This window comes from Corynebacterium riegelii, assembly GCF_016728505.1.
GTDB lineage: Bacteria > Actinomycetota > Actinomycetes > Mycobacteriales > Mycobacteriaceae > Corynebacterium > Corynebacterium riegelii.
The window spans coordinates 1,488,004-1,938,497 of sequence record NZ_CP068159.1; the positions used below are offsets into that span (position 1 = coordinate 1,488,004).

A 450,494-nucleotide genomic window follows, 5' to 3' on the forward strand; every position below is an offset into this window, starting at 1 on the left:
CCATGACAGGAGCTGCGTCGCCGCGCGTGTCGTTGCGCAGGATCTGCACAACGCCTTCGGCGTCCAGCTGATCCAAGCCCTTGCGGAACTGCTTGTACTTGCCAAGGGACTTCGCGCGCAGCGTGCGGAAGTACTCCGGCGCGAACTGCGGCATCGGCGGGAACTGCACCTTCTTGCCGGCAAAGATCGTGTCGCCAGGCGCAAGGGAACCCGCGTTGACCAGGCCGATGATGTCGCCGGGAAAGGCGGTTTCCACCGTGTCGCGGTTGCGGCCGAACACCGTCAGCGCGTACTTCGTGGAAAACGTCCTGCCGGACTGGGCGTGCGTGACCTGCATGCCGCGATCAAACTCACCAGTAACCACGCGCATAAACGCCAACGTGTCACGGTGGTTGCGGTCCATACCAGCCTGCACCTTGAACACCACGCCGGAGAACTCATCGTCCAAATCCCGGTCCTCTTTACCTGCAGGGGCAGGCGCAATCGCGCACAGCGTGTCCAAGATCTGGTGCACGCCAAAGTTCAGCATCGCAGAGGCGAAAATGATCGGGGACGTGATGCACTGTTCGAAGAGTTGCTGGTCGTGCACGGCGCCGTCGGCAAGCAAAAGCTCCGCCTCTTCAAGTGCGGTCTCCCAAGCGTCGCCTTCCCTGGCGGCGGCCTCGTCGGGGGAGTAGTGCTCCTCGGGTGCGATGGTGGAGCCGCCGGCGGTGCGGATGAAGTGCACATACCCGTCAACCTCACCATCAGCGGAAACGTGCGCAAGCCCGCGGAAGTCGCCAGCCTCACCAACCGGCCAGTACAGCGGGGTCGGCTGGAGGTCGATCTCGGTGACAATCTCATCCACCAGCTCAAGCGGCTCACGTCCCACGCGGTCCCACTTGTTAATCACCGTGACAATGGGCAGACCGCGGGCTTTGCACACGCGGAAGAGCTTTAGGGTTTGGGGTTCGAGGCCCTTTGCAGCGTCGATAAGCATGACAGCGGCGTCAACCGCGGAAAGCACACGGTAGGTGTCCTCGGAAAAGTCCGCGTGACCTGGGGTATCCACCAGGTTGATCACGTAGGGTTCGCCCTCGTGACCGTCTGGCGCGTACTCAAACTGCAGGGCAGAAGACGCAACGGAAATGCCGCGCTCTTTTTCCATGTCCATCCAGTCAGAGACCGTGGCCTTACGGTTGCCCTTGCCGTGCACCGCGCCAGCCTCTGAAATGACGTGCGCGTGCAACGCCAGCGCCTCCGTCAACGTGGACTTACCGGCATCGGGGTGGGCGATGACGGCGAACGTGCGGCGGCGTTTGGCTTCGGCGACAGTGCTCATAAATTCAATACAGTAGTTGGTATGAGTGAAAAGAAAACTATTGGCGTTTTTCTCGGTTCCGTCCGCGAAGGTCGCTTCGGTGAAGTAGTAGCTAACTGGGTGATGGAAAAGGCACACAACCGCGAAGGTTTTGAGTACACATTGCTGGACCTGCGCGAGTTCGACGTGCCGCACCTCGTGGCCACCGTGCCGCCGGGCGCTGCGAACAAGCAGTACGAGGATCCGGCGGTAACGCGCTGGTCGCAGGCCGTTGATGCTTGTGATGGCTACATCTTTGTCACCCCGGAGTACAACCACTCGGTGCCCGGCACGATGAAAAACGCCGTCGACTCACTCGGCGCTGAATGGCGAGGCAAGCCGGTGGCGTTCGTGGGCTACGGCGCGGACAGTGCGATCCGTGCGGTGGAGCACTGGCGCGTGATCGTGGCCAACTTCTCCATGTTTGACATCCGCAACCAGGTCGCACTGTCCATCTTCGACGACGTCAAGGACGGCGCATTCGCGCCGCGCGACGTGAAAGTCGAGTCTTTGGAAACGGTGCTGGGCGATATTGAGCAGCAGCTGAGCTAGCCAGGGCCAGTCAGGCCTAGTCGGCCAGCGGCACCTCAAACACAACGTCTGAGCAGGCGATACGCCTATTTGCGTTGCCGTCCCACGCAGGGGAAAAGCCGACCTCTTTGAGCTCTTCAACAACCAGGGCGGCAACTTCGGCATCTGTTTCAAGGCTCGGATTTTCGTAATCCCCAAAGCCGAAGAGGAGATCCCCTGTGTGGATGACACGGTCCACGTCCTGCTGGGTGCAGTAGGTATAGCCGCGGTGGCCGGCTTTTTCAGCTCGCTCACCGCCATCTTCAACGGCTTCGCCCTTGTCGTAGCCCTCATCAAACGAGAACGAGATGTTGCGCTTCGCCAGCGCCTCGCGCAGGGCTTCGATGCGTTTGGCGTCCTCGGAGGCCTCGGGCACAAGGCGTGCGTATTCTGCGCTGACTTTCTCAATCAGTGGCGCTGGGTCGGACTCCATCTCGTCCTCCAGCCACGAGCTGATTGTATCGGGGCTCCAGCCGTGGCAAAGGAGGAGGGAGATCTGGCTGGTGGTTTCATCTTCGGCTTCGTAGATGCCGTCGGCGGGTGGGAATGTGCTGTTGGTCATGGCGTGGTAGCTCATGCCCCACAGTCTACTTAGTTGCGTGGATCACATTCTGGGCTTTTTCTAGGCCTTCGCTGATAATCAACTGGACGGCTTTGGCGGCAAGTTCGATTTGGTCGCTCACGTCAGCGCTAATAGGTGAAAGCACCCAGTCCGGCACCGAAACCCCAGCTGGCGGGCGTGCAATGCCGACGCGAACCCGCAGGTAGTCGCGCGTGCCAAGGTGCTCGGTGAGCGATTTTAGACCGTTGTGGCCGTTCTCGTTGCCGCCGTGTTTCACGCGCACGGTGCCCACGGGCAGGTCCAGCTCATCATGAATCACAACGATCCGCTCAGCCGGCACCCCCAGCTTCTTTGCAAGGGGAGCAACGGCCTCACCGGAGAGGTTCATGAATGTCTGGGGTTTGATTACCGCGGCGCCGTCAATGTCCGGCAGCGCATCGGCCACCATGAAGCCCACGTTATGCCTTGTCGTCGCGTACTTCTCCCCGGGGTTGCCAAGACCAACCACCAGCCACTCGGCTTGCTGGGGCTTCGTGGCTTTCGGGGACTTCGGGGTGCGTTTCCGTCTGAAAAATCCAAACACACCCCTATAATGTACGCATGGACTTTCCCCGAGTGATCGCAGCACCCATGGCAGGCGGGCCGTCCACACCCGCGCTGGTCAACGCAGTGAGCTTCGGCTTCATCCCGCTTGGCACGTGTACGGTCGCACAGGCCCGCGAGTGGCTCGCCGCATGCACACCGCCTTTTGGTGCGAACCTCTTTGTGCCGCAGCCGGAGCCTTTGCTTGCCGACGTCCACGCCACCGCCACCCACCTCAACCAGCCCATACCCGAAGTCACCTCTGACTACGCCACTGAATACGCAGAGAAGTTCGCCCTAGTGCTTGAGGCGGCGCCCGCAGTGGTCTCGTCTACGTTCGGCTGCTTCAGTGAGGAGGAGATTGCTCAGCTGCACGCCGTTGGCTCTGAGGCGTGGGCAACCGTGACCAGCCCGGAAGAGATCTCAGAAGCAAAGCGCAGGGGAGTGGACGGCATGATCGTCCAAGGCCCGCTTGCTGGCGGGCACCGCGGCACGTGGAACCAGCACGACGACCCGGATCAACGCACGCTGGAGGAGCTGCTTGTGCTTGCCGCAGGTCCCGTGATCGCCGCCGGCGGCATCAGGTCGGCCGAAGACGTTGCCAGGGTGCAAGACACGTTCGATGTGCCAGTTGCCTGCGGCACTGCGTTTCTGCTTGCAGATGAAGCCGGGACGAGTGCCCGCAACCGCGAACTGCTGCAAAGTGATGCGCCTGCGGTTACCTCACGCGCCTTCTCCGGGCGCTGGGCCAGCGGGGTGGAAACCGAATTCACTCGCGCCAACCCGAACCTGCCGCCGACGTACCCTTACCTGCGCCCGATGACCAGCACTAATGATTACTGTCTCGTCGGCGCGGACCGCGGCGAGCTCCTGGCTGCACCTGCACGCAAGATCGAGCGGATGCTTACGCCGAATTAGTACACGATTAGTACACGCGCGTCGTGTTTTCGATAGCGCCCAGGCCCTCGATTTCCACGCGCACCGTCTCGCCGTTTTGGATGTAGCGCTTCGGGTTGCGCGCATGCCCCACGCCGTCCGGGGTGCCGGTGGCAATCACGTCACCTGGGGCAAGCGGGTAGATATGCGAAATGAACTCGATCAGCTTTGCCGGGGAAAACACCAGGTCATCGGTGGGGGAATGCTGCATCTGCTCACCATCGAGCGTGGTGGTGATCGCAGGCCCCGGGCGCCACTCAGTATCCAACCACGGTCCGAAACCGGCGGTCTTCTCTAGGGACTTGCCCTGGTGCCACTGCTGGGTGCGCTTTTGGTAGGTGCGCTGCGTGTAATCATTAATCACGGAGTAGCCCGCAATGTAGGCCTCGCCATTTTGTACGTGGCGCGCATGTTTGCCCACGATCACGGCGAGTTCGCCCTCAAAATCCAACGACTCCGCGTTAAACTCCGGCACCTCAACATCGTCATACGGGCCAATCAGCGCCTCCGGGAACTTGATAAACAAGGTGGGCACGTCCGGGCGCTCATGCCCCATCTCCTCGATGTGCTTGGCGTAGTTCAGGCCAATACAAATAATCTTGCCCGGACGTGGGATGACGGGGGCTAGGTCGGTGGGGGTAAAGGGCGTCGGCGCAGCGTCGATAAGCGAAAGCTCCTGCCAGTTTTCCTGGGCAAGCAGCGCGCCAACGTCCCCAAACGGCAAAAGCACCGCCTCCGAATCGGAGACAATGCGGGCTGCCGAGGTGCCATTTTCAGTGCGAAGTGTAGCCAATCTCATGGGGCTACCCTAGCTGGCGAAGCACCTCATCGGCGGCGTTTGCGGCAGCAATTGTGATTTCGATCTGCTCCTTGGCGGCAAAGGGTTTAAGCACATAATCTGCAGGCGCCATACGTCCTGGGGGACGGCCAATGCCAACCGCCAGCTTGTGATACGTGTTGCCTACGGCCTTAGTCACGGACTTCAATCCATTATGGCCGTGGTCGCCACCGCCAACGCGCAACTTGACCTCACCAAGATCAAGATCAAGCTCGTCATACACCACGTAAAGATCCTTCGGCTGCACGCGGAAGTAATCCATCAACGCCTTGACGGGCCCGCCCGAAAGGTTCATGAACGAACGGGTGCGGGCCAACACCACCTGGTCATTCGCCGCCAGGCGGCCGGCGGCCAACTCCGCGATCTCCGTGTTGGTTTTCTTATGTGCAGAAAGCTGCGCAGGCATAGGTAAAACCCTGGTCAGCAGCTCATCAATCACCATCACGCCAGCGTTGTGGCGTGTGGATGCATACTGCGGACCAGGGTTTCCCAGGCCAACAATCAAGATGGTCACGCGACCATCTTAGAGGGCTTACTCAGACTCGGTCTCCTCAGCAGCCTCAGCACCAGCATCAGCGCCGCCTTCCTCAGCAGCCTCAGCCTCAGCCTCCAGCTCCTCATCAACCTGCTCGAAGGTGACGTTGACAACCAGGGTCTCCGGGTCGGAGATGAGCTCTGCGCCCTCCGGCAGCTTCACGTCGGAAGCGTGCAGGGTGTCGCCGATCTCCTTGCCCTCGATGGACACGGTGAGCTCGTCCGGGATGGACAGTGCGTCGATCTCGATCTCGATCACGTCTGCCTCCTGGAGCACAACTGCGCCCGGGGTAGCCTCGCCCTCAAGAACAACCGGAACCTCGACGGTAACCTTCTCGCCGCGCTTAATGCCGAACAGGTCGATGTGGTCGATCTCCAGGGTCAGGACGTTCTGGTCCACGTGCTTCACCATGGCCAGCAGCTTCTCGCCGTCGATCTCCAGCTCAACAATGGCGTTGACGCCCTCGTTACGCACAACTGCGGTCATCTCGATGCGGTCAACCGCGAAGTGGACGTTTTCGATGCCCTTTTCGTAGAGGACGCCCGGGATCTTGCCGTCGCGACGCAGGCGGCGGGCGGAACCCTTGCCAAACTCTTCGCGCTTCTCAGCCTTCACAACCGTAGGGGTAATAGCCATCGGTATGCTCCTTTAAACCTTGGTATTCGGGCCGCGAGGACATAAAAAATCTGCGACCACTATGGACGGGTGTGCTCGTCGAGTGATCGCAGGAACGTCTGCTCTACTATCGCGTCGATAACGGCCATGACAGCCCTCGCCGAGACCGTCACATCCTAACAAGTCACCCCCGCCCAGACAAATGGAGCCTTGCCCCAGGAGTTCCCATAGGGTGGAACGAATTTCCCAAAACCGCCCTTGTAGAATTTTTCATGTTTGAAACATGTTTGAAATAGTTTTTCTCTAAGGAGCGTGTGTTTTCCATGGCTCGCCTTGAGCGCCAGCTGCCGGATCCAAAAGAACTGTTCAGTCTGCTGAACTTCCCCCTGCCCAGCTTGAACCGCAGGGATGCGCGCTTGTCCAAGGCGGCCGACATCCCTGATCTGCGAAAGATTGCAAAGCGCAGGACCCCCACGCCGGCATTTGACTATGTCGATGGTGCCGCCGCGAGCGAATTTACCTATCGACGCTCACGCGAAGCCTTCGACTCCGTCGAACTAACCCCACGCGTGCTAGCCCCAACACCAGACATCGACCTGTCCACCACCATTGCCGGTAAGAAGACGAGCCTGCCTTTCGGCATCGCCCCAACCGGGTTCACCCGCTTCATGCACTCGGAGGGTGAAAACGGGGGAGCGGCAGCGGCTCGTCGCGCCGGGATCCCGTTCTCCCTGTCCACCATGGGCACCCGCTCTCTTGAAGAGGTGGCCGAGGTATCGCAGGAAGGTCGCCGCTGGTTCCAGCTTTACCTGTGGAAAGACAAGGAAGCGTCCCTGGACTTGGTCAAGCGTGCGTGGGACAACGGCTTCGATACCCTGCTGGTCACGGTGGACACCCCGGTGACCGGTCAGCGTCTTCGTGATGCGCGAAACGGCATGACCATCCCACCAAAGCTCACGCTGAAAACGGTGCTGGACGCCTCCTACCGCCCGGAATGGTGGTTTAACTTCCTCACCACGGACTCGCTGAAGTTCGCGTCGCTGAGCGATTCGGCGACAGACCTGCCGTCTTTGATCAACAACATGTTTGATCCTGACCTGTCCATGGAAGACCTGGAGTGGATCCGCTCCGTCTGGCCGGGCAAGCTCTTTGTCAAGGGTGTGCTCACGCCCGAGGACGCGCTGCGCATGATCGACGCCGGCGCAGACGGCCTGGTGGTATCCAACCACGGTGGCCGCCAGCTGGATAAAGCACCGCTATCTATCCAAGCCCTGCCGGGCATCCGCGAGGCGGTTGGCCCAGACGTAGAGATCATCCTGGACTCCGGCATTCTCTACGGCAGCGACATCATCGCAGCCCTTGCCCTCGGTGCAGACTTCGTACTCATTGGTCGCGCCTACCTCTACGGGCTGATGGCCGGTGGTGAGGAAGGCGTGACCCGCGTCATTGAGATCCTTGAGCAGGAGATGCGCACCTCAATGGCGCTGATGGGCATCAGCACTATTGAGCAGCTGAAGGGTTCTGGCCAGGTGAAGCCACAGTGGAAGTCACAGTGGCGTCCCACGCACGAAGAAACGCATCCGTCTCCTCTGCGTTAGTCACGGTGACGCGGATACCGTCATCAAACGGGCGCACCAGCACGCCGGCTTCGGCGAGGCGTGTGGCAACGTCGCGGGGGTCGCTGCCAAGCTGAGCCGCCGGGATCCAGACAAAGTTGCTCTGTGATTCCGGCGTGCCAAACGGCGCAAGTGCAGCAACGACGCGCTCGCGCTGGGCGACGGTTTCTTCCACGCGGCGTGCCAGCTCATCTTCGGCAGCGAGTGAGGCAAGCGCACCAGTTTGGGCGACCATGCCCACCGAAAACGGCACTGCCACCTTGTTCAGCGCCTCAATGATCTCGGCGGGGCCAAACGCGTACCCAATGCGCGCGCCCGCTAGACCGTAGGCCTTGGAGAACGTACGCAGCCCAACCAGGTTCGGGTACTTGAGGATCTCCTCGGTAGCCACCGGGGTGTCAGCAGCCTGGTTGTACTCAAAGTAGGCCTCATCCAACGCCACGAGAACGTCCTTCGGCACCTTCGCCATAAAGTCGGTGAACTCTTGGGTGGTAATGGTGGTTGAGGTGGGGTTGTTCGGGTTGCAGACGAAGATCAGCTTCGTGCGCTCAGTTACTGCGGCGGCCAGCGCATCAAGGTCCAGCCTGTAATCCTCGGTCAGGGGAGCCGTCACTGGAGTTGCGCCGGCGACCTTGACAAAGATGGGGTAGGCCTCGAAGCTGCGCCAGGGAAAGACCACTTCATCCCCAGGCTGGGCCGTGATGTAGACCAACTGCTGGCACAAGGCAGACGAACCGGTACCAACCGCAATCTGTTCAGCTGGAAGAGCCAAGTGCGCGCCAATAGCCGCACGGATGTCCACTGCGCCCATATCCGGGTAGCGGTTGATCTGTGACAATGACGCCACCATTGCCTCATGAGCGCTGGGTAGCGGGCCCTCTGCAATCTCATTGGAGGACAGTTTTACTGCCTTGTCATTGCGGGCGCCGGGTACATATGCGGCTACTTGTTCAAGATCTTTGCGGATCACTTGACCCACCTCTTTCTCACATTGCCAATGATGGTTAGTGTCAAAATCCACGCCACAAGCGTGAACAGGCCCATACGGTACTCCGGCAGGTACGCCATCATTGCCAGTACCGCAATAAAGAATACGATGCAGATCCAGTTGGAAACCGGGTACAGCGGCGCCTTGAAGTGCGACTCCTTGCCGGCGGCGTCCATGCGTTTACGAAAGTTCAGGTGCGACACGCAGATACCGGCCCAGGTGATCAGCTCCGTGCCCACGATGATGGCCAACAGCACTGCAAAGATTTTGCCTTCGAAGAAGTAGTTCAAGATGACCACCACGCCCATCAACGCGCCGTTGAACAGCAAAGCGTTGATGGGCAGCCCCTTTTCACTGGTTTTTGCAAGCGCAGCCGGGGCTTGGCCGCTTCGCGCCAGATCGCGCAGGGTGCGTGCGCCGGAATAGCTCATGGTGTTGAGCACGGAGGCGACGGCGATGACAATGACCACGTTGAGCAACGTCGCCGCGCCTTCGTATCCAACGCCAGTCAGCACACGGATGAACGGGCTTTCATTGGACTCCTGCTCATTCCACGGGGCAAGCAGCAAAATAGTGCCAATACCGCCGATGTAGAACACCAGGATGCGCCAAATCACGGAGCGCACAGCGCGGGGAATAGCGTGGTCCGGGTCGTCCGCCTCACCCGCGGCGGTACCGATGGACATGATGCCGCCAAACGTGAACGTTACCGCCACCAGAGCAAACATCACGCCGCTTATCCCATTTGGCATAAAGCCGCCGTGCGCGGTGAGGTGCTGCGTGCCAATTGCCGGCTCCGGACCGAGGCCAAACACAAGCAGCAGCCCCAAGATAATCATCAGGACAAGAGCCGTGACCTTAGCCAAAGACAGCCAGTACTCGGTCTCAGCGAACACGCTCACACGAAGCAGATTCAGACCCAAGACAACAATCAGGGAGACCAGCGCGGTAATCCAGTGGGGAAAGCCCGGGAACCAAAAATCCAAGAAGGTACCCAGGGCGGTCATTTCCAACATGCCCACCACGATGGTGGTAAACCACCAGTTCCAGCCGGTGATAAACCCTGCCCAGCGGCCGATGTACTCACGCGAATACGCTGCGAAAGAACCAGAGGTCGGGTGCTCTACCGCCATCTCTCCCAGCATGCGCATGAGAAAGAACACGATGACGCCAACGATGGCAAAAGACACAAGCACCGCCGGACCCGCATATTGAATGGAGTCGGCGGAGCCAAGGAAAAGGCCCGTGCCAATTGCTGAGCCGAAGGCGATCATTTGCAACTGGCGGGATTTCACCCGCCGTTGCAACCCTGTTTCTTCGAGAGTGGTCATGGGCTCACTGTAGCGAGCACCCTTGACCACCCTTCGAGCGCCCTAGGGCTTAGGCTTGGCCCTCAAACAAAGTGGTAACAGAACCATTCTCAAAGATTTCATGAATGGTCTTTGCCAGAAGCGGAGCGATTGACAGCACCGTGAGGTTCTTCCAGCCCTCGGTGTTCTGCGGCAGAGTATCGGTGGTGATGACCTCTTCAGCGCCGCAATCGCTCAGACGCTCACGCGCCGGGTCGGAGAACACGCCGTGGGTACATGCAATCACCACGGACTTGGCGCCTGCTTCCTTCAGCACGCCTACAGCGCCGGCGATGGTGCCGCCGGTGTCAATCATGTCATCCATAAGGATGCAGTCCTTGCCCTCAACCTCACCGACGACGCGGTTGGAGACAACCTTGTTTGCGGCGTCAATGTCGCGGGTCTTGTGTACGAAGGCCATCGGCGCATCGCCCAGCATGTTGGCCCACTTCTCAGCGGACTTCACGCGGCCTGCGTCCGGGGAGACCACGACAAGGTTGTCCAGCGAGTACTTGGACTTGATGTAGTCCACCAGGATCGGCTGGGCGTGCATGTGGTCGACCGGGCCGTCGAAGAAGCCCTGGATCTGATCGGTGTGCAGGTCCACAGACACGATGCGGTCAGCGCCAGCTGCGGACAACAGGTCTGCCACCAGGCGGGCGGAAATCGGCTCACGGCCGCGGTGCTTTTTGTCCTGGCGGGCGTACGGGTAGAACGGCAGGATCGCGGTGATGCGCTTCGCGGAGCCACGCTTGAGGGCATCAATCATGATCAGCTGCTCCATCAGCCACTTGTTCAGCGGCTGTGCGTGGGACTGCATAACAAAGCAGTCAGAGCCGCGGACAGACTCCTCGAAGCGGATGAAGATTTCACCGTTTGCAAAGTCACGGGCGGTGGTGGGGACAAGATCAATCCCCAGCTCCTTGGCCACAGCTTCAGCAAGTTCCGGGTGGGCCCGGCCGGTGAACAGCTTGAGGTCCTTGTGGCTTTCCGTCGAGTATCCAGTCATGTAAGTTATCGCCCTTCCGTAGACGCTTCGCGTGCTCGCTTTGCAGCCTCAGCTGCATCGGTGCCCGGGCGGCGCTTTTCCACCCAGCCTTCGATGTTGCGCTGGCGGCCTTCCTTGATGGCCAGCGCACCTGCTGGCACATCTTCAGTGACCACTGTACCCGCGCCGGTATACGCTCCATCACCAATGGTCAATGGTGCGACAAACATGGTGTCCGAGCCGGTGCGGCAGTAATCTCCGATGGTGGTGTGGTGCTTGTTTACCCCGTCGTAGTTCGCAAACACGGAGCTTGCGCCGATGTTGGTGTGCTTGCCCACGGTAGCGTCCCCAATGTAGGTCAGGTGCGGGACCTTGGAGCCCTCGCCGATCTTGGCGTTCTTGGATTCCACGAAGCCGCCGAGCTTGCCGCGTGCGCCAAGCTCTGTGCCGGGGCGGATGTAGGTAAATGGGCCGACGGTGGCTTCCTCACCAATCACGCCGAGCTCACCCTGGGTACGGACAACCTTTGCGCCTGCGCCGATCTCCATGTCGGTCAGCGTGGTGTCGGGGCCGATTTCGGCGCGGTCCCCAACCACGGTGGAGCCCCACAGCTGGGTATTCGGGTGAATGATGACGTCGCGGCCGATCTCTACCTCCACACCAATCCAGGTGGTGTCCGGGTCGATCACGGTGGCGCCGGCACGCATCGCGCGCTCTACTAAGCGACGGTTGAGTTCTTTACCAGCGGCGGCAAGCTGAACGCGGTCGTTGACACCGGCAAGCTCGCGTGCGTCGGGGGCGATGAAGGCGGAGACCTTCCGCCCGTCGTTACGCGCAATGCTCAGCACATCCGTGATGTAGAGCTCACCCTGCGCGTTGTCCGTGTTCAGGTGGGTCAAAGCTTCGCGCAGCACAGCACCGTCGAAGGCGAACACACCAGAGTTAACCTCGTGCACGCGGCGCTGCTCATCGGTGGCATCCTTTTCCTCAACGATGCGCTGGACCTCGCCCGCTTCATCACGGATGATGCGCCCGTAACCGGTGGGGTTGTCAAACTCCAGGCTGAGCACCGTCACAGCAGCGTGCTCGTGCTCATGCTTTTCAACGAGGCGCTCAATCGTCTCCGCCGTCAACAACGGAACGTCACCGTTGGTAACCACCACGGTGCCGTCGAAATCCGGAATGGCGCTCAAACCAATTTGGACTGCGTGCCCGGTGCCGTGCTGTTCCTCCTGGACAGCCTGGCGGACCTCAATGCCCATCTGCTGCGCAATGGTGTCCACGGCAGGGGAGACCTGGTCACGCTGGTGGCCAACCACGGCAACGAGGTAGTTCGGGTGCACGCCAGCGGCAGCATGCAGGGAGTGGGACAACAGGCTGCGCCCGCCGATTTCGTGCAGCGTCTTTTGCCGGTCCGACTTCATGCGGGTTCCGGCGCCAGCTGCGAGGACAACTACGGCACGTTGCTTCTTAGAATCCATGCCGCACAGTTTAACGCTTAGAAACATCCTTCAACCGGGATGCGCCAACAACGCCGGCAACACCAACTACTGCCAGGAAGATCAGTGCCGCCTGTGGGCCCAGAAGCGAGATCGCGGAAGACAGTGCACCGACGGCCAAGAGCACGATGCCCATCACCGTGTTGGAAGCACCGGTGATCAGCGTGCGGGTATCCCCCTCCGCCATGTCCACCAGGTATGTCTTGCGGCTGACGCGCACCGAGGTGTGTGCCAGGTTGACCAGGAAGAACCCAAGCGGCATTACCCACACGTTCACGCTGTCAGGCAGCACCGACGCACTCAACACCAGCAGCACCAGCACAACAGACGCGACGCCTGCACCCCACGCCATAGTCAGCTTGGAGGAGCGGTCCGACCACAGACCCGAGATGCGACCACCAAGCAGGCTTGCGCCGCCTGAGGCGATGACAAATGCGCCAAGTCCCCTAAGGTCTGCACCCGCCTGGCTGGCCAACACGACAATAAAAGGCGTTGAGAGCGCAGTGACCAGCATCAGGGAACGCACCACCAGGAAGCGCTGGAGGTCTTTGTTTTCCTTGACCAGCCCTAAAATATCGCGAAAACTCGCCGTGTCTTTCTTGGAGTCCTCCGGCTCTGGCTCATCGATGCTTTGAAACACCAAAGACGCCAACGCCCACGTCACCGCGCCTGCAAACAGCAACACGTGCAACGACACGTCAACGAACATGAGCCCCACGCCAACCGCCAGCGTAAACGCGCCGGCAAGGGCGGTTGCACGCCCCGTGATCTCACCACGCTTGCCCTTGGAAATCGTTCTTCCTTGGACGTCTTTGCCAGCAATCGAGCACAACGAGCGGAACGTCGCGTGGACGGCAAGCAGGATGATGGTGAAAAGGCCGAGCAACGTGGCGTCGAAAAGCAAGGCACTGATCGCAATGCCCATGGCTGCCGCAAACTGACCCCAGGAGCCGAGCAGCCATACTCGTTTGCGCGAGCGTTGAGAGGTTACCCACGGGCTTAAAAACGCCTGCGGCAACATCGACAGGGACTCGCGCACCGGTACGAGCAGCGAGGTGAACACGTGCGGAACACCTGCCGCGGAAAACAACCAGGGAAGGACCGTTTTCGGAGCAACAATCTGATCCCCAATGTTTTGCAGGCCGTTGGACCAAATGAAACGACGGGCGTTGCGCTCTTCCGTGTGCTCTTCAGTACGGGGCTGGTTGCTCATACTGCGGATAGTAGTCCCTGCACAAAATGAAAAAGCTTCCCCACCAGGACTCGAACCTAGAATGACGGTACCAAAAACCGTAGTGTTGCCAATTACACCATGGGGAATAGCACCGCTGATTGTAGACTACGCGCGGCCGCTGCCAAACACGGGGTGGTGGGGGTAACCCTCTAAGCTAGGAAACATGGCTCGAACGCGAATGACTGCACCCCAGCGCAGGGAGCAATTGATCGGTGTTGGGCGCCAGGCATTCGCCGAGCGCGGCTTCGACGGCATCTCCATGGAAGAGATCGCCGCACGAGCGGGTGTGTCCAAGCCAGTGGTCTATGAACACTTTGGCAGCAAAGTGGGCCTCTACCAGGAGGTTGTGCGTTTGGAGATGGCCCGCCTGGAGGAGGCAATTACGTCTTCCATCCAGTCCGGAAGGTGGCGCGAGCGCATTGAGCGCGGCGTGTTGGCGCTGCTGACCTACGTGGAGGATGAGACGGATGGTTTTGTCATCCTGGCGCACGGCCAGTTGCCGGGGGAAGGGCGGACCTATTCCACCATCCTCAACCGTGTGACAGCACAGGTGAGTTACCTGCTGGGGGAGGCGTTTAAGCACCGCGGGCTCGACTCGGCGATGGCGGGCCTGTACGGTCAGGCCCTTGTTGGCACCGTTTCCAACTCCGCGCTGTGGTGGTTGGATGAGCGCAAGCCGGACAAGCACACGGTTGCGGCGCACATTTCCAATTTGTGTTGGAACGGGTTGCGGGGGATGGAAGCACAGCCGCGTGTGTATGGAGAAGAGGAAGCGTAGAACATGACATCGAGCACACCCGCCGCACTTGGTGGGCTTCTCACGGCAGCGTTGACTGACCCGAAACTCAAAGGGGTTGTCGCGCGCGTGGGGGATGAGTCCTTGCACATCACTGCGATTGATCAGGCACGTGCGTGGGTTGCGGGTGCCCTGGCTAGGCAGGTGCCGGTGCTGGTAGTTACCGCCACGGGGCACGAGGCCGAGGACCTTGCCGCGGAGCTGAAGGCGCTGGTTGGTGAGCACAAGGTTGCTCACTACCCGGCGCTGGAGACCCTGCCGCATGAGCGTTTGTCGCCTGCCGCGGATGTGGTGGGCAGGCGCGCGAAGGTGTTGTGGGAGAAACCGCGGGTGGTGGTTGCTGCCGCACGTGCGGTGTGCCAGCCGGTGCTGCCTGCCGTTGCACCGATTGAGGTCGCGGTGGATGCGGAGTGCGAGTTCGATGATCTTGTGCGTCGCGTCGAGTACTTCGGCTACTCGCACGTGGACATGGTTGCCACCCGCGGCGAGTTCGCGGTGCGCGGCGGCATCCTGGATGTGTTTCCCACCACGGCGTTAAACCCGGTGCGTATTGAGTTTTGGGGAGACGAGGTTACGGACATCCGCAGCTTCGCGGTTGCGGACCAGCGCACCATTGAAGAACTACCGCAGGTCCGTTTGTTCCCCGCGCGCCAGTTGCTTATCGACGCTGACGTGAAAGCCTCAGCCGACACCCTCGCCCGCCGCTTCCCATCGAATCCGACCTTGTCGTCCCTGCTTGGCCGAGTTGCCGAAGGCGTGCATGCCGCGGGTGAGGAAGCGCTGATGCCCGCGTTGACTTCGCAGCCGTGGCAGGTGCTGCCGGAGCTGTTTGAGGGCGGCATCGTGTTGGTGACCAGCCCGGAGAAGGTCCGCACCCGCATCGCGGACCTGGAGGCAACGGACCGCGAGTTCCTGGAGGCAGGGTGGGAGGCCGTCGCCATGGGGGCAGAGGGCCCGGTTGCTGTGGAAGGCGTTGACTTAGAGGCATCGTCGTACCGCTCCTTCGAGTCGCTGGAGATCTCCGCGCGCAAGGCTGGCAACGCCTGGTGGACGTTCGCCCCGCCAGGCATGTTCAATGCGGACGATAGGGCCACGCTGCCGCTGGAGTTCGACGCCGCACCCGCACCGAAGGGAGACCCGAAGGCAATCGAGCAGCTGTACGCAACGCTGAAGCTGCACGTGGTGGAAAACCACGGCAAGGTGGCGTTCGTGGCGCCTGCGAAGGGCACCGTGGAGCGCATGGCGGAGCGTCTGCGTGAGCACGGCATCTCCGCGCGCATTGCAACACCTGGCCTGGAGCCGGTTGAAGGTGCTGCCACGCTGTACCAGGCGCTTTCCCACGGCGGCCTCGTCTTTGGCTGGCCGAACCTGGTTGTGGTGACGGAAACCGATGTCACCGGCAACCGCGTGGGTGATATTGCGGGGGCGAAGCGTCGTGCGCCGAAGCGCCGTAACCGTGTGGACCCGCTGGCACTCAAACCCGGCGACTACGTGGTGCACGAAACCCACGGCATTGGCCGATTCCTCAAGATGGCGGAGCGCACCGTGGCAGATTCGCGCCGCGAGTACATCGTGCTGGAGTACCAGGCCGCCAAGCGTGGCCAGCCCGCGGACCAGCTCTGGGTGCCCATGGAATCGCTGGACCTGCTGAGTAAGTACACGGGCGGGGAGAAGCCGAGCTTAAGCAAAATGGGTGGCTCCGACTGGAAGTCCACCAAGCGCAAGGCGCGCGCCGCGGTGCGCGAGATCGCCGGCGAGCTTATTGAGCTCTACGCCAAGCGCCAAGCCGCGCCGGGCCACGCGTTTGCGCCGGATACGCCGTGGCAAAACGAGATGGAAGACGCCTTCCCGTTTGTGGAGACGGAAGACCAGCTCGCTGCGATTGAGGCCGTGAAGCACGACATGGAGCAGCCGGTGCCGATGGACCGTGTGATTGTGGGTGATGTGGGTTTTGGCAAGACAGAGGTTGCCGTGCGCGCCGCGTTCAAAGCGGTCCAGGACGGCAAACAGGTAGCGGTGCTCGTGCCTACAACCCTGCTTGCCCAGCAGCATTACTCTACGTTCAGCCAGCGTATGGACGGTTTCGGTGTGACCGTGCGCGAATTGTCCCGTTTCACCTCCGCAGGAGACGCGAAAAAGATCCAAGCCGGTCTTGCAGACGGTTCGGTGGACGTTGTCATTGGCACCCACCGCCTGTTGTCCACTGGTATGCAGTGGAAAAACCTAGGCCTGATCGTGGTGGATGAGGAGCAGCGTTTCGGTGTGGAGCACAAGGAGCACATCAAGGCGCTGAAATCTCACGTGGATGTGCTGACCATGACGGCAACGCCGATCCCGCGCACCTTGGAGATGTCGCTGACCGGTATCCGCGAGATGACGTCTATCACCACCCCACCGGAAGACCGCCACCCGGTGCTAACGTACGTTGGCCCGCAGGAGGACAAGCAGGTTGCGGCCGCGATCCGGCGCGAGTTGCTGCGGGACGGCCAGGTGTTCTTCATCCACAACAAAGTTGCCGACATTGAAAAAGCTGCCCGACGTATCCGCGACCTGGTTCCGGAGGCGCGAGTGGTAGTCGCCCACGGCCAGATGTCTGAGCAGCTGCTGGAACAAACCGTGCAGGGTTTTTGGAACCGCGAGTACGACGTGTTGGTATGTACCACCATCGTGGAAACCGGCCTGGACATTGCGAACGCGAACACGCTGATTGTGGAAAACGCGCAGAACATGGGCCTGTCCCAGCTGCACCAGCTGCGTGGCCGCGTTGGCCGTTCGCGTGAGCGGGCGTACGCCTATTTCCTGTACCCGAAGGACATCACGCTGACGGAAACCTCCTATGACCGCCTGGCCACGATCGCGCAGAATAACGACCTTGGCGCAGGCATTGCCGTTGCGCAGAAGGACTTGGAGATGCGCGGCGCCGGAAACGTGTTGGGCTCTGAGCAGTCCGGCCACATCGCGGGCGTTGGCTTTGACATGTACGTCCGCCTGGTGGGTGAGGCCGTGGAGACCTTCAAGGCGCTGATGAAGGGCGAGGTTGTCGATGCCACCGATCAGGCGCCGAAGGAGATCCGGGTGGACCTGCCAGTGGACGCCCACATTCCGGAGACCTACATCAACTCCGAACGCCTGCGCCTGGAGGCCTACCGCAAACTTGCGGAGGCCCGCGGTGAAGAAGCGCTGCGCCAGGTTGCCGATGAAATGGTGGACCGCTTCGGGCCCCTGCCTACGGAGGTGGAGTTTCTCATGGAGGTCGCGCGCCTGCGTGACCAGGCCCGCAGCGTTGGGGTCTCGGACATTTTGAGCCAGGGTAACCGCTTGAAGTTCCACCCGGTTGAGCTGCCGGACTCCAAGCAGGTGCGCCTGAAGCGCCTGTACCCGGGTGCGACGTACCGTGCTGCGGCGAAAACGGTCCAGGTGCCGATGCCGCGTGAGTCGAAGGCTATTAACAGTCCCTCGCTACGCGACACCGAGCTGCTGCAGTGGGTCTCACACTTCCTCAGCGACATGTTTGACGCCCCCGATGCCTCCGGCGTGTTCTCCTTTAAGGGATAAGCGTTAAGGGCTAGCCCGACCTCACACACGAAAAAGCGAAAAACGTACCCCTTGTGTGTGGGGTTGGGGGAGGGGTCGTATTATCGTCGAGAAGCAAAAGCCCCTATAGCCCAATTGGCAGAGGCAGCGGACTTAAAATCCGCCAAGTGTCGGTTCGAGCCCGACTGGGGGCACCAAAGCCGCGCTAGCGCAGGCGCGACAGCACATTTTCCGCCGAGATCAGGCACATCGGCACGCCCACACCAGGCACCGTGGTGGCGCCGGCGTAGAAAAGATTGTCCAACTTCTTCGACTTGTTCGAGCCCCGCAGAAACGCGGATTGACGCAGCGTATGCGCAGGGCCGATAGAGCCGCCGGACCAGGCGTGGTAGCGCTCCGCAAAGTCAGACGGGCCCAAGGTGCGCTTGACCACAATGCGCGACTGCAGGTCCGGGATTTCGCACCACTGGGCAATCTGGTCGATGGCAGCTTGGGAGATGAGCTCGACTGCGGGGGAGGCGGTCTCGCGGTACATATCTCCGTGGCCAAGCGTCTCGCTGGCAGCCACCGGCACGAGTACGAAGAGGTTTTCGTGACCCGCCGGTGCGGTGGAAGGGTCGGTCGCGGAAGGTTTGGACACGTAAATTGAGCGCGATGCGCCAAGCGGGCGGGTCGGTGCGGGTGCGTCAAAGACAGCGTCGAAATCCTGCGACCAGTCTTGGCTAAACAGCAGGTTGTGGTGCTCGAGCTGGGGAAGCTCACCCTCGACACCAAGCATGACAAGCACCGTTCCCAGACCTGGATCGCGCGGGGCGAAGTAAGACTCGCGGTAGGTCTGCTTTGCTTTGGGCAGCAGGCGGGTTTCGGTGTGGTGGAGATCCGCGCAGGACACGGTGATATCTGCACGCAGAGGCTCCCCGCCAACCAGCTGGATACCGGTGGCACGCCGGCCCTCGGACGTGATTGCCGCGACCTCTTCACCCAAACGGAACTGCACACCGTTTTCCACCGCGAGCTGGTACAACGCGTCAACCACCGCGGCAAATCCGCCTTGCGGATACTGCACGCCCTGCACCAAATCGGTGTGGCTCATCAAGTGATACAGCGACGGCGTGCGCGCCGGATGCGAGGACAAAAACACCGCAGGATAGGTCAGCATTTGCCGCAGGCGCGTGTCCTGGAAACGGTGCGCCACAAACCGCTCCAGCGGCACAGTCAGAAACTTCGCCAGGTCCCCGGCCCGAGTGAGCAGTTGCTTATCGACGAAGCCGCGCACCGAATCAAAATTCGTATACAAAAAGCGTTCAACGGCTAGGTCGTAGGCGATGCCCGCAGACTCCAAGTAGTCGCGCAAGGCGTCGCCTGCGCCGGGTTCGATGGACTCAAACAGCTCGAAGACTTTCGGGCCAGACTCCACGTCAATGGGGGATTGGTGTTCGGGAAAGAGCCGGTAAGCAGGCGAGAGCGGCACAAGGTCAAGCAGGTCTTCCGTGCGCTTGCCAAACAGGGAGAAGAAATGGTCAAAAGCATCCGGCATGAGGTACCAGCTGGGGCCAGTATCAAAACGGAAACCCTCTACTGTCTCCTCGCCAACGCGCCCGCCGACGGTGTCCAGCTTTTCAACAACCGTGACACGGTAGCCCTCGCAGCCAAGGAGTGCCGCAGTGGCAAGCCCTGCGATGCCAGCGCCGATCACGATCGCAGACTGGGATTTCACTGCCATGGTTACCGTGTACCTCCTCGCGCAAGCGCCTTGGCGGTAATGCGCAGCTTATGGGTGGTGGGGACGCTGATGCGGGTGGCGGCCAGTTCCTCGACCGGGGTTGCATCAGCGATATCGGTGAGCTCTTCAAATAGGCCGGAAGCGGCAGCAACCGCGGTGCGTGGGGATCGCGGCAACAGCGGGATCGCACGGTTAGCGTGAGCGAGCTCTTCGCGGATCTCGGCCACGATCTGGTCTTTCTTCTCTGCCGTCAGCTCGTAGTACACGCGGCCCAACCTGTCACGATCCTCACCAAAATCCCTCAGAAAGTTCACCTTCTGAAAGGCAGCGCCAAGCGCACGTGCCCCGGATTCGAGGGTGGAGCGGGTGGAGGGGGTGACGTTGGCGTCGATAAGAAAAGCCTCCAAGCACAGCAAACCAATCACCTCAGCGGAACCGTAGACGTAGGCATCTACATCGCTTGCGGTGTAGACAGTTCGAGTGAGGTCACTGCGCATGGAAGCGAAGAAGGACTCGACGTACTCCCGGGTGAAGTTGCAGCGCCGCGCCGTGTTTGCGTAAGCGTGAACAATCGGATCCGTATGGAAACGGATGTGTGGTGCGGCAAGGATCTGCGCCTCATATGCGTCGAGGGCTGCAGCCGGGTCGGCGGCTGCAGCGAGTGCGGTGCCATCCACAATCTCATCCGCAATGCGCACCATGGCGTACAAATTGCGAATATCCCGACGTATCGGCGCCGCTAGCAGGCGTGTGGAAAGCGAAAAGCTCGTAGAGTACCTGGCGATCACCTGTGCGGCTGCGTGGTCACACATGTGGTCATAACGCTGCAGGTAAGACGTGCTCATTTACGCAACCTCATTTACGTAACCTCATTTACACAACCTTGGCCAGCTCCTGCGCAACAAACCCGGAGCCGGCACGCGAAGGGTGGTACGGCATGTTGTAGTGGGTGGTGGTGGTATCTACCAGGCCGGAAACCCAACGCTCACTATCCCTTGCGCAGGTGTTGTGGCTTGCGGAAGCCGTCTTAATGTCTACAAACGTCGCACCGATTTCACGGGCCGCGCGCTCCTGGAAATTGCGAGTGTTGTTTTCCACCTGCTGCAGCAGCGGCACCGTGATACCCAGCGGCGCGTTGGGAACCACGTTTATCAGGCAGAAGCGCTGCGCACCGTTTGGCTCAGACATGGCGAGCATGCCCGCAATGATGATTTTGGTGTGTGGTGCGACCTCACGAATTTTCGCCGCCGCTGCGTGCATGTCCGCAACGTAGCGGTCCCCAATACGCCCGAAATCAAAACCGGTGCCAGAGGCACGCGTGTTGCTGGGCCAGTGGTTGTTAAAACCAACAGCGAGCACCACGCTGCGGGTATGCGGGTTGATGTCTCCGCGCGCAATGGCTTTTTGCACCATGCCGATACTGGACCAGGACGTCAGGCCAGCGCACGACCAGTCCGCCACATTCAGGCCCGTGCGGGCAGCCAGCTGACGAGGGTAGTTGTCAGGGCTTTGCAGGCACGCGCCGTTTGAGGGGTAGTCAGCCAGAAACGAGGAGCCATCTGCGCCGGGGATCTTCGCCGCCCAGTGGCGCTGATTGTCTGGGTTGGCTGCATACGAGTCGCCGATGACGACAACGTTGCCGGCCGGCTGGGCCATCGCTACCGGCGCGGCACCTAAACTGACCGCACCAAGAGACAGGAAAGCAGCAAAACCCTGGAGCAAACCTCGAAGACGCATAAACGTTAGGTTACATTGAGCTGCCCACTTGCTAGAAGTCGCCCACAACGTGCAGCGTTACCGGCGCCGCGCTAAACCGGTAGGTTCCCGGCAGCGGGTCTACCGTAGCGATGATTTCATTCGCCAAATCCACAGACCCATCCAGCTGAATATGGGTCTCATCCGCTTCAAAAATGGCACCTGGGGCCAGCAGCACCCAGACGTTGTTACGCACCAGCGCAAACCTGCGGCCAAACCTGAGCCGGTAGCGCGCCGCACGGATCAACGCCTTGGAGGCGTTGACATCAAGATCAATGCGGCCGGTGGCATCCACATCTAAAATCTTTGCCTCCACCGCACCAAGGGAGGAACCCTCGCGCAAGGTTGCAGCCTCTACGAGCTTGCGTATCGACGCCATGCCCAACACACTTCCCCTTTCCCCATCACCAACCCCAAGAGGCAGTTGTTCCGTGAGTACTTGGGCAAACGCAGCGACATCCCAACACAGCGCTGCCTCCAACTCATCCGGAGTCACCCACAGCGCCTGAGTAAAACGAACGATGCCAGTCGGCGGGTCAATATGGCCCAACACCGGATCCGTAATAAAGAGAAACCCGCCCGGCAAGTTCCTCGCGGTGAAGTGGTGACCCGGCGCGATGTCATTGCCGCTACGCCACACGGAAGCCACCATTGTTGCTAGCTGCTCCGCGGGCCAGGCAAAGGGAACAGGACCCGAGTGCGGCACGCGCATAGTTAATTCCGTCTGTGTGCCCGCAACGGGAACGGAAGAACGCACCCGTGAAAGCCCGAACGTGACGTACAAGTAGTGGGGGACAGGACCCTCCACCAGGTACGCCCGAACTTCTAGCTCATCAAACGCAAACATGAACGGCTCAGGCGCTTGGCTGAGATCTGAGCTGAGATCTGAGCTGAAATCTTGAGTGCGTGCTGCAATGTGCGCACTGATTGCGTCTCCACCAAGGCGCGGGGCGTGGAACATCCGCTCCGCAAACTCACGAAACCACGACACAAATAACAATCTACGGGAACTAAAACATTGAAACTGACGTTATTGACAGTGACACTAAAAGTGACACGAGAAGTGACACGTGAAAGCGATATGTAAAAGAAAGGACAGGGTTACGTGAAAAGCTCGAACCCCGTGCTGAAAAACCTGCCGGGCGCCCAGGGGGCGCAGGGCTACCAGGACTATCAGGGTTACCAGGACTACCAGGGGATCCAGACCCTGCCACAGTCTGAGCGCCCGATGACCGTGGACGATGTGATTACCAAGACCGGCATCACGCTTGCCGTGATCGTGCTTGGCGCTCTGATTTCCTTCGGTCTGTTTGCCAGTGGCAATGACGCCGCCGGCACGATCGCAACTGCTGTCGGCGGTGTTGGCGCCTTCATCGTGGTGATGGTGCACTCCTTTGGCCGCAAGTACGGCTCGAAGACGCTGACCTTGATCTACGCCATTCTTGAAGGCCTGTTCCTTGGTGGCTTCTCCCTGCTGATCACTGGCGCCTTCAGCGTTGGCGGATCTGATGCGGGCTCGCTCATTGGTCAGGCAGTGATTGGCACCATCGGCGTGTTCATCGGCATGCTGTTTGTCTACCGTACCGGCGCCATCCGTGTGACCCCACGCTTCACTCGGCTACTGACCGGTGCCATTTTCGGTGTGTTTTTCCTGGCGCTGGGCAACCTGTTGCTGTTCCTGTTCACCGGCATGTCCCCGCTGCGCGGCGGCGGCACCCTGTCAATCGTGTTCGGTCTGGTGTGCGTGGTGCTCGCAGCACTCGCATTCCTGCAGGACTTTGACCAGGTGGACAAGCTGGTCCGCATCGGCGCACCGGAGCAGGCAGCATGGGGCGCAGCCCTGGGCCTGGCTGTGACGCTGGTGTGGCTCTACACTGAGATCCTTCGCCTGCTGGCCATCTTTAATGACCGCTAGCTAAAACGGGGATACGACAAAAGCCCCGCACCTTCAGATTGTGAACTGAAGTGGTGCGGGGCTTTCGCTTTGCGTTTAGTAGTTCGACTCCGGGTTTACCGACTGGCCGTCAACGCTGATGGTGCTGAAGACAACCTCACCATCGACGTCCTGCGGAGCGCCCAGCACTACGCTGACGCCCTCAACAACGCGATCCGGATCAACAGTGACGCGGGTAGCGGTGCCGGACGCGCCGTTAGCGGTCCACTCGTCCCAGACGATGTCCTCGAGGCGCTCCTTGCCACCCTCGCAGTCCAGGTTCAGTGCAGCCGGGCGCTGCAGGCCGGTCACGCCGCAGTTGTTCAGCAGCGGCGTAGCGTCAGCGCCAGCGGTCACGGTGGTGGTGGAGGCTGCGGTAGCGGTTGCCTGCGCTGCAGAAGCGTCAGCCACGTTGGTTGCGTCAGCAGTCTTGGCTGCGCCGGTGCTGCCGGAGGAAGCCAAGGAGTCAGCGCTCTGGCTCATTGCCGTGTCTACCTTCTGATCAGAAGGGTTCTCATTCGGCGGGGAGCAAGCAGTGATAGCAAGAGCAGCAATTGCGGCAATGCCAGCTGCGGCGATACGGGAAGGTGAGGAAGTCACGGGTTACATCCTTAAGTGTTGAAAGCAGTCGAGTGAGATGCTTTGTACTTCTTACTTACTTCTTACGCGGGGTAGAAGCCTTAACCGAATCATAAGGCTCCGCGGAGATAATCGTCACCGAAATCTCGCGACCATTTGGTGCGGTGTAGGTGCGCGTCTCTCCCTCAGATGCGCCGACAACGGCAGCGCCCAGCGGAGAGTTCTCCGAATAGGTCTCAAGATCCTTGTTGCCAGTGGAGGCAGCGCGGGTACCAATGAGGAAGGTTTCCTTATCGTCCTCATCACCGTTGTAGTAGACGTGGACAACGGAACCGACGTGGGCAACGCCCTCAACAATGCCGGTGCGCTCAGTGGTGGAGTTAGCTAGGAGCTCAGAGATCTGCTTAATGCGAGCCTCTTCTTGATCCTGCTGTTCACGCGCAGCGTCGTAGCCCGCGTTCTCCTTCAAGTCGCCCTCTTCGCGGCGCTCGTTGATCTCGGCCGCGATGACCGGACGGTTATCAATCAGCTGCTGAAGCTCGGTCTCCAGCTTCGCCTTCATCTCAGGAGTGATGTACTGCTGTTGGGTCTCAGCCATAAGTCCACTACCTTCCCTTTTACTTCGGGCCCTTTTACCTCGGGTTTACCTCATAGTTGCAGGGCGCAAGCTTAACACGGCAGGCGCCACTATCTGGCACCAAGGTGCGCAGACTGTGGGTCCAGATATGACGGCAGGTCATAAGAACAGCCGTAGACCCTTCCATCTGCTAGCCGCCCGCGAGTGGGCAGCTCCACCTCGAAGCGCAGCACATCCTCCCCGCCAGCAGGAATTACAAACTCGCGGCGTCCAACCTCTGCATGGTCATAATCCACCGCTTGGATGATGCAGTACGCATCCTCATCGGTCTTCTTGCGGGTCACGTCCACCCACACACGTGCGGTGTCATCGCTCACACGCTCTTCACCAACAACCTCGGCGCTGATGGGACGAGACTGGCTGCGATAGATTGCCTGGCCAGCAACGACCAGGGTGAACGCCACCAGTACAACAGCCACGATGACAATGATCTTGCCGCTGACAGTGGTGCCTTGCTGCCGCTGTTTTTCAGTAGCAGCGCCATAACGGGGGCGCTGCTTCGGAGAGTTTGCAGATGCGTTCGGCGCTTGCGGCACGGCGTTCAACCTCACTTCACTTCGATGACCCCCACAGGGAGATGTACTCGATCGTACTAATATGGTCGGTTGTTATTGCATGACCCCCTTCCAGGAAAGTTGGATCAAAACAGTGACAGGTTTGCGCCTTATGGCCATCCACGCCCACCCGGACGATGAATCGTCCAAGGGTGCAGCAACTATGGCTAAGTACGCTGCGGAGGGACACCGTGTCAAGGTAGTAACGTGTACTGACGGTCGCCGCGGCGATATTCTCAATCCCGCGATGGACCGCCCTGGCGTGTTGGAAAACATTGTCGCGGTTCGTGAGCAGGAGATGGCTCAGGCAGTGGATGCGCTTGGCGTTGAGCACGAGTGGATGGGGTATGAGGATTCCGGCTTGCCTCAGGGCGACCCGCTGCCGCCGCTGCCGGAAGGGTGCTTTGCGGTGCAGCCGGTTGAGGAGGTTGCGGGAAAGCTCGTGGCGTCGATACGCAGCTTCAAGCCCCATGTGCTGATTACTTACGACGAAAATGGCGGCTACCCCCACCCTGACCACCTGATGGTGCACGCGATTTCCATGGTTGCTTGGGAACGAGCGGGAGATCCCGCCTTCGCCCCGGAAGCAGGGGAGCCATGGACGCCGATGAAGATGTACTACAGCCACGGTTTCATCCTGAAGCGCATGGAGCTTCTGCACGACCTGCTGGTGGAGCGGGGCGAGGTCAGCCCATATGGGCTGATGATTAAGCGTTGGAAGGAAAACGAGGCCGACATCATGGAGCGGGTAACCACCCGCGTTGCATGCGCCGACTACTTCGAACAGCGCGCCCAGGCGCTGACTGCGCATGCGACGCAGATCGATCCGGCCGGCGCGTTTTTGGCAAGCCCTGTTGCAGATCAGCAGCGTGTGTGGCCGACCGAAGAGTTTGAGCTGGCCCAAACCCGCGTTGAAGTCACGTTGCCAGAGCACGACCTGTTTGAGGGCATTATAGAGGGAACCAAGTAACAATGACTGATTTTTCTTTTGCTGAGCCTTCGTTTGCTGAGCTTTCGTACGTAGTCGCCCAGGCACCGCCGGAAACGCCGCGGGGCCCTGACTTTGGCAAGGCCCAGCCGACAGGCCTGCTGCTAATCGTGGTCCTTGGTGTTGCCGTCATCGCCTTGGGTTGGGCGTTTCACCGCAGGTTCTCGCGCTTCAACCGTCGTCGCGCGTTTGCGGAGATGCACGGTATTGATCCATTTGATGAGAAGGCCCTGGATGCGGCGATGGAGGAAGCCGGCGTGCTGGATCGCCGCCGCAAGCGGTTCATCTAAGTGTGCAGTTGTTGGGCGCGGGTAGAGTGAGTTTTGTGACTGTGCTGGAAACGCTGCTTTACCCGTTGTATGAGGCGCGCCTGCGCCGAGAACTGCGTGGTAAGCCCCGCCCGAAGCACATTGGGGTGATGGCGGACGGGAACCGTCGTTGGGCTCGTGAGGCGGGCTATGACGATATTTCGCACGGCCATAGGGTGGGCGCCGCCAAAATTGGTGAGTTGGTTCGTTGGTCTGCAGAGATGCAGATTGATGTGCTGACGATCTATTTGCTGTCCACCGAAAACTTGCAGCGCACCAGCGAAGAGGTTGAGCTGCTGTTCACCATCATCTCTGAGGTGATTGATGATCTGGCGGCGGAGCAGTACTCCTGCCGCGTACGCCTCGTCGGCCACTTGGAGCTGTTGCCGCCTGAGGTTGCGGAGCGCATGCAGCGCTCTGCTGACACGACCACGCAGAAGCACGGCCTAACCGTCAACATTGCGGTGGGTTACGGTGGCCGCCAGGAGATTGTGGATGCAGTGCGCACGCTTATCGACGATGCGGTGTCCACCAACACGCCCCCCGAAGCACTCTCCAGCCTGGTCACGGTGGAGTCAATCGCAGACAACCTGTACACCTCGGGCCAACCGGATCCTGATTTGGTGATCCGCACCTCCGGCGAACAGCGCCTTTCAGGGTTTTTGCTGTGGCAGGCGGCGTACTCAGAAATCTGGTTCACCGATACCTACTGGCCAGCGTTTAGGAAGATTGACTTCCTGCGTGCGTTGCGTGATTACTCGCAGCGGTCCCGCCGGTTTGGCAAGTAGTTTTTCTTACCTCTTGCGCTAGATCTTGCGCATCCTCACCCGCTGCACGGTGTGGTCATATCCCTTGCGCAAGACGAGCGATGCCCGCACACGGGTTGGCAGAATGTTTTCCACCAGGTTGGGCAGGTTGATGGTCTGCCACAGCTCGCGGGCCTTATAGGCGGCCTGTGAGTCATCCAGATTGGCGTAGGACGCGAAGTGCGCACCGGGCTCACGGAAGGCAGTATTGCGCAGCTTCAAGAAACGCTCGATGTACCAACGCTCAATATCTTGAGTTTTTGCGTCAACGTAGATGGAGAAATCAAACAGGTCGGACACCATGAGTGTGGGGCCGGTTTGGAGCACGTTGAGGCCCTCCAAGATCACAATGTCCGGCTTGCGTACCTCGACGTACTCACCGGGCAGGATGTCGTAGGCCTTGTGCGAGTAAATCGGGGCCTTCACTAACGGCTGGCCGGATTTCACCTCAGTGACAAAGCGCATGAGTTGGCGCCGGTCATAGGACTCGGGGAAGCCTTTGCGCTTCAGCAGGTTGCGTTTTTTGAGTTCGGCGGTGGGGTAGAGGAAGCCGTCGGTAGTAATCAAGTCCACCCTGGGGTGAGAATCCCAGCGCTGCAGCAGCACCTGCAGCACGCGGGCGGTGGTTGATTTGCCAACTGCCACAGACCCTGCGATGCCGATGACAAAAGGCACATGCCCAGGATCACCCCCGATGAAGGCCTCCGTGGAGTTGATCAGCTTCTGGCGCGCGCGAACGTGTAGGTGGATCAGGCGGGAAATCGGAAGGTAGATGTCTTCGACCTCTTGCAGGTCCAAGTTTTCACCGATGCCGCTGAGCGTTTCCACCTCCTCAGCTGTGAGAACTTGCTTCATGGTGGCGCGGCGTTGTTTCCAATCGTCGCGAGAGAAATCGAGGTAGGGGCTCGAATCGGCACCATTGGCTACGCGGGACATGAGCACTATTGTTGGCATCTGTGCGAATTTAAGCAAAATTGTGTAAGCCTGGCGGCCTATACTTTCATTCGACCGTGCCCAAACTCTATTGAAAGGACCAGGTTTGTCTGCGTCTGTTGACCCCCAAGACCTGCGTTACCAAGATCTAGCAACGTATGACCCTGAGGTGTACGCCGCCATTGAAGGCGAGCTTGCCCGCCAGCGCACCACGCTGGAAATGATTGCTTCTGAGAACTTTGTGCCGCGCAGCGTGCTGCAGGCACAGGGTTCTGTGTTTACTAACAAGTACGCCGAGGGGTACCCGGGGCGTCGCTACTACGGCGGCTGCGAGCACGCTGACGTGGTGGAGGATCTGGCACGTGACCGTGCGAAGGAAGTGTTTGGCGCGAAGTACGCCAACGTGCAGCCGCACTCCGGTGCACAGGCCAACGCCGCCGTGCTGATGGCGCTGGCGGAGCCGGGTGACACGATCCTGGGCCTGTCGCTGGCTCACGGTGGCCACCTGACTCACGGCATGAAGATCAACTTCTCCGGCCGTCTCTACAACGTTGCGGCCTACGAGGTGGAGGAAGACACCCACCTGATTGATATGGCCAAGCTGCGCGAGCAGGCGCGCGAGGTGAAGCCGAAGGTGATCATCGCCGGCTGGTCCGCCTACCCGCGTCATGAGGATTTTGCGGAGTTCCGCTCCATCGCCGATGAGGTTGGCGCGTACCTGTGGGTTGATATGGCCCACTTTGCTGGCCTGGTTGCTGCTGGCCTGCACCCGTCGCCGGTGCCGCACGCGCACGTAGTTTCCTCCACGGTGCACAAGACCCTTGGCGGTCCGCGTTCCGGTTTCATCTTGACCAATGACCTTGAGCTGCACAAGAAGCTCAACTCTGCTGTGTTCCCAGGCCAGCAGGGTGGCCCCCTGATGCACGTGGTGGCCGCGAAGGCGACTGCGTTCAAGATCGCGGGCACGCCTGAGTTCAAGGACCGTCAGCAGCGCACCCTGGATGGTGCGAAGATTCTGGCGGAGCGTCTGACCCAGCCAGATGCGGTTGAGGCCGGCGTTGGCGTGGTTTCCGGTGGCACCGATGTGCACCTGGTGCTGGTGGACCTGCGTAACTCTGAGATGGACGGCCAGCAGGCAGAGGATCTGCTGCATGAGGCGGGTATTACGGTCAACCGCAATGCGGTGCCGTTTGACCCGCGTCCGCCAGCCGTGACCTCTGGTCTGCGTATTGGTACCTCCGCGCTGGCAACGCGCGGTTTCGGCGAGGAGGATTTCCGCGAGGTAGCGGAGATCATCGCTGAGGCCCTGATCAAGGGCAAGGATGCCGATACTGCGGCACTGGCCAAGCGCTCCGCTGCGCTGGGCGAGAAGTACCCGCTTTACCCGGGTATTGAAGACTGGAAGATGCTCTAGCCTTTAGTCTTCGCTTGCGGCGTTGTTTGTGGTGCTGCTGGCGTGCTGCGTGCGTGCTGCGCGCAGCCACTCCGGCTGATCTGCAAGCAGCGCCTTGATTTCTTCGGTGGTCAGCGGCTTGTCCATGTCGTTGTTCTTCAACGCCGTGATGGAAATGCCAAGCTTGCGGGCCACCTCTGGGCGTGGGTGGGGGCCGTTGCGGCGCAGATCCACCAGCCACTGGGGCGGGTTGTCCTGCAGTTCGCGCAGTTGGGCGTGGGTGACGGCGCCGTCTTGGAATTCCTGCGGGGTGGCGGGAAGGTAAAGGCCAAGTTTCTTTGCGGCGGTTGCCGGCTTCATGGCGGTGCCGGATGGTGCATTCGTGCTCATGGCAGTCCACGCTAGCATTGAGCGCATGCTGACCATCTCCTTTGTTACTGGCACTGAACCGGGCAAGTGGTTTAAGCGGTATGAGGAGCTTTCGGGCACTTGCTTATCAGCGTTGCCGTCAACCAACCCCCTGGCCGAGCCCGCAGACCTTGCGCTGATGCGCCTGCCGGATACGCGAGTAGACGAGTCTTTTCACGTTGTCCGCCTCTATGAGGAGGCGCTTGGTGTCGCGGTGCCGAAGGACTCGGTGTACGCCGAGATGTTTGCCGCTACTGGGGAAGCGGTGGATATAGAAGATCTGCGCGATGAGATTGTGAACTTTGACTTTTTTGATTGCGTAGAGGCTGCAGGGGAGACCGAGGGGGACGCGATTGAGCAGTTGCGGACGGCGCTGCAGGTTGTCGCGGCGAACGTGGGTGTTGCATATGGGCCACTGCCACTTTTGCGGGCCGTGAGCAAGAAACAAGTTGTGGCGGCGCCGCTTGAGGCGCTGGAGGTAGCGCCGACGGAAATCGCGCTGGTATGGAAGAAAGAGCGCGACAGTGAGGAGGTCCAGGACTTCGTTGGGGTGGCGAAGGGAAGGACGGTGCGTTCGTCGCGGCAAACGGTGAAAGCGAAGAAGGGTGAGAAGCCTAAGAAGGGGGTAAAACCGCAGGCCAAGAAGCGTTCTGCGCAGGGAGTTCGGGGTAAGGTGCAACAGTGCTCAACTCGCAACCGGAAACGGCGGTGATGCCCCCATTAGGGTGTGATGGGAAGTGGTAGTCGGGGCTCCATATGCATAATAGGGAGTTGTTCTACGGAGAATCAGAAAGGTAATATGATTATGAACCGCAAGATTGTTGCTTCCATTGCTGCTGTTGCACTGGCTGGCGGCCTGGTTGCTTGCTCCAACGATGCAGACACCACTGCAGATACCACCGCGGAGACCACCGCTGACGCTACTGCCACCGACGTAGCTACCGAGACGGTTGCCGCTGAGACCGAGACCGCTTCCTCCACCGAGACCGCTACCGAGACCGTGGCGGCAGAAAGCGAGGGTGCTGCGGCTGCTGAGGGCGCAACCGAGGAGCTGGCGCTTGCTGGTGGCAAGACCGCAATGGTTCCGCAGGGCGTTAAGGCTGCTATCGACGAGTTTGCTGAGGCTTCCTGGGGCGAGCCGACCGCCGTTGAAGAGGTAGACGGCGGCTGGATCGTAACCTTCGACGGTGAGCACTACATCACCTGGAAGGAGTCCACGGGCGGCTCCCCGATCTGGGGTAAGATCGCGCAGTCCTGGCTCAACGACGTTCACGGTGCACGCGAGATCGGCTTCCCGCTGGCTCCGGAGACCCCGAACACCGACGAGTCTGGCTGGAACCAGGAGTTCGAGAACGGCACCCTCGAGTGGACCCGTGACGGCGGCGACGATGCTGCCTTCACCGCAAAGGTTGAGAAGTAAAAAACCCCGCTAAAGCCGTTTTGGTTTGCATCATGGCCGCACCTTCTTCACAATGGGTCTGGTGCAAAACCAAGGGTTTGATATTCGACCGATCCGTGAAGAGGACTATCCGCAGGTCCGTGAAATCTACGAGATGGGCTTGCGTTCCGGTAACGCCTCCTATGAAACTCGTGGGCTGACTTGGGACGAGTTTTCCCGGAGGAAGATTATTGAGACGGTGTTCGTGGCCGTCGATAAGCAAGACGATGCTCGGGTGCTGGGGTGGGTGGCTGCCGCGCCGGCATCGTCACGCAGTGTGTTCCATGGGGTGGTGGAAGACTCTATCTATACTCACCCCGATGCGCGCGGCAAGGGGGTCTCCGGCGCGCTGCTGGACAAGCTGATCGCCACCTGCATTGACCTGCACAAGTGGTCCATCCATGCGTGGATTTTCCCGGAAAATGAGGGCTCTGCTGGCCTGCACCTCTCGCGAGGTTTTGAAAAGGCCGGCACCTTCCACAACATGGGCAAGATGAGCTACGGCGAGCACAAAGGCCAGTGGCGCGACTGCGACATCTACGAGCTGCTGCTGCCGATGAGCAAGGATGATTCCAACTAGCTCAACTAGCTCAACTAGCTCAGGTCTTCCTTGAGCGGCTCCTCCTTGACCGGGAAGAGCAAGATGAGCGCAACGATGGTGAGCGGCACCATGAGCATGAACACCGGGGTCAGGCCGTCGTTATAGCTGCTCAATACCACCTCGCGCAGGGGGCCTGGAAGCTGCGCAACAAGGTGCGGGGTGAGGCTGTTTGCGCCGTTTTGGAACTTCTCTGCCCACTGGGCGCCCTCAGGACCGAGCTGTGCGAAGGCCTCCGGGAGACGTGTTTCCAGGTGGTCGCGCATTCCGTGGATGAACAGGGAGCCTGCGAGCGACGCGCCAATGGCCGAGCCGATCTGGCGGAAAAAATTGTTGGTAGAGGTAGCGGTGCCAACCATGCGCAGGGGAAACGAGTTCTGCACAATCAGAACCAGCACCTGCATAACAAGGCCCAAGCCGAAGCCGAAGACAAACATGTACACGCCGAGGCGGGTCAATGATGTTTGTGGAGTGAGCTGGGAGAACAAGTAAAGGCCAAGGGAAGTTACTGCCATGCCCGCAATCGGGTACATCTTGTAGCGGCCAGTCTTAGCAATGATGAATCCCACCGCCATGCCGGTGCCCAGCATGCCAAGCACCATCGGCAGCATCATCAGGCCTGCTTCGGTTGGGGTGAGCTCGTGGACCATCTGCAGATACGTCGGCAGATAAGCCAGCGTACTAGTCATGGCAAAACCTAACACGGTGCCAGCCAGCGTTGTTAACACCATGTTGCGGTTGCGGAACAGTCCCATCGGGATCAGGGGGTCCTTCACGCGAAGCTCTGTAAACACGAACAGCACAGCGCTGACGGCGGCAACGGCGGCAAGGGTCACAATGATGGGGGAGTTCCACTCATACTGCGTGCCGCCCCACGTGGTGGTGAGGATCAAGCTGGTGGTGGCGATGACCATCAGCGTGGTACCCACGTAGTCGAAATGCATGCCCTTTGCGGAGCCACGACGCAGCTTCAGCACGGTGGCCGAGGCGGTCATGGCCAGCAGCCCCAGTGGGATGTTCATCCACAGCGCCCAGCGCCAACCCGGGCCGTCCGTAAACCAACCACCAAGCACAGGGCCCAGCACGGAAGAGACGCCGAAAACCGCACCCATGACGCCCATGTATTTGCCGCGCTCACGAGCCGGGACAACCTCAGCGATGATGGACTGGGAGTTGACCATCATGCCGCCCGCACCAAAACCTTGGATGGCGCGGCCGATGATGAGCAGCTCCATAGTTTGTGCGAATCCACCGATCGCGGAACCGATGACAAACAACACGATGCCGCCGATGTAGAGCCATTTGCGGCCAAGGATGTCCCCAAGCTTGCCGTTTAGTGGCATTGCAATAGTCATGGTGACCAAAAACGCGGAGATCACCCAGCTCATGTGCTCCACGCCGCCCAGTTCGCCGACAATCGTTGGCATGGCGGTAGCGAAAATCATTTGCCCCAGCGAGCTCATCAGCATGGTGAGCAGAAGGGCAGAAAACACCAGCTTCACGTTGGGTGCCGCCGGCTGAGCTGCGCTCGATGTTGTGGGGTTGTCTACCATGTCATCTCCTTTACGTAACCGGTCAGCTCTTTGGCGTAGGCGAGTAGTTGGGCGGTGGGGTCGGCGTCTTCCGGCGGCTGCCACAGGTAGCGGCTCACCACACCATGGAACAAGACGACGATGAATTGGGTCTCTTCCTCCGAGGATCCGGAGCCTCTTCGGTCCTCCGGAAACTGCTCAAAATGGTCGCGTACCGCGCGTCCAACCTTGGAAAGAAAGCCGCGCTTGCGGGCAGCCTCCGCGTGCATCAGACCGGGATTGTTCTCCAGCAATTCACGACGGCACGTCGCCGCCGGCCCGTCGAACGGCCCTGGCTTGACCTCCATGGAACGAATGACCAGCTCCAAGAGGTTATCGCTGGGGGTATCCCGGATTGCGTCCAGGGCGGACTGGCTAAATGCGAAAGGGAAGGAGCCGAGGATGGCTTCATCTTTGGAATCGGCGTAGTTGAAAAAAGTGCGCCGGGAAATGCCTGCGGCGCCACAGATATCTTCAACTGTGACGTTGTCATAGCCGTGTTGGCTGATAAGCCTGGCGGCTTCGTTGCGAATGTTTCGCAGCGTCTCGCGGCGTTTCTGCTCCCTGATTCCCTCTTTTTGCACGGGGTGCAATATTACACCCCGTGCAAACTAAGGCAAGCCCGCTGAAAGCTCGCCTTCTACCAGGGCAGTGTTGCTCTCCGAGTAGGTCAGTTTGATTACGCCTGGCGCGATCTGATCAACGTCCCAGCGGCCCTGGCCGTTGTTGCAGCCCTTGGTCAGCGGGGTCGACTGGCCATCCTCGTCGATCAGTGCCGTGCAGCCCGTCAGGGGATAGGTCACCGACGCGGTGCCGCCACCAAACGTGGCCACCGCAGGCCACGCCTGCACCTTCGCGTTTTCCTCAAGGCTATTCAGGGTGCCCGTGAACGTGCCGGTCGGAGCTTCCGGGTCTTGCGCAAGTTGCGGCTGCGCGGTCACCGTCACCGTCTCCGGGACAGCGGAGGTGGGCTCGGGGCGAGGGTTCGCCGACCACCACGCACCCGCAAGCGCAACCAGGATCAAGGCGACAGCAAGCGCCGAGACGCCGGCGGCAATCCAAGGTTTGTTGGAGCCGCCGGCGTCGCGGAGTTCAGAAAATGAATCTGCCACTAGCTAGCTGACACTAGTTGCGGTCAGTGTTTGCCATGGACAGCACGTTGAGGCGCTTGTCCAGCTCTTCCTCGGTGAGCTTCTCGCCGTCCACAAAGCCAAGATCGATCGTGGCCTGGCGGATGGTGATGCCCTCCTTGACCGCGTGCTTAGCAATCTTCGCAGCGTTTTCGTAACCAATCGCGGAGTTCAGCGGGGTCACGATAGACGGGGAGGACTCCGCGAGTTCGCGCATGTGCTCGACGTTCGGCTCAATGCCGTCCACAAGCCTGGTAGCAAACTGGCGTGCCGTGTTTGCCAGCAGGCGGGAGGACTCCAGCACGTTGCGAGCCATCATCGGGATGAACACGTTGAGCTCAAACTGACCCTGGGTGCCGCCGAAGGCAACAGCAGCGTCGTTGCCAATGACCTGTGCGGAGACCTGCGTTGCGGTCTCGCACAGCACCGGGTTGACCTTGCCCGGCATGATGGAGGAGCCTGGCTGCAGATCCGGCAGGTGGATCTCAGCGAAACCAGCCAGCGGGCCGGAGCCCATCAGGCGGATGTCGTTGGCGATCTTGTAGAAGGAGACCGCCACGGAACGCATCGCGCCGGAGAACTCCACCAGCGCGTCACGGTTGGCCTGCGCCTCGAAGTGGTTCTTCGCCTCAGAGAGCTGCTCGACCCCGGTGAGCTTCACAAGCTCCTCAGTAACCTTGCCGCCGAACTCAGCCGGAGTGTTGATGCCGGTGCCCACAGCGGTGCCGCCGATAGCCAGCTCACCCAGGCGGTGCAGGGTCGCCTCAACACGCTCGATGCCCAGCTCGATCTGGCGTGCATAGCCAGAGAACTCCTGACCCAAGGTGACCGGGGTGGCATCCATCAAGTGGGTGCGGCCCGACTTCACAACCTCGTGCCACTCCTTGGCCTTCTTATCCAGGGACTCGTGCAGCATCTTCAGGCCCGGGATGAGGTCATTGACCGCCGTTTCGGTAGCAGCCACGTGGGTTGCCGTTGGGAAGGTGTCGTTCGAAGACTGGCCCATGTTCACGTGGTCATTCGGGTGTACCTCAACGCCATTGGCCTTCGCAATGGACGCGATGACCTCGTTGGTGTTCATATTCGAGGAGGTACCGGAACCGGTCTGGAACACATCGATCGGGAACTGGTCGTTGTGCTTGCCGTCCGCAATTTCCTTCGCGGCAGCGATAATTGCGTCAGCTTTCTCAGCGTCCAGCTTGCCCAGATCCTTGTTCACCTGAGCACACGCGGCCTTCAACAGGCCAAGAGCGCGAATCTGCTGAGCCTCCAAGCCGCGGCCGGAGATAGGGAAGTTTTCCACAGCACGCTGGGTCTGTGCACGCCAGAGAGCGTCGACGGGCACCTTGACCTCGCCCATCGTGTCATGTTCGATGCGGTATTCCTGATCAGCCATGATTGTCCTTTACTTTTTTCCCATGCACGTCGTGCACGTGCACTAGCGTTATTGTGCACTCGTGCCTGTCCACTGATCGATTATGCCCCAGATAACAAAAATGAGGTGCTGTAATGACTGAAAGCCGTGCGCAAAAGACCCCCGCATTGAGGGATGCACTGGTGGCGGCGGCGGCCCTGGCGTCCATGTACGCACTTTTTATCGGTCAAGGGCTGCTTCTGGTGCGTTTGGGCTTGCCGCGATCGACGGCAGCAGCGCTGATACCGGTCATGCTTCTGGTGGCCATGGCTGCGCCTATGTACCTGCTTTTCCGCTACATGCGGGGCCGCGGGCCTGGGCTCGGGTTTACGCGTTTGGGGCACCGGGGTTGGCACCTTCTGTGGCAGACGCCGGCGGTGGTGGTTGCTGCGGCGACTTCCAGCGCAATCATCGGCACGCTTATAGGGCTTGCCCCCGATAAAGAATCGGCCACAAACGTGCTGGCTTCGGATGCGAAACAGGCCGCCCCCGTCCTGCTGCTCTTAATTGCCTACCTGCTGGTAGGGCCGGTGCTTGAAGAGGTGGTGTTCCGTCGCGTACTCATGGGCTATTTTGACAGCCTGATGCCGGCGGCGGCAAGCGTGCTGCTCACCTCCGCCCTCTTCAGCGCCGCGCACATCGCGCCGCCAGCAATCCTCTACACTTTTTTCCTGGGCATTGGACTAGCGCTGGTGGCGCGGTTCCACGGCAACATCACCGCCAGCTTCATTGTGCACGCGGCTAACAACCTGCTGGCCAGCGCGGCAACGTTCGCAGCGTTTATAGCGCTGCTGTAAGTGGGGCTTACTGCTTCGGCCTACTGCTTCGGCTCGGAGTAGTCCACCACGGAGTACTCCTGCAGCTTGGCCAGCTGGTGCAGGGATTCCACGTAGCGTACGGTGCCGGACTTGGATCGCATGACCAGGGAGCGGGTGGTCGCACCGTTCTTGCGGTAGGACACGCCACGCAGCATGTCGCCGTTGGTCACGCCGGTGGCGGCGAAGTAGCAGTTGTCCGAGGTAACCAGGTCGTTGATGCCCAGCACGCGATCCAGGTCGTGGCCCGCGGCGAGCACGCGCTCACGCTCCTCGTCGGACTGCGGTGCGAGCATGCCCTGGATTTCACCACCCAGGCACTTCAGCGCACATGCGGTGATAACACCCTCGGGGGTGCCGCCGATGCCCATCGCCATATCGATGGAGTTGGTGTCTTGGGCGGCAGCAATGGCGCCAGCCACGTCACCATCCATGATGTAGCGAACCTTCGCACCGGCCGCGCGGATGTCACGCACCAGCTGATCGTGGCGCGGGCGATCCAGCACAACCACAGTTACCTCGTGCGGGCGGATGCCCTTGGCCTTGGCAACCACCTCAATGTTGTGGCTGACCGGGGCGGTGATGTCGATCTTGCCGGCAGCGTCCGGGCCGACGGCGATCTTGCTCATGTAGAACGCGTCCTGCGGGTTGAACATGGAGCCACGATCCGCGGCAGCGATCACGGAGATGGCGTTCGGGCGGCCCTCCGCCATCAGGCGGGTGCCGTCAACCGGGTCCACTGCCAGGTCAACCATGGCGCCCTGGCCGTTGCCTACCTGCTCGCCGTTGTACAGCATCGGGGCTTCGTCCTTCTCACCCTCGCCGATAACAATGACGCCATCCATGTTCACGGAGTTGATCATCTTGCGCATCGCGTCCACCGCGGCGCCGTCGCCTTCGTTCTTCTTGCCGCGTCCCACCCAGCGGCCGGAAGCCAAAGCGGCCGCCTCCGTCACGCGGACCAGCTCCATTGCAAGGTTGCGGTCCGGGAAGTATTCGTTGGGTGATTCAGTCATCGAGGCCAGCCTCCTCAAGGCGATAAAGCAAAGACAAATTAATGGACTCTTCCATTCTGGCACTAAATGCTTCACGGAACCTGAGCTTTCACACCCTAAAAAGGGGATTCGAGGCCAAAGCGGGAACGTGCCATACTGTTGCGCGTGGCCAACAAAGGAAAACCCCGCGTCTTTCAAGACGGCCGGGACATGCTCATCAACGTGGTTGTCATTGTCGTTCTCATGCTCGTCGGCGTAGGTGCGACGGGGCTGTGCACCTACAACCCGGGCACGCCGAAGAACGGACCTGTGCAGGAAGTTGATGCGGAAACGTTCCTTGGCATGGAGGCCCGCGCTACGAACTTCCCGGTGCGTTTCCCGCAGGCTCCGGAAGGCTGGGTGACTAACTCTGCGCGCCGCACCATGATCGACGGTCAACCGGCACCCGTGGTGGGTTGGGTGACCAAGGACGGCGGTTTCCTGCAACTCACGCAGACCGGCGCCGACCTTGACACTGCCGTTGCATCGGTAGATGGCAAGCTGCGCCCCAATGAGCGCACCGAGCAAGTTGATGGGCGCGAGGTGAGCATCTTGCTTAGCGACGATGCCGATACCCGCCCCATCTGGGCCCTCGACGCCGGCGACGCACGCTTTATTGTCACCGGTGCTGGCACGGACGCCGAGTTCACCGAGCTTGTGCGCGCCGCTTTGCAGGCGCAGCCGCTGCAGTAATTCTGATAAAGGGGACTATTCGTTTTCTTCGCGGCTGCCGATGGCGGCCTCGACGCGCTCGGAGGCGTTGTGGAGCAAGACCTCGCAACGCTTCGCTAGCGCCTCGCCCCGCTCCCAGTATTTGAGCGACTCATCCAGGCTCATCTGGCCTAGCTCGAGGATCTTCACCGTTTCCACGAGCTCAGCACGCGCCTGTTCGTAGCTTAAGGTCTGCGGGTCCGGAAATGCGTTGTCGCCAGCCTGGCCTGCGCCGAAAGTGTTCTCTGCCATTGTGTTGCTTCCTTTACTGGTTGGTTTTTGTTTTGGGTCTTCTGTGAGTCTGTCTAGTCGGCTTGGGTGACACCCATAGCTGCTGCGGTAATGGATCCGTCGCCGACGCGGATGCGCAGCTGGGAGCCGGGAGGGGACTGCTCGATGGAGGTCACAACTTCGGGCCCGGAGCCGTCGCGCGGCAGCATTTGGACCACCGAGTAGCCACGCGCCAGGGTTGCCGAAGGCCCAAGCGCCGAGACTTGGGCCCGCAACGCAGAAACCACAGAGGTTTGCTGCTGCACAAAGTAGGTGATCTCCCGGCGCATCCGCTGCACATCGCGGGCAACTTCCTCTTGGCGCTGGGTGATTGCGTTCATCGGGTTTGCCAGCGCAGGGCGGGAGCGGACGTTGGCCAGGCCTTGGCGCTCACGCTCCACCCAGGCGCGCAGGGCGGCGGCACTGCGAGCGCGGGCCTCTGCCACCAAAGCGAGTTCTTCTTCCATACTGGGCACGACGCGTTTTGCGGCGTCCGTAGGCGTGGCGGCGCGTAGGTCAGCGACGTTATCCAGCACCGGATTGTCCGGCTCGTGGCCGATTGCGGACACCACCGGGGTGCGTGCGGCTGCGACGGCGCGCTGCAACGCCTCCTCAGAAAACGGCAGCAAGTCTTCTACGGAGCCGCCGCCGCGGGCGATGATGATCACGTCCACCTCAGGATCCGCATCCAGGCGCTCGAGAGCCGCAATGACCTCAGGCACGGTGCGCGGGCCTTGGACTGCGGTGTTGACCACCTCGAAGCGCACCGCTGGCCAACGATCCTGCGCCACAGAAAGCACGTCGCGCTCCGCGGCGGACCCGCGGCCGGTGATCAGCCCGACCTTGTTCGGCAGGTAGGGAAGCCGCCGCTTACGCTGCGGGTCAAAGAGGCCCTCGGCCGCCAGGCGGTGGCGCAGCTGCTCGATGCGCGCCAACAACTCACCCACGCCCACGTGCCTAATCTCCGTGACCTTCATGGAGAAGGAGCCCCGCTGCGTGAAGAAGTTTGGTTTGCCGTGGATGATGACATGGTCGCCGTCGTTAAGCGGGGTGCTCATTCTGGTCAACAACCTGGTGTCAGCGATGAGCTCCACCGATGCCTCAGCCTGCGTATCGCGCAATGTGAGGTACGAATAGCTCCAGTTGGGCTTGGTATTTACCTGGGTGAGCTGCCCTTCGACCCAAAGGTAGCCCAGGCGCTCAATCCAGCCCTTGACGCTGGTGTTGAGTTTGGAGACGCTCCACGGCGTCTCCGCAGTACTTTTTGGCGCTTGCGCCCCATGTGGCTCTGCCACGAGAAAACCTCCAATTCCGCCCCGCAGGGGCCAATCCGCTCCTTAGGCACCACAAGCGTACGCGGTAGCCCTCTATGTAATTAGACGTAGCTTGGGTAGGGTCGGTTCCATGTCGGATGAGGGAAAAAATATTCTTCTCGCTTCCCCGCGCGGATACTGCGCTGGCGTAGACCGGGCGGTGGAAACCGTTGAGAAGGCACTTGAAAAGTACGGCGATCCTGTTTATGTGCGTAAAGAGATCGTGCACAACAAGTATGTGGTGAAGACGCTCGAGGAGCGCGGCGCCGTGTTCGTGGACGAAACCGACGAAGTGCCCGAGGGTGCCCACGTGGTGTTCTCAGCACACGGTGTGTCGCCGGAGGTGCGTGAATCCGCCCTGCAGCGCAACCTGCTGGCCATCGACGCGTCCTGCCCGCTGGTGACCAAGGTGCACAACGAGGCGAAGCGTTTCGCTCGCGACGGCTACCAGATCCTGCTGGTGGGACACGAAGGCCACGAGGAAGTGGAAGGCACCGCCGGAGAGGCTCCGGAAGTTACCCACCTCGTGGACGGGATCGAGGGCGTTGACGCGCTGCCAGACTTCCCGGAGGACCAGCCGCTGGTGTGGCTGTCTCAAACCACGCTGAGTGTGGACGAGACGCTGGAGATCGTAGAAAAGCTCAAAGCGCGCTTCCCACACCTGGAGGACCCGCCGAGCGATGACATTTGCTACGCCACCCAGAACCGCCAGGCTGCGGTGAAGAACATCGCGCCGCGCTGTGAACTGGTAATTGTGGTGGGTTCGCAAAACTCCTCCAACTCCAAGCGCCTGGTGGAGGTTGCGCTGGAGGCAGGTGTGAAGGCGTCCTACCTGGTGGATTACGCCCACCAGATCGATGATGCGTGGCTGGAAGGCGTGACCACAGTCGGCCTGACCTCGGGCGCATCCGTGCCGGAGATCCTGGTCCAAGAAGTGGTTTCCCACCTGGATGAGCGCGGCTTTACAAACGCCGAAGAAGTCACCACCACGGTGGAGACCATCACGTTTGCGCTGCCGCGGGACCTGCGGGTGCGCAGCTAGTTCGAGTACAGGTCATCTCCCAGTCGGCTTGAAAGCCGCCTGCTGGTAGAACTGCCGGTAGCGCCACTGGTAGAGCGGCTTGCGCTACGTTCCCGCTTGAGCAACTCATCCACTGACACCGTGCGCTGCCTGCCGGTGGCGCGCTCGCGTGCACGTCGGCTTTGGGTGGTGGTCTTGCGGTTGCTTGCCGCCGCCTGGATGCGTTGGCGTGTCTCGGTGCGCGCAAGCGCCCGGTTTTGGCGCCTGATCAGCTGCACGCGACCCCACCCAAGTACGGCGGCAATCACGGTTAATGTGGCAAGCCAGGGAAAGAGCTGCACCAGCGGGTAAACCACAAGCAGTTGCGCCGCGCGTGACGACGCCCCGCCGGCCGACAACTGATCACCAGCGCCGAGCACACCAATCGCGGTAGCCGCGGCAGCAAACAGCAGTGGGGCAGTGGCAACGGTCAAGAAAATCCCGCGCGGGTTCACCAGCAACGTGGTGGCAATGAGCGAGAGCGCGAAGAAGAATCCGCACGGCCACAGCGCGCCGCCTGAGAATGCGGACACAGCCACCGCCGTCAGCAGCGCGGCAAAGTTGATGCCGATAGCGGAGCCGGTGGGCAGGCCAACGAATTCTTTCGACGCGTAAGACACGGTTGTCCAGTCTAGCGGTTACGTTTCACGCCAAGGCGACGAAGCTTCGCACTTTGCTCACGAAGCTTTTTCAGGCTCGGGTTCAACCCCTTGCTAACTCCAGTGTTAACTCCAGGTGTTTTTGCGGCGCGCTCGGCAGGTTGGGGCACTTCATCTATGATCGGCGCGGCTGACCAATCCCTTTCCTGATGCCACTCTTGGCGCTCGTGAGCAGATTCTTCCTCAGCGATCTTTGCAATAACCGCCCCCTCCGAGGTGTAAAAATCCAACTCATCTGCGGTGCGCTCGCCGGAGTGGATTCGAAGCATATCCAATACGTAGCGGTATGCGACAGCAATCATCGCCGCCACCGGCACAGCAAGGAAGGCGCCGACCAGGCCGAAGAGGCCGCCGCCCACGGTGACTGAAATCAACACGATCACCGGGTGCAGGTCCATAGCGCGCGACTGCAGCATGGGGGAGAGGATGTTGCCCTCCAACTGCTGCACCACGATCACAATCGCCAGCACGATCAGTGCCTTAGTAAAACCAAGTGAGACCAGCGCCACCAACACAGCAAGGGTGCCTGCCACCACCGCGCCAACGATCGGGATGAAGCCCGCGACAAACGTGATCACGGACAAGGTGAACGCCATTGGCACTTGCAGAAGGGCGATGCCGAGGCCGATAAACGTGGCGTCGATAAGAGAAACGATCGCTTGGGCACGAATGAAACCTGAAAGGGTGATCCAAGCTCGGGTGAGGAGCTCCGTGGCGTGCAGGCCGCTGCGGCCGCCGGTGGCGGAGCGGAGCCAGGGCAGGAAACGGTGGCCGTCTTTAAGGAAGAAGAAGGTCAACACGATGATCACCATGAGCGTGACCGCCAGGCCGGCCGCCGAGCTGATACCGGAGAACACGCCGCCGGCGATCGCGCCCGCCTGGTTTTGTACCCAGTGGGCGATGTCGTTGGCGGCTTCGTTGATCTTCTCCGGGTCAATGTTGAGCGGCGGGCCCTGCAGCCACAGCTGGAGGCGCTGCACGCCCTCAAACGCTTGGAGATACAGCACCCGAGAGTGGTTGACTATATCTGGTGCGATGAGGCTAAAAATGGCGCCAAGCAGGCCAATGAAACCCAGCATGGTCAGGATGGCTGCCAGGCCAGCGGGCACCTTATGGCGCCGCAGCCACGTAGCAATCGGTGCCAGCACGGTGCAGATGATCAGCGCCAAAATCACTGGCAGTATGCCGGCCCAGAACGTGCCGATCATCTTGCCCAGGGCAAACAGGAACACCGCGATGACAATCAGCCGAATGGTGAGCATGGCGGTGTTTTTTAGCCATTGGTTCATCACCACGCCGCGGTCAACACGGTTGTTAGTGTTGGTTTCCGCGGTCTCGCCGGTGGTGTTCGTGGTGTCGGTGCTCGTGCTCACGAGGCCTATTGTGCCCGATGGGGCTTCTGGGTGTTGCGGGTGGGAGTGGGCTAGGATAGCGCAGCGTGAGCCTTACTCTTGGAATTGTCGGTTTGCCCAACGTTGGCAAGTCCACACTGTTTAATGCACTGACTCGTAATGACGTCTTGGCGGCGAACTACCCCTTCGCCACGATCGAGCCGAACGTGGGCTTGGTTGAGCTGCCGGACCCGCGTCTGAAGCGCTTGGCCGAGATCTTCAAGTCTGAGCGCATTTTGCCTGCGACGGTGTCGTTTGTAGACATCGCCGGCATTGTTAAGGGCGCGTCTGAGGGCGAAGGCATGGGCAACGCGTTTTTGGCCAACATCCGTGAGGCCGACGCGATCTGCCAGGTGGTGCGCGCGTTTAGCGACGAGAACGTTATCCACGTTGACGGCAACGTCGACCCCGCAAGTGACATCTCCGTGATCAACACCGAGCTGATCCTGGCGGACCTGCAGACCATTGAGAAAGCCCTGCCGCGCCTGGAAAAGGAAGCGCGTAAGGACAAAGACGTTGCAGCGCAGGTGGAGGAAGCCAAGAAGGCGCAGGCCATTCTTGAGGACGATCGCACGCTCTTCGCCGCTGCCAAGAGCGGGGAAGTAGACCTTGGTCTTCTACACCACCTGCACCTGATGACGGCCAAACCCTTCCTCTACGTGTTCAACTCCGATGAGGCGGTGCTCACGGATGAGGACCGCAAGCAGGAGCTGCGCGACCTGGTCGCACCCGCCGAGGCTGTGTTCCTGGACGCGCAGACGGAGACAGAGCTTCTCGAGCTTGACGACGAAGATGCCGCCGAACTGCTTGCCGCCGTCGGCCAAGACGAGCCAGGTTTGCAGACGCTGGCCAAGGCCGGCTTTGACACCCTTGGCCTGCAGACCTACCTGACGGCGGGGCCGAAGGAGGCACGCGCCTGGACCATCCGCAAGGGTGACACCGCGCCGAAGGCCGCAGGCGTAATCCACACCGACTTTGAGAAGGGCTTCATCAAGGCCGAGATCGTCGGCTTTGAAGACCTGGATGAGTTGGGCTCTATGGCCGAGGCCCGCGCCGCCGGCAAGGTCCGCCAGGAGGGCAAGGACTACGTCATGGTCGACGGCGACGTGGTGGAGTTTCGTTTCAATGTAACCTAAATGCGCTATGAATAGCGTATGACTACACGTGCTGCTATTTACCTCCGTATCTCGTTAGATGCTGCCATGGACGGCCTCGCCATCGACCGGCAGCGTCAGGACTGCGAAGCCCTCGCCGAGCAACGCGGCTGGGACGTCGTGCATACCTACGTCGATCAATCGATCTCCGCGTCGAAGAAGGACGTGGACCGTCCCGACTACGACGCGATGGTGGCGTCCTTTGAGCGCGGCGAGATCGACGGATTCTGGGACGCTAAGGCGCGTTCTTATTTCACCGTGAATCGGTGCCATACTTCGACTGTGACCGTCAACGACAGAACGCAACGAAGCATCAACACCCGCGGCGGCCAGAAGTCGATCGCCGAGCTTTGGGCAACGAATTTGCCGGGCACTAAGGACAGCTACTACTACGACTTCTGCTAGAACTCATGCGCATTCGACCCCTAGTACTTGGGCTTTTGAGCCTACTTCTTGCTGCAGTCATCGCGACTACTGGGTGGCTGCTGACAGCCCTGGTTGACTCCACCAAGCCCTTGTCCTTAGGGGTCGAATCAACCTTTAGTCTTGACTACGTCGAGCCTAAGACTTCACTCGCGGAGGAACTTGAGTCAGACTACGCACCGACGGTAATCCGTAACTCACTGGTTTCATTGGCCGAGCAGAACGGCTACTTCATCTACCGGCTGACTGGCACCGATGACGCAAGCGGGACTTCCCACGAGGTTTTCATCCCGCTGGAGCAAAATTATCCAACACCGGAACGCATTCCCCGGCTCAACCGGCCGGATGCCTTGAGCCAAGCGGCCAGTGAGCTTGGGTCGCTGGATTACCACGGTGACTACGTCTTGGTTCCCAAAGCAACGGGTGGCAATGCGAACCACTTCTACGAATCGGCCAGGAATGACGGGCTCAGGCTAAGCGAAAAGACGCAGTTCCTTCACCTCATCCAATCGGTCGTATTCCGCCTGCCCGCGTTGGTGGCGATCCTGTTTCTATTTGTCGTTTCCCTTTTTGCCCTGGTATTTGTTCTTCGGGTTTCCGGTCTTAGATTGGCAGCGCTGCGCACAATAAATGGCGGGCACCGCAGTCAAAAAGGCAATTGGCGGCAATGGACCTTTGTCATCCTCCCGCACCTAGTTCTCATTGGCCTTGCGAGTACATTCCTCGCCCGCCAAGGGAGCTATTCTTTTGCCCTCCTGTTCCTCAGGTTCTACGCCGCCGGGATAGGCTTGGCCCTGGCTACCACCGGTTTGGCCGTAGCCGTCACCGCCCCATTGTTGCGCCGCGCAGTAGCGCTGCTGGGGCAGCGTGCCCCCGCAGAGAAGGCGGCGGGAAAAGCGCTGAAAGTAATTTCGGTCTTTACCTGCGTGACCTTTGTAGCAGCGGGTCTTAGCTCAGCGGCTGCGCTCCGCTCCTACCAGCAGGAATCCGAGGCCCAACAGACCTGGAAATCTCTCGCGGAGTTTGGAGCCTTGCATTTTTCAGCCAACTTCGACGGCCCTGCTGGCCGCGTGGAAGAAGGCGAGCTCTTGCCGCCCAGTGTGCAGCAGAACTTCCGCGACTTCGCGCTCAGCTGGGAACGGGAGCACGGGGCTGTCCTCAGCCATACTTTGCCGAAAGAAGCTACCGGTGTGCCGGACTCCTGCCCCGTGGCACTTGCCAACCGCCAATGGCACGATCTGCAGGATTATCAGTTCCGTCCCGGAGACGACAACCACTCGGTCGACTATTCCGCAGCCCAAGAGCATTTCGCAGCTTCCGTGGATCTGTGGGCTCAGGAATCCGGCGACCTGCTCCTTAAATCTGCGCAAATTGGTCCGGTCAGTGCCGATCATGCGGTCGGATTCATTAGTGGAACAATGTCGGGGGAACTGGTTCCCGGCGATTGTTTTTACGTGCTTGAAACGGACGATCTATCCGGCTTCGACGCAGACTTCCTAAGCTCCACAGCTTCGAGTAAAAATTTGCTCTTCGCGGATTTCTCGGAACTGGGTCCAGAACTTACCGCTGCCGGCCTCGAAGGCTACGTCTACCCGGTACGCGCCGCCGATCGCGGTCTGGCCGAACTAGTAGCCAGCACGGCGCTGTTCTGGCTGAGTATCCTGAGCGCCCTCGGAGCTTTGCTCACCACGCTTGCGGCCTTGATAGTCCAGGCGCGCATCCAGCTCCGAGTTCACCGTCGCCTCCTGGTACTCCTCCACAGCGCTGGGCAATCACCGGACAAAACGATGTGGCGACTATTCAAAAGCCAACTGGTCAGCCTGACAGTTGTCGTCATATTGTCCGTCCTGGCTCCGCTACTGCTTCCCAACCCGTTCCTCTACACCTTCACCGCGCTAAGCTGCCTTGTCTTAATCGTCTACCTCGGTTTTGTCCGTCTCAGTATTTCTCAGCACATGTCCGCCTCCCCTAGGAGTCACAATGTCATTGGCTAGCCCCAATCAGTCCCCCACTCTGCCGCCGGAGATTTCCACCTCCCATCTCTGTCTCGCCGCGGAGTCGACTTTTTCTGTGGGGCGCAGCACGCGGATGGTGAAGAAGTCCCTCGTGGAAAATGCAACGTTTTCCCTACCCGGGCCAGGCTTTGTCGCCATCTGTGGAGCCAGCGGTTCCGGAAAGACTTTGCTGCTCAACACCTTGGCCGGGCTCCTGCCGCCGGCGGACGGCCTCCTCCGGATAGACGGTGAGAATGCCTCCGCGTGGAGGATGAAGCGGAGGCGGAGGTTCTGGCGAGAACGCGCAGCGATAATCCACCAAGACCACGGAATCATTCCCGAACTAAGCTGCGAAGATAACCTCACCCTCGGGCTATCCAGGAAGCAATACTCCAAAGAAGAATTGCTGCACTCCCTCGGCGAAGTCGGTCTTGATGTCCCCTTCGACGGGCCGGCAGCTATTCTCAGCGGAGGCGAGCAGCAGCGGCTGGCGATCGCCCGAGCCCTGCTCCGCGGCGCGGCTTATGTGTTCGCTGACGAGCCGACCGCCTCCCTCGACCCCACTAACCGCGACCAAGTTATCGCGCTCCTGCGGCGAGCTGCGGACGGGGGCGCACTCGTTCTGGCCGCCACGCACGATGCCGCAGTTATTGCTGCTGCTGACAGCACCTTGCGCATCAATGATCGCCAGGTCACAGTCTCCGGCTCTGCGCGGGATTAAATCGCGATGCCCGCGGCCTTGGCCACCTTCCGGTACCCGGCCGCATGGTCCGCGACGCTGGCGTGGGCGTTGAGTCCGCTGGGGTTGTCGAGCACGGGCCTGACCCCCGGAAAGTAGACACGTCGGGGGTTAGCTATGCTGCTTGGGTCAGCGTAGCTGATGTGAGTGCTTCGAAGTCATTGGGGGCTAGAAAGTTGCACCAGGAGTGCCGTCTGCGGGTGTTGTAGCGCATGCACCACCGGAAGACTTCTTGGCGACTGATGTCGAAGTGGTCGAGTTCAAGTTCAACGTGTAGTGCTTAACCTCTGCGATGAACTCTTTGATCCCGGGACGTGATGAGGACTGGGGCTATTGTGCTCCCCCGAACGCTACGGCCTGGGGACACGAGGCTGTGTCGCAGGTGCAAGCGAGAGGACCAGGAGCGAAACACAGACCGCTGAGTCGACGCAGTCACGGTAAAGACGGAGCCGTCTAGGCGGTGCTCGAGGTTGCGCGAGATACGGTGACGCTGGGCGTCGGTAAGCGATGCGCATTCGGCGACATCGATGGAAAGCTGGACTTTGCCGTCCGTCGTGTTGACGCCCTGGCCGCCTGGAGTCGACGATTTCGCGAAACGCTCCGCGAGATCGGCGGCGATGACTGCACCGTCGGGGATCCCCGGGCCGGGCGCTATGGTCAGGTCGTTCATGCCGCCCAGCCTAGGTGCCCACAACCCTTTCTCGTCTCGGCGGAAGCGGAGACCGCGTCGCGACGGCCGGGATCCAGCCTCAGTATTATCCTCGTCACCGGTTGATTCGAACGCTTTTTGCTCCTCCTTCTCCCGTCGGGCTTCGATTTCAGCGGCCTCCGTAGGTGGCAGTGATCGCTGGATCCCTCGAATTACCGGTTCCGATCAGCGGTCGAAGGATTTTCGCAGCAGCCGGACCTGCGGCGCCGGTGCCGCCGCCGTAGCCTGACGAGCATCCCCGCCATGACGGCCATCACGACGGCGGTCCCGGGACCGATGATCCAGGGATTACCGAGGAGCCCACCGACGCCTGCGAGTGCTCCGCCCGCCGCGATGAACGGCAGGCCGCAGCAGAGCAGCGACGGAAGCGCACAGCATGCCAGCAAGAGCAGCCCGGTCCCTGCAGCGACGACGGGACCGGCGCGCCGTTCGTCGCGGTCCTGATCGGCGCTCATCGTCTGCTTCAGGATGAGATCTCTCCGATTGCCTGCGTTGCCGTTCATGCGCAGCACGACAGCAGCGACGGGTCGGTGGTGAAGGCCTTCGCGGCGATCCGGATGCCCTCGGCCATGGTCAGGTAGGGGGCCCAGGCGTTGGCGACCTCGGCGACGGTCCTGCCGAGCACGTGGACGCCTGCGGCGGCGAGCTCCCCGGCGTCCTTGGCGACGGCGGTCAGGCCGAGGATCTCGTTCGTCTCGGCGTTCACGACGATCTTGATGAACCCGCGGGTGTCGCGGTTCACCAAGGCGCGGGGCACGTGGTGCAGGGGCAGGACGCGGCAGTCGCAGCGGATCCCCGCGGCGAGGACGTCCTTCTCGGTCATCCCGACCGCGCCGATCGCGGGCCCGGTGAACGTCACCCGCGGCAGGCGGGCGTAGTCGACGGACCGGTCGGCGTCGGCGAACGCGTTCTCGGCGACGAGGGTGCCGTGGTGGGCGGCGACGTAGACGAACTCGGGGTGCCCGGTCACGTCGCCCGCGGCCCAGACCCGCGGGTTCGAGGACTGCAGCCGGTCGGAGACGACCACCTCACCGGAGTCTCCGGTATTCACCCCGACCGCATCGAGGTTCAGGCCATCGGTGACGGGACGGCGTCCGAGGGCGACCAGGACCTGGTCGGCGCGGAACTCCTGCGAGCCGCCGGACAAGGCGGCGGTCACGACGGCCTCGCCTCCCGTGCCGCGGGAGACCCGGGTGGGCACTGCGCGGCTGACGACGCGGATGCCCTCGTCGGCGAACACCTCCTGGAGCGCCTTCGACACCTCCGGCTCCTCCTTCGACGCGAGCCGGGACCGCACGAGCAGCGTGACCTGCGAGCCGAGGCGGGCGAACAGCTGCGCCTGCTCCAGGGCGACGTAGCCGCCGCCGAGCACCAGCAGCGACTCGGGGACCTCCGTCAGCTCCATCGCCGTGGTCGAGGTCAGGTATCCGGTCTCCTCCAGGCCGTCGATCGGCGGTGCCCACGGGCGAGAACCAGTCGCGACCAGGTAGTGGCGGGCCTCGATGGTCTCGACGCTTCCGTCGGATCCGGCAACATCGAGAACCGGCTCATCAGGGGTGCCCACGAACGAGGCGTCGCCGCGGAGGACCTGCCAGCCGTAGGAGTCGGCGACGTCGGCGTACTTCTCGCCGCGCAGCGACTCCACCAACGCTTGCTTCCCAGCGATCAGCGCGGGCATGTCGACGGGATCCGCCGTCGTCGCGATCCCGGGGAACCGGGTTGCGGCGTCGACCGCGACGTGCCGCGCGCCGGCCGCGGCAATGAGCGCCTTCGACGGGACGCAGCCCGTGTTCACGCAGGTGCCGCCGAGCGTCCCGCGCTCGATCATCACCACCGACTTCCCGAGCGTGCTGGCGCGGATCGCAGCGGCGAACGCGCCGCCTCCCGATCCGATGATGGCGAGATCGTACTTCGTAGGCATCGCTACTCCTGTCAACTCTTGGCTTTCTGCTCTGTCTCAGCCATACTGGACCTTCCAGTGCAGGGGAAGGTCAAGCGCGGCCACGGAGGGAGACAGTAATGTGGATCGGAGAACTCGCCGAGAGGGCGGGCACTACCGCGAAGACCCTTCGCTTCTACGAGGAACAGGGCCTTCTACCCCCGACCGAGCGCACGCCGTCCGGATACCGCGACTACGCGCCCGAGACGGTCGCTCGGATCGACTTCATCCACCGCGGCCAGGCCGCGGGCCTCACCCTCGCCCAGATCCGCCAGATCCTCGACATCCGCGACGGCGGCCATGCGCCCTGCGAGCACGTGCGCGACCTGCTTGACGTGCGCCTCGCTGAGATCGAGCAGCAGATCGCGCAGCTCTCCGTGCTGCGCGACACTATCGCGGACCTTAGCCAGGACGCCGCGCACCCGGATCCTGAAACGTGCAGCACCGATCAAGTGTGTAGGTACTTGTAGACGGCGGGAGTCAATGACTCAAACGCTACAACCCCGATATGCGCTAGCGCATGTCGATGCCGCCGGTGCCCACCTCGATGATTTTGGTGGTGGCAGCGATAGCGCACAGCAGCGGCATCGGGGCGGAGGCCTGCAGCGCGAAGTGGTGGACTCGGAAGGACGCGTTGTTCACGCCGATTTCGTCCGCAGCCTGGGTGATCTCCAGACGAGTCTTGGCGATCTTTTCCGCAGATGGCCCGCACTAGCTGCCGAAGGCGTAATGCCCGAAGCTTAAGAAGCCGAACGCTTTCATTGGATAACACTCCTTTTGATGGTGTTAACAAGAGGGAGTAACTTTGCAACGACATACCGTCGAGTTCAAGTTCAACGTTTAACGCGATGCGTTATTGACGCTTCGCGTTATGGGGGGGATTAGGGTGAAGCATGATTCAGTCGTTCGGGAATCGACAAACATGACTGGTGTTTCTGCGTGAGCCGGTTCCAAAATTGGATTCTCGGATCCACAAGTCGGCGAACAAGAAACTCCACCAGCTCAATGCGGCAGTCTCCCTTGACTCCCTCCGCGTGCCACCCAGTAACCGCCTAGAGGCACTCAAGAGCGACAGGAAAGGGGCTTTCAGCATTCGAGTCAATGACCAGTGGAGAATCACTTTTCTCTGGACGAGCGCGGGGCCCGAACAAGTGACCATCGAGGACTACCACTAAGGAACGCCATGTCGGAGAAGCTTTACCCTCCGGTTCATCCTGGAGAGATTCTTCTCGAGGATTTCATTGAAGGATTTGAAATCACTCAGCACAAGCTTGCCGTATCGATCGGGGTGCCCCCTCGTCGTATCAACGAGATCGTGCACGGGAAACGCGGAATTACAGCTGACACCGCGCTCAGGCTCGGAAAATACTTTGGCGTCGAGCCGATCTTCTGGATGAATCTGCAGAACCAATATGAGATTGAGGTGGCGGAGGATAAGGCGCTCGCTGAGATCGAGCGGATTCAGCCGATCCAAGCTGCCTCGGCATAGGCCCGAATTAGGGAATCTGGGGCCGTCGCCTCGTCGACTTCAGCTCCGAGCGCCGCTTCTTTGCTTCGAGTCGGCGCCGCACCGAGCTCCGCGTCGGCTTGGTCCTGCGCCGCGGGGGAGGGGGCGGAGCTAGGGCCTCGCGCAACAGGGCGGCCATGCGTTCGCGTGCCTCAGCTCGGTTGCGCACCTGCGACCGCTGGGTCGACGCAGACACGGTGAGGATGGAGCCGTCCAAGCGGTGCTCGAGGTTGCGCAAGATGCGGCGGCGTTGGGCGTCGGTAAGCGATGCGCTTTCAGCGATATCGATGGAAAGCTGGACCTTGCTGTCGGTCGTGTTGACGCCCTGGCCGCCCGGACCCGACGACTTCGCGAACCGCTCCGTTAGATCGGCAGCGGCGATGACTGCACCGTCGGGGATCCCCGGGCCGGGCGCGATGGTCAGGTCTTTCATGCAGCCCAGTCTAGGTGCCCTACGAGTCGTTCTTGTCTCGGCGAAAACGAAGACCGCGTCGCGACGGACGGGAATCTGTCTCAGAATTATTCTCGTCGTCGGTTGAGTCGAGTGCTTTCCGCTCTTCCTTCTCCCGTCGGGCTTCGATTTCAGCGGCCTTCGCAAGTAGCCGGTCGTCGTTCATGTCGCGAATTTTCTCGATGGCTTTCTGCGCCTGATCCACCGCAGCCTGACGGGCGCGGTTCGCAGCATCGACCGTGTCTCCCGCTAGCGACATCACAGATTGACGCCAGCCTTGGACCTAGAGACGCTCCGCGTAGTGTTGCTAGTCCCCGGGGTTACCCACGCAGAACTCGTTGCCTTCCGGGTCCTGCATGACAGTCCACACCAATCCCGGCGCCTCGTGGGTGGTGAGTTCGGTAGCGCCTAGGTCTTTGAGGCGTTCTATTAAAGTTTCGCGCTCCGCCTCGCCAACGTCGATGTGCATGCGGTTTTTCCCAGGTGTCGGATCCTTGACGCGCTGAAATCCCAGCGCCGGGGTGGAATCAACCATCACAAAATCGCCGTAATCCGCGGCGATTTCGCAACCGGTTGCGGCGGACCAAAACTTGGCGAGCTTTGAGGGATCGTGGCAGTCGAAGGTGATCTGCCGGATCGTGAGATTGGCATCATTCATGGTCTCTATTATGAGGATGGGATCTGACGCTTGCTACGTGCATTTCTAAATAGCATTCTTTAGCGCTTCGCGGATTGCCTGAGAGCGTGACCATCCGTTTGCAGCCGCATACTTGTCGAGGTCCGATATCTCGCTGGGGGAAAGCCGAATGGAGATAACCTTCGCAGCGTCTTCGTTTCGTGGTTTCCTTCCACGTCGACGAAGTGTCTCTACGTCGTAGCCTTTCTCGGCTTCGGTTACCCACGCATCGATTTGCTCTTCGCTGACTAGCTTCCCGTTGATAGTTTTCATGCACGTAATCGTAATACGGAAAAGGGCTTGGTGGCTAGGGGCAGGTTATAGTCTTTCGACAATCCGTGGAGGTCAAGTTCAACGTGTAACGCGGGTGTTAGGGTGGAGATTGTTGACTACTACTGACAAGCTCTCCCTGTTGGTAAATTCTCGGAGACGCAAGTGGTCGGGCATGTGCCCGATGAGGTGAGAGGCGCCATGGAGCATCACACGGCCGTCGTCGTTGGTGGTGGCCAGTCCGGTCTAGCCACGTCTTACTACCTGCGGCGCTTCAAAGTGGACTTCATGATCTTGGACAACCAAGAGGAACCCGGTGGAGCGTGGTTGCACACGTGGCCTTCACTGACGCTTTTCTCCGCCGCGGAGTTCTCCAATCTGCCCGGCTGGCCTATGCCGCGGTACCCGGGGTACCCGCCGGCACGTCATGTCATCGACTATCTGGAAAGCTACGAACGACGCTACGACCTCCCGGTTCGGCGCCCGGTGCACGTTCACAGCGTGTCCCATGACGAAGGGATGTTCTTCCTAGATACGAGCGCCGGTCAATTCACAGCGGACCACGTTGTCGCGGCCACCGGCACGTGGTCCGCGCCCTTCGTGCCCCACTATCCGGGCACCTTCCGTGGACGTCAGTGGCACTCGTCGACCTACCCTGGCCCCGAACCATTCCGCGGCGCGAAGGTCGCGGTGGTCGGCGGGGCGAACTCGGGTGCCCAGATCGCCGCGGACCTCATCGGGTCGTCGGAGGTCACATGGTTCACACGTGAGCAACCGCGCTGGATGCCTGACGACGTCGATGGCCGCGATCTCTTTCTCCGCAGCCGCCGCCGGATTCTCGGTGGCGATTCCGGCCCGAACCTCGGGGACCTCGGGGACCTCGGGGACCTCGGCGACATTGTCGCGCTTCCTCATCTACGTGAGCTCCGCGATTCCGGCCAGCTCACCTCTACCCCCATCTTCGATAGTTTGAGTGAGCTCGACCACGACCATCTGATCTGGTGCACTGGTTTCCGTCCGGCCCTCGGCCCATTCCGCCACCTCATGCGCGACCGCGAACCTGAAGTGGAGAATCTGCATCTCGTCGGTTACGGCAACTGGACCGGCGACGGCTCGGCAACCCTGATGGGTGTCGGGCCGTTCGCCAAACACACTGCCCAGGTAGTCGCGGGCCGTGTCGATGAAGCACGGCAGCACGAGTTTTGAAATGGCGCCAAAGTAACTCGCGTAACTCGACTCAGCGCTTCGCTTGCGCAGCTCGCAGGCCGTTCAAAATCACGATGACTTCGGCGACCTCGTGAACCAACACGACGGCAGCCAGGCCCAGCACGCCGCTGATCGCCAGCGGCATCAACACGATGATGATGGCCAGAGACAGCACGATGTTTTGGTTGATGATCCTGCTGCCTCGGCGGGCGTGCTGCAGCGCCTGCGGGATCAGCCGGAGGTCGTGGCCGGTGAAGGCGACGTCAGCGGACTCGATCGCGGCGTCAGAGCCGGTTGCTCCCATCGCTATGCCCACCGTCGCGCCCGCCAGCGCAGGAGCGTCGTTGATGCCGTCGCCAATCATCGCCGTCGGCGTCCTGGAGGAGAGCTCGGCGACGATGCTTGCCTTGTCCTCTGGACGCAGCTCGGCGCGCACGTCGTCGATTCCGGCGATTTCAGCCAGCGCACGTGCGGTGCGAGCGTTGTCGCCGGTGAGCATGCTCATTTCCACGCCGTTGGCGTGCAGGGTCTGCACGGCTTCGGGCACCTCGGGACGCAGCTCGTCGCGGACCCCGATAGCCCCGGCGAGGGCGTCATCGACGGTAACAAGGACGCAGGTCTGACCCTCGGACTCCATGCGCTCAACGTCTACCTTTAGTGGCCCGGCGTCGATCCACCGGGGGCTGCCAACCAGCACCCGTCGACCTTCGACGGTGCCGCCGATGCCATGACCGGCCTCCTCGCTGATGTCCGAGGCGGTGGGGGCTTTGGGGACCGCTGCCGCGATCGCTGCGGCGAGGGGGTGCGTCGATTGCTGCTCAACTGCCGCCGCGAAGGCAAGTACCTGCGCCCGATCGAATCCGTCCGCCGGGACAACGCCGGTAACCTCGGGCTGGTTGCGTGTAAGGGTTCCGGTCTTGTCCACCGCCAGGTGACGGATGCCGCCGAGCCGCTCGAACGCCGCGCCAGACTTGATAACCACTCCGAACTGGCTGGCTGCGCCGATCGCGGCCACGACCGTCAACGGCACGGAGATTGCCAGCGCGCACGGCGATGCTGCGACCAGAACCACCAACGCACGGGTGATCCACGTCTCGGGGTCGCCGAGCAGCGAGCCGATCACACCGACCAGCACCGCCAGGATCATCACCCCGGGCACTAAGGGTCGGGCAATCCGGTCGGCGATCCGGGCGCGGTCGCCCTTTTCCGCCTGCGCCTGCTCGACCAGGTCCACGAGTGTGGTCAGCGAGTTGTCCGTTCCAGCTGCGGTCGTCTCGACTTCCAGCACGCCGGCGGAGTTGATCGCTCCCGCGGGCACCTCGTCGCCGGGCGCAACCTCCTCCGGAATGGATTCTCCGGTGATCGCTGAGGTGTCAAGGCTGGAGTGCCCGGACCGAATGATGCCGTCTGTGGCGATCCGCTCTCCGGGGCGCACGAGCATCAGCTCGCCAACCACGAGGTCCTTCGCGGTGACCTCGACCGCCGTGCCGTCGCGCAGTACCGTCGCGGTCTGCGGCACCAACTTCAACAGTGCCCGCAGTCCGCCCTGGGCCCGGTCCATCGCCTTGTCTTCCAGCGCCTCAGCGATCGAGTACAGGAACGCTAGCGCCGCGGCCTCTCCGACGTAACCGAGGATTACCGCGCCGATCGCGCTGATCGTCATCAGCAAGCCAATGCCGAGCTTGCGCTTTGTGACGAGGTTCCGTATCGCGCCGGGCGCGAACGTATACGCCCCTAGCAGCAGGCCGACCCAGAACAGTACTGTCGCGGGTGTCTCTAGCCCGGACCAGTCCAGCGCCAGGCCTATACCGAGGGCTACGCCAGAGAAGATTGGTAGTAGCAACTCGGGGTCCTTCCACCATGGCCGATCGAGATCTTCGATCTCCGTGGCTGGCTCGTGTTCGCATCCACATGCTGAACTCATGCGTCCACTCCTTTCCCGTCGCAGCCGGGCACCGAGCACTCAGGGTCGATGCACGGGGCGTTTTCGTCGACAGCCAACGTCGCGTTCACTAGTGCGTTGAGTGCTGTCGCGAGGTGCGGATCGGCGATTTCGTAGCGTGTCTTGCGACCCTCCGGCTCGGCGACGACGATGCCGCAGTCACGCAAGCAGGTCAGGTGGTTCGAAACGTTCGAGCGGGTCAGGTTCAGGTCGCGCGAAAGCACGGCCGGGTAGCTCGGGCCGTTAAGTAGGGTCAGCAGGATTCTGGAGCGCGTCGGATCCGCCATGGCCCGGCCGAGCCGGTTCATGACGTCGAGGCGTGAAGCAATGGTCAGCATGTGCTGAACAATACATCGTGTGCTGAACTATTCAAAATGCGCTGAACTGACAGTTACGCGAAGGTCCTGCGACCTGCAAGAATTAGTCGATGGGATAGCAGATGACTGATCCTTTGTGGTTCGGTTGCCACCCAACGCGGGAGCGACGTGGGCGGCGAGGTTCTCGAGAAAGTAACTTTGCAACTACATACCGTGGAGTTCAAGTTCAATGTGTAGCTAGGCTTCGGGGTTGCCCACGCAGAACTCGTTGCCTTCCGGATCCTGCATGACGGTCCATACCAATCCCGTCGCCTCGTGGGTACCGAGTTCGGTTGCGCCTAGCCCCTTCAGCCGTTCCGCCAGGGCTTCGCGGTCAGCCCCGTAGCCGTCGATATGCATGCGGTTCTTGACAGGTGTGGGATCCTGTACGCGCTGAAATCCCAGCGCCGGAGTGGAATCAACCATGACGAAGTCCCCGTAATCTGCGGCGATTTCGCAGCCTGTGGCAGCGGACCAGAACTCGGCGAGCCTAGACGGATCGTGGCAGTCGAAGGTGATCTGCCGGATAGTGAGATTGACAATACTCATGGCCCCATTGTGAGGATGGGATCCGACAAGGCAATGCCCTGGCGAGCGCACGATTGCTGTATCCGCGAAGATCATCGGGTTTCTTTGAAGCTATTCGTGACTAGTCGAGCAGGCTTCGATATTGTTTGCGCGCCTTCATCGAGTGGATGATCGTTTCGGTGCCGTCGTCCCAGAGGAGAACGACGAGCTCGAGCAGTCTCATTGAGCCGTCGAACCCCAGGCGTATTTCCCCCTGAGGGTGCTCTTCGTCGAGTGGGGCCTTAAAAACACAACCTGATGTCGCGGCAGTAACTGAGTCCTCAGGCTTGATGCCGTGTTTCGTGGCGCTACGGCGTACGTCCATGTCTAGATGGCGTTCTTTAACGCTTCGCGGATTGCCTGAGACCGTGACCATCCGTTGGCAGCTGCATACTTATCGAGGCTCGAGATCTCGCTAGGGGAGAGTCGAATAGAGATAACCTTCGCAGCATCTTCATCACGAGGTTTCCTGCCTCGACGACGAAGCGTCTCCACGTCGTAGCCGTTCTCAGCTTCGGCTACCCATGCGTCGATTTGCTCTTCGCTGACTGGTTGCCCATTGATAGCTTTCATGACAGCAATCGTAATACGGAAATGGTTCTATCGGCTAGGGTGAGGTTACTTCCGTTCCGTTCGACGCTCAGTGGATTTCAAATTTAACGCGGTACGTTATTGACGCTTCGCGTTATGGGGGGATAGGGTGAAGCATGATCCAGTCGTTCGCCAACAAGGACACTGAGCGTTTGTGGAATCGAGAGCGTGTGCCCTCGATCGATTCCCGCATCCACTCAGTGGCGCTGCGTAAATTGCGTCAGCTTGGCTACGCGCAGAGCCTTCAAGAGTTGCGGATTCCGCCGGGAAACCGTCTCGAGGCGTTGAAAGGGGATAGGCGGGGTCAGCACAGTATTCGCATCAATAGCCAGTGGCGGATCTGCTTTCGGTGGACGGCAGCTGGTCCAGAGGAGGTCGAGATTGTTGACTATCACTGACAAGCTTCCACCAGTACACCCTGGTGAAATTCTAATGGAGGACTTCCTCGAGGAGATGGGGATAACGCAGCACAAGCTTGCTGTTTCTATCGGCGTCCCCCCTCGCCGGATCAACGAGATCGTCCACGGGAAGCGCGCTGTTACTGCCGATACTGCACTCCGTTTAGGGAAGTATTTCGGAATGAGCCCCCAGTTCTGGCTCGGGTTACAGACCCAGTACGACTTGGACGTGGCAGAGGATAAAATCCTTGCCGAGATTGAGCGGATTCAGCCGCTGCAGGCTGCCTCGGCATAGCTTTGCTTTTTCAATCCAAAAGATGATGAGTTCCGTCTTTGGAGCCTGTGTTTCTAGCGAACTTCGGTGTTTCTTGAGAGTGCTTATTCGGTAGCCTCTACGACTTTGAGTGGAATGCTTTTGAGACGCTCTGCTAGGGCTTCGCGTTCCCCTCCACCAGTCGGGCTGCCCCACCGACCGCTACCAGCGCTCGGTGGGGCAGCCTTTAATCTTGCCTCATTTCTTGCTCTGCTGCCTGTAGCGCTTGTTTGAGAATGGCTATGTCGCTTTCGGGTACTTTCCAAGTTTTCGTCATTTTTGGATGGTTTAAGCAGCGATTCAAGGAATCGATAATTAGTCCGAGTCGTCGATTATGGTCGCCATCAAGGAAAGACTGATAGTCGATTTTCAGTCGAAACTCTAAATCCTTTTGTTTATTGTTGCGGCGCACAACCTCGGGCAGCTTCATTTTCTGCATAACCGGTCCTTCTAGGATCGCAATGTAGGCCCAGCACCAGTCTTCATATGCATCAGAAAACTGTGTGTCCTCAATATATGAATTAACTATTTTCTCAATCTCATTCGCAATCGCACTGTATGCGTGCCCTACAGTGTGCTCTGCTTCAGCGGAATTCCACAGTCTCATTTTGTGTTTTCCTTGGTGTCTTTTGTGCCTTACCGATCCGAAATTCGTTAATGTTGGCCGGCTATCAGGATATCCGTTCTATTAGGCAGTGGGGTTGCCCGCAAATCGTGGACACGTAGTGGAGCTGCCTGATGGTTAGGCAGCTGTTTCTTTTTTGTTGGTGGCTTGGGTGATGTGGTACTCGAAGTCGACGGGGCTGATCATCCCGAGTGCGGAGTGCCGGCGTCGACGGTTGTAGACCACCTCAATCCAGCGCGCGACAGCCCTACGTGCAGCGTCACGGGTAGGCCAGCGCTGCCGGTCATAGAACTCGGTTTTAAGTGTTGACCAAAACGACTCAGCCATCGCATTATCGAAGCACACTCCGGTACGCCCAACGGACTGGGCGATACCCAGGTCACGGCACACGTCCCAGATCTGATCGCTTGTAAACTGTGATCCACGATCAGCGTGAAACACCAGACCATCAGCAACCTCACCACGCAGCGTATAGGCCATGCGCAAGGCCCGTTCAACCAGAGAAGTATCTTGAACGCTATCCATCGCCCAGCCCAGCACACGGCGGGAATGGCCGTCGCGGATAACACACAAGTACAACCAGCCCTCACCGGTGCGCAGGTAGGTAATATCCGACATCCACACCCGATTAAGCTCACCGGCATCAAACATACGCTTGACCAGGTCCGGAAGCGTGGACTTACGCTTAGATTGAATCGTTGTCACCGGGACGAAGGCCCGCGGTGAAATCCCTTCAATGCCCATCAGACGCATCCGCTTGGCCACAGTCTTGCGGTTTAGTGCAATGCCGTAGCGCTCGGCAAGTTCCGCAGTGATCCGTGGGGCACCGTAGACGTGATCAGAATCTGACCAGATCTGATGGATCTTGCGGTCAACATCGTCGTAGAATGCTGCCCGATCATCGTTTCCAGATAGCCGTTGTTCCTGCTTATTGGCCCATTTGTAGTAGCCGGACCGGGACACTTTCAACAGACGTGCCATGCGTTTGATGCTGTAGTTCGCCTTCTCCTGCCGCATTAGTTCGAACTTTTCTGTTCGCGTTGCTTCGCGGCGAAGAAGGCTGTCGCTTTTGACAAGAACTCATTGTCTAGCCTGGCCTCTGCCAGCTCACGACGCAGACGAGCAATCTCAGCGCGAAGATCTGTCTCGCTCATCCCATCGCTGGCGCCTCGGCGCTGTTTTTCATCTTTGACCCACCTGCCCAAAAGCCCCGGAGCGACACCGATCTCCCGGGCCACATGAGCGATCGGGCGCTGCGATTCAATCACGAGATTCGCAGCTTCACGCCGGTACTCCGGCGTGTACTTCTTGCGTTGTTGACTCACAATGAACATCCTCTCCTACGGACACAACATCCGTACAAGTCGGGTGTCCACTAAACGAGGGTAACCTCAGCAGTACGTAGCCGAGTGCGTCGTTCAGACTCTGGCTGATCGGCTGAATGGCCGCCCTTTTCGTGTGCGTGGAGCCGTTTGGCATGAGTGACATGGTGGTGCGCATGGCTCGGTTGGAATGAGGAATTGGGCGGCTCAGGTTTAGGCTCAGGTTTATCTGTCGGCATGACCTTCCTTGCCGATGGCAATCGAATCCGCGCCACCGAGGAAGCTCTGTCCGGCACCGCCCTTGTTATGCTGGCGGGCGACGATGCCGTCGAAGTGGTTTTCGTCGATCAGTCTCCAGTCACGGATGAGTAGGGAAAAATCATGAAGTTGATTGATCCGAACGAGCTTTTTAGTTCTCTTGAGCAGCTTGATCCCGCCATAAAAGACAAAGGCAAGATCCCTGACATCGATGCAACGTACACCGAGTTCATTCATCGTTATGCCGGGGTAAGTCTCACGCCGGACATTGTTCTGTATGGCTATCAGAGGGTGCTCGAGTGGAATCGTCGAGCACGTGGCGATGGTTTGCCCGAAGATCTGTTGCTTATCGGGCAGTCGGGGCAGGGCGATGAGTGGTTCTTGAGTGCACGGCGCAAGACAGTGTTCTTTTTCGATCACGACCAGGGGGAGTACGGAGGGCCAGAGAGCTTCCTCGATCTGAAGATCGACTTCACTGGTTTTCTCAGGATGGCGTTCCTGTTGGCGGAGCTGGAGGAGAAGCTTGACGAGGGGCAGGAGATTGATGAATACGAGCAGGAAGTTTCGGACCTTCTGAACAGCATCCATCCGCAACTGCGTGTGAGGTTTCCCTTCAACTATTTTGAATGATTGCACCTTGGTCTCAGCTGACGGTCGTTAGCGGAGGTGCGATGTCGACGCCTGTGGCAAATGTGCGGGTGTGGGCGTCCTTGACAGCATCGACCAAAACGGAATGATCGGGGTTCTCGGGAGCTGTGGCGCCGAAAGGGCGTTTCCAATCACCCCAGGGACGTGACTGTTCCGAAGGACTTGGCCAGCACTCGGGCTTTCTTCAGTGCTGCAGACGAGCCCTTCTTCGCTGCCAACGCACCGATGCCGTCCCACGCGTCAGCCGGTATGTATCCCCGGCGGGTGGCTTCGAGCAGGATCTCGGCGTGCAGTGTCACAACGTCGAGGACACGGTTCACCCACGTGGGTACCGTCTCCTGGTTTCCGGCGAACCACAGGGGTTCGCTCAACGTTGGCCACAGGAACGGCAGCATTTCAGGCTGTTTTTCCAGGGTGTACACCACCCGCGCCGGGCTCCACACCTCGTGGTACGGCAGCAACCCGATCGTGGCGGCCTTCACAGCAGCGGAGCCGTACGCCTCTTTTTCGGCCAATTCTTGTAGTCGTTCCGCTGCCCATTCCCGCTTCTGGTGGACGTTGTCGGCGCGAACCCCTGTGTAAGCGATCAATACCGCAATAAGCGCGTCGGAAAGCTCAGGTGTAGCCTCGCTCCAGTTTCTGGAATCGTCTGCAACCAGGGCGTTGCCGTCCCAATAGAGCCAGCTTTCCTTGCCTTCCGGCTCGTCCTGGTTCACGCGCTTGGAACTGGCCTGCCTTTCTTCCCGGATTTCAAGGAACAATCTGGTCAGGCTTTCAATCTCGAATACGGACGCCGGGTAGCTGGGAACAACCATGTCGAATTGCAGGTGGGGCTGCTTTGTGTTCGAACCTGCCTCGCGCAGCGAATACGTCGCCCCATCCGGGATGTTCGGCTTGGTCCCGGCCGCTGTCGGCCAGATCCGTTCGAACAGCGCTACGTCGAGCGCAGGCATAGCAGGCTGCGGAGGTTCCACCTGCCGATCGGGCAGTTGCTTGACGACACCCCTGGCCGCGTCAACCGCCTTTGAAGAACCTTTCCGAGCCGCGAGCGCGCGTACCCCCGGCACCTCCAACGCTGACGCCGGTGCAACACCTGAGCTGACCGCAGCCAGCACCTCGCCGACGTAGTCCTGCATCGCCTGAGCTGCCTCGGCGGTGCCTGCCAACATCCGCGGGGTTTTGGCAGAGGCGACGAGTACGTCATCCAAAAGTGGCCAGACAACTGACAACATGCCCCGATCCGCAGCCTCGCGCAATGACTCGACAAACGATGCGATATTGCTCAACTGATCATTCCAGTCGAGGTAGTCGATATCGGCCACGCCGGGCACTAACAGCCCACGCTCCCAGGCTTCTTGCAGCGCCAACGCTGACTCCGTGGCATGCTCCGGGCGGCCGTGACGCTGGACCGCAAGCAGATTCACCGCCGCGCCGGGTTCAAGTGGCTTGGCGCTACGAGCCAGCTGCCGGGCCATGATTGACGCCACATGCGGATCGCGTCGATGAAGCTCGACGTTCAGGGCGTCACCCCAGTTGGGGAACACCCCGAAATAGGTCCCGATCCGGTTTTCCAGGTTCATCTTGCGGTTCAACCCGACCAATGATCTGGGCCAGACCAAGCTGTCATCGTGATCTGACAAGGTAGAAGGTGCCTCTGGAATGACGAATGGCCTCTTCAAGTAGGACGTGATTACTCGGGCTGCGCTGCGAACCAGCTGCTTGCCGTCTAGCAACTTCACCGGGACCTCGGGCAGGTTCGCGTTGGCATCCGCTTTCGTCACGTCCAGGCGAGCTAGCGCCAAAACCAGATCAGCTTGCAGCACTGGGACGCCCGCGGCCGCATACTTTTCCAAGGACGCAACGAGATCGTCGAACTCGACACTCAGATCAACCCGCGATGGCTGCGACAGCAGGCAAGGAATCTGTCCGAGGTGGTCCAATGTGCCTTCAAGATGCATGTCCCACAGGGAGCCTCCTGTTCGCCAACGAGGGCGTGCCGGTTCGTCCGCCAACCAGTTGCGGACGGCGTCTGCCCAGTACACCGCCGAGATCCCACGCAGCGCCCTGCGGGTGTCATCTAGGCTGTGGTTCGCCAGCGCGACCGCCAGTGCCAGGAACCGGTCTGCGTCAAGGCCGAACAGAACAACGTCACCGCGAGATTTCAACACGCGAAGCGCTTCCGTCAACGCCTCCGGGGTGACTTCACCCACCTCAAATCTTGGGACGTCCCACAGCTGCGGAGTTGGCTGCCACAGTCCGGTGATCACGGGCTCGTCGCTTGGGGCTGCGGGGCTCATGTTCCAATGTGTCAGCACCGCTTCAGCCAACTTGACCGTGGCCTTGTCGTGGGACTGGGCAAGTTCACTCAGCCTCTCGTATAGCAGTTCAGCACTCGGCTGCCCGGGAAAGTCTCGTTGCTTCAAGGCAGTCAACACGTGTCGCACTGCCTTCTTTGTCTTCGCATAAAGGCATGCCAGAGCCACTTCGCCCACCAGATCGTCGGCCACATTCGCAATCAGCCGAGGACCGAAGCCCTCGACAACTGGCCCTTCACCGTGGCTTAGGACGGGGATCAGCGCGTCGACGCGGGAGACCAGTTCATCGTCGGTCACCGCGATGTCGTTCACGATCAACGACGTGAGCTCTTTGCGGTCACCAGGACGCACCGCCGCATCCAAAGACGCAAAGAGCTGCTCGGTCCCCGCGTCGCGCTCGATCATCCCCTCCTTGACCGCAGCGGAAAGAAGCTTGCCCAAAGGCCCCGTCATGGGTACACCCGAATGCAGTGCTGCCCGCCAGTGCTCGTCAAATGAAGGGCGCAGTTCTTCGAGGGCCAGGAGCGCATGTTTTTCAGGCCATAAGATTTCGGCGACGTCACCGGTAAGCGCCGCAAGCGCCACTACTGCCCAATCTTTGAGGTAGTCGGTTTTTTCCGGAACGGGTAGCCCCAATTCGCACACCAACCGGACGGCTGCCTCCCCATGGACGGACAGGGAGTGCTCAGACGCCCTCAGGCGAGGGTTACACACTTCATCGATGAACTTGGAGGCGTAAGTCTTGCCTCGTGGGGCAACACAGCGGGCCAAAACACTATCGTCGGTGTATTGCAGCAACGACGCTGCCCTGCGCGGGATTACGCCGAGGCGCAACGCAAACAGGGCGAGCATCGTTTCATTGACGTCCACCACGCTGATCCAGCGGTAAGAGTTGGATTTGATTCTCCGGTACTCGCTCCAGTCGCCGGTTCTCAGCCCGGCTAGGGCCGCTTTTTGTTGTTCTTTCGTGCCTAGCGGCAGCGTTGGCGCATCGGCGATATCAGCCTTGTCCCAACCTAATTCGCGGAAGATTTCAACGGCCTCATGCAGCCTCGGATTCACTGTCATTAGAGTCCTTGTCGTTCGGTGGGGCTGGTCTTGTAAGTGAGCATGACGGCGAGAACGTGCTTGCACGGACCACGGTCGCCAGCATGTGAGAGATACCAGGTGCAACTGCAGGTGGCGCCCTTCTCGGGGACGTCAGTATCGGGGCCGAGCCGCACGCCGTATTCAGCGTCACCCGATGTGACGGTCCAGGCATCCGAACCGGCGCTTCGCACGGCGCCAGCGGACACGAGCTTTTGTGCTGCAGTCAACCGTGGATTGTCCTTTTCCACCCGTTCGGGCGTGTCTGGCAGTTCGCGATGGAAATAGGCTTGGTCGTTGACATCCCACCCCACGCGGCCAGAGGCCGCGAGCACTGCCAGAGCGGCTTTCACTCGAGACTCGGGAAGCGCGGTGTCCTTGGTAAGGCGGTGTATATCAATGATCGGCTCAAAGGCCAACATGGCGCTCACCAGCTCGGCGTCTTCCATGACGTTCGGTTCGGCCAGCGAGGCCAGTAGTGAGCCTTCGCCGGAGTACCCGCGCCATTCTTTATCAGTCAGCCCGAGGGTGAGCCGAGCGTCCGGAAGCAGCAGCGTGATCATTGCTCCAACGGTGTGCTCGTCGGCGGGGCCGTGGACGACGAGCCCTTGCGTGTGCGGCAACAGCCGTTTTAGGGCGCTTAGCCGCTGCAGACCACTGACCAGCACCGCTCCCGGCGTCGCCACCGCACTGACCTTTACCGCACCACGGGATGAGGACAGCCAGGCTGAATGCCCGGACGAGCTCGCAGGGGGCAATCCTGCAAGGAATCGGCGTGCACCCGAGGCCGGCACCCGGAACGCCTCGACGAAACCTTGTTGTGACTGCGCCGCGTTGCCTAGTGCGGGCACCCAGCGTGACGGCATTGTCACAGGACGCTCAACCGTGGACGTCGTCAGCGTCGCCGCCCGCAGACCCTCTGCGCCGACGTCGAGATGCAGAAGTTCGTGGCGCGGCAGATTGGACAGCATCACCCTGGACGTGGGGCCGATATCGACGTTGGTCGTGCCACGACCGATGTCACCGCCGTCAAGGCCTGAGCCCATCACCTCGAAGCACGCGTAGACGGCGTTGCACCCCGAGAAACACTCGGCCCGCAGACGATCGCCGTGTGCGGAAAGGATCGGGTCGCGCTCCGCCATCGGGGTGAAGTTGTAATAGCGGGTGGCGGTGATGTCTGCGAGTGTTACGAGCCCGCGTGCGAGCACCTGCGGGTGGGTTGCAAATCCATGGAAGAAACTGGGGGACGCGTTAAGTCCATCAGGCTCCAGCCCGGGCGCGAGTGCGAGCGTGAGCCGGTCATCTACGAGAGTGGTTTCTCTGGAGAAGGTCCTTACCATCTAGTCCTCCCAGCCAGTGCCCAGTGTCAGTGGTAAGCCGTATTTGCCGCTCAGCTTACGTGACCTCGTGTGAGGTTGCCGGACGGTTGTGACGATGCTGTTCTGCGGTGCTCGCATAGCGGGGGCTGGGTTTCGCATAGACTGGCCGCATGGCATTCCCCGTTGAAGAATCACGAATCCGCGCTGCTGAGGAAGCATTGGGCCGCACCTTCCCAGACGACTTGCGGCAGCGCCTGATGTTGGAGAACGGCGGCGAAATCGACGACGCCGACGAGGGCTACTGGTTCCTCTATCCGGTGTACGACGATTCAGACCGTCGCCGTCTCGCACGCTCGGCGAATCACGTGGTCAAGGAAACCGAAACGTGGCGTTCCCAGGCCGACGGATTCCCGCAGGACGCCATCGTCGTCGCCGAGGATCAGGAAGGCAACGCGATCGTTCTCCTGCCCGGCGATGACAGCTTCTACGTCTGGGACCACGAGTCGCGGGAAACGGAGCCGATCGAGCTGCTTTTCGACGAATAGCGCTCGTCCGAATCGGAACCGAACCGGAGCGGCGTGGATACGTGCATGCTCGAAAACGGATACTGAACATGGGTGAGATTCAGGGTGATGAGGATGCGGTAAGAACCCACCCGGTAGCGCCATTCTCCCGCACGGTTCGCGGTCAATCCCTTACCAAAGGCGCGTGGATCGGCACATCCATCGAGGTTGTTTTTGATCCATGTTGCCAGGATCTTGGCGTCGAAGCGGTCCATCTTCTTGAGTTGCTTGGGTGCTCGCGCGGTCAACTCAACGCGGTAGGTGCTGGACTGAGGTGACATTAGTCGAGCTCAGCGAGCACTTCGTCGATGCTGAAGCGTTCGCCTGAGTCGTGTGCAATCGCTTCGCGAAGTTCTTGGAGATCGTAGGAATCTTCGATCTTTTCCAAGATGGCGGTGCGGGCGAACTCGGAGACAGTGACGCCCTCGAACTGTGCGAACTTGCGCACGAGTACAGCATCTTGTTCACTCATCCGCACTGTCATTGTGCTCATTGTTTCTCCTTTCCACTGCTCTGAATACAGTGTATTTAGGTTCTCTGGCTGCCAGCAAGGTGTGCATGGAGTGCAAGTGGTCCGGCTTCGATTCCTCGATAGACATTCGACAGCGCTACTCGTCGTGCTGATTGCGCGCGACATGCAGTCTGGCGTGGGCGATGGCATCGGGAGTGTTGTCGAAGACGTGATTCTCGTGCGCAAGCTGGTCGAATACGCCGAGTTCGCGCAACACCGGAACATGTTCTGGCTTCGTGGATGCGAGTAGGACCGTGGTGCCGCGGCGTTCGAGGTGTCCGATTGTGTCGGCGAGCATCTGGGCGCCGGTGGCGTCGATCGTCGTGAGGTAGCGCATGCGGAGCACGACAACCTCGACCGATGAGGCATCAGCGAGATCGAGAAGGAAATCGTGCGCTGCGCCAAAGAAGAGGGGGCCTTCTAGGCGGAAGGCGGCGATGTGCTCGTCGAGGAGCTCGCGTTCCTCGTCGCGGTGATCTCCTGTATCCAGCGGGGCGGTCTCTAGCACCGCTGTGCGGGCGGTTTCGCGCAGTGCGAAGAAGCCTGCAATAACAAGGCCGATGAGCACGGCGACGACAAGGTCGAACACGACGGTGGCGACAGCCGTGATGAGCAGGGTCACCCCATCGCCCTTGGTTGCGCGCATCACTGAGCGGATGTTGCGCGGGTGGATCATCTGGATCGCAGTGGCGATGAGCACGCCGGCGAGCGCGGCGAGGGGGATCTCGCCCACCCAGCGGGCCGCGACGAGCACGGCAACGAGCAGAAGCAGCGAATGGAACACTGCAGCTAAGCGCGTGCCTGCGCCAGCGCGCACGTTGACGGCAGTTCGGGCAATCGCGGCGGTTGCGGGGATTCCGCCGAACAGGGGAGCGACGACGTTGGCCACGCCCTGCCCGAAGAGCTCGCGGTCGGGGTCGTGCCGGTCGCCGACGGTCATTGCGTCAGCAACCGTCGCAGACAGCAATGATTCCAGCGCACCGAGGGCTGCGACGGCGACCGCGGCCAACAGCAAGGAATCTAGGTGCTCCCAAGGGATCTGCGGCAAGCGCGGAGCAGGCAACGTCGACGGGATGTAGCCGATGGTCTTCAGGCTGCCGTCTGCCAGCATGTTGATGGCCGTCGCGGCTGCTACCAACACCAGCGCCGCGGGAAAGCCGCTACGAATACGCGCGGCAAGCAAGATCCCGGCTGCCACCGCGAGGGTCATCACAGGCGCCTGCCATGCCGGAGCATCTAACCAAGTTTTGATCGCACCCCACGCCAACCCGAGGACTTTCTCGCCGTCCACGTCAACACCGAGCGCTGCCGGCAGCTGCTGGAGGCCGATGATCAACGCAATACCAGCGGTGAAACCTTCGACGACAGGCAAAGGCATGTACTTCATCGCGCGGCCGGCGCCGGTGAACGCCAGCAAGAGCAGTATGATACCCGCCAGTACGCCGACAACGAGCACCCCATCAGCACCGTGGTCAGCAACGATGGGGATTAACACGACGGTCATCGCGCCGGTCGGGCCGCTTACCTGGACGTTACTGCCGCCGAAGATCGCGGCTAGGATGCCCGCGACGATGGCTGTTGTGATTCCGGCTGCCGCACCGACACCGGACGCAACGCCGAAGCCAAGCGCGAGAGGGAGTGCGACAAGCGCCACCATGAGACCTGCCGAGAGGTCTCGACCGATCGTCGCGCGAGACCAATCCGAGCGGCGCGGCGCGAAACGGAGGGCACGGGAACGGATGCTCTCCTTAGAGGCGGCGGGGTGGGGCATGCTTCTTTCTTGCTCCTTTATGGCCTCAATGACACCCAAAGGATACACAAGGAGCCACCTGGCGACGGCCGCGTTCCCGGTTCTCGTTCCCGGTTTTCGGCGGTGCTTTAGGTTGAGGGATTACAACTTCCTGACCTGCTGGAAGCCAGCTGGAAGTTAGGAGACGGCGAACCCAGAGACTGGTGATGCCGTGTCCACAGGTGCGCCAGCGTCGTCGACGTACCAGGAGAGCTCAAGCTCTAGTTCGCGTTCGATGCCGCGGCGCTTTCGGGAGTCGGTGACCTCCATCGTGGTGCGGATCGTCCCAGGAAGCTTCATGCCTAGGGCAGCATCCCCGGTGCCGATGGTCATTTCGCCTTCACGGATGCGGGTGGCCAGGTTTTCCAAGAGGTCCGCCAGCTGTTCGCGGCTAAAGTCCGCCTTGCTTTTCAGGAGTTTTTGGTTTTTTCGAGCGGGGTTTGCGTTCTGCATTGGTGCGATCCTTTCTTGGAATAGGAAGTGTATGCCTGAATATGTACCCTCACTCTATCAGAAAATAGACCTGACCTGCGGAAATATTAGCGTGAAGGGTCACCAGTAGGCGAGCGTTATGTGGTAGCCGCCAAGCCCTTCGTGTGTTTCGCGTCGCCAGGGAAAACTCCACTTTGAACCTCTCGCCGGTGGCGTTGGTGAAGGGGGAATCGTCGTAAAGTAGAGCCTTGTTTTCACCTTAGCCGCGGGATGACGCTTGGGTACTTGCGTGCGTACCCGATCGCGATGATGATCAGCGCCGCGATCGCGCCGATAACCGTCTCGGCGGTTCGAGCCAAGAGCATGGGGCCGACGGGGGCGGCGTCGACCGCCTGCACCATCAGAAGCGCGGTTGGGGTGATGAAGCTTGCGGCGATGGTGTAGTTGCGGGTGACATACATTTCGGTGAGGTACTGCAGGACCACGATCCAAATGACAAGCTGCCAGCCCTCCAAGGAGTGGGAGAGCAGAAACCCGGCGACCGCGATGCCGGTGAGGGTGCCAAGGACTCGCTCGATCGCACGGTAGTACTGCATACGAAAGCGCGAGTTCACCAGGGGAGCGACGGCGGCAACCATGGCCCAATAGGAGTGGGAGAGCGGATCAATCAGCGTCACCGAGATAAGACCCAGGGTGCCGGCGATCAGTGGTGCGAAGAAGAAGCGCGCGGCCTCAACTCTGAGTCGGACCCATGGCAAGCGTTTGGCGTTGGGGCCGCGGGTGGGAAGCTCGTTCGCCTTTGCGTCGCCACCCGGGCCTTCGCCGAAGAGGTGGGAAAACTGGCCTAGGACCAGGCTTATCAGCGCCGCACTGCCCGCGATAGCGAACGCCATCAGCGGATGTACCGGGTTGCTTAAAGAGCCGACGGCTGCCACCGAAAAGACGACGAACACGGAGCCGGTGGGCTTCATATCCTTGGCAAGTGCGACCGTGGCCCACAGCGAGGACACCAGGCAGGTCACAACCATCAGAACCCACGGACTGATGTCTAGCCACGCAATTGTCGCACCGAGCGTGACCGCCAAAGTTAGTGCACAGCCAGCCAAAAGGTGATGTTGCAACCGCACTGCGCGGGTGGTGTGTCGGCCATAGACGCCGGTGAAGGCGCCGAAGTTGGCGTAGATGGCGAGATCGAGGCGTCCTAACGCAAGCAGCGCGAACATCGGGATTGCAACGCCGAGGGCGACGCGGAAGGCGGGGATGTGGTCGCGCCGGGCAGGCCCCATCTGGAAGAGAGGACTGAAGTGGCGCACCTGTAACCTCCTGGCTGCAATCGTTATTGGTACCCGAGACACTTTAACGAAGAGACAGTACGCTCGGATCGCGTGTTGGAAGTGCTGCGCATCTTTACCCGCCTCGGCTTGACATCTTTTGGCGGCCCGACGGCGCACCTGGGCTATTTTCGCGACGAGTCTGTTGACAAGCGAAAATGGCTCACAGATGAGGAGTACGCGGACCTAGTTGCGCTGTGCCAGTTCATGCCCGGGCCGGCATCGAGCCAGGTGGGTATGGCAATCGGGCTCAAGCGCGCAGGCTACGGAGGTATGTTTGCCGCGTTTGTGGGATTCACGCTGCCCAGCGTCATCCTCTTGGTGGCGTTTGCTCTTGGGGTGGCACGGCTGGGCGACATCTCGGGCGCGGGTTGGCTCGCGGGGATGAAGGCTGCGGCGGTTGCCGTGGTGGCGCAGGCGGTGCTGGGCATGAGCAAAAGCATTGTCACTGACCGGCTGCGCGCCGCCGTGGCGTTGGGAGCGTTCCTGGTGGTTCTGCTGGTGCCGCACCCGTTGGCCCAGGTGGGAGCCATTGCGGTTGGCATGCTGGTTACGCTCGTGCTTTTGCGTATCGACGCCCCACAGCACCCCATCCCCGCCACACCCCAGCGCAGCGCTGTTGGTTGTTGGCGTGATGCCGTTCTGGGATCGCCTGCGCGCTAACCCGAAGGCTGCCAGTGCCTTGGCTGGCGCTAACGCAGCAGTTGTGGGCATCTTGGCCGCCGCGCTGTACAACCCTGTGTTCACCGTCGGCATCCACGGGCCTGCGACGATGGCGGTTGCCGCGGCGGCGTTCGCGGCGCTACACAACTTCAAGGCTCCAGCCTGGGCTGTGGTTCCGCTGGCGGCCCTGGTTGGCTGGGTTGCGTTGTAAGTGGTGCTGTAGCGTGGGCGCCATGCACGCGCACGACCTTTTAAACGTCATTTACACCGCTGGCGTGGTGTTTGACGGGCTGTCCACCAGTCGTTTCGCAACCGACAAGTTTTTGCGCACTGGGGACACCGACGGTGTGCGGGGGAGAGGGGACTTGGCGCTGCTGCAAGACTTGCAGGCGGCGGCGGAGTTTGTTATCAAAACTGCTGGTAGCCACATTAATGCGGACTACTTGAGCAGGATTAATGGCCAACTGACGCGTAGTGCAGCCCTCAATCCGGGGGCGCTGCGGCGCGCCGAGCAAGGTATCGGAGTCAACACTGCGCATGGCAGACATGAGCCGGAGGCGTTGACGGCTGGGGAGGTAGACGTGATCGTCACAAAGCAGCTGGCCCATACGGACCCGCTTGAGGCTGCCGCGTACCTGTTTGTCGAGCTCGCGCGGGCCCAGCCGTTTGAGGACGGCAACAAACGCACCGCGATTTTCGCGGCGAACAGTTACCTGCTGGGCCAAGGGACTGGGGCGTTGCTTGCAGTGCCGCATGATGACGAAGACCCCACCGTGAGTGCCACGTTCAGCGACCTGCTAGCACGCGCCTATGTGTTTGGGGAAGTGGAGCCGGTCGTGGAGATGCTGCTTAAAAACCTAAGGTAGCTACCACGGAGCCGTCGTCGTGCTGGGTGATGGTGAAGGTGGCGCGGTGGGCGTCTGCAATAGCCTGCACCAAGGTGAGACCCAAGCCGTGGCCGGTGGTGGAGCGCGCGTCGCCGTCGGCGTTGGTGACGCTGACCGTGGCGGGGTGAGAAAGCGCAAGCGTGGCCGTGTTGGGGGCACCGTGGGTAACGGCGTTGCGCACAAGATTGTCCACCGCCTGGCGCAGCAGCTCCGGGTCGCCGTCAACCACGACGCCTTCGGTGATCTCGGCCAGCACGCCCCGTTCGGCGGCGATTTCCTTGCACAGTTTGGAAAGGTCGACGGGTTGGGGGTTGAGGGGGTGACCGGAGTGGGCGTTTGCAAGCAGCAAAAGCCCCTCGACGGTGCGCAGGTTTCGAGCGTTGACCTCCCGGATGCGGGTGAGCGCTTCAGTGGCGCCGGCGGGGTTGGAAAGCGCGACGTCAGCGATGGTTTGGATGGTGGCGATCGGTGTTTTCAGCTCATGCGAGGCGTTGGAAGCAAAGCGCTTCTGCGCAGCTAAGGCGGCGGCGAGGGAATCCAACATGGTGTTTAAGGCGCCGGCAACCTCGGCGATCTCATCGTTTGCGGTGGGAGGGGTGATGCGCACCGACGTGTCGCCGGCGGTGATTTGCTGGGCGGTAGCCGCAATGTCTCGCAATGGGCGGATGACCAAGCCTGCGAGGAACCACCCCACAGCTCCCGCGGCTGCCGTCATCAGCGCCAACACCACCAGTGAGATGGTCAGCACGGTGCGCAGGATTTCGTTGGTGATAGGGATGGCGGCGTCAATCACCGCGCCTTCGCCCGCGAACTCCGCTTGGAAAGGAACTGGGGTAAAGCGCAGGTAGGCGTACACCAGTCCGATGAGCAGCAGTCCCGCACCCAGAGTGGTTGCCACGAACATGACGGTGATGCGCGCTCGCAGAGTCATGCCGGCTCCTCCGCCGCGTAGTAGCCCACACCGGGGGCGGTGTGGATGATCCAGGGGTCGCCCAGCTTGCGGCGCAGATGCGAAATAGTCACGCGCGGGGAGTTGGTGAACGGGTCGGCGTTTTCGTCCCATGCCTCTTCGAGGAGGGATTCTGCGGAGATAACGCCGCCGTCGTAACGCAGCAGCACCTCAAGCACCCTGAACTCCTTGGGGCTTAAGGCAACCGGAACCCCCGCGCGCGTGACCTGTTTGCGGAAAGTATCAAGCCGCACATCGCCGCAGCGAAACACCTCGCCCTGCGTGGGGACGGCGCGTTTTGCTAGCGCCTGCACCCGCGCGATCAACTCGGGTACTTCAAACGGCTTGGGCAGGTAATCGTCGGCGCCGATGGCAAACCCCTCCAACCGGTCATCCAGGGTGCCGGAGGCCGTCAGCATGATCACGCGCGTGGCCGGGTGGTCCTGAGTGATGCGCTGGCATACCTCGTCACCATGCAGGCGCGGCAGGTCACGGTCCAACACCACCACATCGGGGCCGAGCTCATCGATCTTGGCTAGGGCCTCTTTGCCGTCGAAGGCAGTGAAGGTATCCATTCCTGCCTGCGACAACGCCTCGGCGACGGCCGCTGCAAGGTAGACCTCATCATCCACCACAAGTACGCGAATGCTCATGGTTTCAAGGGTAGGTTGCGCACGTTAACGCTGTCGCAACATGGGTACTTTTACTGTCATGAGCATGCAGATGCGAAACGCGAACCGGATTGTCGGTGTGGACGTGGCCAGGGCGGTCGCGCTGATCGGAATGATCTGCGCACACCTGACATTCCCCAACGGTGTTTTAGGCGAGGTGCTCTACGGGTTTCCGGCGGCGCTCTTCGGCCTGCTCGCTGGGGTCAGCATGGGACTTATGCACGATCGTGGCGCGCGCCCGATGCACTTCGTGGTGCGCGGGCTGATCATCATCGCGATCGGCATGGTGCTGTCGCTTGTGCCAAGCTCCATCGTCATCGTGTTGGGAACGCTGGGCATCTGCATGGTCGTGCTGGCGTGGGCGCCGGGGCAGGGAACAGGTTTGCTTGCGGGATGCGCGGCTGCGGCTGCGCTTATCTCCGGGCTGGCCTATGCGTTCCTGCCGTTTGGCCTCGGGGTGTACCCGATCTTCATGTGGCTTGCGCTGCTGCTGTCCGGGATCTTGGTGCAGCGACACCTGCTGGGGCGCCCGGTGCGCCTGGCAGTGGCTGCTGTGCTGGGGCTTGGTCTGATGGCGGCAGATATCGCATCGCGCTGGTACCTGGAGCTGCCCCTTTTCCTGGAGGCGCAGGGGCACACAGGTGGGCTGGCGGATGTGATCGGCAGCGTCGGCGCAAGCGTAGGAATTGTCGCCCTGTGTTGCCTGGTGGCGCAGCCGTGGCAGATAGTCCTGCCGCGCATGGGTGCGATGCCGCTGACGCTCTACTTCCTGCACGTACCAACATCACTGTTTATTGGCGTTGTGCCAACACTCATCGGTGCGGCCGTGTTCGCAACCGCGTGGCTCGCGGTATTTAAGCGCGGGCCGATGGAGGAAGCCGTGCGCCGCGGGGTTACCGCAGGCACCGGCTGGATTGAAAGGAAACGAAATGAAAAAAGTATTGGGTCTGGCAGCAGTAGTGGGCATCTGCTTGTCGACGCCCCCCGCCCTCGCCATGGAGAGCACCACCTTCGCCGGTGACGCCGAAGAAGCCACCCCGGTAGTTAGCGTGCGCGTGGAAAAAACCGACCCAGACGACGGCGTGTGCACCGGCACCGCAATTAGCGAACACTGGGTGATCACCGCCCGACACTGCACCGAGGCAGCCCGCAAGCTGGCACCAACGGTACGCACCGGCCAGGGCGACGAACAGAAAACGTATGAAGTGGACCGCTGGGAGATCGCCCCGCGTGGCGATATTGCCCTGCTTCACACCGCCCAACCCATGCAGCTTTCCCACTTCGCAGGCGTTGCGGACACGGTGCCTTCCGGCAGCGTGAACGTGTACGGCTGGTCTTCCGACGGTTCGGGCGGCTCCACCAAGTTGCCGTCTGCAACCGGCCAGGTCAAGGGAGAATCCCCGCTGGCGTTGTTCGAGGCGCCGAGTGCTTTGGAGGTTGCCTTGGAAAACGGTGCCCGTATCCAGCCGGGTGACTCTGGCGGTGCTATTTTTGCCGACGGCAACGTGGCCGCCATCATGTCCGCCGGCCTTTTCGAAGATCCCGAGAACCCCACGGAGGAGGAAATGACCTCCAACGCGGCGGTCGCCGTGGCGCCGGTTGCGGACCAGGCCGACTGGATCAAGGAAACGATCTCGCAGCCGGAGAGCGATGATGCTGAGTCTTCTCCGGAGTCCTCTTCAGAGTCTTCTTCGGAGGCTTCGGGGGTGCTGCAGTGGGTCCTCGTCGGCCTCGGCGTGCTTGTGGTGCTGGGCGGACTGTTCTGGATGCTGCAGCGCCGGAAGGGGTAGTGGCTAGGTAGTGGCTAGGTAGTGGCCAGGTTGTGACCAGGTAGTTGTGGCTAATCGTCATCGGGCGCACCCGAGCAGGCAGCAAGACCCCACGCGGTTGCGGCGGCGAGCAGGGCAACGAGACCATGTTTCCGGAGGTTGTTCGGCATGGTTGTCAATATAGATCTGTCGATATAGATCCGTGTCTACAGATCACACTCGGGGATGAAAGGCTGGGTCCGGCATCCCTGTTCGGGCGCAGTCGCACCTTCCCTTTGCCGCATATATTCGGCTGACCGCAGATTGTGTTGCGGGGACGGATTGGTTGAAACGCAGCGGATCACTTGGACGTTTCCGGTACCCTGACCTGCCGGTTTGTGGATCGAAATCCATGTAACCCTTGTTGAAAGAGCCGTCTCTGTGATCGTTGTTGCACCTGTGGTGTTCGCGACATAAACCGGTGAGGTTTTCAATGTCGGTTCTGCCACCTTTGATCCAGGCCAGGATGTGGTGCGCTTCGCACTCCGACATGGCGGCGGTGCAGCCGAGCCAGGAGCAGACCCCTTGGACGGCAAACATCGCGATGCGTTGCTCAATTGAGGCGATCCTGTTGCTTTGGCCAAGCCACAGGGGAACAGAGGTCACCCCATCTACTTGCAGTACGAAGTCGGTCGTGCCGTCCATACCGAGGCGGACAAGATCGAAGCAATCGACTTCGAGTCCTACGTTGGTGCCGTACAACATGACAGCATCACCGTCCGCGAGGTCATCCAGCGTAACCGCAATGACAACGGACGCCGCACCATTGTGTTCTTCCTGGTACTCCTGCTCGTACTGCCGGAAGATGGCAAAGAACTGGTCGTAGCGACGCTGACGGGGCGTACGCGGGTCAATCTCACCCTGCAGCTCCTTGGGCAGGTTGCTGTTTGGTGCGAGCCCCTGATCCAGGTGTGCCTTGATCAGTGCAGCGTGGCCAGCCGTGGTGTTGATGTGGATATCAACGGTGCCGTCGGCTTTCCTGCGGCCAATCGCAATGCCACGGTTCTCGTGGCCCGCGTTCGGGTTGGAGCGCGGCGCATGCTTCCGGTTCGCCGCCTCGACAGCCTTGCGCACGTAGATACGCAGGTCTTCGGGGGAGCGGGAGAGTGCTTCGCGCATCGCGTCGGCATGAATGCGGGCACGATCCCCGGCTGCGGCCTTGAGAAGCTTGTCCAGCTCGCGGCGGATGATGTCCTGCTTTTCCGCGCTCACCTGGGCGGCGTGCTTGCGCGCGTCGCTCTGCTGTTGGCGCTGCTCCTCTTCCTGCTGCTGACGACTAGCCTCAGGGCCACTGTCAGGGCCAGCGCCAGCGTGACTGTCTGCGCCGCTGAAAAGATCTTCCGCGTCTTCATCCGCAGGCGGGGGAGGAGGTGGCGGGGGCTCGGGTGGAGCGAACAGGAGGCGACCGCGCTGGAGGCGATTGTACGCCTCAGACTTTGAAAGGTCTAGGCACTGCTGCAGGTATGCGTTGGCGTAGTTTGCGCCGACCGTGCGCCCAGCCTCATCGCGTTCGGCGATGAAGGCGAACGCTGCATCAATTGTCGCTTTTTGTTTGAATTGCGCTTCGAGCAGCTCCATGTCTTTATGGATGTCTTCGAACGCCAAGCAGGAGGGGTCTTCGAACAGTGCGCTAAGGGATTCAAGTGCGGATGCAATCTGCTTTACACACTGCGTTACTTGCGTGCTCATTATACCCTCCTTCCTGCTGGTATGTCGTCTGAACATCACTGTCAAAAACTGTTAAACAACACACTAGCAGGCGGGGTTAACACACTAACCAAAAAAGCGAACGCACGTTCTAAAATGTGGGCTTAGCCAGCGATTTCGTACCCGAAGATCTCATCGATCCGCGGAGCGTTTGCGGGCCAACTTGGGTCACCCGGGTAGAAGATGCGGTCAGGCTTAAGGATCAGGTGAAGCGCTTCGCCGTCAAGCAGGGAAAGGTCCGTGTCGTAACCGAAAAGGTCTAGTGCCTCATCTTCGGTGCCGATGGTGATCCACTTCGTTTCGCTCACCTTAGGCGCGCCGCCCTGGATCCCCGAGATCTCGGTGGGGGCAGGTAGTTCCAGGAAGAAATACGTCTCATCCGGGTCGGCGTAAAAGTTACCGACCTCGCGCACGGCAGTGTTGCCATCCATAATGCGCAGGGTGGCAAAGACTTCGGGGTGGTCGGCGTTGACGGGGGCGTCGTCAAGCAAAGGCTCCTCAAGCGCAGGCTCCTCAGCCTCCGGCAAATCCGGCACCTCAGGCAACTCCGGCACACACGCGGTCAACACTAACGCAGCAAGCACAGCACTGAGGCGGCGCATCAGTCCAGCACCTCAACGTTCTTAAAGGACGTAACGCGCAGCGCACCCATCGGCATGCCGGTATCGGTTTGGAAGTGGACCGAGTCCGCAGCCATCGTCAAGCGGACGCGTTTGCCTAGGACCTGCTCCCATTCGGTGCCCCAATCCCGGGGGTATGTGCTGATCTCCCGGCCGCCTAGGGAGATGGTGTCGGTGTCGCGGGTCACTACTTCACCGGAGGCCCGGTAGTCGGTGAAGTCCTGCGACGCGTCCAGCTGGAGCAGGAGGTATTCGCTGTTGGGGTCCTCGTTGTTCGGCATGCCTTCAGGGCGAAGCTCGTAGCCATGCTTCATCACCACGGTGCCTTCAGCCACCGCATCCGGTGCGTCAGCGGGAGCGTTGCCCCGACGGGCCTCGGGCAGTGCCACGGTGAGATCGCCACGTTCAAGCGGGCCGCGGTCTTCGATGGGTGCCCACGTGATTTCAAGATGAAGCGGAAATGCGTACTGAATGTTGAAATCGCGGGGTTTTTCTGCCGACAGGATCTCCGTGCCGTCGACCTCGCACCAGGTCGAGTCGCCATTACCGGTGCCGCTTGAGTGCTCGCTTTGGTACAGGCCGTAGCCAAGCTGGGAGGCCTGGATCGTTGCACGGTACCCGCCCGCACCGGAGGCACCTTGGGTCAGGATGCTTGTCGACGCCTCCGCGGACCCACCATCCCCAACCTGAAACAGCAGCACGCGAGAGAAGTGGTTGGACATTTCATCGACGCCGTCGAAGCTCAAAAGCAGCTCCGGCGTGCCCCCGCCGTTTGCCTCTACAAGGGCGTAGCGGTAGTTGCCCTCGGGGGCGTATTTAAGGGCAATGCCGGTGGGGTTGGGCAGGTCAAAGTTGTAACTACCAGGGTTATCTAGCACTTTGGCGTATTCGGTGCGCCAGTCTGCTTCCTTGGCGCGTTTGTCCTGTTTGCGCGTCGGCGGCTCCTCAGGCTGGCCAGCAACGGTTGTGTATACCTCGCCGGAATCAGGGTCTACAACTTCGGTGGCGGTTACAACGACGGTGTCGCCGCTGCCGGAGCAAGCGCTGAGCGCAAGAGCGCAGGCAACAAACGGCAGGGCAATACGCACGGGAAAACTACGACACATAGTCATTTAACCTACAACCGAATCGGCCGCAACTGGTGCTGTGGCAACAGCAAAACACTGGAGTGGAATCTCGAGCATTGATTAGCCCGACTGAATCCATAAAATGAAAGTACGTCACTAAAAAAGGGGGCTGATGGCTACCAATATCCCAAAAACGATCGCGGAATACTCCAAGCTCACTCGGAGTGAGGAGAGCTTTGTAGACAAGCTATTGATGAATGATCCGGCTGATGTTGAGGTTGCGCCTTTGAACATTGGACTTCAGCCGGTGAACACTTGATATATCTCCCAAATCAGCGGGGATAGGGGCAAAACCGGGCAAACCGATGTCGTCTTTCCGCCACTAGGAACACCGGTACACCTCGTAGTCATCAGGAACTCCTGCACCGGGGACATGCTGAAATCCCAGCTTCAAAGCCAAACCAATTGACGCCTCATTCGTAGGGTCAATGATGGCAACCACGGGCAACTCTGGGAACCGCTCACGGGCGCTTGCCAGGGCCGCGGCCGCAGCTTCTTTGGCATAGCCTTTGCCTTGGGATTCTGGGGCGAAGCGGTAGTAGAGGTTGAGCACGTCCTCGCCAGCCTCCTGGCTGTGGCGCAGGCCCGTAAAACCGATGGTGGTGCCATCGAGTGTGGACACCACGTAGTAGCCCAGCTGCTTCTCACGCCAATTCGCCTGCCACGCGTGTGCGAGCTCCTCGGCTTCCTGCCTGGTTTTCATGGCCAGATCGGGACGGTGCTCGTAGGTACGCGCATCCGAGTGGATGGCAAAGATGGCGTCAACATCGGCGTCCGTGGGTACGGACAATACAAGGCGTGGGGTGCGAAGCAAGTGCATGCTGATCCATGCTACGCGCCGTATTTGACCTTGCCCCTACGGCAACCTGTTCAATCGACAGCATGGTTGATGGAAACGAGTACACGGTTGGCCAGGCGGCGGAAATCCTTGGTGTGAGCGCGAAGGCGCTGCGCCACTGGGAGTCGATGGGCCTGCTTATCCCGGAGCGCACCACGGCGGATTACCGCATCTACACCGACGCTGAGATGGAGCGTGGCGCGGCGATCGCGCTGTACCGCGGAGTCGGCGTGCCTCTTGCCCAGATTGGTGAGCTGCTCGACGCCTCCCCGGATGCCCTTGCGGCCGCCTTGGAGCACCACCGTAGGGCTCTTGCTTATCGACGCCGCACGCTCACCCAACAACTCACCACCATCAACAACCTGATCAACGATATGAAGAAAGGCAACATAGATATGGACGCAATGAAGAAATACCTGGGCGAAGACATGCCCGCGTACCAGGCAGAGGCACAGGAGCGCTGGGGCGATACCCCGGAGTGGGCGCAGTCCCAGGAGAAACTCGCGCAGATGGGGGAAGGTGATTTCGCGCGCCTCCAAGAGGAACAGGAAGCGTTGGCTGCTGATCTCGTAGCCGCCCGCGATGCAGGCGTGGCACCGGGGTCTGAGGAAGCCGCGGCGTTGGTTACACGCCACAGAAAAAGCATTGGGCAGTGGTATGAAGTCACGCCTGCGCGCCAGCTGATTCTGGCACGCATGTATGTGGGTGATGCCCGGTTCCACAGGGCTTACGCCGGTGCCCAGGACTACCTGCTGCAGCTTGTTGAGGCCGCGGCTGCCGAAGCTGGCGTGGATGTGGATAACCCTCAGTGGGGATAAGGGAATTTATACGGGGCAGATGACGGGGACGTCGGCGTCGTAAAGAATGCGAGCGTCGATGTCGTAGACCTCATGGAGCAGTTCCGGGGTGAGTACCGTTTTGGGCTTGTCGTGCGCGATGGCGCGGCCGCCTTTAATCACCAGCAGCTCGTCACAAAAACGAGCTGCCAAGTTGAGATCGTGGATGGCCACCACGGCCAGGCGGTCGGTGCCGCGCACCTCCTCGCGCACAATCTCCAGCAGGTGTACTTGGTGGTGGATGTCAAGGGCGGAAGTTGGCTCGTCCAGAAGCAAAATGTTCGGGTGGCGCACCAGCATCTGCGCAACGCCAACCAGCTGGCGCTGGCCGCCGGACATTTCGGAGATCAGCCGGTCTGACAGGTAGGTAATGCCAAGGCGTTCCAGGGTGTCAGCTGTTGCGCTTATTGGATCCCAGTCTTCCACTTCGCTCCGGCGGGCGGAGACCATCACTGACTCGAAGGTGGTCAGGGACGCGGTTGCCAGCAGGTCCTGAGGCACGTATCCGATGGCCTGGGTTCGCTCTCTGCCCTCTACAACTTTGCTGCCTACGGTGACGGAGCAAGTGCCTGATTGTGGACGCTTAATCCCCGCAATCGTTTTAACCAACGTCGACTTGCCCGCCGCATTCGGGCCGATAAGCCCGATGACCTTGCCCGTTTCGAGCGGGCCGAAGTCCATATTGTGCAGGATGGTTGTCCGGCCGTATCCGACAGTGAGCGCTCGCGCGGTAATTGTCACGCAACTTGTCATAGTGGTTATCTCCTGCCCTTTGTGCGAGTAAAGATGAGGAACACGAAAAACGGCACGCCAACCAGGGCCGTGATGATGCCGATCGGGATTGCCAAACCAGGGATGATGGACAGGGAAACGGCATAGGCCAAGCTGAGCAGCATTGCCCCTGCGGCAGCAGAACCTGGCAGGAAGTACTTCTGGTCCTCACCAACCAGCATGCGGGCCACATGAGGCCCAACCAACCCGATGAATCCGATGATGCCGGTAAACGCCACGGATGCAGCGGCCAAGAGTGAAGCGACGATGAGGGTGGTGAGGCGGAGGCGCTTGACGTCGATGCCGAGGGCGGCCGCGCGGTCGTCGCCAAGCCGAAGCGCCGTTAAACGCCAAGAGTTAGCCACACAGTAGGGAACTGCAGCAGCCAGCACCACAGCAAGGATCGTGTTCGAGGTCCAGGTAGCGCGCTGCATTGAGCCCATGGTCCAGAACACGATCTGCTGCAAGGCCTCGATGTTGGCACCGTACTGCAAAAGGGACAACAGTGCCTGGAAGAAAAACGACAACGCAATGCCGAGCAGGATCATGGATTCTGCGGTGGCGCCACGCCACACCGATGCCACGGCGACAATTGCTACAGCAAGCAGCGCGGATACGGCGGCGGTTAGCGCCAGGTTGAACTGGGGGTTCGCAATCACCGTCCACCCCATCACGATGGACAATGCCGCACCGAAAGCAGCGGCAGCCGAAATGCCAAGCGTGAAAGGCTCGGCCAACGGGTTATCCAGAATCGTCTGCATCTTCCCACCGGCCAACCCGAGTGCTGCGCCGCACAGGACCGCCATTACGGCGGCGGGCAGGCGAAGCGTACGAATGACTACACGCGTCTGCTCATCTACATGATCCGGGCGAAATACTGCCAGAAACACATCAGCGATGGAGATGTTGAGGGGACCGACAATGATGGCAAACAGGAAGCTCGCAAAAACCGCGACGACTAGACCAGCAATAGCGAACGCTTTGTTACGTCCGCGTTTGCGGTAACTGTCAATCGCGGCCTGGCGGGCATCCACTGCCTTTATCTGCGGCGTAGATACCTGGGTAGTCACGGGTTATGCCTTCTCCGGGTGAGCCGGGTCGAGGAAGAACACGCCGCTGTAAGGAATCGGTAGCCAGTCCTTGTGGAATTGCTTGAATTCCTCCGTTGGGTTGTAGTTAGCGAATTCTTCCGGGTGAATCCATGCAGCAAAAGCTTCGAGCGCGAATACGTTGAAGGGGTTGTCGTAGAACTGGTGGTACACGGCGAAGAAGTTGCCGTCCTTCGGTGCCTGCAGCAGTTCAAAACCTGGCTTGTTCAGCGGGCCCTGCGATGTTTCCAAGGCTAGTTCCGGGGTGGACTGGTAGCCCAGCTCTACGTGGCGGAACGTGTCAGTCTTGTTGGGGTCCCTGGCCCACTCGCCACCGGTGACAATGATCTTGTCAGGGTCAAGCTCAATGAGTTTTTCCGGAGTGATGGTCTTCGTCTCTGGGCCGAGGACATCCGGCCCGAGGTTGTGTCCACCTGCTGCGGTAACCAACGTGCCCAGGTGGACATTACCTGCGACGGCGCAGCACTCGTTGTAACCCGCAGCGGTCCACAGCAGCACGTTCGGGCGCTCTGTAGTTTTTGCAACGCGGTCAGTGATCTCTTTGACCTTTGCGTTGTAGAACTCGTTGTACTTTTCTGCGCGTTCGCTCTGGCCCAGCAGGTCTCCCAGGAGCTTCATAGATACTGTGGTGTTTTCCAAGGGCTTTTGGCGGAAATCGATGAACGCGTAGGTGATGCCAGCGGCATCCATGTCGGAGATGAATCCGCTTTCCTCAACGGCCTTCTTCTGATCCAGGGTCATAATGACCACATCTGGGTTCTGCGCCAGCAGGTTTTCTACGGTGACATCGCCCTTGTGAACAGAGCCGATCACCGGCATCTTTTCCACCTCTGGGTCGAGTTCGATGAGCTTGTCGCGGAATGCGCCAGCATTTTTCACCAGGTCCTGGCCGTATGCGGCGATGTTGTGCAGCGGATCTTCCTGCAACAGGGCAGTGGCGAAGGCGGCGCGGCCTTCGGCGAGCACAATGCGCTCCGGCAGTTCATCGAATTTCAGCGTGCGGCCGGCGGCGTCCGTGACGGTGATTGCGGTCGTAGCGCTGCGCTCCACTGACGAGGATGTCGCAGGTGCTGTAGATGACGAAGTAGACGAGGTTTCGGAGCTTGAGCAAGCCGCAAGGCTCAGCGCGGTGCACGCTGCGATAGCAAACGCGCCGAGTTTGGTGGAGAGTTTCACAACACAACCTTTCCAAGGTAGGTAAGCCTAAGTTAAGGGCCGATACAGAACGTAAGGTAAGGCTCACCTAATGTCAAGAAGGGGTAGTTGGGATCCCCAAGGCTTCGCTACCCTTGGCCTCGTGCCACCCGAAAACATCCTGCTGCGCTTGTCAGATGAAGACGAGCAGACTGTGCGCGCGATCTACGCGGAGCTTGCACGGCGGGGGTTTCCCAAGCAGCGCCAGCGTCCACACGTGTCCATCACATTCGCGCCCACTATGCAGCGCCAGGTGATCGGGGAGGCTGCTGTGCTCTTGCCGCCGCTGCTTCCGGCTACGTTGCGGCGCGTCGGCGTCGCCGTGTTCGGCACCAAATCCAAACAAACAGTCACCTGGCTGCTGGAGGCACCGGAACCACTTGAGCGAGCCGCCCGCACCATCAGTGCGCTGAACCCAGAAGGGCGCGGCGAGCGCTGGATTCCGCACCTGACCATGGGGCTGCGTCTGCCAAAAGCGATCGTGCCGGACTACATCGCAGCACTAGCGGAGGTCACCTCGCCCCACTTCAACGACATCACCGCCCAGCGCGCCGTGTTCTACCAGCCAAGTCTGGGTACGGAGTTTGAGTTTTAAGGGGTTGCGCGCCGGGGGTGGGGTTGGTCGTGGTGGGGGTTGACGTGGGCGTCGATAAGCAAACTGCCCTCTTTGGATGGAACCTCACCACGGAACTCCAAGGGAGTATCTGAGGCCGCAACCACCACGTTGCCGTAGGCGCGACCGGCGAGGGCCTCGGGCGTGGCGGCGGCCATGGTGTGTGCGAAAACCTCGGCGAGTCCGGCAAGCTCAGCGCGGGTATTTGGCAAGCCCATACGATCACCAATGTTGGCCACGAACAACCCACCCAGGCGAAGCGCGCGATGCGCCGCACGGAAGAACTCCACCGTGGTCAACGGGCGAGGGGTATCCGGGCCAGCAAACACATCGCGAACGATCACATCCACCGAAGCCAGCGCAAGAGCATGCGTAAACGCGCGGGCCTCGGCCACCACGATCTCCACCGGAGGGTCGAAAGCTTCGCGCACCACGCGAGCCAAACCCCGGTCCAGCTCAACGGCAATATTGTGGCTTTCCCAGCGGTGGTTGACGTAACTCGGCAGCGCGCACCCGGCCGCACCCAGATGGACTGCGGTAAATGGCTCCGGCAACTCGGCGCCAGCGATGAAACCCGCAATCCATTGCATGTAGTCATACTCCAGCACCTCCGGCGCGCCGGGCACAACGTAGGACGAGGGCACACGGTTGACCTCAAGGATGTAGCCGCCGTCACGCGCTGGGTCCGCAACGATGTCGGCCTGACCAGTGTCAATGGGATAGCTGCCGGTGATTCGCCGTTTGGGGGAGCGTGGCTTTCGCCGAGTCGTCTCACTGCCCGTTACACTCATGCCTCATGCATACACTGCGCGAGGCGACACCGGCGGATAGAGATCAGGTTTGTGAGGTGTGGGATGTCTCCGGCATCACCAACCGATGGAACAACCCGCCGGTAGATTTTGATCTGGCTATGGCCACCCCCACCAGCACCATCTTCGTTGCGGAAGCCGACGGGGTTATTGACGGCGTAATCATGCCCGGTTTTGACGGCCACCGCGGCTGGCTGCACATGGTTGGGGTTCGCCCGGAAGTGCAGGGAAGCGGCATTGGGCGGATGCTTGTCGACGCTGCCGTGAAGTACCTCGCCGACCTAGGCACCCCAGCCATCCACCTGATGGTCATGCCGACGAACACCCAGGCCGTGAAGTTCTGGGAGCACTACGGATTTGAACGCATTGATCCGCCGGTGTGGAACCTGAACCCGGATACGTTTGCTGCTACTGCGCAGACCAAGACTCAGTCCGTTTAAAGCAGCACGCCACCAACGCACCAAGCGCGATGACGGCGCAGGGCAGCCAGATGGATGTACTCATGGCGTCTGCAAACGGCTGGTGCAGCGGCGGCGGCAGCGTGCCACTCATGTGCGTTGCAGCGGCGCCGGTGGTGCTGGTTTCGCCAGCGCTGCCGCCGAGCGTGCGCGTGAGCTGCGATGTCATCATCGCAGCGATGGCTGCAGAGCCGATCACGGCACCGATCTGACGTGTGGTGTTGTAGACGCTGGAACCGGCACCCGCCAGCGTGCGTTCCAGGTTGCGGGTAGCCACCATGGACAGCGGGCCCCACATCATGGAGTTGGCCACGCCGTAGAGTGCGGCGATGGCGTACATCCAGCGCGAATCTACCTCAGGGGTAGTGATCAGTGCTGATATCGCCATAGATAGTGCCGCGAGCGAAAGCCCGGTGATGGCAAAGGGCTTCGGGTCATGTGTGTTGGTGAGTCTGCCGATGATCGGCGCCAGCACACCAGAGATGACGCCCGACGGAAGGACCAGCAGCGCAGCCTGCGTTGGCGTGAATCCTTGGACGTTTTGCACGTAGATCATCCACGGAATGATGTAGGTGGAAACGGCGAACCCGACGGTGGCGATGGTGACGTTGGCCAAGGTGAAGTTGCGGTCATTGAACAGCCGCAAGGGAACCAGCGCGGTATCTCCAAGCGTCCGCTGCTTTTGCACAAACAGCGTCAGCAGCAACGCCGCGGCGATCAGCAGCGCCCACACCCGCCAGTCCCAGTTGAAGTTCTCGGCCTCTTGAATGCCAAACACGAGGCAGAACATGCCGGCGGCGCTGAGGGCAACGCCGAGCCAGTCAAAGGTGCGGTTGGTTTGCTCCAGCTTGGGCACGAAGATGAATGCCAAGATGATGCCGATGATGCCAATGGGCACGTTGACGTTGAAGATCCAGGGCCAGCCTCCAGCGTCTACAAGCACACCGCCCAGAAGCGGTCCCACCACGGTGGCAAGACCCGCGGTTGCACCCCAAACCCCCATAGCGCCGCCGCGCTGAGTGGGGGAGAAGGTGCGGATCATCACCGACATGGTCTGTGGCGTAACCATCGCCCCGCCGAACCCCTGGAACGCGCGTGCCGCGATCAGTGCTGCTGCGCTGTTAGCCAAACCACAGGCGAGCGATGAGACAGTGAACAGCGCCAGTCCGAGGGTGTAGATATTTCGTGGTCCGAAGCGGTCACCAAGGCGCCCGGTGATCAGCAGCGGTACTGCGTACGCAAGCAGGTAGGCGCTGTTGACCCAGATGACCTCGTTGTAGCTGGCGCCAAGATCCTCAGTAATCGCTGGGATAGCGACAGAGACGATGGTGGAATCCACCAATATCATGAAAAAGCCCAGCATCATTGCCCAAAGCGCGGGCCACGGTGAGCGCTGCTGGGGCGAAGATGGGGTAATGGACTTCATCGCTGTGACTCTACGCCACATACCCCACACGTCGGCGGAGATGGGGATTTCCGCAGGCTACACGGGAGTTAGAAGGGCAGGATGTCCTGGATTTGCGCCGGCAGCAGCGGACGCAGCATCGGCCAGGAGAACACCGCGAGCGCCCCGATGGAGGCAATGATGCCAATAACAATCACTGCGGTTTGCAGGGAATCCGAGGACGTTGGAACCGGAAGCGTCGGCTCCGGCAACGCAGGGCGGATCGTCTTCTCCGGGAACTCAGTACGCGGCGCGACCGATTCGAAGGCTTCGCCGTTTTCGTCGACCAGGTCTGGGTAGAAGGTCTCCAGTCCGCGAACGTTGAACTGGGTTGCCATGTAGCGGGTGCCGCCTGGGTTGTGCCACTGGGACACGATGATGTCCATGTCATTGATGCTGGAACCGGGCACGATGTAGCCGCCGTAGGGCTGCGACCAGTTGTTCGGCGTTTGCTGGTTCGCCCACGGGCCATTCTTTGCGACGGCGACGGCAGGCACGTTGTTCCAATCAACGTCAATGTCCTTGGAAATGCGCACCTCGACCTGCAGCGTCGTCTCGTTGAAAAGCACGAGTACCCAGTTGCCGTCGATGTAACGCAAGTTCATCTCGCCGGCATTGACCACGCGGCCTTCGGTGTCATGATCCAGGATGGCGGTGCCAGAGCCGTCGACGCCGTACCAGTTGCCGTCGTTAAGATTCAGCATCTTCCAGGCGTTGCGGTTGGTCAGGTTTTCCGGCTCAACGCGGAACAGGTACATGGGCGCAACGTTTGTTTTATTGCGATCAAACGTGGTGGTGACGATGTAAACGTAGCCATCAGGGCCCATCTCCCACGACAACATCTCGTCCATGCCACGTTGGCTTCCTCGATGCTTCATGGCGGAGTAGTAGAAGCCATCCGGCTGCCAGGTTTGGCCCTGGTCCGTAGACTTCCAAAACTCGGAGTACTGCGTCTTGTGCAGCCCGCGATTCCACATCGCTTGCAGGTACAGCGTGCCGTCGATATTGATGATGTCGGAGGGGATGAGTGTGAGGTCCCCGTCGCGAAGGTAGCCAATCGTCTGCTTGACGCGCTCGCCCTTGTTCAGCGGGCGCTGAATATCCACGTAGTCATTCTCGTCGCGCTTGGCCACGACACCGACAGGGCTCATCCACTCGCCCCGGCCAACGGTATCGCCCCGAAACGAGTCACCGAAGATCATGGCGAACTCGCCCTCATCATTAATCGGAGCCATGACGCCTAAGTCACCCGAGCGGAAACCCACGTGCTGCGAGTAGGGGCCCAGGATGTCACCGAGCACCTGGACCGTGACGTTCGGTTGCACCTTGCTTGGCGACGCGACGCCCTGCGGGTCTGCGTTGCGGGCAAAAGGATTGGCAAAGTAATCCAGCGTCTCGCCATCGTCCGCGGCGTCTGTCTCCTCACGCTCTTCCGGGGCAGCAGTATCACGAGGATCACGAGGATCACTTTGAACCGGAACCTCAGGTTTTAACGTTTCGTGCTCAGCGGCCACCTCCTGGGCCTGAGCGTGAGGCGCAGTGGTTGCGGCCAGGGTGAGCGCGGAGATGGTTGCTGCGCTCACGAGGGCGCGGGAAGAGGCGTTGCGGAACATGAAACCCGATTTCTTGACAGCGAAATTCGATACAACTTGCAAGGATTCTGACTCTAACAAACACATAACTAAATAGCGTGTGGAAACTGTCCAGAATTATCCCGCGTTTTGAAGCACGTGAGGAGTTGTGCCGTTATGCGCTAGTGTGTGAGGCATGTCTCGAATCAGTCCTCTCAACTGGCCGGTAGTGCGCCAGCTGCGCGGCGGTGACCTCTTCGCCCGCGGTGAGAACACTGAGTCTCGTCGCACGAAGGAAATGGAAGGGCGCACCATTGACGCTGACCGTGTGGTCAAAAGCGTGTGCCCGTACTGTGCTGTCGGTTGCGGCCAGAACGTCTATGTCAAAGATGGCAAGGTCATCCAGATTGAGGGTGACCCGGATTCCCCGCACTCCCGTGGGCGTCTGTGCCCGAAGGGTGCCGCCTCCGAGCAGCTAGTCAACGCCCCCAACCGTCTGACTGAGGTGCTCTACCGTGCGCCGAAGGCAACGGAGTGGCAAACGCTTGACCGTGAAACCGCGCTGGAGATGATCGCGGACCGTTTCTTGGAGGCCCGCAAGAACGGCTGGCAGGACACGGACGAGCACGGCAACCCGGTTCGCCGCACCATGGGCATCGCTGGCCTTGGCGGTGCAGCCATGGACAACGAGGAAAACTACCTGATTAAGAAACTCTGGACTGCCTCTGGCGCGGTGCAGATTGAAAATCAGGCCCGTATATGACACTCCTCCACGGTTCCCAGTTTGGGATCCTCGTTTGGCCGTGGCGGCGCGACCCAGCCGCTGCAGGACATGGCGAATGCGGACTGCATTGTCATTCAAGGGTCGAATATGGCCGAAGCACACCCGGTGGGTTTCCAGTGGGTGATTGAAGCCAAGAATCGTGGTGCTCGGATTATTCACGTGGACCCGAGGTTCACGCGAACGTCCGCAATCGCCCATAAGCACATCCCGATCCGAGGTGGCTCGGATGTGGTGCTGCTTGGCGCGGTGATTAAGTACGTGCTGGACAATGAGCTCTACTTTGAGGATTTTGTCAAGGCGTTCACCAACGCCTCCGTGATCATCAACGAGGACTTCCAAGACACGGAAGACCTTGAGGGCATCTTCTCTGGCTATGACCCGAGGACGGGTAAGTACGACAACTCCACGTGGCAGCCGAAGCCTGCTTGGGATGCGCAAGTGTCCTGGGATGTGGAGAAGGACGAGACGCTTAAGGATCCGAACTGTGTGTTCCAGATCCTGAAGCGCCACTACTCCCGCTACACCCCGGAGATGGTGGAGAAGTCTTGCGGTATTTCGCAGGAAGACTTCTACTACCTGGCTAAGTCCATTGCGGAGAACTCCGGTCGTGAGCGCACGACGTGTTTTGCCTATGCGCTTGGTTGGACGCAGCACACCATGGGTGCCCAGTTCATCCGTACCTGTGCGATCCTGCAGCTGCTCATGGGCAACGTGGGCCGCCCAGGCTCCGGCATTATGGCGCTGCGTGGTCACGCCTCGATCCAGGGTTCGACTGACGTGCCTACGTTGTTCCACCTGCTTCCTGGCTACCTGCCGATGCCGCAGGCGGAGGTGCAGACGTGGGACCAGTACCTCGATGCTGTGGCCATGGCCGACCAGAAGGGTTTCTGGCAGAAGCGGGATGATTACTCGGTCTCCTTGATGAAGGCTTACTGGGGCGACGCCGCCACGGAAGACAACAACTGGGGCATGGACCTTATGCCGCGCCTTACCGGTGCGCACTCGACCTACCACACGCTGCAGCTGATGATGCAGGGACAGGTTGATGGCTACTTCGTGTTCGGCCAAAACCCGGCGGTGGCGCAGTCCAACGGCTACATGCAGCGCATGGCACTGTCCAAGCTGAAGTGGCTGGTGGTACGCGATTTCCAGGAGATTGAGACGGCAACGTTCTGGAAGGATTCCCCAGAGGTTGCATCCGGCGCGTTGGTGACTGAGGAGATTGACACTGAGGTCTTCTTACTGCCTGCCGCGAACCACGTGGAGAAGGCCGGTACGTTTACCCAGACGCAGCGTCTGCTGCAGTGGCGCTTCCAGGCGAAGCAGCCACCAGGGGATGCGGATAGTGACCTGCAGTTCTTCTACGAGCTGGGTCTGCGTCTGAAGGAGCGGGTGAAGGATTCCACTGACCCGCGTGACCTTCCGCTGCAGTCCATTACCTGGGACTATGACCTGGATGAGTACGGTGAGATCGATGCAGAGTCTGTGCTGCGTGAGATCAACGGCTACTTCCTCGAAGGTCCGCGCAAGGGACAGCTGGTGGATAGCTTTGCTGACCTGAAGGCGGACGGCACCACCTCGTCTGGCTGCTGGATTTACTCCGGCGTGTTTGCAGGCGGCGTGAACCGTTCCGCAAACAAGCGCCCTGGTTCCGAGCAGGATGAGATGGCGCTTGACTGGGGCTGGGCGTGGCCGCTGAACCGCCGCGTGCTGTACAACCGTGCGTCCGCTGATGCGGATGGCAAGCCGTGGTCTGAGCGTAAGAAGCTGGTCTGGTGGAATGAGGACGCTGAGCGTTGGGAGTCGCCGGATGTGGTGGACTTCCCGGTAAACAAGGCGCCGGATTACAAACCGGATCGTGACGCTGTGGGACCGGATGCGTTGGCTGGCGATGATCCGTTCATCATGCAGCCGGACGGCAAGGGTTGGCTGTTTGCCCCGCGTGGCATGGTCGACGGCCCGATGCCGACACATTATGAGCCACAAGAGTCGCCATTCCCGAACTTCCTGTACAAGCAGCAGCAGTCGCCGTCGCGAATTGTCATGCGTGGCCCGAATAACCTGTCTGCCCCGAACTACGGTGAGGAAGGCACAGAGGTCTACCCGTACATCCTCAACACCTACCGTTTGACGGAGATGTATACCTCGGGTGCGATGACGCGAACGCTGCCATTCTTGGCGGAGCTGCAGCCAGAGCTGTTCTGCGAGGTTTCCCCGCAGCTGGCCGAGAAGGTTGGTTTGGAAAACGGTGGCTGGGCAACCTTGATTTCGCCGCGTGGCGCAATCGAGTCCCGCGTGCTGGTCACGGACCGCATTCAGTCCCTGACCATTGGGGAGCAGCAGTACGAACAGATCGGCATGCCGTTCCACTACGGCAAAGGCAAATACGCCGAGGTCAGCGGTGACGGGCCAAATGACCTGCTTGGCATCATGCTGGATCCAAACGTGAACATTCAGGCGTCCAAGGTGTCCGCGGTGGATATCCGCCCGGGCCGCCGCCCACGCGGTGCTGAACGCGATGCGCTGGTGCGTGAGTACCAGAAACGTGCAGGCCTGACGGAGAACACTGGCTCCAAGCTGGGCTCGCATGACGCAACCGCGTCGCCGGGCTTGGATGATGAGGACACGGCGGAAGTGGACAACACGAAGCGCAACATGGCGGAGAGGGAAGGCTAGGTACACGCCGATGGCGAAGACGAACAGCATTACCGAAGCGCCACAGCACGTTGGCTATGACCGTGCCGCGCGCAAGGCGTTCTTTACGGATACCTCGATTTGTATTGGCTGCAAGGCCTGCGAGGTGGCCTGTAAAGAGTGGAACCGTAACCCGCAGGATGGCTACGAGTTGTCGGGTAACTCTTACGACAACACCGGCTCGCTCGGTGCGGATACGTGGCGCCACGTGGCGTTTATTGAGCAGAGCGAGGAACAGATCACCAAAGCCCGCGAAGAGGGCGCGAAGTTGGTCTCGCTGGGTATGCCGAGCGTTGGGGCAGGCGGCAACGCTGAAACCACGCAACCCACGCAACCCGCACAGCCTGCGCAGTCTGTTACCCCGGGTGATACACCGGATTTCCGTTGGCTCATGTCCTCTGATGTGTGCAAGCACTGCACCAACGCGGGCTGCCTTGACGTGTGCCCGACAGGTGCGCTGTTTCGCACGGAGCACGGCACTGTGGTGGTGCAGGATGACGTGTGCAACGGTTGCGGCACCTGCGTGGCAGGCTGCCCGTTCGGCGTGATCGAGCGCCGTGAAGACGGCGGCGTGTCCAAGCGTGACGATCGCACGAAGCGTGGAGAAGACTTCACTGTTGGTGAGGTCGCTCCAATCAAGAACATCGGCGTGGCGCAGAAGTGCACGATGTGCTTTGACCGTCAGGCGATCGGGGAGGGCCCGGCGTGCGCCAAGACGTGCCCGACCACGTCGATTAAGTACGGCTCCTACGAGGAGATGCTGGCAACCGCCCAGGCACGCGTGAAGGAGCTACACGCCCAGGGCATGACGGAAGCGCGTCTGTATGGCGCCAACAGCGAGGACGGAGTTGGCGGTACAGGCTCAATCTTCTTGCTTTTGGACGCCCCAGAGGTCTACGGCCTGCCGCCAGACCCCCAGGTGCCAACCGCTAACTTGCCCACGATGGCCAAGCGTGCCGTCTTTGCGGCAGCCGGTTTGATTGGTGCGGTTGCGGGTGCCTTTGTGATTGGAGGACGCAGCTAATGGCAGAGTTTGATAGCTACCGGCCACCGGAAGCACCGCGCGGCCCGAGGCGTAACAAAACCGGCGGCGGTGCAAAGCCGCAGGGCAAGAAGCAGCGTCGTGGTGAAGAGCTCATGGTGCCGAAGGCGGACTTTGAGCAGTATGAGTCCTACTACGGCAAGCCGATTGTGAAGTTCCCGCCGTGGGAGTGGCCGATTGCTGGCTACCTGTTTCTCGGCGGCGTGGCGGGCGGATCCGGCCTTCTGGCTGTTGGCGCGGGGCTGACTGGCAACCGTGAGCTGCAGCGCAACACCAGACTGACCACGTTCGCGGCTGCGGGTTTGGGTTCGAGCTTTCTGATTCTGGACTTGGGTCGCCCGGAGCGCATGCTCAACATGTTCCGCGTGTTCAAGTTGTCCTCGCCGATGAGTGTGGGCTCGTGGATTCTGGGCGCCTTCGGTTCCACCTCTGCGGTGCCTGCGATAGTTGAAATGGACAAGCTCACGGGCGAACGTTTGCCGTTGCCTGATTTCGCCCGTAGCTTCCTCCACTGGGCAGCCACGCCGGCAGGTGTGGCAACCGGCGTGCTCGGCGCACCACTCGCTGCGTACACCGCGGTGCTGTTGGGCAACACGTCGGTGCCGCTGTGGCAAGACGCGCACAAGGAACTGCCAGCGCTGTTTGTGTCTTCGGCGGCGGCTGCCTCCGCAGGTGCGGCGCTGGTGACCACGTCCACCAGGAACAACGGTCCGGCTCGTGTACTGGGTGCCGTTGGCGCCGCGGCGGACATCTTGGCCTCCAAGAACGTGGAGCGTAACCTGCACGCGCCACTGGAGGAGACGATGCACCAGGGCAAGGCCGGCAAGCTGCTCAAGGCGGCGGAGGCCTGCGTTATCGCAGGTGGCCTTGGCGCTCTGGTGGGTGGCCGCAACCGTGTCATCGCAGCGCTTTCGGGTGCGGCACTCATGGCCGGTTCCTGCCTAACCCGCTTCGGCATCGTCCAAGCGGGACGTCAGTCCACCGAAGACCCGAAGTATGTGGTGGAACCCCAACGCGCCCGACTTAAGGAGCGCCAGACCGCGGGCCAGGTCGGGGACTCCATCACCACAGCGCGCTAGAATATAGCGCGCTAAAAACAGGCGCTGAAACAGGCGCTAACGCACGCGCACCCGCCCGGTGCCCGGCACGGTCTCGCCAATGATGGGGTAGCCGGGCACTTCGCCGATGACGAGGAGGCCGCCGGACGTCTGGGCGTCTGCAAGCAAGAGCAGCGCCTCCTCATCTAGATCGGAGTCGACGTGTGGGCTGACCCAGTCCAGGTTGCGGCGCGAGCCGCCAGGGACGAAGCCGTCGCGGAGGGTTTCACGTGCGCCGTCGATAAATGGCACAGCAGCGAAATCAATCACCGCGTCCACCTTGGAGGCGCGTGCCATCTTGTACAGGTGTCCGAGCAGGCCAAAGCCGGTGACATCGGTCGCTGCCTTCACACCAGCATCCACTGCTGCGCGCGAAGCGTCCCGGTTCAGGGTGGTCATTACGTCGACTGCCTGCTGGAACCACTCGCCGGTAGCCTTGTGGCGGTTGTTTAACAAACCAGAGCCGATCGGCTTGGTCAGGGTGATCGGTAGCCCGGCCTCGGCGGAGTCGTTGCGCATCAGGCGTGCGGGGTCGGCGGTGCCGGTTGCGGCCATGCCGTAGATCGGCTCCGGTGCAGTAATGGAGTGTCCGCCGGTAACGGAAATGCCGGCTTCAGTTGCGGCGTCGAGCCCGCCGTGGAGGACTTCACGGATCAGTTCCTGCGGCAAAACGTCGCGCGGCCAGCCCAAAATATTCAGCGCGGTAATCGGGGTGCCGCCCATGGCGTATACATCGCTCAGTGCGTTGACAGCTGCGATCTTGCCCCAGGTATACGCGTCATCCACCACGGGGGTGAAAAAGTCGGTGGTGGAGATAATCGCCAGGTCATCGCGGACGCGGATTGCGGAGGCATCATCACCGTCGTCAAGACCAACGATCACGTTGGGGTCTGTAAAGCCAACCAAGCCGGCTACTGCGTCTTCGAGTTCACCGGGTGGGATTTTGCAGGCGCATCCACCACCTGCGGCGAATTGGGTGAGTCGGATTTCTGGGGCTGTTTTGCTCATATCGCTGTATGGTAGCGTCACGCGACGGAGGCGTACGTGTCCTGGTGGGCGCCCCAGTCTTCAAAACTGGTGAGGTTGAGCATCTCAGCCTGGCAGGTTCGATTCCTGTCCGTCTCCGCCATAGTTTTTCGGGAGGTTTCGTTTGGATCCGCGCCGCAGCATTCCCCGTACGGATGAGCTTTTATTGCTTGCCGACGCCACGTCGAACCTCTCAACCGCCACCCTCAAAGCCCTCGCGCACGATGTGCAGGCGGCTGCCCGCCGAGGCGAGATTTCGCCTGAGGATGTGCGTGACGTGTTTGTGGCGCGCGCGAACCAAGGCGCAACCACCCTGACTCCCGTGATCAACGCAACGGGCGTGGTGGTGCACACGAACGTGGGGCGTGCGCCCCTGTCGACCGGCGCGGTGGAGGCGATGGTGCGCGCGGCAGGCTACGTGGACGTGGAGATGGACTTAGACGCCGGCGTGCGTTCGCGTGAGCGCGGCAAGCAGGCAGCGGATGCCTTGTTGGCTGCGTGCCCCGCCGCCGAAGACGCGCTGGTGGTGAACAACGGTGCCTCCGCGTTGCTGCTGGCAGCGGCAACGTTTGCTGAGGGCGGCGAGATGGTGATCTCCCGTGGTGAGCTCATTGAGATCGGCGCGGGTTTCCGCCTGCCGGAGCTGATTGAGTCTGCGCGCGTGCGTTTGGTGGAGGTGGGGGCGACGAACCGTACGCATCCGGCGGATTATGAACGCGCTCATGAGGCGAAGGCGATTTTAAAGGTACATCCGTCGAACTATCGGGTGGAAGGGTTTACCGCGAGTGTGAGCGTGGCGCAGCTGCGCGAAATCGCGGACGCTCATGGTCAGACGCTGATCGTAGATACCGGCTCTGGCCTTTTGGCACCTGACCCGTTGCTGCCGGATGAGCCGGACGCGACGACTGCGTTGAAACAAGGGGCGGACGTTGTGTTGTTTTCCGGTGACAAGCTTTTGGGCGGCCCGCAGGCAGGCGTGATGTTGGGTACGCGTGAGGCGATTGCGAAGATGCGCAAGCACCCGCTGGCGCGTGCGGTGCGCATTGACAAACTGCGTCTTGCAGCACTTGAGGCGACCATGCGCCTTGCGCATAATCCCACGTACGCCTACCTGCACGCGGACTCGGCCGTGTTGAAGCAGCGTACCGAGGCCCTAGCCGCCAAGGTGGGCGGCACGGTTGTGGCGCACGATGGCCGTGTTGGCGGCGGGGGAGCGCCCGGCCACCCGCTGCCCGGCTATGCGGTGGAGCTGGATGAGTCGCTGGCGGCAGCGCTAAGGCGCCACGATCCTGCCATCCTCGGCCGCGTCCACGGCGGGCGCTTACTCATTGACCTGCGTTGTGTGCCTGAAGACCAAGACGCGCTTGTTGCTGCCGCCATTGTTGAGGCTGTAGATGAAGCCGCGGGTGAGGTACGCGCATGAGCTTTGTCGTTGCCACCGCAGGCCACGTAGATCATGGCAAGTCCACCCTGGTCAAGCGTTTAACCGGCATGGAGCCGGACCGCTGGGACGAGGAGCGCAAACGCGGCCTGACCATAGATCTTGGGTTCGTGTGGGTCGGCGACATCGCCTTTGTGGACGTGCCTGGCCATGAGCGTTTCATTGCCAACATGCTTGCCGGTGTGGGACCCGCGCCGGCTGTGCTGTTGGTTATCGCCGCTGATGAGGGGTTCAAAGAGCAGTCCAAGGACCACCTGGACGCCATCAACGCGTTTGGCATCACCACTGGCGTGATTGCGATGTCGCGCGCGGACAATGCCGACTCGCAGCGCCGCACCGAGGTACGCCAGCAGATCGCGCGCGAGGTCGCCGGCACCACAGCACAGGACTGGCCGGTGGTGGAGGTATCCGCGAAGACCGGCGAAGGAATCGGGGAGCTTACTCGCACCCTGCACGAGGTGCTCGAAGCCGCACCCACCCCGGACCCGGATGCGCGGATCCGTTTCTGGGTGGACCGCGCTTTCAGCATCAAGGGCGCTGGCACGGTGGTCACCGGCACGCTCACCGCGGGCACGATCCGGCCGGGTGATGTGCTGGAGCTGCACGGCCAGCAGGTGCACGTGCGCTCGGTGCAGTCCGAGGACACCCCCATTGACGTGGCACAACCGGCGATGCGCGTGGCACTGAACCTGCGCGGCATCGACGCCGAAAGCATCGGCCGCGGCGACGCTCTACTCACTCCCGGCGCTTGGCAGAGCACCTTGCTTATCGACGCCACGTTGACCACCCCAACCACATCCCCCCTCCCACGCGAAGCTATGGCCCACGTTGGCACTGCAGGCGTGCCGTGTGCGGTACGGATGCTGGGGCCGGAGCACGTGCGCTTAACGTTTGAGTCGCCGCTGCCACTCAAAATCGGCGACGCCTTGGTCCTTCGCGGCTCCGGCGAACAACACATCTTGGCCGGTGCTCGCGTGGTGGACGCGGACCCACCGGCCTTTCTCCGCCGCGGGGACGCCGCACGTCGCGCCGAAGCGCTACCCACACTGCCCGATATCAACGCCGAGATTACCCGCCGCGTGGCCGTTACCCCAGAACACCTGGCGCGGCTGGGCTACGACGTACCCGACACACCACCAACGGGAGCAGTCGCGTTTGCTGGCTACTGGATTCAAGCCAGCCAAGTCATGGCTTGGAAGAACGCCCTGCTTAAAGCCGTTGCAGAACATGAGCGGGTGAATCCGTTGTCGGCAGGGATGGGGGTTGCGGAGGGCGTGGATAAGCTGAAGCTCCCCGACGCCAAACTGCTGCCACTGGCTGCCGCCGCGGCGAAGCTCACGGTGGCCGACGGGCTGATCTCGACCGGCCGCACACTCGATCTGGGCGAGGGGATTGCCAAGCTGGAGGAGCACCTGCGCGCCCAGCCCTTTGCCGCGCCCGAGGCGGCTGACCTGGCGCAGTGGGGCGTAGGGGACAAAGAGTTGGCCGCAGCCGAGCGGGCCGGACGCATCGTGCGAATTGCAGATGGTGTGGTCTTGCTTGCCGACGCCCCCACCAAAGCCGCCGACCTTCTCCAAGAACTGGAACAGCCGTTTTCGGCCTCCGACGCCCGCAAAGCGTGGGGAACCACCCGACGCGTGGCAATCCCGCTGCTAGAAATGCTTGACGCGCGCGGTGTCACCCGTCGTGTCGACGGTACCGCGCGCGTCTTGCGCTAGTTATTTAGCGCTGGTTACACAGCGCCGGTTATACAGCGCTGGTTACACAGCGTCATGCTCGTGCGGATCGTTGTCCGCATCCGCCTTGGTCTCGTGGCGAGTGCCCGGCTTGTGCTCCGGAGCTGCGTAAATGGAGTACAGCTTGGCCGGTTTGTCGGACTCATTGACAAAGTTGTGGTACTTGCCAGACGGCACGAACGCAGCCCAGTCTGCGCCAACAACCTGGTCAACCTCAAGCTCGTCCTTGCTCGGGCCGATCTGTGCGCGCAGCTCGCCCTCCTCAAGGCGGAGGAACTGATCGTGGCCATCGTGGATCTCAGCGCCAATCTCGCCGCCAGCCGGGATGGTCATAACCGTCAGCTGCAGGTACTTACCGGTCCACAGGGTGTCACGGAAGGCATCATTTTCCAGGGTGGCCTTCTCAATATCTACTACGTACGGGTTAGGTCCTTTATCGTTGCTCATAGGCCCCACCGTACGCGTCTTTGCCTACTTGCGGTGCCGACCAACCTCGCCAGCAACCCGTTCGCGACGCCTGAGCTGCACCTTCTCAACTTCGGTGAGGTAGCCGCCGGCACCTTGCCATCCGGTATCGGGCGTTTCCTTCACCGCATCTTTTACTGCGGTACGCTCCCGCACTTCTACCTGTTCCTCCGGGAGCTCCACCTTGGCAAACATTTGCGTTGGCGCGGCGACATCGTCCGGGCGATCCTCACCTGTCAGCGACACGTAGCGTGCCCTGTAGTGCGGCCGGATCGTGTCTTCCGGGTCCGTGGCAAAGGGTCGCTCCACCGTGATCGCCCATGATCCATCGGGGAAATCCACGAGTGACCACGGGGTAGTAGGCGTCGTGTCCGGGACCTTCAGCGCGGGGATTGTCTGCAGACCCTCAGCTGGGGCGCCGGCATTGAGCGCAGCCATGCCCTCCAACAGCACGGCACGTACGTACAGCGGGGCGCCCGCCTCTTCGATGTAGGCAAGGAGTTCTTTGGCATCTTCGGCACCGAAGCCACCGAGTGCCTTGCCGTTGAGCGTGACAGCAACCGTGCCTGCCAACGGGTGCAGCGCAACAAACCAGGTGCCAGGGGAGAGCGCGAGGAGCTCATCGGCGCTGAATTCCCCCTTGGCGGTATCCACCACAATCATGTCCCCAGGCGGTAGCACGAGTGCGCCTGCCGGGGGATCGTTGCGAGGCACCGTAAGTTGGTGCGGCGGCAGAATAATCTTGGCCCGAAACAGGCCGGTCTGGTTATCAAAACGAATCTCTGCGACCGTGGTTGGCATCAACAGCGAGGCCTCAATGCGTTGCATCTCCGGGTAACGCTCGCGGTGCCTAGCCGCGACTTCCCCCAGCACCCTGCCCTGGGTGCGGTCATGGCCCACCCGGCGTACCCGCCACGATCCGTTGAGCGGATTCGGGTGGAGCAGGACCGGCAAAAATGCTGAATTTTTCGTGTCCCCAAACTCTTCAAAAAGGGGAGCTTGGATCACGCTGGCGAGCTCAATTTCCTCGCCAGCACCCCATATCGACGGTGCGAGAGAGTAGAGCCTGTCCATTGCTTCAGCTTAAGCGTTGGTCTTCGCGCCGCGCATGTTGCCTAGCAGTTTGCCTAGTAGCGCGACGATTCCCAGCACGATGAAACCGGTGATCAACCCCGCAGTCAGAGACACACCGGTCTCAGCCAGCCACCCAAGCGCCCCGCCGCCAGCGGCCTCCTTGAGATGCTCCGAGACGTCGTGCGGCCAATGCCAGCCGACAACCTCGTGCAAGCCACGCACGATCAGGTGGCCGCCAACCCACAACATGGCAACCGTGCCCACAACACCAATCGCGGTCAAGATATACGGCATGCCCTTCACAAGGCCGCGCCCAAGCGTGGGTGCTTTGTCGCGTTCGATCATGCCGCGGCCGATGTCATCAATCTTGACTAGGATCGCCACCGCGCCATAAACCGCGATGGTGATGAGGATGCCCACTGAAATAAGCACGGCAGCTTCCATCCAGATGGGCTGATCAGCAACCTCATCAAGCGCGATGATCATGATCTCCGCACTCAAGATCAGGTCTGTCATGATTGCGCCTTTGACTAAGGAATCCTCATCCTCCGGCGTTTTGTTTACCGCACGTTCCTGCTCTTCTTCAGGATTCGCCTTGATCTTGTGGACGATCTTCTCTGTGCCCTCATAACAGAGGTATGTACCGCCCAACATCAACAGCGGTACCAACGCCCACGGCGCGAATGCGTTCAGGACAAGTGCAATGGGCAGGATGATTAGCAGCTTGTTGCGCAAAGAACCCTTGGTGATCTTCCAGATCATCGGCAGCTCACGCGCCGGGGTGACCCCAGAGACAAACTGTGGTGTCACTGCTGCGTCATCAATCACCACGCCCGCAGCTTTCGCAGACGTCTTTGCCGTCATCGCTGCCACGTCGTCGGCTGAGGCGGCGGCAGTGCGGGCGATCAGCGCAACGTCGTCAAGCAGGGCGAGCAAACCACCGGACATGAATGGCTCCTTTGGTAGGTAGCGGCGGGCGTAACCCTTTGACGCTACCAGCCCAGCAGCAGGTCACAGTGAACGCAAAGTAAATACGAGAAAAACTTTCGGGTGGATTTACGGAATCTGTTGGGTAGTATTGTGTTCTATTCCGGCTACCGGGAACAAATGTGATTGGGATCATTGGGATCATCACATGAATCAAGGAGAATCTATAGTGAACATGAAGAAGACCCTGGCTGTTGTTGCAGCCAGCGCGCTAACCTTCACCATGGCCGCATGTGGCTCGGACAGCGCCTCCACCGGCGGTGCAGACGGCGGCAACTACATCACCGCTAGCGGCACTGAGCCGCAAAACCCGCTCATCCCGGGCAACACCAATGAGGTCGGCGGCGGCAACATCGTCGATATGATCTACTCGGGTCTTGTCTACTTTGACAAGGACGGCGTGTCCCACAACGAGATGGCACAGTCCGTTGAGCTGGAGGGTGAAAAGACCTACCGCGTGACCCTGCGCGATGACATCAAGTGGTCCGACGGCTCCCCGGTGACCTCCAAGGACTTCGTCAACACCTGGAACAAGGTTGTTGAGGACGCAATGCTCGGCGCCTACTTCTTCGAGTCCATCCTGGGCTTCGAAGAGGGCAAGCCGCTCGAGGGCCTGGAGATTGTGGACGATCAGACGTTCACCATCGAGCTGACCCAGCCAGAAGCCGACTTCCCGCTGCGCCTGGGCTACTCCGCCTTCTACCCAATGCACGAGTCTGCATTCGATGACCTCGCTGCATACGGCGAGAACCCGATCGGCAACGGCCCGTACAAGCTTGCTGAGTGGAACCACAACCAGGACGCCATCATCGTTCCGAACGAGGAGTACTCCGGCGACCGCGCTGCGCAGAACGACGGCATCAACTTCGTCTTCTACGCACAGCAGGACGCTTCCTACGCTGACCTGCTCGCAGGCAACCTGGACGTGACCGACGCTATCCCGGACTCTGCGTTCGCAACCTTCAATGACGAGCTGGGCGAGCGCGCCGTGAACCAGCCGGCTGCCATCTTCCAGTCCTTCACCATCCCGGAGCGCCTCGAGCACTTCGGTGGTGAAGAGGGCAAGCTGCGCCGCGCTGCAATCTCCCGTGCAATCAACCGCGAGGAGATCACCGCGACCATCTTCGACGGCACCCGCACCCCGGCAACGGACTTCACCTCCCCGGTGATCGCTGGCCACACCGACACCCTCAACGGTGCTGAGGTTCTGGAGTACGACCCGGAGGAAGCAAAGCGTCTGTGGGAAGAGGCTGACAAGATCAACCCGTGGACCGGCACGTTTGCCATCTCCTACAACGCTGATGGTGGCCACCAGGCATGGGTTGATGCAGTTGCAAACTCCATCAAGAACACCCTGGGCATTGAGGCTGAGGGCAACGCATACCCGGACTTCAAGTCCCTGCGCGATGACGTGACCAAGCGCGAAATCACCACCGCGTTCCGCACTGGCTGGCAGGCAGACTACCCGTCCCTGGGTAACTTCCTGTCCCCGCTGTACGGCACGAACGCTGGTTCCAACGACGGTGACTACTCCAACGCCACCTTCGACCAGCTGCTGAAGCAGGCTGCCGGCGCAGCCAGCGTTGAGGAGGCTTCCGAGTACTACAACGAGGCTCAGGAGATCCTGCTGCAGGACCTGCCGGTTATCCCGCTGTGGTACTCCAACGTGGTCGGTGGCTACTCCGAGAACGTTGACAACGTGGCATTCTCCTGGAAGTCTGTCCCGCTGTTCTACGCAATCACTAAGAAGTAACGTCCCTCCAAGCGGATGCCGCTTCGTAGTTGCACAAACCCACACTCAGACACGGCTCGTGTCGGGTGTGGGTTTCGTGTTGCGTCCGGCGGTATTCTGCCAAGCATGTCTGCAACACCGACGACTGAAGACAACTGAAGACAACTGAAACTGTCAACGAAACTGCTTAACCGAAAGAGAGCGAACTAACCCATGTGGCGCTACATCGGGCGGCGGCTCTTGCAAATCATCCCCGTGTTCTTCGGGGCCACGCTTTTGCTCTATGCCCTCGTCTTTCTTATGCCGGGCGACCCAGTCGAAGCGCTCGGCGGCGACCGAGGCTTGAGCGAAGCTGCTCGCCAACGCATCACCGAAGAGTACAACTTAGACAAGCCATTCTTGGTCCAGTACCTGCTCTACCTCAAGGGCATTTTGACGCTGGACTTCGGCACAACGTTCTCCGGCCAGCCGGTGCGCTCCGTAATGGCAAACGCCTTCCCGGTGACCATCAAGCTGGCGCTGATGGCGCTGGCCTTTGAAGCCATCTTTGGCATCATCTTCGGCGTGATCGCCGGTGTCCGCCGCGGCGGCATCTTCGACTCCACCGTGCTGGTTGTCTCCCTGTTTGTCATTGCGGTGCCCAGCTTTGTTATCGGTTTCGTACTGCAGTACCTCGTCGGCGTGAAGTGGGGATTACTTCCCGTGACAGTGGGAAGAAACGAAAGCTTCACAGCGCTGTTAATGCCCGCGGTGGTGCTAGGCGCCTTGTCATTTGCGTACGTGTTGCGATTAACCAGGCAGTCCGTCAGCGAAAACCTCCGCGCGGATTATGTGCGTACCGCCCGTGCTAAGGGCCTGTCCAACGGTCAAGTGATGAACCGCCACGTGCTGCGCAACTCCATGATCCCGGTTGTGACCTTCCTGGGTGCTGACCTTGGTGGGCTGATGGGTGGCGCCATTGTTACCGAAGGCATCTTTGGCATCAACGGCGTTGGCGGCACCATCTTCCAAGCAATCATCAAGGGTGAGCCTGCCACGGTGGTGTCATTCACCACGGTGCTGGTGATCGTGTACATCGTTGCCAACCTGCTGGTGGACCTGCTCTACGCTGTCCTGGATCCGAGGATTCGCTATGCATAACCCAAAAACCAATAACGCTGTAGATGCTGTAGATACTGTGCTGCCTGGGCAGGAATACTACGTAGCTGAGACTGATGAGTCGGGCCTCGGCGCCGTTGACGCTGTGGCCGATGACCGGGCGCCGTCAAGCCAATGGGGCGAAGCGTGGAAGTACCTGCGCCGCCGCCCCCTGTTTTGGGTAGCAGCCGCACTGATCCTGATGGCGCTTGCCGTGGCAATCGCACCTCAACTGTTTACCGCTACTGACCCGCGTGAGTGCATCCTGTCGCGCTCACTGAATGGACCGACCTCTGGCCACCCATTTGGTTTTGACCGTCAAGGCTGCGACATTTACGCGCGCACCATCTACGGTGCACGTGCATCCGTTGCTGTGGGCGTGCTGACCACGCTGATTGTTACCGCACTTGGCACCATCATCGGTTCCATCGCCGGCTTCTACGGTGGTATCTGGGACACGCTGCTGTCTCGCCTGACGGACATCTTCTTCGCCGTCCCGCTGGTGCTGGCTGCGATCGTGGTTATGTCCATGTTCCAAAACCAGCGCTCCATCTGGATGGTGGTGCTTGCACTGTCTATGTTCGGCTGGACGCAGATCGCACGTATTACGCGTGGCGCTGTGATGGGTGTGAAGAACGACGAGTTCGTGACCGCTGCGCGCGCACTTGGCGCCAGCGACAGCAAGATCATCTTCTCCCACATCCTGCCGAATGCAGCGGCGCCGATCATTGTGTACGCGACGGTGGCGCTGGGCACGTTCATTGTTGCTGAGGCAACGCTGTCGTTCCTTGGTATTGGTTTGCCAACGTCCGTGGTGTCGTGGGGTGGAGATATTTCGAGGGCGCAGGCGTCCCTACGCACCCAGCCCATGGTGCTGTTCTACCCGGCAATTGCCCTGGCACTGACGGTGCTGAGCTTTATCATGATGGGCGACGTGGTCCGCGACGCCCTCGACCCGAAGGCGAGGAAGCGATGAACCAGCCACTGCTTAACATTGAAGACCTCAAGATCACCTTCGAATCCACCACGGGTGTGGTGGAAGCCGTACGTGACTTTGACCTGACCATCTACCCAGGCCAGTCCGTGGCCATCGTGGGTGAGTCCGGCTCCGGCAAGTCCACCGCCGCTATGAGCATCCTGGGCCTGTTGCCCGGCACCGGCAAGGTGACCAACGGCACCATTACTTTCGACGGCAAGGACTTGACCAGCCTGGACGAGAAGGGTTGGCAGGAAATCCGGGGCAACGAGATCGGCCTGGTTCCTCAGGACCCGATGAGTAACCTCAACCCGGTGTGGCGCATTGGCACGCAGGTGGAGGAATCGCTGCGTGCCAACAACGTGGTGCCGGGCTCCGAGCGCCACAAGCGCGTCGTGGAACTTTTGGAGGAAGCCGGCCTGCCGGACGCGGAGCGCCGCGCGAAGCAATACCCGCACGAGTTCTCCGGCGGTATGCGCCAGCGTGCGCTGATCGCTATCGGCCTGGCGGCCCGCCCGAAGCTGTTGATTGCGGACGAACCGACGTCCGCCCTCGACGTCACGGTGCAGAAGAAAATCCTGGATCACCTGGACAAGCTCACCGCGGAATTGGGCACATCGCTGCTGTTTATTACTCATGATCTCGGGTTGGCAGCTGAGCGCGCCGACTTCCTCGTGGTGATGCACCGCGGCCGCATCGTGGAAAAGGGCCCAAGCCTGAAGATTCTGCGTAACCCGCAGCACCCGTACACGCAGCGGTTGGTGAAGGCGGCGCCGTCGTTGGCGTCTGCACGAATCCAGTCCGCTAAGGCACAGGGGCTGGAAACCGCAGAGCGCGTTGCCGGCAAGCGCGATGGTGAGGAAGTGGTTCGCGTAGAAAACCTGGTGAAGGAATTCGACGTGCGCGGCCAAAAAGGCGCCAAGAAAATCCTTCGTGCGGTTGATGACGTGAGCTTTTCTTTACGACGCGGCACGACGCTCGCCCTCGTCGGCGAGTCCGGCTCCGGCAAATCCACCGTGGCCAACATGGTGCTGCGTCTTCTCGAACCGACCAGTGGGCGAGTGATCTTCGAAGGCCAGGATATTGCGCAGCTTAAAGGTAAAGAGCTGTTTGAGATGCGCCGCAAGGTGCAGGTGGTGTTCCAGAACCCCTACGGCTCACTCGACCCGATGTTCTCGGTGTACAAGTGCATCGAGGAGCCACTGGCGCTGCACAAGGTCGGCGGCCGCAAGGAGCGCGAATCTCGCGTTGCTGAGCTGCTAGACATGGTGCAGATGCCGCGCTCTGCTATGCGACGCTACCCGAACGAACTCTCCGGCGGCCAGCGCCAACGCATCGCAATTGCGCGTGCGCTTGCGCTGCACCCGGAAGTTGTCGTACTGGATGAGGCCGTGTCTGCACTTGACGTGCTGGTGCAAAACCAGATCATCAACCTGCTGGCAGACCTGCAGGAAGAGCTCGACCTTTCCTACCTGTTCATTACCCACGACCTAGCCGTGGTCCGCCAGACCGCCGACGACATTGTGGTGATGCGCCAAGGCGTTGCCGTGGAGCAGGGGAGTTCGGACGACATCTTTGATAATCCGCAAGACCCATACACCCAGAACCTGATCAATTCGGTTCCGGGCTTGGGCATTGAATTGGGCACTGGCGAAGACCTCGGCATCGAAGTCCGTTAACACCAGTGCCCTAAGGGGGAGTGGGGGTGCTTGTCGGCGCGCGGGGGGCGTCGACAAGCAAGGGGGCCCTATTCCGGCTTGTAGGTTTGGCGCACGCGGTTGCGCTCAACCTCCGGGTCAGGAATCGGGATCGCAGACAGCAACGCCTTGGTGTACGGGTGCTGGGGGTTATCAAACACCTCATCCGCGTCGCCGAATTCCACAAAGTCGCCCTTGTACATCACCGCAACACGGTCCGACAGGTGGCGGACCACCGACAGATCGTGTGCCACGAACAGGTAAGACAGGCCAAGCTCGCGCTTCAGGGACTCCAGCAGGTTAATCACACCAGCCTGGATAGATACGTCGAGCGCTGAGACCGGCTCGTCCAGCACAATCACCGAGGGGTTGGTGGCAAGCGCACGAGCCAGGCCGATGCGCTGGCGCTGGCCTCCTGAGAAGTGGCCTGGGAAGCGGTCAATCTGGGACTCATCCAGACCCACGGTGCGCATCAGTTCAGCAATACGTTCGTCCTTGTCGCCCTGGTAACCAAGCGCGTCCAGCGGCTCCTGGATGATCTCTTTGACCGTCATGCGCGGGTTCAAGGAACTCATCGGATCCTGGAACACCATCTGCAGGTTGCGGCGGGCCTTCTGACGCGACGCGTGGTTGAACTTGGACGCGTCTTCACCACACAGCACGATGCGGCTGCCCGGCGCCGGGTCCAGGTTCATGATCTCCAGCAAGGTGGTGGTCTTGCCGGAGCCGGACTCGCCCACGATAGCCATGCACTCACCGGCGCGAAGGTCGAAGGAGACGTTCTTTACCGCGTGCACTGTACCTACGCGACGCTTCACCAACGCACCCTTAGTCAGCGGGAATTCCTTGTTCAGGTTCTCCACTTCCAGGGTCACCTCGCGCTCTTCGCGAGGCACGTTCGCCAGCGAATCCTCCGGAAGCACCGGGGTGGGGTAGAGCGGACGGCCGTTGATCGTGCCGTTTTCAATCTCGTTGTGGCGGATGCAGGCAACCTCGTGGCCTTCGTTATCCCCCACAGGCTCAAGCTTCGGCTCGCCGTTTGAGCACTCCGGGACAGCGATCGGGCAGCGCGGCGCGAACTGGCAGCGTTCCTGCATGTTCACCAGCTTCGGCGGGGTGCCCTCGATAAACGTCAAAGGCTCGTCCGAAGGGACGTCCACACGCGGTGTGGAACCAAGCAAGCCGATGGAGTACGGCATTTGCGGGGTCTTAAACAGCGTGTGCACGTCGGCCTTTTCCACGGGGCGGCCACCGTACATCACCAGCACGTCATCTGCGGTGCCGGCAACCACGCCCATGTCGTGGGTAATCATGATGCAAGCCGCGCCAGTTTCACGCTGCGCAACCTTGATCACGTCCAGGATCTGGGCCTGGATGGTCACGTCGAGGGCGGTGGTTGGTTCGTCCGCGATCAGTACCTTCGGATCATTCGCAATCGCAATAGCAATGACCACGCGCTGGCGCATACCGCCGGAAAACTCGTGGGGGAAGGACTTCAGGCGCTTCTGCGGCTCCGGAATACCCACAAGGTCCAAAAGCTCAGCCGCGCGGGTGAGTGCCTTGGACTTGGAAATGTTGTTGTGGGCCTGCATAGCTTCCACCAGCTGCGTACCAATGTCATACACCGGCGTCAAAGCGGACAGTGGGTCCTGGAAGATCATGCCGATCTCGTTGCCGCGGATGTGCGACATGGCCTTGTCGTTTTTGGTCAGCAGTTCCTCGCCTTTGTACAGCACCGAACCGGTGACCTTGGCGTAATCCGGCAAAAGGCCCATCACGGCCATGGACGTGACCGACTTGCCCGAGCCGGACTCGCCCACAATGCCAAGGGTGCGGCCGGGGTAGAGGTCAAAGTCCACGCCGCGCACCGCGGAGACAACGCCTGCCTCCGATGGGAAAGAAACGTTGAGATCACGAACGCTAAGTACCGGGTTAGCGGAATTCACGGAAGATGTCATGCTCGGCCTCCAGAGTTCGAGTTCGGGTCAAAAGCGTCACGCAGGCCGTCAGCAATGAAAGCCATGGAGACGGTCAACAACGTCAGCACAAGCGCCGGGAAGTAGAACTGCCACGGGGTGGTGATCAGGGTTCCGGTACCGGTCTGCAGCAGGGTACCCAGAGACACATCCGGCAGCTTCACACCCAAGCCAAGGAAGGACAGGGCGGTCTCACTCATGATTGTGGAGACCACGCCCATCATGAACTGGATCACCAACAGCGACGCCACGTTGGGGATGATGTGGCGCACAATCGACTTCGGACGGGAGACACCCATGAAACGGGCGGCACGAACGTAGTCGTTTTCTCGGATAGACAAGGCCAGCGACCAAATCACACGCGCGGGGTACATCCAGCCAAACGCGATGAGCACCACGGTGAGCACCTTCCAGTCGCCGCCAGAGCCGGAGACCAACAGTGCAATCATCAAGAAGGTCGGCACCGCCAGCATGAAGTGGATAATTGCCAGCACGATCTTTTCAAGCACACCGCCGTAGAGCGCAGCACCTGCGCCAATGAGCGCAGAGAGGATCGTGATAGCCAGCGCTGCTGGCACTGCAATGGTCAGGGAACGGCCAAGGCCGTGCACAACCTGAGCGAATAGGTCATTGCCGGAGTCAGTGGTACCAAACCAGTGTTCCTTGCTTGGGCCGGTGGCCAGGTTCAAAAAGTCCGGTTCATCGTAGGCCCAAGGCGTGATGAACTTGCCAAAGACAGCGAGCAGGACCAGCACGATGAAGATAACCGTGCCTACTACCGCCATGCGGTTTCGCAGGAAGCGGCGCAGGTAGATACGGCTCTTGCTGGTGCCGCGTAGCGCTGCGGACTGGTTTGGTGGCTCAGCACTTGCTGTGCCGTCTGCCTGGCGTCCGGTTTCAGACGTAGACGTCATGTCATTAACTGGGATGTTTGCGTGCATACCCAGGTTCTGGCTGGCGCGACGTGGCTGGCCAGAGCTCGAACCGGTGTATTTCGTCGACATTGGTGTGCCTCCCTAGCTAACCCGGACTCGGGGATCAAGTGCCACCACAAGCAGGTCCGCCAAGATCGCAGATATTGCGGTCATCGCGGCGCCGAAGGCCGCAACAGCAACTGCGCCATGCACGTCGTTGCGGCTGATGGTCTGGATGAAGTATTGGCCCATGCCGTTCCAGGCGAAAATGCGTTCCGTCATCACCGCACCGGTGAAAATACCGGGAACGGAGAATGCCACCGAGGTTGCCACCGGAATCAGTGAGGTGCGTAGCGCGTGCTTGCGCACCGCCTGCGCCTTGGTCAGGCCCTTGGCGCGAGCAGTGCGGACGTAGTCCGCGTTCAAGTTATCCAGCAGCAAGGTGCGCTGCATGAAGTGGTAGCCCGCGTAGGAAATGATCAGCAGCGCAAGCGTGGGCAAGATAAGGTGCTGACCAAAGTCAACTAGCTTGTTCCACGTGCCTTGCACATTGGAGCTAGAGGCGCCGGTGACGTAGAAGATACGGCGCCCGGTCCACTCGTTGATCTTGATGCCAAGCCACACCACTGCAATAGACGCCACAACCACGTGCGTGTTCATAGTGATGATGGAAATGCCCTGCCAAACGCGGTCGGCGCGCTTGTACTGACGCGACGCCGTGTACACGCCCACTGCCACACCAATGACGATGGACAGGAAGGTTGCCACGAACGTCAGCTGGGCGGAGACCCAGATGCGAAACGAAATCTGTTCGTTCACCGAGTCACCGAGCGGGGAGTTACCCCAGTCCCAACGAGTCAGAATGCCGGTGAGCCATGTCCACCAACGCTCAATTATCGGCGTATTCGGGCTCAAGTTGTTGGGCTCAAGCAAAGCATCGATCTGCTCTGGTGAAAGCGGAGGGCGGCGGCCGAAGTAGTTGGCGCGCGGATCCAAGAAAAAGCTGGCGAGGAAATACGTGAGGTTGGTGGCCAGAAATACGATGAGGCTCCAGCTCAGAATTTTCCTTATGAGGTAGCGGAACATGGCGTCTCTCAGTCTGTGTGAAAACGCATAAATCCGCGCGAAGCCACAAGGGCCTCGGCGGATTTACGCGACGTGATCAACGGTTACCGGGTCTCTTACTTCGCCCAGCCGACGTTCTCGATCGGCAGCACTGCGAAGGACATTGCGCCCAGGTTAGCCAGGCCCGGCTTGGTAGCAACCATCTCAGGACCGTTGGCGTACGGCATGATGCCGAACTCGCCGAAGGCTTCCTTTTCAAGCTCGTTAGCGCGCTTGATCTGCTCGTCAGCGTCCTCGATCTTCTGCAGCTCTTCGATCTTTGCGTCCAGCTCAGCGGAGCCCGTGCCGGACTTGTTCAGCTCAGAGTCAGATGCGTAGATCTGGCCGAAGTACGCAACACCGAACGGGTCGGAGGAGGAGAAGCCCATCATGAACAGGTCGAAGTCCTTCTCGGAGGTCACCTTGGAGAAGTCGGAGCTCGGACGCTCCTCGATCTGGACGTCGATGCCAACTGCGCGCAGCATGGACTGCATTGCGGAGGTGGTGGCCTGAACCATCGGGGAGTCACCCAGGGTGACGTAGCGAACGCTCAGCGGGTTCGCCTCGGAGTAGCCAGCCTCCTCGAGCAGCTTCTTTGCCTTCTCCTGGTCGTACTGAACGACAGAGCCGAAGTTGTCCTCGTAGCCATCCTGGGTCTGGAACAGGGTGAAGGAGCCCGGCAGGTCCTCGGTGTAGTCCAGGCCGTTGAAGCGGATCGCGGCAAGCTGGGAACGGTCAATTGCCGTCATGATTGCCTCGCGCACCTTCGGGTCTTCCAGGCCCGGTGCCTCAGAGTTGATGGTCAGCAGGTAGTTCGACGGACGCAGGGAGACGCGGATGTCAGCCTGGTCACCCATCTGGCGTGCGGTCTCCAGACGGTCACGGGATCCAACGCCGGTCAGGTCGATCTCACCTGCGCGGAAAGCGTTGATGGAAGCCTGGGCCTCCATTGCGCGGTAGGAGATGCGCTCCAGCTTGGCCGGCTCGCCCCACCACTTCTCGTTGGGCACGAAGGAAACTTCACCGGTTTCAAAGTTGACGTTTTCAACCTTGAACGGGCCTGCGCCCCACTCCGGGTGGAGCTGCTTGAGGTAGGCATTCATGAAGGTGTCAGCGGAGTCAACCTGCGGCGGAACGAGGTTGCCGAAGAGGCCCTCCCACCACGGGTAAGCCTGCTTGAAGGTGACAACTGCCTGCTTGTCGGTCTCACCACGGGTGACAGACTCGATCAGCTCGTAGCCGTCGGTGGAGTTGACCTGGACATCCGGGTTGGAGCCGTTGTTGAACTTCCAGGTGTTCTCAAACGAGGTCCAGTCGATCGGAGTGTCGTCGTTGTACTTGGCCTCGTCCACGATGGTGTAGGTGACCACGGTCTTGCCGTCCACAACCTCGTCCTTCACCTCGCTGAGGTAGGCCGGGTTCGGGTGGTAGGTGCCGTCACCGTCAAACAGGGTGAGCTGCGGGTTGTACTTGTCCCACACGTTGCGCGTGTAGAGATTCATGTTGGCGTGGAACACGTTCTGCTGCTCGGCCATCTCAGTGATAGCCATGGTCAGCTCACCGCCGTCCTGGATCTGGTCGCGCTCCAGCGGGTTGTAGTCGCCAGCAGCGTTGATTTCCAGGCCACCCGTGGACTCGCCAGTGGACTCTGCAGCCTGGCTCGACTCTGCGGAGGTGCCGGTGCTGGTGGACTCCGTGCTGTCACCTGCACATGCGGTGAGGGTCAGGGAGATAGTGGACAGGCCGGCGATTGCGGCGAGGCGAATGCGGTTCTTCATGTGACCGGTCATCCTTTCAACGGAAAACAAAACTTATTGCCACGAAAGCAGTGGGTTTCATTAACGTTAATGAAAAAAGTGATGTGTCACACCATTTTCGGCGTATTAATTTTCACCAAAGGGCTTTTTGCTAGCCGACGGGGGTGAGTTCCACCTCATCCGCCCACGTCAGTTCGATGCCGAGGGTGCGCAGCCATTCCATCGGATCATCGCTGTGACGGGTGATGCCCTCGACGGCATTCAAGGTGAAGTCAATGGCTTTCTCGGCTTCCTCAGCAGTGATTAGCCCTGCGGAGGTGGCTGCGGCGAGTTCGTCGATATCTAAAACGTCGATAGGAGTGCCGGTGTTAGAGACTAAGTCAACGTAGAGGTCACGCGTTGTCCATACGTCGCCGTCAACGTCAATGTCCGCAACGTCGAAGTAATACTCCTGCTCTTCTTCTACACCCTCGCGGAAGTGAAAGATGTTGGCTCTCAGGCCGAGCTTTGGAAGCAGCCAGCTTTCGAGGTAGCCAAAGCGGGGGTGGTTGGCCCCGCGTGCCATGTACAAGCCAAAATCAGTCACCCGAAACGTGTCTACCTCACGGAGGAATCCCTTGGGGTCCACGTTGGTCTTGGAGACCGTGTCAAAGGTTTCCTGCTTGACAGGGTGTAGGTCAACGCTCATCTCTTACCTCACAGAAAAACTTGCGGCGGTGGGGGCGAAGCTGCACACCTTGTCTTGGGTGCGCACGCCTCCGTCTACAACTGCGAGTACGCGCCCAGGGCCCGTCTTAGCGGTTGCGGACAGGGTTGCCGGTCCTGTTGGGTTTATCAGGTTGTTATCTAATGGCGTTACGCCCGTGCGGAAATTGTTGAGGTTGATCCAGTACACCTTCATCAACCCCTGGTCGGGCGCGGCGGCCGGTGTGCCAAGGGCGGTGAAGACGAACGTGGCCTCTCCAGCATTGGCTCCAGGTGCGGGAGAGGTAGCCGGGCCTGGGACGACGAGTGCTGATGCTGTGGAGTGCAGGCCCGGACCAATGCAGTGGGAAGACACCGTTGGCCAGTAGAACTGGGTGAACGGGGGAGCATCCTCGGGCAGAGGGGGACCTCCGAGCTCGGCGCCGCCGGCGTAGAACGTGATCGCCGTGCGCAGGGCGTTAGATACCTGGGCAGGCACGAAAGGCTTGTCTGCAAAGTCATGGACGCGCTGGACTACCTGTGGGGTAGGCCTGCCTAGCTCATCTAGCAGGCCGAATGCGCCGGAAGATGTCTGGGCGTTTGCCGCTGGGGCAAAAACGCTAGCGCTGGCAAGCAAAGACGCGGCAAGTGCTGCGCATGCGGAAGCGCGAATTGTTTTGGGCAGGGAAAACGTCACTTGAGACACAATAGTCACTTATGTAACAACGTCAAGGCGAAATCGAAAGAAACTGCCAGCCTCGTGCCAGTATTGACCTCTACCGTCTGTGGTGTTCCGGATCACAAAACATCAAGCCGATAAGGTGAAAGGACTGAAAAGCCATGACTGATCCCCAGAACGCAACCCAGAACGAGACCGTCACGTTCAACACCAACCTCACGCTGGCGGAGATTGAAAACCGTCTCTCCGGTCTGGAGAACTTCGATGTCAAGGAGAAGTCCGAGGGCGAGCTTGTTGTCAACGTTGGCAACGCACTGAAGTACCGCTTCCTCGGGGTGTACCTGACTCAGGACTTCCAAGCACCCATTACTATCGACGCCTCCGATAACGGCGACGGCACCGTAACCGTAGAACTGCACCGCCGTGGTCAAGCTGGCACCGTGATCAGCACAAGCAGGAATGATCAATTCTTTGCCACCAGCTTCCACGAGCTCCAAACCGCACTGAGCGGGTAAAAGAAGCGGCTCAAGCGAACGTGCGATTCGGGGGTTGGAGGGGTAGTGTTTAGACGTTCATACCGCCTATATATAAGGAGCAGCGGTTAAGTGTCGCACCCTGAATTTCGAAATGTAGCCATTGTCGCCCACGTTGACCACGGCAAGACCACCCTGGTTAACGCAATGCTGGAGCAGTCCGGCGTATTCGGTGACCATGGTGAACACGGCGACCGCGTGATGGACTCCGGTGAGCTCGAATCCGAGCGCGGCATCACAATTTTGGCCAAGAACACCGCCATCCGTCGCGCAGGCGCCGGCAAGGACGGCCGCGACCTGGTGATCAACGTGATTGATACCCCGGGCCACGCCGACTTTGGCGGCGAGGTTGAGCGCGGCCTGTCCATGGTGGACGGTGTTGTGCTGCTGGTAGACGCATCTGAGGGCCCGCTGCCGCAGACCCGCTTCGTGCTGGGCAAGGCGCTGGAATCCAAGAAGCCGGTCATCATCTGCGTGAACAAGACGGACCGCCCGGATGCTCGCATTGATGAGGTTGTGGAGGAAGCCCAGGACCTGTTGCTGGAACTGGGCGCTGGCCTGGAAGACCCGGAGGCAGCTGAGGCTGCGGAGAACCTGCTGGAGCTGCCGGTGCTCTACACCTCCGGCCGTGCGGGCCGTGCTTCCCAGGAGAACCCGGGCAACGGCAACCTGCCGGACAATGAGGACCTGCAGCCGCTGTTCGACGTTATTTATGACGTACTGCCGGAGCCGTCTGCCGACATCGACGCGCCGTTCCAGGCGCAGGTGACCAACCTGGACTCCTCCTCCTTCCTGGGCCGTATCGCACTGATCCGCGTGTTCAAGGGCTCCGTGAAGAAGGGCCAGCAGGTCGCGTGGGTGCACTATGACGCGGAAGGCAACCAGCATGTGAAGAACGTGAAGGTGGCTGAGCTCCTGGTCACTGAAGGCCTGGATCGCGTTCCGGCCACCGAGGATGTGGTTGCCGGTGACATTGCCGCAATCTCTGGTGTGGACGAAATCATGATCGGTGACACTTTGTGCGACCCGGAGCACGTTGCGCCGCTGCCGCGCATCAAGGTGGATGACCCTGCGATTTCCATGACCATTGGCGTGAACACTTCGCCGATGGCTGGCCGTAACGGCGGTGACAAGCTCACGGCACGCATGATCAAGGCGCGCTTGGACCAGGAGCTGATCGGTAACGTCTCCATTAAGGTGCTGCCGACGGAGCGCCCGGACGCCTGGGAGGTCCAGGGCCGTGGTGAGATGGCGTTGACGGTGTTGATTGAGACGATGCGTCGTGAAGGCTTTGAGCTCACCGTGGGCAAGCCGCAGGTAGTGACCAAGGAGATCGACGGCAAGACCTATGAGCCGTACGACCACATGGTTATCGATGTGCCGAGTGAACACCAGGGTGCCGTCACCCAGCTGCTGGCAAACCGCAAGGGCCAGATGACCGCAATGTCCAACACCGGTGCGGGTGATTGGGTGCGTATGGAGTTTGACGTGCCGTCGCGTGGCCTGATCGGCTTCCGCACCACCTTCCTCACCGAAACCCGTGGTGCTGGCATTGCCAACTCGTACTCCATCGAGCACCGCCCGTGGGCAGGCGAAATCAAGGGACGTCCGACAGGCTCCCTGGTGGCAGACCGCTCCGGCCAGGTCACCGCATACGCCCTGCAGCAGCTGGCGGACCGCGGCGACTTCTTCGTGGAGCCGGGTGCTGAGACCTACGAGGGCATGGTTGTTGGTGCGAACTCGCGTGATGAGGACATGGACATCAACATCACCAAGGAAAAGAAGCTGACCAATATGCGTGCAGCCAGCGCCGATACGACCGTGACGCTGCAGAAGGCCCGCACCCTGTCGCTGGACGAGGCCATCGAGTTCTGTGATGAGGACGAATGCGTCGAGGTCGCGCCTGAGGCGATGCGCGTGCGCAAGATCATCCTGAACGCCACCGAGCGTGGCCGTGCACGTTCCCGCGCGAAGCAGCTGAATAAGTAATGCGGGATCTCGTCGGCTACCGGGCTGTATTCGTCCACGCTCATCCGGATGATGAGGCGATTACCACCGGCGGCACCATCGCCGATCTGGCTCGCCGTGGTGCGGACGTCACCGTGGTCACCTGCACCCTCGGCGAAGAGGGCGAAGTGATCGGGGAGACCTACCAGCATCTGGTTGCGGACGAGGCCGATCAGCTTGGCGGTTTCCGCATCGGTGAGCTCGCGGCGTCCCTGCGTGCGCTGGGCGCGCGCGGTGAGTTCCTCGGCGGCGCTGGACGTTTCCGTGATTCCGGCATGGCGGGTTCGCCGGCGCACCAGAACCCACGTGCGTTTGTCAACAACACCGATGTGGCGACTGACCTGCTGGTGTCGCTGTTTGAGCGCATCCGCCCGCACGCTGTGGTGACCTACGATGCCAATGGAGGCTACGGCCACCCGGACCACATCCAGACCCACCGCATCACGCACGCCGCTGCCGCTCGTGCCGAGGTGCCGCGTGTGCTGCACACCGTCCGCCTTGCGCATGAGACCAACGCTGCGTTGCCCGCCGCCGCCCCCGCCGGTTGGCGCCTGCCGCAGCCGGGAGAGCTCGATGGGGTAGAGACAGCCGATTTGAGCATTTTGCTTGACGACGCCACGTATGCCGCCAAAACCTCCTCCATGCAAGCCCACGCCACCCAGTTGTGGATCGCCAATGGGCTGGTCTCTGAAACCAACCCGCACGCAGTGCTCTGTGACGGCCCGGTGGTCTACTACGCCCTGAGCAACCTGATCGTGCAGCCGCTACAGCATGTGGAGCACTACCAGCTCGGCGCAGGTGTGCCGCTGCCGGATGGCCCAGATGCTGCGGACGGGATCTTTTGCGGACTGTAGAACGCGGCGACTCCCGCGAATTTTCCCGCGGCGAAATTATTCAGGCCTACGTGTTCCTGAGTGTTTTCGCCGCGGTTTTCGCGTTTGTGGGGGCAACGTATCTGGCGCATCTGTGGCTACCGCTTGCATGGGTGCTTATGCCGTTGGCAACGTTGGTGCTCACGCGTACGGCGGCGCTGTGGACGTCGCGACGCATCGTGTGGCTTGTTCCCTTGGCCGTATGGTGCGCCGTGTGGGTCATTTTTGGCGGGGGTTGGGCACTCGTTGCCGGTTTAGGCGGCGGCGTTTGGCCCCTCGCCAGGGCGAAGTGACATACTAGAGCGCATGACTTACGTGATTGCTCAGCCGTGCGTTGATGTCAAGGACCGCGGCTGCGTCGAGGAATGCCCGGTCGACTGCATCTACGAAGGCAAGCGCATGCTCTACATCCACCCGGATGAGTGCGTGGACTGCGGTGCTTGTGAGCCCGCCTGCCCGGTGGAGGCTATCTTCTACGAGGATGACACTCCGGATGAGTGGAGCGAGTACTACGACGCCAATGTTGGCTTCTTTGATGAGCTTGGTTCCCCGGGCGGCGCCGCGAAGACGGGCGCGCTTGATTTTGACCACCCGTTTGTGGCTGCCTTGCCGCCGCAGAACCAGGACTAGATTTTATGCGTACCCCTTTGGCCTCGGTGTTGCCCGATTTCCCCTGGGACACGATTGCGGACGTGAAGTCGAAAGCCGCGTCGCACCCGGACGGGCTGATTGACCTTTCCGTTGGCGGGCCGGTGGACCCAGTTGCGCCTGCGATCCAGCTTGCGCTGACGGAGCATGCTGCGATCCCTGGCTACCCGCAGACGGTGGGCACGCCGGAGTTGCGTCGCACGATCGTGGAGGCGCTTTCGCGCCGCTTCGGCATTTCGGGCTTGGATGAGCAGTCGGTGCTGCCCACGATTGGCCTGAAGGAAGCGATCGCCTGGCTGCCCACGCTTCTGGGCATGCGCGGCGAGACGGTCATCATCCCCGAGGTTGCGTACCCCACCTATGAGGTCGCCGCACTGGTCGCGGGTTGCAAGGTGGTGCGCTCTGATTCGCCTATCGACGGCGCGTCCTTGGCCTTCATCAACTCCCCATCCAACCCGACGGGGTCGGTTATGGGCGTTGACCAGCTGAAGTCCTGGGTGGAGTTCAGCCGCGACACCGGTGCAATTGTGGCCTCTGATGAGTGCTACCTCTACCTCGGCTGGTCCGCGGAGGCGGTGTCCATCCTGCATCCGAGCGTGACTGGCGGGGACAACACGGGTCTTCTGGCGTTGCATTCGTTGTCGAAGACGTCGAATATGGCGTCGTATCGCGCGGGCACCATTTCCGGCGACCGGGCGTTGGTCCAGGAGCTGCTGGAGGCGCGCAAGCACGCGGGTCTCATGGTGCCGGGGCCGATCCAGGCGGCGATGGTTGCCGCGTTCGCGGAAGACACTCACGAGGATCTGCAGCGCACCACGTACGCCGCGCGTCGCGCCGTGTTGCTGAAGGGCTTGGTTGCCGCGGGCTTTGAGGTGGATAACTCTGAGGCAGGTTTGTACCTGTGGGCGAGGAAGGACGGCTTGAGCTCGCGCGAGGCGCTCGCGTGGCTGGCTGAGCGTGGCATCCTTGCCGCCCCGGGTGATTTCTACGGCCCGGCCGGCGCTAACCACGTGCGCGTGGCCATGACCACCACGGATGCCCACGCCGCCGAAGCCGCGCAGCGCCTAGGTGCGCGTTAGGGAATGACCTCCCAACGCTTTGTTGCTGAGGCCACACAGTTTCTGAAGTTCGGCATCGTCGGCGGGTCCGGCGTGCTGGTCAACTTGGCCGCGTTTTATGTGTTCAAGAAGCTGTTGGACTCCGGCTTTGGCGTCCACGAGTCTGAGGTGTTTTTCAACCTCCTCGGCACGCGTTTCAACGTGCGCTGGTACCACGTGTTGTCCACGGTGGCGTTCGTGGTGGCGAATACGTGGAACTATCAGTTGAACCGTTCCTGGACGTTCCGCGGGGAGGGCGGGCGTTCGTGGCTGCGCGGGTATGTGCCGTTTCTTGCCACGGGTGTGGTGGCGCTTGTTGTGTCGCTGACGGTGATGACGTTTTTGATGAACCCGCTCTCGCCGATCGCACTGCCGGCAGAGGTGTTTGATGACTCCACGGGGCTTCGCACCAAGAGCTACTGGGCGCAAGCGATTTCGACGTTTGTGGCCATGCCTGTCAATTTCGTGATTAACAAATTCTGGGCATTCGGCAAGCCAAAAGCCGTTTCTTAAAACCGCAGGTCAAACGATTTCGCCGTTTGCTTACCGACGCCCCACCTGTGGATAACTTCAACTTATCCACAGGCCCAAGCGCCAAAGCTTGTGCGTGATTTGGGCGGGCAGTAGCTTGTGGCCCATGGAATTTGGGGACTTTCTCTCGGCGGGGGTGGACACCCTGGCTGGCTTTGACCGTGACGCGGCGTTGGCGGCGTGCATTGCTCCGTCTCGGGTGCGTGAATGGCAGGCCGTCCACGGCGTCTATTATGGGCCGACGCGCTTTACGCGCAGGCAGGCGCAGGCCCGCGAGATGGCGGGAGGGGCGAGCCTGGACAAGCTCGTGCTTATAGAGCGCAAACTGCGCCGCGTCTCCGACGCCGGCGAGCGCTGGCGCCTGCGCGAGGAACTGCTGCGCTTCACTGGGCGCTATGACGCCCTTTCGCGCCACGCCGATACCCTCATTGACACCCCGAAGCCGCCGCCGCAGAAGCAGCTGCGCTTTAGCCGTTCGAAGTCGGGTATGCGGACGATGACGTTGACGTATGCCGAGCGCGACATTGCGGATGTGGAGCACGCGCTGCGCCAGGTCATCGACCATAAGCGTCCGGCCGCAGCCCAGCTTGCGGATGCGTTTGTGGGCCTTTTGCGTAACGACGCCCACGACAACCCACCCAGCGCCCCCACCCGCATCCCGCACGCCGCACCCCGCCCGATGATCCTCATCCCGCTTCCGGCGTGGACCCGCCTGAGCGCCGCCACCGCCACCGCGGCTGCCGCTGACGCACCCGCAGCCGCAGCTGAGGTGACCCTGCACCTGACCGACGGCACCTCGATGACCGGTGCCGAGTTCCTGGCGAAGTACTACGGTGCAGAGCTTGAAGTGGCGCTGTTCCACCCGCGCGAGGGGGCGGTGAACCTGTATCGCACGCAGCGTTTCGCCAACGCGAAGCAGCGCGACTTGGCGGGGTTGTTGATGCCGGTGTGTCCGGCGCCGGACTGCCGTCACGGTTCTGATGCCTGCGAGATGCACCACGTGCAGTCCTGGGCGCGCGGCGGGATGACAAACATGAATAATCTTTCGCCGCTGTGTCGCTATCACAACGGGGTGAATGATGATGACCCGGCGCACCACTACCGAGGCCGAATAGAGGTGCGGGGTGGGACGCCGGTGTGGGTGTCGCCAAGCGGCAGACCCGTACCGGCCAGAACACCCGGCGCGATGCAGCTGCTCTTCAGTGACTAGCGGGCATCGCTAGTCGCATCGCTAGTCACCGGCTAATCACAGGAAAGCCGCGAGTACTGCGCGATGTCGATGAATTCCCCGTGAAGGAATTCGCCGCCGCGGATGACACCTTCGAAGGTGTAGCCGGCCTGCTCGGCAACGTGCCGGGAGGCCGCGTTGTCGACCCCTGCCCGGATCACCAGGCGGTGGAACCCTTGGGCGAAGGCGTGTTCGCTGACCAAGCGGACCGCGCGCGTCATTGCGCCGCGTCCGCGCGCCCAGGGGGCAGCGTTGTAGCCGAAGTCGCCCGAGCGGTGTTGTTCGGAGTGCAGGCGTAGTTCGATGTTGCCGCAGAAGCGGGCGTCCATAACAAGCGCCCACCGCGCACACGAAGGTCCGGTGCTGCCTAAGAATGCCGAAGCCATCTCTTCGGTGTAGGGGTGGGGGACTTGCGTCCAGCGCACCATGCGCGGGTCATTGCACGCGGCAATCAGATCGTCGCGTACACCCGCGATGGTGTCCACCTGCGACCACGGCAGCAACACCAAGTCGCCATCCACGAGTACCTCTTCGGGCAGAGGCCAGGTGAGCTTAGTTGGCATGCAGGATGTCATTGAGCTCAACGCCCTTGGCGGGTACGACCTCGATGGCGCCGGTGAGGGAGTTGCGGCGGAACAGCAGCCCGTCCTTGCCGGAGAGCTCCACAGCCTTGACGGTCTCGCCGTTGACCTGCACCTTGGAGGACGCGGTGACGTAGAGGCCGGCTTCTACGATGCAGTCGTTACCCAGGGAGATACCGACGCCGGCGTTGGCGCCGAGCAGGCAGCGCTGACCAAGCGAGATGACTTCCTTGCCGCCGCCGGACAGGGTGCCCATGATGGAGGCGCCGCCGCCGATGTCGGTGCCGTCTCCAACAACAACACCTGCGGAGATGCGGCCTTCAACCATGGAAGCGCCAAGCGTGCCGGCGTTGAAGTTAACAAAGCCTTCGTGCATGACGGTGGTGCCTTCGGCCAGGTGTGCGCCAAGCCGGATGCGGTCCGCGTCTCCAATACGTACGCCAGACGGCACGACGTAGTCCACCATGCGTGGGAACTTGTCCACGGAGAACACCACAACCGGACCCTTGGCGGCCAGGCGCGCGCGGGTCATCTGGAAGTCGGCCACGGCACACGGGCCGTAGTTGGTCCACACCACGTTTGCCAACAGGCCAAACACGCCGTCCATGTTGGCGCCGTGCGGCTTGATCAGGCGGTGGGAGAGCAGGTGGAGGCGCAGGTAGACGTCGTAAGCGTCGATCGCTGGCTGGTCCAGGTCAGCAATTTGCGTATCGACGACCACGCGAGCCACCCCTCGCGCCTCATCCGGCCCCACCAAGTCAGCGAAGCGGGGGTCTTCCTTTTCAACTCGGGTGGTGCCGGTCTCGCCGGTGCCTTCGAGTTTCGGGGCGGGGTACCAAACGTCTAGAACAGTGCCGTCGTGCGTAACAGTTGCCAAACCACGGGCGGATGCAGAAGTCATGACAGACACCTTAGCGCTTGCTGGATGTTGTCAGGAACGACAGACCGATGAGGACGGCGGAAAGGATGGTGACGGAGATGATTTGGGTGCGTGATGAGGCGTCGAAAAGCATGAGCACCGTAAGCCCCACAAGGGCGGCGAGGGTGACCCAGGGGACCCAGGATGCGCCGCGCACACGCACGGTGGTGGCGCGGATTTGGGGGTGCAGTTTGATGTAGCTCAGGGTGATCATGATCCAGGTGACGATCAGGCAGCCGCCGGTTGCGGCCATGAGGAAGTCGATCATCCCCGGCGGGTTCCACCATTGCAGGCCGACGGCCACGAATGCGAAGAAAACGCTGATCAGTACTGCGTTGGTGGGGACGGCGTTGGCGTTGGTTTTGGCGGTCCAGCGTGGGGCGTCGCCTTCGAGGGCCAGCTGGTAGATCAGGCGGGAGGTGCCGTAGAGCTGAGCGTTGAAGGCGGACAGCAGCGCGAGCACGATCACGGCCTCCATGAGCCCTGCGGCGCCCGGGATGTTCGCCATTTCGAGCACTTGGGTGAAGGGGGAGTCGGCGGCGGAGTTGGCGCCGTCGATTTGGGCGTATGGCAGAAGCAGCACGATGACGGCAATGGAGCCGAGGTAGAACAGTGCGATGCGCCAGATGATGGTGTTAACGGCCGTTTTGACGTTTTGTGCCGGGTTTTCGGATTCTGCGGCGGCGATGGTGACCACTTCGATACCGCCGAACGCGAACGCCACGGCGAGCAGGCCGGCGGCGATGCCGGTGACGCCGTGCGGGGCGAATCCGGATTCACGCACGTTGTCGAAGCCGACGAAGCCGCTGGCTGGCAACAGGCCTAGCCAGAGGGCTGCGCCAATGACAATGAAGCCGACGATCACGGCGACTTTGATCATGGCGAACCAGTACTCGAACTCTCCGAAGCCACGCACCTGCGCGAGGTTGACGGCGGTGAGGAACGCAACCACCACAAGGGCCGGTACCCACTGCGGGACGTTGAACCAACCGGCCATCATGGCGGATGCGCCGGTGATTTCGGCCCCGCACGCCATGATGAGCAGGAACCAATACAGCCAGCCGAGGAGGAAGCCTGCCCAGTGGCCGAAGGCTTGCCGTCCGTAGGTGGAAAACGAGCCGGAGGAGGGGCGGGCGGCGGCCATTTCTCCAAGCATGCGCATCACGGCGATGACAATGGCGCCGGCGATGATGTAGGCGATGATGATGGCGGGGCCGGCGGCGCGGATGCCTACGCCGACGCCTAAAAACAGGCCGGCGCCGACTGCGGTGCCCAGGCCCATGAGGGTGAGGTGGCGTGATTTGAGGCCGGTGCCAAGATCGCCATCGGTGGCGGTGTTGGTGGCGGTGTTGGTGGCGGCGGAGGATGGTGTGGTCATCGTGGGGTCTTTCGGGTCCAGATCGCGCCGGCGAGGCAGATGACGCCGACGACAACGGTGACAGCCAGTACTTGGAAGCGGCCGTCGGGGTTGGTGAGCATGAGCAGGACAAGGCCTGCGATAAGGGCGATGGCGGTCCAGGGCAGCCAGCTGGGCGCCCACATGCGGACGTGGGTGATTTCTCCGCTCGCGACCAGCTGCGGGTGCAGGCGCAGGAAGGAAAACGCGATGGAGAACCAGATGACGATCAGGCAGCCGCCGACGGCGTTGAGCAGGAACGCCAACAGTCCTGGCGGGTTCCAGTACTGCAGGCCGACGGCGACGAGGCCGAAGAAGACGGACACCAAAACGGCTCTAACAGGTACCCCGCGGGGGTCGGTTTGGGCGAAGGACGCTGGGGCGTCGCCACGCACGGCGAGCGAGTGGAGGAAGCGCGAGGAGCCGTAGACCTGGGTGTTGCAGGCGCTGAGCAAAGCGACGGCGATGACGGCTTCCATAATCCCCACGGCACCTGGGATGTTGGCTAGGCGCAGTACGGCGGTAAACGGCGATTCGGAGGCGTCGTTCGCGCCGCCGATTTGGTCAAACGGCAGAAGCAGCACGATCAGCAGCACGGAGCCGATGTAGAACACGGAGATGCGCCAGATGATGGTCTTGATGGCCGAGTGCACGGCCACTTCGGGGTCTTCGGATTCAGCCGCGGCGATGGTGACAAGTTCGATGCCGCCGAAGGCAAACGCAACGGCCAGCAGTGCGGTGGCCACGCCGCCGAAGCCGTTGGGCATGAAGCCAACGTCACGGATCTGGCTTAAGCCCACGAAGGATGTGCCCGGCAACAACCCCAGCCACAGCGCCACGCCAAGTGCGAGGAACGCCACGATGACCAGCACTTTGATCAGGGCGAACCAGAACTCGAACTCGCCGTAGTTTTTCACCGCGGCGAAGTTGATCAGCGTAAACACCACGATGGCGATCAGCGCCGGGATCCACGGGGAGATGGCAAACCAGGAGGCGATGATCGCGGACGCGCCGGTGATTTCCACCGCCATGATCATGACCATCATGAACCAGTAGAGCCAGCCGATGGCAAAACCCGCCCAGCGGCCGAAGGCTTGCTCGGCGTAAGTGGAAAACGCGCCGGAGGAGGGGCGCGCGGCCACCATTTCGGCGAGCATCTGCATCACACAGACGGTGATGAAGCCTGCGATGATGTAGGCCAGAAGCACTGCCGGTCCTGCGGCGGCGATGCCTACGCCGGTGCCCAAGAACAGTCCGGCGCCGATGGCGGAGCCGAGGCCCATCATGGTGAGGTGTCGTGTTTGGAGTCCTCGCCCTAGCGAGGTGTTGTCTGACATGTGGATGACGTTACGCTACGGCCTTTGGCGCAATACCGGGGAGTTCGAAAATGGTTCGTTGCTGATGACAATGTTGGATTCGCCGCTGATGTCGCGGGCGTGGACTTGGTGGCCAACGCGGGCGTCGAAAAGCGTGGTGCTCGGCTCTAGCACGACGCCGAGGCCGAGCTCACAGTTGTCTCCAAGGTCCACGCCGATGAGCCCGGAGGAGTGGCGCAGGCGGCAGTTGCGGCCGATGTTCAGCGGTTTGCGGTTGCGGCGCACCCCCTCGTCGGCGGCGACGAGCGCGTTGAGCGAGACTTTGCTGCCTTCGCCGACGGTCACGGAAGAAGACAAGCGGCCTTCCACGCGCGCCGGGCCGATGGTGCCGGCGTTGTATGACACGTAGCCTTCGCGGATGACTTGGGTGCCGGGGGCAAGGTGGGCGCCGAGGCGGACGCGTTCGGCTTCGGCGATAGCAACGCCGGTGGGTACCACGTAGTCCACCATGCGCGGCAGTTGCTCGATGCTTAAGACCTGGATTTGGCCGCGGGAGCGCAGGTTGGTGCGGATGTATTCGAAGTTGTCCGCAAGGCAGGGGCCTTTGTTGGTCCAGACCACTTCGGCGAGGTGTTCGAGGCAGTCAAACATGTTGATTTGCATGGGTTGGACAAGGCGGTGGGAGAGCAGGTGGAGGCGCAGGTAGACGTCGTGGGCGTCGATGGGTGGGGCGGAGAGGTCTGCAATTTCGGTGCGGACGGGCACGAGTTCAACCAGCCGGTCGCGGTCCATGCCGATGAGGTTTAAGAAGCGGTCTGACAGTTCGCGTGCGGAGACGCGCCGGGTTGCGGTGGTGAGGTTTTCGCCGCCGAGTTGTGGGCTGGGGTACCAGGTGTCCAGCACCGTTCCGTCCATGGCGATGTTGGCAATTCCTATTCCGTGGGCTCCTTGCAGCATTGTTGCATCATAACCAAGTAGCATCAGCGCAATGGAGCTTTCGCTTATCGACGCCCCCGTGACCCTCACCACCGAACTCATCGACATCGAGTCGCCGTCGCACCATGAGGCCAAGATCGCCGACGTGATCGAAGCTGCGCTTCGCGACCTTGAAGCTGGCAGTGCTGGCAGCGCTGGAAACATCAGTGTTCAGCGGTTTGGCAACACCCTTGTTGCGCGCACGCATTTTGCTAAGGCGCAGCGGGTGGTGCTTGCTGGCCATGTGGATACGGTGCCGCTTGCAGATAACACGCCGCACCATTTTGAAGACACCCCGGAAGGCCGTGTGCTGTTTGGCTGCGGCGCGGTGGATATGAAGTCCGGCTTGGCGTGTTACCTGTCGGCGTTTGCGGCGCTGGCGAATGACCCGGAAGCTGCCGCGTTTGATTTGACGTTTATTGCCTATGAGGGCGAGGAGGTGGCCACGAAGTACAACGGCCTTTACCACTTGGAGCGTGACCATCCGGAGTTGTTGGCGGGTGACATCGCGCTGCTAGGGGAGCCCTCGGGTGGCATCATCGAGGCCGGCTGCCAGGGCACGATCCGGGTGTTTGTGGACACGCACGGGACTCGCGCGCACTCCGCGCGTGCGTGGCTGGGGGACAATGCCGCGCACAAGTTAGCTGGCGTGCTGGGCCGCATTGCTGCCTATGAGCCGCGCGACGTCACGATTGCGGGCTGCACGTACCGCGAAGGCCTCAACGTGGTGGGCATGGAAGGGTTCGTGGCCACGAATACGATTCCGGATTTTGCGCGGTTGACGGTGAATTTTCGGTATGCGCCGGATCGTGGCGTCGATAAGGCAAAGGCTCATCTGGAGGAAGTGCTGGACCTGGAGCCGGGCTTGGAGCTGATTTACGACGACGTGGCGCCCGCGGCCCTCCCCGGCCTCGACGACCCGGTGGCCGCCGAGTTGGTGCGTGCCGTTGGCGGCAATGTGCGGGCGAAATACGGATGGACGGACGTGGCGCGCTTCTCTAGTCTGGGGGTGCCTGCTGTCAACTTCGGGCCGGGAGATCCTGGATTTGCGCACAAGCGCGACGAGCAGTGCCCAGTTGACCAGATTGAGCATGTGTACGCGCAGCTCATGGACTACCTGACAGCGAAATAGGAGGCGAGTTTTCATGGCACCCCACATCACTCCGCGTCGGCCAGAACGTGACCGTAAGCTGCGTGGCCCACTGATGCTGCGCAGCGAACAGCAGCAGGAAACGACGTATGACCAGCGCTTGCTGGAGTCCCTGGGCCACATGGATCACGATTGGAAGCATGCGGACCCGTGGCGCGTGATGCGTATTCAGTCCGAGTTTGTGGCGGGGTTTGATGCGCTCTCGGAGATGCCGAAGGCCGTAACCGTGTTTGGCTCGGCGCGTCTGGGGGAGGGAACCCCGGAGTATGAGTTGGCGCGAGAGGTTGGCAAGGCGCTGACGGAGGCGGGCTACGCCGTGATCACCGGCGGCGGACCGGGTTTGATGGAGGGGCCGAACCGCGGCGCGCACGAGGCGGGTGGCATTTCGGTGGGCCTGGGCATTGAGCTGCCGCACGAGCAGGGCTTGAACGACTGGGTGGATCTGGGCCTGAACTTCCGCTACTTCTTTGCGCGTAAAACGATGTTTTTGAAGTACTCGCAGGCGTTTATCTCCCTGCCGGGCGGTTTTGGCACGATGGATGAGGTCTTTGAGGTGCTGTGCATGGTGCAGACCGGCAAGGTGACCAACTTCCCGATCGTGTTGATGGGCACGGAGTTCTGGTCGGGCCTGGTCACGTGGCTGCGTGAGCAGCTCTTGGGTCGCGGGCTGATTTCGCCTGGCGACGATGAGCTGTTCATTGTCACCGACTCCGTCGAGGAAGCTATCGAGCACATTGTCTCCGCGCATCGTGTGATGACGGATGAGCGCCTCACCGGCTGCGAATCTATCGCTGACTCCATTGTTGAGTAGGCCGTTGGCCCAGGTGATGGCCATTGTTAATCGCACCCCGGATTCCTTTTATGACCAGGGTGCGACGTTTGCGATTGACGCGGCCGTTGCGCGGGCGTCTGAGGCGGTGGCGGATGGGGCGAGCATTATCGACGTTGGCGGGGTCAAAGCCGGCCCCGGCGACGAGGTCGACGCTGTAGAGGAAATTGAGCGCATCGTGCCGGTGATCGCCGCGGTGCGTGCTGCGCACCCGGATGTGGTGATCAGCGCGGACACGTGGCGTGCGGACGTCGCCCAAGCGGCGGTGGACGCAGGCGCGAACCTGATCAATGACACGTGGGCGGGCTTTGACCCGCAGCTGGTGGAGGTCGCAGGCGCAAACGGCGTGGGGTACGTGTGCTCACACACGGGTGGCGCGGTGCCGCGCACGCGCCCGCACCGTGTGCGTTACGACGACGTAGTGGCCGACGTCATCGCCGAAACCACCGCGCTTGCCGAGCGCGCGGTGTCCCTGGGCGCCCGCGAGGACCTGGTGTTCATTGACCCGACGCATGACTTTGGCAAGAACACCTTCCACGGCCTTGAGCTTTTGCGGCGTGTGGACGAACTAGTGGCTACCGGCTGGCCAGTGCTGATGGCGCTGTCCAATAAGGACTTCGTGGGTGAGACGGTGGATCGTCCGGTGGGCGAGCGCGTCGCCGGTACCTTGGCGGCGACAGCGTGGGCGGCAGCGCGTGGCGTGGCGGCGTTTCGTGTGCACGAGGTCCGTGAAACCGTCGACGTGATCCGCATGACCGCCGCGATTGCCGGCCAGGCTCCGCCGCTGAACACCGTCCGGGGGTTGGCGTGATTGGAAACCTGACCGTCAGCGTGGTCATCCCGGCGCTCAACGAGGAAGCCACGGTGGCGCACGTTGCACAGGCGTGTTTGGCGTCGTGCGCCGATGAGGTCCTCGTGATCGATTCTGACTCCACTGACAACACCGCCGCGGAGGCGGCGCGGGTGGGGGCGCGTGTGGTGGGATGGCGTGGCGTCGATAAGCAAAAGCCCTGGCCCGGGAAAGGGGAGGCCCTGTGGCGCGGGGTGAAAGCCGCGCGCGGGGACGTGGTGGTGTTTGTGGATGCGGACGTGACCAACGTGGAGCCCCGGTGGGTGGACACACTGGCCGCCCCCTTTGCAGACCCCGCAATTCACCTGGTCAACGCCACCTACGAGCGGCTCGGCGCCGGCGGGCGCGTAACCGAGCTGACCGCCAAACCGCTGCTGCGCACCTACTTCCCGCAGCTCGCCAGCCTTGACCAGCCGCTGGCGGGCGAATACGCCATCCGCAGAGAAACCGCCCTTCAGGTGCCGTTTGTTGCAGGTTATGGGGTAGAGATCGGGTTGCTTATCGACGTTTACGCCACCCACCCCAACGCCATCACCCAAGTGAATCTAGGCGAGCGCACCCACCGCAACCGGCCACTTGCTGAGCTCGGACCGATGGCCGACGTAGTCACCCGTACCGTCCTTGCGCGCGCCGGCGTGCTGCCGGAAGGGGCCGCGCCGCTCACACAGCGACCACCGTGGAATATGATGTAGCCCATGCTTTCGTGGATCCTGCTGATTGTGGCTCTGGCGGTCTTTGCCCTGATGGGCATGTGGTTGTTCTCCGCCGTGTTTGGGCGCGGCGAGGCGCTACCGCCCATGGAGGATACCGCCGACGTGAAAGACGCCAACCGGACCGCCGTTGAAGAGGGCCGTTTTGACGACATCCAGCTGGAAGTTGTCCACCGCGGATACCGCATGGACCAGGTCGATGCGCTGCTTGCCCAGCTGACGGGTACCGAGCTGGCTATGGAGCCCGCAACAGCGCTGGCCCCCGAAGATGCGCCGGAGCGCGTACAATTGGGCGAAGAACTTCTAGTTAGCGAAGGAGAGCCTACCCATGGCAGCAATGAAACCGCGCACCGGTAACGGTCCGATGGAAGCAGTGGAAGAAAGCCGCAAGATTGTAATGCGTATCCCGTCCGACGGCGGTGGCCGTTTGGTTGTGGAGATGAGCAAGGAAGAGGCTGCCGAACTTGGGCAGCTGCTGCTTGACGCATCGAAGTAGCGCGATTATTCCCCTTCGCCCCGCCCCGCGGGGCGTTTTTTATTGTGCGGTAGGATGCACGCATGCTGAAAGACATCGTTGACGTGCTGGCTGACCCGGTGGATCGCACCCCATTGCGCGTGGAGGATGGCGGCGCCCGGTTGGTGTCGGAGTCCGGGCATTCGTATGACGTGGCTCGTCAAGGCTATGTCACGCTTGCTGGCGGCAAGGGCCTCAACCATGAGGGTGACTCGCTGGAGATGGTGCAGTCGCGTGAGGCGTTTTTGTCGCAGGGGTATTTCGCGCCGTTTGTGGAGGCCGTCACCGAGGCCGTGGAGCAGGTGCTGGGAGTCAGCGCTGCTGGCGTTGAAGAGCCGGTGATTCTGGAGGTCGGTGCCGGTACCGGTTACTACCTGGCGCACACGCTGGACACCGTTGAGGGGGCGCGTGGCGTGGGTCTGGACATTTCTGTGCCGGCCGCGAAGCACTTGGCTAAGTCGCACCCGCGAGTGGGTGCGGTGGTTGCGGATGTGTGGGAGGGCCTCCCGCTTCACGACGCCTCGGTGCACGCCCTGACCGTCGTCTTCGCGCCCCGCAACCCGGCGGAGTTTGCGCGCGTGCTTGTAGACGGTGGCGAGGCCGTCATCCTCACCGCCCACCAAGGCCACCTGGATGAGCTGCGTGAGCCGCTGGGTATTTTGGGCGTTGAAGGCGGCAAGCTGGAGCGCATGCTTGAGCAGGCGGAAGGCCACCTGGAGTTGGTGGGTGAGCCGCAGCTCATTGAGTTCCCGATGGAGTTGGAGCGCGCCGCGATCGCCGCCCAGGTGGGCATGAGCCCGTCGGCACGCCACCTGGATAAGGAAACGCTTGCAAGCCGTGTTGCGGCGCTGCCGGAGACGTTGCGGGTCACCGCGAAGGCGAACCTGGTTCACCTGCGCAAGTGCTAGAGCAGCGAGCTGTGGCCGCGGCGCCATTCGGAGTAGATCTCCGCATCGCCGCTTGTGCGTACCTTGATGCCGCTGGAGCCGTTTTCGGGCCAGAAGCGTGAGCTCATGGCTACGCTGCCGCCGCCGGCATAGACCTCCAGGGTGGAGCCGTCGACGATGACGGTGATGTTGTCCTCGTCATCGTCGTGAAGCGGGGCGGTCTTCGGATCCCCGTCAAAACGATCAAGTTCGATGTGCTCGCCGGTGTGGCGGATGCGGGCGGCGGGCTCGCCGTTGCCGTCAATAACCTCAACGACAACCTCGGAACCGGCCGGAATATCGCACAGGCCCGTCCACAGCAGCGCACGCTGCGCCTCATCAACCGCATCCGGAAGCCCTGGGGCCGGCACCTGGTAAAGGTGGCCGTGCTGCAGCGTGATGCGCCTCGGCAACGTCAGCGCGTTGGCCCAGCCCTCCGCCTCCCAGTTGGGCTCAGCGGTGGGGTCGCCGGTGCGCCCCGCGTTGGTCATAAACCCGTAGATGTAGGCGCGCTCGTACAGCTTGAACTCGTCTTCGGTGCCGCGCGGGTAGTTGGTGTTGCGCGGGCGTGTGAAGTCATGGCCAAAGTCGAAGCGCTGGCTGGGGGTGACTACGTGGAATTGGTTGCCCTCCAAACGTCCGATGATGTAGCTGGCGATGTCTTTGCCGTCTACTTCGGTGGTGATGAACAGTACGTCGTAAATATCGCCGTCTACTTCGTCGCGCAGGCGCACCAGACGCGGGGCGACTAGGGAGCCGTCCATTTCAAACCCAGCATCACCGACGAACTCCAGCGGGCCGATGAACTGCCAGGCGCGCCCGTCGTCGGAGCTCAGCACCACCGGCTGCGGGTTGTCGGAGGGGCCGGTGACAGCGAGCATGAGCCAGCCTTCGTGGCCTGCGTCGCGGTCGCTTAAGCGGCTCCAGCCAGGGATGACGCACGGGGAGCGGAAGTTGGAAAACTCGTCGGTGCTTTCCACCACCTTGCCTAGGCGTTGGACGGCGGTGGAGACCTCCACCGTGTCGTCTTCAAGATCGCTGCACAGCGCGTTCACATCATCAACGCGGGCCACCTGGACGGTGCTGCCGGCATCGGTGCGGGAGGTGAAGTAGATGTCAATGCCGTCGTCTTCCACATCGCCGCCGACAACGGCGCCTGCACGCAGGTGGCGTTCCCCACCGGCGGGGATGATCGCGTCGTTGCACTCGTACCAGCTAAACGGGTCGCCTTCGCTTGCGCTGTGGCCCCAGCGGCTCTGCCCGTCTGGGGTTGGGCGGTACTGGTAGAACATGTGCCACACGTGTTCGTTTTTCGCGCCGAGGCGGATAACACCAGCGGGTCCTTCGAGGATGCCTTCCTCGGCGGTGAGGTGCAGTTCGGGTCTAAACGTAGTCATCAGCGAGCAGGTTCCTCTTAGATCAGCTTCTTGTAAATATCAACGGTTTGTTGCGCAATGGTGGCCCAGGAAAAATCGGCCACCGCGCGTTCGCGGCCAGCCTGGCCCATGCGTGCGGCAGTGTCCGCGTCCGCAACAACGGCGTTCACGGCCTCGGCCAGGTTGCGCTCGAAGGTTTCGGGATCCGATTCGTCATAGTCCACCAGCGTGCCGGTCACGCCGTCCACAACAACCTCGGGGATACCACCCACGCGTGAGGCCACCACGGCGGTGCCACACGCCATTGCCTCAAGGTTGACAATGCCCAGCGGCTCATAGATAGACGGGCAGACAAACACGTCAGATGCGGCGTAGACCTCGCGGATCTTATCGGCCGGCAGCATCTCTTCCACCCAGAACACACCATCGCGCTCAGCGCGCAGCTTGTCCACAAGACCCTGGGTTTCGGCTGCGATCTCCGGCGTATCGGGTGCGCCGGCGCAGAGGATGAGTTGCACGGAAGCGTCGAAAAGCTGGGCTGCCTTGAGCAAGTGGGGGACACCCTTCTGGCGGGTGATGCGGCCAACAAACGACACGATGGGCCGCGTCGGGTCAACCCCGAGCTCCTCGGTAATGGTGCCCTTCGTGGGGTACCACAGCTCAGTGTCAATGCCGTTGAGCACCACATGCACCTTGTCCGGGTCAATGCTGGGGTAGGCGCGCAAAATGTTGTCTTTCATGCCGGAAGACACGGCGATGACAGCATCCGCGTTCTCCATGGCGTTTTTCTCGCTCCAGGAAGACACGTTGTAGCCGCCGCCGAGCTGCTCACGCTTCCACGGGCGGTCCGGCTCCAAAGAGTGGGCGGTGGCCACGTGAGGAATGTCATACATCAGCCCGGTCAGGTGGCCACCCAGGCCCGCGTACCAGGTGTGGGAGTGGACCACATCAAGGTTGTTCGCACTGTGCGCCATGCGCAGGCCGGTGGACAGCGTTTTCAACGCACCGTTGGCGTCTTCCAGCGCCGGATCGACGCCGTGGACGTACACATTTGCCTCGTCCCGCGGCGCGCCCATGCAGTGCACATCCACGTCCACACCGTCGATGCCTCGCATGAAGCGCGTGAGCTCTGTGACGTGGACGCCGGCACCGCCGTAGATTTCCGGCGGATACTCTTTTGTCATCATTCCCACTCTCATGTCCGCCACCCTAGTGACGTTTCGCAAACTGTGTCAGGAAGCTTGCTAGTTGTGCTGCGAGCGGGCCATGTTTTCCCTAGTCTTAGACATATGAAGAGCCAGCCACGTGTCCTTGCAATTGTCCTTGCGGGCGGCGAGGGGAAGCGCCTTTTTCCCTTGACCGCGGACCGCGCGAAACCCGCTGTCCCGTTTGGCGGTAATTACCGCTTGATTGATTTCGTTTTGTCCAACTTGGTGAATGCGGGCTATATGCGTATTGCCGTGTTGACGCAGTACAAGTCGCACTCCCTGGACCGTCACGTGGCTACGGCGTGGAATGTGTCTGGGCCGACGTCGCAGTACATTGCGTCGGTGCCGGCGCAGCAGCGTCGCGGTAAGCGTTGGTACAACGGCTCGGCGGATGCGATTTTGCAGTCGCTGAACTTGATCTATGACGATAAGCCGGACTACGTCCTAGTCTTCGGCGCGGATCACGTCTACCGCATGGATCCCTCACAGATGGTGGAAGATCACATTGCTTCGGGCAAGGACGCCACGGTTGCGGGTATCCGCGTGCCGCGTGAGGAGGCCACGGCCTTTGGCTGCATCCAGTCCGATGAGGACGGCACGATTACGGAGTTTTTGGAAAAGCCCGCCAACCCGCCGGGTACCCCGGACGATCCGGATATGACCTATGCGTCTATGGGTAATTACTGCTTTTCCACGGAGGCGTTAATCAAGGCTCTCCTTGAAGACGAGCAGAACGAAGACTCGGAGCACGACATGGGCGGCAACATCATCCCGTACTTCGTGTCCAAGGGGCAGGCCAACGTGTATGACTTCTCCTCGAACGATGTGCCGGGCGCGACAGATCGTGACAAGGGCTACTGGCGTGACGTAGGCACCATCGACTCGTTCTACGAGGCGCACATGGATCTGATTTCCTCGCACCCAGTGTTCAACCTGTACAACAGCGCGTGGCCGATTCACTCCACGGAGGACGGCAACCTGCCGCCGGCGAAATTCGTGCTGGGCGGTATTGCGCAGGAGTCCATTGTGGCCTCCGGCTCGATTGTGTCGGGGGCGACGGTGCGCAACTCCGTTCTGTCTACGGATGTGCGTGTGGAGGAAGGCGCCACCGTGGAGGGCTCCGTGCTGCTGCCGGGTGTGCGCATTGGCAAGGGTGCCGTGGTGCGCCACTGCATTTTGGATAAGAACGTCTACGTCTCTGACGGTGAGATCATCGGCGTGGACGCGGAGCGCGACCGCCAGCGCTACACCGTCTCTGACGGCGGCGTTGTGGTGGTTGGCAAAAACGAAGTGGTTTAGCGCTTCGTAATTAAGGTGAGCCCGCCGTCGAGCGGCAGGCGGGCCACCAGCGCGCCGTGGTCGGCGGCGAGCGTTTCCACGTAGTCGTCGGCGGTGCGTGCGGCGTCGGTGTCGCGGTCGCGGCGGGAGGGGTCGGCCAACGTGCCGTCTAGAAGCGAATCAGCGACAACGATCATCCCGCCCTGGCTGAGCAGCGGCCAGGCAAGCTCAAGCACTGCCTGCAGCTCGCGCGGTGCAACATCCAGGTAGATCAGCTGGTAGGCCTGTGCGGCCAGGCGGCCCATGACATCCAGCGGGCGCGCGGTGAGGAAGCGAGTGCGCGACGCACCGTGTCCGGCAAGCTTAAACGCGTCCTTCGCGCCTGCCTGCAGCGCCGCATCCGGCTCAATGCAGGTCAGCGCGGCCTTCTCCGGCAAGCCCGCCAGCAGGTGCAGGCCAACCACACCCGCAGCCGGGGTTACGGCCACCGCACCCTGGGTGCCGGTCGTGCCAGCCAAGGTTTGCAGCAAGGAGCCCACGACTATCGACGGCGCACGCAACCCATTTTCATCCGCCTCCACATGGGCGCGATGCAGCGCATCGGGTGCCTCGGCGAGACGGTCGGTGATGTAAGAGGTCATCTGGGTAAACGCTGTTGCAGTCACGATTTGAAGCATAGTTGGTTGGCCACGCCGTGGTGGCCATAGTGGTAATATCTCGGTGATGAATGCGCCAGAGACGCAAGACACAGCGGAAATGCTCAGCGGCACCGCGGCCTTTGATGCTGGGACGGGCGAAATGCCGACATGGGGTGAGTTGGTGCGCGAGCACGCGGACAGCGTGTATCGCCTGGCGTATCGCTTAACGGGTGACAAGCACGACGCGGAGGATCTGACGCAGGAAACCTTTATGCGTGTGTTTCGCAACGTGTCCAAGTACCAGCCCGGCACGTTTGAAGGCTGGTTGCACCGCATCACCACGAACCTGTTTATGGACATGGTGCGTCACCGCGCGAAGATCCGCATGGAGGCCCTGCCTGAGGACTATGAGCGCGTGCCTGCGGTCACCATGACCCCGGATGAGGCGTACAACGCGTCTGTGCTGGACCCGGCGTTGCAGGCGGCGTTGGATGAGCTGAGCCCGGATTTCAAGGTTGCTGTGGTGTTGTGTGACGTGGTGGGGATGAGCTACGAGGAAATCGCAGACACCCTGGGTGTGAAGATGGGCACGGTGCGCTCGCGCATTCACCGCGGGCGGACCCAGCTGCGTCAGTCTTTGGAGCAGCAGGCGGAGGTGGACGCCGCGGCGAAGGAGTTGATCCGTTCGCGATGACTAGGCGGTTTTCTTCCACGGAGCATTTAGGCCCTGAGGCGGTTGCGGCGTTTGTAGACGGGGAGTTGTCGGCTTGCGCCACCCGTCGCGCCCAGGACCACATTGCGCAGTGCCAGGAGTGTCATGAGGAGGTGGTGGCGCAGCGTGGGGCGTCTCAACGCATGCGCTTTTTGCGTACCGACGAGCACGTGAAAGCCCCCACCTCCCTCATCGAGAAGCTTGCCAACATGTGTGATGACGACGAACTGCATGACGCGGCCGAAGCTAAGCGCAGCCCGCGCGAGAAGCTTGCTGACGCGCTGCAACGCTTCCGTCAGGGTAGAGTGACATAGGTGTTTTCCAGTTTCGGTTGGGGAGAGTTCCTCTTCGTCATGATCATCGGCCTGATTGTGATCGGGCCGGAACGCCTCCCCAGCGTGATTGAAGACGTACGTGCGGCCATCTACGCCGCACGCAAAGGCATCGCGAACGCCAAAAAAGAGCTCAACGGCGAACTTGAGGGCTTCGGGGAGTTCAAAGAGTTCAAAGAACCGCTGGACACCGTGACCAAGTATGCGGCGATGGGGCCGCGCCGAGCGATGACCAGTTTCCTGTTCGAAAGCGACGAAGACGAGCAGCCGCAGGCACCCGCCCAGCCCCCGCAGCAACAAGCGCGGCCCCCGCAGCAACAGCAAACCCCGCAGGCACCGAAGCGCGAGGCGGGGTTCAACTGGGAAGACGTGCTGTAGACAGCACGTCAGCACCTACGGCGATTACTTCACCTGGGGGTTGAGGCTTTTGCCAGCCAGGGAGTCGCGGCGTACCTTCAGCTTGCTTGCAATCTCATGAATTGCCTTGGCGGCGGGGGAGTCCGGCTCGGAGATGACTACCGGGTTGCCGTCGTCACCGTGCTGGCGAAGCTTCGGATCCAAAGGAACAGAGCCCAAAAGCTCCACTGCAGAATCCGTCAGCTGCGTCAGGCGCTCGGCCACGTGCTGGCCGCCGCCTTCGCCGAAGATGTTGATCACGGAGCCGTCGTCAAGCAGAAGCCCCGACATGTTCTCCACAACACCCGCGATCTTCTGATCGGTCTGCTGGGCGATGGTGCCGGCGCGCTCCGCAACCTCGGCTGCTGCAGCCTGCGGGGTGGTCACAATGATCAGCTCCGCATTCGGCACGAGCTGCGCAACAGTAATTGCAACATCGCCAGTTCCCGGCGGCAGATCCATAAAGAGCACATCCAGATCGCCCCAGTAGACGTCGCCTAAGAACTGCTGGATAGCGCGGGTAAGCATCGGGCCGCGCCACACAACCGGCGCATTGCCCTCCACAAACTGACCGATGGAAATGTGGCGCACGCCGTGGGAAATCGGCGGCATCAGCATCTCATCCACCACCGTCGGGGTCTGACCCACAGAGCCCATGAGGCCTGGGATGGAGTGGCCGTAAATATCAGCATCCACAATGCCCACGCTCAACCCCTGCTGCGCAAGGGCGGTGGCCAGATTCACCGTCATGGAGCTTTTACCCACGCCCCCCTTGCCGGAGGCGACCGCGAACACGCGGGTGCGCGAATTCGGGTCAGCAAACGGGATAGCCGGGCCAGTCTGCTCACCGCGCAGCTTGGTCGCTAGCTCGCGGCGCTGCTCGTCGCTCATCGTGTCCATAGACACGCTCACGTTGCCCACACCCTCAAGCTCTTCAAGCACGGCGCGGGTGTTGCGCTCAATCGTGTCGCGCATTGGGCAACCAGCAATAGTCAGGTAAATGACTACCGACACGTCATTGCCGGCGATGTCAATGGATTTGACCATGCCAAGCTCAGTGATCGGCTTGCCAATTTCCGGGTCGTCCACACGCGAAAGCGCTTCAGTAACAAGTGCAGTGGTGATCGAATTCGTTGTAGCCATGGTGACAAGCAAGTATAGGCGTTTGCGCGGGCGCTATAGTAAGCAGCGTGACTTCCATGACTCAGCCCCCATTCAGCGGGCGCGACCCGCGGCAAGTACCCTCCGGCTGGCCCGTAGGCAGCTTCCAAACCTACGCCGAAGCTCAAGCCGCCGTAGACAGCCTGGCGGACCGCAACTTCCCAGTGCAGAAGCTCACCATCGTGGGTGTGGATCTCATGCAGGTGGAAAGCATCACCGGCAAACTCACCTGGGGCCGCATCCTCGGTGGCGGCGCGCTGTCAGGCATGTGGATGGGTGTATTCATCGGCCTGATTCTGTCCCTGTTTACACAGACTGGCACCGGCTGGGCAATCATCCTGTGGTCCCTGCTCATCGGCGCCATCTTTGGCCTGGTGTTCGCGGCAATCGCGTACGCCTTTACTGGCGGGAAGCGTGATTTTTCGTCTGCAACCACCATCGTCGCCGGCCACTACGACGTGCTGTGCGACCCGGACGCCGCAACCCAAGCACGCGACATGATCGCCTCCCCGAATCAGCCCGGCCCGACGCAGTAACCGTATGGGCAAGGCAGGCGTAAAACGTGTAATTGCGGCAGCGACGGTGGTTGCCGCGGCGCTGGGCACCTCAGGGTGTGCGTCCACGCAGGGGCTGAAAGAGCTGCGGTCCATCTGGACCAAGCAAGGAACCCCGGTGGCTATCGGTATTAACCCGCACTCATCAGAGCAAGTGGTGTTGGGGGAGATCTATAGCCAGATCTTTGACGCGATGGGCTACGCGGCTGGCGTATCCAGCTTGAGCGCCAGTGAGACACAAGACGCGCTGACCCTGCTTCGGAACCAGCCTGTAGATCTTGTGATCACCTGCACCGGCACCCTGCTTGAGTCGCAAGATCCCAACAAGGCTGAAGAACTCAAGGCAAGCGACCTCAGCGGGCCTGAGCTTTCGGACGCCACCTACGACGCCATGGTGGCCACCTTCCCCTTCAACATGAGCACGGTGAACCCGTCGCCGGCAGAAGGCTGCGCGCCGGTGGAGGAGATGCCAGGGGAGGCGCCGGAGGACGCATTGGAGGGGGAGGCGCCTGTGGAGGAGCCTCGGGGATTGCCGCAAAACATCGTGCCGGTGTTCCTAGACGGCAAGTTTGACCACGGAACGATCACACGCATCAACTTCATCACTCGTGTGATGGCTACCGATGAGATTCAGGAGATCGCCGCCGAGGTGGATAACGGTGCCCCTGTGAGCCAGGCGGTGTCTGCGTGGATCGCGGAATACGCCGGCATCATGGGCGCTGTCCCAGAAGAGTAAAGCACGCAGCGCACAACGCCCAGCGCAAGGCAAAGGCCCCCACACACTGTGCGGGGGCCTTTCGCTTATCTAATGGGGGCGGTTATTTGGCAAACGCCTCGTCGATAAGCTGCTGCTCTTCCTGCTGGTGGATCTTGCCCACGCCGGTTGCAGTGGTGGACTGCGCACGGCGGGAGACACGAACCATCTCAGGCATATCCGGGATCAGGTTGCGCAGGTGCTCGTTGTAGAACGGCCACGGACCCTGGTTAGCCGGCTCATCCTGCACGAAGCGGATCTCCTTGGCGTTCGGGTAGTTCGCAAACGCATCCTTGAGGCGGTTGAACGGGATCGGGTGCAGCATTTCAAGGCGGATGATCGCAACGTCATCACGACCGTCCTTCTCCTTGCGCTTAGCAAGCTCGTAGTAGATCTTGCCGGAGCACAGCAGGATGGTGGTGACCTTGTCAGTGTCGGCGATCTTCTTGTTGCCGCGCTCCACAAACGTCGGATCATCAATCACGGACTGGAAGCGGTTGACCTCGGTGAAGTCCGCAGGCTGGGACACAGCTGCCTTGTTGCGCAGCATGGACTTCGGCGTGAATACCACCAGCGGACGCTTCATCTCGCCGAGTGCCTGGCGGCGCAGCAGGTGGAAGTGGTTCGCCGGAGTAGACGGCTGTGCAATGGTCATGGAGCCCTCAGCAACCAGCTGCAGGTAGCGCTCGATGCGTGCGGAGGAGTGGTCCGGACCCTGGCCCTCGTAGCCGTGCGGCAGGAGCATGATCAGGCTGGACAGCTCACCCCACTTGGTCTCGCCGGAGGAGATGTACTCATCAATGATGGTCTGCGCACCGTTCGCGAAGTCACCGAACTGCGCTTCCCACGCCACCACAGCGTCGTGGTCCGCAATGGTGTAGCCGTACTCAAAGCCAAGGCCTGCAAACTCGGTCAGGGCGGAGTTGTACACCTCGAAGCGGCCACCGTTGCCGGCCTCAACGGCCGCGTGGTCGATCGGGTTGAACGCTTCGCCGTTCTCCGGGTTGTACAGCACTGCGTGGCGCTGGGTGAAGGTACCGCGCTGGCTGTCCTCACCGGCGAGGCGGACAAAGCGGCCTTCCTTGGCCAGGGAACCGAAGGCGAGGAGTTCGCCCCAGCCCCAGTCAATGTCACCGTTTTCGAAGGAGCCGCCACGGTTCTTCAGCACGTTCTTCAGGCGCTTGTTCGGCGTGAAGTCCTCCGGCAGGTCAGCGTAGGTATCGGCCAGCTTCTTGAAGGTCTCTTCCGTGATGTTGGTGTCCAGACCACGGGTGAGCTCCTGAGAATCCGTAATACCGGTCTGCTCGCTCGGTGCACCCTCGGAAGCCTTCACATCAGAGAACACTGCGTCCAGCTGATCGTGGAAGTCCTGTGCCGCAATCTCCGCCTCTTCCTGGGAGATGTCGCCGCGGCCAATGAGGTCATTGGTGTAGCGGGTACGCACGGACGGGTGGGAGTCAATGCGGTCGTACATGACCGGCTGGGTCACGGTTGGGTCATCAGCCTCGTTGTGGCCGCGCAGGCGGTAGCAGATCAGGTCAATGAAGACGTCCTTGCCAAACTCGCGGCGGTACTCGGTTGCCAGCTGGGCAACCCATGCGGCTGCCTCCGGGTCGTCACCATTGACGTGGAAGACCGGGCAGTCGAAGCCCTTGGCCAGGTCGGTGGCGTAGTAGGAGGAACGGCCGGAGTCCGGGGTGGTGGTGAAGCCGATCTGGTTGTTCACAATCACATGCACCGTGCCGCCGACGGAGTAGCCCGGCAGGCGAGACAGGTTCAGGGTCTCCTGGACCACGCCCAGACCAGCGAAGGATGCGTCACCGTGGAGCATGATCGGCATGACCGGGAAGTCCTCGCGGCCTTCCTCAGCCTTGAGCAGGTCGGTCTTGGCGCGTGCCATACCCACCAGCACCGGATCCACAGCCTCAAGGTGGGACGGGTTAGCGGCCAGGGAGACCTTGATCTCACCGTCGCCAAACATCTGGATGTGCTCGCCCTCAAAGCCCAGGTGGTACTTCACGTCACCGGAGCCACCCTGCTGAGCAGCCTTGAAGTTGCCCTCGAACTCGTTGAAGATCGTCGCAACCGGCTTGCCAACAATGTTGAACAGCACGTTCAGGCGGCCACGGTGCGGCATGCCAATGACAACCTCGTCCAGGCCCTGGCCGGCGGCGGTGTCAATCGCAGCGTCCATAAGCGGAATCAGGGTCTCCGCACCCTCAAGGGAGAAGCGCTTCTGGCCCAGGTACTTGGTCTGCAGGAAGTTCTCAAAAGCCTCAGCGGCGTTGAGCTTCTGCAGGATGTACTTCTGCTCCGCGTTGGTCGGCTTCGGCATGCCGGCCTCCATGCGGTCACGCAGCCACTCACGCTCATCACGGTCCATCACGTGTGCGTACTCAGCACCAACGTGCAGGGTGTAGGCGGCGCGCAGGCGAGACAGCACCTCGCGCAGCGTCATGCGCTCCTTGCCGCCGAAACCACCCACGTGGAAGGTGCGGTCCAGATCCCACAGGGTCAGGCCGTGGGACTCCAGCAACAGGTCGCGGGAATCCGGCTTCGGCAGGCCCGGCTGGTGCCAGCGCAGCGGGTTGGTGTCCGCGATCAGGTGGCCACGAGAGCGGTATGCCTCGATAAGCTGCATGACACGGGTGTCCTTGTTAATGCCGGTATCCGGCAGGTCCTGTGCCCAGCGCAGCGGGGAGTAGGGGATTTCGAGGGATTCGAAGATTTCGTCCCAAAACTTATCGTCAATAAGCAGCTGCGAAATGTCACGCAGGAACTCACCGGACTCTGCACCCTGGATGACACGGTGGTCATAGGTGGAGGTCAGGGTGACCAGCTTGCCCACGCCAAGCTCAGCCAGGCGGTCCTCGGAGGCGCCTGCGAACTCTGCCGGGTAATCCATCGCACCAACGCCAACGATGGTGCCCTGGCCCTTGGTCAGACGCGGGATGGAGTGGCGGGTACCAATGCCGCCCGGGTTGGTCAGCTGAATGGTCACGCCGGAGAAGTCATCCATGGTCAGCTTGCCCACGCGGGCGCGGTCCACGATGTCCTCGTATGCGTCGACGAACTGGTTAAAGGAGAGCTTCTCGCACTCCTTGATAGCTGCAACTACCAGGTTGCGGGAGCCGTCCTTGCCCGGCAGGTCAATAGCCAGACCCAGGTTGATGTGCTCCGGCTGTACCGCGAAGGACTTCTTCTCTTCCTCGCGGTAGTTCTTGTTCATGTCCGGGTGCAGCTTGGTTGCCTGGATGATGGCGTAACCAATGATGTGGGTAAAGGAGATCTTGCCGCCGCGGGTGCGCTTCAGGTGGTCGTTGACCAGGGCGCGGTTTTCAAACATGAGCTTGACAGGCATGTCACGCACGGTGGTCGCCGTAGGAACCTCAAGCGACTCGTTCATATTCTTCGCAATGGCGCGGAATGCGCCCTTGAGCTGGGTCTCGCCCGGCTCAACCTTGATCTCCGGGATGCGATCCAGTGGGGACTTCTTCGGCTTCGGCAGAACCGTCTGCGGCTTCTTGGTCTGCGCTGCGGCCTGGTCAACCTTGGTCTCACGACCGTCCTGGCTAGGTGCCGCCGTGGAGCGCGACACCTTCGGATCCGTCTTCGGCTGCGAGGAGCCCTTTGCGGACGGGGTGACGTTGGCGGTGCCCTTTGCAGTCTTCGGAGCGCCCTGCTTTTCAAATAGCTCACGCCACTCCGCATCGACGGAGTTTGGATCCTCCTGGAACTGCTGGAACATCTCGTCAACCAGCCAGCTGTTCTGGCCGAATGTGTTTTCGCTGCTCACGGCAGGTGTTCGCCTTCCTTCAGTGGTGTCAAGTTTGTCTAATTTAGCGACTTCACAACGATGTTAGTGAAATCAGTCACGCTTCGACATCGCCTATAACAATTCTTGCAGGTGTGCCGCCGGAACTACCCCCATTATCGGTGTGCCTCCCACATGCGTGCATACCGGCCTCCCATAGCGAGTAATTCAGCGTGGCTGCCGTCTTCCACAATACGTCCCGAATCAATAAAAACGATACGGTCCGCCCGCGCGGCGGTGGCCAACCGGTGGGCCACAATCACGGCAGTGCGCCCCGCGGTGGCCTGGTTTGAGGCGTTGAGCACCGCGCGTTCGGTTGCAGGATCCAACGTGGCTGTTGCTTCATCCAGCAGCATCGCGTCTGGCTGCAGCAGCTCGGCGCGCGCAAGTGCGATGATTTGTCGTTGGCCAGAGCTTAAACGCCTGCCGCGATCACCCACGCGCGCGTTGAAGCCGCCTGGGATGGATGCGATGACGTCTAGCGCACCAATGCGCTCAACTGCTGCCTCGATGTCGGCGTCAGTGGCCTGCGGCATTCCGTAGGCAATGTTGCTGGCAACCGTGCCTGCAAACAGGTAGGACTCCTGCGGCACCTGCGCCAGGCTGCGACGCCACTGGGGAAGCGGGAATTCACGAATATCCACACCGGAGGCACGCACAGAACCTTCGACAGGATCGTAGAAGCGCGCTAGGAGTTTGACCACAGTGGATTTGCCCGCGCCGGTCGGGCCGACCAGCGCCACGTTTTCGCCCGGGCGCAGTGCCAGGGTCATATTCGCAATGGTGGGGGTGGTGGCGCTTTGGTAGGTAAACGTGGCGTCGGCAAGCAAAAGCTCCCCACGTACAGCCTGACGGGCATCGGGTGAGGTGCCGGTATCGGGCACGTCGGTGCGCTCGCGCAAAAGTTGGGTGATGCGCTCGAAGCTGACGGTGGCTTGCTGCCAGGAATCAAAAATCTGGCCAAGCTGCTGAATCGGCCCGTAGAGCTGGCCGAGATACATGGTGAAGGCTACCAGCACGCCGATGCTGAGCGTGCCATCTGCCACCCGTTGGGCACCGATGCCTATCACCAGTGCCGTCATGATTTGGCTAATGGCCTGCATGGCGGGGAAGTACAGGCCCATGGCGGTAATAGAGCGCATGCGCAGGCGGCGGTAGTGATCGGATTCGGCGGCGAAGGCGGCTTCTGCACGCGCCTCGCCGCGGTGCATCTGGGTGACACGAATGCCGCCGATTAGCTCAGCAAATTGCCCGTTGACCAGGCTGACCTGGGTGCGCGCGGCGCGGTAGAAGCGCTTGGAATAGTGCCGGAACACTAAGGTGGCAAGCACGATCACGGGCACCGCCAGCATGGCAATCAAAGTCAGCGCGCCGTCGGTGGACACCAGCATGACGGACACACCGATCAGTGAGCCGACGGCCACAATCGCCTGGGCAAGACCCGTCTGCAAAAACGAGGACAGCGTGTCAATATCCGTGGTCATGCGCGTGATGATCTTGCCGGACAGCCGTGATTCGAAATAGCTCAAACCCAGCCGCTGCAGATGCGCGTAACTGCGCAGCCGAAGCCCGTAGAGCAGGCGTTCGCCAGCGCGCGAGGACAGCACCGTCATCGCCACCTCCGCAGCCCAGGCGATCAGCACCACGCCCAGGCCAAGCATGCCTACCTGCAGCAAAAAATCTCGGTTGCCTTGCTCGATGCCGCCGTCAATCGCCGCGCGGGTCAGCGTTGGAAACGCCAGATCCGCCGCCACACCGACCACCAGCAGCGCAACGGTTGCCACGATCAGCCAGCGCACCGCCGAAAACAGGTTGCGCACACGGAACTCGCCCTCCGGCAGTTGCAGTTGTGGCATCTCCGTCGCCTCTGGCAGTTGCGCCACTCGCTCCATCAGCTCCTCGGTGGCGGAGGCAGGCGCAGTATCCTCAGGTACTTCCGGCCACAAGGTTTCCGCAGGGGGCTTTTGCTTATCGACGCCTACGTGATCCCCACCAGCGCCCATCAACGCCTGGTAGGCCTCGGTGCGTGCCACCTCATCGCGAGGACCGTCCATGATCACGTGGCCGTGATCCATAACCACCACGCGGTCTGCATGGTCCACCGTGGACTGGCGGTGCGCCACCGCGATCACGGTCACCCCGTGAAGGTGGCTTCGAAGATTCGCCAGGATTTTGGCTTCGTTGATGGCATCGATGGCGGATGTGGCGTCGTCAAGCAACAGCACCTTTGGGCGGGCGAGCAGCGCACGGGCGAGTGCTATGCGCTGACGCTGGCCACCGGAGAGGGTCAGCCCGCGCTCACCGACCTCAGTCTGATAGCCCTCGGGCAGGCGCTCAATGAACTCATCAGCAAGCGCTAGGCGCGCTGCCTGCTCCACCTCAGCCTGCGAGGCATCCGGGTTGCCCAGCGCAATGTTGTCGTAGACAGAGGTGGAAAACAGGAAGGCCTCATCAAACACACACGTGACGTGGGTGCGGTCAGTGGGGAAGACCGTACCTTGGTCAGGCGTGTAGAAACCGCCGCCAAGCTGCAGAGCCATGGTCTTGCCCGAGCCAGGCGGGCCAACGATAGCCACCTGCTCGCCGGGATTGACGTGCAGCGTGAAGTCATCCAGCACCTGGTTGCCATTGAGCGCAAAATCCACGTGATCAAAGCGGATGCCCGAGCTGGCCTGCGTTTGCTGTGCTGCGGGTGTTTCGGGGGCTTCTGGTGCTTCTGGTGCGAGTTCGAGGACGTCTTCAAGCCTCGCAACCGAACTCATCCCCATGTGAATGCGCACATACTGGCTTGTCAGCGCGGAAAGCTGCGTGGTCATCGCCGTGAGGTAGGCGGTAAACGCCACAAACGTGCCGACGGTGATGTCACCGCGAAGCGCACTCATGCCGCCAATCACAATCGTGATCACCAGCGCCACCTTGGGCAGCTGCGCCAACAGCGGCTGGAACCGTGCAGTGAGCTTCGCGGTGCGCATCTTCACTGCGTAGAGCTCTTTGCCCAACGCATCCAGCGCATCAATCTCGCGCTGCTCCTGGCCAAAAGCCTGCACCACGCGAACGCCAGAAACCGTCTCCTCAACCTGCTGCGTGAGATCCGCGGCCTTCTGCTGGTTCACCCAGGTTGCGGCGTACAGCAGACGGCGTGAACGGTTCGCTTCCCAAATCATCAGCGGCAGCAGTGCCAGTGCCATGAGTGACAGCGAGACGTCCATGGTAAACATCACCACAAGCGTGGCCACCAGCTGCAACGCTCGCGTAAACAGCATGGGGGAACTGCCCAACACCATGTGGAACTGGCCCAAGTCTGTAATTGAGCGCGACACCACCTGGCCCGCAACAATGCGGTCCTGACCAGGGCCGTCTAAGCGGTGCAAGGTGCGAAGCAGTTGTACGCGCATCCAGTGCTGGCTATTGGACGCCAAACGCCCCGAGGTAAACCTTCGGATGAAGTTCACAGCAAACGTGGCAAGTGCAATGGCCACCATCGCCCAGGCGACCTTGTGGATATCGCCTGCCGTGTTGCCCGCAGCGATGTCTATCGCACGACCCGTCAGCGCCGGTACCGCCGTTTGAAACACTGCCGAAAACACCGCAGCGGAAAACGCCACAATGGCAGGGCCACGGTTGGCGGACAGCGCACGCAACAGCGCACGCCTGGCGCTGGGTGGGGTCGCGGGTTTGGGCTGAGGTGAGGACAAAATCTACTCGGTCTATCTACTCGGTCTCGGCTTCCGGATTCTTCTTGGTGTTTTTAAACAGATTGAGAATCCACGCAGCAAAGTTGCGGGGATCCATGCTCATCTTCGCTTCTGTAGCGTCCGCCTTCTCCGGCAGCGGTTCCGCAAAAGCTACAGGGGTGGCCCCGAGTGCGCCGACGGCGTTGTCCACCACGGCGTTAGCTAGCTTGCGGTTAGCCGCCCTGCCGGCAAGCGCGCCAAGGCCCAGCGGCAGCAGTTTGCCAATCCAGCCGCGAAGCAGCTTGCGACGCATAGAACGCAGCGCAAACCGGGTCAGCATGCTGTTGGCTTCCTTCAGCGTTGGTCCGGAGAACTTGTTCAGTGTGTTTTTGCTCAGCGGCTTGTCACTGTCAGAGCCCAGAATCGTATCCACAATGGCCACGCCCTTCGCACCGGTCAGCGTGGTCAAGACCACCGCGCGGCGACGCTCCGGATCGGAGATATCCGTTGCCTCGCAGGTACGCCGAGGCAACGGTGTAAAACGCAGCGAGATCTAAAAACAGCACAGACTCGCCGGCAATGGCAGCTGCGCCCGTAACAAAACCAACGCCAGGAATCGCCGCTGCAAGGCCCGCGCCAGCGCCGGTTGTGGCAACCGTGGTACGGAACTGCTTCGTCATCAGCTCCTGAATCTCATCTGGCGTTGCGTCTGGGTTTTGGCGACGCAGCCAATTCACGTACGCGCGGATCGTGCCCGTCTGCAGGTTCACTGCCGCATCCACAGAACGGATAAAGGCTTTGCCTAACGGTCCAGCGTCCTCAATCAGGCGATTGGGATCCTCTGACTCAATTTCCTTGATCAAGGTCTTTGTCTCGCGTTCGGAGATTGCTGTGCCTTCTGCGTTGTTGTTCTTTTTGTTTCGTTTAGTCCCCAGCATTCGGTGACCTCCTTTTTGTTCTCGAAACAGTCTACGGGTGTGCAGCGCTACGCTGGCGGGCATGGATGGAGAGCAAAGCCTAGAGGTGCCCACTTCGGCGGGCGTCATCCGCGGCTTTATCCACCCCCGAACTGGCGTGCGCACCTGGCGCGGTGTGCCCTATGGCGGACCGACAGGTGGCGAGAACCGTTTCCGGGCGCCACAGATGGTCACCCCCTGGGAAGGCGTGCGTGAGACCACCCGTTTTGCCCCGCCCGCACTCCAGGGCTCCTTTGGGTGGAAAGACCACGTTGTTGGCACCGAGGACTGCCTGACACTCGACATTGTCCGACCGGACACTGATGAAGAGCTTCCCGTGGTGGTCTACTTCCACGGCGGTACCTTTGTTACCGGCGCAAGCCATGAAAAAGTCCTGCGCGGCCACCTGCTGGCGAAAGCCACCAACGTTGTCTACGTGTCAGTGAACTTCCGCCTCGGCGTGCTGGGGTACCTGGACTTCCGCTCCGTAGGCTCGGACTGTGAGGCCAACCCGGCGATCCATGATCAGATTTTGTCCCTGGCATGGGTGCGCGACAACATTGCCAACTTTGGCGGCAACCCAGAGCGCGTGACCATCATGGGCGAATCCGCCGGCGGCGCCGCTGTTCTACACCTCATGTGCGCACCAGCCGCGCGCGGCATGTTCCATGCAGCTGTTGCCCAAAGCCCGCCCGCAGCCAGCGTACACTCTCGCCGCCAGGCCGAAATGTGGGTGCATGAGCTTATCGACGGCATGGGGATGTCCCGCCTGTCCACCCTCGAAGACCTGCGCAAAGCAGATGCAGCGGACCTGGTAAGAACCGGCCAATCCATGCTGTTCAACGGCAAAGAGCTCGTGCAATTTAACACCGCGTTCATGCCAACCGTGGACGGGGTAACCCTCAAGGCACACCCCATCGACGTTTTCGATATGGGCAAGCAAGCCGCAGTGCCACTGATCATTGGCACGAACGCCGATGAAGCCAGCTTTGCCAAAACCATGTACCAAACCATCAAGCAGCGTCAACGGGCGGCGCGCCGGGCTTTGAGCGTGTATGACCCGGACAATGCCACCCAGGTCATGCGGGTGTACGGCGATGTGGTGGGCAGACGTGATTTTGCTGAGCTGATTGCAGACGCCGTGTTTTGGGCCCCGTCCGTGTTGGTGGCTACCGCGCACCGGCAGGTGGCGGACACGTGGATGTATCGCTTTGACTACGCCTCTGAGGCGATGCGCAGAATTGGGCTCGGTGCGGTGCACACCTCCGATTTGGCGCCGGTGTTTGGTGATCCGCATGCCACCCGCGCGTCCAAGATTGACCGCTTTGCGCCCGTTGAGGATTTCCAGGAGGTCAGCCGTATGATGCAGTACCACTGGGGCGAGTTCTTCCACCACGGGCGACCGGGGGAGGAGTGGCCGGAGTACGGGTTCCGTGATGAGGATGTGCCGGGGCGTGCCACGGCCATATTTGACCGCGAGTTTTCGGTGCTGTTTGACCCGAAGGCCAGGCAGCGTCGTGCGTGGGAGGGCTTTGATATGCGTGAGTGGGGCATTGGGCGTGCGGAGCTGGTGGAAGACGACGAGTAGGCGCCAAACAAACAGTGCGAATTCATCAGCGCCGTTTCGTTTTCGTGGCTAGGCTGGGGCGGGTCCGCATCCGCGCCGGTTGTGCGTCGTGGATGTCCACTGATGTGCATAGTCAGAAAGGTAGTTCTACCGTGAGCTTTTTCGAGGACATTGCTGCAGCCTTAGACCGCGACGGCATTGAGTCGCGCGTGCATGATGAAACCATGTTTGTGCCGATTACGGCCGATGTGGAGATTCAGTTTGTTGAGATAGATCCGCACTTGCCGGCGGCGAATGTGTATATCGCGGCGGCTGATGTGGATGAAGACGATGATGAGTTTGAAGCCATCTTGGTCTCTGTGGTGTTTTCGGTTGAAGATGCGGTGGATACCGTGGCTACGCATATGGCAACGGACCAGGTGGTCACGGTGCTGGCGGACCTGCTTGAGGGCACCGATGAGCGCATTGGGGACCTGGAGTTTTTCCAGGACGGGGTGAACCCGGATCTGGTGCGCGCCGAGGTTGGTGACAACGCTGAGCTGCACGTAACCTTGCAGGTTATAGACGGCACTCCTAGCGCTGAGGTGCAGTTCGTGGTGCTGGCGGATGACCACGAGGACTTGGTGGATGACGCAATCGGTGAGCTGTGGGAGTCCGATGGGGACGCCGAGCTGACCGAGGAGGACCGCCTGCGTCTGTTTGAGGTCATCCAGTCCGAGAGTGTTGAGGACGCTGAGGTGTTGGACCTGGGCCAGTTCACGGACTTTGACCGTCTGTTTGATGTGCTCTCGCTTGCCGCTGATCAGGCGGAGGACTGGGAGGCGCAGCTTTTGCCGGTGGACGAGGACGATGAGCCCGACGTCTACGACATCTTCGGCCACGACCATCCAGACGAGGACGACGAGGACTTCGACGACGAGGACGAAGATGACGAGGACGACTTCGACGAGGAAGACTTCGACGAGGACGACGAGGACTAGTGGCCTTTAGGCTGCGGTCAGCCCCTCGAACATGGACGATGGGGACTCGATCGGGTTGAACTGCCCGTCGACCAGCCAGACGTAGCTGATGCTGCGCCCGCAGGTTAGCTCATGGATAGCGCCGGCGTTTTCGGGTGCCACCATGGTGCGCACCCACGCTTCGGCTAAGCGGGAATCTACCGGCACCCCAGCGGTGTCGGAGACGCGAACCTCAATCAGGTAGGCGGGCACCTGGGTTTGTCCGTAACCGCGGATCCGGGCCCGTGCTCGTGGCCCGACCCGCCGCCGGGTGATGGCTGCGGTGAGTTGTGGTCCTCCGGCAAATCGCGGCAGCGTCTTCACCGGTGGGCGCCACGCCGCGGTTGGGCGTGACAGTGAGCGTGGGTGGTGCACGATTGCTTGCAGCGCCTCAACGGCGGCGGGGAAGCGGTTTTGGATCTCGGCGGACAGGTCAGTGGAAATAGCTTTGGTAGTGAACATGGCTCACACACTAAAACCTGACCCCCACACACAATCCGCAAATTAGAACACCCGTACTATTTTAGCGCTTTGAGGTGGATGAACATTTCGGGCTAGGCTAGTCGCTAACATGAATCAAGTTATTCCTCATCCGGCGCAACCGGCACCAAAGATCCCGCGAACAATCTGGGTGTTAGTTGCTGCCGCGTTCATCATTGCTCTGGGCTACGGCTTCATAGCCCCAGTGCTGCCGCAATTTGCGGCGAGCTTCGGCGTCTCCATGGCCGCAGCAGGCGCTGTGATTTCGGTGTTTGCCCTTGCGCGCCTGCTTGGCGCGCCCGGTGCTGGCGTGCTGGTGGACAAGCTCGGATCGCGCCCGGTGTACCTCACGGGTTTAAGCATCGTTGCGGCCGCGACCTTCTTCGTCGCTTTCGCGCAGGCGTACTGGCAGATCATGGCGTTGCGCTTTATCGCGGGCTTCGGTTCAACCATGTTCACGCTGTCTGCGCAGGCGCTCATTGTTCGCGTAACCCATCCGCAGATCCGCGGGCGTGCCAACGCGTTGTACGCCACCGCCTTTTTGCTGGGCAATATCTTCGGCCCCATCATTGGCGCGGCATTGTCGTTTTTGGGTTTCCGTGTCCCGTTCGCGGTGTACGGCATCGGGGTGGGCTTGGCGGCGCTGTTGGTGTGGGTGCTTACGAATAAGCCGAATTCGAACGCTGTGCTGCCTAAGCCGAAGCCCGCGATGCAGCTTGGTGCAGCGTGGGCCACGCCGACGTATCGCGCGCTTCTGGCTAGTGGTTTTGCTAACGGGTTTGTGAACTTCGGTGCGCGCGTGGCCGTGTTGCCACTGTTCGCTGCTTCTGTGTTCACCCACGGTGCGGCGGCGTCTGGCCTTGCGCTGACCGCATTTGCGTTTGGCACCGCGGTGACCTTGCAGTTCTCTGGCCGGCTTGCAGACGTTGTGGGTAGGCGCCCCATGATCATCGCCGGCATGATTACCGCAGGCGTGTTTACTGCGGCGCTGGGCTTTGCCACCAGTTTCTGGCCGTTGATGATCCTTTCCGTCCTGGCGGGTGTGGGCAGTGGGTTGATGAGCCCGGCGATCCAGGCGTCCTTGGCCGATGTGATTGGTAATGATCGCTCCGGCGGCAAGGTGCTTTCCACCTTCCAGATGGCGCAGGATGCTGGACAGATTCTTGCGCCCGTGTTGTTGGGTGCTGTCGCCCAGGCGTTCGGGTTTAGCGCGGCGTTTGGCGTGTGCGGGGTGCTCTTTGGCGCCACGCTGGTGGTTTATCTTGTGCTGGGGAAGGAGACTAAGCCGTGCAGCGCGTAATTTTGGATTGTGACCCGGGTATTGATGACACGTTCGCACTCATCTACCTGTCTGCAGCAAACCATGCGGGGCAGTTAGAGCTTGATTGCGTGACGACGTCCGCGGGAAACGTATCAGCCGCCCAGTGCGCCCAAAACGCGGCCTTTGTGTTGGCGCAGTGTGGGCTGCGCACCATCCCGATTGCCGCGGGGTGTGAGTCGCCGCTGGAGTGGCCGCTGACCACAACCCCGGAGACCCACGGCGAGACCGGCCTTGGCTATGTCGAAGCACCAAAGCGTCACGTGGAGAAAGACTGGCAGGAGCTGTGGATCGATGCCATTGAGCGCGGCACGGATGACTTGCACCTGATTGTGACAGGCCCTATGACCAACCTGGCAGTGTTCGCCCACCAGCATCCCGCGCACTTTGCGCGTCTGAAGCACATCACGGTGATGGGCGGGTCAGTGAACTACCCGGGCAACACCACGCCGAATGCGGAGTGGAACTTCTGGGTGGACCCGCACGCAGCCAACGAGGTCTTCCGTCTGGCGCACACCCCGATCACGCTGTGCCCGCTCAACGTCACGGAGCAGATGTGGCTTGCCCCGGAGCGTCTTGAAGCAATCGTGAAGCTCCTCGGCACGCAACCCATCGCGCAGAATCTCAAGGAGATCGTCCGGTTCTACTTTGAGTTCCACCAGGACGTGGGGGAGGGCTACGGCGCCCAGATCCATGACCTGCTCACCGTGCTGGTTGCTTTAGATCGCGTACCGGCCACCACCGAACCTGCCTACCTGCAGGTAGAGGCGGACTCGGAGCTGATGCGCGGGGCGGTATCGGCCGATATCAAGGGCATATTCGAGCACGCACCCAACGCAGCGGTCCTCACCAGCAGCGACATCGACGCAGCGTGGGCAGAGTTCGAGCAATCCTGCCGCGTGCACGCAGCGTTTAGCGCAGGCGATCCCACACTCGCCGCGAGCTATCACCTCAAGGCCGAGGATTAGCCCACGCATTAACTCAAGCAAAAAGCTGCTAAACTTCCCCAGCGATTCCACTGCGGCCGAGGTGACATAGGCATAGCAGGGGAGGTTCCTGTTTCTCGTTTTGCCGAGCGCTCTTATGCTCTCGCAACATCTTTGGAAGGCCCATCAATGTCACACACCGCCACCTGGACACCAGCGCGACGCGCGCTTGTAATCGCCGGTGCTGTCATCATCGCAGCAACCTGGCTCTACCTGGTGTTAATCCGACCTACCGACTGGGACACCGTCACCGGTTCCACCCAGGGTGTAATCACACTCGTAGGCTACGGCGTGGGCACGATCCTGCTGCTCATTGCCACCGTCCCGGTGCTGCCAGCCCGCACGCTGGGCCTGATCCCAATCGCCATGATCATCAACTCCGTGGTGGGGGAGATCGTAGGCTCGATCGGTCTGCCGCTGTACATGGACACCATCGGCACTGTGCTGGTCGCGGCCTTGGCAGGCCCGGTCGCCGGCATGACCACGGGTGCCCTGAACAACGTGGTGTGGGGTCTACTGAACCCGGCAGCCCTGCCGTTCGCAGCAGGTGCTGCGCTGATCGGCTACCTGGCTGGCGTGTTCATTCACAACCTCAACGCGTTTAAAAACATCGGCCTCGTTGTGGTCTACGGCCTTGTGCTCGGCGTGATCGGTGGCATGGTTGCCGCTCCAGTTGCAGCGTTTGTTTACGGCGGTACCGCCGGCGTTGGTACCGGCGCCATGGTCAGCCTGTTCCGTGAGATGGGCGCGTCCCTGATCGCATCTGTAACCACCCAGGCGTTTATCTCTGACCCGGTGGATAAGGTCCTGGTCATGCTGATCGCGTTCTTCACCGTCAAAGCACTGCCAAAGCGCACGGTGAGCGCGTTCGCGCCGGGCGTGGCAAAGCAGACCGAGCAGACCCAGCCAACCCCGCAGGTCTAAACCATGTTGAACCCCTTGACCGCGCTTTCTTTGGGCGCTTCCGGCTGGATTTTGGTCATGGGGTTGAACCGTCCCATCGTTTCGGCAGCGGTACTCGCGATAGCGCTCATCGTGGGCACGTTCAAGACGCGAAACTTCGCGCTTATCGCCGCTGTCGCCGCGTTGGCGGTGCCGGTGGCGTTGTCGATGGTGCTGATCCACGCTCCCTACGGCCAGGAACGTATCGCACCGTTAATCACAAAAGACGGCCTCGCCGTCGCAGGCGTGCTTGCGTTGCGATTCTCCGCCCTCATGGCCTGCATCCTCTCCGCAGGCGTCTTCATTCGCGTGCCCGACCTGGCCAAGGTGCTGCAGGTGCGCCGCGGCGGCAACCGCCTGTCCTACATCGCGGGCGCCACACTCCAGCTCATTCCGCAGGCAAGTGCGCGGGTGCGTGCGGTGCGTGACGCGAACCGTCTTCAAGCAAGGCCCATCACCGCCAAAACTGTGGTGCCGCATGTGATCATGCCGGTGCTTTCAGAACTGCTCACACTCAGCGCCCACCGCGGCCGCGCGCTTGAAACCGCAGGCTACGGCATTGCTGGCCCCCGCACGGTCTTAAGGCCGGTGCATGATTCCACGCTGCAGCGCATCGTTCGCATCGCGGCCCCCGTGGTGTGTTTGGGGGTGGCGATATGGATCTAACCCCACTTGAGAACGCGCTTTCCACGCAGAAGCAGGTGGTTGTTACCGGCGCGTCCGGCTCGGGCCTAAGCACCCTTGCCAACCAGATTCATGACACCTGGCCCAACGCCGCCGTTGTTGGCCAGGACCCGATCGCGCACCTGACGTTTCTGCGCGACACCGTTGCCGAAGAGGTAGCCATTGGCCTGGAGCAGCGCGGCGTCCCGCGCGAGGAGATGACCCGCCGTGTCAACGACATGCTCGCGCGTGCGGATCTCACCGAGCTTGCGGAGCGCAACCCCGCGAAGCTTTCCGGTGGGCAGACGCGCCGCCTGGCCATTGCGTGTGTTGCCATCATTGAGCCCGAGATCCTCGTGCTGGACGATCCGTTCGCGGGCCTTGACCGGGATTCCGCCGCGCGTATCCAATCGCTGTTAGACAGCCTGCCCTCGCGCATCGTCGTGCTCACCTCCCGTGGGCAGGGGCATTTTTTGCTTATCGACGCCACGTTAAACCCCCCAACCGCCCCCACCCCCATAACCCTCCCTGAGCTAGTGGTGCCTGCTGGTCTGCCGGAGTTGGAACTGGGGGAGGTGGCCGCGACCCGTGGCCAGCGTCCCCGCAAGTGGTGGCAGTTTCGCGCAGACACCACGCCAGTGTTTACCGCGGGTCCGGTGGCACTCGCGCCACGGCCTGGGGAAGTGGTGTGGCTGCGCGGCGCAAACGGTGCCGGTAAGACGACGCTGTTGCGCGCATTCGCAGGGCTCGACGACAACCCCGGCATTGCCAACACCCATGGCGTAACCGTGTCGTTAGCCCTGCAACGCGCAGCAGACCAGATCGCCGAGGTCACCACGGCAGGCTTTATCAACAGCGCCGACGCGCTCGACCGGCTAGCGGATCTGGGTGTGACTCTGGACCCGGAGGAGCATCCGCTGGACCTGCCGGCAGCGCACCTGCGACTAGCGCAACTTTCCCAGGTGTTTGCCCAGGATCGGCAGTTGGTGTTGCTTGATGAGCCCGACGTGGGCCTAGACAACACCTGCCGCAGCATTGCCCACCGGCTCATCGCCGACGCGCTGACCAACGGACAAGCCGTAATCATGACCTGCCACGACGAAACCTTCGCCGCCGAGGTGGGGGACTATGCCACACTCCAGGAGCTGTGGCTCCGCGCCTAGTCCTTCGCGCCTAGTCCCACCCGGTGTCTCGGGTGCCGCTGTTGAGCAGGTGATGAGCCATGTGCGGAATAACAAAGTTCAGGTATCCGCGCCGTGGGCTGTATAGCAGCTCGCGCTCTATAAGTAGCTGGCGCACGACGGTGAGGTCTTGAGGTCGTTTGCCTAGAAGCTCAGCGATTTGGCCGGTTGAAACTGGCGAGGAGTCCTCCTGAATTTCAGCCATGGCGGTGAGATAGTCGGTTTGCGAGCGTGGGACCCCGAGGAGTGCTGGTCCGTGTACTAGCTGGCCAAGGGTATCTAGAACGGTTTCTGTCACTGCATCTACATCGAATGGCTCGATGATGCTGCGGTTGGCGGAGCGTACTTCCTCAACCAGGTGGAATCCTAGAAGCTGAATAAGGAAGGGGTAGCCGCGAGTTAGAGCAGCAGCCTTGTCGAGAGTGTCGCTGTTGAGGGTGATATTTACTTCGCCTGCTGTGGACGTCAGGATCTCAATAGTTTCTTGCGGGGTCATCGGGGCAAGGCTTACATGCTGAGCTCGCCGCAGAAAAGTAGTGCCCGGATGTTTGAGCAATGAGTTGATCCCATCGGGCAATCCGGCTGCTGCAAAGGCGATGTGGCGGTTATCCCGACGCAAGTCTTGGATGGCCGATGAAAGTTCCCACAGTTCGTTAGGGTCGGCGCTTTGCACCTCATCCAGCGTGATCAAAACACCGGAGCGATCGCCGACAACATCGCACAATTGGTTAAGGACAGAAATGAGGGATGGTACTGGTTGGGGAGTGTTCCGTTGCTCAGTTGAAATGGATCCAATTCCCGCGACACTGATTCCTGTGATGCGTCGGCCACCATTGTCTTGCTGGCTGACTTTTTGAATGGCTTCGGGAACGATTGTGTTCACGAGTGGACCGATCAAGTCGTAAGGGTGAGCGCGGATGACCATCCAACCGTGTTGTGCAGCAGCATCTTCCAACTCGTTCAGAGTAATGGTCTTGCCGATGCCCCTGGGCCCAGAGATCAAGAGGATGCGACGCGGATCACCAACGCTGCCGTCTAAACTTCGGGAGAAGCGCGTGACCACGGACTCTCTTCCGAGCACCACTGACGGAGAGACACCGAATGTGGGAGTGAAGGGGTTCATGAAGCTCCGATCGTCTGCCTGCCGTGGACTTTATACTCTATATAGAGAATATATTTGTTATACACCGCCGGGAATTTATACTTTATATACAATATATACAACGGTGAGTTTTGGCAGGTCCTGACTTGGCTCAATGGCAGGTGATGAAAATCACTCTTGACATTGTGGCCTGTGGGTTTGGGGTTGTGGTGGTGGAAAGTTCGGCACTAAGCGGGTAGTGGCGGGGGTAATCAGTAGTCTGATTTTGTGAGTCCGTATATCCGCACTGTCACAACTGCCTCCGGGGCAACCGCAGTCCAGGTGGTGTGGGCCGAGCATCACGGGTTGAAAAAGCTGCAGTGGGAGGGCTAATTCTGTGCACGCGCTGTCGCATTCATTCGTTGCTTGCTTTATGTCGTTCTTGTCACTCCATGGGGATACGTGGGGCAGGCACCACTGGATCGTTCGGGGTTGCAATTCGCCAGCGCTGGTCGCCAATTGTGATTGTATGTCCGGAGAAACCTAGCTCAGCGGGGTGTACACGCACTGAGAGACTGTCGCCTTCGCGGCAGACAGGAAGGTTGAGTGCGAGCGCGATCCGCTGGTGGCGTTTGTAATCTCCGAGGATGAGTATTCCTTCAGGTTGGAGATTCGAGCGGGACCCGCCGTTATAGCGAATCCGCTTCATGGGGTCCTTCTGTTGTGCGACGGTGTACACCACACCTCGGGGAATGAGCTCCTGCTGTACGAGACGGAAGAGATTGTCCAAGCGAGCCTGCCCACTCGACTGTCCCATAATGAGTTCGAGAGACGAAGGTTCCAGCATGAGGAGAATGTTCTTGGGGTAATGATGCTCCATCCAAGCCCATGCAATCGAATCTCGACCAAGTTTGTTGAGGGTGCGCTTACGGTCCCGGTTAGCTCCAGTATTTAGCACTTCAGGCGTTATTCGGAGAAAGCCAACTCTAAAGAGGGCTGCCTCTTCACTAGCGTGGCAGAGCATGGCGACATGTCCCATTGCTTCATCAGGGATCATCCAACCGTACGGTGCCTTGGAGTATTTACAGTCCACCTCGTGTCCGAGGATTTTGTAATCCATGTGATCGCCGTCGGATATAAAGCTGTCGAACGTACGTCGGATATTGATCTCCAACAAGGAACCAATGTGGGCGAGTTCGGTTTTGCTTAAATCTGATGGTCGAAACCGACCGGTGTGTTGGCCATCGTAGGCCTGATCGAAGGTTTGTCGAAAGACACGCCCCATTTCTTCGCCATCCGCAATTCTGGATCGAAAAAACTCAGCTAACTCTTGTGCGATTGGATCGTTGATCATCGCTCAACCTACGAGACCCGAATCTGTGGTGCAGCCGCCAACCCTTCGCTGAGCGCAGCACGTATTGATTGGCCGATTGCTTCTGCAACTGGTGGCGGGAAAGCGTTGCCAACTTGCCTCCATTGCGCCGTTTTCCCTCCTTGCCATTGCCAGTCGTGTGGGAACCCCTGTAGCACTCCGCCCATTGGGACCGTCAGGCGTGGCATGTTGTCTGGGTCGCCGACAGGGAAATCTGGACCTGGCGCTTCGTCGGCGATAGAGGATCCTCGGACCCCCATCAGTTTCCAGGCTTCACGGGCGCGGGTGGGGCCGACATCTGGTCCGCCATGCTTCTTGGAGCCGCCTACGAGTGTTGGGGCGACAGAAGTGGCCTGCTTCGCCCAATCTTCAGCACCCGGCCAACCTGCTGCACCCATCATCTCGCCTAATGCCTCGCCAACGCTCACGCGGTGATCTAAAGGCTCTGGCCAACGGAAGTGGTGGGCGAGTTCATTGCGCAAAGCGACAAGGATGAAACGTGGGCGCAGCTGGGGCACACCAAAATCCGCGGCCTGGAAAAGATCCCAAAAGGTGGTGTATCCAAGGTCATCTAACTGGTCGATGATCTGTGTTCGGTAGTTGTCGAACCGCTTCTGAGACAAGCCTTTAACGTTCTCCAGCATCACTGCATTCGGTTGGATCTCGTCAATCAGGCGCAACGCTTGGGGAAACAGGTCGCGTTCGTCATCCGAACCGAGTTGTTTACCTGCGATGGAAAATGGAGGGCAAGGGACTCCGCCAGCGAATAGATCAATCTGACCGCGCCACTTCGTGCCGTCCAAATCATGAACGTCTTCATGGAGAATCTCCACGGTATCGCCGCCCAATTGCTCACGATTGGCGTGGAGGGTTTTTACAGCCCAGTCATCGATTTCAACCATCGCTTGGTGGGTAAAGCCTGCGCGCTCCAAGCCAAGTGCCTGACCTCCAGCGCCGGCGCAGATCTCTAGCGAGGTGAACCGTTGCTCCATTTGTCCTCCAGTTTCTGATGCTATGAACCTTAAATCAATCTAGCCTAGGCAGTCCACACATCAATCAATGACGCAAATGTATGTTCTAATTTGGGTCGTAGCTACTGCTCATCCGGTATGAACTGTCCCGCGACGTGGTCTCGTGTTCCGTGGTTGCAGACAATGCCGTGCTCGCCGTTGAGGCAGTACCAGGTTTCTGGTCGGCCGACGTAGGTTGCGGTTTCTTCATGGTCTTCGTAGACGAAGCTTTGGATAACGTTTGGGGCGGGGTGACAATCGTCTGGATCAGACGCAGAAACCACATACGTGCCGCTCTTGGCCCGGAAGTAGTTGCAGTAGGTCATCCCAGGCTCAACGTAAGGCGCGAAATGTGAGGCAGGATCAGTGATCGGGGCCGGGGGATTCGCCGGGTCAAAACGGTGGGAAGAATACTGCCCGTTCGGAGCAAGCTCCAGCCAGTAGCGTGCATCCGCATACTTTGAGTTGGCTACACGCAGGTTGTCTGGTCCCTCGACGCGAATCGTGCCGTCTGCAAAGTGGAACAAATCGAACTCGCCGAAAGACACTTTTTCGCCCGGCGCGAGTATGGCCGTGTCTTGCAGCAGCGTGTCTAGAGAGGAATCCACGACAACGAAGCCGTAACCAGCCGCGGTGTGGACAAAGCAGGGAAAATCGCCGTGTACATCGCGCACGCGTTGCCGCCCTCCTCAAACCACACGGTTTGGGACTGAGCCATCGGATTATCTGAGAACTGTTCTGGGTTGTTGAAGTCCTCAGGGTTGCGCTCCGCCAGGATTGCTAGCGGCGTTGTGATGCGCATGGGGGCAGTATAGGGGGCAACGTGGCGTCGATAAGCAAAAGCCCCTTAGTCGGTCAACCCGGTGGACTCGACAACCTCGCGCAGCGTCTTGGCGGAGGCGTCGAACTTGGCAAACTCGTCTTCAGAGAGGCGAAGCTCCACCACATTGCGCACACCGTCACGGTTCAGGATGGTCGGGGTGCCAATGTAGATGTCGCGCTGCGCGTACTCACCCTGCAGCAGGGCGGAAACCGGAAGGGCGACGTCCTCATTACGCAAGATGGCGCGGGTGATACGAGCCAGCGCGGAACCAATGCCGAAAGAGGTGTTGCCCTTGCGCTTGATGATGTCGTAGGCCGCGTCGCGGGTCTTGACAAACATCTCATCAATCTCGTCGTAGATACCCGGGTTGGTCGCCGCTTCCTTCTCCAGCATCGCGTGCAGCGGGACACCAGCAACCGTGCCGGTGGAAATTACCGGAAGCTCCGAATCGCCGTGCTCACCAATGATGTAGTTGTGCACCGCACTCGGCGCCAGGTCGAAGAACTTGCCCAGGTTGTGGCGCCAACGAGCCGTATCCAGCACCGTGCCGGAACCAATGACTTGATTCGACGGCAAACCGGTCTGCTTCCACGTGACGTAGGTCAGCACATCCACCGGGTTGGTAGCCACCAGGTAGATGCCGTTGAAGCCGTTGTCCATGATGGACTTGTTGATGGACTCAAAGATCTTCACGTTGCGGGCCACCAGGTCCAGGCGGGTTTCGCCCTCGCGCTGCGCTACGCCAGCACAGTTCACAATGAGCGCGGCATCCTCGCAGTCTTCGTAGGTGCCAACAGTGACCTTGATGTTGTTGCCGCTAAACGGCACGGAGTGAGCCAGGTCCTCAACCTGCGCCCAGGTTAAGTCCTGATCAAGATCAATGATTGCCAGGTGATCAGTCAAGCCCTGGTTGAGCACCGCGTAGGCGTACGCGATACCAACAGCACCTGCGCCGATGAGCACGATCTTGTTGCCGGGAGTGACATGTTCTGGAAGTGATGCATTCGTTGCAGTCATGCTCCCTAGTCTAGGCCCTATTTGGCTTCAGTAGGCAGTGAGAGCATTGCTTGTGGACGCCCAGTTGCGAAATACAACAACGACATAATGCCCAGAAACGCCACACCCACACCAAGTGCCAGGTGGTACTGCGGCAACCACACCATAATGCCGAAGGTGAACAGGATAAACGCGATTGAGAAGTACTGCCCGTAGGGCCAGAACGGAACGGGGAATCGTAGCGATTCGACTTGGGTGGGTGTCATGTGGCGCCTGGACGCAACCTGCGCCAACAGGATCATCAGCCACACAAAGACAGTGGCGAAGGTGGCTAGGGCTGCGATGGTTTCAAACACGTTGGGGAACATGTTATTGAGCACCACGGCGATGACAAGCACGATCAACAGGGAAACGGTGGTCATCACCGGGATGTCGCGCACCGTCTTTGCCATTGCGCGCGGGGCGAGGCCCTCCTTAGCCAGGCCGGTGAGCACGCGGCCGGTGCCAAACAAGTCCGCGTTAATCGCAGAAAGCGCAGCGGTGACAACCACCAAGTTGAGAAGACCAGCCGCCCAGGTGACGCCGAGGGTGTCAAAGATCTGCACAAACGGGGACTCTTCACCCGTGATGGTGCGCCACGGATTCAGCATCAAAATGATCAGGATGGCCAGCACGTAGAAGAGCAAAATACGCGCAGGCACCGTGTTGACGGCCTTGGGAATGGACCGGTCCGGATCATCGGCCTCAGTGCCAGCAACACCGATGATTTCCGTGCCACCGAAGGCGAAGAGCACGAGGATAAACGCTGCAATCATGCCCTGCGGGCCATTGGGCATAAACCCGCCGTCATTCCAAAGGTTGTCCACACCCGTAATCGCCGGGTTTTCACCAAGACCGAAAGCGAGGATGGCCGCGCCGCCCGCGATCATGGCCACCACGGCGGCAACCTTGATCAGGGTAAAAGCGAACTCCAGCTCGCCGAACCAGCGAACACTGGCCAGGTTTGCCGCGCCGATGATGAGCAGTGTGACCGTAATCCACACCCACGCGGGTGTATCCGGGAACCAGAACTTCATATAAATGCCGATGGCGGTCAGATCCGCCAGACACACAATCATCATCTCGAAGGCGAACATCCACCCCGTGATGTAGCCGCCCAAACCGCCCAAGTGCTCACGGCAGTACACGGCAAAAGAGCCGCGCACCGGGTGGCGCACGCTCATCTCTCCAAGCGCGCGCAGCATGAAGTACACCACCGCGCCGCCAAGCAGATACACCAACAGCACAGACGGGCCGGCCGCCTGGATCGCGCCAGCAGAGCCGTAAAACAGGCCCGTGCCAATCGCACTACCAAGTGCGATGAAGTGAATATGTCGATGTGTGAGCCCCCGGCCTGGGGAGCGTTGCGGCGCCGTGGTCATGTGCCAAGGTTAACCCTTGGTTGTCCACAGCAAGACGTGAGGTGGCTGTGAGGATTTCTCAAGGCGTGAAACGGGGCGAGGAATACTGGCCAGAAGAAGTAAGTTCGAACCAGTGGCCGTCGCGCTCGCCGCGGGCGGTGCCGTCGGCGTTGAGAGTAAATGTGTACTCACCAAGCGTGACCCGCTCATTGGGGTTGAGTGTTTCGTAGTGGGTCGGACCATCCGTGCCCAACACCTTGGTGGTTTCAAAACCCTCGCCGTCGCGGAAGGAAATGTAGTCCGCCGGCCCCTCGTTGAGCTCCACGTCAGTTTCATTCGGCGGCAACGTGCCTGTGAACTCGGCGTTGCAGCCAAAATACTCCGCCGGCTTGACCACGCAGCGGTTAAACGTGTCACCGAAAACAATCGCGTACATGTGCTTGTATGCACCATCAACCACGAAGTCTTCCGGGTTGCGCTCGGTCAGCGCTGGGGCGGACTCGGTTGTTTCTTCCGGCTGCTCGGTAGCGTCCGGCTGGTCTACCGGTGCCGCGCTCAGCGTTGGCTCAGCCAGCTCGTTTTGTTGCGCCTGGTCGGTGGAGTCTGCGCCGGTGCAGGCGGTGGCACTAAGGACCGTAAGGGTGGCGCAGGCAAGCGTGGCAAGAGCGCGCCGGGAAACGTGAAACTTCATGGCTGCGATGCTACGGCACTCACGTGCAGGTATGTGCCGTTACGGCAGCCGGTGGATCTCATCAAACGGCACAGCCACAACTTCGCCGTTGCCTACTGAGGCCGGCTCACCACTCGGGCTGCTGTCACCGCAGCTGAGTTTGCCGTTTGCACCGATGTACTCCTCGCCCTCGTAGAAGTAGCGGCCGGTACACCCCCAACCCTCAGGGGAAGTCCAAAATGCTGCCTGGCCTTCAGTCTCACCAAAGTGCAACGCCAAGCGGTAGCCCTCCATCACATCCATGGCGGTGTCACAGTTGGTGCCGTCTTCTACGGCTATGACTGCTAAAGCATCCCCAGACGGCGCGTGCAACACCCCGCACTGCGTGCCAACATCCACGGGTTCTTTGGATTGGGCGATGCGATCTTCTGGGTCATCATCAAACTGGATCACGGAGTTGTGCACCTCCACGCCCTGGCCGTCACGCTCCACACGAAAACCACCGTTGTGCAGGTGCGTAAACGTGGTGCCATAAATGGTTACGCGCTGGCCAGGTTCAAGCCCCGGTGGTGGGGAAGCGAATCCCTGCGAGCCGGGGGAGTGACCAGCCTGGAACTCGCCCAAGTCATAGTCAAAGTCAAACACGTTTGAATACGTTGCATCTGGCCACCCGCCGTTGAACTGCATCTCGGGCAGGGGATAGCGAAACATCACCTGACACGACGTGAGTAACTGGCCCGGGTAGTCCGGGTCCAACGATTCGTCTTTGACAAAGCAGCCGGCAACACCAGAGTTGCCACCCACCACAGCGCCATACCCGTTAGCAAACAGCTCCGGGTCAACATCTACGTACCCGTCATCCTCTTGAGCTGCGGTTATCTCTTCGTCCGGCGCCTGAACGTCTTCGATGGGGACGAAGGTGGGAGGGGGAGTCGACGCGGCGTCGTTACGCAGGGCACTGGGCACGCACCCAGCGAGCAGAAGGGTGGCAGCGAGCAGGGGGACGGTACAACGTTTCACAAATAGCAGAGTAACGCGTCCGTGAGTTAAGGTATGCAAGCAATGAGCATTTCCGAAAACGCCACCGGCGGCGAGAATGAGCCGGATGTAAACATGTCGGAAAATCAGGAAAACCCGCAGGATGTCGCAGCCGATGCTGCACGTGAGGACACCAGGGATGCGGGAGTTTCTGAGGATACCGGCGCTGCGGAGACCGCAGCCAATGCCGAAACTAATGAGACTGAGCAGATTTTGAGCCTTGCAGACGTAGTCGGGGTCGAGCCCCACGAACTTGTGCAAGAGCCTGAGGCTTCTGAAGAGACTGAGACTGAAAAGCCGGAGAACGGGTTTGAAAACTTGGGCCTGCCGGAAGACGTTGTGGACGCGGTTAAGCGCGTTGGCTTCGAGCAGCCCTCTCCAATCCAGGCGCAGACTATTCCACACCTGATGGAAGGCCGCGACGTTGTCGGCCTCGCGCAGACGGGTACCGGTAAGACCGCAGCGTTCGCGCTGCCGGTGCTGAGCCAGATTGACCCGAAGCAGCGCCACCCGCAGGCACTGGTGCTTGCGCCGACGCGTGAGCTGGCACTGCAGGTGTCGGACTCCTTCCAATCTTTCGCCGACCACCTTGGCGGCATCCAGATCCTGCCGATCTACGGCGGCCAGGCCTACGGCATTCAGCTGTCCGGTCTGCGTCGTGGCGCCCAGGTGATCGTGGGTACCCCGGGCCGTGTGATCGACCACCTGGAGAAGGGCTCGCTGGACATTTCCAACCTGCGCTTCCTGGTGCTGGATGAGGCCGATGAGATGCTGAACATGGGCTTCCAGGAAGACGTTGAGCGCATCCTGGAAGACACCCCGGACAGCAAGCAGGTTGCACTGTTTTCCGCGACGATGCCGGGCGCGATCCGCCGCATCTCCAAGCAGTACCTGGACGATCCGGTAGAGGTGACGGTCAAGAGCGAAACCCGCACTAACACCAACATCACCCAGCGTTACCTGTTCACCGCGCACCGCAACAAGCTTGACGCGATCACCCGCATCCTTGAGGTGACCGAGTTTGAGGCGATGATCGTATTCGTTCGCACCAAGAACGAAACCGAGGAGCTGGCCGAGAAGCTGCGCGCCCGCGGGTTCTCCGCCGCAGCTATCAACGGTGACATTCCTCAGCAGCAGCGTGAGCGCACGGTTGATCAGCTTCGCGACGGTCGCTTGGACATCCTCGTGGCCACCGACGTTGCCGCCCGTGGCCTGGATGTGGAGCGCATCTCGCACGTGCTCAACTACGACATCCCGAACGACACTGAGTCTTACGTCCACCGCATCGGCCGCACCGGCCGCGCGGGACGTACCGGTGAGGCAATCCTGTTTGTCACCCCGCGTGAGCGCCGCATGCTGCGCTCCATTGAGCGTGTGACCAACGCAACAATCGAAGAGATGGATTTGCCGACGGTGGATGAGGTCAACGAGAGCCGCAAGACCAAGTTCATGGACTCCATCACGGAGTCCCTGGAGGCCTCTGACCTGCAGGTGTTCAAGACCATGGTCCGCGAGTACTCCGCAGTGAACAACATTCCGATGGATGACATCGCTGCAGCCCTGGCTACCCAGGCACAGGCGGGCGATGAGTTCTTGATGAAGGAGCCGCCGCGCGACAAGCGCGACCGCCGCGACCGTGATCGTTTTGACCGTGATGATCGCCGTGACCGTGGCGGGCGTCGTGACCGTGACCGCTTCGATCGTGATGATCGCCGCGGTGGACGTGGTCGCTTTGCCAACGACAGCGAGAACTTTGACACCTACCGTCTTGACGTGGGCAAGCGCCAGCACGTGCGCCCAGGTGCCATCGTTGGCGCCCTGGCAAACGAGGGTGGCTTGAGCTCCAAGGATTTCGGCCGCATCACCATTGGTGGTGACTTCACCCTGGTGGAGCTGCCGAAGAACCTAGACAATGCCGTGCTTGACCGTCTGACGGATACGCGTATCTCCGGCCAGCTGATCAACATCCAGCGTGACCACGGTGCGCCGCCGCGTGACCGTGGTGGTTACGGTGGTCGTGGCCGTGGCGGCTGGGACCGTGATGACCGCGGTGGCCGTGGCTATGGCCGCGACCGCAACCGTGGCGGCTGGGACCGTGACCGTGATGATCGCCGTGACCGCGGTGGTCGCCGTGACCGTGACCGTTTTGATCGTGATGATCGCCGCGGTGGTCGTGGTGGTTGGGACCGTGACCGTGATGATCGTGGCGGCCGTGGAGGCTTCCGCGGAGGCCGCGACCGCGACTAACGCTTGTGCCTAGCGCTGAACCAGCGCTTAAGCGTGTAATCCCGCCCTTGCGGACCAGTTTGGCTGGTCTGCTCGGGCGGGGTTTGTGCTTTTATGGGGTCATAGCGCCCAGAGACAGGCAAAAGTGAACCCTTGAAAGCCCTTTCAGGGGAGTTTGAGAGATCCAGTTTGCCTGGATAACTGCCCCTTACCGGCTTTCCTGAGTTCCGTAACCGAAATTCACTAGAGGCGCTTCAGCAGTTTCGACCCAAACACTCTTCACGTCGCTGTAAGCCTTGAGCGCATCTAAGCCTGATGACCTGCCGTAACCACTGTCTTTCACGCCGCCGAATGGACTGCTTACATGAATAGTCTTATAGCCATTAATCCAAACGGTTCCCGCTTGGAGCTTTTCGGCTACTCGATGTGCCCTGCCGACGTCCCGTGTCCATACGGCACCAGCCAACCCGAACTTACTGTCGTTAGCGATACGAATCGCGTCTTCCTCCGTATCAAAAGGTATTGCTACTACGACGGGACCAAATATCTCTTCCTGAGCGCACTCGTCGCTGTTTGAACCCATTAGGATAATAGGTTCCACGTAAAGACCCGTGCGGTCCGAATCAAGCGACGTCCTTCCGTCCGGAGTGTTAATTCCCGAGCGAATCGCACTGGTTACAATCTCGCAGATGCGATCAAACTGCTTACGATTATGAACCGGTGCAATTTCCGTCTTCTCGTCTGTAGGCGGTCCGACTTTGAGTTTTTGTGCAGACCGTGCGAGATCAGATACGAAGCTGTCGTAGATCTCTTGCTGAATTAGAAGCCGGGAGCCAGCTACGCAGCTTTGGCCTGTATTTGCGAATATTGCTGCCTGAGCTCCGACCAACGCTTTTTCATAGTCAGCATCGGAAAAGACGATATTGGCGGATTTGCCACCAAGCTCCAGGACACAGGGGAGGCCCTCTGTCGCAGCTGCTGCAGCGATTTTACGACCAGTGGGAACTGAACCGACGAAAACGATCTTCCGCACAAGCGTCGCGTCTATCAGGCTACTCCCGATGGTGTGACCATATCCAGCAATGACGTTAACGAGCCCCTTAGGAAGCCCCGCTCGTTCAGCGATTACTGCTAGTAGAAGTGAGCTTAACGGAGTGAGTTCGCTTGGCTTCAGGATCACTGCGTTGCCAGCAGCAATCGCTGGGGCGATCTGCCAACCTGCAGTAAATATTGGGGCATTCCAAGGTGTGATCTGAAGAACTGTTCCTAAGGGTTGATACTTCGTGTAATTAAGGTGAGTTGTCGGCACGTCGATGACGTCACCGTGGATCTTGTCGCACCAACCGCTGTAGTAGCGGAACATCTCAATGACCTTTTTGACTTCCCCTAGACTATCGCGAATGGGCTTGTTGGCGCTGAGAGATTCAAGAAGCGCGAGATCCTCCAGGTAGTCTTCCATATGATCGGCGATCCGATGCATCGTAAGTCCGCGCTGAGCTGCGGTAACACTCATCCATTCGGACTGGGCGGTTGTGGTGATCTCTTTGACCGTATTGCGGATGGAAGGAGAGGCATCTTTGTAGCGAAGCATCTCGGTTTCATCGGAAGCAAAGAAGACGCTAATGTCATCTCCATCGCCAAAAACCCACTCGCCGCCTATGTAACTTGCTACCCCTGTGAAACTCGGGTCGATCTTTTGTGCAAGTTCTAGAATCTTTGAATCCATCATGATGTCTGGTGCAACTCCTAGTTAGGTTCGATTTCCGAGAAAGGTGAGCCAGCAGTGGTTCTTACAATTTCGTTGAAATCTCTCTGATCTGGTAGGTCGTTCTGAGATTCGTGCCAAATGCTCAGAGCTAGCTTGGAGAGGGGGTGGTCCGCAACCCCCTGTCCCACTAGCTCTTCAACGAGTTGAAGATCCTTCCGCATCAAGCCGGCTGTAAAACCGGAATCATAAGATTGATCGAGGATCCAGCGAGGGAAGTTAATCTCGCTGACAGCACTTCTTCCTGAACCAAGGTTGAGAGCTTGGATTAACGCTTCAGGACTGAGCCCCTCGGAGGTGGCGATATTCACGGCTTCAGAGACAGCTATTAGATTCAAGCCGACCAAAAGATTATTGCAAAGCTTAGCTACATTTCCTGATCCAACATCACCAAGCCACATGTGACGAGAGGTCATGATGTCCAACAGGGGTGTTAGGTCCCTGTAAGTATCTTCAGCACAACCAACCAGGCTGATCATGGTGCCTTCACGAGCACCCGATGGCCCGCCGGAGACAGGAGCGTCAGCGAAAGCGACATTTATGTCTTGCAGACCCGAAGCAACCCGCCTGCTTGCCTCGGGGACAGAAGTAGACATATCGATCACTGCATTAGCTTGTAGACCCAGGCTGCGCAGGCTCGCGGGGCCCAAGCAAACTTCCTCAACATGCTCCGCTTTTGGTAGCGACAAAACAACCCAGTCGGGCTGGGCTTTGACGAGTGCCTCTAGGTTTTCCGCTACGGGAACGCCAGATTCTTGGGCTAGCTTTCGGGCCTCGCTTGAAATGTCGAACCCGGTCACGTGCTGTCCCTTGTCCAAAAGGTTTTGAGCCATCGAAAAACCCATTTTTCCGAGACCGATGATTCCAACGTGCATCAAATCTACCCTTATGTGTTGTATCTTACAAATACGTTGCGAGTATAACGCAGACCACTAGAGGTGGTTCGGTGGTTCTGGAAATGACTGGAATCCGGGAACGTAGGAGCATGCTGAAAGGAAAACGATGGAAGTGAAAGAGCAAACCAGATCTTGGTCTTACTACCTAGATTGGCGTCTTCACGCACTTGTTATTGCGCTTGCTTGTCTGGCGGAATTAATCGGAATTATTAAAATTCCGACGCCGATTGGAACGCTAATCTTCCTGCCTCTGCTTTATGCATTCGTTTTTTCTTTATTCTTCAACCCGAATATTTCTCGGACCCTAGGCAAAGCTGTTAGGTCCGACTCTCCTCGAGTTGCTACACACTGGATCCTTATATGCCTTATGCCGTTCATGGCGAAATTTGCTATCGCTATCGGTCCGCAGATTGATGAGATTATTGCTGCCGGTCCGGCTCTTGTACTTCAAGAATTAGGCAATGTAGCGACGCTGCTTCTTGCAATGCCGGTTGGCGTATTGATCTTTGGGATGGGGCGAGAGCTGGTCGGCGCTACGCATTCGGTTGCGCGTGAACCAAATATTGCACTTGTTGCAGACCGCTACGGTCTCAAATCCCCTGAAGGCATTGGTGTTATGGGGATTTACGTTATGGGTACTGTGTTTGGCGGTGTCTTCTTTTCCCTTATCGCAGGGCTTGTGGCTTCGTGGGACGTATTTGACTACCGAGCGATTGCCATGGCATGTGGTGTGGGTTCAGGCAGCAGGACCTGACCCCTGTTTGGTAGACACCCCTGATTCCGACCGTGTTGGGTCGGGGAAAGGTAGCCTGCCTCCATGCCTAGGAAGGTTTATTCGGATCAGTTCAAGCGCGACGCGGTCGCGATGTACGAGAACGATCCACACATCTCGTTCAATGCCGCAGCCGCAGACTTAGGGATCAACCGCACCACGCTTCGCTCGTGGGTTGACAAGTACGGCACCGGCGCAAAGACCAAGAGTTCAGCGGATGTACGTGCCAATCGCGCCAAGCAGCTCACAGATGCAGAACAGATACGCCAATTGCAGCGCGAAATCGCTCAGCTGAAAGAAGAACGCGATATCTTGCGCAAGGCGGCCAAATATTTTATGGAAGAGACAAACTGGTGATCCGCTTCCAGTTTGTTGATGACCACCGCACCGATTACTCGGTCAAGCGGATGTGTACTGTCCTTGGGCTTAATCGCAGCTCCTATTACAAATGGAGAAACAGCAAACCCCAACGGCAACGCCGACTAGTCGATGATGGCATTTTGGGTGCGAAGATCACGGCAGTCTTCGAGGAGAAAAACCAGCTCTACGGCGCGAAACGCATCGCCGCAGAACTGACCTATAACGACGCCTACAACGACAATGGCCCAGTCAACCATAAGCGCGTCGCCCGGATTATGAAAAAGCTTCGGCTACGTGGCTACACCAAAAAACGCAAGGTCACCACAACCCGACGTGGGGCCGGTCGCGTAGTGTTTGCCGACCTAGTCAAGCGGGATTTCACGGCACCAGCTGCAAATAAGGTACTGGTGGGCGATATCACCTATCTGCCGATTGCAGACGGGTCGAATATGTATTTAGCTACGGTGATTGACTGCTACTCCAGGATGCTCGTTGGCTTTGCCATCGCCGAGCACATGCGCACCGAACTCGTCGAGGAAGCGCTTGAGCATGCGCACCGAACCCGCGGTGATCTTGCTGGAGCGATCTTTCATTCGGACCACGGAAGTGTCTATACCTCGTCGCAGTTTCAGGCCACCTGCCGCAGGCTCAACCTCACCCAGTCAATGGGTGAAGTTGGCACCAGTGCCGATAATTCGCTTGCGGAGTCGTTTAACGCCACGCTGAAACGAGAGGTACTCAAAGACGAGAAAGTCTTTGCCAACCAGCTTGTCTGCCGGCGAGCAGTCTTCGCATGGTGCGTGCGCTACAACACCAGCCGAAGGCACTCCTGGTGCAAGTACCTCACCCCCACAGAGTACGAAGCCCTCGCCGCATAACCATGTGCTAAAGTAAGCCCCGTAATTTCACCATTGATGGTGTCTACTTTTCGGGGGTCGGGCCCGCATGATGGGCGCTTGTTCGACCGCTCTAGCTGAAGCATTGCCCGAGCAATCGGAATCGATTTCCGCATTTGCCGCTTCGAGTAACCTGCTTACGTACGCAACCGGTCTCTTTGTTTCTGCTTTTATAGCCTTGCCGCTGGCTAACGTTTTGTTTAATGCACTTTCGAAGCTCCGGGCGCCTTCGAAGAGAGGGCCGTCGGCGGTGCAGTTTGATGACGCAGAATTTAACCTTGTAGACGAGCAGGAGAAGCCGACCCTGATTCAGACATTGGGTCTGGTAGCAGTGATGTCGCTTCTCGTACTCATCGTCAACTGGGTGAACAGTGGAGTTAGTCCTCTGGAGGCGCTTCCCGGAATCACGATTCTTTATATCTGCTGTGTGATTGGCATCTTCATTACAAAGCTAGTCCCACTGAACGTTCCCAACGTTGCTTGGATTTCGATAGTGGCGATTTTGATTGCTTTGCCGTATTGGCCGTGGAGCAACGCTTTCATTGAGGCCACTGACAAATTGCAGATGCTAGCGCTGATTACGCCCGCGCTGGCTTATTCGGGCCTTGCACTTTCTAAGGTGGAGATCTCGGTATTCCGAAAGTCTGGTTTCCGACTAGCCCTAATCTCCTTGCTAGTCTTCACGGGCACATTCTTTGGATCGGTGATTATTGCAAACGCGCTTTTGTGATTATTTCGTGAAAACAGTTGTCCTGAAGTGAAAAACAGGTTGCATATAACAAGTTGGAGGGTTAAAAAACCATGTCTGAAAAGACTCTCACATACGATTCAATCCAAGAGTGGCAGGAGGCCGTTTATGTTGATTTTCATCAACACCCAGAACTGAGTATGCAGGAACACCGAACTCGTCGCAGGGTTTGTGAGGAGCTGCAGGCCATGGGAATTGATCCGATCGAAATCGGTGGTGGTGTGGTGGGGACCATCGATCGGGGAGCGGGACCCACAGTCCTACTACGTGCCGATTACGACGCATTGCCTGTGAAAGAAGAGACGGGGCTTCCCTATGCGTCAACCGTTGAGGTAATGGACAGGGAAGGACAAAAAGTTCCAGTCATGCATGCTTGTGGGCATGATGTCCACATTGCCTCGCTATTGGCAGCTGGACGGCTATTGAAGAGCGGACACAAGGATTGGAGGGGTACAGTACATCTGCTTTTCCAACCTGGTGAAGAAACAGGGGAGGGATCTGCTGCAATGGTAGCCGACGGGTTGGCGTCCAAGATCACTCCACCCGATGTTGTACTTGGTCAGCATGTTTTTTGTGGGGACGTTCCAACTGGAAGCGTTGCATTGCGTTCAGGACCTTTCATGTCCACTGCTACCAATGTGGAGATCACATTTTACGGCGTTGGATCCCATGGTTCCATGCCGCATCTTGGCGTCGATCCGATCCTGATGGCCTCGTCGGCTGTTACTCGCCTACAGGGAATCGTGTCGCGAGAACTAAATCCCCACGAGTTCGGGGTTGTCACGGTCGGCGTTATCTCGGGCGGCTCAAAGCCTAATGTTATTCCGGAAAGCTGCACGTTACAGCTGAACGTTCGCGCCTACAGCGACCAGGTTCGAGAGCAGATTCTGCAGGCGATCGAGCGCATTGCCATCTCAGAGACTCAAGCGTCAGGCGGAACGAAGATGCCAGACATCACCTACTACCAGGGTTTTCCGCTGACCGAAAACGATGAAGAAGTCACCAGCCGGGTAGCTCGGGCATTCAAGGAAACCTTCGGTAGTGAACAGGTGCGAGAAAGTGAACCGCTGACGGCGTCGGAAGACTTCTCCGTGATCGCCGACGCGTTCGGCGCGCCCTACTGCTACTGGGTGCTCGGCGGTGCAGAAGCGGGCGTGAGCGTGCCCAACCATAGTCCACACTTTGCGCCGCAAATGCAGCCGACGCTGCGCACCGGGGCAGAAGCGTTGGTGGCGGCGGCGCTGGAATTCCTCGACTGATGGTCCTCGCCGAAGTTGGAGGCCTGGTTTCTGACCCGGTGGCTGGAGGGGCTCCTCAAGGTAAAAGTCGGATAGCAAACATCGGATAGGTGCCAAATTGGGCCAAAATGGGCCTTATCCGATGTTTGCTATCCGATGTTTGTGATTGGCCGGGGCAAAAGGGCAAAAGAAAACGCCGGAAGGCGCAGCGGTGAAGCTGGCCAGCCGGCGTAAAGCGCGAAGCGTAAGAACAGCGAAGCGCTAGAACAGATCAGCAGGCAGGAACATCAGAACCAGGACCAGGATCCACATCAGGTTGAAAATGCCGGCACCGGCAGACGCCTTTGCCTTGCACTTTTCAAAGTCACCGGTGACATCAGACGGATCGGCATCAGCCGGGTCGAGAGCGCCCAGGGAACCCATCATCTTGCGCTGGTGTGGAATCACCATGAAAAACAGCAGCGCCCACGCGATGACGGAGAGCACGATCGCGGTGTGGAGCCAGTAGTTGGTGCTGTAGGTGTTCCAATCAAAGGCCATGACAACACCACCGAGCAGCGGTACCAGTGCGGAGAGCATGCCGTAGGTTGTCGAAACCTTGTGAAGAACGGCGGCACGGCCGGTGGCCTCTTCGCCGCCAGCCTTCGCGCGGGCAGCTTCAGCCGGGAACATCGATGTGGCGACGACAACCGGGCCGAGAAGCACGATCGCCGCGGCGACGTGCAGGAAGGTAAAGAGAGTATTCATGGGCAATTACCTTACAGGGAACGTGCAGAAAGTACGCCTCGGACGCCGGAGCAGGCGCCTCGCATAGCCTTGCGGTCCTCGTGCGACAGCGCCAAACCGTAGGTGGAGGCCACGGCTGACAGTTGTTGTGCGTAAGGGCAACGCGAGCGCCAGGCGGGTGGCATCCACTCACCAGGCAGCTTGTCGGACTTGGATTGGTTGGCGCTTCGAGATGTCACCACTAGGTTCAACGGGTCGTTCGCAAACGCAAGGCGTTTTTCCGCAGGCCACGTGGCAGCACCCATGTCCCACGCAGCGGCAAGGGGAAAGAGGTGATCAAGTTCAACGTCGGCTGGCAGGATCGCGGAACCGGTATAGGGATCACGGATAGGGGCGACGTCCCACTGTTGATAGGGCATGTCACAGGGCTGGGCCCAGGCGCTGGCTAGGGCAACGTCGCGGCTCGTACACGCACCCCCGGAGCCGGGGGCGGTGGCCCAGCTTGCGCCGAAGGCTTGTTGGCGGTTGTAGTTAAGCGTGGTGGTGCGGGGGGACAACGGGGCGTCGATAAGCAAAAGCCCCGTTGGGAACGGGGCGAGAGCAAGAGTGCAAACAATGAGGATTCGAAGGAAAAGCTTCATACCTCTTTAGACTGCGGGAAGTGCCTCCTGGTTCCCGGTGACGCGGTCGAATTCTTCCTCAACCCCCGGCTTCGGTGTGGTGGCCAGGGAAACCGCAACCATGGCGATGGTGGCAAAGGCTACGCCTGGGACGATTTCATAGATGATGTCGCCGAAGTAGGTACCCCACACGAACACGGTGACCGCGCCGACAATCATGCCAGCCAACGCACCCGGGGCGGTGAGGCGACGCCAGTAGAGCGACGCCAACACAACCGGGCCGAACGCCGCGCCGAAGCCAGCCCAAGCGAAGCCGACCAGACCCAAGATGGTGTCAGACGGGTTGAGGGCCAACAGCATGGCCACCACGGCAACCAACACAACCATCAGGCGCGAAAGGACCAGAAGCGTGGTCTGGCTGGGTTCCTTTTTGAAGATGCGATACAAGTCCTCAATAAGCGCCGACGACGTGATCAGCAGCTGCGAAGACATCGTGGACATAATCGCAGCCAACACCGCCGTCAGGATAATGCCAGCAACCAGCGGGTGGAACAGCAAACGAGCCAGATCAAGGAAGATCGTTTCAAAACCGTTCTGGTCCGTCACCGTCGCAGAGGTAGTGCCGAAGTACACGGTGGACACCAGCGCGGTGAACACAGCGCCAGCGAAGCAGATGGTCACCCAGATAATGCCAGTGCGGCGGCCAGCCTTGGCCTCAGAGGCGGAACGCAGCGCCATAAAACGGGTAACAATGTGCGGCTGGCCAAAGTAACCCAAGCCCCACGCGAGGTTGCCAATGATGGTTGCAGCAGACACACCCGCGATCATGTTGAAGTACTGCGGGTTGCCCTCCGGCCACGGGCCGTACGGGTTGGAGGTGGCGTAGGAGAAAATATCGGCAGGATTGTCCACCGCAAACAGCGCCAAGATAGGCACGATCAGCAGTGCCAAGAACATCAGGGCGCCCTGCACCACGTCCGTGTAGCTCACTGCCAAAAAGCCGCCGATGAAGGTGTAGAGCACCGTAATAGAGCCAACGATCAGCATGCCGGTGGTGTAATCCCCGCCAAAGGTGGACTCGTAGTAACGGCCACCTGAAACCATGCCGGAGGAGACGTAGAACGTAAAGAAGAAGATGATGATCACGGCAGCGGCGAAACGCAGCGCACGCGAAGAATCATGGGTGCGGTTTTCAAAGAAGCTGGGCAAGGTGATCGAGTTATTGGCCACTTCCGTGTAGTTGCGCAGCTTCGGTGCGACCCACTTCCAGTTGCACCAGGAACCCAGCAACAGGCCGATAGCAATCCACAGCTCACTCATACCGGAGACAAACAGCGCGCCGGGAAGACCCATCAACAACCAGCCGGACATATCGGAGGCGCCAGCGGAAAGCCCCGCAACAAACGGGCTTAAGCCGCGGTCCGCCAGCACATAGTCGTCATACTTCTTTGTCTGTAGCCAAGAATAGAAGCCAATGGCTACCATGACCCCGAAGTACAAAACGATGGCAAGAACCAGCCAGAAGTTGTCAGTCATGTGCAAAGACAGTACTGCAGAGCGTGATGTAATGGGCGTTGTAGGGGGTGGGTGTTATAAAAGTGGGTATGCCAAAATTCCTTCTCCACGGTCTCTGGGTGCCAGGGTCTGGGCTCAACCTATGGGTTGAGCAGGTAGAGGGACACCGGATTGTCACACTGGACAAAGTTGAGGCGGGCACGTTCCCGGACGTGGTGCACCTTGTTGCAGGAAACAACACGTTCCGCCACCGCCACCGCATCCGCCTGCAAACACCGAAAGGCCGCCAAGTTGAGCTGCTTGCACCAACTGCGGCGCTTGGCCCGGAAAACACCGTGCGCTTGTTGGCTGGGCTTGCTGAGGCCCAGGCGCTGAAGAACGACGCGATCGCGCCAGACCTCAAATGGCTGATCCGCATGTACCAAGGCCTACACAGGTTCGTGCGCGCCGGGCGAGTGAGCATCCACGTCCCGCAGCGCGACAGGCTGTGGTACGCCGAATGGCAGCTTGGCACGGGTGTGCAGGAGCGCGGCTGGCTGGCCGCCATGACCGCCGCAGCACCCGGTGTGCTGGTAGCCAACAATCAGATGCTGGGCGAAGACATGGCGCGCACGCTGACGCACTGGATTGCTACTTACCGGCTTCAGAACACAAACATTCGGCAGCACGACCACCCGTACGGGCGCCACGACTTCATTAACTCACTGCTCAACGGCGAGCCACTGCGCCGCGGAAGTGCCATCTTGGCGCGCCGGGTGGGCGATTGGAACGGCTCTATTACCGCGGTGAACCTGCAGCTGGTGTTTATTGCAGATGATCCGATTGAGCTGGATGAGGATCTTGATTACATCGGTGAAGCTGAGGCAGATGCTGTGCCGCCGGTGTGGCCGGTGCGGGTGCAGGTGCGTTCGGGCACGGACTCGCCACGCCCGGTGCTTCTGCATGAGTATGACGCGCAGACAGCCCAGCGGCTGCGCAGTGAGCTCCAGCGGGCAAGCCAAGTCACGGATTTGGCGGATCCGGTGCGCCACCCGCGCCCGCATTACTTGCCGCCGGAGTCTGATGAGGGCGACTGGGACCTTTACCTGACAACCGAGGACATTGCCCGTTTTGTGCGCACGGAAGCCGCGAAGCTTCGCAACCACAACTTTGCCGTGATGCTGCCCAAAGCGTGGACCACGATGGAGACCAAGGCGAAGCTGCATGTCACGCGGGATATTGATCCGTATGACGCCTCCACAGTTCGCCACCTGGGCTTTGACACGCTCTTGACCTATGACTGGAAGGTTTCCATCGGTGACGTTGAGTTGACCGATGCAGAGATGCGTGAGCTGGTTCGCTCCAAGTCAGGGCTGGTCAAGCTTAGAGACGAATGGGTGCTGGCCGACAAAACCGGCCTGGCTAAGACTGAGCGCTACATCCAGCAGCTGCACGATTCCTCGCTGCCGGACCTGAAGAAGCGCCTGGATGCCGCGGAAGGCTTGGCCAGCCTTCACGCGAAGCTTGGTCATGCAGACGCCGCGGAGCTGGAGGCAGAGGCCCAAGCGCTGCGCGAAGAGTACGAAGCCGCCATGGCAGAGGCTGCCTCTGGCCAGGTCACGGCTGCGGAGCTTCGCCAGCTGGCGCTTGAATCTGCCGCGGATGCCTCGATGCAGCTGCCGGTGGAGATCACGGGTGCGGGTTGGTTCAATTCGCTGATGGGCGGCACGGACCGTCCTGCGCCTGAGCGGGTGGACATTCCCGAAACCGTGCAAGCTTCATTGCGTGATTACCAGCGCCGCGGTGTGGACTGGCTGTATTTCATGTCCCGTAACAACTTGGGCGCTGTGTTGGCAGATGACATGGGTCTGGGCAAAACGCTGCAGCTGTTGACACTGCTTGCTGTGGAGAAAGACGCCGCGGCGAAGGACGGTCACAGTGACCTTGGGCCGACGATTGTGGTCGCGCCAACCTCTGTGGTGGGCAACTGGGCGCGTGAAGCTGCTCGCTTCGTGCCGCACATGAAGGTGCTAGTCCACCACGGTGCGGGCAGGAAGAAAGACGATGCGCTGATCGAGGCCGCGCGCGAAGCCGATTTGGTGATCACCTCCTACGGCATTGCCACACGTGATGGGGCCGCCTTGTCTGAGGTGAAGTGGGATCACGTGGTGTTGGATGAGGCGCAGGCGATTAAGAATGCGGGCACGAGGGCGTCGAAAAGCGTGAGAAGGCTCCCGGCGCGTCAGCGAATCGCGCTGACGGGCACACCGGTGGAGAACAAGCTGAGTGAGCTGCGAAGCCTGCTGGATTTTGTGAACCCGGGGATGTTGGGCTCGCAGTCGTTTTTCCGCAATCACTTTGCCAAGGCGATTGAGCGCGGGGACGATGAGCTGAGCCAGGAGATGGGCGAGCGCCTGCAGCGCCTGACCGCACCGTTTATCCTGCGCAGGCTGAAGACGGATCCGGCGATTATTGATGATCTTCCGGATAAAGCCGAGCACATCATCACCGTGGACATGACCGCGGAGCAGGCGGCGCTGTACACCGCGCTGACGGAGGAAATGCAGCGTGAGCTGGGAAGCCGCGAGGGCATGGCGCGCAGGGGGCTGGTGCTGTCCACCATCACAAAGATCAAGCAGATTTGTAACCACCCGGCGCATTTTCTTGGCGACGGCTCAAGCGTCACCCTCAAAGGCCGCCACCGCTCCGGCAAGGTGGAAAAGTTGGTTGAGATCCTGGATCAGGCCGCCGACTCCGGCCAAAGGGTGTTGATCTTTACCCAGTACAAGGCCTTCGGCGACATTTTGAAGCCGTATTTGAGTGAGCGGCTCGGCGAGGACATCCCGTTTTTGCACGGTGGTGTGGGTAAATCTGGCCGCGACGCAATGGTGGAGCGCTTCCAGGCCCCCGATGGCCCGCAGGCGATGCTGCTAAGCCTGAAGGCGGGCGGCACGGGGCTGAACCTGACGGCGGCCTCTATCGTGGTGCACATGGACCGCTGGTGGAACCCCGCCGTGGAGAACCAGGCGACGGACCGTGCGTTTCGTATCGGCCAGCAGCGGGACGTGACCGTGTACAAGATGATCACCCGCGGCACCATGGAGGAGCGCATTCAGGAAGTGTTGGACGGCAAGATGCACCTGGCGGGTGCTGTGGTTGGTGAAGGCGAAGGCTGGATTACTGAGCTGAACTCGGAAGACTTGGCGCAGCTGATGAGCTACAGGGGGCGCAATGACTAACACGAACCGTCCGCACGAAGACAACGTCATCTACGCCAACTTTGGCGCAAAACGTCGCGTCTCCTCCGCGGAGGAGACGGTCGGGCCGCTGGTGCCTCCATCGCCGCGGGAGCTTCGGGAGCGGATCCGGGAGACTGCGCAGCGCATTCGGAACGGGGTTGGGGAAGGGCCTGTGCAGAGTGTGTCGCATCCGTCGGTGAGCTACTCACCGGCGTCGAGCCGCTTGCGTGAGGCGGTAGCGCAACGCACAGACCAGGGGCGTGTAAAGCGCGGCCGGGAGTACGCGGCTGAGGGGCGTGTGACTGGTTTCAACGTGCGCGTTAATACCGTTGAGGCGGAGGTACACGGATCACAGCCAGAGCCGTTCTTTGCGGGTTTTATCCTGGCGCGACGCTCGGAAGAAGACTTGGTGGATGCGATGCAGCAGCTTGGCGGGGGAGGCGGTGCAGTCGCTCGGGCGAAGCGCGGGGCGTTTCCGGACGAGGTTGTAGACACTCTGCTGTTTGCAGACGGGGATGATGCACGTTTCTTCTGCGATTGCCCGGATCCCGCCCCGTTATGCAAGCACATCGTTGCGGTGACTGAGGTAGCTGCCAAGCGTTTCGACGCTGACCCGACGCTCCTTTTCGCCCTGCGTGGGTTGAGTGTGGAGGACGTCGAGGCGTCTATACGCGAAGGTGCCGAGGGTACCGCTCGGGCGAACGCTGCGGAAGGCTCGGAGTTTTTCTGGACCGGCCATGAACTGCCGGATTTGCCGACCCCGAAGATTGCCCCGATGGTGGATGATTCGGACACGGATCTGTTGCGTCGCGCGTTGGAATCAGTGTCTTTTACCAACATTGACCTGCTCAATGCAGTAGCGGATATTGAGAATCTGTATGACGCATTGGTGGAAGAAGACCACTAGTTCGAAGCAATGTTCGGTATTGCGCGGGAGTGTGTGGCCGTGGCGTGCTATTGCTTAAAGGCATGAAACCCGTGACCGCGACCCTGACGTTTATCCACACCTCTGACTTCCAACTTGGCATGACGCGCAAGTTCCTCCCGCCTGATGCGCAGTCGCGTTTCGACGCGGCACGCCTAGAAGCCGTAGCCAAACTCGGCGAGCTAGCGCGTGACAAGGGTGCCGAATTTATCGTGGTGGCAGGGGATGTGTTTGAACACAACACGCTTGAGCCGAGGACGCACGAGCGCGCACTTGAGGTACTGCGTGCGCTACCTGTGCCGGTATATCTTTTGCCGGGCAACCATGATCCGTTGGTTGCGGATTCCATTTTCACCCGCCGCGAGGGCGTTGCTGAGATCGACGGTGTGCACGTGCTGCGTGACTTCGACCCAGTTGAGGTGCGCGAAGGCGTAGAAATTGTCGGTGCGCCGCTGACTACCAAGCACGCCCCTGAGGATCTGTGCGCCCGCGCGATCGCACCACTTGAGCCGAGCGAGAACATCAGGGTGCTGGTGGGCCACGGCGCCGTCGAGGGCTTTGGGGATCAGGACAAGGCCTCTCTGATTAGCGTTGCGGGACTTAATGAGGCTGCGTCCCAGGGCGTGATTGATTACGTGGCGTTGGGCGATACCCACTCCACGCAAGACCTGTCCAGCTCTGGGAGGGTGTGGTACTCCGGTTCGCCGGAAACGACAGACTTCCACGACCGCCGCGAAGGTGTTGCCGGCGGAGAGACGGACTCCGGCAACGCATTGGTGGTCACCGTGGAAAAACGCGGGCTGGAATCCACCGTGCAGGTGGAAAGCGTGCCAGTAGGCGAGTGGACGTTTGAAGAGCTCGCCTGGGAAGTGGCAGGCCCTGAAGATGTAGATCTCATCTTGGATCAGCTTCGCGCCTATCCCCACAAAGACCGCACCGTAATCCGATACTCCATCACCGGCACCTTGGGTTTGGAAGACACCGCACGCCTTGAACGAGGGATTACAAAACTCTCCCACGCCTTTGCCGCACTCTATGAACACGAGCGATACATGGGGCTGTACCTGCAGCCGAGCGACGAAGAGCTGGCCAACCTGCCCCTGAGCGGCTATGCGCGCGAGGCTATGGCAGAGCTTGCTGCGGCAGCGAGCGCGCCGTCTCTTCCGGGTGAGGCGAGTGACCCGGTGGTGCGCGATTCCTTAAACCTGCTGTTTCGTCTTTCTGAGGAGGCCAAGTAGCCATGCAGATCCACGCACTGGAACTGACCAACTTCCGCGCTGTTGAACACTTGCGCCTTGATGAGCTTCCTGAGCGCGGCGTCATTGTCATCCACGGTGAGAATGAGGCGGGTAAGTCGACCATCTTGGACGCGATTGATTTGGTGCTCAACCAACGCCACGGCTCTAGGCGGAAAGAGGTCAAAGCTGTAGCACCTGCGGGGAGGGATGTGGGCCCAGAGGTGCAACTGACGGCAACGGTGGGTGACACCACGTTTACCGTGCATAAGCGGTGGATGAAGTCCCCGATGTCTGAGCTGCGCATCACAGTACCGGCGCACAAGAACTTTTCGGGCCGTGAGGCAGACGATCAGCTTGAACACTTGCTTGACCAGCACTTGGACCGCGAGCTGGCCGAGACGCTGTTTCTGCGCCAGGGGGAACTGGACCCAGGCTTGCAGGCGGCAGGGATCGCCTCCATTACCGCGGCGTTGGAAGAGGAGTCCGGTACCCAGGCCGCTGGCGTTGAAGACACCGCGCTGATGGCCGCGGTGGAGGAAGAATACGCACGCTACTGGGATGCACGAGGTAAACCGAAGGCCGCGTTTACCGCGAAAAAGACTGCGGCAGATGAGGCAGCGGAGGAGCACACGCGCTTGCGCGACCAGGAAGCGCAACTGTCCCGGTATGTGGAGGAGGTTGCGCGCAAGCAAGAGGAGATTGCGCAGGCAAAGGCTGAGCTGCCCGCAGCCGAGAAAGAGGTTGAAACGCGCGAAGCAGAAGCAAGGCAGGCGCGTGAGCTGGGGGAGCGGGTTGAAGCGGCAGCAGAGACGCTGCGGCAGGCAACGGTCACGCTGACTCGTGCGGAAGGCGACGTGCAGCAACGCGAGGCACTGCAGGAGCGCGTGACTGCGCTGCGCACAGAGGCTGAAAGTTTAGCGGCGCAGCTTGAGCCGGCTCGTGAGGCGGCAGAGACCGAAGGTGCGCGTTTGGAAGAGCTGGTGGCGCAGCGGGAGGTGGCGAAGAAACGGGTGAGTGATGCGCGTGTGGCAACGAAGCGCGCGGCGCGAGTGTGTGACCTGGTGCGTGCCCGTACAGAGCTTGCGGCTGGTAACGAGCGTTTGCTGCGTATTGCCGAGGCGGAGAAGACTTACACCGAGCTTTTGGAGGCGTCGCCTCGCCGGACTGTGACGGATGCGGATATCCGCGCCATCGAAGAGGCAGAGGCCGAAGTTGCAGTGCAGCAGCGCCTCCTTGAGGCCTCCGCTGCGAAGTTGGACATCACCGCAACTGGTGCCACGGTGGTTGTAGACGGCGAGGAGTTGGCCGTTGACGGCACGACCTCTGTCGGCGTGTTCGACGGCACAGAGCTGCAGTTTGGGGACGTCACCGTGGTCTACCGCGCCGCACAGGGGCAGCGCGACCCGCGCGAAGCAGCAGATGAGGCGAAACGTGAGCTCGACGAGCTTTTGGAGGCTGTCGGCTGCGAAACACTGAAGGAGGCGCGCGATGCTCGCGATGCGCATGCCTCCCATGCGTCAGCGTTGGCTGGGGCCAAGCAACGTCTTGATGATGTGCTGGCAGGCAGCGACATTGCTGCGTTGCGCTCAGCCCAGACGGCACTTGAGGCGACGGTGGAAGAGCTGGAGCAGGAGCTGGATACACCGGCAGATTTCAGCGAGGCACAGGCGCAAGAGGCTGTGGATGCGGCAGATGCGGAGCTTGCCAAGGCGGAGCAGGACGCGGAAACCGCAGAAGCCGCCGCGAAGCCATTTGCGGACCGTAAGGCTGCCGAAGCGTTGACGGTGCTGACCACCAGGTTGGAAGCGAAACAGTCTGAGTGTGCAGATGCTCAAGCGAACCTGGATGCTGCAGAAACTGCTACTACCCAAGACTCGCTCACGATCGCGCTGGAGACTGCACGCGCAGCGGTTGTGGAGGCAAACGCCACGCACGAGTCCTTAGCTGCTCAGCTTGCAGACGCTGACCCGGACACGGCCACGCTGCTGCTTGCAGGTGCGAAAAACCGTGCTACTAGCCTGCAGGAACGTATGCAGTCGGCGGATAAGCGTATTGCGGAGCTGCACAGCTACATCGAGCTTGCCGCCGGTACCGCGCAGCGTGCGGACTTAGCTGAGGCGAAGCTTGAGGCAGCTAACGCGGAGCTCGCGCGCACCACCAGGCGTGCAGAGGCAGCTCGTCTGCTGCGCGACACGATGGTTGCGCACCGTGATACCGCACGTGCTCGTTACACCGCACCGTTTAATGAGGCACTTCGCAACCACGCCCGTGTCCTGTTTGGCCCGAGTGTGGACTTCAATTTTGGCGACGCATTAGACATTGTGGACCGGACTGTGGACGGCACCACCGTGGCGCTGAGCGAACTGTCTGGCGGTACGAAGGAGCAGCTGGCGCTTCTCACCCGCTTCGCTATCGCGGATCTGGTTACAGCAACGGGCGATACTGCGCCGGTGCCGGTGATTGTGGACGACGCCTTGGGTGCCACCGACCCTGAGCGGCTTACCCGCATGAACTTGCTGTTTGACCAGGTGGGGCAGAAGGCTCAGGTGTTTGTGTTGACCTGCTTCCCGCAACGCTTTGACAGGGTTGGTGCGGTACGCAGATACGCCATGGAAGAACTCAAGACCCAGCAGAGCTAGCTGCCGGGTCTTGAGTCTGGAGGGGAAATAAGGCTTAGTTTGCCTTTGTTAGTCAGCCTTGACTGCGGAGCCTTCGATCTCCACCTTGATCTCCTTGGACAGGAGCACGCCACCGGAGTTCATCGGTGCGTTGAAGTCGATGCCGAACTCGGTGCGGTCAATCGTGGTGTTTGCCTCAAAGCCCCAGCGGGTCTCGCCCGTCGGTGCTTCTTCCACGCCGAAGGTTTCAACGTTGAGGGTAACCGGCTTGGTGGTGTCCTTAATGGTCAGGTCACCGGTCAGGGTGCCGTTGCCGGAAGCGTCTACGTTGACCTCGGTGGAGGTGAAGGTGATCTCCGGGTATGCGTCGGTGTTAAAGAAGTCCTCGGTGCGCAGGTGCGCATCGCGGTCAGCGTTGCGGGTATCCGCAGAAGCAGCCTGGATGGTGGCCGTTGCTTTGGAGTCTGCGATGTTCTCCGCAACGGTGATGGTGGAGTTGAAATCATTAAACGTGCCACGCACCTTGGACACCATCGCGTGGCGTACCACGAAGCCGATGGTGGAGTGGGTGGTGTCTAGATTCCAGGTTCCAGTCAATGCAGTCATTGTGTGATTCCTTTCGTGTGTTTTTGCTCTGGCTGGCCCCACCGTACACGTTTGGTGACGCGTCACCAATTAATATGTGACACAGCACCCACTTTCCCAGCAAATTCCTAATTGCCTACATATATAAAGTAAGCTTTCCGATATGCCTGCAGAAACTCAATGGTTGAACGAAGACGAGCAACGCCTTTGGCGTCTCATGCTCACTGCGTCCAACAAGATTGCGCGTGGCATGGATGAGACGTTGCAGGCAAAGTCGGGCCTGTCTGCACCCGAGTATTCCGTGCTCGTCGCCCTGTCTGAGGCGCCAGAAATGCAGCTTCGCCTCCGACAACTCTGTGAAAATTTGGGGTGGGACCGCTCGCGCACCTCTCACCAGGTAACCCGCATGGCTAAGCGGGGCTTGGTGGAGAAGAAGCGCAGCCCAGGCGACGCCCGAGGCGTGCTGGTCTCGTTGACCGATGAGGGCGTGGAGCGTCTGGAAGCGGCAGTGCCAGGCCACGTGAACTATGTTCGCCAGGCTGTGTTTGACCCAACTAGGGAAGTTGACCGCGAGGCTGTGGAGAAGTTTCTGCAGGCCTTGGTGGACCTTCCGCTGCCAGAGACCTCTAATAGCAACAGCTAACCGTTGTCCTGGCGGGCAAACGCGCCTTTAATGGGGAAGTGGGAACTACCCCAAGCAACCGAAAGGAATACGCAATGTCGTCTCCATACCCGCAGTTTTCCAACAACCAGCCGCAGCGCCGCCTGACCCGTTCCATGACGGACAAGATGCTCGCCGGCGTCTGCGGCGGTATTGCCAGCTACTTCAACGTTGATCCGACCTTGGTGCGCATCGTGTTTGTCGTGCTCGCCCTAGCCGGCGTGTTGCCGGGCCTTCTGGCGTATCTGATTGGCTGGGTAGTTATTCCGGCTGAATTCTAGCTAGGTTCTGGCCTGGATCAGGTGTATGGCCTGATCCACATCACTGACCGCCACCACGCAATCATCCGAGGTGCGCGTGTGAATGCGGATAACGGGCCCGCCGAGGGTGAACGCGTCAGCGTCATCAACCCGCCATGGCTGCCCGGCAAGTAGTGCCACTCCCATGAACATGGTCAGCGGCACGCGCGGTGCGGGTGTTACCTCCACAATGTCGGCGTAGGGGATTCGCCTTGACCGGTTGTGTAAGCGTACCGTCAACGCGTCGGTATCAAGCTTGAGCACTATTTTCTGCCGCAAGATCCACACCGTCCATGCAACGTAGAGCGCTGCAATGGCCACGCCCCACCTGCCGGTGTTGGCAAAGGCGACTAAGCCTGCGGCGAATGTTGCTACGCCAGTCAGGAGGACTGCGGGCCAGCCGGCGGTTCGCCGGATAAGTGTCTGTGTGGGCGCACTCACGCAAGGGCCTCCTTCTTTAGCGGACCTGCAATAACTGCCCACAAGCCCATGGCAGTAAACGCGGTGAGCAGGGCGTACATAACACCTAGGCCGTAGGGTGCACTGATGACAGTAACGGCATTAAACACAATGTGCGCCGTCACGGCCAGAAGCCACAGCTGCCAGCGGCGCTCACGCACCGCGCGCAGCACAATGAGTGTGAACACCACATGCGCAGTAATCGCCAGCACGCGTTCGTACCATCCCGCGGCAAGCAGGCCGAGACCCATGTTCTGCAGGGCATCCATTTGTTGGTCGAAGGCGTCGATGGCGGTGGCGTCGCCAGTCTGGGCAACCTGTATGCGCAGCATTTCACCGTTGGTGAGCAGCATGATGTTGGTTGCCAGGGCAGAAGAGAAGAGGAGCAGCGCCTCGATGCCGCCGTGGCCCAAGCCAAAGCCCACGCCATCGCGCCAAGAGCGGGTGTTCTTCGCCCAATACCGCAGCACGACCCAGCGTGTGGTTTCCTCAAACAGGCCGGAGGTTGCCACCATCAAAATAACGGTTGCCGTTGCTGCGGTGGCCGGGTCCATCACCCGGCTAAACACCAGTTGCAGCGGCACCACCAGGGTCATCCTGACCACCTGGGAGAGGGGGAATGCAAGAGCGCCCCAGCCTAACGACGCCCACGTAAACCCCAACTTCCACCTCCCCACAAACCAGGCGAGGAGGACTCCCACGACTACGACGGCAAACTGCACAACGACAAGACCAAACGTCATTGTGCCGACGATACCGGCGCGCTACTACTTCAGTGCAGCGAGGTTCCCATCGACGAGTTCGAGCAGATTATCGACGGGGCCAATCACGTCCGCCCGCTTCTCCTTGAGTAGGTGGTGTACTTCGATGACGCGCCCTGCGAGCGTGGTGAAGCAGATGGAGTGGTGCACATCATCGGGCTGAACGCCTTCAGGTGTAAAACACCTCCACTCAAAGTTCGGCGTATTTACCGTCTTTTCAACTGGCATGTGATTCTGCGACTCGGTGAAGCCGCGAGCTTTGTCGAAGAAGAACTCCATTTCCGGGTCGTTGACGTTTGCTAAGGGGTATGGCTCATCATTGTTCAGCGCCATGTATGCCTGAACTGAGGCCATCGTCGGGTCCTCGCGGCGCAAGTATTGGCCCTCGACCGAGTTGATATCGGAATCTACGATGAGCTCTTGCGTCTCGTAGCCGTTAAGAGTCTCTAGTGCGCTGAACAGGTCACTGATTGTCACGCCGTCGTAGACCGTGGACGGATCGTCGGGGTTGATCAAGGCTTCAGCCAAGTCTTTTGCGTTGGTGCCTTCTGTGCTTTCGCTGCTTGTGCTGGTGTCCGCAGCAGCTGTGGCCGTGGTTTCGGGTGCCGCCTGCTCGGCAGCAGTGGTAGTCGGCGCGGGGGCGTCGTCCCCGGTGCTTGAACAGCCCACGAGAAGCGCTGCGCTAAGGACGGCCGCAACGGAGAGTTTGGTGGTCTTCATGTGGTCGAAGCCTTCCTGTATTAAGCATTCCTGAACTAAGCGTTGCCCGATTGAAGCTCCTTCAGCGGAGCGAGGTTGTTGTCGAGCAGGTCGAGCAGATTATCTGCGGGGCCAACCATCTCAACGTCTTCCTGAACAACCTTGTGCTGGACTTCAATAACTCGCCCGGCGAGCACCGTGAAGCACGCAGTGTTGTTCGTCTCGCCCATTGGAACGTCCTCAGGGGTGACACACTTCCACTCAAAGTTCGGCGTATTTACCACTTCCTCCACCGGGGTGAACCCGCTTTCCGTGATCATGCTGTGTACTTGTCCGAGGAAGAACTGCATGTGCGGGTCGTTTACGTTTTCCAGTGGGTGCGGCTCGCCGCTATCGCGTGGCACGTAGGCCTTGACTTGCGCGATCGTTGGCAGTTCGAGGTGGTTGTACTTACCTGTAACTATGTTGGTTTCACTGTCAATTTCGATCTCTTCCGACTGGTAGCCGTCGATGAAATTCAACGCACTGAAAAAATCGCTGATGGTGACGCCGTCGTACACCGAGGTCGGATCGTTCGGGTCGACCATCCCGTCGGCAAGGTCTTTGTAGTCCTTCTGGTCGTTGTCTGCCGAGCCCGTGCTGCTTGTGGCCGTGGCGGACGTGGTTGCGCTGCTGCTTGATGTCTCAGCAGAGGCTGTGGTTTCGGGCAGCGCTTGCTCGGTGGTGGGCGGGGTGTCATCCCCAGAGCTTGAACAGCCCACGGCAAGCGCTGCAGTAAGGACAGTTACAAGAGATAGGTTTGTGATCCGCATAACAGTGAAGTGTAACGAGTGATCTGCGGCGCTGCAGCGGCCCAAGGGGCTGCAGCAAGTTGAAATACTGCCATTTATACCCGGCCACCTGTAGAAAAGGCTTCCTAAAAGACGGGTGGAACGTGCCTCTGGTTGTTAGCGTGTTAGTAAGCCGAGACATCAACATGTCCGTCAATTTCGAGAAGGCAACGCAGTGGCAGCAGTTACAACTCAAACGTGCAGCGTTTCAGGCTGCGAAAAGCCGGCGCTGTTCCGTACACGGACGAAGCCGTCATATTGTGATGTCCACTTGGCCGAGATCTACAAACGCGGTGGGCTTGTGCTTCTGGATCCGTTCACAAGGCCGAAGGACGCTTTGCTCACCCGTTGTTTAGAGTGCGGTTTTGAGGCTCATTACCGCTTTGAGTACGTGCAGATCACCGTGAACCGCGACGAGAAAACGTGCCGCGCGTGTTACTGGCGGCAATGGGCCGCTCAGTCGCGAAAGCAGCTGGTCAGGGAGTTCGCGCCGATTCCAGCGAACGAGGCCAAGGAGATAGCCGAAGCATGCGGCTACCAGTACCTTGGCCCGCTGACCAACCCGTCTCTTCTTGATGATCCGCATGGGGTGAAGTGTCCTCATTGCGATCTCATTTCCGCCCAGCGGATCGGTGACATCGAATTTGGGTGCCGGTGCCAAAGATCGAAAAAGACCACTGCTGCTGGGATGTCGAAGGCGCCTGGCGAGAGCCTCTTGAAGAATCTCGATGGGGAGATCGTCAGCTGGTGGGACCACGAGAAAAACTCCGAGGAACTCTGGCAAACCGCCAGGAAAGGCTCCCGGAAGAAAGCTTGGTGGACCTGCCCGGAAGGGCACTCTTTCCAGGGGCAGATTGATCAGGTAGTCAAGGGCTGGGCACGATGCCCAGTCTGCCGTGAGCGTGAAGAGCAGAAACGCGCCATCGAGGATGCCGAGTTTGAAGAAAAGTACGCTTCAGCCACCGTCTTCGATGTGATGGAGCTTCTCGAAGCATGGGATGAGCCGCACATCGACCCCGATTTGGTACCGATCGTTGGCACGTACGAGCGACTCCGTTTCGTGTGCCCCAACGGCCACAAGCGCGTTGTTTCCCCCGAAACCTTCCTGAGGAAAGAGTGCCCCGCGTGCAAAGGGCTCGAACCGTAGTGATGCAATGCGGCCCGTTAAGGGAGATTCAGTAAACTCCCCAACCTTTAGTTCCATCGCCGCTTACACGGCGGCTTACACATTTTCTGCCGCTTCCTTACACACCCGCCTCGAAACCCGTACCGCCTTCCGTTTCAGTGCCCGACAAGAAAACCCTGAAGCCCCGCGCGCAACCCCGCGACACGACAAAAGCCGGACTGCCGGACCGCAGGAGCGCTCCCACAGTCCGGCCTCGCCTTTTTAGTGCCACGATTGCCCGCTTAGAGGGCCGGCATCCGCTCCGTCACCGAACCGGCAACCAAGTCGGCCCACGAGTCGGAAGAGGCAATGTCGTCCTCGTAAGCAATGAGGTAGCCCCAGGTCTGGTCCTCATACTCCGGCATACCCACGAGTTGGCGTACCACGCGCTCGGCGGCCGCACGCTTGGTCTGGACGCGCTCGTCGTCGCGGCCGCGGTTCTCCTTGGCTTCGACAATCCAGTGAGTGCCGTCTTTGTCGTAGACCACGAAGTCTGGGACGTACGAGTTGTGCGGAGTGTAGGCCACCCGTGCGCCCTCGTGGGCGTAGATCCGCTTCCACCACACCACGTTCGGGTCGAGGTCTAGCAGAGCTGCCAGGCGGTACTCTCCGGTGAACGAGTCGAAGCGTGCGGCCTCGAATAGTCCCTTCTTCCAGGTGCCGTAGTACTCCGCGGTGCTAAAACCTGCCTTACCCGCGGACTTTTCCTGTCGGTCGAGCAGGTCCAGCACCTTCTTGTCGAGGTCGAGCACGAACGAGTTGTCAATCGGGAGGGTAACCGGGTGGATGGACACCGTAGTTCCAGTCTGGGCGTTCGCCTTTCTGGACTCCTCGACAACGAGCTCACGCAAGTGTCGGGCCGCGGACTCCTTGGCCTTCTCCGTCCACTGCTCGATCTTCGTCGCTTCCATAAACGTGGGCACGATGCGGCGCTTGAGCTGACTCGTGTTCTCTGTCGTCGCGGCAACCGCACCGGAACCCATGACGCGGCGGATCAGTTCCGCAGCGACTTGGGAAGGAGTCTGTTTGAAACTCGGCACGGCGGAGCGGTCGTCGTTGTCGAGTTCGATTTTGTTGCCCTCGTTAGCCACACCGATCTTCGTGCGAGCCAAGTACTCGTCAGTGTCGGTGACCCTGTCTGCCCGTTCAACAATGACGGAGTTCGGGATATCAACCAGCTCGAACTGCTTCTTCGTCTTCGTCATAGCCGAAGACGGGAAGTCGAAGGTGGTGCCAGCGAACTTCTCGTTGACGTGAACAACGACTGGCGTGAATATCTCAACGCCCTTCGAAACGTCATCTTCGTCGGTGAGTGCTCGTGTGCCCACGGTTCGCTCACTTGGAGTAACAATCACTTCGTTCGAGGTAAACGAGCTTTCGCCAGGTTGCACCGTCATAGTGTCAGTCGCGCCGGTGCCAATAGAGGTGCTGCCCCCGGCGCCAGTACCAGTGACCACCTGTGGAGGGTTGGTCGTTCCAGGCGGAGTGATGATTTCTGTGCCGTCGCCATCTCGCACCGCGTCTTCAATACCGAACTGCTTCAGCACGTTCTCACTTTGGAGCAGTTTGACGAAGGACTCGTGCGACAAAATGTCGAGTTCGTCAATGGCAGGAACGCCGGTGAGCGCCCCGAACGGCAAACGGAGCCCTCGGCCCATGACCTGCTGGGTCAGCACCTCCGAGCCCATTGTGCGAAGGGTACACATCACGGCAATGCGCTTTGTGTCCCAGCCTTCACGCAGTTTGTTGACTGACACGATCACCCGAACCGGGGAGTTGTCCGTGTCGAGGTAGCGCAAGAACGACTGGGTGGTGTTGTCGTTGTGCTCGTTGTCCACCTGAAGCACCGCGAGCGGGTCGCCCACGAACCCGGGGCCGCGCAGGCGCTCGGCAACCTCGGTGGCGTGAGGCACGCCAGCGCAGACCACGAACAGAAGCGGTTTTGTCTGCTTGCCTTTCGGGTGGGCTGCCCTGTAGTTCGCGTACGCCTCTTCCTTGATAGCCAGAAGCGACAATGCGTCTTGGAGCTGGCGATCTTCCGAGTCGTAACCCGACTCGCGGTAGACCAGCACCGGTTGCTTGACGTAGCCGTCCTGGATAGCCCGCCACAGCGGGTAGCGGTAGACAACGTCATCTCCCTTGTCCGGCGAGGCCGTAAGCCCCACGGTCACGGCGGGTTTCAGCGAAGTCAGCGACTTGCGGAAGGTCTTTGCGGTGGAGCCGAACAGGTGAGACTCGTCGGCGATAATGACTAAGTCTTCCGTGTCGATCAACCGTTGCGCGAGCGCACCCGAGTCCTCCTGGAACTTCCACGTCTTGCGGCGCGCCGCTTCGTCTCCCGTTGCGACGTTCTTACCGCCGTCCTTCGGCGGGAACAACTGCTGAACATTGAAAACGTACAGCGTAGAGGCACCTTCGCCCACGAACAGGTCAGAGGTGACGTTATCGACTCGCAGGTTCGACACGTCACCCGGAGTGACAAGCCGGGGCGGGACATCGAAGCCACCGATGTAGCGGTGCGAGCCTTCAGAGAAGTCGAGAACTGTCTTGTCCTGTACGACCTTTGTCGGGGTGACCACCATGACGTTGGGGTGGCCTTGGCGGCGCAGGTACTCGATAAACGCTGCCATGACGTAGGTCTTGCCCGCACCCGTTGCGAGGTTGAGCACCAGTGGTTCTAGAGCGTCGTAGTTGCCCTCTTCGATTCGCTTCACCAAATCGGCGAGCGCTTCGGCGTTCGGTGCGCGGAGGTCGAACTTGTTCGAGAGTTCTGCAACCAGGTTCTCGTCGTAGGAGAGGTTCAATTTCTGTGACATGGTTACTTCTCCTCTTCGGCAGCGTCGGAGTACGGGAAAATCTCAAGCGGGACGTGGACAACTCGCGATCCGTTCTTGAACGAGCGGACATGCTCGCGGGCAAAGCCGTCAACCACGGTCGCGGCGAACAGGACGGAGTGGCCCTCTGGGAGGTGAGCCATGACTTCGTCAATCTTCTCCTCGTCCAGGACACCTTCGACTACAACGAGGTGCTCGCGGCCGCGCTTGCCGTCGAAATGCAAGTCCTCAGGGGTGAGCGCAAAGCGAAGTTGTGCGGCCACGGAGCGCACGAGCAGGTCGCCGGTGGCGTGCTCGGTCAAGGTTGTGAGCGCTACCTCTGGGTCGTAGTCGAAGCAGGCCGGCTCAAGGTGTGCGACCTGAAAACCACCGCCACCGCGCCAGTTGACCACGCCCTTGACCGGCTTGGTCTTGGTCATGGCCTTAAGTTGCTTGACCGTGGGGTTCTTTTTGAGCTCGTCGTCGCCCTTGATGGCCTTATTCAGCAGCGAGGTGAACTTCTGAGCTTCTTCCGGGGTAAGACCTTCAGGTAGACCGTCCTCGGTGGCGTCGGCGCGTTCTTCCCTCTGGAGGGTAATACCGCCCTGGTCTTCGCCGTTTACGACCTTCTCCAGGCGCGGGCGAGTAAAGCGGTTGAACGTGTCCTCCACGAGTTCGCAGGTGACCCAGCGGCGGCCCATTTTCTGGGCTACCGCAGCGGTAGTGCCAGAGCCGCCGAAGCAGTCGAGGACAATGTCTCCTGGGTTCGTGGCGATGTGGATGATGCGTTCCAAGAGGCGTTCGGGTTTCGGGGTGGCGAATGGGTTTTGGCCTGGGAATAGCGCCTTAAGTTCAGACTTTGCAGCGCGGTTGTGTCCGACATCCTCGTTCGTCCACCACGTACGCGGATTGTTACCCGTGACAGGTATGTATGCCTTCCTACCAATACCACCAGTAGAACGGACCAGAATCAGCGGCCAGTTTCCTTCAAGACGGCGCTTCTCGACGTTGGACTTCGCAGTCTCCAAGTCAGTATCTAGCACTAGAGCACAGACGTCATTAGACGCCTTTTCGATAGGCACCTTCTCGTTAGCAGCACGCCATTCAGCGTCATTCAGATTCTCGTAACGGTACGGTGTCCACTTGTTCAGTTCTTCAAAGTACGTCTGCTGTCGCAGCCTCCAACTTCCCCCAGGCGGGGGCCGTAGCAACTCTCCCGTTATTGGTGACTGAATCGCGTAACACATACCCCCTCTACCGTCTCCATGATTTGCCGTCGGGTTATCGTCCCACCAGGGGCCTAGGGGGTCATTGTCTGGGTTCTTGTACCGCGCGTTGTCTGATTCCGTACGCTCCGTGTGATTGAAAGCGAACTGATCTGACTTGCAATATACGAGAATGACATCTTGGTCTACAGAAAACCCAGCCCCCCGACGCGGCGAGTCCGCCTTTTGCCATACCACTTCCGCCACGAAGTTCGCCGACCCAAACACCTCATCAAGCAGAACCCTCATCCGGTGGTTCTCCACATCGTCAAGGTGGACCCAGATTGACCCGTCCTCGCTCAGTAAGTCCCGCAGGTGTAGCAGCCGGTCTCGCATCATGGTGAGCCAGACGGAGTGCTCCAAGTTGTCCTCGTAGTTCGCGAAGGTCTGCGCGGTGTTAAACGGTGGGTCAATGTAGATGCACTTCACCTTTCCGACGTACTTCTCAGACCACTCCGGTACACGATTGAGTGCTTCGAGCACGTCGCCGGACTCGCCCAGAATGAGCAAGTTGTCGGTTTGTGGCTCTAAGTCAGCGCGCTCGGAGTAGGTGGTGCCCTCTTCCTTTTCAGACCTCGTCCCGGTTACCGTTTCGTCAACCATCAACACCCTCGTTTCGCAATACCGCGGGTCGCGTGGATCTACCCAGGTGTAGCCGTAGCGGCCTTGCTCGGTGGGAATGAGCGCCTTGTCCTTATTCGTCCAGGTCAGCTCGAGGCGTTGTTGTCTGCCCAACTGTGTCTCCTTCGCGTTAGGCGGGTGTGGTTTCGTCGTCTATCAGAGTAGTCGGGGGCACGACAGGACCAGAGAAAATGGGCTTTGAGGGCGAACCTACTTTCGAGTCGGCCTTCGGTGCGAATTTCGAGTTGCTGACATTCTCGGCTTGAATCCGAGACGGTTTGCGCGGCGATGGCCAAGTCGGCGGACGGGACGGCAGGCTAGGGAAGGGGAGCGGTTGCCAGGGAGGGGACAACTGACCGGACCAGCAGTTCTCAAATCTGTTTCAGGCTCGCAAGCGTCTCACGCTCGCCCGCTACGGCACGAAGCCGAACAAGAATTGCGACGTGCGACTGGACTGTCCTGCCCGCGCTAAGGGCGCGGAAAATACTTGCCCGCTGGTCCCGCTTGCCGAGGACGGCAGGAAGAAAGAGGGCTTCCAAAAAGACGGGCTGACCGCCTCCGAAGTGCCCTCCAAGGCCTCCTGCCCGAAGGTCTGCCAGCAGCACATCGTGACGCTGAAGAACACCGCCGCAACACCATTGAGTCCCGCAATGCAATGCTCAAGAACGGTTCCTACCAAGATGCCGGAGACGTGACGACCCGCCTTATGCGCGGTTGGGCGGCACAAATGCTGTGCATGGCCATGGCGGCAGTGGGGGTGAACCTCGCCATGCTCGACGCGGCTGCCTGGTCGCGTCCAAATACGTTCCAGAAGCCGACTCCGCCACCGCGGCGTAGTGACCGCAAGCTCAGCTCGGACGACCTTGAGCAATGGAAGTTGGGCGACAACGCACCACCGAAGGCGGCGTAACAACCACAAGCCACCGGCTGAACCTTGAGCCTTCGAGGACTTCACGTCGAGTGGCCCACAGGTCGTAGACCGACACCCGTTTTGACACAAAAACTGGGCGGCAAAGCCCGTTGAATCTCAAAAGTCATACTGGCGAGAAGGCCAACCCCCACTGACCTACTTTTCCACCCTTGATACACGAAACCCACACAATCGTGTGGGTTCCGGAGTTGTTGCCCTGAGGATTCTTGCTGTGCTCACCTCTGGCTTACATCAGTGAACATAGAGTGCGCTCTGCGTTACGTCAACACCCTAAAACGGCAGCGGGGGCAGCGCGACGCCGGGGATCATGCTCGCCGCGCCGGCGCCCACAGCACCAAGCACGCCGAGCAGCGCCACGACAATCAGCGCGATGTGGTTCGGGGCGAGGGCAAGGCTTATCGACGACGGCGCCACCGGCACGACCCTATTCACATCCTTGCCGCAATCCGCGTAGCGGCGCGCGGTGTACGAGGCGGCGTTGGCAAGGTAGGCAGCCTCGGAGTGGCTGAACGGACTGTCGGCGGTGACGGTCAGGTTGCGTGAGGAGTGCTTCAGGTCGTCGAGGACCAGTGCGCTTGAGGTGTGGGTGACGCCGGGTTCCCAAAGTTTGGCGTCGTCGATTTGGGTGAGCGTGCCCCAGCCGTTCTCGCCGATGCCAGCGCGCAGCTCGGTCTGCTTCTTCTCCCGCAGGGCAAGCGCGTCGGTGCGGGAGCCGTTGTAGAAGATGAGGTCGTCGCCAAGTACGCCCGCGGCAAGCGCCGGAACCTGGTCGGCGTTGTACTCGATGGAACACTGGGCGGAGCCGGAACCAGCACCAGGCGCGGCCGTCGCCGCACCAGCAACCGGAACCGACGCAGACACCAAAGACTTACGCATAGCCAGAAACTCTAGAGCACGAGCGGCTACTGCGCCCAGGAAATCCGCACGTCAAAATCCTCCTGCTCGGTGCCTTGTACCAGCGCGGCGACGTGGCTGCGCACGAGGTGTTCGGTGCGCTCCCGCGCGCGGTCCAACAAGCCCTGCGACACGGCCTTGTCGCGCGCGGCATTCTCTTGGCCGGCGATGAAGGTGGTGACGTCGTCGACACGAATTTGGTTGATGGGGTTCATGGTTTGGTCGTAGACCTGCACGCTGTCGGCGTTGATGTGGGCGCTGAGTACTTCCACGGGCGGCAGCACAACATCAATCGACGAAGAGCCGACCGAAACGTCGATGGCGGATGTGTCGCGGATGCCGGCGGTGACGCGGCCGTCGTAAGTAACGAGGAAGTTGCGGCCGGTAAACGGCACGCGCAGTCCGAGGACCTCGAGGCCTTTTTGGTCGAACTCGCCCACGTCAGAGAAGACGTATTCCTCCACGGACAGTTCGGCGATGTCCTCGAACGATGCCCCGATGGTGGTGGAGTCCACCCGCGTCTCCCCCATGCCGAACACGGCCGGGCGCAGCAGGGCAAGCAACAACCCCACAACGGCCAGGACGGCGATGACGGAGGTAATGACGGAGGTCACAACGGCGCCACCGCGGCGTGGGCGGCGCGGCGCGAGGTGTAGTTCTTGGGCGGTACTTACATCCGGCGATCTTAATTGCACCCCCATAGTCGGATGGTTTGTACACTCGTTGGAACCTTTGGGCGTACGCGGCTGAAGGATGTACCTGGCCACCGCACGGAAGAGATAACGATGACCGGTTCCACGCGTATCGGCGAAACCCGTGCCGACAAGCAGCGCGAAAAACAAACCAAACCTGACAACAACCAAGACGGCATGACCGGCTTCCTCGGCTGGATCGAGCGAATAGGCAACAAGCTGCCGGAGCCCTTCTGGCTGTTTGTCATTTTGAGTGGCGTTGTAGTCGTCTCCTCATGGATTGCCAGCAAGGCGGGCTTGTCCGCTATCGACCCCGCCTCCGGCGAAGAGATCCACGTAGAAAGCCTGCTGACCGGCGAGAACATCTCGCGCATGATCACGGATGCGGTGGAGAACTTCATCGCGTTTCCGCCGCTGGGTGTGATCCTGGCGGTGATGCTTGGTGTTGCCGTGGCGGAGCAAACCGGTCTGCTGGCGGCGATGGTGCGCGCGATGGTGGACAAGGTCAGCGGCAAGATGCTGACGTTTATGGTCGCGCTTGCCGGCGTGACCGGTTCGATCGCCTCGGATGCGATTTATGTGATCATCATTCCGTTGGGCGCGATGGCGTTTCATGCGGTTGGGCGCTCGCCGGTGGTGGGTGCAATGGTGGCGTTCGCGGCGTCGTCGGCAGGCTTTAACTCCTCGCTGATCCTCAACATCACCGACCTGCTGCTCGCCGGCATTTCCACCTCGGCGGCGCAACTTGTCGACGCCAACTACGAGGTCTCCCCGCTTGCCAACATCTTCTTCGTCATCCCGTCCGCCATTGTGCTGGCGCTGGTGATCACTGCGGTGACGGAGTTTTATGTGGAGAAGAAGGCGCAAGCGCTTATCGACGACGACCACATCGACGAAGACGAACTCCAAATCAACGACTCCGCCCAGCCGGACGATTCCCACCTGACCGACGACGATGACCTCTCGCTAACCCCACTGGAGCGCAAGGGCCTCGCCTGGACCGGCGTGACCCTGGTCGTCGCCCTCGTCGCTTACTTCGTCCTGCTTCTGGTCCCGGCCTCCCCGTTCGCGCGTCCGGAGGAGGGCTTCATGGAGTCGCCCTTGATCCGCGCGATTGCCGTGCCGATCACCCTGATCTTCTTTGTCACCGGCCTGGTCTACGGCCTGATCGTGGGCACCGTCAAGGAGGCCGCGGATCTGCCGAAGTTCATGGCTAAGGGCTTAGAGTCCATGCTGCCGATTTTGGTGCTGTTCTTCGCCGTCGCCCAGTTCCTGGCGTACTTCCAGTGGTCCAACCTGGGCCCCTGGACCGCCATCAAGGGTGCGGAGCTGCTGCAGGCGTGGAATCTGCCGAACGCGGTGCTATTCCTCGCGTTTGTGGTCATGGTGGCGCTGATCAACCTGTTCATCACCTCCGGCTCCGCCCAGTGGGCACTGATGGCACCGGTGGTGGTGCCGATGATGATGTACGTCAACGTCTCCCCCGAGGTCTCCCAGATGCTGTTCCGTATCGGTGACTCCCCGTCGAACATCATCACCCCAATGTCGCCCTACTTCGCACTGGCCCTGACATTCCTGCAGAAGTACTACAAGAAGGCCGGCGTGGGCACCCTGATGTCGCTCGCCCTGCCGTACTCGCTGTGCATGCTGGCGGGCTGGTTCATCTTCTTCATGATCTGGTACTTCGCCGGCATCCCGCTCGGCCCTGGCTCCCCGATGGGCTACGAGGTATAGTCAGTACCGCACGACAAAAAGCGTTGGGTGTTATGCCCAGCGCTTTTATTTTGCGACGAACGACCTACCGGTAATACACCGTGTCACATCGGTTGTTGTCTGCGTAGTCAATCAGTTCCACATACGCGCGACCGACTGGCTGATCTCGAACCTTTTGGGACCCGTACCAGCCCAGAATGCCTAGCGTGCCCTCCCAGAGATCCTCCGTCTCGCTGATCTCTTGCAACTGGTCAAGTTCCCGATAAAACGTGTCGATCGCCGGCTTGAGCTTTTCTTTGTCCTTCTCTGAGGCGGTGATATACATCGCCCACGTTTGGTCCCTGACTTCTTGGAAGGACCGCTTGCCGCGGAGAAACTTGAATTCCCCGTCATCCCAATCACTAAACGACTCAACCGCCTCGCAGTGCGCCTTCTTCCGCACCTCGTCCGCGGCCTTGACGAGCGTATTCTGGCCACCGCACCCGGACAGCGTCGCCCCCACCGCACTTGCGGCAACAACAGTGGCGACCAGTCTCTTGAATGCGTTCATCTTCCTCATGCTCCAGCATCCGGGCCCGACCCCCGAAAAGTAGACACCATCAATGGTGAAATTACGGGGCTTACTTTAGCACATGGTTATGCGACGAGGGCTTCGTACTCTGTGGGGGTGAGGTACTTGCACCAGGAGTGCCTTCGGCTGGTGTTGTAGCGCACGCACCATGCGAAGACTGCTCGCCGGCAGACAAGCTGGTTGGCAAAGACTTTCTCGTCTTTGAGTACCTCTCGTTTCAGCGTGGCGTTAAACGACTCCGCAAGCGAATTATCGGCACTGGTGCCAACCTCACCCATTGACTGGGTGAGGTTGAGCCTGCGGCAGGTGGCCTGAAACTGCGACGAGGTATAGACACTTCCGTGGTCCGAATGAAAGATCGCTCCAGCAAGATCACCGCGGGTTCGGTGCGCATGCTCAAGCGCTTCCTCGACGAGTTCGGTGCGCATGTGCTCGGCGATGGCAAAGCCAACGAGCATCCTGGAGTAGCAGTCAATCACCGTAGCTAAATACATATTCGACCCGTCTGCAATCGGCAGATAGGTGATATCGCCCACCAGTACCTTATTTGCAGCTGGTGCCGTGAAATCCCGCTTGACTAGGTCGGCAAACACTACGCGACCGGCCCCACGCCGGGTTGTGGTGACCTTGCGTTTTTGGTGTAGCCACAGAGTCGAAGCTTCTTCATAATCCGGGCGACGCGCTTATGGTTGACTGGGCCATTGTCGTTGTAGGCGTCGTTATAGGTCAGTTCTGCGGCGATGCGTTTCGCGCCGTAGAGCTGGTTTTTCTCCTCGAAGACTGCCGTGATCTTCGCACCCAAAATGCCATCATCGACTAGTCGGCGTTGCCGTTGGGGTTTGCTGTTTCTCCATTTGTAATAGGAGCTGCGATTAAGCCCAAGGACAGTACACATCCGCTTGGCCGAGTAATCGGTGCGGTGGTCATCAACAAACTGGAAGCGGATCACCAGTTTGTCTCTTCCATAAAATATTTGGCCGCCTTGCGCAAGATATCGCGTTCTTCTTTCAGCTGAGCGATTTCGCGCTGCAATTGGCGTATCTGTTCTGCATCTGTGAGCTGCTTGGCGCGATTGGCACGTACATCCGCTGAACTCTTGGTCTTTGCGCCGGTGCCGTACTTGTCAACCCACGAGCGAAGCGTGGTGCGGTTGATCCCTAAGTCTGCGGCTGCGGCATTGAACGAGATGTGTGGATCGTTCTCGTACATCGCGACCGCGTCGCGCTTGAACTGATCCGAATAAACCTTCCTAGGCATGGAGGCAGGCTACCTTTCCCCGACCCAACACGGTCGGAATCAGGGGTGTCTACCAAACAGGGGTCAGGTCCCTAAAAGAGACCGGCGAAATCATCACCGAGCACTACATCGACACATCCCGCAATTACCAAAAACCATACTGGCGAAAAGGCCAACCCCCACTGACCTAAAAACAAAACCGGCACCTCGGAAAAATAAAAACCGAGGCACCGGTTTGTCCACCATGTCGCGACTGAGTTGTCAACTATGTCGCGACTGAGGACAACAGTGTCCCCGACAGGATTCGAACCTGCGACCTTCGGTACCGGAAACCGATGCTCTAATCCACTGAGCTACGGAGACTTCGTCCCGAAATCCTAGCACCCAGTAGTGCGGGCCTGGAAATTGGGCCGCGCTGGGCCGCGTTGGGCCGCGTTGGGGCGCAACCGGGCAAGTCTGCGCCGGATTCAGGGTTTTGTGAGGAAATCGGTCAAGACTGCACAGGGCAACTTCACGGTCTTACATGCTTGGTCGCGCATAATCATTGTTGCGCGCGATGACAAGCGTGGCACGGGAAACAATGACAGCGAAACGGCCAGTCACTACCGCAAAAGGGAAGTGACTGGCCGTTTCGTGCGGGTGGGTAAAGGCCGTAAAAACCCTTACTTCACAATCATCACAACCAGGTCGCGCGGGCCGTGCACACCCTCAACACGCACAAGCTCAATGTCGGAGGTAGCAGAGCCACCCGAGAGCATTGTGTTGGGCTTGAGCGGATCTAAGCGCGCGATCATCTCCGGCACGCCGTAAACCACGGTTTCCGGGCGAACGATGCACACGTGGTGATCCGGCACCAGCGACAGGGAGCGGCGGCCGCAAACCTCGTTGGCCTCAAGCACGATCGTGCCGCTGATTGCTGCGGAGACGTGGGAGTCGGTCACGGCAACAACATCGCCGAGATCGCGGGGGTCGCTCGACGGGTCGTCGGCACGCACGGAGCCTGTGACCTCATCGAACAGCTTCGGGTCAAGCCCCGGGGCGTAGACCACCTTGTCCCAACCGCGATCAGCCAAGGCCTTGGCAATGTCCTTGCCCAAGTCAGCCTCGGTGGTTTCCACAACCGTGGCCTTGTAGTCCAGCAGGCGGTCAATCAGGATCTCGCGCAGTTCCTCGGTGCTCTTGTCCCAGGTGGTGTGGTAGTTGCGCGGAATGTCCACGTGCTTCGGGGTGTTCGCAAGCTGCTGTGCGTTGCGGATGCGGCTCAGCATCTCCTGCTTGGCATCTGCGTTGCGGCGTTCATCGTCACCAAACGAGCCGCCCGTAACAGCGTTGGACGTAGCTTTCGTAGTCATTTACTTCTCACCCTCCGGGTTGCCGTTTTTGGAAGGAATGCCTTCCTTGCGGGCGTTAGCCAAAAGCTCCTGTGCCTCGTCCGTCTCCCACCACTGGCGGAAGGACTTCTTCGGCGGTACTGCAACGTCGCGGTACTGCGTCCAGCCAGAGATCGGCGGCGGCATCGTGTCAATGGTGCCGTTAAAGCCACCAAGCACACGGCCGAGCGCTACCATGCGCACCGCGCGGTTCCACAGCGCAGGCTTGCCCCACAGCAAGCTGATCGCGCTAAACGCAGTCTGCTCCCAGCGCGTCGGCTCGTTCTTAGCCTTCTGGTAGCGCAGCTCCAGCAAAATGTCCGTGATCGGGATCTTTACTGGGCAGACCTCGTTGCAGCGTCCGCACAGAGAAGACGCGAACGGCAGCGAGCTGTTCGGATCCGAAGCAGAATCGATACCGGTCAGCTGCGGGGTCAAGATAGCACCGATCGGTCCGGGGTAGGTGGAACCGTAGGAGTGGCCACCAGCACGCTCGTACACCGGGCAGACATTCAGGCAGGCAGAGCAGCGGATGCACTTGAGTGCCTCGCGGCCGATCTCGTTGGACATTGCGGCGGTACGGCCGTTGTCCAGCAAAACGATGTGGAAGTTCTTCGGGCCGTCGCCCTCAGTCACGCCCGTCCACAGGGAGGTGTACGGGTTCATGCGCTCCGCGGTAGAGGAGCGCGGCAGAAGCTGCAAGAATACGCCTAGATCATCAAAGGACGGCAGCAGCTTCTCAATGCCCATCACAGAAATCAGCGTTTCCGGCATGGTCAGGCACATACGGCCGTTGCCCTCAGACTCCACGATGGACACCGTGCCGGTTTCAGCAATGCCAAAGTTCACGCCAGAAATGGCCACCTTGGCCTTCATGAACTGCTCACGCAGGTAGGAACGAGCGGCATCTGCAAGCTCAGACGGGTCACTGGTCAGCGTGTCATCCGTATTCGGCATCTTATTTACAAAGATGTCGCGGATCTCTGCGCGGTTGCGGTGAATTGCCGGCACCAGAATGTGCGAGGGGAAATCCTCACCCAGCTGCACAATCAGCTCAGCCAGGTCAGTCTCCTGCGCGAAGATGCCGCGCTTTTCCAGCTCTTCATTCAGCGCGATTTCTTGGGTGGCCATGGACTTGATCTTGACCACGTTCTTCTCGCCTGTTTGCTCAATCAGGCGAGCGATAATCTCATTGGCCTCCTTGGAGTCGCGTGCCCAGTGCACGTGACCACCGCGGGCGGTGACATTGCGCTCAAACTCTTCTAAGAGCTCCGGAAGACGCGCCATGACGTCTTTCTTCACCGCGGAGCCAGTGTCGCGCAGATCCTGCCAGTCATCCAGCTCATCTACGGCGTTTTGACGCTTCACACGAATGGTGGTGGTGGCGTAGTTCAGGTTGCGACGCTTAGTTACGTTGTCCAGCTCATGGTGCGCAGCCTTCTGGAACTTCTCGGTACCGCGCAGGTGGTTCGGGCCAACTGCATGCGGCGGCATCTGGGGTTTACCAAGTGCAACTTTCACAGCATTTTCTCCCTCGAGTAAGCAGCGGACGTCGGCGTCCACGGGTGCTCCTTGGTAGACGCCAGGATCTCAGCCATGTGCAACGCACGCACACCGGAGTGCTGACGGCTCATGGCACCAGCAATGTTCATCAAGCAGGAGGAGTCACCGGCAGTGACGTACTCGGCGTTGGTCTCCTTGATGTGGCGAACCTTGTCGCTGACCATCGCGGAGGAAACCTCAGACATCTTCACCGAGAAAGTACCGCCGAAGCCGCAGCATTCTTCCGAATTCGGCAGGTCTACAAGCTCCAGGCCCTCGACGTTGCGAAGCAGCTCCAGTGGACGCTCACCCACCTTCAGGAAGCGCAGGGAGTGGCAGGAGGAGTGGTAGGTCACGCGGTGCGGGAAGAACGCGCCCACATCGTAGGTGCCAGCCACGTCCACAATGAACTCGGACAGATCCAGGGTCTTCTTCGCGGTTTGCTTCGCGCCGTCTACAAGCGCCTTGCTTCCGAAGCGCTCGGCCAAGTGCACGTGCTGCTCACGCACAGCGCCGGTACACGAGCCGGAGGGGACAACCACGTAATCAATGGACGGGTCGGAGAAGGTGTCAACGTACGTCTCCACAATCGGCATTGCCTGTTCCTGGTAGCCGGTGTTGACGTGCATTTGACCGCAGCAGGTCTGAGTTTCGGGGAAGACCACTTCATAGCCCAGGCGTGAAAGCACAAGAGCGGAAGCCTTGTGAGCGTCGGGGAAGAGGGCATCACCGATACAAGTAGAAAACAGCGCTACTCGCATGTGAGCTCCTTGGTTTGGTTTTGCGGTTATTTAGGTGTTCAAAACGCTTGAAAACTTTGCAAACAAATGCGCACAAAGCGCGCGGCAAAGTAAGCGCAGTCGCACAGATACTATCTTAGCGCGTCTGGGCACACTTCTACAGCCGTGGCAGAAGATATACAGAAGATAAGCGAAAGCCCCATCCACCAAGAGGTGAATGGGGCCACATATCTGGGGCAACCGTTAGTTGGCCATTAGTTGACCGTTAGTTGACCACGGGCGCCAGGAAGGAAAGCACGTTCGTCTGCAGGAAGACGATCGTACAAATCGCGAGCAGGAACAGGAAGGACCAGCCGACAACCTTCTTGAAGATCTCGGACTCCTTGCCTTCCATGCTCACCGCGGTTGCGGCAATAGCCAGGGACTGCGGGGAGATCATCTTGCCCACAACACCACCGGTGGTGTTTGCAGCCAGCATCAGATCCGGGTTCAAACCGAGGTGGTTTGCAGCGGTGACCTGCAGGTTGGCAAACAGTGCGTTTGCGGAGGTGTCGGAGCCGGTCACGGCCACTCCCACCCAGCCGAGGATCGGGGCGAAGAACGCGAACGCCGGGCCGAGGTTGGCAAAGAACTCACCAATGGTCACGGTCTGGCCGGAGTAGTTCATCACGTACGCCAGTGCCAGCACCAGCACGATGGTCAGTGCAGACCAGCGCATCTTCCAGGCAGTGTCCACGAACTCCTTGCCCACCTGGCCCCAAGTAAGGGAGTAGCGGCCATTTTCATTGAACGCCATGTAGATGATGGCCACGATGATCGCGGAGATCACCATCAGGCTGCCTGGGTTATTGATGTAGGCAAAGGAGTAATCGCTGTTGACTTCTCCGCCAGCTGCGTTGAGCAGCTTGCCGTCTAGGCCCGGCCACGGGAAAGAGATGGTGAATTGCTTCAGCCAGGTCGGAATAGCGGTGCCCAGGTTGGCAAGGCCGAAAACAACCACAACTACGGCATACGGCAAAAGTGCCATGAAAACGCGGTTGGAGGTCAGTTCCTTTTCGTCAGCAGCGGTCAGCTCCGGAAGATCTAGGCGCTCACGTAGTGCATCAACGCCCTTCGGCTGCCAGAACCGCAGAAGGATGAAGGCAGCGCCCAGTGCAATGATGCACGCAACCACGTCCGTGAGCTGGTACGCAAAGTGGTTGGAGGTCCACCACTGTGCGATACCGAAGGAAAGGCCGATAACAAATGCGGCAGGGAGGGTTTCGCGGACGCCACGCCAGCCGTCGATAAGCAGGGCGATGATGAACGGAACGAAGAATGCCAGGAAGGGGGTTTGGTGGCCCACAATTGCAGCGATGTTCTCGGTCTGCTCAAGGGTACGGCCGCCGACGTTACCAGCGGTGGTGATGGGGATGGCCACGGCGCCGAACGCCACCGGTGCGGTGTTTGCAATCAACACAATGGTGGCGGCCTTCAGCGGCGGGATTCCAAGGGCCAGGATCATGGTCGCGGTAATTGCAACCGGAGCGCCGAAGCCAGCGAGCGCTTCAAGCAGACCACCGAAGCAGAAGGCGATGAGCATGGCCTGAATGCGCACGTCACCGTTGCCCATCTTGTCAAAGACCATGCGCAGGTCCTCAAAACGTCCGGACGCAACAGTGATTTGGTAGAACCAGATCGCCGTCAGAATCACAAAGACGATGGGGAAGAGGCCAAACAAGCCGCCGCGGAAGGCCGAAGAGATAGCCAAAGCGGTTGGCATGTTAAAGCCAAAGATGGCAACCAGGCCTGCAACGAGCAGGGCTACGGCGCCGGACGTGTGTGCACGGGCCTTGACGCCCAGCAGCATGATGAAGAAGGTCAGCAGTGGCAGAGTAGACACCAACGCCGATAGTCCGACGCTGCCGCCGACAGCGTCAGTGACAACCTGAAACTGGTTCATGTACGCGCTCCTCGGTGGGTGATATGGGGTGGAAAACAAAGTCGAAGAGAATTATCTCACCCTTTGTATTATTTAAGGGAATTCCCTAGTAACACGCCCTTGTGCCCGCGTGACGTAGACTGCTTTTTCATGACTCCAGCAGATCTTGCAGCTACCATTCGCCAGTTCACTATCGACGTGCTTGAGCAGCGCGGTTTGGATACATCCGCCGTGCCTGAGGTAGTGACGGTTGAGCGTCCCCGAAACCCAGAACACGGTGATTACGCCACGAACGTGGCACTGCAGGTGGCCAAGAAGGTTGGCTTAAACCCGCGTGAGCTGGGCCAGTTGCTTGTGGACGCATTGGGCAACCACCCCGCAATTTCCTCCGCCGAGATCGCCGGCCCGGGCTTTATCAACCTGCGTTTGGCCTCTGACGCGCAGGGGCAGCTCGTTGCTCAGATCCTGGAGGCGGGTACGGCCTTTGGTAACTCGGATCTGTACGCAGGCAAGAAAATCAACCTGGAATTTGTCTCCGCAAACCCAACGGGCCCAATTCACCTCGGGGGCACCCGTTGGGCTGCCGTGGGCGACTCGCTTGGCCGTGTTTTGGAAGCCGCCGGTGCAGAGGTCACGCGCGAGTACTACTTCAATGACCACGGTGGGCAGATTGATCGCTTTGCTCGCTCCCTGGTTGCTGCCGCGAAGAACGAACCAACCCCGGAAGACGGCTACGGCGGGGCCTACATCCAGGAGATCGCAGCCGCGATTATGACAAAGCAGCCGGAAGCCTTGAGCAGCTCTGATGCGCAGGTACAGGAACTGTTTCGCGCCGAGGGCGTAGAGATGATGTTTGCGCAGATCAAGGAGTCCTTGCACGAGTTCGGTGTGGACTTTGACGTGTACTTCCATGAGAACTCTCTGTTTGAATCCGGCGCGGTGGATCGCGCAATTCAGAAGCTGAAGGACAATGGCAATCTCTACGAATCTGAGGGCGCGTGGTGGCTGCGCTCCACAGACTTTGGTGATGACAAGGACCGTGTAGTGATCAAGTCTGACGGCAACGCCGCCTACATTGCTGGCGACATTGCTTATGTGGCGGACAAGTTTGACCGCGGCCACAACCTGGCTATCTACATGCTGGGTGCAGACCACCACGGCTACATTGCGCGTCTGCGCGCGGCAGCACAGGCACTGGGCTATGACCCAGAAGCAGTAGAGGTGCTGATCGGCCAACTGGTGAACCTGGTGCGCGACGGCCAGGCAGTCAAGATGTCCAAGCGCGCTGGCACCGTGATTACTCTGGATGACCTGGTTGACGCAATTGGGGTGGACGGTGCCCGCTACTCGCTGGTTCGCTCCTCTGTGGACTCCACCCTGGATATTGACCTGGATCTGTGGACCAAGGCATCTTCCGATAACCCGGTGTATTACGTCCAGTACGGCCACGCACGTCTGTGCTCCATTGACCGCCGTGCCCAGGAGGCTGGCCTCAGCACCGATGGGGAATTGGACTTGGGCCTGCTTGAGCATGAAAAGGAAGGCGACCTGATCCGCACACTCGGTGAGTTCCCGGCAGTGGTCAAGGCGGCCGCTGAGCTTCGTGAACCGCACCGCGTGGCCCGCTACGCCGAGGAACTGGCTAGTGCCTTCCACAAGTTCTACGACTCCTGCCACATCCTGCCCAAGGCAGATGAGCAGCCAGCGCCGATCCACGCCGCACGCCTTGCACTGGCCCAGGCCACCCGCCAGGTGCTGTCCAACGCACTTGCCATGCTGGGCGTGAGCGCGCCGGAGCGGATGTAAATGACTCACCCAAGAGAAGACGTCCCCGCAGCACAGCGTGCAACAGAGCCCAGGCGCACCCCACTGCAGGACTTGGAGGCCTTCAACGGGCTACCCGAACATGTTTGGCCGCGTAACGCGCGCCGGGACCATGACGACCGTGACGACCATGACGGTGTGGTCTCCATCGCCGGTGTGCCACTGACACAGATTGCTGAAGAGTACGGCACTCCTGTGATGGTGGTGGATGAGGATGACTTCCGTTCCCGTTGCCGTGATATGGCGACTGCGTTCAAGGCAGCCGAGAACGTGCATTACGCATCGAAGGCGTTTCTCACCCGCACGATTGCACGTTGGGTGGATGAAGAAGGTCTCTCGTTGGACGTGGCTAGTGAAAACGAGTTGCGCATTGCGCTTGCGGCGAATTTTCCACCGGATCGCATCACCGTGCACGGCAACAACAAATCCATCGCGTTTCTGCAGCTGTGCGTGGATTCCGGCGTAGGCCATGTGGTGATTGATTCCCACGAGGAGCTTGCGCTGCTTGAAAACGTTGCCGCCGCGGCAGGTGTGCGCCAGGACGTGTTCGTGCGCGTGAAACCGGGTGTGGACGCGCACACGCACGAGTTCATCGCCACCAGCCATGAGGACCAGAAGTTCGGCCTGTCACTGGCATCGGGCTCTGCCTACAAGGCTGCCTGTGACGCTATTGATTCCCCGCATCTTGACCTGACCGGCCTGCACGCGCATGTGGGCTCTCAGGTGTTTGACGCCGAGGGCTTCAAGCTGGCGGCGCAGCGCGTGCTAGGACTCTACGCCCAGATTTTCCGGGAGCGAAACGTGGCGTTGAGCTACCTGGATCTCGGCGGCGGATACGGCATTGCCTATACGGCTGATGAGGCACCGCTGGATGTGGCAGCGGTGGCCCGTGATCTGCTGCGTGAGGTGGACAATGTGGCAGAAGACTTAGGCATTGTGCCGCCGACGGTGGTGGTGGAGCCGGGACGCGCTATTGCTGGCCCCTCCACGGTCACGGTGTACTGCGCCGGCGTGGTCAAAGACGTAAGTACCAGCTACACCTCGACGCGTCGCTACATTTCCGTAGACGGTGGCATGAGTGACAACATTCGCCCGGCACTGTACGCCTCGCTTTACGACGCACGCCTGGTCAACCGTCTCGCCACCGGCAGCCCAACTGCAACACGTTTGGTGGGCAGCCACTGCGAGTCCGGCGACATTTTGATCAATGACGCCAACTGGCCAGACGATATTGTCCGCGGCGACCTCATTGCACTCGCGGCAACGGGGGCCTACTGCTATTCCATGGCGTCGAACTACAACGCCTTTGGCCGTCCGGCGGTTGTTTCAGTTCATGATGGCAAGGTCACGCCGATGCTGCGCCGCGAAACGGTCGAGGATTTGCTCGCCCGCGAGTACTAGCGGGGCTAGAGGCTCGGCCATCTTATTGGTAGATGCTGCGACGATGACCAGCTTTTAAAACAATGACAATGAGCTGGTCATCTTCCACCTTGTAGATGACGCGGTAGTCTCCAATGCGAATGCGCCGCTCCCCGTCACCGCCGGCCAGTTTGATTGATCCGGCTGGGCGAGGGTCTTCGGCCAGATTGCTGATTGCTTCGGTGATTCGCTTCGCCGTGGTGCGGTCTAGCTTTTTAATTGCTTTTGCTGCTGACCGTGCGTAAAGAATCCGATATTGCCTAGGCATTGGAATTGAATCCCAATTCCTCCATCAGATCCTCGTGACTAACCAAGTCATCCAAGTCGACTGACCTGGCTTCAGCTAGGTCCATTTTGTCCTCAAGAGCTTCCATAGCGCGATCGAACAGCTCAGGTGACACTAGAACCGCTCGACGAATCGCGCCTCGTGAAAGGATTTCAACGGGCTCGCGTTGTGCGGAAGCAATATAGAGGCTCTGGTTCGCGCGAAACTCTGAAAGCGTGGTCGAAGTCATGCCACGAATCATACAAGTTGTACAAGATGTATGCAATGGTCGATTCAGCTCCACTTTCAACCATCACGGAGTGAATCTGAATGCGCGCTCTACTAGACAAAGCGGTACACTGTGGCGTTATTGCCGACTCAACCGAGCCTTAAAGGAGCTATCCAAATGACATCCGCTGAAAGCAACGGTAACTACCCTGGCAAGGGTGCTGGCGCGCCGGTCGGCGTGGCCATCTTGGGTAAGGGCACCGTTGGTACTGAAGTGCTGCGCCTGCTTGGAGAATTCTCGAATAATCTGGAGCAGCGTATCGGCGGACCGATTGAGGTTCGTGGGGTGGCGGTGTCGAACGTCGAGAAGCATAAGGATGCTCCCGAGGTGCAGGGGCTGTTGCTTACAGACGACGCGCATTCGCTGGTTGAACGCGACGACGTCGATGTTGTTGTTGAGGTCATCGGCGGCATCGATTACCCGCGTGAACTGGTGCTTAAGGCGCTTCGTGCCGGCAAGTCCGTGGTGACGGCGAACAAAGCCCTGGTTGCTGCACACGGTTCTGAGCTGGCGGACGCGGCGAATGAAGCCGGCGTGGACTTGTACTACGAGGCCGCTGTGGCCGCGGCGATCCCGGTGGTGGGCATGCTGCGTCGTTCCCTGGCTGGTGACCAGGTGCAGCGCATCGCTGGCATTGTCAACGGCACGACCAACTTCATCCTGGATGCGATGGCAACCACTGGCGCAAGCTACGAGGATGCACTGGCAGAGGCCACCCGCTTGGGCTACGCCGAGGCTGACCCGACCGCGGACGTGGAGGGTCACGACGCTGCGTCCAAGGCCGCGATCTTGGCATCCATGGGCTTCCACACGCGCGTGACCTTTGATGATGTGTACTGCGAGGGCATTAGCTCGATTACCGCAGAGGACATCGCGGCGGCGAAGAAGGCCAACCAGACGATCAAGCTGCTGGCTATTTGTGAGCGTCTGTTTAATGAGGACGGCTCCACCCGTGCTGTGAACGCGCGCGTACACCCGACCTTGGTGCCGAATGACCACCCGCTGGCAAGCGTGGACCAGAGCTACAACGCAATCTTCGTTGAGGCTGAGGCCGCTGGCCGTCTGATGTTCTACGGCAACGGTGCAGGCGGCGCGCCGACGGCATCCGCTGTGCTGGGTGATCTGGTTGGTGCAGCCCGCAACAAGATCCACGGCGGCCGCGCCCCGGCGGAAAACCCGTACGCCAACTATGACGTGGTGGGCTTTGATGAGGTGGAGACTCGCTACCACGTGAACATGACGGTCAATGACCGCGTGGGCGTGTTGGCGGATCTGGCGCACCAGTTTGCGGATTCGGATGTGTCGCTTGCCGCCGTGCGCCAGGAGGAGTCTGGCGATGAGGCTCACCTGATTGTGGTCACGCACAAGGCGCGCGAGAAGGATCTGCGCGAGATTGTGGACCGTCTGGCCAAACACGAGGACGTGCGCTCGGTGAACTCCGTGCTGCGTCTGCACGACTAACGGGAAAGACTGGAAAGTTATGGCTATTGACCTGCAGATTGGCACCCGCGCACGTGTGACGGTTCCGGGCTCCTCGGCAAACCTGGGTCCGGGCTTTGACACCCTCGGCATTGCGGTGGGTATTTATGACACCGTTGAGGTTGAGGTCACCGCGTCGGGCCTGGAGATTGAGATCATCGGCGAGGGTGCGGAAGACCTGCCGCGCGATAGCTCCCACCTGGTGGTCAAGGCGATTCGTTTGGGTCTTGCGGCTTGTGACGCCAACGCGCCCGGCCTCAAGGTGATCTGCCACAACAACATCCCGCAGTCGCGTGGCTTGGGCTCTTCGGCCGCCGCCGCAGTGGCGGGTGTGGTTGCCGCGAACACGTTGGCTGGCTCGCCGTTGGATAATGACGCGCTGGTGCAGCTGTCCTCTGAGTTTGAGGGCCACCCGGATAACGCGGGTGCGTCCGTGCTCGGCGGGGCAGTGGTGTCCTGGACCGACATTCCGGTGGATGGTCGCTCCAAGCCCAGCTACCGTGCCGTGGGTATTCCGGTGGATCCGTCGATCAAGGCGGTAGCACTTGTGCCGGACTTCCATGCGTCCACAAACGCTGTGCGTGCCGTGCTGCCAAGCCACGTCACGCATACGGATGCGCGCTTCAACGTCTCGCGCACAGCGGTGATGACGGCGGCGTTGCAGCATAACCCGGAGCTTCTGTGGGAGGGCACCCGCGACCGTTTGCACCAGCCGTACCGCGCAGACGTGCTGCCGGTGACCGCGGAGTGGGTCAACCGACTGCGCAACCGTGGCTACGCTGCGTTTTTGTCCGGCGCGGGTCCGACCGCGATGGTGCTGACTACTTCGGATGTTGATCAAGCCCTGCTTGACGACGCTCGCGCGGCCAACCTCCGTGTCCTCGAACTCGAGGTTGCGGGCCCAGTTGTAGCGGAACTGCTTTAGAAGCGCTCCATCCCGCCGCGCAGGCTGGCCAACCCGGTCAGCCCGCGCGCCTCCAAGATGGCGACTGCCTCAGAGGAGCGCACGCCACTTGCGCAGACGATCACCCCGCCGTTTTCCAGCTCATCGGGGGTTTCGCCCTCCATAATCTGCCCGAGTGGCACGTTGATGGCGCCGGGCAGGTGGCCGGTGGTGAATTCTTCGGGCTCGCGTACGTCAATAATCGTCGCGCCTTCGGCGATGGATTCCACCTCAGCGGGCCCGCTCGGCGGGGTGCCGGTGCGCACCTGCTCGGTGACCTGGGGGTCTGGGGCAAGCGCAATGTACTCCCAGGTGCCGGCCAACATGTCGTAGTACCCAAGCTGACCAACCAGTGGATCCCCGAGACGCGTGACAATCTTGAGCGCCTCGGCAGCCATGGCGGAGCCAACCACACCCACCAACGGGCCAAGCACGCCCGCCTGCGCACACGAGGGCACCGATCCGGGTGGCGGCGGGGCAGGGAAGAGGTCCTCATACACCGGCCCGCGGCCTGCCCAGAACACGCTCATCTGCGCCTCAAAGCCCAAGATGGACCCCCACACGTGCGGGATACCAAGGCGCGCGCACGCGTGTGAGACCACGTGGCGGGTGGCAAAGTTGTCGGAGCCATCCAGCACCACATCGCAGCCTTCGAGCAGCGCAACAGCGTCTGCACCGTCGTTTGACCACGTCAGGCGCTGATTTACGGCATCTACCTGGGTATCAGGGTTAAGCGCTTTCAGGCGTGCGGCGGCGGATTCTACCTTTGGCACGCCTACCGTTTCTCCCGAGTGGACGATTTGGCGGTGGAGGTTGGTGGTGGAGGTGACGTCGGCGTCGATAAGCAGGATGCTCCCAACACCAGCCCCGGCAAGGTAAAGCAATGCTGGCGAGCCGAGCCCGCCGGCCCCGATCACGCCGATGCGGGCGCCGCGGATGCGGGCCTGCGCCTCGGTGCCGATGAGTGAGACCTGGCGGGCGTACCTATCCATCAATGCCAACCCAGTGCGTGGAGCCATCCGCCATCAGCTGCTCTTTCCAAATGGGCACCTCGGCCTTGACGCGGTCGGCGACCTCTTCGCAGGCGGCAAACGCATCGCCACGGTGTGCGGCGGCGGCAAGCACCACAAACGCCAGCTCACCAATCGGCACAGGACCCACGCGGTGCGCCGCATACAGACGCACCGGGTGCTTGGCGGCGACCTCTTCCACCACACGCGCAAGCTCCACCTCGGCGGTGGGATGGGACTCATAGGTCAGTGCGGCAACGCGCTCGCCGTGGTCGTGGTTGCGCACGATGCCCTCAAAACGCACCAGCGCACCCATGGCATCAGTGGTCACATCGCTCACATCAATAGCGGCCAAGGGCTCCGCGCTAATCGACGTCCCCACAACCACACCAGTCTGCTCCCAGACGTAATCCGGGTCCCTCGGGGCGGAGTGAACGGGGGAGATCAGCTCCACAATGTGCGGCAGCACCGGCTCAAGCACCGCGCAGCCGTCCTTGACCCCGCCGGGGGAACCCGGAAGCGTCATCACAAACGTGGAACCGGCCAAACCCGCAACCGCGCCGGAAAGGATTGCCGTCGGCGTGTTTTCCAAGCCCACGCGGAAAAACTCCTGGACAATCCCGGGCAGCTGCTTATCCAAAAGGGGGGTGATGGCGCTTACGGTAGCGTCGTCAAGCGAAAGCCCCGTGCCACCCGAGGTAAGCAACACCGCAGGCTGCTGGGCAAGCGCGCCGCGCACAGCGCCGGCGATCTCCGCATCCGGCACCACAAGCGCATCCGGGGTGTCAAAGCCCATGCGGCGCAAAAACTCCACCGCAACCGGGCCCGATTTGTCCTCGTATCTGCCCGCGGCGGCGCGGGTGGAGGCAACAATAACTCGTGCTGTGTTCATCGTGCAGCCCACCTTACAAGGGGAAATTACAAGGGGTAGACCATCACCAGCTCGCCTGCGCGAAGCGTGGCGGCAACTGGGATGCGGATCAGGCAATCGGCCTGGGATGCCTGGCTGAGCAGGTGCGAGCCCGGCCCGCCGATAGGGTGCGCTTGGCCGTCGATCATCCGCCCGCGCAGGAACTGCTCGCGGTTGTCCAGGCCTGTGGTGTCGGCCGCGAGTGGCACCCAAACCTGCGCCGGCGCGTGCCCAAACACGGGGGCGACGTACAGGCGGAAACTCACCAACGTTGAGATCGGATTGCCCGGCAGGCTCAGCACCGGCACCCTCGCAAAGGTACTCAGGCCCTGCGGGCCGCCCGGTTGCTGCGCGACGTGCCCGTACCAGCCATCTGTAAACACTTGGCGGATGACCTCAAACTTGCCGTGGCTAATCCCGCCAGAGGTGACAATCGCGTCGGGATTCAGGGTGTCCACGGCGTGGGTGACCGCGCGGGCAAGGTCATGTGGGTCATCGTTGGTGCGAAGCGTGCCTACAACATCAATGCCGTGAAGCTGCGCAAGCACGGTGAGCATCGGACCGTTGGAATCCGGAATGCTCGCAGTACCCGTGCCACCGATCTCTTTGCCGCCGGTGATGGTAAGAATGCGTGCACGCCTGCGTACCTGCACTTCGGCGATACCCTGGCCGATCAGCGCGCCGATGAGCGCCGGGGTGACCACCGCACCCGCAGGTGCCAGCAGGTCACCTGCGCGGATGTCAGAGCCGGCAAGGCGTACAAACTGGCCCGTCGGACAATCCGGCACGCTGACTTCGGCGCCTTCGTTGACAAACTCGCCAGGGGTGCAGGCCTCAACCGGCACGACCGCCGCGGTACCTGCGGGCAGTTTCGTCCCCGTCATCACCGGCGCAGCACAGTGGAGCCCTTGTGGGTAAAGCTCATCCGGATCCACGCCAGCCGGCACGGTCGGGCCGACGTGCCACGTGCCCGCGCCCGCCTGTGGCAGGGCGTAGCCGTCCATCTGGGAGTTATCAAAACTCGGCGCATCACACTTGGCCAGCACTTCCTGAGCCAGGAATCGCCCCGCCGCCTCAGTTACTGGGAAGGTTTCCGCGGGCAGTGTCGGCGCAAGCGCGCGCACGGCAGCGAGATGATCTTCGGGAGTTCGAGCCATGCCAGCTACTGTAGTGGCATGCGAATCCATTATTTTGCGGCTGCCCGCGCCGCCGTCGGGCTCGCCGAAGAAGACGTCGAGGCACTGCCGACACTGGAGCTTTTGCTTAGCGACGCCGCAGCGCGCCACCCAGACCTCCAACCCATCCTGGACCGCTGCACCTTTCTTATCGACGGCCAACGCGCCACCCCCGACACCCCCCTCGGAAGCGCCGAGCGTGTGGACGTATTGCCGCCCTTTGCCGGCGGTTAAGCGCTGAAGATGCGCACCTGGTCTGGCGCATCAAGCGGGTAGACAGCGATCGCTGCTGCGCCTGCTTCAAGGTCCGTGGCGGCAACGCCGTGAATGGTGCCGTGGATGGTGCCGGAAGCAGTGCGCACTTCAGCGGGGGCGCCTTCGCGTGCAGCACCTACCGCGGTGCCTTCGCGGCGTGCCTTACCCATTAAGTGCGCGGAGAACTCGGTGGTTGGAAGCGCAGCTTCGTCGGCCACAGACTGAAGGCCGCGCAGCTCACCGCGCTCCAGCACAGCAACCGAGTCGGCCAGATCGAAGATGTCGGCCGTGTCGTGCGTGATAATCACCGTGGTGCGGTCCTTGGACGCGGCACGCAACAGGGAGCGCCACTGGGCGGAGGTGGGGGCGTCGATGGCGGACAGTGGCTCGTCTAAAAGCAACATACCCGGTCGCGGGGCAAGGGTACGCACCAGCGCAACTTGGGCAGCCTGGCCGGTGGACAGCTCGGTGACTGGCACGTTGGCCAGCTCAGACAGGCCAGCCGCGTCGAGTAGCTCAGCAGCCTTGTCGGTGACCATGGCTACCGCGCCGAGCGCTGTGGTGGTGCGGGGCAACCCAGGGTTCTGGGTGAGCAGGACCGCGCCGGGTGCAACCAATGAGCGAACCAGCGTTGTCTTGCCAGCACCGTTGGGTCCAATGAGCGCAGTGGTTTTGCCGGTGGGGAAGCGCGAGGCTTCCTTCGGCTGGTCTGGCTTGGTCAACGTGGTCAGGCGCGCCTGATCAACTGGGCTTTGGGCACGGGGTTTCGGCTCCGCAGGTTTCTTGCGCAGCAGCTGTGGGAGTGCCGATAGCGCCAGCGACACAACCGCCAGGAAGATCAGGATGGCGGCCAGCCCGTAGGCCACGGACTGCTCCACCTCACGCGCCAGGTAGATACCCAGCGGCATGGTGCGGGTGACCCCTGGCATGGAGCCGGCGAAGGTCAGCGTTGTGCCGAACTCACCCAGTGAGCGTGCGAACGCTAGGCCCGCAGCCGTCGCAAGAGCAGGCGCGATGGCTGGCAGGGTAATGCGCCACAGGATTTTGCCGCGCGGAATCCCCACGGCGGCAGCTGATTCTGTGATGTTGCGATCAAGCTGGCGAAGCGCGGCATCGAGCGTGATCACCACAAACGGCAAGGCGATGTAGACGTGCGAGGCCACCACACCCGGAAAGGCGAAGGCGAACTGCCAGCCAAGCAGGTCCAGCAGCGGGGCGGCCACACCTCGGCGTCCAATGAACGCCGAGAGCGCAAGACCAGCAACAACCGGCGGCAGGGCCAGCGGCAACAGCACCAGGCCGCGGGCCAGGAACGCGCCGCGGCGCAGACGCTGCATCCACAGCGCGAGCGGAAGCCCAAGGCCTAGTGCAACAAGTGTGGCTATCACGGCGGAGGCCAACGTCACCTCAAGCAGCTGCCTCGTTTCGGCGGACGTGGCGATGGTGCCAAGATCGCCCCACGGCACGCGCAGACCAAGCGCAAGCACCGGAGCGAGGATCAGCGCAAGTGTGAGCCACGCCAAAACAACTACAACGGGGGAGAGTTTCTGCCGCACGGATTACGTCCTGCTCTAAGCCGGGATTAGTCCTGCACAGGCGTGAAACCGTGCTTGGTCCACATGTCCTTGGAGCTGATCAGCAGCGCCAGAAGGGCAGCGGCTGCCTCGGGGTTCTCGGTGTTGGTGGTTACTGCCGCGACGAGTGAGTTGTGGTGCTCATCGGCGTGTGGGATGTCAAAGGTCAATACGGCATCGCCTGCGGCTGCTGCGTCCGTGCGGTAGACAAACCCGGCGTCCGCCTCACCGGAGGTGACCTTGCCAAGTGTGTCCGTGACGTTGTGCTCCAACGACACCGGGGTGAAGTCCAGGTTGTTGGCAGCGATCAGCTTGCGGGAGACGGCACCGCACGGCACCTGCTCATCACAAATCACTACCTTGGCGTCCTCCAGATCCTCAACGCCTTGGATGTTGGCCGGGTTGTCCTTCGGCACCACCAGCACCATGGAGTTGGTGGCAACCATCTTCGGGTCCTCTACAACGCCGGCGGCAACCGCATCGTCCATGTTCTTCTGATCGGCGGTGATCAACAGATCGCCCGGCGCGCCTTCAACAAGCTGCTGCACCAGGTCGGAGGAGCCTGCGTTGATGTAGGTCAATTTGTTTGGGGAAAGCTCCTGCAGATCGTCGTTGATCACGCGGGTGGAGGCCGCGCCGAGAACGGTCAGGTCCGGGTTGTCGCCTGCGGCGGTGTCTGCGCTCTCAGAGGAGCAAGCGGCAAGAGCAACGGCAGCAGTAATGACAGAGATGCAGACAAGGGCACGGTTCATGGCACTAAAGCTAGCAGAGTTTTCTAGAGCTCAACCCGGCCTAGCTGGGCCAACTCCTCTGGCGTATCGTAGTCGCGCTCGGCGCCTTGGGTCTGATGCTTGACGACGCTTCCCGCCACCTTGTACAACGCCTTCGCCGGCACGTCGCGCGTGCCTACCTTTTCTATTGCTGCAAGCAGCGCTTGCTTGCGCCACACCGCGCATAGCGGCTGCATAAAGCCTTCTTCGTCCACTGCGACGGCGGCGGCAGTGTCCGGGGCGTTCTGGAGCGCCTCAACCAATGCCGGCAGTGCTTCCGGGGAGTGCGGGGCATCAACTGCTACAACGGCGACCAGATCAGCATCTGCAAGCGCCACACCAGCAGCAATGCCGGCCACTGGCCCGCCGAAGGGTGGGTCCTCGCACACGGTTGGGACGCCAGATGGCAGCCCCAGCTCGAAAGGGGAGACCACGATTGGGGTGGTGTCGGTGGGGAGGGCAGATAGCGCTGACAAGGTGGCGTCGATAAGCCTGATGCCCTCTACCCGCACTTGGGCCTTGTCTGTGCCCATGCGGGTGGAGCGACCACCGGCGAGGATGATGACTGAAAGCGCAGGCACGGTGATTATTGGGGGAGTTCGCGGGACCAGTCGCCGGAGCGGCCACCGGACTTGGCGGTAATGCCCATGCGGCGCACGTATGCGGAGCGGTCCACACCTTTGACCATGTCAACGATGGACAGCGCGGCCACAGAGACCGCCGTGAGCGCCTCCATCTCAACGCCGGTGCGGTCCGCGGTTCGCACCGTTGCCTGGATAAACACGTGGTCATCCATAAGTTCAAGCTCGACCGCACAGCCGTGTACGCCAATCGTGTGAGCAAGTGGCAACAGGTCAGGCACCTTTTTGGCAGCCGAAATGCCAGCCACGCGTGCGACTGCCAAGACATCACCTTTGGGCACCGTGCCATCGCGCAGTGCCTGCATGACCTCAGGCGAGCAGGCAACCTCGCCCTGTGCGGTTGCTTCGCGGACGGTGGGCTGCTTTGCCGTGACGTCAACCATGTAGGCCTCGCCGTTGGCGCTAAGGTGCGTGAACTTCATACCGGTGGAGTCTAGAGGGTGGTCAGCATGACGTGGACATGCTGCGGGGTTGTGTCACCCGGTGCGAGACGCGCAATACCGTCGATGCCGGTCAGCGAGGCAACCATGTGGGAGCCCACGTGTTGTGAAAACGCATGCGCAACTGGTTCGGCACCGCTGTAATCCAGACGCACCGGAATCAGGCGAGTGACCTTCGGGTGCGGCTGCGGGAAGCCTTCGGCGGTTATAGCGCGCACCTGCGGGCGTGGGCGTTGGATGCCGGCGAAAGCACGAATCAGCGGCACCAGGTACATGTGCGCGGAGACGAACGCAGCCACAGGATTGCCAGGCAGGCACACAAGCGGCGTACCGGCGCTTAAACCAACGCCCTGCGGGCCGCCGGGGCGTTGCGCGACATGGCCGAACCACATGGAGCCGTTGTGTTTAGCTACGTGACGCACCACATCAAACGCACCCGCACTCACCCCGCCAGCGGTGACCACAATGTCATGTGTTTTTGCGGCCTGGTTGAGGGTGCGCGCGAAGTCCTCTGCGCCATCACTGGCGTGCAGCTCGGTGACGTCGGCCGCACCGGCATCGCGGGCGATCTGGGCGAGCAGCGGCGCATTCGAGTTCGGAATCTGCGCGCCTGTGATCGGCTCAGGCCAGGAGACCAGCTCATCGCCTGTGGTGATGACGGCAACACGGGGAAGTGCGTAGACCTCAACCTCGCGCACGCCGGTAGACACCAGCGCGGCAAGCGTTGGGGCGTCAATCACCGTGCCGACGTCCGCCACCACGGCACCAACCGGCGTATCCGAGCCCGCACGGCGGATGTGGCCGCGCTTGGTGTCGGCCGCGTTGATGGTTACCTGCTTGGGCAGTTCCACAGGCCCGCGCTCAATGTTGGTCTGCTCGACTGGGATGACAATCAGGTCATCAATACCCGCCGGTATCGGCGCACCCGTCATGATTCGCACTACGTGGCCTTGTGGGCAGTCCACAGGATCGGCGCCTGCGGGGATATCACCCGCAACCGGCAGCGTCCACGGGCCGTCACCGTCCAAGTCGCTTGCCCGGACCGCGAAGCCATCCATCGCGGCATTCTCAAACGGCGGCACAGCAAACCGTGCTCGGGCGGGGGAGGCGAGGGCGTGGCCTGTGGCGTCGAGAAGCAACAAGCTCTGAGTACGCGGCGTGGCAAGCGCAAGGACTTCAGCCAAGTGTTCATCGATGGTGCGCATGGGTTAGCCTCCGATCTCGCTCATGAGACGCTCCGGCTGCAAAAAGCCAGGATCATCAATACCGTGGCCAGGCTTCTTCGCCCACATCGCCGCAGCCCACAGGTCAGCCAGTTCCGTGTCGGTGGCACCTTTACGCATGGCGTCGCGCAGCGAAATCTCATCCGCCTGCGCCGAAAACAGACACGAACGCACCGCACCATCCGTGGTTAGCCGCGTGCGATCACACGCGCCGCAAAACGGATGTGTCACCGAAGCGATAATGCCAATCTGGCCACTGCGCGTGCCATCCGTGACGTCCCACAGCGCAGCCGGGGCACTTCCGCGCGGCGTTGCTGCAGGGCGCAACGTAAACGATTCCCGCAGCTTATCCAGGATCTCCTCGGCCGTGACCATGTCACCGCGCTTCCAGTGCTCACGAGGGCCAAGCGGCATCTGCTCAATAAAGCGCAGCTGCAAGCCCTTATCCAGGGCAAAGGTGGCCAGATCCGTGATGGCGTTGTCATTCACGCCCGGCATGACCACCGCGTTGACCTTGACCGGGTGAAGACCTACTTCGAGCGCAGCATCAATGCCGGAAAACACATCCTGGATGCGATCGCGCCGGGTCAGCTCGGCATACAGCTCGGGGCTGGTGGTGTCCAGCGAGATGTTGATGCGGTCAAGGCCTGCCTCTTTCAGCGCGAGCGCACGTTTGTCCAAGCCCACCGCGTTGGTAGTCAGCGCCGTTGTGGGCGATGTGCCTTCGTCTGTGCGCATCGCCTTGGTTGCAGCCACGATCTTCTCAAGGGACTTGCGCAACAGTGGCTCTCCACCCGTAAAGCGAACCTGGCGAATCCCAAGATCCTCCACGGCGATGCGGATCAGGCGGATCGTCTCCTCATCCGTCAGCGCAAGCTCCGTGGGCATCCACTCCAAACCCTCTGCCGGCATGCAATAGGTACAGCGCAGGTTGCAGCGATCCGTGAGACTGACACGCAGGTCACGCGCCACGCGCCCAAACGTATCTACAAGCGTGCGTGGGCCTTCCTGCGGCGGCGGCAACTGGGCAGGTGTCGGCGCGACCGGGGAAGGTCTGCGAGCCGGCACCGGCGTTGGTAAAGAAACAGGACGAGCCATAGTTCGACCCATGATAGGCATCTGCGCCACAAGACCCGAAGTTTCTAGCGGTCGGAGCTTGCGGAATCTGCCTTACGGTTACCAGGTCCCGGAAGCGCAATGACCTCAAACTCACCGCGTTTGAGGTGCTTGCGCAGGTCCTTCTTGTCAAACTTGCCCACAGACGTCTTGTCAATGGAGCGCACAAACGTCCAATACTCCGGCGCCATCCAACGCGGCAACACATCAGCCAGCCCGTCGCGGAGCCTAGCTGCGGTCTCTGCATTGGGTTCGACCTGCGGGTGAACAACCGTTACAGCAAGGGGGCGTTCGCCCCACTTCTTATCCGGGATCCCAATTACCGCGCACTCGATGACCTCCTCGGACTCCATGATCAGGTTTTCCACCTGGGCGGAGTAGATCCACTCACCGCCTGAACGAATCACGTCACGCGCGCGGTCGTACAACGTCATAAACCCGTCATAGGTCACCGTGCCAACGTCACCAGTGCGCAACCAGCCGTCCGCAGTAAAGTGCTCCCGCTCATCCGTGACCGTCTCGCCGCGGAACTCAGAGGCCATCTTGCCGTTCTCTTGCGTAGGCGAGTGGTAGTAACTTGCCGCAACAAGGTTGCCGCGCACCTGGATCTCACCCTGGGTCAAGTCGTTGGAGGCCATCACCATGCCGTCATTGACTACTCGGTACTCCAGCCAGGGAGCGAACCTGCCCTGGGAAACGCGATACGCCCAACGGGCCTCACCAGCAGCGCCCGAAGGCGGGCGCGCCACCGTACCCACAGTGGACGTCTCCGTCATGCCCCACACATGCACGATGTCAACGCCATAGCGTTCCTCCCACACCTTGATCAACCCCGGCGGGGCAGGGGAACCGCCAACGTAGATCTCCTGCAGACTCATACGCTCCGGCGGATTGTTCAAGTAGTGCACCATCAGCTGAATCCACAACGTAGGCACACCATGCGCAACACGCGGGTGCGCAGACGCAATCAACGCGGCCAGCGTGGGGGCAGAAACATCTGAATCCGGCAGCACCAACGGTGTTCCCGCCAAAAATGCCGCAAGCGGAACACCCCACGACAACACGTGATAAATCGGGATACAGCACAAGAAGGACTCACCATGCGTCACCGCCAACGAGTCCGTAGCACGCAAACTCATCGCCTCAAGCCACAGCGAACGATGCGAATACGCCACGCCCTTCGGCGCACCAGTCGTTGCAGTCGAATACACCAACGCAGCAGCGGTGTTTTCCGGCAGGGAAGGCCAGGGAAAGAGCGTCGACCGACCGTCCAAAAGCATCTCATAGCTCCGAACATCAACCCCCTGCGGCAAAAGATCAGCCAGCGGCGCGACAGGAGACGTGCCAATAAACGCAACAGTTTGCACCAAAGGACACATCTCAAGCAGCCGGCCAAGCTTGCCCGCCAAACGCGGATCCGCCACAATCACCTGCGCCTCAGAGTGATTCACAATGTAGGCAATCTGATCCTCCATCAGCTGCACATTCAACGGCGTGAACACAGCGCCTTTCGACGCCACAGCGAACATCACCTCAAGATGCTCCGCACAGTTGTACATCAGGGTGGCAACACGCTGATCACCATCAATGCCCAACTCATCATGCAACGCATTCGCAAACGCACCCGCACGCGCCGCAATCGCAGAAAACGTAGTCTCCTCGGGCTGATTCTCACGCCACGTGGTGCACTTGGTGGACCCATGCACCGAACTCCCGAACTCCAAAATACGGGCGACGGAGAACGGCACCTCCTGCATCGTAGAAAGCATGCTGCCAACTCTAGCGTGACGCGCCCACAGGCCCGGAATATGGATTTACATCCAATGCGCTATACTTTCGCCTTGGATCACCGCAGTTGGGCTGCGGACATGGCCCGCCTCTCGCGAAACACTTGCCGCGAGGTCAGATCCACCCCTCACACCTCACCACGGTGATTTTGCTGCAACTTTGCGCGCAACACATGTGCCCTTGCGGTAGTTACCCACACGGTGAATGAGGAAGCGCGACATACAAATAGACGAAAGCTGCTGGCACGGCCGCGGAACACCAACAACACATAATTTTCCGCACAAGGGCATCCCAGCTGAGCTACGAAAGGACATCCGTGACCGCAGAAGGTAATACGGCTGCAAACCAGGCCAACGTGGACCTGGCATCTATGAAACTTCCGGAGCTGCGCAAGCTGGCAGCTGAGCGGGGGCTTAAGGGGGTATCTGGACTCCGCAAGGGGGACCTGATCCAAGCAATCGCAACCGGCAAACTCCCGGCAAAGGCAGCAGCACAGTCTGGTGCCGCTAGCGCCGCTAAGGAGCAAGCGCCGAAGGAAGACACCCCACGTGAAGCCAGTGGCGCTGGTGACGCTGACGCGAAGCGCTCCGACGACGACCAGCAGTCGCGCTCCGCGGCGCGCCGGGCACGTCGCAACCGTTCACGCAATCAGCACGAGCAGGGGGATCAGCAGGGCCAGCCAGAGCACGCAGACTCCAGCAACTCGCACAAGGGCGACGGGGAATCGGGGGAGCGTTCCGGCCGTCATGACCGTGATGACCGTAGCGACCGCGACAATAACCGGGACAATAACCGCGGGGATCGCGACAACAACCGCGACAACAACCGCGACAATAACCGCGACAACAACCGTGAAGACGGCGAAGGTGGCGGGCGCCGCGGGCGCCGTGGTCGTCGCAACCGTAACCGTAACAACCGCGATGGCCGTGACCACGGTGGCAATAACCGCGACAACCGTGACAACAACCAGGGCGATAACCAGAACTTCGAACCGGAAGAGCTGCAGGAAGTCGCCGGCATTGTGGATGTGGTGGATAACAACACCGCGTTCATCCGCACCACCGGCTACCGCCAGAACAACGCAGATGTGTTTGTGAACAACAGGCTGGTTCGCCAGAACGGCCTGCGCTCTGGTGACGCCGTTATTGGCCAGGTTCGTGCCAACGGCCAGGGCCACTCCCACGGCAACGGCCGTAACCGCCAGCGCTACAACCAGCTGGTGCGCGTGGATTCCGTCAACGGAATGACGCCGGAGGAAGCACGTGGCCGCAAGGAGTTCCACAAGCTCACGCCGCTGTACCCGAACAAGCGCCTGCGCCTAGAGACTGAGCCGAACATCCTGACCACCCGCGTCATTGACCTGGTCATGCCGATTGGTAAGGGCCAGCGTGCGCTGATCGTCTCCCCGCCGAAGGCAGGTAAGACGACGATTCTGCAGAACATTGCCAACGCCATTGCCACCAACAACCCGGAGTGCTACCTCATGGTTGTGCTGGTGGATGAGCGTCCGGAAGAAGTGACGGACATGCAGCGCTCCGTCAAGGGTGAGGTCATTGCCTCTACCTTTGACCGCCCGCCGTCAGAGCACACCGCCGTGGCAGAGCTTGCCATTGAGCGTGCGAAGCGTCTGGTGGAGATGGGCCAGGACGTGGTGGTCCTGCTGGACTCCATCACCCGCCTGGGCCGTGCCTACAACAACTCTTCGCCGGCATCCGGTCGCATTCTCTCCGGTGGTGTGGATTCCAACGCGCTCTACCCGCCGAAGCGTTTCCTGGGTGCTGCCCGCAACATCGAGGAGGGCGGCTCGCTGACCATCATCGCAACCGCCATGGTGGAGACCGGTTCTGCTGGTGACACCGTGATTTTCGAGGAATTCAAGGGCACCGGCAACGCCGAGCTGAAGCTGGATCGCAAGATCGCAGAACGCCGCGTGTTCCCGGCTGTGGATGTCAACCCGTCCGGCACCCGCAAGGATGAGCTCTTGATGAGCCCCGAGGAGGCGCGCGTGATGCACAAGCTGCGCCGCATCCTGTCTGCGCTGGATCCGCAGCAGTCCATTGACATGCTGATTAAGCAGCTGAAAAAGACCAAGAGCAACGGTGAGTTCCTCATGGGTGTGGCCAAGTCCGCGCCGATGGCTGCTGACCAGACGGAAGAGGATTACGTCTAATGGCTTCAAACTCGAACGTCTCGCTTGTAGACGACTATGTGGCCGAATACGAAGGCATCCAAGCCCAGATGGGCGACCCGGATGTTGCCGCGGACCAGGATCAGTTCCGCAAACTGTCCAAGCGGTACGCGGAACTCCAGCCGATTATCAAGGTCAACGATGAGCTGACGCAGGCTCGTGAGGACCACGAGGCGGCGTCTGAGATGGCCAACGAGGACAAGGAGTTCGCTGAGGAAGCGACCCGCCTCGAAGGTGAGATTGTGCGCCTGGAAGAGGAGCTGGCTGATCTGCTCGCCCCGCGCGATGAGCACGATGGCGATGACGTGATCATGGAGCTCAAGGCCGGCGCCGGCGGCGAGGAAGCTGCGCTGTTCGCAGGCGATCTGGCACGCATGTACCAGAAGTACTGCGAGAAGCACGGCCTGACCTGGGAAGTGCTTGACGTTGCTGAGTCTGACCTCGGTGGCGTCAAGGACATGACCGTGGCTGTCAAGGCGAAGACCCCGTCGCGTGATGGCGCGTGGTCCAAGCTGAAGTTTGAGGGCGGTGTACACCGCGTGCAGCGCATCCCCGTGACGGAGTCGCAGGGCCGCATTCAGACCTCGGCTGCGGGCGTCTACGTGTTCCCGGAAGCCGATGAGATTGAAAGCGTCAACATTGATGAGAAGGATCTTCGCGTCGATGTGTACCGTTCCTCCGGCAAGGGCGGCCAGGGCGTGAACACCACGGACTCCGCTGTGCGTATCACCCACTTGCCCACGGGCATTGTGGTGACCTGCCAGAACGAGCGTTCCCAGATTCAGAACCGCGCACGTGCCATGCAGGTGCTGCAGGCTCGCCTGGATCAGCTGGAGCGCGAGAAGGTCGAGGCCGCTGAGGCTGAGGGCCGTGCCTCCCAGGTGCGCACCATGGACCGCTCTGAGCGTATCCGCACATACAACTGGCCGGAGAACCGTATTTCGGATCACCGCATTAACTACAAGGCCAACAATCTTGACTCGGTGCTGGACGGCAACATGGATGACCTGATCACCGCGTTGCAGACCCATGAGCGCCAGGAGCGCCTTGAGGCCGAGTAACCTGCGTCAGCTCCTTTCGGAGGCGGCGCACACGCTTGCGCAGGCTGGCATTGATACGCCCGACAATGATGCCCGCCTGCTTGCGGCGCACCTGCTTGAGGTGGCGCCGCTTTCGGTGATGTTCACAGACCCGTACGAGAGCTTCGCTGAGGAGTTTTCCCAGCTCATCGCTCGGCGGGCGGCGCGTGAGCCGCTACAGCACATCACCGGGCAAGCGCCCTTTGGCCCCCACACCTTGGCTGTTGGCCCGGGAGTGTTCATCCCGCGGCCCGAGACGGAAGTCATTGCCGAATGGGGAGCTAGTTTGCTTGCCGACGCCACGTCAAACCCCCCAACCGCCCTCGACCTTGGCACCGGCTCTGGCGCCATTGCGCTTTACCTTTCGGAGGCGGTGCCGGGGGCGAGAGTCGTTGGCGTCGACAAGCAAGAAACTGCCCTGGAATATGCCAAGCGCAACGCACCCAAGGTGGAGTTTGTGCGCGGCGACATGACGGATCCCACGCTGTTGGGGGAGCTGGATGGGGCAGTGGATGTGATTGTGGCCAACCCGCCGTACGTGCCTGAGACTCCGGATCTTGACCCGGAGGTGTACCACGACCCGCATGAAGCGGTGTTTTCCGGCGCGGACGGGATGAACGCCATCCGCGGGCTGGTACCTGTGGCTGCGCGTTTGCTGAAACCCGGTGGGCACCTCGGCATTGAGCATGATGACACGACATCTGAGGCTGTGCAGGATGTTGTGCGTGCGCACGGGGCGTTTGGGGACGTGCGTGTGATTGCGGACCTGACCGGTCGGGCACGGTTTGTTGTAGCGAGTAAGCTACCCCTATGCCCGCCACAACCTACGATTGTTTAACTCCGGACGGCCGCGCCCAAGGGATCGCCGCAGCAGCTGAAGCGCTGCGCGGCGGTGACGTTGTCGTCTTGCCCACCGACACGGTCTACGGCATTGGCGCGGACGCGTTTAACAACGCCGCCGTGGCAAAGCTCTTGGCAACCAAAAAGCGTGGCCCGGACATGCCGGTGCCGGTGCTCGTGGGCTCCTGGACCACCATCCAGGGACTGGTGCGCGAGTTCTCTGACACGGCGAAGACGCTGGTTGAGGCGTTTTGGCCCGGAGGGCTCTCCATCATTGTCCCGGAGGCGCCAAGCCTGCCGTGGAACCTGGGTGACACGCGTGGCACAGTGCTGCTTCGCATGCCCAACCAGCCGCTGGCGCTGGAGCTGCTGCAGGAAGTCGGCCCGATGGCAGTGTCCTCTGCAAACATCTCCGGACACCCGCCGGCAGTGAAGATCCATGAGGCACGCCAGCAGTTCGGCAATGCCGTGCCCGTATACCTGGACGGGGGAGAGGCCACGATTGGTCAGGCATCAACCATTGTGGATATTTCATCCGGCCACCCCGTGATCATGCGTGAAGGCGCAATCTCGCCGGAACGTATCGGTGAAGTTCTTGGCGTGGACCCGGAATCCATGCGCAGAACCCCGCGCGAGCAGTAGGGGAGCTTTTCTTCCAATGAACGGTCTTGGTGTGCCGCTGCGAGAGCTTGGCCTTGTGATTCTTGTTGCCGCGGCTATTACGTACTTGTCTACGGGGCTTGTGCGCTCTGTGCTTGTGCGAACTGGCCGTGTTGCAGAGATTCGCCAGCGCGACGTGCACACCCAGCCGACTCCGTCTGTTGGCGGCGTGGCCATGTTTACCGGTTTTGTCTCTGCGGTGTTTTTGGCGCAGCAACTCCCGGCGCTCACGCGCGGGTTTGCGCCGGTGACTCCGGAGATGACGGCTGTGCTTGCAGGCGCGTTTGCCATTGTGCTGGTTGGGATTGTGGATGACCTCTACGAGCTCGGCGCTTTGGCGAAATTGGCTGGTCAGTTCGTTGCCGCGGTGGTGATGGCGCTGATGGGCATTGTCTTTACCGTGTTCTTCCTCCCCATTGGGGAGGGCACCACGTTGGTCCTGGATCAAGTCCAGGGGGTTGTCTTAAGTGCCTTGTTTACCGTGCTGCTGATCAACGCGGTGAACTTTGTCGACGGTATCGATGGCCTTGCAGCAGGCCTGGGCATGATCGCCGGCCTGGCCATTTTGCTTTTTGCGCTGACGGTGCTGCATGACCAAGGTGGCGCCGTATCCGCCTATCCGCCCGCCATCATCTGCGCTGCACTAGTGGGGATATGCGCCGGGTTCTTGCCGCACAACTTTGAGCCCGCACGCATCTTCATGGGGGACTCTGGTGCCATGCTGATTGGTCTGCTGCTGTCTGCGGCAAGCGTGTCAGCCTCCGGCAAGATCAACATGTCGCTCTACGGTGCGGCAGACCTTGTGGCGTTGATCAGCCCAATCATTGTGGTGCTGGCAGCCATTGCGCTGCCGGTTGTTGACTTTGTCTGGGCCGTGGTGCGCAGGCTTGCTCGTGGTCAACGGCCTTGGGAGGCGGACGCGGGACACCTGCACCACCGTCTCTTGAGGCTTGGGCACACCCACCGTCGCACGGTATTAGTGCTGTACATGTGGGTATCCGCAGTGGCGTTTGGCGCAGTGAGTTTTTCCATCGTCCCGACAACGTATGCGGCCGCTTTCACTGTGATAGCGCTTCTGGTGGCATTCGTTGCCACGCTGGTGCCACTCACAAGGGGCAAGATAAGTGCGCCGTTTGGCAAGTGACAGATAGGATTGGCCCCCGTGAACGAAAACGGCAACCAAAACGGTAATGAAAACCTCAGCGATACCGAGCCGGACTTGAACGTCCGAGATACCGAGGAGTTTGATGATCCGCGGCGCCCGTTAATCCGAGCACTACGGTTTGGTGCCTACGCGCTCATTGCCTTGACCGTTATCTCACTGATGGCTTGGGGCAACGCTCGTGATCTGCCGGGCATTTGGGGAGTGTTGATGGGCGCCGCTATCGGCGGTGGCTTTGTCTTGGCTACAGCCTTGACTGTGTTGGCTACGTCTAACTCCACGCCGACTGCCACGATGGCTGTCGTGCTTGGCGGCTGGCTGCTGAAGATGGTCGTAATTATTTTGCTACTGCTCTGGCTGCGAACCATGGATTTCTACGACGCAACGGCGTTCGGTGTTACCACCATTGCCGCACTGGTTGTGGCGCTTGCCGCGGAGACGTTTGGCATCATTTCCACGCGTGTTTCTTACGTGTCTTAAAGGCATCTAGTGGTCGTAGGATTAGTTGGGGTAAACACACGACGTTCTGTGACGGACATAACAGTCCCGTAAAAGCTGCCTGTGACCATTGATTTTGTCGCAAAAATGAGCCTGCGTGTTGGGGGAAAGCGACGCGGTTACCCCTAAGGCGCGAAAACCGTTATCAACCTGTTAGGCTATCCGCTGGGTTTACTTGAGGAAGGGGCTTCCCTTACCTGAAGGTCCATCCCCTGTCCCGCGGTAGCAGATGTGCGACGGAGTCCGCCGCGGAGGCAGTCTTCTTGAAGAAGTCCATCGCACCGCATTCCTTGTGGATGCGGCCCGAGAACGGGAGAGAACGCTGAGCGTTACAACGTTGGCCATGAAGGGGAGTTTCCACGCACCCGAACTTGGTCCAGAATTTTTCCCGGGGCAAACTTTCGGCCACATCATCGGTGAAGACTTTGCCGGTGGTTGGTTCGCGCTTGATCGCATCATGCTCGTGCGTCTTTTCATCGCACTGATCATGGTGCTTCTCTTTGTTATTGCCTTTAGGAAGCCGCAGCTGGTTCCCAAGGGCCTCCAGAACTTCGCCGAGATGGGTGTGGACTTTGTCCGCGTCCACATCGCCGAAGACACCTTGGGCAAGAAGGACGGAAAGCGATTTCTGCCGGTTATCGCCTCCATCTTCTTCACCATCTTGTTCATGAATGCAGCCACGATCATTCCGGGATTAAACATCTCGCCAAACGCACGTATCGGCATGCCGATCGTGTTGGCGGTGGTGGCCTACATCGCAATGATCTACGCCGGCGTACAGCGTTACGGCGCGGCCTACTTCAAGCACTCGACGGTGATCCCCGGCTTGCCCCCGCTGCTGCACCTTCTCGTGGTGCCGATCGAGATTTTCTCGACCTTCGTTCTGCGTCCGGTCACCCTGGCACTTCGTCTTATGGCGAACTTCCTGGCCGGCCACATCATCCTCGTCCTTCTGTACTCAGCTACCAACTTCTTCTTCTGGCAGCTGAATGCTTGGACGGCGGTCAGTGGCCTGACCTTGATCGCAGCGATCTTGTTCACCCTGTACGAGTTGATCATCATCTTCCTGCAGGCGTACATCTTCGCTCTTCTGACGGCGGTGTACATCGAGCTGTCGCTGCACGCAGATGCGCACTAACAAAGCGCGTACAAACGGCCAAACTGAATAACCCCACCATTGTCACTCGCGTTCGTGGCACAAACACAACGCCACGGCGCACCTAGAAAGGGAACGACTTTCACATGAACGACATCATTCTTGCTCAGGCAGCAGAGACCGTGAACCGCTACGAGGGTCTCGGCACCATCGGCTACGGCCTTGCAACCATCGGCCCGGGCATCGGCATCGGCATGCTCGTTGGCAAGACCGTCGAGGGCATGGCTCGCCAGCCGGAGATGGCTGGTCAGCTGCGTACCACCATGTTCCTGGGTATCGCCTTCGTTGAGGCACTTGCCCTGATCGGCCTCGTTGCCGGCTTCCTGTTCTAAAAAGAACACGCGTTTATACCCGTTCATTTTTTAGATCAGGAGCAACCAATGACAAACGTCAACGCTTTTATCGTGGCTCAAGGCGCTGAAGCCGGCCACGAGACGCTGCCGCTTGAGACGACTCCGTCGATCCTTTTGCCAGCAGCGTACGACGTGGTTTGGTCGCTCGTTGTCTTCATCATCGTCTTCCTGGTGTTCGCGAAGTACGTGCTTCCGCGTTTCCAGGAGGTTCTGCTGGAGCGCGAGGACCGGATCAAGGGCGGCATTGAGCGTGCTGAGGTCGCCCAAAAGGAAGCAAAGGCTGCCCTGGAGAAGAACAACGCCGAACTCGCTGAGGCTCGCGCCGAGGCGGCTGAGATCCGTGAGGCTGCGCGTACGCGCGGCAAGGAGATCGAGGCCGAGGCTCGCGCACGTGCTGAGGAAGAGTCCCGCCGTATTGTCGAGGCAGGGGAGAAGCAGCTGCTCGCATCGCGTGAGCAGGTTGTTTCCGAGCTGCGCAATGAGATGGGCCAGAACTCGATCAACCTCGCTGAGCGTCTGCTTGGCACCGAGCTGTCGGATGCTACCCGCCGCTCGAACACGATCGATGACTTCCTCTCTGAGCTCGACCACGTTTCGACGAGGAAGTAGGCGAAATGAAGGCAGCAAGTCGCGAAGCACAGACGCACGTGGAGGGCAAGCTCGATGAGCTGATCCGCTCCTCTGACAACGCCGTCGCCGTTGCCGCGCAGATCGGCACCGAGCTGTTCCTCACTGTGGACCAGCTCGACGCTGACCGTTCGCTGCGTGTCGCTGTTGCAGATACTTCGCTTGACGCATCTCAGCGTGAGGGCATCATCACCCAGGTGTTCGGCTCGAAGGTTGCAGAACCGACGAAGAACATTCTGAGTGAGGCTGCATCGCAGGAGTGGTCCACGCCTCGTGAATTCCGCCAGGGCCTGGTTGCTTTGGGTCGTCGTGCGCTTTCCCGCGCCGCCGAATCCCAGGGCCAGCTGGAGCAGGTGGAAGAGGAGCTTTACCAGCTGTCTGTTCTTCTGGAGAACCAGAAGGAACTGACGCAGCTGTTGTCGGACCGCACCGCCACTGCCGCGCAGAAGCGTGGTCTGTTGGCCAGCGTGATCTACGGCAAGGTGACCATGTTTACCGAGGCGCTTGCGCTGCAGGTAATTGGCCGCCCTATGCACAACCCAGTTGATGATCTTTCGGCTCTGGCTGATGAGATCGCTGAGTTGCGTGGCAAGTCCGTGGCGCGCGTTGTTGCAGCAGAGGCGCTTTCCTCTGCGCAGCGTGAGGCACTCGCAAGCAAGCTTGAGAACATTTACGGTCGCGAGATGGCCATCCACACCGAGGTTGACCCCAGCCTCCTCGGCGGCATGATCATCCGTGTTGGTGACGAGGAAATTGACGGTTCGACGCGCGGCAAGCTCGCACGTCTCCGTACTGACCTCGCTGCGAGCGCGACCCTTTAAGAACAATATGCTGGAAGAATCTACCGAGAGCAGGAAGAACATGGCGGAGCTGACGATCTCCTCCGATGAGATCCGTAGCGCGATAGCGAACTACACCTCGAGCTACTCTGCGGAGGCCTCCCGTGAGGAGGTCGGCGTGGTGACTTCGGCTGCAGATGGTATTGCCCAGGTTTCCGGGCTGCCAGGCTGCATGACGAATGAGCTGCTCGAGTTCCCGAACGGCGTCATCGGCGTCGCACAGAACCTGGACACCGACAAGATCGGCGTTGTGGTTCTGGGTAACTTCGAGTCCCTCCACGAGGGCGACAAAGTAAAGAGGACCGGCGAGGTCCTGTCCGTACCGGTCGGCGAGAACTTCCTCGGCCGCGTCATCAACCCACTGGGTCAGCCGATTGACGGCCTTGGCCCGATCGAGTCCAACGAAGAGCGTGCACTTGAGCTGCAGGCGGCAGGCGTGCTTGACCGCCAGCCGGTTGAGGAGCCGATGCAGACGGGTCTGAAGGCTATTGACGCCATGACCCCGATCGGCCGCGGCCAGCGCCAGCTCATCATTGGTGACCGTAAGACTGGTAAGACCGCAGTCTGCATCGACACCATCTTGAACCAGAAGGCATTCTGGGAGACCGGCGACCCGTCGCAGCAGGTCCGCTGCATCTACGTCGCAGTCGGCCAGAAGGGCTCCACCATCGCTGGTGTGCGCCAGACCCTGGAAGAGGCAGGCGCACTGGAGTACACCACCATCGTGGCTGCTCCGGCATCTGACTCCGCAGGCTTCAAGTGGCTGGCTCCGTTCACCGGTGCCGCCCTGGGCCAGCACTGGATGTACCAGGGCAAGCACGTCCTGGTTATCTACGATGATCTGACCAAGCAGGCTGAGGCTTACCGTGCGATCTCCTTGCTGCTGCGCCGCCCGCCGGGCCGCGAGGCATACCCGGGCGACGTGTTCTACCTGCACTCCCGCCTGCTGGAGCGCGCCGCCAAGCTCAACGACGAGCTCGGTGCAGGCTCTCTGACCGCACTGCCGATCATTGAGACCAAGGCAAACGACGTCGGTGCCTTCATTCCGACGAACGTTATTTCCATTACGGACGGCCAGGTCTTCCTGCAGTCTGACCTCTTCAACCAGGGTGTGCGCCCAGCTATTGACGTGGGTATCTCCGTGTCCCGTGTTGGTGGCGCTGCACAGACCAAGGGCATGAAGAAGGTTGCGGGTAACCTGCGTCTGGACCTGGCCGCATACCGCGACCTGGAGTCCTTCGCAGCGTTCGCATCTGACCTGGATGCTGCTTCCAAGAAGCAGCTGGAGCGCGGCCAGCGTCTCGTCGAGCTGCTGAAGCAGTCCGAGAACTCCCCGCAGCCGGTTGAGTTCCAGATCGTCTCGATCTGGGCTGCCAACGAGGGCGTCTTCGATCCCGTTCCCGTCGAGGATGTCCGTCGCTACGAGCGCGAGCTGCAGGAGCAGATCCGTGCAACCGCACCTGAGGTGTACGAGCAGATCCAGGGCGGCAAGGCTCTGGACGAGAACTCCCAGGCTGCGATCCTGCGCGTGAACGAGGAATTTGCACGTGGCTTCCAGTCTTCTACGGGCGAGCGCATCGTCCGTGAGCCGGAGGAGAAGGCACTGCCGTCCTCGCAGGTGTCCAAGAATCAGCTCAACGTCAGCCGCTCCAAGTAAGCACGCAAGTGCAACCTTGGACTACTACATAAAGGAAGGGAGGAAACACCATGGCAACTCTTCGCGAATTGCGTGACCGCATCAGGTCCGTCAACTCTACGAAGAAGATCACGAAGGCTCAGGAGCTGATCGCGACCTCGCAGATCACCAAGGCCCAGCAGCGTGTAGACGCAGCGAAGCCGTACGCCGATGAGCTCAAAGACGTCATGGAACGCCTCGCAGCTGCGAGCTCCCTCGACCACCCCATGCTCCGTGAGCGTGAGAACGGTCGAGTCGCAGCAATCCTCGTGGTCACCTCTGACCGCGGTATGGCCGGCGGCTACAACCACAACGTGCTGAAGAAGGCGACCCAGCTGGAGCGCATGCTCACCGAGGCTGGATACGACGTCGTCCGCTACGTCACTGGTAACAAGGGTGTGACCCACTACAAGTTCCGTGACATGGACGTCGAAGGCGCCTGGACCGGCTGGTCCCAGAAGCCGACGTGGGAGTCCACCCACGATGTGCGTCGTCACATCGTTGATGGCTTCATGGCTGGTTCTGAAGGCACGGTTAAGTGGCGTGAGGGACTCACCGGTGCCGAGGGCGAACCCGTTCGCGGTTTCGACCAGGTACACGTGGTGTACACCGAGTTCGTCTCCATGCTTTCGCAGGAGGCCCGCGTACACCAGCTGTTGCCGATCGAGCCTGTGCTTGAAGAAGTCTCTTACGAGACCGAGCACATGCTCGCGCCTGCTGAGGAAGGCGTATCGCCAGACATGGAGTTCGAGCCGGATCCGGATACGCTCATGAATGAGCTGCTTCCGGTATATGTCTCGCGCTCGTTGTACTCGCTCTTCTTGGAGTCTTCGGCGTCGGAGTCCGCTTCGCGCCGTACCGCCATGAAGAACGCGACGGACAACGCAACCGAGCTGGCCAACAACCTGTCCCGTGAGGCAAACCAGGCCCGTCAGGCTAAAATCACCCAGGAAATCACCGAGATTATCGGCGGCGCAGGCGCGCTGTCCGGTAGTGAGGAAAGTGACTAAATCATGACTACTGCTCACAACTTTGATGAGCGCGATGAGACGCCGGGCGAGGCCACGTTGCAGGCTGAACCGCAGGCGCCGGCTCGCACGGAGTCCACTCAGAACCCGCGTGGTTCCGAGAACGGCCGTGTGGTCCGCGTCATCGGCGCCGTCGTCGACGTGGAGTTCCCTCGCGGCGAGCTCCCCGCGCTCTACAACGCACTCGAGGTTCACATCGACCTCGAAGGCATGTCCCGTGACATCATCCTCGAGGTTGCCCAGTTCCTGGGCGACAACCTCGTCCGCACCATCGCCATGGCTCCGACGGACGGCCTCGTCCGCGGTGCACAGGTGAAGGACTCCGGCAACCCGATCTCCGTGCCGGTGGGCGACCAGGTCAAGGGCCACGTGTTCAACGCACTCGGCCAGTGCCTGGACGATCCGTCGGTAGGCGAGGACGGCGAGCGTTGGTCCATCCACCGCGAGCCGCCAGCATTCAAGGACCTTGAGGGTAAGACCGAGATCCTTGAGACCGGCATTAAGGTCATCGACCTGCTCACCCCGTACGTGAAGGGCGGCAAGATCGGCCTGTTCGGTGGTGCAGGTGTGGGTAAGACCGTTCTCATCCAGGAGATGATTACGCGTATTGCTCGCGAGTTCTCCGGTACCTCCGTGTTCGCCGGTGTTGGCGAACGCACCCGTGAGGGCACCGACCTGTTCCTCGAGATGGAGGACATGGGCGTGTTGCCTGATACCGCCCTTGTCTTCGGCCAGATGGATGAGCCGCCAGGGGTTCGTATGCGCGTGGCCCTGTCCGGCCTGACCATGGCGGAGTACTTCCGCGATGTGCAGAACCAGGACGTGCTGCTGTTCATTGACAACATCTTCCGCTTCACCCAGGCGGGCTCTGAGGTGTCGACCCTGCTGGGCCGTATGCCTTCCGCTGTGGGTTACCAGCCGACGCTGGCGGATGAGATGGGTGTGCTGCAGGAGCGCATTACCTCGACCCGCGGTCGTTCCATTACGTCGCTGCAGGCCGTGTACGTGCCGGCGGATGACTACACCGACCCGGCACCGGCAACCACCTTCGCTCACCTGGATGCAACCACCGAGCTGAGCCGTTCCATTGCTTCCAAGGGTATTTACCCGGCAGTGGACCCGCTGACCTCGACCTCCCGCATCCTGGAGCCGGGTATTGTCGGCGAGCGTCACTACAACGTGGCGCAGAAGGTCATCGGTATTCTGCAGAAGAACAAGGAACTGCAGGACATCATCGCCATCCTCGGTATGGACGAGCTGTCTGAAGAGGACAAGATCACCGTTATGCGCGCACGTAAGATCCAGCGCTTCCTCGGCCAGAACTTCTTCGTTGCTAAGAAGTTCACCGGCGACGAGGGCTCCTACGTGCCGCTGGAGGAGACCATTGACGCCTTTGACAAGCTGGCGTCTGGCGAGTTCGACCACTACCCGGAGCAGGCCTTCAGCAACCTGGGTGGCCTGGACGACGTCGAGGCTGCATACAAGAAGCTGCAGGAAGCGTAAAGGGGTAGATCATGGCTGAACTTACCGCGCAATTGGTCTCTGTTGACCGCTTGCTCTGGAAGGGGCAGGCAAAGATTGTCACTGCGCAGACCACCGAAGGTGAGATCGGCATCCTGCCCGGTCACGAGCCACTGTTGGGCCAGCTTAAGGACAACGGTGTTGTGACCATCCAGCCGGTGGATGATGAACGAATCGTGGCGGCCGTACAGGGCGGGTTCCTGTCGGTCCAGGGCGACAAGGTCACCATCCTCGCGGATTACGCGATCTTCGCCGGCGAGGTCGACTCCGCTGCTGCGGAGAGCGGCCTGCATGATGAAGACGAGCTGACCAAGACCCGCTCCGAAGCGGAGCTGGCCGCGGTCCGCCGCGCGTCCAACATCAATAGGTAGGCGCTTACCTCCTTTGGACACCCCCTGTCGGAAACGGCAGGGGGTGTTTGCCTATCTTCACCCCGCCAACGGCGCTAGGATATTGCGAAACAGGAAAGGCGTGATGTGCATGGAGATCCTCGCCGCTATTGTGCTGCTAGTCATCGCACTTGTCGTGGTAGCTGCGGTGTGGCGCTTCACTATGTTCCGTAACAGTGGTGTCCAAGGCCTGATCCGTCTCTTGCCTGCTGAAGGCTCGCACGGATGGCGCCACGGGGTGCTTCGATACTCGGGTGATGAGGCGCGTTTTTACAAGCTGCGCTCACTGTCCTTTAACTACGATTTGGCGTTTGATCGCCGGGATATGACGTTTAACGGTATCCGGAAGCTCACAGATGAAGAGCGGGACTTCATGCCTGAGGTAGATACCGCGCTTGAGCTGACCGGTCCGATGGGGGATTTTGAGTTTGCGGGCGAGCGTCACGCGGAGATGGCGTTGATCTCGTGGGTGGAATCTGCACCGGATGTTCGGGCGCAGCGGGGGGATATGAATGAGCTCGCTGAGAGGGCGAACAGGGGGCGTCGATAAGCTGGAGCCCATGCGTTTAATTATCGCTCGATGTTCTGTTGACTATGTTGGCCGCCTGGATGCGCATTTGCCTATGGCAACCAGGCTGATTTTGATCAAGGCTGACGGGTCTGTGTCCATCCATGCGGATGACCGTGCGTACAAGCCGCTGAACTGGATGATGCCACCATGCACGCTGAAGGAAGAGACGGTGGTGGACATCGATGGGGAGGACACTGGCGAGCAGCTGTGGATTGTGGAAGGCAAGAAGGGCGAGCAGCTGCGCATCACCATTGAAGAGATTATTGCTGACAACTCGTATGAGCTTGGGGAGGACCCCGGTCTGGTCAAAGACGGCGTTGAGGCACACCTGCAGGAGCTTTTGGCCGAGCACATCACCACGTTGGGTTCGGGGTATTCGCTTGTGCGTCGAGAATATCCAACGGCGATTGGTCCCGTGGACATCCTCGCGCGAGACTCCGGCGGCGGGACAGTGGCGGTGGAGGTCAAACGCCGCGGCGGCATTGACGGTGTAGAGCAACTAACCCGCTACGTGGAACTGCTCAACCGCGACGAGCTGCTCGCACCTGTCCAAGGCGTATTTGCCGCCCAGGAGATCAAGCCGCAGGCACGCACCCTGGCGGAAGACCGCGGCATGCGCTGCGTCACGCTTGATTACGGTGAGCTGCGCGGCATTGAGTCCAACGAGTTGCGGCTGTTTTAGATGCCACGCAGAAATCGTAGAGCGAACATCACGCCGTCATACGTGTTGCCGCGTGACGGCTCCACGTTCATTGGCACCCAGGAAGTAGAAGGCCCGTACGGGGAAACCTACTGCGTGCGCCAGATCGGTGCGGCCGCTGCCACGAAGTACTACGTGTGCCCGGGCTGCAACCAGAACATCCCGCCGGGGGTGCGGCATGTGGTGGCGTGGCCGAAGGATGCAGGCCGCGGCGTAGATGACCGCAGGCACTGGCATAAACACTGCTGGGAGCGGCGGCGTTAGACTGGGCCGCATGATTGCAGCGTTTTCTGTCGCGCCAACGGTAACCAATAACGCCACTGCCGCAATGTCTGAAGCGGTAGCCCGGGCCGTGCAGGTTGTGCGCGACTCTGGTTTGCCGCATGAGACAACCGCGATGTTTACCACCATCGAGGGCGAGTGGGACGAGGTCATGGATGTGATCAAGCGCGCCACGGCTGCGGTGGAGGAGGTCTCTCCGCGCGTGTCGCTGGTGATCAAGGCGGATATTCGTCCTGGCTACACTGACATGCTGCATCAAAAGATGAATTCCCTGAACAAGCACTTGGAGGCATAAACGATGACCCAGCCACAGTTCACCGGTGGGGCAGTCGACCTGGCTGCGCTGGCCCAGCAGGCCGAGGCCCGCAAGGAGCTTGCGGAGTCCACGTTCGAGCCGTTTATTGAGGTCACCGAGCGCGATGTTGAGGCCAAGGCGTTTGAGCGCTCCACCCTGATCCCTGTGGTGCTGATGGTGGGCACGGCCCGCTCGCCGGAGTCTGAGCAGCTGAAGGCGACGCTTGCATCGTTGGCCGCCGGCCAGCGGGAGTTCCTGGTTGCTTACGTGAATGCGGATGCGCACCCGCAGCTTGCCCAGGCGTTAGGCGTGCGCGCGTTGCCAACGGTGGTAGCACTTGCCGCGGGCCGACCCGTGACCAACTTTGAGGGCAACCAGCCTGCCGAGCAGCTCACGCAGTGGCTGCAGGCGCTGGTGCAGAACATCGGCCCGCAGCTCAGCGGGTTGTCGGATGAAGCGGATAGTACCGAGGAGGCCGACCCGCGCCTGGCCCAGGCCGAGGCTGCCGTGCAGGCAGGCGATTACGATGCGGCGATTGCCGTCTATGACGAGATGTTGGCCCAGGACCCAGCGAACGCCGAGGTGAAGCAGGCGAAGGCCACGGTGGCAGTGCTGAAGCGTTTCAACCCGCAGGTGCGCACGAGTGACCCGATCGCGGACGCCGCCGCGGACCCCACCGACATGGCCAAGCAGCTCGATGCCGCCGATGCCGAGGTCCTTGCCGGCAACCCGGAGGCGGCCTTTGAGCGCCTGCTCGCACACGTGAAGACCTCACCCGAGGCCAAGGATCGTTTGCTGGAGCTCCTTTTGCTTTTCGACGCCAACGATCCCCTCATCAAACGCACCCGCACCAACCTCGCGAGCGCGCTTTTCTAGCGCTGGAGTTCGCCTAGCGCGAGGTTTCCGTAGGTCAGCGGCGCAGCTTGTACCACTGCGCGCTCATCGCGGGCAGGGTCAGCGCCACGGATTGATCGAAGCCGTCCCAGTTAACCGCCTCGGCGGAAACCACATCCGGGAGGTGGTTGTCGGCACCGCCGTAGACAGCGTCATCAGTGTTGATGATGAGCTCCCATTCGCCGCCCTGGGGAAGGCCAAGGCGGTAGCCCTGGTGGGTGCTGCCGCTCAAATTGATCACGGCGACAATCGGCTGGCCGTCGGCGCCCCAGCGGGTGTAGGCGAGGAGGTTATGCGCGGCGTCATCACTCTTAAGCCACTGGAATCCCATGGGAGTGTTGTCCTGGCTAAACAGTGCAGGGTTGTCGCGGTAGACAAAGTTCAGGTCACGCACCAGACGGTGGATGCCGCGGTGGTATTCGTGGCCCCAACCGTTATCAAGGTTGTCCCAGTTCACGGAGTGCGCTTCGTCCCACTCGGTGGTCTGGCCCCACTCGCAGCCCATGAAGAGCAGCTGCTTGCCGGGATGCGAGAACATGTAGCCGTAGAGGGCGCGAAGGCCGGCGGCTTTGTTCCAGTCGTCGCCAGGCATGCGCTGCCACAGGGAGCCCTTGCCGTGGACCACTTCGTCGTGGCTGAACGGCAGGACGTACTTCTCGCTGAACGCGTAGACCAGGGAGAACGTCAGCTCGTTGTGGTGGTAGGAGCGGTGGACCGGGTCGAGGGAGAAGTACTCCAACGTGTCGTTCATCCAGCCCATGTTCCACTTGCAGGAAAAGCCGAGGCCGTCCGCGTCGGTCTGGGCGGTAACACCCGGCCACGCGGTGGATTCCTCCGCGATGGTGAGCACGCCAGGGAAGTTGCGGTGCACCGTAGCGTTGGTTTCCTGCAGGAACTGGACGGCTTCCCAGTTCTCGCGGCTGCCGTCGGCATTTGGAAGCCACTCGCCGGGCTCGCGGGAGTAGTCGAGGTAGAGCATCGATGCTACAGCGTCCACACGCAGGCCGTCGAGGTGGAACTCCTCGCACCAGTACAAGGCGTTGGCCACCAGGAAGTTACGCACCTCGTTGCGGCCGAAGTTGAACACGTAGGTGCCCCAGTCTTTTTGCTCGCCGCGGCGCCAGTCGGGGTGTTCGTAGAGGGCGGTGCCGTCGAAACGCGCAAGCGCCCACGCATCCTTGGGGAAGTGGGCCGGTACCCAGTCCACAATCACGCCGATGCCGTTGGCGTGCAGTGTGTCTACCAGGGCGCGGAACTCATCCGGGGTGCCCCAGCGTGCAGTCGGTGCGTAGTAGCCGGTGACCTGGTAGCCCCAGGAGCCACCGAAGGGGTGCTCCGCAACGGGCAGGAATTCCACGTGCGTAAAGCCGTTGTCTACAAGGTAGGGCACGAGCTCTTCGCGCATGGTGGTGAAGTTCGCGCCCTCCTTCCAGGAGCCGATGTGGCATTCGTAGATGCTCATGGCGGCATTGGTGGCGTCGACGCCGGCGCGTGCCTGCATCCACTCCTCGTCGCTCCACTCAAAGGTGCTTGGCGCGGCGACTACGGAGACCGTCTCTGGTGGGCACAACGTCTGCTTGGCCATTGGGTCGGCTTTGTCAATACGTGTGCCGTCGGCAGTGTGAATAGCAAACTTGTACTGTGTGCCAGGCTCAATGCCGGGGATGAAGATCTCCCACACACCTGTCGAGCCCAAAGAGCGCATCGGGTACTGGCTGGGGTTCCACCCGCAGAAATCACCGATGACGGCCACGCCCTTGGCGTTGGGTGCCCAGACGGCAAAGGAGGTGCCGGTGACCTCTCCAAGGGAGGTGGTGTAGCTGCGCACGTTGGCGCCGAGGACTTCCCACAGGCGTTCGTGGCGGCCCTCAGAAATCAAGTGCTGGTCCAGCTCACCAAGCGTGGGCAGGAAGTGATACGGATCCGCGACGATCTTCGGTTCCAACCCTGGGTAGGTGATGCGGAAGCGGTAGTCGGGCGACAGGTCGTCTTCCAACGGGGCGACCCAAAAGTCATCTCCAACGGCTTCCATTTCCAAAGCATCGCCGTGGACAAGTAGTTCTACGCGTTCCGCGCCGATCTGGCGAGTGCGCACGATGGAGGCGTCACCGAGTGGGTGCCACCCGTAGATGTCGTGTGGTGCGTGGTGGGTACAACTCAGGAGCCGGCCGTAGTCGGCCTGATCGATTGCAACGTTGTTCATGTGAGCTCCTTAGAAGTTACGGACGGTAGTCGTGGTCAGATATGCGACGATACGCTGTACCCGGCCTGCGTTCAGGTGAAATATTTGGCAGCACGAAGATATGCGCAACATTTTGCTGTGGCGCCAGGCGCACGTAGTTTTCTGCACCCCAGGTATACGTTGCGCCGGTGATTTGGTCGGTGACCTCGAAAGACTCACCAGGGTTGATGCCGATCTCTGAAAGGTTGAGACGCAGTATGCCGTCCTGGGTGTAGTAGGGATCCAGGTTGACCACTACTAGCACCGCGTTGCCGGTGATCGCATCCACCTTTGAGTACGCGATGAGCTGGTCATTAGAGATGTCGTGGAAGTGCAGGTTGCGCAGCTGCTGCAGCGCCGGGTTTTCACGGCGGATGCGGTTGAGCATGGTGATGTAGGGCTCAAGTGATTCGCCGCGGGCAAGTGCCGCCTCAAAATCGCGGGGGCGCAGCTGGTACTTCTCGCTATCCAAGTATTCTTCACTGCCCTCATGGACCGGCTCGTGCTCGTAGAGCTCATAGCCGGAGTACACGCCCCACAATGGGCTCATCGTTGCGGCCAGGGTGGCGCGCAGTGCGAACATTGCCGGGCCGCCCTTTTGCAGGGATTCGTGCAAAATGTCCGGCGTGTTCACAAAGAGGTTGGGGCGGGAGATATCCGCAACGTCTAGAAGCAACTGCCCAAAATCGGTCAGGTCAGCCTTGCTGGTCTTCCATGTGAAGTGCGTGTAGGACTGGCTAAACCCAGCCTTGGACAGCCCGTACATGCGCGGCGGGCGGGTAAACGCCTCCGCTAGGAAGATGACATCCGGGTCCGTTTCGTGGACCTTGGAGATCAGCCAGTGCCAGAAGTTCACCGGCTTGGTGTGAGGGTTATCCACGCGGAAGGTGGTAATGCCCAGGTTGACCCAGTACATGACCACGCGGTAGATCTCCGCGTAGATCTTCTCCGGGTCATTATCAAAGTTGATGGGGTAGATATCCTGGTACTTCTTCGGCGGGTTTTCCGCGTACGCGATCGTGCCGTCCGCCAGCACCGTGAAAAACTCCGGGTGGTCTTTGGCCCAGGGGTGATCTGGCGCGGCCTGCAGTGCCAGGTCCAGGGCGATTTCCAGGCCGAGCTCGTCAGCGTGGTCCATCATGTCCAGGAATTCCTCTTCGCCGCCAAGTTCTGGATGGAAGGCGTCGTGGCCGCCTGCGGCAGATCCAATTGCCCACGGGGAGCCAACGTCGCCCGGCTCCGGGGTCAGGGTGTTGTTGCGGCCTTTACGGTTGACTTCACCGATCGGGTGAATGGGTGGGAAGTACACGGTGTCAAAACCCATTGCGGCAACACGGTCGAGTGCCTTGGCGGTTGTTGCCCAGGTGCCATGCACCGGGTTGCCCTTGGCATCCACCCCGCCGGTGGAGCGCGGGAACAGCTCGTACCAGGAGTTCACCAAAGCTTGCCGACGCTCAACGTACACATCACAAATAGGTCCATGCGAGAGCAGCTCACGCAGTGGTTCTACCTCGGCGTGTACAGCCTCGTTGACGCGGTCGGCGAGTGGCACCGTGTCGTCCACAAGCAGCGTGCTCAAACGCTTCTTACCTGCAGCCTTAAACAGAGCTGCACCGTGGGCGAGGTCATTGGCCATCTCTTCGGCGGTTTGGCCGGCGGCAAGCTTCTTGGAGGCGGCGTTGCGCCAGGTGGCAAGCACGTCGCTCCATGCGTCGACCCGGAAGCACCACAAACCCTGCTCATCCGGAACGAAGACGGCGTGCACGTAGTCCGGGCGATATGCCTCGGGCTGCATGGCAATGGAGTACTCCGCTCCGCTCGGGGAGGTTACCTGCAGTGTGGCGCCAACTGCATCGTGGCCTTCGCGCCACACCAGCGCGGAGACCGGGACAACTTCGCCGACTACCGCTTTCGCGGGCAGGGTGCGGCCGGAGACTTGGGGGCGGACGTCATCTATTCCAAAGCGAGCAACCATACTTTTCAAGCGTAGTCGCCACGCAGCGTTTCGACTTCCCACACTTGGAGCGAATTTTAGTCCACAATAGGAGGGGTGAATCAGACAACGGATCCTGACCTGCTTATAGATTTCCGCGATGTGACGTTTGTGCGCGGCGGCAATACCCTTGTCGGCCCTGTGGATTGGCAGGTTGAGCTGGACGAACGCTGGGTGATTATCGGCCCCAACGGCGCTGGCAAGACCACGCTGATCCGGATGGCATCGGCACAAGAGTTCCCGTCTTCCGGCACCGCCTTTGTGTTGGGTGAGCAGCTGGGCAAGACCGACATGCGTGACCTGCGCGCCGCGATCGGCCTGACGTCTTCGGCTATTGCCAAGCGCGTACCGGATCAGGAGAAGGTGGGGGATCTGGTTGTTTCCGCAGGCTACGCCATTATGGGGCGTTGGCGTGAGGAATATGACGAGCAGGACTATGACCAGGCTGTGGAGGTGCTTGAGCAGGTTGGCGCCATGCACCTGATTGATCGCACCTGGGGCACGTTGTCTGACGGTGAGAAGAAGCGTGTGTTGATCGCGCGCGCCGTGATGACTAACCCGGAGCTTTTGATCATGGACGAGCCAGCGGCCGGCATGGACTTGGGTGGCCGCGAGGATCTGATTGCGTACCTGGGGGATCTGGCGCTTGACCCGGACGCCCCGGCGATTGTGATGATCACCCACCACCTTGAGGAGATCCCGTATGGGTTTACTCACGCCATGCTGTTGGATGAGGGCGATGTGGTGGCACAAGGCCTTATTGAGAACGTGCTGACCAGTGAGAACGTGACCAAGGCGTACCACCAGCCGATTGAGGTTACGTATGAGGATGGCCGTTTTGCTGCGCGCCGTGCACGCAAGGCCAGGGGTGGGGCGCACCGCAAGTGATGGATAAGGCGCGCACGACTGGTGCCGTGTCGGCGGATAAAGGTGACGCAATTGATGTCACTGACACCTCCGGCTACGGCGGCGCGCGCCTGTCTGCAACCGTGATCTTGCTGCGCGATGACGCTGACGGGATGAAGGTGTGGGTGCAAGAGCGCGTGCTGTCCATGCTGAACTACCCGGGGTTGACCGTGTTTCCGGGCGGCGGCGTTGACACTCGCGATTTCCCGGGGCGTTCCTGGGATGACGGTGAGCTGTGGCAGGGCCGTAGTGCCATTTCGCTCGCTCGCCAGTTGGGGGTGACTAAGTACAAGGCGCGTGCGATTCTGTTTGCGGCAGTGCGTGAGCTGTTTGAGGAGACCGGTATTTTCCTAGCCGTGGATGGCACAGGCGAGGTGCTCTCGGATGCCCGCACGTACCACGATCAGCGAATGACGCTTGAAACGCATGAGCTTTCGCTCACGGATGTGCTGCAAAAGAACAAGCTTGCGGTATGCGGTGACTTGTTGCATCCCTTTGCCCGCTGGGTGGGTAACTCTGAAAGCGGCATGTGGTTTGATACGTTCAGCTTCCTTGCCGCCAACCCCGAGGGCCAAGAGCCGGATGCTGAGACAGATGAGGCGGATGACGCGAATTGGTTCTCGCCCTCCCTGCTGATGGACGGCTGGCGCGCAGGCCTTGTCCGCTTCGCCCCACCGACGTGGATGCAGATCATGGAGCTCACCTCCTACGATTCGGTCGCGGAGATTATTGAAGCAGCAAAGCACCGCACGATTACCCCCGTTGTAGGTGACCCGGTCGATGACCCCCGCATGGAGGAGTACTTCTACCGTGCACCGCAGGATCGCATTGGTCGCAAGCTATGAGCTTTTCGCTTGACGACGTCGCGCTGCTTGCCACCAACCGCCCCCGCATCCAGGAGCTCGCAGGACAGCTTGCGCTGACGAAGAAGTCCATCTTCGCTGACCGTGCGCTGCTTGAGCGTGAGTTTGGTGAAGGTGCGCGGGCGGTGAGTGAACTCGTGGCGTCCCAACGCATGGGTGCCGGCAAGTTTCCGGGAGACTGGCTGACTGACGCCGATGCGGCGCAACAGGCCACCCCGCGGGCAGTGGCGGATGTCCGCGCCAGGCGCATTGCTGCGGCAGGCTATGGGCTGGTGCACGACGTGACATGCTCGATCGGCTCGGAAGCGCCGGCGTTTGCGGAAGCTGGCGTGCAGTGGATCGGTTCAGACCTGGATATGGTGCGCCTTGCCATGGCGCGCGAGAACCTAGGCGAGCGTGCGTGGTTGGCGCGCGCTGACGCGTTACACCCGGTGACAAGCGACGGCGTGGTTGTCGCCGACCCCGCCAGACGTGCCGACGGCCGGCGCATCACCGACCCCGCCAAACTCATGCCACCCCTGCCGGACCTGGTGGACGCCTACCGAGGCAGACCGCTAGCCGTGAAATGCGCACCCGGCATCGACTACTCCCAATGGGAAGGCCTAGTCAGCGTGGTCTCCGTAGACGGCGGGGTAAAGGAAGCATGCCTGTACTCAGCAGACTTCGGAGGCGGCCGTGAAGCCGTCGTGCTGCGCGGTGACTTCGAAGAACGCGTGACCTCGGAAGAACCCGAGGACGTTTCAGTAGGGGAGGCGGGCACCTTCATCATCGAGCCAGACGGAGCGATCGTGCGCGCCGGGCTGGTTGCTCACTGGGCAGCACGCCACGGGCTGTGGATGCTGGATGAACACATCGCGTTTTGTGCCGGTGAGGCCATTCCGGCGGGCTACAGCGGCTTCCGTTTCCTCGAAGCGGTGCCGTTGAAGAAGCTGAAAGCTGCCCTGGCTAGCCACGGCGCGGGTTCGGTGGAGATCCTGGTACGCGGCGTGGACGTTGACCCAGACCAGCTGCGTGGCAAGTGGAAGCTGCGGGGTAAGACGCAGATGGCTGTAGTCATTGCGAGGATCGGGGACGCCGCGGTGGCTCATATCTGCACCGCACGCGAAACCGCGTAAGTGAGGGCAGGGCGCGTAAGTTAGAGCCCTATGACGTATCTTGACCACGCGGCAACTACTCCTATGCGTGCCTGTGCCATTGAGGCGCTTGCGAAACATGCGGGTGCGGTGAACCCGGCAAGCCAATATGCATCCGGGCGCAAAGCGAATGCGGTGCTGCAGGAGGCACGCGAGCAGATCGCGCAGCTACTCGGGGCGGACCCGGTGGAAGTCATCTTCACCGGCTCGGGTACAGAAGCCGACAACATTGCGGTGCGCGGGCTGTACGCGGCAAGTGAGCTAGACCGTGTGGTGGCCAGCACGATCGAGCACCCCGCGGTACTGGAGAGTGTGCACGCTCTTAAGCGTACGGGTGCGAAGGTGGACTGGCTTAGCGTGGGCCGCGACGGTCACGTTACTGATCTTTCCGCCCTGGATACGCCCGCGGCAGTAGCCACGTTGATGTGGGCTAATAACGAAACGGGTGCGGTGCAGCCGGTTGAGGAAGCGGCGCGTCGCGCACAGGTAGCTGGCACGCCGTTGCATGTAGACGCGGTGCAGGCAGTGGGGCGTATTCCGGTTGATTTCCATGCGCTTGGTGCCACCACGCTTGCCGCAAGTGCCCACAAGTTTGGCGGCCCGCGCGGCACTGGGTTGTTGTTGGCTCAGCGTTCGCCGGCGCCGCAGCCGGTGATCGTCGGCGGCGGCCAGGAGCGAGGCATCCGATCCGGCACGGTGGATGTGGCCTCGGCGGCGGCGACGGCTGCGGCACTTGCAGAGGCGGTCGGGGAGATGGAAACAGAATCCGCGAGGGTGCGGCTGCTTCGCGACGATCTGGCGCACTATATCCTCGCCACCATCCCGGATGCCGTGATGACGACGCAGGAGCCTGCATTGCCGGGACACGCGCACTTCATGTTCCCGGGTGCGAATGCAGATGCCATGATCATGCTGCTTGACCAGCAAGGTGTTGAGGTTTCTGCGGGTTCGGCGTGTTCTGCAGGCGTGATCCGCCTAAGCGGTGTGCTGGAGGCCATGGGCATTGGTCAGGAAGAGGGCATGGGCGCGCTGCGCATCACGTTTGGCAGGACCACAACTGCCGAGGATATTGAGACCATCAAGGCGCTGCTGCCGGACGTGGTGGAGCGCGCACGTCTGGTGTAACAGGTGCGTCGAACGTAACCCGTGTTGTATGTGTGACTGGTGTGACTAGTGTGATAAAGTCGCGCGCATGCGTCGACTTGTTGCTGCCTTAACCGCTGCCGCCCTGACTTTTGCACCCCTGCCTGCGATTGCCCAGTCTTTTCCTGGGCTGATCTCTGGCGTTGACGTTGCTGGGCACCAGCGACCGGGCGGCCAGGCAATTGACTGGAAGCAGGTTTCCGGCCCAGGCATGCAGCAGTTCGCCTTTGTAAAGGCCACTGAAGGCTCCGACTGGAAGAACACCTTCTACGACGAGGATGTTCGCGCCGCAGCCGATGCAGGTATGCGCGTTGGCGCCTACCACTACGCGCGCCCGGCTGGCGATGCGCTGGCACAAGCCCGCTACTTCGCCTCCGTGATCAACGAAGGCCCTGCAACCCAGTTGCCGCCGGTGCTTGACCTTGAGGTGGCTGAAGGCAAAAGCGCGCTGCAGCTGACCGCATGGACGCAGCTCTTCCTCGGCGAGGTGCAACGCCTGACCGGCAAGACGCCCATGATCTACACGTACCGCTACTTCTGGTACGAGCACATGGACAACACCAACGCCTTTACCAACTACCCGCTGTGGCTGGCTGCGTACCAGAACCGTCCGCCGCGCCCGGTGGGTGGCTGGGACAAGTTGAGTTTTTGGCAGCGCAGTGAATCCGGCCGCGTGCTGGGTATTTCCACGCCAGTGGACATGAACCTGTACAACGGCAACACTGGCCAGTTCCACCAGTTTGCGGCTGGCAACACGCGCGCAGGCGGCGGCGTGCTGGAACGTTTCCAGGTCGCAGAATCAGGTGAGCTCAAGGTGCTGGAGCAAGACAACACTGCGCTGGTGTTGGCGATTCTGGCACTTGCTGCAGGCGCCGTCGGCCTGGGTGAGCTGACGAAGGCCGTCGACCTCGCTGGCTTTAGTGATGCCGATGCCCGCAATATCGCCAACTTGGTACAGCGCCTGGCAACCACAGGCGAGCTGCCGGTAGAGGATCTTAAGAACATGGTTGCTGGCCGCTACCAGATCGGTGACCTGCTGATTCTTCTGGACAACGCAGCGAAGTAACTACTCGGCGGGGGCAGTAGGGGAGTCGTGGCGCGGCGTCGTTGCCAAGGCACGGCACCACGCCTCACCCTTGAACTGGGCGGGCACCGCACCCATGAGCAGGTTGCGGTTAAGCTGCGGGCTTGCCTCAATCGGCTGGTTAGCGCCAATGAGCACAATGTTGCCGTAGCGCCTGCCTTTCAGCATCGGAGGATCCGCAATCGCCGCCACATGCGGGAACACCTCGCACATGCCCGCTAGCTCCTCCTTGGCCTCCTTGAGGTCTGCATGCGAGCCACAGTTGGCAACATAAAGGCCGCTGTTGCTTGTCGACGCCCTGACGTTTTCATAAAACTCCACCGTCGTCAGACTGCGCGGGGTGGTGGCGGACGAGAACACGTCACGGATAATCACGTCGCGGGTTTCTGGCTTGAACGTGTCGGTGACTTCGCGAGCGTCCCCAACACGGATCTTCACCGCCGGCGCACGCGGGATGTCGAACAGCTCACGGGCCAGGATCGCTAGCTCAGCGTCGATCTCCACAACCGTGTTGCGTGATCCTTTCCATTTGCTGGCGAAGTAGCGCGGCATCGTGCAGGCCGCGCCGCCGAGGTGAGTCAGGCGTGCCTTCGGCTTGTCTGTATCCGGGTAGGCGCTATCTAAAAAGTCTGCGATCCAGCGCATGTACTCAAAATCCAGGCGCTCCGGATCACCTGGGACGATGTGCGAGCTTGGCACGCCGTTGACCAGCAGCACCATGGAGCCGTCTGGCTCGTGCAAAACCTCGGCGATGCCGGTATCGATCTCATGAAACTCGCTTTTTGTAGCCATGGCTGGTCAGCGTACCCGTCGGCCTGCGCCCGTCGACTAGAGGCGTGCGTCCGTGCCCCGTAGATAGGCCACTGCAGCCGCCCAGCCAGCCACGGTCAACGCTGAGGAGGCAGCGAGAACGCCTGTGACGGTGCCAGTGTCGAGCGCTCCAGCGGCGGCGACGGCGGAACTGCCCAACCACAGCGTGTGCGACAACAACGCAGGCGCCACGATGAACCGCACGCCAGGCACTCCAGCCGCGAGTGCGCCAAACGATACGAGACTTGCCACCACCGCAATGCCGATAGGTGCGGCAAAACTACGGATGACCATGGACAGCAGCGACTGCCACGACGCCACCGCAACGGCTGGTGCCAGTGCCAATAACGCTGTGACGAGGAGCTCGCTTGGAACTGCACCTGGAATCCGCAAAGCCCAACCGACGAACAACGTGAGGCCGATGAGAACAGCGTGCATCGCCGTAACAGTAACCGCGATCGCGGCGATTTTCGACGCCACCAGGTTGCCCACCGAACGCGTCGAAGTGAGCATGCTGAGCCAGTTGTGTCCGCGGTGCTCGACCCGCCAGGCGGCTGCGGCGAGGATCGCGATGCCAGCGGTACAGAACAGCAACCCATAAAACAGCATGACCTGGGAGAAGTAGCTACCCCAACCGGCGGTCAGGGTGCCGGTGTTCGCGGCGTAGTTGCCGGCGCCGATGGCGACGGCAACCGCGGGGACGAGAAGCGCGACCGCCCAGACGTGCGAGCGCCGAAGCTTGAGCAGGTCGTTAAGGATCAGGTCCATGGTCTAGATCTCCTTTCGATCCAGGGCTTTAGTACCGGCGACCAAGACCGCAACGGCGAGGACGAGGTAGCCGCTCCACAGCAACCATCCGGGTTGCGAAGGGGTAACCCCTGCCTCAGTGAAGCCGAACGGAAGGATCACAGCGATGTACCCGAAGGGATTGACTGCAGCCAGCCACGGCGGGGACAGCAGTGATGCGATTCCGAAGAACCCGCCGACGACCCCGACTGCGAGCACGACAAGCTGGGGTTCGACAAGCGCGGCGAGCAGCAGCATCACAGCGAGGAGCGCAAGCGTGGTGCCCGTGACACCAAGGCCGAAGCGCAGCCAAGTGGCCGGCATGGATCCGTGCGGTGCAGGCGCGCCCATCGCGACGGGCAGCGCTATGGCCCCAGCGAACTCAATGCTCTTTGCGACGACAACTACCACCGTCGCAACACCTAACTTTCGAAGAAGCAGCGCTCCGGGTCGAGTTCCTGCGATGGCGTTGAGCCGCCACCCGCCGCTGATGTGCTCTGTATCCACGATGCGGCTGGCCACCAGTGCAAGCTGCAACGGGGTCAAAAACGCCAGCGCCATGGCGAATCCGATGAGATGTCCCGCCCACGCGGTTTCTGGGTTGGCCCGGAATGCTGCGGCGGTGTCGCCTGCGAAGAGACTCATGTTGGCGAATAGGACAATGCCAACCGTCATCAGCAGACTCAGCCACACGATTTTGGTGCGTTTGAGTTTGGCAAATTCCACCATCATGCGCTGGCCACCTCGTCGTTGGTCAAGGCGATGAAGATGTCCTCGAGGCTGCGCCGTTTTCGCAGGATCTGGTGGAGTGGCACGCCGTATGCAACCAAAAGGGCGATGGTGTCGGCGAGGTGGTCGTCGTTAAGCCCGGAAAGCTCCACACCCCCCTCGACCCGTTTCGGTTGCAGTGCGCGAAGGACCGAGACTGCGGTTGCAACCTCAGGCGTCTGGATGAACACATCCGGCAACTGCGCGCTGTACAGCTCGTCTTGGGAGCCCTGAAACACGAGCTTGCCGTGATTGATGATGGTCAAGTCGGTCGCCATCTTCTCAATCTCGGACAACAGGTGGCTCGACACCAGCACCGTGCGGCCTTGGTCGCGGGCGAGGCTGATGATGAGTTCGCGGATTTCCTCGATGCCGGCGGGGTCAAGGCCGTTGGTGGGCTCGTCGAGAATAAGCAACTGCGGGTCGCGTGCGAGTGCCATCGCGATGCCGAGGCGCTGCTTCATACCCAGCGAATAGTTTTTCACCAGCTTGTCCATCTGGCCCTCGAGGCGCACCAGCGACACCGCGCGGCGCACCGCTTCGGGATCGGCGCCGAGCAGACGCGCGACAATACGCATGTTTTCACCACCCGTGAGGTGCGGGTAAGCGGCGGGGGCTTCGATGAGCGAGCCGACACCGGCAAGGACATGCGCGCGGTTCGCTCGCGTCATGGGGTGTCCGAGCACGCTGATGTCGCCGTGCGTGGGGGCGATGAGGCCGAGCAGCATCTTCATCGTGGTGGATTTGCCGGAGCCGTTCGGACCGAGCAAGCCATGCACTACGCCGGGAGCGACCTTGAGATCGAGGTTGTGGACGACGTCTGTGTGTCCATAGGTTTTGGTCAGACCGTGGGTCTGAATCATCGGTGTTTCCATGTCCCCAAGACTCGCGCAGGGCATGGGGTTTCGCGTCGGCGCGAGGCACGATTTTATGCGTGATACCGGAGTATGACGCGTCAGGAGTCCAACAGGTCGGTGCGCGACACCAGCCCGGTGCGGTAGGCGAAAAGTGCTGCGTGGACGCGGTCTCGCGACTGTGTCTTCGCCAGCACTCTGCCCACGTGGGTTTTCACCGTTGGCATGGAGATGAACATACGCTGAGCGATCTCCCCGTTGGACCACCCACGGCCGATTGCCACGAGCACTTCGCGCTCGCGCTCAGTTAGCTCGTTTAGCGCCAGCCGGTCGGCGGGGGACAGGCCAATCGTTTCCTCATCCGGAGCATGGAGCTTTGCCACGATCCGGTTCGTCGCCCGCGGAGAAATCACCGCATCACCGTTTGCCACGGTGCGGATAGCGTCGAGCAAGGTCTCTGGTTCAGCATCCTTGAGCAGGAACCCGCTGGCACCGGCACCAAGACCGCCGAGTACATAAGCTTCATCATCAAACGTGGTCAGGATGATGACCTTAGTCGCCGGATGCGTTGTTACGACCTGCCTCGTCGCAGCGATGCCGTCCAACACAGGCATCTGCACGTCCATAAGCACCACGTCTACCGCTTTATTACCGCATGCCCGAATCGCCTCCTCACCGTTGCCAGCAAGCCAACGCACCTGCATATCCTGCTGAGAGTCGATGACGCTGCGGATGCCGTGGAGGAAAAGCGCCTGGTCGTCTACGAGTCCGAGAGTGATCATGAGTTCAGCGGGATCCTTGCCATTGTGGTCCAGGTGCCGGCTGGGGTGGCGGATGCGGTCACCGTGCCGCCGGAAAGCGCCGCGCGCTGCCGCATGCCCTCCACTCCGTGGCCCGGACGAGTGGTCGCGCCGGGAGCGACCGGGTTCGTCATTTCTACCACGACGTTATCTGCGCCCCAGCGCACCGCGAGCTCGGCGCGGCCGGTGCCGTGCTTCATGGCGTTGGTCAGGGATTCCTGGACGATGCGTTGGACGGTTAGCGCTGTGACCGGTGCTAAATCCTCGGGTGGGGTGCCCTTGACGGTGTAGTCCACCTGAAGTCCGCCGGCGTGGCTTGTGGCGACGAGACCGTCAATGTCTAATTTCGCCAACGGTTCGACCGGACGTGGCACGCTACTGCGCAGCAACTCGACAACGCCCCGCATCTGGCGAAGTGAATCTCGACCAACACTGCCAATGGTGCGCAATGCCGCGTCTTTCGCTTCTAGAGTTTCGTCACCGAAGCGTGCGCCGTCGGCCTGCGCGACGATGACAGTCAGTGAATGGGTGACAATGTCGTGAATTTCTCGGGCTAGGTGGGCACGCTGTTCTTGGGCCTCGCGTTCGATCTCCGCACGCTGGCGCGCCAGCTCTTGCTCCGCGCTCTCTTCAGCGCGGCGGCGAAGCTCACCGAAAAGTAACGCCACAGTGAGCAGAATGATGCTCCAGAAGACGTAGGGGAGTCGCTCGGCAGGCTCGAGCGCGGTGAGCGCGGGGATGACGAACGCGGTGGCTGCGGCGTCGCCAAGCAGCAGTGCACCCGTGGCGATGTCGCGGTGCGGGGCGGGCAGGTGGCGCCTGGCGATGTAGGCGGCGAACGGCGCCACGGCGATTGTGCCGACGGGGAGTGAGTTGCAGAACGCCGCGGGAATGAGCACCGCAAGTATCGCAGCGAACGTTTCCAGCGGCCAGCGCCAGCGGGTAAACGGGGCCGCAACGGCGCAGGCCAGCAGTGCGAGCCCGACGACCAACTGCCGCGAATCCGGCAGCAGCCCAACTAGGCAGGTGACCAGCATGAACGCTGCCATGCTCGCATTGCGGATCAGCACTGCGCGGGGAGTGGATAAGTTCATGACCGTCCACGCTACTTGCCGCCGCGGGCAGCCGCGTCGTACTGCGGTATGACGCTTAGGACTTCACCAGCCGCGCGATAGCTGCGGACGCCTCTTTGATCTTGTCCTCGGCTTCCTGCCCGCCTTTGATGGCATTGGCGACGCAGTGCTCCAAGTGATCGTCCAGCAAACCCAGTGCTACGCTCTTCAGCGCCGCGTTGACCGCACTGATCTGGGTGAGAATGTCAATGCAGTAGGCGTTTTCGTCGATCATGCGGTGAATACCGCGGGTCTGCCCCTCGATACGCTTGAGACGAGCGAGATAGCGGTCTTTTTCGCTGATGTAGCCGTGGTCGTTCATTATGGGCCTCCTTGTTTGGTGTGGACGGTACCGGGCTACTTGGACCGGTTAAGTATCCGGTCGGTGCTGCTCTGTGGGGTGAGGTCGAGTCGGCGCAGCAGTTGCGCATTCAGAGCCACGACGACGGTCGAGGCCGACATCAGGATCGCACCGACGCTCATCGGCATCACGAAACCGATTGGAGCGAGGATACCGGCAGCCAGCGGCACGGACAGCAAGTTGTAACCGGCCGCCCACCAGAGGTTCTGCTTCATCTTCCGGTAGGTCTCTCGCGAGAGCTCAATGACCGAGAGCACCGATCGCGGATCAGAGCTTGCCAGGATGACCTCCGCCGAGCCGATGGCCACGTCGGTGCCCGCACCGATCGCGATACCGACATCGGCCTGGGCCAGCGCCGGTGCGTCGTTGACGCCGTCGCCGACCATGGCGACCTTGTGTCCCTCGCTCTGCAGTTCCTTGACCTTTGTGGCCTTGTCCTCCGGCCGCACACCGGCGAAGACCCGATCGATGCTCAATTCGCCCGCTACGGTGTTCGCCACGGCCTGCGCGTCGCCGGTAATCATGACGACTTGAGCACCCGATGTGTGCAGTGCATCGACGGCGTCGCGGGACTCGGGGCGGATCTCGTCGGCAAGCCGCAGCGCGCCGATCACTTCGCCGTCGGCGAGGACGTGGAGAATGATCGCGCCCTCCTTTCGCCACTCGTCTGCGATGGGGAGCTCTTCGGCGGAATGCATCTCAAGCAGGTAGGGACCACCGACCTCGATTACCTCACCGTCAACCGTTGCCTTCACGCCCACTGCTGGGGACGAAGAAAAGTCGGTGGCCTGCGGGACGGCTACGCCACGGGCCTGAGCAGCCCCGGTGATGGCGCGGGCGAGCGGGTGCTCGCTGTCTGCTTCGGCGGCCGCTGCCAGGGCAAGCACGTCTTCTTTATCACGCCCGCCGGCGGGGTCGATCGCGGTGACGGTGGGTCCGCCCTTGGTCAACGTGCCGGTCTTGTCGAACAACACAGCGTCGACTGAGCGCATCGATTCGAGCGCGAGCCGATCCTTGATCAGCACCCCGCCGCGTGCCGCGCGCTCAGTCGCGATTGAGACGACCAGCGGGATGGCAAGGCCGAGGGCGTGTGGGCAAGCGATGACGAGCACGGTGATGGTGCGTACCACGGCGTCATTTGGCATGCCGACGACGGTCCAGACCACGGCGGTCAGAATGGCGGCGCCGAGGGTGAACCAGAACAACCACGCGGCGGCCTTGTCTGCGAGGCGCTGCGCCCGCGATGACGATTCTTGCGCATCGGTGACGAGCTTTTGGATGCCGGCCAACGCGGTGTCGCTACCCGTGGCCGTGACCTCGACTCGCAGACCCGAGTCAGTCGCGATAGTGCCAGCAACCACGTGCTCTCCTTCACCGCGGCGCACTGTTTTCGACTCGCCGGTAACCATCGACTCGTCCATGCTGGCGCTGCCGTCGACGATTGTGCCGTCGGCGGGCACGGACGCTCCGGGCCGGACGATCACGATATCGCCGACCTCAAGATCCGCCGGGGAGACCTTCACAACTTCGTCGCCGTCGATCTTCTCGGCCTCGTCGGGCAGAAGAGCGGCGAGCGAATCCAGGGCCGAGGTGGTCTGGGCGAGGGAGCGCATCTCGATCCAGTGCCCCAGCAGCATGATGACCACCAGCAGCGCCAGTTCCCACCAGAAACTCAGCCCGCGGTCCAGCAAGTTCAGGCTCGCACCCCAAGAGGAGACGAAGGCGACCGTGATCGCGAGCGCAATCAGTAGCATCATGCCGGGTTTGCGGGAGCGGATCTCTGAGGCCGCCCCGGACAAGAACGGGCGACCTCCCCAGAAGTAAATGACCGTGCCCAAAAGCGGCGAGATCCACCGGGCCCATTCCGTGTCTGGCAGCTGATAGCCGATGAGATGGGCGAAAGTGCTGTTGAACCCGACGACCGGGATAGCGAGAACCAGCATGATCCAGAAGAGTCTGCGGAACTGGGCAACGTGATCACCGTGGCCTGTGTGGCCCGCGTGGCCATGGCCTCCATGTTCTCCGTGGCCCGCGTGCTCTGCGTGGTTGTGGTCGGCATGGCCTTCGTGGTTGCTGTGTTCGTGGTGACTGGCGTACCCACCGGGTCCGGTGTGGGAGTGGGTGTGCCTGTCGTTCATGGTTCTGTCCTTTCGTTGCAGTTCATAGTTGTGATCGGTTCGGCCGTGCCGGGGCCTAGCACGACGGCTGTCATCCACATTAATACCCCATGGGGGTATATGTCTAGAATGCGTCCTCATCGTTACGGCCCGACGTTTCACCTTTCGTGGGCGTGGCACTACACTGCGCTGACATGCGAGTATTGGCAGCGATGAGCGGGGGAGTCGACTCCTCTGTGGCCGCCGCGCGCCTTTTGTTGAGGCTGGTCATGATGTTGTCGGCGTACACCTGGCGTTGAGCAAAGATGCGCAGCAAACGCGCGAGTCTGCCCGCGGGTGCTGCTCCCTGGAGGATTCGGCCGACGCACGTCAGGTGTGCGACAAGCTGGGTATCTCGCATATAGCTTATGTCTAGCCGCCCCCAAAACTTCGGCAACCACCAGAAGCTGACAGTAGATACCGTAGATCTGAAGACAGAGCTGACAAAGTGGGGATTACTGCCATTGCACGTCGGGATGATTTCCAAAAATGGAACTACGGGGACTCGATCAAGAACTCGATACTAGGGAATTTTCAGCTTGCGGCCGATACTTCGGACCTCAATCCCTAGGAAGTAACTCAAATTCCAGCGCGAAACCCAAAACCAAAGATATGATGCAAGACAAGTAACTCCCCACTTGATAGAAAGGCGGGTCCATGGAAATGAATACCCAATTCACTCTTGGAGTAGTTGCGTACGTCCGTTTCGGACAAGATTGCGACTACGACCGCCTTTCTGCACATACTCCGACGGGGTCCTGACCTGTCGCATTAACTTTATAGGGGAGGAAGCTGGAAGAACTGGGATTCTTTCAGTTTGTTCGAATGAGGAAAATTGCTTACCCTAACACTTTGCAGTTAGCTTGGGCTTCGGCCCCAAAGCTGCTTTGCGCTTCAGTAATCTGTACTTTTGCGTCTGCGATACTTCAACTAGCGCTAATGCTTGAAGTGTCACAATCCGTAAGTAGGCTTTCGCAACCCGAAACTCTGAATTTGAGTGCATTTACTCCTTTGATTGCCCTGTTACTTGGCGTTCCTGTAGTAAGCGCAGTCAATGATTTATTAATTTACCGATTGCAATACGCGGTTCAACTCGTTCTCCAGCCGGCTGCACTGTGCAGGGATTTCAAAAATGGAAGGTCAAGTCTTAGCGAACAGACTCGAACATGGGTCGGGCAAGAAGGAATCTCGCTTCAGTTCTATGTGATTCAAAAGCGGTTAAGTGGTCTTGCTTCATTCTTGGTATTGGCGCAATGGAACTTCATACTCGCCGCCTTGGTGACGGCTGCAACTTGGTATTCGGGACACAGGACATTCGCATTTGCAGTAAAGCAGCAACAGCAATTGTCGAGCGTCGCTGATGAATCGTCAATCCGGAGCCAATTCTATTGGAGGGCATTGACGTCTCCCGAGTTTACAGAAGAGACCCGTCTTTTTGGACTGAATAAGTTGTTGACGAGACGCTTCGAGAGTTATTCGCGAAAACGACTTGAGACTGCACGCTCGGATACCAAGAGGGGCATTGTACAAAGCGCGATCGCTAACTTGCCGCTCGTCGGCGCAATGTGCTTGTTTTTTGCCTGGGCACTGAGAGCTAACAACCTAGACTATCCAGGATTCCTCAGTGCAGCAGTCGTGGCTCTACCAGGTCTTTCCGGAGTTGGCAATCAAGGTTCTATCCAAATTAGAGCACATGAATTTGACGAAATGGTTTCGCAAGCAGTCAAGCGACCCAAGGAACTGACAGCAGTTTGCAGCGCGGAGCCTCGCACCCCAAATGATCGGCTTATCGAATTTCAAAACGTCGGATTTGGCTATAAAAACAAGTCAGTGCTCAAAGGACTTACGCTAGCCATTAAACTTGGGGAAAAAGTAGCAATAGTCGGACCTAATGGGGCCGGAAAATCTACACTCGCAAGACTGATTACTGGGCAAGAGGAAGCGCAACAGGGACTAGTCACGCTTGACGGTTTACCTCCCAGCGTCAGGCTTGATGGATCCGGATTGGGCTACGTAGCGCAAGATTTCATGAAGTATCCTGGTGATCCAAACGAAGGTATTGAACTGGGGCGTGATCTTTCACCGGCTAATGTTCAAACCTTGTCAGATCAATTAGGTATCTCTCACATACTGAACGCAACCAAATCTCCTGGAGCATACTCCGAGGGACAGTGGCAAAAATTAGCAATTGCGCGCGCGCTTCTTAGCGAAAGCGCCCAGTGGGGTCGCTTGATTCTACTGGATGAGCCCACGTCCGCACTAGATATCCATGCGGAGCAAGCTCTTTATGATCTCGTGATCCGAAATGCAGAACCCAATGACACCGTCATCGTTATAACGCACCGACTGCAGTCTGTCGTTGAAGTAGACCGGATTATTGTAATTGATAACGGAAAAATTGTTCAACAGGGTAACCATAAAGAGCTAATGGCTGACACAAAGGGACTTTATGCCCAAATGTTCACAACCCAGCAGCGTCTTTATGCTGTTGGATCAAAAAGCTCGGAAAAGACTTCATGTGCTGGAAATTCCCCGAAGGGAGAGACTCGATGAGTCTCAAGAAAAACGATCAAGCCGGAAGGAATGAAGTCAACAAGTCTCATCGGTCGCTGATTGGCGTGTTTTTGAGCAACTTATCAATCCGTACAATGGTCGTTTTTGCGATCTACACCATATTGACTTTGGGAACAGCGCTTTTCCCTCTCGCGGTCAACGTAGCGTTGTCAGGAAGTATCTTCTCATTGTCGCTACCAAACTGGAGCGGAATTGTTTATTTTCTCTGTGTTACGTCGCTTCTGTACGTAATCGGCCCAATTGCAGGAAACGCCCAAATTGAGTTTGCATTTCAGATCGGTGCCGCGACAGACAAACGCATTGCCGAGGTAATCGGCAGCCAGAAGTACCTGGATGGCATGGAATCAAAGAACATGGTGAGTGACCTTGAAGTATTTCGTTCAAGGCAATCGGTACTCGGGGAGGCGTTGGCACGTGGCTATTTTGCAGTCGTCACATTGTTCATCCCGTTTATTGTCGTTCTTTCGACGGCCTATACAAATTCCTTACTCATCCTTCTCATACCAGCAAGTGTGCCGGTCATTTGGACAGGCATATATTCAGAAAAACTTCAAGAGCAAGCTGAAGCTGAATCGGCACCCATCCAAGTAGAGCTAGCTGACATGGCGAATCTTGCGAACAACGGCTCTACGTCAACCGAACTACGAGTTTACGGCGCAACTAATTGGTTTTTTGAGAACTACAGGAAGATAGTGGCACGCTGGGCAGCGCCAAGCCTGAAAGCAAATAGCTTTGTCGTTCTGTTTACTGAGTTGGCGCGAATCACTTATTTTTTGACTGTAGCGTTTGTGCTGTGGCGTAGTATTGCTAACAACGATTCTGAGGGGGCCCTGCTGGCGATATTGGCTAGTTTCCAGCTTTTTACTGTTCTATCCGGCGTTAGATTTGCGTATTCAGATATTTCACGCGCGCGCAGACAGTACTCTCGATTTCAACGAATTATAAAAGGGCTTACCTGCCAAACACTGGACAGTCGAAGCATTTTGCCGAAGACTGAAAACGCGCTAGTCGAGCTTAAGAATGTTTGTTATGAATATCCTGACGCCACTTCTAAAGCCCTAATCAACGTCTCAATTTCGATGCCAAAGCGGTCATTGATAACCATTATCGGATCCAATGGATCCGGGAAGTCAACGCTTGCCCAAATTCTAAGGGGAGTTCGAAAGCCCCAAGAAGGCACAATCGCATGGGCGTCATCACATACTGAGCAATTCATCGCTGGAGTCCCGCAGCACCCCAGCCGATGGGAGCTCAAGGCGATAGAATGCTGCACGTTGCCTCAAATAGGCGAGAATGGACCCTTTACGAACCAAGATGCCGCCTTGCTTGCTAGCGGGGCAGCTGAGGTGATATCTAAGCTACCCGAGGGAGCTTCCACAAAGCTAGGCGAAAGTTGGCTAAATTCTCAGCACCAACTGTCAGGTGGGCAATGGCAACGACTAGGAAACTCTCGAGGGCTAATTGGCGCAAATCAGGCCTGTTTGACAGTTGTGGACGAGCCTACGTCGGCGTTAGATCCATTCGCAGAGGCTCGCCTGATCGAAGAAGCCAAGAGCATTGTCACCAATTCGGAATGCGATAGTTCCGTCGTAATGATCACCCACCGAATATCATCAGCACTTAATTCAGATTATGTAATTCTGATGGAGGAAGGCAGAAAAATGGCCGAGGGGGATCCCGCCCTACTCCGTAAAGAATCCGATGCATTTAAGGCCTTGTTAGCAAGCTCGACTTTGACTGATTCGGGTTCAGCTACCAGACCATAGGTGTTGCGACCGGCTATTTGGTAGCAGTGTCGTGACTAGCTGGTAGCAGCTCACAACGCTCGGGGTGAAGCGGTCTGGTAGCCGCACTACTCGGGTGTGGCGTGTGACTGGAAGGAGTGCGTGTGACGGATTGCCGCGCGGTGATGTCGCTGCTTTTAAAAGCATTCTGACCGTCAGATTGAAGATGAAGTGTGCCTCGCTGTCTCATCCTGCCGCCTAAAAGGGACCCTTGAGGACTGTTTTTAACGAAGAGTTTTGGGGCACACATGCATTTCGCACTACACTGCGCTGACATGCGAGTACTAGCGGCGATGAGCGGGGGAGTCGACTCCTCGGTAGCGGCAGCGCGCCTTGTTGAGGCTGGTCACGACGTTGTCGGCGTGCACCTTGCGTTGAGCAAAGATGCGCAGCAAACGCGCGAATCCGCTCGCGGGTGCTGCTCCCTCGAGGACTCTGCGGATGCGCGCCGCGTGTGCGACAAGTTGGGCATCCCGTTTTACGTGTGGGATTTCTCTGACCGGTTTAAAGAAGAGGTCATTGACAACTTCGTCTGGTCCTATGAAAACGGCGAGACCCCAAACCCGTGCCTGCGTTGCAACGAGAAGATCAAGTTCGCAGCTCTGCTGGATCGTGCGGTAACGCTCGGCTTCGATGCGATCGCCACAGGGCACTACGCAATTATCGACGATGCCGGCAACCTGCGGCGCAGCGCGGACCCGTTGAAAGATCAGTCTTATGTGCTCGGTGTGCTCACCCGCGACGAGTTGGATCGCTGCATCTTCCCAGTGGGCGACACCGAGAAGCCACAGATCCGTGAAGAGGCAGCGCGGCATGGGTTCTCTACTGCGTCGAAGCCGGATTCCTACGACATCTGCTTCATTCCGGACGGCAACACGCAGGCCTTTTTGGGCCGCTCTATCGGCATGCGTCCCGGCCTGATCAAGGACACGCACGGCAATGAGCTCAAAGAACATGACGGCGCGTTTCAGTACACGATCGGCCAGCGCAAGGGTCTGAACATCCGCGTGCCCGCGGCGGACGGGAAGCCCCGATACGTCACCGACGTCGATGCAGCCACAGGAACTGTCACCGTTGGCCCCCGCGAAGCGCTGAAGGTACAGGAGATCACCGCGGACCGACTCAAGGTTTTGCACCCGGCCATGTCAGACGCTGCGTCGAGCGGCGAGGAACTTGGTGCTCACGTGCAGATCCGCGCCCACGGCGGGGTAGTGCCGTGCACAGCACGTATCAGCGGCGACCGCATGACGCTTTCTCTCCACCAACCGCTGGAGGGCGTGGCCCGGGGACAAGCGGCGGTGCTGTACCTTCCTGATCCAGATGGCCTAGGCGATGTTGTCTTAGGCTCCGGCACCATCTGCGCAACGGCATGACACTTTCACCTACTGCATTCGGGCTTGGACCACTGCCCGGTACTGACCTCGTACAGGCAGCGGATGTGGTGCTCTCCGAGTCACCGCTGCCACACCTCCCGCAGCTTCCTGACCGCGGGGTCGGCTCCGACCTGATCGGACGTACCGCAGCGTTGTTGGAGATCCCAGTTGCCCCAGGTCCACGTGGGTGGCGCGTGGCGGCACGCAAGCGTGGGCTTGCGGACCAAATGGATCGCGACTTGGACCTGTTGGAAGAGCTCTGGCACGGCAAGGTTGACGTGGTCAAGGTGCAGGTGGTGGGGCCGTTGACGTTGGCGTCGTTAGTAGAAAAGCCCAATGGGCACCGGATGATCACTGACCCGGGTGCGTTTCGGGACCTGACTGAGGCGCTGCTGCATGCGTGCGAGGAACACCGCGCGGATGTGGCGCGGCGTTTTGGTGCGACGGTGCTGCAACTCGATGAGCCGCAGCTGCCAGCGGTAATGGCCGGAAGCCTCAAGGGCACCACCGATTTTGACACCATCCGTGCGATCCCAGAGCCGGAGGAGATCCTCCAGCGCTTCGGCGAGCACCTGCTCAACACAGCGGCGCTGGTGGATGTGCCGTGGATTACTGTCGATCCACGACGTGCAGAAAAGGACGCGTTGGCTCGGCTGCTTGATGGCGGCACACGCATCGCCATCCCAACCATGCAGCCGCGCGAGCTGTTCAACTTGTTTGATGAACTACAGATTGACCCCGCGGAGACCCGGATTGACGTGTATGCGTCTCCGGCAGAAACGCTGGTAGGGAGCGCGAAGAACTACTTCGCCGCGCGCGAAATGCACGAAGCACTTACAGTTGAATTATGAATGAACGACTTCACTGGGAAAAGAAATCCGTGAACTGGGCCCTTGCCGTGGGCTTGGCGGTGCTGTTTTTCATCGTCCTCGCAATAGTCATGGAGCGTCTGTGGGCAGGTGTTGCAGTTGCCGTGATTATTGCCGTGGTGTTCGCGTTAATGCCGGATAAGCGCTGGGCGGATTTTGACGGCCAGACGCTGCGCTTTGGCCAGAAGAAGCTCGGCATCGAGCTGCCGCGCGAAACCATTGCGAGCGTTAGCACCAATGACGCTGGTGACTTGGTCGTGCAAACCACGGCAGGGGAGCACCACACCCTGAAATCGGGTGGGGACGCAGACGGGCTACGCGCGTTCGCGCAAAAGGTGCAGGCAGCGCTGTAATAGGCCTAGCCCAGCAGGACTAGCCCAACATCGGCCAACCGGGCAACACGTCTGAGGCGTCGCGGCCGTTGGATTCGAAGTACCTGCGGCGTTCCTCCTGCATCTTGTAGTACTCCACAGCTTGGTACTCCATCAGCTCGCCGGTATCCATCTGCGCGAGCTCCGGGAAGTGCTTGCGCACCTGCATCCACGCAACGCGCGCGGCGGCGGTCGCATCAGCGGTCGCCTCATGCGCGTTATCAATACGCACGCCGTAGTGCTCACACATAGCCGTCAGGTTGCGCTTGCCCTTGCGGTAGCGATCCTTGGCGCGGTCAATCACCAGCGGGTCATAGACCGGACCGGTCACGGTGAAATCGCCCGTAAGCTGGCGCAGCACCGTCAGATCGTAGGGGGCGTTGAACACCACCAGCACTAGGCCGTCGTCCCAGCCCTTTTTGATCGCCTCGACTGTTTCGTGCAGCACCTCATCGTGGTCGCGGCCCTCCGCACGCGCCTTTTCCGTGGTGATGCCGTGAACCTTCGCGGCCTCCTCGGGGATCTCTATGCCGGGGTCGGCGAGGGTTTCGTTGGAGGTGACCTCAGCACCGTCGATACGCACGAGCGCAGACGTGACAATCCTGGCCTCACGCGGGTTGGCGGAGGTAGTCTCCAGGTCAAAGGAGAGCATGCGGGAGGCATCGAAGTTAGCCATGCACGCCATTCTAACGGTCACCGGCACACGCCCGGGACGGAATGAAATCACACAGCGGTTGTGGATCTCGATTGAGATCAAAAGTGCGTAAAAGCTGGATATACGTCCGCTTATCAATGCTCCAGTCATACTCCAACGTATGTGGAAGGCTTTGTCCAGCGGCGAATACTAGGTCAGCCAACAGTCGAGTGACACGTCCGTTGCCGTCTACAAAAGGATGAATTCGAACGAACTCGGCATGGGTGCATATTCCGAGATCGTGTGGAGAAGTAACTAATGCTTCTTCCCAGCGATAATTCAGATTCCCGCAGGCCATAAAGATTTCGCTCGAGATGTGACTGGGTTCAACTCCAATGTTCAAGACAGTTTTACGGAATTTACCTGCCCATTTCCAAATGCCCTCAAACAACATGGTGTGAAGTTCTATTAGAAACGAAGGCGTCAAGAGGTCAGGAACTGTTAGTTTTTCATGATCAATCTCGGATAGGAGTCTTTCCCTAGCTTCGCTGTAAAGTGCGGTTTCTAGGTCATAAATCGCTGACTTTGTGAAGCTTTCACCCAGGTTACGAAGCACTTCAGGGTTGAGAGATTCCAGTTCATCCCCTTCGAGAGGCGTTTCTCCATACCCAGGTGTTAAACCCATGAACGATCACTTCGGAGGCGTTGGAGTACTTGCTCAGTTATGGCCGAACGAACATAGTTTTTGGGGACATTTCGTCCTTCGAGAGCCATCGATGCTTTGGCAGCCCGCATTGAAGTCGCTAGCTCTAGAGGACGTTCGTTTTGCTGATGAGTAGCTGGCACTTTGGCTCCTTTCCAGAATTCTTTCAAATATTCTAGACACCTCTCGAAACCCGCAGGGATACTGAATACAATCCTTGCCCCCAGCGCACGTGATGTTTGATAGTCACATTCATGACACAACTTACTGATTGGCAAAAGCAGGTTCTCGGCGCGAAGCGCGTTGACCTTACCCACCAGATCCACCCGGAGATCCCGCACTTTCCGGCATTTCAGCCCATGTCTGAGCGCACGGTGACCACGATTGCAAAGGACCGTTTCTTTGCCAAGGAGTACACCTTTGCCACCCCGTATGGCACCCATATTGATGCGCCTGGGCACTTTGCGGAGGGCAAGAGGCTTGTGGACGCTATCGGTGCCGACGAACTCATCCTGCCCCTGTTTGTTCTCCACCTGGAAGACACGGTCGCGCAGAACCCGGATCACGGTGTGACGGTGGAAGACATCAAGGCTTTCGAGGCCGAGCACGGCGAGATCCCCGAGGGCAGCTTCGTAGCGTTTGCCAGCAACTGGCACAAGCGCTGGGAGGACCCGGCGGCATTTGTCAACCACGATGACAGCGGCGTGCAGCACACCCCGGGCTGGACGCTGGATGCGTTGAAGTTCTTGGTTGAAGAGCGCAAGGTGGCTGCCATCGGTCATGAGACGCTGGATACAGATCCGGGTGTGGTGGCCGCTGAGACGGGTTTCCTCTACGGCGAGCTCTACATTCTGGAGCAGGACATCTACCAGGTAGAGGTCATGACCAACCTGGACCAGGTCCCGGCGACGGGTGCGGTGATTGTGGTGGGCCCGGCGAACTTCCGCGGCGCGCCTTCCATTAGCTCGCGCGTGTTCGCACTGTTCCAAAACTGATCTTCGAACACTGATCTGTGTAATCACTCACTAGACTGGCTGCTCATGAGCGAACTTCAAGATTTGCAGCGCGAATGGGACCAGCTAGCGGGGGAGGTCCGCCACCACAGGGACCTGTATTACAACGGCCAGCCGGTAATTTCGGACGGTGAGTTTGATGAGCTGTTTCGTCGCCTGCAGGCGCTTGAAGAGGAGCACCCGGAGCTAGCCGTACCGGATTCCCCGACCAAGGAAGTCGGCGCCCCAGTAAATGACGGTGCGTTTGCAGACGTCACCCACCCAGAGCGCATGATGAGCCTGGACAACGTCTTCTCTGAAGCAGAAATGCGCGAGTGGCTGGCCAAGACTCCTGGCCCGTACCTCACTGAGCTGAAAATCGACGGGTTGTCCATTGACCTGGTGTACGAAAACGGTGAGCTCACCCGTGCTGCCACGCGTGGGGACGGTGTAACGGGCGAAGACATCACCGCCAACGCCCGCGTGATTGAGGACATCCCGCACACGCTCAAAGGTGACGCCCCGGCCTTCCTTGAGGTGCGCGGCGAGGTGTTTATTCGCCCCGAGGACTTCCCGGAGCTCAATGAGCTGCGCCAGAAGGAAGGCGGCAAGCCGTTTGCCAACCCGCGCAACACGGCAGCAGGTGGCTTGCGTCAGAAGAACCCGGAGGATGTGAAGAAGCGCAAGCTTCGCATGATCTGCCACGGTATCGGCGCGCGCGAGGGCTTCAACCCGCAAACGCAGCACGAGGCCTACCTGAAGCTTGCGGAGTGGGGGCTGCCGGTCAGCGAGTACACGCGCCAGGCGGAAACCGCCGAGGACGTAATCAAGGCGGTCAAGTACTGGGGCGAGCACCGCAATGACGCGATCCATGAGATGGACGGCCTTGTAGTCAAGGTGGATTCCGTGGCGGAGCAGCGTGCGCTGGGTGCTACGTCGCGCGCGCCGCGTTGGGCGATTGCGTACAAGTACCCGCCGCAGGAAGTGACCACGAAGCTGCTGGACATCGAGGTCTCTGTGGGCCGCACTGGGCGCGCAACCCCGTTTGCAGTGCTAGAGCCGGTGTTTGTCTCTGGCTCCACGGTCTCCATGGCCACCCTGCACAACCAGCACGAGGTCAAGCGCAAGGGTGTGTTGATCGGGGACACGGTGGTGGTGCGCAAGGCCGGCGAGATCATCCCGGAGGTCTTGGGCCCCGTTGCTGATCTTCGCGACGGCACCGAGCGCGAATTCGTCTACCCGGAGAATTGCCCGTCATGTGGCACGAAGCTGGCCCCTGCGAAGGAAGGCGACGCTGACTGGCGTTGCCCCAACACCCGCTCATGCCCGGCGCAGCTAGCGACGCGGCTGGAGTACATCGCGTCCCGCGGCGTCTTTGACATTGAGGCACTGGGGGAGAAGGGTGCTCAGGACTTGATCGCGTCCGGTGTGCTTGAAGATGAGGCGAAGCTGTTCGACCTCACCGAGGAAGACCTGAAGAAGTCCAGCGCGTACACGCGTAAAGACGGCGCAGTCAACGCTGCTGGCAAGAAGCTGCTGGCCAACCTTGAGACCGCGCGTCACGCGGATCTGTGGCGGGTGATCACCGCGCTGTCTATCCGCCACGTCGGTCCCACCGCGGCCCGCGCACTAGCAACGCGGTACCACTCGTTGCAGGCGCTTATGGACGCCCCCGTGGAGGACCTTGCCGAGACTGACGGTGTTGGCGAGGTGATTGCAGCGTCGTTTAAGGAATGGTTCACGGTTGATTGGCACCAGGCGATCGTGGATGCCTGGGCAGCCGCCGGGGTGACCATGGAGTCGGACGAGGAAGAGCGCGCCCCGCAGACGCTGGAGGGCCTGACCATCGTTGCCACCGGCACGCTGGAGGGCTTTACTCGCGACGAGATTAAGGAAGCGATCCTGTCACGCGGCGGTAAGGCAGCAGGTTCGGTATCGAAGAAAACTGACTACGTGGTGGTTGGTGAAAACGCCGGCTCCAAGGCCGCAAAGGCCGAGGAGCTGGGGCGGCCGATTCTCACCGAGGCGCAGTTTGTGCAACTGCTTGAGGGCGGCCCAGACGCGATTGCATAAGTCGCGCGGTACTTCTAGCGCAGCATCGCGCCGACGATGCGGCCCAGATCGCCGATCTCACGGACCTCAGATGCCAGGTAGTCAGGCCCGCCAACACGCCCGATGACCAGCACCATGTCGGTGCCGTTGAGCGGAGTAATAGTCAGCGCGGTACCGAGTTGGAACCACGGCTCTGGCGCCCATTCGTCGTAGTCGGGTTGGAGGACCCGTGCTGCGTCGATAAGCGGCATGCTCGGGTGGGAACCATCATCCTCCGGTGCGGCCGGGGAGGCGGCGACCCGGGCAAGCCCATCGGGGGTATCACGCAGCACGACCGCCCAGGAGGAGGTAACCGCACCCGGCATGACATTGACCAGCTCATCCAACGTGTCGTTGACGCGGCTGGAACAATCCGCAATCTTTGCAAGCATCTCAATCTGTCCGCGGCGGTCCACACGACCCGTAAACGGGCGGATGGAATCCACCTCCGCACCCTCAACCGAGGCTACGGCGGTGATCAGCGTGTCTACCATGACGCCAGTGGGAAGTGTCACCACGATGTCATCGGTTACGGTGCCATCTAGCGAGGTTTCCACAATGTCCACGGAGTTAATGTCAGCGTCCACAATGCCAAACGCTTCGGCCAGCTGACCAAGGCTGCCGGGGACGTTCGGAAGGGTTACGCGGATGAGATAGGACATGAACTCCTTTATAGCAACCGGGGCTGGCCGGTAGTTGTGCCGGTGGTTGTGTAGGCGTGACGTAAGATGATCCCCGTTAAACGCAACCCACGTGACGTGGAAGGGATATAACGACTGTGGCTGAGATTTCCCGCGACGAGGTCGCGCGCATTGCGCGCCTTGCTCGAATCGCGCTGAATGATGAGGAACTCGACGATATTGCGAAGCAGCTAGACACGATTGTGGATGCTGTTTCGAAGGTCCAGGGCGTGGACACCGAGGGGGTTACCCCGATGAGCCACCCGCACTCCATCGACGCGGGCATGCGCGCAGACGTGGAGAAGAAGACGCTGACGCAGGCCCAAGCGCTGGACCAGGCTCCGGCCGTGGAAGACGAACGCTTCGTTGTGCCGCAGATTCTCGGAGAGGGAGATTAAGAACTATGACCCAGTACACGATTCCTGCCGAGGGCCTGATTTCGAAGCCGGCACACGAGCTGGCTGCCATTATCCAAGCTGGCGAGGTGACTTCGCGTGAGATCACCGAGGCGTTTTTGGACCGTATCGCCGAGGTTGACGGTGAGATCGGTGCATTCCTGCACGTTGGTGTGGAGGAAGCACTCGCTGTGGCCGACAAGGTGGATGAGCAGGTGACAAGCGGCGAGGAGCCGGCTTCTGCGCTTGCTGGTGTGCCGCTGGCGCTTAAAGACCTGCTGGTGACTACGGATGCGCCGACGACTGCGGCATCCAAAATGCTTGAGGGCTACATGAGCCCGTACGACGCGACTGTGGTGACCAAGCTGCGTGAAGCTGGTATCCCGATCCTGGGCAAGACCAACCTGGATGAGTTCGCCATGGGTTCCTCCACGGAGAACTCTGCCTACAAGCCGACGAAGAACCCGCACGACCTGGAGCGAGTGCCGGGTGGCTCCGGTGGCGGTACCGCCGCTGCGCTGGCTTCCGGTGAGGCACCGCTGGGCATTGGTACGGACACCGGCGGCTCGATCCGTCAGCCGGCATCTTTGACCGGCACGGTGGGTGTGAAGCCGACCTACGGTGGCGTGTCGCGCTACGGCGTGATTGCGTGTGCGTCTTCCCTGGACCAGGTCGGCCCGTGCGCCAACAACGTGCTGGATACGGCGCTGTTGCACGAGATCATCGCCGGCCACGACGAGTTCGACGCAACCAGCGTGGACCGCGAGGTACCCAAGTGTGCAGATGCGGCGCGTGAGGGCGCATCCGGCGACCTTACGGGCGTGAAGATTGGCCGCGTGAAGCAGTTCAACCGCCCGGGCACGCAGGCTGGCGTGGCTGAGCTGATCGATGAAGCCTTTGCGCAGTTTGAGCGCCAGGGCGCGGAGATCGTTGAGGTTGACTGCCCGAGCTTCGATGACGTGATGGGTGCCTACTACATCATCCAGATGTCTGAGGTCAGCTCGAACCTGGCTCGTTTCGACGGTATGCGTTACGGCCTGCGCGTCGGCGATGACGGCACCCGTTCCGCTGAGGAGGTCATGGCGGCCTCTCGTGGCGCAGGTTTCGGCCCTGAGGTCAAGCGCCGCGTAATCCTGGGCACCTACGCGCTGTCTGTTGGTTACTACGACGCGTACTACCTGCAGGCACAACGCGTGCGCACGATGATCGCGCAGGATATGAAGCGTGCCTTCGAGCAGGTTGACGTCATCGCTGGCCCAGCTGTGCCGTCCACGGCGTTCAAGCTGGGGGAGAAGGTGGATGATCCGTTGGCGATGTACAACTTTGACCTGTTCACCCTGCCGCTGAACTTGGCTGGCCTGCCGGGCATGTCCGTGCCGGCTGGTAAGGCGTCAGACACCGGCCTTCCGGTTGGTCTGCAGCTGATCGCCCCGGCGTTTGAGGACGCGCGCCTCTACCGCGTGGGTGCCGCTTTTGAAGCCGGCCGTTAATCCTTGGAATACCCTCGCAGCCTTGGCTGCGGGGTATTTTCTTGTCCTGATTGATCAGGGCTTCATGCCCGTGATCACGCCGCTTTTGCCTTTCGACGTGAAAAGCGCCGTCTGGCTGACCTCCATCTACCTGCTGTGCACGGTGGCACCGATGCCCGCCACGGGCCGTCTTGGAGACGTCTACGGGCAGCGCCGCATGTTCCTTGCCGGCTTGTGCGTCTACGTCCTGGGTTTGGGATTGGCGGGTGCCTCGTGGTCTTTTGGCTCTTTGGTGGCAGCGCGTGCGTTGCAGGGCTTTGGCGCGGCGGTGTTCCTGCCGCAAGCGTTCGGGCTGATCCCGCGGGTGTTTGCCGATGACCAGCAAGGCCGAGCGTTTGCTGCCTGGGGCGTGATTGGCTCAGTGGCCTCCATGCTGGGACCCGTGGCTGGCGGTGCTGTTGCGGAAAGCTACGGCTGGCGCGCGGCGTTTTACGCCCAAGCGGGGCTGGGGGTTGCGGCACTGGTGGCTGGCTTGATTGCCTTGCCAGCGCTGCCGCGCGGGCAGCAGCAGGTGACGCTTCTGCCCGTGCTGCTATCGTTCGGCGGCCTTGGGTGCTTGGTCTACGGCATCCAGTTCGGCCAGTGGCCTTCGATCCTTCTCGGCCTGCTACTGGTTGTGCTGCTCGTGCTTTCTGCACGCAACGGCACCGACGGTGGGTTCCTGCCAATCGGACTTCTCAGCGGTAGGGCCTTTGCGCTGGGCACGATAGGTGTGGCCATGATGGGCTTTTCGGTGGCATCCATGTTCATCCCCCTGATGTATTGGCTGCAAACGGTTGCGGGCGCAATGCCAACCACGGCAGGGCTTGTCACCGTGCCCATGTCCTTATTCGCACTCGCCTTGACCCCGGTTGCCGGCTACCTCACGGACCGTATGGACCCAGGCAAGCTGTGCGTTGCGGGCTTTAGTGTGTGCGCGGCGGGCCTTGCATTGGCCGTTGCACTGATTAACGCCGGGGCGCCCGTTGCATGGTTTGCCGCGGTGACCTCGCTTCTCGGCATCGGCGGGGCATTCGTGTGGGCGCCGAACGCAGCGCTGACCATGCGGGGTATTGACGGTGCGCACACCGGCGCGGCCTCGGGGCTCTACAACACGGCGCGCCAGGTTGGCAGCGTGGTGGGTGTCGCGCTGGTTGGTGCAGTGCTGGCGTCGGGGGAGATCGACGCGACTGCTGCAAAAGCGCTGGTGTTGCCGTTGGGGGCGATGGTGGTGGGGGCGGTGGCGTCGCTAAGCATGAAGCCCCATGGGGTGGCGCGCTAGGCTGGGAACCATGCGACTTGCCACTTTGACTTCAGGCGGCGACTGCCCGGGACTGAATGCTGTAATTCGAGGAATCGTGCGAACGGCCAGCGCGGAGTACGGCTCCACCGTGGTCGGCTACCTCGACGGCTGGGTAGGCCTGATGGAGGACCGCAGGGTGGACCTCTACGACGACGCCTACATTGACTCCATCCTCCTACGCGGCGGCACCATCTTGGGCACCGGCCGCCTGCACCCCGACAAGTTCAAGGCAGGCATTGACCAGATCAAGGCCAATCTTGCAGACGCCGAGGTAGACGCGCTTATTGCCATCGGCGGCGAAGGCACCCTTAAGGGTGCGAAGTGGTTGGCAGACAACGGCATCCCAGTCGTTGGTGTGCCAAAGACCATTGATAACGACGTTGCGGCAACCGACTACACCTTCGGCTTTGACACCGCGGTGTCTGTGGCAACGGATGCGATCGACCGCCTGCACACCACCGCGGAATCACACAACCGCATCCTGATCGTGGAGGTTATGGGCCGCCACGTCGGCTGGATCGCGCTGCACGCAGGCATGGCGGGCGGCGCACACTACACTGTGATCCCCGAGGCTCCCTTCGACATCGAAGAGATCTGCAAGGCCATGGAGCGGCGCTTCCAGATGGGGGAGAAGTACGGCATCATCGTGGTTGCTGAGGGCGCTGTGCCTAAGGAAGGCACGATGGACGCCGGTCTTGGTGAGGAAGATGAGTTTGGCCACAAGACCTTCAACGGCATGGGCCAGATCATTGGCGACGAGATTAAGCGCCGCCTCGGCTACGACGTACGCACTACCGTGCTCGGCCACATCCAGCGCGGCGGCACACCGACTGCCTATGACCGTGTGCTTGCCACCCGCTATGGCGTGCACGCAGCGCGCGCAGCACACGAAGGCAACTTTGACACCTGCGTGGCACTCCACGGCGAAAACATTGACCTGGTGCCGCTGGAGTCTGCCGTGGCGCACTTGAAGCAGGTGCCGGAAGCGCGCTACAAGACGGCGCGCAGCATGTTCGGCTAAATTTGTTCGGCTAGATTTTCATCTAGCCTTCCTCGGCATCCAGCCCGATGTCGAGGATGCGCACCGAGTGCGTTAACGCGCCGACGGCGAGAAAGTCCACGCCGGTTTCGGCGTACGCGCGCGCCACGTCAAGGCTTAAGCCTCCGGAGGATTCCAGCCGCGTGTTCGGCGAGAGCCGGTTGCGCAGCTCCACGGCTTGACGTGTGGTGTCCACGCTGAAGTTGTCCAGCATCACTAAATCGGGATGCAGTGCGAGGACTTCTTCAAGCTGGGCGAGGGTGTCTACTTCTACCTCGCGGGGCAGGTCCGGAAATGCTTCCGCCATACGACGGTAAGCTTCCGCCACGCTGCCAACACTTGCCACGTGGTTGTCTTTAATCAGGGCGCTATCGCCCAGGCTCATGCGGTGGTTTACGCCACCGCCGCAGCGCACGGCGTATTTGGCAAAGTCGCGGTAGCCGGGAAGCGTCTTGCGTGAGTCGCGCACTTTGGCGCCAGTGCCGGCCAGCGCATCAGTCCACTGCTGCGTTTGCGTGGCAATGCCGCTGGCGTAGGTCAGCAGATTCAGCATGGTGCGCTCCGCCGAGAGGATCGGGCGGGCAGGACCGCTCACGGTTGCGAGCTTTGTTCCGGGGGCAACCTTGTCGCCGTCGTTCGCGTGCACGGTGACGCGGATATCCGGGCTGATCTCTTGCATGATCCAGGCGATCACGTCCAAGCCCGCCACTACGCCCGGTTGGCGTGGGACGACGTGGGTGGTCAGTACTGCGTCCGCGTCGATGGTGGCTTCCGTCGTAGCGTCGGGGCCGTGTGCGAAATCCTCCTCTAAGCCGATGCGGATTAGGCGTAGCGATGCTTCTTTATCTAGAGGTTGCATCTGCGTTCTACTCCCCACTACCCGGGTTACCAATGGCAATCATGCGCTCCAGCGACTGACGAGCCTTCGCCGCCACATCCTCCGGCACTGTGACCTCATCGCGCATCTCCCGCAGCGAGGCAACCAGCTTCTCCGGCGTAATCATCTTCATGTACGTGCATGACGCCTTGGGGTTGACCGGCTGGAAATCAACCGCAGGCGAAGCTTGCTGCAGCTGGTGCAACATGCCCACCTCAGTAGCCACCAGCACCGTGCCCTCAGTGTCCCGCCCAGCCTGCTCAAGCATGCCGCCAGTAGAGAGCATGTGCACACGCTGCGGATCAATCACGCCTTCGCCCGCCAGGTAGATCGCGGAGTTGGCGCAGCCGCACTCCGGGTGGATGTACAGCGGTGCCTCCGGGTGGGCGGCCGCTTGGTCTGCCAGGTCCTTGCCGTTGATACCGGCGTGGACGTGGCACTCACCGGCCCAAATGCGGATGTTCTCACGCCCAGTCTCACGCTTGACGTGCGCGCCTAGGAACTGGTCGGGGCAGAAGAGGATCTCCTGATCCGGGTCGATGGAGTTGACCACATCAACCGCATTGGAAGAGGTGCAGCAGATATCAGTTAGCGCCTTGACCTCTGCGGTGGTGTTGACGTAGCTGACTACCAGCGCGTCCGGATGCTGCGCCTTCCATTCACGCAGCTGATCGGCAGTAATGGAGTCCGCCAGCGAGCAACCAGCATCCGCATCCGGGATCAGCACGGTCTTGTCGGGGCTTAAGATCTTCGCACTTTCCGCCATGAAGTGCACACCGCAAAAGACGATCACATCCGCATCGGTTTTCGCCGCGATGCGGGACAGCGCAAGCGAGTCGCCTGTAAAGTCGGCGATGTCTTGAATCTCCGGGATTTGGTAGTTGTGCGCCAAAATCACGGCGTTTTTCTCTTGCTTCAGTTTTCGCACTTCATCAGTCCACATGCGTCTAACCTAGCCCGTTTCAGCTCGGGTTTTGGTCAGTTTGACACTAACGGAAGGCACACACATGACGTTGCTCGAACAAATGGCTGAGCGCTACGAGGCATGGATGCCGAGCAGGTTGCGCCAGTGGTACGGCCCAGAAGAGCGGCTTCTACTAGCCACGCAAGAAATGCGCCCCCAAGCTGACCACGTAGCCAACACGGAATTTGGCGCAGGTTTTAGAGACCACCTCCGCACCCTCGGCGGTCCCGATGTGTCAGACCCGTTGGCGTGGGCAAACCGGCACATCGAGTTCAGCGACGGCAACTGGTGTGTAGCGGGTATCCGGTTTCTCGGACTGGATCCGCAAAAGCCGTTTGTAAGCGTTGTTGCCACCTCGTTGCCTCCGCAGTACGACGCTTTGGTGCCGTATGCGAAAAAGCTCCACCGGGAGTTCGCCGAGTTTGTGCCGCTTGCCATCCGCTTCGAACTGCCGGACCCGCCCGCAGATGTTGACGTGGACCAGTGGATTATCGCGGGACTTGTCTCGCAGCTGCGTGAGCGGCCGCTGCGGCCACAGTGCGAGCGCGTGCGGCTGGTACCTGCAGAACCGGCCGAGATAGTTACCTATGCCGATGAGGTGCTTGCCCGCGTGATTAAGCAAACGCCCGAAGTTGCCACGTGGACTGAAGCGGCAACGCTTGAGCAGCTGACAAGCTGCGCGGAGACAGGCGCGCTGTGCACCATTGAGATTGACGGGCAGCACGCGGGCATCATTGCCGCCGCGCGTGATGACGCGAACGGTATGCGGGGATTTCAGGTCTACGAAATCCTACTTGATAATCATGCCCGGGGCCATGGTTTCGGCTCTGCGGCGATGCAACTGTTGTGCCGCGTATTGCCAGCCGAGGCAGGGGATACGGTGTGGGGGACGGTGCATGGGGGCAATGTGGCGTCGATAAGCAATGGGCTCTCAGTGGGCCGTGAAAAGACCGCAGCTTTTGTTTGGATCGAGCGACGCGGCGAGCTGTAGCGCGGGTGTGTGGAGTGGGGCAGTAGACTGACCGGCATGACTGCGTATGACCTGATGGATTACGACGAGGTACTGGAAAAGTACGACCCGGTTATGGGTCTTGAGGTGCACGTCGAGCTTGCCACTGAGACGAAGATGTTCTCCACTGCCTCCGCACACTTTGGTGCGGCGCCGAACACGAACATTGACCCGGTTTCGCTCGGCCTTCCTGGCGCACTGCCGGTGGTGAACGCGAAGGGCGTGGAGTGGGCCATCAAGATCGGCCTAGCGTTGAACTGCAAGATTGCAGAGTCTTCCCGGTTTGCGCGCAAGAACTATTTCTACCCGGACCAGCCGAAGAACTACCAGATCTCCCAGTACGACGAGCCGATTGCGTACGACGGTTACCTGGACGTCATGCTGGAGGACGGCACGGAGTGGCGCGTTGAGATCGAGCGCGCGCACATGGAGGAAGACACCGGCAAGCTGACCCACCTGGGTTCTGCGTCCGGCCGTATTACGGGCGCGACGGCGTCGCTTGTGGACTGCAACCGTGCCGGCATCCCGCTCATTGAGATTGTGACCAAGCCGATCATCGGCGCCGGCGAGCGCGCCCCCGAGGTGGCCAAGGCCTATGTTGGTGCGCTGCGCGAGTTGGTGAAGGCACTTGGTGTCTCCGATGCTCGTATGGATCAGGGCAGCATGCGTTGCGACGCTAACGTCTCCCTTCGCCCCATCGGCCAGGAGAAGTTTGGCACCCGTACCGAAACGAAGAATATTAACTCCCTGAAGTCGGTCGAGCAGGCCGTGCGCTTTGAGATGCAGCGCCAGGCCGCCGCACTGGAAAACGGCGAGGAGATCGTCCAGGAGACCCGCCACTACCAGGAGAAGGACGGCTCCACCTCCAAGGGGCGTCCGAAGGAAGAGGCGTCGGACTACCGCTACTTCAACGACCCTGACCTGCCGCCGGTGATTGCAAAGCCAGAGTGGGTTGAGGAAATCCGCGCAACTTTGCCGGAACTTCCGTGGGTGCGCCGCGCGCGCATCCAGGAGGAGTGGCAGCTGCCGGAGAAGGAGTTCCGTGACCTGGTCAACGCTGGTGCATTGGATCTAATCGTGGACACCGTTGAGGCCGGCACCACTCCGGACGAGGCCCGTTCCTGGTGGGTCTCCTACATCAACGGCAAGGCCAATGAGGCGGGCAAGGACCTGGACGCGCTTGGTGTCAGCCCGGCTGATGTGGCACGTGTGGTGGAGCTGGTCAAGGAAGGCAAGCTGACCACCAAGCTGGGCCGCCAGGCCATCGACGGTGTCATTGCTGGCGAGGGCAGCGTCGACGAGGTTGTCGCCGCCCGTGGCCTTGAGGTCGTGCGTGACGACGGTGCAATTGAGAAAGCCGTCGACGAAGCCCTGGCCGCCAACCCGGACATCGTGGAGAAGTACCGCGCAGGCAATAAGAAGGTCACCGGTGCCATCGTTGGCGCCGTGATGAAGGCAACGCAGGGCAAGGCCGACCCAGGCCAGGTCAACCAGCTGATTGCCAAGAAGCTCGCCGAGTAAGCGGGGGAGAACTCCCGCTTGGTAGTGCTCCCGCTGAGGAGACGAAAACCCCTACCTATGCGTTACCCGTTGGGTGCGCGGTTGGTAGGGGTTTTGCGTTTGGGCGTTGACAAGCGAAGTGCTACTTCGTTTCAGGCTTTACGGCCGGGAACTCACCAGTTTTGTACATTTCCTCGTACGCCTCCCAGTGAATCTCATCGCCCTTGGCCTCAGGCGCGCCCTCATAATCTTCGTGCTCCGGGTCGAGCGCAGGCGTATCCGCAATATCGAATTCACTGGAGCTATCCGCGTGCAAGTCAGCCGCAACTTCCTCCTGCACGGACTGCCACAGATCCTGCGTGTCCACGTGAGAATCCGCAGCCAGCTCATCAACCTCAGCGCGCTCGGCACGAGTTAGGTCCTCCATTGCCGGGTCGAGCTGAGTCTCAGCCAGCTCTGCAAGACGTTCGCGACGCTCCGTCTCATCCTGGATATTCTTGCGGTCACGGAACCACGCGACACCCATAGCCACGCCAAGCACCAGGCCAAGGTAACCAAGCACCGGGTACACCCAGCCAACAAGATCGGCGAAGCCAATGAAGGACAGCGCGAAACCAACCATCACCGCCAAGAAGTAGTACAGGCGGAAACGCTTCGGGTTGCTGTGGCTAGTGCGGCGACCGATGGCGTAGAACATGCCAACAGCAGTGTTGTAAATCATCAGGTAGATCACGATGGAGACGAACACGCCAATAGACGGGTGCATGTTGTCAAAGACCATCAGCAGCGGCATATCTGCGCCCATGACGTTTTCCATGTTGGCAAACAGGATGAACGTGAGCATGAGCAGCAGTACCGCGAACATGATGCCGCCGAGCAGGCCGCCCTTGCCCGCCTGGGCCGGGTTCATGTGGGAGCCGGCGAAGACGAGCATCATGGAGGCGTCCATAATCATGACCAGCGTGGCGTAGTTCAGTGCGGTAATAAACCAGTTACCAAACGTGCCCGAAGCCTGCGTGTTGGTCATTGCAAGCTCATTGATGTGCGCGAAATCAGACGGCATGTTTGCCAACGTGATTGCAAACGCGCCAAGCAAGCAGATGATCAAAAGCGGAGTAATGAACGAGAACACGTCCGTGAGCTTGTCAATATCCAGCAAACCTGACAGCAGGAGCAACACGACCATGATGGCCGAGCCAATCCACGTGTCCAGACCGAACTGCTGCTGCAAGTTTGCGCCCGCGCCGGCGACCATGACAAAGCCAATGCAGAACAGTGTAAAAATAGTGGTGACGTCCATGTACCTGGCCACCCACGGACGCGACACGCTCTTGAACACCGCGCTGTGGTCATCAGCCATGTAGTAGGAGCCAAGCTGGTAGACCCAGCCACTGAAGATGGCGATGGCGGCGCCCGCAATGGCCGCACCTACGATGCCCCAATAACCGAACGAGAGAAAGTATTGAATGACTTCTTGGCCTGACGCGAAGCCGGCGCCGACCGTCAGGCCAACAAGCGCTAGCGCTACTTTTAAGGTTTTGGGCATGAAGTTGTGTTTCCTTCCAAAAGTGGTTCTGTCACAAACGGGCCCGATGGTAACACTTTGAAATTAAAATGCCCCCAGATGGAACATGCAGCGTACAAAGCTGGAGGGCGTTGGAGGGTGGTTCCCGGGTGGATTTTTGTAAGCGACCCCGGGGTCATTTACAAAAACCCAGGTGGCGGTTTTCACTTCCGTAACAAACGGCTTTGGTTGCAATGAGGCTGGTGTGACGCGTGGGATTAGCGCAGGTCAGCAACCTAAATGAGCGGTATAGCTAACAAGGACACTGAAAACAAATGCGAAATCTTTCAGTGTCCTGGGGTTTTGAAGTCACATCCGTAACAAATCGAAATGTTTGCAATGAGGCTAAAGTGACGCGTGGGATTAACGCAGGTCAGCCCAGGCCCAACCCACCTACATCCCCGGTGCCTTCGGGGTGTTGGTCATGATCTTGGCCATAATCTTCTTCAGCTGCTCGGCTTCCTTAGCGGTCACCTGCTCAAAGATGGTCCCACGGATATGGGCGATCACTTCAGGGGTGGAGCGCACGACAAACTCCACACCGTCTTCAGTCAACGTGGCAAACGTAGAACGGCGGTCCTCGGCGCTGCGGTTACGTTCGGTAAAGCCGCGCTGCTCAAGGCGATCCATCACGTGTGACAGGCGTGAAGGCGACATCATCGTGGCGTCGGCGAGTTTAGACATCGTGGTGGTGTGGTTTTCCGCCTGGGCGATGGACAGCAGTGTCATGTAATCGGGCAGCCCCATTTTCTCTTGGCGTTTCAGGTGCTCATCCAGGCGTGCAGGCACCCAGGAAACAAATGTCCAGAGGGTGCGCCAGACGTCTGCATCGTGATCTTCCAGCCAATGAAAACGTTCCATGGCAGTGACTTTAATACAGGGGTGAAAAGTATGGTTGAACCATGTTGAATATTCGCCCCGCAGTGGAATCAGACGTTCCTGAGATCTTCGCAATGATCAATGAGCTTGCGGAATACGAGAAAGCTCCGGATGAAGTCACCTCCACTGAAGAAGACGTGCGTACCCACCTGTTTGGGGAGAACCCGCGCGTTTACACCCTCATCGCGGAGGTCGACGGCAAGGTGCAGGGGATGGCCATGTGGTTTTTGAATTACTCCACGTGGCACGGCCGTCACGGCATCTGGTTGGAGGACCTGTACGTGCGTGAACAGGCGCGCGGGAATGGAATTGGGACTGCTTTGCTCAAAGCACTGGCAAAGATTGCTGTGGACAATGATTACAGGCGTGTGGAGTGGACGGTGTTGAGGTGGAACGAGCCGTCGATAGGCTTCTATAGCTCCATCGGTGCCCATGACATGGGGGAGTGGACCACTATGCGCCTAGATGGGGAGGCGCTGAAAACGCTCGGTAGTTAACCCGGTTGGGAACACGCCGTTTGTCATGCAGAGTTGGATAGGAAAACTCGCATAGTTTAGGGGGTATGGCAACCGATAATCAGCGCGATCATTTGCGCGACGCTACGCCCGAAGATTTCTCGCACGACGAAGTGCCGGCCTACACTCCTGGAACGGACCCGGTGGGCACCGCAGAGACGGAGGTATTTGCAGCCTCCACGCCGGCTGCGCCCGCAGCTACAGGCGAAACCGCTGCAATTGACCGTGAACCGCAGTACATTGCTCCCGCTGCGCCGGTGTATGACGAGGTCACGGTTGTATCGGATCCGGTTGTAGAGGAACCTGTGGTCGCCCCAGTTGGCCGCGGAACCATTGACTTTGGTTTGCTGCTGCTTCGCCTGTTGGTGGGCGGTTACCTCACGGTGCGTGCGATCGCTACCTTTTTCAACTTGGGTTCCTCCGGCGGCATTGGTGCGCTGGAGAGCGCGTACGCCAATTACCCGTTCGGCAACGGCATGGCAATTATCGTTCCTACGCTGGAGCTGACTGCGGGTGTGTTCCTGATTCTTGGTTTGATCACCCCGGTCGCGGCAGCGGTTGGTGTGGCAGTCACGGGTTTTGAGGCACTGCACGCGTTGACCGCGGCAGACGGTGGCTGGAGCCTTTTGCTTACCGACGCCACCGTGATCCTCCCAACCCTCCTCCTCGGCCTCACCTTCGCCCTGACCTTTACCGGCCCGGGCCTCTACAGCGTGGACACTGGTAGGGGATGGGCGCGTCGACCGTTGGCGTCGTCCTGGATCTGCGCCCTGCTTGGGCTGGCCGCAGCCGGCGCTATCTGGTGGTTCGGCGCCGGCGTCAACCCGCTGGCATAAAGCCGCGTAAACCGCGTCAACCGTGGCTTAGGCCGCGTTAATCAACTTGGCGGACAGCGCCCTTATCGGCGCTGGTCGCCATTTTTGCGTATGCGCGCAGTGCCTTCGATACGTGGCGGGTGCGGTTCGGCGTCCACGGGTTGTCCGACGCTTCCATTTCCTCGCGGCGGCGGGCCAGCTCCTCATCGTCCACAACCAGGCGCAGCTCACGGTTGGCTACGGAGATGGCGATGATGTCGCCGTTTTGTACTAGGCCGATCAGGCCGCCATGTGCAGCCTCGGGGGAGATGTGGCCGATGGACAGGCCGGAGGTGCCGCCGGAAAAGCGGCCGTCTGTAATCAGCGCGCACTTCTTGCCCAAGCCAGCGCCCTTGAGGAAGGACGTGGGGTGCAGCATCTCCTGCATGCCCGGACCGCCGGAGGGACCCTCGTAGCGGATGACCACAACCTCGCCCTCCAAGACCTCGCGGTTGAGGATCATGGACACTGCCTGCTCCTGAGAATCCACAACGCGGGCAGGACCGGAGAACTCCCAGAGGCCTTCCTCCACGCCGGCGGTCTTCAAAATTGCGCCGTCCGGTGCGAGGTTACCGCGCAGGACGACTAGGCCGCCGTCGGAAGTAATCGGGTGCTCAACGTCGTGGATCACGCCGTTTGCGGAGTCGGTGTCCAACGACTCCCAGCGGGCGGACTGGCTAAACGCCTCCGTCGTACGCGTGCCGCCCGGAGCCGCGTGGAACAACTCCACGGCCTCCGGAAGCGGGGAAGCGCCGCGAATATCCCAGTCGCCCAGCCAGGCGTCGAGGGAATTGTAGGAGACCGAGTGCACGTCATCATGCAGAAGCCCCGCACGGTGCAGCTCGCCCAGGATCGCCGGGATGCCGCCGGCGCGGTGGACGTCCTCCACGTGGGCGTCGCCATTCGGTGCCACCTTGGACAGGCACGGGATCTGGTGGGAGAGCTCATCAATATCGGCAAGGTCAAAGTCCACCTCACCCTCCTGCGCCGCAGCGAGGATGTGCAAGATGGTGTTGGTGGAGCCGCCCATGGCCATATCCAGCGCCATGGCGTTGCGGAACGCGTGCTCGGTGGCAATGGAGCGCGGGAGAACCGACTCGTCGCCTTCGCCGTAGTAGCGGTTGCACAGCTCAACGATCTTGGAACCAGCCTGCTCAAACAGTGCGCGGCGTGCGGTGTGGGTAGCCAGCGTTGTGCCGTTGCCGGGCAGCGACAGGCCCAGTGCCTCGGTCAGGCAATTCATGGAGTTGGCGGTGAACATACCGGAGCAGGAACCGCAGGTGGGGCAGGCGTTGTTGGCAATGTCGTCGAGCTGCGCATCGCTGACTGAGTCGTTCGCGGACAGCGCGATAGCGTCGATCAGGTCAGACTTCGGCTTGACCACATCACCCGCGTTGATGGCCTTGCCAGCCTCCATCGGTCCGCCGGAGACAAACACTGCCGGGATGTTGAGACGCATCGCGGCGTTGAGCATGCCCGGGGTGATCTTGTCGCAGTTGGAGATGCACACCATCGCATCCACGGTGTGGGCATTGCACATGTACTCCACGGAATCCGAGATGATCTCGCGGCTGGGCAGAGAGTAGAGCATGCCAGCATGCCCCATGGCAATGCCGTCATCAACGGCGATGGTGTTGAACTCCTTCGGCACACCACCAGCGGCACGAACCGCGTCCGCAACAATGTCGCCGACATTCTTCAGGTGGACGTGGCCCGGCACAAACTGGGTGTAGGAGTTCACAATTGCCACGATCGGCTTGCCAAACTCGTTTTCCTCAGTGCCGGTGGCACGCCACAGGGCGCGCGCGCCAGCTGCTTGGCGGCCGATGGTGGTGACGCGTGAGCGGAGGGGGATCATGGGGGTACTCCTTTAGTTCTGGCTATTGGCGGGGTTATCAGCGGGGTTATCAGCGGGGCGCGGGCCGGGCATATCCGGATGCTCCTTTAAGTACTCTTCGTACTCGTCCTGGTCGAGCAATACGCTATAGCCCTCTTTGTCAATGACTTCGTACTTGCCGTCAGAAGACTCGGCGGCCTGCGTAATCACATCTGCGATGCGGCCGCGGGAGGCTTCTGCCAGATCAGGCAGGGTGTTGAAGGTGATGCCGGGCATGGGGTACTCGCGGCCGTCGACAGTTGTGGCAAGTGCCTTGCTGCCCTTAAAACTCACACCCTTGAGCTGGTCCCATGCAAGCGAGACGTTCTTGCGCAACAGGTAGTTGATGGAAATGCCCGAATCAGAAATCGTGGTCTTGGCGTTGAAGATCCACACAAGAGCGAAGATGGGGAATATCAGGACCCATCCCAGTTTGAGGGGGGCCCACAAAATACCAATCAGGGCAATGCCCGTCATCATTGCAATAGCGATGACGTGCTCTCTAGAGGGGCGGAAAATACGGGGAGCATCGGTCATTCCTGACATGGTAGTCAACGCGTATGAAAAAAATTACTCACTATCGCATATATGCGTAGCAAAGCTGTGTATTATTTAACGCATGATCACGACGCGACTTGTAGTAGTAGTAATTCCGATGCGGCGCTTGCCGTAAGCGGGTTGCACTCAAAGCTAGCCGCAAACCAAGCGCCCTCGAGAGCTTCTAGCTCGCTCGAGGGCTTTTTGTTTGTGTGATCGAATTCCGTGAATAAGACATGAAGAAGGAGCTTTGTATCGTGGCAGCATCACCGCAGCCCGCAGCCGAAGCCGCAGCGCCTGGACCGGAGGTTATGACTGGCGCTGACGCTACGGTTCGTAGTTTGGAAGAACTTGGGGTTGACATTGTGTTCGGCCTTCCTGGCGGTGCCGTGTTGCCGCTGTACGATGCGCTGTCTCGCGCGCGTACGCTGCGTCACGTGCTGGTGCGCCATGAGCAGGGCGCAGGCCACGCAGCGGAAGGCTATGCAGTGGCGTCCGGCAAGGTCGGCGTTTGTATTGCTACGTCCGGCCCAGGTGCAACCAACCTGGTGACCGCACTGGCGGATGCGTACTTGGATTCGGTGCCCATCGTTGCCATTACCGGCCAGGTGGGCTCTCCCTTGATTGGTACGGATGCTTTCCAGGAGGCAGACATCCGCGGTATCACCATGCCTATTACTAAGCACAACTACATGGTGACCGATGTTGAGGACATCCCGGCGACGCTGAACGCAGCGTTCCACATTGCCTCGACTGGCCGCCCGGGACCTGTGCTTGTGGATATCCCGAAGGACGTCCAGGCGCAGATGGTGGAATTTAACTGGCCGCCGGAGCTGGACCTGCCGGGGTATAAGCCGAATACGAAGCCGCACAACCGCCAGATCTCCCAGGCCGCAAAGATGATCTCTGAGGCTAAGCGCCCGGTGCTGTACATCGGTGGTGGTGTGGTGAAGGCGGAGGCGCATAAGGAGCTTCTGGAGTTCGCCGAGATCACCGGCATCCCGGTGGTTACCACCTTGATGGCGCTCGGTGCGTTCCCGCAGCATCACCCGCTCTACATGGGTATGCCGGGTATGCACGGCTCGGTGCCCGCGGTCGGCTCGCTGCAGGAGTCTGACTTGCTCATTGCTATTGGCACGCGTTTCGACGATCGCGTGACCGGCGACACCGACACCTTCGCACCCCTGGCAAAGACCATCCATGCCGATATTGACCCGGCTGAGGTGGGCAAGATCCGCGAGGTGGATGTGCCGATCGTGGGGGATGCGAAGCGTGTACTTGCACAGCTGACGGATGCGTTCCGTGACTCCAAGCGCAACGCTGCGCCACAGATTGATGAGTGGATCGCTCGCTTGGAAGATTTGAAGGAGCGTTTCCCGCGTGGCTATGACGAGCAGTCTGACGGCAAGCTGTCCCCGCAGTTTGTCATTGAGACGCTGTCGAAGGTTGTTGGCACGGACGCCATCTACGTTGCTGGCGTGGGTCAGCACCAGATGTGGTCCGCACAGTTCATTGACTTTGACCGTCCGCGCCACTGGCTCAACTCTGGCGGTCTGGGCACGATGGGCTACGCCATCCCAGCGGCGCTCGGCGCGAAGGCTGGTTGCCCGGAGAAGGAAGTGTGGGCCGTTGACGGTGACGGCTGCTTCCAGATGACCAACCAGGAAATCACCACGGCCGCACTTGAGGGCTTCCCGTTCAAAGTTGCGCTGATTAATAACGGCAATCTTGGCATGGTGCGCCAGTGGCAGACCCTGTTCTATGACGGAACGTATTCCCACACCAAGCTTGGCGGCAATGCAGAGCAGTACGTGCCGGATTTTGTAAAGCTCAGCGAAGCACTGGGCGCGGAGGCGATCCGCGTGACCACGAAGGAAGAGGTCATTCCGGCGATTGAGCGCGCACGCGAGATCAATGACCGCCCTGTGGTGGTGGAGTTCATTGTTGGTGAGGACGCGCAGGTGTGGCCGATGATTGCGGCCGGTGCGTCTAACTCTGACATGCAGTATGCGCTTGGCATGCGTCCATTTTTTGACCTGGAGGAGTCCGCGGCAGAGTCGCCGGCGGCAATCCATGAGGCTATCGATGAAATCACGGAGGAGAACCGCTAATGGCACACGAAGACGAGACCACTCGCAATATCCTCTCCGTGCTGGTGTTGGATGTAGACGGCATCATCACCCGCGTTACGGCACTGTTTACACGCCGTGGTTACAACCTGGTGTCCTTGGTGTCCGCGAAGACGGAGACGGAAGGTATTAACCGTCTGACCATTGTGGTGGACGCTTCCGAGTATGCAATCGAGCAGATCACCAAGCAGCTGAACAAGCTCATCCAGGTGCTTAAGGTGCTTCGGCTTGAAGACGATCAGACGATCGCGCGTTCCCTGCTTCTGGTCAAGGTCAACGCGACGAACCAGACGCGTGCCCAGGTTGTGGAAACCGCGAACATCTTCCGCGCCCGCGTGGTGGATGTGTCGCCGGAGTCTGTGGTTATTGAGGCCACGGGCACTCCGGAGAAGTTGCGTGCATTCCTGGATGTCATTGAAACCTTTGGCATCCGTGAAATGGTTCGTTCCGGCCAGGTTGCGCTCAACCGTGGGTCCAAGACGTTGGCTCCGTCCAAGAAAAACAATTAACTTTTTGCGAGCTGTGGCCACATAGCTCGTGACGGTGTGTCATAATATGGAACAACCGTCCCAACATATAGGAAAGGTGAGTGCATCACTCATGGCTATCGAAGTGCTTTATGACAATGACGCGGACCTGTCGCTGATCCAGGGCAAGAAGGTTGCGATCATCGGCTACGGCTCCCAGGGCCACGCCCACGCGCAGAACCTGCGCGAGTCTGGCGTCGAGGTTGTCGTTGGTCTGCGCGAAGGCTCCAAGTCCGCAGCGAAGGCCAAGGAGGCAGGCTTCGAGGTTAAGTCCAACGCTGACGCAGCCGCATGGGCAGACGTCATCATGCTGCTTGCTCCGGACACCTCCCAGGCTGAGATCTTTACCAAGGACATCGAGCCAAACCTTAAGGACGGCGACGCCCTGTTCTTCGGTCACGGCCTGAACATCCACTTCAAGCTGATTGAGCCGGCAGACAACATCACCGTTGCAATGGTTGCTCCGAAGGGGCCGGGCCACCTGGTTCGCCGTACCTTCGTTGACGGCAAGGGTGTGCCGACCCTGATTGCAGTTGAGCAGGACCCCAAGGGCAACGGCCGCGAACTGGCTCTGTCCTACGCTGCAGCTATTGGTGGCGCACGCGCTGGCGTTATCCCGACCACCTTCGAGGCAGAGACGGTGACGGACCTCTTCGGCGAGCAGGCTGTGCTCTGCGGTGGCCTGGAAGACCTGATCATGAAGGGCTTCGAGGTGCTGACCGAGGCTGGCTATGAGCCGGAGATGGCATACTTCGAGTGCCTGCACGAGATGAAGCTCATTGTGGACCTGGTTTATGAAGGTGGCCTGGCCAACATGAACTACTCCATCTCTGACACTGCCGAGTTCGGTGGCTACCTGTCTGGCCCGCGTGTGATTGATGAGGGCGCGAAGGACCGCATGCGCGAGATCCTGAAGGACATCCAGGACGGCACCTTCACCCAGCGCCTGGTTGACAACGTGAAGAACGGCAACAAGGAGCTCGAGGACCTGCGTGCGAAGGTTTCGCAGCACCCGATCGAGCAGACCGGTGAGAAGCTGCGCGACATGATGAGCTGGGTGAAGAACCCGCTCAACGAGACTGCGTAAGTCGTTGTAGTCTGCACAGGTTTCACAGTTTGTGCTTGAAGCCCCCGGTTCGCCCCGTTATTGCGGGCGGTGCGGGGGCTTTTCGCTTGCTATCCGACTTTTAGCGTTGGCGAACAATGTCCCCGCCCGGCAGCTGGCCAACGTGTATCAGCGGTGCAACGTTTATGCAGGTAGGGGCGGTGGATTTCCGGACAAGGTATCCGTTCTGGATAGATCTGTTCGCGGCATAATCTAAACATCGGATAGCAAACATCGGATAGCCCGAATGGATGCCTGGGGACCTTCGCGCTGAAGCCCGGGGGAGGCGGTGGGGGGAGTTGTCAATGAAAAACCCCGGCCCGCCATGCGGCGAGTCGGGGTATATGCGTCTAGCTCAACGCTAGAGGCGGCAGGTTAGTTGGTTGCCGGTGCTGCGGTCTCAGCTTCCGGGGCGTCCTCTGCCGGCGCCTCAGACTCCGCTGGTGCCTCGGACTCCGCTGGAGCCTCAGACTCTGCCGGCGCCTCGGACTTTGCGGCGCTTTCCTCAACTACGGTCTCGGTCACGGTCTCGTTCGCAGCGGTCGGAGTCTCGGTAACGGTACCGGATTCAACTGTGGTGGTCTCGTTGACCACGGAGGAGGAGGTGGTCTCAGTTTCGACGGCTGGGCCGGCTGGGATTGCGTCGTCATTGTTGCTGAAGAGGTTGAGCAGCAGCCAGATCAGCAGCAGGGCGGCGATCAGGCCGATGAGCCACTTCCACCAGCCGCCGCCACCGTTGTTGTCTTCGGTGGTGACTGCGGTGGAACCCGCAGTTGCACGCGGGGTGGTCTCAATGATCTCGGTTGCGGGATCTGCCGTCGGGTCGACGTTCGGGTTAACGTTGCGCGCCGGATCGTTTGGGTTCGGGTTTGGGGTGGTCATTTGCGTAAAGTCCCTTCGTTCTAAAAATGTAAAGCGCTAAATTCTGCGCCATCTGACAGGAAAAATGTCAAAGTGCCAGCTAGCCAGCTAGCCAGCATCCGCCCACGGTATCAAAAAGCGCTTACCATGAGCGGTCTCAGTCTGCAGCACAAATGAGTTTCCGGCGGTTTTTACTGGTCAGCGTCCTGAATAAATACTGGGAGCCATTTTCAATAGATTGTCAATAAGCCGGGGGTGGGGATAGGCTGTGTCGTATGAGCCACAGTCACGCACACAGTCACAGTCACGCACACGGCCACAGTCACGCACACAGTCACGATCACGACCATAAAAGCACCCCACTGCGCGCACTCATCGCGGCGCTTACCATCACGTCGACGGTGTTTTTTGCGGAGCTGATCGGCGGCATTGTCTCCGGCTCGGTGGCCTTGATCGCGGATGCGATGCACATGCTTTCAGACGCTGCGGGCCTTATCATTGCCGTCATCGCCGTGATTGCGGGCAAAAGGGCGGCATCACGGCGCGCGACGTATGGCTACCGCCGCGCAGAGGTGCTCGCCGCACTGGTGAACGCCGCAACAGTGATCATGATTTCGGTGTTCATTGTGGTTGAGGCGGTTAAGCGCTTCCGCGTGGCGTCGGAAGTGGAATCTGGCACCATGCTGATCATTGCCATTATCGGTTTGCTGGCGAATGCGATTTCGGCGTGGATCTTGTCGCGGCACCGCGGGGATTCCATCAACGTTGAAGGCGCGTTGCTGCACGTGTTGGTGGACATGCTCGGCTCGGTGGCGGTGATTGTGGCCAGCCTTGTTATTCGTTTTACGGGCTTTATGGCGGCGGACGTAATTGCGTCGTTGATTATTGCGGCGATGGTGTTGCCGCGTGCGGTGCAGTTGCTCATGCAGTCGGCTCGTGTCCTGTTGGAGCAGGTGCCGGACGGTTTTGATGAGGCGGCGGTTGAGCCTGCACTGTTGGCCATCCCGGGCGTGATTGCAACGCACGACATCCACTTGTGGTCGCTGGATGGGGCGTCGGTTATTGCTACGGCACACCTGGTTCTTGATGACGGTGCTGATGCCGGCCACGCCCTCGACGCTGCGCAGGCGGCGCTGGCAGAGCTGGGAATTGAGCACTCCACAATCCAGCTTGAGCGCCCCGAGCATGCTGATCATGAGAGCATTTGCTGAAACTGATCTAAAGTCAGAAGACATGGGCTTTACCACGCCGAGTTACTCACTTATTGACCTGTTCGCACGCGCTGAGCGCGGGGAGTTGCAGCTGCCGGATTTCCAGCGTGATTATATCTGGGATGTTGACCGGATTCGCACGCTGATTACCTCCGTGCTTCGTGGCTATCCAATTGGATCGTTCTTGGCACTTGACACGCGCAATTCGCCGGTGCGCTTTAAGCCGCGCCCGCTTGCCGGGCTTGATGTCGGCAGCGTTGAACCGGGGCTTTTGCTTTTAGACGGGCAGCAGAGGCTGACTTCCCTCTACCACGCGTTTAAGCGTGAAGGTGTCATCCCGACAGTGGATTACCGGGGAGAGTCGATCCAGCGTCGCTTCTTTGTGGACGTTCGCGCGGCTGTCGCTTCTGACCCAATGCCTGTTGAGGCTGTCTTCGCGGTTGATACGGAGGGGCGTGTGCGCTCGCACTTCGGCCCTGAGATTGAAGGCGGGATTACAAGCCGCGAGGATATGCTGCGCCATGGAGTTATCCCGGTGTCGCTGTTGATGTGGAAGCAGGCCAATGACCTGTTGGTGGACATGGCTGCCAATGAGGAGCTGCGCGAGCCGGTCAAGCTGTTCCAAAATGAGGTGTTGCGTTGGCTGCCGGCGTATGACGTGCCGGTGATCCGCGTGGACCGTTCCACGTCACGGGTGGGTGTGGGCCAAATCTTTGCCCATGCGAACTCGGCGGGCGTGCAGATGGACGTCTTTGAGTTATTGACGGCAATGTTTGCAAACGAGGATCCCAGTTTTGTTTTGGCTGATCACTGGGCCAAGGTCGAACGAACACTGCGCGAGCACCCGGCACTGGACGAGATTGGACGCATCGAATTTTTCCGGGCACTAGCGCTTTTGATTACCAGCCGCAATGGTCACGCCACCGGGCACCGCGGCGATATTTTGACTATTTCGTTGCAGGATTACCTGGCGCACGTAGATGAGATGACGGCGGCCTTTGTGAAGGCGGCGGCGTTTTTGACGCAGCGTTGCATCCTGGGCAGTGACCAGGTGCCGTATGCCTCACAGCTGGTGCCGCTGGCAACAATTCTGGCGCGCCTTGCGGAGCATCCGGGTGTGTTGGAAGGAGAGCAGGCTCGGGATCGGCTCAACCGCTGGTTCTGGTCCGGCGTCTTCGGCGAGCTTTACGGTGCGCACGCGCCGACAATCCGCGCGGGCTTGGATGTTCAGGAAGTTACCCCGTGGGTGCTAGGGGAGACGGAGGTGGAGCCGCGCACCGTTGCCGATGCGGAGTTCCGTGAGTCCCGCTTGCTGAGCGCTAATGAGGATAGCGGCGTGTACCGAGGCCTGTTTGCGCTGCTGATGGCACGAGGCGCTCGTGATTGGCGCACTGGCAAGGCCTTTGATGAGGAGACGGTGGCCGAGTTGCGTCCGCGCTTCCACACCGTGTTCCCACCGGTGTATTTGCAGCGGATGGGGGTGGACGTGCAGGCGTCGGAAAGTGTGCTCAACCGCACACCTATGGGCCGGCGCACGGACGTGGTGATAGAGAACAATGAGCCGCGCCGTTACTTGCCGCGTCTGCAGTCAAAGTCCCTGCTTGATGATGCTGAGTTTGACGCAGTAATCGATGGCCACGAGATGTGCCCGCAGTATCTGCTTGCGTCGAACTGGGAGGCGTTTGAAGCGGATCGTCGCAGCCGTTTTGTGGGCATGATCGAATACGCCATGGATAAGCCGGTGATTCGTGATATCACGCAGGAGGCCGTCGCAACTGATCATGGGGAGTAGGACCAGGGTCAGACGCATTGTCGCTGCTGCATTGGTACCGGTATTAGCGTCGGCATGGTTGCTCAGCGGCTGCAGCAATTCCTTGCCCGCGGATCCGTTTGCGCGCGCAAAAGCGGTCAATGAATCGCGCCACGTGGCTGAGCGTTTTGATGAGCACCCTGTGGTGCTTGATGATGTGAAGGGGATGAGCAGTCTCCAATACTTCTTCACTAGCTCTGAAACCCTGGTGGTGAGTGACGCAACCGTTGAGGCGCAGCTGCGGGCGGCTTCGATTGCGATTGTCGCGCACGCGCCGATGATTGTGTATGACCCGGAACGCCATCAGGAGATTGCCCAAGAGGTGGAACGCCTTCGCACCTACACGGTGTTGACGGTGGGGGATGTGGCGCTGGCGCAAACCTCTGGGCGGGTGCGGGTCTATCGCGACCCGGGCGGCATGGATGCGCTTGGCACGATGACGGCGCTGCGATTTGCGCAGCGTGAAGTGGAGCGTCCTGAAGACGCGGCGGTGGCCGTAGCTAGCATTGACCCGCAGGACCCGGTGTGGCTGCGCGCGGCGTGGGCAGATCCAATAGTGATGCCGCAGGCGGAGGCGAGGCCGTTTCCGATCTTGTCGCGTAGGGACGCACAAATGGCGCCGGTCGTTGTTGCTACGGCAGAAAGCTCCATTGCGTCTATTGCGAATGCGCGCAGTTTTGGTGCGGAGGTGACCATGGTTGATGATCCTGACCCGCGCAATTCGGAGCAGGCGCTGTTTGCCATGGCAGGACTGTCGCAAGCGCCATTGGTGGCGTTGGGGGCACAGTTTGGTGATGAACGCCAGCTTTCAACGAAGATTATGCAGGCGGAAGAATTTTATTTATCCAAAAATGCTGACATGTCACGCTTGCAGCACTAAGGTATGCAGGGAAATATTCGATTCCACTCAGTAGGAGATTTCCCCGTGGCAAAACCCGTTGTGCTTATTGCGGACAAGCTCGCCCCGTCTACTGTCGAGGCTCTCGGCGATCAGGTGGAGGTGCGCTGGGTTGATGGCCCGAACCGAGCTGAGCTGCTTGCCGCAGTTCCTGAAGCTGACGCACTTTTGGTGCGTTCCGCAACCACCGTTGACGCGGAGGTTATTGAGGCCGCCCCGAAGCTGAAGATCATCGGCCGCGCAGGTGTGGGCCTGGACAACGTTGATATCCCCGCGGCAACCGAGCGCGGTGTGATGGTGGCCAACGCACCGACCTCCAACATCCACTCCGCGTGTGAGCACGCGATCGCGCTGCTTTTGTCCACCGCTCGCCAGATCCCGGCGGCAGACGCCACCTTGCGTGACGGTCAGTGGAAGCGCTCCTCCTTCAACGGTGTGGAGATCTACGGCAAGACCGTCGGCATCGTCGGCTTCGGCCACATCGGTCAGCTGTTTGCGCAGCGCCTTGCTGCGTTTGAGACCACCATCATTGCCTACGATCCCTACGCTAACCCGGCCCGCGCAGCACAGCTTGGCGTGGAGCTGGTGGAGCTTGAAGAGCTGATGGGCCGCGCTGACTTTGTCACCATCCACCTGCCCAAGACCAAGGAAACGGCGGGCATGTTTGACGCCGAGCTTCTGGGCAAGGCGAAGGAAGGCCAGATCATTATCAACGCTGCCCGCGGTGGCTTGGTGGATGAGCAGGCGCTGGCTGACGCTATCCGCGCAGGCCGCATCCGCGGTGCAGGCTTTGACGTCTACGCTTCCGAGCCGTGCACGGATTCTCCGCTGTTTGAGCTGGACCAGGTTGTAGTCACTCCACACCTGGGTGCTTCCACCGTTGAGGCGCAGGACCGTGCTGGCACGGATGTTGCTGATTCGGTGCTTAAGGCACTGGCAGGCGAGTTTGTTGCAGACGCTGTGAACGTCACCGGCGGCAGGGTCGGCGAAGAAGTTGCCCGCTGGCTGGAGCTTGCACGCAAGCTTGGCCTGTTGGCAGGCAAGCTGCTTGATGAAGCCCCGGTGGCGCTCAAGGTCACTGCCCGCGGTGAGCTGTCGACTGAGGACGTAGACACGCTCGCACTGTCTGCTGTCCGCGGCCTGTTCAGTGGCATCGTTTCTGAGACAGTGACGTTTGTGAACGCTCCGTCGATCGCGGAGGCTCGCGGCCTGACCTACTCTGCTGCAACTGAGACTGAGGCTCGTGCGCACCGCAGCGCGCTTGAGGTGCAGGTTGTGGCGTCTAACGGTGATAGTGCAACGATCACCGGTGCGCTGACTGGCCTGGATGGTGTGGAGAAGATTGTCCGCATCAATGGCCGTGGCGTGGATATGCGCGCAGAGGGCCGCAACCTGTTCTTCCGTTACACGGACGTGCCGGGTGCGCTGGGCAAGGTTGGCTCCAAGCTGGGTGACGCAGACATCAACATTGAGGCTGCAGCGCTGACGCAGACCACGAAGGGCAGCGGCGCAATGCTGATCCTGCGTGTGGAGAAGGAAGTGCCGGCAGAGCTTGAGGCGCAGATCGCTGAATCCATCAACGCGACCTCCCTGCAAGTTGATCTTGGCTAAACGGGGGTAGTGGGCGCTGTACCCCTAACGCCAACAACGGTTTCCTGTGGTCACACAGAGGTCTAGGATGGTAGGCCGTGAAACCTTCGCCGGTGGTTGGGTTCTGGGGTCCAGCGCGCTTGACCGCAACTGGGTTTATCCTGCTTATCCTCGCTGGGACGGTGGCTTTGATGCTGCCGTTTGCTGCGCATGGGCAGACATGGACGCCGCTAATGCCTGCGGTGTTTACGGCTACCTCTGCGGTGTCGCTTACTGGTTTGGTTGTGGAAGACACTGCGACCTATTGGACACCGTTTGGCCAGGTGGTCATCCTTATACTTATCCAGTTGGGTGGGCTAGGCATCATGTCTGTGGCGTCGCTGTCGGGGATGGTGATTACCGGTAGGATTAGCCTGCGTGCACGTGGTCGCGGAGCCGCTGAGGGTCGGCCGATTTCCGCGGGTGGTATTCGCCGCAGCCTCGTGTTTACGTTGGCGTTTACCCTCATCGCCGAGGGAGTTGTGGCATTTATCCTGTGGCTGCGGTTTTGGCTTGGCTACGGGCATACGCCGCTACGGGCCGCGTGGGAGGGGGTGTTCCACGCAGTGTCCGCCTTTAACAACGCTGGTTTCAGTACGCAAAGCGATAACGCGGTTCCGTTTGCTGCGGATGCCTGGGTACTTCTGCCACTTGCCGTGGCGTTCATCGGCGGTGGTCTTGGGTATCCGGTGTGGTCGGAGGCTGCTTCCTGGTTGCGGCACGGTGCTTGGCGCACGCAGGTGTGGTCACTGACCGCGAAGTTCACATTCTTTGCGACGGCAACGTTACTGACCATCGGCGCCCTCTTCTTCGCACTATGCGAGTGGAACGGCGTACTTGCCGGGATGCCGTTGGGGCAGAAGCTGCTCAACGCGTTTTTTGCGGGCGCGTCGCCGCGAACAGCGGGCTTTAACGCGATCGATTACGCGGATGCGCAGCCGATCACCCTAATGGGCACGGATGTGTTGATGTTTATTGGCGGCGGCTCTGCCGGTACGGCAGGTGGCATCAAGGTCACCACTGCATGCGTGCTGTTTGCGGCGATGGCGTCGGAGTTTCGTGGCTGGGAGGAAACCAGTGTGGGGAAGCGTTCGCTGCCTTCGTCTGTAAGCCGCCAGGCGCTTGCGTTGACGTTTGCTGGCGCGAGTGTGGTCACTCTCGGGGTGGGTGTGCTGCGTGTATTCGACCCGCAATTTAGTGCTGATCAGGTGGTCTTCGAGGTGATGTCGGCGTTTGCCACGGTGGGATTGTCTACGGGAATTACTGGGGCGTTGTCGGTGCCGTCGCAAATCGTGCTCTGCTTCATCATGTACTTGGGCCGCATTGGCCCGGTGACCTTGGTTACCGCACTGGCGTTGTCTGGTGCGCATCGTCGTTTCAGTTATCCAGAAGAAAGGCCCTTCATTGGTTAAACATTTTGCTTTTTCGTCGCGTGCCAACCAGGGCATTGATATTGCGCCGGTGATGGTTATCGGGCTTGGACGTTTCGGTATTTCGCTTGCCCGGGAGTTGACCAGCAATGGTGTTCAGGTCTTGGGTGTGGATATTGATCCGAAGGTGGTGCGTGAGCAGGCGCAGTTTTTGACTGATGCGGTGATTGCAGACTGTGCCGACCCGCAGGCGCTTGCGCAGATTGGCGTTGAGGAGCACAAACATGTGGTTCTGGCCATTGGTTCGCATTTGGAGGCGTCTATTTTGACTGCTTCGAACCTGGTAGAGGCCGGTGTGCCCGATATTTGGGCGAAGGCGGATTCTGAGGCGCACGGCCGGATCCTGTCGCAGTTGGGTGTGCTGCATGTGATTCATCCGGAGCGGGATACGGGACGGAGGGTGGCGCATCTGCTTGGCGGTCGAATGAGTGAGTTCGCTGAAATTGCCCCAGATTTTGGGGTCATTAGCCTTGCGCCGCCGCAGTGGCTGGTGGGTGCGCCGGTTGATGTAGCGAAGGTGTGGCGGGAGCATGGTGTGCAGCTCATTGCGGTTAGGCAAGGGGATACGGGCTTCGTCCCGCTTGTCGACGCCACGCTGCTTACCCCCAACGCCACCATCGTTGCCGGCGGTAGCCCGAAAGCTTTGGAGGCGTTCTGCCGATAAATGCCCGCGGGGTTGCTAGTGTCAAGGGGAGTATCTCACATAGTTGGAAAGGCGTCTTACTCTATGAAAATTGCAGTTATTGCCGGCGATGGCATTGGCACCGAGGTCATGGCTGAGGGCCTCAAAGTCCTCAACACCGTACGCGATGACGTGGAGACGACCGAGTATGACCTTGGCGCGCGCCGCTACCTGAAAAACGGCGAGGTGCTGACGGACCAGGACCTGGCCAGCCTGAAGGAGCACGACGCGATTCTTTTGGGCGCGGTCGGTGACCCAGAGCGCGTGCCTGCGGGCGTGTTGGAGCGCGGCCTGTTGCTGCCGCTGCGTTTCCAGCTGGACCACTACGTGAACTTGCGTCCGTCGCGGTTGTACCCCACGGCAGTCAGCCCGCTGGCTAACCCGGGCGACATTGACTTCGTGGTGGTGCGCGAGGGCACCGAGGGCCTCTACGCCGGCAACGGCGGCACGCTGCGCAAGGGCACGGTGCATGAGGTGGCCTCTGAGGTGTCTCAGAACACGTACTACGGCGCAGAGCGCGTGGTGCGCTACGCCTTTGAGCTGGCCATGACCCGCCGCAAGAAGCTCACCCTGGTCCACAAGACCAACGTGCTGGTTAACGCTGGTGGCCTGTGGCAGCGCGTGGTTGATGAGCTGGCCCAGGAGTTCCCCGAGGTAGAGGTGGACTACAACCACATCGACGCCGCAACTATCTACATGGTGCAGGACCCGCAGCGCTATGACGTGATTGTCACCGACAACCTCTTCGGCGACATCCTGACGGACCTGGCTGGTGCCGTCACCGGTGGCGTTGGCCAGGCATGCTCCGGCAACATCAACGCGGCGAAGGAGTTCCCATCCATGTTCGAGCCGGTGCACGGCTCGGCACCAGACATCGCTGGCCAGGGCATTGCAGACCCGGCTGCGATGATCCTGTCAGTTGCCATGATGCTGCGCTTCCTTGGCGACGAAGAAAATGCCGCACGCATCGAAGCCGCCGTCGAGCAGGAAGTGGCGTCTCGTGACGGCGCACAGATTCGTACCAGCGAGGTGGGTGACCGCATCGTCGCCGCACTGCGCTAGATTCGAGGCATGCATTTTCGCCGCCTGAGCATTGCCGCCGCCCTTTCCGCCAGCCTCATCCTCACAGGGTGTACCGCCAACGGAAACGATGGCGCCTCAGGCGGCGATAACGTTTCCGCAGATAAAACGCCGAAACTGGCTATGGATGGCCACGAGGTGATCCCAGATGCCAACGGCACAGGCATTGATGCGAGTACGAAGTTTTTTGAAACCTCCGACTCAGTCGTTGTTGTCGGCCCTGATCGAGAACACCAGATGCGTGGCGCCGCACTCGCGGTGGACCTTGGCGCACCGCTGTTAGTACGCCACCCGGGAACCGAGGAAGCAATCGAGGCGGAGATCGCACGCCTTGGTGCAGACAACGTGGTGGAGGTGCCTGAGGGCACCTCCACCACGGGGGATAAGGACACCTCCACCACGGGCGATGAATCCACGTACCCTAACGCCGAAGGCCAGCCGCAAGGCGACGTTGCGGCGATTGCCGCGCTGGAACCACAGCAACCGCTTGACCTTGTCATGCCAACCGTGTTCGCCACCTGGGAAACTTCGCGTGCGGCTGCCGCAACGGCGCGCGCAGCAGGCGCGGATGTCCAGGTGTTGGAGGTTGCGGATCCGAGGGTGACGTCGACAAGCATCAGTGCCGTGACCTCCGGTGATGTGCTCGCACTGGGCAGACAGTGGGGCTCAGACGAGAACCTGCGTGCCCGCGCTGAACTTGCGGCCAACGGTGAGCTGCCCGGCGGTGGTGGATTGGTGTTTCCGGGCCGACGCATGATTGCGCTCTACGGCCACCCCTATGGACCAGACTTGGGTGTGATGGGGGAGCAGGACGCGCACGCGGCAGCCGAGCTGGCCAAGGAGTACGCCTCCTGGTACCAACCTTTTGAAGAGGCACCGGTGATCCCTGCATTTGAGGTCATTGCCACGGTTGCTTCCGGAGGGCCGGGGGATGACGGTAACTACTCAAACGAAACTCCGATCGATCACTTGGTGCCGTACGTGGACGCGATCTTGGATGCCGGCGGCTACGCGGTGTTGGACCTCCAGCCGGGACAGGCAAGCTTCCTTGAGCAGGCAAAGCTCTATGAAGACTTGCTGAAGCGCCCGAACGTGGGGTTGGCGCTGGATGCGGAATGGAAGCTGAATCCGGGCGAGCAGCCACTGAGCCGGATTGGCAGTGCCACCTCAGCTGAGATCAATGAGGTAGCGGATTGGCTTGCGGCACTCGTGAGAGAGAACAACCTGCCGCAGAAGATGCTGATCCTGCACCAATTCCAGCTGGCAATGTATCCGGACCGTGAAAACATTGTCACCCGCCAGCCGGAGCTGGCGTGGGTGCTGCACGCGGACGGGCACGGTGTGCCAGGGCAGAAGTTTGACACATGGAACGTGCTGCGTGAAGGCCTGGACCCGAACTTCTTCATGGCGTGGAAGAACTTCATTGATGAGGACACGCCGACGTTTAGCCCGGAGCAGACCTACGCGGATGTGAACCCGCGTCCGTGGTTTGTCAGCTACCAGTAGCTCCAAAACGCTTCGGGGGTTGTCAGCCACACGCTAGTGTTGGGCCATGTCCGTCGAATTAGATGAGGTCTACCGGTTCCTCGCTGTAAGTGAACCGTTTTCCCACCTGCCGGAAGAAACCCTGCGTGCGTTGCCGGCCACGATGGGGATCACCTATGTTCGCCGCGGGGAGACCGTGTTCGCACCCGGCGATGTCAATGACACGCTCTACATCATCCGCTCTGGCGCGATTGATGTTGTGGGTGAAGACAATATGCTGCTGGACCGCCGTGAAGCGGGCCTGAACTTTGGTTATTCCACGCTGGTGGGTGAACCGGAGTCGCAGTACCTCATGCAGGCGGTGGAAGATAGCGTGCTGCTTTTGCTGCCGCGCGAGACGTTTGCACAACTGCTGGCAGACCACCCGGACTTGGAGCGCTTCTTCCAGTCAGCATCACGGCGCGTGCGTGCAGCAGCAGATGAGGTCAAAGACAACGGCGCGGCGGATGTGCTGCGCGCACCGGTGCGTGCGGTGGCTAGTGAGCGTGAGCTGGTCAGCTTGGTGTCCACCGCCAGCATCGCAGAGGCCGCCCAGGCGATGGACGCGGCGAAAGTCAGCTGCGTTGTCATTGATCCGGCTGGGGAAACACCGGGCATTCTCACCGACCGGGACTTGCGTTCGCGGGTGGTGGCCAAGCAGGTGGACACCAACCAGCCGGTTGCTACGGTGATGACATCGCCGGTGCGCAGCATTCAGGAAGATGCCCTGGTCTTTGAAGCGATGCTGGTGTTTAGTGAGCTGGGTATTAACCACCTGCCTATTGAGAACCGCACGGGTATCGTCGGTGTGCTCACTGCTGGTGACATCATGCGGTTGCTGCAGACGGATCCAATGTTTATGGCGGCGGATGTGGAGCGCTCCAGCCTTGAGGAGCTCGCGGGTGCCTACCAGCGTGCGGCAGCTGTTGCGGTGCGCTTTTTTGACCGCGGTGCCTCTGCTGCCCAGACGCAGCGCCTGCTCACCTCGATTGCGGATGCGGTTGCGCGTCGCCTGTTCGCGCTTGGCGTGGAAAAGCTCGGTGAGCCGCCGGTGCCGGTGGCATTTGTTGCGGTTGGGTCGCAGGCGCGTGGTGAGATGGGGCCAGCCTCGGACCAAGACAACGCGTTCGTCCTGTCCGATAGTTATGACGAATCCGCGCACGGAGAGTACTTTGCCAAGCTAGCTGAGTTCATTTGCCAGGGCCTGGGCAACGCGGGCCAGGCCTTGTGCCCAGGTGACATGATGGCGTCTAATCCTGATTGGCGGATGACACAGACCGAGTGGAACCGCACGTTCCACGGCTGGGTTACGGCCCCGGACCCGAATGCGCTGCTGCACGCGCAGGTGTTTTTTGACTTCCGCCCAATTGCGGGTTCCGGCGAGGGCTGGGAGGAGATGGCGCTGAACGTTCGGAAGAACGCAAGCGTGTCCGCGCAGGGTTCACGGCGCCTGCATACGCACTTGGCCGCGCTTGCTACGTTCCGTGAGCCGCCGATTGGATTCTTCCGAGGCCTGGTGGTGGAGCGTTCCGGCGAGTACGCCGATACCTTGGACATCAAGCGAGGCGGTACCGCTGCGGTTGTGCAGATGGCACGCCTGTATGCCATGACGGCGGGGGTAGATGAGGTGGAAACTCCTGCGCGTCTTCGTGGGGCGGCGGGGGACTCCGTGTCCGCCCGCGGTGCTGAGGATCTCCTTGGGGCGTACGAGTATCTTTCAAATCTTGCGATACAGCACCAAGCAGCCCAAGTTCGTGCGGGCCAGCCGCCGAATTATCGGATCGATCCGAAGCAGTTGCCTACACGGGATCGTGCTGCGCTTCGTGATGCCTTCGGCGTGATCAAGTCCCTGCAGAATGCGCTGGCCAACAAGTATCCAACCCGGGCGGTGTAGGGTGTTTGGGTTTTTGCGCAAGCAGAGCAGATTGCTTGTCGACGGCACGTTTCTCGCCGTCGACGTCGAAACCACCGGGTTAAAGCCTGACAAGCATGAGTTGGTGTCTATTGGTTGGGTGCCGGTCAATGACAGGGTCATTGACCTCTCAGGCGCGCAGTACTTCGTGTTGTCTGGCGTGCGTATTGGGGATTCGGCCACACTGCATGGGGTTACGGATGATGACGTGGCACAGCATGGTCAAAGCCACGACGTGGTGTTGGATGCGTTTGATCGTGCCTTTGAGGGCCACAAAATGATCGCCCATTTCGCCCAAATGGAAACTGGGTTCATCTCCAAGCTGTACAGGGAGGTCCGCGGGCAGCGTTTCGTGTTTGCTGAGCGTGACGTGGTGGACACGATGACGATGGAGCGCCGACATATGGAGCGCATGGGCACCTATCCGCGTGGAGAGGATCTGCGACTAGCCCGCGTGCGGGAGCGATACAACCTGCCTACGTACGGCAATCACAATGCGTTGACGGATGCGATTGCGTGCGCGGAGCTCTACCTAGCACTTACCGCATCCTAGGGAATCACTAGGGGCGGACCGATTACGCCACGTTTTTGGTGCGATGTATGCTCGGTCACATGCGTTTTGGACGAATTGCAACCCCTGAAGGCATGACGTTTGCTGTGATTGATGCGGATGCGACCACGGCGAAGGCTATTGCTGGCACCCCGTTTACAGAGCCGGAGTACACCGGTAAGGAATATGCGTTGGAGGACGTTCGCCTTTTGGCGCCAACTCTGCCAAGCAAGATCGTGGCGGTGGGCCGTAACTACGCCGACCACGTTGCGGAGGTGTTTAAGGAGTCTGCGGAGCATCTGCCGCCGACCATCTTTATTAAGCCGTCGACCGCCGTGGTTGGCCCAGATGCGCCGATCAAGATTCCGGAGTTTGCCACCCGCGTTGAATTCGAGGGTGAGCTGGCGATCGTGTTTGGTGTGCCATGCAAAAACGTCAAGGCGAGCGACTGGAAGTCGGTTGTCCGTGGCGTGACCATTATTAATGACGTTTCCTCACGTGACCTGCAGTTTGCGGACGGCCAGTGGGCTCGTGCCAAGGGTATCGATACCTTTGGTCCGTTGGGCCCCTGGATTGAGACGGACCTGGATAAGTTCGACTTCACCAACCTGCCAATCAAGGCGCACCTGACGCATGACGGCAAGACGGAGACCAAGCAAGACTCCAACTCGAACCAGATGATTATGAACATCGGTGAGATGGTGGAGTGGGTCACCCAATCCTTCACCATGCTGCCGGGAGACGTGATGGCTACCGGTTCGCCTGCAGGTACCGCAGAGATGGTCCCGGGTGATGTGATTGAGGTGGAGATCCCGGGTATTGGTACGCTGCGTAACCCGATTGAGCGCGCCTAGTACCTTTGGTGGCCTTAGCTAGGCCTCGGTATCAAGGCCGAGCGCGCGCATGATGGTGCGCAGCTTGGCCGTCGTTTCATCAAGCTCAGCCTGAGGGTCTGAGTCCGCGACAAGTCCGCCGCCCGCCCAAGCGCGGGCGGTTTTACCATCTCCAGCAACTTCGGCGCAGCGGATGGCCACCATGTACTCACCGTTGCCGTTTGCCTCGGTGTAGCCGACTGCGCCGGCGTAGAAGCCGCGTTCCGATTCAGCGGTGGTGATGAGTGCTTCGGCTGCGTTTTGCGGTGTGCCACATACCGCTGGAGTGGGGTAGAGCATTCGCGCAAGCTCCAGCGCGTTCGGAGCGGGTTCACGCAGCTGGCCCTCGATGGGGGTAGCCAAGTGCCACATCTCGTTGGTTTTTTCCAACCTTGGGCGATCTGGAATGTTTAGCTGCGTACACAGCGGGGCAAGGATCTCACGGATGTGCTCGACCACGTATGCGTGCTCATCAAGGTCTTTGGCTGACGCTGCCAAACGGCGCCCCGCCTCAGCGTCGGCTGCCGGGTCGTTGGGGATACGCGCTGCGGAGCCTGCCAACGGGTATGACGTCACGTGGTGTCCTTGGCGGCGGACCAGCACCTCTGGGGAAGAACCGACAAGGAAGTGGCCCTGTTTGCCCGCGGGGCTAAGGTCTGCGATGAAGCCGTCGCCAGTCGCGGAAAGCTCAATCAGTCGAGCTGCCACTAGGCGCGGATCTACCGGCGGGTTAAACGCAATGTCCACCGCGCGGGCAAGGACCACCTTGTCCAGGGATGAGCGGCGGATGGTGGAGACGGCGGCCTCGATGCGTCGTAAATGTTCGTTCGGCGCGGGATCTACCCCGATAAGCGCGGCATTCAGGTGGGAGCCTGCACCAGTGGTGTAGAAGGGGTGCGGGTGCAGCACGCCCTCCTCGCGGATGATGCGCTGCGGCACGGTCAGTGCGGCAGGACAGGCGCGCTCAAACGGTAAAGCGCCAACCACCATCTCGGCTTGTCCGCTGGTGAGCGCAGTAATTGCCTCATCAATGGTGGAAAACACAGCAGCAGCGCCCTGGGTTCGCACTGACCCGGTTGGCCGGGACAGCAGGAAGTCGGGGGCGGTTGAGGGGCGCTGTAAGGCGCTGCTGGTTAAAGACACAAACGTTGAGCGTACCTTCCGCTTGTCTGTAACTGGTAAGAGGTCTACTGTTTGCTGTGATACTAATGTGACTGAAGTGAATAAGGGGATCAAGTGAAGGGACGTATCCAGCGCGCTGTTGCTGCTACGGGTGCCGCATTGATGCTGGCAGTAGGGCTGCATGTGCCGCAGGCGGCGGGGGCGCAGGACTTGTCGTCGCAAGTCAATGCGGGCATTAATGCCGCTGTGAATCAGGCGAACGCGGAGTGGAACAAGTTCGTACAAATGGCAAACGACGCGCTGCCAGCTGGTTCCTCCCTTCCGGGCGCTCCCGCACCTGCGCCGTTGCCGCCATTGCAGATTGGGCCGTGGAACCAGCAGGCGCCAGCGCCGGTAGGCAATGGCCAAAACGGCGAGATTCAGGTTGCTGGCCGCAGCTACCTCATCTGGGTGCCGCACGGCTACAACCCGGCAAATCCCACTCCGGTGATGGTTGGCTACTCCGCATTCGAAGACTCCACTGAGAACTTCCGCAACTACTCGCGTCTGCGCGAATCTTCCGTGGGCCGCGACGCCATCATTGTCTACCCGCGCGCCATCGGTGCGTCGTGGGAGGGCTCGCCGACGGCATCAACACGCCCGGGCCAGGACATTGCGTTTGTGCGCGCCATGATTGATGACGTGCAGCGGTACTACAACATTGACCGCCGTCGCATCTACGCCACCGGTATGTCCACCGGCGGCGGCATGGCAGCGGTATCTGCATGCCACATGGCCGATCTGTTTGCTGGTGTAGCTGCTGTTTCTGGTGCGTTTTACGCGCCGGTAAACCAGGGCTGCCAGAACCTGCCGGTTGCGTTTATGGCTATCCATGGCACCGCCGACGGCCTTACGCCGTACTACGGCACGATCCGTCGCGGCCAGCGCGTGATGCCAGTGCCGGAGCTCTTCGCCTCCTACGAGCGCCGCAATCGATGCATCGGCGGCATTGACTCGCGCCCAGTAGGCCACAATGCCACCCGCGTATCCGCCCGTGCCTGCATGAAGGGCGTTGAGGTGATCAAGGTACACGGCTCCAACCACTACTGGTGGTACGACCCATCCGCCGCTGATGAGATGTGGGCATTCCTTTCCCGCCACTCCAAGTAGGGGTGCAAAACAACCGACGTATTAAAGGGGTGTAGCAAAGGGGCCGTCCGCTAAGCCAGAGTGTGCTTACGGGGCGGCCCCTTTCGCGCGCTACGATTGCCCACATGACTGAATCATCCATGCGCGTTCGTTTCTGCCCGTCTCCAACCGGCACCCCACACGTGGGTATGGTCCGCACCGCACTGTTCAACTGGGCGCAAGCACGCCACCACGGCGGCACGTTCGTGTTCCGTATTGAGGACACTGATGCGGCGCGTGACTCTGAGGATTCCTACCAGGCCATCATTGACTCCCTTGAGTGGCTTGGCCTGACCTGGGACGAAGGCGTGATTACCGGTGGGCCACACGAGCCGTATCGCCAGTCCCAGCGCGGGGAGATTTACAAGGACGTGCTGGACAAACTCATCGAGGCAGGCGAGGTCTACCCGGCGTACTCCACCAACGAGGAGGTCCAGGAGCGCCACAGGGCTGCAGGACGCGACCCGCAGTTGGGCTACGACAACTTTGACCGTGATCTCACCCAGGAGCAGATCGACGCTTATGAGGCTGAAGGCCGCAAGCCGGTCTGGCGCCTGCGCATGCCGGATCAGGACTGGACATGGAACGACCTTGTTCGCGGCGAGGTCACCTTCAAGTCTGAAACCCAGCCTGACTACGTGGTTGCGCGTTCCAACGGCGCGCCACTGTACACCCTGGTCAACCCGGTGGATGATGCGCTGATGGGGATTACCCACGTGTTGCGCGGTGAGGATCTGTTGTCCTCCACGCCGCGCCAGCTTGCCCTCTACGAGGCGCTCAAGCGCATCGGGATTACGGACTTCACTCCGGAGTTCGGCCACCTGCCGTTCGTGATGGGGCAGGGCAACAAGAAGCTGTCCAAGCGTGACCCGGAGTCCAACCTGTTCAACCACCGTGACAACGGCATCATCCCAGAGGGCATGATCAACTACCTCGCACTGCTGGGGTGGTCCCTGTCCGCAGATCAGGACATCTTTACTGTCGACGAGTTTGTCAACGCCTTCGACGTTGCCGACGTACTGGGCAACCCAGCCCGCTTTGATCAGAAGAAGCTTGAGGCAATCAACGCAGACCACATTCGCCTGCTGCAGCCGGATGACTTCCGCGATCGCCTGCGCGCGTACCTGACGGAGTACACCGATTTCCCGGCTGACTACCCGGCAGACAAGTTCGCCATCGCCGCAGACCTGGTGCAGACGCGCATCAAGGTGCTCTCGGATGCGTACGGGCTGCTGAAGTTCCTTGTCACCGCAGATGAGGACCTGGTGCTGGATGAGAAGGCTGCGAAGAAGAACCTCAAGGACACGGCTGTCGAGCCGCTTGAGGCAGGTATTGCGGCACTTGAGGCCATTGGTGAAGGGGAGTGGACCACTGCCAACATCGAAGCAGCGCTGAATAAGGCGCTCATTGAAGATCTGGGCTTGAAGCCTCGCGTGGCCTTCGGTGCCCTGCGCGTTGGTGTCTCCGGTGAGGCTGTGTCCCCGCCGCTGTTTGAGTCCATGGAGCTTTTGGGGCGCGAATCCACGCTGACCCGCCTGCGTGCGGCACGTGCGGCTGCGCCGTATGTAGCTGCGGAACAGGCCTAGAACAGGTCAAGAAAGATAGCGCGGATAACCACACGCTTGTAACTCAAATAAACCGGCTTTAACCTGGCGATTTGGTCTCTATGCAAGCCTATGGTTATAGTGTTCAACGTTGTTCAGAACGCAACAGCGAAGAGCTAAAGCGTAATGCAGAAGCGAAACGCTAGAGTGTGATGAAGAACGATGGCCTATGGTGTAATTGGCAACACAACGGTTTCTGGTACCGTCATTCTTGGTTCGAGTCCAGGTAGGCCAGCAACAGAATTTCATATTCTGTGTCCTTACGCCCCGTTCGTCTAGCGGCCTAGGACGTCGCCCTCTCACGGCGGTAACACGGGTTCAAATCCCGTACGGGGTACAACATGAAACTCCCGAATCGGTTCACCGGTTCGGGAGTTTTGCTTTGCCGCGCGCGTGTGGCGTTGCAGTGCTAGGGTTATCGCGGCTACAAACCGTCTGTTAGAAACCGTCACAGCATTCATTAGGAGACCGCATGCACCTCGTACGCACTTCCGCTTCCATTACTGCCGCGCTTGGTGTTGCGGCGTTGACGTTGGTGGGCTGCGCGGAGCCGTCGACAAGCGAAAGCCCGACCGCAGCCGAAACCACCGCCACCGGTGAGAAGACCGTGCTGACGGTCTACACCTCCGAGCCGGAGGACAAGGTTGATGAGATCAACCGTGCGTTCACTGAGGAAAACCCGGACATTGAGGTGCAGGTCTACCGCGCGGGTACCGGTGATCTCAACGCCCGTATTGAGGCAGAGCGCACCTCCGGCAAGGTGGAAGCAGACCTGATCTGGGCAGCGGACGCGCCGGCATTCGAAGGCTTTAAGGCGGAAGATCTTCTGGTTAAATTCAACGACGTGGACACGAGCAATGTGCTCGATGAAGTCGTGGACGCGGAAGGCTTCTACGTGGGCACCCGCCTGATCCCAACCGTGATTGCCTACAACACGGACGTCATTGATCAGGCGGACGCACCGACGTCGTGGGCTGATCTGACTGATTCGAAGTACATGGACAAGATCGTCCTGCCGGACCCGGCGGTCTCTGGCGCTGCGGCGTACAACGCAACGGTGTGGATGAACAATGACAAGCTGGGCGAGGCGTGGGTGACCGACCTGGGAGCAAACAACCCGATGATTGCGGCGTCCAACGGGCCGACGTCCCAGGAGATCGCTGGCGGTGGCCACCCGGTAGGCATTGTGGTGGACTACTTGGTGCGCGACTTGGCTGCCAAGGGCTCTCCAATCAAGGAGATCTACGCAACCGAGGGCTCGCCGTACATCACCGAGCCGATCGCGGTGTTCAAGGACTCCGCCAACCAGGCAGCCGCGGAGCGCTACATCAACTTCATCCTCTCCGAAAAGGGCCAGAAGATTGCCGTTGAGCAGAACTACCTGCCGGTGATCGAGTCTGCTGGCACCCCGGGCGACGCGCCGGCGCTCAAAGACATTGCGCTGATGAACGCTGACTTGGACGTGCTGTCGGAGGACCGTGCGCGTTCCGTGGAGTTCTTCCAGAACGCAATGAACTAACAGCGAGGTGTTGTTGGTTTCGCGTAAAACGCCTGGCATCAGCCTTGCCCGCATAGGGGTGTGGCTGATCGCCGCGGCGGTGTTCATCGCGCCGCTTGCCCTGGTCATTTCCCTTGCGCTGGGTGGTAACCAGATCCCGGTGCTGCTGGAGCAAGGCTTGGGCAAAGCGACGTGGAATTCCGTGTACACCACACTCGCGTCTGCAGTCGGCGCTGTGATCATCGGTGCTGCCATTGCGCTGTTGCTGGAGCGCACCGACGTCAAGGGCACAGGCCTGTTGCGCCTGCTGTTGCTCTCGCCACTTCTGGTGCCGCCGTTTGTCGGCGCGATCTCCTGGCTGCAGCTTTTCGGGCGTAACCAGGGCCTCAATGCAGTCTTCGGTCGGTCCTTGTGGGACATTTACGGTGCTGACGGGATCATTTTCTTGATGACGCTGCACTCGTACCCCGTGGTCTACGTCATCGTTTCCGCCGCGCTGCGCTCAATCCCGCCGGACCTGGAGTTAGCGGCGCGCATCGGCGGGGCAGGAAGCGCCACAGTCTTGCGCACGGTGACCATTCCGCTGCTCGTGCCCGCCCTACTGTCCGCGTTTACGCTTACCGCGGTTTCCAACCTGGCGGACTTCGGCATTCCGTCCATTCTGGGTTCGCCGGTGCGTTTTGAAACGCTGGCCACCATGGTCTACCGGTTCATGGAGTCCGGCACCGTAGGAAATCCGCTGCAGGTGGTTTCTACCATCGGCGCGCTTTTGATGCTGTTAGGCATTGCAGCCGTGGTGGCGGATTACGTGGTCTCAGGGCGCGCCACATCCACCGTTGAAGGCGGCGGCGCCATGAAGCTCACACTAGGCAAGGCCAACTGGCCGGTCACCATCACTGCGTGGGCGCTGGCGTTGGCCATTACCCTGGGCCCGATCATGGGGCTGACCTACCGTGCACTCCTGCCAGCACCCGGTGTGCCGTTCACGTTGGACAACATCACGCTAGACAACTTCGCTGCGATGCTTGCCAACCCGCGCGTGCGCGAAGGCTTTGGCAACTCGGTCACGCTCGCACTCGGCGCAGCACTGCTCTGTGGTCTGCTGGGATGGGCGATCGGCGTGCTGGTGACCCGCACACGCGCTCGTAGCAACACGGCGCTGAGCTTGGTCACCCTGTTGCCAGCAGCATTGCCGGGGCTGATCATTGGCGTGGGCTGGGTGATCATGGGCCGCTACACCGGCATCTACAACACCCGCTGGGTGATCCTGGCAGCCTACGTCTGCGCATTCAGCGCCATGGTGCTGCAGGCCGTGCGCGCGCCGCTGGCGAAGATCCCGACGGCGGTGGAGGAAGCCGCGCAGATCTCCGGCGCGGGGCGCCTGCGGGCCATTTGGGACACCAGTGGGCGCATGGCACTACCGGCGGTCATTTCAGGTGCGGTTCTGGTCGCCGTGACAGCGGTACGCGAGCTGACCGTGTCCATCCTGCTGGTTGCGCCTGGCAGCACCACCATCGGTGTGCAGTTGTTCAACCTGCAGCAGTCCGGCAACTACAATCAGGCGTCTGCGCTTGCCCTGCTCTTTATGATCATCGGCATTGCGGCGCTTGCGTTCACGGTGCGTAAATCCGGCAAGGAGTGATGATGAGCAACATTGCAATCTCCAACCTCGGCGTCACGTTCGCGGATGGCACTGTGGGCCTTGAGAACATCAACCTGACCGTTCCCAGCGGCGAGTTCATCGCGCTCGTAGGTCCGTCCGGCTCTGGCAAGACCACGCTACTGCGCACCATCGCGGGCTTTATCGAACCGACTGCCGGCACGATCGAGCTCGACGGCCAGGACGTTTCCCACGTACCGCCGGAGAAGCGCCACATGGGCATGGTGTTCCAGCAGCATGCGGTGTGGCCGCACATGACGGTGGGGGAGAACGTGGCGTATCCGTTGCGTCGCGCCGGCATCCCGCGTGCGGAGGCGCAGCAGCTGGTGGAAACAACCTTGGCCACGGTTGGTCTGGATGGCTTTGCCCGCCGCAAGCCGGCCACCTTGTCGGGTGGTCAACGCCAGCGTGTTGCTCTTGCGCGTGCCATTGTGGCATCCCCGAAGCTTCTGCTTTTAGACGAAGCGCTGTCCGCCCTTGACGAACCCTTACGTGACGCGCTGCGCCGCGAACTTGTCGCGCTGACTCGCACCAACCATCTGACCACGGTGCACGTCACGCACGACCGCAAGGAGGCGATTGCGATTGCGGATCGCATTGCCGTGCTTCGCGATGGCCGCCTCGAACAATTCGACACCCCCGACGCCGTTGTCACGCGCCCGGCGACGGCCTGGGTTGCGTCCTTTATGGCCGATGCCACGATCCTCGAAGGCGTGGTGCGCGCAGGCCAGGTGGTCTGTGAGAAGCCGCAGTTGAGCTGGCTGCTTGACGACGCCAACGTCACCACCCACCCCGCCACCAACACAGGAATTGGCACTGGGGCTGATGCTGTTGCTGATGCCGCTGTGACTGTTGCCGTGCTGCCCGCAGATGTACGCGTTGGACCTGTTGGCTCGGAGGCTACTGGCGGCGCTGGCACTGCCGACAACGCGGTGATTACCTCGGTGCTGTTTGAGGTAACCGGGTATTCGGTGACGTTGGACGCAGACGGCGTGGAGTTCCGCGCACGCATGGGCTTGAACCCACGGCCGGAGGTTGGCGATCAAGTCAGCATGAACGTGGAGCGCATTTTCGTATTTTAGGCCTATTTACCTCGCGATTTGCGGCGTGGTTGTTGTGTCCTTTATTGTTAGCAAGTCGCAAACAAAGCGAGCGCGCCCCGTTCGTCTAGCGGCCTAGGACGTCGCCCTCTCACGGCGGTAACACGGGTTCAAATCCCGTACGGGGTACAACGCAAAACCCTCGATCCGGACTCACCGGGTCGAGGGTTTTTAGGGTTAATCGAGGGTTAATCGACAAGTACGCGGGGGTGTTGAAGCCAAGCCTGATTCAAATTTTGTCGGAGGCGATGGCAACGACACTGCCGGAGTTAGACGCAGTGCAGCAGTGCCCGTGATGATCAGCCCGCATCATCAGGACCGTTTGGTTTAGAAAGGGTGAGCTTTCAATGTGGACGGGATGTAATTCTGGCCTGCAAGCCAAGACGCTGCAGCTGGATTCATTGAAGTCAACAGCCGAAGTGATGCTCTGTGGAACCAGATGACCTCCCTATGGTCCAAGAGTGGTTCCAAATGGTTTGCTCTATTGCGAGCGTGTCGGACAGTATTGGCCCAGTGGTAGATAACCGTGTGGCTCTCGTGATCGTGCCCCCTACTGTTCCTTGCGGAGAAACTGTGCTTAAGGGCGTGTTCCCATAAGTATCTTCGGGGATTAGTCTCCATAGTGTTGGGCTGGGGGAGCAGGTAGGTCCACGACCCAAAGGTTAACCCTGCGACTAGGTCATCGTGCGTATACTGGGTTATTGGTTTTTTGAAGTTTCCATGTTCGTCCTTCAAGGCTGGGAGCGCTGACTTCCAGAGCGGACGCTTTCCTGGGCGGTTTATGATCTGGGCTAATCTTGGTGCGGGATCCGTCAGCCAACCTGCTGAATAAGAGTTAACCCGTCCCGGCGTAGTCACTTCTTGTTTTGTATTCCAATCGGTGAGCGCTTGGTCAATTGAGTTGCGGAGCTGTACTTCAACCATGCCTGTAGTTGCGGCCACAGCCCTCGACATGTCGATATTCCATAGGTATAGTTCAAGAGCCTTCCGCCGATCCCCAAAGGCACCGTCGCCTACGCATCCACTCGATCCTGATCAGATCTGGGCCCGCGTAGTTGCCTATAATCAGGCGCACAATCCACAAGCTGCATCCGACATGCTAAACGGCCCCGCGGAAGCGGCAACTTCACACGAGGCCAGCACCGATGACATGGCAGCTCAGCAAGGCGTACCTCCCACCGATGCCCCTACGTTAACGGTGCCTACGACAAATTCAACAAACTATTGGGGCATCCCAGACCAGCTCTGTGTGAGCAAAGATGGCGTTGTACGCGTGTGCGGCTTCGGTCTCTACATTGGCCTGAGGTTTAAAAATCGCAGACTCTACTCCACGGTCACAGTCGATAACATTGCGGAGTTCTACACGGCCCACGATGGTGAATTCCTCTTCAGCGTGCCACTGCCGATCACGTTAAGCCACAGACCAGCAGGTGGTCAGGTCAACATCAACCTCGTCGAAGGAATGAAACATCGCCGACCACCGCAGATGAACCCGAACCTATCCAAACCCCGGCCGAAACGCAGGCTACAACCATGAGCCGCTAGAAGTGTCCAAGAACACCATGGAGTCCGTGTCCAAAAAGAGACCGGACTCCATGTCCAAAAACCCTATGGACATAACAGAGATGCGCTAAGCCTTCCGCACCATTCTGTAAACGATGTTTACAGAATGGTGGAAGCTCGCGTGGGTTGAAAAGAACTGGACGCCTCGACGTTATATCAATCAATGTATATCGCGTACACAATGAACACGGTATGCGATAGGCATACGCGAGTGGCAAGACCAGCCCTGCGCCGCCATCGTTAAGCGTTCGAGGACAGTGGGCAGCGGTGGCGTATGCGGGGTATGTGTCAGGCATATGGTATTCAACAAATTTCTATCTGAATCGGCCTGACTTTTTGAGAGTGGCGTGTTACGCGGCGTGAAGGCCTGCGTGGTTTTCTCGTTGGTAGTTGGTGTAGTGCTCGATCGGCGGGATATGCCCGAGCGAGGAATGCAACCGCTCGTGATTATACCAGTGGACCCATCCGGCTGTGGCGCGTTCCACCTCACTCCAGTTCGTCCACGTCCCCGCTTCGAAATCAATGAGTTCAGACTTGTACAGCCCGATCGTTGACTCCATCAGACCGTTGTCGTAAGCGTCGCCGACGGTGCCGATGGACCCATCCATCTGGTGGACGGCCAGCAGCCGGCGGAGATCTGTGGAGGTGTACTGTGAGCCCGCATCCGAGTGATGGATCACCCCGGCCGAATCAAAGTACGGGTCCTGGCGCTGGCGTATCGCCAGTGCCTGTCGCAGCGCACGGATGACCAAAGATTTCGTGGCTCGGGTGTCCACGACATACGCCAGGATCTCACGGGTGAACACGTCGGTGACAAAAGCCACGTAGCTGAAACCGCAACTGGTGTGCACATACGTGAAATCCGCGACCCACCACTGATCGGGACGCTGAGCCTGCGACCAGGCCCGTTGAATACGATCCGGGAAACGCTCGGCGGAGGGATCAGCAACGGTGGTGCGTGTGGTCTTGCGTCGGAGTACACCCGCGATTCCAAGGATATTCATGAGGCGTTGCACCTGGTCACGGCCGATGTTCCAGCCTGCCCGGTGGGCGGCTTTCCATAGTTTTCGTCGCCCGTAGACCCGCCGATTGGCCCGCCACAGCTCAAAGAGCCGGTGCGCGGTGTAAGCCTCATCCAGCTCGGCAGGGGTGGGCCCGAAACCACGGGCCTGGAAGCGGTAGAACGTTGCTGGTGAAATAGCGTATTCATGCTCATTGAGCACGCGGCACATCCGCTCGATGGAATACAGGTGCCGGTGAGTGCGGAGGAAGTCCACAATCACTTTAGTTTGCGGTCGAGCTCCGCCTGGGCGAAAAAAGCTGAGGCCAGTTTCAGGATCTCGTTGGCTTCTTTGAGCCGGGCATTTTCCTTGCGCAGGGTGATAAGTTCCGCGTCTTTCTCGGCATCGGATTGCTCGACGGCGGCGTCTACCTTCTTCTCTTCTGCGCGTACCCAGTTGCGGATAGTCGATGTTTTGATGCCGATGACAGCTTCGACAGCGCGTAGTGCGGCTGCCTTGGATGAAGCGCCGTCAGCGAGCTCCTCGAAATACAGGCGCACCGCCCGCTGGCGGGTCTCCTGGTCGTAAGGGCTGATAGCCATGATGTTCCTCCTGTGTTACATCATGCCCTCTCACCAACCCAGGCCGGTTTAATCTGTTCCGCTGCGGAAACGTCTCACTTATGCGACGATAGAAAACGTTCCATCGCAAATAAATCTTGATGATTCAATCATTTGATTTGAGGATTTCTTTGAGGAAAAAGCGTTTACGCAACATTTTTGCTTCTGCTGCCACAGCAGCACTCCTAGTTTCTTTTCCGGGCGCAGCGAGCGCAGAACCGACAGTCGATAAGGCTCTCAAGATCGCCCAGGATGAGCAGGTCGTTCAGGAATTGGAAGGGATGCCGGAGCTTCCTAAAGCTCCCGAAGAACGTCGCGCACTGCTTGTCGACGCCGGATTCGTTAAATCTGACGAGCGGAGCGAACACGGTTATACGGTGGAGACCTACCGCCTTGAAGATGCCAATGGGGTAGTCATCGAATACGACGTGATTCTCCCGCCCGAGCCGGGAACGATTGTGCCGTTCATCAACTTTGAGTGGGACTGGGGTCCGCGGGTTTACATGACCGGCGCTGAGTTTTGGTCCCTGGGCGCCTCTGGATTTGCTGGCGCATTGTGCTCGGTTTTTGCCGGACCATGGTGGGGAGCCGGCTGTTCCATGGCGGCCACAGCCGCCTGGAACAGAATTGCTGGCAATAACCGGATCCTGTCCGATCAAACTTGCTACGACCTCAGTCAAGCGCTCAACATCGGATGGGAACGAGCTCCCCAGGAGAAGTGCAGTTAGTCTGAAAAAATGAAAGACTCGCTGCTCACACAAAAGTCCAAGGGGCGTCGATTAGCTATGGCGCTAGCGCTAGTCTCGGTCCTGGGGGCTGGCGTTTACGTGATTGTTTCAAAGGGTTTTTCGGCCTCTGGAGCCGTCCTTTTCGCTGTAACAGCACTTCTGATGCTCTATCTGTGCTGGAAGCCAGATCAAAAGGCGGCCCCTTCTGCAGGGGTCATCGCGGTTGGGGCAATTGTTTACGCCTTACCTCCAGGCGTCGTCGTGGCTTCATCTAGCTTCGGCGCGGGGCTGATGATAATCGGAGTGGTAATAGCCGCCTCACGCCTCTTTTAGCGGGCTTTCCACCCTATTTAAGCAGTACCGCCAAACTCTCGGACGCGTTCAAAATGTGCCCCGAGCTAAATCAGGAAACCGGCCCTCTTAGCTCCGAGGGGTTTTCACTTCCTCGCTTTTCGCTCTTGAAAACTGGGGTGTCGCGGTACACGACACGGAACTAGGGAAGTGGTCCATCGAGCACAAGTTTGACCGGGCGCGGTACTTGAAGTCGAAGCACTACGGGTATGGCAACGGGAACGAGTGGCGCACTGTTGCCAGCGGGTACAGCCGGCAAATCGCGGAGGACGAGTTCAAAATCGGGACGGTTGTGAACGACTTGCGACCCATCAGCGCGAAAGGCGGGACAATCCTCTTGCCGGTTCCGATGGAGCTGAAAGAAGCGTGGAAAGACGTTCTGCCGAGCCAAGCAATGGTGGAGGGCCGGCTAAGCAAGGCGGAAAGTGACGAGTGGTTTGCCAACTTGAAGCGACGTCGGGAGTGGCTCAACTAACCAGTCGAACGTACCATATGCAGCGTGACCAGCATATGCTGTGAGCATATGCGACGCAGCCAACCCGGCGCTAGCACGCGCAAGCATATGAAGGGCCGGCAAGCGTAGCCATGAGCCAGCAGTGGTTTGGAACGTGTTGGAGGACGACGGCTAGCGCAGGGCGTATGTCGTGGACACCCGAGCCACGAAATCTTTGGTCATCCGTGCGCTGCGACAGGCACTGGCGATACGCCAGCGCCAGGACCCGTACTTTGATTCGGCCGGGGTGATCCATCACTCGGATGCGGGCTCACAGTACACCTCCACAGATCTCCGCCGACTGCTGGCCGTCCACCAAATGGACGGGTCCATCGGCACCGTCGGCGACGCCTACGACAACGGTCTGATGGAGTCAACGATCGGGCTGTACAAGTCAGAACTCATTGATTTCGAAGCGGGGACGTGGACGAACTGGAGTGAGGTGGAACGCGCCACAGCCGGATGGGTCCACTGGTATAATCACGAGCGGTTGCATTCCTCGCTCGGGCATATCCCGCCGATCGAGCACTACACCAACTACCAACGAGAAAACCACGCAGGCCTTCACGCCGCGTAACACGCCACTCTCAAAAAGTCAGGCCGATTCAATCATTTCCTGCCCGTGCTTTATATGTTTCAAATCGAGGATCCGACAAGGCTTCCACGAGAGAATCGATAGTTTGCTTTTTCATAAGATCTGTCTTACACTAAGGGTCATAAGATGGGTTAAAAACCGTAAATATTGGGAAATACCGCCGACATTTCTCGGCGGGTTTCCTTTTTCCGGAGCAAATCCGTGGAACACTAGGGGGTTGGATTCTTGTTTTCCAAGGCGTCGGCTGTGTTTTCGGGTTGGAGGTGGGTTTAGCGGCCGCGGAGCCCGTCGTCGATTGTCCAGCCGGCCAGCATGTTGTCCATGGTCTGGTTGTATAGCGCGTACTGGTGAGCTTGTTGCTGTTGACACCGAATGGCGGCGTTTTGCGCGGCTTGCTCTTGGCGCATCGCAGCGTTGTGAGCGCGAAGTTCTTCGGTCTGCTGCTTTTGGAGCCGTTCAACGATGTACAGATGCAGCGCATCGGAAACCGTGTTCGCGCGGTGGTTTTCGATGTGTGCAATAACCGCTGCCATTCGTTCCGGTGATGCCTGGTTCGCTGGAAAAAACCGTCAGCATTAGCAATCTGGAAGGCCTGCACTGCTGCTCGCTTTTCCCGGGCATAGCGGGGAAGCGAGTGCTGCGAGGGCAAGGAGCAAGCACAATGCACGCTTCGTGTCTTGGAACGATAGGAAGCGGATGTCCGTCACAATCCACGCCATCAGATACGCGAAGCCGATGGCATAAACCGGAAACCAAAAGGTCGGGTCTGGCTTTACCATCGTGATAAGCGAGCGCTTCTCGGGAGCCCTCATGTTTTGATTCTCGGCCATGCGGTTCTGGGCCCGTACGATGGACTCATCAGCTTGGTAGGCCTTTAATCAGAGCTGGTGCAGATGCCTCGGACGTTGGAGTAGGGGTGCGCGATAGTTCGCGGAGCCTCCAGAGGAGGATTTAGCGGTAAAAGGCAGCAGTTGTGCTGTACGCGGAGTGCACAGTGGCGGAGAAATTCAGCACCAGCACGCAAGTACTTTCCCTCACATCCCTAAAGCTCTTGCGTGGTACAGATCTGGTTTGCAGTGGTCGATTCGTGGGGTTCGGCGCTGCGGTCGTATTCGTCCGGGTTGAATTCGACCGAGTCGATGATCTTCTCGATCTCTTTATCGGACAAAGTGGTGGCCGCGATCTCGAGGCCAGCGGCACCATCGGCGCCGGAGGAGACGAATACCCATGCGCCTTGACGGTCTCACCTTTGGAGCCGTTGGTGGTCCAGGTGTTCAGCTTGGCTTCATCAGCGTTTTTGATCTTGAGATCGCGGGATTCGCCGAGTTCAAACTCTTTGCCGTGTGGTGCTGAACATGGCGTTCGCTTCGAAGTAGCCCATGGTTGCCATGGCGGTGGAGCCCTGCCCTTGGTTGGAGCTCATACGGGCGATGTCCGTGGGGTTTTCTTGGTCATTGGCCTATGATGTGGTGAATCCGTTCATGGTGGGCTTGAAGTTGGGGTTCTCGGTCCAGCCTTCTGGAAGCTCGATAGAGATGCGGCCTTCTTGGACGCGCTGCATGCCCTTGGTGTCGGACTGAGAGGAGTCTTCCGAAGCCTGGACGTTGTCAGATTCGGCGGAGTCGGCGGCATCGTCGGAATCGCCCAGGCTTCATGAGCTCAGCAGGGCGGCGGAGGTGAGAAGAACGGTGATTTTGGCTGCGATGGAAGCTGGATTCATGTTTCTCTCCAAGGTTCGGCTTTTGCCATGCGGGTAATGGGGAAGGTGAGCTGTGTCTCGTTAACTGAACGGGCGCACGGAAGGATGCAGCTAGGCTTTTGCCTATGAAACCTGAAGCGATTCTTGGAAGCTTGCTCGCCGGCGCGATAGGCATTCCAGTACTGACGGTGTTGCTCAACAGCGTCATTGATGATCCGGAGTACTGGTCGGCGATCAGCGCGGTGACTATGGCGGTGGGAGCGACGTTGGTTACCGCGTGGATTGGTGTCCTTGGTGTGTACCTTCTCGTGGTCTCACGCAGGGAGCCAGTGGGCACCGGCGTTTTGGTTACAGCCTTGGTGGGTGGCGCAATGCTGCTCATCGGGTTCGGTTCGACAGCGCTTGCCTCGTGGGAAGAAGTGCAGGCGGGTCAGGCGCTGCCGATCATTAATCTCTTCATTTTCTTGATTCCGTTGGGGCTCGTCGTCGTGGCCGTTGCCTTTCTTATGGCTTTGGTCAGCAAGAAACGGAGTTAGATGCCCACCATCACAATGATCTGAACCAGCACGTTGTTACATATGTGCAGGATGACACCGGCCCACAGTGAGCGGTGCCACCGGGTGACCAGGGCGAAGGACAGGCCAGCAGCGAAGAACGTGTAGACGATCGCAGCCGGCGCGACATGCGCGAGACCTAACACGAGCGATGAGAGCAGCACGCTGGCGGCCGCGGGCATGATGTTGCGACCGGCTATTTAGTAACAGTGTCGTGAGTATCCGGTAGCTGCTGCTTCATCATTCGGGTGCTGCGTGGGCTGGAAAAGTGGTTTATGACGGACTATCGCACGTCATGAGAGCGCTCGATGGAGCACGTGAATACGAGCCTGTCGACTGCAAGCACTTGGACGTATGGATGGGGCGGATAGGTGGGCTTCTCGCCGCAGTACCACTAAGAATGAAGATTCATTTATATACCCTGGCGTCCTTTGCACGGTCGGACGACAGCTCATCGCCTAGCCTGGTCGAGGGAGGTGGTGGCTCTTTCTTTCAAGATGACCGGGTACGAAATCAAAGTTGATGCATTCAGGCTAGGGGGATTAACGGCAAATTACTGGAACTCGAACTCAACCGTGGCGTCGGGATCAACGGCGTGGATGATGCCCCCGTAGAAGTTCTCAGCCTGATCCTTCAGCAGCTCAAGGTTCATCTGGATGTGTTCCTCACGCTTCTCCTCATTCAGTACCTCGTTGATGCCTTCCGCGACATCAATATCTGCTGTAACGAAGCTCAACACCTTGCCATGTTCATGCACAGTCTTGAACTCTGGGTCCGAGAAGCCAAGGAACTTAAAGGGTGGAATCGTCAGCTTGAAGTGATCGGGAGCAACCTCCTCGATGTGTACGTCCTTGCCGTCAATCCCCAGCTTGGCGGTGAACTGGTATTGGAGGATGTTTACCTTTTGGCTGCCGGGGATGCCCCATTTGAACAGCTTCGCAGCGTTTTCGGTGGTGTGCAGACCCTGGGTAGCAGTGGAGACCAGCACGATTTCTTCACGACGCTCCACCGCATGAATCACCTCCGAGCTGTCCGTTTCAGTGACAGTTTGTACCGGAGAGCCGAGAAAATTCGACGAACCCAGCAGGAACCCGCCGCCCAGCAAAGCGACAACTAGGACGAGCGCACTGACAACAGACAGGAGCTTTTTGGTCATAGTCTCATCCTCGTATACAGGGGCGTAACTGCCAAAACCACAGTATTCGAACACATGAGCCCTCGCTGTATGGGGTGTGTGTCGTGCGTTCTTAGACTTGTGTATGTTCCCGAAAAGAAAGGGGTCTTACATATGGCCGAAACCTTCACCGCATCCCCGCGGCTTATCCAAGCAATCAACATCGCTGCGTGGGCGCACCGCGGGCATGTGCGCAAAGGCACGGAAATTCCTTACGTCTCTCACGTGTTCGGTGTCATGCATTTGCTGTCACAGGTGACTGATGATGAAGACGTGCTCATTGCAGGACTCTTCCACGACATTTTGGAAGATGTGCCTGAGGAGTACTCGGCGGAGCAGATGGAGCAGGACTTCGGACCGCGTGTACTCACACTGGTCCAGGGCGTGACCAAGGATGACACATTGTCGGGCTGGCAGGAGCGCGCCGATGCCTACCTGGCTCACCTTGAACAGGCGGAAGAAGGCAGCGTGCTGGTCTCCGCAGCGGATAAGCTGCACAACTTGCTGTCCATCCTGGCGGACCACCAAGCAATCGGCGAGGAGCTGTGGCTTCGCTTCAACTCTGGCAAGGAACGCCAGCAGTGGTGGTACGGCGCGATTTATCAGGTAGCGCAGCAGCGCCTACCCGGCAACGCACTTGTAGAAGAGCTTGGGTTCCGAGTGCGCGAGCTGCGCGCGCTCTAGCCTTAAAGCTTAGAAGCCGAACTGCGAGCGTAGGTCCTGAATCCACTGCGGATTGTCGCGGATGATCACCGCGGCGATGGACGCCAACAGACCAAAGAGAATGGCAAGGACCGACAGGACAATGCCCGCAGTGCTGCTGCCAGCTTCAGGGGTCTTGTCTGGGTCATCCGAATTGTCAGGGGAGTCCGGCTCAGGGGTTGGCTTCGGCGTTGCCGTGCTCGTGGTGGAGCCGGACTCCGTGGTGCTTGAAGGCTCCGATGTATCCGATGGCGGCGTGGTGGTTGCCGTAGACGCAGTGGTAGTCGGCTGCGTCGTGGATTCCACAGGTGTAGTCGTCTCTGGCGCCTCGTCTTGCTTCTTCTGCAAGGTCACCTTGTCAACCACGTATGGCGTGTTGATGTTGTAGGTGGTCAGCGTCAGCGCAGTCGGGGAGACGTCGATGCTGGTGTAATCCGGGTTGTAGTCTTGGCGCCAACGTGCGGTGGACTTGTGTGCTAGGTCGTGCATCCGCTCCTCGCGCACATTCGGGTACTTCTGGTTGTTCTCGTCGGTGAAGTCGTAGTACTTGCCGCCGGTTGCGGTGGTGGAGGTGACGTAGAGAACCTCGTTGTCCTTCGGGAACAGGATGTCGCCGGTCTTGGACGCTCCCTCGGGGATAATCGGTGTAGCACCGTTCATCAGGTGGGTGCGGGTGTAAATGTGGTCGTGGCCGCCAAGGACGAGGTCCACGCCGGCGTCGGAAAGCTTGGGCGTCAGGTCATTACGAAGAGCAACGACATCTTTGTCCAGGTAGTGCGAGCCCTGGGAGAACGGTGCGTGGTGGATACCAACAATGACCCAGTCGGCCTCAGCGCCGTGTGCGGCGATTGCGTCGCTGACAAACTTGCCGTGGCCTTCGATATCAGCCGGCGTTGTGCGGTTACCGTCGAGGCCGATGAACAACACGTTGTTGTAGGTAAAGAAGTAGTTCGCCGACGTGCCATCCTCATTGGGCAGGAAATACGTGTCCTGGAAGTGGCGCTCCGAGGCGTAGGTTTCGTGGTTGCCCTTGAGTACAGCCAAGCGGTACTTCTGCAGATTCTCCGGGGCGGTGAACTCTTCAAGCTGCTTGATCGGGGCGCCCCAGCCTTCAATCTGGTCACCTAAGTGCATGATGAAAGCGGAATCGGGGTGCTCGCCAGTTGCAACGTCGACGGCCTTCTTCCAGGCGGCGGACTGCTCGGCAACTTTGGTGTCAACACCAATTTGAGCATCCGCCATGGCGATAAAGTTCCAGCTGTCGCCGTCAGTACTGGTGGTGAAGGTCCGCGGTGCGCTCCAACCGTTGCGCTCACTGCCAACTCGGTACGTGTATTCGGTCTTGGGAGCGAGCCCGGTCATGGTCGCCTCATGCGGGTAGAACACCGCGGCGTTGTAGGGGCCGCGAGGGGACTCCACGCTGGTGACCTTGCCGGGGTTATTCGTGGGCCAATACTCCAAGTGCTGGGTCTCACTCGTCTTGGACTGCCAAGCCACGTTGGCCTGTGATGCGTCCGAACCGATGCCGAGCACGACGCGGCTGATCTTGGTGTTGGTGGCCCGACCTGCCGCAGTATCCTGAGCATCCGCAGTCACTGCCACATTGGTGGAAGCAACAAGCGAGAACACCACTGCGGTAGCAAGAGCACCGCGGAGGCGGGGACGGCTGTGTTCAGAGCGCGTAAGAGTCATGGTTGCCTACTTAACTCACGCTGATTTAACAGTTGGTTACTAGCAGATCGTTACCTCAGTGAATTGAAAGTGAACAGTAGGCAACGTGACGCTGCACTGATTGCGGGATTCTTAAACCTGGTTGAAAGTAAGCTGCATGAGCGCAAAACCCCGTGTGAATCGTCGTGTCTTTTTGCAGAGCGTGGCAGCCGCCGCAGCTGCTACCGCCTTTGGCGCCGGAGGTGCCTACGCGGCGCGTCGCGGTACCGTCTCCACACCGGAGTTTCCGGTGATCGCACAAGAGTGGGACCTGCCGTTTTTACATGGTGTCGCATCCGGTGACCCTTTGTCGGATCGCGTGGTGCTGTGGACACGTGTCACGCCGTCGCGTGAGGCGCTGCCGGGCTCAGGGCTTGGGGAGGACGTGGAGTTGGAGTGGCAGATTGCTACCTCTGAGAGCTTCCGTAACCCGCGCACGGGCAGGGTCACCGCTTCGGCTGAGCAGGACCACACCGTCCACGTTGACCCGACCGGCCTTGAGCCGGCAACCGAGTACTTCTACCGCTTCGTTGTGAAAAGCGGGGCGTTTGCGGGCGCGACATCGCCTATCGGACGCACACTGACCGCGCCGACTCTAGACGCAGAGCTGGATCACCTGAACTTGGCTATCGCCTCATGCGCTAACTGGGAGTCCGGTTTCTTTAACGCCTACGGAGATATGGCTCGGCGCGCACGCACGGGGGAGATCGACCACGTGGTGTTCCTGGGCGATTACATCTATGAGTATCCAACCGGCGAATACGCAGGTAAAAGTGGCGTTACTCGCATGCATCACCCGGAGTGGGAGATCACCACACTGGAGGATTACCGTCAGCGTTACGGTCGCTACCGCACTGATCTACACCTGCAGGCAGCACACGCCGCGTGCCCGTGGATCGTTGTTTGGGACGATCACGAAACCGCGAACAACAGTTGGCGCGAAGGTGCGGAAAACCATACCGAAGGCAGGGTAGAAGGCGCGTGGGATGAGCGCAGGCAAGCAGCCGAGCAGGCTTACTATGAGTGGCTTCCGGTCAGGGCACAGTTGCTTGATAGCGGTACGCCGCAGCTCTACCGCAGCTTCAACTTTGGCACGCTGGCGCAACTGACCATGATGGATCTTCGCAGTTTCCGCGACGCGGAAACCACCGGCGCAGAATTTGCCAATCCGGATCGCACCATGATGGGCCAGGAGCAATTCAACTGGGTGGCGCAGCGTTTGCAAGAATCCAATGCACGCTGGGAAGTATTGGGCAACTCGGTGATGGTATCGCCGATGCGCTTTGCCACGATCCCCAACAACGACAAGGCCAATCTGGCCACTGGTTACATGCAGGAACGTGCAACCGGCATTGCGGTGAACTCGGATCAGTGGGACGGCTACGCCGCTGAGCGTGACCGGCTGCTCACCATGCTGGATGAGCAGGAAGCAAACGCACTCTTCCTCACCGGCGATATTCACTCTGAGTGGGCGAACTCGATTGCATCACCGTCTGGCTTCGGCGAGATTGGCTGCGAGATGGTCACTACGTCGATCTCCGCACCGAACGTTGATGAGATTTTGACCACGGCCTTTGGCACGTACCATCCGGAGGACAATTCGACATCCCTGGTGGTTGAACAAGCGATCCGTGACGCCAACCCGTGGGTCAAGCACATTGACTTTGACGCGCACGGTTACGGCATCGCCAGTATCCACCACGACTATGTGGACATGCTCTACTACCGGGTTTCTGATGTGGAGGACCTGCACGCCACGGTCAGCCTTGGTGAGAGCAGGACGTGGCGTATCGGCGAAGGGTTCGTTGAAAGCGAGTAGCCAGGCGGGCTGCCTGTCTTACAGCGCGGCTTCGAGCTGCTTTCGGGCAGCCAACAGGTCCTTGCCCCATTTGTCAGCGGGTGAGGGCTTGAGGCGCTCTGCAGGGCCGGAGATAGACAACACCGCGACCAGTGCGCCGTCGGGCTGGAAGATCGGGGTGGAGACTGAAGCCAGGCCCACTTCGCGTTCGGCGACGGACTCCGCATAGCCGTCGGCGCGGACTTGTTCGAGGTCGGCGGGGTCAAATGGGGCGTCGATAGGCGAATGTGCTGCAAAGACGCGGGCGGCAGAGCCGGCGGAAAGTGAAAGCCGCGAGCCGACTGGCACCACGTTGTGCAAGCCGGAATCGGGTTCTTCGGCGGCGATGCACGTGCGAGTATCACCCGTGAGCTCGTAGAGCTGCACCGATTCACCCGTAACTGCAACCAGGTCGCGCATCACAGGGGTGGCGGCGCCGATGAGGTGGGGCGAGGTGCCTGTGGAAAAACGTGCAAGTGCTGGGCCGATGGTCCACGCGCCTTGCTCGGTGCGTGCAAGGATGTGATGCACTTCGAGGGCTGTGGCAATGCGGTGCGCGGTGGCACGCGGCAGGCCTGTGTCGGCGCTGAGTGCGGCCAGGGTCTTATCGCCCCTGCTTACCGCGCGGATGATGGCTACGGAGCGGTCGAGAACCTTGATGCCCGAGTCTTCGCTATACTGTCTCACACCATGGATAGTAGCATCTCGCATGCTGGAATCGGAGAAGGAGAATGCTATGGCTGAAACCTCGGCTACAACACCGCTGACACTGGCCGAGAAAGTGTGGCGCGACCACGTCGTGACCAAGGGCGAAAACGGTGAGCCCGACCTCATCTATATTGACTTCCAGCTCCTGCACGAGGTTACCTCACCGCAGGCGTTTGACGGCCTGCGCATGAGCGGACGCACCATGCGTCACCCGGAGCTGCACCTGGCTACAGAAGACCACAACGTGCCAACGGAAGGCATTATCAGCGGCAACCTGCTGGAGATCTCCGAGCCTACGTCGCGTACCCAGGTGGAAACGCTGCGGAAGAACTGCGAAGAGTTTGGCGTGCGCCTGCACCCAATGGGTGACGTAAAGCAAGGCATTGTGCACACCGTTGGCCCGCAGCTTGGCATCACGCAGCCGGGCATGACCATCGTGTGCGGTGACTCGCACACCTCCACCCACGGCGCGTTTGGTTCTATCGCCATGGGCATTGGTACGTCCGAGGTAGAGCACGTCATGGCCACCCAGACGTTGTCGCTGAAGCCTTTTAAGACGATGGCGATTGAGGTCACCGGCGAACTGGCCGAAGGGGTCACCGCCAAGGACCTGATCTTGGCCATCATTGCCAAGATCGGCACCGGCGGCGGCCAAGGCCACATCATTGAGTACCGCGGTGAAGCCATTGAGAAGCTCTCAATGGAAGCACGCATGACTATCTGCAACATGTCCATCGAAGCTGGCGCACGCGCCGGTATGGTGGCGCCGGATGAGAAGACGTTTGCCTACGTTAAGGGCCGCGAGTTTGCGCCCAAGGGTGCGGACTGGGACGCAGCAGTGGAGTACTGGAAGACGCTGCCGACTGATGAGGGCGCAGCCTTTGACACCGTCGTAGAGATCGACGGCTCCAGCCTGACCCCCTTTGTCACCTGGGGCACCAACCCGGGCCAGGGCCTGCCGCTTGGTGCGAATGTGCCGGATCCGGAGGACTTTGGTGATGAGGCCTCCAAGCAGGCTGCAGCCAAGGCGCTGAAGTACATGGATCTGACGCCGGGCACCCCGCTGCGTGAGATCGCAATCGATACGGTCTTCCTCGGCTCTTGCACCAACGCCCGTATTGAGGACCTACGTGCTGCCGCCGAGGTGGTGAAGGGCCGCACCATCGCGGAAGGCACTCGCATGTTGGTCGTGCCGTCTTCCACCATGGTCAAGCAGCAGGCAGAGGAGGAAGGTCTCGACGTAATCTTCACCGAGTTCGGTGCTGAATGGCGTACCGCCGGCTGCTCCATGTGCTTGGGCATGAACCCGGACCAGCTCGCACCGGGGGAGCGCTCCGCGTCTACCTCCAACCGCAACTTCGAAGGCCGCCAAGGCCCGGGTGGACGCACCCACCTGGTTTCCCCACTGGTGGCCGCAGCTACCGCGGTAACCGGCCATCTTGCAAGCCCCGCTGACCTGTAGAAGGAGATTTCAACCATGGAGAAATTCACCACCCACGTCGGCGTCGGCGTGCCGCTGACCCGCACCAACGTAGACACTGACCAGATCATCCCTGCGCGCTACCTCAAGCGCGTATCTCGCACCGGTTTTGAGGACGGCCTGTTTTCCAACTGGCGCGAAAACGAGGCTGACTTCGTGCTCAACCAGGATGCGTTTAAGAACGGCTCCGTCCTGTTCGCCGGCGAGGATTTCGGCACCGGCTCCTCGCGTGAGCACGCTGTCTGGGCGCTCATGGATTACGGTTTCCGTGCCGTGTTCAGCCCACGCTTTGCGGATATTTTCCGCGGCAACTCCGGCAAGGCCGGTCTGCTCGCAGGCATCATGAGCGAATCCGACATTGAGCTGATTTGGAAGCAGCTTGAGCAGCAGCCAGGCCTTGAGGTCACCGTCTCGCTTGAAGATCGCACGGTCACGGTGGGGGAGAACACCTACACCTTTGACATCGATGACTACACGCGTTGGCGCCTCATGGAAGGCCTGGACGATATTGGGCTGACGCTTCGCAACGAGGAGGCGATTGCCTCCTACGAGGCGTCGCGCCCGTCGTTTAAGCCTGCTGTTGTGCCTGAGTAACTTGCTGGTGCACGTCAGGGGCGAACGTCTCTAAGAAGGCCAAGCAGGTGTTGACCACCCCGTCGATGGCGCTGGTCAGGTGCGCGCGGAACTGCTCTTCGGTGTAATCCCAGTAGCCCGGCATGGTGTACGCCACGCCAAGGGCTGTTAGGTCATTTTCCTTGTCCTGAAATGCAGAGACCGAAGGGTAGGCGTTGTTGAGGTTGTAGTCGCGCGCCCACGCCATAAGTTTCTCGAAGCGGTCCGCCTTGACCGCGTCAACGGCCACGGTGGTTGCCACGATCACGTTCGGGGCGAGGAACTTCACCTGCATGCCAATGCCGCTAAACCCAGTCTGCAACGTCTGGGTTTTTTCGTTGGCGTCATACTGCCAGCCAAGCTCATCAAAAGCCTTGGTGGCGAGATCAAACGATAGCGGGGTAAACGTCTCAGTAGTCTCGGGTGTCTCAGTTGCCATGGTGCTTAAGCCTCTGTTGTTCCGGTCGTGTCTGCGTCGGTGGTTTCGCTTCCACCGGTAGGTGGCATCTCATCCGCGATGTGCGGCAGAGTCTTGCGCAGGTCCCTCTGCAGGTCATGGATGGTGGAGAAGTAGAACTGCAGCATGGCCTTGAGCTGGCCATCCGTAACACCGTGCGGTGCAAACAGCGGCGCCTCTAACAGCACGATGGTGGAGTTATCGGAGCGCGTGATTGGGTGGGTGCGCACAAGTGGCATGAAGCGGTTGAGCTCATTGGCGCGCAGACGCACAGTGGCAGTGTCTTCCTCAGACTCGATCAAGCCCAACCAGCGCGTGGTGATCTTGCAGCCGATCTCAGCAAACTCGAAAAAGCATGCCATGCCGGGAAACGCCGTTACGGTCAGCCCCTCCTCATTGCGGAAGTGCTGCAAGTTCAGGCCGCTAAGCTGCGCTTCTAGGCGCTCTTGGGTCAGCGGCTCCAGTGGGCCAGCGACGGGGCTGGTGGCGGTATCAGTCATAAAACTAATGTTCCTTATCTTTCGGGTTTGTTCAGGCTTACTGCACTGGCAGGGCGGTTGGGACGTAGTCGGCGCCGGTGAGTTTGCCGTCGCGGAAGCTCAACACCCACGTCGAGCCCTTCTTCGCCAGAATGTCAGTGTCAATGGGCAGTGTGCCTTGGGACGACAGCCACGCAATCATCTGCGGGATCGTTTCACCCTGGCTGCAAATCACGCTCACGCCACCAAGAGCCACCACATCCATGAAGGCTTGTTGGGCGTCAACCATGTTTTCCAACCAAGCGTCGTCCCCAAAGCGACGGTCCACGGTCACGTCCAGATTCAGCTCGTCTGCAAGCGGAGCCACTGTTGCTTGGCAACGATCAGGTGCAGCCGTAAAGATCCGCTGCGGGTGAAACGGCGCCAGCATGGGCACCAGCATCTCTGACTGGCGGCGGCCCTTCTTATCCAGCGGGCGCAGGTTGTCATCGCCCGTCCACTTCTTCCGATCATGTGCGCGGGCGTGGCGCACGTACAAGATGCGCGAGGTTGTCGGCGTGTTAAACCGCTTCTGCGCCTTGGCCAGCACCTGACGGTCCAACTCGTAGCTCATGATTTCTTTGGCTTGATCAACCGGCAGCCAACGGATCTCATCAACCTCATCGTTGGGCACGAACTCACCACCGGTGACCTCACCAGTCCAGTAGTAGACCACCTTGGTGGTGTTTTTCACCGGGTAGACGGTCTTGCCAATGAGCTTGCCCAAGCGCACGTCATAGCCGGTTTCCTCTTTGATTTCGCGCACTGCGGTTGCAATGAGGGACTCACCCGGGTCGAGCTTGCCCTTGGCCAACGACCAATCGTCATAATGCGGGCGGTGAATGCACGCCACTTCCAAAGAATCGGGGTTATCAGCGTCCCCACGCCACATGACGGCACCCGCGGCCAGTGTGGTGCGGGCAAACTCCTTGTGTGGTTTAAGCGGGATTTCTTGATGACGGCCGGTGATAAACATCTCCCCAGCGCTATCTTTGTCCTGCTCGTGCAAGTTGGTGGGGCGAGAAGTGTTTCCAGACATAGGTTCCATTGTTGCGCACTCGCCGCAAGGCTGCATATTTACTGTGCCCCCGTAGTGACCCACACGGTCCGACACAGTCGCACACCGTCCCACACAGCACCCGCGCGGATGTTAGCGTTAGTAACGCATTTTTATCGCAGGCTGCATTTTGCACACGGATGTTGGAGGTTGGTTGCGGATGGTCAACGTTGCTGTCATGGGTGCCGGTTCCTGGGGCACGACGCTGGCCAAGGTGTTTGCAGACGGCGGTAACTCCGTCACGCTATGGGCTCGCCGTACGAAGCTGGCGCAGACCATTAGTCAAACCCACGAAAACCCCGACTACCTGCCCGGTATTCGCCTGCCGGAGGCGATCTCGGCGGTTGATGATGCCCCTGCAGCGCTGGCAAGCGCGGACATTGTTGTCTTCGCGGTGCCCAGCCAGACCATGCGCCAGAACCTGACTGAGTGGGCTTCGCACCTGCGTCCGGATTCCACGCTCGTGTCCATCTCTAAGGGCATTGAGGCGCAGACCCATATGCGGATGAGCGAGATCATCGCGGAGGTTACCGGCGCGTCCAATGAGCGCATCGCGGTGCTGTCTGGCCCGAACTTGGCGCGTGAGATCGCCGAGGAGCAACCGGCTGCCACGGTGATTGCCTGTGAAAACGAGAACCGCGCGAAGCTGGTCCAGGCTGCGTGTGCCACCAATTACCTGCGCCCGTACACCAATACGGATGTCATTGGGTGTGAGATCGGCGGTGCCACCAAAAACGTGATCGCGTTGGCCTGCGGCATGGCGGCGGGCCAGGGCCTGGGGGAGAACACCATTGCTACGTTGATCACTCGTGGTCTTGCAGAGATCACCCGCCTGGGTTTGTCGCTTGGCGCAGATCAGCGGACCTTCTCGGGTCTTGCGGGTCTGGGCGACCTGGTTGCAACCTGTTCTTCGCCGCTGAGCCGTAACCGTACGTTTGGCCACGCCCTTGGCCAGGGCGCAACCATTGAGGAAGCGAAGGCTGCGACGAAGGGGCAGGTGGCGGAGGGCGTGGCGTCGTCACGCAGTATCTTCCAGCTCGGCCAAGCGCAAGGGGTGGACCTGCCGATTACGCAGGCAGTGCATGCGGTGTGCCACGGGGACTTAAAGGTTGCTGAGGTGATTGCGGCACTGATGGGTCGAAGCAAGAAATCGGAGTAGCGGCGGGTAGGCTCGACCCGTGGTTCGTATAGCTGTCATCTACGGTGGTCAGTCCACCGAGCACTCCATTTCCTGCATCTCCGCCGGCGCGATCATGGCGCATTTGCCCAAAGATCGTTTTGAGATTTTCCCGGTGGGTATTCGCCGTGACGGCACGTGGGTGGAGGGAGAGCTCGACCCAGTGGCAGGAGCTACCTTGCCGGAAGTCAGTGGCTTAAGGGCAGTTTGCTTGTCGACGTCACCGTTAACCCCCGGCACCTTCTTCAACCCAGAAACCGGCGAGACGGTCGCTGAGGTGGATGTGATTTTCCCGGTGCTGCACGGCAAATTTGGTGAAGATGGCACCATCCAGGGCCTGTTTGAGCTTTCCGGCGTGCCCTATGTTGGCCCGGGCGTGCTGGCGTCTGCCTGCGGCATGGATAAGGAATACACCAAGAAACTTGTTGCCGCAGAAGGCATTGCGGTGGCACCTTCAGTGACGCTGCGCACCCCGCACCAGCAGCTGGATGAGACGCAGCATGAGCGCTTGGGGTTGCCGGTGTTTGTGAAGCCGGCAAACGGTGGTTCCTCCATCGGTGTGTCCAAGGTGGAGCGCTGGGAAGATTTCGACACAGCGCTCAACGAGGCCTTCAAACAGGACAACAAAGTTCTGGTGGAGGGGGCGCTGGTAGGCGATGAGGTTGAGGTTGGCGTGTTGCAGTACCCGGATGGGAGCATTGCAGCCTCTGTTCCGGCCAAGCTCAACGGCACGGAGGACTCTGATGAGGGCTTCTACGGTTTTGAAACCAAGTACCTGGACAACCACGTCACGGCCACCATCCCGGCCCCGTACGAGCAGGCAGTGACGGAGAAGCTGCGCGAGCTTGCCGTGGTGGCGTTTCAGGCGCTGGACTGCAAGTCGCTCGCGCGCGTGGACTTCTTCCTTACCCCTGATGGCCCGGTGCTCAATGAGATCAACACCATGCCCGGCTTCACGCCAATTTCCATGTACCCGCAGGTGTGGCAGGCCAGTGGCGTGGGCTACGCCGAGCTTCTAGAAACGCTGGTGGCTACTGCGCTTGCGGAGCAGCCGGAACCTCGCGGGCAATAAGGTCAGACAAGTTGGTGATGATCTCGTTGCTGCCGGTAATTGGCATAGATGCGGCGAGATCCGTCTTACGCCCAAGCGCGTAGAACACATCCATACCGTCAACGACGTCTTGGAACCACGGCACCTCATTGACCTGGGTTAGAGAAGCGCCAGGTGCGTAGTTTTCCGGCGGGGTAACACCGCAGCGCAACACAACGGGTTCTGCGCCCGGCTTGGTCCAGGTAAGGGTTGAGGGGGTTGCGGGGTCGCTGATAAGCGAAAAGCCCTCGGCGATTTCCTTCGGCGCGTTTTCAAGCAAGCCGTCGCACACATCGGTTGCAACCGCCTCAAGCGCGCTCAGCGGTGCCGGAGCAGGTGCGATATCTGCCTGAGGCAGGGTGGAGGCATCAATGTCCGCGATCGGGGATCGGCGCACCTGCGCGGTATCAGCAGTTACCGCAACAACGGGGGAGCGATCCACCGTAAACCAGGTAGCCAACGTGGTTGCCGGGTCATCCACGCGCAGCCACTTCGCGCCGTGCGCTTCCTCAGGCTCCGAGTACACGTTGTACTGCATTGGCATATCCACGCCACAACGAAGCGTGACGCGCTCAGTAGAGGAACGCTGCCACGCCGTGGCACCAGCAGGTACCGGCTCCGCCAGATTTGCACGCTTAAAACCGGCAACCTTCTCCGGCAGGGTGCCCATGAACTGCGCACACTCAGCGGAATCAGCCTCCGCCGAAGGCAGCTGTGGCAACGTCACCGGCTGCTGCGCGGCTTGCGTAAACACCACGCGGGCGCCGATTAGCACCGCAAGGACAAGCCCAAGTGCGAGGGCAAGGATGGCGTAAACGGCCTTCCGGTTAATCTGGTTGGCATTGTGCAGTGTCGAGCTCATGGCGGCTCAGTCTACTGAAAGGCCTAGTTACAACCGTGATTCACACCGGCTTCCCCACCCACGGACCCACGCTTGGAGACGTTGGGGAGCACGACGTTATCCAAGCAATTGTCAACGCAGCGCCATCAGCGCTCAACGGCGACGACGCCGCGGTGCTCACCCCGTCAGTGCCCAATTCACGCGTTGTGGCGGCGACCGACATGCTGGTGGCCGGCAGGCATTTCACGGAAGAGTTCACTACGCCATACGCGGTTGGCCAAAAGGCGGTGGTGCAAAACTACGCCGATATTGAGGCCATGGGCGCAAACCCGATTGCCGCACTGCTTGCAATCTCCGCGCCGCCGCAGACGCCGCTTGCTGTTATTGAGGACCTTGCGCGTGGCATCGGGGACATAACCCAGCACTGGACGTCCGAGCTTGTTGGCGGTGACGTGACTTCTGGCAGCGAACTGGTTATCTCCGTCACCGCGATCGGCTCTATCGGCGGCAACCTCGATGCCCTGCGACTCAACCGGGCACGCCCGGGCCAGCGCGTTATCGCCCACGGCAGAATTGGCTACTCCGCGGCCGGGCTGGCACTGCTGCAGTCCGGCAAAGATATCCCGGATGAGTTCGACGTGCTCATCCAAGCTCACCAGGTACCCCAGCTCACCCCGGGCAGCGGTGTGGTGGCACGTGCAGCCGGCGCAACGGCCATGACCGATAACTCGGACGGCCTGATCAAGGACTTAAGTACGCTTGCACGCAACTCAGGAGTTTGCATTGACCTGACCTCTGTGGCGCTTGCTCCAGACGCGGTGCTGACTGCCGCCGGCGACTACCTGGGCGTGGATCCTTGGCGGTGGGTACTGACCGGGGGAGAGGACCACACGCTTATTGGTACGTGTGATGGTTCCGCACCCGTGGGCTTCCGCAGCATCGGCACTGTGAGCAAGGGGGCAGGCGTGCGTATCGACGGCCACGCGCCCACCTACACCGACGGATGGGAGAGCTTCTAAATGTCACTTCCAATCCATGAATCCTGGGCGTCCACACTGGCAGAAGTCGAAGACACCGTCCATGCCATTGGTGACTTTTTGCGCAGCGAGCCCGCGTATCTTCCCAGCGGCAACAACATCTTGCGCGCCTTCAATCAACCCATGGACGACGTCCGCGTGCTCATCCTTGGCCAGGATCCGTACCCAACACCTGGCCACCCCATGGGACTTGCGTTTTCCACCCAGCCAGGCGTTCCCGCACCGCGTTCGCTGGTGAACATCTACAAAGAGCTCAACGCGGACCTTGGTATACCCCCGCGTACAGACGGCGACCTTTCCTCTTGGGCCAACCAGGGCATCTTGTTGCTCAACAGGGTTCTGACTGTGCGCCCCGGGGAGCCGGGCTCACACCGCGGCAAGGGCTGGGAGGACGTCACCGAGTGTGCGATCCGCGGGCTAGCTGCACGTGGCACGCCGTTGGTTGCCATCTTGTGGGGCCGCGACGCGCAGACTGCGCAGAAGTTTTTGGGTGATACGCCGGTGATTGCCTCCCCGCATCCGTCTCCACTGAGCGCGTCGCGTGGCTTCTTTGGTTCGCGGCCTTTTTCGCGGGCAAATGAGGCGCTTCTTGCCCAAGGGGCCGAACCTGTGGACTGGGCGTTGTAAACTACACCCTCATGGCAGTACCACCCCATTTTGACGGTGCGCGGCTTATGTCCTGGGCGCGGCGCGCAAGTGATGAGCTCAACCGTCGGCGGGTGGAGATCAACCAGCTCAACGTGTTTCCTGTTCCGGATGCGGATACCGGCTCCAACATGGCGCACACGATGGCCTCTGCGGTGCGTGAAGCAGAGACACTTGGTGAGGATGCCAATGCGCGGCAGGTCGCCGAGGCCCTGGCAGTTGGCGCGGTGCGCGGTGCGCGCGGCAATTCGGGCGTGGTGCTTTCCCAGGTCATCCGCGGGCTTGCGCAGACGATTTCGGAGGAAACCCCCGGCGGCATTGTGATTGCAGATGCACTGCGTGCCGCCGTGTCGTTTGTGGATCGTGCGATTGCAGACCCGGTGGAAGGCACCGTGATTACGGTGCTGCGCGCGGCATCCGTCGCGGCAACCGAGGCTGTGACGCAGGCGGCGAACCCGCAGGATCCCACGATTGCAGAGGTTGCGTCCGCAGCCACTGAGGCGGCCCGCGTTGCCCTGGCTAACACGCCGTCCCAGCTGGAGGTGCTGCGTGAAGCTGGTGTGGTGGACGCTGGCGGTACTGGGCTTGTGGTGTTGCTGGAGGCGTTGGATGAGGAGTTGGGGGATGGGGTTGACGTTGGCGTCTATAAGCAAAAGCCCCAGCCTGTGGCTGAGGGAGTACACCACGGTACGGCGAGCAACCTGGAGGTCATGTTCCAGTTTGCGGGTGACGTGGACGCGCTTGAGGCAGCGATCGGGCCTATGGGGGATAGCTTGGTCACCGCGCGGTTGAGCGAAACCCAAGCCAAGGTGCATATTCACTCTCGGCGCGCAGGGGATGTGATCCAGGAGGCCTTCGCCCGCGGCGAGGTGAGCGATCTACGCCTAGAGGTGTTGCCCGCGGAGCCGACCACGGCGGCGCCGGAGCGCATGATCTTGGCGGTCACGCCTCCTGGTTCGCTCACGCAGCTGTATCGCGAGGCCGGTGCGGTAACAGTAGCGCCAGGCAAGGACGTGGTTGCAGATATTTTGGGCGAGATTCGTCGGGGTGATGCCAGCGAGGTGCTGCTTTTGCCCAACGGCCTGTTGGGCGGGCGTGAGATGGCGTCTGTGGAGAAAGCTGCGCGTGCCTTTGAGCAGCAGGTGACGTTGCTGCCTACGGTGCGTTTGGTTTCCGGCATTGCTGCGCTTAGTGTGCACGACCCGAACCAGCCGCTGGCCACGGCCGCGTTCGCCATGTCAGAGGCCGCAGGTGAAATGCGTACCGCGGTTGCGCACCGGGCGCCAAGGGCGGGTCTGTTGCAAGGCGGCGCCGTTGCCAAGGGGGACGTGGTGGTTACCGCGCACGGTGAGACCGTGTTTATTGCAGATAACGCCAGGGAAGCCATTGAGGGCGTGTGCTCGCGCTTTTTGGAACACGGCGGTGAGCAGGTCACGGTGTTCTATGAGCCTGGGGCGCTGGATGAGGATTCGCTTGCGTCGATAGAAGCAAAGCTTGCGGTAAGCGTCTTTGCCTACCCGGCTGACGGGTTGGGTGTTGTTGCTGAAATTGGTGTGGAGTAGCCGAAATGCTTGGCTTCGATGACACGCGTCCGCTGAACCTGATCATTCCGTTGAAGCAGGCCCGCGCGATCTCGAAGCATTTGGGGATTGACACCTGCGGGGAGCTATTGCGCCACTACCCGCGCAGGTACGTCCACTATGGCTCTGGGGAGAGCCTTTTCGGGATGCAGCCCGGGGATACGGTGACGTTGATTGGTGAGGTGGTCAACACCCGCGTCTTTCCCAACCGCAAACAGCCAAGTCGCAAGATCTTCAAGGTGGAGATCCATGATGGTGATCAGATGTTTGACGCCACCTTCTTCGGCTCAGAATACGCAATGCGGGTGCTCAGGCCAGGTACGCGGGCGATGTTCACGGGCAAGTACTCGCTGTTTCAAGAGCGTCCCCAGCTGCAGCATCCGGACTTTGTGCTTTTAGACGGCCCGACGCAGGCAACCGGTTCACTTCGCCAGCTTTCCTACTTCGGCGATTTGGATGAGATTTTAGGCGGCCGCAAGTGGCTGCCGTTGTACCCGGCCACCAAGAACGTGAGTACGTGGACGATCATGGGCGCGGTCCACATGGTGCTGAAAAACCTGCCGAAGATTGAGGAACCGCTTGGATTTACACCCATTGGGTATCTGCCGCTAAACGCTGCGATACGCCAGATCCATGATCCGGGGATTAAGGGGCCGAAAGCCGCGATTGAGCGGTTGAAGTATGACGAGGCGCTCTCCGTTGCCCTTGCCATGGGGGTGCGCCGCGCCGATACCGAAAACCGCAGTGCCAAGCCGCTACGTCCCAGGGCTGAGGGCCACCAGGCGACGCTTCTGGAGCGCTTGCCTTACTCGCTGACGGACGGCCAGGACCTGGTGCTGCGTGACATTAGCGCGGATATGGCGCGCTCGATCCCCATGAGCCGCTTACTGCAGGGCGAGGTCGGCTCCGGCAAGACTATTGTTTCTTTGCTGGCCATGCTGCAGGCAGTCGACGGCGGGGCACAGGCGGCGCTGCTTGCACCCACAGAGGTGTTAGTGATGCAGCACGCGCGCTCGTTGACTACCACGTTGATGAACGCCGGGGTGCCGGCCACGGTGGTGGCGCTGACTGGGTCGATGTCTGCTGCGGCAAAGCAGGAGGCGCTGCTGAAGATTGTCACCGGTGAGGCCGACATTGTGGTGGGTACCCACGCGCTGATTCAAGAGGGCGTGGAGTTTTTCAACCTTGGCCTTGTTGTGGTGGATGAGCAGCACCGCTTCGGCGTGGAGCAGCGCGACAAGCTGCGCGCCAAGGCCGGCCAGTACACCCCGCACCTGTTGGTGATGACGGCAACGCCGATCCCGCGCACCATCGCCATTACCGTCTTTGGTGATCTGTCCGTGTCCACGCTCAAGGAGCTGCCGGGTGGGCGCAAACCCATCCAGTCTTCCGTGGTGCCGGAGTTCAAACCCGCCTGGGTGGCGCGCGCCTGGGAGAAGATGCGCGAGGAGATCGCCATCGGCCACCAGGTGTACATCGTCTGCCCGCGTATCGACGGTGAAGGCGGCGTCACCGAGACCGCCGCCTGGCTATCGGCCACAGAATTCCCGGGCTTGAACGTGGACGTACTGCACGGCCGCATGAAGGGCGCGGAAAAAGACGAGGTGATGAGCGCGTTTGCCGCGGGCAAGATCGACGTGCTGGTGTCCACCACGGTTATTGAGGTTGGCGTGGACGTGCCCAATGCCACGGTGATGATGGTGCGCGAGTCCGAACATTTCGGCATCTCCCAGCTGCACCAGCTGCGTGGGCGCATTGGGCGCGGTGGCAATGCCTCGCTGTGTCTCTTCCACACCACAGCAGCTGAGGACAGCCCCTCGTTTGAGCGTGTGCGCCAAGTGGCAGCCAACATTGACGGCTTTGCGTTGGCAGAGCTTGACCTGCTGCTACGCCGCGAAGGTGACGTCTTAGGCACTGAGCAGTCCGGTATTGCTCGCACGTTGAAGCTGGTGAACCTGGTGGATGATTTTGCCGTGGTGCAGCGCGCGTATAACGACGCGGCGGGGATTGTTGCAAACAACATTGAGTTTGCCCGTGCCGCAACGGCACGGTTTGTCCCTGAGGACTTTGAATACTTGGATAAGAGCTAGGTTAGGGTAAATGCCATGTCAATGACCCGAATCATTTCTGGTGAGGCCCGCGGCCGCAAGATTAAAGTGCCGCCGGAGGGCACCCGTCCAACTTCGGATCGCGCACGTGAGGGCCTGTTTTCCTCGCTGCAGGTGCGCTTCGGGTTTATCGGTGAGCGTGTGCTTGACCTTTTCGCTGGCTCCGGCGCGCTCGGTTTGGAGGCAGCCTCGCGTGGTGCGGAGTCTGTGGTCTTGGTGGAGCAAGACGCCAAGGCCGTGGAGATTATCAAGCACAACGCTGGTGTGGTAGGGCATCCGAATGTGACCATTGAGCAGGCCAAGGTGTCTGACTACGTGGCGCGCGCCCCGCGCAAGCATTTCTCCATGGTGCTGGCGGATCCGCCCTATGACCTGTCTGATGAGGCGGTGGCGGAGATGGTTGAGGCTCTCAAGCCTTTGCTTGTCGACGGCGCCGTGGTAGTCATCGAACGCCACCGCGAAAGCCCTGAGACCGACTGGCCTGCGGAATTTACCCCAACCGGGCAGAAGCTGAAGAAACGTCTCTACGGAATTGCGCGTATGGATATGGCTGTCTACACCGACCCTGATGCACCCGAAGTACCTGACACGCCCGAAGGAGAAGCCTAGGATGACCACCGCGGTTTGCCCCGGCTCGTTTGACCCGATCACTAACGGACACTTGGACATTGTCACTCGCGCCGCGCGCCATTTTGACAAGGTCATCGTCCTAGTCACTGGTAATCCCACCAAAAAATCGGGCCTTTTTAGCATTGAAGAGCGTGTAAACCTCATCCGCGAAGTTACCCAGCATCTGCCAAACGTGGAGGTGGATAACTGGGGCGGGCTGCTGGTGGATTACACCACGGCCCACGGTGTGACGGCGTTGGTAAAGGGACTTCGCACGGCGCTTGATTATGAGTACGAGCTGCCCATGGCGCAGATGAACCGCAGGCTCACCGGCGTGGATACGTACTTTTTGCTCACGGATGAAAAGTACGGCTACATTTCGTCTTCCCTGACCAAGGAAGTGGCCAAGTACGGCGGCGACATCACGGGCCTTGTCCCTGATCACGTGCGCGAGGCGATGGTGGAGAAGCTGCGTCCGGGTGAGGCGCCGGGTGAGGCGCAGTGACGCTCGTCCTTGTCGGTATCTTCTTTGCCATCTTCGGTGGCGCCGCACTGCAACGAATCTCCGGTATGGGCTTGGGGCTCATCGCAGCCCCTGCGCTGTCGGTGTTGCTGGGCCCGGTTTCTGGTGTGCTGATGGTCAACGTGTTGGCCACCATGAACGCCGTGGCCAACACGTATTCCATGCGGGAACATGTGGATTGGAAGCGGTTTGCGCCAATTGCCGCTGCGCTTGTGCTGGGGGCGGTGCCGGGTGCTTTTTTGATCCGTGCGATTTCCACAGACCTGCTGCTGATCATTGTGGGCGTGTTGCTCTTGATCGCGCTGAGTACCGTAACCCTGGGCAAGCGCTACATCCCGAATATTGAGGGCACGGTGCCCTCAGTAATTGCCGGCACTGTCGGCGGGTTTATGAACACACTTGCCGGTGTAGCGGGGCCTTCGATTACCGTCTACGCACACGCGGCGCGGTGGCCGAAGGAGATCTACGCGGCGACGCTGCAGCCGATCTTTTTGGTTGGCGGGGCAGTGTCCTTTGCCATCAAGGAAGCGACCGGTGCCGCCAATCTCGCCGCTGTTACCCCAGAGACGTGGGTGGTTGGCATCATTGCGATGGTGCTGGGCATCATCGTTGGCACCCGTGTGGCGCCGCGCGTGCCGGTGAACCTGGCGTACCGCATTGCGTTGTCGCTTGCTATCTTCGGCGGGTTCACCGCGCTTGTGCGCGGCCTGGTTGGGATGCTCAGCGCTTAGAACAGGGTGGACAGGAACGCCTTGGTGCGCTCCTCCTTCGGATTATCCAGCACCTCATCGGCTGTGCCCTGCTCAACGATCACGCCGTCAGCCATAAAGACGATGTTGTCTGCAACCTCGCGGGCAAAGGCCAACTCGTGGGTAACTACCAGCATGGTCATGCCATCATCTGCAAGCTGGCGCATGACGCGCAGGACTTCGCCGACGAGTTCGGGGTCGAGGGCGGACGTTGGCTCGTCGAAAAGCATGAGCTTTGGATCCATGGCAACCGCACGCGCGATAGCCACACGCTGCTGCTGACCACCTGAGAGTTGGATGGGGTAGGCATCCGCCTTGGACTCCAAACCGACCATCCTGAGCAGTTCCATCGCGCGGGCCTTTGCTTGCGCTGCGGGCACGCCCTTGACGTGGACCGGGGCCTCAATGATGTTGTCCAACACCGTGCGGTGGCCAAACAAGTTGAAGTTCTGGAACACCATGCCAATCTCACGGCGCTGCTTGGCGGCGTCCTTTTCGCTCATCTCATGCAGCACGCCGTTGCGCTCGCGGTAACCAATGAGCTCAGCATCCACATACAGGCGGCCAGCCGTGACCTTCTCCAAGTGGTTTACGCAGCGAAGCAGCGTGGATTTACCGGAACCAGACGGGCCGATGATGCAGGTGACAGTGCCCGGCATAACCTCCAGATCAATGCCCTTGAGCACATCCAGATTGCCGAACGACTTCCAGACATCCACCGCCTGGACCATGGGGGTGTGTTTAACGGTCATGGTGTGTTAGCGACCTTTCTTCTCAGGAGCTTCGATGATCTGGACATTGTTCGGGATCGTGCCCTCAGCATCAGCAAGGCTAGCCAGCTGACGAGCGGTGAGCTGGCGAGTCACACCACGGTCAAAGTAGCGCTCCAGGTAGTGCTGGCCAACCATCAAAATCGAGGTGATGACCAGGTACCAGGTCGCCGCAACCAAAAGCAGCGGCACCGGCTCAAAGAGTGCTGCAGCAATGTCCATCGAGCGGCCGTAAAGCTCATAGGAGTAAGGCACCGCAACCACAAGAGAGGAGGTCTTAAGCAGGGAGATGAACTCATTGCCGGTTGGCGGGATAATGATGCGCATTGCTTGGGGCAACACGGTGCGTCGCATAGTTTGGGACCAGCCCATACCGAGCGCCTTAGATGCTTCAATTTGGCCCTCTGGCACAGAAGAGACACCGGAGCGGACAATCTCGGCCATGTACGCCGCCTCATTCAGACCAAGGCCCACCACGGCCAGCATGAATGCCGAGGACGTAAACGGATCCAGGGAAATCTGGGCGAAACCAACATTGATCGAGTCATAGATCGCACCGATGAGCCCCCAGAACATCAACTGCACGTACACCGGGGTGCCACGGAAGATCCAGAGGAATAGCCACGCAATCGACTTAAATACCGGATTCGGGCTCATACGCATCACGGCCAACACCACGCCGCCGATCACGCCGATCAGCATGGCCAGCACCGTAATGGCGATGGTGTGCAGCGCCGCCGTGGCAATGCGGGTATCTAGCAGGTAGGCGAAGTAAGTGGACCAGCCGTAAGCCTCGTTGCGTGCCGCGCCGATAACAAACCAGATAGCAAGCGCCAAAAGTACAGCGGCTAATACCCAACGGCCCGGGTGGCGAAGCGGCTTTGCCTCAATGCGCTGCGGACGCTGCTTTGTTCCTGGCTGTTGTGATCCGTCCCCGCCGGTGGGCAGTGTTACTTGATTACTCATAGTTAAAAATCCCTGTCTTTACCGTTGTCTTTACGGCTACTGCCTAATCGGCTCTTCATTAATCAACGCTTCTTCAAGGTGCCCGTTGTCCACACCCCACTGCGCAAGAATCCGGTCATAATCGCCAGTGTCAATGAGATGCTGCATAGCTGCCGCAAGCGCAGGTGCGAGCTCCGAGCCCTTTGGCACGGCAATGCCGTACGGGGCTGCATCAAACATCTCACCGGTCAGCACAAGCTTGCCGTCAGAACGCTGGACCGCCCACGCTGTCACGGGGGAGTCAGCGCTGACCGCATCAGCACGACCAACAAGTGCAGCAAGTGAGGCGTTATCCGCGGTATCAAAAGACAGCACCGTGATCGGTTCCTCGCCAGCTTCTTCGCAGGCCTCGCTCTTCGGGCGTACGTCGTCTGTCTCAGAGACTGTCGTGCGCTGTACCGCGACCGTCAAGCCGCATGGGTTGCTCGGGTCAATATCCGTACCGGGCTGCGTTGCCCACTGGATGCCGGCGTAGAGGAAGTTGACAAAATCAAAGGTCTTGCGGCGTTCCTCATTATCGGTAAACCCGGACATACCAGCATCAAGGCTGCCGGCTTGAACTGCGGGCAAGATGAGTGAGAAGTCCATCTCCTGCGGGTCAAACTCAAGCCCCATGATGCTGGCTAGTGCGCGTCCAAGGTCAAGCTCTAGGCCAATGAGTTGGCCTTCAGAGTCTTTGAACTCAAAAGGTGCGAATGGGGGATTGGCGCCGATAGAAAACTTGCCGTCGGCACTGACCTTGGAGGGCACCATCGCGGCGATTTCTGGGACGGTGTCGGGCTCAATGGCCTCCCAGCCCTCCGGGTTGCCGCCCTCATGGTTAGTCACGCAACCTGCAAGGCTCACCGTTGCTGCAAGAGCAACAGCGGCGGCTGAGGCGCGTTTGAAGTGTTGTGAAATCTGCATAGGTCTTTCGGGTTAAAAATTACGCTCTACTGCATAATAAACCCTTTACTCATGCATGCGGGAATCCTTCCGGCGCGCCCTGAAGGTGGATTAGAAGGTGAGCGTCGGGATTTCTACACCTGCGTATCGGAGCCCACGCATCACCAGCTCAGTCACCTGACCGATGACCAGCAAACCGAGCAGGACCGGGATGATGACAGACGTTGCCTGGCTAGAGCCACGGGAGCTCTGCGCCCAATCGCCGGTGAACATGCCAGAAGACATCATGGAAGAACCCTGCAGCTCCTGCTTGAACAGCTCAACAGGGTTTGCCGTATCAGGGATGGCGGAGCCGACCGCCCATGCCTGGACGAAGTCCTTGCCTTCACCCTCTGGCATGTCCTTGGTCCAGTCCAGGAACATGTCGGAACTGGAGACCTTCTTCAGCGGGTTCTTGTCTGGGTCGATGTACATCGGGTCGGTGTACGGATCCGGGTTCAGCTTCTCCAGGGCCGGGGAAGGTGCGCCCAGGGTTGGCCGCGGCGGAACATTCTTCGACTCATCACGAGTGGAGCCGGCCTTCTCGGCAGAGGATTCAGCGTCCTGGTTGTCCGTCTTATCCGTCTTATCCGAGCTCGAAGTGGTGTCACCCTCAGCCGCCACTGCGGATACAGCGGTAGAGCCGGTGAAGATGACAGCAGCAGCAAGCGAGGAGGCAAGAATTTTACGCATGACGGAGATAATAACGGTTTACGCAGGCTACGACCAACGCTTGAGATTTACTAGATGTTGAATGCGCTGCGCGCTTGCTCGATTGCAGCCTTTACTGCGGGTGGCAGCGGTAGTGCGTCAGCGTTGAGAGCGGCGAAGCCGAGTGCTCCCAAGAGTGCTGCGAGCACGCCAACAGCGATTCCAACGCCTGCCAGTGCAGATGAGGAGCTCGAATCTTGCTGCGAGCTGCCCGATGCCGGATCACACTTCACATCACGCTTCGTTGGGCGGCCGTCCTTGTGCAGCAAGATCTCCTGGACGTCGTTGTAGACGCGGCGCTCCACACGAACAAGGTCGTAGTTGGAGTCCAAGACCGGGAACAGGTACACCGGCGTGGTTGTTAGCTTCGCTGCGACGTTGTTGGAACACTTGAGCGGCTCCAGATCCATCTGCAGGTGGCCATAGTGCTTGCCGCCGTCCTTGAGTTGGCGCACACCGTTTTCGTCGTCGATCCACATTTCCGGCTCATCGGACTGTGCCATCCACTCGCGGTAGGTGTTGAAGTCAATAGGCGAGTAGGTCCCGTCCTCATTCTTGACCCGGTAGTCGCCGCGCAGACCGTCGGCGGCCACGCCCACGTCAAAGTTGTGGAAGCCGATGCCGTCGCCGTCATCATCAATAAAGGAACGCTCGAACATCTCGTCGTGGCCGCTGATTACCGCGGCGACACCGTACTTTTCAAAGAGCGGGGTGTACACACGCATCGGTGTGCCTGGCTGTGCATCCGGGGTAGCGGACGCGGTTGCCGTGCCATGCACGCCCGAGGAGTACGGGGTGTGGTGGAACTGAACAATGATGTACTGGCCCTTTGCGCGAGCATCTGCAAGCTGTTTTTCTGCCCACTTCCACTGCTCGGAGCCTTCGCTGAAGTCTGGCTGGCTGGTGCCGCCTGCAGCATGCATGCCTTCCATGGTGAAGGAGGTGTTGGTGTCTTTGCCCCAATCGCCTTTCTCAGCAAAGAACTCCTTGTCATTGCCAGGAATGGCCTTTTCCTTCTCCTCCTTGGCATTCTCATCCGGCAGCCCCTTGGTGGAGTCCAGCGTGATCACGGTGACTGGACCGTGATCAACGCGGTAGTAGGAGTCTTCGTGCTCTGGGGTGTCGGAGCCAAACGTGTCGAAGTACGTCATGTAAGCGTTTCGGCCCTTGGCGGCACCCCAGGCGATGCCGTCTGCATCCTGGTAGGAACCGTTGGCTGCACCAAACGTCTCCCAGTTGCCCAGCGCAGTCAGCATTGGAGTGGAGCCTGCCAGATCACCGTGGTCACCGGCGACGTAGCCGAAGTACTCATCCCAGCCAGGTTGGTAGCCGCCACCTTGGCCCAAGTCACCCGCAACGAGAAGCAGGTCTGGCTTCTGCTTGGAAATCTCGCCGATGTTGTACTTCATCGCTTCATCCTGGGTGAGCGGGTAGCGCGGCTCGGGTACACCAAGGCGAGTGTTGCTGCCGAACTTTTCAAACCAAGCAGAGCCTTCACCAGGGCGATCCAGGGAACCTTCTGCAAAGGACCGGTTACGCTCCCATTCGCGAGCGCCGTCGATCTTCGGGCGGCCAGCGGGTTCCGTTTCGGTGTCAGAGAACGCCACGATACGAATGTTGTTCCAAGCATCTGCCGTTGGTGCCGTAGTAAACGAGTTCGTCTTGGAAACACCGTCGAGAGTAACCGTGTACTCATAGGTGGTTGCCGGCTTCAGTCCGGTGAAGGTCACCGAGTACTTGTAGTTGTTGTTGGACTTGAGCCAGGAGCCCTTCTCAAGGCCCTTGATCTCCTGGTCACGCTCCTTGGCGGTGTAACGCAGGTGCTCCTGCAGCTCGCCCTTGGTGGTCTCAGACTTGACCTCCTTGCCAGCTTCCTTGAGTACTACGGTCGCGTCGGTACCGAGTTCGCCGAAGAAGTTCAGCGTCATTTCGTCAGCGGCAGGCTTCTGCAAGTAGGGCAGGACACGGAAACCCGGCTGGGGTGCACGCGGATGCTCATTGATATCGAGGTAGGTGTAGTTCGGAGCCTCTGCAGCGTTAGTTACCGGTGCGGCAATAGCGGAGGTGAAGGCAGCTGCAGCGATGACGGTGGCTGGGATTAGGCGGTGAGAGCGACGAGACATGGGAAAACCTTTCCTGGAGACTGGCTGGGGTTTCTCTGATTAGAGCCCAGCGAAGTAAACGAAAGGTGAGGAGTAGTGAAAGAGTGGGTGAACCTTCTCAAGGTGCAGTGCGTTTACCGACGGTAGCTTCCTAGGCGGTTCCGCACACTGAATTAAAGGCAAAGTTGATGGGCTGCAGTGTGAGAAAAGTGTAAGAATATCTGCATGACTTTTGACGATTTCGAAATGCCCAAGCCCGTTGACTACCACCTTGAAAACGGCGAGGAACTCCATGCTCAGTACCCGGATACGTTCGGCCTCCCGAAACGATCCGCACGTGAGAACCTCAAGGTGGGGGACATAGTCAAGCTGATCTTCGTGCTGAATGATCCTGACCCCAGCATGCCTGGCGCTGAGCGCATGTGGGTTACCGTTTCAGCAGGGCGGGGGAGTAACTACGTCGGCGAGCTGAATAATGAGCCCGCTCTGGTGCAAGGCGCAAAAGTCGGGGACTTCATTGAATTCGGGCCGGAGCACGTCATCGATATTTACGAAGAGTGACGTAGTGGCGGGACGGGATGCTTCGTCCCGACGAATGAATCGAGAACGTCGGTAGCATTTACGGCATACAGCGAGAAGCATCCACGAGGAGGTCGAACTCCGTGAATGGAACTATTGAAGCTTTACTGTTTTTCATCGGGGCGATTCTATTTATGGTTCTCTGTTGGACCTTCTACCTCCGGGTCGTTCGGAAAGTCCCTCAAGATGAGGAATGGTATGACGCATCCGAACCAGAGGGTGCAGACAGTGATGGCGCGCTCTTCATCTTTCCTTACGGTTCGCTAATTTTGGGTGCTCGCGGTATTGAGGGCCTGGTAAGAATGGCCAACTTTCCCGATCCCGTCCAGACCGTGCTACTTGTTCCGCCCGTTGTACTTTTAATCATCGGGTTCATTGGATTTACGGGTGCGGTCGGCATTCCACTGCCGTGGCCTTTTGTCCCACGCTGGGTTGTGGACATCCGTAAAGCCAAACGCGCGAGAAGGCGGGAACGCTGGCAAGGCAGGAAAACGAACAAAAGCCCCGAGACATAACTGGAAGCGTTGCCTCGAGACTTCAGAGGGTTTCGGAAAACTCCCTGGCCACAACCAACGTAACTCGGTTCCGAGCTTAGTTCCACGGCAACCTCTGTCTAGTTCCAGATGGATCCTAGCCGGTTCCCGAAAATAGCCCTCTCACAGCGGAAATCGAAACGCATGCCGTCTCGAAACTTCGCTTCAAGGCATCACCCGCTGCGGAAGACGCATCAGAAGGCGGACCGAGAAAGACTGGCCTAAGTTCATTTGCTCAGGTTGTGTTCATCGTTAAGTGCCCGCTCATGGATTTCCAACTCACGCTCCAAAGCGTTACCCGCTTCGGTGAACGTTTCGGAGAGCGCTGCAACGAGACCTAACGAGACGACCTCAGAGTGGAAGAGTGCGTCGAAAGCGTCCTTCTTGCCGTTTTCCCATTGGCCGACAAGCGCTTTGATCTTGTTTTTGACCATTCGCTCGCGTTTCGTGACAACGGTTTCCGGAAAGAGCGTGAATTCGAGTGCTCGGCGGGCCTTCTCTTCTTTGCTGGCTATCTCTTTGCCTACTTTCCACTTGGCGTGGACATAGGTATTACGTGCGGCGAAAGGCTTAGCAAGGTCTTTCGCTATGCCCGCACAGGTGCCGCATGTTCCGTTGTTCGCAATGCTTTTGCGAAGGCCATCCCCGAAGGAGTGAGCCTCGGCTGACAGGCCCGCGAGCTCCTCATCGGAGAACAGCACGTCGGCCAGGTCCGCGAGAAGGTTTTCGACTCGGGACGCGGCCAGGACAACCGAGGCGTAGAGGACGAGGAAGTCGTTACCGAAGCGCTTGAGGAACGGCAGGGGGTCTTGGCGAGCAAAGGGCAGGATCTTCGCATAAGGCTCGGAGAGCTTCTTTACCGAGTCGAGAAAGTGTGGTGGGAACGCGAGATCTTTCAGTTGTTCGTTGAGCGAGGCGAATAGCGTGTCGAATTGCCGCTGCGCAGTGTCGCTGAGGTCAGGCAATTCGGGAAGCGGTTCGAGTGGCCCGCAGTCGGCAAAGTTTCCCGCATTGAGCCACCTCTTCATCGACGGGGCGAGGTTGAGACTCGCCTTCTCGGCGGCTGCGTGGGTGACGGACGTGTTGAACGAGGCGAACTGGTGGGCAAAGGTCTCACTCAGGGCAGGTGAGAAGAACGCTGGGTCCGTTTTCGCCCAAGTTTCCCAGACGCTCGGAGGCAGGCTGAGCTGCTTCCCGGCAATTTTCGTGACGAAGTCTGAGTCGAGTTTACGCAGGGACTTGCCCCAAGCCTTTTCGACTATGGGCTGCACAGTTTTCTGCATTGCTGCGTAGCCCTCTGGGTCGTTTTTGCGCCAGATGTCGTTGAGGTTCTCGCCTTCGAAGTCGGTGAGAGGACGGTTGTGAAAGTCTGCCGTGGGCGTACTGGTGTCCTCGGTGCCTTTTCGAGTGGAGTCTCCGGAGGGGAAGTCGGAGCCGTTTTCCGGCTCGTTGGGGATTTCGTCGTGCTTGTATGGCTCGGTCATAGGTCCAGTGTGCATGATGGACGAGACGGGCACGAAGGGTTGAAACCTGACTTAGGCCAATTTAGTGCGGAAGTTCGTGGCCGGTGATCGCTTGGATGGTGGCGGCGAGGTCGGGCGGCAGTGGTACGGCGGCGTGGATGGTTTCGCCGCTGACGTTGAGTTGAAAGCTGCGGTATTTTTTGAGTGTTCTTACGAGGCGTTTGATGGATTGCCCACTGCGGGTTTCCATGAGATGCGCAACTGCTAGCGCGGCGATGACAATATTGAGGTGTGCGGTAATCGAGTCTTGTTTCCGCGCGTAGATCGGGCGGGCTTTTAAGTCTGATTTCGACATCCGAAACGACTTCTCGATGTTGAACAACCTGCGGTAATGTCCGATCACTTCCTCAGCGGGAAGAGTAGTCAGGTCAGTTTCGTAGCCTTTGATTCCTGCCAACGCCCGGTGCTTGGCAGCGAGGGCGTAGTTGACTTTCTTGTTCGGGGCAGCAAGGTCAATGTAACGGTTGCGTTTGATGGCGGTCTCGCCGTCAACAGCGCGTTTGGCTTTCGCGATTTGTTCTTCAATACCACGCAGGCTGCGCCGGGCCCGATCGTGGGAGTACTGGAAGTGGGTCACCGAGTTCGGGGTAGCATGTTTGCGACCGTCACTTGCCGAGAGTTGTGTCCAGATCTGGCCGTGGGTGTAAGTAGTGTCTGGATGCTTGCGGCGCCAGGTGTCGATCACCTCGGGCACGGTGGGGGTTTTCACCGACAAGATGTAATGCAAGCCCGCATCGATAAGCGCTTGTTTATTCGCCGCGGAAAACATCCCCGCATCCGCGACCACGGTGACTTCGTCGAGCTGGTAGGCGTCTTGAAACCGTGTAATCATCGGCAGCATCGTGTGAGTTTCGGCGGAGTTGCCAGCAAACGCCCCGACATGCAAAGGAAACCCGGTGGCGTCTGTCAGTAGTCCCACCAGAATCTGCGGTTCGACCCGGCGTTCTTTGGAAAACCCGGGTTTACGAAGCTTATCGGGGGTATCTGTTTCGAAATACAGTGTGGTCACGTCGTACAAGATGAATGCGCCCGGCCCAATCCCGGCATGATGGGCCAACGCCTGGGACAAGATCTCCCCAAACGATTCGGTAGCAAAGCATGCAAGGCGCCTTTGGATAGTGCGGTAGCTTGCGCTGGTGACTCCGACCTCGGCAAGAGTCTCGATGGAATCGAGCTTTGAACCGGGGTGAATGATCCTGGCACGTACAAGATCACGAAACACCAGATCATTACCGGTGGCCGCAGCAAGGCCTAACTCGTCGAAACACGTATCAATGCAGTTCAGCAGGTAACCGGCACGCTGACCGACTACCGGTAGCGGATTATCCACACTGCCCGTTGCAGATGGAGTGTGATCAACTTCGCCGAAATCCAACGCGAGTTGGTCACCATCAACGATGCGTTGGGCTTCAGCACGTAAAAGCGCAAGCTCAGACTCCGAATGCGCCGAACCGACATGCTTCATCCTTTTGGAACCTTTGCGTTCAGAGAACACGACCTGCACCGCTGTTGCCCCGGAGCCGGTTGTGACGGTGCGGATATAAGGACTCACAAAAATCAGACTACTGATCACCCCCGCCACTACCCACTTAGTGCGGAAAATTCTCACACTGACAAAGAAAACCACCAGCTAGCAGTGTCAAGAGTGACGTTGCTCACCCACCCATGGCCTAAGTCGGGTCTCCGGAGGGGAAGTCGGAGCCGTTTTCCGGCTCGTTGGGGATTTCGTCGTGCTTGTATGGCTCGGTCATAGGTCCAGTGTGCATGATGGACGAGACGGGCACGAAGGGTTGAAACGTACGTACGAAAACAGGTTACGTCCAACAAGCAAGAGCTTTACCTGGGTGAACCGCTCCTCGTTCACAGTGGGGTAAACGCCGAGCCCCGGGCTTCAGCTAATCCATGAATTGCACGATTGTTAGGCCGAGATAAACACCGCGATACCAGCTGAAAGAATCGGTAGATAGAAAGCAAGTATCGACCACGATTTCCACACACTCGGACCTGGGAGAAGCCGGTCAATCCATCCTGGAACAGATTCGGGCCAGGCGCCTCGCTCCCGCAAGGAGACGCAATCGGGAAGATTATCGGGCTGCAAACAGAAGGTCGTGAAACTCTTCTCTCCAGTGGCTACCACCCGATACATAGCTCGATAGGTCTTCTCTTGCCGCAAATAATTCGCGTCTATGTACGCAGCAAGGACGGTGGCCCCGACTCCAAGCAGTGCTACCCACGGGCTGTCTTGTACTATCGCGTAACCGAAAGCCGCGGTAGCCACGGGCAGGAACCATGCCTTGGTGTTCGAAGAGGCCGAGGACATTCGCGTAATGATCGCCTGGATAAATTCGAGATGCTTGCGGCGATCCTCTCTGTCTTCCGCAGTGAGCTCGGTCATTGCAGGATCATCTTTCTCGCGTCCTGGCGAAGCTTTTGATGCACTGCATCCTTTTCGGTTTCCGAGTAGGAAGTTTCGTCAGGCCAAATAGGCCCCATTGCGTCCACCTCATATCGAGGTACCAGATGAATGTGAAGGTGAAACACCGTCTGGGTGGCGGCCGACCCGTTGGATTGAATGATATTCAAGCCATCCGGATCGAGGGATTCGTGGATGAGGTCAGCCAATCTCTTAGTGGCGAGGGCCAGTTGACTTGCCGTTGCACTGTCTAGCTCCCAAATGTTGGGAACGTGCGTTCTGGGAACAACGAGTACATGTCCAAGCACAGCTGGCTCAATTGGGAAGAAGGCTACAACGTTCTCATCCCGGTAAATCTCACGAACGTCCGAATCGTCAAGGCTTACAATTTCGCAGAACGGGCAATCAGTTTCGGCTTCGAGCATAATTATCTACCCACATCTCCAGATTGTTGGCAATGTCGTTATAAACCGACTTACTATCCCAGCCTTGAGGATTTATTAAGGGTACTCGCTGATCGAGATAGGTCCCATCTTCGAGTTGAACATTGGAGAACGGGTTAGCTCCCAGCGAGCTGGTATCACCGTATCTATCAGCAAGACCGTGGATTCTAACGCCGAGTAAGGGACGGCCGTCGTTCCAGGCTTTACGAATCTCATAATCGACCCACCGACTACTAGCGGTCGTAGCACCGACCAAAACGATGACAGCCTTGGTGTAATTCATTTGTTCGTGAATCCATTCCATAATGGCTTTATCTGACCGGAGGCGTACTTGCTCCCAATCTTGTCCAGTGAAGGCTGCTCCTCCAGTGACCGCACCCATTTGAATCACTTGTTGAACTCTCCAGTTATCTGGTTCGTACTGGAAGCTGTAGAAAACTGATTTAGGCATGATGCTCTCCTTCTAAGTGATTTTAGGCCCCAGGGTTCGACTTCCGTTTCAAATCTTCCCAGGACTCGGACGCTCTAATGTCGGACTCATAGGCAATGACGTAGCCCCACTTCTGGCCAACGAAGTCGTCCTCACCTAGTAGTTCCCGGACGAGCACCCGAGCCGCTGCTCGTTTTGCTTGTACTGTTTCGTCGTCACGTCCCTTGTCGGATTTGCCCTCGATAATCCACATGGTGCCGTCGGAGTCCTGAGCGACGAAGTCGGGGTAGTAGGTGTCGCGGGTGGTGTACATAATCGATGCACCGTCGGTTGAGTAGAGGCGCTTCCACCACACGATGTCTGAGGTGTAGTTCAGCAGCAGTGCGAGGAGGTACTCGCCGCCCCACGAATCGAAACTCGCAGCTGGGAACAGTCCGCGGTTCCAACCGTCGTAGAACTCCCGTGGTTTAAACTTCGATTGCTGGTCTTTTGACAATTGCTGGAGCACCTCCTTGCCAAACGGCAAGGTCACGACTTCGTCAATCGGCAGCTCGACCGGAACGATAGACGTTTCGGTTTGCAGGCTACTTGCGTGCTGGCGCGCCTTCTCGTTTACAAGTGCAACGAGCTCGTCCACCGCCGACTGCTTCGCCTTCTCGGTCCAGTGGTCGATGCCGGCGTTTGCCATGAAGGTCGGAAGGACGTATTGAGTCAGTGTGATGGCATTCTTTTTGCCCTGAGTAACGACCCCGAGACCGAAGACACGGCGGGTGAGTTCACCGATAACAGTGTCTTCCGCCACGGGCGCCGATTCGACTTCCGCGTCGGTGGTGCGTTTCGTGTCGAGCTTGGACTTGCGCACGACGATTTCCTCGCGGGTGAGTGCTTCCTTGGAGTCGGCGACGCGACGCGCTGCCCGGATAATGTCCTCATCGTCAATGTGGCTAAGCAAGAACGGCGTGGTTGATTTCGCCATAACCGTGGATGGAAAAAGGAAGGTTTTTCCTGCGAACTGTGCGTTGACCCTGATTTCCGTTGCCGGGATGTAGTCGGCACGCTGCATGGTCTCATTGTCACCGACTCGTCGGAATGAGACACCTCCGGTGTAACCACCAGTGACCTGGACAATTTCGCCTGCCCGGGTGCCGATGGCGCTCGGACCGTCCGTTGTTTCGCCTGAAGAGGTTGTTGGCCACGCGGTCGAACCGGAAGTCGACCCCCTTTGGGCTTCGTGCGAAGGGGTGTCCGGGTTTGGCTGCACCTGTCCTTCGCCCTGGCGGAAGCTCTCTTCGACGTCCATGCCCGAGATTGCGCCCTGGGCGGCATCTCCGAGGCCGAAGGAGCGCAGCACGTCTTCGTCTTTGAGCAGGGACTTGAACGACTTGTGACTCAAGATGTCCAACTGGTCTAGCTCAGCCACACCAGTGCGGACACCAAAGGGCAGTCGCAGGCCGCGGCCCATGGTTTGCTGGGTGAGAATGTCCGACGACATTGCACGCAACGCACACATCACCGCGACGCGTTTGGTGTCCCAGCCTTCCTTGAGACGGTCAACGGAAACAATGGCACGTACCGTCGAGGCTGGGCTGTCGAGCTCGTCTAAGCGGCGCAGCGTGGCCGCGTCGTTGTGTTTGTTGTCGAACTGGAGCACTGCCTCGGGATCGCCAAAATAGCCCGGTCCCTGGAGGATCTTGGTGACGTCTCCGGCATGCGCGACGCTTTCGCAAACAACGAACAGCAGCGGCTTCGTCCTCTTTCGCTCACCCGCTTCTCCAGGGAAGTTCGCTTTGCCGTACACCTCATAGGCCGCCTCTTTGTTTCGCAACAGCGACACCGCGTCGAGCAGTTGCCTCTCCTCGGCTGAGTCCTTGGGGTAGCCGTTCTCGCGGTATACGAGCATCGGCGACTTCACATAGCCGTCTTCGATGGCGCTATAGAGCGGGTAGTGGAAGATGACGTGGTCCGTATCGGACGCCGAAGCGGTCAACCCAATCGTTGCAGCAGGACGCAAGTCTTTCAGTGCCTGGTTGAACGCCTTCGCCGAGGTGCCAAACAGGTGAGACTCATCTGCGATAACCACGAGGTCATCGAGGTTGACCAGGTAGTCGTAGAGCGAGCCGGACTCTTCCTGGTGGTCGCGAATCTTGCGGCGCATGCCCTCCTCGGTGCCAGCGCGAGCGTTGACTTTCTTTGGCTCAATAAGTTGCGACACATTGAAGACGTAGACCATCGGGCCGTCTGCGGCATTGCGGAAAAGCTCAGACTGGCCGGCGCGCCACGCCCCGTAGTTGCCAGGCGAAACCACCTGGGGAGCAGAAGAGAAGCCTTCAACGTACCGGCGCGAGCCCTGGGTGAAGTTCTGGACTGTCTTGTTCTCCAACACCGTGGAAGGCGGGACGACCACCAAGACGTTTTTTACCCCGAAACGCGAGAGGTACTCAATCAACGCTGCCATGAGGTAGGTCTTGCCCGCGCCGGTGGCCATGTGCATGACCATGGGCTCTAGCGGGTCAAAGTCGCCGGTGAGGTGGTAGACGAGCTCGCGTAGCGCACGTTTGTTGGGGTCTCGTAGTTGGAACTCCGTCGCGATACTTCTGATAAGTCCCTGGTCAAGTGCGATTGGAAGTGCCATGTCTACTTGCCCTCCTGCGTAGTCGAGTAGGTGAAAATGTCGTTCGGGATATGGACAATCTGGCACGGCTTATCCGTTGTCCTCGCGAACTGCCTGATTCCCGGTTCGAGCTCCGTTGCGGCAAGCGTTACGCCTTCGCCGTCGTCGAGATGAGCGAGAAGCTCTTCGGCCTTGTCTTTGTCGAGCCGGCCTTCGACCACCTTGAGGAGCATAGAACCGCGCTTGCCGTCGAAATGGCGGTGATCCGGGGTGAGCGAGAAGTTGAGGTTCGCTGCGACAGAGTTGACGAGAGCCGCGCCGGTTGCCGCTTCGGTAAGCGTGACGAGACCCAATTCGGGGACGTAGTCGAAACACTGTGGAGCAAGGTGGGCGACTGTAAAACCGCCGCCTCCGCGCCAGTTGACGACGCCCTTCTGGTTCTTGGTCTTCGTCGCAGTCTTGAGCGCTTTGACCACCGCTTCGGTTTTCAATTCGGGGTTCGCTGCGAGCACTTTGTTCAACGCGCTATTGAACTTCTGGGCGTCCTCCGGGGAGAGACCTTCGGGAAGCCCCTCGTCGGTCGCGTCGACGCGCTCCGGCTTCTGGATACTGATTCCGCCCTGGTCCTCGCCTTTTACGACCTTCTCCAGGCGTGGGCGAGTGAAACGGGTGAACGTGTCCTCCACGAGCTCGCACGTCACCCAGCGACGTCCCATCTTCTGGGCTACCGCGGCGGTCGTTCCCGAACCGGCGAACACATCGAGGACGACGTCTCCGGGGTTCGTGGCGATGTGAATGATTCGTTCAAGAAGCCGTTCGGGCTTGGGAGTCGTGAATGGAACAGTTCCTGGAAAGAGACCCTTAATTTCTTCTTTCGCATCCGGGTTGGCACCCACTTCTTTTCGTGGCCAAATCGACGTCGGAGGGAGCGGTGCTTTTCCGTCCCTGTAGTAGGTCTTGACATAGGGCGTCAACCCAACCGGTTCCGGCATTTCCAGCCACTCAAGCCGTTCGTAATTTCCTTCTACCGTTTGCTTTTTCCACCGCCAGGTGCCTTGTAAACCATCGGGCCGGATAGGCCAAACTTCGATTCCGCTGGGCGCTTCAATGGGGTACCAGCCGTTTGGTCTCTCCTCACGGAGAGAGTTCTTACCCCACTTGCGCAATTCTCTACTGGAATAGCGTTCACCGTTTTCGTCTATTTTAGGAAAGTCTTTGATTTCGGGCAGCACCTCAAACCGATTTGGGTTCCAGCTTTCTGATTTTCGATAACAAAGCAAGATGTCGTGAACCATCGAAACGCCTTGGTCATCCATCTTGGGGCTGTCTTTCTTTTCCCAACAGACTTCCGCCACAAAGTTCCCACTCCCGAATACCTCGTCCAGAAGCGAGCGCATCCTGTGGTTTTCCACGTCGTCAAGGTGGACCCAGATCGACCCGTCATCGCTAAGAAGCTTGCGTAAGTGAACGAGGCGGTCACGCATCATGGTGAGCCATACGGAGTGTTCGAGATTGTCCTCGTAGTTGGCAAAGGTTTGTGCGGTGTTAAACGGCGGGTCAATGTAGATGCACTTGACCTTGCCGAGGTACTTCTCGCGTAACTCAGGCACCCGAGTAAGAGCTTCTAGCACGTCGCCGGACTCACCAAGGATCAGCAAATTGTCCTCGGTTGGGTCCAAGTCAGCCCGCTCTGAGTATTGAGTGTCCTCGTCCTTCGGCGACTGCTTGCCGGTGACCACCTCGTCAACGACGAGTGCCCGAGTCTCGCAGTACCGAGGGTCTTTCGGGTCAACCCATTCGTATGCGTAGCGTCCCTCTTCGCTGGGAATGAGCGCCTTGTCCTTGTTGAACCAGGTCAATTCGAGTAGTTGCTTCGTGCCGGCCACCGTTTCGTTGCCTCGTTTCGTTTGTCGGGGCGTTCAAATGATTCGCGCTTTATGGTAGCTGGGGCAGCGACAGGCAACGAAGAAAATGCAGCCTGAGGGGAACATATTTTTGGATCGCTGGACAGGCGGGAGCGTCAGTCCTCGTAACGGTGAACCAGATAAGTCCGTCTTGCCGGTTCAAGAGGACGGGTAGTCTCATTCTGGCCGCCCTGGCCGACTGTGCTGGTTTAGCTGGTGTATTCTCTGCTCGGCGAGTGTCATGGCCGGTTTAAACAGGTGTAGCCGCGCTAATTTCCCGAGGTTTCTCCGAGGCCCTCCGCATTCTTTGTTTGGCGGAGCTTTCTAACCTTGGTCTTGGTGCCCCAGGTGAGACTCGAACTCACACTGGACGGGTTTTGAATCCGTTGCCTCTGCCAATTGGGCTACTGGGGCGACGTCAGGAGAGTATATAGCAGGGATACTCCCCGACGTGAATCGCGTGGTCACCGCACTAGAACAAGACGATGAACCAAGCGCTGACAGACCTACGCGATAAACAGGAACGCGAAGATCACAGAAGCGATGGTGCCAGCAAGCATCGGCACCATGGTGCGACGCACCAGGTCGATTGGGTTGACGTTGAGCGCACCCGCCACAATGATCACCGCGGCGTTGACCGGGGATCCTTGGCGCATCAGGTTGGATGCGGACCAAATGGAGGTCAGCATCTGCGGTGCGTGAATAGAGGTCTCAGCTGCCAGGCCCGGAACCATCTCAGAAAACGCGAAGTATGGGGCCACACCAGAGCCGGTAACCAGCGCCATAAGTGCGGTGGCGGCAACGAACACGATCACCATAAGTACCGCGGCACCGGAGGACTTCTGCGCCAAGTTGGTCAGGCCCTCAATCACGCCCATCTGGGTGATGCCCTCAACCAGAACGGCTGCAGCAACAATCAGGGCGACAACGCCTGCGGCAGCTTCACCAAGTCCAGCGAAGAACTCTTTCAGAGAATCCACGGCGTAGTTGATGTTCTTCAAGCGGATTGCCTCGATGATCATGGTCAGCATCAACGAGACCACGGTCACCGGCAGGATGTCAGCCTCAAAGCTGATCAGGTCCATGCGGTTGAGGATCGCGGAAACAATGATCAGCACCAGCGGCAACAGTGGCAGCACTGCGTAGAAACCAGGCAGGCCCTCGGCGCGCTCCACGGCCTCGCGTACGCGGCGATCAGACTCAGACTCTTGGAGTTCGGCGGCGGTGTGGGTGGCGTCGTCAAGCGAGGGTGCCCCTACCTTGGCTGTAAGCTCTGCCTGTTTCTTGGCTGCATCCTTGATATCGCACCGACGCTGCCACCACATGTGCGTAAACGCAATCACGATCAGGGCGGGGATGGTGGACTTGGCCACGTTGTCAAAGACAAACTCCGTGACAGTCATGTCTGTGAGTGCCGCACCCTGGATCAGACCTGCCTCCAAGGGAGACGGCGCGATGGTCGACGAGGTCACGATAATCGCGCCCACCGTCAGCGGGGACAGGCCCGCGGCAATAAGTGCCGGCATGAGCGTTGCCACCAACAGCAATGACAGTGCAGACGCGGACGGCACGACCAATGAGAGCAACGTGCCAACGAGGAAGCCGAGTGGTACGAGCCAGTAGGAGCCGTGGAACCTGCGCAGCGGCTTGGACAGTGCAACCACCGTCTTCGCATCGGCGCCGATGTGGCGCATGTAGCCCACGAAACCGAACAGGACCATAATCGCCATGCCGGTGCCGGCGTAGCGGGACTTGAACAAAGACTCAATGATCAACAACTCGTCATAGAACGCGTTGCCCGACGGATCAAACTTTGCACTGGAGTACTCAATGCGGCCAGTGGCAGCCGCGATCATGAGAAGCAGCACGCCAACCGCGAAGATTGCGGACGCGGCATGCACCTTCTTAAAAATGAAATAGCCGACAGCCGCAATCGCGGCCACGGCAAGCAGGATGTAAAACATCTACAGTTTCCCTACGCTTAGTCTGGTAATGCGCTGTTAAACCTATAACGGCATGCACCTGATCGCGGAACTCAAAGCGACGAAAACTATAAATGTGTGAAGGAACTCACCGTGTCCAATAATGCATGGGGACAACACCCTCGGCAGCCATATGTAGCCCAGTTCGCACAAGGTCCACAGTCAGGTGGTCAGCCTGGTTTGGGGCCGAGTGGTCAGCCTGGTGCTCCGGGCGGGAGTACGCAGAGGAAGCGCGGAGTGAACCCGGAGGCCTTACAGAAGGTTTTCCCGGTTGGCATGCTCACGGTGTTCCTGCTGACTATCGCTTCGGGCTTCCTGCGCTACCACACACTGACCGGATCGCTGTTGGGTGATGAGTTCTTCGCAGTTCGAAACCTGTACGGGTATGAAAAATATTTTGACTCAGATGGCCTCACCGAGACAGGCTTTGACTTCAAGATGACAATGCAGGGGGAGACGTTCAACCACTGGACAGCGATCCCACTTGCGGCAGCAGGCGTGCTCGGCTTGTACCTGACTGCGGTAACCCTTACTCGGAGCGCTCGCTCATGGTGGGCCACACCAGTCTTTGGGTTGGTCGCCTCGCTTACTCAGTTCTTCTGGGTGATGCATCTAGCTAACTTCAAAGTGAAATGGATTTTTGATGATGCAGACGTCGAGCGGAAGTTCGACCTGTTTGGTGAAACCGAGTTCACTATTGGGCTCGGCGTCTGGTGCTGGATGGCGTTAGGGCTTATTGGAGCCGCAATCAGCGTGTTCGAGTTGATACGGATGCGGCGCAATGGCCAAGCGCAGGCGCTTTTCAGCCCGGTTGCTCAGGCTTCCAAACACTGGATCATGATGGCTGCAGTAGCCGTAGCTACCTTGCTGTTTGCCCTGCTTGCTGAAGATGCGGCGCGAGCAACGGCAAGCAGGTGGAACCCAACGTGGTTTTACGGCTTTGCCTACTGGGCGTTCATTGTCTCGATTGGTGTTGCGGTTCTGGTTGGGTTGCTGAAGCGCTGGACGCTGGCGTGGGTAATCACCGCAATCGTTTCCTGGTGGTTGTTCGCATGGTTCTTCATCAGTGACATTCAGACGGAAAACGCACTGTGGCAGAACAACCCAGGGGGCGTTGCGGTGTGGATCATCTGCGCTCTGGTTGGCATTATTGCCTCCGCGCGCGGATTGCGTTTGGCAACGCGTTCGCCGCAGTCGCCGGCTCAACCTAAGAAACCAGCCCAGCAGCAGCAACCCTGGGGATCACCGCAACCGCAACAGCCGTGGGGTTCACCGCAGCCGCAGCAACCTCAGCCGTGGGGCTCACCGCAGCAGCGCCCTTCACAAGGGCCGTTTAGCCGCTAAGATCTCGTCTACACTGCAACAAACACTGCAACAAACACTGCAACAAACCTCGGGCCCACACGAGAGGCGGAACGCATGGCAGTAATCACTGAAGGCACAGTAGAGACCGTTGAGCTGCAAGACGGTCAGATCCGGCGTACCTGGATCGTCGCGGACCGCGGCGAGCGCCCGGCCACGCGCGGCTGGTTCCACGTCGGCGCGGCCTTCGGCTTTGCCATTGCTGCAGCGGTGCTGATCACGTTTGCGTGGATGACCTTGCCGTGGCTGCCCGCACTCGGGGTGACGGTCTACGGTGCGGGCCTGATTACGCTGTTCGGCGTTTCCGCGATGTATCACCGCTGGCCGTGGCGCTCTGCAAGCGCGGTGCAGTGGTGGCGCCGTGCTGATCACGCCACGATTGCCGTCTTCATCGCCGCTACCTATACGCCTTTGTGCCTGATCCTGTTTCCGCCGCGAACGGCCGCGATCATGTTGGCCGTGGCATGGGTGGGCGCGATCGCCAGCGCGATTTTGAACCTGGTGTGGATTAACCACCCGCGTTGGCTGGACGTGGTGGTCTACGTTGCGCTTGGCTGGATTATCGTGCCGCTGGCCCCCGCGCTGTGGGCGATGGGTGGCATCATTCAGGCGGTGTTCATCCTGCTGCTTATTGGCGGCATTATCTACACCCTTGGCGCAGTGGTGTACGGCTTTAAGTGGCCGGGGCGTGAAGCGCGCATCTACGGCTACCACGAGCACTTTCATACTGCGACGATCGTGGCAGCCATCCTGCATTTGGTGGCTATCTGGATAGTGGTGGTCAACGCCGGGTAGCTTGGAGGCCGTGAGACGCCTTTTGCTTATCGACGGCCACTCGATGGCCTTCCGTGCCTTCTATGCCCTGCCCGTGGAGAATTTCTCCACGACTGGCGGCCAACACACCAACGCGGTCTACGGGTTCTTATCCATGATGGCCAACATCGTGGCGGAGGAGAAGCCGAGCCATATGGCGGTTGCGTTTGACGTGGGCCGCAAGACATTTCGCACGGAACGCTTTCCGGAGTATAAGGCGCAGCGTGAATCCGCGCCCCCAGAGTTCAAGGGCCAGGTGCCGATTATTGAGGAGGTGCTGGAAACCCTTGGCATTGTCACCTTGAGCAAGGAAAACTTCGAGGCCGACGATATTGTTGCCACCCTGGTGTCGGAGGCCCGAGCCGAGGGCGACTTCGAGATCGTCTTGGTCAGTGGTGACCGTGACTACATCCAGCTTGTAGACGACTCGACGACGCTGCTCTATCCCACCCGCGGCGTGTCCACCATGACGCGCTTTACTCCAGGCGAGGTAGAGAACAAATACGGGCTGACCCCTGCGCAGTACCCGGATTACGCGGCCTTGCGAGGGGACCCGAGCGATAATCTGCCGGGCATTCCTAAGGTGGGGGAGAAGACTGCGCTGAAGTGGATCACGCAGTACGAAACGCTTGACGGACTCATCGCGAATGCTGAGGAGATCGGCGGCGTTGTTGGTCAGAACTTCCGGGAGCGCATTGACCAAGTGCGTCTCAACCGCGAGCTGACCCAGATGGTCACGGACGTTGAGCTTCCCGTCGGTCCAGAGAATTTGGAGCTTAAGCCTGTCGACGTAGGCGATGTCGCCCAGAAATTCGATGACCTTGAATTCGGCGCAAACCTGCGCGAACGCGTACTTGCCGTCGTGGAAACCACGGGTGATGCTGCGGCAGATGCTGCTGATCAGGTGGTGGAGTTGGAAGAGGTGGTCGTCGATAAGGATGCTCTTGATGGCTGGCTTAAAGCCCGCGAAGGTGAGGGACTGGCGCTCTACCTGACTGGGACTGCGGTTCCGGCTGGTGGTGACTGCGGTGGGCTGGCCATTGTGGACAAGAATCGCCACGCCGTAACCCGCGAAACCAGCGAGCTGACCCCGGCTGAAGACGCGGCGCTGAAGGCGTGGATTGAGTCCGATTCGCCGAAGTACCTGCACGAGGCGAAAGCAGCGTTCCACATGCTCAAGGGCCGCGGCATGACGCTGCGCGGTATCGCGCACGATACGGCGATTGCCGCCTACCTGCTGCGTCCAGGGCAGCGCACCTATGCACTGGAGGATGTCTACCAACGTCATCTGAAGAAGCAGCTCACGCTCGGCGGTGACCAGCTAAGCCTGCTCGGGGATACCTCGCTTACGGATGCTGCGGCGGCCATCATGGAGCTTGCCGCCGCATTGTCTGTACAGCTGACGGAGATCGATTCGTATGAGCTCTACACCGACCTAGAACTGCCACTGGTCACTGTGCTGGCAGAGATGGAGCATGCCGGCATCGCTGTCGACTTGGATGTGCTGGAGGGTCTGCGCAAGGACTACACCCACAAGGTGGCCCAGGTGGAAGAGGAGGCACGTCAGCTTGTCAACGAGCCGACGCTGAACCTCTCCAGCCCCAAGCAGCTGTCCGTGGTGCTGTTTGAAAAGCTGCAGCTGCCGAAGACGAAGAAGACCAAGACCGGCTACTCCACGGCGGCTGGTGAGATTGAGGCGCTTGCGGAGAAAAACCCGCACCCGTTCTTGGATCATCTCTTGGCGCATCGCGAGTACCAGAAGATGAAGACCACCATTGAGGGTCTGATCAAGACGGTGCAGCCGGACGGCCGCATCCACACCACGTTCAACCAGACGGTGACTTCTACTGGGCGTTTGAGCTCCGCGGAGCCGAACCTGCAGAATATTCCGGTTCGCACGGACGCAGGCCGCGTTATCCGCTCTGCGTTTGTGGTGGGGGAGGGCTACGAGTGCCTGCTGACTGCGGACTACAGCCAGATTGAGATGCGCGTGATGGCGCACCTGAGCCAGGATGCTGGGCTGATTGAGGCGTACAAGGCGGGCGAGGACCTGCACAACTTTGTGGGCTCGCGCGTGTTTGAGGTGCCGATTGATCAGGTCACGCCCGAGCTGCGCCGCCGAGTCAAGGCGATGAGCTACGGCCTGGTCTACGGGCTGTCCGCCTACGGGCTGTCTAACCAGCTGGGCATTCCGGCTGGTGAGGCGAAGCAGATTATGGAGAGCTACTTCGTCCGCTTCGGTGGCGTGAAGCGCTACCTGGATGAGGTGGTGGAGCAGGCGCGGCGTGACGGCTACACGTCCACCATCTTCGGTCGCCGCCGTTACCTGCCTGAGCTGAACTCCGACAATCGCGTCGCCCGTGAAAATGCCGAGCGTGCTGCGCTGAACGCGCCTATCCAGGGCACGGCTGCTGACATTATTAAGGTGGCCATGCTGCGTGTGGACGCTGCGCTTGCCACCAAGCGCTCCCGCGTCCTGCTTCAGGTCCACGATGAACTGGTTGTGGAGGTAGCGCCCGGGGAGTTGGACGAGGTACGCGAGATTGTGGAGCGTGAGATGGACGACGCAATCGAACTGCTTGTGCCGCTTGAGGTTTCCGCCGGTACGGGCAAAAACTGGGACGCAGCAGCGCACTAGCCCGCCTTTACCGTTTGCTTCTCCTTCTTTGCAAAGCTTGCCTTTGCAAAGGGAGCGGGTGGCTGGAATTAGTTTCGTTGGTGACCAGCCACCCGCTCCGGAAACGGCATCCCCGTCTGCCGCGACCCCGCCCGTTTTCTGTTGAGTTGGTATTAAGTTGTTCCTCTTCCCCCTAGAGGGTGCTTTCCCTAAGTAGAGGGATAGCCGTGAATTAACTTAACAGAGGCTAAGGGATAAGCTGGGATTAAATTCACGGGGGTGTAAAAATGGGGGTAGTTAGCTAGCCAAAAATGCTACGAAAATGGCGGTGCCTGGGAAGATTGCGCCGCGCTTGGGGGACCATTGGCCCCAGGTGATGTTCAGGTTGGCAGGCCATTCGGGCTCGAAGACGTCCGCGAGCCAAAAGCCAGCTTGCCCAAGAGCGCGAACCCAGTCGCCGAAGGTGCGGTGGTATTCCGCGTATGTCAGTTCCCCCTGATCGTTGTGTTCAAGGTATTCGCGTTCAAAGTAGCTAATCTCCGCAGTTAGCTCGTCCGGGTCGTCTGGGAAGACCCAGCGCATCGGATGGTTGACGGAAAACACGAAGCGTCCACCCGGGGCGAGTACGCGCGCGATCTCCTCGAAGGCTGTATTGATGTCGGCGACAAACGGCAGCGCACCAAATGCGGAGAAGGCAACGTCAAAGCTGTGATCGCGGTAGGGAAGTGCCAGAACATCGGCCTGTGTAAGTGGCGCGGGGCCGCTCGCTCGGGAAAGCATGCCTGACGAAATGTCAAAGCCTGTCACCAGGCGGGCGCCCGTATTCTGCGCCAACCAATTGGCGCACGGGGCACTGCCGCAACCGATTTCTAGGATGGTGGCGCCGGAGACGTCGCCAAGCAAACGGCCCTCTTGCTCCGAGAGCATTTCTGGGCACCAATAGAAGCCGTTGAGGTACTCGGGGTGGGCGTCGTGATAGCGCTGGGCGTCACTGTCCCAATGGTGTCTGTTTGCTTGCGATGGAGTGGTCATAATCATTTGCTTTAGCTGGGTAAAGGCAGTATTGTTGGGCGAGCGTGTCGCAGCGTCGGGGCGAGTGGTGCCGTAAATAGGAGGGCCTGCCCGTCAACGCCGTGAGATCAAAACCCAACTTAAGCACGTGCTTCCGGTTTTTGAAAGACATGCCCATGTACATTTCGACCTCCTATTTTTCGGAGCACATACACATATGCGCACTTCCAACGCACCCCAGGTAGCCATCAATGACATCGGTGGCCCTGAGGAATTTCTCGCCGCAGTGGACGAGACCATCAAGTACTTCAACGATGGCGATATCGTCACCGGCACCGTTGTTAAGGTTGACCACGATGAGGTCCTCCTCGACATCGGCTACAAGACTGAGGGCATCATCCTCACCCGCGAGCTGTCCATCAAGCACGACGTTGACCCGGAAGACGTGGTCGAGGTCGGCGATGAGATCGACGCACTTGTCCTGACAAAGGAGGACAAGGAAGGCCGCCTGATGCTGTCCAAGAAGCGCGCTCAGTACGAGCGTGCTTGGGGCACCATCGAGGAGCTGCAGGCCAACGACCAGCCGGTTACCGGTACGGTCATCGAGGTTGTCAAGGGCGGCCTCATCCTGGACATCGGCCTGCGCGGCTTCCTGCCGGCATCGCTGGTGGAGATGCGCCGCGTGCGCGACCTGGATCCGTACATCGGCCAGGAGCTCGAGGCAAAGATCATCGAGCTGGACAAGCACCGCAACAACGTGGTGCTGTCCCGCCGCGCTTACCTGGAGGAGACCCAGTCTGCGGTCCGCTCCGACTTCCTGCACCAGCTGCAGAAGGGCCAGGTGCGCAAGGGTGTCGTTTCCTCCATCGTCAACTTCGGCGCATTCGTCGACCTTGGCGGTGTTGACGGCCTGGTTCACGTTTCCGAGCTGTCCTGGAAGCACATCGACCACCCGTCTGAGGTTGTCACCGTGGGCGACGAGGTCACCGTTGAGGTGCTCGACGTTGACCTGGACCGCGAGCGCGTGTCCCTGTCCCTGAAGGCAACCCAGGAAGATCCGTGGCGCGTCTTCGCCCGCACCCACGCTGTGGGCCAGATCGTCCCGGGCAAGGTTACCAAGCTCGTTCCGTTCGGCGCGTTCGTTCGCGTCGAGGAGGGCATCGAGGGCCTGGTACACATCTCCGAGCTGGCTCAGCGCCACGTGGAGGTCCCGGACCAGGTTGTTACCGTTGGCCAGGAAGTTATGGTCAAGGTCATCGACATCGACCTCGAGCGTCGTCGTATCTCCCTGTCGCTTAAGCAGGCTGATGAGGACTACGCAGAAGAGTTCGATCCGTCCCGCTACGGCATGGCCGACTCCTACGACGAGCAGGGCAACTACATCTTCCCGGAGGGCTTCGACCCGGAGACCAACGAGTGGATGGAAGGCTTCGAGGAAGCTCGCCAGGAGTGGGAGGCACGCTACGCAGAGGCAGAGCGTCGCTTCCAGGCTCACACCGCTCAGATCGAGCGTCACCGCGCTGCAGCTGCAGAGGCAGCAGAGCAGGGTGGCTCCGACTACTCCTCTGAGTCCAACTACTCCTCCGAGTCTGGTGCTGACGCTCCGGCAGCATCCGAGTCCGAGGGTGGTTCCCTGGCTTCCGACGAGCAGCTCGCTGCTCTGCGTGAGAAGCTTGCTGGCAACTAAGAGCTAGAACAACTACGGCCCGCCTGCCCCAACCGGGGTGCGGGCCGTTTTGTTATGTTCGGAAACTATGAAACGCATTGGACTCACCGGCGGCATCGGCAGCGGCAAATCCACGGTTGCCGGCTTGCTGCAGGATGCAGGGCTTCCGCTTGTCGACGCTGACGCTATCGCCCGCACCATCATGGAACCAGGTTCCCCCGTACTCGCCGAGGTAGCGCAAGAGTTCGGCGACGATCTCATTGGCCCAGACGGCACACTCAACCGCGCGGAGCTGGCCCGCCGTGCGTTTGCCACCGAGGAAGCCACGCAGCGTTTGAACGCGATTACCCACCCGGCGATCCGGGCAGAAGCCGAGCGCCAATTCACCGAACACGAGGCCGCGGGCGCGCAGGCTGCGGTCTATGACATGCCATTACTTGTAGACCTTGGCCTGCACAACGACATGGACCTCACCGTGGTGGTCAACGTGGACGTAGATGAGCGGGTGCGCCGCCTCGTGTCCTCGCGCGGGCTCGATGAAGCCGATGCCCGGGCGCGCATCGCCCGCCAGATTGACGACGCCACACGTCTTGCCGCCGCCGACGTAGTCATTGACAACAACGGCCCGGTCGAAGCACTCGCGCCGCAGGTGGAAAAGGTACTTGCACGAATTCGTTCGTAGCTGACAGTTCCTAACCGACCAGGCGCGTGACCTAAGAGCGTGACCTAAGAGTTCTCGTGTTAGCCCGATGACGTTCACCAAAGGTATAGGGGTTGTTAACCTTAGCCCTTTAGTGTGACACGGCATGGGTACCTGGGATACAGGGCCGTTTGATAATGACTCGGCCGCAGACGTCGTGGCAGCACTTGCCAACGGCACGTTTCGCATGGACCAGTTCCGCTTCAACTGCTCCCGCAGCCCGCTCAACGCCGAGGAAGCCGAGCTGATCATTGCGCTTGCCGCTGTGCTCAACGGGCACGTGCCGGAAGAGCATGCTGAGGCGGTCGCGCGTTTCCCGTTTAGTGCGGATGACCGGAGATGGATCCGTCGTAACGCAGCTGAAGTGCTCAAACCTGGCAGCTCTGAACTCTATGCCCTGTGGCAGGAAACCGGCGAGCTCGACGAGTGGTTGGCTGCCGCGCGCAAGTTTGCGTCGTAGGGCCGTAGACTGGCCTGCATGGCTTTTGCTGCTGAACATCCTGTCCTTGCGCAGTCTGAGTTTCGCCCGGTTGGTGAAATTGAGCGTCGTGAAAAACCGTTCGAGGTTATCTCTGAGTATGAGCCCTCGGGCGACCAGCCTTCGGCGATCAAGGAGTTGGACGAGCGCCTGCGGCGTGGTGAGGAAGATGTGGTGCTCATGGGTGCCACGGGTACCGGTAAGTCCGCGACAGCCGCGTGGTTGATTGAGAAGCAGCAGCGGCCAACGTTGGTGATGGCACCGAACAAGACGTTGGCCGCGCAGCTGGCCAATGAGCTTCGCCAGCTGCTGCCGAATAACGCTGTAGAGTACTTCGTCTCGTATTACGACTATTACCAGCCAGAGGCCTACATAGCGCAGACCGATACCTACATTGAGAAAGACTCTTCGATTAATGATGATGTGGAGCGTCTGCGCCACTCGGCGACCTCGGCGCTGCTGAGTCGTCGTGATGTTGTGGTGGTTGCCTCTGTCTCCTGCATCTACGGTCTCGGCACGCCGCAGTCCTACCTGGACCGTTCGATTGTGCTGCAAGTAGGAGAAGAGGTGGAACGGGACCGCTTCCTGCGCCTGCTGGTAGACGTGCAGTATGAGCGCAATGACGTGGACTTTAAGCGTGGCACCTTCCGTGTGAAGGGCGACACAGTAGACATTATTCCCGCCTATGAAGAGGTCGCGGTGCGCGTGGAGTTTTTCGGCGATGAGGTTGACACGCTCTACTACATCCACCCGCTCACGGGTGATGTGATCAGCCAGGAAGAAGAGGTGCGTATCTTCCCGGCCACGCACTACGTGGCTACGGATGAGCGCATGGAGAAAGCTATCGAGGCGATCAAGGAGGAGCTAGCGGACCGGCTTGAAGAGCTGGAGAGCAAGGGCAAACTGCTCGAAGCCCAACGCCTTCGCATGCGCACCGAGTATGACCTGGAGATGATCCAGCAGGTGGGCTTCTGCTCCGGCATTGAGAACTATTCGCGCCACATGGACGGCCGTGCCGCGGGTTCCGCGCCGGCAACGCTGATTGATTACTTCCCGGAAGACTTCCTGACCATCATTGATGAGTCTCACGTGACCGTGCCCCAGATCGGCGGCATGTTTGAGGGCGACATGTCGCGTAAGCGCAACTTGGTGGAGTTCGGGTTCCGCTTGCCGTCGGCAGTGGATAACCGCCCGCTGACGTTCGACGAGTTCGAAGCCCGCGTGGGGCAGACCGTCTACATGTCCGCAACGCCTGGAGACTATGAGCTTGAGGCTTCCGGCGGCGAGTTTGTTGAGCAGGTCATTCGCCCAACCGGCCTCGTGGATCCGAAGGTGAGCGTGCGTCCCACCAAGGGCCAGATCGATGATTTGATCCATGAGATCCGCCTGCGCGTGGAGAAAAATGAGCGTGTGTTGGTGACCACGCTGACGAAGCGTATGGCCGAGGATCTGACAGACTATTTCTTGGACAACGGCATCAAGGTGCGCTACCTCCACTCGGACATTGACACCTTGCAGCGCGTGGAGCTGCTGCGGCAGCTGCGTCTGGGGGAATTCGATGTGCTCGTGGGTATCAACCTCCTGCGTGAGGGCCTTGACCTGCCGGAAGTGTCACTTGTGGCAATTCTCGATGCGGACAAGGAGGGCTTCCTGCGCTCCACGAAGTCGCTGATCCAGACCATCGGCCGCGCCGCACGTAACGTCTCTGGCGAGGTCATCATGTATGCCGACAACATCACCGACTCCATGCAGGCGGCGATTGAAGAGACGGAGCGTCGCCGCGAAAAGCAGATCGCCTACAACAAGGAGCACGGCATTGACCCGCAGCCGCTGCGTAAGGCCATCGCCGACATTCTGGACCAGGTCTACGAGAACACCGATGCAGACACCCGCGGTGGGGAAGCAGCCATTGTTGAGCGACCCGATGTGTCCACCATGGCTTCCGATGAGCTTCAGCAGCTTATCGACGATCTGACGAACCAAATGGGTGAAGCCGCCCGCGAGCTGAAGTTCGAACTTGCCGGACGCTTGCGTGATGAGATCGCGGATCTGCGCAAGGAGCTGCGTGGTATGAAAGAGTCAGGAAATTAACGTTGCACGTTTCAAAGGTTTAGGAAGGCCCACAATGTTTTCGTACTCTTCAATTGCCGTTGGCACCGATGGCTCCGCTACGTCCATGGCGGCAGTGCGTGCCGCGGCAAGCCTCGCGCGGGTGTATGACGCGAGCCTGACCATTATCTGCGCGCACTACTCGGCGTCCGGCTCGGTGCTTGACTCCACAAACCGCGAGTTAACTGGTGCGGACGTTGTGACAGAAACCGGCGCCCAAGAGATTTTGCAGCGCGCGCGTGAGATTGCTGAGGCAGAGCAGGCCAAGGACATCCGCACGGTTTCCCGCGGCGGCCAGCCGGCAGCGGTGTTGATCGAATCCGTCAGGGAATTTGATGTCGAACTCCTGGTTGTTGGTAACAAGGGGATGCGTTCGCTTGCAGGGAGGGTGTTTGGAAACGTTCCAGGTAGCGTCGTTAAGAAAGCTCCTGTGGACGTGATGCTGGTGGATACTCAGCCTGAGCTACGAAGCTAGGGGCAAACGCGTTACACTTATGCGCATGGCCAACTACTACAACACCATTGTCGTCGGTTCGGACGGCTCGAAGTCTTCCCTCCTTGCTGTTGAGCGTGCAGCCAAGATGGCGGTGGCGTTTGACGCAACGCTGGTTATTGGTACCGCGTACTACCAGTCCGAGGCTGACGCCTCGAAGGCACTGCGCCAGGATTCTGTGACCATTCTTGGTGACGATCAGGCGTTGAAGAACCTGGAAGCCGCAGCTGAGCACGCACGCTCGGTTGGTGCCAAGGACGTGCAGACCGCAACGCGCCCGGGCACCCCGGTTGAGGCGCTGATGGCGATTGTGAACGACAACAAGGCAGAACTGCTGGTTGTGGGTAACCGCGGCATCAACTCCCTGACCGGCCGCCTGCTGGGCTCGGTTCCGGCGGACGTTGCACGTCAGTCTGACTGTGACGTGATGATCGTCCACACCGTCACCGAGTAGTTCTTTTTCCCGCTGGGGAGCTAGAGCTCCCCGATAACCGTCAGGGTCTGTGTCGCCCTGGTCACTGCAACGTAGAGGTCTTGCCACCCCTGTGGCGAGGCCTCAACTATTTTCTGTGGCTCCACCACAATCACGTGGTCAAACTCCAGGCCCTTCATGAAGGCCACGTTGCTGCTGTCGATCACGGCCACGGAGCGGCCCTCATCATCGGCAAAACCCGCGGCAACTGAATCCGGGTTCGTGCCGGTGGGCATGAAGCGCACCGGCTCTCCCTGGCGGATACTGGTTTGCTCACGCGGGGTGCCGCCGCCGTGCTCAAGCACTGTGTCGGCGTACGCGATGATCTCCGCAGGGGTGCGGTAGTTCACCGTCAGCTCATGCATCCTGAAACGGGTGTTCACGAACGGCTCCAGGGCGCTGGCCCAATCGTCAACACCTGCCGGCGCAGATGTCTGCGCCGTGTCACCAACCAACGTCATCCAACGGCTCGGGCAGCGGCGAAACACCATCCGCCATTCCATGGGGGAGAGCTCCTGGGCTTCGTCCACAATCACGTGCCCGTACGCCCAGGCCTGGTCCGCGGCGGCGCGCTCCGCGGTAGAACGCGTATCCGTGGCGCGCTGGCGGCTGGCCAGCGTTTCGGCGTCAATGACGTCGGTGGCAGAGAGGATCTCGGCCTCAAACTGGTCGTCATCATTATCCGTGGCCTCGGAGGAGGCAAGTACATCCAAGGCCTCCTCCGCCTCAGCCACCTGCCTGCGCCAGGCCTCTTCCTCCGCGCGGCGCTCTTCCTCCGGGTCCACCGTGCCAACGATTACAGACAGCTCATCTATCAAGGCCGTATCGGACGGCGTGAACGGGCTGCCGGCTGGGCGGTAGAAGGCTTCGCGCGTGTAGTCGTCATAATCAAACGCCACCTCAGCAATACGCTCGTGGCTAGAAAGCAGCTCGCCGAGCACCTGAGTGGGACTCAGAATAGGGAAGGTGTCCTGGATCAAACCAAGCACCTGCGGGTGCTCTGCAAGATCATCGTGCAGCTGGTCCACATCGGCAGCGGAAAGCAGGTTCGCACCACCCAGCGGGTCCTCACCGATGCGTGTGGCCAACGCCTGCGCCAACCGCTGCGTTAAGTCCTCCTGATAGACGGCGCGGGCCGCGTTGTGGGGCTTGCGGCTGCGCCGCGCACGGGTGCGCGATGCCTTGATCATGGCCGGGGTGGCGTGGATACGCACACCGTCGATATTCAGCTCAACCGGCTCATCAGGCACGACCTGGTAGGCCTGCACCGCACGGCGCAGGATGGTCACCATCTCCTCGGAGCCCTTCACCTCGCGGGCACTAAACGGCTCCTCGTGGGTACCCGGCGCGAACCCCGGGACCAAGTTTTCCAGGGTGCTTAAGATCACGCCGGTCTCACCAAGCTCCGGAAGTACGCGAGAGATGTAGTCCAAAAAGGTATCGTTCGGACCAATAATGAGCACGCCCGTGCGGCTGAGTTGCTCGCGCCAGGTGTAGAGCAGGTAGGCGACGCGGTGCAGCGCAACGGCAGTCTTGCCGGTGCCGGGGCCACCCTGGACAACCATCACACCGCGCGTTGGGTCACGGATAATGTCGTCTTGCTCGCGCTGGATGGTCTCCACGATGGACTGCATGTGTCCGGTGCGTGCGGCATCCATCGCTCGGCGCAACGCAGCTTCAGACCCGACGTTGGCCGCCTGAGTCTCAAGCGCAACGTCGTCGCCCGAAAGCACCTCATCATCCACCGCCGTGACTGTGCGCCCGCGCATGCGGATATTGCGACGCATACGCACACCCTCCGGGTGCGCAGTGGTTGCCAGATAGAACGGCCTGGCCTGTGGTGCGCGCCAATCTAGCAGCAGCGTGCGGTAATTATCCTCACGATCCACCAGGCCCAAACGGCCGACGTACCTGCGATCAACGCCTGCCACACCCGGTACCGGATTATCCGGGTCCTCATCGGCAACATCCACGCGGCCAAACACCAAGCCAACCTCTGCTACGCCAAGCTGATCCAGCTTGGCATTTAGCGCGTGGTACTCGGTTTCCCGTCGCACCAGCGCATCCGAGTCCGGGTTGTCCGGGTCAACGTCCGCCTGCACCGCAGCGAGTTTTGCGCGCGCGGCATCCACCTCCGCACCCAGATGGGAAAAGAGGACGTCGGCGTGGGCTTGTTCCTCAACAATCTTCTCTGGGCTCATACACAGCAAAACGACCCCGCAGCCCGGAATATTCCGGGGCGGGGCCGCTCGTTGCGTCAGGCCAAGGGAAGCGGGGAACTAGCCCAGCTTCTTCTGTGCCTTCTTCACAAGCTTCTTCGCCTGCTTTTCAGCCTTGTTGGCACGCTTCTTCCACTTGCGCTTCTGGCGCCAGGACGGAGCAACATCCAAGTTGTCCCATGCGTCCTGCAGGCTATCTACGGCCTCCTGCGCCTTGTCCTGCAGCTTGGCAGCAGACTTCTTTACCTTGCGCTTAGCACGGAACTTATCCAGGGTGGACGGCCCCAAGTCATCCAGGGAAGCCTGCAGGTCGCTCACCACGGAGTTGACCTTGCGCTTTGCTTTGAACTTCTCCAGCTTGGACGGGGTCAGCTCATCGAATGCGTCCTCGGCCCAGCCCTTCGCGTCATCCACAAGGTTGTTGACCTTGCGCTTTGCCTTGAGCTGATCCAGCTTGCTCGGCTTCAGGTCCTTGTAGTTGTCCTGCAGCTCATCGGTTGCGTCCTCCAGCCAGTCGCTGGCGTTGGACAGGAAGTGGGAGGTCTGCTTGCGAGCATCGCCGAAGAGGTCCTGAGCAGCACTACCGGCGCGGTTTGCGGCCTTGGCCCAGTCGCCCTTGTTGTCCTCAATGTAATCGCCAACCTGCTCGGTAGCGTCACTAAACCAGTTGCTTGCCTTGTGCAGCGCCTTCTCAGTCTCAGACTGGGTGGGCAGTGCCTGCTGGACATTCTTCTTAGCCACGCGAGCAGCGTTCTGCGCACGCCACTTGATGTCCGGCTTGCCAGCGGTATCCACCGATGCCAACAGCACGCCGCCGGTCAGTGCCAGATCAGTCAGGGCACCTGCGCGGCGACGCAGCTTCTCATCCTCATCATCGGTGTTCCAAAACGCGTTGCGGCCCACCAGGGAAGCCGCAGACGTTGCGGTGAGCAGTGCAGCGGCGGTGCGCGGCAGCTTGCCAATGGCAAACAGGGAACCAGCGCCAGCCTTCACGCCGCCAACGATCTGTGCTGCGGTCTCCGGATCCTGCGGCAGGAAGGAGCGGTACTGGCGCGGCACTGCGGCACGCACCTGCTCAAGCACGCTTGCAGCGCTCTCCTTGTTGCTGGACGGGTTCATGACGGTCTTAGCTCCATCAATTATGAACACCGACGCGAGCATTGGGCGCGCGATCTTGCGGATCATCTTCTCATCATTCCTTTTCGTTCAAAATTGGATCAAAGTTGAAAGTGTGCCTCCCACTGTAGACAGCTACCAGCGGCGCTGCCACCATTCATCCAAGCTGCCACGCTCAGCGCCAACGGTGGTGGAGGCGCCGTGGCCTGGGTGGATAATCGCGTCGTCCTCAAACCGGTCAAAGATCTTGGCCTTGACGTCATTGAACAGTCGCACAAAGTCACCCTCGGAGGCGGTCTTGCCCAGGCCACCTGGGAAGACGGAGTCACCCACAAAGAGGTGCATCTCACCGTCAATCTCCACCGCAATGGCAACCCCACCCGGGGTGTGTCCGCGCAAAATGGCTACCGGGATGCGGTGGCCAGCGAACTCGATGTAGTCGCCGTCATCCAACTCCTTATCCACGGGCGCTGGCAGTGCTGGGGCGTCCAAGTGCGACGCCCAGTGGGTTGCCCCCGTCTCCGCCAGCACCGCCTCTAAAGCGCGGACGTGATCGTGGTGACGGTGCGTAGTCAACACATCCGTAATACGCACACCTGCGTCTTGGGCCATGGTGAGCAGGGCTTGGGGGTTATCGGCAGCGTCGATAAGCAAACCCTGCCCCTCGGAAGCCAAGAGGTAGCAGTTGTTATCCATGCTGGAAACAGAAATCTGGTGGAGTTGCATAGCTGCCAGCGTAGCTGCTCGGAATAGTTTCTAGCCGGGAGAAGTTGGTAGGTTCAGGGGGTACGGACTCTGAAAGATAAAGGACACACGTGGCTGAAAAGCTGACAGTGCGCGGCGCGCGCCAACACAACCTCAAGGGCATTGACATTGAGCTGCCCCGAGACAAGATGACGGTCTTTACTGGACTGTCCGGCTCGGGAAAGTCCTCGCTAGCGTTTGACACGATCTTCGCGGAAGGTCAGCGGCGCTACGTGGAGTCACTGTCCTCATACGCGCGCATGTTCCTCGGCCAGATGGACAAACCTGATGTGGATTACATCGACGGTTTGAGCCCGGCTGTGTCTATTGACCAGAAATCCACCAACCGCAACCCGCGCTCCACCGTGGGCACGATCACCGAGATCTATGACTATTTGCGTCTGCTCTACGCGCGCGCCGGCACCCCGCACTGCCCGGTGTGTGACGCGGTGATTGAGCGGCAAACGCCGCAGCAGATCGTGGACCAGATCCTGGCTCTGGAGGAGCGCACCAAGTTCCAGGTGCTCGCCCCGGTAGTGCGCAAGCGCAAGGGTGAGTTCCAAGACCTGTTCGCGGACCTGGCTGCGCAGGGTTACTCGCGCGTGAACGTGGACGGTGAGACCTACCAGCTGTCGGACCCGCCCAAGCTGGAAAAGCAGATCAAGCACACTATTGACGTAGTGGTGGACCGCCTCACCGTCAAAGCCAGCCAAAAGCAGCGCCTGACTGATTCTGTGGAAACAGCGCTGAAGCTGGCAGAAGGGCTTGTAGGCTTCGACTTTGTTGACCTGGATGCGGACGATCCGGACCGCGTGCAGATCTTCTCGGAGAAGATGGCCTGCCCGAACGGCCACAAGCTGCACGTGGAGGAATATGAGCCGCGCGCGTTCTCCTTCAACTCACCGTTCGGTGCCTGCCCGGTGTGCGACGGCCTTGGCGTGCGTAAGGAGGTGGACATTGACCTGGTGATTCCGGACCCGGATGCGCCGGCGGTGGATGCATTCCAGATCTGGAACTCCAGCCCGAACAAGGGTTACTTCACCAAACTGATTGAGGCATTGGCGAAGGAAGAGGGCTTTGATGCGCACGCGCCGCTGAGCTCGTTGACCAAGACGCAGCAGAAACACCTAGTGCATGGCTCTCCAACCAAGGTGAACGTTCGCTACAAGAACCGTTACGGCCGCCAGCGTTCCTACACCGCTGCCTACGAGGGTGTGGTGGGCTACATCGAGCGCAAGATGGAGCAGGCCGAGACAGACACGCAGAAGGACCGTCTGCTGGCCTACACCCGTGAGGTGCCGTGCCCAACCTGTGAAGGCACCCGCCTCAAGCCGGAAATTCTGGCGGTGCGGCTTGCCTCCACGACGCATGGCGAGAAATCCATCGCCGGTCTGACTGAGCTTTCGATTGAGGACGCCTCGCAGTACCTGGACAACCTGGTCCTGGGCTACCGCGAGGAAATGATTGCAGGTGCCGTGCTGCGCGAGATTCAGGCGCGTTTGCACTTTCTTATCGACGTTGGCCTGAACTACCTCACCCTGTCCCGCTCTGCCGGAACGCTTTCCGGTGGTGAGGCGCAGCGCATTCGCCTTGCCACGCAGATCGGCTCCGGCCTGGCTGGTGTGCTCTACGTGCTGGATGAGCCCTCCATTGGCCTGCACCAGCGCGACAACCAGCGCCTGATTAAGACGCTGAAGAAGCTGCGCGACTTAGGCAACACGCTTGTTGTGGTCGAGCACGATGAGGACACGATCCGCGAGGCCGACTGGCTCATCGACATCGGCCCGCGCGCCGGCGAGTACGGCGGCGAAGTGGTCTACCAAGGCGCGCCGGAAGGCATTAAGAAGGCGAAGGACTCGATTACAGGTGACTACCTGAGCGGGCGCAAGACAATTGAGGTGCCTGCTCAGCGGCGCGCCGTGGATAAGCAAAGAATGCTCAAGGTCATCGGTGCGCGCGAGAACAACCTGGACAACGTGACTGTGGATCTTCCGCTAGGTGTGCTGGTGGCGGTGACTGGCGTGTCCGGCTCCGGCAAGTCCACCCTGGTCAACCAGATTCTGGCGAAGACGCTGCAGAACCAGCTCAACGGCGCACGCCAGGTGCCGGGGCGCGTGAAGAAGGTCGAGGGCCTTGAACACCTGGACAAGCTAGTGCAGGTGGACCAGAGCCCGATCGGGCGCACGCCGCGCTCAAACCCGGCAACCTACACGGGCGTGTTTGACAAGATCCGTACCCTGTTTGCGGAAACGCAGGAGTCCAAGGTGCGCGGCTACAAGCCGGGGCGCTTCTCCTTCAACGTCAAGGGCGGGCGCTGTGAGGCGTGTCGTGGTGACGGCACCATCAAAATCGAGATGAACTTCCTGCCCGATGTTTACGTGCCTTGCGAGGTCTGCGGCGGCGCACGCTACAACCGCGAAACCCTTGAAGTGCGCTACAAGGGCAAGAACATCGCAGAAGTGCTGGACATGCCGATCTCTGAGGCGACCGAGTTCTTCGAGCCGATCACGTCCATTCACCGCTATTTGCAGACGCTTGTAGACGTCGGCTTGGGCTACGTCCGCCTCGGCCAAAGCGCCACCACGCTCTCCGGCGGCGAGGCCCAGCGCGTGAAGCTGGCCGCCGAGCTGCAGAAGCGCTCCAACGGCCGTACGATCTATATCCTCGACGAGCCGACCACTGGCCTCCACTTCGAAGACATCCGCAAACTCATGCTGGTGCTCAACGGCCTTGTGGATAAGGGCAACACGGTGCTTGTGATTGAGCACAACCTTGACGTAATCAAGTCCGCAGACTGGATTGTGGACATGGGTCCTGAAGGTGGCTCCGGCGGCGGCACCGTGGTTGCCCAGGGCACGCCGGAGGACGTGGCTCGGGTGGAAGGGTCATTTACCGGCGAATTCCTCCGGCCTCTGGTGTAGCTGCGGCTGTAGTTGTAGCTGCGGCTGCGGCTGTAGCTCGCCGGGCTCTTGCTTGCGCTGCGCGCCCTTCGCCGCGACGGCGATAAGCAGGAGGCCAGACACGATAAACGTGAGCACGCGCGGAATGCCGTCGAGCGCCGCCATGTCGAAGATGACCAGTTTCGCCGTAGCCACAATCGCAATGATCAGGCCAGCGGTGCGCTCGCTCTTAGCATCCATGTTGTTGGCGCGGTTGCTGGCGCGTTTGACCAAAAGCCACGCCGCGAGCGCCATCCACGAGATGGACACGATCATGTGGCCGACGTAGAAGGCGCCCTCGTGGCCTTCGTAGTTGTGCGTTGTCGAGTTGTAGGTACTCGGGTTGATGAGCTCTCCAATTGACTGAGTGATGGTCACTACAGCCACCATCTCCAGGAGTAGGCCGTAAGCTGCAAATGCTTTGCGTGCTGTGCCCGAAAGGCCCTGCCGGAGCCCCGGTAGGGCAATGCAAACGACGAGCAGGACTGCCAGCGCGACACCCATCGCCAAATACTGCGGTGCCGCCAACAGTGGAAGCAGTGGGCTGAGTGCTGTAAACAACGCGTCCCACACGCCAGCCAACACCATGATTGCCCACGCGGCGAGCACTGGGACTGTGCGCACAGGCACCCTCGTGGTGAGGAACACCACGGCACTGGCCATTACAAGGAGGGTGAGCCTAGGAACCCATGTTGTCCAGGGGCTGAGGTTGTACGCGTCGTGGTAGATGAGAAACAGCGGCAGGAATGTAAAAGGCAGCACCATGAACCAGCCGGTAATCAGCCAGGAGTTGGCTGCTTGGTTGGCCTGTTGGCTGCCTGGTCTGCCGCGGCCGACGACCGTGACCAGACACGTGACGGCAATTGCGACGGCTACGAGGATCCACCGGGCGACGTCTTCAAGCATCATGTGCGACAGCAACAACACGAGCGCGGGTGCCACAACGCCCGCGGCAACAGTCATACGTGGAGTTGCTGGATACGGCCTAAAGAACAGCTCGCCCACGACCAGCAGCACGACCCCGACGAGTGGGATGACAACCGCAGCGTTGATGAGCGTGGGCTGAGTGTATGGCCCGGAGATGAAGTCTCCAAGCACCATGACCAGCCACGTCTGCCACGCAAGCAGCAGCCCAGCCACCGTGCGCACGATAGTGAGCATGCGTGGCGACGCCTGCCTGCACATCCACCACGTCATCAAGACCACCAAAACCGGTGGCACGAGGACAAGAGCATTGGCGAAGGCGTACTTCGTAATCAACGTGCCTGAGTAGAAAACAAGGATGATGCACATGGCAACAACCAGGCGCAGGTTGTTGCGCCACTTAGCCAGGGCGAGATACCCAGTCCACAACAGGATGAACGCGAGGACGACCGCATCAGGCAACACCCAGTTTTGCACCATGCCGACATAGAAAAGATCCAGCGCAAGGATCAAAAACGACGTCACGTACAGCGCCATCACGCCAGCATTGGTGCCTTTGCGCACATCGAGCCAGATGCCGATACCAAGTAGGATCACGGCAAGAAGCGCAGCACCCACCGCACGGCCGACCGGGCCGAGGAGCCCGGACTGGATCGCCAGGGCAATGCCGAGGCATGCGCCAACAAAGGTGATAACTGATCCGATAATCGCCGCCCAGCGCATAATCCGCTGCTCCGTGGAAAGCTGCGGACGTTCGTGCATGGACGCTGAAACACGTTGCCGCAACGAGGGCTTCTGCGGCGGCTGTTGTTGAACTATCGGTGCCGGTTGTGGCGGAGCTGGCGTCATCTGCGGCACCGGTTGCGGCATTGGCTGCGCTGCCGGTTGCGGCGCGGCAGCGGGGGATGAGGTCAGTTGGTTGAGGTTGGACGTGATGGCGTCGATAAGCATCTGCGAATGTGCGGTGCTTTGGCGAAGCTCATTGAGTTGACGCCGAACGTCGTCAATGATCTGCTCTCGGGGGTGCGACATAATGGGGCCTCCTAAATAGCTGTCTATATTCTTAGACTGGTTTTGAGACCAAAAGGTTTCCCCGACGCGCAAATTTATCCGATTGTGACAATGACGGCGTGTGGTGATTTGGTGATGGGGCAGGGAAGTGTTAGTGTCTATGGCACTACCGCCCAAAGCGCCTCCTCCAGGTGCCTGGGCTGCAAGTGGAGTTACTCCCACCCCAAGCCGCCGGCATCACATGCCGGAAGGATACGGGTCTCGGTAGGGCACTACACCTTGGGGTGACGTGTCTGATGAGGAGAACTCCCGCCGTGCACCAGCACGAGCGGGGATTTTTTGTGGGAACACACCACCTGTAGCAGTGGTAGCGACAACGTTAAACCTTTTAATAAGGAGTGTTCTCATCAGCGCTGAAGCTCGTATTAATGAACGGATCCGGGTCCCCGAGGTTCGTCTCGTCGGCCCGTCCGGCGAGCAGGTAGGCATCGTCCGCACGGATGACGCCCGCAAGTTGGCCTACGAAGCCGACCTCGACCTGGTTGAGGTTGCACCGAACGCCAAGCCGCCCGTGTGCAAGATCATGGACTACGGCAAATTCAAGTACGAGCAGGATCAGAAGGCCCGCGAGGCCCGCAAGAACCAGCAGCAGACCGTGGTCAAGGAACAGAAGTTCCGCCCCAAGATCGATGAGCACGACTACCAGACCAAAAAGGCCAACGTTGAACGCTTCCTGGAGAAGGGCAACAAGGTCAAGGTGACCATCATGTTCCGTGGCCGCGAGCAGTCGCGTCCGGAGCTGGGGTACCGCCTCCTTGAGCGTCTCGCCGACGACATCGGAGAACTTGGCGTGGTGGAGTCCCGCCCCAAGCAGGACGGCCGCAACATGACCATGGTCTTCGGGCCGGCTCGCAAGGGCAAGAAGTAGCACGATCACAATCTGAAGGGCTTTTACCATGAAGCAGAAGACCCACAAGGGCACCGCAAAGCGCATCAAGGTTAATGGCAAAGGCAAGCTGCGCCGTGAGCAGGCTGGTAAGCGCCACCTCAACGAGAAGCTGTCCTCGAAGCGTCGCCGCAAGCTGTCCGGCACCACGGACGTTGCACCGGCTGACGTTAAGCGCATGAAGCGCCTCCTCGGCATGTCCTAAGCACTGCCTGTTTCCATCTACCCCACGAATTAAGACAAGGAAGTATGACTCATGGCACGTGTTAAGCGTTCAGTCAATGCTAAGAAGAAGCGCCGCGCGATTCTGAAGTCCGCGAAGGGCTACCGTGGCCAGCGCTCCCGCCTGTACCGCAAGGCGAAGGAGCAGTGGCTGCACTCCCAGACCTACGCGTACCGCGATCGCCGCAAGCGCAAGAGCGAGTTCCGCAAGCTGTGGATCCAGCGCATCAACGCTGCAGCTCGTATGAACGACATCACCTACAACCGTCTCATCCACGGCCTGAAGTTGGCCGAGGTTGAGGTGGACCGCAAGATCCTCGCCGAGCTGGCTGTGAATGACTTCGCAGCGTTCTCCGCTCTTTGCGAGGTTGCGAAGAACGCCCTCCCGGAGGACGTCAACGCTCCGGTTGAGGCTGCCTAGGAGCCTTCCGCTTAACGACGCGCCGCGTGCCATTCTTTGGCCGGCGCGTCTTTTGCGTTTTTCTGGGGTGTTTTCGTGGCCGCCGCCGGCTTTCGGCGGAGTCTCAGCTCGCAGCCAGCCCGTGTGTCCTTGCGCAATCCCCTGACCAGCGCATTCACGCCAGTCACACCAGCCTCATTGCAAACATTTTGATTTGTTACGGATGTGACTAAGAAACCGCAGGACGCTGAAAGATTTCGCATTTGTTTTCAGTCGCCGTCACTGCCTACACCCTGGCAGCGACTATCTGCGTGAGTTTTTCCACGAGAACCCAGAGAGTTGCCGACGAAAACCTCAACACCTGCCAACCCAAGGCTGCAGACTCTAAGTTGATCGCGGTGTCTTTGTGACGCCGCTCGTGTTCCCAGTGATGTGCGCCGTCATACATGAGGCCAATCTTGAGTTGGGGCAGGGCTAGGTCGAAGCGGGTGATTGGCTTGCCGTGGGCGTCGGTAAGCAGAAGCTGCTCTCGAAGATCTAGATGAAACCTGCTGGCAACATCGAGCGCGAGAAGGCGCATTTCGGTTTCCTTCGGAGATTCTGCGAGCGGGGAAGAGGCAGTAAGGACATCCACGAGCCACGGCAGGCTAATGCGTTGGCGGCTTGCGCGCAGAAGATCGATGGGGTCGACCTTGATGAAGTGTCGTGCGGCGTCTACAAGCTGGACAGCACGAACGAACTCTGCAGACAATCCAGGCACCTCGACGATGGGCCAGCGAACCTCCCCAGAACGCACCTGCGTCAGCGCCTGACACAATGCCACCGCGGGTGGAGCTGCCTGCAAAACCAAGCCAAGGTAACTGAGTTGCCAGATTCCCTTTGGTTCGCTACGGAATAGCGCAGGCGTCAGACTCGTTGCGAGTCTCTTTTTCGCTATCGCCGGTCCAGTCAGGTACGTGTCGGCATAGTCGGTGAGGTACCTCATTCCGTAAAGCGCCAAGGCTGCGAACCCTGTTGCACTCAAAGATGGGTTGGCAAGTAGATGGGCAATTGCCCGGTGCAGGCCAGGCACTTGGTAGTGCACCTGCCTGGGATGATGCCGTTGGGCCAGGCTCGCTACCGCTGCAGGTACCGCGTCGCTGGTATGGATCAGATAGTGGTCATTTGCATGTATGTACTCGCTTTCAGATAGTGACTTGGAGGCGTGATAGAGCTTTGGCGGCGCGTTAAGCGTCATGCCGTTAAAAACATTCATGCATCTTTAGACTGCGCGGACCCGCCTGCGGTTCCCAGATGGACCGCGCTCAGCTCCAACGCAGTATTCTTAACTGCCATGTCCCTCGACTTTGATCAGCCATTTACTGAACGCACTCCGCGGGTGGTCAACGCCGCGAAGTTGAAGCGTGCCGCCGGCCGGAAGAAGGTCAAGAGGTTTTTGGTGGAGGGGGAGAACGCCGTGGAGGCGGCGGTGGCTACGGGTGCCGCGACAGACCTGTTTGTCACCCAGTCGGCAGCCGAGCGTTTCGAGGAAATCGTGCGTGCGGCTGGTTACTTGGACGTGTATACGCACGCGATTAACGACAAGGCCGCAGATCACCTCGCCGACGCGGTGACCAACACCGGCATTTTCGCGGTGTGTAAGCCGGTGTTGTGGACCATTCCGCAGATTCTCAAGGGCAGGCCCCGCCTGGTTGCGGTGTGTGTGGAAACCAACGACCCAGGCAACGCGGGCACGATCATCCGCCTGGTGGATGCGCTCGGTGCGGATGCGGTGATTTTCGCTGGTGACACGGTTGATCCGGAGTCGCCGAAGGTGGTGCGTTCCACCGCTGGCTCGCTCTTCCATGTCCCTGTCGCGCGCGACCGTGACATGCACCGTGTCCTCGGGCAGCTCAGGGCTTCAGGCTTATCGACGCTCGCGACAACCCCCAACGGCGCCCTCAACCTCGCCGAACCCGGGGAAGCTTTGAACACGCCCACCGCGTGGCTGTTTGGCAACGAGGCCCACGGACTGCCGGAAGACGTCCTGGCTGCCGCTGACGACACTGTCACCATTCCCATTGCGGGGTCCGCTGAGTCTTTGAACCTTTCGACGGCGGCGTCCATTTGCCTGTGGGAGTCAGCAAAGGCGTTGAGCGAGAAGTGATTACTATCGCATAGACGTAAGGGTAGGCAAACCTAACCTACTGCTGTAGGGTTTGCCTCATGGGAACGAATACAAGTCAACCGCCACTACCGCAGAGCGACAGATCGACCAACGTTGCTGCAGGCCATTGGGTGCTCGCTCGAGCTGGGAAGCGCGTTTTGCGTCCTGGTGGTTTGAAGCTGACGAATCGTTTGTTGGATGCAGCAGAACTGCAGGACAAAAGGGTGGTGGAATTCGCGCCTGGGTTGGGGCGAACTGCCGCCATCATGCTTGAACGAGACATCGCATCCTATGTCGGTGTAGACCAAGATGTGGATGCAGTGACACGTGTGCAGTCCGTGGTGGGATCGCGTGGCACAGTGGTCAACGCTAGTGCCGAATCCACCGGGCTTGAAAGCGATTCTGCCCAGGTGGTGGTTGGTGAGGCGATGCTGACAATGCAAGGTGAGAAAGGCAAGCGCGCAATTATTGCTGAAGCGTTCCGTTTGTTGGAGCCGGGTGGTGTGTATGCGATCCATGAGCTGGGACTTACCCCCGACACAATTGATGCAGAACTTGCTGATCAGTTGCGCAAGCGCCTAGCGAAAACGATCCGCGTGAATGCTCGCCCACTTACGCGCCGAGAATGGTGTGGGTTGTTGGAGGAGGCGGGTTTTGACATTGAATGGGTTGGAACTGAGCCGATGGCCCTACTGTCAATGCGTCGCAATCTTGCAGATGAAGGTTTTGGCGGAGTTTTGCGGATTTTGCGTAACGTAGCGAGGGACAGGGATTTGCGTCACCGTGTACTGGAGATGCGTAGAACCTTTAATGAATATCGAGACAATCTCACCGGTATCGCTATCATCGCTCGAAAACCCGATGTCAGCGTGTAGAAGAAGGGAATTGGATTCATGAGCGGACACGACCACGTGCCAGAAGCCATGCTTGGTTACATAGAAAATATGGCGGAGCATGTTGAGTACTCCCCAAACTCGACCACATCGACCACGATCCTGCGTGCCGAGGGGGTCAACGTGGTGCTGTTCTCGTTTGATCAAGGGGAGGAACTTTCAGAACACACCGCTGCGATGCCAGTGATTGTGCAGGCCTTAGAGGGTGAACTGGAAATTGCGGCCGACGGTAAAACGGTGATACTGCGTCCTGGCGGTTTGGTACATTTCACCACGCGCCTACCGCACGCAGTTAAAGCACTGAGCCCGGCAAAAATGGTGCTGTATATGTTGAACCGTCCTACGGCGGTTTAAAAAGGGATTGTTGTCACGCCCATGAACACAAGCAGCATGAGATTCGGCGTGCGCCCAGAGTCCGCACCGTACGGGGGTGGGGCACAACTTATCCTCCTGGGAGACAGCCGAAGGCCCGCGGGTATGCTTGTGAACGTTTTGTGATGCCGCCGAAGTGGAAAGGTGCGGGTGTGCAGTGAGCATTGACAAACCCGAAATTGAACTGACCGAGGAGAACCTGAATCGGGCTGCGGATGAGGCTATCGCGGCGTTCGAAAAGGCCGCGGACCTGGCGGCGCTTGAAGAGGCCAAGCGTGAGCACTTGGGCGAGCAGTCGACAATTATGCAGGCGCGGAAGTCGCTGGGTTCCATTCCGAAGGACCAGCGTAAGGACGCCGGCCGGTTTGTGAACATGGCGCGCGGCCGCGCTGAGAAGGTGTACTCCCAGCTCCACCAGCTGCGTGAGGCTGAGTATCGCGAGCAGCAGCTGCGCGAAGAGACTGTGGACGTCACGCTGCCTACCGCACGTTCTCAGGCTGGCGCGATGCACCCGATCACCACGCTCAGCGAGCAGATCGCAGATATCTTTATCGGCATGGGCTGGGAGGTTGCTGAAGGCCCTGAGGTGGAGGCGGAGTACTTCAACTTCGACGCGTTGAACTTCATCCCGGATCACCCGGCGCGTACCCTGCAGGACACCTTCTACATCGGTGAGGAGGGTTCCAAGCAGGTCATGCGTACGCACACGTCTCCGGTGCAGGTGCGCACGATGCTTGAGCGTGATGTGCCGATCTACATCGCGTGTCCGGGCCGCGTGTTCCGTACCGATGAGCTGGATGCCACCCACACGCCGGTGTTCCACCAGGTTGAGGGCTTGGCGGTGGATAAGGGCCTGACCATGGCTCACCTGAAGGGCACGCTGGATCACCTGGCGAAAACACTGTTCGGTCCGGAGACCAAGACGCGCATGCGTACCAACTATTTCCCGTTCACGGAGCCTTCCGCTGAGGTTGACGTGTGGTTCCCTAACAAGAAGGGCGGCGCCGGCTGGATCGAGTGGCTTGGCTGCGGCATGGTCAACCCGAACGTTCTGCGTGCCGTGGGTGTGGATCCGGAGGAGTACACGGGCTTTGCGTTTGGCATGGGCTTGGAGCGCACGCTGCAGTTCCGCAACGGATTGACGGATATGCGCGACATGGTTGAGGGTGACGTTCGTTTCACCATCCCGTTCGGCGTTCAGGCATAACAGGCGTAGCAGGCACAAGGAGAGAGACAACAAATGCTGATTTCCAAAAATTGGATCACCCGCCTGCTTGCAAACGCGGGCAATGAGGGTTTCAACCCCACTGATGAGGAGCTGGACGCAGGTTTCGTGCGCGTCGGTTTTGAAACTGAGGGCTATGAGCCGCTGCCGGAGGTAACCGGCCCGCTGGTTTTAGGCCGCGTCGCTGAGATTGAAGAGCTGACGGGTTTCAAGAAGCCGATTCGTTACTGCCAGGTGGACGTTGGCCAGGCCAATGGCACTGGTGAGCTGCAGGGCATTATCTGTGGCGCCCGCAACTTCAAAGAAGGCGACGTTGTCATCGTGTCGCTGCCGGGTGCGGTGCTGCCGGGTGGTTTTGAGATCGCGGCACGCAAGACCTATGACCACATCTCCAACGGCATGATGGCATCTGCCGCGGAGCTTGGTCTGACTGCGAAAAGCGAGGGCATCATTGCGCTGGATAGCCTGCCTGAGGGCTTCCAGCTTGGCGACGACGCACGCGCCTTCCTCAACTCCACCGACACCGTCTTCGACGTTAATGTCACCCCGGATCGTGGTTACGCGCTGTCCGCGCGTGGCCTGACCCGCGAGATTGCCTCGGCGTTTGACCTGAAGTACGGCGACGTAGCCAAGGATCCCGCATTCGCTGGTATTGATGTTTCCGCAGTCCCGGCGCCGGAGGGCGAGCTGATCCCGATCACGCTGGAGGCCGATACGAAGGCGAAGCGCTTCGGTCTGCGCAAGGTTGAGGGCATTGACCCGAAGGCCCAGGCACCGTTCTGGATGCAGCGTGAGCTGATGCTTTCCGGCATCCGCTCGGTCAACGCGGCGACGGACGTGACTAACTACGTCATGCTGCTGACGGGCCAGCCGATGCACGCGTTTGACGCTGACAAGATCGCCGGCGGCCTGCGCGTGCATACCGCGACTGAGGGGCAGGAGTTCGAGACTCTCGACCACACCAAGCGCACCCTGCGCGCAACGGACGTGGTGATCAGCGATGATGCCGGCATTCAGTCACTGGCAGGCGTTATGGGTGGCACTACCTCCGAGATCTCGGACGAGACCACCAACGTCTACTTCGAGGCCGCTACCTGGGACGAGCTGACGGTTGCGAAGACCGCGCGTCACCACAAACTGAGCTCCGAGGCTTCTCGACGTTTTGAGCGCGGCGTCGACCCCGCCATTGTTGAAGTCAGCCTGGACATTGCGTGTGCACTCCTGGTGCAGTGCGCTGGCGGCCAGGTGACCGCAAGCCGCACTTTGGTCGGCGAGGTACCGGCGCGCGAGGCAATTGAGATGCGCGTGAGCCGTCCCTCCGAGCTGATTGGCGTGGATTACTCCCGCGACACCGTGGTCAAGCGCCTGGAGGAAGTCGGCTGCCAGATCGCAGGCGATGATGAGCACCTCCAGGTCACGCCACCGACCTGGCGCAGCGATCTTACCGTGCCAGTGGAGCTGGTTGAGGAGATCGTGCGTTTGGAGGGCCTGGATGCGATCCCGTCCGTGCTGCCGACTCCGGTTGGTGGCCGCGGCCTGAGCCCGCAGCAGCGTCGTCGCCGTGCGGTGACGCACGCGCTGGCGTACTCCGGCTACGCGGAGATCATCCCCACGCCGTTTATGTCCAACACGGTGCTCGATGCATGGGGCTTGGAGGCGGATGACCCGCGACGCAACGTGGTGAAGGTGCAAAACCCGCTTGATGCGGACTACGCCGTGCTGGCCACCACGCTGCTTCCGGCCATGCTTGAGGCAGTTGGCCGCAACGTTGCCCGCGGTCGCCATGACCTCGCGCTGTACTCCGTGGCACAGACAGCGGTGAAGCGTGCAGATGCATCCCCGATGCCAAGCGTTGAGCAGCGTCCGGATGAGGCGACGATTGCGGAGCTGATCGGTTCGCTCCCGGAGCAGCGGTTGCATGTGGCGACGGTGGCCGTTGGCAAACAAGAGCTCGATGGTCCGTTGGGTCAGGGTAGGGCGTTCACCTGGGCCGATGCCCTGCAGGCTGCGCAAACTGTGGCTTCCGCTGCGGGTGTGACACTTGAGGTTGAGCAGGCCCAGCACTTGCCGTGGCACCCGGGTCGTTGCGCGGCGTTGAAGGTTGGCGGTGAGATTGTGGGCTATGCGGGTGAGCTGCACCCGCAGGTGCTTGAGGCACTGGAGCTGCCGGAGCGCACCGTGGCGATGGAGCTGGACCTTTCCGCTTTGCCGTTTGACTACGAACTTCCGGCGCCGGTGCTTTCTGCGTTCCCGGCGGTGAACCAGGACATTGCGCTGGTTGTAGATGCCGATGTGCCGGCAGAAGCGGTGCGCCAGGTGGTCGAGGAGGCTGCAGGTGAGCTGTTGGAGCGCGTCACGCTTTTCGACGTCTACGTGTCCGACCAACTCGGCGAGAACAAGAAGTCCTTGGCGTTTGGCCTGGTGTTCCGCGCGGGCGATCGCACGTTGACGGAGGACGAGGCGTCCGAGGCGCGACTGAAGGCTGCGAAGGCCGCGGAGGAGCGCTTCGGGGCGACGATGCGCGGCGTGTAGCGCTTGACGCAACACGGGTGCGAATAAATTACGCTGCGGCGCATAATTTGACGCATAAAGTGCTACACTGCAGTGCATGACACTCTCTGTAGCCGTTGCCGGCGCAACCGGGTATGCAGGCGGAGAAATTCTCCGCCTGCTTTTGCGTCACCCCGCATATCTTTCGGGCGAGCTGCGAATTGGCGCGCTGACCGGAAACTCTAACGCAGGCGCAACTGTCGGCGAGCTTATGCCGCACCTGCCGGAGTTGGCGCAGCGGGTGATTGAACCCACTGACGTGGAAACTCTGGCTGGTCACGACGTTGTGTTCCTTGGCCTTCCGCACGGACACTCCGCGCAGATTGGTGCGAACCTGCCAGAGAGCACCGTGGTTATTGACTGTGCTGCGGATTTCCGCCTGAAGGACGCGGACGCATGGAAGCGCTTCTATGGCACGGAGCACGCAGGGCATTGGCCGTACGGCATCCCGGAAATGCCGGGCCACCGTGAGAAGCTCCGCGGTGCCACCCGCATCGCTGTGCCGGGCTGTTTCCCAACTGGTGCAACACTTGCCGCGTACCCCGCGCTGAAAGCTGGACTGTGTGGGCCGGACGTGTGCGTTGTCAGCATTACGGGTGTTTCGGGCGCGGGTAAGAAGGCGTCGGTAGGCATGCTGGGTGCGGAGACGATGGGTTCGCTGAAGGCCTATAACACCGCTGGCAAGCACCGCCACACCCCGGAGATGGCGCAGAACTTTGAAGAAGCCGCAGGCCAGACTGTCAATGTGAGCTTCACGCCGGTACTCGCGCCGCTTCCGCGAGGCATCCTCACCACGGTAACCGCACCGCTTACGCCGGGCGTAACCCAGCAGCAGGCGCACGAGGCGTTCGAAGCGTTCTACGCGGACGAGCCCTTCGTCTGGGTTCTGCCCGAGGGCGCGCAGCTGCAGACGCAGCATGTGGTTGGCTCCAACATGTGCCACGTGCAGGTTGAGGTGGATGAAGACGCCGAAGTGCTGGTGATTACCTCCGCTATCGACAACCTGACTAAAGGCACCGCAGGTGCTGCTGTGCAGTGCATGAACCTCGCGCTGGGCTGGGATGAAACTGCGGGGCTACCGCAGCAGGGCGTAGCGCCCTAAGCGCCCTAAACGGAAGCTTCAAGGGCAAACAAAACATTTAAGGAACGAAAAGACATGACACAAGGAACCGTCACCACGCCGAAGGGCTTTGTCGCTGCAGCGACAACTGCTGGCATTAAGCCCTCCGGTAACTCGGATATGGCGCTCGTGGTCAACGAGGGCCCGGAGTTTAACGCGGCTGCCGTATATACGCGCAACCGTGTGAAAGCCTCGCCGGTGAAGGTAAGCCGCGAAGCTACTAGCAACGGTCAGCTCAAGGTGGTGCTGTTTAACTCTGGCAACGCGAATGCTTGCAACGGCGCCCAGGGTGATGCGGATGCGCGCGAGGCACAGGCACGCGCGGCAGAGCACCTCGGCGTTGCAGCTGATGACGTTGCGGTTTGCTCCACGGGTTTGATTGGTGAGCTGCTGCCGATGGACAAGGTCCGTGCAGGCGTAGACGTGCTTGTAGGTGCCCTGGGTGATAACGGCCAGGCAGCCGCAGAGGCGATTATGACCACGGACACCGTGAGCAAGCAGGCGTTTGTGCAGCGTGACGGCTGGTCTGTTGGTTCCATGGGTAAAGGCGTGGGCATGATGGCGCCCTCGCTTGCGACGATGCTGGTGTTGGTGGTCACGGATGCGTCGATAAGCAATGAGGCCCTGCAACAAGCTCTGGAGAAGGCGTCCGAGGTGACGTTTAACACCCTGGACATTGACGGCTCTACCTCCACCAATGACACCGTGATTGTCATGGCCAACGGTGCAAGCGGCATCACACCGAGCCAGGACGAGGTGGATGCGGCGATCATGGAGGTGTGCCAGTCCCTGGCGGATCAGATGCAGGGCGATGCTGAGGGCGTGACCAAGCGCGTCAGCATTACCGTGCGGGGTACTGCCAACAATGAGCAGGCGCTGAACGCCGCTCGCACCATTGGGCGCGACAACCTGTTTAAGTGCGCAATGTTCGGCTCTGACCCGAACTGGGGCCGCACTCTTGCGGCTGTGGGCATGGCGGATGCGGAGATGGATCCGGACAACATCAGCGTGATGTTTAACGGCCAGCCCGTGTGCGTGGCGTCCACCGGTGCGCCGGGGGCTCGCGATGTGGATCTTAGCGGCATGGACATTGCGGTTGAGGTTGATCTGGGCACAGGGGGCCCAGGCGTTGCGACGGTACGCACCACCGACCTCTCGCACTCATACGTTGAAATCAACTCGGCTTACAGCAGCTAAGGAGGCCACGTGTTGGAACCATTGGGCACTCACCTGAGTAATGAGGCACGCGCGCACGTGCTTGCCGAGGCACTGCCGTGGCTGCAGCACTACCGCGACAAGATCGTGGTGGTCAAATACGGCGGCAACGCCATGATTGATGAGGATCTGAAGGCCGCATTCGCCGCTGACATGGTGTTTTTGCGCACCGTTGGCGCTAAGCCGGTTGTGGTACACGGCGGTGGGCCGCAGATCTCTGCGATGATGAAGCGCCTGAACCTGGAAGGCGGCGAGTTTGTCGGCGGCTTCCGCGTGACCACGCCGGAGATCCTGGACGTGGTGCGCATGGTGCTCTTCGGCCAGGTGGGGCGTGATCTTCTTGGCAAGATCAACTCGCACGGGCCGTACGCCGTGGGTACCTCTGGCGAAGACGCCGGGCTGTTTACCGCCGAGAAGCGCTACGTGGACGTTGACGGTGAGCAGCACGATATCGGCCTAGTGGGCACGATCACGGACGTGAAACCGGAGGCCGTGATGGACATCATCGAGGCCGGCCGCATCCCGGTGGTGTCCGGTATTGCGCCGGGTGTCAGCGGAGACGTCTACAACATCAACGCCGACGAAGCCGCTGGCGCACTCGCGGCAGCCATCGGCGCGGAGCGCCTCGTTGTGCTGACCAATGTCGAGGGCCTCTACACCGATTGGCCTGATAAGGACTCGCTGCTGAGCAAGATCACGGTGGGTGAGCTGGACAAGATGATGCCCACGCTGGACTCCGGGATGATCCCGAAGATGGAGGCATGCCTGACCGCGGTGCGCGGTGGGGTAAAGGCCGCGCACGTGATTGATGGCCGCATTGCACATTCGGTGTTGCTTGAGCTGTTGACCATGGGCGGCATTGGCACAATGGTGCTTCCGGATGCATACGATGCGACGCAGTACCCGGAGGGCACCGTGTTTAGAAAGGATGACGCGTAGATGACACGAGCCGAAACGCCACAAGAGCCCAGCGCAATGCTCAGTGGGTGGAACGCCGGGCTGATGAACAACTACGGCACTCCGCCGGTAGCGTTGGTTTCTGGCCGTGGGGTGTATGTCACTGATGACCAGGGCAATGAGTACCTGGACATGCTCGCTGGCATTGCCGTAAACGCACTTGGTTACGGCCACGGGAAGATCGTTCAGGCAGTGTCTACGCAGATCCAGACTCTGGCGCATGTCTCGAACCTATTCGCCTCCCAACCAGCGGTGGACGCGGCAGGGGAATTGGTGCACCGCTTCGGCGATGACAGTGCTCGCGTGTTCTTCTGCAACTCCGGCGCCGAAGCGAACGAAGCCGCATTCAAGCTTGCTCGCTTGACCGGCAAGCGCCGCATCCTAGCTGCGCAGCACGGTTTCCACGGTCGCACGATGGGTTCGCTGGCGCTGACCGGCCAGCCCTCAAAGCGCGCGCCGTTCGAACCTGTGGCGCCCGGGGTGGAGTTCTACCCCTACGGCGACATTGATTACGTGCGAAAACTCGTAGCCATCAACCCGACCGATGTCGCCGCGATCTTCCTGGAGCCCATCCAGGGCGAAACCGGAGTCATCCCGGCACCAGCAGGGTTTATGCAGGAGCTTCGGAAGCTTTGCGACGCCCACGGGATCCTCCTCGTCTGCGACGAAGTACAAGCCGGCGTTGGACGTACCGGCACGTTCTTCGCCTTCGAGCACGACCTTGCCGCAGGTGTTCGCCCGGATGTGGTGACCATGGCCAAGGGGATTGGCGGTGGCCTGCCTTTGGGCGCAGTTATTGCTACTGGCGAGGTGGCGAAGATGTTCACCCCGGGATCCCACGGCACGACGTTTGGCGGCAACCCAGTGGCATGTGCTGCGGCCAACGCGGTGCTCGACGTGATTGACCAGGAGTTTGTTGCAGAGGTTGCGCGCAAGGGCGAGGCCTTCGCCGAGCGCCTGCGTGGCATTGACGGTGTGAAAGCCGTGCGCGGGCGTGGGCTGATGGTGGGTGCGGTGCTTGAGCGTGGCGTCGCAAAGCAAACTTATGCTCTGGCGCTAAAACAAGGACTGATTGTCAATGCGCCGGCAGACGACGTGATCCGGTTCACCCCACCGCTTGTGATCACGGATGAAGAGTTGGACGAGGCAGCGACGCGCTTTGCGGCCGCGCTGCGCGAAGCGATGGAAAAGGAGTAGCAAGGTGCCACGACACTTTCTGGCAGACGATGATCTGACACCCGCCGAGCAGGCTGAAGTGCTTGCCCTGGCCGCGGAGATGAAACGCGAGCCGTACAAGCACCGACCGCTGGAGGGGCCGCAGTCCGTAGCGGTGCTGTTTGATAAGACCAGCACACGCACCCGTTTCTCCTTTGACACGGGCATTGCGCAGCTCGGCGGGCACGCAATTGTGACCGAAACCGGCAACTCCCAGATGGGCAAAGGGGAGAGCTACCAGGACACCGCAGCGGTGCTCAGCCGCTACGTCTCCGCAATCGTGTGGCGTACCTATGCTCACGACAACCTGCTGGCCATGGCGGAAACCGCCACCGTGCCCATAGTGAACGCGCTTTCGGATGACCTGCACCCCTGCCAGATTCTGGCAGACCTGCAAACCATGGTGGAAAACCTCTGCCCGCAGGAAGGTCCAGCCGGCCTGCGCGGCAAGAAGGCTGTCTATCTTGGCGACGGCGACAACAACATGGCAAACAGCTACATGATCGGCTTTGCCAACGCCGGGGTGGACATTGCCATCATCGGGCCTGAAGACTTCCTTCCGCGCGAGGAGTTTGTCACCCGCGCACGCCGCCGTGCGGAAGAAACCGGCGCAACTGTCACCGTGACCAGCTCGCTGGACGCGGTTGCCGGCGCCGATGTTGTCATCACCGACACCTGGGTGTCTATGGGCATGGAGGAAGACGGCAAGGATCGCCGCACCCCGTTTATGCCGTACCAGGTCACACCTGAAGTGATGGCACGCGCAGGCGAAGACGCCATCTTCCTGCACTGCCTGCCGGCATACCGCGGCAGCGAAGTGGCTGCCGAGGTTATCGACGGTCCAGCCTCGCGCGTATTCGACGAGGCAGAGAACCGTCTCCACGCACAAAAGGCCCTCCTCACTTGGCTTCTGGAGCACCAGTCATGACACAACCCGTATCGCGTACCGCACGTCAAGCCCGCATCCTGGAAATTCTGGCAAACACCCGCGTGACCTCGCAGGTGCAGCTCTCCCAGCTGTTGCTTGCAGAAGGCATCGACATCACCCAGGCCACCCTCTCACGCGACCTGGATGAGTTAGGGGCACGTAAAGTTCGCCCGCTCGACGGCGGCCGTTCCTTCTACATTGTCGGATCCGACACCGGCGCAATCGACGCCGTGCAGACCGGGCCACGCGACAAACTCAACCGGATGATTGAGGAGCTGGTGGTCTCGGTGGACTACTCGCACTCCACCGCCGTGCTGCGCACACCCCCGGGGGCGGCACAGTACCTAGCCAGCTATATCGACCGAGTGGGCCTTGACCAAGTAGTTGGCAGCATTGCGGGCGATGACACCATCTTCGTACTTGCCCGTGAACCCCTCTCAGGCCAGAATTTGGCAGAGCAGCTTTTCAGTGGTGCCCCGCGCAAAGCCGAGAGCTAACCACAGGTAACCTAACGTTTCGTATAACCAATTTTCTTTAGTTTTTCTTCAAGGAGAGATCTACTATGACCAACCGCGTCGTCCTCGCGTACTCCGGCGGACTGGACACCTCCGTAGCCATCCCGTACCTCGCTGAGATGACGGGTGGTGAAGTGATTGCCGTCTCCCTGGACTTGGGCCAGGGTGGTGAAGACATGGAATCCGTGCGCCAGCGTGCGCTGGACTGTGGCGCCGTGGAGTCCATCGTGGTGGACGCCAAGGATGAATTCGCCGAAGAGTACTGCCTGCCAACCATCAAGGCCAACGGCATGTACCAGGGGGAGTACCCGCTGGTTTCTGCAATCTCTCGCCCGCTGATTGTCAAGCACCTTGTTGAGGCTGGCCACCAGTTTGGCGGCACCCACGTTGCTCACGGCTGCACCGGCAAGGGCAACGACCAGGTGCGTTTTGAGGTTGGGTTCCTGAACCAGGATCCGGACCTGGAGATCATCGCCCCAGCGCGTGACTACGCGTGGACCCGTGACAAGGCCATTGAGTACGCCGAGGGCAAGGACCTGCCGATTGAGCAGTCTGCAGCATCTCCGTTCTCCATCGACCAGAACGTGTGGGGCCGTGCGGTTGAGACCGGCTTCCTGGAGGACCTGTGGAACCCGCCGACCAAGGACCTGTACTCCTACACCGAGGACCCGTCGCTAGGTAACGCCCCGGATGAGGTCATCATCTCCTTCGAGTCTGGTAAGCCGGTTGCTATCGATGGCCGCCAGGTCACGGTGCTTGAGGCTATTGAAGAGATGAACCGTCGCGCAGGTGCACAGGGCATCGGCCGCCTGGACATGGTGGAGGACCGCCTGGTGGGTATTAAGTCCCGCGAGGTCTACGAAGCGCCGGGTGCGGTTGCGCTGATCACCGCGCACAAGGCGCTCGAGGACGTCACGGTGGAGCGCGAGCTGGCACGCTACAAGCGCCTGATCGACGCTCGCTGGGCGGAAGAGGTGTACGACGGCCTGTGGTTCGGCCCGCTGAAGCGCTCTCTCGATGCCTTCATTGACTCCACCCAGGAGCACGTCACCGGCGACATCCGCATGGTGCTGCACGCAGGCAAGGCGACGGTTAACGGCCGTCGTTCCAACCACTCCCTGTACGACTTCAACCTGGCAACCTACGACACGGGCGATACCTTCGACCAGACCTTGGCCAAGGGCTTTGTGCGCCTGCACGGCCTGTCGTCCCAGATTGCTAACAAGCGTGACCGCGAGGCCAACGCCTCGAAGAAGTAGGGGATGACAATGGAGCAGCACGGCACTAATGAAGGTGCGCTGTGGGGCGGCCGCTTTTCCGGTGGCCCGTCCGAGGCCATGTTCGCGCTTTCCGTGTCCACGCACTTTGACTGGGTGCTCGCGCCTTATGACGTGCTTGCCTCCAAGGCACACGCCAAGGTGCTCAACCGGGCAGGCTTGCTGAGCGACGCTGACTTGGCAACCATGCTGGCTGGTCTTGACCAGCTGGGCAAGGATGTCGCCGACGGTTCCTTTGGGCCGCTGCCTACGGACGAAGATGTCCACGGCGCCATGGAACGCGGCTTGATTGACCGTGTCGGACCGGAAGTGGGCGGGCGACTTCGCGCGGGCCGTTCCCGTAACGACCAGGTTGCAGCGATGTTTCGCATGTGGCTTCGTGACGCGGTGCGTGGCATCTCGCAGGACGTTGCGGACCTGATCGACGCGATTGTCGCCCAGGCGAAGGTACACCCCGATGCGATCATGCCGGGCAAAACCCACTTCCAGGCGGCGCAGCCGATTCTGCTCGCGCACTCGTTGCTTGCGCACGCGCAGCCGCTGCTGCGTGACCTGGAGCGTATCCAGGACTTGGATAAGCGCCTTGCGGTCTCGCCGTATGGTTCCGGAGCGCTTGCTGGCTCCTCGCTGCAGTTGGATCCGGAGGCGATTGCTGAGGAGCTCGGGTTCGATTCCTCGGCGGACAACTCGCTTGACGGCACCGCTTCGCGCGACTTCGCGGCGGAAACCGCCTACGTGTTGGCGCAGATTGCGGTGGATTTGTCTCGCTTTGCTGAGGAGATCATTGCGTGGTCCACGCCGGAGTTTGGCTACATCACGTTGCATGATGCTTGGTCGACCGGATCGTCCATCATGCCGCAGAAGAAGAACCCGGATGTCGCAGAGCTTGCCCGTGGTAAGTCAGGCAGGTTGATCGGTAACCTCGCAGGTCTTTTGGCAACGCTGAAGGCGCAGCCCTTGGCGTACAACCGTGACCTGCAGGAGGACAAGGAACCGTTGGTGGATTCGGTGACGCAGCTTAGCATTGTGCTTCCGGCGTTTACCGGACTTGTTTCCACGCTGGTGTTCCATGAGGATCGCATGCTGGAGCTGGCACCCGCTGGCTACACGCTTGCCACGGATTTGGCTGAGTGGATGGTGCGCCAGGGCGTGCCATTCCGCGAAGCTCACGAGGCTTCCGGCGCATGCGTGCGCATCGCGGAAAGCCGCGGCGTTGACCTTGTAGAGCTGACCGATGAGGAATTGGCCAGCGTTGATACGCGCCTGACTCCTGAGGTGCGTGACGTTCTTACGGTGCAGGGTGCTGTAGCATCCCGCGCCACCCGCGGCGGTACCGCAAAGGTACGCGTCGAGGAGCAGCTTGAACGTGTGGCCCAAGCTAACGCCGCGTTCCGGACGTGGGCGGAGACACCCGTGCGCCCCGGTCAGTGAGCGAAGTCACGTTTTACGCTTTACCATGAGTGTATGAATGTGCCGAGTAGCAATACAGACGCCAAGCGCGGTGGACGCGGATTGTCCATCGTGCTTGGCGTTGTTCTATTAGCGGTAGTCGCAGCAGCAATCGCCATGGGTCGCGGGGTCATTCCTGGACTTGGGGGAATTGGCGGAGCTTCTGACTCCGATGATGGGACGAGTCACGTTGCCCAAAAGCCTGGTCTAACCCAGGTGCGCGGTGTGATCGGCTCCGAGAAGCGCGGGTATTTCGAAGACCCGGACGTGGTGGCGCGTCTTGAGGAGCTCGGTTTCCAGGTGTCGTTTAGCACAGCCGGCTCCCGCGAGATTGCCACAGGCATAGACATCGAAGCCCAGGACTTTGTGTTCCCTTCATCAGCACCAGCTGCGCAAAAGGTTCGTGAGCAGGGTTCTGGCTACTCGGTGGACTTCCCGTTCTTCTCACCTATGGCGGTGGCCAGCTGGCAACCGATCGCCGAGATCCTCGAAGGTCAGGGGGCGGTGACTAAAGACGGTGACAGTTACGTATTAGACATGGCCAAGTTTGTGGACATCGCGAGCTCTGGTGCGAGGTGGCGTGATTTTGGGGACACGTTTGCGTCGCCAAGAACTGTCCAGATCCGTTCAACTGACATCCGTACCTCCAACTCAGCGGCGATGTACCTGTCCATCCTGAACTATGAGTTCCAGCAGCGCGACCCCGCGCGGGGAGATGACGTGGGTTACCTGGTGGAGTCGATCGCACCGTTTTTCACTGGTCAGGGCTATTCGGAGTCATCTTCTTCGGGCCCGTTCGCGGAGTACCTGGCGCAGGGAATGGGGGCAGCGCCGATGGTGATGGTGTACGAAGCCCAGTATCTGGGCGAGCAGATGAGTCCGAACTCCCGTATTAGGGACGACATGGTGCTGCTGCAGCTGCACCCAACCGTGCTTGCAAATCACGGCATTGTGGGCGTGACTGCGGAAGGCAAAGAACTTGGCAAGCTGCTGACTAATGACCCGCAGCTGCAGCAACTTGCAGCACGCCACGGTTTCAGGCCGGCGACCTCCGGCTCGCTTGCCCAAGAGATGGAAAGTCAAGGCCTTGAACCGCCGCGCGACTACGTCAACTCCATTGACCCACCGAACTACGACCGCCTAGAACAGCTCATTGACGGCGTGGGCACCCGCTACGGCAAAATTGCGCCCCCGCCGCGGCATGGGGAGGAAGAGTAATGAAACGTTTCTGGCTAGCGTTTATCACCTTTGTCAGTGTCATTGCACTTGCCGCGTGCGGCACAGACTCAGGCGAAACTGGCGGGGTTGATTCCGCACCCAAACGAAGCCAAGGGGCAGCAGATCTGACAATTGTCGCCGCCACAGAGTTGAAAGACTTGGAGGGGCTTGTTCAGCAGGCTGCTGATGACCTTGGTTTTAGCATTGAACTGCTCTTCCCAGGTGGTACTTTGGATAACTCCCAGGCCCTGAAACGTGGAGATTTTGACGGCAACGTGGACGCCACCTGGTTTGCCACCAACCGCTACGTCAACCTGATTGGGGCGTCCAACAAGCTTGCAGACGAGACGAAGACTGCGACCAGCCCAGTAGCCTTTGGTGTCTGGGACGACGCGGCTGCGCGCTTGGGCTGGGATACGCAGCAGCCCACGTGGGCGGAGTTCGCCCAGGCCGCGGAGCAAGGAGAGTTCACCTTTGGCATGACTACTCCGTCCTCGTCCAACTCGGGTTTCTCCGCGCTGGTATCGGTTGCGACGGCGGTTGCAGACACCGGCCAGGCAATCAGCCCCGGGGATCTGGAGCTGGTCAGCCCCACACTTAAGGCACTGTTCCAAGCGCAATCTCTGGTGTCCGGTTCTTCCGGCTGGCTGGCGGAAGCGTTTGTTGCAGACCCGGAGCGTGCCGATGCGATTGTGAACTACGAGTCGACGCTTCTGCAGATGCAGCAGCAAGGCCAGCCGATCCAGGTGGTTGTGCCGAAGGACGGCGTGATTTCTGCCGACTACCCGCTATCCACCCTTGCGCAGCCGTCGAATCCGCAGGCTGCCGAGCAGGTTCGGGCGTTGGCAGATTGGATGCTTGAGCATCAGGAAGACATTGCGCAGACGTTCCGCCGCCCGGTGCGCCAGGTGGACAACCTGCCCGAGCAGCTGCAAAACCAGCAGGTCATCGAGTTGCCGTTCCCGGCAAACCAGTCGGTGGTAGATGAGCTGCTCTACGCCTACAACAACCAGTACCGCCAGCCTGGCACCACTACGTTTGTGCTGGATGTGTCCGGTTCGATGGAAGGTGCGCGCCTTGAGTCATTGAAGGCGATTATGCATTCGCTTATCGACGGCTCAGCGTCCACCCTCACCGGCGACGTCTCCTTGCGCGACCGCGAGGACGTCACCCTGTGGTCCTTCAGCTTCGACCCGAATGAGCCAATTAGCGTCACGTTTGACCGCGAAGATCCGGCTGTCGCCGCAGAACTCGGTGCGTACGTTGATGGTCTGGTTGCACATGGTGGCACTGCGATCTACCCAACGTTGATCCGTGCTTTGGAGGCGGCGGACACCTCGACGGGCATTCCGTCCATAGTCTTGCTCAGTGACGGTGAAGCCACCTTCGGCGAAAGCTTCCATGAGTTCAGGGAGATCTATGCCCAGATGTCGCCGGAGAAGCGCTCGATTCCGGTGTTCGTAATTCTCTACGGCGATGCCAATAAGGCTGAGATGACGGAGCTTGCGAAACTGACGGGCGGAGAAGTCTTTGACGCGCTCAACGGCGATTTGGAGTCTGCATTTAAGGAGATCCGTGGGTTCCAGTAATTACTTCCTTTCCCGCAAGAACCAGGTTGGTCTGCTGCTGGCCATTCTGGTCGTGGCGTTGCACCTAGTCATCGGGTTCGGCGTGTTCTGGCCGGTGGCAGCCCTAGCGGCGTACGGGGCAGGTGCTGTCCTCACACCGGCGCCGCGGCAGCAGGCGCTACAGGCACCTATGACGCCCACTCCGCAATTGCTTTCTGGGGTGCTGCGCGAGACGTCTTCCAAGCTGTTTCGCGCGAAGCCCCCAGCGGTCGTAGTAGCCAAAGCTAAAGAGTTGGAGAGCAACGTTCGTTTTGTCTTGTCGGAGTGGGACCATTTGGATTCCACGCCGGAGCACCGTCAGACCATGTGGAATGTGGTCAAGGTGTACTACCCGGAAATCACCACGACGTTCCTTGATAGCCCGCAGCACAGCGACGGTAGGGCAGCGGCAGTCATGGCGGATTCATTGACCACGCTCGCTAGCGCCGTAGACAGAATTAAAACTGGCATTCTTGACGATAACCTGCGTGCTATGGACTCCCAGGCGCAGTTCCTGCGCACTGAACTTGGCGCGCTGCCAGGACTCAACGACGGTTTCGAAGAGGCCGAGGGGTACGATCGACGCTCATGAGCCTTGATCCAGAACTGCTTGAGATTCTTGTTTGTCCTCAAGACAAAGGGCCATTGGTCTATAACGAGGAAGAACAGTTGCTGATCAATGAGCGCCTTGGCGTTGCCTATCGCATTGAGCAGGGCATTCCAGTCTTGCTTATCGACGAAGCGCAGACCCACCCAACCACCTCCCAGTAACGAAAGCGTGAGATGTTTTAATGACTTCTTCTGTAAACACCAACATCGTTGATGAACTTGAGTGGCGTGGCCTGGTAAATCAGTCCACTGACCTTGAAGCCCTTCGGGAGGCTACGAAGACACCGATCACGTTGTACTGCGGGTTTGACCCGACCGGCCCGTCGCTGCATGCTGGCCACCTTGTGCCGCTTTTGATGCTGCGTCGTTTCCAGATGGCGGGTCACCGTCCGCTAGTACTCGCAGGTGGCGCAACGGGCATGATTGGTGACCCACGTGATGTGGGCGAGCGCACCCTGAACTCGGAGGACACGGTGCGTGACTGGGCGGATCGCATTTCCGGCCAGCTGTCGCGCTTTGTGTCCTTCGATGGCGATAACCCTGCATTGCTGGTCAACAACCACGACTGGATTAAAGACCTCAGTGTGATTGAGTTCCTGCGTGACGTGGGCAAACACTTCTCGCTTTCCACCATGCTCAGCCGAGACACGGTGAAGCGCCGTTTGGAATCCGACGGCATTTCCTACACTGAGTTTTCCTACATGCTGCTGCAGGCTAACGACTACGTGCAGCTGCGTCGCAATTACGACTGTGTGCTGCAGGTAGGCGGCGGCGACCAGTGGGGCAACCTCGTTGCGGGCGTTGACCTGAATCGTCGTATGGACGGCGCATCCGTTCATGCACTGACCGTGCCGTTGGTGACGGACTCTGAGGGCAAGAAGTTTGGCAAGTCCACCGGCGGCGGTTCCCTGTGGCTGGATCCGGAGATGACCAGCCCGTACACCTGGTACCAGTACTTCCTGAACACCGCTGATGCGGACGTGATCCGTTACCTGCGCTGGTTCACCTTCCTGGACAAGGAAGAGTTGGACCGTCTTGAGGTTGAAGTTGCGGAGCGTCCGTTCAAGCGTGAAGCGCAGCGACGCCTGGCGCAGGAGATGACTGACCTGGTTCACGGCGAAGAGGCCCGCAAGGGCGCTGAACTTGCTGCCGAAGCCCTGTTTGGCAAGGCCGAGCTTTCGGATCTTGATGAGCGCACCTTGGCTGCTGCGGTTAGTGAGACCACGGTGCATGAGATCGAGCCTGGCACATCTACCAACATCGTTGATCTGTTGGTTGGCGCGGGTCTTGCAGATTCCAAGGGTGCCGCACGCCGTTCCATTAAGGAAGGTGGCGTGTACGTAAACAACCAGCGCGTTGAAAGCGAGGAGTGGGAACCTTCGGAGTCTGACTTCCTCCACGGAGCTTGGTTGGTACTGCGCCGCGGTAAGAAGAATTTTGCCGGAGCAAAGCGCGTCTAGCTGCGGAGTTTGCATTTTGTTAACCGGCGTGGCTATGGTTTAGCCACGCTGTTACGGCAGCAACCGAATCAGAGAAATTCAACGAATTGACTTGATTCAAACCGACATGTAATGTCGTACAAGCCGCTTTTACCGGAGCCGCGAGAGGTTCTGGTGGGGTGTGCGTGTGTTGTTTGAGAACTCGATAGTGTGCCAATGCATTTTGTTTGTGGAATGTTGTTGTGTGTGCCACGTGTTGTGGTGTGTGCCGGTTGGTGGTGTCATGAATCTTGGATGGTGGCATTGTCTGTTTCGGTGCGTCACATGGTGATGTTTTGCTGAAAATGTTGTTTCTTGGTGTTTTTCCTCGTCGGATGGCCAAGAAACGGATAGTAATTCAAGGATTTTTTAAGCCAGGCTGACATGATGCATGCGTTTTTCGTGTTGTTGTGTTGGTTGGTTTGTTTTTGGTTAGGTATTGGGCTTTTCACGGCCTGTTTCTGCTGAAACGTTTTTGTGGAGAGTTTGATCCTGGCTCAGGATGAACGCTGGCGGCGTGCTTAACACATGCAAGTCGAACGGAAAGGCCCAAGCTTGCTTGGGTACTCGAGTGGCGAACGGGTGAGTAACACGTGGGTGATCTGCCCTGCACTTCGGGATAAGCCTGGGAAACTGGGTCTAATACCGGATAGGACCACTTCGTAGTTGTTGTGGTGGAAAGTTTTTTCGGTGTGGGATGAGCTCGCGGCCTATCAGCTTGTTGGTGGGGTAATGGCCTACCAAGGCGTCGACGGGTAGCCGGCCTGAGAGGGTGTACGGCCACATTGGGACTGAGATACGGCCCAGACTCCTACGGGAGGCAGCAGTGGGGAATATTGCACAATGGGCGGAAGCCTGATGCAGCGACGCCGCGTGGGGGATGACGGCCTTCGGGTTGTAAACTCCTTTCGCCAAAGACGAATTTTGACGGTATTTGGAGAAGAAGCACCGGCTAACTACGTGCCAGCAGCCGCGGTAATACGTAGGGTGCGAGCGTTGTCCGGAATTACTGGGCGTAAAGAGCTCGTAGGTGGTTTGTCGCGTCGTTTGTGGAAGTCCACGGCTTAACTGTGGGACTGCAGGCGATACGGGCATAACTTGAGTGCTGTAGGGGAGACTGGAATTCCTGGTGTAGCGGTGAAATGCGCAGATATCAGGAGGAACACCGATGGCGAAGGCAGGTCTCTGGGCAGTAACTGACGCTGAGGAGCGAAAGCATGGGGAGCGAACAGGATTAGATACCCTGGTAGTCCATGCCGTAAACGGTGGGCGCTAGGTGTGAGTCCCTTCCACGGGGTTCGTGCCGTAGCTAACGCATTAAGCGCCCCGCCTGGGGAGTACGGCCGCAAGGCTAAAACTCAAAGGAATTGACGGGGGCCCGCACAAGCGGCGGAGCATGTGGATTAATTCGATGCAACGCGAAGAACCTTACCTGGGCTTGACATACACCGGATCGCTGCAGAGATGTAGTTTCCCTTGTGGCTGGTGTACAGGTGGTGCATGGTTGTCGTCAGCTCGTGTCGTGAGATGTTGGGTTAAGTCCCGCAACGAGCGCAACCCTTGTCTTATGTTGCCAGCACGTGATGGTGGGGACTTATGAGAAACTGCCGGGGTTAACTCGGAGGAAGGTGGGGATGACGTCAAATCATCATGCCCCTTATGTCCAGGGCTTCACACATGCTACAATGGTCGGTACAACGCGCAGCTACCTCGTGAGGGGACGCGAATCGCTGAAAGCCGGCCTTAGTTCGGATTGGGGTCTGCAACTCGACCCCATGAAGTCGGAGTCGCTAGTAATCGCAGATCAGCAACGCTGCGGTGAATACGTTCCCGGGCCTTGTACACACCGCCCGTCACGTCATGAAAGTTGGTAACACCCGAAGCCAGTGGCCTGTCAAAAGGAGCTGTCGAAGGTGGGATCGGCGATTGGGACGAAGTCGTAACAAGGTAGCCGTACCGGAAGGTGCGGCTGGATCACCTCCTTTCTAAGGAGCTTTATGTTTAACCCACAGTTGTGGGTGTTGGTGGTTGATGTCGCCGAGTGTGTGACTGCCACTAGTTGTTTTTTAAAAAGAATCCGGGTGGATGCATACCCCACACCAGAAGGTGGTGTGGAACGCAATATCGGGGTATCGCACAGTAATCATTTTCTACAAGCGTTTGTATGTGTTGGCATGCTGTTGGGTGTCTGGGGCAACACGGTTTGTGTGTGTTCCTAACTGCCTCATGCTGATGTGTCACCTGGTTTGGGTGGTGTGTTGGTGTGTGGGTGTGGTGTGTGAGAACTGGAGAGTGGACGCGAGCATCATGCATCTGGATGCTGGCCTTTTAGGTTGGTGTTTGGGTGTGTGTTTGTTTTTCTGTTTTTTCTGTTTTTTGTTTGTTCTTAGTATGTGTATTTCGTTTGTGGTCAAGGGCGTACGGTGGATGCCTTGGCATGCTGAGCCGATGAAGGACGTGTGAGGCTGCGTTAAGCCTCGGGGAGTTGCCAACTAAGCGTTGATCCGAGGATGTCCGAATGGGGAAACCTGGCACCAGTTATGTGGTGTTACCTGCAGGTGAATCTATAGCCTGTATGGGGGTGAACGCGGGGAAGTGAAACATCTCAGTACCCGCAGGAGAAGAAAACAATTGTGATTCCGTTAGTAGTGGCGAGCGAACGCGGATGAGGCTAAACCATGTGTGTGTGATACCTGGCAGGGGTTGCGCATGTGGGGTTGTGGGGCGCATCGTAAGTTATCTGCTAGTGACTTGCTTGATGTGGTTGTGTCAGCGGAAGCGCCTGGGATGGTGCACCGGAGAAGGTGATGAGTCCTGTACGCGAAGACATAGCTGTGTTGGGTGTATGTGTTTTTCCCCGAGTAGCAGCGGGCCCGTGAAATCTGCTGTGAATCTGCCGGGACCACCCGGTAAGCCTAAATACTCAGTGTGACCGATAGTGGATAGTACCGTGAGGGAATGGTGAAAAGTACCCCGGGAGGGGAGTGAAAGAGTTCCTGAAACCGTGCGCTTACAATCCGTCAGAGCACATCTTGTGTGTGATGGCGTGCCTTTTGAAGAATGAGCCTGCGAGTCAGCGGCATGTCGCGAGGTTAACCCACGTGTGGGGTAGTCGTAGCGAAAGCGAATCCGAAATGGGTGTTGTTAGTGGCATGTCCTGGACCCGAAGCGGGGTGATCTACCCATGGCCAGTGTGAAGCAGCTGTAAGAGGTTGTGGAGGCGCGAACCCACTTAGGTTGAAAACTGAGGGGATGAGTTGTGGGTAGGGGTGAAAGGCCAATCAAACTCCGTGATAGCTGGTTCTCCCCGAAATGCATTTAGGTGCAGCGTTATACAAGCTTGCTGGAGGTAGAGCTACTGGTTGGTTGAGCGGGACTATCATCTTAGCAATGTCAGCCAAACTCCGAATGCCGGTTAAAAGTGGTGTATAGCAGTGAGACTGTGGGGGATAAGCTTCATAGTCGAGAGGGAAACAGCCCAGATCGCCGGTTAAGGCCCCTAAGGGTGTACTAAGTGGAAAAGGATGTAGGATCGCGAAGACAGCCAGGAGGTTGGCTTAGAAGCAGCCACCCTTGAAAGAGTGCGTAATAGCTCACTGGTCGAGTGGTTCCGCGCCGACAATTTAGTGGGGCTCAAGTACACCGCCGAAGCCGCGGCATAGTTTTTACTATGGGTAGGGGAGCGTCGTGTGTGGGGTGAAGCATTACCGTAAGGGGGTGTGGACTGCACGCGAGTGAGAATGCAGGCATGAGTAACGAATGATACGTGAGAATCGTATCCGCCGAATGACGAAGGGTTCCTGGGTCAAGTTCGTCTTCCCAGGGTGAGTCGGGTCCTAAGGCGAGGCCGACAGGCGTAGTCGATGGTCAACGGGTTGATATTCCCGTACCCGCCTACACGCGACCAATGCTGAAGCAATGATACTAACCACCCAAAGCTACTGATGTACGCACCCTTGTGGTGTGTGGTTGGTGGTGATGCGTGGGGCCTGATTTGTTGTAGGTAAGTGATGGGGTGACGCAGAGTGGTAGCCACGCCAGTTATTGGATTCTGGTGCAAGCGTGCAGCACGACAACATGGCAAATCCGGTTGTTATATGTGCAAGGCGTGATGCGTAGCCCATATATGGGTGATGGTGGTGATCCTGTGCTGCCGAGAAAAGCCTCTAGCGATGTGTGTAGACGGCCCGTACCCGAAACCGACACAGGTAGTCAGGTAGAGCATACTAAGGCGAGCGGGTGAACTGTGGTTAAGGAACTCGGCAAAATGCCCCCGTAACTTCGGGAGAAGGGGGACCCAAACCGGTAGCTAACACATGCGGTTAGTGTGCTGGTGTGGGTCGCAGAGAAGAGAGGGGAGCGACTGTTTATCAAAAACACAGGTCCGTGCGAAGACGGTTAAGTTGATGTATACGGACTGACGCCTGCCCGGTGCTGGAAGGTTAAGAGGACCTGTTAGACCCTTTTGGGTCGAAGCGGAGAATTTAAGCCCCAGTAAACGGCGGTGGTAACTATAACCATCCTAAGGTAGCGAAATTCCTTGTCGGGTAAGTTCCGACCTGCACGAATGGCGTAACGACTCCCCTGCTGTCTCAACCACAGGCCCGGTGAAATTGCAGTACGAGTAAAGATGCTCGTTTCGCGCGGCAGGACGAAAAGACCCCGGGACCTTCACTACAGCTTGGTATTGGTGTTCGGTGCGGTTTGTGTAGGATAGGTGGGAGACGTTGATGCAGCTACGCCAGTGGTTGTGGAGTCGTTGTTGAAATACCACTCTGACCGTAGTGGATACCTGAACCTTGGCCCATGATCTGGGTTGGGGACAGTGCCTGGTGGGTAGTTTAACTGGGGCGGTTGCCTCCCAAAATGTAACGGAGGCGCCCAAAGGTTCCCTCAGCCTGGTTGGCAATCAGGTGTTTAGAGTGTAAGTGCACAAGGGAGCTTGACTGCGAGACTTACAAGTCGAGCAGGGACGAAAGTCGGGACTAGTGATCCGGCACCTACTTGTGGATGTGGTGTCGCTCAACGGATAAAAGGTACCCCGGGGATAACAGGCTGATCTTCCCCAAGAGTCCATATCGACGGGATGGTTTGGCACCTCGATGTCGGCTCGTCGCATCCTGGGGCTGGAGTAGGTCCCAAGGGTTGGGCTGTTCGCCCATTAAAGCGGCACGCGAGCTGGGTTCAGAACGTCGTGAGACAGTTCGGTCTCTATCCGCCGCGCGCGTTGAAACTTGAAGAAGGCTGTCCCTAGTACGAGAGGACCGGGACGGACGTACCTCTAGTGTGCCAGTTGTTCCGCCAGGAGCATCGCTGGTTGGCTACGTACGGAAGGGATAACCGCTGAAAGCATCTAAGCGGGAAGCCTGTTTTAAGATGAGGTTTCATTATAGGTGCCCTATAGACTATGGGGTTGATAGGCCAGAACTGGAAACACAGCAATGTGATGAGGTGACTGGTACTAATCCACCAACACAAACAACAACACAACACAAACACTGAATGTAACAGTGACTGTCGCGTCCACTTTCCGGTATCTGACACACCACCCCCTGTACATAACAGGTAGTGGAACGCCAAGCATTGGCCCTATAAGTGTGTCGGTGGTTGATAGCGGCAGGGAAACGCCCGGTCCCATTCCGAACCCGGAAGCTAAGCCTGCCCGCGCTGATGGTACTGCACTCGGGAGGGTGTGGGAGAGTAGGTTACCGCCGACCCAACAACTTCAAAACATGATTAAGCAGCCCGCCTGCCACACACGTGGTAGACGGGCTGCTTTTTGTGTGTTTGTGCCCCCCGAATCCTGCTAGACGATACGCAAAACACCCCTACAAAACCCCAGGTCGAATGTAGAGACACAACACCGAAAAACCGATATCGACTAGCAGATATCGACTAGCAGCGAGTCTGTTGCCCGGGGACCGTCATCCTGGGAGTCGGCAGGAGACTGGCCCTACTGTGCACCAAATAAGCGCCTGGCACGCGCCAGGCAAGCACCTACTAGCAGATAACGAGAACAAGCTTCGGGCCCGACCCCCGAAAAGTAGACACCATCAATGGTGAAATTACGGGGCTTACTTTAGCACATGGTTATGCGGCGAGGGCTTCGTACTCTGTGGGGGTGAGGTACTTGCACCAGGAGTGCCTTCGGCTGGTGTTGTAGCGCACGCACCATGCGAAGACTGCTCGCCGGCAGACAAGCTGGTTGGCAAAGACTTTCTCGTCTTTGAGTACCTCTCGTTTCAGCGTGGCGTTAAACGACTCCGCAAGCGAATTATCGGCACTGGTGCCAACTTCACCCATTGACTGGGTGAGGTTGAGCCTGCGGCAGGTGGCCTGAAACTGCGACGAGGTATAGACACTTCCGTGGTCCGAATGAAAGATCGCTCCAGCAAGATCACCGCGGGTTCGGTGCGCATGCTCAAGCGCTTCCTCGACGAGTTCGGTGCGCATGTGCTCGGCGATGGCAAAGCCAACGAGCATCCTGGAGTAGCAGTCAATCACCGTAGCTAAATACATATTCGACCCGTCTGCAATCGGCAGATAGGTGATATCGCCCACCAGTACCTTATTTGCAGCTGGTGCCGTGAAATCCCGCTTGACTAGGTCGGCAAACACTACGCGACCGGCCCCACGTCGGGTTGTGGTGACCTTGCGTTTTTTGGTGTAGCCACGTAGCCGAAGCTTTTTCATAATCCGGGCGACGCGCTTATGGTTGACTGGGCCATTGTCGTTGTAGGCGTCGTTATAGGTCAGTTCTGCGGCGATGCGTTTCGCGCCGTAGAGCTGGTTTTTCTCCTCGAAGACTGCCGTGATCTTCGCACCCAAAATGCCATCATCGACTAGTCGGCGTTGCCGTTGGGGTTTGCTGTTTCTCCATTTGTAATAGGAGCTGCGATTAAGCCCAAGGACAGTACACATCCGCTTGACCGAGTAATCGGTGCGGTGGTCATCAACAAACTGGAAGCGGATCACCAGTTTGTCTCTTCCATAAAATATTTGGCCGCCTTGCGCAAGATATCGCGTTCTTCTTTCAGCTGAGCGATTTCGCGCTGCAATTGGCGTATCTGTTCTGCATCTGTGAGCTGCTTGGCGCGATTGGCACGTACATCCGCTGAACTCTTGGTCTTTGCGCCGGTGCCGTACTTGTCAACCCACGAGCGAAGCGTGGTGCGGTTGATCCCTAAGTCTGCGGCTGCGGCATTGAACGAGATGTGTGGATCGTTCTCGTACATCGCGACCGCGTCGCGCTTGAACTGATCCGAATAAACCTTCCTAGGCATGGAGGCAGGCTACCTTTCCCCGACCCAACACGGTCGGAATCAGGGGTGTCTACCAAACAGGGGTCAGGTCCCTTCCATATCCCCTGGTGGAATGTGTAGACACACGCCCCGCTCTGCGTTATCTGCTAGCAGCACTAAGCGTAAGAACAAGCAGTGGAATCCTCTTCGGGGCCGTGCGTGCTCTTTGTTGCCCTACCCGCAACTATCGCCGCGAAAAGTGAGGAATACGCCGTGGTAGTTGGCGGTAATCCGGGGTCGGTCCATATACTGGTTGGAACGTAAACGGAAAGGTCTTTGTATGTCCGACAATGGGAACACCTCTAGGCACGAAAACCGTGGCTCATATGAGAATCGTGGGCGCGGTGGCTACGGGGGTGGGCGAGGTCGCCGATCTGAAGGCGGCAGGCCTGGAGATGATCGCGGTAACAGGTCCGGCGGCCGTTACCGCGGCGGTAGGGACGAGAATGACCGTGGTGACCGCAACCGTGACGACCACGGTCGGCCTAACCGTAGCGGCGGTCGGGGTGATCGTAGGCGCAATGATCGGGCTGGTGGGTATGGCGCGGGGCGTCGTGAAGATCGCGTAAGGCACGACCGGTCTAACCCACGCAGGCAGGGCTACCGTGAGGATCGCATGGCTATGCGCCTGTCGGAACCAGACCTCCTTGAGGATATTGACGTAACTGTCCTGGATCCCTCAGTCCTGCAGGATCTGAAGGTTCTGTCGAAGGACAACGCCGATCGTGTGGCCAAACACATGATTATGGCTTCTGACTTGCTGGCAGACGACCCGCAGCTGGCGCTGCAGCATGCTCGTGCGGCGAAGAACCGTGCTGGCCGTGTGAGTGTGGTGCGTGAGACCAACGGTGTTGTTGCGTACCATGCCGGCGAATGGAAAGAAGCGCTCTCCGAGCTTCGGGCAGCTCGCCGCATGAGCGGTGGCCCGGGACTGCTCGCGGTGATGGCAGATGCTGAGCGAGGCCTCGGTCGCCCAGAGAAGGCTCTTGAGCTTGGACGCAGCCCAGAGGCTAACGAATTGGACGAGGAAGGCCGTATTGAGCTGGCTATTGTGCTGGCCGGTGCACGCCACGACCTCGGTCAGCATGAGTCTGCGCTGATCACGCTAGAGCGGATGAATCCGTCACTGGACTCCCAGGGATTTAGCCAGATGCGTCTGTCGTACGCGTATGCAGATGCGTTGTTGGCGGTTGGTCGTAAAGATGAAGCGAAGACATGGTTCCAACACGCCGCAGATCTTGACGTTGAAGCACTGACGGATGCGGACGAGCGCGTAGAAGAATTGAGCTAGAGGAATCGGGGTAGTAGATAAAGCGATGGCTCTGCAGGATACGTATGACGCACTGCTGCTTGACCTAGATGGCACGGTTTGGGAGGGCGGAGACGCCATTGAGCATGCTGTCGAAGCGATCAACGCTGCTGGGGTACCGGCGGTGTATATCACCAACAACGCGTCTAGAAGCGCCGCAGAAGTAGCGCAGATGCTGCGCGCAATTGGGCTTCAGGCGCAAGACAATGATGTGCTGACCTCCGCACAAGCTGCACTTGGGCTGGCTGAGGAACACCTCAGCCCAGGCGACCCAGTTTTGGTCTTGGGAGCGCCGTCTTTTCGCGATCTCGTGGCCAATGCCGGCTACCGCGTTGTTGATTCCGCAGATGAAAACCCGAAGGTGGTCCTGCACGGACACAACCCGGAAACGGGGTGGCATCAGCTTTCGGAAGCTGCGCTATCCATCGCGCGCGGGGCTGTGTATCTGGCCTCCAACCTGGACACCACGCTGCCGATGCAGCGCGGGCTGATGGTTGGCAACGGCTCCATGGTTGCGGCTGTGACCTCCGCAACCGGCGTGACGCCGCGAGCTGCTGGCAAGCCCGAGCCGGCAATGTTCCTCCAGGCAGCCGGAGCGCTTGGCGCAAAGCGCCCGCTGGCAGTTGGAGACCGCATGGATACCGACATCGCTGGTGCCGTCGCCGCTGGTATTCCTGCACTGCACGTGCTCACTGGTGTCTCTGGGCCGTTGGCGCTTATTGAGGCACCAAAGGAACTGCGCCCTACGTTCATTGCGGAAGACATGCGCGCCCTTGCACAAGACGCAGAGCAGCTGAAACCCTCCGCGCAAGGTGGCTTTGGCGCGCGTGTTGACGGGCGCGACATCATCTTGAGCCACGGCAACGAAGGCGCAACCAGCATCCAGGCGCTGCGCACTGTACTGGAGGTGGCGTGGATGATGGACACCCCTCCGGAGCTTGTGCGCCCGAACTCGGATGCTGCAGAAGCCGCAACCGCAAACTGGTGGTAATCATGACCCCGGAAGATCCGGAGCAGCTGCGCCAAGCCTTCGAGGAGGCACTCGCGCAGCCGGCAGAATCGCTTGAAGATGAGGTGGAACGCCTTACAAAGGCACACCAGCTGCTGCATAACGCACTGCAAAACAGCTAGAACAGGAACTACTCATGGCACCATCACGCCGGCGTTTGGACGCTGAACTCGTCCGACGCAAGATTGCCCGCTCCCGCGAGCAGGCCCAGGGCTGGATTAAAGACGGCCGCGTGGAGGTCAACGGATTCGTCGCGAAGAAGCCAGCCACCATCGTAGAGCCGGATGCGTCCATCAAGGTTAGTGTTGACCCGGATGGTGAGTGGGCGTCACGCGGGGCCCATAAGCTGCTCGGGGCGTTGGGGGCGTTTGGGGAGATGGGGTTGAGCGTCGATAAGCAAAAGGCTCTCGATGCTGGTGCTTCGACCGGTGGGTTTACCGATGTGCTGCTGGCAAACGGCGCACGCGAGGTCGTCGCGGTTGACGTGGGCTATGGGCAGCTGATCTGGCGGCTGCAAAATGACCCGCGGGTCAAAGTGCTGGACCGGACGAACATTCGGCACCTTACGCCAGAGATGATGGATGGGCCGGCCGATCTGATGGTGGGCGACCTTTCGTTTATCTCCCTGAAGCTGGTATTGCCGGCGATCGTGGAATGCATGGCGGATGGCGCGGACCTTCTGCCGATGGTCAAGCCCCAGTTTGAGGTGGGCAAAGACCGTCTTGGCAGTGGCGGGGTGGTGCGCTCAAACGAGCTGCGGGCCGAGGTAACCACGGAAGTGGCGCTGTTTGCGCAGTCATTGGGCTTAAGTTTGAAAGGTGTGACGGCATCGCCGCTGCCGGGCCCGAGCGGCAACGTAGAATACTTCCTATGGCTGGTGAAGGATGCGGGTGAAACCGCACTTGCACCGGAGGCTGTGGCTGAAATGGTGGCCACCGCAGTGAAGGAAGGACCGCAGAATTGACAGACGTGACAACGCAGCGCGAAATCCTGCTTGTGCCGCACTTCTATCGGCCTGACAACATTTCTTCCGCCGCGCGGGCGGCTCGCCTGCTGCAAGAGGCAGGCATCCGCGTGCGGCTCCTAGACCAGGGCGAGCCGGGTGCAGAGCAGCCGGTGGACAAAGACCCTGTGCTTAACCAGCTTGAACGGGTCAAACCCGGTCCGGATGCCGCCGCTGGGTGTGAGCTGGTGCTGGTGTTGGGGGGCGACGGGACGTTTTTGCGCGCAGCCGGCGTGGCTCGTGACCAGAACCTGCCGGTGCTGGGCATCAACCTAGGCCACGTGGGGTTCTTAGCTGAGGGTGAGGCTGAAAGCCTGGAGACCGCAATTGGCCAGGTGGTTGAGCGCAACTACACCGTTGAAGACCGCATGACTATTGACGTGCAGGTGCGAAGTGCGGAGGGTGAAGAGGTTGGCCGTGGTTGGGCGCTCAATGAGCTCAGCGTGGAAAACATTGACCGCACTCGAGTGTTGGATGCGGTGTTGGAGATCGACTTTCGCCCGGTAAGTGCCTTTGGGTGCGACGGTGTGCTGGTGTCTACGCCAACCGGATCGACGGCGTACGCGTTTTCCGCTGGTGGCCCGGTCATGTGGCCGGCCCTGGATGCGATCTTGGTGGTGCCGAATAACGCGCATGCGTTGTTTGCGAAACCGCTGGTGGTCTCGCCACGCTCCACTGTGGCCATTGAAACGGAAGCGGACTCCAGCGCGGCTGTGGCGGTGATGGACGGGTTTCGGCGCATTGACATGCCTGCTGGATCGCGCGTGGAGGTCATCCGCGGTTCGCGCCCGGTGCGTTGGGTGAAGCTGGATCGTAAACCCTTCACGGACCGCCTGGTGCGCAAGTTCCAGCTGCCGGTGTCAGGCTGGCGGGGCCCGAGGTACACGTAGTGCTTGCAGAGATTTCTATCCGCAACCTTGGTGTGATTCCGGAGGCCTCGGCGGAGCTTTCGCCAGGCTTGACTGTGCTCACGGGTGAAACCGGTGCGGGCAAAACCATGGTGGTGACGGGCCTTCGCTTATTGACGGGCGGACGCGCCGACGCCTCACGCGTACGCACGGGTGCTGAAGAAGCCGTGGCAGAGGGAGCCTTTTCTACTGCTGGCTTGCCGGAGGATGTTTCCGCGAAGGTTGCGGAGATCGTAGAAAACGCCGGTGGCAGCGCTGACGAGAACGGCGAGTACGTGGTCTCGCGATCGGTGAAGGCAACGGGCCGTTCGAAAGCGCACCTGGCTGGCAGGACGGTGCCGGCGGCAACGCTTGCGGAGATGGCGGGCCACCTGCTGACTATTCATGGGCAAAATGACCAGCTGCGGCTGATGAGCCCGGACGAGCAGCTTGCGGCGTTGGATCGGTTTGATCCGGCGATCACCCCGCTTGCCCAGGCTTACCGCGAGACGTACCGCGAGTGGCGCAAGGTAGCTCGCGAACTGGAGGAGCGCACGCAGCACAAACGTGAGCTGGCCCAGGAGGCGGATCGTCTGCGTTTTGCGTTGGATGAGATCGATGCCGTTGATCCGGTGGCGGGCGAAGATACCGAATTGGCCGCGACGATTCATCGTCTGCAGGACGTTGACGCGCTGCGTGAGGCGGCCCTCAATGCGCTGGCAGCCATTGACGGCGCGGAGGCCGCTGGCGGCTTCGGCGCGGATGATGAGGCGGCGTCTACACTCGTCGGCCAGGCGGCGAGCGCGCTGGATGGTGCAAGTGATGAACAGCTCAAGGAGCTGGCAACTCGCCTGCATGAGGTGAGCAGTATGCTTTCAGACGTCTCGGCGGAACTCGGCACCTATCTGACCTCGTTGCCGGCTGATGCCGATCAGCTGGAAGCGCTTTTGACCCGCCAGCAGGACATCCGGGGGTTGACCCGCAAGTACGCGCCCGATGTTGAAGGCGTGCTGGCGTGGCGCGCGAAGGCAGTAAAGCGCTTGAGCAAGATCGACGTGTCCGAAGAAGCCGTAGACAAGCTCAAACAGCAGGTGTCCAAGCTGGAGAAGCAGTTGGCGTCGCGCGCGAAGGCGTTAAGTAAAGCCCGTGAGGCCGCAGCGGCGAAGCTTGGTGAGGCCGTTTCTGCAGAACTGCACGGCCTTGCCATGCCGAAGGCGCAGCTGACAGTCCAGGTCACCCGTGCCGGATACAGCGCAACCGGCGCCGACGAGGTGGCTATTCTCTTGGCGCCCAACAAGGCGTTGGAGCCGAAACCGTTGGCAACGAGCGCCTCCGGTGGTGAGCTGTCGCGCGTGATGCTCGCACTTGAGGTGATTTTGGCGGCCTCATCGCACGGGGCGACTTTGGTGTTCGACGAGGTTGACGCTGGCGTCGGTGGGCGCGCGGCCGTAGAGATCGGTCGCAGGCTTGCTCGTCTTGCTACCAACAACCAGGTTATTGTGGTTACGCACTTGCCGCAGGTGGCGGCGTATGCGGATACGCATCTGCACGTGGCGAAGGATGTGGGGGATGCGTTGGTGGCCTCGGGCGTGGCGCAACTGAGCGAAGAAGCCCGAATCGAAGAGCTGGCCCGCATGATGGCCGGCATGGATGATTCCGATACCGGCCGAGCGCATGCCCAGGAGCTGTTTGAACGCGCGCAGCGTGAGGTGGCGGAAATGCGCGCCTAAGTGCCGCGCGCCTCCCTTAAAACAGGCAGGTCACCGTGCACAATAGCGCGTATGACTGTCTCTACTTCCATCAACGGCACCTTGCGCGACTGCACTGCGCAGGGCAAAGGCATTGGCCGCCTCAGCGAAGGCGATATTGCGTTTGTGGACGCGCCGGATATGACGCGTCGATTCGCGGAGCTGTTGGTGGCGGCGAAACCTGCGGCGGTGGTCAACGTCGCGCGGTTTACCACGGGGCTTATTCCGAACTACGGCCCGCACGTGCTGCTGGATGCTGGCATTCCGCTGTATGAGGCGGCTGGTTCTTCCATGCGTGGGGTGGTGAAGGACGGCAAGAAGGCTTCTGTGAGTCCGACCGGCGAGGTCATGATGGGTAAGAAGCTCATTGGCCAGGCCAGTGCCGTCAGCCGTGAGGACGTGGACGCCACCTTTGCGGACGCGCAGCAAGCGCTGGTGGACAACATGGAGGCCTACTTTGGCAACACCATCCAGTTCATCCACTCCGAGGCGCCCTTGCTTATCGACGGTGTGGGCTCACCCGAACTCGGCGACACCATGGCAGAGCGCAAAGTGCTTGTGGTCAGCCAGTCTGAGGACCTGCGCGAGCGACTCGATGGGCTGAAGTTTTTCATCCGTGAGTACACGCCCGTGATCATTGGCGTGGGTGCAGCCGCGGATACACTGACCAAGCTGGGTTATGACATGGACTTCATCGTGGGTGACCCGACCGATATTTCCAACGAGGCACTGCGCGGGGACGCCAAGGTGATCCTGCCCGCAGAGACCGACGGTTTCGCCCCTGGCCTTGAGCGTATCCAGGACCTGGGTGTGGGCGCGATGACGTTCCCGGCGGCGACTGACTCGCCGACGGATTTGGCCATTTTGCTGGCGGTGTTCCATGACGCCGAGATGGTGATTACGGTTGGGCAGCCGGTGGAGTTGGACAGCATTTTCGCGGATGCGGCAACCGCTGAGCCGGCGGCACTGCTGACGCGGCTGAAGGCGGGGCGCAAGCTTGTAGATTCGACGGTGATTGAGCACCTCTACGACACGAACACCGGCGGCGGGGGTGTCGCTTGGGCCTGGGCGATCTTGGGGCTTTTGGTGGCCGCCGCCACCGTGGTGTTGATCGTGGGCCTGGGCGGCTCGGAGACGTTTACAACGAACTTGGTGGATACGTGGAACCGCATCGCGCTGGAGTTCCAGAGCTGGTTTAACTAGGAGCTGAGAGACAACATGGGACAGGCAACTCGTGGCACCGGTCTAGTTGCGGCCGGTATTGGTTGGGGGATTGCGGCAGGCGTGGCACTTGGCACACTGCTGATCGCACCGGCGTTGGAAGGATCGTTGGGCACCGGTTCCGTCACAGCGTCGGAGGCTGGGCAGGGGGATGCAGCGTCTGATAGCGGTGAGCTGGCCCGCGCCAACGGACAAGTTGATGAGGCGAACACGTTGCTTGCGCAGCATGGCGACGCCATCGTGTCCGGCGCCTTGGACGGCGTAGCGGTCACGTTGATCCGGACGGCTTCGGCTTCTGAGGAGGACGCTGCCGGCGTGCGCTGGATGGCAAACGCCGCGGGTGCGTCAAACTCGGGTGGCATCCGTTTGACCGAGAAGTTCTTCGAGCGCGATGCCGCTGATGAGCTGAGCAGTGTCATTGCTAATACGCTGCCGGCCGGTGCGACGCTGAGCGTGGATAACTTGGGCCCGGGCACGCACGCTGGTGAGTCGCTGGCGGCGACGTTGACTGCGGCGAGTGATGAGGACCGCGCACTGGTACTCGAAGCGCTGACCCAGGCCGGGTTCATTGAGACCCGCGGCGAGGTCGCTGCAGCTGACGCCATTGTTGTCGTGGCTGCCGATGAGTTTGACGGTGAGGGCTTCGCCGCACAGCTGGTCGCGGACTTTGCTCGGGCGTTGTCGGCGGGCGCGCGCACTGTCGTCGCAACGCAAGGTGCTGCTCCGGAGTTGGACGGGGTGAGCCTGCAGGGCAACGTGGACACGGAGGCTGGACGTGTCCAGTCGGCGTTGTTGCTTGCGGAAGACCCTGCAGAGGAGTAGGCCGTGTCTCAATCGCACGAGTTTGAGGTAGTTGACTCCCAGCTGTTGCATGACGCGCCGATTATTGCGCTGCGGCGCGACCGCGTGACTATGCCTGGTGGCACGACGGCGCATCGTGAGATTGTGGAGCATTTCGGTGCGGTTGCTGTCGTTGCGTTGGATGCCCAGGGCCGGGTGGCGATGGTGGAGCAGTACCGTCACAGCGTTAAGCGTCGCCTGTGGGAGCTGCCCGCAGGGCTTTTGGACTTCTACCAGGAAGACGAGTTGGCCACGGCGAAACGTGAGCTGCAGGAAGAGGCGGGGTTGGCTGCTGATTCTTGGGCGCTGCTGGTTGATCTGGTGACCTCGCCGGGCTTTGCGGAGGAGGCCGTGCGAGTGTTTTTGGCGCGTGACTTGCGTGAGGTGGAGCGTCCGGAGGCGCACGATGAGGAAGCTGACATGGGGTTTGCGTGGGTGCCGCTGGATGAGGCTCGCGCGATGGTAATGCGTGGCGAGATTGTGAACTCGATTGCGGTTTCCGGCATTTTATCCGCTAGTGAGGTCGTTGCGGGGCGCGCGCAGCCTCGTGAGACTTCGGTTGCCTTTGAGTTGCGCCCGAGCTCTCTTGCTTATCGACGCCACGCCGAAGGCATCACCCCCGACATGAAGAAAATCCCGCGCTAGTGGTTTCCCCTGCACAACTTGCCCGAGATTGGCACGTCCACTTGGTGGTGGAGCGTGGGCTGTCTGAAAACACGGTGAGCAATTATGACCGTGACATGAAGCGCTACGTTGCCTGGCTGGATAACGCCGGTATTGCTGACCTGAACGATGTGACTGCTGGCCATCTTGAGGCGTACGTGGCGGATTTGCGCCGCGGAAGTGAGACGGTGAAACCGCTGGCGGCGTCCTCGGCGGCTCGGGCACTCGTGGTTGCGCGTGGTCTGCACAAGTTCGGTGTGTCAGAAGGCCTGCTGGCCGGTGATGCTGCGGCTGAGGTGGCGCCGCCGCAGGCCGCAGAGAAGCTTCCAGACACGCTGAGCGTGGACGAAGTCGCGCGGCTGATTGAGTCCTGTTCTGAGGACAACGCGTTAGGTCTGCGTGACAAGGCGCTGTTGGAAACGCTGTATGCCACTGGCGCGCGCGTGAGCGAGGTGTTGGCGCTGAACGTGGATGACGTTGCTGATGCACGCGGTGTGCTGGTTGTGACGGGCAAGGGCAATAAGCAGCGCGTTGTGGCCCTAGGTTCGCATGCGCAGGCGGCAATTGAGTCGTATCTTGTGCGTGCGCGCCCGATGCTGGCGACAGGTAAGTCGCACGCACTGTTTCTCAACGCACGTGGCAACGCACTGTCGCGCCAAAGCGCGTGGACAATTATTAAAGACGCCGCATCACGCGCAGGCATTGACAAAGACATTTCCCCGCACACGTTGAGGCACTCCTTTGCCACGCACCTGCTTGAAGGAGGCGCCGATGTGCGAACCGTGCAGGAGTTGCTGGGACACGCATCTGTGACAACGACGCAGATTTACACGCATATCACTGCGGATAACCTACGAGAAGTCTGGGCAGGTGCGCATCCGCGTGCATAGGCGGTAACGTTAGCCCGATGATGCGAAACGTTGCGGTAGGAGCGTGCGTTGCCACGCTGACGCTTTGCCTTCCCATTGCCACTGGTCCGGTTGCGTTAGCGCAGCTGCCTGGGGGACTGGATCCAGCGCAGATCAAAGAGATGCTGCCATCCCAGGTAAGTGTGGCGGCGGGGGAGTCGACGACTGTAGACGTTGGCGTGCCTGTCGATGTGAACTATTCCGCTGATGGCTGGGTGGTCAGCTCTAGCGGCACGACCGTGACTGTGCAGGCACCGAATACGCCGGGTGCAACCGCCAACGTGCCGGCAAGTGCGCTTGGTTACTCTGCAACGATCACCCTTGTTGCGGTCGGTGGTAGCGAGTCCCCAGATGTGGCGCCGGACGGGGAAGCAGAGCAAGCAGAAACGTCCAAACCGGAAGAGGATGGCGGCAACGCAGGCGCGGGCTCTGACACGGGCTCAGACGCCGACGCACAGCAGCAAGGCGGCGCCAAGGTGACGCACCCGCCGCGCGAGGCAGCAGCACCCGTGGACACCACGGCGGCGAAGACGTTCTATTTCGATGGTGAGATCCACGGCAACACGCTTGTGGTCACCGTGCCGCTGACCCGCGCTGCTGACTTGGCAAAGTACGCCCGCACGGATCGTGAGGGGGCGAAGCTGCGCTATCTGGACGTCAACGGTCGGGTAATCCAGGGAGTGAAGCGTGATGTGGATATTGCCAAGCGGACGCTGACGCTGACCTATCCGGAGAGCGAAACCCCAGACAATCCTTTCATCATGGAAGTGGTTCGGGATGACTCGGTGGCTGAGTTCATAGCGGTGATTACCGCGAAGAATGCGCCAGTGGAGCAGGCAGAGGCGTCGGCAAGCGAAGGCGAAGATGCGGCGGAGCAGTCGACGAATCCGTATGCGGACGTAGCTAAGGAAAGTCAAGGCTCTGGCAATGACTCAGGGGCAGGCGGCGGCATTCCGGTGCCCTTGATTGTCGGCGGCGTGGGCCTGTTGGTGCTGCTTGCGCTGGTGTTTACGGTGCTGCGTCGTCGCGGGACGGGGCGCGCCTAAATACTGGGCGGGCGAGAGGCCACCCAAGATAAATGCCATCGTTGTAAGATGGTGGCGTCAAGTGCACAGGCGGGATAGAGGAAGGACCTGCGATGGCGGAGAAACCGGCAGACGGCGCGTTGTTCGAAGCTGAAGAACGCAAGACGTTCTTGACCGGACGGCCCTACCGCGAGTTTGCGGCGCCGAAAGAGCTTGACCGCCACGGTCCCGCAAAGATTATCTCGATGGTCAACCAGAAAGGTGGCGTGGGCAAAACCACTTCCACCATCAACCTTGGTGCTGCGCTGGTAGAGCAGGGGCGCAAGGTGCTGCTGGTTGATTTGGATCCGCAGGGTGCGCTGTCCGCGGGCCTGGGTATTGCGCACGAAGATGACCAGATTACGGTGTATGACCTGCTTTTTGACAATACCGCCAGCATTCACGCGGCAATCCAGCACTCGAAGGTCTCCGGACTAGATCTTGTGCCGGCAAACATTGACCTTTCAGCTGCAGAAATCCAGCTGGTCAATGAGGTGGGTCGTGAGCACACACTGGCGCGTGCGCTGCGCCCGGTGCGCAATGAGTATGACTACATCTTCATTGACTGCGGTCCTTCACTGGGCCTGCTTACAGTCAACGCGCTTGCAGCGTCCCACGGCGTAATCATCCCGATGGAAGGTGAGTACTACTCCCTTCGCGGCTTGGCGCTGTTGACGGACACAGTAGAGAAGGTGCGCGACCGCATCAACTTCGACCTGGACATTGTGGGCATTTTGGTGACCATGTTTGATCGCCGCACCACGCACGCGCGCGAGGTCATTGAGCGTGTGGTTGAAGTCTTCGGGGATCGTGTTTTTGACACGGTGATTACCCGCACTGTCCGCTTCCCGGAGACCTCTGTTGCAGGTGAGCCGATCACCACGTGGGCACCAAGCTCCCAGGGTGCGGAGCAGTACCGCAGCTTGGCGCTCGAGGTTATGGAACGCACTGAGCGGAACTAGCGTGAGCGTAGGCGCGCAGCACCAGGTTGGTGAGCAGCCGGAGATCACCGGCTTCACCTTGGTCCTGAACAATTTTGAGGGGCCCTTTGACCTCCTGCTGAACCTGATTCACTCCAAGAAGCTTGACGTGACCGAGGTGGCGTTGGCGGAGGTGACGGATGAGTTCATCGCCTATACCCGCGCCCTTGGGCAGACGGCGGAGCTCGATGAGGTCACGGAGTTTCTTGTTATCGCTGCCACCTTGTTGGACCTGAAGGCTGCACGCCTTCTGCCGCGCGGTGAGGCCGACGAGATCGAAGACCTAGAGCTTTTGGAATCGCGCGACCTGCTTTTTGCTCGCTTGTTGCAGTACCGCGCCTACCAGCAGGTGGCTGAGCAATTCCGGGCCTGGCAGGCAACGGCGCAACGTAGCTACCCGCGTGCGGTGGCTATGGAGGAGCGTTTCGCCGAGCTTTTGCCACCGGTTGAGCTTGGTCATACGCCTGATAGCTTTGCGCAGCTTGCGGCCAGCGTATTTCGGCCTAAGCCACCGGAGGAGGTGCGCACTGATCACCTTCATGAGGTTGCGGTGTCCGTGCCGCAGCAGGCCGGCAAGATTCTGGACACGCTCAAGCTTGCGGGAGCGCAGACTTGGCTGTCCTTTGCCGCACTAACGCGGGATTGCACGCGTTCCATGGAGGTTGTCGGGCGGTTTCTTGCCCTGCTTGAGCTGTATAAGGCGCGCGCAGTGGAAACACAGCAGGAGGTTGCCCTTGGCCCGCTTGATGTGTCGTGGACCGGCATTGAGGTGGACCCAGCCGTCGTCGCCGCCGGAAACTGGACCTAAGACACAACCCAAGGAGTGAAGCGATAACTATGGAGATGGTCTCACAGCTGCGTAGCCAGATTGAGTCGATCCTGCTGGTGGTGGACACACCTGTAGCCGCCGCCGACATCGCGGATGCCTTGGCCGCAAGCGAAGCGGACATTGAAGAGGTGCTTGCGCAGTGGTCGGAGGAACTCACTTCCCGCGGCAGCGGCATAGATCTTCGCAGGACTGAGGCCGGGTGGCGCTTGTACACCCGCGCGGAGAATGCTGACGCGGTGGAGTCATTCGTGCTGGACGGCGCGCAGACCAAGCTGAGCCGCGCGGCCCTTGAGACCCTTGCGGTGGTGGCGTACCGGCAGCCGGTGACGCGTGCCCAAGTTTCCGGGGTGCGTGGCGTCAACGTCGACGGTGTCATGCGCACGCTCACCCTGCGTGGTTTGCTTGCAGAAGTGGAGCCGGACGATTCCACGGGTGCGCACCGCTACGTCACCACTGAGCTGTTTCTGGAGCTTTTGGGCATTGAGTCACTGTCCCAGCTGCCGGAGTTGGCGCCGCTTTTGCCGGATGTGGACGCGATTGAAGACGCCTGGTAGCCACCCAGCAGCCTTTAGATAGGTAAATAACGGCAAAACGCTGGTAGGGTGGGCCGCATGACTCGAACCGCTCGCCGAGACGGCACACCGGAGAGGGATAAGAACGAAACGTTCTATATCTCCTACGCAAAGCCGGCTAAGAAACAACACGTACAACGTCCGGAACCTCACCCGTTGGAGGACAACTGGTGGGATGATGAAGAAACTAAAACCCGCAAGCAAAACACTGAAGGTGTGCGCCTGCAGAAGGTGCTCGCTCAGGCGGGTGTGGCCTCACGCAGGCATGCGGAGGTGATGATTGCCCAGGGGCGCGTCAGCGTCAATGGCAAGCGCGTCACTGTGCAGGGTATGCGTGTGGATCCGGATCGTGATGTGATCCGGGTTGATGGCACCCGCATCAATGTTAACGAGAAGCTTGAGTACTTCGCGTTTAACAAGCCGCGTGGCGTGCACACCACCATGAAGGATGAGCTGGACCGCACGTCTGTGGGCTCGTACCTGTCGGAGCGCACTGCCTCTGGTCAGCGCCTGTTCCACGTGGGCCGCTTGGATGCGGATACGGAGGGCTTGCTGCTGCTTACCAATGACGGTGAGCTGGCGAACCGTCTGACCCACCCGAAGTACGAGGTGTCCAAAACGTATTTGGCCACCGTGCTGGGTGAGGCAAAACCGGCGCTTGTCAAGGAGCTCAAAGAGGGCATCATGCTTGACGACGGCCTCGCGAAGGCCGACTACGCCCAAATCGTCGATGTGCACAACGGGCAGTCGTTGATTCGTCTTGAGCTGCATGAGGGCCGCAAGCACATTGTGCGCCGCATGTTGAAGGCCGCAGGCTTTCCGGTGCAGCGTCTGGTGCGTACGAAGGTGCACACGGTGCAGCTGGGCGATATGAAGCCTGGGTCGATGCGCGCGCTGAACGCTGCTGAGCTGACCTCGTTGTACAACGCGGTGGAGATGTAAGGGGAGCGTTATGGATGATTCTTCGTTGCTTTCGAATGCCGCTGACGGTGGCTTGATTCTGGCTGTTGACGGGCCTTCAGGTACCGGTAAGTCCACTACCTGTCGTGCGTTGGCGAAGCGCCTGGACGCGAAATACGTGGACACGGGTGCGATGTACCGCGTAGCAACGCTGGCTGTGCTGCGCGCGGGCGTGGACCCGCAGGATACGGATGCCGTGATTGCGGCAACAGCAGATCTGCCGCTAACGGTGTCGGATGACCCTGATTCCACCGAGGTACTGCTTGGCGGTGAAGACGTCTCTGGTGAGATCCGCGGCCCCGAGGTCACTCGCAACGTCTCAGCGGTGTCTGCGATTCCGCAGGTGCGTGAGAACCTTGTGGCGCTGCAGCGCAAGCTTGCTCGTGATGCACATCGCGCGATTGTTGAGGGCCGTGACATTGGCACTGTCGTGCTTGTGGACGCCCCGGCGAAGGCCTACCTGACGGCGTCTGCGCAGGTCCGCGCGAAGCGTCGCTACGACCAAGATGTGGCAGCCGGCCGAGAGGCGGACTTTGACACGGTGTTGGCGGATGTGCAGCGTCGTGACGAGCTGGACTCTTCACGCGCCACCAGCCCGCTGAGGCCTGCCGAAGACGCTGAGATTATTGACACCTCGGCGATGACGCTCGATGAAGTGTTGGAAACCTTGATTCAGTTGATTGAAAGGAGTGCCCGATGAGTGATCACAACCGTGACCACGAGCAGATGCCAGAGACGCAGTTCTACCAGCCTGGCATTGACGCCTCCGGCTACGACGAGGTGGAGGAGCACTACGTCACCGCTGATGACGCTGAGTTCTACGAGGGTTATGAAGACTTTGATGACTCTGACTTTGACGATTCAGACTTCGGCGAGGCTGACTACGGCGACACCGGCCTAGAGGGTCGGGATGAAGACGCCGATGAGGACGCTGAGTACACCGACGAAGAGTGGGCCGAAATTGAGCGCGCCTACGGCATTGCACGGCCCGACATGGTGGAAGAGGCGCTGCCGACGGTTGCCATTGTGGGCCGCCCTAACGTTGGTAAGTCCTCGCTGGTCAATAGGTTCATTGGCCGCAGGGAGGCTGTGGTGGAGGACCATCCTGGCGTGACCCGTGATAGGGTGAGCTACCTTGCTGATTGGGGCGGGCGCCGTTTCTGGGTGCAAGACACCGGCGGCTGGGACCCGGACGCCAAGGGTATTCACGCGGCAATCGCGCGCCAGTCTGAGGCCGCGATGGAGACCGCGGACGTCATTGTCATGGTGGTGGATTCCCACACCGGCATTACGGAAACGGATGCGGTGATGGCCAGAAACCTGCAGCGCTCCGAGGTGCCCGTCATCTTGGTGGCCAATAAGTTTGAGTCTGAATCGCAGTGGGGCGACGTCGCAGAATTCTATGGGCTGGGTCTTGGAGACCCGTGGCCGGTATCTGCACTCCACGGCCGCGGTGGTGCGGACGTGCTCGATGAGATCCTGCGCGTGTTCCCAGAGGTGCCGCGTGCGGCGAACTCCATTACGGATGGCCCGCGTCGCGTGGCCATTGTTGGACGCCCGAACGTGGGCAAATCCAGCCTGCTGAACAAGCTGAGCAAGTCGGACCGTTCGGTGGTGGACAACGCCTCGGGTACCACGGTGGACCCGGTGGATGAGCTCATTCAGCTGGATAAGAACTTGTGGAAGTTCATCGACACCGCAGGTCTTCGCAAGAAGGTGAAAAACGCCCAGGGGCACGAGTACTACGCCTCGCTACGCACCCGCGGCACCATCGATGCTGCCGAGGTGTGTGTGGTGGTTATCGACGCCTCCCAGGAGATCTCTGAGCAGGACCAGCGCGTGATCTCCATGGTGCTGGAAGCCGGCAAGGCGATGGTGATCTGCTTTAACAAGTGGGACCTCATGGATGAGGATCGCCGCTACTACTTTGACCGCGAGTTCGAAGAGCAGATTGGCCACCTCAGCTGGGTGACCAAGATCAACATCTCCGCAGACACGGGTCGTGGTTTGCACCGTCTTGAAGACGCCATGACGGAGGCCCTGGAGAACTGGGACAAGCGCATCTCCACAGGTCATCTGAATACGTGGCTTCGTGAGGCGATTGCGGCCAACCCACCGCCGATGAAGAACAACCGTCTGCCGAAGCTGTTGTTCTCCACCATGGCGGCTACACGTCCGCCGACAATCATCCTGTTCACGACGGGATTTTTGGATGCGTCGTACCGCCGCTACCTGGAGCGCAAGTTCCGTGAGCGCTTCGGCTACCACGGCACGCCAATCAGGATCGCGGTCCGTGTGCGTGAGCGCAACCAGAGGAAACGCTAGCGCCGCTCATAAGCAAAGGCGCTCATAAGCAAAGGCGTCAGTGCGATAGGGAAGCGGCAGCACCTGGCCGGGGCTGAACCCCAAACGCTCGTAGAGGTACCAGTGAAGGTTCGCCTCTACCTTGGCCCGGGTGGTGTCGCTGGCCCGCAGCCAGTAGGAGCGGGTGCGCATGAGTGAGACCAGCTCTTCTGGCGTGGTGGGCTGAATCCACTTGGTGCGCAGCTCATCTGCAAGTAGCCACTGGTTACCAACGGTAGGGTAGAACCCTTCGCGGTGGACGTCTCCCGAGTGGCTGATGCGGGAGTAACGCAGCACCCAGGGGTGGGTGACATCGAGGGTGTTCCACACCAACACCAAGCGCGCATCCGACGTACCTACGCGTGCCGCCTCACGGCTGGCGGCGTCGATGTCGAGCCAGTGCCACGTTTGTGCGCACGTGATCGTGGAAAACTGGGCATCTGCAAAGGGCAGCGCCTCGGCGGTGCCACGGACCACGGCAACACCGGCAAGACGACCCGCCAAAACCCGCGCCATGTCTGGGGAGGGTTCGAGGGTGGTGACGCGGTGGGCGTCGGCAAGCAAAAGCTCTGTGAGTTTGCCTGTGCCAGCGCCGATGTCGAGAAGCTCCCCGCCGTGCACAAGCGAGCGGACCTCGGCGGGGTAGGAGGGCCGAGCAGCGTGATACAGCGAAGCACCAGTGGAAAACGCGCCGGCGGTGAATGCTCGGGCGGCGTCGTTTTTGAATGCTGGGCCCTGCCTGGAGCTGGGGTTGACCATAGGTGGCCAATCTAGCCGTGTAGCCTTGGAAGTTATGAATAAGGCGGTGCGAATCACGGCGGCGCTTGCGCTGTCGGTGGGCCTGATCAGCGGATCGAGCAACGCAGAGGTGCTGGCAGCCAGTACAACCACAACCTCTACCAAGGTTCCGGTGCCGGACTCCATGGAGCGGAAAGAGCGCCGCATCAAGGCCGGTGGTGAGAAGCGCACCTACTGGGTCTCCGCCCCGAAGGATGCCAAAGACCGCGAGCTGCCGCTTATCCTGGCATTCCACGGCAAGACTGACACCGCGAAAAACTTTCTAGAAAACAGTGGCCTTGGGCATGCGGACGCCATCGTGGTCGCCCCGGACGGGCTAGCCAAGAAGGATGTGTGCGACGACAAGTTCAAACAAGCCTGGTCTCCTGCCCCCTACGCTGTGACCACGTCGCAGCAGGATTTTGCGCTGGTTGATGCGCTGCTGGCGAAGATGGATAAAGAGTTCAATATTGATCCCGAGCGTATTTACCTGACCGGGTTTTCTAACGGCGGCGGCTTTGTCGCATCGGTTATCGCGCAGCGTCCGAAGCCGTTTGCCGGTGCGGTGATTGTCTCGGCAGCGGTGCGCAACTCCGAGTCGGAACTTCGCACTGGCCTGCCCGTGCCGCTGCGCATCATCCACGGGGATAAGGACCAGCAGGTCCCGCTGGAGGGGTACAACCGGCCCACCAATGTGAAGGGCTGCAAAGACGGTCCGGGTGATGTGGTGTTGGATATCCGTGATGTGCGCGACGCGTTTTTGCTGCGCAGCGGCTCAACAAACGTGTCCTATCACGAGGTGAAGGGCATGGGGCATAAGTGGATCCATGATGAGCCGATAGACGTGACTGATGAGGTGCTCGACTTCTTTGATATCCCCAAGCAGGGGTAGCGGGAGGTAGTGCGCTACGCTTTCCACCCGTGTGCGGGGCAAAAAGAGTTGCAGCCGCCGCGATGGCCTTGATGCTCGCGGCGGGTATTAGTGCATGTTCGCCCCTGCTTCACGACGATCCAACGCACACCCCACCCACCCTCACCAAAGTCGAAACCACCGACCCTATGGAAGTGGCGCAGCCGTGGAGTCCGGCAAGCGCGGGTACTCGCTCGGTGACGGCGGCTGGATTTGAGCGCAACTACATCATGTCGCTGCCCCCGGGTGCGCATGAGCGCTCCAGACTTCCCGTGATCTTCGTGTTCCACGGGTATAAAGAGAGCGCTGAGACCATCCGCGAATACTCAGGGCTGGATTCAGCCGACGCGATCGTGGTGTACATGGAAGGCATTGACAAAGCCTGGGCGCCAGCACCGTATGCGGTGACTACTGGCGAGCAGGACTTGGCGTACGTGGACGCGGTGTATGACCAACTGATCAATGAATTCGCTGTGGACCGCGCGCGTGTGTTTGCCGCGGGTCTATCCAACGGCGGTGGGTTCGCCGCGTATGTGGGTTGCCAACGCCCCCAGGCGTTTACCGCGGTGGCAACGGTGGCCGGCGCGTTCTATGAGAAGGTGTCTGCGGGGTGCTCCGCGATTCCGATGAAGCACGTGGATTTCCACGGCACGCATGATGCGGTGATCAATTACGCGGGGGGAGAGCGCCACAGCACTGTCTACGGGTCGAGCGCGGAGCTGATGGAGGACGCCGCACGCCGCAGCCGCTGCGACGCTGAACCGGCCATCAGCGCCGTCTCGCCAACCATTGAGGAGTACCGCTGGACCGGGTGTGACGCCGCTGTCACGCACTACCGCATTGAGGGTGGGCCGCACGTGTGGCCGGGGTCCATCAAAGACACCTCGGCTACGGTGTCCATCGGGTTTGCCACGCGCCAGATTCTGCACTTCTTCGGAGTCGGCCTGCGCTAGAGTCAAAAACACGAAAACCCCAGCTCACGCCGGGGTTTTTGTTTGCTTTGTCGGACTGACAGGATTTGAACCTGCGACCCCCACACCCCCAGTGTGGTGCGCTACCAAACTGCGCCACAGCCCGATGTTGCCAAAAGGGCAACACCGAAAGATTACAGCACTGTCATCGTGGAATGAAACCGGCAGGTGGGGCGGGCAGGCCGCGCACGTACACCCAGCGCCCGGCGCGGCGTTCAAACGTGGAGTATTCGCATTGGATGCCGCTTGCGTGGGTGGCTGCAAACGTAACGGCGCCGTCCTTGTCAAAGGGGCCGCCGCCGCTGGTTCCAAGGATCTCCAGGTTGGTGTAGGGCTCGCCATCGGGGTTGATGCTGAGGTCAGCGGGCAGTGTTTCCTCGGCCCAGGTGCTGCGGATATAGGCTTCGTCGCCGACAACGAAGGCGCTGTAGCGCGAGCGCATGAGCGCCTCCGCAGTCGCCGGGGTTGTCTCGCCTGCGTGGTAGCGTCCACAGCAGTCGGCGTAGCGCAGATTCGAGCGGCAGGGGCACGACTGGTTGGGGTTTAGCACGATAAGCGTCCCCTACTTGATGGCCTTGGCCGCTTTGGCCTGGGCGCGGCGCTCTGCAACGGTGGCCTTGCGCACCACGGTCTCCAGCTGATTCTTGGCCACGTAGCCGTCCACGGTGGACGCGGCACCTGCGGCACGCAAGGTCTCAGCCTGGTCGTCCGTCAGGTCACCGTAGAGGGTGATTTCGCGGGTAAATCCGCCGGTGCCGTTGTGGGTGATTTCCACTCGGACGTCGTCAAGCTGCATGCCCTTGGCTGCCTCCCGGATGGCCTGGGAGCAGCTGACAGCAAGTGCGGACATGTACAGGCCGGTAGACGTTACGCCTTGGCCCTTACCACCGGAATTTTTGGCGCGGTCCGTGGTGATCGCACGGCCGGAGGTGCGTACCACGTCGCCGTATTTGGTGCCGCGGGCGGTATAGGAGATCGCGTTGGAGTCACCCGTTTCCTCCGGCGTGAACTCGGGCACGATGTACTGCTTAGCCCAGGAGCCGATGATGTCGGCGGCGCGCTGCGCGGTGCCCTGGCGGGTCAACAGGTGGTCCGCCTTGTCCAGGGCCATCAGGGACTTGGGGTAGCGGGTGAGACGGAAGATAGTTTGCGCGTTGTCAATGCCCACAGTCACGTCAATCGGGGAGTGGACTAACAAGAGCGGCTTCCGTAGCAGCGGCAGGTAGGCCTCTGGGTTGGTTACCGCGAGGTCCTCCAGAAACTCGCGAGAGATGATCAGCTCGCGCCCGCCCAGGATGACGGGTACGGAGCCGTTCGCGTCGGCTTCACCGATCTTGTCTGCGTAGTGGAGCACGGAGTGCGCCGGGTCAAAGGGTGCACCGACGGTGGCCACGGCCTTGATCATGTGCTTCAACTCCGGGCGGGTTGCTGCCTTCAGAGTCGCCGCACCACCCAGGGAGTGGCCCATGATCAGCTGCGGGGCGGTGAAGTTCTCTTCCATCCATTGCGCCACAGCCACAATGTCGTCGACGTTTTGGCTGAAACTGGTGTCTTTGAACTCACCGCCGGACTGGCCGAGGCCCGGGAAATCAAAACGCAGCGTGGCAATGCCGTGTTCCGTCAAGCGTTTAGAGATGCGTGACGCTCCGGGGGTGTGGCGTGAACCTGCGAAGCAGTGGGCAAAAATCGCGTATGCCTGCGCAGGGGCATCGGGCCGGTCGATGGTGGCTGCCAGCGGCGTACCGGTTGAGGATGGCACGGTGACGTTCAATGACTGCATGGGTACACAGTAAAGCACGTTGCAGGTTTGGTGTCGGGTGGACTTACCATGGGCAGAACACTGAAAGGAAGGACGCATTTCCACATGGGCGCATTTGATTGGTTCTGGAAGGCCATGGGGTCTACCTCCGAGCGCAACAACAAGAAGTCCAAGGGGGTTGTCGCTGCGGCTCAAGGGTTGATCGAGGAGCTTTCCCTGCTTGACGACGCTGCGTTGGCCTCCACCGTGCGCTCCACCGTAGCGGGCGGCGAGATTGCTGATAAAGCCCGGTTTTTGGCGGGCCTGTCAGTGGCCTCTCAGCGCACGCTGGGCATGACGCCGTTTGAGGTGCAGAACCAAGCTGTGCTGCGTCTGCTTGAGGGCGATGTGATCCAGATGGCTACCGGTGAGGGCAAGACGCTGGTGGGGGCTATGGCGGCGACGGGCTACGCGCTGACCGGCAAGCGGGTGCATGTAATCACCGTGAATAATTATCTGGCGGGCCGTGATGCTGAGTGGATGCGTCCGCTGGTGGAGTTTTTCGGACTGACGGTCGCGCCAGTGACGGAATCCTCGACGCGTGCAGAGCGCGTGGCGGCGTACGCGTGTGATGTGATTTACGCGCCTGTCACTGAGATTGGCTTCGACCACCTGCGGGACAACCAGATCACGCACCGCTCCCAAACGGTGCAGCTGGATGCCGATGTAGCGCTGGTGGATGAAGCGGACTCCGTGCTTGTGGATGAAGCGCTGGTGCCATTAGTCCTCGCTGGCTCTGAGGGCACCAAGCAGGCGACCGGCCAGATCACAGCCGCAGTGTCGCAGCTGGAGGAGGAGAAGGACTACACCATCGACTCTGATGGCCGCAACGTGTTTTTGACCGACGAGGGCGCGGCCAAGGTGGAAAAGCTCCTGGGCATTGACTCGCTGTATTCGGATGAGCACATTGGCACCACCCTGGTACGGGTGAACCTGGCGCTGCACGCAAAGGCGCTTCTGATCCGAGACGTCCACTACATCGTTGCTGATGGCAAGGTGGCGCTTGTGGATGCTTCGCGTGGCCGCGTCGCCGAGCTGCAGCGCTGGCCCGACGGCCTGCAGGCGGCGGTGGAATCCAAGGAAGGCCTGGATGTGTCCGAGGGAGGCCGCATTCTGGACTCGATTACCTTGCAGGCGCTGATGCGCCGCTACCCGGTGGTGTGCGGCATGACTGGTACCGCAGTTGAGGCCACTGACCAGCTGCGTTCCTTCTACGGGTTGCACGTGTCCGTGATCGACCGGGCAAACGAGCTTGCGCGTTTTGATGAGGCGGATCGCATCTACGCCACCATGGCGGAAAAGAACGCGGCAATCGTGGAAGAGATCGCGCACATCCACGAAACCGGCCAGCCGGTGCTGGTTGGTACGCACGACGTTGCGGAGTCCGAGGAACTCGCCGAGGCTCTTGAGGCGCGCGGCATCGCTGTCAACGTGTTGAACGCGAAAAACGACGCTGAAGAGGCGCGCATCATTGCTGAAGCCGGTGATACGGGGCGTGTGACTGTGTCCACGCAGATGGCTGGCCGTGGTACCGATATTCGCCTCGGCGGAGCAGATGAGCGCGACCACGACGAGGTGGCGCGGCTTGGCGGCTTGGCAGTTATTGGCACTGCACGACACCGCACGGCCCGCCTAGATAACCAGCTGCGCGGCCGCGCTGGCCGACAAGGGGATCCAGGCTTGAGTCTGTTTTTCGTCTCGCTTGAAGACGACATTGTGAACGTCGGCGGCGCCGACGAGCAGGTCACTGCGCACCCCGCGGAAGACGGCCGCATCGAATCCGGCCGCATCCAGCAGTTCATTGAGCACTGCCAGCGTGTGACCGAGGGCCAGCTTTTGGAAATCCACTCGCAGACCTGGAAGTACAACAAGCTCCTGGCGGATCACCGTGACATCTTGGATGAGCGTCGCGCGGCGCTTCTGGACACCGACACGGCCTGGCGGGAACTGTCTGAGCGCAACCCGCAACGCGCCGCGGAACTGGAGCACCTTCCGGCGGATACCAAGGAGCAAGCAGCACGCGACATCATGCTGTTCCACCTGGATCATGAGTGGTCGGAGCACCTCGCGCTGATGGATGACGTACGTGAATCCATCCACCTTCGCGCCATTGCCCGCGAAACCCCGATTGATGAGTATCACCGCATTGCCGTTCGCGAATTCAAGGACCTTGCCAACCGCGCGGTTGATAAGGCTGTGGAGACGTTCGGATCCGTGACTATTGATGAAGAAGGAGCACACTTGGCGGATGCCGGGTGGAAGCGTCCAAGCTCTACGTGGACCTACATGGTGTCTGATAACCCCCTGGCTGGGTCCGGAAATTCGGTTATCTCCGGCATTGGCAACATCTTCCGCTAAGATAAACCGCGACTTATTTTTCTTACTTCCGATTTTTTGGAGGCTCCAATGAGCGAGAACACTGCAACCCCGCAGGCCCAGGTTGAGACGACCTCGGTTTTCCGCGCAGACCTGCTGAAGGAAATGGAGAACGGTGCAGCACCTGCTCCGGACTCCGCTCCCGGCGCCGAGAATCTGCCAGAGGGTGCTGCACTTCTCGTGGTCAAGCGTGGCCCGAACGCGGGTGCGCGCTTCCTGCTGGACCAGGATTGCACCACTGCTGGCCGCCACCCTGAGGCGGACATCTTTCTTGATGATGTGACGGTTTCTCGCCGTCACGCGGAGTTCCGCCGCACGGAGGACGGTTATGAGGTAGTGGATGTGGGCTCGCTCAACGGCACCTATGTCAACCGTGAGCCGCGTAACTCTGAATCCTTGTCCAACGGTGATGAGATTCAGATTGGTAAGTTCCGCCTGGTGTTTATCGTCAGCGAGAGCTAAGACCACACGCTTCGCCTCTGGTGCGCAGGGGCGAAATTTTTTCAGACCAACCTTCAACCTCGAGGAAAGATTGAGCATCCAGTGAGCGCCATCCCGAAGACCTCCCCGCAGACCCGCGCTGGGACTGCTAAGGCTGCGAAGACTGCGAAGACGATGTCCATTGGCGTCGTGCTAGAACGCCTGCGCACGGAGTTTCCGGACGTTACGGTGTCCAAGATTCGTTTCCTTGAGTCCGAAGGGCTGATTACCCCGCAGCGTACGGCCTCCGGCTACCGCCGTTTCACAGATGAGGACGTGGAGCGTCTTCGCTTCATCCTGATCACCCAGCGTGATAACTACCTGCCGCTGAAGGTGATCCGTGAGCAGCTCGAAGCGATGGATGCGGGTTCGGTGGCTCCGGTTGCGGCTGTTGCTGAGGCTGAACCGGCACCGACATTGCGTTCTTCGGGGCCCAACCTGTTTAGCGACGTTGATGTGGCCACCAAAGCCTCCGCCCCCCAAGAATTTGTGGACGAGCTGATCCGCGCGGGCCTCATTGCGCCAAGTGCAGCCGGCCTGTTTGGTGAAGACGACGTACGCATTGTCACCGCAGCGCTCACACTCGACGGCTACGGGCTGGACGTTCGCCACCTGAAGACCTTGCGTACGGCTGCCTCCCGTCAGGCGGACCTGATTCACCAGGTCACTGAGCCGCTTGCGAAGTCCGGTAAGGCCTCCGGCTCGCAGGAGGCTGAGGAGATGGCGCACCAGATGGCAGCGGTCATGGCCACGCTTAGCTCATCCTTGGTGCAGGCGGAGCTGCGCCAGCAGCGGGCGCGCTAGTGATTGCCGTCAACCTTGTCGGGGTCTACGCAATTGGCCCCGAAGAGTTCCTCTGCGCGTTGTTGGAGTGGGAAGAAGAGCAGCGCTACGTTCCAGTGTGGCTCTCGCTCGCAGACGGCGCGGCACTTGCCGCCGCCATCGAGGGGGAGGCGCGCCGCCGTCCGAGTGTGCATGACGCCATGACGGAGTTAATCACCCGCGCCACCACAGGCATCAACACCATTGCGGTGACCAGCTATTACCAGGGTGTGTTCATCTCGGAGCTTTCGCTTGCAGACGGCACGACGATCGACATGCGCACCTCCGACGCGTTACTGCTCGCCGTGGCTTCGGATACGCAGATTTTTGTTGATGAATCAGTGCTGCAGCAGGCGTCCATGCATTTGAATCCGGCGACAGCGAAGGAACTGTTCGACCTGGATTTGGAAGACGAACTTGACCAGGCGGAGATCGAGGGCGAGTTTGAGGAGTTTATGCGCGAGCTCGGTCTCGATGGGGGAGACGGGGGTAACGAGGGGGACCAACCCTCAAGTTCTTCTTGAGACTTGTGCGGCGTGTTGCGCATGTGACACTTGACGTTAAGCCTAGGCTGACATTTAATTAGCACGAGGCCTTATGGCAAACACCATGGGAGTAATTACATGAGCACGAACGACGTTGAAACCGCCGACTTCGCCGAAGCTTCGGTCCAGGAGTCCCTCTTCGACATCGGCCCGTCCGATGAAGTTGGCTACCGCGTGCCAATCGCATGCCAAGTTGCGGGCATTACCTACCGCCAGCTTGACTACTGGGCACGCACCAACCTGGTGCGCCCGTCCATCCGCGGTGCGAAGGGATCCGGCTCCCAGCGTCTGTACTCCTTCAAGGACATCCTGGTGCTCAAGATTGTCAAGGGCCTGCTGGATACCGGTATCTCGCTGCAGAACATCCGCCTGGCGGTGGACAAGCTGCGTGACCGCGGTGTGAACGACATCGCCGAGATCACCCTGGTGTCTGATGGTGCGACGGTCTACGAGTGCCGCAGCAACGAAGAAATCATCGACCTGCTCAACGGCGGCCAGGGCGTGTTTGGCATCGCCGTGCCGCAGATCATGAAGGATCTGACCGGTACTATCTCCGCGTTCCCGTCCGAGCGTGTTGTTGAGGACGCTGAGCCGGACAACGTCGTCGGCATCGATGAACTGGCGGCACGCCGCCAGCGCAAGACCTCTTAGACGCTCGTTTACGCTCCCGCTGCCTCCCGCACTGCCTGCGGGAGGTTTTCTGCTTCAATCCACGTGCTGGCGACCTCCTTGACCGCCGCATCGGGCTCCTGCGTACCGACGTGCACGCCAATGACCTCAACCTTGTCACCAGCGAGCTGACGGATCTGGTTTACAAACGCCTCGTCGGCTGCCGGGGCGCCGTTGGCGTCGGCGGTGCCGGTGGTGATCAACACGACACGTACGGGTTCCTCACGCTGCGACATCTCGGCCACCGCGGCACTGACCGCCTCGCGGGTCTGCGGCACACCAGCCGTGCCCAACCTGCCCACAACATCAGCGATGTACTCAGCGTCTGGCGTCATATCAACGTTATGGCGGTAGCCCTGCATCACCCCGGGGCTTAACGGGGAGGAGTAGTTCCATAGCGCTACCTCGTGGCCGTCAGCCTGGACGTCACGTGCCGCCTGACCGACCGCCTCCTGAGCCTGGGCCATAAACGGTGTCATTGCGTCCGAAGTATCCAGGACAAACAGGGTGTTTCGGCCCTCACTAGTCAGTGCCGCGCCACCATCCGGCAACGCCGCCGCCCACACGGTTTCCGGGATCAGCGGCTGCGAAACCTCAGCAGCCGACACGCGCTCGGCGGCGAAACGTGCGAAATCCTGGCCTGCACGCGCCTGGTTCTCATCCACCGTGTTAGTACTGTTCAGCGGGATCGCGGCATACTCCACGGCACCGTCGAGCGCCTGGAAGTCTTCCGCCTTCTGGCTTGCGGATGCCACCGTCAACCCATCAGCAGGTGCCTCACCATCGACGGCTTGCTCGGTAAGTGCATGGACGGCTTGCGCGGGGCCGTCCGCAAGCAGGAAAGCCACAACCGCATTCGCCTCCGGAGTGTTGGTGGGGAAGCGGACATTGTTCAACGAAACCTCACCCTTGCCCGCAACACCAACCTGGTCCACATACACAACGGCCGGCTCCGCAACCGCCGAAGAACGCTGCGCGCGACTCAACTCCTCCTGCGTAATGGACGTTGCTGGGGCGAGGTACACCGCAGCGTCCGCAATCTTGTCCGTAATCACCGGCAAGATGCAGTGCTCACGCACCACCGGCTTTGATGCCGCGTAGGCGCCGATGAGCTCCTGGGCGATCTGCTCATTGCTTGTGGCTACCGGCAACGCGAGCTCACCAAGCACACAGGGTTTCTCCTGCGCAGTCGTCTCGCTTTCGTCACCGCGCTGGCTCACAGACCACACCACACCGCCAGTGAGGGCCAACACCGCGCACAGCGCCGCGATCGCCCCGCCCGAAAGAGAGTAGTTGTTCTTACCGTTGGAATGCCGACCCATAGGGGCCAATCCTAGTCCGCAACCTCAACAGAATCATCGACCAACAGGGCATCCAACAACGCGAGAAGTTTCGCCCGAATCGGCGCAGCCTCTGCGGCAAGTGCTCGTTGCCGCGCCACGTACTGCGCTTTGCCCTCCGGTGTCTCAACGGGGACAACGCCAAAACCCAACCCCCGACAGTCATAGGGGGAGGCCTCCATATCCAACGTACGAGCCTTTACCGCCAACTCAAAGGCATCCAGCAGGAGCTCACCCGGGACAAGCGGGCCCATCTTCGCCGCCCATTTGTACAAATCCATAGACACATGGACGCAGCCAGCCTGATCGTTAGCAACCTGTCCCTCACGCGTCAGCACCGTCACGTTCAACGGCTTGGCGGCAGGCGTGAAGAAACGGTACGCATCAAAGTGGCTGCACTTGACCTGGTGTGCCTCAACCACCGCATCGGTGCCTTCAGGACCAAGGCGCAGCGGCAAATCATGGCGCGGCGTATCCCGGTAAACCATTGCCCACTCATGCATGCCGAAGCAGTCAAAGTGTGGCGAGCGCTGCTGCGTTGCCCGCAAGAGTTCGCGGATACGCTGCATGTCGTTACCGCGTTTGGCCAGGAATTCGGTGGGGTTGAAGGAGGCGTTATCTGGGGCGTCGATAAGCAGAATGCCCAACCCCGGATGCCACCGCTCAAGCTGACTAGCCCGCACCGGATAGTACTCAAAGAGGAAATCCCACACAGGGTGCTTCTCGCCGTGAGTGCGGCGCTGGCGATGCGGGACCGTATAGCGGCTGGCACGCTCCAGATGAGCCGCCTGACGTGCCTGCCAGACCTGCGGGGGAAGACTAATCGTCTTCATGCGTCCAGTCGGTCACGGTACCCACGTACTCCTCAATGATGTCCTCGAGCGCGGCGACACCCACCAGCTCACCATCCACACGCACCTGCGCCATATGCGCCGAACGACGGTGCATACTTGTCAACGCATCATCCAGGGACTGCGAGCCATCCACAATGCTCAACGGACGAATACGGCTGACCGGCACAAGCGCACGATCATCCTCCGCCGCAAGGAAATCCAAAATGTCCTTCACATGCACATAGCCAACCAACACGCCCGGCGCGCGCTCAACGGGATAACGCGAAAAGCCAGTCTCACGTACTGCCTCTTCGATCTCATCAAGGCGAATGCCGCGCGGGTGGTACGCAAGGGTGCGCACCTCATCCAACGGGATCATCACCTCAGTGACACTGCGAGACTCCGTACGCAGGGCGTTGGCCAAACGACGCGTCTCCTCCGCATCCAGCAAGCCTTCCTCGTTGGACTCACGGATCATGGTGGCCAGCTGCTCCTGGTCCACCGTGGATTCCAGTTCATCGCGCTGTTCAATACCGAAGGCCAGCAACGTCTTACGAGCCACCCAGTTCATCGCCTCTAGCAGCGGGCGCGTCAGGCGCATCCACACCGAAAAGGCCGGCACCAGTAGCATCGCGGTCTTCTCCGGGCCCGCAATGGCAATGTTCTTGGGCACCATCTCACCCAACAAAATGTGCAGGAACGAGATGATGATTAGTGCGATGACAAAGCTGATGGGGTGCAACAGCTCCGACGGCAGACTTGTCGAGGCAAACGGCACCTCAATGTAATGGGCAATCGCAGGCTCGGCCACCTTACCCAGAATCAGCGACGCCACCGTGATACCAAACTGCGCACCAGCCAAGTAGATAGAGAGGTGCTCCGTGGCGTAAAGCACGCCCTTGGCTTCCTTCTTGCCCTGGGCCAAGAGTGACTCAAGACGGTCACGGCGCGAAGACACCAGTGCAAACTCCGCCGCGACGAAGAACGCATTCGCCAACAGGAGGACGACAATAAGCAAAACTGCAGTCACAATGCTCACAACGCACCGCCTTCCTGAAACGCTGCGGCTTGCTCAGGCGTGACGGGGGACAAGATGGCGCGCTCCACGCGGCGATCATCCATCACCGTCACGCGAGCCAGCCAGAAGCCGTCCGTGACGGTCTCCAGCTCCTCCTGAAAGCTCGTCGCCGTAAACTGCGGCAGCACAACCTTGTCGCCCACCTGCGGAATCCGACCAAGCGCCGACATGATCAGGCCACCAAGCGTTTCATAAGGCCCGTCCGGGGCGGCGTAGCCGGTTTTCTGCGTGAGCTCGTCAAGACGCACAAGGCCCGCAACCTCCCAGGAGGTGCCGAAGCGTTGGAAGTCGCGCTCGGATTCTGCGTCGTCGTACTCGTCGTACACCTCGCCGAGGATTTCCTCAACCACGTCCTCAATGGTCACAAGGCCTTGAGTACCGCCGTACTCATCGGCCACCAGCACAACCTGGGAGCCGGCGGAGCGCACGCGGTTGAGCACTGCATCTCCATCGAGTGTGCCCGGCACGAACGGCACTGGGCGTGCCATGGAGGCAAGCTTGGTGGTACTGCGCGCCTCACGCGGGACGTTGAACGCGTCCTTGATGTGGACCACGCCAATCGTGTCGTCCAGATCGCCGCGACGTACCGGGAAACGCGAGTGGCCGGACTCCTGCGCAAGCGCGATGAGATCCGCTACGGTGTCCTCCGCGTCCAGCGCTTCGATGGTGGAACGCGGCGTCATCACCTCTTCTGCCGTGGTCTCGCCGAAACGCAGCGAGCGATCAATCACGGCAGCCGTCTCCGCGTCCAGGCCACCTGCCTCAGCCGAGTTGCGCACCATCGCGCCAAGCTCCTGGCCCGAGCGTGCCGACGCCAACTCATCCGCCGGCTCAATACCCATCTTGCGCACAATCCAGTTAGCGGAGGAGTTCATCGCCTTGATAAACCACTTGAACACCGCGTTAAACGCATTCACCGGCGGAACGACGAAACGAGCGGTGTGCAGCGGCTCTGTGATCGCGATGTTCTTCGGCACAAGCTCACCGAACACCATGGAAAGCACCGTGGCCACCACAAGCGCAAGCACCAAGGCAACGGGGCGCGAGGCGCTTTCGCTCAAGCCCACCAACTGAAGGAGGGGAGTGAAATACTGGCCGAGTACAGGCTCTGCCAAAAAGCCAGCGGCCAGCGTGGTCAGCGTGATGCCCAGCTGCGCACCGGACAACACGAAAGACAGGTTGCTATGGCTGCGCGCCACTGCGCGCGCCCGGGCGTCACCCTTCTCACGTACGTGCGCCTCAATAGTGGAGCGCTCAAGGCCCGTCATGGCGAACTCGATAGCCACGAACAAGCCTGTGGATGCGGTGAGAAGCAGAAACCCGATAAGGGAGAGGATGGATATGAATATGTCCATGGTGTGGTGCTAGCGCGAGCGCTTTAGCGTGAGTGTCTCCTCCTGCGTTGCTGGTTGTTGCGACGCTGGTTGTTTCGGCGCCGGTTGTGTTGCGGTTTGCCTGAAGACCGTGCGGGGGCTGCAGCACGCTGCGGCTGTCCCGGCGGTGGCAAAGGTTGCCCTTCAGGCTTTGTTGCTCCAGTAATTTTAATCAGCTCGGGGCTCAGCGGCTGTACTTGGACCTCCGGCGCGTCTACACCCGCCTTCTTCAACAGCGTTGCAACCTCTTTGCGCTGCTCATCCATCACCAACGTCACTACCGTGCCCGTGGTGCCAGCGCGGGCGGTGCGCCCGGCGCGATGCAGATACGCCTTATGCTCGGCGGGTGGGTCGATGTGGACGACCAACGAGACGTCATCAATATCGATACCTCGCGCCGCAATATCGGTGGCCACCAGCACGGGCGTCGAGCCGTCCGTAAACCCCTCGATTGCGCGGGTGCGTGCGCCCTGGCCCTTGTCGCCGTGCAGCCCTTGGGCGTGGATGCCAACGCGGCGCAACTTCTTTACTTGCCTGTCCACGCCATGCTTGGTGCGCATGAACATGATCGTCTTACCTTTACGCGCTGCGATCTGCGTGACAATCTCGGCGCGCGTGTCCCGGTTGCCAACCAGCAGCCGGTAGTGCTCCATCGTGTCCACTGCAGCCTCCACCGGGGCGGTGGAATGGGTGACAGGCGAATGCATGTAGCGCTTGACCAGCTTGTCCACGTCCCCGTCCAGAGTCGCGGAAAACAGCAGGCGCTGCCCGCCGCTTGGCGTCATGTCCAGCAGTTTGCGTACCTGTGGGATGAAACCCATGTCTGCCATCTGGTCGGCCTCATCAAGCGCGGTGATCTCCACTCGATCCAGGTGTAGATAACCCTGGTTGACCAGGTCCTGGGCGCGGCCCGGGGTGGCCACCAAAATATCTACCGGGGCGGCGAGCGCACGGATGTGGTGGTTGATATTCACGCCACCGACAACCTCAATCACCCGCAGCCCAAGCGCGCCTGCTGGCTCCTCCAGCCGCTCCCGGATCTGGGTGGCCAGCTCACGCGTCGGTGCCAAAATAAGACCTCGGGGCTTTCCGCTTTTCGACGGCGCGCCTTCCAACCTCGCCGCCATCGGCAACCCAAACGTAAACGTCTTGCCGGAACCAGTCGGCCCGCGGCCAAGCACGTCCTTGCCCGCAAGCACGTCCGGGATCGCCGCCTGCTGGATGGGGAAGGCATCCGTGATGCCCTGTTTGTGCAGGACACGGACAATGTCGCGGGGCAGGCCGAGGTCGGCGAAAGAAGTCATCCGAGAGATTCTAGTAGGACAACTCTTCGCGGTCACCCGACCACGCGGTATGGAACGTGCCCTCCATATCCACACGGCGGTAGGTGTGCGCGCCGAAGAAGTCGCGCTGGCCCTGAATCAGTGCCGCCGGCAGGCGCTTGGAGCGCAGCGAATCGTAGTAGGACAGGGAAGACGCGAACACAGGCACGGGCAGGCCGAGGCGGGTGGCGGTGACCACGATGCGTCGCCAAGCATCAACAAGCCCCTTTTCCAGCTCACCCTTGAAGTACGGATCAAGCAACAGGGAGGCAAGCTCCGGGTCGCGCTCATAGGCCTCAGTGATGCGGTTAAGGAACTGCGCGCGAATGATGCAGCCGCCACGCCAGATACGAGCCAGATCGCCCGGCTTGATGCCCCAGTTGTACTCCTGGGAGCCCGCGTTGATCTCATCGAAGCCCTGGGCGTACGCCACCAACTTGGAGGCGTACAGGGCGCGGCGCACATCCTCCACAAACTCCTCGCGCGACACTCCCAGTGCCTCAAGCGTGGTCACATCGCCCGCAGGCAGGTTCGCGCTCTGGGCCGCCTCACGCTGCGCGAGCGCTGAAGACAAGGCGCGGGCAAACACAGCCTCACCAATACCGGTCACCGGCACGCCCAGGTCAAGCGCTTCTTTCACCGTCCAACGGCCGGTGCCCTTTTGGCCAGCGGCGTCCACAATGATGTCAATGAACGGCTTGCCGGTACGCGCATCCACCTGGCGGAGCACCTCAGCGGTGATCTCAATCAGGTAGGAATCCAGATCACCCTTGTTCCACTCCGTGAAAATGTCCGCGATCTCCGCAGGCTCCAGCCCGGCAGCGTAACGCAGCAAATGGTAAGCCTCACCAATAACCTGCATATCCGCGTACTCAATGCCGTTGTGCACCATCTTCACAAAGTGGCCGGCGCCATCCGGTCCGATGTGAGTCACACACGGTGTGCCGTCCACCTTCGCCGAAATATCCTCCAGCAGCGGACCCAAGGTCTCCCAAGACTCCGCAGGACCACCCGGCATAATTGACGGCCCACGCAACGCACCTTCCTCACCACCAGAAATACCGGCGCCCACAAAGTGACGGCCCGTGGCAGCAACCTCCCGCTCACGACGGATCGTGTCCGTGAACAGGGCATTACCGCCGTCAATGATGATGTCACCCTCATCCATCGCCTCAACCAGCTGCGCGATCACAGCATCCGTCGCGGCACCCGCCTGCACCATGATGATCGCCTTACGAGGACGCTCAAGCGAGGCCACAAACTCCTCGATCGTCTCAGCCGGAATGAAGCTGCCCTCATGGCCAAACTCCGCAACCACCGCGCGGGTCTTCTCCGGCGAGCGGTTATAAATAGCCACAGTGTGGCCCTTGGATGCGAAGTTACGCGCCAGGTTGGAGCCCATCACAGCCATACCAACAACGCCGATCTGAGCAAGGGAAGTATCCGAAGCAAGTGGGGTAGTCATGCAGCACAGTGTACGTGGCCGCGTTGGGCAACTGCGTCTCGGATTAGTTTCCGACTAGCCCACAAACCCCAACACCATACGTATAGTGACCGGCATGGAAATTGCAGAGATCAACCGCATGAATACCGGATTCGCCCAAACCATCGGCATGGAAGTCACCGCTTGCTCCGAAGAAGAGATCAAAGCCCACATCGACGTGGGCCCTGAGCACCTCCAACCGGCAGGCATTGTCAACGGCGGCGTCTACGCGGCTATTGGCGAGACCCTCGGCAGCCTCGCAGCCATGTTCACCAGCCAGAAAGCTGCCGTGGGCATGAACAACAACACGGACTTTCTGCGGCCAGTGTCTTCCGGCCGCATTGAGGCAGAAGCGATCCCAGTCCACATTGGCCGCACCACGCACCTGTGGCGCATCGAAATGCGCAACAACGACAAATTGGTGGCGATCACCAACCTGAAGTTGATGATCAAGGGCTAGCTACCCAGCCTAGAGCCAGTGGTTCTTCCGGAACCACCAGAACATCACTGCCATCGCGCTGAGCATGACTAACAGTGCGGCCGGGTATCCAAACGCCCAACCTAGCTCCGGCATGTTCTCAAAGTTCATGCCGTAAATACCCGCGATCAGCGTGGGCACTGCTGCCATACCAACCACAGCCGAGATCGTGCGCATGTCCGCGTTTTGCTGCATGCTCACCTTCGCTACCGAAGCGTTCAGCAGGGAAGACAGACGCTCATCAAAGCCCGAAACGCGATCCGAGGCAATTGTTGCGTTGTCCTGTACGTCGCGGAAGTAGGATCGCAGCGCTTTGCGCACCATGTCCTTGTTATTGGTCAGGCCGTTTCGAAGCGCAGGCGCCAGCGGGTCAATGGCGTGGCGCATCTCCAAGATCTCACGCTTGTAGTTGTAGATCTTGTCAATGTTGATCTGGCGCTTCGGCGTGAACACCTCGTTTTCCAGCTCATCCACGTCCTGGCTCAGGTATTCCGCGACCCGCAGATAGTTGTCCACCAAGTAGTCCGCCACAATCCACGCAACCGCACTGGGCCCAAGGACAACGAGGTCTTCTTCCGCCTCCAGCTGGGCAGTCAGATCCGGCAGTGGTGCGTTGTGGCGAATGCTTACCGCAAAATTCGGTCCCGTAACCACCTGCACCTCGCCGGTGGAAATGATCTCACGGGCGTCCGCTACTTCTTCGTCATCGCGGTAGTGCACGGAGCGCACAACCATAAACAACTGCTCGTCGTAGCGTTCGATCTTGGGACGCTGGTGGGCGTCCAACACATCGTCCACAATCAGGTCATCAATATCGAAGATGCCGGCAAGCCGCTCCATCTGATCCTCAGTGGGGGATTTCAGTGACAACCACACAAACGCGTTCTCGTGCTGCTGCACAATTTCCATTGCCTGGTTGACGCGAATATTGCCGGGCAGACGCTTGCCGTCTACAAACACCCGGCAGAAATCCATCGAGCGTTCAATAGGCACCCGGATGGGCGTACCCGAAGGGGGCTCAGGTCTTTTCGGTCGCGGTCGCGTAAGTGGAATGCGTGGCGGCATGGGCTCCAAGCCCCCTTTCATTGGATCAAGGGGAGGGCGCTCCCGAGGCGCTCTCAACGTAATAGGTGATACTACGCGCAGACCCCGGGTTAGAAAACTGTCAGGCCACGGGAGCGAAATACTGAACGCACATGTTCCAAAGATTCCGCTGTCGGGGGAGTCGTGTCCTCCAACTGGTAGTCCAAACCAATCTTCTTCCACTTGTCCGCGCCCATGTTGTGAAAGGGCAGGACCTCTACACGCTCAACGGTGCCTTTCCAGCGTGCGACGATGTCAGCGACCTGCTGCACGTTGTCCTCACCATCCGTCAGGCCCGGCACAAGCACGAAACGTACCCAGACCTTTTTGCCCTTTGCGTGAAGACGATCACCGAAATCAATCGTCGGCTGCAACTGCCGTTCAGTGACGTGCTCATAGGTGTTCGGATCACCAGACTTGACGTCCAAGAGGAACAGGTCGATGTTGTCCAAGTCCTCGTCCGTTAGTCGCGCGCCCAAGTAACCGGAAGTATCAACCGTGGTGTGCACGCCCGCGTCATGCACCGCCTTGAGCAAACGACGGGTAAACGCGATCTGGAACAGCGGCTCACCACCCGACAGCGTTAACCCGCCACCGGAGGCGTTGAACACAGGTTTGTAGCGTAGGACGCGCTTTACTACCGCGTCGATACGCTCCAAAGTGCCCTCTTTCATCTCCATCGTGTCCGGGTTGTGGCAGAACTTGCACCGCAACGGACAACCAGACAAGAAGAGCGTCAAACGGGTGCCGGGGCCGTCAACCGCAGTCACCAACTCCCACGAGTGGATCAAGCCGATCTCGCCGGTACGGCGTGCGTCGAGCAACTCCGGACGGGTGATCTCCAAATCATCCGTGGATAGCCCACCTAAACCGGCAGCGACGCCGCGCACACGCTCACCCTGTTCGGGCTGAAGCGTGACAACGCCGCTGGTGCCATCAAACGCCATTTACGCGCCCTGGTGGAAGGTACGGGAAATGACGTCGCGCTGCTGCTCCTTCGTCAGCTTGACAAAGTTCACGGCGTAGCCGGAAACGCGCACCGTCAGGTTCGGGTAGTTCTCTGGGTGCTCCATCGCATCTTCAAGCGTGGACTCGTCCAACACGTTGATGTTGGCGTGGTACAGGCCAGACTCCATGTTGTTTGCAGCACGGGATGCCTTCATGGAGGCGAGACGCTCGTCAAAAGTAGGGGTAGACATTGTTCGAAGTGCTCCTTTATCTGTGTGAAGTGGGGGATTAGGCCGGCTGGATGGTCGTGTCAGCGTTGTCCATGATGAAGCCCGCGTCCAAGACACCAACCAGGTTCTTGACTTGCTCTTCCTTGTTGCGGCCAAGACCAGCAGGAGTGATGGTGTTGGTCAGCGAAATGCCGTCCAGCGCATCGTTGTAGTCCAGCTTGCCTACCGAAAGCATGGAGGCAACCATGCCGTGGTTATCGGCACCGTTTTCCGGGTTTGCGCCCGGCGCGAACGGAGTACCGGCCTTGTGCCCGGACGGGAACGAACCGGTGGCCTTGCCGTAGACAACGTTGGAGGTAATGGTCAGCACGGACTGCGTCGGAATGGCGTCGCGGTACATCGGGATCGCCTTGATCTTCTGCATCACGGTGTGCACCACGGTGGCAGCGATGTCGTCCGCACGGTCATCGTCGTTGCCGTAGAACGGGAACTCACCCTCGGTGATGTAGTCCACCACTAGGCCGGTCTCATCACGAACCGGGAAGACCTTGGCGTACTTAATCGCGCTGAGTGAGTCAGCCACAATGGACAGGCCTGCAATACCGCAGCCCATGGTTCGGATGATGTCAGAATCATGCAGCGCCATCTCAATGGACTCGTAGGCGTAGCGGTCGTGGCAGTAGTGGATGATGTTCAGCGCCTCAACATAGGTGCCCACAACCCAGTCGAGCATCTCCTCGTACTTCTGCCAGACTTCGTCGAAGTCCAGTGGGCCGTCGCCAAGAATCGGCGTGTGGTCGCCATCGGTGATCTGCTTGCCGCTGACCTCATCGCGGCCGCCGTTGATGGCGTACAGCAGCGCCTTCGCCGCGTTGACACGCGCGCCGAAGAACTGCATCTGCTTGCCCACCTTCATAGGAGACACGCAGCAAGCGATGGCGGCGTCATCGCCCCACTTGTCACGAATCTGTTTGTCAGACTCATACTGCAGCGAGGACGTCTCAATGGAAATCGCGGCGCAGAATTCCTTGTATCCCTCCGGCAGCTGCGGATCCCAGAAGATCGTGATGTTCGGCTCTGGTGCCGGGCCAAGATTGCGCAGTGTCTGCAGCAGGCGGAACGCAGTCTTGGTTACTTGGTGGCGGCCGTCCTCGGAGAAGCCTGCGTCCGTCCAGGTAGCCCAGTACGGGTCACCGGAGAAGATCTGGTCATAGTCCTCGGTGCGCAAGAAACGCACGATGCGCAACTTGATTACCAGAGCGTCAATGATCTCCTGAGCTTCAACCTCGGTCAGGGTGCCGTTGGCCAGGTCGCGCTCAAAGTATGCATCCAGGAAAGGGGAGAGGCGGCCAATAGACATGGCAGCGCCGTCCTGGCTCTTGACTGACGCCAAGTAGCCGAAGTAGGTCCACTGCACTGCTTCCTTAGCGGTGGAAGCCGGTCCGGAGATGTCGAAGCCATAGTCCTCGGCCATCTTCTTCAGCTTCTTCAGCGCTTTGATCTGCTCGGCGTGTTCCTCGCGGTAGCGCGCCCAATGCTCGGAGAACCCGTTAGCAAGGGAGGCGTCCTTGGCCTGCTGCTTTTCTTCAATGAGGTAGTCCACGCCGTAGAGCGCCACACGGCGGTAGTCACCAATGATGCGGCCACGGCCATAGGCATCCGGCAAACCTGTGACGATGTGGGAGGAACGTGCCGCACGGATGCGAGGCGTGTAAATGTCAAACACCGCGTCATTGTGTGTCTTGCGGTAGTGGGTGAAGATTTTCTTCACATCTTCATTGACCTCTTTGCCGGCTTCTTTAATGGCCTGCTCGACCATGCGCCAGCCGCCGTTCGGCATCATGGCGCGCTTGGTTGGGGTGTCCGTCTGCAGGCCAACAATCACATCATCATCTTCGGAGATGTAGCCCGGGGCAAACGCGTCGATGTCTGCAGGCGTGTCCGTATCTACGTCATACACACGGCGTTCACGTTCAACAGCGAGGTAGGTTTTGTCCAGATAGTCCCAGAGGCGAAGCGTCTTTTCGGTAGCGCCTTCAAGGAACGAGGCGTCCCCGTCGTACGGGGTGTAGTTGCGCTGCACGAAGTCGCGGACGTCAATTGTTTCCATCCACGGGCCCGGCGTGAAGCCTTCCCATGCTTGGTGCTGCATTTGCGGCTGAGTAGAAACTGTCACAGTTGCACGGTCCTTCTCTTGACTATTGAAGTGTTCCTGCGGCTGCGCTTGGGCAATTCCCGCTTGACGACGCCACGCGCGTGCCGCTCACATCCAAGTATAAAGAAAACCGGACCCTTTAGGTAATACGAATGGCGTGACGTTTGGCACAGAAAACCCGCCCTCATGGTGAGGGCGGGGGAGCTGAGTGCTGCTAGCCTTGGCTAGCTTTCGGCCTCGGCTACTTTTCGGTCTCCGTGTTTTCACGCGCCACGCGCTGCAGCAACTGGCCATTGGTGGTGACCAGGTTGTAACGACGCGAGTTAAGCGCGTTGAGCAGCCACGTAAACGAGGTGACCACGCGGTTGCGCAGACCCTGCAGGAACTGAACGTGGACGAACAGCCACATCAACCAGCCGATGAAGCCGCTGAACTCAACCTTGCCCATCTTCACCACAGCGTTGAAGCGGGAGATGATCGCCATGGAACCCTTGTCAAAGTAGCTGAACGGGTCACGCTGATCCGGCTCCACGCCGTGCTCAACCTGCTCTGTGATGATCTTGGCCACGTACTCGCCAGACTGCATAGCCACCTGGGCAACGCCCGGAAGCTTGTTCAGGCTCATCATGTCGCCGATGATAAACACGTTGCGCTTGTCGCCGACGGAGCAATCTGGGTTGACTTGGACAGTGCCGTTGCGGTTGACCTCAACGCCGGTCTGCTCGGCCACAATGCGGCCCAGCGGGGAAGCCTCAACACCAGCGGACCAAATCTTGGTTGCAGCCTTGATAGTCTGCTCCTCATTGGTCTTGGTGTCCTTGTACGTCACGGACTCTGCGTCCACATTGGACACAAGTGCGTTGAGGATCACGGTTACGCCTTCGCGCTCTAGCTGGCGCTGAGCCTTCTTGCCCAGGCGCTTGCCAAATGGCGGGAGGACCTGCGGCATACCGTCGATAAGCACGATCTTGGTCATCTCCGGGCGGAAGGTGAACTGGCCCTGCTCGAAGGAACGGTGAGCGAGCTCAGAGATCTGGCCTGCCAGCTCAACACCGGTCGGGCCAGCGCCCACGATGACGAAAGTGAGCAGCTCCTCGCGCTCTTCAGGCGTTGCAGCAAGCTCGGCACGCTCGAAGGCATCCATGATGCGTGCGCGGACCTCAAACGCGTCATCCAGGGTCTTCAGACCCGGTGCGAACTCGGCGAAGTGGTTATTGCCAAAGTAGGACTGGCCAGCGCCGGCAGCCAGGATCAGGGAGTCATACGCGTAAGCGCGCTCCTCACCACCGTCAACGGCGGTGACGGTCTGGGCTTGCGTATCAATGTCAGTGACCTCGCCGCGCATAACCGTGAGGTTGTCAATGCCGCGGGTGAGCTGACGCACCGATACCGCGATCTCGCCAGAAGATAGAAGACCAGTTGCCACCTGGTAGAGCAGCGGAGCAAACAGGTGATGGTTGGTGCGGTTGATAAGCGTTACGTCCACATCGGCACCAGCGAGCTCGCGGGCTGCATAAAGGCCACCGAAACCGGCACCGACGATGACTACGTGGTGGCGGTTACCAGTAGGGCGGTATGGCGTTGCTGCCATGTTGAAGCACTCCTTGTGATTGAAGCTGAAAATACCCCGGTAGATACTACGCCCCCATCCCGGGTTGTAGCACAGTGAGGGCACTTAGCGGCACTAAGGTGAATGCAATGACAGTCAACAGCGCCGCAGATCACCTTGTGGGTGTGGATGCATCCGCATGGCCTGGAGTAGCTGCGCCACCACACATACGTGGTGCCGCACTGCGATCAAAGCGTGCCGAGGCAGCGTTTGCCAAAGCGGCTTCCCAGGCAGGGCTTGCCCTTGATGGCGATGAACCCGCGCTGGTAGTTGCCCATGCGGATGTGTTTGCGCGAATTGCTGCTAGTGGCTGGATTGGCCTTGCGGAGGGATACCTGGCAGGAGAGTGGGAGACGGCAGACTCTGACGCGCTAGTGGCCGTGCTGCGCGGCCTCATTGCGGCAAAGTACTGTCCGAAAACCCCACGAATTTCACCCAGTAGGGCTGCTGATGAGCTGCCGGCGGACCTGATTAGCCATTTCTCCGGCGACGGCGTTAGCCCATTTCAGGGGCATTTTTCGACAGGTGTGCCTACCACGCAGCGTGAGCTGGTGAAATCCTTTGTGCGCGGCGCGGGGCGTCAACATGAACCTGCAAAACATTTCGTCGATGTGACGGAGTTCGCCACACCGTTGGATGCAGGGCGCGGGGATTTGAGCGATGCACAAGCCCGCAGTGCCGCGATGCTCCTTGACGCAGTGCATGCCGGAACAGGCATCCACCTGCAGATTCGGCCCGCGGCGGGCTCTGCGCTGGCGGTTGCGGCGAGCCGTCGTGGCGCGACCGTGGACTGCGTGGCAAATTCTGACCAAGCAGCTGCGGAGCTGCGTGAACAACTCACGTTTGCGGGTGTCGCCGATGCTGTGCGGGTTGAGACCTTGGGCGAAGCTGCCCACGGTGCGTATGACGCCATTGTGAGCGTGGAGCACCTTGAGACACTGCCGGAGAAGGCTAAGGGGGAGTTCCTGCGCTTGCTTGATAACTCCCTGGTTCCAAGCGGTATGGTGTGTATACAAACGGTGGTGTGTGTGGAGCGGTTGCCGTCGGCGGCCGTTGCGGCCCTCGAATCGCTGCGGGCATACATTTGGCCGGGCTTAAGCTTTTCGACGTCACACGACATCGCCAAAACCACCGACCGGAACACCGGACTGCGCATCATCGCGGAGACGCGAGCGCCGGAGCACCTGGCTGAATCGTTGGCGTTGCAGCGCCGAACCTTTGAGGGCAATCTGCGCGACGCGGCGGCCGATGGGTTTGACGTTGTGTACCGGCGCCTGTGGATCTGGCAGCTGGCGCTGCGCGAGGCGTTGGCGCGAGAGGGGATGCTGAGCTTGACACAGCTGACCATGGTTCGGCGCCGGCGTCGCGGGCGCTAGGTCGAAGGGCGGGACTAGGGTGCGTCCCCACTAACGTTACTTGACATAATGTACATTATCGGACAAATAATGATAATGGCCGCACCATGGAAAGGTGAAGCCATATACCCCCAATAACGTAACGTGACGTTAAGGGCGACTATTTGGCCAGGTTGATGCGGATGTTGATCTCGCCTTCCTCCGCAATCTTTGCCGCGACAAACTCCGGCGTGTCCACACCGTAATCCAAACGGTTAATCGGAATGTCGCCCGCGATAATCAGGTTGTCGCCGGAACGCGCAACCTCAAACGTCTGCGTCACAGAGTTCGTTGTCCCCATGATGGTCAGGTTGCCCGTAAGCGTCACCTCTCCGACGTTGGCGTCTGTGGGCAGCTCGCTGACGTCGACAGGCTCAGTGAGCTCAAACGTGGATTCCGGGAACTGATCAGTATGGAAAATCTTGCGACGGACATTGTTATCACGTACATCGCTGTCTGTGGTGATATTCGTCATGTCCACAGTGATCTTGCCGGCGGTCAGCGTGCCGGCCTCAATGGTTGCAAATCCGGTAATACCGTTCGTGGATCCCGAGGTCTCCCTGCGCTCACCGGGCAGCACCTCATTGAAGGTGAATCCGGCTGCCGAACGGTTTGCGTTTGGGCGGTTGCTCACGCTCCATTCGCCATCAATGTCGGTTGAACTTGGCTTCAGTGCCGAATGATCGATACCTTCCGTTTTTACGCCACTGCCAAGCATGTTGATTGCTAGCGGAACAAATGCAATGAGCAGCGCAAATACGGCAAATACGGAGACTACCGCGATCAGAACCTTTTGTTTCGTCTGCACCTTCTACCTCAGCTTTTCAATGTGTGTGGCCAGCTCAACTAATTCGTCACAAAGGTGACGAATTTCGTCTGCCTTTGCCCCTTCCGCAGCTGCCGTTGCAATATCTTCCGCGGCGCACTTGAGCGCATACAGCTCATCGCGAAGCTCTCCTACGCGCTCCGGGCGCAGTACAACGGAGCCTTCAGCAACCGCCGTACCAGCAATATTATGCCTTTGCTCATACGCACGCTGCTTGCAACTGGGGCTGCAGTATTTCCGTTTCCTGCCTCTCCCCTCCTGCGGCGCCAGCTCTTTCCCGCACCACTGACAAGCAGGTGCGGCCCTGTCGGTAAAACTGGTCTGGGCTGCCACGCCCAAACATTCTAGTACAGCCGGGAACAATCCTTGAAGCTTCCTCGTTATACTTAATCGATCGCACTAATCGTTGCAGCAAATGAAGGGACTGTGAGAGCATGGCAGATCGCGTGTTGCGCGGCAGCCGAATGGGCGCTGTGAGCTACGAAACGGACCGCGACCACGACCTCGCGCCGCGTCAAATGGCCAAATACAAGACCCCCAACGGTGAGGTCTATGAGGTGCCGTTCGCGGACGATGCCGAGATTCCCGAAGAGTGGATGTGCAAAAACGGCCAGATCGGCATCCTGATGGAGGGCGAAGGCGTCGAAGCTAAGCCAGCCAAGCCGCCGCGTACCCACTGGGACATGCTGCGTGAGCGCCGCAGCATCGAGGAGCTGGATGTGCTCCTCGAGGAGCGTTTGGAGCAGCTGCGCAAGCGGCGTCGTAACGCAGCGCGCATTGCCAAGGAGCAGCAGGCCGCTAACGGCCAGTAGTCGCGCGCTTCAACTCGTGCTTGGCTAGGTTGGTGAACTCACCAACCGCCGCAACGCCGTCACCGACAAGGTTGGCGGCGTTTTTTGGTGCCTTGGCCAGCGGGGACTTCTTCAGCTCGTACTTCGCCAGCTTGTACATCTCCCCAACCGTAGTGGCTGCCTTCTCTGCGGCAGAACCCAAGCGCTCACCGGTGCGCGACAGAGCGGAGCGCTCAAATTCGTACTGCGCAAGCGCGCCCACTTCCTTGAGCAGGTTGGCGGCAGAGGTGGTCTTCTCCGCCACTCCCCACTTGGTCACCTCAGCCAGTGAGGTCGCTGCGAAGCTCGCGTTGAGCTTGGACTCCCCGAGCGTGCGGTCCTCAAACGTAATCGGCACTTCGCGAACGTCGAAGCCTGCCTGGCCCGCCTTGTGTGCAACCTCCGCCTGGAAAATGAAGCCCTTCGGCGAAAGCTCGTTGAGATCCAGCTGCTCGAGTACTTCACGACGAAACGCGCGGTAGCCAGCCGTGAGGTCATTGACATCCTCCCCCAGCGCCGCGGAGATGTAGCGGTTGCCCAACTTGGACAGCAGGTAGCGCTGCTGCGGCCAGTTAGTCACCTCGCCGCCATCAACGTAGCGAGACCCGATGACTAGGTCCGCGCCGTTCTCAATTGCTTCCAGCAGGCGTGCAAGCTCCTCCGGGGCGTGGGAGCCATCCGCATCCATCTGGCAAATGACCTGGTAGTCGCGCTCAAGCGCCCAGCGGAACCCTGCACGGTAGGCGGCCATCAGACCATCCTTGGCGGTGCGGTGCAACACGTGGATCGTGTCGTGTTCTGCCGCCAGATCGTCCGCAAGTTTTCCGGTGCCGTCGGGCGAGTTGTCGTCCACAACAAGGACGTCAACATCGGGTGCAGCCTCAATGACTCGGCGGGTAATCAACGGGAGGTTTTCCACCTCGTTGTAGGTGGGGATGATCACCAGAGTCGAATTCGACACGTCGGAAGCTCCTTTAGCGTTAAGCATTGTTCAGGTTAGTTAACATTTGCAGCATACTCGCGACGTGCCAGCAGCACCGCCGCAGCACCTGCAAGCACAAGCAGCCACTCCAACACCGCGCCAAAGCGGGCAGCCGGAGTCAGTCCGGTGCGAAGCGGCAATGCTTCTACAAGGTGGTTGGCCTCAAAAATCTCTGTTTGCTGGGAGACAGAACCATCCGGGTGCACGATGGCAGACACACCCGAGGTTGCGGCGACAACGACCGCACGGTCCAACTCAATGGCGCGCATGCGGCTCATCGCCAACTGCTGGTAGGTCATGTCGGTGAAGCCGAAGGTGGCGTTGTTTGTAGGTGTGGCCAAGATTTGGG

At 60.1% G+C, this 450,494-nt stretch carries 430 protein-coding genes, 8 tRNA genes, 3 rRNA genes and 4 pseudogenes (2 of these 445 only partly in view); 243 read left to right on the forward strand and 202 right to left on the reverse strand.

Annotated features, from left to right (window positions below; all coding sequences use genetic code 11):
- Window positions 1–1,321: the 5' portion of a peptide chain release factor 3 gene (locus I6I71_RS06955; protein WP_201819721.1), read on the reverse strand. The gene continues 266 nt to the left of window position 1, outside the view; the window shows 1,321 of its 1,587 coding nt (coding positions 1–1,321); the start codon lies at window positions 1,319–1,321; the stop codon falls past the left edge of the window.
- A 21-nt stretch (window positions 1,322–1,342) separates the two neighbouring features.
- Between I6I71_RS06955 and I6I71_RS06960 the strand changes: the two genes are divergently transcribed.
- Window positions 1,343–1,891 (forward strand): NADPH-dependent FMN reductase, encoded by a 549-nt coding sequence (locus I6I71_RS06960; RefSeq protein WP_052204988.1) that lies wholly within the window; start codon window positions 1,343–1,345, stop codon window positions 1,889–1,891.
- Window positions 1,892–1,907: 16 nt separating this feature from the next.
- Here the strand turns inward: I6I71_RS06960 and I6I71_RS06965 are convergent, their stop codons facing one another.
- Together I6I71_RS06965 and pth (I6I71_RS06970) are read right to left on the reverse strand one after the other, a co-directional pair.
- Complete coding sequence (locus tag I6I71_RS06965; RefSeq protein WP_052204986.1) at window positions 1,908–2,486, reverse strand: DUF6891 domain-containing protein; 579 nt, start codon at window positions 2,484–2,486, stop codon at window positions 1,908–1,910.
- 10 nt (window positions 2,487–2,496) lie between these two features.
- Window positions 2,497–2,982: an aminoacyl-tRNA hydrolase gene (pth, locus tag I6I71_RS06970; RefSeq protein WP_236587443.1), complete on the reverse strand. Its 486-nt coding sequence runs from the start codon at window positions 2,980–2,982 to the stop codon at window positions 2,497–2,499.
- A gap of 89 nt (window positions 2,983–3,071) precedes the next feature.
- Here pth (I6I71_RS06970) and I6I71_RS06975 point away from each other — a divergent pair, with 89 nt between their 5' ends.
- Entirely contained in the window at window positions 3,072–3,971 is a 900-nt protein-coding gene (locus I6I71_RS06975) for an NAD(P)H-dependent flavin oxidoreductase (RefSeq protein ID WP_201819737.1), read from the forward strand.
- Window positions 3,972–3,978: 7 nt separating this feature from the next.
- Here I6I71_RS06975 and I6I71_RS06980 read toward each other — a convergent pair whose 3' ends face one another.
- From I6I71_RS06980 to I6I71_RS06990, 3 genes are read right to left on the reverse strand one after another with little or no spacing between them, the layout of a single operon-like run.
- Window positions 3,979–4,788 carry a fumarylacetoacetate hydrolase family protein gene (locus I6I71_RS06980; RefSeq protein WP_201819740.1) on the reverse strand — a complete coding sequence of 270 codons (810 nt, stop codon included), beginning with the start codon at window positions 4,786–4,788 and terminating at the stop codon, window positions 3,979–3,981.
- 4 nt (window positions 4,789–4,792) lie between these two features.
- Window positions 4,793–5,341 (reverse strand): aminoacyl-tRNA hydrolase, encoded by a 549-nt coding sequence (pth, locus tag I6I71_RS06985; protein WP_201819743.1) that lies wholly within the window; start codon window positions 5,339–5,341, stop codon window positions 4,793–4,795.
- An 18-nt stretch (window positions 5,342–5,359) separates the two neighbouring features.
- A complete protein-coding gene (locus I6I71_RS06990; protein ID WP_201819745.1) occupies window positions 5,360–5,998 on the reverse strand; it encodes a 50S ribosomal protein L25/general stress protein Ctc in 639 nt (212 codons plus the stop codon).
- Window positions 5,999–6,300: 302 nt separating this feature from the next.
- On the opposite strand from I6I71_RS06990, the gene I6I71_RS06995 reads away from it, so the two are divergent.
- A complete protein-coding gene (locus I6I71_RS06995) occupies window positions 6,301–7,575 on the forward strand; it encodes an alpha-hydroxy acid oxidase (protein WP_201819748.1) in 1,275 nt (424 codons plus the stop codon).
- Here I6I71_RS06995 and hisC read toward each other — a convergent pair.
- From hisC to I6I71_RS07020, 5 genes are read right to left on the reverse strand one after another with little or no spacing between them, the layout of a single operon-like run.
- Window positions 7,478–8,563 carry a histidinol-phosphate transaminase gene (hisC, locus tag I6I71_RS07000; RefSeq protein WP_330910965.1) on the reverse strand — a complete coding sequence of 362 codons (1,086 nt, stop codon included), beginning with the start codon at window positions 8,561–8,563 and terminating at the stop codon, window positions 7,478–7,480. The two genes, I6I71_RS06995 and hisC, sit on opposite strands and share 98 nt — an antisense overlap.
- Window positions 8,560–9,912 (reverse strand): amino acid permease, encoded by a 1,353-nt coding sequence (locus I6I71_RS07005; protein WP_201819754.1) that lies wholly within the window; start codon window positions 9,910–9,912, stop codon window positions 8,560–8,562. The genes hisC and I6I71_RS07005 overlap by 4 nt, the downstream gene beginning before the upstream one ends.
- Before the next feature lie 49 nt (window positions 9,913–9,961).
- Entirely contained in the window at window positions 9,962–10,939 is a 978-nt protein-coding gene (locus I6I71_RS07010; RefSeq protein WP_052204972.1) for a ribose-phosphate diphosphokinase, read from the reverse strand.
- 5 nt (window positions 10,940–10,944) lie between these two features.
- Complete coding sequence (gene glmU / locus I6I71_RS07015) at window positions 10,945–12,399, reverse strand: bifunctional UDP-N-acetylglucosamine diphosphorylase/glucosamine-1-phosphate N-acetyltransferase GlmU (protein ID WP_201819756.1); 1,455 nt, start codon at window positions 12,397–12,399, stop codon at window positions 10,945–10,947.
- A gap of 10 nt (window positions 12,400–12,409) precedes the next feature.
- Entirely contained in the window at window positions 12,410–13,630 is a 1,221-nt protein-coding gene (locus I6I71_RS07020) for an MFS transporter (RefSeq protein WP_201819759.1), read from the reverse strand.
- Window positions 13,631–13,814: 184 nt separating this feature from the next.
- Between I6I71_RS07020 and I6I71_RS07025 the strand changes: the two genes are divergently transcribed.
- The 3 genes from I6I71_RS07025 to I6I71_RS07035 all read left to right on the forward strand — a co-directional run bounded on the left by I6I71_RS07025 (window position 13,815) and on the right by I6I71_RS07035 (window position 18,178).
- Window positions 13,815–14,429 carry a TetR/AcrR family transcriptional regulator gene (locus I6I71_RS07025; protein ID WP_052204968.1) on the forward strand — a complete coding sequence of 205 codons (615 nt, stop codon included), beginning with the start codon at window positions 13,815–13,817 and terminating at the stop codon, window positions 14,427–14,429.
- A gap of 3 nt (window positions 14,430–14,432) precedes the next feature.
- Window positions 14,433–18,002: a transcription-repair coupling factor gene (mfd, locus tag I6I71_RS07030; protein WP_201819761.1), complete on the forward strand. Its 3,570-nt coding sequence runs from the start codon at window positions 14,433–14,435 to the stop codon at window positions 18,000–18,002.
- A 99-nt stretch (window positions 18,003–18,101) separates the two neighbouring features.
- Window positions 18,102–18,178, forward strand: a tRNA-Leu gene (locus I6I71_RS07035).
- Window positions 18,179–18,186: 8 nt separating this feature from the next.
- Here I6I71_RS07035 and crtI read toward each other — a convergent pair.
- Genes crtI through I6I71_RS07055 form a run of 4 tightly spaced genes read right to left on the reverse strand, consistent with a single transcriptional unit; the run spans window position 18,187 to window position 22,450 of the window.
- Complete coding sequence (crtI, locus tag I6I71_RS07040; RefSeq protein WP_201819763.1) at window positions 18,187–19,704, reverse strand: phytoene desaturase family protein; 1,518 nt, start codon at window positions 19,702–19,704, stop codon at window positions 18,187–18,189.
- A 2-nt stretch (window positions 19,705–19,706) separates the two neighbouring features.
- On the reverse strand, window positions 19,707–20,549 hold the full coding sequence (locus tag I6I71_RS07045) for a phytoene/squalene synthase family protein (RefSeq protein WP_201819765.1): 843 nt from the start codon (window positions 20,547–20,549) through the stop codon (window positions 19,707–19,709).
- Window positions 20,550–20,577: 28 nt separating this feature from the next.
- A complete protein-coding gene (locus I6I71_RS07050) occupies window positions 20,578–21,441 on the reverse strand; it encodes a GDSL-type esterase/lipase family protein (RefSeq protein ID WP_201819767.1) in 864 nt (287 codons plus the stop codon).
- Window positions 21,442–21,472: 31 nt separating this feature from the next.
- On the reverse strand, window positions 21,473–22,450 hold the full coding sequence (locus I6I71_RS07055; protein WP_201819769.1) for a suppressor of fused domain protein: 978 nt from the start codon (window positions 22,448–22,450) through the stop codon (window positions 21,473–21,475).
- 114 nt (window positions 22,451–22,564) lie between these two features.
- Here I6I71_RS07055 and I6I71_RS07060 point away from each other — a divergent pair, with 114 nt between their 5' ends.
- Window positions 22,565–23,374 carry a Bax inhibitor-1/YccA family protein gene (locus I6I71_RS07060; RefSeq protein WP_070495453.1) on the forward strand — a complete coding sequence of 270 codons (810 nt, stop codon included), beginning with the start codon at window positions 22,565–22,567 and terminating at the stop codon, window positions 23,372–23,374.
- 75 nt (window positions 23,375–23,449) lie between these two features.
- Here I6I71_RS07060 and I6I71_RS07065 read toward each other — a convergent pair whose 3' ends face one another.
- From I6I71_RS07065 to I6I71_RS07075, 3 genes are all read right to left on the reverse strand, one after another.
- Window positions 23,450–23,992, reverse strand: a complete 543-nt coding sequence (locus I6I71_RS07065) for a hypothetical protein (protein WP_052204949.1) — start codon at window positions 23,990–23,992, stop codon at window positions 23,450–23,452.
- A 55-nt stretch (window positions 23,993–24,047) separates the two neighbouring features.
- Window positions 24,048–24,569, reverse strand: coding sequence for a transcription elongation factor GreA (gene greA / locus I6I71_RS07070; RefSeq protein ID WP_052204947.1), 522 nt, complete (start codon window positions 24,567–24,569; stop codon window positions 24,048–24,050).
- An 89-nt stretch (window positions 24,570–24,658) separates the two neighbouring features.
- Window positions 24,659–25,144, reverse strand: coding sequence for a DUF4307 domain-containing protein (locus tag I6I71_RS07075; protein WP_052204945.1), 486 nt, complete (start codon window positions 25,142–25,144; stop codon window positions 24,659–24,661).
- Window positions 25,145–25,256: 112 nt separating this feature from the next.
- Between I6I71_RS07075 and mca the strand changes: the two genes are divergently transcribed.
- Genes mca through I6I71_RS07090 form a run of 3 tightly spaced genes read left to right on the forward strand, consistent with a single transcriptional unit; the run spans window position 25,257 to window position 27,246 of the window.
- Entirely contained in the window at window positions 25,257–26,132 is an 876-nt protein-coding gene (mca, locus tag I6I71_RS07080; protein ID WP_201819777.1) for a mycothiol conjugate amidase Mca, read from the forward strand.
- A 2-nt stretch (window positions 26,133–26,134) separates the two neighbouring features.
- Window positions 26,135–26,440, forward strand: a complete 306-nt coding sequence (locus I6I71_RS07085; RefSeq protein WP_070495441.1) for a hypothetical protein — start codon at window positions 26,135–26,137, stop codon at window positions 26,438–26,440.
- Window positions 26,441–26,475: 35 nt separating this feature from the next.
- Window positions 26,476–27,246: an isoprenyl transferase gene (locus tag I6I71_RS07090; RefSeq protein WP_052206404.1), complete on the forward strand. Its 771-nt coding sequence runs from the start codon at window positions 26,476–26,478 to the stop codon at window positions 27,244–27,246.
- An 18-nt stretch (window positions 27,247–27,264) separates the two neighbouring features.
- Here I6I71_RS07090 and coaA read toward each other — a convergent pair whose 3' ends face one another.
- The gene (gene coaA, locus I6I71_RS07095; protein WP_101734049.1) at window positions 27,265–28,200 is read right to left on the reverse strand and encodes a type I pantothenate kinase; all 936 of its coding nucleotides are present in this window, start codon (window positions 28,198–28,200) and stop codon (window positions 27,265–27,267) included.
- Window positions 28,201–28,303: 103 nt separating this feature from the next.
- Between coaA and glyA the strand changes: the two genes are divergently transcribed.
- Entirely contained in the window at window positions 28,304–29,611 is a 1,308-nt protein-coding gene (gene glyA, locus I6I71_RS07100; RefSeq protein WP_201819779.1) for a serine hydroxymethyltransferase, read from the forward strand.
- A gap of 3 nt (window positions 29,612–29,614) precedes the next feature.
- On the opposite strand, the gene I6I71_RS07105 is transcribed toward glyA, so the two are convergent.
- Entirely contained in the window at window positions 29,615–29,980 is a 366-nt protein-coding gene (locus I6I71_RS07105) for a DUF5997 family protein (RefSeq protein WP_201819782.1), read from the reverse strand.
- Between I6I71_RS07105 and I6I71_RS07110 the strand changes: the two genes are divergently transcribed.
- The 3 genes from I6I71_RS07110 (at window position 29,979) to I6I71_RS07120 (ending at window position 32,016) form a co-directional block, all read left to right on the forward strand.
- The gene (locus I6I71_RS07110; RefSeq protein ID WP_236587269.1) at window positions 29,979–30,710 is read left to right on the forward strand and encodes a LysR family transcriptional regulator substrate-binding protein; all 732 of its coding nucleotides are present in this window, start codon (window positions 29,979–29,981) and stop codon (window positions 30,708–30,710) included. The two genes, I6I71_RS07105 and I6I71_RS07110, sit on opposite strands and share 2 nt — an antisense overlap.
- 93 nt (window positions 30,711–30,803) lie before the next feature.
- Entirely contained in the window at window positions 30,804–31,418 is a 615-nt protein-coding gene (locus tag I6I71_RS07115) for an LGFP repeat-containing protein (protein WP_052204931.1), read from the forward strand.
- Window positions 31,419–31,479: 61 nt separating this feature from the next.
- Entirely contained in the window at window positions 31,480–32,016 is a 537-nt protein-coding gene (locus I6I71_RS07120) for a GNAT family N-acetyltransferase (RefSeq protein WP_373271003.1), read from the forward strand.
- 14 nt (window positions 32,017–32,030) lie between these two features.
- Here I6I71_RS07120 and I6I71_RS07125 read toward each other — a convergent pair whose 3' ends face one another.
- The 4 genes from I6I71_RS07125 to I6I71_RS07140 are packed head-to-tail and all read right to left on the reverse strand — an operon-like array spanning window position 32,031 to window position 36,131.
- Complete coding sequence (locus I6I71_RS07125) at window positions 32,031–33,587, reverse strand: MDR family MFS transporter (protein ID WP_201819785.1); 1,557 nt, start codon at window positions 33,585–33,587, stop codon at window positions 32,031–32,033.
- Window positions 33,581–34,189 (reverse strand): TetR/AcrR family transcriptional regulator, encoded by a 609-nt coding sequence (locus tag I6I71_RS07130; RefSeq protein ID WP_201819788.1) that lies wholly within the window; start codon window positions 34,187–34,189, stop codon window positions 33,581–33,583. The genes I6I71_RS07125 and I6I71_RS07130 overlap by 7 nt, the downstream gene beginning before the upstream one ends.
- A gap of 27 nt (window positions 34,190–34,216) precedes the next feature.
- Window positions 34,217–34,717, reverse strand: a complete 501-nt coding sequence (locus I6I71_RS07135; protein ID WP_201819791.1) for a hypothetical protein — start codon at window positions 34,715–34,717, stop codon at window positions 34,217–34,219.
- A gap of 13 nt (window positions 34,718–34,730) precedes the next feature.
- Window positions 34,731–36,131, reverse strand: a complete 1,401-nt coding sequence (locus I6I71_RS07140) for a class II fumarate hydratase (protein WP_201819795.1) — start codon at window positions 36,129–36,131, stop codon at window positions 34,731–34,733.
- Window positions 36,132–36,244: 113 nt separating this feature from the next.
- Here I6I71_RS07140 and I6I71_RS07145 point away from each other — a divergent pair, with 113 nt between their 5' ends.
- Window positions 36,245–36,946 carry a CPBP family intramembrane glutamic endopeptidase gene (locus I6I71_RS07145; protein ID WP_201819799.1) on the forward strand — a complete coding sequence of 234 codons (702 nt, stop codon included), beginning with the start codon at window positions 36,245–36,247 and terminating at the stop codon, window positions 36,944–36,946.
- Between the two features lie 20 nt (window positions 36,947–36,966).
- Here I6I71_RS07145 and glpX read toward each other — a convergent pair whose 3' ends face one another.
- Complete coding sequence (glpX, locus tag I6I71_RS07150; protein WP_201819816.1) at window positions 36,967–37,980, reverse strand: class II fructose-bisphosphatase; 1,014 nt, start codon at window positions 37,978–37,980, stop codon at window positions 36,967–36,969.
- Between the two features lie 144 nt (window positions 37,981–38,124).
- Between glpX and I6I71_RS07155 the strand changes: the two genes are divergently transcribed.
- A complete protein-coding gene (locus tag I6I71_RS07155; protein WP_201819818.1) occupies window positions 38,125–38,691 on the forward strand; it encodes a DUF4245 domain-containing protein in 567 nt (188 codons plus the stop codon).
- A 15-nt stretch (window positions 38,692–38,706) separates the two neighbouring features.
- Here the strand turns inward: I6I71_RS07155 and I6I71_RS07160 are convergent, their stop codons facing one another.
- Both I6I71_RS07160 and xseA read right to left on the reverse strand, forming a co-directional pair.
- A complete protein-coding gene (locus I6I71_RS07160; RefSeq protein WP_101734043.1) occupies window positions 38,707–38,961 on the reverse strand; it encodes an exodeoxyribonuclease VII small subunit in 255 nt (84 codons plus the stop codon).
- Window positions 38,962–39,014: 53 nt separating this feature from the next.
- On the reverse strand, window positions 39,015–40,274 hold the full coding sequence (gene xseA / locus I6I71_RS07165) for an exodeoxyribonuclease VII large subunit (RefSeq protein ID WP_201819820.1): 1,260 nt from the start codon (window positions 40,272–40,274) through the stop codon (window positions 39,015–39,017).
- A gap of 109 nt (window positions 40,275–40,383) precedes the next feature.
- Here xseA and I6I71_RS07170 point away from each other — a divergent pair, with 109 nt between their 5' ends.
- Window positions 40,384–41,334, forward strand: a complete 951-nt coding sequence (locus I6I71_RS07170; RefSeq protein ID WP_201819823.1) for a 4-hydroxy-3-methylbut-2-enyl diphosphate reductase — start codon at window positions 40,384–40,386, stop codon at window positions 41,332–41,334.
- Here I6I71_RS07170 and I6I71_RS07175 read toward each other — a convergent pair.
- Window positions 41,331–41,972, reverse strand: a complete 642-nt coding sequence (locus I6I71_RS07175) for a DUF6542 domain-containing protein (protein ID WP_201819824.1) — start codon at window positions 41,970–41,972, stop codon at window positions 41,331–41,333. The two genes, I6I71_RS07170 and I6I71_RS07175, sit on opposite strands and share 4 nt — an antisense overlap.
- 11 nt (window positions 41,973–41,983) lie before the next feature.
- Window positions 41,984–43,300 (reverse strand): AI-2E family transporter, encoded by a 1,317-nt coding sequence (locus tag I6I71_RS07180; RefSeq protein ID WP_201823524.1) that lies wholly within the window; start codon window positions 43,298–43,300, stop codon window positions 41,984–41,986.
- A gap of 149 nt (window positions 43,301–43,449) precedes the next feature.
- Between I6I71_RS07180 and ychF the strand changes: the two genes are divergently transcribed.
- The 4 genes from ychF to I6I71_RS07205 all read left to right on the forward strand — a co-directional run bounded on the left by ychF (window position 43,450) and on the right by I6I71_RS07205 (window position 47,694).
- A complete protein-coding gene (gene ychF / locus I6I71_RS07185) occupies window positions 43,450–44,538 on the forward strand; it encodes a redox-regulated ATPase YchF (protein WP_070495401.1) in 1,089 nt (362 codons plus the stop codon).
- Window positions 44,539–44,604: 66 nt separating this feature from the next.
- Window positions 44,605–44,961, forward strand: a complete 357-nt coding sequence (locus I6I71_RS12070) for a recombinase family protein (protein ID WP_236587270.1) — start codon at window positions 44,605–44,607, stop codon at window positions 44,959–44,961.
- A 5-nt stretch (window positions 44,962–44,966) separates the two neighbouring features.
- Entirely contained in the window at window positions 44,967–46,973 is a 2,007-nt protein-coding gene (locus tag I6I71_RS07200) for a hypothetical protein (protein ID WP_201819834.1), read from the forward strand.
- Window positions 46,960–47,694, forward strand: a complete 735-nt coding sequence (locus tag I6I71_RS07205) for an ATP-binding cassette domain-containing protein (protein ID WP_016456434.1) — start codon at window positions 46,960–46,962, stop codon at window positions 47,692–47,694. The genes I6I71_RS07200 and I6I71_RS07205 overlap by 14 nt, the downstream gene beginning before the upstream one ends.
- A gap of 133 nt (window positions 47,695–47,827) precedes the next feature.
- Here I6I71_RS07205 and I6I71_RS12075 read toward each other — a convergent pair.
- The 4 genes and pseudogenes from I6I71_RS12075 to merA all read right to left on the reverse strand — a co-directional run.
- Window positions 47,828–47,950: pseudogene (locus I6I71_RS12075) on the reverse strand (IS3-like element IS1206 family transposase); the annotation flags it as partial.
- A 42-nt stretch (window positions 47,951–47,992) separates the two neighbouring features.
- Window positions 47,993–48,382: a class I peptide chain release factor gene (locus I6I71_RS12210; RefSeq protein WP_015381421.1), complete on the reverse strand. Its 390-nt coding sequence runs from the start codon at window positions 48,380–48,382 to the stop codon at window positions 47,993–47,995.
- Window positions 48,383–48,573: 191 nt separating this feature from the next.
- Window positions 48,574–48,924, reverse strand: a complete 351-nt coding sequence (locus tag I6I71_RS07215; protein WP_201819837.1) for a hypothetical protein — start codon at window positions 48,922–48,924, stop codon at window positions 48,574–48,576.
- Complete coding sequence (gene merA, locus I6I71_RS07220) at window positions 48,921–50,342, reverse strand: mercury(II) reductase (protein ID WP_201819849.1); 1,422 nt, start codon at window positions 50,340–50,342, stop codon at window positions 48,921–48,923. The genes I6I71_RS07215 and merA overlap by 4 nt, the downstream gene beginning before the upstream one ends.
- A 98-nt stretch (window positions 50,343–50,440) precedes the next feature.
- Between merA and I6I71_RS07225 the strand changes: the two genes are divergently transcribed.
- Entirely contained in the window at window positions 50,441–50,830 is a 390-nt protein-coding gene (locus I6I71_RS07225; RefSeq protein ID WP_005290994.1) for a heavy metal-responsive transcriptional regulator, read from the forward strand.
- 46 nt (window positions 50,831–50,876) lie between these two features.
- On the opposite strand, the pseudogene I6I71_RS12215 reads toward I6I71_RS07225, so the two are convergent.
- A pseudogene (locus tag I6I71_RS12215) lies at window positions 50,877–51,122 on the reverse strand (LLM class flavin-dependent oxidoreductase); the annotation flags it as partial.
- Between the two features lie 167 nt (window positions 51,123–51,289).
- Here I6I71_RS12215 and I6I71_RS07235 point away from each other — a divergent pair.
- Both I6I71_RS07235 and I6I71_RS07240 read left to right on the forward strand, forming a co-directional pair.
- Window positions 51,290–51,535, forward strand: a complete 246-nt coding sequence (locus I6I71_RS07235; RefSeq protein WP_236587272.1) for a type II toxin-antitoxin system RelE/ParE family toxin — start codon at window positions 51,290–51,292, stop codon at window positions 51,533–51,535.
- 8 nt (window positions 51,536–51,543) lie between these two features.
- Window positions 51,544–51,849: a HigA family addiction module antitoxin gene (locus tag I6I71_RS07240; protein WP_201819850.1), complete on the forward strand. Its 306-nt coding sequence runs from the start codon at window positions 51,544–51,546 to the stop codon at window positions 51,847–51,849.
- A 7-nt stretch (window positions 51,850–51,856) separates the two neighbouring features.
- Here the strand turns inward: I6I71_RS07240 and arfB are convergent, their stop codons facing one another.
- Genes arfB through I6I71_RS07260 form a run of 4 tightly spaced genes read right to left on the reverse strand, consistent with a single transcriptional unit; the run spans window position 51,857 to window position 53,267 of the window.
- The gene (gene arfB / locus I6I71_RS07245) at window positions 51,857–52,300 is read right to left on the reverse strand and encodes an alternative ribosome rescue aminoacyl-tRNA hydrolase ArfB (protein WP_201819851.1); all 444 of its coding nucleotides are present in this window, start codon (window positions 52,298–52,300) and stop codon (window positions 51,857–51,859) included.
- Window positions 52,301–52,319: 19 nt separating this feature from the next.
- Window positions 52,320–52,577, reverse strand: a complete 258-nt coding sequence (locus tag I6I71_RS07250) for a hypothetical protein (protein WP_236587273.1) — start codon at window positions 52,575–52,577, stop codon at window positions 52,320–52,322.
- A gap of 48 nt (window positions 52,578–52,625) precedes the next feature.
- Window positions 52,626–52,976 carry a VOC family protein gene (locus I6I71_RS07255; protein ID WP_201819852.1) on the reverse strand — a complete coding sequence of 117 codons (351 nt, stop codon included), beginning with the start codon at window positions 52,974–52,976 and terminating at the stop codon, window positions 52,626–52,628.
- A gap of 45 nt (window positions 52,977–53,021) precedes the next feature.
- Window positions 53,022–53,267: a ribbon-helix-helix domain-containing protein gene (locus tag I6I71_RS07260; RefSeq protein WP_201819858.1), complete on the reverse strand. Its 246-nt coding sequence runs from the start codon at window positions 53,265–53,267 to the stop codon at window positions 53,022–53,024.
- A 198-nt stretch (window positions 53,268–53,465) separates the two neighbouring features.
- On the opposite strand from I6I71_RS07260, the gene I6I71_RS07265 reads away from it, so the two are divergent.
- Window positions 53,466–54,470, forward strand: coding sequence for an NAD(P)-binding domain-containing protein (locus I6I71_RS07265; protein WP_201819859.1), 1,005 nt, complete (start codon window positions 53,466–53,468; stop codon window positions 54,468–54,470).
- 31 nt (window positions 54,471–54,501) lie between these two features.
- Here the strand turns inward: I6I71_RS07265 and I6I71_RS07270 are convergent, their stop codons facing one another.
- From I6I71_RS07270 to I6I71_RS07290, 5 genes are all read right to left on the reverse strand, one after another.
- Window positions 54,502–56,394 carry a heavy metal translocating P-type ATPase gene (locus I6I71_RS07270; protein WP_201819860.1) on the reverse strand — a complete coding sequence of 631 codons (1,893 nt, stop codon included), beginning with the start codon at window positions 56,392–56,394 and terminating at the stop codon, window positions 54,502–54,504.
- Window positions 56,391–56,750 (reverse strand): Cd(II)/Pb(II)-sensing metalloregulatory transcriptional regulator CmtR, encoded by a 360-nt coding sequence (gene cmtR / locus I6I71_RS07275; protein WP_201819861.1) that lies wholly within the window; start codon window positions 56,748–56,750, stop codon window positions 56,391–56,393. The genes I6I71_RS07270 and cmtR overlap by 4 nt, the downstream gene beginning before the upstream one ends.
- Before the next feature lie 216 nt (window positions 56,751–56,966).
- Window positions 56,967–57,317, reverse strand: coding sequence for a VOC family protein (locus I6I71_RS07280; RefSeq protein ID WP_201819862.1), 351 nt, complete (start codon window positions 57,315–57,317; stop codon window positions 56,967–56,969).
- A gap of 100 nt (window positions 57,318–57,417) precedes the next feature.
- A complete protein-coding gene (locus I6I71_RS07285; protein ID WP_201819863.1) occupies window positions 57,418–57,660 on the reverse strand; it encodes a toxin in 243 nt (80 codons plus the stop codon).
- Between the two features lie 2 nt (window positions 57,661–57,662).
- A complete protein-coding gene (locus I6I71_RS07290) occupies window positions 57,663–57,908 on the reverse strand; it encodes a ribbon-helix-helix domain-containing protein (protein ID WP_201819876.1) in 246 nt (81 codons plus the stop codon).
- 134 nt (window positions 57,909–58,042) lie between these two features.
- Between I6I71_RS07290 and I6I71_RS07295 the strand changes: the two genes are divergently transcribed.
- A complete protein-coding gene (locus I6I71_RS07295; protein ID WP_201819888.1) occupies window positions 58,043–58,324 on the forward strand; it encodes a type II toxin-antitoxin system RelE/ParE family toxin in 282 nt (93 codons plus the stop codon).
- A 34-nt stretch (window positions 58,325–58,358) separates the two neighbouring features.
- Window positions 58,359–58,619, forward strand: a complete 261-nt coding sequence (locus I6I71_RS07300; RefSeq protein WP_236587444.1) for a HigA family addiction module antitoxin — start codon at window positions 58,359–58,361, stop codon at window positions 58,617–58,619.
- Between the two features lie 205 nt (window positions 58,620–58,824).
- Here the strand turns inward: I6I71_RS07300 and I6I71_RS07305 are convergent, their stop codons facing one another.
- Both I6I71_RS07305 and I6I71_RS07310 read right to left on the reverse strand, forming a co-directional pair.
- Window positions 58,825–59,244: an Imm44 family immunity protein gene (locus tag I6I71_RS07305; RefSeq protein WP_201819890.1), complete on the reverse strand. Its 420-nt coding sequence runs from the start codon at window positions 59,242–59,244 to the stop codon at window positions 58,825–58,827.
- 135 nt (window positions 59,245–59,379) lie between these two features.
- Window positions 59,380–60,596, reverse strand: a protein-coding gene (locus I6I71_RS07310) for an IS3 family transposase (protein ID WP_101733890.1) whose coding sequence is annotated in 2 segments (ribosomal slippage) — window positions 59,380–60,335 and window positions 60,335–60,596 — 1,218 coding nt in all. Because the reading frame shifts where the segments join, the coding sequence is not laid out codon by codon here.
- Window positions 60,597–60,821: 225 nt separating this feature from the next.
- Here I6I71_RS07310 and I6I71_RS12170 point away from each other — a divergent pair.
- Together I6I71_RS12170 and I6I71_RS07315 are read left to right on the forward strand one after the other, a co-directional pair.
- The gene (locus I6I71_RS12170) at window positions 60,822–60,956 is read left to right on the forward strand and encodes a hypothetical protein (RefSeq protein WP_255468575.1); all 135 of its coding nucleotides are present in this window, start codon (window positions 60,822–60,824) and stop codon (window positions 60,954–60,956) included.
- Window positions 60,957–60,965: 9 nt separating this feature from the next.
- Window positions 60,966–61,472: an SMI1/KNR4 family protein gene (locus I6I71_RS07315; RefSeq protein ID WP_187400300.1), complete on the forward strand. Its 507-nt coding sequence runs from the start codon at window positions 60,966–60,968 to the stop codon at window positions 61,470–61,472.
- Between the two features lie 149 nt (window positions 61,473–61,621).
- On the opposite strand, the gene I6I71_RS07320 is transcribed toward I6I71_RS07315, so the two are convergent.
- Window positions 61,622–64,873, reverse strand: coding sequence for a hypothetical protein (locus I6I71_RS07320; protein ID WP_201819891.1), 3,252 nt, complete (start codon window positions 64,871–64,873; stop codon window positions 61,622–61,624).
- The gene (locus I6I71_RS07325; protein WP_201819893.1) at window positions 64,873–66,231 is read right to left on the reverse strand and encodes an SWIM zinc finger family protein; all 1,359 of its coding nucleotides are present in this window, start codon (window positions 66,229–66,231) and stop codon (window positions 64,873–64,875) included. Before I6I71_RS07325 ends, I6I71_RS07320 begins: the two co-directional genes overlap by 1 nt.
- Window positions 66,232–66,380: 149 nt before the next feature.
- Between I6I71_RS07325 and I6I71_RS07330 the strand changes: the two genes are divergently transcribed.
- Complete coding sequence (locus tag I6I71_RS07330; RefSeq protein ID WP_187400303.1) at window positions 66,381–66,755, forward strand: SMI1/KNR4 family protein; 375 nt, start codon at window positions 66,381–66,383, stop codon at window positions 66,753–66,755.
- On the opposite strand, the gene I6I71_RS12275 is transcribed toward I6I71_RS07330, so the two are convergent.
- The 5 genes from I6I71_RS12275 to I6I71_RS07355 all read right to left on the reverse strand — a co-directional run bounded on the left by I6I71_RS12275 (window position 66,695) and on the right by I6I71_RS07355 (window position 70,818).
- The gene (locus I6I71_RS12275) at window positions 66,695–67,054 is read right to left on the reverse strand and encodes a type II toxin-antitoxin system RelE family toxin (RefSeq protein ID WP_201819895.1); all 360 of its coding nucleotides are present in this window, start codon (window positions 67,052–67,054) and stop codon (window positions 66,695–66,697) included. The genes I6I71_RS07330 and I6I71_RS12275 overlap by 61 nt on opposite strands.
- The gene (gene relB / locus I6I71_RS07340) at window positions 67,054–67,266 is read right to left on the reverse strand and encodes a type II toxin-antitoxin system RelB family antitoxin (RefSeq protein ID WP_070495362.1); all 213 of its coding nucleotides are present in this window, start codon (window positions 67,264–67,266) and stop codon (window positions 67,054–67,056) included. The genes I6I71_RS12275 and relB overlap by 1 nt, the downstream gene beginning before the upstream one ends.
- A 115-nt stretch (window positions 67,267–67,381) precedes the next feature.
- On the reverse strand, window positions 67,382–69,055 hold the full coding sequence (locus tag I6I71_RS07345; RefSeq protein WP_201819897.1) for a SulP family inorganic anion transporter: 1,674 nt from the start codon (window positions 69,053–69,055) through the stop codon (window positions 67,382–67,384).
- 156 nt (window positions 69,056–69,211) lie between these two features.
- Window positions 69,212–69,526 (reverse strand): amphi-Trp domain-containing protein, encoded by a 315-nt coding sequence (locus tag I6I71_RS07350; RefSeq protein WP_201819899.1) that lies wholly within the window; start codon window positions 69,524–69,526, stop codon window positions 69,212–69,214.
- Between the two features lie 233 nt (window positions 69,527–69,759).
- Complete coding sequence (locus tag I6I71_RS07355; RefSeq protein WP_201819902.1) at window positions 69,760–70,818, reverse strand: FUSC family protein; 1,059 nt, start codon at window positions 70,816–70,818, stop codon at window positions 69,760–69,762.
- Between the two features lie 72 nt (window positions 70,819–70,890).
- Between I6I71_RS07355 and I6I71_RS07360 the strand changes: the two genes are divergently transcribed.
- Genes I6I71_RS07360 through I6I71_RS07365 form a run of 3 tightly spaced genes read left to right on the forward strand, consistent with a single transcriptional unit; the run spans window position 70,891 to window position 72,365 of the window.
- A complete protein-coding gene (locus tag I6I71_RS07360) occupies window positions 70,891–71,499 on the forward strand; it encodes a chromate transporter (RefSeq protein WP_269090329.1) in 609 nt (202 codons plus the stop codon).
- Window positions 71,471–71,710, forward strand: a complete 240-nt coding sequence (locus tag I6I71_RS12285; RefSeq protein ID WP_269090330.1) for a chromate transporter — start codon at window positions 71,471–71,473, stop codon at window positions 71,708–71,710. The genes I6I71_RS07360 and I6I71_RS12285 overlap by 29 nt, the downstream gene beginning before the upstream one ends.
- 22 nt (window positions 71,711–71,732) lie before the next feature.
- Window positions 71,733–72,365, forward strand: coding sequence for a Fic family protein (locus I6I71_RS07365; protein WP_201819905.1), 633 nt, complete (start codon window positions 71,733–71,735; stop codon window positions 72,363–72,365).
- Here I6I71_RS07365 and I6I71_RS07370 read toward each other — a convergent pair.
- Together I6I71_RS07370 and I6I71_RS07375 are read right to left on the reverse strand one after the other, a co-directional pair.
- Complete coding sequence (locus I6I71_RS07370; protein WP_201819908.1) at window positions 72,349–73,317, reverse strand: sensor histidine kinase; 969 nt, start codon at window positions 73,315–73,317, stop codon at window positions 72,349–72,351. The genes I6I71_RS07365 and I6I71_RS07370 overlap by 17 nt on opposite strands.
- On the reverse strand, window positions 73,314–73,988 hold the full coding sequence (locus tag I6I71_RS07375) for a response regulator transcription factor (RefSeq protein ID WP_083439755.1): 675 nt from the start codon (window positions 73,986–73,988) through the stop codon (window positions 73,314–73,316). The genes I6I71_RS07370 and I6I71_RS07375 overlap by 4 nt, the downstream gene beginning before the upstream one ends.
- 64 nt (window positions 73,989–74,052) lie before the next feature.
- Here I6I71_RS07375 and I6I71_RS07380 point away from each other — a divergent pair, with 64 nt between their 5' ends.
- Both I6I71_RS07380 and I6I71_RS07385 read left to right on the forward strand, forming a co-directional pair.
- A complete protein-coding gene (locus tag I6I71_RS07380) occupies window positions 74,053–75,027 on the forward strand; it encodes an acyltransferase family protein (protein WP_201819911.1) in 975 nt (324 codons plus the stop codon).
- Entirely contained in the window at window positions 74,978–75,796 is an 819-nt protein-coding gene (locus I6I71_RS07385; protein WP_236587274.1) for a trypsin-like serine protease, read from the forward strand. Before I6I71_RS07380 ends, I6I71_RS07385 begins: the two co-directional genes overlap by 50 nt.
- A gap of 192 nt (window positions 75,797–75,988) precedes the next feature.
- On the opposite strand, the gene I6I71_RS07390 is transcribed toward I6I71_RS07385, so the two are convergent.
- The 3 genes from I6I71_RS07390 to I6I71_RS07400 all read right to left on the reverse strand — a co-directional run bounded on the left by I6I71_RS07390 (window position 75,989) and on the right by I6I71_RS07400 (window position 79,247).
- On the reverse strand, window positions 75,989–77,503 hold the full coding sequence (locus I6I71_RS07390; RefSeq protein ID WP_201819929.1) for an HNH endonuclease signature motif containing protein: 1,515 nt from the start codon (window positions 77,501–77,503) through the stop codon (window positions 75,989–75,991).
- Window positions 77,504–77,625: 122 nt separating this feature from the next.
- A complete protein-coding gene (locus tag I6I71_RS07395) occupies window positions 77,626–78,123 on the reverse strand; it encodes a hypothetical protein (protein WP_201819932.1) in 498 nt (165 codons plus the stop codon).
- Window positions 78,123–79,247 carry a hypothetical protein gene (locus I6I71_RS07400; RefSeq protein WP_201819935.1) on the reverse strand — a complete coding sequence of 375 codons (1,125 nt, stop codon included), beginning with the start codon at window positions 79,245–79,247 and terminating at the stop codon, window positions 78,123–78,125. The genes I6I71_RS07395 and I6I71_RS07400 overlap by 1 nt, the downstream gene beginning before the upstream one ends.
- A gap of 133 nt (window positions 79,248–79,380) precedes the next feature.
- Here I6I71_RS07400 and I6I71_RS07405 point away from each other — a divergent pair, with 133 nt between their 5' ends.
- Window positions 79,381–79,527: a hypothetical protein gene (locus tag I6I71_RS07405; protein WP_157045293.1), complete on the forward strand. Its 147-nt coding sequence runs from the start codon at window positions 79,381–79,383 to the stop codon at window positions 79,525–79,527.
- A gap of 63 nt (window positions 79,528–79,590) precedes the next feature.
- Here I6I71_RS07405 and I6I71_RS07410 read toward each other — a convergent pair whose 3' ends face one another.
- Window positions 79,591–80,088: a GNAT family N-acetyltransferase gene (locus I6I71_RS07410; RefSeq protein WP_201819939.1), complete on the reverse strand. Its 498-nt coding sequence runs from the start codon at window positions 80,086–80,088 to the stop codon at window positions 79,591–79,593.
- A 62-nt stretch (window positions 80,089–80,150) separates the two neighbouring features.
- Between I6I71_RS07410 and I6I71_RS07415 the strand changes: the two genes are divergently transcribed.
- Window positions 80,151–80,924 (forward strand): MerR family transcriptional regulator, encoded by a 774-nt coding sequence (locus I6I71_RS07415; RefSeq protein WP_201819942.1) that lies wholly within the window; start codon window positions 80,151–80,153, stop codon window positions 80,922–80,924.
- A gap of 6 nt (window positions 80,925–80,930) precedes the next feature.
- Here the strand turns inward: I6I71_RS07415 and I6I71_RS07420 are convergent, their stop codons facing one another.
- Genes I6I71_RS07420 through I6I71_RS07430 form a run of 3 tightly spaced genes read right to left on the reverse strand, consistent with a single transcriptional unit; the run spans window position 80,931 to window position 83,998 of the window.
- Window positions 80,931–81,683, reverse strand: a complete 753-nt coding sequence (locus tag I6I71_RS07420; protein ID WP_232305789.1) for an ABC transporter ATP-binding protein — start codon at window positions 81,681–81,683, stop codon at window positions 80,931–80,933.
- A gap of 17 nt (window positions 81,684–81,700) precedes the next feature.
- The gene (locus tag I6I71_RS07425; RefSeq protein ID WP_083279042.1) at window positions 81,701–82,783 is read right to left on the reverse strand and encodes a FecCD family ABC transporter permease; all 1,083 of its coding nucleotides are present in this window, start codon (window positions 82,781–82,783) and stop codon (window positions 81,701–81,703) included.
- A 3-nt stretch (window positions 82,784–82,786) separates the two neighbouring features.
- A complete protein-coding gene (locus tag I6I71_RS07430; protein ID WP_201819944.1) occupies window positions 82,787–83,998 on the reverse strand; it encodes an ABC transporter substrate-binding protein in 1,212 nt (403 codons plus the stop codon).
- A 70-nt stretch (window positions 83,999–84,068) separates the two neighbouring features.
- Between I6I71_RS07430 and I6I71_RS07435 the strand changes: the two genes are divergently transcribed.
- The gene (locus tag I6I71_RS07435) at window positions 84,069–84,611 is read left to right on the forward strand and encodes a 2'-5' RNA ligase (protein ID WP_201819947.1); all 543 of its coding nucleotides are present in this window, start codon (window positions 84,069–84,071) and stop codon (window positions 84,609–84,611) included.
- Here the strand turns inward: I6I71_RS07435 and I6I71_RS07440 are convergent.
- Window positions 84,608–85,420: a spermidine synthase gene (locus I6I71_RS07440; RefSeq protein ID WP_201819949.1), complete on the reverse strand. Its 813-nt coding sequence runs from the start codon at window positions 85,418–85,420 to the stop codon at window positions 84,608–84,610. The two genes, I6I71_RS07435 and I6I71_RS07440, sit on opposite strands and share 4 nt — an antisense overlap.
- Window positions 85,421–85,425: 5 nt before the next feature.
- On the opposite strand from I6I71_RS07440, the gene I6I71_RS07445 reads away from it, so the two are divergent.
- Entirely contained in the window at window positions 85,426–85,878 is a 453-nt protein-coding gene (locus tag I6I71_RS07445; RefSeq protein WP_201819952.1) for a GNAT family N-acetyltransferase, read from the forward strand.
- Here I6I71_RS07445 and I6I71_RS07450 read toward each other — a convergent pair.
- Window positions 85,847–87,322: a DHA2 family efflux MFS transporter permease subunit gene (locus tag I6I71_RS07450; protein WP_236587275.1), complete on the reverse strand. Its 1,476-nt coding sequence runs from the start codon at window positions 87,320–87,322 to the stop codon at window positions 85,847–85,849. The two genes, I6I71_RS07445 and I6I71_RS07450, sit on opposite strands and share 32 nt — an antisense overlap.
- 68 nt (window positions 87,323–87,390) lie before the next feature.
- Window positions 87,391–88,953, reverse strand: coding sequence for a DUF4185 domain-containing protein (locus I6I71_RS07455; RefSeq protein WP_201819955.1), 1,563 nt, complete (start codon window positions 88,951–88,953; stop codon window positions 87,391–87,393).
- Window positions 88,954–89,107: 154 nt separating this feature from the next.
- Between I6I71_RS07455 and fdnG the strand changes: the two genes are divergently transcribed.
- From fdnG to nrfD, 3 genes are read left to right on the forward strand one after another with little or no spacing between them, the layout of a single operon-like run.
- The gene (gene fdnG, locus I6I71_RS07465; protein WP_236587276.1) at window positions 89,108–92,371 is read left to right on the forward strand and encodes a formate dehydrogenase-N subunit alpha; all 3,264 of its coding nucleotides are present in this window, start codon (window positions 89,108–89,110) and stop codon (window positions 92,369–92,371) included.
- Between the two features lie 10 nt (window positions 92,372–92,381).
- On the forward strand, window positions 92,382–93,413 hold the full coding sequence (locus tag I6I71_RS07470; protein WP_201819957.1) for a 4Fe-4S dicluster domain-containing protein: 1,032 nt from the start codon (window positions 92,382–92,384) through the stop codon (window positions 93,411–93,413).
- Window positions 93,413–94,510: an NrfD/PsrC family molybdoenzyme membrane anchor subunit gene (gene nrfD / locus I6I71_RS07475; RefSeq protein WP_201819960.1), complete on the forward strand. Its 1,098-nt coding sequence runs from the start codon at window positions 93,413–93,415 to the stop codon at window positions 94,508–94,510. Before I6I71_RS07470 ends, nrfD begins: the two co-directional genes overlap by 1 nt.
- 36 nt (window positions 94,511–94,546) lie before the next feature.
- On the opposite strand, the gene selD is transcribed toward nrfD, so the two are convergent.
- Entirely contained in the window at window positions 94,547–95,536 is a 990-nt protein-coding gene (gene selD, locus I6I71_RS07480; protein WP_201819963.1) for a selenide, water dikinase SelD, read from the reverse strand.
- A gap of 26 nt (window positions 95,537–95,562) precedes the next feature.
- Between selD and I6I71_RS07485 the strand changes: the two genes are divergently transcribed.
- The 3 genes from I6I71_RS07485 (at window position 95,563) to selB (ending at window position 98,713) form a co-directional block, all read left to right on the forward strand.
- Window positions 95,563–95,657, forward strand: a tRNA-Sec gene (locus I6I71_RS07485).
- Between the two features lie 21 nt (window positions 95,658–95,678).
- Window positions 95,679–96,977, forward strand: a complete 1,299-nt coding sequence (gene selA, locus I6I71_RS07490) for an L-seryl-tRNA(Sec) selenium transferase (RefSeq protein ID WP_201819965.1) — start codon at window positions 95,679–95,681, stop codon at window positions 96,975–96,977.
- Window positions 96,974–98,713 carry a selenocysteine-specific translation elongation factor gene (gene selB, locus I6I71_RS07495; protein WP_201819968.1) on the forward strand — a complete coding sequence of 580 codons (1,740 nt, stop codon included), beginning with the start codon at window positions 96,974–96,976 and terminating at the stop codon, window positions 98,711–98,713. The genes selA and selB overlap by 4 nt, the downstream gene beginning before the upstream one ends.
- A gap of 42 nt (window positions 98,714–98,755) precedes the next feature.
- Here selB and I6I71_RS07500 read toward each other — a convergent pair whose 3' ends face one another.
- The 3 genes from I6I71_RS07500 to I6I71_RS07510 are packed head-to-tail and all read right to left on the reverse strand — an operon-like array spanning window position 98,756 to window position 101,218.
- A complete protein-coding gene (locus I6I71_RS07500; RefSeq protein WP_052204846.1) occupies window positions 98,756–99,178 on the reverse strand; it encodes a cupin domain-containing protein in 423 nt (140 codons plus the stop codon).
- 24 nt (window positions 99,179–99,202) lie between these two features.
- On the reverse strand, window positions 99,203–100,270 hold the full coding sequence (locus I6I71_RS07505; protein ID WP_201819971.1) for a hypothetical protein: 1,068 nt from the start codon (window positions 100,268–100,270) through the stop codon (window positions 99,203–99,205).
- Between the two features lie 9 nt (window positions 100,271–100,279).
- Entirely contained in the window at window positions 100,280–101,218 is a 939-nt protein-coding gene (locus I6I71_RS07510) for a DUF808 domain-containing protein (RefSeq protein ID WP_201819973.1), read from the reverse strand.
- A 208-nt stretch (window positions 101,219–101,426) separates the two neighbouring features.
- On the opposite strand from I6I71_RS07510, the gene I6I71_RS07515 reads away from it, so the two are divergent.
- The 4 genes from I6I71_RS07515 (at window position 101,427) to I6I71_RS07530 (ending at window position 106,781) form a co-directional block, all read left to right on the forward strand.
- Window positions 101,427–103,010 carry a peptide ABC transporter substrate-binding protein gene (locus I6I71_RS07515; RefSeq protein WP_070495309.1) on the forward strand — a complete coding sequence of 528 codons (1,584 nt, stop codon included), beginning with the start codon at window positions 101,427–101,429 and terminating at the stop codon, window positions 103,008–103,010.
- Window positions 103,011–103,202: 192 nt separating this feature from the next.
- Window positions 103,203–104,129, forward strand: a complete 927-nt coding sequence (locus tag I6I71_RS07520; RefSeq protein ID WP_070495307.1) for an ABC transporter permease — start codon at window positions 103,203–103,205, stop codon at window positions 104,127–104,129.
- The gene (locus I6I71_RS07525; protein ID WP_070495305.1) at window positions 104,122–105,102 is read left to right on the forward strand and encodes an ABC transporter permease; all 981 of its coding nucleotides are present in this window, start codon (window positions 104,122–104,124) and stop codon (window positions 105,100–105,102) included. The genes I6I71_RS07520 and I6I71_RS07525 overlap by 8 nt, the downstream gene beginning before the upstream one ends.
- Complete coding sequence (locus I6I71_RS07530) at window positions 105,099–106,781, forward strand: ABC transporter ATP-binding protein (protein ID WP_201819976.1); 1,683 nt, start codon at window positions 105,099–105,101, stop codon at window positions 106,779–106,781. The genes I6I71_RS07525 and I6I71_RS07530 overlap by 4 nt, the downstream gene beginning before the upstream one ends.
- 68 nt (window positions 106,782–106,849) lie before the next feature.
- On the opposite strand, the gene I6I71_RS07535 is transcribed toward I6I71_RS07530, so the two are convergent.
- The 6 genes from I6I71_RS07535 to I6I71_RS07560 form a co-directional block, all read right to left on the reverse strand.
- Complete coding sequence (locus I6I71_RS07535) at window positions 106,850–108,757, reverse strand: ABC transporter ATP-binding protein (protein ID WP_201819979.1); 1,908 nt, start codon at window positions 108,755–108,757, stop codon at window positions 106,850–106,852.
- Window positions 108,754–109,689, reverse strand: a complete 936-nt coding sequence (locus I6I71_RS07540; protein ID WP_070495299.1) for an ABC transporter permease — start codon at window positions 109,687–109,689, stop codon at window positions 108,754–108,756. The genes I6I71_RS07535 and I6I71_RS07540 overlap by 4 nt, the downstream gene beginning before the upstream one ends.
- Window positions 109,690–109,791: 102 nt before the next feature.
- Window positions 109,792–110,775, reverse strand: coding sequence for an ABC transporter permease (locus tag I6I71_RS07545; RefSeq protein ID WP_070495296.1), 984 nt, complete (start codon window positions 110,773–110,775; stop codon window positions 109,792–109,794).
- Between the two features lie 95 nt (window positions 110,776–110,870).
- On the reverse strand, window positions 110,871–112,571 hold the full coding sequence (locus tag I6I71_RS07550) for an ABC transporter family substrate-binding protein (RefSeq protein WP_201819982.1): 1,701 nt from the start codon (window positions 112,569–112,571) through the stop codon (window positions 110,871–110,873).
- Window positions 112,572–112,701: 130 nt separating this feature from the next.
- Complete coding sequence (locus I6I71_RS07555; RefSeq protein ID WP_070495295.1) at window positions 112,702–113,238, reverse strand: ribonuclease FAU-1 family protein; 537 nt, start codon at window positions 113,236–113,238, stop codon at window positions 112,702–112,704.
- A gap of 3 nt (window positions 113,239–113,241) precedes the next feature.
- Window positions 113,242–113,949, reverse strand: a complete 708-nt coding sequence (locus I6I71_RS07560; protein ID WP_236587277.1) for an Rv1157c family protein — start codon at window positions 113,947–113,949, stop codon at window positions 113,242–113,244.
- Window positions 113,950–114,074: 125 nt separating this feature from the next.
- On the opposite strand from I6I71_RS07560, the gene I6I71_RS07565 reads away from it, so the two are divergent.
- From I6I71_RS07565 to I6I71_RS07600, 8 genes are all read left to right on the forward strand, one after another.
- Entirely contained in the window at window positions 114,075–114,428 is a 354-nt protein-coding gene (locus tag I6I71_RS07565) for a hypothetical protein (protein ID WP_201819985.1), read from the forward strand.
- A gap of 90 nt (window positions 114,429–114,518) precedes the next feature.
- Window positions 114,519–116,435 (forward strand): translational GTPase TypA, encoded by a 1,917-nt coding sequence (gene typA / locus I6I71_RS07570; protein WP_052204824.1) that lies wholly within the window; start codon window positions 114,519–114,521, stop codon window positions 116,433–116,435.
- Window positions 116,435–117,307 (forward strand): N-acetyl-1-D-myo-inositol-2-amino-2-deoxy-alpha-D-glucopyranoside deacetylase, encoded by an 873-nt coding sequence (gene mshB, locus I6I71_RS07575; RefSeq protein ID WP_201819989.1) that lies wholly within the window; start codon window positions 116,435–116,437, stop codon window positions 117,305–117,307. The genes typA and mshB overlap by 1 nt, the downstream gene beginning before the upstream one ends.
- Complete coding sequence (locus I6I71_RS07580) at window positions 117,295–117,618, forward strand: hypothetical protein (RefSeq protein WP_236587278.1); 324 nt, start codon at window positions 117,295–117,297, stop codon at window positions 117,616–117,618. The genes mshB and I6I71_RS07580 overlap by 13 nt, the downstream gene beginning before the upstream one ends.
- 13 nt (window positions 117,619–117,631) lie before the next feature.
- Window positions 117,632–117,955, forward strand: a complete 324-nt coding sequence (gene fdxA, locus I6I71_RS07585; protein WP_052204818.1) for a ferredoxin — start codon at window positions 117,632–117,634, stop codon at window positions 117,953–117,955.
- Window positions 117,956–117,960: 5 nt separating this feature from the next.
- Entirely contained in the window at window positions 117,961–119,052 is a 1,092-nt protein-coding gene (gene dapC / locus I6I71_RS07590; RefSeq protein ID WP_201819992.1) for a succinyldiaminopimelate transaminase, read from the forward strand.
- 3 nt (window positions 119,053–119,055) lie between these two features.
- A complete protein-coding gene (locus I6I71_RS07595) occupies window positions 119,056–119,583 on the forward strand; it encodes a GtrA family protein (protein ID WP_052204814.1) in 528 nt (175 codons plus the stop codon).
- Between the two features lie 124 nt (window positions 119,584–119,707).
- Entirely contained in the window at window positions 119,708–120,811 is a 1,104-nt protein-coding gene (locus I6I71_RS07600; protein WP_201819995.1) for an HNH endonuclease signature motif containing protein, read from the forward strand.
- Window positions 120,812–120,843: 32 nt separating this feature from the next.
- On the opposite strand, the gene I6I71_RS07605 is transcribed toward I6I71_RS07600, so the two are convergent.
- From I6I71_RS07605 to I6I71_RS07625, 5 genes are read right to left on the reverse strand one after another with little or no spacing between them, the layout of a single operon-like run.
- Window positions 120,844–121,392 carry a GNAT family N-acetyltransferase gene (locus tag I6I71_RS07605; protein WP_201819998.1) on the reverse strand — a complete coding sequence of 183 codons (549 nt, stop codon included), beginning with the start codon at window positions 121,390–121,392 and terminating at the stop codon, window positions 120,844–120,846.
- The gene (dapD, locus tag I6I71_RS07610) at window positions 121,382–122,311 is read right to left on the reverse strand and encodes a 2,3,4,5-tetrahydropyridine-2,6-dicarboxylate N-succinyltransferase (protein WP_052204808.1); all 930 of its coding nucleotides are present in this window, start codon (window positions 122,309–122,311) and stop codon (window positions 121,382–121,384) included. Before dapD ends, I6I71_RS07605 begins: the two co-directional genes overlap by 11 nt.
- Window positions 122,312–122,321: 10 nt before the next feature.
- Window positions 122,322–123,707 (reverse strand): amino acid permease, encoded by a 1,386-nt coding sequence (locus tag I6I71_RS07615; protein ID WP_201820002.1) that lies wholly within the window; start codon window positions 123,705–123,707, stop codon window positions 122,322–122,324.
- A complete protein-coding gene (locus I6I71_RS07620) occupies window positions 123,704–125,062 on the reverse strand; it encodes an amino acid permease (RefSeq protein ID WP_201820005.1) in 1,359 nt (452 codons plus the stop codon). Before I6I71_RS07620 ends, I6I71_RS07615 begins: the two co-directional genes overlap by 4 nt.
- Window positions 125,063–125,077: 15 nt before the next feature.
- A complete protein-coding gene (locus tag I6I71_RS07625; RefSeq protein WP_052206391.1) occupies window positions 125,078–125,998 on the reverse strand; it encodes a DapH/DapD/GlmU-related protein in 921 nt (306 codons plus the stop codon).
- Window positions 125,999–126,029: 31 nt separating this feature from the next.
- On the opposite strand from I6I71_RS07625, the gene dapE reads away from it, so the two are divergent.
- From dapE to I6I71_RS07660, 7 genes are all read left to right on the forward strand, one after another.
- Window positions 126,030–127,148 carry a succinyl-diaminopimelate desuccinylase gene (gene dapE, locus I6I71_RS07630; protein WP_201820007.1) on the forward strand — a complete coding sequence of 373 codons (1,119 nt, stop codon included), beginning with the start codon at window positions 126,030–126,032 and terminating at the stop codon, window positions 127,146–127,148.
- Window positions 127,149–127,161: 13 nt separating this feature from the next.
- Window positions 127,162–127,977, forward strand: a complete 816-nt coding sequence (locus I6I71_RS07635) for an LOG family protein (protein ID WP_070495270.1) — start codon at window positions 127,162–127,164, stop codon at window positions 127,975–127,977.
- A 16-nt stretch (window positions 127,978–127,993) separates the two neighbouring features.
- Window positions 127,994–128,806, forward strand: coding sequence for a dihydropteroate synthase (gene folP, locus I6I71_RS07640; RefSeq protein WP_052204799.1), 813 nt, complete (start codon window positions 127,994–127,996; stop codon window positions 128,804–128,806).
- 8 nt (window positions 128,807–128,814) lie between these two features.
- Entirely contained in the window at window positions 128,815–129,537 is a 723-nt protein-coding gene (locus I6I71_RS07645; protein WP_201823553.1) for a glucosyl-3-phosphoglycerate synthase, read from the forward strand.
- A 3-nt stretch (window positions 129,538–129,540) separates the two neighbouring features.
- Window positions 129,541–129,912, forward strand: a complete 372-nt coding sequence (locus tag I6I71_RS07650) for a cell division protein DivIVA (RefSeq protein ID WP_201820009.1) — start codon at window positions 129,541–129,543, stop codon at window positions 129,910–129,912.
- Window positions 129,884–130,051 (forward strand): DUF3117 domain-containing protein, encoded by a 168-nt coding sequence (locus tag I6I71_RS07655; RefSeq protein WP_070462057.1) that lies wholly within the window; start codon window positions 129,884–129,886, stop codon window positions 130,049–130,051. The genes I6I71_RS07650 and I6I71_RS07655 overlap by 29 nt, the downstream gene beginning before the upstream one ends.
- A gap of 62 nt (window positions 130,052–130,113) precedes the next feature.
- A complete protein-coding gene (locus I6I71_RS07660) occupies window positions 130,114–130,977 on the forward strand; it encodes a methyltransferase domain-containing protein (protein ID WP_201820011.1) in 864 nt (287 codons plus the stop codon).
- On the opposite strand, the gene I6I71_RS07665 is transcribed toward I6I71_RS07660, so the two are convergent.
- Together I6I71_RS07665 and glgA are read right to left on the reverse strand one after the other, a co-directional pair.
- Entirely contained in the window at window positions 130,974–132,392 is a 1,419-nt protein-coding gene (locus I6I71_RS07665) for a GH32 C-terminal domain-containing protein (protein ID WP_201820013.1), read from the reverse strand. The two genes, I6I71_RS07660 and I6I71_RS07665, sit on opposite strands and share 4 nt — an antisense overlap.
- A 17-nt stretch (window positions 132,393–132,409) precedes the next feature.
- A complete protein-coding gene (glgA, locus tag I6I71_RS07670; protein WP_141738194.1) occupies window positions 132,410–133,570 on the reverse strand; it encodes a glycogen synthase in 1,161 nt (386 codons plus the stop codon).
- A 90-nt stretch (window positions 133,571–133,660) separates the two neighbouring features.
- On the opposite strand from glgA, the gene glgC reads away from it, so the two are divergent.
- On the forward strand, window positions 133,661–134,878 hold the full coding sequence (glgC, locus tag I6I71_RS07675; protein ID WP_201820015.1) for a glucose-1-phosphate adenylyltransferase: 1,218 nt from the start codon (window positions 133,661–133,663) through the stop codon (window positions 134,876–134,878).
- Here glgC and I6I71_RS07680 read toward each other — a convergent pair.
- A complete protein-coding gene (locus I6I71_RS07680; protein WP_201823556.1) occupies window positions 134,875–135,498 on the reverse strand; it encodes an O-methyltransferase in 624 nt (207 codons plus the stop codon). The genes glgC and I6I71_RS07680 overlap by 4 nt on opposite strands.
- Before the next feature lie 82 nt (window positions 135,499–135,580).
- Between I6I71_RS07680 and sigE the strand changes: the two genes are divergently transcribed.
- The 3 genes from sigE to I6I71_RS07695 are packed head-to-tail and all read left to right on the forward strand — an operon-like array spanning window position 135,581 to window position 136,917.
- A complete protein-coding gene (gene sigE, locus I6I71_RS07685) occupies window positions 135,581–136,189 on the forward strand; it encodes an RNA polymerase sigma factor SigE (RefSeq protein WP_052204789.1) in 609 nt (202 codons plus the stop codon).
- Window positions 136,186–136,521: an anti-sigma factor gene (locus I6I71_RS07690; protein ID WP_052204788.1), complete on the forward strand. Its 336-nt coding sequence runs from the start codon at window positions 136,186–136,188 to the stop codon at window positions 136,519–136,521. Before sigE ends, I6I71_RS07690 begins: the two co-directional genes overlap by 4 nt.
- Window positions 136,522–136,917 (forward strand): Sec-independent protein translocase family protein, encoded by a 396-nt coding sequence (locus tag I6I71_RS07695; protein ID WP_101735098.1) that lies wholly within the window; start codon window positions 136,522–136,524, stop codon window positions 136,915–136,917. It abuts the gene before it with no gap.
- Window positions 136,918–136,941: 24 nt separating this feature from the next.
- Here I6I71_RS07695 and I6I71_RS07700 read toward each other — a convergent pair whose 3' ends face one another.
- A complete protein-coding gene (locus I6I71_RS07700; RefSeq protein WP_201820018.1) occupies window positions 136,942–138,078 on the reverse strand; it encodes an Mrp/NBP35 family ATP-binding protein in 1,137 nt (378 codons plus the stop codon).
- 56 nt (window positions 138,079–138,134) lie between these two features.
- Here I6I71_RS07700 and I6I71_RS07705 point away from each other — a divergent pair, with 56 nt between their 5' ends.
- The gene (locus I6I71_RS07705; protein ID WP_052204783.1) at window positions 138,135–138,632 is read left to right on the forward strand and encodes a YflT domain-containing protein; all 498 of its coding nucleotides are present in this window, start codon (window positions 138,135–138,137) and stop codon (window positions 138,630–138,632) included.
- A 4-nt stretch (window positions 138,633–138,636) separates the two neighbouring features.
- Window positions 138,637–139,386 carry a hypothetical protein gene (locus I6I71_RS07710; RefSeq protein WP_201820020.1) on the forward strand — a complete coding sequence of 250 codons (750 nt, stop codon included), beginning with the start codon at window positions 138,637–138,639 and terminating at the stop codon, window positions 139,384–139,386.
- Window positions 139,387–139,468: 82 nt separating this feature from the next.
- On the opposite strand, the gene I6I71_RS07715 is transcribed toward I6I71_RS07710, so the two are convergent.
- From I6I71_RS07715 to I6I71_RS07730, 4 genes are all read right to left on the reverse strand, one after another.
- Window positions 139,469–143,200 (reverse strand): multifunctional oxoglutarate decarboxylase/oxoglutarate dehydrogenase thiamine pyrophosphate-binding subunit/dihydrolipoyllysine-residue succinyltransferase subunit, encoded by a 3,732-nt coding sequence (locus tag I6I71_RS07715; RefSeq protein WP_201820023.1) that lies wholly within the window; start codon window positions 143,198–143,200, stop codon window positions 139,469–139,471.
- A 134-nt stretch (window positions 143,201–143,334) separates the two neighbouring features.
- Window positions 143,335–146,862: an ABC transporter ATP-binding protein gene (locus tag I6I71_RS07720; protein ID WP_201823558.1), complete on the reverse strand. Its 3,528-nt coding sequence runs from the start codon at window positions 146,860–146,862 to the stop codon at window positions 143,335–143,337.
- Window positions 146,863–146,929: 67 nt separating this feature from the next.
- A complete protein-coding gene (locus I6I71_RS07725) occupies window positions 146,930–147,325 on the reverse strand; it encodes a hypothetical protein (RefSeq protein ID WP_201820026.1) in 396 nt (131 codons plus the stop codon).
- Window positions 147,303–147,830: a hypothetical protein gene (locus tag I6I71_RS07730; protein WP_201820029.1), complete on the reverse strand. Its 528-nt coding sequence runs from the start codon at window positions 147,828–147,830 to the stop codon at window positions 147,303–147,305. Before I6I71_RS07730 ends, I6I71_RS07725 begins: the two co-directional genes overlap by 23 nt.
- 61 nt (window positions 147,831–147,891) lie before the next feature.
- Here I6I71_RS07730 and I6I71_RS07735 point away from each other — a divergent pair, with 61 nt between their 5' ends.
- Window positions 147,892–149,436, forward strand: a complete 1,545-nt coding sequence (locus I6I71_RS07735) for a carboxylesterase/lipase family protein (RefSeq protein ID WP_201820032.1) — start codon at window positions 147,892–147,894, stop codon at window positions 149,434–149,436.
- A gap of 131 nt (window positions 149,437–149,567) precedes the next feature.
- Window positions 149,568–150,395: a hypothetical protein gene (locus I6I71_RS07740; protein ID WP_201820036.1), complete on the forward strand. Its 828-nt coding sequence runs from the start codon at window positions 149,568–149,570 to the stop codon at window positions 150,393–150,395.
- A 6-nt stretch (window positions 150,396–150,401) separates the two neighbouring features.
- Here I6I71_RS07740 and I6I71_RS07745 read toward each other — a convergent pair whose 3' ends face one another.
- Window positions 150,402–150,875 carry a cupredoxin domain-containing protein gene (locus I6I71_RS07745; RefSeq protein WP_201820038.1) on the reverse strand — a complete coding sequence of 158 codons (474 nt, stop codon included), beginning with the start codon at window positions 150,873–150,875 and terminating at the stop codon, window positions 150,402–150,404.
- Window positions 150,876–150,984: 109 nt separating this feature from the next.
- Between I6I71_RS07745 and I6I71_RS07750 the strand changes: the two genes are divergently transcribed.
- The 5 genes from I6I71_RS07750 (at window position 150,985) to I6I71_RS07770 (ending at window position 155,965) form a co-directional block, all read left to right on the forward strand.
- The gene (locus tag I6I71_RS07750; RefSeq protein ID WP_201820040.1) at window positions 150,985–152,193 is read left to right on the forward strand and encodes an MFS transporter; all 1,209 of its coding nucleotides are present in this window, start codon (window positions 150,985–150,987) and stop codon (window positions 152,191–152,193) included.
- A complete protein-coding gene (locus I6I71_RS07755; protein ID WP_201820042.1) occupies window positions 152,181–153,179 on the forward strand; it encodes a nucleoside hydrolase in 999 nt (332 codons plus the stop codon). The genes I6I71_RS07750 and I6I71_RS07755 overlap by 13 nt, the downstream gene beginning before the upstream one ends.
- A gap of 147 nt (window positions 153,180–153,326) precedes the next feature.
- The gene (locus tag I6I71_RS07760; RefSeq protein ID WP_201820044.1) at window positions 153,327–154,121 is read left to right on the forward strand and encodes an ECF transporter S component; all 795 of its coding nucleotides are present in this window, start codon (window positions 153,327–153,329) and stop codon (window positions 154,119–154,121) included.
- Window positions 154,122–154,124: 3 nt separating this feature from the next.
- The gene (locus I6I71_RS07765) at window positions 154,125–154,805 is read left to right on the forward strand and encodes an energy-coupling factor transporter transmembrane component T family protein (protein WP_236587281.1); all 681 of its coding nucleotides are present in this window, start codon (window positions 154,125–154,127) and stop codon (window positions 154,803–154,805) included.
- Entirely contained in the window at window positions 154,796–155,965 is a 1,170-nt protein-coding gene (locus tag I6I71_RS07770) for an ATP-binding cassette domain-containing protein (protein WP_201820054.1), read from the forward strand. Before I6I71_RS07765 ends, I6I71_RS07770 begins: the two co-directional genes overlap by 10 nt.
- A gap of 10 nt (window positions 155,966–155,975) precedes the next feature.
- On the opposite strand, the gene I6I71_RS07775 is transcribed toward I6I71_RS07770, so the two are convergent.
- From I6I71_RS07775 to I6I71_RS07815, 9 genes are all read right to left on the reverse strand, one after another.
- Window positions 155,976–157,106, reverse strand: a complete 1,131-nt coding sequence (locus I6I71_RS07775; protein WP_070462078.1) for an AAA family ATPase — start codon at window positions 157,104–157,106, stop codon at window positions 155,976–155,978.
- 403 nt (window positions 157,107–157,509) lie between these two features.
- Entirely contained in the window at window positions 157,510–158,418 is a 909-nt protein-coding gene (locus I6I71_RS07780) for a NaeI family type II restriction endonuclease (protein WP_201820056.1), read from the reverse strand.
- Between the two features lie 8 nt (window positions 158,419–158,426).
- A complete protein-coding gene (locus I6I71_RS07785) occupies window positions 158,427–159,428 on the reverse strand; it encodes a DNA cytosine methyltransferase (protein ID WP_070495231.1) in 1,002 nt (333 codons plus the stop codon).
- A gap of 101 nt (window positions 159,429–159,529) precedes the next feature.
- Window positions 159,530–160,054, reverse strand: a complete 525-nt coding sequence (locus I6I71_RS07790) for a hypothetical protein (protein ID WP_201820058.1) — start codon at window positions 160,052–160,054, stop codon at window positions 159,530–159,532.
- Window positions 160,039–160,248 carry a hypothetical protein gene (locus I6I71_RS07795; protein ID WP_201820060.1) on the reverse strand — a complete coding sequence of 70 codons (210 nt, stop codon included), beginning with the start codon at window positions 160,246–160,248 and terminating at the stop codon, window positions 160,039–160,041. The genes I6I71_RS07790 and I6I71_RS07795 overlap by 16 nt, the downstream gene beginning before the upstream one ends.
- A gap of 45 nt (window positions 160,249–160,293) precedes the next feature.
- Complete coding sequence (locus tag I6I71_RS07800; protein ID WP_201820071.1) at window positions 160,294–161,286, reverse strand: L-lactate dehydrogenase; 993 nt, start codon at window positions 161,284–161,286, stop codon at window positions 160,294–160,296.
- Window positions 161,287–161,303: 17 nt separating this feature from the next.
- Window positions 161,304–162,686 carry an amino acid permease gene (locus I6I71_RS07805; RefSeq protein ID WP_201820074.1) on the reverse strand — a complete coding sequence of 461 codons (1,383 nt, stop codon included), beginning with the start codon at window positions 162,684–162,686 and terminating at the stop codon, window positions 161,304–161,306.
- A 58-nt stretch (window positions 162,687–162,744) separates the two neighbouring features.
- On the reverse strand, window positions 162,745–163,356 hold the full coding sequence (locus I6I71_RS07810; RefSeq protein WP_201820077.1) for a hypothetical protein: 612 nt from the start codon (window positions 163,354–163,356) through the stop codon (window positions 162,745–162,747).
- Between the two features lie 39 nt (window positions 163,357–163,395).
- Window positions 163,396–164,355, reverse strand: coding sequence for a hypothetical protein (locus I6I71_RS07815; RefSeq protein WP_201820080.1), 960 nt, complete (start codon window positions 164,353–164,355; stop codon window positions 163,396–163,398).
- Between the two features lie 42 nt (window positions 164,356–164,397).
- Here I6I71_RS07815 and I6I71_RS07820 point away from each other — a divergent pair, with 42 nt between their 5' ends.
- Window positions 164,398–166,620 carry a DEAD/DEAH box helicase gene (locus I6I71_RS07820; protein WP_201820082.1) on the forward strand — a complete coding sequence of 741 codons (2,223 nt, stop codon included), beginning with the start codon at window positions 164,398–164,400 and terminating at the stop codon, window positions 166,618–166,620.
- Between the two features lie 187 nt (window positions 166,621–166,807).
- On the opposite strand, the gene I6I71_RS07825 is transcribed toward I6I71_RS07820, so the two are convergent.
- Together I6I71_RS07825 and I6I71_RS07830 are read right to left on the reverse strand one after the other, a co-directional pair.
- Complete coding sequence (locus tag I6I71_RS07825; protein ID WP_201820086.1) at window positions 166,808–168,328, reverse strand: aldehyde dehydrogenase family protein; 1,521 nt, start codon at window positions 168,326–168,328, stop codon at window positions 166,808–166,810.
- Window positions 168,329–168,345: 17 nt separating this feature from the next.
- Window positions 168,346–169,272, reverse strand: a complete 927-nt coding sequence (locus I6I71_RS07830) for an NAD(P)-dependent oxidoreductase (protein WP_330910991.1) — start codon at window positions 169,270–169,272, stop codon at window positions 168,346–168,348.
- 94 nt (window positions 169,273–169,366) lie between these two features.
- On the opposite strand from I6I71_RS07830, the gene I6I71_RS07835 reads away from it, so the two are divergent.
- The 5 genes from I6I71_RS07835 to I6I71_RS07850 all read left to right on the forward strand — a co-directional run bounded on the left by I6I71_RS07835 (window position 169,367) and on the right by I6I71_RS07850 (window position 173,295).
- Complete coding sequence (locus I6I71_RS07835; RefSeq protein ID WP_201820092.1) at window positions 169,367–170,014, forward strand: DUF3100 domain-containing protein; 648 nt, start codon at window positions 169,367–169,369, stop codon at window positions 170,012–170,014.
- Between the two features lie 63 nt (window positions 170,015–170,077).
- Window positions 170,078–170,389 carry a transposase gene (locus I6I71_RS12085; protein WP_236587282.1) on the forward strand — a complete coding sequence of 104 codons (312 nt, stop codon included), beginning with the start codon at window positions 170,078–170,080 and terminating at the stop codon, window positions 170,387–170,389.
- The gene (locus tag I6I71_RS07840) at window positions 170,362–171,270 is read left to right on the forward strand and encodes an IS3 family transposase (protein WP_236587445.1); all 909 of its coding nucleotides are present in this window, start codon (window positions 170,362–170,364) and stop codon (window positions 171,268–171,270) included. The genes I6I71_RS12085 and I6I71_RS07840 overlap by 28 nt, the downstream gene beginning before the upstream one ends.
- A 67-nt stretch (window positions 171,271–171,337) precedes the next feature.
- Window positions 171,338–172,018 (forward strand): DUF3100 domain-containing protein, encoded by a 681-nt coding sequence (locus tag I6I71_RS07845; RefSeq protein WP_201820095.1) that lies wholly within the window; start codon window positions 171,338–171,340, stop codon window positions 172,016–172,018.
- A gap of 71 nt (window positions 172,019–172,089) precedes the next feature.
- Window positions 172,090–173,295 carry an amidohydrolase gene (locus tag I6I71_RS07850; RefSeq protein WP_201820104.1) on the forward strand — a complete coding sequence of 402 codons (1,206 nt, stop codon included), beginning with the start codon at window positions 172,090–172,092 and terminating at the stop codon, window positions 173,293–173,295.
- A gap of 240 nt (window positions 173,296–173,535) precedes the next feature.
- On the opposite strand, the gene I6I71_RS07855 is transcribed toward I6I71_RS07850, so the two are convergent.
- Genes I6I71_RS07855 through putP form a run of 3 tightly spaced genes read right to left on the reverse strand, consistent with a single transcriptional unit; the run spans window position 173,536 to window position 176,156 of the window.
- Window positions 173,536–174,021: a DUF2269 family protein gene (locus tag I6I71_RS07855; protein ID WP_201820106.1), complete on the reverse strand. Its 486-nt coding sequence runs from the start codon at window positions 174,019–174,021 to the stop codon at window positions 173,536–173,538.
- Between the two features lie 11 nt (window positions 174,022–174,032).
- Window positions 174,033–174,641: an HNH endonuclease family protein gene (locus tag I6I71_RS07860; protein WP_201820109.1), complete on the reverse strand. Its 609-nt coding sequence runs from the start codon at window positions 174,639–174,641 to the stop codon at window positions 174,033–174,035.
- Between the two features lie 6 nt (window positions 174,642–174,647).
- Window positions 174,648–176,156, reverse strand: coding sequence for a sodium/proline symporter PutP (putP, locus tag I6I71_RS07865; protein WP_201820112.1), 1,509 nt, complete (start codon window positions 176,154–176,156; stop codon window positions 174,648–174,650).
- A gap of 68 nt (window positions 176,157–176,224) precedes the next feature.
- Here putP and I6I71_RS07870 point away from each other — a divergent pair, with 68 nt between their 5' ends.
- From I6I71_RS07870 to I6I71_RS07885, 4 genes are all read left to right on the forward strand, one after another.
- Window positions 176,225–179,353 carry a DEAD/DEAH box helicase gene (locus tag I6I71_RS07870; RefSeq protein ID WP_201820115.1) on the forward strand — a complete coding sequence of 1,043 codons (3,129 nt, stop codon included), beginning with the start codon at window positions 176,225–176,227 and terminating at the stop codon, window positions 179,351–179,353.
- Window positions 179,346–180,260 (forward strand): SWIM zinc finger family protein, encoded by a 915-nt coding sequence (locus I6I71_RS07875; RefSeq protein WP_201820118.1) that lies wholly within the window; start codon window positions 179,346–179,348, stop codon window positions 180,258–180,260. Before I6I71_RS07870 ends, I6I71_RS07875 begins: the two co-directional genes overlap by 8 nt.
- Before the next feature lie 62 nt (window positions 180,261–180,322).
- Entirely contained in the window at window positions 180,323–181,516 is a 1,194-nt protein-coding gene (locus I6I71_RS07880) for a metallophosphoesterase family protein (RefSeq protein ID WP_201820131.1), read from the forward strand.
- Window positions 181,517–181,518: 2 nt separating this feature from the next.
- Window positions 181,519–184,155 carry an AAA family ATPase gene (locus tag I6I71_RS07885; protein ID WP_201820137.1) on the forward strand — a complete coding sequence of 879 codons (2,637 nt, stop codon included), beginning with the start codon at window positions 181,519–181,521 and terminating at the stop codon, window positions 184,153–184,155.
- A gap of 48 nt (window positions 184,156–184,203) precedes the next feature.
- On the opposite strand, the gene I6I71_RS07890 is transcribed toward I6I71_RS07885, so the two are convergent.
- On the reverse strand, window positions 184,204–184,740 hold the full coding sequence (locus I6I71_RS07890) for a YceI family protein (protein ID WP_052204737.1): 537 nt from the start codon (window positions 184,738–184,740) through the stop codon (window positions 184,204–184,206).
- A gap of 142 nt (window positions 184,741–184,882) precedes the next feature.
- Between I6I71_RS07890 and I6I71_RS07895 the strand changes: the two genes are divergently transcribed.
- Complete coding sequence (locus I6I71_RS07895) at window positions 184,883–185,362, forward strand: MarR family winged helix-turn-helix transcriptional regulator (RefSeq protein WP_201820139.1); 480 nt, start codon at window positions 184,883–184,885, stop codon at window positions 185,360–185,362.
- 74 nt (window positions 185,363–185,436) lie between these two features.
- Window positions 185,437–185,661, forward strand: a complete 225-nt coding sequence (locus I6I71_RS07900) for a PspC domain-containing protein (RefSeq protein WP_201820142.1) — start codon at window positions 185,437–185,439, stop codon at window positions 185,659–185,661.
- Here the strand turns inward: I6I71_RS07900 and I6I71_RS07905 are convergent, their stop codons facing one another.
- Genes I6I71_RS07905 through I6I71_RS07920 form a run of 4 tightly spaced genes read right to left on the reverse strand, consistent with a single transcriptional unit; the run spans window position 185,662 to window position 188,410 of the window.
- Window positions 185,662–186,120 carry a hypothetical protein gene (locus I6I71_RS07905; RefSeq protein WP_201820145.1) on the reverse strand — a complete coding sequence of 153 codons (459 nt, stop codon included), beginning with the start codon at window positions 186,118–186,120 and terminating at the stop codon, window positions 185,662–185,664.
- Window positions 186,117–186,881, reverse strand: coding sequence for a YhfC family glutamic-type intramembrane protease (locus I6I71_RS07910; RefSeq protein ID WP_201820148.1), 765 nt, complete (start codon window positions 186,879–186,881; stop codon window positions 186,117–186,119). The genes I6I71_RS07905 and I6I71_RS07910 overlap by 4 nt, the downstream gene beginning before the upstream one ends.
- Before the next feature lie 24 nt (window positions 186,882–186,905).
- Window positions 186,906–187,619 (reverse strand): hypothetical protein, encoded by a 714-nt coding sequence (locus I6I71_RS07915; RefSeq protein ID WP_201820151.1) that lies wholly within the window; start codon window positions 187,617–187,619, stop codon window positions 186,906–186,908.
- A gap of 35 nt (window positions 187,620–187,654) precedes the next feature.
- Window positions 187,655–188,410: a hypothetical protein gene (locus I6I71_RS07920; protein ID WP_201820154.1), complete on the reverse strand. Its 756-nt coding sequence runs from the start codon at window positions 188,408–188,410 to the stop codon at window positions 187,655–187,657.
- A 289-nt stretch (window positions 188,411–188,699) separates the two neighbouring features.
- On the opposite strand from I6I71_RS07920, the gene I6I71_RS07925 reads away from it, so the two are divergent.
- Complete coding sequence (locus tag I6I71_RS07925; RefSeq protein ID WP_201820157.1) at window positions 188,700–189,575, forward strand: zinc-ribbon domain-containing protein; 876 nt, start codon at window positions 188,700–188,702, stop codon at window positions 189,573–189,575.
- A gap of 260 nt (window positions 189,576–189,835) precedes the next feature.
- Here I6I71_RS07925 and I6I71_RS07930 read toward each other — a convergent pair whose 3' ends face one another.
- Together I6I71_RS07930 and I6I71_RS07935 are read right to left on the reverse strand one after the other, a co-directional pair.
- Window positions 189,836–192,409, reverse strand: coding sequence for a DEAD/DEAH box helicase (locus I6I71_RS07930; RefSeq protein ID WP_201820159.1), 2,574 nt, complete (start codon window positions 192,407–192,409; stop codon window positions 189,836–189,838).
- Window positions 192,410–192,411: 2 nt separating this feature from the next.
- Window positions 192,412–194,274 (reverse strand): site-specific DNA-methyltransferase, encoded by a 1,863-nt coding sequence (locus tag I6I71_RS07935; RefSeq protein ID WP_414017454.1) that lies wholly within the window; start codon window positions 194,272–194,274, stop codon window positions 192,412–192,414.
- A 461-nt stretch (window positions 194,275–194,735) separates the two neighbouring features.
- Between I6I71_RS07935 and I6I71_RS07940 the strand changes: the two genes are divergently transcribed.
- Window positions 194,736–194,987, forward strand: a complete 252-nt coding sequence (locus I6I71_RS07940) for a hypothetical protein (protein WP_201820165.1) — start codon at window positions 194,736–194,738, stop codon at window positions 194,985–194,987.
- Entirely contained in the window at window positions 194,984–195,202 is a 219-nt protein-coding gene (locus I6I71_RS07945; RefSeq protein WP_201820167.1) for a hypothetical protein, read from the forward strand. The genes I6I71_RS07940 and I6I71_RS07945 overlap by 4 nt, the downstream gene beginning before the upstream one ends.
- Before the next feature lie 291 nt (window positions 195,203–195,493).
- Here the strand turns inward: I6I71_RS07945 and I6I71_RS07950 are convergent, their stop codons facing one another.
- Together I6I71_RS07950 and I6I71_RS07955 are read right to left on the reverse strand one after the other, a co-directional pair.
- The gene (locus I6I71_RS07950; protein WP_201820170.1) at window positions 195,494–196,099 is read right to left on the reverse strand and encodes a hypothetical protein; all 606 of its coding nucleotides are present in this window, start codon (window positions 196,097–196,099) and stop codon (window positions 195,494–195,496) included.
- A 26-nt stretch (window positions 196,100–196,125) separates the two neighbouring features.
- Window positions 196,126–196,818: a DUF4230 domain-containing protein gene (locus tag I6I71_RS07955; protein WP_201820172.1), complete on the reverse strand. Its 693-nt coding sequence runs from the start codon at window positions 196,816–196,818 to the stop codon at window positions 196,126–196,128.
- A 168-nt stretch (window positions 196,819–196,986) separates the two neighbouring features.
- Between I6I71_RS07955 and I6I71_RS07960 the strand changes: the two genes are divergently transcribed.
- A complete protein-coding gene (locus I6I71_RS07960; RefSeq protein WP_201823562.1) occupies window positions 196,987–198,543 on the forward strand; it encodes an AbgT family transporter in 1,557 nt (518 codons plus the stop codon).
- A 64-nt stretch (window positions 198,544–198,607) separates the two neighbouring features.
- Here I6I71_RS07960 and I6I71_RS07965 read toward each other — a convergent pair whose 3' ends face one another.
- From I6I71_RS07965 to I6I71_RS07995, 7 genes and pseudogenes are all read right to left on the reverse strand, one after another.
- Window positions 198,608–199,072 carry a hypothetical protein gene (locus I6I71_RS07965; RefSeq protein WP_201820175.1) on the reverse strand — a complete coding sequence of 155 codons (465 nt, stop codon included), beginning with the start codon at window positions 199,070–199,072 and terminating at the stop codon, window positions 198,608–198,610.
- Window positions 199,073–199,158: 86 nt separating this feature from the next.
- A pseudogene (locus I6I71_RS07970) lies at window positions 199,159–200,350 on the reverse strand (IS3 family transposase).
- Window positions 200,351–200,618: 268 nt separating this feature from the next.
- Window positions 200,619–200,692 (reverse strand) — tRNA-Arg (locus tag I6I71_RS07975).
- 299 nt (window positions 200,693–200,991) lie between these two features.
- Window positions 200,992–201,597: a LutC/YkgG family protein gene (locus tag I6I71_RS07980; protein ID WP_236587446.1), complete on the reverse strand. Its 606-nt coding sequence runs from the start codon at window positions 201,595–201,597 to the stop codon at window positions 200,992–200,994.
- Between the two features lie 84 nt (window positions 201,598–201,681).
- A complete protein-coding gene (locus tag I6I71_RS07985; RefSeq protein ID WP_201820182.1) occupies window positions 201,682–203,220 on the reverse strand; it encodes a LutB/LldF family L-lactate oxidation iron-sulfur protein in 1,539 nt (512 codons plus the stop codon).
- Window positions 203,217–204,002 carry a (Fe-S)-binding protein gene (locus tag I6I71_RS07990; RefSeq protein WP_052204711.1) on the reverse strand — a complete coding sequence of 262 codons (786 nt, stop codon included), beginning with the start codon at window positions 204,000–204,002 and terminating at the stop codon, window positions 203,217–203,219. The genes I6I71_RS07985 and I6I71_RS07990 overlap by 4 nt, the downstream gene beginning before the upstream one ends.
- A gap of 244 nt (window positions 204,003–204,246) precedes the next feature.
- Window positions 204,247–205,923, reverse strand: a complete 1,677-nt coding sequence (locus I6I71_RS07995; protein ID WP_201820185.1) for an L-lactate permease — start codon at window positions 205,921–205,923, stop codon at window positions 204,247–204,249.
- A 129-nt stretch (window positions 205,924–206,052) separates the two neighbouring features.
- On the opposite strand from I6I71_RS07995, the gene argS reads away from it, so the two are divergent.
- Entirely contained in the window at window positions 206,053–207,708 is a 1,656-nt protein-coding gene (argS, locus tag I6I71_RS08000; RefSeq protein ID WP_201820188.1) for an arginine--tRNA ligase, read from the forward strand.
- A gap of 63 nt (window positions 207,709–207,771) precedes the next feature.
- Window positions 207,772–209,127, forward strand: a complete 1,356-nt coding sequence (gene lysA, locus I6I71_RS08005) for a diaminopimelate decarboxylase (RefSeq protein WP_236587447.1) — start codon at window positions 207,772–207,774, stop codon at window positions 209,125–209,127.
- 22 nt (window positions 209,128–209,149) lie between these two features.
- Here the strand turns inward: lysA and I6I71_RS08010 are convergent, their stop codons facing one another.
- Window positions 209,150–209,413, reverse strand: coding sequence for a type II toxin-antitoxin system RelE family toxin (locus tag I6I71_RS08010; RefSeq protein ID WP_052204705.1), 264 nt, complete (start codon window positions 209,411–209,413; stop codon window positions 209,150–209,152).
- Complete coding sequence (locus I6I71_RS08015) at window positions 209,406–209,660, reverse strand: type II toxin-antitoxin system Phd/YefM family antitoxin (protein ID WP_052206383.1); 255 nt, start codon at window positions 209,658–209,660, stop codon at window positions 209,406–209,408. The genes I6I71_RS08010 and I6I71_RS08015 overlap by 8 nt, the downstream gene beginning before the upstream one ends.
- A gap of 156 nt (window positions 209,661–209,816) precedes the next feature.
- On the opposite strand from I6I71_RS08015, the gene I6I71_RS08020 reads away from it, so the two are divergent.
- Complete coding sequence (locus tag I6I71_RS08020) at window positions 209,817–211,160, forward strand: homoserine dehydrogenase (protein ID WP_201820192.1); 1,344 nt, start codon at window positions 209,817–209,819, stop codon at window positions 211,158–211,160.
- A gap of 19 nt (window positions 211,161–211,179) precedes the next feature.
- Window positions 211,180–212,103 carry a homoserine kinase gene (gene thrB / locus I6I71_RS08025; protein WP_201820194.1) on the forward strand — a complete coding sequence of 308 codons (924 nt, stop codon included), beginning with the start codon at window positions 211,180–211,182 and terminating at the stop codon, window positions 212,101–212,103.
- On the opposite strand, the gene I6I71_RS08030 is transcribed toward thrB, so the two are convergent.
- From I6I71_RS08030 to I6I71_RS08040, 3 genes are read right to left on the reverse strand one after another with little or no spacing between them, the layout of a single operon-like run.
- Window positions 212,100–213,113 (reverse strand): ThiF family adenylyltransferase, encoded by a 1,014-nt coding sequence (locus I6I71_RS08030; RefSeq protein WP_201820199.1) that lies wholly within the window; start codon window positions 213,111–213,113, stop codon window positions 212,100–212,102. The two genes, thrB and I6I71_RS08030, sit on opposite strands and share 4 nt — an antisense overlap.
- Window positions 213,106–214,023, reverse strand: a complete 918-nt coding sequence (locus tag I6I71_RS12225; protein ID WP_201820202.1) for a molybdenum cofactor biosynthesis protein MoaE — start codon at window positions 214,021–214,023, stop codon at window positions 213,106–213,108. The genes I6I71_RS08030 and I6I71_RS12225 overlap by 8 nt, the downstream gene beginning before the upstream one ends.
- A gap of 26 nt (window positions 214,024–214,049) precedes the next feature.
- Window positions 214,050–215,198, reverse strand: coding sequence for a molybdopterin molybdotransferase MoeA (locus I6I71_RS08040; protein WP_201820205.1), 1,149 nt, complete (start codon window positions 215,196–215,198; stop codon window positions 214,050–214,052).
- 18 nt (window positions 215,199–215,216) lie between these two features.
- On the opposite strand from I6I71_RS08040, the gene I6I71_RS08045 reads away from it, so the two are divergent.
- Window positions 215,217–215,450: a MoaD/ThiS family protein gene (locus tag I6I71_RS08045; protein ID WP_201820208.1), complete on the forward strand. Its 234-nt coding sequence runs from the start codon at window positions 215,217–215,219 to the stop codon at window positions 215,448–215,450.
- Here the strand turns inward: I6I71_RS08045 and I6I71_RS08050 are convergent.
- Genes I6I71_RS08050 through I6I71_RS08080 form a run of 7 tightly spaced genes read right to left on the reverse strand, consistent with a single transcriptional unit; the run spans window position 215,447 to window position 223,004 of the window.
- Window positions 215,447–217,027 (reverse strand): ABC transporter permease subunit, encoded by a 1,581-nt coding sequence (locus I6I71_RS08050; protein ID WP_201820211.1) that lies wholly within the window; start codon window positions 217,025–217,027, stop codon window positions 215,447–215,449. The two genes, I6I71_RS08045 and I6I71_RS08050, sit on opposite strands and share 4 nt — an antisense overlap.
- A 26-nt stretch (window positions 217,028–217,053) precedes the next feature.
- The gene (modA, locus tag I6I71_RS08055; RefSeq protein ID WP_201820214.1) at window positions 217,054–217,797 is read right to left on the reverse strand and encodes a molybdate ABC transporter substrate-binding protein; all 744 of its coding nucleotides are present in this window, start codon (window positions 217,795–217,797) and stop codon (window positions 217,054–217,056) included.
- Between the two features lie 23 nt (window positions 217,798–217,820).
- Window positions 217,821–218,396 carry a molybdenum cofactor guanylyltransferase gene (gene mobA / locus I6I71_RS08060; RefSeq protein WP_343828359.1) on the reverse strand — a complete coding sequence of 192 codons (576 nt, stop codon included), beginning with the start codon at window positions 218,394–218,396 and terminating at the stop codon, window positions 217,821–217,823.
- 5 nt (window positions 218,397–218,401) lie between these two features.
- A complete protein-coding gene (gene moaC / locus I6I71_RS08065) occupies window positions 218,402–218,878 on the reverse strand; it encodes a cyclic pyranopterin monophosphate synthase MoaC (protein ID WP_201820217.1) in 477 nt (158 codons plus the stop codon).
- Window positions 218,879–218,889: 11 nt separating this feature from the next.
- On the reverse strand, window positions 218,890–220,101 hold the full coding sequence (locus tag I6I71_RS08070; protein ID WP_201820220.1) for a molybdopterin molybdotransferase MoeA: 1,212 nt from the start codon (window positions 220,099–220,101) through the stop codon (window positions 218,890–218,892).
- A gap of 3 nt (window positions 220,102–220,104) precedes the next feature.
- Window positions 220,105–221,217: a GTP 3',8-cyclase MoaA gene (gene moaA, locus I6I71_RS08075; protein ID WP_414017432.1), complete on the reverse strand. Its 1,113-nt coding sequence runs from the start codon at window positions 221,215–221,217 to the stop codon at window positions 220,105–220,107.
- Window positions 221,218–221,261: 44 nt separating this feature from the next.
- Entirely contained in the window at window positions 221,262–223,004 is a 1,743-nt protein-coding gene (locus I6I71_RS08080) for a long-chain fatty-acid--CoA ligase (protein ID WP_201820225.1), read from the reverse strand.
- 335 nt (window positions 223,005–223,339) lie between these two features.
- Here I6I71_RS08080 and rho point away from each other — a divergent pair, with 335 nt between their 5' ends.
- From rho to I6I71_RS08175, 19 genes are all read left to right on the forward strand, one after another.
- The gene (gene rho / locus I6I71_RS08085; RefSeq protein ID WP_201820229.1) at window positions 223,340–225,193 is read left to right on the forward strand and encodes a transcription termination factor Rho; all 1,854 of its coding nucleotides are present in this window, start codon (window positions 223,340–223,342) and stop codon (window positions 225,191–225,193) included.
- Entirely contained in the window at window positions 225,193–226,272 is a 1,080-nt protein-coding gene (prfA, locus tag I6I71_RS08090) for a peptide chain release factor 1 (protein WP_052204681.1), read from the forward strand. The genes rho and prfA overlap by 1 nt, the downstream gene beginning before the upstream one ends.
- On the forward strand, window positions 226,241–227,128 hold the full coding sequence (gene prmC / locus I6I71_RS08095) for a peptide chain release factor N(5)-glutamine methyltransferase (RefSeq protein ID WP_201820232.1): 888 nt from the start codon (window positions 226,241–226,243) through the stop codon (window positions 227,126–227,128). The genes prfA and prmC overlap by 32 nt, the downstream gene beginning before the upstream one ends.
- Window positions 227,101–227,772, forward strand: a complete 672-nt coding sequence (locus tag I6I71_RS08100) for an L-threonylcarbamoyladenylate synthase (protein WP_052204677.1) — start codon at window positions 227,101–227,103, stop codon at window positions 227,770–227,772. The genes prmC and I6I71_RS08100 overlap by 28 nt, the downstream gene beginning before the upstream one ends.
- Window positions 227,773–227,788: 16 nt before the next feature.
- Window positions 227,789–228,934, forward strand: a complete 1,146-nt coding sequence (locus I6I71_RS08105; protein ID WP_070495193.1) for a glycosyltransferase family 4 protein — start codon at window positions 227,789–227,791, stop codon at window positions 228,932–228,934.
- A gap of 75 nt (window positions 228,935–229,009) precedes the next feature.
- Window positions 229,010–229,432 (forward strand): hypothetical protein, encoded by a 423-nt coding sequence (locus I6I71_RS08110; RefSeq protein ID WP_052206379.1) that lies wholly within the window; start codon window positions 229,010–229,012, stop codon window positions 229,430–229,432.
- A gap of 361 nt (window positions 229,433–229,793) precedes the next feature.
- The gene (gene atpB / locus I6I71_RS08115; RefSeq protein ID WP_052204674.1) at window positions 229,794–230,588 is read left to right on the forward strand and encodes a F0F1 ATP synthase subunit A; all 795 of its coding nucleotides are present in this window, start codon (window positions 229,794–229,796) and stop codon (window positions 230,586–230,588) included.
- A gap of 104 nt (window positions 230,589–230,692) precedes the next feature.
- Complete coding sequence (locus I6I71_RS08120) at window positions 230,693–230,938, forward strand: ATP synthase F0 subunit C (RefSeq protein WP_034999811.1); 246 nt, start codon at window positions 230,693–230,695, stop codon at window positions 230,936–230,938.
- 48 nt (window positions 230,939–230,986) lie between these two features.
- Window positions 230,987–231,568 carry a F0F1 ATP synthase subunit B gene (locus I6I71_RS08125; RefSeq protein ID WP_070495192.1) on the forward strand — a complete coding sequence of 194 codons (582 nt, stop codon included), beginning with the start codon at window positions 230,987–230,989 and terminating at the stop codon, window positions 231,566–231,568.
- 5 nt (window positions 231,569–231,573) lie between these two features.
- Window positions 231,574–232,407 (forward strand): F0F1 ATP synthase subunit delta, encoded by an 834-nt coding sequence (locus I6I71_RS08130; RefSeq protein WP_201820235.1) that lies wholly within the window; start codon window positions 231,574–231,576, stop codon window positions 232,405–232,407.
- 7 nt (window positions 232,408–232,414) lie between these two features.
- Entirely contained in the window at window positions 232,415–234,082 is a 1,668-nt protein-coding gene (gene atpA, locus I6I71_RS08135) for a F0F1 ATP synthase subunit alpha (protein WP_052204667.1), read from the forward strand.
- A gap of 50 nt (window positions 234,083–234,132) precedes the next feature.
- The gene (locus I6I71_RS08140) at window positions 234,133–235,110 is read left to right on the forward strand and encodes a F0F1 ATP synthase subunit gamma (protein WP_101735011.1); all 978 of its coding nucleotides are present in this window, start codon (window positions 234,133–234,135) and stop codon (window positions 235,108–235,110) included.
- A gap of 3 nt (window positions 235,111–235,113) precedes the next feature.
- On the forward strand, window positions 235,114–236,631 hold the full coding sequence (gene atpD, locus I6I71_RS08145; protein ID WP_232305784.1) for a F0F1 ATP synthase subunit beta: 1,518 nt from the start codon (window positions 235,114–235,116) through the stop codon (window positions 236,629–236,631).
- A gap of 11 nt (window positions 236,632–236,642) precedes the next feature.
- On the forward strand, window positions 236,643–237,020 hold the full coding sequence (locus I6I71_RS08150) for a F0F1 ATP synthase subunit epsilon (protein WP_201820239.1): 378 nt from the start codon (window positions 236,643–236,645) through the stop codon (window positions 237,018–237,020).
- A gap of 109 nt (window positions 237,021–237,129) precedes the next feature.
- A complete protein-coding gene (locus I6I71_RS08155; protein WP_052204660.1) occupies window positions 237,130–237,588 on the forward strand; it encodes a DUF2550 domain-containing protein in 459 nt (152 codons plus the stop codon).
- A gap of 10 nt (window positions 237,589–237,598) precedes the next feature.
- The gene (gene nucS, locus I6I71_RS08160) at window positions 237,599–238,291 is read left to right on the forward strand and encodes an endonuclease NucS (RefSeq protein WP_201820241.1); all 693 of its coding nucleotides are present in this window, start codon (window positions 237,599–237,601) and stop codon (window positions 238,289–238,291) included.
- Entirely contained in the window at window positions 238,292–238,573 is a 282-nt protein-coding gene (locus I6I71_RS08165; protein ID WP_052204656.1) for a hypothetical protein, read from the forward strand.
- A gap of 10 nt (window positions 238,574–238,583) precedes the next feature.
- Entirely contained in the window at window positions 238,584–238,886 is a 303-nt protein-coding gene (locus I6I71_RS08170) for a thiamine-binding protein (protein WP_052204654.1), read from the forward strand.
- 3 nt (window positions 238,887–238,889) lie between these two features.
- Window positions 238,890–239,762: a tetratricopeptide repeat protein gene (locus tag I6I71_RS08175; protein WP_201820244.1), complete on the forward strand. Its 873-nt coding sequence runs from the start codon at window positions 238,890–238,892 to the stop codon at window positions 239,760–239,762.
- Between the two features lie 34 nt (window positions 239,763–239,796).
- Here the strand turns inward: I6I71_RS08175 and glgB are convergent, their stop codons facing one another.
- Complete coding sequence (gene glgB, locus I6I71_RS08180; protein WP_201820247.1) at window positions 239,797–241,983, reverse strand: 1,4-alpha-glucan branching protein GlgB; 2,187 nt, start codon at window positions 241,981–241,983, stop codon at window positions 239,797–239,799.
- Between the two features lie 16 nt (window positions 241,984–241,999).
- Entirely contained in the window at window positions 242,000–243,976 is a 1,977-nt protein-coding gene (locus I6I71_RS08185) for a maltotransferase domain-containing protein (protein WP_201820250.1), read from the reverse strand.
- 75 nt (window positions 243,977–244,051) lie between these two features.
- Between I6I71_RS08185 and I6I71_RS08190 the strand changes: the two genes are divergently transcribed.
- The 5 genes from I6I71_RS08190 (at window position 244,052) to I6I71_RS08210 (ending at window position 249,105) form a co-directional block, all read left to right on the forward strand.
- Entirely contained in the window at window positions 244,052–244,882 is an 831-nt protein-coding gene (locus tag I6I71_RS08190) for an ABC transporter ATP-binding protein (protein ID WP_236587283.1), read from the forward strand.
- Window positions 244,882–245,745, forward strand: coding sequence for an NUDIX hydrolase (locus tag I6I71_RS08195; protein WP_201820253.1), 864 nt, complete (start codon window positions 244,882–244,884; stop codon window positions 245,743–245,745). Before I6I71_RS08190 ends, I6I71_RS08195 begins: the two co-directional genes overlap by 1 nt.
- On the forward strand, window positions 245,742–246,878 hold the full coding sequence (locus I6I71_RS08200) for a THUMP-like domain-containing protein (protein WP_201820255.1): 1,137 nt from the start codon (window positions 245,742–245,744) through the stop codon (window positions 246,876–246,878). The genes I6I71_RS08195 and I6I71_RS08200 overlap by 4 nt, the downstream gene beginning before the upstream one ends.
- 30 nt (window positions 246,879–246,908) lie before the next feature.
- Window positions 246,909–248,021, forward strand: a complete 1,113-nt coding sequence (locus I6I71_RS08205) for a cysteine desulfurase family protein (RefSeq protein ID WP_201820258.1) — start codon at window positions 246,909–246,911, stop codon at window positions 248,019–248,021.
- Window positions 248,022–248,088: 67 nt separating this feature from the next.
- A complete protein-coding gene (locus tag I6I71_RS08210) occupies window positions 248,089–249,105 on the forward strand; it encodes a glycoside hydrolase family 25 protein (RefSeq protein ID WP_201820260.1) in 1,017 nt (338 codons plus the stop codon).
- Here I6I71_RS08210 and I6I71_RS08215 read toward each other — a convergent pair whose 3' ends face one another.
- The 8 genes from I6I71_RS08215 to I6I71_RS08250 all read right to left on the reverse strand — a co-directional run bounded on the left by I6I71_RS08215 (window position 249,106) and on the right by I6I71_RS08250 (window position 256,752).
- Window positions 249,106–249,915, reverse strand: a complete 810-nt coding sequence (locus I6I71_RS08215; RefSeq protein WP_201820262.1) for a spermidine synthase — start codon at window positions 249,913–249,915, stop codon at window positions 249,106–249,108.
- 36 nt (window positions 249,916–249,951) lie between these two features.
- Window positions 249,952–250,701 (reverse strand): ABC transporter permease, encoded by a 750-nt coding sequence (locus I6I71_RS08220; protein WP_201820265.1) that lies wholly within the window; start codon window positions 250,699–250,701, stop codon window positions 249,952–249,954.
- A gap of 3 nt (window positions 250,702–250,704) precedes the next feature.
- Window positions 250,705–251,451 carry an ABC transporter permease gene (locus I6I71_RS08225; protein ID WP_201820268.1) on the reverse strand — a complete coding sequence of 249 codons (747 nt, stop codon included), beginning with the start codon at window positions 251,449–251,451 and terminating at the stop codon, window positions 250,705–250,707.
- Window positions 251,448–252,362, reverse strand: a complete 915-nt coding sequence (locus tag I6I71_RS08230) for an ABC transporter ATP-binding protein (RefSeq protein ID WP_201820271.1) — start codon at window positions 252,360–252,362, stop codon at window positions 251,448–251,450. The genes I6I71_RS08225 and I6I71_RS08230 overlap by 4 nt, the downstream gene beginning before the upstream one ends.
- An 80-nt stretch (window positions 252,363–252,442) precedes the next feature.
- The gene (locus tag I6I71_RS08235) at window positions 252,443–253,123 is read right to left on the reverse strand and encodes a response regulator (RefSeq protein ID WP_201820274.1); all 681 of its coding nucleotides are present in this window, start codon (window positions 253,121–253,123) and stop codon (window positions 252,443–252,445) included.
- Complete coding sequence (locus I6I71_RS08240; RefSeq protein WP_201820277.1) at window positions 253,120–254,235, reverse strand: sensor histidine kinase; 1,116 nt, start codon at window positions 254,233–254,235, stop codon at window positions 253,120–253,122. Before I6I71_RS08240 ends, I6I71_RS08235 begins: the two co-directional genes overlap by 4 nt.
- Before the next feature lie 55 nt (window positions 254,236–254,290).
- Window positions 254,291–254,575: a metal-sensitive transcriptional regulator gene (locus tag I6I71_RS08245; protein WP_201820280.1), complete on the reverse strand. Its 285-nt coding sequence runs from the start codon at window positions 254,573–254,575 to the stop codon at window positions 254,291–254,293.
- 35 nt (window positions 254,576–254,610) lie between these two features.
- Window positions 254,611–256,752, reverse strand: coding sequence for a heavy metal translocating P-type ATPase (locus tag I6I71_RS08250; protein ID WP_201820283.1), 2,142 nt, complete (start codon window positions 256,750–256,752; stop codon window positions 254,611–254,613).
- Window positions 256,753–256,925: 173 nt separating this feature from the next.
- On the opposite strand from I6I71_RS08250, the pseudogene I6I71_RS08255 reads away from it, so the two are divergent.
- The 6 genes and pseudogenes from I6I71_RS08255 to I6I71_RS08280 all read left to right on the forward strand — a co-directional run.
- Window positions 256,926–257,125 (forward strand): annotated as a pseudogene (locus tag I6I71_RS08255) (tRNA 2-thiouridine(34) synthase MnmA); the annotation flags it as partial.
- Between the two features lie 584 nt (window positions 257,126–257,709).
- A complete protein-coding gene (locus tag I6I71_RS08260; RefSeq protein WP_201820286.1) occupies window positions 257,710–259,323 on the forward strand; it encodes an ATP-binding cassette domain-containing protein in 1,614 nt (537 codons plus the stop codon).
- Window positions 259,320–261,110 carry an ATP-binding cassette domain-containing protein gene (locus I6I71_RS08265; RefSeq protein WP_201820289.1) on the forward strand — a complete coding sequence of 597 codons (1,791 nt, stop codon included), beginning with the start codon at window positions 259,320–259,322 and terminating at the stop codon, window positions 261,108–261,110. The genes I6I71_RS08260 and I6I71_RS08265 overlap by 4 nt, the downstream gene beginning before the upstream one ends.
- A gap of 293 nt (window positions 261,111–261,403) precedes the next feature.
- A complete protein-coding gene (gene mnmA / locus I6I71_RS08270; protein WP_201820292.1) occupies window positions 261,404–262,501 on the forward strand; it encodes a tRNA 2-thiouridine(34) synthase MnmA in 1,098 nt (365 codons plus the stop codon).
- Window positions 262,498–263,352 carry a uroporphyrinogen decarboxylase/cobalamine-independent methonine synthase family protein gene (locus tag I6I71_RS08275; protein WP_201820294.1) on the forward strand — a complete coding sequence of 285 codons (855 nt, stop codon included), beginning with the start codon at window positions 262,498–262,500 and terminating at the stop codon, window positions 263,350–263,352. Before mnmA ends, I6I71_RS08275 begins: the two co-directional genes overlap by 4 nt.
- Window positions 263,349–263,723, forward strand: coding sequence for a hypothetical protein (locus tag I6I71_RS08280; RefSeq protein ID WP_201820297.1), 375 nt, complete (start codon window positions 263,349–263,351; stop codon window positions 263,721–263,723). Before I6I71_RS08275 ends, I6I71_RS08280 begins: the two co-directional genes overlap by 4 nt.
- A 19-nt stretch (window positions 263,724–263,742) precedes the next feature.
- Here the strand turns inward: I6I71_RS08280 and I6I71_RS08285 are convergent, their stop codons facing one another.
- On the reverse strand, window positions 263,743–264,417 hold the full coding sequence (locus I6I71_RS08285; protein ID WP_101735029.1) for a 3'-5' exonuclease: 675 nt from the start codon (window positions 264,415–264,417) through the stop codon (window positions 263,743–263,745).
- Between the two features lie 10 nt (window positions 264,418–264,427).
- Complete coding sequence (locus I6I71_RS08290) at window positions 264,428–265,060, reverse strand: Fic family protein (protein ID WP_201820306.1); 633 nt, start codon at window positions 265,058–265,060, stop codon at window positions 264,428–264,430.
- Window positions 265,061–265,332: 272 nt separating this feature from the next.
- On the opposite strand from I6I71_RS08290, the gene I6I71_RS08295 reads away from it, so the two are divergent.
- Together I6I71_RS08295 and ligA are read left to right on the forward strand one after the other, a co-directional pair.
- Window positions 265,333–266,073 (forward strand): cyclase family protein, encoded by a 741-nt coding sequence (locus I6I71_RS08295; protein WP_201820308.1) that lies wholly within the window; start codon window positions 265,333–265,335, stop codon window positions 266,071–266,073.
- Window positions 266,074–266,118: 45 nt separating this feature from the next.
- Window positions 266,119–268,143 carry an NAD-dependent DNA ligase LigA gene (gene ligA / locus I6I71_RS08300; RefSeq protein ID WP_201820310.1) on the forward strand — a complete coding sequence of 675 codons (2,025 nt, stop codon included), beginning with the start codon at window positions 266,119–266,121 and terminating at the stop codon, window positions 268,141–268,143.
- A 14-nt stretch (window positions 268,144–268,157) separates the two neighbouring features.
- Here ligA and I6I71_RS08305 read toward each other — a convergent pair whose 3' ends face one another.
- The gene (locus I6I71_RS08305; RefSeq protein ID WP_052204610.1) at window positions 268,158–268,823 is read right to left on the reverse strand and encodes an ACT domain-containing protein; all 666 of its coding nucleotides are present in this window, start codon (window positions 268,821–268,823) and stop codon (window positions 268,158–268,160) included.
- A gap of 116 nt (window positions 268,824–268,939) precedes the next feature.
- On the opposite strand from I6I71_RS08305, the gene gatC reads away from it, so the two are divergent.
- From gatC to I6I71_RS08325, 4 genes are read left to right on the forward strand one after another with little or no spacing between them, the layout of a single operon-like run.
- Window positions 268,940–269,239, forward strand: coding sequence for an Asp-tRNA(Asn)/Glu-tRNA(Gln) amidotransferase subunit GatC (gatC, locus tag I6I71_RS08310; RefSeq protein WP_052204608.1), 300 nt, complete (start codon window positions 268,940–268,942; stop codon window positions 269,237–269,239).
- A gap of 5 nt (window positions 269,240–269,244) precedes the next feature.
- Complete coding sequence (gene gatA, locus I6I71_RS08315; RefSeq protein WP_201820313.1) at window positions 269,245–270,726, forward strand: Asp-tRNA(Asn)/Glu-tRNA(Gln) amidotransferase subunit GatA; 1,482 nt, start codon at window positions 269,245–269,247, stop codon at window positions 270,724–270,726.
- Window positions 270,727–270,748: 22 nt separating this feature from the next.
- The gene (locus I6I71_RS08320; RefSeq protein ID WP_236587284.1) at window positions 270,749–272,026 is read left to right on the forward strand and encodes an MFS transporter; all 1,278 of its coding nucleotides are present in this window, start codon (window positions 270,749–270,751) and stop codon (window positions 272,024–272,026) included.
- 10 nt (window positions 272,027–272,036) lie between these two features.
- Window positions 272,037–273,068 (forward strand): 6-phosphofructokinase, encoded by a 1,032-nt coding sequence (locus I6I71_RS08325; protein WP_201820319.1) that lies wholly within the window; start codon window positions 272,037–272,039, stop codon window positions 273,066–273,068.
- A gap of 22 nt (window positions 273,069–273,090) precedes the next feature.
- On the opposite strand, the gene nadC is transcribed toward I6I71_RS08325, so the two are convergent.
- The gene (gene nadC, locus I6I71_RS08330; RefSeq protein WP_201820323.1) at window positions 273,091–273,945 is read right to left on the reverse strand and encodes a carboxylating nicotinate-nucleotide diphosphorylase; all 855 of its coding nucleotides are present in this window, start codon (window positions 273,943–273,945) and stop codon (window positions 273,091–273,093) included.
- 7 nt (window positions 273,946–273,952) lie between these two features.
- Window positions 273,953–274,906, reverse strand: a complete 954-nt coding sequence (gene nadA / locus I6I71_RS08335) for a quinolinate synthase NadA (RefSeq protein WP_052204603.1) — start codon at window positions 274,904–274,906, stop codon at window positions 273,953–273,955.
- 64 nt (window positions 274,907–274,970) lie between these two features.
- Here nadA and I6I71_RS08340 point away from each other — a divergent pair, with 64 nt between their 5' ends.
- Both I6I71_RS08340 and gatB read left to right on the forward strand, forming a co-directional pair.
- Entirely contained in the window at window positions 274,971–275,918 is a 948-nt protein-coding gene (locus I6I71_RS08340; protein ID WP_201820326.1) for a GNAT family N-acetyltransferase, read from the forward strand.
- Between the two features lie 36 nt (window positions 275,919–275,954).
- Entirely contained in the window at window positions 275,955–277,457 is a 1,503-nt protein-coding gene (gatB, locus tag I6I71_RS08345) for an Asp-tRNA(Asn)/Glu-tRNA(Gln) amidotransferase subunit GatB (RefSeq protein WP_052204599.1), read from the forward strand.
- A 121-nt stretch (window positions 277,458–277,578) separates the two neighbouring features.
- Here gatB and I6I71_RS08350 read toward each other — a convergent pair whose 3' ends face one another.
- Complete coding sequence (locus tag I6I71_RS08350) at window positions 277,579–278,982, reverse strand: YkvI family membrane protein (RefSeq protein ID WP_052204597.1); 1,404 nt, start codon at window positions 278,980–278,982, stop codon at window positions 277,579–277,581.
- A 411-nt stretch (window positions 278,983–279,393) separates the two neighbouring features.
- Entirely contained in the window at window positions 279,394–279,861 is a 468-nt protein-coding gene (locus I6I71_RS08355; RefSeq protein WP_052204596.1) for a MarR family winged helix-turn-helix transcriptional regulator, read from the reverse strand.
- Window positions 279,862–279,902: 41 nt separating this feature from the next.
- Here I6I71_RS08355 and I6I71_RS08360 point away from each other — a divergent pair, with 41 nt between their 5' ends.
- Window positions 279,903–280,376 (forward strand): GNAT family N-acetyltransferase, encoded by a 474-nt coding sequence (locus I6I71_RS08360; protein ID WP_201820329.1) that lies wholly within the window; start codon window positions 279,903–279,905, stop codon window positions 280,374–280,376.
- Window positions 280,377–280,441: 65 nt separating this feature from the next.
- Complete coding sequence (locus tag I6I71_RS08365; protein WP_201820331.1) at window positions 280,442–281,230, forward strand: DoxX family protein; 789 nt, start codon at window positions 280,442–280,444, stop codon at window positions 281,228–281,230.
- Between the two features lie 37 nt (window positions 281,231–281,267).
- Here the strand turns inward: I6I71_RS08365 and ilvD are convergent, their stop codons facing one another.
- Both ilvD and I6I71_RS08375 read right to left on the reverse strand, forming a co-directional pair.
- The gene (gene ilvD, locus I6I71_RS08370) at window positions 281,268–283,106 is read right to left on the reverse strand and encodes a dihydroxy-acid dehydratase (protein WP_201820333.1); all 1,839 of its coding nucleotides are present in this window, start codon (window positions 283,104–283,106) and stop codon (window positions 281,268–281,270) included.
- Between the two features lie 12 nt (window positions 283,107–283,118).
- Window positions 283,119–283,661 carry a PH domain-containing protein gene (locus tag I6I71_RS08375; protein ID WP_101734979.1) on the reverse strand — a complete coding sequence of 181 codons (543 nt, stop codon included), beginning with the start codon at window positions 283,659–283,661 and terminating at the stop codon, window positions 283,119–283,121.
- Window positions 283,662–283,897: 236 nt separating this feature from the next.
- Here I6I71_RS08375 and I6I71_RS08380 point away from each other — a divergent pair, with 236 nt between their 5' ends.
- The 3 genes from I6I71_RS08380 to ilvC all read left to right on the forward strand — a co-directional run bounded on the left by I6I71_RS08380 (window position 283,898) and on the right by ilvC (window position 287,404).
- Window positions 283,898–285,772, forward strand: coding sequence for an acetolactate synthase large subunit (locus I6I71_RS08380; RefSeq protein ID WP_201820335.1), 1,875 nt, complete (start codon window positions 283,898–283,900; stop codon window positions 285,770–285,772).
- Window positions 285,772–286,299 carry an acetolactate synthase small subunit gene (gene ilvN / locus I6I71_RS08385; RefSeq protein WP_052204583.1) on the forward strand — a complete coding sequence of 176 codons (528 nt, stop codon included), beginning with the start codon at window positions 285,772–285,774 and terminating at the stop codon, window positions 286,297–286,299. The genes I6I71_RS08380 and ilvN overlap by 1 nt, the downstream gene beginning before the upstream one ends.
- A gap of 91 nt (window positions 286,300–286,390) precedes the next feature.
- Window positions 286,391–287,404, forward strand: coding sequence for a ketol-acid reductoisomerase (gene ilvC / locus I6I71_RS08390; RefSeq protein WP_201820338.1), 1,014 nt, complete (start codon window positions 286,391–286,393; stop codon window positions 287,402–287,404).
- A 393-nt stretch (window positions 287,405–287,797) separates the two neighbouring features.
- Here ilvC and I6I71_RS08395 read toward each other — a convergent pair whose 3' ends face one another.
- Window positions 287,798–288,304 carry a hypothetical protein gene (locus I6I71_RS08395; RefSeq protein WP_201820340.1) on the reverse strand — a complete coding sequence of 169 codons (507 nt, stop codon included), beginning with the start codon at window positions 288,302–288,304 and terminating at the stop codon, window positions 287,798–287,800.
- 254 nt (window positions 288,305–288,558) lie between these two features.
- Between I6I71_RS08395 and I6I71_RS08400 the strand changes: the two genes are divergently transcribed.
- The 11 genes from I6I71_RS08400 (at window position 288,559) to I6I71_RS08450 (ending at window position 301,863) form a co-directional block, all read left to right on the forward strand.
- On the forward strand, window positions 288,559–289,494 hold the full coding sequence (locus I6I71_RS08400) for a cation diffusion facilitator family transporter (RefSeq protein ID WP_201820342.1): 936 nt from the start codon (window positions 288,559–288,561) through the stop codon (window positions 289,492–289,494).
- Window positions 289,478–291,286, forward strand: a complete 1,809-nt coding sequence (locus tag I6I71_RS08405; protein ID WP_330910969.1) for a GmrSD restriction endonuclease domain-containing protein — start codon at window positions 289,478–289,480, stop codon at window positions 291,284–291,286. The genes I6I71_RS08400 and I6I71_RS08405 overlap by 17 nt, the downstream gene beginning before the upstream one ends.
- A 133-nt stretch (window positions 291,287–291,419) precedes the next feature.
- Complete coding sequence (locus I6I71_RS08410) at window positions 291,420–292,184, forward strand: hypothetical protein (RefSeq protein ID WP_236587285.1); 765 nt, start codon at window positions 291,420–291,422, stop codon at window positions 292,182–292,184.
- A gap of 45 nt (window positions 292,185–292,229) precedes the next feature.
- Window positions 292,230–293,813: a phosphoglycerate dehydrogenase gene (gene serA, locus I6I71_RS08415; protein WP_236587286.1), complete on the forward strand. Its 1,584-nt coding sequence runs from the start codon at window positions 292,230–292,232 to the stop codon at window positions 293,811–293,813.
- A 77-nt stretch (window positions 293,814–293,890) separates the two neighbouring features.
- Window positions 293,891–295,243 carry a TrkH family potassium uptake protein gene (locus I6I71_RS08420; RefSeq protein ID WP_232305779.1) on the forward strand — a complete coding sequence of 451 codons (1,353 nt, stop codon included), beginning with the start codon at window positions 293,891–293,893 and terminating at the stop codon, window positions 295,241–295,243.
- Entirely contained in the window at window positions 295,236–295,925 is a 690-nt protein-coding gene (locus I6I71_RS08425) for a potassium channel family protein (protein ID WP_330910970.1), read from the forward strand. The genes I6I71_RS08420 and I6I71_RS08425 overlap by 8 nt, the downstream gene beginning before the upstream one ends.
- Before the next feature lie 63 nt (window positions 295,926–295,988).
- Window positions 295,989–297,005: a 3-isopropylmalate dehydrogenase gene (locus I6I71_RS08430; protein ID WP_201820348.1), complete on the forward strand. Its 1,017-nt coding sequence runs from the start codon at window positions 295,989–295,991 to the stop codon at window positions 297,003–297,005.
- Window positions 297,006–297,014: 9 nt separating this feature from the next.
- Window positions 297,015–298,529: a cell wall-binding repeat-containing protein gene (locus I6I71_RS08435; protein ID WP_201820350.1), complete on the forward strand. Its 1,515-nt coding sequence runs from the start codon at window positions 297,015–297,017 to the stop codon at window positions 298,527–298,529.
- A 46-nt stretch (window positions 298,530–298,575) separates the two neighbouring features.
- Window positions 298,576–300,441, forward strand: a complete 1,866-nt coding sequence (locus tag I6I71_RS08440) for a DUF294 nucleotidyltransferase-like domain-containing protein (RefSeq protein ID WP_201820352.1) — start codon at window positions 298,576–298,578, stop codon at window positions 300,439–300,441.
- 13 nt (window positions 300,442–300,454) lie between these two features.
- The gene (locus I6I71_RS08445) at window positions 300,455–301,012 is read left to right on the forward strand and encodes an exonuclease domain-containing protein (protein ID WP_236587287.1); all 558 of its coding nucleotides are present in this window, start codon (window positions 300,455–300,457) and stop codon (window positions 301,010–301,012) included.
- A 59-nt stretch (window positions 301,013–301,071) separates the two neighbouring features.
- On the forward strand, window positions 301,072–301,863 hold the full coding sequence (locus I6I71_RS08450) for a fumarylacetoacetate hydrolase family protein (RefSeq protein WP_083279058.1): 792 nt from the start codon (window positions 301,072–301,074) through the stop codon (window positions 301,861–301,863).
- Window positions 301,864–301,881: 18 nt separating this feature from the next.
- Here I6I71_RS08450 and I6I71_RS08455 read toward each other — a convergent pair whose 3' ends face one another.
- A complete protein-coding gene (locus I6I71_RS08455) occupies window positions 301,882–303,024 on the reverse strand; it encodes an isochorismate synthase (RefSeq protein WP_236587288.1) in 1,143 nt (380 codons plus the stop codon).
- A 93-nt stretch (window positions 303,025–303,117) separates the two neighbouring features.
- Between I6I71_RS08455 and I6I71_RS08460 the strand changes: the two genes are divergently transcribed.
- The 8 genes from I6I71_RS08460 to I6I71_RS08495 all read left to right on the forward strand — a co-directional run bounded on the left by I6I71_RS08460 (window position 303,118) and on the right by I6I71_RS08495 (window position 310,161).
- Entirely contained in the window at window positions 303,118–304,152 is a 1,035-nt protein-coding gene (locus tag I6I71_RS08460) for a CE1 family esterase (RefSeq protein ID WP_201820364.1), read from the forward strand.
- Window positions 304,153–304,256: 104 nt separating this feature from the next.
- Window positions 304,257–305,756, forward strand: coding sequence for a glutamate--tRNA ligase (gene gltX, locus I6I71_RS08465; protein ID WP_201820367.1), 1,500 nt, complete (start codon window positions 304,257–304,259; stop codon window positions 305,754–305,756).
- A 181-nt stretch (window positions 305,757–305,937) separates the two neighbouring features.
- Window positions 305,938–306,009 (forward strand) — tRNA-Gln (locus I6I71_RS08470).
- A gap of 29 nt (window positions 306,010–306,038) precedes the next feature.
- Window positions 306,039–306,111, forward strand: a tRNA-Glu gene (locus I6I71_RS08475).
- 135 nt (window positions 306,112–306,246) lie between these two features.
- Entirely contained in the window at window positions 306,247–307,293 is a 1,047-nt protein-coding gene (locus tag I6I71_RS08480; protein WP_201820370.1) for an ABC transporter substrate-binding protein, read from the forward strand.
- A gap of 7 nt (window positions 307,294–307,300) precedes the next feature.
- Entirely contained in the window at window positions 307,301–308,914 is a 1,614-nt protein-coding gene (locus tag I6I71_RS08485) for an ABC transporter permease (RefSeq protein ID WP_414017433.1), read from the forward strand.
- Between the two features lie 2 nt (window positions 308,915–308,916).
- Window positions 308,917–310,014 carry an ABC transporter ATP-binding protein gene (locus I6I71_RS08490; protein ID WP_201820376.1) on the forward strand — a complete coding sequence of 366 codons (1,098 nt, stop codon included), beginning with the start codon at window positions 308,917–308,919 and terminating at the stop codon, window positions 310,012–310,014.
- Between the two features lie 74 nt (window positions 310,015–310,088).
- A tRNA-Glu gene (locus tag I6I71_RS08495) sits at window positions 310,089–310,161 on the forward strand.
- Window positions 310,162–311,945: 1,784 nt separating this feature from the next.
- On the opposite strand, the gene I6I71_RS08500 is transcribed toward I6I71_RS08495, so the two are convergent.
- Window positions 311,946–313,201, reverse strand: a protein-coding gene (locus I6I71_RS08500; RefSeq protein ID WP_414017452.1) for an IS3 family transposase whose coding sequence is annotated in 2 segments (ribosomal slippage) — window positions 311,946–312,916 and window positions 312,916–313,201 — 1,257 coding nt in all. Because the reading frame shifts where the segments join, the coding sequence is not laid out codon by codon here.
- A gap of 116 nt (window positions 313,202–313,317) precedes the next feature.
- Between I6I71_RS08500 and I6I71_RS08505 the strand changes: the two genes are divergently transcribed.
- From I6I71_RS08505 to I6I71_RS08520, 4 genes are all read left to right on the forward strand, one after another.
- Window positions 313,318–313,944 carry a hypothetical protein gene (locus tag I6I71_RS08505; protein WP_201820384.1) on the forward strand — a complete coding sequence of 209 codons (627 nt, stop codon included), beginning with the start codon at window positions 313,318–313,320 and terminating at the stop codon, window positions 313,942–313,944.
- A 9-nt stretch (window positions 313,945–313,953) separates the two neighbouring features.
- Window positions 313,954–314,277 carry a hypothetical protein gene (locus tag I6I71_RS08510; RefSeq protein WP_201820387.1) on the forward strand — a complete coding sequence of 108 codons (324 nt, stop codon included), beginning with the start codon at window positions 313,954–313,956 and terminating at the stop codon, window positions 314,275–314,277.
- Window positions 314,278–314,587: 310 nt separating this feature from the next.
- Complete coding sequence (locus I6I71_RS08515; RefSeq protein WP_157045287.1) at window positions 314,588–314,770, forward strand: hypothetical protein; 183 nt, start codon at window positions 314,588–314,590, stop codon at window positions 314,768–314,770.
- Window positions 314,771–314,939: 169 nt separating this feature from the next.
- The gene (locus I6I71_RS08520; protein ID WP_201820390.1) at window positions 314,940–315,365 is read left to right on the forward strand and encodes an integrase core domain-containing protein; all 426 of its coding nucleotides are present in this window, start codon (window positions 314,940–314,942) and stop codon (window positions 315,363–315,365) included.
- Between the two features lie 287 nt (window positions 315,366–315,652).
- Here the strand turns inward: I6I71_RS08520 and I6I71_RS08525 are convergent, their stop codons facing one another.
- Window positions 315,653–315,916, reverse strand: a complete 264-nt coding sequence (locus I6I71_RS08525; protein ID WP_052204542.1) for a hypothetical protein — start codon at window positions 315,914–315,916, stop codon at window positions 315,653–315,655.
- Between the two features lie 694 nt (window positions 315,917–316,610).
- Between I6I71_RS08525 and I6I71_RS12180 the strand changes: the two genes are divergently transcribed.
- Together I6I71_RS12180 and I6I71_RS08535 are read left to right on the forward strand one after the other, a co-directional pair.
- Window positions 316,611–316,736 (forward strand): hypothetical protein, encoded by a 126-nt coding sequence (locus tag I6I71_RS12180; RefSeq protein WP_269090331.1) that lies wholly within the window; start codon window positions 316,611–316,613, stop codon window positions 316,734–316,736.
- A 471-nt stretch (window positions 316,737–317,207) separates the two neighbouring features.
- Window positions 317,208–317,618, forward strand: coding sequence for a hypothetical protein (locus I6I71_RS08535; protein WP_052204537.1), 411 nt, complete (start codon window positions 317,208–317,210; stop codon window positions 317,616–317,618).
- On the opposite strand, the gene I6I71_RS08540 is transcribed toward I6I71_RS08535, so the two are convergent.
- A complete protein-coding gene (locus tag I6I71_RS08540) occupies window positions 317,615–317,818 on the reverse strand; it encodes a CPBP family glutamic-type intramembrane protease (RefSeq protein WP_201820393.1) in 204 nt (67 codons plus the stop codon). The two genes, I6I71_RS08535 and I6I71_RS08540, sit on opposite strands and share 4 nt — an antisense overlap.
- Window positions 317,819–318,189: 371 nt before the next feature.
- Window positions 318,190–318,792 (reverse strand): hypothetical protein, encoded by a 603-nt coding sequence (locus tag I6I71_RS08545; RefSeq protein WP_052204534.1) that lies wholly within the window; start codon window positions 318,790–318,792, stop codon window positions 318,190–318,192.
- Window positions 318,793–318,924: 132 nt separating this feature from the next.
- Here I6I71_RS08545 and I6I71_RS08550 point away from each other — a divergent pair, with 132 nt between their 5' ends.
- Window positions 318,925–319,494, forward strand: a complete 570-nt coding sequence (locus tag I6I71_RS08550; protein ID WP_052204533.1) for an HD domain-containing protein — start codon at window positions 318,925–318,927, stop codon at window positions 319,492–319,494.
- A 9-nt stretch (window positions 319,495–319,503) separates the two neighbouring features.
- Here the strand turns inward: I6I71_RS08550 and I6I71_RS08555 are convergent, their stop codons facing one another.
- A complete protein-coding gene (locus I6I71_RS08555; protein WP_201820396.1) occupies window positions 319,504–321,204 on the reverse strand; it encodes a purple acid phosphatase family protein in 1,701 nt (566 codons plus the stop codon).
- Window positions 321,205–321,340: 136 nt separating this feature from the next.
- Between I6I71_RS08555 and I6I71_RS08560 the strand changes: the two genes are divergently transcribed.
- Complete coding sequence (locus tag I6I71_RS08560; protein WP_201820399.1) at window positions 321,341–323,041, forward strand: alkaline phosphatase D family protein; 1,701 nt, start codon at window positions 321,341–321,343, stop codon at window positions 323,039–323,041.
- An 18-nt stretch (window positions 323,042–323,059) separates the two neighbouring features.
- Here the strand turns inward: I6I71_RS08560 and I6I71_RS08565 are convergent, their stop codons facing one another.
- Entirely contained in the window at window positions 323,060–323,770 is a 711-nt protein-coding gene (locus I6I71_RS08565; RefSeq protein ID WP_201820401.1) for an IclR family transcriptional regulator, read from the reverse strand.
- Window positions 323,771–323,795: 25 nt separating this feature from the next.
- On the opposite strand from I6I71_RS08565, the gene leuC reads away from it, so the two are divergent.
- Window positions 323,796–325,229 (forward strand): 3-isopropylmalate dehydratase large subunit, encoded by a 1,434-nt coding sequence (gene leuC, locus I6I71_RS08570; protein WP_201820404.1) that lies wholly within the window; start codon window positions 323,796–323,798, stop codon window positions 325,227–325,229.
- Window positions 325,230–325,244: 15 nt separating this feature from the next.
- The gene (gene leuD, locus I6I71_RS08575) at window positions 325,245–325,841 is read left to right on the forward strand and encodes a 3-isopropylmalate dehydratase small subunit (protein WP_052204528.1); all 597 of its coding nucleotides are present in this window, start codon (window positions 325,245–325,247) and stop codon (window positions 325,839–325,841) included.
- Here leuD and I6I71_RS08580 read toward each other — a convergent pair.
- Genes I6I71_RS08580 through I6I71_RS08590 form a run of 3 tightly spaced genes read right to left on the reverse strand, consistent with a single transcriptional unit; the run spans window position 325,816 to window position 327,873 of the window.
- The gene (locus I6I71_RS08580) at window positions 325,816–326,298 is read right to left on the reverse strand and encodes a hypothetical protein (RefSeq protein WP_201820407.1); all 483 of its coding nucleotides are present in this window, start codon (window positions 326,296–326,298) and stop codon (window positions 325,816–325,818) included. The two genes, leuD and I6I71_RS08580, sit on opposite strands and share 26 nt — an antisense overlap.
- A 5-nt stretch (window positions 326,299–326,303) precedes the next feature.
- Window positions 326,304–326,816, reverse strand: coding sequence for a type III secretion system chaperone family protein (locus tag I6I71_RS08585; RefSeq protein ID WP_070494726.1), 513 nt, complete (start codon window positions 326,814–326,816; stop codon window positions 326,304–326,306).
- Window positions 326,817–326,853: 37 nt separating this feature from the next.
- Window positions 326,854–327,873, reverse strand: a complete 1,020-nt coding sequence (locus I6I71_RS08590; protein ID WP_201820410.1) for an NUDIX hydrolase — start codon at window positions 327,871–327,873, stop codon at window positions 326,854–326,856.
- 178 nt (window positions 327,874–328,051) lie between these two features.
- On the opposite strand from I6I71_RS08590, the gene I6I71_RS08595 reads away from it, so the two are divergent.
- On the forward strand, window positions 328,052–329,050 hold the full coding sequence (locus I6I71_RS08595) for an NAD(P)H-dependent glycerol-3-phosphate dehydrogenase (RefSeq protein ID WP_052204520.1): 999 nt from the start codon (window positions 328,052–328,054) through the stop codon (window positions 329,048–329,050).
- A 19-nt stretch (window positions 329,051–329,069) separates the two neighbouring features.
- Window positions 329,070–330,140 carry a D-alanine--D-alanine ligase family protein gene (locus I6I71_RS08600; RefSeq protein ID WP_201820412.1) on the forward strand — a complete coding sequence of 357 codons (1,071 nt, stop codon included), beginning with the start codon at window positions 329,070–329,072 and terminating at the stop codon, window positions 330,138–330,140.
- Here I6I71_RS08600 and I6I71_RS08605 read toward each other — a convergent pair.
- Entirely contained in the window at window positions 330,100–331,020 is a 921-nt protein-coding gene (locus tag I6I71_RS08605; RefSeq protein WP_201820415.1) for a DUF3515 domain-containing protein, read from the reverse strand. The genes I6I71_RS08600 and I6I71_RS08605 overlap by 41 nt on opposite strands.
- Before the next feature lie 35 nt (window positions 331,021–331,055).
- Between I6I71_RS08605 and I6I71_RS08610 the strand changes: the two genes are divergently transcribed.
- The 7 genes from I6I71_RS08610 to I6I71_RS08640 are packed head-to-tail and all read left to right on the forward strand — an operon-like array spanning window position 331,056 to window position 338,232.
- Window positions 331,056–332,018, forward strand: a complete 963-nt coding sequence (locus tag I6I71_RS08610) for a thiamine-phosphate kinase (protein WP_201820418.1) — start codon at window positions 331,056–331,058, stop codon at window positions 332,016–332,018.
- Window positions 332,019–332,663 (forward strand): uracil-DNA glycosylase, encoded by a 645-nt coding sequence (locus I6I71_RS08615; protein ID WP_070494722.1) that lies wholly within the window; start codon window positions 332,019–332,021, stop codon window positions 332,661–332,663.
- A gap of 11 nt (window positions 332,664–332,674) precedes the next feature.
- Entirely contained in the window at window positions 332,675–334,243 is a 1,569-nt protein-coding gene (locus I6I71_RS08620) for a DAK2 domain-containing protein (RefSeq protein WP_201820421.1), read from the forward strand.
- A 5-nt stretch (window positions 334,244–334,248) separates the two neighbouring features.
- On the forward strand, window positions 334,249–336,351 hold the full coding sequence (locus I6I71_RS08625) for an ATP-dependent DNA helicase RecG (protein ID WP_201820424.1): 2,103 nt from the start codon (window positions 334,249–334,251) through the stop codon (window positions 336,349–336,351).
- A gap of 21 nt (window positions 336,352–336,372) precedes the next feature.
- Window positions 336,373–336,978, forward strand: a complete 606-nt coding sequence (gene rsmD, locus I6I71_RS08630; protein ID WP_201823576.1) for a 16S rRNA (guanine(966)-N(2))-methyltransferase RsmD — start codon at window positions 336,373–336,375, stop codon at window positions 336,976–336,978.
- Between the two features lies 1 nt (window position 336,979).
- Entirely contained in the window at window positions 336,980–337,483 is a 504-nt protein-coding gene (coaD, locus tag I6I71_RS08635) for a pantetheine-phosphate adenylyltransferase (RefSeq protein WP_052204505.1), read from the forward strand.
- The gene (locus I6I71_RS08640) at window positions 337,480–338,232 is read left to right on the forward strand and encodes a sulfite exporter TauE/SafE family protein (protein ID WP_101734951.1); all 753 of its coding nucleotides are present in this window, start codon (window positions 337,480–337,482) and stop codon (window positions 338,230–338,232) included. Before coaD ends, I6I71_RS08640 begins: the two co-directional genes overlap by 4 nt.
- Here I6I71_RS08640 and I6I71_RS08645 read toward each other — a convergent pair.
- From I6I71_RS08645 to I6I71_RS08665, 5 genes are all read right to left on the reverse strand, one after another.
- Window positions 338,229–339,002, reverse strand: a complete 774-nt coding sequence (locus I6I71_RS08645) for an amino acid ABC transporter ATP-binding protein (RefSeq protein ID WP_052204502.1) — start codon at window positions 339,000–339,002, stop codon at window positions 338,229–338,231. The two genes, I6I71_RS08640 and I6I71_RS08645, sit on opposite strands and share 4 nt — an antisense overlap.
- Window positions 339,003–339,008: 6 nt before the next feature.
- A complete protein-coding gene (locus I6I71_RS08650; RefSeq protein ID WP_052204499.1) occupies window positions 339,009–339,986 on the reverse strand; it encodes an amino acid ABC transporter permease in 978 nt (325 codons plus the stop codon).
- Between the two features lie 36 nt (window positions 339,987–340,022).
- Window positions 340,023–340,931, reverse strand: a complete 909-nt coding sequence (locus I6I71_RS08655; protein ID WP_201820427.1) for an ABC transporter substrate-binding protein — start codon at window positions 340,929–340,931, stop codon at window positions 340,023–340,025.
- 90 nt (window positions 340,932–341,021) lie between these two features.
- Window positions 341,022–341,642, reverse strand: coding sequence for a hypothetical protein (locus I6I71_RS08660; RefSeq protein WP_201820430.1), 621 nt, complete (start codon window positions 341,640–341,642; stop codon window positions 341,022–341,024).
- A 50-nt stretch (window positions 341,643–341,692) separates the two neighbouring features.
- A complete protein-coding gene (locus tag I6I71_RS08665; RefSeq protein ID WP_201820432.1) occupies window positions 341,693–343,783 on the reverse strand; it encodes a metallophosphoesterase family protein in 2,091 nt (696 codons plus the stop codon).
- A gap of 204 nt (window positions 343,784–343,987) precedes the next feature.
- Here I6I71_RS08665 and I6I71_RS08670 point away from each other — a divergent pair, with 204 nt between their 5' ends.
- Together I6I71_RS08670 and I6I71_RS08675 are read left to right on the forward strand one after the other, a co-directional pair.
- Window positions 343,988–344,323: a DUF2314 domain-containing protein gene (locus I6I71_RS08670; protein WP_201820435.1), complete on the forward strand. Its 336-nt coding sequence runs from the start codon at window positions 343,988–343,990 to the stop codon at window positions 344,321–344,323.
- A 101-nt stretch (window positions 344,324–344,424) separates the two neighbouring features.
- Entirely contained in the window at window positions 344,425–344,856 is a 432-nt protein-coding gene (locus tag I6I71_RS08675; protein WP_201820438.1) for a hypothetical protein, read from the forward strand.
- Between the two features lie 245 nt (window positions 344,857–345,101).
- Here I6I71_RS08675 and I6I71_RS08680 read toward each other — a convergent pair whose 3' ends face one another.
- The 9 genes from I6I71_RS08680 to dcuC form a co-directional block, all read right to left on the reverse strand.
- A complete protein-coding gene (locus tag I6I71_RS08680) occupies window positions 345,102–346,358 on the reverse strand; it encodes a hypothetical protein (RefSeq protein WP_201820441.1) in 1,257 nt (418 codons plus the stop codon).
- Between the two features lie 61 nt (window positions 346,359–346,419).
- Window positions 346,420–347,949 carry an IS1634 family transposase gene (locus tag I6I71_RS08685; RefSeq protein ID WP_462101426.1) on the reverse strand — a complete coding sequence of 510 codons (1,530 nt, stop codon included), beginning with the start codon at window positions 347,947–347,949 and terminating at the stop codon, window positions 346,420–346,422.
- A gap of 366 nt (window positions 347,950–348,315) precedes the next feature.
- Complete coding sequence (locus I6I71_RS08690; protein ID WP_201820445.1) at window positions 348,316–348,792, reverse strand: hypothetical protein; 477 nt, start codon at window positions 348,790–348,792, stop codon at window positions 348,316–348,318.
- Entirely contained in the window at window positions 348,789–349,235 is a 447-nt protein-coding gene (locus I6I71_RS08695; RefSeq protein ID WP_201820461.1) for an HIT family protein, read from the reverse strand. Before I6I71_RS08695 ends, I6I71_RS08690 begins: the two co-directional genes overlap by 4 nt.
- Entirely contained in the window at window positions 349,216–349,704 is a 489-nt protein-coding gene (locus I6I71_RS08700) for a TIR domain-containing protein (protein ID WP_201820463.1), read from the reverse strand. Before I6I71_RS08700 ends, I6I71_RS08695 begins: the two co-directional genes overlap by 20 nt.
- Before the next feature lie 22 nt (window positions 349,705–349,726).
- The gene (locus I6I71_RS08705) at window positions 349,727–352,315 is read right to left on the reverse strand and encodes a DEAD/DEAH box helicase (protein ID WP_201820465.1); all 2,589 of its coding nucleotides are present in this window, start codon (window positions 352,313–352,315) and stop codon (window positions 349,727–349,729) included.
- A 2-nt stretch (window positions 352,316–352,317) separates the two neighbouring features.
- The gene (locus I6I71_RS08710; RefSeq protein WP_201820467.1) at window positions 352,318–354,180 is read right to left on the reverse strand and encodes a site-specific DNA-methyltransferase; all 1,863 of its coding nucleotides are present in this window, start codon (window positions 354,178–354,180) and stop codon (window positions 352,318–352,320) included.
- 355 nt (window positions 354,181–354,535) lie between these two features.
- Window positions 354,536–354,612 (reverse strand) — tRNA-Leu (locus I6I71_RS08715).
- Window positions 354,613–354,704: 92 nt separating this feature from the next.
- Entirely contained in the window at window positions 354,705–356,162 is a 1,458-nt protein-coding gene (gene dcuC / locus I6I71_RS08720; RefSeq protein ID WP_201820479.1) for a C4-dicarboxylate transporter DcuC, read from the reverse strand.
- Window positions 356,163–356,456: 294 nt separating this feature from the next.
- Here dcuC and I6I71_RS08725 point away from each other — a divergent pair, with 294 nt between their 5' ends.
- The 3 genes from I6I71_RS08725 to polA all read left to right on the forward strand — a co-directional run bounded on the left by I6I71_RS08725 (window position 356,457) and on the right by polA (window position 360,993).
- Window positions 356,457–357,524, forward strand: coding sequence for a hypothetical protein (locus tag I6I71_RS08725; protein WP_201820482.1), 1,068 nt, complete (start codon window positions 356,457–356,459; stop codon window positions 357,522–357,524).
- 75 nt (window positions 357,525–357,599) lie between these two features.
- Complete coding sequence (gene trhA, locus I6I71_RS08730; RefSeq protein ID WP_201820495.1) at window positions 357,600–358,337, forward strand: PAQR family membrane homeostasis protein TrhA; 738 nt, start codon at window positions 357,600–357,602, stop codon at window positions 358,335–358,337.
- A gap of 43 nt (window positions 358,338–358,380) precedes the next feature.
- The gene (gene polA / locus I6I71_RS08735) at window positions 358,381–360,993 is read left to right on the forward strand and encodes a DNA polymerase I (protein ID WP_236587451.1); all 2,613 of its coding nucleotides are present in this window, start codon (window positions 358,381–358,383) and stop codon (window positions 360,991–360,993) included.
- A 276-nt stretch (window positions 360,994–361,269) separates the two neighbouring features.
- Here the strand turns inward: polA and I6I71_RS08740 are convergent, their stop codons facing one another.
- Window positions 361,270–362,004 (reverse strand): class I SAM-dependent methyltransferase, encoded by a 735-nt coding sequence (locus I6I71_RS08740; RefSeq protein ID WP_201820500.1) that lies wholly within the window; start codon window positions 362,002–362,004, stop codon window positions 361,270–361,272.
- A 196-nt stretch (window positions 362,005–362,200) separates the two neighbouring features.
- Between I6I71_RS08740 and rpsA the strand changes: the two genes are divergently transcribed.
- The 6 genes from rpsA (at window position 362,201) to I6I71_RS08770 (ending at window position 367,883) form a co-directional block, all read left to right on the forward strand.
- A complete protein-coding gene (gene rpsA, locus I6I71_RS08745) occupies window positions 362,201–363,670 on the forward strand; it encodes a 30S ribosomal protein S1 (protein ID WP_052204477.1) in 1,470 nt (489 codons plus the stop codon).
- A 67-nt stretch (window positions 363,671–363,737) separates the two neighbouring features.
- On the forward strand, window positions 363,738–364,331 hold the full coding sequence (gene coaE, locus I6I71_RS08750) for a dephospho-CoA kinase (RefSeq protein ID WP_052204475.1): 594 nt from the start codon (window positions 363,738–363,740) through the stop codon (window positions 364,329–364,331).
- 124 nt (window positions 364,332–364,455) lie between these two features.
- A complete protein-coding gene (locus I6I71_RS08755; protein ID WP_101734940.1) occupies window positions 364,456–364,809 on the forward strand; it encodes a DUF4259 domain-containing protein in 354 nt (117 codons plus the stop codon).
- A gap of 18 nt (window positions 364,810–364,827) precedes the next feature.
- Window positions 364,828–366,918: an excinuclease ABC subunit UvrB gene (uvrB, locus tag I6I71_RS08760; protein WP_201820504.1), complete on the forward strand. Its 2,091-nt coding sequence runs from the start codon at window positions 364,828–364,830 to the stop codon at window positions 366,916–366,918.
- A gap of 34 nt (window positions 366,919–366,952) precedes the next feature.
- Window positions 366,953–367,411: a universal stress protein gene (locus tag I6I71_RS08765; protein ID WP_201820507.1), complete on the forward strand. Its 459-nt coding sequence runs from the start codon at window positions 366,953–366,955 to the stop codon at window positions 367,409–367,411.
- A 25-nt stretch (window positions 367,412–367,436) separates the two neighbouring features.
- Window positions 367,437–367,883, forward strand: a complete 447-nt coding sequence (locus tag I6I71_RS08770; RefSeq protein WP_052206366.1) for a universal stress protein — start codon at window positions 367,437–367,439, stop codon at window positions 367,881–367,883.
- Window positions 367,884–367,903: 20 nt separating this feature from the next.
- Here I6I71_RS08770 and I6I71_RS08775 read toward each other — a convergent pair whose 3' ends face one another.
- The 3 genes from I6I71_RS08775 to I6I71_RS08785 form a co-directional block, all read right to left on the reverse strand.
- Entirely contained in the window at window positions 367,904–370,102 is a 2,199-nt protein-coding gene (locus I6I71_RS08775; protein ID WP_201820509.1) for a HelD family protein, read from the reverse strand.
- Window positions 370,103–370,180: 78 nt separating this feature from the next.
- On the reverse strand, window positions 370,181–371,305 hold the full coding sequence (locus I6I71_RS08780) for a DoxX family membrane protein (protein ID WP_101734937.1): 1,125 nt from the start codon (window positions 371,303–371,305) through the stop codon (window positions 370,181–370,183).
- 66 nt (window positions 371,306–371,371) lie between these two features.
- Window positions 371,372–371,962, reverse strand: a complete 591-nt coding sequence (locus I6I71_RS08785) for an MBL fold metallo-hydrolase (RefSeq protein WP_236587289.1) — start codon at window positions 371,960–371,962, stop codon at window positions 371,372–371,374.
- Between the two features lie 89 nt (window positions 371,963–372,051).
- Here I6I71_RS08785 and uvrA point away from each other — a divergent pair, with 89 nt between their 5' ends.
- On the forward strand, window positions 372,052–374,901 hold the full coding sequence (gene uvrA / locus I6I71_RS08790; protein ID WP_201820512.1) for an excinuclease ABC subunit UvrA: 2,850 nt from the start codon (window positions 372,052–372,054) through the stop codon (window positions 374,899–374,901).
- On the opposite strand, the gene I6I71_RS08795 is transcribed toward uvrA, so the two are convergent.
- Window positions 374,866–376,875, reverse strand: a complete 2,010-nt coding sequence (locus tag I6I71_RS08795) for a DUF2339 domain-containing protein (protein WP_201820515.1) — start codon at window positions 376,873–376,875, stop codon at window positions 374,866–374,868. The genes uvrA and I6I71_RS08795 overlap by 36 nt on opposite strands.
- 343 nt (window positions 376,876–377,218) lie before the next feature.
- Here I6I71_RS08795 and infC point away from each other — a divergent pair, with 343 nt between their 5' ends.
- Genes infC through rplT form a run of 3 tightly spaced genes read left to right on the forward strand, consistent with a single transcriptional unit; the run spans window position 377,219 to window position 378,443 of the window.
- Window positions 377,219–377,782: a translation initiation factor IF-3 gene (gene infC, locus I6I71_RS08800; protein ID WP_083278946.1), complete on the forward strand. Its 564-nt coding sequence runs from the start codon at window positions 377,219–377,221 to the stop codon at window positions 377,780–377,782.
- 28 nt (window positions 377,783–377,810) lie between these two features.
- A complete protein-coding gene (gene rpmI / locus I6I71_RS08805) occupies window positions 377,811–378,005 on the forward strand; it encodes a 50S ribosomal protein L35 (RefSeq protein ID WP_052204458.1) in 195 nt (64 codons plus the stop codon).
- A gap of 51 nt (window positions 378,006–378,056) precedes the next feature.
- Window positions 378,057–378,443, forward strand: a complete 387-nt coding sequence (rplT, locus tag I6I71_RS08810) for a 50S ribosomal protein L20 (RefSeq protein WP_052204456.1) — start codon at window positions 378,057–378,059, stop codon at window positions 378,441–378,443.
- 265 nt (window positions 378,444–378,708) lie between these two features.
- On the opposite strand, the gene I6I71_RS08815 is transcribed toward rplT, so the two are convergent.
- Window positions 378,709–379,677, reverse strand: a complete 969-nt coding sequence (locus I6I71_RS08815; protein ID WP_201820518.1) for a hypothetical protein — start codon at window positions 379,675–379,677, stop codon at window positions 378,709–378,711.
- A gap of 78 nt (window positions 379,678–379,755) precedes the next feature.
- Between I6I71_RS08815 and I6I71_RS08820 the strand changes: the two genes are divergently transcribed.
- The 22 genes from I6I71_RS08820 (at window position 379,756) to rrf (ending at window position 404,913) form a co-directional block, all read left to right on the forward strand.
- Window positions 379,756–380,568, forward strand: a complete 813-nt coding sequence (locus I6I71_RS08820) for a TrmH family RNA methyltransferase (RefSeq protein WP_201820520.1) — start codon at window positions 379,756–379,758, stop codon at window positions 380,566–380,568.
- A gap of 59 nt (window positions 380,569–380,627) precedes the next feature.
- Entirely contained in the window at window positions 380,628–381,443 is an 816-nt protein-coding gene (locus I6I71_RS08825) for a class I SAM-dependent methyltransferase (RefSeq protein WP_101734932.1), read from the forward strand.
- A gap of 18 nt (window positions 381,444–381,461) precedes the next feature.
- A complete protein-coding gene (locus tag I6I71_RS08830; protein ID WP_070494699.1) occupies window positions 381,462–381,815 on the forward strand; it encodes a cupin domain-containing protein in 354 nt (117 codons plus the stop codon).
- Window positions 381,816–381,990: 175 nt separating this feature from the next.
- On the forward strand, window positions 381,991–383,040 hold the full coding sequence (pheS, locus tag I6I71_RS08835; protein WP_201820523.1) for a phenylalanine--tRNA ligase subunit alpha: 1,050 nt from the start codon (window positions 381,991–381,993) through the stop codon (window positions 383,038–383,040).
- A 33-nt stretch (window positions 383,041–383,073) separates the two neighbouring features.
- A complete protein-coding gene (gene pheT, locus I6I71_RS08840) occupies window positions 383,074–385,590 on the forward strand; it encodes a phenylalanine--tRNA ligase subunit beta (RefSeq protein ID WP_201820526.1) in 2,517 nt (838 codons plus the stop codon).
- A gap of 76 nt (window positions 385,591–385,666) precedes the next feature.
- Window positions 385,667–386,710: an N-acetyl-gamma-glutamyl-phosphate reductase gene (gene argC, locus I6I71_RS08845; RefSeq protein WP_201820529.1), complete on the forward strand. Its 1,044-nt coding sequence runs from the start codon at window positions 385,667–385,669 to the stop codon at window positions 386,708–386,710.
- A gap of 54 nt (window positions 386,711–386,764) precedes the next feature.
- Window positions 386,765–387,925, forward strand: a complete 1,161-nt coding sequence (gene argJ, locus I6I71_RS08850) for a bifunctional glutamate N-acetyltransferase/amino-acid acetyltransferase ArgJ (protein ID WP_201820532.1) — start codon at window positions 386,765–386,767, stop codon at window positions 387,923–387,925.
- 12 nt (window positions 387,926–387,937) lie between these two features.
- The gene (gene argB, locus I6I71_RS08855) at window positions 387,938–388,882 is read left to right on the forward strand and encodes an acetylglutamate kinase (protein WP_201823582.1); all 945 of its coding nucleotides are present in this window, start codon (window positions 387,938–387,940) and stop codon (window positions 388,880–388,882) included.
- The gene (locus tag I6I71_RS08860) at window positions 388,883–390,097 is read left to right on the forward strand and encodes an acetylornithine transaminase (RefSeq protein WP_414017434.1); all 1,215 of its coding nucleotides are present in this window, start codon (window positions 388,883–388,885) and stop codon (window positions 390,095–390,097) included.
- A 4-nt stretch (window positions 390,098–390,101) separates the two neighbouring features.
- Window positions 390,102–391,043 (forward strand): ornithine carbamoyltransferase, encoded by a 942-nt coding sequence (gene argF / locus I6I71_RS08865; RefSeq protein WP_236587290.1) that lies wholly within the window; start codon window positions 390,102–390,104, stop codon window positions 391,041–391,043.
- Window positions 391,040–391,540: an arginine repressor gene (locus tag I6I71_RS08870; protein WP_052204436.1), complete on the forward strand. Its 501-nt coding sequence runs from the start codon at window positions 391,040–391,042 to the stop codon at window positions 391,538–391,540. Before argF ends, I6I71_RS08870 begins: the two co-directional genes overlap by 4 nt.
- Window positions 391,541–391,605: 65 nt before the next feature.
- Window positions 391,606–392,817, forward strand: a complete 1,212-nt coding sequence (locus I6I71_RS08875; RefSeq protein WP_052204434.1) for an argininosuccinate synthase — start codon at window positions 391,606–391,608, stop codon at window positions 392,815–392,817.
- Window positions 392,818–392,826: 9 nt separating this feature from the next.
- Window positions 392,827–394,266 (forward strand): argininosuccinate lyase, encoded by a 1,440-nt coding sequence (gene argH, locus I6I71_RS08880; protein WP_201823588.1) that lies wholly within the window; start codon window positions 392,827–392,829, stop codon window positions 394,264–394,266.
- 33 nt (window positions 394,267–394,299) lie between these two features.
- Window positions 394,300–395,502, forward strand: a complete 1,203-nt coding sequence (locus I6I71_RS08885; protein ID WP_101734926.1) for a hypothetical protein — start codon at window positions 394,300–394,302, stop codon at window positions 395,500–395,502.
- Window positions 395,502–397,091: a VWA domain-containing protein gene (locus tag I6I71_RS08890; RefSeq protein WP_201820534.1), complete on the forward strand. Its 1,590-nt coding sequence runs from the start codon at window positions 395,502–395,504 to the stop codon at window positions 397,089–397,091. The genes I6I71_RS08885 and I6I71_RS08890 overlap by 1 nt, the downstream gene beginning before the upstream one ends.
- Window positions 397,078–397,701, forward strand: coding sequence for a hypothetical protein (locus I6I71_RS08895; RefSeq protein WP_052204427.1), 624 nt, complete (start codon window positions 397,078–397,080; stop codon window positions 397,699–397,701). Before I6I71_RS08890 ends, I6I71_RS08895 begins: the two co-directional genes overlap by 14 nt.
- Window positions 397,698–397,880, forward strand: a complete 183-nt coding sequence (locus tag I6I71_RS08900) for a Trm112 family protein (RefSeq protein ID WP_052204425.1) — start codon at window positions 397,698–397,700, stop codon at window positions 397,878–397,880. Before I6I71_RS08895 ends, I6I71_RS08900 begins: the two co-directional genes overlap by 4 nt.
- Window positions 397,881–397,900: 20 nt before the next feature.
- Window positions 397,901–399,178, forward strand: a complete 1,278-nt coding sequence (gene tyrS, locus I6I71_RS08905; protein WP_201820536.1) for a tyrosine--tRNA ligase — start codon at window positions 397,901–397,903, stop codon at window positions 399,176–399,178.
- Between the two features lie 492 nt (window positions 399,179–399,670).
- Window positions 399,671–401,181: ribosomal RNA gene (locus I6I71_RS08910) — 16S ribosomal RNA — on the forward strand.
- A gap of 12 nt (window positions 401,182–401,193) precedes the next feature.
- Entirely contained in the window at window positions 401,194–401,415 is a 222-nt protein-coding gene (locus I6I71_RS08915) for a hypothetical protein (RefSeq protein ID WP_201820538.1), read from the forward strand.
- A gap of 181 nt (window positions 401,416–401,596) precedes the next feature.
- Window positions 401,597–404,680: ribosomal RNA gene (locus tag I6I71_RS08920) — 23S ribosomal RNA — on the forward strand.
- Between the two features lie 115 nt (window positions 404,681–404,795).
- A 5S ribosomal RNA gene (gene rrf, locus I6I71_RS08925) occupies window positions 404,796–404,913 on the forward strand.
- The 16S, 23S and 5S rRNA genes sit together here, the layout of an rRNA operon.
- A gap of 373 nt (window positions 404,914–405,286) precedes the next feature.
- Here the strand turns inward: rrf and I6I71_RS08930 are convergent.
- Window positions 405,287–406,255 (reverse strand): IS3 family transposase, encoded by a 969-nt coding sequence (locus I6I71_RS08930; protein WP_330910992.1) that lies wholly within the window; start codon window positions 406,253–406,255, stop codon window positions 405,287–405,289.
- Window positions 406,168–406,479: a transposase gene (locus tag I6I71_RS12100; protein WP_236587282.1), complete on the reverse strand. Its 312-nt coding sequence runs from the start codon at window positions 406,477–406,479 to the stop codon at window positions 406,168–406,170. The genes I6I71_RS08930 and I6I71_RS12100 overlap by 88 nt, the downstream gene beginning before the upstream one ends.
- Window positions 406,480–406,777: 298 nt before the next feature.
- Between I6I71_RS12100 and I6I71_RS08935 the strand changes: the two genes are divergently transcribed.
- The 17 genes from I6I71_RS08935 (at window position 406,778) to der (ending at window position 422,815) form a co-directional block, all read left to right on the forward strand.
- Window positions 406,778–407,788: a tetratricopeptide repeat protein gene (locus I6I71_RS08935; protein ID WP_201820540.1), complete on the forward strand. Its 1,011-nt coding sequence runs from the start codon at window positions 406,778–406,780 to the stop codon at window positions 407,786–407,788.
- Between the two features lie 25 nt (window positions 407,789–407,813).
- Entirely contained in the window at window positions 407,814–408,797 is a 984-nt protein-coding gene (locus I6I71_RS08940) for an HAD-IIA family hydrolase (RefSeq protein WP_052204420.1), read from the forward strand.
- A gap of 2 nt (window positions 408,798–408,799) precedes the next feature.
- Window positions 408,800–408,937 (forward strand): hypothetical protein, encoded by a 138-nt coding sequence (locus I6I71_RS08945; protein WP_168156363.1) that lies wholly within the window; start codon window positions 408,800–408,802, stop codon window positions 408,935–408,937.
- A 14-nt stretch (window positions 408,938–408,951) separates the two neighbouring features.
- Complete coding sequence (locus I6I71_RS08950) at window positions 408,952–409,779, forward strand: TlyA family RNA methyltransferase (protein ID WP_201820543.1); 828 nt, start codon at window positions 408,952–408,954, stop codon at window positions 409,777–409,779.
- Window positions 409,776–410,708 (forward strand): NAD kinase, encoded by a 933-nt coding sequence (locus tag I6I71_RS08955; RefSeq protein ID WP_052204417.1) that lies wholly within the window; start codon window positions 409,776–409,778, stop codon window positions 410,706–410,708. The genes I6I71_RS08950 and I6I71_RS08955 overlap by 4 nt, the downstream gene beginning before the upstream one ends.
- Entirely contained in the window at window positions 410,708–412,435 is a 1,728-nt protein-coding gene (gene recN, locus I6I71_RS08960) for a DNA repair protein RecN (RefSeq protein ID WP_201820546.1), read from the forward strand. The genes I6I71_RS08955 and recN overlap by 1 nt, the downstream gene beginning before the upstream one ends.
- A gap of 51 nt (window positions 412,436–412,486) precedes the next feature.
- Window positions 412,487–413,656 (forward strand): putative cytokinetic ring protein SteA, encoded by a 1,170-nt coding sequence (steA, locus tag I6I71_RS08965; protein WP_201820549.1) that lies wholly within the window; start codon window positions 412,487–412,489, stop codon window positions 413,654–413,656.
- 15 nt (window positions 413,657–413,671) lie between these two features.
- Window positions 413,672–414,496 (forward strand): copper transporter, encoded by an 825-nt coding sequence (locus tag I6I71_RS08970; RefSeq protein ID WP_201820551.1) that lies wholly within the window; start codon window positions 413,672–413,674, stop codon window positions 414,494–414,496.
- Window positions 414,497–414,499: 3 nt separating this feature from the next.
- Entirely contained in the window at window positions 414,500–415,159 is a 660-nt protein-coding gene (locus I6I71_RS08975) for an NUDIX domain-containing protein (protein ID WP_052204410.1), read from the forward strand.
- Window positions 415,159–416,067: a site-specific tyrosine recombinase XerD gene (gene xerD, locus I6I71_RS08980; protein ID WP_052204408.1), complete on the forward strand. Its 909-nt coding sequence runs from the start codon at window positions 415,159–415,161 to the stop codon at window positions 416,065–416,067. The genes I6I71_RS08975 and xerD overlap by 1 nt, the downstream gene beginning before the upstream one ends.
- 17 nt (window positions 416,068–416,084) lie before the next feature.
- Window positions 416,085–417,131, forward strand: coding sequence for a hypothetical protein (locus I6I71_RS08985; protein ID WP_236587291.1), 1,047 nt, complete (start codon window positions 416,085–416,087; stop codon window positions 417,129–417,131).
- Window positions 417,132–417,223: 92 nt separating this feature from the next.
- Window positions 417,224–418,111, forward strand: a complete 888-nt coding sequence (locus I6I71_RS08990; RefSeq protein ID WP_070494991.1) for a ParA family protein — start codon at window positions 417,224–417,226, stop codon at window positions 418,109–418,111.
- A 1-nt stretch (window position 418,112) separates the two neighbouring features.
- Entirely contained in the window at window positions 418,113–418,937 is an 825-nt protein-coding gene (locus tag I6I71_RS08995; RefSeq protein ID WP_070494990.1) for a segregation and condensation protein A, read from the forward strand.
- Between the two features lie 35 nt (window positions 418,938–418,972).
- On the forward strand, window positions 418,973–419,512 hold the full coding sequence (scpB, locus tag I6I71_RS09000) for an SMC-Scp complex subunit ScpB (RefSeq protein WP_201823602.1): 540 nt from the start codon (window positions 418,973–418,975) through the stop codon (window positions 419,510–419,512).
- Between the two features lie 57 nt (window positions 419,513–419,569).
- Complete coding sequence (locus I6I71_RS09005; protein ID WP_070494989.1) at window positions 419,570–420,472, forward strand: pseudouridine synthase; 903 nt, start codon at window positions 419,570–419,572, stop codon at window positions 420,470–420,472.
- Between the two features lie 10 nt (window positions 420,473–420,482).
- A complete protein-coding gene (cmk, locus tag I6I71_RS09010; protein WP_201820553.1) occupies window positions 420,483–421,190 on the forward strand; it encodes a (d)CMP kinase in 708 nt (235 codons plus the stop codon).
- On the forward strand, window positions 421,187–422,815 hold the full coding sequence (gene der / locus I6I71_RS09015; protein ID WP_201820555.1) for a ribosome biogenesis GTPase Der: 1,629 nt from the start codon (window positions 421,187–421,189) through the stop codon (window positions 422,813–422,815). The genes cmk and der overlap by 4 nt, the downstream gene beginning before the upstream one ends.
- A 6-nt stretch (window positions 422,816–422,821) precedes the next feature.
- Here der and I6I71_RS09020 read toward each other — a convergent pair whose 3' ends face one another.
- Complete coding sequence (locus I6I71_RS09020; RefSeq protein ID WP_201820557.1) at window positions 422,822–423,592, reverse strand: class I SAM-dependent methyltransferase; 771 nt, start codon at window positions 423,590–423,592, stop codon at window positions 422,822–422,824.
- Window positions 423,593–423,626: 34 nt separating this feature from the next.
- Here I6I71_RS09020 and I6I71_RS09025 point away from each other — a divergent pair, with 34 nt between their 5' ends.
- Window positions 423,627–424,502 (forward strand): CE1 family esterase, encoded by an 876-nt coding sequence (locus I6I71_RS09025; protein WP_201820559.1) that lies wholly within the window; start codon window positions 423,627–423,629, stop codon window positions 424,500–424,502.
- Window positions 424,503–424,669: 167 nt separating this feature from the next.
- Window positions 424,670–425,473 carry a CE1 family esterase gene (locus I6I71_RS09030; RefSeq protein WP_201820561.1) on the forward strand — a complete coding sequence of 268 codons (804 nt, stop codon included), beginning with the start codon at window positions 424,670–424,672 and terminating at the stop codon, window positions 425,471–425,473.
- A gap of 50 nt (window positions 425,474–425,523) precedes the next feature.
- Here the strand turns inward: I6I71_RS09030 and I6I71_RS09035 are convergent.
- The 3 genes from I6I71_RS09035 to I6I71_RS09045 all read right to left on the reverse strand — a co-directional run bounded on the left by I6I71_RS09035 (window position 425,524) and on the right by I6I71_RS09045 (window position 427,271).
- Window positions 425,524–425,597 (reverse strand) — tRNA-Pro (locus I6I71_RS09035).
- Between the two features lie 39 nt (window positions 425,598–425,636).
- Window positions 425,637–426,041, reverse strand: coding sequence for a YchJ family protein (locus I6I71_RS09040; RefSeq protein ID WP_052204386.1), 405 nt, complete (start codon window positions 426,039–426,041; stop codon window positions 425,637–425,639).
- 12 nt (window positions 426,042–426,053) lie between these two features.
- On the reverse strand, window positions 426,054–427,271 hold the full coding sequence (locus tag I6I71_RS09045; RefSeq protein ID WP_083278987.1) for a bifunctional alpha/beta hydrolase/OsmC family protein: 1,218 nt from the start codon (window positions 427,269–427,271) through the stop codon (window positions 426,054–426,056).
- 84 nt (window positions 427,272–427,355) lie between these two features.
- Here I6I71_RS09045 and secA2 point away from each other — a divergent pair, with 84 nt between their 5' ends.
- From secA2 to I6I71_RS09070, 5 genes are all read left to right on the forward strand, one after another.
- A complete protein-coding gene (gene secA2 / locus I6I71_RS09050) occupies window positions 427,356–429,647 on the forward strand; it encodes an accessory Sec system translocase SecA2 (RefSeq protein WP_070494983.1) in 2,292 nt (763 codons plus the stop codon).
- A gap of 48 nt (window positions 429,648–429,695) precedes the next feature.
- Window positions 429,696–430,127 carry an oxoglutarate dehydrogenase inhibitor Odhl gene (gene odhI / locus I6I71_RS09055; protein WP_052204378.1) on the forward strand — a complete coding sequence of 144 codons (432 nt, stop codon included), beginning with the start codon at window positions 429,696–429,698 and terminating at the stop codon, window positions 430,125–430,127.
- Window positions 430,128–430,208: 81 nt separating this feature from the next.
- Complete coding sequence (gene ftsR / locus I6I71_RS09060) at window positions 430,209–430,949, forward strand: transcriptional regulator FtsR (RefSeq protein ID WP_414017435.1); 741 nt, start codon at window positions 430,209–430,211, stop codon at window positions 430,947–430,949.
- Entirely contained in the window at window positions 430,949–431,491 is a 543-nt protein-coding gene (locus tag I6I71_RS09065; RefSeq protein WP_052204375.1) for a bifunctional nuclease domain-containing protein, read from the forward strand. The genes ftsR and I6I71_RS09065 overlap by 1 nt, the downstream gene beginning before the upstream one ends.
- 99 nt (window positions 431,492–431,590) lie before the next feature.
- A complete protein-coding gene (locus tag I6I71_RS09070; protein ID WP_052204372.1) occupies window positions 431,591–432,163 on the forward strand; it encodes a MerR family transcriptional regulator in 573 nt (190 codons plus the stop codon).
- Between the two features lie 8 nt (window positions 432,164–432,171).
- Here I6I71_RS09070 and I6I71_RS09075 read toward each other — a convergent pair whose 3' ends face one another.
- Genes I6I71_RS09075 through gndA form a run of 6 tightly spaced genes read right to left on the reverse strand, consistent with a single transcriptional unit; the run spans window position 432,172 to window position 439,592 of the window.
- A complete protein-coding gene (locus I6I71_RS09075) occupies window positions 432,172–433,503 on the reverse strand; it encodes a vWA domain-containing protein (RefSeq protein WP_201820564.1) in 1,332 nt (443 codons plus the stop codon).
- A gap of 11 nt (window positions 433,504–433,514) precedes the next feature.
- Window positions 433,515–434,354, reverse strand: a complete 840-nt coding sequence (locus I6I71_RS09080) for a 3-methyladenine DNA glycosylase (RefSeq protein ID WP_201820566.1) — start codon at window positions 434,352–434,354, stop codon at window positions 433,515–433,517.
- Entirely contained in the window at window positions 434,341–435,393 is a 1,053-nt protein-coding gene (locus I6I71_RS09085; protein ID WP_052204367.1) for a hemolysin family protein, read from the reverse strand. Before I6I71_RS09085 ends, I6I71_RS09080 begins: the two co-directional genes overlap by 14 nt.
- A complete protein-coding gene (locus tag I6I71_RS09090; RefSeq protein ID WP_201820568.1) occupies window positions 435,390–436,787 on the reverse strand; it encodes a hemolysin family protein in 1,398 nt (465 codons plus the stop codon). Before I6I71_RS09090 ends, I6I71_RS09085 begins: the two co-directional genes overlap by 4 nt.
- A 23-nt stretch (window positions 436,788–436,810) precedes the next feature.
- Entirely contained in the window at window positions 436,811–438,109 is a 1,299-nt protein-coding gene (locus I6I71_RS09095; protein WP_201820570.1) for a DEAD/DEAH box helicase, read from the reverse strand.
- A 10-nt stretch (window positions 438,110–438,119) separates the two neighbouring features.
- Window positions 438,120–439,592: an NADP-dependent phosphogluconate dehydrogenase gene (gndA, locus tag I6I71_RS09100; protein WP_201820572.1), complete on the reverse strand. Its 1,473-nt coding sequence runs from the start codon at window positions 439,590–439,592 to the stop codon at window positions 438,120–438,122.
- 94 nt (window positions 439,593–439,686) lie between these two features.
- Between gndA and I6I71_RS09105 the strand changes: the two genes are divergently transcribed.
- Complete coding sequence (locus I6I71_RS09105) at window positions 439,687–440,070, forward strand: PaaI family thioesterase (protein WP_101734227.1); 384 nt, start codon at window positions 439,687–439,689, stop codon at window positions 440,068–440,070.
- A 9-nt stretch (window positions 440,071–440,079) separates the two neighbouring features.
- On the opposite strand, the gene I6I71_RS09110 is transcribed toward I6I71_RS09105, so the two are convergent.
- The 5 genes from I6I71_RS09110 to I6I71_RS09130 all read right to left on the reverse strand — a co-directional run bounded on the left by I6I71_RS09110 (window position 440,080) and on the right by I6I71_RS09130 (window position 446,095).
- The gene (locus tag I6I71_RS09110) at window positions 440,080–441,153 is read right to left on the reverse strand and encodes a magnesium and cobalt transport protein CorA (protein ID WP_201820574.1); all 1,074 of its coding nucleotides are present in this window, start codon (window positions 441,151–441,153) and stop codon (window positions 440,080–440,082) included.
- Between the two features lie 89 nt (window positions 441,154–441,242).
- The gene (pflA, locus tag I6I71_RS09115) at window positions 441,243–442,118 is read right to left on the reverse strand and encodes a pyruvate formate-lyase-activating protein (protein WP_052204355.1); all 876 of its coding nucleotides are present in this window, start codon (window positions 442,116–442,118) and stop codon (window positions 441,243–441,245) included.
- Window positions 442,119–442,370 (reverse strand): autonomous glycyl radical cofactor GrcA2, encoded by a 252-nt coding sequence (gene grcA2 / locus I6I71_RS09120; RefSeq protein ID WP_052204353.1) that lies wholly within the window; start codon window positions 442,368–442,370, stop codon window positions 442,119–442,121.
- 37 nt (window positions 442,371–442,407) lie between these two features.
- The gene (locus tag I6I71_RS09125) at window positions 442,408–444,501 is read right to left on the reverse strand and encodes a pyruvate formate lyase family protein (protein ID WP_101734229.1); all 2,094 of its coding nucleotides are present in this window, start codon (window positions 444,499–444,501) and stop codon (window positions 442,408–442,410) included.
- Between the two features lie 244 nt (window positions 444,502–444,745).
- On the reverse strand, window positions 444,746–446,095 hold the full coding sequence (locus I6I71_RS09130; protein ID WP_201820576.1) for an NAD(P)/FAD-dependent oxidoreductase: 1,350 nt from the start codon (window positions 446,093–446,095) through the stop codon (window positions 444,746–444,748).
- A 107-nt stretch (window positions 446,096–446,202) separates the two neighbouring features.
- On the opposite strand from I6I71_RS09130, the gene I6I71_RS09135 reads away from it, so the two are divergent.
- On the forward strand, window positions 446,203–447,489 hold the full coding sequence (locus I6I71_RS09135; RefSeq protein ID WP_052204348.1) for an SAM-dependent methyltransferase: 1,287 nt from the start codon (window positions 446,203–446,205) through the stop codon (window positions 447,487–447,489).
- A 139-nt stretch (window positions 447,490–447,628) separates the two neighbouring features.
- Here the strand turns inward: I6I71_RS09135 and I6I71_RS09140 are convergent, their stop codons facing one another.
- Both I6I71_RS09140 and I6I71_RS09145 read right to left on the reverse strand, forming a co-directional pair.
- Window positions 447,629–448,315: a YceI family protein gene (locus I6I71_RS09140; protein WP_236587294.1), complete on the reverse strand. Its 687-nt coding sequence runs from the start codon at window positions 448,313–448,315 to the stop codon at window positions 447,629–447,631.
- A gap of 3 nt (window positions 448,316–448,318) precedes the next feature.
- Entirely contained in the window at window positions 448,319–448,666 is a 348-nt protein-coding gene (locus I6I71_RS09145) for a hypothetical protein (RefSeq protein WP_070494969.1), read from the reverse strand.
- 101 nt (window positions 448,667–448,767) lie between these two features.
- On the opposite strand from I6I71_RS09145, the gene I6I71_RS09150 reads away from it, so the two are divergent.
- Window positions 448,768–449,145, forward strand: a complete 378-nt coding sequence (locus I6I71_RS09150; RefSeq protein ID WP_052204342.1) for an RNA polymerase-binding protein RbpA — start codon at window positions 448,768–448,770, stop codon at window positions 449,143–449,145.
- On the opposite strand, the gene I6I71_RS09155 is transcribed toward I6I71_RS09150, so the two are convergent.
- Together I6I71_RS09155 and lnt are read right to left on the reverse strand one after the other, a co-directional pair.
- Window positions 449,132–450,151 (reverse strand): polyprenol monophosphomannose synthase, encoded by a 1,020-nt coding sequence (locus I6I71_RS09155; protein ID WP_070494968.1) that lies wholly within the window; start codon window positions 450,149–450,151, stop codon window positions 449,132–449,134. The genes I6I71_RS09150 and I6I71_RS09155 overlap by 14 nt on opposite strands.
- A gap of 8 nt (window positions 450,152–450,159) precedes the next feature.
- Window positions 450,160–450,494 carry the end of an apolipoprotein N-acyltransferase gene (gene lnt / locus I6I71_RS09160; protein WP_201820579.1) on the reverse strand. 1,186 nt of this gene lie beyond the right edge of the window, so only the last 335 of its 1,521 coding nucleotides appear in the window; the start codon falls outside the window, past its right edge; the stop codon is at window positions 450,160–450,162.

What these genes read in the sequence shown, in the direction of transcription:
- I6I71_RS07440 (WP_201819949.1), bottom strand. Translation starts at nt 85,420, where the DNA reads ATGAGTGTAACGGGCAGTGAGACGACTCGGCGAAAGCCACGCTCCCCC.
- trhA (WP_201820495.1), top strand. Translation starts at nt 357,600, where the DNA reads ATGGCAGTAATCACTGAAGGCACAGTAGAGACCGTTGAGCTGCAAGAC.
- I6I71_RS07125 (WP_201819785.1), bottom strand. Translation starts at nt 33,587, where the DNA reads ATGGTAGACAACCCCACAACATCGAGCGCAGCTCAGCCGGCGGCACCC.
- glgB (WP_201820247.1), bottom strand. Translation starts at nt 241,983, where the DNA reads ATGAACAACGTTGCAATCGATCAGGCCGACTACGGCCGGCTCCTGAGT.
- I6I71_RS08795 (WP_201820515.1), bottom strand. Translation starts at nt 376,875, where the DNA reads ATGTCGCACCCCCGAGAGCAGATCATTGACGACGTTCGGCGTCAACTC.
- I6I71_RS12085 (WP_236587282.1), top strand. Translation starts at nt 170,078, where the DNA reads ATGCCTAGGAAGGTTTATTCGGATCAGTTCAAGCGCGACGCGGTCGCG.
- I6I71_RS08285 (WP_101735029.1), bottom strand. Translation starts at nt 264,417, where the DNA reads ATGGCTAACTTCGATGCCTCCCGCATGCTCTCCTTTGACCTGGAGACT.
- I6I71_RS07800 (WP_201820071.1), bottom strand. Translation starts at nt 161,286, where the DNA reads ATGACTGCAACGAATGCATCACTTCCAGAACATGTCACTCCCGGCAAC.
- moaC (WP_201820217.1), bottom strand. Translation starts at nt 218,878, where the DNA reads ATGAAGTTCACGCACCTTAGCGCCAACGGCGAGGCCTACATGGTTGAC.
- I6I71_RS07705 (WP_052204783.1), top strand. Translation starts at nt 138,135, where the DNA reads ATGACTCAGCCCCCATTCAGCGGGCGCGACCCGCGGCAAGTACCCTCC.
- I6I71_RS07145 (WP_201819799.1), top strand. Translation starts at nt 36,245, where the DNA reads ATGACTGAAAGCCGTGCGCAAAAGACCCCCGCATTGAGGGATGCACTG.
- I6I71_RS07825 (WP_201820086.1), bottom strand. Translation starts at nt 168,328, where the DNA reads ATGATGGATTCAAAGATTCTAGAACTTGCACAAAAGATCGACCCGAGT.
- I6I71_RS08815 (WP_201820518.1), bottom strand. Translation starts at nt 379,677, where the DNA reads ATGAATGTTTTTAACGGCATGACGCTTAACGCGCCGCCAAAGCTCTAT.
- glgC (WP_201820015.1), top strand. Translation starts at nt 133,661, where the DNA reads ATGAAGAGCCAGCCACGTGTCCTTGCAATTGTCCTTGCGGGCGGCGAG.
- ilvC (WP_201820338.1), top strand. Translation starts at nt 286,391, where the DNA reads ATGGCTATCGAAGTGCTTTATGACAATGACGCGGACCTGTCGCTGATC.
- mshB (WP_201819989.1), top strand. Translation starts at nt 116,435, where the DNA reads ATGCGGGATCTCGTCGGCTACCGGGCTGTATTCGTCCACGCTCATCCG.
- I6I71_RS08660 (WP_201820430.1), bottom strand. Translation starts at nt 341,642, where the DNA reads ATGCGTAAAATTCTTGCCTCCTCGCTTGCTGCTGCTGTCATCTTCACC.
- I6I71_RS06975 (WP_201819737.1), top strand. Translation starts at nt 3,072, where the DNA reads ATGGACTTTCCCCGAGTGATCGCAGCACCCATGGCAGGCGGGCCGTCC.
- I6I71_RS07860 (WP_201820109.1), bottom strand. Translation starts at nt 174,641, where the DNA reads ATGAAGCTTTTCCTTCGAATCCTCATTGTTTGCACTCTTGCTCTCGCC.
- I6I71_RS07400 (WP_201819935.1), bottom strand. Translation starts at nt 79,247, where the DNA reads ATGTGTCGTAGTTTTCCCGTGCGTATTGCCCTGCCGTTTGTTGCCTGC.
- I6I71_RS08450 (WP_083279058.1), top strand. Translation starts at nt 301,072, where the DNA reads ATGCGTTTTGGACGAATTGCAACCCCTGAAGGCATGACGTTTGCTGTG.
- I6I71_RS07255 (WP_201819852.1), bottom strand. Translation starts at nt 52,976, where the DNA reads ATGAATGATGCCAATCTCACGATCCGGCAGATCACCTTCGACTGCCAC.
- I6I71_RS12210 (WP_015381421.1), bottom strand. Translation starts at nt 48,382, where the DNA reads ATGAACGACCTGACCATAGCGCCCGGCCCGGGGATCCCCGACGGTGCA.
- I6I71_RS07140 (WP_201819795.1), bottom strand. Translation starts at nt 36,131, where the DNA reads ATGGCTGATCAGGAATACCGCATCGAACATGACACGATGGGCGAGGTC.
- I6I71_RS08295 (WP_201820308.1), top strand. Translation starts at nt 265,333, where the DNA reads ATGACACAACTTACTGATTGGCAAAAGCAGGTTCTCGGCGCGAAGCGC.
- I6I71_RS07005 (WP_201819754.1), bottom strand. Translation starts at nt 9,912, where the DNA reads ATGACCACTCTCGAAGAAACAGGGTTGCAACGGCGGGTGAAATCCCGC.
- I6I71_RS08480 (WP_201820370.1), top strand. Translation starts at nt 306,247, where the DNA reads ATGCACCTCGTACGCACTTCCGCTTCCATTACTGCCGCGCTTGGTGTT.
- I6I71_RS07655 (WP_070462057.1), top strand. Translation starts at nt 129,884, where the DNA reads ATGGCAGCAATGAAACCGCGCACCGGTAACGGTCCGATGGAAGCAGTG.
- I6I71_RS08740 (WP_201820500.1), bottom strand. Translation starts at nt 362,004, where the DNA reads ATGACCACTCCATCGCAAGCAAACAGACACCATTGGGACAGTGACGCC.
- I6I71_RS08885 (WP_101734926.1), top strand. Translation starts at nt 394,300, where the DNA reads ATGAATGTGCCGAGTAGCAATACAGACGCCAAGCGCGGTGGACGCGGA.
- I6I71_RS07785 (WP_070495231.1), bottom strand. Translation starts at nt 159,428, where the DNA reads ATGGAGCAACGGTTCACCTCGCTAGAGATCTGCGCCGGCGCTGGAGGT.
- odhI (WP_052204378.1), top strand. Translation starts at nt 429,696, where the DNA reads ATGAGCGAGAACACTGCAACCCCGCAGGCCCAGGTTGAGACGACCTCG.
- argH (WP_201823588.1), top strand. Translation starts at nt 392,827, where the DNA reads ATGGAGCAGCACGGCACTAATGAAGGTGCGCTGTGGGGCGGCCGCTTT.
- I6I71_RS08205 (WP_201820258.1), top strand. Translation starts at nt 246,909, where the DNA reads ATGACGTATCTTGACCACGCGGCAACTACTCCTATGCGTGCCTGTGCC.
- glmU (WP_201819756.1), bottom strand. Translation starts at nt 12,399, where the DNA reads ATGGATTCTAAGAAGCAACGTGCCGTAGTTGTCCTCGCAGCTGGCGCC.
- I6I71_RS08250 (WP_201820283.1), bottom strand. Translation starts at nt 256,752, where the DNA reads ATGAACGACAGGCACACCCACTCCCACACCGGACCCGGTGGGTACGCC.
- I6I71_RS07545 (WP_070495296.1), bottom strand. Translation starts at nt 110,775, where the DNA reads ATGTTCCGCTACCTCATAAGGAAAATTCTGAGCTGGAGCCTCATCGTA.
- I6I71_RS07615 (WP_201820002.1), bottom strand. Translation starts at nt 123,707, where the DNA reads ATGACCACACCATCCTCCGCCGCCACCAACACCGCCACCAACACCGCC.
- I6I71_RS08555 (WP_201820396.1), bottom strand. Translation starts at nt 321,204, where the DNA reads ATGACTCTTACGCGCTCTGAACACAGCCGTCCCCGCCTCCGCGGTGCT.
- I6I71_RS08505 (WP_201820384.1), top strand. Translation starts at nt 313,318, where the DNA reads ATGATTCAATCATTTGATTTGAGGATTTCTTTGAGGAAAAAGCGTTTA.
- I6I71_RS08070 (WP_201820220.1), bottom strand. Translation starts at nt 220,101, where the DNA reads ATGCGCACCATCGATGAACACTTGGCTGAAGTCCTTGCGCTTGCCACG.
- I6I71_RS08130 (WP_201820235.1), top strand. Translation starts at nt 231,574, where the DNA reads ATGAAGGCAGCAAGTCGCGAAGCACAGACGCACGTGGAGGGCAAGCTC.
- grcA2 (WP_052204353.1), bottom strand. Translation starts at nt 442,370, where the DNA reads ATGTCTACCCCTACTTTTGACGAGCGTCTCGCCTCCATGAAGGCATCC.
- I6I71_RS08970 (WP_201820551.1), top strand. Translation starts at nt 413,672, where the DNA reads ATGGGACAGGCAACTCGTGGCACCGGTCTAGTTGCGGCCGGTATTGGT.
- I6I71_RS07350 (WP_201819899.1), bottom strand. Translation starts at nt 69,526, where the DNA reads ATGCAGAACGCAAACCCCGCTCGAAAAAACCAAAAACTCCTGAAAAGC.
- I6I71_RS09155 (WP_070494968.1), bottom strand. Translation starts at nt 450,151, where the DNA reads ATGCTTAACGCTAAAGGAGCTTCCGACGTGTCGAATTCGACTCTGGTG.
- I6I71_RS07540 (WP_070495299.1), bottom strand. Translation starts at nt 109,689, where the DNA reads ATGACGTCTACGTCTGAAACCGGACGCCAGGCAGACGGCACAGCAAGT.
- I6I71_RS08080 (WP_201820225.1), bottom strand. Translation starts at nt 223,004, where the DNA reads ATGCTTTCTACGATGCAGGAGGTGCCGTTCTCCGTCGCCCGTATTTTG.
- I6I71_RS08770 (WP_052206366.1), top strand. Translation starts at nt 367,437, where the DNA reads ATGGCCAACTACTACAACACCATTGTCGTCGGTTCGGACGGCTCGAAG.
- I6I71_RS08780 (WP_101734937.1), bottom strand. Translation starts at nt 371,305, where the DNA reads ATGATCCGCAAGATCGCGCGCCCAATGCTCGCGTCGGTGTTCATAATT.
- rpmI (WP_052204458.1), top strand. Translation starts at nt 377,811, where the DNA reads ATGAAGCAGAAGACCCACAAGGGCACCGCAAAGCGCATCAAGGTTAAT.
- I6I71_RS08615 (WP_070494722.1), top strand. Translation starts at nt 332,019, where the DNA reads ATGTCACTTCCAATCCATGAATCCTGGGCGTCCACACTGGCAGAAGTC.
- I6I71_RS08040 (WP_201820205.1), bottom strand. Translation starts at nt 215,198, where the DNA reads ATGGCTCGAACTCCCGAAGATCATCTCGCTGCCGTGCGCGCGCTTGCG.
- I6I71_RS07045 (WP_201819765.1), bottom strand. Translation starts at nt 20,549, where the DNA reads ATGAGCACGTCTTACCTGCAGCGTTATGACCACATGTGTGACCACGCA.
- I6I71_RS08560 (WP_201820399.1), top strand. Translation starts at nt 321,341, where the DNA reads ATGAGCGCAAAACCCCGTGTGAATCGTCGTGTCTTTTTGCAGAGCGTG.
- I6I71_RS07225 (WP_005290994.1), top strand. Translation starts at nt 50,441, where the DNA reads ATGTGGATCGGAGAACTCGCCGAGAGGGCGGGCACTACCGCGAAGACC.
- I6I71_RS07510 (WP_201819973.1), bottom strand. Translation starts at nt 101,218, where the DNA reads ATGTCCGGTGGTTTGCTCGCCCTGCTTGACGACGTTGCGCTGATCGCC.
- I6I71_RS08830 (WP_070494699.1), top strand. Translation starts at nt 381,462, where the DNA reads ATGAGCGGACACGACCACGTGCCAGAAGCCATGCTTGGTTACATAGAA.
- mnmA (WP_201820292.1), top strand. Translation starts at nt 261,404, where the DNA reads ATGCGAGTACTAGCGGCGATGAGCGGGGGAGTCGACTCCTCGGTAGCG.
- I6I71_RS07550 (WP_201819982.1), bottom strand. Translation starts at nt 112,571, where the DNA reads ATGAAGAACCGCATTCGCCTCGCCGCAATCGCCGGCCTGTCCACTATC.
- ilvD (WP_201820333.1), bottom strand. Translation starts at nt 283,106, where the DNA reads ATGATCCCCCTCCGCTCACGCGTCACCACCATCGGCCGCCAAGCAGCT.
- fdxA (WP_052204818.1), top strand. Translation starts at nt 117,632, where the DNA reads ATGACTTACGTGATTGCTCAGCCGTGCGTTGATGTCAAGGACCGCGGC.
- I6I71_RS08325 (WP_201820319.1), top strand. Translation starts at nt 272,037, where the DNA reads ATGCGACTTGCCACTTTGACTTCAGGCGGCGACTGCCCGGGACTGAAT.
- I6I71_RS08360 (WP_201820329.1), top strand. Translation starts at nt 279,903, where the DNA reads ATGTTGAATATTCGCCCCGCAGTGGAATCAGACGTTCCTGAGATCTTC.
- I6I71_RS07660 (WP_201820011.1), top strand. Translation starts at nt 130,114, where the DNA reads ATGCTGAAAGACATCGTTGACGTGCTGGCTGACCCGGTGGATCGCACC.
- I6I71_RS07760 (WP_201820044.1), top strand. Translation starts at nt 153,327, where the DNA reads ATGTCACACACCGCCACCTGGACACCAGCGCGACGCGCGCTTGTAATC.
- steA (WP_201820549.1), top strand. Translation starts at nt 412,487, where the DNA reads ATGACTGTCTCTACTTCCATCAACGGCACCTTGCGCGACTGCACTGCG.
- I6I71_RS08580 (WP_201820407.1), bottom strand. Translation starts at nt 326,298, where the DNA reads ATGGCAACTGAGACACCCGAGACTACTGAGACGTTTACCCCGCTATCG.
- atpA (WP_052204667.1), top strand. Translation starts at nt 232,415, where the DNA reads ATGCTGGAAGAATCTACCGAGAGCAGGAAGAACATGGCGGAGCTGACG.
- gndA (WP_201820572.1), bottom strand. Translation starts at nt 439,592, where the DNA reads ATGACTACCCCACTTGCTTCGGATACTTCCCTTGCTCAGATCGGCGTT.
- I6I71_RS07710 (WP_201820020.1), top strand. Translation starts at nt 138,637, where the DNA reads ATGGGCAAGGCAGGCGTAAAACGTGTAATTGCGGCAGCGACGGTGGTT.
- cmtR (WP_201819861.1), bottom strand. Translation starts at nt 56,750, where the DNA reads ATGCTGACCATTGCTTCACGCCTCGACGTCATGAACCGGCTCGGCCGG.
- sigE (WP_052204789.1), top strand. Translation starts at nt 135,581, where the DNA reads ATGAATGCGCCAGAGACGCAAGACACAGCGGAAATGCTCAGCGGCACC.
- I6I71_RS07435 (WP_201819947.1), top strand. Translation starts at nt 84,069, where the DNA reads ATGTCAAGAAGGGGTAGTTGGGATCCCCAAGGCTTCGCTACCCTTGGC.
- I6I71_RS08625 (WP_201820424.1), top strand. Translation starts at nt 334,249, where the DNA reads ATGCTTGGCTTCGATGACACGCGTCCGCTGAACCTGATCATTCCGTTG.
- I6I71_RS08860 (WP_414017434.1), top strand. Translation starts at nt 388,883, where the DNA reads ATGACACGAGCCGAAACGCCACAAGAGCCCAGCGCAATGCTCAGTGGG.
- I6I71_RS07260 (WP_201819858.1), bottom strand. Translation starts at nt 53,267, where the DNA reads ATGAAAACTATCAACGGGAAGCTAGTCAGCGAAGAGCAAATCGATGCG.
- I6I71_RS07980 (WP_236587446.1), bottom strand. Translation starts at nt 201,597, where the DNA reads ATGCTGAGCCGCATCCGCAACGCACAGCAGCTTGCGAACACCCCGAAG.
- I6I71_RS09090 (WP_201820568.1), bottom strand. Translation starts at nt 436,787, where the DNA reads ATGGACATATTCATATCCATCCTCTCCCTTATCGGGTTTCTGCTTCTC.
- I6I71_RS08690 (WP_201820445.1), bottom strand. Translation starts at nt 348,792, where the DNA reads ATGACCGAGCTCACTGCGGAAGACAGAGAGGATCGCCGCAAGCATCTC.
- I6I71_RS08305 (WP_052204610.1), bottom strand. Translation starts at nt 268,823, where the DNA reads ATGTCCTATCTCATCCGCGTAACCCTTCCGAACGTCCCCGGCAGCCTT.
- I6I71_RS07390 (WP_201819929.1), bottom strand. Translation starts at nt 77,503, where the DNA reads ATGAGCACGCAAGTAACGCAGTGTGTAAAGCAGATTGCATCCGCACTT.
- dapD (WP_052204808.1), bottom strand. Translation starts at nt 122,311, where the DNA reads ATGACTTCTGCATCCGCCCGTGGTTTGGCAACTGTTACGCACGACGGC.
- I6I71_RS07455 (WP_201819955.1), bottom strand. Translation starts at nt 88,953, where the DNA reads ATGTTCCGCAACGCCTCTTCCCGCGCCCTCGTGAGCGCAGCAACCATC.
- I6I71_RS07320 (WP_201819891.1), bottom strand. Translation starts at nt 64,873, where the DNA reads ATGACAGTGAATCCGAGGCTGCATGAGGCCGTTGAAATCTTCCGCGAA.
- I6I71_RS07555 (WP_070495295.1), bottom strand. Translation starts at nt 113,238, where the DNA reads ATGAGCGTTGACCTACACCCTGTCAAGCAGGAAACCTTTGACACGGTC.
- I6I71_RS08605 (WP_201820415.1), bottom strand. Translation starts at nt 331,020, where the DNA reads ATGAGCTCGACACTGCACAATGCCAACCAGATTAACCGGAAGGCCGTT.
- ligA (WP_201820310.1), top strand. Translation starts at nt 266,119, where the DNA reads ATGAGCGAACTTCAAGATTTGCAGCGCGAATGGGACCAGCTAGCGGGG.
- I6I71_RS07795 (WP_201820060.1), bottom strand. Translation starts at nt 160,248, where the DNA reads ATGCGCATCACAACGCCGCTAGCAATCCTGGCGGAGCGCAACCCTGAG.
- I6I71_RS08825 (WP_101734932.1), top strand. Translation starts at nt 380,628, where the DNA reads ATGGGAACGAATACAAGTCAACCGCCACTACCGCAGAGCGACAGATCG.
- I6I71_RS08550 (WP_052204533.1), top strand. Translation starts at nt 318,925, where the DNA reads ATGGCCGAAACCTTCACCGCATCCCCGCGGCTTATCCAAGCAATCAAC.
- dapE (WP_201820007.1), top strand. Translation starts at nt 126,030, where the DNA reads ATGGAGCTTTCGCTTATCGACGCCCCCGTGACCCTCACCACCGAACTC.
- I6I71_RS08595 (WP_052204520.1), top strand. Translation starts at nt 328,052, where the DNA reads ATGGTCAACGTTGCTGTCATGGGTGCCGGTTCCTGGGGCACGACGCTG.
- I6I71_RS09095 (WP_201820570.1), bottom strand. Translation starts at nt 438,109, where the DNA reads ATGACTTCTTTCGCCGACCTCGGCCTGCCCCGCGACATTGTCCGTGTC.
- der (WP_201820555.1), top strand. Translation starts at nt 421,187, where the DNA reads ATGAGTGATCACAACCGTGACCACGAGCAGATGCCAGAGACGCAGTTC.
- I6I71_RS07370 (WP_201819908.1), bottom strand. Translation starts at nt 73,317, where the DNA reads ATGACTCTGCGAGCGCGCATCACCGTCATGTTCGTGGCAACCACTCTG.
- I6I71_RS07290 (WP_201819876.1), bottom strand. Translation starts at nt 57,908, where the DNA reads ATGAAAGCTATCAATGGGCAACCAGTCAGCGAAGAGCAAATCGACGCA.
- I6I71_RS07010 (WP_052204972.1), bottom strand. Translation starts at nt 10,939, where the DNA reads ATGACTGGATACTCGACGGAAAGCCACAAGGACCTCAAGCTGTTCACC.
- I6I71_RS07535 (WP_201819979.1), bottom strand. Translation starts at nt 108,757, where the DNA reads ATGACATCTTCCGTGAATTCCGCTAACCCGGTACTTAGCGTTCGTGAT.
- secA2 (WP_070494983.1), top strand. Translation starts at nt 427,356, where the DNA reads ATGGGCGCATTTGATTGGTTCTGGAAGGCCATGGGGTCTACCTCCGAG.
- I6I71_RS07870 (WP_201820115.1), top strand. Translation starts at nt 176,225, where the DNA reads ATGCCAAAATTCCTTCTCCACGGTCTCTGGGTGCCAGGGTCTGGGCTC.
- I6I71_RS07270 (WP_201819860.1), bottom strand. Translation starts at nt 56,394, where the DNA reads ATGAGTTCAGCATGTGGATGCGAACACGAGCCAGCCACGGAGATCGAA.
- folP (WP_052204799.1), top strand. Translation starts at nt 127,994, where the DNA reads ATGGCCATTGTTAATCGCACCCCGGATTCCTTTTATGACCAGGGTGCG.
- I6I71_RS08240 (WP_201820277.1), bottom strand. Translation starts at nt 254,235, where the DNA reads ATGAACTTATCCACTCCCCGCGCAGTGCTGATCCGCAATGCGAGCATG.
- prmC (WP_201820232.1), top strand. Translation starts at nt 226,241, where the DNA reads ATGAGCGCCAGGAGCGCCTTGAGGCCGAGTAACCTGCGTCAGCTCCTT.
- glpX (WP_201819816.1), bottom strand. Translation starts at nt 37,980, where the DNA reads ATGACTGAATCACCCAACGAATACTTCCCGGACCGCAACCTTGCAATG.
- I6I71_RS08900 (WP_052204425.1), top strand. Translation starts at nt 397,698, where the DNA reads ATGAGCCTTGATCCAGAACTGCTTGAGATTCTTGTTTGTCCTCAAGAC.
- I6I71_RS08380 (WP_201820335.1), top strand. Translation starts at nt 283,898, where the DNA reads ATGAAGAAGGAGCTTTGTATCGTGGCAGCATCACCGCAGCCCGCAGCC.
- I6I71_RS07565 (WP_201819985.1), top strand. Translation starts at nt 114,075, where the DNA reads ATGACTGATCCCCAGAACGCAACCCAGAACGAGACCGTCACGTTCAAC.
- I6I71_RS08490 (WP_201820376.1), top strand. Translation starts at nt 308,917, where the DNA reads ATGAGCAACATTGCAATCTCCAACCTCGGCGTCACGTTCGCGGATGGC.
- I6I71_RS07405 (WP_157045293.1), top strand. Translation starts at nt 79,381, where the DNA reads ATGGCTACCAATATCCCAAAAACGATCGCGGAATACTCCAAGCTCACT.
- I6I71_RS06980 (WP_201819740.1), bottom strand. Translation starts at nt 4,788, where the DNA reads ATGAGATTGGCTACACTTCGCACTGAAAATGGCACCTCGGCAGCCCGC.
- I6I71_RS07850 (WP_201820104.1), top strand. Translation starts at nt 172,090, where the DNA reads ATGTCTGAAAAGACTCTCACATACGATTCAATCCAAGAGTGGCAGGAG.
- I6I71_RS07965 (WP_201820175.1), bottom strand. Translation starts at nt 199,072, where the DNA reads ATGAACGCATTCAAGAGACTGGTCGCCACTGTTGTTGCCGCAAGTGCG.
- I6I71_RS09030 (WP_201820561.1), top strand. Translation starts at nt 424,670, where the DNA reads ATGGAAGTGGCGCAGCCGTGGAGTCCGGCAAGCGCGGGTACTCGCTCG.
- I6I71_RS07595 (WP_052204814.1), top strand. Translation starts at nt 119,056, where the DNA reads ATGACCTCCCAACGCTTTGTTGCTGAGGCCACACAGTTTCTGAAGTTC.
- I6I71_RS08215 (WP_201820262.1), bottom strand. Translation starts at nt 249,915, where the DNA reads ATGGCTACAAAAAGCGAGTTTCATGAGATCGATACCGGCATCGCCGAG.
- I6I71_RS08290 (WP_201820306.1), bottom strand. Translation starts at nt 265,060, where the DNA reads ATGGGTTTAACACCTGGGTATGGAGAAACGCCTCTCGAAGGGGATGAA.
- I6I71_RS07020 (WP_201819759.1), bottom strand. Translation starts at nt 13,630, where the DNA reads ATGAGCAACCAGCCCCGTACTGAAGAGCACACGGAAGAGCGCAACGCC.
- I6I71_RS07505 (WP_201819971.1), bottom strand. Translation starts at nt 100,270, where the DNA reads ATGGACAGGCTCTACTCTCTCGCACCGTCGATATGGGGTGCTGGCGAG.
- I6I71_RS08535 (WP_052204537.1), top strand. Translation starts at nt 317,208, where the DNA reads ATGAAACCTGAAGCGATTCTTGGAAGCTTGCTCGCCGGCGCGATAGGC.
- I6I71_RS08695 (WP_201820461.1), bottom strand. Translation starts at nt 349,235, where the DNA reads ATGCTCGAAGCCGAAACTGATTGCCCGTTCTGCGAAATTGTAAGCCTT.
- I6I71_RS07315 (WP_187400300.1), top strand. Translation starts at nt 60,966, where the DNA reads ATGAAGTTGATTGATCCGAACGAGCTTTTTAGTTCTCTTGAGCAGCTT.
- gltX (WP_201820367.1), top strand. Translation starts at nt 304,257, where the DNA reads ATGACTGAATCATCCATGCGCGTTCGTTTCTGCCCGTCTCCAACCGGC.
- I6I71_RS07170 (WP_201819823.1), top strand. Translation starts at nt 40,384, where the DNA reads ATGTCGGATGAGGGAAAAAATATTCTTCTCGCTTCCCCGCGCGGATAC.
- rpsA (WP_052204477.1), top strand. Translation starts at nt 362,201, where the DNA reads ATGCGCACTTCCAACGCACCCCAGGTAGCCATCAATGACATCGGTGGC.
- I6I71_RS07665 (WP_201820013.1), bottom strand. Translation starts at nt 132,392, where the DNA reads ATGACTACGTTTAGACCCGAACTGCACCTCACCGCCGAGGAAGGCATC.
- I6I71_RS08545 (WP_052204534.1), bottom strand. Translation starts at nt 318,792, where the DNA reads ATGACCAAAAAGCTCCTGTCTGTTGTCAGTGCGCTCGTCCTAGTTGTC.
- I6I71_RS09025 (WP_201820559.1), top strand. Translation starts at nt 423,627, where the DNA reads ATGAATAAGGCGGTGCGAATCACGGCGGCGCTTGCGCTGTCGGTGGGC.
- coaD (WP_052204505.1), top strand. Translation starts at nt 336,980, where the DNA reads ATGACCACCGCGGTTTGCCCCGGCTCGTTTGACCCGATCACTAACGGA.
- I6I71_RS07530 (WP_201819976.1), top strand. Translation starts at nt 105,099, where the DNA reads ATGAACCAGCCACTGCTTAACATTGAAGACCTCAAGATCACCTTCGAA.
- I6I71_RS07240 (WP_201819850.1), top strand. Translation starts at nt 51,544, where the DNA reads ATGTCGGAGAAGCTTTACCCTCCGGTTCATCCTGGAGAGATTCTTCTC.
- I6I71_RS08195 (WP_201820253.1), top strand. Translation starts at nt 244,882, where the DNA reads ATGGATAAGGCGCGCACGACTGGTGCCGTGTCGGCGGATAAAGGTGAC.
- I6I71_RS12285 (WP_269090330.1), top strand. Translation starts at nt 71,471, where the DNA reads ATGCCGTTCTGGGATCGCCTGCGCGCTAACCCGAAGGCTGCCAGTGCC.
- pheT (WP_201820526.1), top strand. Translation starts at nt 383,074, where the DNA reads ATGCTGATTTCCAAAAATTGGATCACCCGCCTGCTTGCAAACGCGGGC.
- atpB (WP_052204674.1), top strand. Translation starts at nt 229,794, where the DNA reads ATGAAGGGGAGTTTCCACGCACCCGAACTTGGTCCAGAATTTTTCCCG.
- I6I71_RS07955 (WP_201820172.1), bottom strand. Translation starts at nt 196,818, where the DNA reads ATGGGGGTGCAATTAAGATCGCCGGATGTAAGTACCGCCCAAGAACTA.
- I6I71_RS07750 (WP_201820040.1), top strand. Translation starts at nt 150,985, where the DNA reads ATGAATCAAGTTATTCCTCATCCGGCGCAACCGGCACCAAAGATCCCG.
- atpD (WP_232305784.1), top strand. Translation starts at nt 235,114, where the DNA reads ATGACTACTGCTCACAACTTTGATGAGCGCGATGAGACGCCGGGCGAG.
- I6I71_RS08540 (WP_201820393.1), bottom strand. Translation starts at nt 317,818, where the DNA reads ATGCCCGCGGCCGCCAGCGTGCTGCTCTCATCGCTCGTGTTAGGTCTC.
- I6I71_RS08185 (WP_201820250.1), bottom strand. Translation starts at nt 243,976, where the DNA reads ATGGTTGCTCGCTTTGGAATAGATGACGTCCGCCCCCAAGTCTCCGGC.
- I6I71_RS08950 (WP_201820543.1), top strand. Translation starts at nt 408,952, where the DNA reads ATGGCACCATCACGCCGGCGTTTGGACGCTGAACTCGTCCGACGCAAG.
- I6I71_RS08125 (WP_070495192.1), top strand. Translation starts at nt 230,987, where the DNA reads ATGACAAACGTCAACGCTTTTATCGTGGCTCAAGGCGCTGAAGCCGGC.
- I6I71_RS08155 (WP_052204660.1), top strand. Translation starts at nt 237,130, where the DNA reads ATGGAGATCCTCGCCGCTATTGTGCTGCTAGTCATCGCACTTGTCGTG.
- coaA (WP_101734049.1), bottom strand. Translation starts at nt 28,200, where the DNA reads ATGTCCCGCGTAGCCAATGGTGCCGATTCGAGCCCCTACCTCGATTTC.
- I6I71_RS08020 (WP_201820192.1), top strand. Translation starts at nt 209,817, where the DNA reads ATGACATCCGCTGAAAGCAACGGTAACTACCCTGGCAAGGGTGCTGGC.
- I6I71_RS09070 (WP_052204372.1), top strand. Translation starts at nt 431,591, where the DNA reads ATGAGCACGAACGACGTTGAAACCGCCGACTTCGCCGAAGCTTCGGTC.
- I6I71_RS08940 (WP_052204420.1), top strand. Translation starts at nt 407,814, where the DNA reads ATGGCTCTGCAGGATACGTATGACGCACTGCTGCTTGACCTAGATGGC.
- I6I71_RS08230 (WP_201820271.1), bottom strand. Translation starts at nt 252,362, where the DNA reads ATGGAAACACCGATGATTCAGACCCACGGTCTGACCAAAACCTATGGA.
- I6I71_RS07305 (WP_201819890.1), bottom strand. Translation starts at nt 59,244, where the DNA reads ATGAGACTGTGGAATTCCGCTGAAGCAGAGCACACTGTAGGGCACGCA.
- pflA (WP_052204355.1), bottom strand. Translation starts at nt 442,118, where the DNA reads ATGGCGTTTGATGGCACCAGCGGCGTTGTCACGCTTCAGCCCGAACAG.
- mfd (WP_201819761.1), top strand. Translation starts at nt 14,433, where the DNA reads ATGACATCGAGCACACCCGCCGCACTTGGTGGGCTTCTCACGGCAGCG.
- scpB (WP_201823602.1), top strand. Translation starts at nt 418,973, where the DNA reads ATGGTCTCACAGCTGCGTAGCCAGATTGAGTCGATCCTGCTGGTGGTG.
- I6I71_RS08030 (WP_201820199.1), bottom strand. Translation starts at nt 213,113, where the DNA reads ATGGATAGGTACGCCCGCCAGGTCTCACTCATCGGCACCGAGGCGCAG.
- I6I71_RS07605 (WP_201819998.1), bottom strand. Translation starts at nt 121,392, where the DNA reads ATGCCAACTAAGCTCACCTGGCCTCTGCCCGAAGAGGTACTCGTGGAT.
- I6I71_RS08935 (WP_201820540.1), top strand. Translation starts at nt 406,778, where the DNA reads ATGTCCGACAATGGGAACACCTCTAGGCACGAAAACCGTGGCTCATAT.
- I6I71_RS08245 (WP_201820280.1), bottom strand. Translation starts at nt 254,575, where the DNA reads ATGAACGACCACGGCTACATCAGCGAAAAAGACCGCTATCTCGCTCGT.
- I6I71_RS07265 (WP_201819859.1), top strand. Translation starts at nt 53,466, where the DNA reads ATGGAGCATCACACGGCCGTCGTCGTTGGTGGTGGCCAGTCCGGTCTA.
- relB (WP_070495362.1), bottom strand. Translation starts at nt 67,266, where the DNA reads ATGAGCACAATGACAGTGCGGATGAGTGAACAAGATGCTGTACTCGTG.
- I6I71_RS07200 (WP_201819834.1), top strand. Translation starts at nt 44,967, where the DNA reads ATGCGCATTCGACCCCTAGTACTTGGGCTTTTGAGCCTACTTCTTGCT.
- I6I71_RS08440 (WP_201820352.1), top strand. Translation starts at nt 298,576, where the DNA reads ATGTCCGTCGAATTAGATGAGGTCTACCGGTTCCTCGCTGTAAGTGAA.
- I6I71_RS07890 (WP_052204737.1), bottom strand. Translation starts at nt 184,740, where the DNA reads ATGACTGCATTGACTGGAACCTGGAATCTAGACACCACCCACTCCACC.
- I6I71_RS09130 (WP_201820576.1), bottom strand. Translation starts at nt 446,095, where the DNA reads ATGGCAGCAACGCCATACCGCCCTACTGGTAACCGCCACCACGTAGTC.
- I6I71_RS07745 (WP_201820038.1), bottom strand. Translation starts at nt 150,875, where the DNA reads ATGTTCACTACCAAAGCTATTTCCACTGACCTGTCCGCCGAGATCCAA.
- I6I71_RS08200 (WP_201820255.1), top strand. Translation starts at nt 245,742, where the DNA reads ATGAGCTTTTCGCTTGACGACGTCGCGCTGCTTGCCACCAACCGCCCC.
- I6I71_RS08435 (WP_201820350.1), top strand. Translation starts at nt 297,015, where the DNA reads ATGCATTTTCGCCGCCTGAGCATTGCCGCCGCCCTTTCCGCCAGCCTC.
- I6I71_RS09125 (WP_101734229.1), bottom strand. Translation starts at nt 444,501, where the DNA reads ATGCAGCACCAAGCATGGGAAGGCTTCACGCCGGGCCCGTGGATGGAA.
- gatA (WP_201820313.1), top strand. Translation starts at nt 269,245, where the DNA reads ATGACCCAGTACACGATTCCTGCCGAGGGCCTGATTTCGAAGCCGGCA.
- I6I71_RS08365 (WP_201820331.1), top strand. Translation starts at nt 280,442, where the DNA reads ATGGCAACCGATAATCAGCGCGATCATTTGCGCGACGCTACGCCCGAA.
- I6I71_RS07625 (WP_052206391.1), bottom strand. Translation starts at nt 125,998, where the DNA reads ATGCTGCAAGGAGCCCACGGAATAGGAATTGCCAACATCGCCATGGAC.
- I6I71_RS09105 (WP_101734227.1), top strand. Translation starts at nt 439,687, where the DNA reads ATGGAAATTGCAGAGATCAACCGCATGAATACCGGATTCGCCCAAACC.
- I6I71_RS07920 (WP_201820154.1), bottom strand. Translation starts at nt 188,410, where the DNA reads ATGCGGATCACAAACCTATCTCTTGTAACTGTCCTTACTGCAGCGCTT.
- tyrS (WP_201820536.1), top strand. Translation starts at nt 397,901, where the DNA reads ATGACTTCTTCTGTAAACACCAACATCGTTGATGAACTTGAGTGGCGT.
- I6I71_RS07330 (WP_187400303.1), top strand. Translation starts at nt 66,381, where the DNA reads ATGGCATTCCCCGTTGAAGAATCACGAATCCGCGCTGCTGAGGAAGCA.
- I6I71_RS12180 (WP_269090331.1), top strand. Translation starts at nt 316,611, where the DNA reads ATGCGCCTTGACGGTCTCACCTTTGGAGCCGTTGGTGGTCCAGGTGTT.
- I6I71_RS07620 (WP_201820005.1), bottom strand. Translation starts at nt 125,062, where the DNA reads ATGTCAGACAACACCTCGCTAGGGCGAGGACTCCAAACACGACACCTC.
- greA (WP_052204947.1), bottom strand. Translation starts at nt 24,569, where the DNA reads ATGGCTGAGACCCAACAGCAGTACATCACTCCTGAGATGAAGGCGAAG.
- I6I71_RS07115 (WP_052204931.1), top strand. Translation starts at nt 30,804, where the DNA reads ATGAACCGCAAGATTGTTGCTTCCATTGCTGCTGTTGCACTGGCTGGC.
- I6I71_RS08945 (WP_168156363.1), top strand. Translation starts at nt 408,800, where the DNA reads ATGACCCCGGAAGATCCGGAGCAGCTGCGCCAAGCCTTCGAGGAGGCA.
- I6I71_RS08620 (WP_201820421.1), top strand. Translation starts at nt 332,675, where the DNA reads ATGGCAGTACCACCCCATTTTGACGGTGCGCGGCTTATGTCCTGGGCG.
- I6I71_RS09005 (WP_070494989.1), top strand. Translation starts at nt 419,570, where the DNA reads ATGACTCGAACCGCTCGCCGAGACGGCACACCGGAGAGGGATAAGAAC.
- I6I71_RS07025 (WP_052204968.1), top strand. Translation starts at nt 13,815, where the DNA reads ATGGCTCGAACGCGAATGACTGCACCCCAGCGCAGGGAGCAATTGATC.
- I6I71_RS07885 (WP_201820137.1), top strand. Translation starts at nt 181,519, where the DNA reads ATGCAGATCCACGCACTGGAACTGACCAACTTCCGCGCTGTTGAACAC.
- I6I71_RS08150 (WP_201820239.1), top strand. Translation starts at nt 236,643, where the DNA reads ATGGCTGAACTTACCGCGCAATTGGTCTCTGTTGACCGCTTGCTCTGG.
- I6I71_RS07300 (WP_236587444.1), top strand. Translation starts at nt 58,359, where the DNA reads ATGGAGGACTTCCTCGAGGAGATGGGGATAACGCAGCACAAGCTTGCT.
- I6I71_RS08890 (WP_201820534.1), top strand. Translation starts at nt 395,502, where the DNA reads ATGAAACGTTTCTGGCTAGCGTTTATCACCTTTGTCAGTGTCATTGCA.
- I6I71_RS06995 (WP_201819748.1), top strand. Translation starts at nt 6,301, where the DNA reads ATGGCTCGCCTTGAGCGCCAGCTGCCGGATCCAAAAGAACTGTTCAGT.
- I6I71_RS07520 (WP_070495307.1), top strand. Translation starts at nt 103,203, where the DNA reads ATGTGGCGCTACATCGGGCGGCGGCTCTTGCAAATCATCCCCGTGTTC.
- I6I71_RS07820 (WP_201820082.1), top strand. Translation starts at nt 164,398, where the DNA reads ATGAGCATTTCCGAAAACGCCACCGGCGGCGAGAATGAGCCGGATGTA.
- I6I71_RS12225 (WP_201820202.1), bottom strand. Translation starts at nt 214,023, where the DNA reads ATGAACACAGCACGAGTTATTGTTGCCTCCACCCGCGCCGCCGCGGGC.
- prfA (WP_052204681.1), top strand. Translation starts at nt 225,193, where the DNA reads ATGGCTTCAAACTCGAACGTCTCGCTTGTAGACGACTATGTGGCCGAA.
- I6I71_RS06960 (WP_052204988.1), top strand. Translation starts at nt 1,343, where the DNA reads ATGAGTGAAAAGAAAACTATTGGCGTTTTTCTCGGTTCCGTCCGCGAA.
- I6I71_RS07635 (WP_070495270.1), top strand. Translation starts at nt 127,162, where the DNA reads ATGGCACCCCACATCACTCCGCGTCGGCCAGAACGTGACCGTAAGCTG.
- I6I71_RS08705 (WP_201820465.1), bottom strand. Translation starts at nt 352,315, where the DNA reads ATGGCACTTCCAATCGCACTTGACCAGGGACTTATCAGAAGTATCGCG.
- I6I71_RS07735 (WP_201820032.1), top strand. Translation starts at nt 147,892, where the DNA reads ATGGATGGAGAGCAAAGCCTAGAGGTGCCCACTTCGGCGGGCGTCATC.
- I6I71_RS07105 (WP_201819782.1), bottom strand. Translation starts at nt 29,980, where the DNA reads ATGAGCACGAATGCACCATCCGGCACCGCCATGAAGCCGGCAACCGCC.
- I6I71_RS12275 (WP_201819895.1), bottom strand. Translation starts at nt 67,054, where the DNA reads ATGTCACCTCAGTCCAGCACCTACCGCGTTGAGTTGACCGCGCGAGCA.
- I6I71_RS08210 (WP_201820260.1), top strand. Translation starts at nt 248,089, where the DNA reads ATGCGTCGACTTGTTGCTGCCTTAACCGCTGCCGCCCTGACTTTTGCA.
- I6I71_RS07690 (WP_052204788.1), top strand. Translation starts at nt 136,186, where the DNA reads ATGACTAGGCGGTTTTCTTCCACGGAGCATTTAGGCCCTGAGGCGGTT.
- I6I71_RS08875 (WP_052204434.1), top strand. Translation starts at nt 391,606, where the DNA reads ATGACCAACCGCGTCGTCCTCGCGTACTCCGGCGGACTGGACACCTCC.
- I6I71_RS08665 (WP_201820432.1), bottom strand. Translation starts at nt 343,783, where the DNA reads ATGTCTCGTCGCTCTCACCGCCTAATCCCAGCCACCGTCATCGCTGCA.
- I6I71_RS07410 (WP_201819939.1), bottom strand. Translation starts at nt 80,088, where the DNA reads ATGCACTTGCTTCGCACCCCACGCCTTGTATTGTCCGTACCCACGGAC.
- I6I71_RS08650 (WP_052204499.1), bottom strand. Translation starts at nt 339,986, where the DNA reads ATGAGTAATCAAGTAACACTGCCCACCGGCGGGGACGGATCACAACAG.
- I6I71_RS08375 (WP_101734979.1), bottom strand. Translation starts at nt 283,661, where the DNA reads ATGACCGATGCTCCCCGTATTTTCCGCCCCTCTAGAGAGCACGTCATC.
- I6I71_RS07205 (WP_016456434.1), top strand. Translation starts at nt 46,960, where the DNA reads ATGTCATTGGCTAGCCCCAATCAGTCCCCCACTCTGCCGCCGGAGATT.
- I6I71_RS07960 (WP_201823562.1), top strand. Translation starts at nt 196,987, where the DNA reads ATGACCGGCTTCCTCGGCTGGATCGAGCGAATAGGCAACAAGCTGCCG.
- I6I71_RS08590 (WP_201820410.1), bottom strand. Translation starts at nt 327,873, where the DNA reads ATGTCTGGAAACACTTCTCGCCCCACCAACTTGCACGAGCAGGACAAA.
- I6I71_RS08265 (WP_201820289.1), top strand. Translation starts at nt 259,320, where the DNA reads ATGAGTCTCAAGAAAAACGATCAAGCCGGAAGGAATGAAGTCAACAAG.
- I6I71_RS08700 (WP_201820463.1), bottom strand. Translation starts at nt 349,704, where the DNA reads ATGCCTAAATCAGTTTTCTACAGCTTCCAGTACGAACCAGATAACTGG.
- I6I71_RS08170 (WP_052204654.1), top strand. Translation starts at nt 238,584, where the DNA reads ATGATTGCAGCGTTTTCTGTCGCGCCAACGGTAACCAATAACGCCACT.
- gatB (WP_052204599.1), top strand. Translation starts at nt 275,955, where the DNA reads ATGACTGCGTATGACCTGATGGATTACGACGAGGTACTGGAAAAGTAC.
- argS (WP_201820188.1), top strand. Translation starts at nt 206,053, where the DNA reads ATGACTCCAGCAGATCTTGCAGCTACCATTCGCCAGTTCACTATCGAC.
- putP (WP_201820112.1), bottom strand. Translation starts at nt 176,156, where the DNA reads ATGACTGACAACTTCTGGCTGGTTCTTGCCATCGTTTTGTACTTCGGG.
- I6I71_RS08165 (WP_052204656.1), top strand. Translation starts at nt 238,292, where the DNA reads ATGCCACGCAGAAATCGTAGAGCGAACATCACGCCGTCATACGTGTTG.
- I6I71_RS09020 (WP_201820557.1), bottom strand. Translation starts at nt 423,592, where the DNA reads ATGGTCAACCCCAGCTCCAGGCAGGGCCCAGCATTCAAAAACGACGCC.
- I6I71_RS07050 (WP_201819767.1), bottom strand. Translation starts at nt 21,441, where the DNA reads ATGCGTCTTCGAGGTTTGCTCCAGGGTTTTGCTGCTTTCCTGTCTCTT.
- I6I71_RS07990 (WP_052204711.1), bottom strand. Translation starts at nt 204,002, where the DNA reads ATGCGAGTAGCGCTGTTTTCTACTTGTATCGGTGATGCCCTCTTCCCC.
- argJ (WP_201820532.1), top strand. Translation starts at nt 386,765, where the DNA reads ATGACACAAGGAACCGTCACCACGCCGAAGGGCTTTGTCGCTGCAGCG.
- I6I71_RS08235 (WP_201820274.1), bottom strand. Translation starts at nt 253,123, where the DNA reads ATGATCACTCTCGGACTCGTAGACGACCAGGCGCTTTTCCTCCACGGC.
- I6I71_RS07110 (WP_236587269.1), top strand. Translation starts at nt 29,979, where the DNA reads ATGGCAGTCCACGCTAGCATTGAGCGCATGCTGACCATCTCCTTTGTT.
- I6I71_RS08105 (WP_070495193.1), top strand. Translation starts at nt 227,789, where the DNA reads ATGAACGGTCTTGGTGTGCCGCTGCGAGAGCTTGGCCTTGTGATTCTT.
- I6I71_RS08120 (WP_034999811.1), top strand. Translation starts at nt 230,693, where the DNA reads ATGAACGACATCATTCTTGCTCAGGCAGCAGAGACCGTGAACCGCTAC.
- I6I71_RS07845 (WP_201820095.1), top strand. Translation starts at nt 171,338, where the DNA reads ATGATGGGCGCTTGTTCGACCGCTCTAGCTGAAGCATTGCCCGAGCAA.
- I6I71_RS07250 (WP_236587273.1), bottom strand. Translation starts at nt 52,577, where the DNA reads ATGTCGCTAGCGGGAGACACGGTCGATGCTGCGAACCGCGCCCGTCAG.
- modA (WP_201820214.1), bottom strand. Translation starts at nt 217,797, where the DNA reads ATGAACCGTGCCCTTGTCTGCATCTCTGTCATTACTGCTGCCGTTGCT.
- I6I71_RS12070 (WP_236587270.1), top strand. Translation starts at nt 44,605, where the DNA reads ATGGACGGCCTCGCCATCGACCGGCAGCGTCAGGACTGCGAAGCCCTC.
- I6I71_RS08260 (WP_201820286.1), top strand. Translation starts at nt 257,710, where the DNA reads ATGCTTGAAGTGTCACAATCCGTAAGTAGGCTTTCGCAACCCGAAACT.
- I6I71_RS08225 (WP_201820268.1), bottom strand. Translation starts at nt 251,451, where the DNA reads ATGATGGTGGAATTTGCCAAACTCAAACGCACCAAAATCGTGTGGCTG.
- I6I71_RS08680 (WP_201820441.1), bottom strand. Translation starts at nt 346,358, where the DNA reads ATGACCGAGCCATACAAGCACGACGAAATCCCCAACGAGCCGGAAAAC.
- dcuC (WP_201820479.1), bottom strand. Translation starts at nt 356,162, where the DNA reads ATGTTTTACATCCTGCTTGCCGTGGCCGCGATTGCGGCTGTCGGCTAT.
- I6I71_RS08140 (WP_101735011.1), top strand. Translation starts at nt 234,133, where the DNA reads ATGGCAACTCTTCGCGAATTGCGTGACCGCATCAGGTCCGTCAACTCT.
- I6I71_RS07180 (WP_201823524.1), bottom strand. Translation starts at nt 43,300, where the DNA reads ATGAACCAATGGCTAAAAAACACCGCCATGCTCACCATTCGGCTGATT.
- I6I71_RS07215 (WP_201819837.1), bottom strand. Translation starts at nt 48,924, where the DNA reads ATGAACGGCAACGCAGGCAATCGGAGAGATCTCATCCTGAAGCAGACG.
- I6I71_RS08355 (WP_052204596.1), bottom strand. Translation starts at nt 279,861, where the DNA reads ATGGAACGTTTTCATTGGCTGGAAGATCACGATGCAGACGTCTGGCGC.
- I6I71_RS08350 (WP_052204597.1), bottom strand. Translation starts at nt 278,982, where the DNA reads ATGCCCAAAACCTTAAAAGTAGCGCTAGCGCTTGTTGGCCTGACGGTC.
- I6I71_RS09110 (WP_201820574.1), bottom strand. Translation starts at nt 441,153, where the DNA reads ATGCCGCCACGCATTCCACTTACGCGACCGCGACCGAAAAGACCTGAG.
- I6I71_RS07930 (WP_201820159.1), bottom strand. Translation starts at nt 192,409, where the DNA reads ATGTCACAGAAATTGAACCTCTCCTACGACGAGAACCTGGTTGCAGAA.
- arfB (WP_201819851.1), bottom strand. Translation starts at nt 52,300, where the DNA reads ATGAAAGACCTGACCATCGCGCCCGGCCCGGGGATCCCCGACGGTGCA.
- uvrB (WP_201820504.1), top strand. Translation starts at nt 364,828, where the DNA reads ATGGCTTTTGCTGCTGAACATCCTGTCCTTGCGCAGTCTGAGTTTCGC.
- I6I71_RS08430 (WP_201820348.1), top strand. Translation starts at nt 295,989, where the DNA reads ATGAAAATTGCAGTTATTGCCGGCGATGGCATTGGCACCGAGGTCATG.
- I6I71_RS08175 (WP_201820244.1), top strand. Translation starts at nt 238,890, where the DNA reads ATGACCCAGCCACAGTTCACCGGTGGGGCAGTCGACCTGGCTGCGCTG.
- I6I71_RS07765 (WP_236587281.1), top strand. Translation starts at nt 154,125, where the DNA reads ATGTTGAACCCCTTGACCGCGCTTTCTTTGGGCGCTTCCGGCTGGATT.
- rsmD (WP_201823576.1), top strand. Translation starts at nt 336,373, where the DNA reads ATGACCCGAATCATTTCTGGTGAGGCCCGCGGCCGCAAGATTAAAGTG.
- polA (WP_236587451.1), top strand. Translation starts at nt 358,381, where the DNA reads ATGGCCTTCCGTGCCTTCTATGCCCTGCCCGTGGAGAATTTCTCCACG.
- I6I71_RS08765 (WP_201820507.1), top strand. Translation starts at nt 366,953, where the DNA reads ATGTTTTCGTACTCTTCAATTGCCGTTGGCACCGATGGCTCCGCTACG.
- crtI (WP_201819763.1), bottom strand. Translation starts at nt 19,704, where the DNA reads ATGGCAGTGAAATCCCAGTCTGCGATCGTGATCGGCGCTGGCATCGCA.
- I6I71_RS07280 (WP_201819862.1), bottom strand. Translation starts at nt 57,317, where the DNA reads ATGAGTATTGTCAATCTCACTATCCGGCAGATCACCTTCGACTGCCAC.
- I6I71_RS08510 (WP_201820387.1), top strand. Translation starts at nt 313,954, where the DNA reads ATGAAAGACTCGCTGCTCACACAAAAGTCCAAGGGGCGTCGATTAGCT.
- merA (WP_201819849.1), bottom strand. Translation starts at nt 50,342, where the DNA reads ATGCCTACGAAGTACGATCTCGCCATCATCGGATCGGGAGGCGGCGCG.
- I6I71_RS07835 (WP_201820092.1), top strand. Translation starts at nt 169,367, where the DNA reads ATGGAAGTGAAAGAGCAAACCAGATCTTGGTCTTACTACCTAGATTGG.
- I6I71_RS07500 (WP_052204846.1), bottom strand. Translation starts at nt 99,178, where the DNA reads ATGAGCAACGATAAAGGACCTAACCCGTACGTAGTAGATATTGAGAAG.
- coaE (WP_052204475.1), top strand. Translation starts at nt 363,738, where the DNA reads ATGAAACGCATTGGACTCACCGGCGGCATCGGCAGCGGCAAATCCACG.
- I6I71_RS08785 (WP_236587289.1), bottom strand. Translation starts at nt 371,962, where the DNA reads ATGCAACTCCACCAGATTTCTGTTTCCAGCATGGATAACAACTGCTAC.
- I6I71_RS09135 (WP_052204348.1), top strand. Translation starts at nt 446,203, where the DNA reads ATGACAGTCAACAGCGCCGCAGATCACCTTGTGGGTGTGGATGCATCC.
- I6I71_RS07910 (WP_201820148.1), bottom strand. Translation starts at nt 186,881, where the DNA reads ATGACGTTTGGTCTTGTCGTTGTGCAGTTTGCCGTCGTAGTCGTGGGA.
- I6I71_RS07700 (WP_201820018.1), bottom strand. Translation starts at nt 138,078, where the DNA reads ATGGCTACAACGAATTCGATCACCACTGCACTTGTTACTGAAGCGCTT.
- I6I71_RS07730 (WP_201820029.1), bottom strand. Translation starts at nt 147,830, where the DNA reads ATGCTGGGGACTAAACGAAACAAAAAGAACAACAACGCAGAAGGCACA.
- I6I71_RS08010 (WP_052204705.1), bottom strand. Translation starts at nt 209,413, where the DNA reads ATGCCTAGGCAATATCGGATTCTTTACGCACGGTCAGCAGCAAAAGCA.
- I6I71_RS08915 (WP_201820538.1), top strand. Translation starts at nt 401,194, where the DNA reads ATGTTTAACCCACAGTTGTGGGTGTTGGTGGTTGATGTCGCCGAGTGT.
- I6I71_RS08670 (WP_201820435.1), top strand. Translation starts at nt 343,988, where the DNA reads ATGACTTTTGACGATTTCGAAATGCCCAAGCCCGTTGACTACCACCTT.
- I6I71_RS12170 (WP_255468575.1), top strand. Translation starts at nt 60,822, where the DNA reads ATGACCTTCCTTGCCGATGGCAATCGAATCCGCGCCACCGAGGAAGCT.
- nrfD (WP_201819960.1), top strand. Translation starts at nt 93,413, where the DNA reads ATGGCAGAGTTTGATAGCTACCGGCCACCGGAAGCACCGCGCGGCCCG.
- I6I71_RS07805 (WP_201820074.1), bottom strand. Translation starts at nt 162,686, where the DNA reads ATGACCACGGCGCCGCAACGCTCCCCAGGCCGGGGGCTCACACATCGA.
- I6I71_RS07900 (WP_201820142.1), top strand. Translation starts at nt 185,437, where the DNA reads ATGTCGTCTCCATACCCGCAGTTTTCCAACAACCAGCCGCAGCGCCGC.
- I6I71_RS09150 (WP_052204342.1), top strand. Translation starts at nt 448,768, where the DNA reads ATGGCAGATCGCGTGTTGCGCGGCAGCCGAATGGGCGCTGTGAGCTAC.
- I6I71_RS07285 (WP_201819863.1), bottom strand. Translation starts at nt 57,660, where the DNA reads ATGGACGTACGCCGTAGCGCCACGAAACACGGCATCAAGCCTGAGGAC.
- I6I71_RS08985 (WP_236587291.1), top strand. Translation starts at nt 416,085, where the DNA reads ATGATGCGAAACGTTGCGGTAGGAGCGTGCGTTGCCACGCTGACGCTT.
- I6I71_RS08275 (WP_201820294.1), top strand. Translation starts at nt 262,498, where the DNA reads ATGACACTTTCACCTACTGCATTCGGGCTTGGACCACTGCCCGGTACT.
- I6I71_RS12100 (WP_236587282.1), bottom strand. Translation starts at nt 406,479, where the DNA reads ATGCCTAGGAAGGTTTATTCGGATCAGTTCAAGCGCGACGCGGTCGCG.
- I6I71_RS07935 (WP_414017454.1), bottom strand. Translation starts at nt 194,274, where the DNA reads ATGGTTGACGAAACGGTAACCGGGACGAGGTCTGAAAAGGAAGAGGGC.
- leuC (WP_201820404.1), top strand. Translation starts at nt 323,796, where the DNA reads ATGGCTGAAACCTCGGCTACAACACCGCTGACACTGGCCGAGAAAGTG.
- I6I71_RS07325 (WP_201819893.1), bottom strand. Translation starts at nt 66,231, where the DNA reads ATGGTAAGGACCTTCTCCAGAGAAACCACTCTCGTAGATGACCGGCTC.
- moaA (WP_414017432.1), bottom strand. Translation starts at nt 221,217, where the DNA reads ATGGCTCGTCCTGTTTCTTTACCAACGCCGGTGCCGGCTCGCAGACCT.
- I6I71_RS07775 (WP_070462078.1), bottom strand. Translation starts at nt 157,106, where the DNA reads ATGAACCCCTTCACTCCCACATTCGGTGTCTCTCCGTCAGTGGTGCTC.
- I6I71_RS08400 (WP_201820342.1), top strand. Translation starts at nt 288,559, where the DNA reads ATGAGCCACAGTCACGCACACAGTCACAGTCACGCACACGGCCACAGT.
- I6I71_RS06990 (WP_201819745.1), bottom strand. Translation starts at nt 5,998, where the DNA reads ATGGCTATTACCCCTACGGTTGTGAAGGCTGAGAAGCGCGAAGAGTTT.
- thrB (WP_201820194.1), top strand. Translation starts at nt 211,180, where the DNA reads ATGGCTATTGACCTGCAGATTGGCACCCGCGCACGTGTGACGGTTCCG.
- glgA (WP_141738194.1), bottom strand. Translation starts at nt 133,570, where the DNA reads ATGAGAGTGGGAATGATGACAAAAGAGTATCCGCCGGAAATCTACGGC.
- ilvN (WP_052204583.1), top strand. Translation starts at nt 285,772, where the DNA reads ATGGCACACGAAGACGAGACCACTCGCAATATCCTCTCCGTGCTGGTG.
- I6I71_RS07855 (WP_201820106.1), bottom strand. Translation starts at nt 174,021, where the DNA reads ATGAATACTCTCTTTACCTTCCTGCACGTCGCCGCGGCGATCGTGCTT.
- I6I71_RS08045 (WP_201820208.1), top strand. Translation starts at nt 215,217, where the DNA reads ATGCGAATCCATTATTTTGCGGCTGCCCGCGCCGCCGTCGGGCTCGCC.
- I6I71_RS07365 (WP_201819905.1), top strand. Translation starts at nt 71,733, where the DNA reads ATGCACGCGCACGACCTTTTAAACGTCATTTACACCGCTGGCGTGGTG.
- I6I71_RS07875 (WP_201820118.1), top strand. Translation starts at nt 179,346, where the DNA reads ATGACTAACACGAACCGTCCGCACGAAGACAACGTCATCTACGCCAAC.
- I6I71_RS07450 (WP_236587275.1), bottom strand. Translation starts at nt 87,322, where the DNA reads ATGAAGTCCATTACCCCATCTTCGCCCCAGCAGCGCTCACCGTGGCCC.
- I6I71_RS07770 (WP_201820054.1), top strand. Translation starts at nt 154,796, where the DNA reads ATGGATCTAACCCCACTTGAGAACGCGCTTTCCACGCAGAAGCAGGTG.
- I6I71_RS08755 (WP_101734940.1), top strand. Translation starts at nt 364,456, where the DNA reads ATGGGTACCTGGGATACAGGGCCGTTTGATAATGACTCGGCCGCAGAC.
- I6I71_RS07680 (WP_201823556.1), bottom strand. Translation starts at nt 135,498, where the DNA reads ATGACCTCTTACATCACCGACCGTCTCGCCGAGGCACCCGATGCGCTG.
- I6I71_RS07415 (WP_201819942.1), top strand. Translation starts at nt 80,151, where the DNA reads ATGGTTGATGGAAACGAGTACACGGTTGGCCAGGCGGCGGAAATCCTT.
- I6I71_RS08100 (WP_052204677.1), top strand. Translation starts at nt 227,101, where the DNA reads ATGCCCGCCACAACCTACGATTGTTTAACTCCGGACGGCCGCGCCCAA.
- rplT (WP_052204456.1), top strand. Translation starts at nt 378,057, where the DNA reads ATGGCACGTGTTAAGCGTTCAGTCAATGCTAAGAAGAAGCGCCGCGCG.
- I6I71_RS07950 (WP_201820170.1), bottom strand. Translation starts at nt 196,099, where the DNA reads ATGCGTAAGTCTTTGGTGTCTGCGTCGGTTCCGGTTGCTGGTGCGGCG.
- I6I71_RS07375 (WP_083439755.1), bottom strand. Translation starts at nt 73,988, where the DNA reads ATGAGCATTCGCGTACTTGTGGTGGATGATGAGGTCTACCTTGCAGCG.
- cmk (WP_201820553.1), top strand. Translation starts at nt 420,483, where the DNA reads ATGGATGATTCTTCGTTGCTTTCGAATGCCGCTGACGGTGGCTTGATT.
- I6I71_RS07895 (WP_201820139.1), top strand. Translation starts at nt 184,883, where the DNA reads ATGCCTGCAGAAACTCAATGGTTGAACGAAGACGAGCAACGCCTTTGG.
- argC (WP_201820529.1), top strand. Translation starts at nt 385,667, where the DNA reads ATGACACTCTCTGTAGCCGTTGCCGGCGCAACCGGGTATGCAGGCGGA.
- I6I71_RS08645 (WP_052204502.1), bottom strand. Translation starts at nt 339,002, where the DNA reads ATGACCGTTAAACACACCCCCATGGTCCAGGCGGTGGATGTCTGGAAG.
- I6I71_RS08280 (WP_201820297.1), top strand. Translation starts at nt 263,349, where the DNA reads ATGAATGAACGACTTCACTGGGAAAAGAAATCCGTGAACTGGGCCCTT.
- I6I71_RS09075 (WP_201820564.1), bottom strand. Translation starts at nt 433,503, where the DNA reads ATGGGTCGGCATTCCAACGGTAAGAACAACTACTCTCTTTCGGGCGGG.
- I6I71_RS07380 (WP_201819911.1), top strand. Translation starts at nt 74,053, where the DNA reads ATGCAGATGCGAAACGCGAACCGGATTGTCGGTGTGGACGTGGCCAGG.
- dapC (WP_201819992.1), top strand. Translation starts at nt 117,961, where the DNA reads ATGCGTACCCCTTTGGCCTCGGTGTTGCCCGATTTCCCCTGGGACACG.
- I6I71_RS08340 (WP_201820326.1), top strand. Translation starts at nt 274,971, where the DNA reads ATGACGTTGCTCGAACAAATGGCTGAGCGCTACGAGGCATGGATGCCG.
- I6I71_RS07395 (WP_201819932.1), bottom strand. Translation starts at nt 78,123, where the DNA reads ATGCGCCGCCTCAGTGCTGTGCTTGCTGCGTTAGTGTTGACCGCGTGT.
- I6I71_RS07780 (WP_201820056.1), bottom strand. Translation starts at nt 158,418, where the DNA reads ATGATCAACGATCCAATCGCACAAGAGTTAGCTGAGTTTTTTCGATCC.
- I6I71_RS08655 (WP_201820427.1), bottom strand. Translation starts at nt 340,931, where the DNA reads ATGCAGATTTCACAACACTTCAAACGCGCCTCAGCCGCCGCTGTTGCT.
- I6I71_RS09080 (WP_201820566.1), bottom strand. Translation starts at nt 434,354, where the DNA reads ATGAAGACGATTAGTCTTCCCCCGCAGGTCTGGCAGGCACGTCAGGCG.
- I6I71_RS07345 (WP_201819897.1), bottom strand. Translation starts at nt 69,055, where the DNA reads ATGCCCCACCCCGCCGCCTCTAAGGAGAGCATCCGTTCCCGTGCCCTC.
- I6I71_RS06965 (WP_052204986.1), bottom strand. Translation starts at nt 2,486, where the DNA reads ATGAGCTACCACGCCATGACCAACAGCACATTCCCACCCGCCGACGGC.
- I6I71_RS07445 (WP_201819952.1), top strand. Translation starts at nt 85,426, where the DNA reads ATGCATACACTGCGCGAGGCGACACCGGCGGATAGAGATCAGGTTTGT.
- I6I71_RS08565 (WP_201820401.1), bottom strand. Translation starts at nt 323,770, where the DNA reads ATGCGAGATGCTACTATCCATGGTGTGAGACAGTATAGCGAAGACTCG.
- nucS (WP_201820241.1), top strand. Translation starts at nt 237,599, where the DNA reads ATGCGTTTAATTATCGCTCGATGTTCTGTTGACTATGTTGGCCGCCTG.
- I6I71_RS07880 (WP_201820131.1), top strand. Translation starts at nt 180,323, where the DNA reads ATGAAACCCGTGACCGCGACCCTGACGTTTATCCACACCTCTGACTTC.
- I6I71_RS07915 (WP_201820151.1), bottom strand. Translation starts at nt 187,619, where the DNA reads ATGAAGACCACCAAACTCTCCGTTGCGGCCGTCCTTAGCGCAGCGCTT.
- I6I71_RS08220 (WP_201820265.1), bottom strand. Translation starts at nt 250,701, where the DNA reads ATGGACCTGATCCTTAACGACCTGCTCAAGCTTCGGCGCTCGCACGTC.
- I6I71_RS08775 (WP_201820509.1), bottom strand. Translation starts at nt 370,102, where the DNA reads ATGAGCCCAGAGAAGATTGTTGAGGAACAAGCCCACGCCGACGTCCTC.
- I6I71_RS07295 (WP_201819888.1), top strand. Translation starts at nt 58,043, where the DNA reads ATGATCCAGTCGTTCGCCAACAAGGACACTGAGCGTTTGTGGAATCGA.
- I6I71_RS07600 (WP_201819995.1), top strand. Translation starts at nt 119,708, where the DNA reads ATGGAATTTGGGGACTTTCTCTCGGCGGGGGTGGACACCCTGGCTGGC.
- I6I71_RS08990 (WP_070494991.1), top strand. Translation starts at nt 417,224, where the DNA reads ATGGCGGAGAAACCGGCAGACGGCGCGTTGTTCGAAGCTGAAGAACGC.
- I6I71_RS08870 (WP_052204436.1), top strand. Translation starts at nt 391,040, where the DNA reads ATGACACAACCCGTATCGCGTACCGCACGTCAAGCCCGCATCCTGGAA.
- I6I71_RS08015 (WP_052206383.1), bottom strand. Translation starts at nt 209,660, where the DNA reads ATGACTTCGACCACGCTTTCAGAGTTTCGCGCGAACCAGAGCCTCTAT.
- I6I71_RS08405 (WP_330910969.1), top strand. Translation starts at nt 289,478, where the DNA reads ATGAGAGCATTTGCTGAAACTGATCTAAAGTCAGAAGACATGGGCTTT.
- I6I71_RS09045 (WP_083278987.1), bottom strand. Translation starts at nt 427,271, where the DNA reads ATGCAGTCATTGAACGTCACCGTGCCATCCTCAACCGGTACGCCGCTG.
- I6I71_RS07470 (WP_201819957.1), top strand. Translation starts at nt 92,382, where the DNA reads ATGGCGAAGACGAACAGCATTACCGAAGCGCCACAGCACGTTGGCTAT.
- I6I71_RS07995 (WP_201820185.1), bottom strand. Translation starts at nt 205,923, where the DNA reads ATGAACCAGTTTCAGGTTGTCACTGACGCTGTCGGCGGCAGCGTCGGA.
- I6I71_RS08585 (WP_070494726.1), bottom strand. Translation starts at nt 326,816, where the DNA reads ATGACTGATACCGCCACCAGCCCCGTCGCTGGCCCACTGGAGCCGCTG.
- nadC (WP_201820323.1), bottom strand. Translation starts at nt 273,945, where the DNA reads ATGCAACCTCTAGATAAAGAAGCATCGCTACGCCTAATCCGCATCGGC.
- I6I71_RS07810 (WP_201820077.1), bottom strand. Translation starts at nt 163,356, where the DNA reads ATGAAGTTTCACGTTTCCCGGCGCGCTCTTGCCACGCTTGCCTGCGCC.
- I6I71_RS07525 (WP_070495305.1), top strand. Translation starts at nt 104,122, where the DNA reads ATGCATAACCCAAAAACCAATAACGCTGTAGATGCTGTAGATACTGTG.
- I6I71_RS07650 (WP_201820009.1), top strand. Translation starts at nt 129,541, where the DNA reads ATGCTTTCGTGGATCCTGCTGATTGTGGCTCTGGCGGTCTTTGCCCTG.
- leuD (WP_052204528.1), top strand. Translation starts at nt 325,245, where the DNA reads ATGGAGAAATTCACCACCCACGTCGGCGTCGGCGTGCCGCTGACCCGC.
- I6I71_RS08725 (WP_201820482.1), top strand. Translation starts at nt 356,457, where the DNA reads ATGCTCACGGTGTTCCTGCTGACTATCGCTTCGGGCTTCCTGCGCTAC.
- I6I71_RS07085 (WP_070495441.1), top strand. Translation starts at nt 26,135, where the DNA reads ATGACTGATTTTTCTTTTGCTGAGCCTTCGTTTGCTGAGCTTTCGTAC.
- selD (WP_201819963.1), bottom strand. Translation starts at nt 95,536, where the DNA reads ATGAGCAAAACAGCCCCAGAAATCCGACTCACCCAATTCGCCGCAGGT.
- I6I71_RS07160 (WP_101734043.1), bottom strand. Translation starts at nt 38,961, where the DNA reads ATGGCAGAGAACACTTTCGGCGCAGGCCAGGCTGGCGACAACGCATTT.
- I6I71_RS08820 (WP_201820520.1), top strand. Translation starts at nt 379,756, where the DNA reads ATGTCCCTCGACTTTGATCAGCCATTTACTGAACGCACTCCGCGGGTG.
- nadA (WP_052204603.1), bottom strand. Translation starts at nt 274,906, where the DNA reads ATGTGGACTGATGAAGTGCGAAAACTGAAGCAAGAGAAAAACGCCGTG.
- I6I71_RS08525 (WP_052204542.1), bottom strand. Translation starts at nt 315,916, where the DNA reads ATGGCAGCGGTTATTGCACACATCGAAAACCACCGCGCGAACACGGTT.
- selB (WP_201819968.1), top strand. Translation starts at nt 96,974, where the DNA reads ATGAGCTTTGTCGTTGCCACCGCAGGCCACGTAGATCATGGCAAGTCC.
- I6I71_RS08395 (WP_201820340.1), bottom strand. Translation starts at nt 288,304, where the DNA reads ATGACCACCCCAAACCCGAACCCAAACGATCCGGCGCGCAACGTTAAC.